The 461373-nt window shown below is 66.5% G+C and carries 393 protein-coding genes, 6 tRNA genes and 1 pseudogene; 151 read left to right on the top strand and 249 right to left on the bottom strand.

All coding sequences use genetic code 11. From position 1 onward, the window contains the following. Positions 1–44: 44 nt before the first annotated feature. From DIS04_RS01985 to DIS04_RS01945, 9 genes are all read right to left on the bottom strand, one after another. Positions 45–1253, bottom strand: coding sequence for an efflux RND transporter periplasmic adaptor subunit (locus DIS04_RS01985; RefSeq protein ID WP_111412040.1), 1209 nt, complete (start codon positions 1251–1253; stop codon positions 45–47). 32 nt (positions 1254–1285) lie between these two features. Continuing rightward, positions 1286–3649, bottom strand: a complete 2364-nt coding sequence (locus DIS04_RS01980) for an ABC transporter permease (protein ID WP_111412039.1) — start codon at positions 3647–3649, stop codon at positions 1286–1288. Positions 3650–3656: 7 nt separating this feature from the next. Continuing rightward, positions 3657–4412, bottom strand: a complete 756-nt coding sequence (locus DIS04_RS01975) for an ABC transporter ATP-binding protein (protein WP_111412038.1) — start codon at positions 4410–4412, stop codon at positions 3657–3659. A gap of 102 nt (positions 4413–4514) precedes the next feature. Continuing rightward, positions 4515–5729, bottom strand: a complete 1215-nt coding sequence (locus DIS04_RS01970; protein ID WP_111412037.1) for an MFS transporter — start codon at positions 5727–5729, stop codon at positions 4515–4517. Next, positions 5719–6267, bottom strand: coding sequence for a hypothetical protein (locus DIS04_RS01965; RefSeq protein ID WP_111412036.1), 549 nt, complete (start codon positions 6265–6267; stop codon positions 5719–5721). Before DIS04_RS01965 ends, DIS04_RS01970 begins: the two co-directional genes overlap by 11 nt. A 141-nt stretch (positions 6268–6408) precedes the next feature. Further along, complete coding sequence (locus DIS04_RS01960) at positions 6409–7719, bottom strand: DEAD/DEAH box helicase (protein WP_111412035.1); 1311 nt, start codon at positions 7717–7719, stop codon at positions 6409–6411. A 165-nt stretch (positions 7720–7884) separates the two neighbouring features. Next, the gene (locus DIS04_RS01955) at positions 7885–8472 is read right to left on the bottom strand and encodes a PqiC family protein (RefSeq protein ID WP_111412034.1); all 588 of its coding nucleotides are present in this window, start codon (positions 8470–8472) and stop codon (positions 7885–7887) included. A 55-nt stretch (positions 8473–8527) separates the two neighbouring features. Then, positions 8528–10204 (bottom strand): intermembrane transport protein PqiB, encoded by a 1677-nt coding sequence (gene pqiB, locus DIS04_RS01950; RefSeq protein WP_111412033.1) that lies wholly within the window; start codon positions 10202–10204, stop codon positions 8528–8530. Then, positions 10201–11547: a paraquat-inducible protein A gene (locus DIS04_RS01945; protein WP_111412032.1), complete on the bottom strand. Its 1347-nt coding sequence runs from the start codon at positions 11545–11547 to the stop codon at positions 10201–10203. The genes pqiB and DIS04_RS01945 overlap by 4 nt, the downstream gene beginning before the upstream one ends. Before the next feature lie 147 nt (positions 11548–11694). Between DIS04_RS01945 and DIS04_RS01940 the strand changes: the two genes are divergently transcribed. The 6 genes from DIS04_RS01940 (at position 11695) to DIS04_RS01915 (ending at position 19868) form a co-directional block, all read left to right on the top strand. Further along, positions 11695–12681, top strand: a complete 987-nt coding sequence (locus tag DIS04_RS01940; protein ID WP_111412741.1) for a calcium/sodium antiporter — start codon at positions 11695–11697, stop codon at positions 12679–12681. 321 nt (positions 12682–13002) lie between these two features. Then, positions 13003–14415, top strand: coding sequence for a cytochrome ubiquinol oxidase subunit I (locus DIS04_RS01935; protein WP_111412031.1), 1413 nt, complete (start codon positions 13003–13005; stop codon positions 14413–14415). 2 nt (positions 14416–14417) lie between these two features. Further along, positions 14418–15428 carry a cytochrome d ubiquinol oxidase subunit II gene (gene cydB / locus DIS04_RS01930; protein WP_111412030.1) on the top strand — a complete coding sequence of 337 codons (1011 nt, stop codon included), beginning with the start codon at positions 14418–14420 and terminating at the stop codon, positions 15426–15428. 4 nt (positions 15429–15432) lie between these two features. Continuing rightward, complete coding sequence (gene cydD / locus DIS04_RS01925; RefSeq protein ID WP_111412029.1) at positions 15433–17124, top strand: thiol reductant ABC exporter subunit CydD; 1692 nt, start codon at positions 15433–15435, stop codon at positions 17122–17124. Continuing rightward, a complete protein-coding gene (gene cydC, locus DIS04_RS01920) occupies positions 17114–18847 on the top strand; it encodes a thiol reductant ABC exporter subunit CydC (RefSeq protein WP_111412028.1) in 1734 nt (577 codons plus the stop codon). Before cydD ends, cydC begins: the two co-directional genes overlap by 11 nt. A 25-nt stretch (positions 18848–18872) precedes the next feature. Beyond that, positions 18873–19868 (top strand): adenosine deaminase, encoded by a 996-nt coding sequence (locus tag DIS04_RS01915; protein ID WP_111412027.1) that lies wholly within the window; start codon positions 18873–18875, stop codon positions 19866–19868. A gap of 82 nt (positions 19869–19950) precedes the next feature. Here DIS04_RS01915 and DIS04_RS01910 read toward each other — a convergent pair whose 3' ends face one another. Next, on the bottom strand, positions 19951–20952 hold the full coding sequence (locus DIS04_RS01910; protein ID WP_111412026.1) for a cytochrome-c peroxidase: 1002 nt from the start codon (positions 20950–20952) through the stop codon (positions 19951–19953). A gap of 222 nt (positions 20953–21174) precedes the next feature. Between DIS04_RS01910 and msrP the strand changes: the two genes are divergently transcribed. Together msrP and DIS04_RS01900 are read left to right on the top strand one after the other, a co-directional pair. After that, complete coding sequence (gene msrP, locus DIS04_RS01905; RefSeq protein WP_111412025.1) at positions 21175–22134, top strand: protein-methionine-sulfoxide reductase catalytic subunit MsrP; 960 nt, start codon at positions 21175–21177, stop codon at positions 22132–22134. Positions 22135–22176: 42 nt separating this feature from the next. Then, positions 22177–22773: a protein-methionine-sulfoxide reductase heme-binding subunit MsrQ gene (locus DIS04_RS01900; protein WP_245904454.1), complete on the top strand. Its 597-nt coding sequence runs from the start codon at positions 22177–22179 to the stop codon at positions 22771–22773. A gap of 41 nt (positions 22774–22814) precedes the next feature. Here DIS04_RS01900 and DIS04_RS01895 read toward each other — a convergent pair whose 3' ends face one another. After that, on the bottom strand, positions 22815–24194 hold the full coding sequence (locus DIS04_RS01895; protein WP_111412023.1) for an NCS2 family permease: 1380 nt from the start codon (positions 24192–24194) through the stop codon (positions 22815–22817). 748 nt (positions 24195–24942) lie between these two features. On the opposite strand from DIS04_RS01895, the gene DIS04_RS20915 reads away from it, so the two are divergent. From DIS04_RS20915 to DIS04_RS01870, 5 genes are all read left to right on the top strand, one after another. Continuing rightward, positions 24943–25125: an SDR family NAD(P)-dependent oxidoreductase gene (locus tag DIS04_RS20915; protein WP_111412022.1), complete on the top strand. Its 183-nt coding sequence runs from the start codon at positions 24943–24945 to the stop codon at positions 25123–25125. A gap of 83 nt (positions 25126–25208) precedes the next feature. Next, positions 25209–25703, top strand: a complete 495-nt coding sequence (locus DIS04_RS01885) for a DUF6998 domain-containing protein (RefSeq protein WP_111412740.1) — start codon at positions 25209–25211, stop codon at positions 25701–25703. A 71-nt stretch (positions 25704–25774) separates the two neighbouring features. Then, positions 25775–26197, top strand: a complete 423-nt coding sequence (arsN2, locus tag DIS04_RS01880) for an arsenic resistance N-acetyltransferase ArsN2 (protein WP_111412021.1) — start codon at positions 25775–25777, stop codon at positions 26195–26197. A 378-nt stretch (positions 26198–26575) separates the two neighbouring features. Beyond that, on the top strand, positions 26576–26932 hold the full coding sequence (locus DIS04_RS01875) for a hypothetical protein (RefSeq protein WP_111412020.1): 357 nt from the start codon (positions 26576–26578) through the stop codon (positions 26930–26932). A 148-nt stretch (positions 26933–27080) separates the two neighbouring features. Continuing rightward, positions 27081–27443, top strand: a complete 363-nt coding sequence (locus DIS04_RS01870; protein WP_111412019.1) for a DUF1304 domain-containing protein — start codon at positions 27081–27083, stop codon at positions 27441–27443. A 39-nt stretch (positions 27444–27482) separates the two neighbouring features. Here DIS04_RS01870 and DIS04_RS01865 read toward each other — a convergent pair whose 3' ends face one another. Continuing rightward, positions 27483–29630: a putative bifunctional diguanylate cyclase/phosphodiesterase gene (locus DIS04_RS01865; RefSeq protein ID WP_111412018.1), complete on the bottom strand. Its 2148-nt coding sequence runs from the start codon at positions 29628–29630 to the stop codon at positions 27483–27485. An 8-nt stretch (positions 29631–29638) separates the two neighbouring features. Further along, positions 29639–30268: a histidine phosphatase family protein gene (locus DIS04_RS01860; RefSeq protein WP_162623003.1), complete on the bottom strand. Its 630-nt coding sequence runs from the start codon at positions 30266–30268 to the stop codon at positions 29639–29641. A gap of 709 nt (positions 30269–30977) precedes the next feature. On the opposite strand from DIS04_RS01860, the gene DIS04_RS01855 reads away from it, so the two are divergent. From DIS04_RS01855 to DIS04_RS01840, 4 genes are all read left to right on the top strand, one after another. Beyond that, positions 30978–31445, top strand: a complete 468-nt coding sequence (locus DIS04_RS01855; protein ID WP_111412016.1) for a nucleotidyltransferase — start codon at positions 30978–30980, stop codon at positions 31443–31445. A gap of 90 nt (positions 31446–31535) precedes the next feature. Continuing rightward, the gene (locus tag DIS04_RS20365; protein WP_162623002.1) at positions 31536–32180 is read left to right on the top strand and encodes an HNH endonuclease; all 645 of its coding nucleotides are present in this window, start codon (positions 31536–31538) and stop codon (positions 32178–32180) included. A 161-nt stretch (positions 32181–32341) separates the two neighbouring features. Beyond that, positions 32342–33019 carry a TolB-like translocation protein gene (locus DIS04_RS01845; RefSeq protein WP_111412014.1) on the top strand — a complete coding sequence of 226 codons (678 nt, stop codon included), beginning with the start codon at positions 32342–32344 and terminating at the stop codon, positions 33017–33019. Between the two features lie 313 nt (positions 33020–33332). Beyond that, positions 33333–34151, top strand: coding sequence for a class I SAM-dependent methyltransferase (locus DIS04_RS01840; protein ID WP_111412013.1), 819 nt, complete (start codon positions 33333–33335; stop codon positions 34149–34151). A 79-nt stretch (positions 34152–34230) separates the two neighbouring features. On the opposite strand, the gene DIS04_RS01835 is transcribed toward DIS04_RS01840, so the two are convergent. After that, entirely contained in the window at positions 34231–35046 is an 816-nt protein-coding gene (locus DIS04_RS01835) for a class I SAM-dependent methyltransferase (RefSeq protein ID WP_111412012.1), read from the bottom strand. A 108-nt stretch (positions 35047–35154) separates the two neighbouring features. Between DIS04_RS01835 and DIS04_RS01830 the strand changes: the two genes are divergently transcribed. Next, positions 35155–35724 (top strand): TetR/AcrR family transcriptional regulator, encoded by a 570-nt coding sequence (locus DIS04_RS01830; protein WP_218938114.1) that lies wholly within the window; start codon positions 35155–35157, stop codon positions 35722–35724. 110 nt (positions 35725–35834) lie between these two features. On the opposite strand, the gene guaD is transcribed toward DIS04_RS01830, so the two are convergent. The 4 genes from guaD to xdhA form a co-directional block, all read right to left on the bottom strand. After that, positions 35835–37157 carry a guanine deaminase gene (gene guaD, locus DIS04_RS01825; RefSeq protein ID WP_111412010.1) on the bottom strand — a complete coding sequence of 441 codons (1323 nt, stop codon included), beginning with the start codon at positions 37155–37157 and terminating at the stop codon, positions 35835–35837. Between the two features lie 70 nt (positions 37158–37227). After that, complete coding sequence (gene xdhC, locus DIS04_RS01820) at positions 37228–38091, bottom strand: xanthine dehydrogenase accessory protein XdhC (RefSeq protein WP_111412009.1); 864 nt, start codon at positions 38089–38091, stop codon at positions 37228–37230. Beyond that, positions 38091–40589: a xanthine dehydrogenase molybdopterin binding subunit gene (gene xdhB, locus DIS04_RS01815; RefSeq protein ID WP_422667295.1), complete on the bottom strand. Its 2499-nt coding sequence runs from the start codon at positions 40587–40589 to the stop codon at positions 38091–38093. The genes xdhC and xdhB overlap by 1 nt, the downstream gene beginning before the upstream one ends. Further along, complete coding sequence (gene xdhA, locus DIS04_RS01810) at positions 40573–42036, bottom strand: xanthine dehydrogenase small subunit (protein ID WP_111412007.1); 1464 nt, start codon at positions 42034–42036, stop codon at positions 40573–40575. Before xdhA ends, xdhB begins: the two co-directional genes overlap by 17 nt. A gap of 280 nt (positions 42037–42316) precedes the next feature. On the opposite strand from xdhA, the gene DIS04_RS01805 reads away from it, so the two are divergent. Beyond that, the gene (locus tag DIS04_RS01805) at positions 42317–43000 is read left to right on the top strand and encodes a TetR/AcrR family transcriptional regulator (protein WP_111412006.1); all 684 of its coding nucleotides are present in this window, start codon (positions 42317–42319) and stop codon (positions 42998–43000) included. Here DIS04_RS01805 and arsJ read toward each other — a convergent pair. Continuing rightward, on the bottom strand, positions 42957–44180 hold the full coding sequence (arsJ, locus tag DIS04_RS01800; protein WP_111412005.1) for an organoarsenical effux MFS transporter ArsJ: 1224 nt from the start codon (positions 44178–44180) through the stop codon (positions 42957–42959). The two genes, DIS04_RS01805 and arsJ, sit on opposite strands and share 44 nt — an antisense overlap. Next, a complete protein-coding gene (locus DIS04_RS01795; RefSeq protein ID WP_111412004.1) occupies positions 44177–45211 on the bottom strand; it encodes an ArsJ-associated glyceraldehyde-3-phosphate dehydrogenase in 1035 nt (344 codons plus the stop codon). Before DIS04_RS01795 ends, arsJ begins: the two co-directional genes overlap by 4 nt. 39 nt (positions 45212–45250) lie before the next feature. Here DIS04_RS01795 and hrpB point away from each other — a divergent pair, with 39 nt between their 5' ends. From hrpB to DIS04_RS01770, 5 genes are all read left to right on the top strand, one after another. Then, positions 45251–47752 carry an ATP-dependent helicase HrpB gene (gene hrpB, locus DIS04_RS01790; protein ID WP_245904453.1) on the top strand — a complete coding sequence of 834 codons (2502 nt, stop codon included), beginning with the start codon at positions 45251–45253 and terminating at the stop codon, positions 47750–47752. Positions 47753–47936: 184 nt separating this feature from the next. Then, positions 47937–48617 (top strand): class I SAM-dependent methyltransferase, encoded by a 681-nt coding sequence (locus DIS04_RS01785; RefSeq protein WP_162623001.1) that lies wholly within the window; start codon positions 47937–47939, stop codon positions 48615–48617. Beyond that, the gene (locus tag DIS04_RS01780) at positions 48614–49666 is read left to right on the top strand and encodes a sensor histidine kinase (RefSeq protein WP_111412001.1); all 1053 of its coding nucleotides are present in this window, start codon (positions 48614–48616) and stop codon (positions 49664–49666) included. The genes DIS04_RS01785 and DIS04_RS01780 overlap by 4 nt, the downstream gene beginning before the upstream one ends. After that, positions 49663–50421, top strand: a complete 759-nt coding sequence (locus DIS04_RS01775) for a LytR/AlgR family response regulator transcription factor (protein WP_111412000.1) — start codon at positions 49663–49665, stop codon at positions 50419–50421. The genes DIS04_RS01780 and DIS04_RS01775 overlap by 4 nt, the downstream gene beginning before the upstream one ends. A 51-nt stretch (positions 50422–50472) precedes the next feature. Then, positions 50473–51609, top strand: coding sequence for a flavin-containing monooxygenase (locus DIS04_RS01770; RefSeq protein ID WP_111411999.1), 1137 nt, complete (start codon positions 50473–50475; stop codon positions 51607–51609). A gap of 1 nt (position 51610) precedes the next feature. Here the strand turns inward: DIS04_RS01770 and DIS04_RS01765 are convergent, their stop codons facing one another. After that, a complete protein-coding gene (locus DIS04_RS01765; RefSeq protein WP_111411998.1) occupies positions 51611–54394 on the bottom strand; it encodes a cation-translocating P-type ATPase in 2784 nt (927 codons plus the stop codon). Between the two features lie 88 nt (positions 54395–54482). Next, a complete protein-coding gene (locus tag DIS04_RS01760) occupies positions 54483–57245 on the bottom strand; it encodes a cation-translocating P-type ATPase (RefSeq protein WP_111411997.1) in 2763 nt (920 codons plus the stop codon). A 163-nt stretch (positions 57246–57408) separates the two neighbouring features. Here DIS04_RS01760 and DIS04_RS01755 point away from each other — a divergent pair, with 163 nt between their 5' ends. Continuing rightward, positions 57409–57888, top strand: a complete 480-nt coding sequence (locus DIS04_RS01755; RefSeq protein ID WP_111411996.1) for a YchJ family protein — start codon at positions 57409–57411, stop codon at positions 57886–57888. A 20-nt stretch (positions 57889–57908) separates the two neighbouring features. On the opposite strand, the gene DIS04_RS01750 is transcribed toward DIS04_RS01755, so the two are convergent. The 5 genes from DIS04_RS01750 to hutI form a co-directional block, all read right to left on the bottom strand. Continuing rightward, entirely contained in the window at positions 57909–59255 is a 1347-nt protein-coding gene (locus DIS04_RS01750; RefSeq protein WP_111411995.1) for a Na+/H+ antiporter family protein, read from the bottom strand. 108 nt (positions 59256–59363) lie between these two features. After that, positions 59364–60896 carry a histidine ammonia-lyase gene (hutH, locus tag DIS04_RS01745; RefSeq protein ID WP_111411994.1) on the bottom strand — a complete coding sequence of 511 codons (1533 nt, stop codon included), beginning with the start codon at positions 60894–60896 and terminating at the stop codon, positions 59364–59366. A gap of 11 nt (positions 60897–60907) precedes the next feature. Then, positions 60908–62599, bottom strand: a complete 1692-nt coding sequence (gene hutU / locus DIS04_RS01740; RefSeq protein WP_111411993.1) for a urocanate hydratase — start codon at positions 62597–62599, stop codon at positions 60908–60910. A 40-nt stretch (positions 62600–62639) separates the two neighbouring features. Next, entirely contained in the window at positions 62640–63617 is a 978-nt protein-coding gene (hutG, locus tag DIS04_RS01735; protein ID WP_179951208.1) for a formimidoylglutamase, read from the bottom strand. Continuing rightward, on the bottom strand, positions 63598–64830 hold the full coding sequence (hutI, locus tag DIS04_RS01730) for an imidazolonepropionase (protein WP_111411992.1): 1233 nt from the start codon (positions 64828–64830) through the stop codon (positions 63598–63600). The genes hutG and hutI overlap by 20 nt, the downstream gene beginning before the upstream one ends. 307 nt (positions 64831–65137) lie before the next feature. On the opposite strand from hutI, the gene DIS04_RS01725 reads away from it, so the two are divergent. Then, a complete protein-coding gene (locus DIS04_RS01725) occupies positions 65138–66469 on the top strand; it encodes a YjiH family protein (protein ID WP_111411991.1) in 1332 nt (443 codons plus the stop codon). A gap of 53 nt (positions 66470–66522) precedes the next feature. Here DIS04_RS01725 and hutC read toward each other — a convergent pair whose 3' ends face one another. Further along, positions 66523–67239: a histidine utilization repressor gene (gene hutC / locus DIS04_RS01720; protein ID WP_111411990.1), complete on the bottom strand. Its 717-nt coding sequence runs from the start codon at positions 67237–67239 to the stop codon at positions 66523–66525. Between the two features lie 437 nt (positions 67240–67676). Here hutC and DIS04_RS01715 point away from each other — a divergent pair, with 437 nt between their 5' ends. The 7 genes from DIS04_RS01715 to DIS04_RS01685 all read left to right on the top strand — a co-directional run bounded on the left by DIS04_RS01715 (position 67677) and on the right by DIS04_RS01685 (position 74782). After that, positions 67677–68213, top strand: coding sequence for a DUF1269 domain-containing protein (locus DIS04_RS01715; protein ID WP_111411989.1), 537 nt, complete (start codon positions 67677–67679; stop codon positions 68211–68213). A 60-nt stretch (positions 68214–68273) separates the two neighbouring features. Further along, positions 68274–69677: a c-type cytochrome gene (locus DIS04_RS01710; RefSeq protein WP_111411988.1), complete on the top strand. Its 1404-nt coding sequence runs from the start codon at positions 68274–68276 to the stop codon at positions 69675–69677. Between the two features lie 3 nt (positions 69678–69680). After that, positions 69681–71483 carry a cytochrome c oxidase subunit I gene (locus tag DIS04_RS01705; protein ID WP_111411987.1) on the top strand — a complete coding sequence of 601 codons (1803 nt, stop codon included), beginning with the start codon at positions 69681–69683 and terminating at the stop codon, positions 71481–71483. Beyond that, positions 71480–72145, top strand: a complete 666-nt coding sequence (locus tag DIS04_RS01700; protein WP_111411986.1) for a cytochrome c oxidase subunit 3 — start codon at positions 71480–71482, stop codon at positions 72143–72145. The genes DIS04_RS01705 and DIS04_RS01700 overlap by 4 nt, the downstream gene beginning before the upstream one ends. Positions 72146–72224: 79 nt before the next feature. Then, positions 72225–72890, top strand: a complete 666-nt coding sequence (locus DIS04_RS01695) for a cytochrome c oxidase subunit 3 (RefSeq protein WP_111411985.1) — start codon at positions 72225–72227, stop codon at positions 72888–72890. Between the two features lie 8 nt (positions 72891–72898). Continuing rightward, complete coding sequence (locus tag DIS04_RS01690) at positions 72899–73216, top strand: cytochrome C oxidase subunit IV family protein (RefSeq protein ID WP_111411984.1); 318 nt, start codon at positions 72899–72901, stop codon at positions 73214–73216. A 186-nt stretch (positions 73217–73402) separates the two neighbouring features. Beyond that, positions 73403–74782, top strand: coding sequence for an HTH domain-containing protein (locus DIS04_RS01685; RefSeq protein WP_111411983.1), 1380 nt, complete (start codon positions 73403–73405; stop codon positions 74780–74782). 63 nt (positions 74783–74845) lie between these two features. Here the strand turns inward: DIS04_RS01685 and DIS04_RS01680 are convergent, their stop codons facing one another. Then, on the bottom strand, positions 74846–75094 hold the full coding sequence (locus DIS04_RS01680; RefSeq protein ID WP_179951207.1) for a hypothetical protein: 249 nt from the start codon (positions 75092–75094) through the stop codon (positions 74846–74848). 156 nt (positions 75095–75250) lie between these two features. On the opposite strand from DIS04_RS01680, the gene DIS04_RS20360 reads away from it, so the two are divergent. Together DIS04_RS20360 and DIS04_RS01675 are read left to right on the top strand one after the other, a co-directional pair. After that, positions 75251–75400, top strand: a complete 150-nt coding sequence (locus DIS04_RS20360; RefSeq protein ID WP_162623000.1) for a hypothetical protein — start codon at positions 75251–75253, stop codon at positions 75398–75400. 100 nt (positions 75401–75500) lie between these two features. Then, the gene (locus DIS04_RS01675; RefSeq protein WP_245904452.1) at positions 75501–76088 is read left to right on the top strand and encodes a DUF938 domain-containing protein; all 588 of its coding nucleotides are present in this window, start codon (positions 75501–75503) and stop codon (positions 76086–76088) included. A 6-nt stretch (positions 76089–76094) separates the two neighbouring features. Here the strand turns inward: DIS04_RS01675 and DIS04_RS01670 are convergent, their stop codons facing one another. From DIS04_RS01670 to speB, 9 genes are all read right to left on the bottom strand, one after another. Then, positions 76095–76298, bottom strand: coding sequence for a hypothetical protein (locus DIS04_RS01670; RefSeq protein WP_111411981.1), 204 nt, complete (start codon positions 76296–76298; stop codon positions 76095–76097). An 84-nt stretch (positions 76299–76382) separates the two neighbouring features. Further along, entirely contained in the window at positions 76383–77642 is a 1260-nt protein-coding gene (locus DIS04_RS01665; RefSeq protein ID WP_111411980.1) for a TRAP transporter large permease, read from the bottom strand. Continuing rightward, on the bottom strand, positions 77639–78181 hold the full coding sequence (locus DIS04_RS01660; RefSeq protein WP_245904451.1) for a TRAP transporter small permease: 543 nt from the start codon (positions 78179–78181) through the stop codon (positions 77639–77641). The genes DIS04_RS01665 and DIS04_RS01660 overlap by 4 nt, the downstream gene beginning before the upstream one ends. After that, a complete protein-coding gene (locus DIS04_RS01655) occupies positions 78182–79177 on the bottom strand; it encodes a TRAP transporter substrate-binding protein (RefSeq protein ID WP_111411979.1) in 996 nt (331 codons plus the stop codon). 93 nt (positions 79178–79270) lie between these two features. Continuing rightward, entirely contained in the window at positions 79271–79759 is a 489-nt protein-coding gene (locus DIS04_RS01650) for a GNAT family N-acetyltransferase (RefSeq protein ID WP_111411978.1), read from the bottom strand. Positions 79760–79833: 74 nt separating this feature from the next. Beyond that, complete coding sequence (locus DIS04_RS01645; RefSeq protein WP_111411977.1) at positions 79834–81279, bottom strand: aldehyde dehydrogenase family protein; 1446 nt, start codon at positions 81277–81279, stop codon at positions 79834–79836. A gap of 28 nt (positions 81280–81307) precedes the next feature. Beyond that, positions 81308–82924 (bottom strand): 5-guanidino-2-oxopentanoate decarboxylase, encoded by a 1617-nt coding sequence (locus tag DIS04_RS01640; protein WP_245904450.1) that lies wholly within the window; start codon positions 82922–82924, stop codon positions 81308–81310. A gap of 8 nt (positions 82925–82932) precedes the next feature. Next, complete coding sequence (locus DIS04_RS01635; RefSeq protein ID WP_111411976.1) at positions 82933–84312, bottom strand: YjiH family protein; 1380 nt, start codon at positions 84310–84312, stop codon at positions 82933–82935. Positions 84313–84351: 39 nt separating this feature from the next. Continuing rightward, positions 84352–85302 (bottom strand): agmatinase, encoded by a 951-nt coding sequence (gene speB, locus DIS04_RS01630; RefSeq protein WP_111411975.1) that lies wholly within the window; start codon positions 85300–85302, stop codon positions 84352–84354. Between the two features lie 178 nt (positions 85303–85480). Between speB and DIS04_RS01625 the strand changes: the two genes are divergently transcribed. Continuing rightward, positions 85481–86926, top strand: coding sequence for a sigma-54 interaction domain-containing protein (locus DIS04_RS01625; protein ID WP_111411974.1), 1446 nt, complete (start codon positions 85481–85483; stop codon positions 86924–86926). Here the strand turns inward: DIS04_RS01625 and DIS04_RS01620 are convergent. From DIS04_RS01620 to DIS04_RS01595, 6 genes are all read right to left on the bottom strand, one after another. Beyond that, complete coding sequence (locus DIS04_RS01620; protein ID WP_111411973.1) at positions 86916–88028, bottom strand: pyridoxal phosphate-dependent aminotransferase; 1113 nt, start codon at positions 88026–88028, stop codon at positions 86916–86918. The genes DIS04_RS01625 and DIS04_RS01620 overlap by 11 nt on opposite strands. Before the next feature lie 121 nt (positions 88029–88149). After that, entirely contained in the window at positions 88150–89538 is a 1389-nt protein-coding gene (locus DIS04_RS01615; protein ID WP_111411972.1) for an FAD-binding oxidoreductase, read from the bottom strand. A 26-nt stretch (positions 89539–89564) separates the two neighbouring features. Continuing rightward, on the bottom strand, positions 89565–91187 hold the full coding sequence (locus tag DIS04_RS01610) for an ABC transporter ATP-binding protein (protein WP_111411971.1): 1623 nt from the start codon (positions 91185–91187) through the stop codon (positions 89565–89567). 10 nt (positions 91188–91197) lie between these two features. After that, a complete protein-coding gene (locus tag DIS04_RS01605; RefSeq protein WP_111411970.1) occupies positions 91198–92034 on the bottom strand; it encodes an ABC transporter permease in 837 nt (278 codons plus the stop codon). Beyond that, positions 92031–93008, bottom strand: coding sequence for an ABC transporter permease (locus DIS04_RS01600; protein WP_111411969.1), 978 nt, complete (start codon positions 93006–93008; stop codon positions 92031–92033). The genes DIS04_RS01605 and DIS04_RS01600 overlap by 4 nt, the downstream gene beginning before the upstream one ends. Positions 93009–93109: 101 nt before the next feature. Next, positions 93110–94660, bottom strand: coding sequence for an ABC transporter substrate-binding protein (locus DIS04_RS01595; protein WP_111411968.1), 1551 nt, complete (start codon positions 94658–94660; stop codon positions 93110–93112). 175 nt (positions 94661–94835) lie between these two features. On the opposite strand from DIS04_RS01595, the gene DIS04_RS01590 reads away from it, so the two are divergent. From DIS04_RS01590 to DIS04_RS01580, 3 genes are all read left to right on the top strand, one after another. Further along, positions 94836–95516 (top strand): GntR family transcriptional regulator, encoded by a 681-nt coding sequence (locus tag DIS04_RS01590; protein WP_111411967.1) that lies wholly within the window; start codon positions 94836–94838, stop codon positions 95514–95516. 93 nt (positions 95517–95609) lie between these two features. Continuing rightward, entirely contained in the window at positions 95610–96080 is a 471-nt protein-coding gene (locus DIS04_RS01585) for a tellurite resistance TerB family protein (protein ID WP_111411966.1), read from the top strand. 111 nt (positions 96081–96191) lie between these two features. Then, positions 96192–97436, top strand: a complete 1245-nt coding sequence (locus DIS04_RS01580; protein WP_111411965.1) for an NAD(P)/FAD-dependent oxidoreductase — start codon at positions 96192–96194, stop codon at positions 97434–97436. A 21-nt stretch (positions 97437–97457) separates the two neighbouring features. On the opposite strand, the gene DIS04_RS01575 is transcribed toward DIS04_RS01580, so the two are convergent. Beyond that, a complete protein-coding gene (locus tag DIS04_RS01575) occupies positions 97458–97880 on the bottom strand; it encodes a hypothetical protein (RefSeq protein WP_111411964.1) in 423 nt (140 codons plus the stop codon). Between the two features lie 146 nt (positions 97881–98026). Between DIS04_RS01575 and pyrC the strand changes: the two genes are divergently transcribed. Next, on the top strand, positions 98027–99064 hold the full coding sequence (pyrC, locus tag DIS04_RS01570) for a dihydroorotase (protein WP_111411963.1): 1038 nt from the start codon (positions 98027–98029) through the stop codon (positions 99062–99064). A gap of 58 nt (positions 99065–99122) precedes the next feature. On the opposite strand, the gene mtnN is transcribed toward pyrC, so the two are convergent. The 3 genes from mtnN to folD form a co-directional block, all read right to left on the bottom strand. After that, positions 99123–99863, bottom strand: a complete 741-nt coding sequence (gene mtnN, locus DIS04_RS01565; protein ID WP_111411962.1) for a 5'-methylthioadenosine/S-adenosylhomocysteine nucleosidase — start codon at positions 99861–99863, stop codon at positions 99123–99125. Between the two features lie 51 nt (positions 99864–99914). Then, complete coding sequence (locus DIS04_RS01560; RefSeq protein WP_111411961.1) at positions 99915–100388, bottom strand: S-ribosylhomocysteine lyase; 474 nt, start codon at positions 100386–100388, stop codon at positions 99915–99917. A gap of 76 nt (positions 100389–100464) precedes the next feature. After that, positions 100465–101343: a bifunctional methylenetetrahydrofolate dehydrogenase/methenyltetrahydrofolate cyclohydrolase FolD gene (gene folD, locus DIS04_RS01555; protein ID WP_111411960.1), complete on the bottom strand. Its 879-nt coding sequence runs from the start codon at positions 101341–101343 to the stop codon at positions 100465–100467. A gap of 209 nt (positions 101344–101552) precedes the next feature. Between folD and DIS04_RS01550 the strand changes: the two genes are divergently transcribed. The 11 genes from DIS04_RS01550 (at position 101553) to DIS04_RS01500 (ending at position 111917) form a co-directional block, all read left to right on the top strand. Further along, positions 101553–101629 (top strand) — tRNA-Pro (locus DIS04_RS01550). Between the two features lie 67 nt (positions 101630–101696). Then, positions 101697–101773, top strand: a tRNA-Arg gene (locus tag DIS04_RS01545). Positions 101774–101816: 43 nt separating this feature from the next. Beyond that, a tRNA-His gene (locus DIS04_RS01540) sits at positions 101817–101891 on the top strand. Between the two features lie 31 nt (positions 101892–101922). Then, positions 101923–101997, top strand: a tRNA-His gene (locus DIS04_RS01535). A 279-nt stretch (positions 101998–102276) separates the two neighbouring features. After that, positions 102277–103626, top strand: coding sequence for a trigger factor (tig, locus tag DIS04_RS01530; protein ID WP_111411959.1), 1350 nt, complete (start codon positions 102277–102279; stop codon positions 103624–103626). Between the two features lie 91 nt (positions 103627–103717). After that, entirely contained in the window at positions 103718–104338 is a 621-nt protein-coding gene (clpP, locus tag DIS04_RS01525; RefSeq protein WP_111411958.1) for an ATP-dependent Clp endopeptidase proteolytic subunit ClpP, read from the top strand. A gap of 77 nt (positions 104339–104415) precedes the next feature. Beyond that, complete coding sequence (gene clpX / locus DIS04_RS01520) at positions 104416–105693, top strand: ATP-dependent Clp protease ATP-binding subunit ClpX (protein WP_111411957.1); 1278 nt, start codon at positions 104416–104418, stop codon at positions 105691–105693. 150 nt (positions 105694–105843) lie between these two features. After that, positions 105844–108246, top strand: a complete 2403-nt coding sequence (gene lon / locus DIS04_RS01515) for an endopeptidase La (RefSeq protein WP_111411956.1) — start codon at positions 105844–105846, stop codon at positions 108244–108246. 176 nt (positions 108247–108422) lie between these two features. Beyond that, positions 108423–108695: an HU family DNA-binding protein gene (locus DIS04_RS01510; RefSeq protein WP_111411955.1), complete on the top strand. Its 273-nt coding sequence runs from the start codon at positions 108423–108425 to the stop codon at positions 108693–108695. A 210-nt stretch (positions 108696–108905) separates the two neighbouring features. After that, positions 108906–110723, top strand: a complete 1818-nt coding sequence (locus tag DIS04_RS01505) for a SurA N-terminal domain-containing protein (RefSeq protein ID WP_111411954.1) — start codon at positions 108906–108908, stop codon at positions 110721–110723. A gap of 156 nt (positions 110724–110879) precedes the next feature. Then, entirely contained in the window at positions 110880–111917 is a 1038-nt protein-coding gene (locus DIS04_RS01500) for a CobW family GTP-binding protein (protein WP_111411953.1), read from the top strand. 27 nt (positions 111918–111944) lie between these two features. Here the strand turns inward: DIS04_RS01500 and DIS04_RS01495 are convergent, their stop codons facing one another. Together DIS04_RS01495 and DIS04_RS01490 are read right to left on the bottom strand one after the other, a co-directional pair. Continuing rightward, the gene (locus DIS04_RS01495) at positions 111945–112706 is read right to left on the bottom strand and encodes a UDP-2,3-diacylglucosamine diphosphatase (RefSeq protein ID WP_111411952.1); all 762 of its coding nucleotides are present in this window, start codon (positions 112704–112706) and stop codon (positions 111945–111947) included. A gap of 67 nt (positions 112707–112773) precedes the next feature. Beyond that, positions 112774–113283, bottom strand: coding sequence for a peptidylprolyl isomerase (locus tag DIS04_RS01490; RefSeq protein ID WP_111411951.1), 510 nt, complete (start codon positions 113281–113283; stop codon positions 112774–112776). Between the two features lie 155 nt (positions 113284–113438). On the opposite strand from DIS04_RS01490, the gene DIS04_RS01480 reads away from it, so the two are divergent. Continuing rightward, complete coding sequence (locus DIS04_RS01480; protein WP_111411949.1) at positions 113439–115148, top strand: glutamine--tRNA ligase/YqeY domain fusion protein; 1710 nt, start codon at positions 113439–113441, stop codon at positions 115146–115148. A 1-nt stretch (position 115149) separates the two neighbouring features. After that, positions 115150–116553, top strand: coding sequence for a cysteine--tRNA ligase (gene cysS / locus DIS04_RS01475; protein ID WP_111411948.1), 1404 nt, complete (start codon positions 115150–115152; stop codon positions 116551–116553). Positions 116554–116579: 26 nt separating this feature from the next. Here the strand turns inward: cysS and DIS04_RS01470 are convergent, their stop codons facing one another. Further along, positions 116580–117587 (bottom strand): DUF1853 family protein, encoded by a 1008-nt coding sequence (locus DIS04_RS01470; RefSeq protein WP_111411947.1) that lies wholly within the window; start codon positions 117585–117587, stop codon positions 116580–116582. Between the two features lie 93 nt (positions 117588–117680). Between DIS04_RS01470 and osmF the strand changes: the two genes are divergently transcribed. Genes osmF through DIS04_RS01450 form a run of 4 tightly spaced genes read left to right on the top strand, consistent with a single transcriptional unit; the run spans position 117681 to position 121454 of the window. Continuing rightward, complete coding sequence (gene osmF / locus DIS04_RS01465) at positions 117681–118592, top strand: glycine betaine ABC transporter substrate-binding protein OsmF (protein WP_111411946.1); 912 nt, start codon at positions 117681–117683, stop codon at positions 118590–118592. 47 nt (positions 118593–118639) lie between these two features. After that, entirely contained in the window at positions 118640–119761 is a 1122-nt protein-coding gene (locus DIS04_RS01460) for an ABC transporter permease (RefSeq protein ID WP_111412735.1), read from the top strand. After that, entirely contained in the window at positions 119758–120699 is a 942-nt protein-coding gene (locus DIS04_RS01455) for an ABC transporter ATP-binding protein (RefSeq protein ID WP_111411945.1), read from the top strand. Before DIS04_RS01460 ends, DIS04_RS01455 begins: the two co-directional genes overlap by 4 nt. Further along, the gene (locus DIS04_RS01450; RefSeq protein WP_111411944.1) at positions 120696–121454 is read left to right on the top strand and encodes an ABC transporter permease; all 759 of its coding nucleotides are present in this window, start codon (positions 120696–120698) and stop codon (positions 121452–121454) included. The genes DIS04_RS01455 and DIS04_RS01450 overlap by 4 nt, the downstream gene beginning before the upstream one ends. 33 nt (positions 121455–121487) lie before the next feature. Here the strand turns inward: DIS04_RS01450 and DIS04_RS01445 are convergent, their stop codons facing one another. After that, positions 121488–123341, bottom strand: a complete 1854-nt coding sequence (locus tag DIS04_RS01445) for a hypothetical protein (protein WP_111411943.1) — start codon at positions 123339–123341, stop codon at positions 121488–121490. Between the two features lie 482 nt (positions 123342–123823). Between DIS04_RS01445 and DIS04_RS01440 the strand changes: the two genes are divergently transcribed. The 4 genes from DIS04_RS01440 to DIS04_RS01425 are packed head-to-tail and all read left to right on the top strand — an operon-like array spanning position 123824 to position 129587. Next, on the top strand, positions 123824–125050 hold the full coding sequence (locus DIS04_RS01440; RefSeq protein WP_111411942.1) for a thiamine pyrophosphate-dependent dehydrogenase E1 component subunit alpha: 1227 nt from the start codon (positions 123824–123826) through the stop codon (positions 125048–125050). Position 125051: 1 nt separating this feature from the next. Next, positions 125052–126029 (top strand): alpha-ketoacid dehydrogenase subunit beta, encoded by a 978-nt coding sequence (locus DIS04_RS01435; RefSeq protein WP_111411941.1) that lies wholly within the window; start codon positions 125052–125054, stop codon positions 126027–126029. A gap of 27 nt (positions 126030–126056) precedes the next feature. Further along, a complete protein-coding gene (locus DIS04_RS01430; RefSeq protein ID WP_111411940.1) occupies positions 126057–127736 on the top strand; it encodes a dihydrolipoyllysine-residue acetyltransferase in 1680 nt (559 codons plus the stop codon). 9 nt (positions 127737–127745) lie between these two features. Beyond that, entirely contained in the window at positions 127746–129587 is a 1842-nt protein-coding gene (locus DIS04_RS01425; protein WP_111411939.1) for a protein kinase domain-containing protein, read from the top strand. 4 nt (positions 129588–129591) lie between these two features. Here the strand turns inward: DIS04_RS01425 and DIS04_RS01420 are convergent, their stop codons facing one another. From DIS04_RS01420 to DIS04_RS01400, 5 genes are all read right to left on the bottom strand, one after another. Next, entirely contained in the window at positions 129592–130896 is a 1305-nt protein-coding gene (locus DIS04_RS01420; RefSeq protein WP_111411938.1) for a TRAP transporter large permease, read from the bottom strand. 31 nt (positions 130897–130927) lie between these two features. Next, entirely contained in the window at positions 130928–131491 is a 564-nt protein-coding gene (locus DIS04_RS01415) for a TRAP transporter small permease (RefSeq protein ID WP_111411937.1), read from the bottom strand. Between the two features lie 64 nt (positions 131492–131555). Beyond that, complete coding sequence (locus DIS04_RS01410; RefSeq protein WP_111411936.1) at positions 131556–132539, bottom strand: TRAP transporter substrate-binding protein; 984 nt, start codon at positions 132537–132539, stop codon at positions 131556–131558. Positions 132540–132574: 35 nt separating this feature from the next. Then, on the bottom strand, positions 132575–133552 hold the full coding sequence (locus DIS04_RS01405; protein WP_111411935.1) for a LysR family transcriptional regulator: 978 nt from the start codon (positions 133550–133552) through the stop codon (positions 132575–132577). Between the two features lie 12 nt (positions 133553–133564). Further along, positions 133565–134002 (bottom strand): VOC family protein, encoded by a 438-nt coding sequence (locus DIS04_RS01400; protein WP_111411934.1) that lies wholly within the window; start codon positions 134000–134002, stop codon positions 133565–133567. A 216-nt stretch (positions 134003–134218) separates the two neighbouring features. Here DIS04_RS01400 and DIS04_RS01395 point away from each other — a divergent pair, with 216 nt between their 5' ends. The 3 genes from DIS04_RS01395 to DIS04_RS01385 are packed head-to-tail and all read left to right on the top strand — an operon-like array spanning position 134219 to position 136604. Continuing rightward, on the top strand, positions 134219–134971 hold the full coding sequence (locus tag DIS04_RS01395) for a 5-oxoprolinase subunit PxpA (RefSeq protein ID WP_111411933.1): 753 nt from the start codon (positions 134219–134221) through the stop codon (positions 134969–134971). After that, complete coding sequence (gene pxpB / locus DIS04_RS01390) at positions 134968–135678, top strand: 5-oxoprolinase subunit PxpB (protein WP_281270150.1); 711 nt, start codon at positions 134968–134970, stop codon at positions 135676–135678. Before DIS04_RS01395 ends, pxpB begins: the two co-directional genes overlap by 4 nt. After that, the gene (locus DIS04_RS01385) at positions 135675–136604 is read left to right on the top strand and encodes a 5-oxoprolinase subunit C family protein (RefSeq protein ID WP_111411931.1); all 930 of its coding nucleotides are present in this window, start codon (positions 135675–135677) and stop codon (positions 136602–136604) included. The genes pxpB and DIS04_RS01385 overlap by 4 nt, the downstream gene beginning before the upstream one ends. Before the next feature lie 10 nt (positions 136605–136614). Here the strand turns inward: DIS04_RS01385 and DIS04_RS01380 are convergent, their stop codons facing one another. The 9 genes from DIS04_RS01380 to DIS04_RS01340 all read right to left on the bottom strand — a co-directional run bounded on the left by DIS04_RS01380 (position 136615) and on the right by DIS04_RS01340 (position 144973). After that, positions 136615–136836, bottom strand: a complete 222-nt coding sequence (locus DIS04_RS01380; protein ID WP_111411930.1) for a hypothetical protein — start codon at positions 136834–136836, stop codon at positions 136615–136617. Between the two features lie 152 nt (positions 136837–136988). Next, the gene (csiR, locus tag DIS04_RS01375) at positions 136989–137678 is read right to left on the bottom strand and encodes a DNA-binding transcriptional regulator CsiR (RefSeq protein ID WP_111411929.1); all 690 of its coding nucleotides are present in this window, start codon (positions 137676–137678) and stop codon (positions 136989–136991) included. A gap of 90 nt (positions 137679–137768) precedes the next feature. Continuing rightward, entirely contained in the window at positions 137769–138383 is a 615-nt protein-coding gene (locus DIS04_RS01370; RefSeq protein ID WP_218938113.1) for an ABC-type transport auxiliary lipoprotein family protein, read from the bottom strand. After that, the gene (locus tag DIS04_RS01365) at positions 138380–139297 is read right to left on the bottom strand and encodes an MlaD family protein (RefSeq protein WP_111411928.1); all 918 of its coding nucleotides are present in this window, start codon (positions 139295–139297) and stop codon (positions 138380–138382) included. Before DIS04_RS01365 ends, DIS04_RS01370 begins: the two co-directional genes overlap by 4 nt. After that, the gene (locus DIS04_RS01360; protein ID WP_179951206.1) at positions 139297–140103 is read right to left on the bottom strand and encodes an ABC transporter ATP-binding protein; all 807 of its coding nucleotides are present in this window, start codon (positions 140101–140103) and stop codon (positions 139297–139299) included. The genes DIS04_RS01365 and DIS04_RS01360 overlap by 1 nt, the downstream gene beginning before the upstream one ends. Next, entirely contained in the window at positions 140100–141221 is a 1122-nt protein-coding gene (locus tag DIS04_RS01355) for an MlaE family ABC transporter permease (protein ID WP_111411926.1), read from the bottom strand. Before DIS04_RS01355 ends, DIS04_RS01360 begins: the two co-directional genes overlap by 4 nt. Before the next feature lie 97 nt (positions 141222–141318). After that, the gene (locus DIS04_RS01350) at positions 141319–142134 is read right to left on the bottom strand and encodes an IclR family transcriptional regulator (RefSeq protein WP_111411925.1); all 816 of its coding nucleotides are present in this window, start codon (positions 142132–142134) and stop codon (positions 141319–141321) included. Between the two features lie 91 nt (positions 142135–142225). Continuing rightward, positions 142226–143434, bottom strand: a complete 1209-nt coding sequence (locus DIS04_RS01345) for a 3-oxoadipyl-CoA thiolase (RefSeq protein WP_111411924.1) — start codon at positions 143432–143434, stop codon at positions 142226–142228. Between the two features lie 15 nt (positions 143435–143449). Then, a complete protein-coding gene (locus DIS04_RS01340; RefSeq protein ID WP_111411923.1) occupies positions 143450–144973 on the bottom strand; it encodes a 3-hydroxyacyl-CoA dehydrogenase in 1524 nt (507 codons plus the stop codon). A 189-nt stretch (positions 144974–145162) separates the two neighbouring features. Between DIS04_RS01340 and DIS04_RS01335 the strand changes: the two genes are divergently transcribed. Genes DIS04_RS01335 through DIS04_RS01320 form a run of 4 tightly spaced genes read left to right on the top strand, consistent with a single transcriptional unit; the run spans position 145163 to position 149746 of the window. After that, the gene (locus DIS04_RS01335) at positions 145163–146314 is read left to right on the top strand and encodes an acyl-CoA dehydrogenase family protein (RefSeq protein ID WP_111411922.1); all 1152 of its coding nucleotides are present in this window, start codon (positions 145163–145165) and stop codon (positions 146312–146314) included. Beyond that, complete coding sequence (locus DIS04_RS01330) at positions 146314–147915, top strand: class I adenylate-forming enzyme family protein (protein ID WP_111411921.1); 1602 nt, start codon at positions 146314–146316, stop codon at positions 147913–147915. The genes DIS04_RS01335 and DIS04_RS01330 overlap by 1 nt, the downstream gene beginning before the upstream one ends. Beyond that, positions 147912–148337 (top strand): PaaI family thioesterase, encoded by a 426-nt coding sequence (locus DIS04_RS01325; protein WP_111411920.1) that lies wholly within the window; start codon positions 147912–147914, stop codon positions 148335–148337. Before DIS04_RS01330 ends, DIS04_RS01325 begins: the two co-directional genes overlap by 4 nt. Further along, positions 148334–149746: a hypothetical protein gene (locus DIS04_RS01320; protein WP_111411919.1), complete on the top strand. Its 1413-nt coding sequence runs from the start codon at positions 148334–148336 to the stop codon at positions 149744–149746. The genes DIS04_RS01325 and DIS04_RS01320 overlap by 4 nt, the downstream gene beginning before the upstream one ends. A 15-nt stretch (positions 149747–149761) precedes the next feature. Here DIS04_RS01320 and DIS04_RS01315 read toward each other — a convergent pair whose 3' ends face one another. The 4 genes from DIS04_RS01315 to DIS04_RS01300 all read right to left on the bottom strand — a co-directional run bounded on the left by DIS04_RS01315 (position 149762) and on the right by DIS04_RS01300 (position 156439). Further along, positions 149762–151192: an enoyl-CoA hydratase/isomerase family protein gene (locus DIS04_RS01315; RefSeq protein WP_111411918.1), complete on the bottom strand. Its 1431-nt coding sequence runs from the start codon at positions 151190–151192 to the stop codon at positions 149762–149764. A gap of 8 nt (positions 151193–151200) precedes the next feature. Continuing rightward, complete coding sequence (locus tag DIS04_RS01310; RefSeq protein WP_111411917.1) at positions 151201–153222, bottom strand: TRAP transporter permease; 2022 nt, start codon at positions 153220–153222, stop codon at positions 151201–151203. A 66-nt stretch (positions 153223–153288) separates the two neighbouring features. Next, positions 153289–154449: a TAXI family TRAP transporter solute-binding subunit gene (locus DIS04_RS01305; RefSeq protein WP_111411916.1), complete on the bottom strand. Its 1161-nt coding sequence runs from the start codon at positions 154447–154449 to the stop codon at positions 153289–153291. A gap of 277 nt (positions 154450–154726) precedes the next feature. Beyond that, positions 154727–156439 carry a SulP family inorganic anion transporter gene (locus DIS04_RS01300; protein WP_111411915.1) on the bottom strand — a complete coding sequence of 571 codons (1713 nt, stop codon included), beginning with the start codon at positions 156437–156439 and terminating at the stop codon, positions 154727–154729. A gap of 118 nt (positions 156440–156557) precedes the next feature. On the opposite strand from DIS04_RS01300, the gene DIS04_RS01295 reads away from it, so the two are divergent. Then, positions 156558–157832, top strand: a complete 1275-nt coding sequence (locus DIS04_RS01295; RefSeq protein ID WP_111411914.1) for an O-acetylhomoserine aminocarboxypropyltransferase/cysteine synthase family protein — start codon at positions 156558–156560, stop codon at positions 157830–157832. Between the two features lie 221 nt (positions 157833–158053). Next, positions 158054–159646 (top strand): methyl-accepting chemotaxis protein, encoded by a 1593-nt coding sequence (locus DIS04_RS01290; protein WP_245904449.1) that lies wholly within the window; start codon positions 158054–158056, stop codon positions 159644–159646. Between the two features lie 21 nt (positions 159647–159667). Here the strand turns inward: DIS04_RS01290 and rarD are convergent, their stop codons facing one another. Then, positions 159668–160603 (bottom strand): EamA family transporter RarD, encoded by a 936-nt coding sequence (rarD, locus tag DIS04_RS01285; RefSeq protein WP_111411913.1) that lies wholly within the window; start codon positions 160601–160603, stop codon positions 159668–159670. A gap of 160 nt (positions 160604–160763) precedes the next feature. On the opposite strand from rarD, the gene DIS04_RS01280 reads away from it, so the two are divergent. Beyond that, positions 160764–161579, top strand: a complete 816-nt coding sequence (locus DIS04_RS01280; RefSeq protein ID WP_111411912.1) for an amidohydrolase — start codon at positions 160764–160766, stop codon at positions 161577–161579. Continuing rightward, a complete protein-coding gene (locus DIS04_RS01275; RefSeq protein ID WP_111411911.1) occupies positions 161579–162280 on the top strand; it encodes a pseudouridine synthase in 702 nt (233 codons plus the stop codon). The genes DIS04_RS01280 and DIS04_RS01275 overlap by 1 nt, the downstream gene beginning before the upstream one ends. 1 nt (position 162281) lies before the next feature. Here the strand turns inward: DIS04_RS01275 and DIS04_RS01270 are convergent, their stop codons facing one another. From DIS04_RS01270 to gloB, 7 genes are all read right to left on the bottom strand, one after another. After that, positions 162282–163946 carry a sensor domain-containing diguanylate cyclase gene (locus DIS04_RS01270; protein WP_245904448.1) on the bottom strand — a complete coding sequence of 555 codons (1665 nt, stop codon included), beginning with the start codon at positions 163944–163946 and terminating at the stop codon, positions 162282–162284. 233 nt (positions 163947–164179) lie between these two features. Continuing rightward, on the bottom strand, positions 164180–165778 hold the full coding sequence (locus DIS04_RS01265; RefSeq protein ID WP_111411909.1) for an ABC transporter ATP-binding protein: 1599 nt from the start codon (positions 165776–165778) through the stop codon (positions 164180–164182). Beyond that, a complete protein-coding gene (locus DIS04_RS01260) occupies positions 165771–166856 on the bottom strand; it encodes an ABC transporter permease (protein ID WP_111411908.1) in 1086 nt (361 codons plus the stop codon). The genes DIS04_RS01265 and DIS04_RS01260 overlap by 8 nt, the downstream gene beginning before the upstream one ends. Before the next feature lie 4 nt (positions 166857–166860). Beyond that, positions 166861–167934: a microcin C ABC transporter permease YejB gene (locus tag DIS04_RS01255; protein ID WP_111411907.1), complete on the bottom strand. Its 1074-nt coding sequence runs from the start codon at positions 167932–167934 to the stop codon at positions 166861–166863. Positions 167935–167960: 26 nt separating this feature from the next. Then, positions 167961–169796 (bottom strand): extracellular solute-binding protein, encoded by a 1836-nt coding sequence (locus DIS04_RS01250; RefSeq protein ID WP_111411906.1) that lies wholly within the window; start codon positions 169794–169796, stop codon positions 167961–167963. Between the two features lie 112 nt (positions 169797–169908). Beyond that, the gene (locus tag DIS04_RS01245) at positions 169909–171066 is read right to left on the bottom strand and encodes a transglycosylase SLT domain-containing protein (protein ID WP_111411905.1); all 1158 of its coding nucleotides are present in this window, start codon (positions 171064–171066) and stop codon (positions 169909–169911) included. A 55-nt stretch (positions 171067–171121) separates the two neighbouring features. Next, positions 171122–171889, bottom strand: coding sequence for a hydroxyacylglutathione hydrolase (gloB, locus tag DIS04_RS01240; protein WP_111411904.1), 768 nt, complete (start codon positions 171887–171889; stop codon positions 171122–171124). 174 nt (positions 171890–172063) lie between these two features. Here gloB and DIS04_RS01235 point away from each other — a divergent pair, with 174 nt between their 5' ends. Genes DIS04_RS01235 through nudC form a run of 4 tightly spaced genes read left to right on the top strand, consistent with a single transcriptional unit; the run spans position 172064 to position 174881 of the window. Next, positions 172064–172849 carry a class I SAM-dependent methyltransferase gene (locus DIS04_RS01235; protein WP_111411903.1) on the top strand — a complete coding sequence of 262 codons (786 nt, stop codon included), beginning with the start codon at positions 172064–172066 and terminating at the stop codon, positions 172847–172849. Next, complete coding sequence (gene rnhA / locus DIS04_RS01230; protein WP_245904447.1) at positions 172842–173342, top strand: ribonuclease HI; 501 nt, start codon at positions 172842–172844, stop codon at positions 173340–173342. Before DIS04_RS01235 ends, rnhA begins: the two co-directional genes overlap by 8 nt. 2 nt (positions 173343–173344) lie before the next feature. After that, the gene (dnaQ, locus tag DIS04_RS01225; protein WP_111411901.1) at positions 173345–174109 is read left to right on the top strand and encodes a DNA polymerase III subunit epsilon; all 765 of its coding nucleotides are present in this window, start codon (positions 173345–173347) and stop codon (positions 174107–174109) included. Next, positions 174096–174881: an NAD(+) diphosphatase gene (gene nudC, locus DIS04_RS01220; protein WP_111411900.1), complete on the top strand. Its 786-nt coding sequence runs from the start codon at positions 174096–174098 to the stop codon at positions 174879–174881. Before dnaQ ends, nudC begins: the two co-directional genes overlap by 14 nt. Before the next feature lie 40 nt (positions 174882–174921). Here the strand turns inward: nudC and DIS04_RS01215 are convergent, their stop codons facing one another. Beyond that, positions 174922–175233, bottom strand: a complete 312-nt coding sequence (locus DIS04_RS01215; RefSeq protein ID WP_111411899.1) for an SCP2 sterol-binding domain-containing protein — start codon at positions 175231–175233, stop codon at positions 174922–174924. A 147-nt stretch (positions 175234–175380) separates the two neighbouring features. Between DIS04_RS01215 and sohB the strand changes: the two genes are divergently transcribed. Next, entirely contained in the window at positions 175381–176421 is a 1041-nt protein-coding gene (sohB, locus tag DIS04_RS01210) for a protease SohB (protein WP_111411898.1), read from the top strand. A gap of 19 nt (positions 176422–176440) precedes the next feature. Here the strand turns inward: sohB and DIS04_RS01205 are convergent, their stop codons facing one another. After that, a complete protein-coding gene (locus DIS04_RS01205; protein ID WP_111411897.1) occupies positions 176441–176761 on the bottom strand; it encodes an ArsR/SmtB family transcription factor in 321 nt (106 codons plus the stop codon). A gap of 371 nt (positions 176762–177132) precedes the next feature. Here DIS04_RS01205 and DIS04_RS01200 point away from each other — a divergent pair, with 371 nt between their 5' ends. From DIS04_RS01200 to DIS04_RS01190, 3 genes are all read left to right on the top strand, one after another. Further along, a complete protein-coding gene (locus tag DIS04_RS01200) occupies positions 177133–179043 on the top strand; it encodes a propionyl-CoA synthetase (protein ID WP_111412732.1) in 1911 nt (636 codons plus the stop codon). A 202-nt stretch (positions 179044–179245) separates the two neighbouring features. After that, positions 179246–179917 carry a 7-cyano-7-deazaguanine/7-aminomethyl-7-deazaguanine transporter gene (locus DIS04_RS01195; protein WP_111411896.1) on the top strand — a complete coding sequence of 224 codons (672 nt, stop codon included), beginning with the start codon at positions 179246–179248 and terminating at the stop codon, positions 179915–179917. A gap of 42 nt (positions 179918–179959) precedes the next feature. Then, positions 179960–180742: an alpha/beta fold hydrolase gene (locus DIS04_RS01190; protein WP_111411895.1), complete on the top strand. Its 783-nt coding sequence runs from the start codon at positions 179960–179962 to the stop codon at positions 180740–180742. Positions 180743–180761: 19 nt separating this feature from the next. Here the strand turns inward: DIS04_RS01190 and DIS04_RS01185 are convergent, their stop codons facing one another. Further along, complete coding sequence (locus tag DIS04_RS01185; protein WP_162622999.1) at positions 180762–182030, bottom strand: ABC transporter substrate-binding protein; 1269 nt, start codon at positions 182028–182030, stop codon at positions 180762–180764. A 142-nt stretch (positions 182031–182172) separates the two neighbouring features. Between DIS04_RS01185 and DIS04_RS01180 the strand changes: the two genes are divergently transcribed. The 3 genes from DIS04_RS01180 (at position 182173) to DIS04_RS01175 (ending at position 184652) form a co-directional block, all read left to right on the top strand. After that, entirely contained in the window at positions 182173–183879 is a 1707-nt protein-coding gene (locus tag DIS04_RS01180; protein ID WP_111411894.1) for a potassium/proton antiporter, read from the top strand. A gap of 214 nt (positions 183880–184093) precedes the next feature. Beyond that, complete coding sequence (locus tag DIS04_RS20355; protein ID WP_162622998.1) at positions 184094–184264, top strand: small membrane protein YohP; 171 nt, start codon at positions 184094–184096, stop codon at positions 184262–184264. Between the two features lie 127 nt (positions 184265–184391). Beyond that, complete coding sequence (locus tag DIS04_RS01175; protein WP_111411893.1) at positions 184392–184652, top strand: hypothetical protein; 261 nt, start codon at positions 184392–184394, stop codon at positions 184650–184652. A gap of 64 nt (positions 184653–184716) precedes the next feature. Here DIS04_RS01175 and nhaD read toward each other — a convergent pair whose 3' ends face one another. Then, positions 184717–186201 carry a sodium:proton antiporter NhaD gene (nhaD, locus tag DIS04_RS01170; protein WP_111411892.1) on the bottom strand — a complete coding sequence of 495 codons (1485 nt, stop codon included), beginning with the start codon at positions 186199–186201 and terminating at the stop codon, positions 184717–184719. Between the two features lie 173 nt (positions 186202–186374). Beyond that, positions 186375–186464: transfer RNA gene (locus DIS04_RS01165), tRNA-Ser, on the bottom strand. 80 nt (positions 186465–186544) lie between these two features. On the opposite strand from DIS04_RS01165, the gene DIS04_RS01160 reads away from it, so the two are divergent. The 7 genes from DIS04_RS01160 to DIS04_RS01130 all read left to right on the top strand — a co-directional run bounded on the left by DIS04_RS01160 (position 186545) and on the right by DIS04_RS01130 (position 189879). Beyond that, a complete protein-coding gene (locus tag DIS04_RS01160; RefSeq protein WP_111411891.1) occupies positions 186545–186988 on the top strand; it encodes an NUDIX hydrolase in 444 nt (147 codons plus the stop codon). A 111-nt stretch (positions 186989–187099) separates the two neighbouring features. Further along, entirely contained in the window at positions 187100–187768 is a 669-nt protein-coding gene (locus DIS04_RS01155; protein ID WP_111411890.1) for a Bax inhibitor-1/YccA family protein, read from the top strand. Between the two features lie 69 nt (positions 187769–187837). After that, the gene (gene tusD / locus DIS04_RS01150; RefSeq protein WP_111411889.1) at positions 187838–188230 is read left to right on the top strand and encodes a sulfurtransferase complex subunit TusD; all 393 of its coding nucleotides are present in this window, start codon (positions 187838–187840) and stop codon (positions 188228–188230) included. Positions 188231–188243: 13 nt separating this feature from the next. After that, a complete protein-coding gene (gene tusC, locus DIS04_RS01145; RefSeq protein ID WP_111411888.1) occupies positions 188244–188621 on the top strand; it encodes a sulfurtransferase complex subunit TusC in 378 nt (125 codons plus the stop codon). 29 nt (positions 188622–188650) lie between these two features. Next, positions 188651–188941 carry a sulfurtransferase complex subunit TusB gene (gene tusB, locus DIS04_RS01140; RefSeq protein ID WP_111411887.1) on the top strand — a complete coding sequence of 97 codons (291 nt, stop codon included), beginning with the start codon at positions 188651–188653 and terminating at the stop codon, positions 188939–188941. Next, positions 188941–189294, top strand: a complete 354-nt coding sequence (locus tag DIS04_RS01135; RefSeq protein WP_111411886.1) for a TusE/DsrC/DsvC family sulfur relay protein — start codon at positions 188941–188943, stop codon at positions 189292–189294. The genes tusB and DIS04_RS01135 overlap by 1 nt, the downstream gene beginning before the upstream one ends. 9 nt (positions 189295–189303) lie before the next feature. Further along, positions 189304–189879: an acyl carrier protein phosphodiesterase gene (locus DIS04_RS01130; RefSeq protein WP_111411885.1), complete on the top strand. Its 576-nt coding sequence runs from the start codon at positions 189304–189306 to the stop codon at positions 189877–189879. Positions 189880–189888: 9 nt separating this feature from the next. Here the strand turns inward: DIS04_RS01130 and DIS04_RS01125 are convergent, their stop codons facing one another. The 5 genes from DIS04_RS01125 to DIS04_RS01105 all read right to left on the bottom strand — a co-directional run bounded on the left by DIS04_RS01125 (position 189889) and on the right by DIS04_RS01105 (position 193667). Next, entirely contained in the window at positions 189889–191097 is a 1209-nt protein-coding gene (locus tag DIS04_RS01125; protein ID WP_111411884.1) for a molybdopterin molybdotransferase MoeA, read from the bottom strand. Then, a complete protein-coding gene (gene moaB / locus DIS04_RS01120; protein WP_111411883.1) occupies positions 191090–191611 on the bottom strand; it encodes a molybdenum cofactor biosynthesis protein B in 522 nt (173 codons plus the stop codon). Before moaB ends, DIS04_RS01125 begins: the two co-directional genes overlap by 8 nt. Then, positions 191608–191928, bottom strand: coding sequence for a DUF1244 domain-containing protein (locus DIS04_RS01115; RefSeq protein ID WP_111411882.1), 321 nt, complete (start codon positions 191926–191928; stop codon positions 191608–191610). Before DIS04_RS01115 ends, moaB begins: the two co-directional genes overlap by 4 nt. A gap of 58 nt (positions 191929–191986) precedes the next feature. After that, the gene (locus DIS04_RS01110; protein WP_111411881.1) at positions 191987–192619 is read right to left on the bottom strand and encodes a helix-turn-helix domain-containing protein; all 633 of its coding nucleotides are present in this window, start codon (positions 192617–192619) and stop codon (positions 191987–191989) included. A gap of 112 nt (positions 192620–192731) precedes the next feature. Continuing rightward, positions 192732–193667: a histone deacetylase family protein gene (locus DIS04_RS01105; protein ID WP_111411880.1), complete on the bottom strand. Its 936-nt coding sequence runs from the start codon at positions 193665–193667 to the stop codon at positions 192732–192734. A gap of 108 nt (positions 193668–193775) precedes the next feature. Here DIS04_RS01105 and DIS04_RS01100 point away from each other — a divergent pair, with 108 nt between their 5' ends. After that, a complete protein-coding gene (locus tag DIS04_RS01100; RefSeq protein ID WP_111411879.1) occupies positions 193776–196523 on the top strand; it encodes a bifunctional acetate--CoA ligase family protein/GNAT family N-acetyltransferase in 2748 nt (915 codons plus the stop codon). A gap of 50 nt (positions 196524–196573) precedes the next feature. Here DIS04_RS01100 and pdxH read toward each other — a convergent pair whose 3' ends face one another. From pdxH to DIS04_RS01075, 5 genes are all read right to left on the bottom strand, one after another. Continuing rightward, a complete protein-coding gene (gene pdxH / locus DIS04_RS01095) occupies positions 196574–197215 on the bottom strand; it encodes a pyridoxamine 5'-phosphate oxidase (protein ID WP_111411878.1) in 642 nt (213 codons plus the stop codon). A gap of 108 nt (positions 197216–197323) precedes the next feature. Beyond that, entirely contained in the window at positions 197324–197725 is a 402-nt protein-coding gene (locus DIS04_RS01090) for a DUF2069 domain-containing protein (protein WP_111411877.1), read from the bottom strand. Further along, positions 197722–198345 (bottom strand): NAD(P)H:quinone oxidoreductase, encoded by a 624-nt coding sequence (wrbA, locus tag DIS04_RS01085; protein WP_111411876.1) that lies wholly within the window; start codon positions 198343–198345, stop codon positions 197722–197724. Before wrbA ends, DIS04_RS01090 begins: the two co-directional genes overlap by 4 nt. A 27-nt stretch (positions 198346–198372) precedes the next feature. Further along, positions 198373–198729, bottom strand: coding sequence for an arsenate reductase (glutaredoxin) (gene arsC / locus DIS04_RS01080; RefSeq protein WP_111411875.1), 357 nt, complete (start codon positions 198727–198729; stop codon positions 198373–198375). Between the two features lie 92 nt (positions 198730–198821). Further along, positions 198822–199280 (bottom strand): gamma-glutamylcyclotransferase family protein, encoded by a 459-nt coding sequence (locus DIS04_RS01075; protein WP_111411874.1) that lies wholly within the window; start codon positions 199278–199280, stop codon positions 198822–198824. A 126-nt stretch (positions 199281–199406) separates the two neighbouring features. On the opposite strand from DIS04_RS01075, the gene smrA reads away from it, so the two are divergent. Then, positions 199407–200000 (top strand): DNA endonuclease SmrA, encoded by a 594-nt coding sequence (gene smrA / locus DIS04_RS01070; RefSeq protein ID WP_111411873.1) that lies wholly within the window; start codon positions 199407–199409, stop codon positions 199998–200000. Between the two features lie 77 nt (positions 200001–200077). Here smrA and DIS04_RS01065 read toward each other — a convergent pair whose 3' ends face one another. From DIS04_RS01065 to metH, 4 genes are all read right to left on the bottom strand, one after another. After that, positions 200078–200611 (bottom strand): DUF934 domain-containing protein, encoded by a 534-nt coding sequence (locus DIS04_RS01065; RefSeq protein WP_111411872.1) that lies wholly within the window; start codon positions 200609–200611, stop codon positions 200078–200080. Beyond that, on the bottom strand, positions 200604–202256 hold the full coding sequence (locus DIS04_RS01060; protein ID WP_111411871.1) for a nitrite/sulfite reductase: 1653 nt from the start codon (positions 202254–202256) through the stop codon (positions 200604–200606). The genes DIS04_RS01065 and DIS04_RS01060 overlap by 8 nt, the downstream gene beginning before the upstream one ends. A gap of 151 nt (positions 202257–202407) precedes the next feature. Beyond that, entirely contained in the window at positions 202408–203736 is a 1329-nt protein-coding gene (locus DIS04_RS01055) for an MATE family efflux transporter (RefSeq protein WP_111411870.1), read from the bottom strand. A gap of 60 nt (positions 203737–203796) precedes the next feature. Next, positions 203797–207510: a methionine synthase gene (metH, locus tag DIS04_RS01050; protein ID WP_111411869.1), complete on the bottom strand. Its 3714-nt coding sequence runs from the start codon at positions 207508–207510 to the stop codon at positions 203797–203799. Positions 207511–207753: 243 nt separating this feature from the next. Between metH and nfuA the strand changes: the two genes are divergently transcribed. After that, the gene (nfuA, locus tag DIS04_RS01045) at positions 207754–208344 is read left to right on the top strand and encodes a Fe-S biogenesis protein NfuA (RefSeq protein ID WP_111411868.1); all 591 of its coding nucleotides are present in this window, start codon (positions 207754–207756) and stop codon (positions 208342–208344) included. Between the two features lie 75 nt (positions 208345–208419). Here nfuA and DIS04_RS01040 read toward each other — a convergent pair whose 3' ends face one another. Next, a complete protein-coding gene (locus tag DIS04_RS01040; protein WP_111411867.1) occupies positions 208420–209463 on the bottom strand; it encodes a DNA-binding protein in 1044 nt (347 codons plus the stop codon). 248 nt (positions 209464–209711) lie between these two features. Here DIS04_RS01040 and DIS04_RS01035 point away from each other — a divergent pair, with 248 nt between their 5' ends. Together DIS04_RS01035 and DIS04_RS01030 are read left to right on the top strand one after the other, a co-directional pair. Beyond that, positions 209712–210926, top strand: a complete 1215-nt coding sequence (locus DIS04_RS01035; RefSeq protein WP_111411866.1) for a tyrosine-type recombinase/integrase — start codon at positions 209712–209714, stop codon at positions 210924–210926. Between the two features lie 28 nt (positions 210927–210954). Continuing rightward, entirely contained in the window at positions 210955–211386 is a 432-nt protein-coding gene (locus tag DIS04_RS01030) for a SufE family protein (RefSeq protein WP_111411865.1), read from the top strand. Here DIS04_RS01030 and DIS04_RS01025 read toward each other — a convergent pair. The 12 genes from DIS04_RS01025 to gorA form a co-directional block, all read right to left on the bottom strand. After that, positions 211350–211757, bottom strand: a complete 408-nt coding sequence (locus DIS04_RS01025; RefSeq protein WP_111411864.1) for a ribbon-helix-helix domain-containing protein — start codon at positions 211755–211757, stop codon at positions 211350–211352. The genes DIS04_RS01030 and DIS04_RS01025 overlap by 37 nt on opposite strands. 78 nt (positions 211758–211835) lie before the next feature. Next, entirely contained in the window at positions 211836–212417 is a 582-nt protein-coding gene (locus tag DIS04_RS01020; protein WP_111411863.1) for a DJ-1/PfpI family protein, read from the bottom strand. A 141-nt stretch (positions 212418–212558) separates the two neighbouring features. Continuing rightward, positions 212559–212843, bottom strand: a complete 285-nt coding sequence (gene yidD, locus DIS04_RS01015) for a membrane protein insertion efficiency factor YidD (protein ID WP_111412730.1) — start codon at positions 212841–212843, stop codon at positions 212559–212561. 57 nt (positions 212844–212900) lie between these two features. Further along, positions 212901–213353, bottom strand: coding sequence for a phosphoribosyl-AMP cyclohydrolase (hisI, locus tag DIS04_RS01010; protein ID WP_111411862.1), 453 nt, complete (start codon positions 213351–213353; stop codon positions 212901–212903). A gap of 21 nt (positions 213354–213374) precedes the next feature. Continuing rightward, positions 213375–213827 (bottom strand): transcriptional repressor, encoded by a 453-nt coding sequence (locus tag DIS04_RS01005; protein WP_111411861.1) that lies wholly within the window; start codon positions 213825–213827, stop codon positions 213375–213377. 33 nt (positions 213828–213860) lie between these two features. Continuing rightward, positions 213861–214856 (bottom strand): alpha-L-glutamate ligase-like protein, encoded by a 996-nt coding sequence (locus DIS04_RS01000; RefSeq protein ID WP_111411860.1) that lies wholly within the window; start codon positions 214854–214856, stop codon positions 213861–213863. Positions 214857–214861: 5 nt separating this feature from the next. Continuing rightward, on the bottom strand, positions 214862–216367 hold the full coding sequence (locus DIS04_RS00995) for an inactive transglutaminase family protein (protein ID WP_111411859.1): 1506 nt from the start codon (positions 216365–216367) through the stop codon (positions 214862–214864). A 36-nt stretch (positions 216368–216403) separates the two neighbouring features. Next, entirely contained in the window at positions 216404–217249 is an 846-nt protein-coding gene (locus DIS04_RS00990) for an ATP-dependent zinc protease family protein (protein WP_179951205.1), read from the bottom strand. A 317-nt stretch (positions 217250–217566) separates the two neighbouring features. Beyond that, positions 217567–217962, bottom strand: a complete 396-nt coding sequence (locus DIS04_RS00985) for an ectoine synthase (protein WP_111411858.1) — start codon at positions 217960–217962, stop codon at positions 217567–217569. Positions 217963–218051: 89 nt separating this feature from the next. Beyond that, positions 218052–219317, bottom strand: coding sequence for a diaminobutyrate--2-oxoglutarate transaminase (gene ectB, locus DIS04_RS00980; RefSeq protein WP_111411857.1), 1266 nt, complete (start codon positions 219315–219317; stop codon positions 218052–218054). Positions 219318–219397: 80 nt separating this feature from the next. Then, positions 219398–219976 (bottom strand): diaminobutyrate acetyltransferase, encoded by a 579-nt coding sequence (gene ectA, locus DIS04_RS00975; RefSeq protein ID WP_111411856.1) that lies wholly within the window; start codon positions 219974–219976, stop codon positions 219398–219400. A gap of 225 nt (positions 219977–220201) precedes the next feature. Beyond that, entirely contained in the window at positions 220202–221563 is a 1362-nt protein-coding gene (gorA, locus tag DIS04_RS00970; RefSeq protein ID WP_245904446.1) for a glutathione-disulfide reductase, read from the bottom strand. Positions 221564–221736: 173 nt separating this feature from the next. Between gorA and can the strand changes: the two genes are divergently transcribed. The 3 genes from can (at position 221737) to DIS04_RS00955 (ending at position 224826) form a co-directional block, all read left to right on the top strand. Continuing rightward, positions 221737–222390 (top strand): carbonate dehydratase, encoded by a 654-nt coding sequence (can, locus tag DIS04_RS00965; RefSeq protein ID WP_111411854.1) that lies wholly within the window; start codon positions 221737–221739, stop codon positions 222388–222390. A gap of 71 nt (positions 222391–222461) precedes the next feature. Beyond that, positions 222462–223781 (top strand): Xaa-Pro dipeptidase, encoded by a 1320-nt coding sequence (gene pepQ, locus DIS04_RS00960; protein WP_111411853.1) that lies wholly within the window; start codon positions 222462–222464, stop codon positions 223779–223781. 4 nt (positions 223782–223785) lie between these two features. After that, the gene (locus tag DIS04_RS00955) at positions 223786–224826 is read left to right on the top strand and encodes a hydrolase (protein ID WP_111411852.1); all 1041 of its coding nucleotides are present in this window, start codon (positions 223786–223788) and stop codon (positions 224824–224826) included. On the opposite strand, the gene msrA is transcribed toward DIS04_RS00955, so the two are convergent. The 6 genes from msrA to galU all read right to left on the bottom strand — a co-directional run bounded on the left by msrA (position 224807) and on the right by galU (position 234613). Continuing rightward, complete coding sequence (gene msrA, locus DIS04_RS00950; RefSeq protein WP_111411851.1) at positions 224807–225421, bottom strand: peptide-methionine (S)-S-oxide reductase MsrA; 615 nt, start codon at positions 225419–225421, stop codon at positions 224807–224809. The genes DIS04_RS00955 and msrA overlap by 20 nt on opposite strands. 60 nt (positions 225422–225481) lie before the next feature. Next, positions 225482–229480, bottom strand: a complete 3999-nt coding sequence (gene tamB / locus DIS04_RS00945; protein ID WP_245904445.1) for an autotransporter assembly complex protein TamB — start codon at positions 229478–229480, stop codon at positions 225482–225484. Next, entirely contained in the window at positions 229444–231327 is a 1884-nt protein-coding gene (gene tamA, locus DIS04_RS00940; RefSeq protein WP_281270146.1) for an autotransporter assembly complex protein TamA, read from the bottom strand. Before tamA ends, tamB begins: the two co-directional genes overlap by 37 nt. Before the next feature lie 53 nt (positions 231328–231380). Continuing rightward, positions 231381–232325, bottom strand: a complete 945-nt coding sequence (locus DIS04_RS00935; RefSeq protein WP_111411850.1) for a coiled-coil domain-containing protein — start codon at positions 232323–232325, stop codon at positions 231381–231383. Between the two features lie 78 nt (positions 232326–232403). Beyond that, positions 232404–233717: a UDP binding domain-containing protein gene (locus DIS04_RS00930; protein WP_111411849.1), complete on the bottom strand. Its 1314-nt coding sequence runs from the start codon at positions 233715–233717 to the stop codon at positions 232404–232406. 5 nt (positions 233718–233722) lie between these two features. After that, on the bottom strand, positions 233723–234613 hold the full coding sequence (galU, locus tag DIS04_RS00925; RefSeq protein WP_111411848.1) for a UTP--glucose-1-phosphate uridylyltransferase GalU: 891 nt from the start codon (positions 234611–234613) through the stop codon (positions 233723–233725). A 163-nt stretch (positions 234614–234776) separates the two neighbouring features. On the opposite strand from galU, the gene ubiG reads away from it, so the two are divergent. Both ubiG and DIS04_RS00915 read left to right on the top strand, forming a co-directional pair. Next, positions 234777–235496 (top strand): bifunctional 2-polyprenyl-6-hydroxyphenol methylase/3-demethylubiquinol 3-O-methyltransferase UbiG, encoded by a 720-nt coding sequence (ubiG, locus tag DIS04_RS00920; protein ID WP_111411847.1) that lies wholly within the window; start codon positions 234777–234779, stop codon positions 235494–235496. Continuing rightward, a complete protein-coding gene (locus DIS04_RS00915) occupies positions 235493–236155 on the top strand; it encodes an HAD-IA family hydrolase (RefSeq protein WP_111411846.1) in 663 nt (220 codons plus the stop codon). Before ubiG ends, DIS04_RS00915 begins: the two co-directional genes overlap by 4 nt. 149 nt (positions 236156–236304) lie before the next feature. Here DIS04_RS00915 and DIS04_RS00910 read toward each other — a convergent pair whose 3' ends face one another. From DIS04_RS00910 to DIS04_RS00850, 13 genes are all read right to left on the bottom strand, one after another. Next, on the bottom strand, positions 236305–237063 hold the full coding sequence (locus tag DIS04_RS00910; RefSeq protein ID WP_111411845.1) for a YciK family oxidoreductase: 759 nt from the start codon (positions 237061–237063) through the stop codon (positions 236305–236307). A gap of 27 nt (positions 237064–237090) precedes the next feature. Further along, entirely contained in the window at positions 237091–237861 is a 771-nt protein-coding gene (ybgF, locus tag DIS04_RS00905; protein WP_111411844.1) for a tol-pal system protein YbgF, read from the bottom strand. A 36-nt stretch (positions 237862–237897) separates the two neighbouring features. Next, the gene (gene pal, locus DIS04_RS00900; protein ID WP_111411843.1) at positions 237898–238434 is read right to left on the bottom strand and encodes a peptidoglycan-associated lipoprotein Pal; all 537 of its coding nucleotides are present in this window, start codon (positions 238432–238434) and stop codon (positions 237898–237900) included. A 37-nt stretch (positions 238435–238471) separates the two neighbouring features. Then, positions 238472–239767, bottom strand: coding sequence for a Tol-Pal system beta propeller repeat protein TolB (tolB, locus tag DIS04_RS00895; protein WP_111411842.1), 1296 nt, complete (start codon positions 239765–239767; stop codon positions 238472–238474). Beyond that, positions 239767–240834, bottom strand: coding sequence for a cell envelope integrity protein TolA (gene tolA / locus DIS04_RS00890; RefSeq protein ID WP_111411841.1), 1068 nt, complete (start codon positions 240832–240834; stop codon positions 239767–239769). Before tolA ends, tolB begins: the two co-directional genes overlap by 1 nt. Before the next feature lie 31 nt (positions 240835–240865). Continuing rightward, positions 240866–241303 (bottom strand): protein TolR, encoded by a 438-nt coding sequence (gene tolR, locus DIS04_RS00885; protein WP_111411840.1) that lies wholly within the window; start codon positions 241301–241303, stop codon positions 240866–240868. Between the two features lie 12 nt (positions 241304–241315). Continuing rightward, positions 241316–241993, bottom strand: a complete 678-nt coding sequence (tolQ, locus tag DIS04_RS00880) for a protein TolQ (protein WP_179951204.1) — start codon at positions 241991–241993, stop codon at positions 241316–241318. An 8-nt stretch (positions 241994–242001) separates the two neighbouring features. After that, the gene (gene ybgC, locus DIS04_RS00875; protein WP_179951203.1) at positions 242002–242424 is read right to left on the bottom strand and encodes a tol-pal system-associated acyl-CoA thioesterase; all 423 of its coding nucleotides are present in this window, start codon (positions 242422–242424) and stop codon (positions 242002–242004) included. Further along, a complete protein-coding gene (gene ruvB, locus DIS04_RS00870; protein ID WP_111412725.1) occupies positions 242421–243458 on the bottom strand; it encodes a Holliday junction branch migration DNA helicase RuvB in 1038 nt (345 codons plus the stop codon). The genes ybgC and ruvB overlap by 4 nt, the downstream gene beginning before the upstream one ends. A 92-nt stretch (positions 243459–243550) precedes the next feature. Continuing rightward, positions 243551–244165, bottom strand: a complete 615-nt coding sequence (gene ruvA, locus DIS04_RS00865; RefSeq protein ID WP_111411838.1) for a Holliday junction branch migration protein RuvA — start codon at positions 244163–244165, stop codon at positions 243551–243553. A 136-nt stretch (positions 244166–244301) separates the two neighbouring features. Continuing rightward, positions 244302–244841, bottom strand: coding sequence for a crossover junction endodeoxyribonuclease RuvC (ruvC, locus tag DIS04_RS00860; RefSeq protein ID WP_111411837.1), 540 nt, complete (start codon positions 244839–244841; stop codon positions 244302–244304). Between the two features lie 115 nt (positions 244842–244956). Further along, positions 244957–246735, bottom strand: a complete 1779-nt coding sequence (gene aspS / locus DIS04_RS00855; RefSeq protein WP_111411836.1) for an aspartate--tRNA ligase — start codon at positions 246733–246735, stop codon at positions 244957–244959. Between the two features lie 54 nt (positions 246736–246789). Next, positions 246790–247062, bottom strand: coding sequence for an FmdB family zinc ribbon protein (locus DIS04_RS00850; RefSeq protein WP_111411835.1), 273 nt, complete (start codon positions 247060–247062; stop codon positions 246790–246792). A 154-nt stretch (positions 247063–247216) separates the two neighbouring features. Here DIS04_RS00850 and DIS04_RS00845 point away from each other — a divergent pair, with 154 nt between their 5' ends. From DIS04_RS00845 to DIS04_RS00835, 3 genes are read left to right on the top strand one after another with little or no spacing between them, the layout of a single operon-like run. Beyond that, the gene (locus DIS04_RS00845) at positions 247217–248164 is read left to right on the top strand and encodes a D-2-hydroxyacid dehydrogenase (RefSeq protein ID WP_111411834.1); all 948 of its coding nucleotides are present in this window, start codon (positions 247217–247219) and stop codon (positions 248162–248164) included. Positions 248165–248166: 2 nt separating this feature from the next. Then, a complete protein-coding gene (locus DIS04_RS00840; protein WP_111411833.1) occupies positions 248167–249072 on the top strand; it encodes a ribokinase in 906 nt (301 codons plus the stop codon). 18 nt (positions 249073–249090) lie between these two features. After that, positions 249091–250032 (top strand): nucleoside hydrolase, encoded by a 942-nt coding sequence (locus DIS04_RS00835; RefSeq protein WP_111411832.1) that lies wholly within the window; start codon positions 249091–249093, stop codon positions 250030–250032. Between the two features lie 12 nt (positions 250033–250044). On the opposite strand, the gene DIS04_RS00830 is transcribed toward DIS04_RS00835, so the two are convergent. Continuing rightward, a complete protein-coding gene (locus DIS04_RS00830; RefSeq protein WP_111411831.1) occupies positions 250045–250317 on the bottom strand; it encodes an acylphosphatase in 273 nt (90 codons plus the stop codon). A 244-nt stretch (positions 250318–250561) separates the two neighbouring features. Between DIS04_RS00830 and DIS04_RS00825 the strand changes: the two genes are divergently transcribed. Then, a complete protein-coding gene (locus DIS04_RS00825; RefSeq protein ID WP_111411830.1) occupies positions 250562–251599 on the top strand; it encodes a Glu/Leu/Phe/Val family dehydrogenase in 1038 nt (345 codons plus the stop codon). 34 nt (positions 251600–251633) lie between these two features. Here DIS04_RS00825 and DIS04_RS00820 read toward each other — a convergent pair whose 3' ends face one another. Then, complete coding sequence (locus DIS04_RS00820) at positions 251634–252539, bottom strand: YihY/virulence factor BrkB family protein (protein ID WP_111411829.1); 906 nt, start codon at positions 252537–252539, stop codon at positions 251634–251636. Between the two features lie 135 nt (positions 252540–252674). Between DIS04_RS00820 and DIS04_RS00815 the strand changes: the two genes are divergently transcribed. Further along, on the top strand, positions 252675–253751 hold the full coding sequence (locus tag DIS04_RS00815; RefSeq protein WP_111411828.1) for a bifunctional nicotinamide-nucleotide adenylyltransferase/Nudix hydroxylase: 1077 nt from the start codon (positions 252675–252677) through the stop codon (positions 253749–253751). 152 nt (positions 253752–253903) lie between these two features. Here DIS04_RS00815 and DIS04_RS00810 read toward each other — a convergent pair whose 3' ends face one another. The 3 genes from DIS04_RS00810 to DIS04_RS00800 all read right to left on the bottom strand — a co-directional run bounded on the left by DIS04_RS00810 (position 253904) and on the right by DIS04_RS00800 (position 257966). Further along, positions 253904–254821 (bottom strand): LysR substrate-binding domain-containing protein, encoded by a 918-nt coding sequence (locus DIS04_RS00810; RefSeq protein ID WP_111411827.1) that lies wholly within the window; start codon positions 254819–254821, stop codon positions 253904–253906. Positions 254822–254918: 97 nt separating this feature from the next. Continuing rightward, the gene (gene cls, locus DIS04_RS00805) at positions 254919–256337 is read right to left on the bottom strand and encodes a cardiolipin synthase (RefSeq protein WP_111411826.1); all 1419 of its coding nucleotides are present in this window, start codon (positions 256335–256337) and stop codon (positions 254919–254921) included. Between the two features lie 123 nt (positions 256338–256460). Beyond that, positions 256461–257966, bottom strand: coding sequence for a fumarate hydratase (locus DIS04_RS00800; RefSeq protein WP_111411825.1), 1506 nt, complete (start codon positions 257964–257966; stop codon positions 256461–256463). Between the two features lie 250 nt (positions 257967–258216). On the opposite strand from DIS04_RS00800, the gene DIS04_RS00795 reads away from it, so the two are divergent. Then, positions 258217–260004 (top strand): thiamine pyrophosphate-requiring protein, encoded by a 1788-nt coding sequence (locus tag DIS04_RS00795; RefSeq protein WP_111411824.1) that lies wholly within the window; start codon positions 258217–258219, stop codon positions 260002–260004. A gap of 81 nt (positions 260005–260085) precedes the next feature. On the opposite strand, the gene uvrB is transcribed toward DIS04_RS00795, so the two are convergent. From uvrB to DIS04_RS00780, 3 genes are all read right to left on the bottom strand, one after another. Further along, entirely contained in the window at positions 260086–262107 is a 2022-nt protein-coding gene (gene uvrB, locus DIS04_RS00790) for an excinuclease ABC subunit UvrB (RefSeq protein ID WP_111411823.1), read from the bottom strand. Positions 262108–262195: 88 nt separating this feature from the next. Next, positions 262196–262618 (bottom strand): OsmC family protein, encoded by a 423-nt coding sequence (locus DIS04_RS00785; protein WP_111411822.1) that lies wholly within the window; start codon positions 262616–262618, stop codon positions 262196–262198. Between the two features lie 16 nt (positions 262619–262634). Next, positions 262635–262832: a hypothetical protein gene (locus DIS04_RS00780; protein ID WP_111411821.1), complete on the bottom strand. Its 198-nt coding sequence runs from the start codon at positions 262830–262832 to the stop codon at positions 262635–262637. Positions 262833–262970: 138 nt separating this feature from the next. Here DIS04_RS00780 and ygfZ point away from each other — a divergent pair, with 138 nt between their 5' ends. Continuing rightward, positions 262971–264011: a CAF17-like 4Fe-4S cluster assembly/insertion protein YgfZ gene (ygfZ, locus tag DIS04_RS00775; protein WP_111411820.1), complete on the top strand. Its 1041-nt coding sequence runs from the start codon at positions 262971–262973 to the stop codon at positions 264009–264011. Here ygfZ and DIS04_RS00770 read toward each other — a convergent pair. The 3 genes from DIS04_RS00770 to prfC all read right to left on the bottom strand — a co-directional run bounded on the left by DIS04_RS00770 (position 264008) and on the right by prfC (position 266959). Next, positions 264008–264775, bottom strand: coding sequence for a TatD family hydrolase (locus tag DIS04_RS00770; RefSeq protein WP_111411819.1), 768 nt, complete (start codon positions 264773–264775; stop codon positions 264008–264010). The two genes, ygfZ and DIS04_RS00770, sit on opposite strands and share 4 nt — an antisense overlap. Before the next feature lie 43 nt (positions 264776–264818). Then, entirely contained in the window at positions 264819–265307 is a 489-nt protein-coding gene (gene mscL, locus DIS04_RS00765) for a large conductance mechanosensitive channel protein MscL (RefSeq protein WP_111411818.1), read from the bottom strand. Between the two features lie 62 nt (positions 265308–265369). Next, complete coding sequence (prfC, locus tag DIS04_RS00760; protein ID WP_111411817.1) at positions 265370–266959, bottom strand: peptide chain release factor 3; 1590 nt, start codon at positions 266957–266959, stop codon at positions 265370–265372. Positions 266960–267108: 149 nt separating this feature from the next. On the opposite strand from prfC, the gene DIS04_RS00755 reads away from it, so the two are divergent. Together DIS04_RS00755 and DIS04_RS00750 are read left to right on the top strand one after the other, a co-directional pair. Continuing rightward, positions 267109–268374 carry an ATP-binding protein gene (locus tag DIS04_RS00755; protein WP_111411816.1) on the top strand — a complete coding sequence of 422 codons (1266 nt, stop codon included), beginning with the start codon at positions 267109–267111 and terminating at the stop codon, positions 268372–268374. A 19-nt stretch (positions 268375–268393) separates the two neighbouring features. Further along, the gene (locus tag DIS04_RS00750; RefSeq protein WP_111411815.1) at positions 268394–268933 is read left to right on the top strand and encodes a response regulator transcription factor; all 540 of its coding nucleotides are present in this window, start codon (positions 268394–268396) and stop codon (positions 268931–268933) included. A gap of 247 nt (positions 268934–269180) precedes the next feature. On the opposite strand, the gene DIS04_RS00745 is transcribed toward DIS04_RS00750, so the two are convergent. Both DIS04_RS00745 and hybE read right to left on the bottom strand, forming a co-directional pair. Beyond that, complete coding sequence (locus tag DIS04_RS00745; RefSeq protein WP_111411814.1) at positions 269181–269954, bottom strand: 3-hydroxybutyrate dehydrogenase; 774 nt, start codon at positions 269952–269954, stop codon at positions 269181–269183. Positions 269955–270038: 84 nt separating this feature from the next. Further along, positions 270039–270485: a [NiFe]-hydrogenase assembly chaperone HybE gene (gene hybE / locus DIS04_RS00740; RefSeq protein ID WP_111411813.1), complete on the bottom strand. Its 447-nt coding sequence runs from the start codon at positions 270483–270485 to the stop codon at positions 270039–270041. A gap of 94 nt (positions 270486–270579) precedes the next feature. On the opposite strand from hybE, the gene DIS04_RS00735 reads away from it, so the two are divergent. The 3 genes from DIS04_RS00735 to DIS04_RS00725 all read left to right on the top strand — a co-directional run bounded on the left by DIS04_RS00735 (position 270580) and on the right by DIS04_RS00725 (position 272692). After that, on the top strand, positions 270580–271401 hold the full coding sequence (locus DIS04_RS00735; protein WP_111412724.1) for an inositol monophosphatase family protein: 822 nt from the start codon (positions 270580–270582) through the stop codon (positions 271399–271401). A gap of 119 nt (positions 271402–271520) precedes the next feature. After that, positions 271521–271781, top strand: a complete 261-nt coding sequence (locus DIS04_RS00730; protein ID WP_111411812.1) for a GrxA family glutaredoxin — start codon at positions 271521–271523, stop codon at positions 271779–271781. Positions 271782–271924: 143 nt separating this feature from the next. Then, the gene (locus DIS04_RS00725) at positions 271925–272692 is read left to right on the top strand and encodes a VOC family protein (RefSeq protein ID WP_111411811.1); all 768 of its coding nucleotides are present in this window, start codon (positions 271925–271927) and stop codon (positions 272690–272692) included. A 238-nt stretch (positions 272693–272930) separates the two neighbouring features. On the opposite strand, the gene DIS04_RS00720 is transcribed toward DIS04_RS00725, so the two are convergent. Both DIS04_RS00720 and DIS04_RS00715 read right to left on the bottom strand, forming a co-directional pair. Beyond that, positions 272931–273590, bottom strand: coding sequence for a CoA transferase subunit B (locus tag DIS04_RS00720; protein ID WP_111411810.1), 660 nt, complete (start codon positions 273588–273590; stop codon positions 272931–272933). Positions 273591–273663: 73 nt separating this feature from the next. Beyond that, complete coding sequence (locus DIS04_RS00715) at positions 273664–274365, bottom strand: CoA transferase subunit A (RefSeq protein WP_111411809.1); 702 nt, start codon at positions 274363–274365, stop codon at positions 273664–273666. A 134-nt stretch (positions 274366–274499) separates the two neighbouring features. Here DIS04_RS00715 and DIS04_RS00710 point away from each other — a divergent pair, with 134 nt between their 5' ends. The 4 genes from DIS04_RS00710 to DIS04_RS00695 all read left to right on the top strand — a co-directional run bounded on the left by DIS04_RS00710 (position 274500) and on the right by DIS04_RS00695 (position 277878). After that, positions 274500–275393, top strand: coding sequence for a LysR family transcriptional regulator (locus DIS04_RS00710; RefSeq protein ID WP_111411808.1), 894 nt, complete (start codon positions 274500–274502; stop codon positions 275391–275393). A 97-nt stretch (positions 275394–275490) separates the two neighbouring features. After that, the gene (locus DIS04_RS00705; RefSeq protein ID WP_111411807.1) at positions 275491–276360 is read left to right on the top strand and encodes an acyltransferase; all 870 of its coding nucleotides are present in this window, start codon (positions 275491–275493) and stop codon (positions 276358–276360) included. Continuing rightward, positions 276309–277250, top strand: coding sequence for a M23 family metallopeptidase (locus DIS04_RS00700; protein WP_111411806.1), 942 nt, complete (start codon positions 276309–276311; stop codon positions 277248–277250). Before DIS04_RS00705 ends, DIS04_RS00700 begins: the two co-directional genes overlap by 52 nt. A gap of 4 nt (positions 277251–277254) precedes the next feature. Further along, positions 277255–277878 carry an alpha-ketoglutarate-dependent dioxygenase AlkB family protein gene (locus DIS04_RS00695; RefSeq protein ID WP_111411805.1) on the top strand — a complete coding sequence of 208 codons (624 nt, stop codon included), beginning with the start codon at positions 277255–277257 and terminating at the stop codon, positions 277876–277878. Between the two features lie 6 nt (positions 277879–277884). Here DIS04_RS00695 and DIS04_RS00690 read toward each other — a convergent pair whose 3' ends face one another. The 21 genes and pseudogenes from DIS04_RS00690 to DIS04_RS00595 form a co-directional block, all read right to left on the bottom strand. Beyond that, entirely contained in the window at positions 277885–279159 is a 1275-nt protein-coding gene (locus DIS04_RS00690) for an O-antigen ligase family protein (RefSeq protein WP_111411804.1), read from the bottom strand. A 133-nt stretch (positions 279160–279292) separates the two neighbouring features. Further along, positions 279293–281143: a glutamine--fructose-6-phosphate transaminase (isomerizing) gene (gene glmS, locus DIS04_RS00685; RefSeq protein ID WP_111411803.1), complete on the bottom strand. Its 1851-nt coding sequence runs from the start codon at positions 281141–281143 to the stop codon at positions 279293–279295. A 138-nt stretch (positions 281144–281281) separates the two neighbouring features. After that, positions 281282–283249, bottom strand: coding sequence for a polysaccharide biosynthesis protein (locus DIS04_RS00680; protein ID WP_111411802.1), 1968 nt, complete (start codon positions 283247–283249; stop codon positions 281282–281284). 51 nt (positions 283250–283300) lie between these two features. Continuing rightward, a complete protein-coding gene (locus DIS04_RS00675; protein WP_111411801.1) occupies positions 283301–284482 on the bottom strand; it encodes a DegT/DnrJ/EryC1/StrS family aminotransferase in 1182 nt (393 codons plus the stop codon). Continuing rightward, the gene (locus tag DIS04_RS00670; protein ID WP_111411800.1) at positions 284482–285201 is read right to left on the bottom strand and encodes an acetyltransferase; all 720 of its coding nucleotides are present in this window, start codon (positions 285199–285201) and stop codon (positions 284482–284484) included. Before DIS04_RS00670 ends, DIS04_RS00675 begins: the two co-directional genes overlap by 1 nt. Further along, complete coding sequence (locus DIS04_RS00665; RefSeq protein WP_111411799.1) at positions 285194–285793, bottom strand: sugar transferase; 600 nt, start codon at positions 285791–285793, stop codon at positions 285194–285196. The genes DIS04_RS00670 and DIS04_RS00665 overlap by 8 nt, the downstream gene beginning before the upstream one ends. After that, complete coding sequence (locus tag DIS04_RS00660; protein ID WP_111411798.1) at positions 285790–287040, bottom strand: glycosyltransferase family 4 protein; 1251 nt, start codon at positions 287038–287040, stop codon at positions 285790–285792. Before DIS04_RS00660 ends, DIS04_RS00665 begins: the two co-directional genes overlap by 4 nt. A gap of 11 nt (positions 287041–287051) precedes the next feature. Beyond that, the gene (locus tag DIS04_RS00655; RefSeq protein WP_111411797.1) at positions 287052–288170 is read right to left on the bottom strand and encodes a glycosyltransferase family 4 protein; all 1119 of its coding nucleotides are present in this window, start codon (positions 288168–288170) and stop codon (positions 287052–287054) included. Beyond that, positions 288130–289479 carry a hypothetical protein gene (locus DIS04_RS00650; protein WP_111411796.1) on the bottom strand — a complete coding sequence of 450 codons (1350 nt, stop codon included), beginning with the start codon at positions 289477–289479 and terminating at the stop codon, positions 288130–288132. The genes DIS04_RS00655 and DIS04_RS00650 overlap by 41 nt, the downstream gene beginning before the upstream one ends. A 19-nt stretch (positions 289480–289498) precedes the next feature. Beyond that, on the bottom strand, positions 289499–290947 hold the full coding sequence (locus DIS04_RS00645; protein WP_245904444.1) for a polysaccharide deacetylase family protein: 1449 nt from the start codon (positions 290945–290947) through the stop codon (positions 289499–289501). Between the two features lie 5 nt (positions 290948–290952). After that, on the bottom strand, positions 290953–291879 hold the full coding sequence (locus tag DIS04_RS00640; RefSeq protein ID WP_111411794.1) for a GNAT family N-acetyltransferase: 927 nt from the start codon (positions 291877–291879) through the stop codon (positions 290953–290955). Continuing rightward, on the bottom strand, positions 291876–292538 hold the full coding sequence (locus DIS04_RS00635; RefSeq protein ID WP_162622997.1) for a GNAT family N-acetyltransferase: 663 nt from the start codon (positions 292536–292538) through the stop codon (positions 291876–291878). The genes DIS04_RS00640 and DIS04_RS00635 overlap by 4 nt, the downstream gene beginning before the upstream one ends. 2 nt (positions 292539–292540) lie before the next feature. Further along, positions 292541–294160 carry an asparagine synthase-related protein gene (locus tag DIS04_RS00630; RefSeq protein WP_111411792.1) on the bottom strand — a complete coding sequence of 540 codons (1620 nt, stop codon included), beginning with the start codon at positions 294158–294160 and terminating at the stop codon, positions 292541–292543. Continuing rightward, positions 294157–295602 carry a lipopolysaccharide biosynthesis protein gene (locus tag DIS04_RS00625; RefSeq protein ID WP_111411791.1) on the bottom strand — a complete coding sequence of 482 codons (1446 nt, stop codon included), beginning with the start codon at positions 295600–295602 and terminating at the stop codon, positions 294157–294159. Before DIS04_RS00625 ends, DIS04_RS00630 begins: the two co-directional genes overlap by 4 nt. 23 nt (positions 295603–295625) lie before the next feature. Further along, a complete protein-coding gene (locus DIS04_RS20550; protein ID WP_340148162.1) occupies positions 295626–296768 on the bottom strand; it encodes a DegT/DnrJ/EryC1/StrS family aminotransferase in 1143 nt (380 codons plus the stop codon). Next, a pseudogene (locus tag DIS04_RS20545) lies at positions 296766–297359 on the bottom strand (acyltransferase); the annotation flags it as partial. The gene DIS04_RS20550 and the pseudogene DIS04_RS20545, both read right to left, overlap by 3 nt. Positions 297360–297367: 8 nt before the next feature. After that, positions 297368–298318 (bottom strand): Gfo/Idh/MocA family oxidoreductase, encoded by a 951-nt coding sequence (locus tag DIS04_RS00615; protein ID WP_111411789.1) that lies wholly within the window; start codon positions 298316–298318, stop codon positions 297368–297370. A gap of 29 nt (positions 298319–298347) precedes the next feature. Then, positions 298348–299664, bottom strand: coding sequence for a nucleotide sugar dehydrogenase (locus tag DIS04_RS00610; protein WP_111411788.1), 1317 nt, complete (start codon positions 299662–299664; stop codon positions 298348–298350). 111 nt (positions 299665–299775) lie between these two features. Beyond that, on the bottom strand, positions 299776–301974 hold the full coding sequence (locus DIS04_RS00605) for a polysaccharide biosynthesis tyrosine autokinase (RefSeq protein ID WP_111411787.1): 2199 nt from the start codon (positions 301972–301974) through the stop codon (positions 299776–299778). 36 nt (positions 301975–302010) lie between these two features. Then, on the bottom strand, positions 302011–302469 hold the full coding sequence (locus DIS04_RS00600; protein WP_111411786.1) for a low molecular weight protein-tyrosine-phosphatase: 459 nt from the start codon (positions 302467–302469) through the stop codon (positions 302011–302013). A gap of 10 nt (positions 302470–302479) precedes the next feature. After that, positions 302480–303616, bottom strand: a complete 1137-nt coding sequence (locus DIS04_RS00595) for a polysaccharide export protein (RefSeq protein ID WP_111411785.1) — start codon at positions 303614–303616, stop codon at positions 302480–302482. Positions 303617–304400: 784 nt separating this feature from the next. Between DIS04_RS00595 and DIS04_RS00590 the strand changes: the two genes are divergently transcribed. From DIS04_RS00590 to DIS04_RS00575, 4 genes are read left to right on the top strand one after another with little or no spacing between them, the layout of a single operon-like run. Next, positions 304401–304718, top strand: a complete 318-nt coding sequence (locus DIS04_RS00590; protein ID WP_162622996.1) for a hypothetical protein — start codon at positions 304401–304403, stop codon at positions 304716–304718. Between the two features lie 53 nt (positions 304719–304771). Further along, positions 304772–305470, top strand: coding sequence for a YjbF family lipoprotein (locus DIS04_RS00585; protein ID WP_162622995.1), 699 nt, complete (start codon positions 304772–304774; stop codon positions 305468–305470). 14 nt (positions 305471–305484) lie between these two features. Continuing rightward, positions 305485–306267 carry a capsule biosynthesis GfcC family protein gene (locus DIS04_RS00580; protein WP_111411782.1) on the top strand — a complete coding sequence of 261 codons (783 nt, stop codon included), beginning with the start codon at positions 305485–305487 and terminating at the stop codon, positions 306265–306267. Continuing rightward, on the top strand, positions 306264–308378 hold the full coding sequence (locus tag DIS04_RS00575; protein ID WP_111411781.1) for a YjbH domain-containing protein: 2115 nt from the start codon (positions 306264–306266) through the stop codon (positions 308376–308378). Before DIS04_RS00580 ends, DIS04_RS00575 begins: the two co-directional genes overlap by 4 nt. Before the next feature lie 80 nt (positions 308379–308458). On the opposite strand, the gene gcvT is transcribed toward DIS04_RS00575, so the two are convergent. Then, positions 308459–309574 (bottom strand): glycine cleavage system aminomethyltransferase GcvT, encoded by a 1116-nt coding sequence (gene gcvT, locus DIS04_RS00570; RefSeq protein ID WP_111411780.1) that lies wholly within the window; start codon positions 309572–309574, stop codon positions 308459–308461. A 73-nt stretch (positions 309575–309647) separates the two neighbouring features. Beyond that, positions 309648–311054, bottom strand: a complete 1407-nt coding sequence (locus DIS04_RS00565) for an alanine/glycine:cation symporter family protein (RefSeq protein ID WP_111411779.1) — start codon at positions 311052–311054, stop codon at positions 309648–309650. 477 nt (positions 311055–311531) lie between these two features. On the opposite strand from DIS04_RS00565, the gene gcvH reads away from it, so the two are divergent. Further along, positions 311532–311924 (top strand): glycine cleavage system protein GcvH, encoded by a 393-nt coding sequence (gcvH, locus tag DIS04_RS00560; protein ID WP_111411778.1) that lies wholly within the window; start codon positions 311532–311534, stop codon positions 311922–311924. Positions 311925–312000: 76 nt separating this feature from the next. Further along, on the top strand, positions 312001–314895 hold the full coding sequence (gene gcvP / locus DIS04_RS00555) for an aminomethyl-transferring glycine dehydrogenase (protein ID WP_111411777.1): 2895 nt from the start codon (positions 312001–312003) through the stop codon (positions 314893–314895). Between the two features lie 83 nt (positions 314896–314978). On the opposite strand, the gene DIS04_RS00550 is transcribed toward gcvP, so the two are convergent. Beyond that, positions 314979–315893: a LysR family transcriptional regulator gene (locus tag DIS04_RS00550; RefSeq protein WP_111411776.1), complete on the bottom strand. Its 915-nt coding sequence runs from the start codon at positions 315891–315893 to the stop codon at positions 314979–314981. 190 nt (positions 315894–316083) lie between these two features. On the opposite strand from DIS04_RS00550, the gene ppnN reads away from it, so the two are divergent. Then, positions 316084–317448, top strand: a complete 1365-nt coding sequence (ppnN, locus tag DIS04_RS00545) for a nucleotide 5'-monophosphate nucleosidase PpnN (protein ID WP_111411775.1) — start codon at positions 316084–316086, stop codon at positions 317446–317448. Between the two features lie 64 nt (positions 317449–317512). Here ppnN and DIS04_RS00540 read toward each other — a convergent pair whose 3' ends face one another. Further along, positions 317513–317887 carry a hypothetical protein gene (locus DIS04_RS00540; RefSeq protein WP_111411774.1) on the bottom strand — a complete coding sequence of 125 codons (375 nt, stop codon included), beginning with the start codon at positions 317885–317887 and terminating at the stop codon, positions 317513–317515. Between the two features lies 1 nt (position 317888). After that, positions 317889–318353, bottom strand: coding sequence for a flavodoxin domain-containing protein (locus DIS04_RS00535; RefSeq protein ID WP_111411773.1), 465 nt, complete (start codon positions 318351–318353; stop codon positions 317889–317891). 151 nt (positions 318354–318504) lie between these two features. On the opposite strand from DIS04_RS00535, the gene DIS04_RS00530 reads away from it, so the two are divergent. Further along, complete coding sequence (locus tag DIS04_RS00530) at positions 318505–318720, top strand: DUF2788 domain-containing protein (protein WP_111411772.1); 216 nt, start codon at positions 318505–318507, stop codon at positions 318718–318720. A gap of 35 nt (positions 318721–318755) precedes the next feature. On the opposite strand, the gene ihfA is transcribed toward DIS04_RS00530, so the two are convergent. The 13 genes from ihfA to DIS04_RS00465 all read right to left on the bottom strand — a co-directional run bounded on the left by ihfA (position 318756) and on the right by DIS04_RS00465 (position 331221). Beyond that, on the bottom strand, positions 318756–319061 hold the full coding sequence (gene ihfA, locus DIS04_RS00525; protein WP_111411771.1) for an integration host factor subunit alpha: 306 nt from the start codon (positions 319059–319061) through the stop codon (positions 318756–318758). A 62-nt stretch (positions 319062–319123) separates the two neighbouring features. After that, the gene (gene pheT / locus DIS04_RS00520) at positions 319124–321505 is read right to left on the bottom strand and encodes a phenylalanine--tRNA ligase subunit beta (RefSeq protein ID WP_111411770.1); all 2382 of its coding nucleotides are present in this window, start codon (positions 321503–321505) and stop codon (positions 319124–319126) included. A gap of 61 nt (positions 321506–321566) precedes the next feature. Further along, positions 321567–322586, bottom strand: coding sequence for a phenylalanine--tRNA ligase subunit alpha (gene pheS, locus DIS04_RS00515; protein WP_111411769.1), 1020 nt, complete (start codon positions 322584–322586; stop codon positions 321567–321569). A 225-nt stretch (positions 322587–322811) separates the two neighbouring features. Beyond that, positions 322812–323165, bottom strand: a complete 354-nt coding sequence (gene rplT, locus DIS04_RS00510; protein ID WP_104203667.1) for a 50S ribosomal protein L20 — start codon at positions 323163–323165, stop codon at positions 322812–322814. A gap of 36 nt (positions 323166–323201) precedes the next feature. Further along, the gene (rpmI, locus tag DIS04_RS00505; RefSeq protein WP_089725334.1) at positions 323202–323396 is read right to left on the bottom strand and encodes a 50S ribosomal protein L35; all 195 of its coding nucleotides are present in this window, start codon (positions 323394–323396) and stop codon (positions 323202–323204) included. 84 nt (positions 323397–323480) lie between these two features. Continuing rightward, the gene (gene infC, locus DIS04_RS00500; RefSeq protein ID WP_281270167.1) at positions 323481–324020 is read right to left on the bottom strand and encodes a translation initiation factor IF-3; all 540 of its coding nucleotides are present in this window, start codon (positions 324018–324020) and stop codon (positions 323481–323483) included. Between the two features lie 62 nt (positions 324021–324082). Then, positions 324083–325981 (bottom strand): threonine--tRNA ligase, encoded by a 1899-nt coding sequence (gene thrS, locus DIS04_RS00495; protein ID WP_111411767.1) that lies wholly within the window; start codon positions 325979–325981, stop codon positions 324083–324085. 291 nt (positions 325982–326272) lie between these two features. Then, complete coding sequence (locus DIS04_RS20810) at positions 326273–326968, bottom strand: OmpA family protein (RefSeq protein WP_111411766.1); 696 nt, start codon at positions 326966–326968, stop codon at positions 326273–326275. A gap of 249 nt (positions 326969–327217) precedes the next feature. After that, the gene (locus DIS04_RS00485) at positions 327218–327685 is read right to left on the bottom strand and encodes a DUF2489 domain-containing protein (protein ID WP_111411765.1); all 468 of its coding nucleotides are present in this window, start codon (positions 327683–327685) and stop codon (positions 327218–327220) included. 126 nt (positions 327686–327811) lie between these two features. Continuing rightward, entirely contained in the window at positions 327812–328750 is a 939-nt protein-coding gene (gene cyoE / locus DIS04_RS00480; RefSeq protein WP_111411764.1) for a heme o synthase, read from the bottom strand. Then, positions 328743–329819 (bottom strand): COX15/CtaA family protein, encoded by a 1077-nt coding sequence (locus DIS04_RS00475; RefSeq protein WP_111411763.1) that lies wholly within the window; start codon positions 329817–329819, stop codon positions 328743–328745. The genes cyoE and DIS04_RS00475 overlap by 8 nt, the downstream gene beginning before the upstream one ends. Positions 329820–329904: 85 nt before the next feature. Beyond that, positions 329905–330453, bottom strand: coding sequence for a hypothetical protein (locus tag DIS04_RS00470; protein WP_111411762.1), 549 nt, complete (start codon positions 330451–330453; stop codon positions 329905–329907). Between the two features lie 12 nt (positions 330454–330465). Then, a complete protein-coding gene (locus tag DIS04_RS00465) occupies positions 330466–331221 on the bottom strand; it encodes an SURF1 family protein (protein WP_111411761.1) in 756 nt (251 codons plus the stop codon). On the opposite strand from DIS04_RS00465, the gene DIS04_RS00460 reads away from it, so the two are divergent. Beyond that, complete coding sequence (locus tag DIS04_RS00460) at positions 331220–331417, top strand: DUF2909 family protein (RefSeq protein ID WP_111411760.1); 198 nt, start codon at positions 331220–331222, stop codon at positions 331415–331417. The genes DIS04_RS00465 and DIS04_RS00460 overlap by 2 nt on opposite strands. A gap of 17 nt (positions 331418–331434) precedes the next feature. On the opposite strand, the gene DIS04_RS00455 is transcribed toward DIS04_RS00460, so the two are convergent. The 5 genes from DIS04_RS00455 to DIS04_RS00435 all read right to left on the bottom strand — a co-directional run bounded on the left by DIS04_RS00455 (position 331435) and on the right by DIS04_RS00435 (position 336105). After that, on the bottom strand, positions 331435–332292 hold the full coding sequence (locus DIS04_RS00455; RefSeq protein WP_111411759.1) for a cytochrome c oxidase subunit 3: 858 nt from the start codon (positions 332290–332292) through the stop codon (positions 331435–331437). Beyond that, positions 332289–332882, bottom strand: a complete 594-nt coding sequence (locus DIS04_RS00450) for a cytochrome c oxidase assembly protein (protein WP_111411758.1) — start codon at positions 332880–332882, stop codon at positions 332289–332291. Before DIS04_RS00450 ends, DIS04_RS00455 begins: the two co-directional genes overlap by 4 nt. A gap of 39 nt (positions 332883–332921) precedes the next feature. Beyond that, positions 332922–334559: a cytochrome c oxidase subunit I gene (gene ctaD, locus DIS04_RS00445; protein WP_111411757.1), complete on the bottom strand. Its 1638-nt coding sequence runs from the start codon at positions 334557–334559 to the stop codon at positions 332922–332924. Between the two features lie 75 nt (positions 334560–334634). Then, the gene (gene coxB / locus DIS04_RS00440; protein WP_111411756.1) at positions 334635–335753 is read right to left on the bottom strand and encodes a cytochrome c oxidase subunit II; all 1119 of its coding nucleotides are present in this window, start codon (positions 335751–335753) and stop codon (positions 334635–334637) included. Positions 335754–335931: 178 nt separating this feature from the next. Continuing rightward, positions 335932–336105, bottom strand: coding sequence for a DUF2970 domain-containing protein (locus DIS04_RS00435; protein WP_111411755.1), 174 nt, complete (start codon positions 336103–336105; stop codon positions 335932–335934). A gap of 181 nt (positions 336106–336286) precedes the next feature. Between DIS04_RS00435 and DIS04_RS20350 the strand changes: the two genes are divergently transcribed. Continuing rightward, a complete protein-coding gene (locus DIS04_RS20350) occupies positions 336287–336649 on the top strand; it encodes a hypothetical protein (RefSeq protein WP_162622994.1) in 363 nt (120 codons plus the stop codon). A 90-nt stretch (positions 336650–336739) separates the two neighbouring features. Here DIS04_RS20350 and DIS04_RS00425 read toward each other — a convergent pair. Then, positions 336740–336816, bottom strand: a tRNA-Pro gene (locus tag DIS04_RS00425). 277 nt (positions 336817–337093) lie between these two features. Here DIS04_RS00425 and kduD point away from each other — a divergent pair. The 4 genes from kduD (at position 337094) to DIS04_RS00405 (ending at position 341290) form a co-directional block, all read left to right on the top strand. Continuing rightward, a complete protein-coding gene (kduD, locus tag DIS04_RS00420; protein WP_162622993.1) occupies positions 337094–337846 on the top strand; it encodes a 2-dehydro-3-deoxy-D-gluconate 5-dehydrogenase KduD in 753 nt (250 codons plus the stop codon). A gap of 143 nt (positions 337847–337989) precedes the next feature. Further along, positions 337990–338739 (top strand): SDR family oxidoreductase, encoded by a 750-nt coding sequence (locus tag DIS04_RS00415; RefSeq protein WP_111411752.1) that lies wholly within the window; start codon positions 337990–337992, stop codon positions 338737–338739. A 30-nt stretch (positions 338740–338769) separates the two neighbouring features. Next, positions 338770–339627 (top strand): fumarylacetoacetate hydrolase family protein, encoded by an 858-nt coding sequence (locus tag DIS04_RS00410; protein ID WP_111411751.1) that lies wholly within the window; start codon positions 338770–338772, stop codon positions 339625–339627. Between the two features lie 22 nt (positions 339628–339649). Beyond that, complete coding sequence (locus tag DIS04_RS00405) at positions 339650–341290, top strand: UxaA family hydrolase (RefSeq protein WP_111411750.1); 1641 nt, start codon at positions 339650–339652, stop codon at positions 341288–341290. Positions 341291–341315: 25 nt separating this feature from the next. Here DIS04_RS00405 and nanR read toward each other — a convergent pair whose 3' ends face one another. The 8 genes from nanR to DIS04_RS00365 form a co-directional block, all read right to left on the bottom strand. After that, positions 341316–342032 (bottom strand): transcriptional regulator NanR, encoded by a 717-nt coding sequence (nanR, locus tag DIS04_RS00400; RefSeq protein WP_111411749.1) that lies wholly within the window; start codon positions 342030–342032, stop codon positions 341316–341318. Positions 342033–342115: 83 nt separating this feature from the next. Next, positions 342116–343186 (bottom strand): Ldh family oxidoreductase, encoded by a 1071-nt coding sequence (locus tag DIS04_RS00395; RefSeq protein WP_111411748.1) that lies wholly within the window; start codon positions 343184–343186, stop codon positions 342116–342118. Positions 343187–343196: 10 nt separating this feature from the next. Then, positions 343197–344576, bottom strand: a complete 1380-nt coding sequence (locus tag DIS04_RS00390) for a TRAP transporter large permease (protein ID WP_111411747.1) — start codon at positions 344574–344576, stop codon at positions 343197–343199. A gap of 30 nt (positions 344577–344606) precedes the next feature. Then, entirely contained in the window at positions 344607–345149 is a 543-nt protein-coding gene (locus DIS04_RS00385) for a TRAP transporter small permease (RefSeq protein WP_111411746.1), read from the bottom strand. Positions 345150–345205: 56 nt separating this feature from the next. Beyond that, complete coding sequence (locus DIS04_RS00380) at positions 345206–346198, bottom strand: sialic acid TRAP transporter substrate-binding protein SiaP (RefSeq protein WP_111411745.1); 993 nt, start codon at positions 346196–346198, stop codon at positions 345206–345208. Between the two features lie 132 nt (positions 346199–346330). Then, positions 346331–347485, bottom strand: a complete 1155-nt coding sequence (locus DIS04_RS00375) for a four-carbon acid sugar kinase family protein (RefSeq protein WP_245904443.1) — start codon at positions 347483–347485, stop codon at positions 346331–346333. Further along, entirely contained in the window at positions 347482–348507 is a 1026-nt protein-coding gene (gene pdxA, locus DIS04_RS00370; RefSeq protein WP_111411744.1) for a 4-hydroxythreonine-4-phosphate dehydrogenase PdxA, read from the bottom strand. The genes DIS04_RS00375 and pdxA overlap by 4 nt, the downstream gene beginning before the upstream one ends. Then, on the bottom strand, positions 348504–349268 hold the full coding sequence (locus DIS04_RS00365; protein WP_111411743.1) for an SDR family NAD(P)-dependent oxidoreductase: 765 nt from the start codon (positions 349266–349268) through the stop codon (positions 348504–348506). Before DIS04_RS00365 ends, pdxA begins: the two co-directional genes overlap by 4 nt. A 207-nt stretch (positions 349269–349475) precedes the next feature. On the opposite strand from DIS04_RS00365, the gene DIS04_RS00360 reads away from it, so the two are divergent. Next, a complete protein-coding gene (locus DIS04_RS00360) occupies positions 349476–350777 on the top strand; it encodes an L-fuconate dehydratase (RefSeq protein ID WP_111411742.1) in 1302 nt (433 codons plus the stop codon). A gap of 1 nt (position 350778) precedes the next feature. Continuing rightward, complete coding sequence (locus DIS04_RS00355; RefSeq protein WP_111411741.1) at positions 350779–352203, top strand: FAD-binding oxidoreductase; 1425 nt, start codon at positions 350779–350781, stop codon at positions 352201–352203. Positions 352204–352654: 451 nt separating this feature from the next. On the opposite strand, the gene DIS04_RS00350 is transcribed toward DIS04_RS00355, so the two are convergent. From DIS04_RS00350 to DIS04_RS00310, 9 genes are all read right to left on the bottom strand, one after another. Continuing rightward, positions 352655–353410: an efflux RND transporter periplasmic adaptor subunit gene (locus DIS04_RS00350; protein WP_111411740.1), complete on the bottom strand. Its 756-nt coding sequence runs from the start codon at positions 353408–353410 to the stop codon at positions 352655–352657. Positions 353411–353431: 21 nt separating this feature from the next. Then, positions 353432–355372 (bottom strand): preprotein translocase subunit SecA, encoded by a 1941-nt coding sequence (locus tag DIS04_RS00345; RefSeq protein WP_111411739.1) that lies wholly within the window; start codon positions 355370–355372, stop codon positions 353432–353434. A gap of 40 nt (positions 355373–355412) precedes the next feature. Then, positions 355413–357572, bottom strand: coding sequence for a biotin/lipoyl-binding protein (locus DIS04_RS00340; RefSeq protein WP_111411738.1), 2160 nt, complete (start codon positions 357570–357572; stop codon positions 355413–355415). A 3-nt stretch (positions 357573–357575) separates the two neighbouring features. Further along, on the bottom strand, positions 357576–359429 hold the full coding sequence (locus DIS04_RS00335) for a GAF domain-containing protein (RefSeq protein WP_162622992.1): 1854 nt from the start codon (positions 359427–359429) through the stop codon (positions 357576–357578). A gap of 168 nt (positions 359430–359597) precedes the next feature. Next, positions 359598–385433: an LEPR-XLL domain-containing protein gene (locus tag DIS04_RS00330; protein ID WP_111411736.1), complete on the bottom strand. Its 25836-nt coding sequence runs from the start codon at positions 385431–385433 to the stop codon at positions 359598–359600. A 109-nt stretch (positions 385434–385542) separates the two neighbouring features. Further along, positions 385543–386343 (bottom strand): SapC family protein, encoded by an 801-nt coding sequence (locus DIS04_RS00325; RefSeq protein WP_245904442.1) that lies wholly within the window; start codon positions 386341–386343, stop codon positions 385543–385545. 99 nt (positions 386344–386442) lie between these two features. Beyond that, on the bottom strand, positions 386443–387282 hold the full coding sequence (locus DIS04_RS00320; RefSeq protein WP_162622991.1) for a hypothetical protein: 840 nt from the start codon (positions 387280–387282) through the stop codon (positions 386443–386445). Beyond that, positions 387257–388633, bottom strand: a complete 1377-nt coding sequence (locus DIS04_RS00315) for a TolC family outer membrane protein (protein WP_111411733.1) — start codon at positions 388631–388633, stop codon at positions 387257–387259. Before DIS04_RS00315 ends, DIS04_RS00320 begins: the two co-directional genes overlap by 26 nt. Before the next feature lie 155 nt (positions 388634–388788). Next, the gene (locus tag DIS04_RS00310) at positions 388789–389853 is read right to left on the bottom strand and encodes an AraC family transcriptional regulator (RefSeq protein ID WP_245904441.1); all 1065 of its coding nucleotides are present in this window, start codon (positions 389851–389853) and stop codon (positions 388789–388791) included. A gap of 331 nt (positions 389854–390184) precedes the next feature. Here DIS04_RS00310 and DIS04_RS00305 point away from each other — a divergent pair, with 331 nt between their 5' ends. The 3 genes from DIS04_RS00305 to cysQ are packed head-to-tail and all read left to right on the top strand — an operon-like array spanning position 390185 to position 392704. Then, complete coding sequence (locus DIS04_RS00305) at positions 390185–391531, top strand: type II toxin-antitoxin system HipA family toxin (protein ID WP_111411731.1); 1347 nt, start codon at positions 390185–390187, stop codon at positions 391529–391531. Between the two features lie 13 nt (positions 391532–391544). Next, complete coding sequence (locus DIS04_RS00300; protein ID WP_111411730.1) at positions 391545–391874, top strand: helix-turn-helix transcriptional regulator; 330 nt, start codon at positions 391545–391547, stop codon at positions 391872–391874. A 50-nt stretch (positions 391875–391924) separates the two neighbouring features. After that, positions 391925–392704, top strand: coding sequence for a 3'(2'),5'-bisphosphate nucleotidase CysQ (gene cysQ / locus DIS04_RS00295; RefSeq protein WP_111411729.1), 780 nt, complete (start codon positions 391925–391927; stop codon positions 392702–392704). Positions 392705–392732: 28 nt separating this feature from the next. Here the strand turns inward: cysQ and DIS04_RS00290 are convergent, their stop codons facing one another. From DIS04_RS00290 to DIS04_RS00280, 3 genes are all read right to left on the bottom strand, one after another. Then, complete coding sequence (locus DIS04_RS00290; protein ID WP_111411728.1) at positions 392733–394019, bottom strand: hemolysin family protein; 1287 nt, start codon at positions 394017–394019, stop codon at positions 392733–392735. Positions 394020–394049: 30 nt separating this feature from the next. Next, complete coding sequence (locus tag DIS04_RS00285; RefSeq protein ID WP_111411727.1) at positions 394050–395069, bottom strand: CNNM domain-containing protein; 1020 nt, start codon at positions 395067–395069, stop codon at positions 394050–394052. Positions 395070–395158: 89 nt separating this feature from the next. Next, complete coding sequence (locus DIS04_RS00280; RefSeq protein ID WP_111411726.1) at positions 395159–395866, bottom strand: lipopolysaccharide kinase InaA family protein; 708 nt, start codon at positions 395864–395866, stop codon at positions 395159–395161. A gap of 306 nt (positions 395867–396172) precedes the next feature. Between DIS04_RS00280 and DIS04_RS00275 the strand changes: the two genes are divergently transcribed. Further along, entirely contained in the window at positions 396173–397501 is a 1329-nt protein-coding gene (locus tag DIS04_RS00275) for a sigma-70 family RNA polymerase sigma factor (RefSeq protein ID WP_162622990.1), read from the top strand. Between the two features lie 22 nt (positions 397502–397523). Here the strand turns inward: DIS04_RS00275 and DIS04_RS00270 are convergent, their stop codons facing one another. From DIS04_RS00270 to DIS04_RS00180, 20 genes are all read right to left on the bottom strand, one after another. Next, positions 397524–398777: an O-antigen ligase family protein gene (locus DIS04_RS00270; RefSeq protein WP_162622989.1), complete on the bottom strand. Its 1254-nt coding sequence runs from the start codon at positions 398775–398777 to the stop codon at positions 397524–397526. A gap of 114 nt (positions 398778–398891) precedes the next feature. Then, a complete protein-coding gene (locus DIS04_RS00265; protein WP_111411723.1) occupies positions 398892–400184 on the bottom strand; it encodes an exopolysaccharide biosynthesis polyprenyl glycosylphosphotransferase in 1293 nt (430 codons plus the stop codon). Then, a complete protein-coding gene (locus DIS04_RS00260; RefSeq protein WP_111411722.1) occupies positions 400181–401314 on the bottom strand; it encodes a glycosyltransferase family 4 protein in 1134 nt (377 codons plus the stop codon). Before DIS04_RS00260 ends, DIS04_RS00265 begins: the two co-directional genes overlap by 4 nt. Positions 401315–401375: 61 nt before the next feature. Continuing rightward, positions 401376–402728 (bottom strand): hypothetical protein, encoded by a 1353-nt coding sequence (locus tag DIS04_RS20345; protein ID WP_162622988.1) that lies wholly within the window; start codon positions 402726–402728, stop codon positions 401376–401378. Positions 402729–402785: 57 nt separating this feature from the next. Then, a complete protein-coding gene (locus DIS04_RS00250) occupies positions 402786–403883 on the bottom strand; it encodes a glycosyltransferase (RefSeq protein WP_111411720.1) in 1098 nt (365 codons plus the stop codon). Between the two features lie 23 nt (positions 403884–403906). Further along, positions 403907–404869 (bottom strand): glycosyltransferase family 4 protein, encoded by a 963-nt coding sequence (locus tag DIS04_RS00245; protein ID WP_162622987.1) that lies wholly within the window; start codon positions 404867–404869, stop codon positions 403907–403909. A 301-nt stretch (positions 404870–405170) separates the two neighbouring features. Then, the gene (locus DIS04_RS20340; protein WP_162622986.1) at positions 405171–406268 is read right to left on the bottom strand and encodes a hypothetical protein; all 1098 of its coding nucleotides are present in this window, start codon (positions 406266–406268) and stop codon (positions 405171–405173) included. Between the two features lie 266 nt (positions 406269–406534). Beyond that, a complete protein-coding gene (gene pseI / locus DIS04_RS00240; protein WP_111411718.1) occupies positions 406535–407587 on the bottom strand; it encodes a pseudaminic acid synthase in 1053 nt (350 codons plus the stop codon). After that, positions 407584–408114, bottom strand: a complete 531-nt coding sequence (gene pseH, locus DIS04_RS00235; protein WP_218938112.1) for a UDP-4-amino-4,6-dideoxy-N-acetyl-beta-L-altrosamine N-acetyltransferase — start codon at positions 408112–408114, stop codon at positions 407584–407586. The genes pseI and pseH overlap by 4 nt, the downstream gene beginning before the upstream one ends. Next, entirely contained in the window at positions 408111–409271 is a 1161-nt protein-coding gene (gene pseG / locus DIS04_RS00230) for a UDP-2,4-diacetamido-2,4,6-trideoxy-beta-L-altropyranose hydrolase (RefSeq protein ID WP_111411716.1), read from the bottom strand. Before pseG ends, pseH begins: the two co-directional genes overlap by 4 nt. After that, positions 409268–409978 carry a pseudaminic acid cytidylyltransferase gene (pseF, locus tag DIS04_RS00225; RefSeq protein WP_111411715.1) on the bottom strand — a complete coding sequence of 237 codons (711 nt, stop codon included), beginning with the start codon at positions 409976–409978 and terminating at the stop codon, positions 409268–409270. The genes pseG and pseF overlap by 4 nt, the downstream gene beginning before the upstream one ends. 6 nt (positions 409979–409984) lie before the next feature. After that, entirely contained in the window at positions 409985–411094 is a 1110-nt protein-coding gene (locus DIS04_RS00220; protein ID WP_111411714.1) for a polysaccharide pyruvyl transferase family protein, read from the bottom strand. Beyond that, complete coding sequence (gene pseC, locus DIS04_RS00215; RefSeq protein WP_111411713.1) at positions 411091–412245, bottom strand: UDP-4-amino-4,6-dideoxy-N-acetyl-beta-L-altrosamine transaminase; 1155 nt, start codon at positions 412243–412245, stop codon at positions 411091–411093. The genes DIS04_RS00220 and pseC overlap by 4 nt, the downstream gene beginning before the upstream one ends. After that, on the bottom strand, positions 412245–413243 hold the full coding sequence (gene pseB / locus DIS04_RS00210) for a UDP-N-acetylglucosamine 4,6-dehydratase (inverting) (RefSeq protein WP_111411712.1): 999 nt from the start codon (positions 413241–413243) through the stop codon (positions 412245–412247). The genes pseC and pseB overlap by 1 nt, the downstream gene beginning before the upstream one ends. Positions 413244–413265: 22 nt before the next feature. After that, positions 413266–415062 carry an ABC transporter ATP-binding protein gene (locus DIS04_RS00205; RefSeq protein ID WP_111411711.1) on the bottom strand — a complete coding sequence of 599 codons (1797 nt, stop codon included), beginning with the start codon at positions 415060–415062 and terminating at the stop codon, positions 413266–413268. A gap of 42 nt (positions 415063–415104) precedes the next feature. Further along, positions 415105–416427 carry a UDP-glucose dehydrogenase family protein gene (locus DIS04_RS00200; protein WP_111411710.1) on the bottom strand — a complete coding sequence of 441 codons (1323 nt, stop codon included), beginning with the start codon at positions 416425–416427 and terminating at the stop codon, positions 415105–415107. Between the two features lie 79 nt (positions 416428–416506). After that, on the bottom strand, positions 416507–417961 hold the full coding sequence (locus DIS04_RS00195; protein WP_111411709.1) for an MBL fold metallo-hydrolase RNA specificity domain-containing protein: 1455 nt from the start codon (positions 417959–417961) through the stop codon (positions 416507–416509). A gap of 37 nt (positions 417962–417998) precedes the next feature. Further along, positions 417999–419006 carry an NAD-dependent epimerase gene (locus tag DIS04_RS00190; RefSeq protein WP_111411708.1) on the bottom strand — a complete coding sequence of 336 codons (1008 nt, stop codon included), beginning with the start codon at positions 419004–419006 and terminating at the stop codon, positions 417999–418001. A 416-nt stretch (positions 419007–419422) separates the two neighbouring features. Beyond that, positions 419423–419899 (bottom strand): hypothetical protein, encoded by a 477-nt coding sequence (locus DIS04_RS00185; RefSeq protein WP_162622985.1) that lies wholly within the window; start codon positions 419897–419899, stop codon positions 419423–419425. Positions 419900–419909: 10 nt separating this feature from the next. Further along, positions 419910–420206 carry a hypothetical protein gene (locus DIS04_RS00180; protein ID WP_245904489.1) on the bottom strand — a complete coding sequence of 99 codons (297 nt, stop codon included), beginning with the start codon at positions 420204–420206 and terminating at the stop codon, positions 419910–419912. Positions 420207–420599: 393 nt separating this feature from the next. Between DIS04_RS00180 and DIS04_RS00175 the strand changes: the two genes are divergently transcribed. After that, positions 420600–421421 (top strand): helix-turn-helix domain-containing protein, encoded by an 822-nt coding sequence (locus DIS04_RS00175; RefSeq protein ID WP_111411705.1) that lies wholly within the window; start codon positions 420600–420602, stop codon positions 421419–421421. Between the two features lie 70 nt (positions 421422–421491). Here the strand turns inward: DIS04_RS00175 and DIS04_RS00170 are convergent, their stop codons facing one another. Continuing rightward, the gene (locus DIS04_RS00170; protein ID WP_111411704.1) at positions 421492–421875 is read right to left on the bottom strand and encodes a histone-like nucleoid-structuring protein, MvaT/MvaU family; all 384 of its coding nucleotides are present in this window, start codon (positions 421873–421875) and stop codon (positions 421492–421494) included. 472 nt (positions 421876–422347) lie between these two features. Here DIS04_RS00170 and DIS04_RS00165 point away from each other — a divergent pair, with 472 nt between their 5' ends. Next, positions 422348–423052 (top strand): Crp/Fnr family transcriptional regulator, encoded by a 705-nt coding sequence (locus DIS04_RS00165; protein WP_111411703.1) that lies wholly within the window; start codon positions 422348–422350, stop codon positions 423050–423052. Between the two features lie 160 nt (positions 423053–423212). After that, positions 423213–423674, top strand: coding sequence for a hypothetical protein (locus DIS04_RS00160; protein WP_111411702.1), 462 nt, complete (start codon positions 423213–423215; stop codon positions 423672–423674). Positions 423675–423722: 48 nt separating this feature from the next. Here the strand turns inward: DIS04_RS00160 and DIS04_RS00155 are convergent, their stop codons facing one another. The 3 genes from DIS04_RS00155 to DIS04_RS20870 form a co-directional block, all read right to left on the bottom strand. Next, positions 423723–425510, bottom strand: coding sequence for a polymer-forming cytoskeletal protein (locus tag DIS04_RS00155; RefSeq protein ID WP_111411701.1), 1788 nt, complete (start codon positions 425508–425510; stop codon positions 423723–423725). A gap of 120 nt (positions 425511–425630) precedes the next feature. After that, entirely contained in the window at positions 425631–427103 is a 1473-nt protein-coding gene (locus tag DIS04_RS00150; protein WP_111411700.1) for an O-antigen ligase family protein, read from the bottom strand. A gap of 22 nt (positions 427104–427125) precedes the next feature. After that, complete coding sequence (locus DIS04_RS20870) at positions 427126–427497, bottom strand: pilin (protein ID WP_340148159.1); 372 nt, start codon at positions 427495–427497, stop codon at positions 427126–427128. Between the two features lie 392 nt (positions 427498–427889). Here DIS04_RS20870 and pilB point away from each other — a divergent pair, with 392 nt between their 5' ends. The 6 genes from pilB (at position 427890) to DIS04_RS00115 (ending at position 433656) form a co-directional block, all read left to right on the top strand. Then, positions 427890–429683, top strand: coding sequence for a type IV-A pilus assembly ATPase PilB (gene pilB, locus DIS04_RS00140; RefSeq protein WP_111411699.1), 1794 nt, complete (start codon positions 427890–427892; stop codon positions 429681–429683). A 114-nt stretch (positions 429684–429797) separates the two neighbouring features. After that, positions 429798–431030 carry a type II secretion system F family protein gene (locus DIS04_RS00135; RefSeq protein WP_111411698.1) on the top strand — a complete coding sequence of 411 codons (1233 nt, stop codon included), beginning with the start codon at positions 429798–429800 and terminating at the stop codon, positions 431028–431030. A 2-nt stretch (positions 431031–431032) separates the two neighbouring features. Further along, positions 431033–431860, top strand: a complete 828-nt coding sequence (locus DIS04_RS00130) for a prepilin peptidase (protein WP_111411697.1) — start codon at positions 431033–431035, stop codon at positions 431858–431860. A gap of 37 nt (positions 431861–431897) precedes the next feature. Beyond that, positions 431898–432503 carry a dephospho-CoA kinase gene (gene coaE, locus DIS04_RS00125; RefSeq protein WP_111412722.1) on the top strand — a complete coding sequence of 202 codons (606 nt, stop codon included), beginning with the start codon at positions 431898–431900 and terminating at the stop codon, positions 432501–432503. Between the two features lie 59 nt (positions 432504–432562). Next, the gene (gene yacG / locus DIS04_RS00120; RefSeq protein ID WP_111411696.1) at positions 432563–432790 is read left to right on the top strand and encodes a DNA gyrase inhibitor YacG; all 228 of its coding nucleotides are present in this window, start codon (positions 432563–432565) and stop codon (positions 432788–432790) included. A 2-nt stretch (positions 432791–432792) separates the two neighbouring features. Then, entirely contained in the window at positions 432793–433656 is an 864-nt protein-coding gene (locus DIS04_RS00115) for a DNA replication terminus site-binding protein (protein ID WP_422667571.1), read from the top strand. A 17-nt stretch (positions 433657–433673) separates the two neighbouring features. Here DIS04_RS00115 and DIS04_RS00110 read toward each other — a convergent pair whose 3' ends face one another. Continuing rightward, positions 433674–434396 carry a tellurite resistance TerB family protein gene (locus DIS04_RS00110; RefSeq protein ID WP_111411694.1) on the bottom strand — a complete coding sequence of 241 codons (723 nt, stop codon included), beginning with the start codon at positions 434394–434396 and terminating at the stop codon, positions 433674–433676. Between the two features lie 77 nt (positions 434397–434473). Then, a complete protein-coding gene (locus tag DIS04_RS00105; protein ID WP_111411693.1) occupies positions 434474–435073 on the bottom strand; it encodes a 2-hydroxychromene-2-carboxylate isomerase in 600 nt (199 codons plus the stop codon). Positions 435074–435281: 208 nt separating this feature from the next. Here DIS04_RS00105 and DIS04_RS00100 point away from each other — a divergent pair, with 208 nt between their 5' ends. Continuing rightward, positions 435282–437708: a Lon protease family protein gene (locus tag DIS04_RS00100; RefSeq protein WP_245904439.1), complete on the top strand. Its 2427-nt coding sequence runs from the start codon at positions 435282–435284 to the stop codon at positions 437706–437708. Continuing rightward, entirely contained in the window at positions 437698–438477 is a 780-nt protein-coding gene (locus DIS04_RS00095) for a universal stress protein (RefSeq protein ID WP_162622984.1), read from the top strand. Before DIS04_RS00100 ends, DIS04_RS00095 begins: the two co-directional genes overlap by 11 nt. Before the next feature lie 24 nt (positions 438478–438501). Here DIS04_RS00095 and DIS04_RS00090 read toward each other — a convergent pair whose 3' ends face one another. Both DIS04_RS00090 and DIS04_RS00085 read right to left on the bottom strand, forming a co-directional pair. After that, positions 438502–438690, bottom strand: coding sequence for a hypothetical protein (locus DIS04_RS00090; protein ID WP_162622983.1), 189 nt, complete (start codon positions 438688–438690; stop codon positions 438502–438504). A gap of 97 nt (positions 438691–438787) precedes the next feature. After that, complete coding sequence (locus DIS04_RS00085) at positions 438788–439198, bottom strand: SRPBCC family protein (protein ID WP_111411689.1); 411 nt, start codon at positions 439196–439198, stop codon at positions 438788–438790. 363 nt (positions 439199–439561) lie between these two features. Here DIS04_RS00085 and rimO point away from each other — a divergent pair, with 363 nt between their 5' ends. Then, the gene (gene rimO, locus DIS04_RS00080; protein WP_111411688.1) at positions 439562–440923 is read left to right on the top strand and encodes a 30S ribosomal protein S12 methylthiotransferase RimO; all 1362 of its coding nucleotides are present in this window, start codon (positions 439562–439564) and stop codon (positions 440921–440923) included. A gap of 90 nt (positions 440924–441013) precedes the next feature. On the opposite strand, the gene rpsA is transcribed toward rimO, so the two are convergent. The 7 genes from rpsA to DIS04_RS00045 all read right to left on the bottom strand — a co-directional run bounded on the left by rpsA (position 441014) and on the right by DIS04_RS00045 (position 451544). Beyond that, positions 441014–442690 carry a 30S ribosomal protein S1 gene (rpsA, locus tag DIS04_RS00075; RefSeq protein ID WP_111411687.1) on the bottom strand — a complete coding sequence of 559 codons (1677 nt, stop codon included), beginning with the start codon at positions 442688–442690 and terminating at the stop codon, positions 441014–441016. Between the two features lie 178 nt (positions 442691–442868). Further along, positions 442869–443558, bottom strand: a complete 690-nt coding sequence (gene cmk / locus DIS04_RS00070; RefSeq protein ID WP_111411686.1) for a (d)CMP kinase — start codon at positions 443556–443558, stop codon at positions 442869–442871. Next, the gene (locus DIS04_RS00065; RefSeq protein WP_245904438.1) at positions 443555–445840 is read right to left on the bottom strand and encodes a bifunctional prephenate dehydrogenase/3-phosphoshikimate 1-carboxyvinyltransferase; all 2286 of its coding nucleotides are present in this window, start codon (positions 445838–445840) and stop codon (positions 443555–443557) included. The genes cmk and DIS04_RS00065 overlap by 4 nt, the downstream gene beginning before the upstream one ends. A gap of 2 nt (positions 445841–445842) precedes the next feature. Next, complete coding sequence (gene pheA / locus DIS04_RS00060; protein ID WP_111411685.1) at positions 445843–446934, bottom strand: prephenate dehydratase; 1092 nt, start codon at positions 446932–446934, stop codon at positions 445843–445845. A 3-nt stretch (positions 446935–446937) separates the two neighbouring features. Further along, entirely contained in the window at positions 446938–448023 is a 1086-nt protein-coding gene (gene serC, locus DIS04_RS00055; protein WP_111411684.1) for a 3-phosphoserine/phosphohydroxythreonine transaminase, read from the bottom strand. Between the two features lie 176 nt (positions 448024–448199). After that, positions 448200–450929 (bottom strand): DNA gyrase subunit A, encoded by a 2730-nt coding sequence (gene gyrA, locus DIS04_RS00050; RefSeq protein ID WP_111411683.1) that lies wholly within the window; start codon positions 450927–450929, stop codon positions 448200–448202. 186 nt (positions 450930–451115) lie between these two features. Continuing rightward, positions 451116–451544, bottom strand: coding sequence for an acyl-CoA thioesterase (locus tag DIS04_RS00045; protein WP_111411682.1), 429 nt, complete (start codon positions 451542–451544; stop codon positions 451116–451118). A 170-nt stretch (positions 451545–451714) separates the two neighbouring features. Between DIS04_RS00045 and DIS04_RS00040 the strand changes: the two genes are divergently transcribed. The 3 genes from DIS04_RS00040 to DIS04_RS00030 are packed head-to-tail and all read left to right on the top strand — an operon-like array spanning position 451715 to position 455030. Next, entirely contained in the window at positions 451715–452644 is a 930-nt protein-coding gene (locus tag DIS04_RS00040; protein WP_111411681.1) for a recombination-associated protein RdgC, read from the top strand. A 26-nt stretch (positions 452645–452670) separates the two neighbouring features. Further along, complete coding sequence (locus tag DIS04_RS00035) at positions 452671–453858, top strand: 1-acyl-sn-glycerol-3-phosphate acyltransferase (RefSeq protein WP_111411680.1); 1188 nt, start codon at positions 452671–452673, stop codon at positions 453856–453858. Further along, positions 453855–455030: a cation diffusion facilitator family transporter gene (locus DIS04_RS00030; protein ID WP_111411679.1), complete on the top strand. Its 1176-nt coding sequence runs from the start codon at positions 453855–453857 to the stop codon at positions 455028–455030. The genes DIS04_RS00035 and DIS04_RS00030 overlap by 4 nt, the downstream gene beginning before the upstream one ends. A gap of 104 nt (positions 455031–455134) precedes the next feature. Here the strand turns inward: DIS04_RS00030 and DIS04_RS00025 are convergent, their stop codons facing one another. The 5 genes from DIS04_RS00025 to DIS04_RS00005 form a co-directional block, all read right to left on the bottom strand. Then, entirely contained in the window at positions 455135–456112 is a 978-nt protein-coding gene (locus DIS04_RS00025) for a tetratricopeptide repeat protein (protein WP_218938111.1), read from the bottom strand. Between the two features lie 18 nt (positions 456113–456130). Further along, positions 456131–456859 (bottom strand): hypothetical protein, encoded by a 729-nt coding sequence (locus DIS04_RS00020; RefSeq protein WP_111411678.1) that lies wholly within the window; start codon positions 456857–456859, stop codon positions 456131–456133. After that, positions 456763–459234, bottom strand: coding sequence for a hypothetical protein (locus DIS04_RS00015; protein WP_111411677.1), 2472 nt, complete (start codon positions 459232–459234; stop codon positions 456763–456765). The genes DIS04_RS00020 and DIS04_RS00015 overlap by 97 nt, the downstream gene beginning before the upstream one ends. Continuing rightward, positions 459231–460082 (bottom strand): DUF4123 domain-containing protein, encoded by an 852-nt coding sequence (locus DIS04_RS00010; protein ID WP_111411676.1) that lies wholly within the window; start codon positions 460080–460082, stop codon positions 459231–459233. The genes DIS04_RS00015 and DIS04_RS00010 overlap by 4 nt, the downstream gene beginning before the upstream one ends. After that, on the bottom strand, positions 460067–461373 hold a 1307-nt coding region (locus DIS04_RS00005), incomplete at its 5' end, for a type VI secretion system Vgr family protein (protein ID WP_162622982.1). The genes DIS04_RS00005 and DIS04_RS00010, both read right to left, overlap by 16 nt.

The following is a 461373-nucleotide window of genomic DNA, read 5'->3' as shown; positions in this document are numbered from 1 at the left end:
TGGCGCGCAGCGATCGCCAATGATACCGGGAGTCGCCGGGGATCTCACTCGTCCACCCGGACCCGGACACCTTCGGCGACCCGTTCGCCGGGGTGGGTGATCAGCATCTCGCCCTCGGCGAGGCCCGCGAGCACCTGGGAGACGAGGCCGTGGCGGCGTCCCAGTTCCACCTGGCGACGCCTGGCCCGCTGCTCCTCGATCACGTAGACCGTCCACTCCCCCTGGTGGCGAAACAGCGCGCTGGTGGGGATCTGCAGGATGTCGTCGGCGGACCAGATCAGGAATTCGGCGTCCACGCGAAAGCCGCTGCCAAGGCCAAGCGCGGCCAGGTCGAGCTCGCGGGCAAAGTCCACGATCACCGGTACCCGCTGTTCATCCACCCCCAGCGCCGAGGTGCGCGTGAAGCCCGAAGGGGCAATGCGCCTGACTTCGCCACTCAGCGGCTCGCCACCCCAGCCGGTGAGGTTCACGGCCATTCCCGGGCGCAACCTCACGGCATCCATGGAGAGCAGGTCGACTTGGATCTCGAGGTCATCGAGGCTGCCTAGCTCGAGAATCGGGTCGCCGGCGGCGACGCTGCCCTCGCAGCAGCGGTAGCGGCTCAGCACCAGTCCGGTGACCGGGGCGCGGACCCGCAGCTGGGGCTGGTCCGGCTCGCTGCGCTGCCCGCTCGCCACGGCGAGCAGTGCCCGGGCGCTCTCCACCTCGAAGCGCGCGACCTCGACGCCGGAGGCGGCGGAGCTGGCCACGGCGCGCTGGCGGTCGCGCTGGTTCTGGCGCTGCTCCAGTTCGGCGGTGGAGATGAGGTTGCGCTGGTGCAGCTGGCGGTAGCGCTCGTATTCCGCCTCGGCAAAGCGCTGGTCGGCGCGCGCCGTGTCGAGGTTCGCCTGGGCGGCCTGCAGCCGGGCCTGGGCCGCCTGCAGCTTGTCTTCGGCCTGCTGGCGGGTGCGTACGTCCAGCGCCGGCGCCGGGCTCGGCTCGAGCTGGAACAGCGTCTGGCCCTGTTCGACGCTGTCACCCTCCTCGAGGACCACTCGCTGCAGGTAGCCGTCGATGGGGGCCGAGACATTCCAGGTGTCGCGCAGCCGTGTCCGCCCCTCCTCGACGACCGAGTCGACGAACGGGCCCACCGTTACCCGGGCCGCGCTGACCGGCACCGGCGAGGGGCGTAGCGCCCAACCCAGCAGCCCGAGCAGCCCGAGCCCCAGGGTCGCCCAGGCCAGGTGACGGGGCCATGTGGGGCGTGTCTTCATGGTTCCTTCTCCGCTGTGCTTGTCATGGTGCTTCACTCGACTGCCTTGAGGACCCGCAGCTTGTCGAGGCGGCCGAGACGCCGGAAGATCAGGGCGCCAACCAGCAGTGAGGCGACGATCACGCCGGCGGCGGCGAAGCCGAAGATCTGCGGGGTGAAGACCAGCGGCATGCGGTAGAGATCATTGCTGAATGCCCCCTGGAGGAGCCGGATGAAGACGATGCCGATGGCCCACCCCAGCGGGATCGCCGCCAGGGTCAGCAGGGCCGTCTCGCCAAGCAGGATTCGCGCCACCTCTGCACGCGTGTAGCCCAGCACCTGCAGGGTCGCCAGCTCCCGGGCGCGCTCGGTAAAGGCGATGCGGGCGTTGTTGTAGGCCACGCCGAACGCGATGGAGGAGGCGATGCCGACGAAGATCGCCGCGACCATCAGCAGGGTCTCGTCCATGTAGTCGCGAATGCCCCGTTCGGCCTGGGAGAGCAGGCCGATGGCGGCCACGGCGGGCATCTCCCACAGCGCGGCATGCAGTTCGTCCGTGCGCGACGCGTCGGTCAGCAGCCAGGCGCCGCTGATGGAGGGACCCTCGCGCAACAGGGCGTTGAGGGTGTCGCGGCGCAGATAGGCGCCCACCCCCAGGGGCTCGTCCACCAGGGCCGCCAGCGGCAGTGTGCGGCGCTCGCGTCGACCCTCCAGGATGGCGACTTCGAGTTCGTCGCCGACCCTGGCGTCGAGCAGCTTGGCCAGGTGGCGCGTCAGCATGACCCCCGATTCGGGCAGTTGCTGCGGGCGTCCGTTGGAGTCGAGGACCCGGCGCAGCCCCGGGGTCGGCTCCATGCCCAGCAGGCTGGTGCGGTACCGACGGTGCTCGTGGATCAGGGTCACGGGTACCCGGCGCCAGGTCTCCACGGCGAGCACGCCGGGCTGGTGGCGCAGCTCCCCCGCGGCGCCGGCCGGGGCGGGCTCGTTGAAGGTGAGCTCGACGTCCATCTGCAGCACCTCCCGGTACTGCTGGTCGATCATCTGGTCGACCGCGGCGAGCTGGTAGGCGCCGATCATCAACAGCCCCGCCGACAGCGCGATGCCCAGCACGGAGAAGCCGGCCTTGAGCGGCTGTCGGGCCAGGTTGCGCAGCACGATGCGCCCTTCGTTGCCGAGCAGGAGCGCCGGAACCAGGCGCTCCAGCCAATGGTGGCGGAAGCGGTGAGGCGCGGGGGGGCGCATGGCTTCGGCGGGCGGTCGGCCGACTGCCCGCCACACCGCGTGCCAGGTGCCGGAGAGGGCGGCGCCCAGGGTCGCCAGCAGCGACAGCGCGAGTGCCCAGGGCGGCACGCCGAAGCGCATCTCCGGGAAGCGGAAGTAATCCCGGTAGACCCCCGCCACGCCGCTCGCCGCCCAGGCCCCCAGCGCCACGCCCAGCGCCCAGCCGAGAAGCACGATCGAGGCCGCCAGCAGGCCGAAGTGGCGAGCGAGTTCGCTATTGCGGTAGCCGAAGGCCTTGAGCACCGCCAGCTGCTCGCGCTGGGTCTGGATGAGGCGTCCCATGACGACGTTGAGCAGGAAGGCCGACACCGACAGGAAGATCGCCGGCAGCACGACCGCCGTGATGCGCTGCTGGTTCAACTCCTCCTCGATGAAGCGATGCGACTGCTGGTCGTGGCGTGGCTGGGCGCCGAGTGCACCATAGTGCGCCAAGGCCAGGTCGAGCGCCGCGATGACGTCCGCTTCGCGGGCTCCCGCCTGCAGTGTCAGCGTCAGGCTGTTGAAGGCCCCTTCCATGCCGTATGCCCTCGAGAGCGCTCGCTCGTTCATCCACAGCACGGCGTAGCGGCGGTAGTCCGGCATCAGGTCGCTGGGGGCGGCTTGAAAGAGGAACTCCGGGCTCAGCGCCACGCCGGCAAGCGTCAGGCGAGTGCGACGGACGTTGATGATCGCTTCCAGCGGGTCGCCGGGCGCCAGGCCATGGGCCTCGGCGAAGGCATCCGACACCACCACCTGGTCGTCGCGCCCGGCCTCCGGCAGGCTGCCCGCCAGCAGATGGAGCTGATTGAGCAGCGGCTGGCGCCCGTCGGGCAGCGACAGCAACTGGCCGCGCACGGGGTCGCCGTAGCCGGGAACCGCCAGGCGCACGGTGGCGCGGACCCTGGGCTCGATCAGGTTGACGCCCTCGAGCCGCTGGAGCTGCGCCAGCTTCCCCAGCGGCGCGCGCTTGACCTCGACGAACAGCTCGGCGAAGTGATGGCTGGCGTAGAAGCGATCACGGGCGCCGGACAGGGCTTCCAGGGTGGTCACGGAGAGAATCAGGGTCATGACGCCGCTGGCGATGACCATGGCGATCGCCAGTGCCTGCCCCTTGAGCCGCCACAGGTCGCGATAGAGCTTGCGGTCGAGTGTTCGCATCGCAGCGTTACCAGCGCAGCGCCTGCGGGCTGCGGCGGGCGGCGTTGACCAGCAGCTGGTCGACCCTGCCGTCCCGCAGGCGGATGACGCGGTCCGCCATGTCGCCGATCACCTCGTTGTGGGTGATGATCGCCACGCTGGTGCCGGTATCGCGATTGATCCTCTCGAGCACCTCCAGCACGCGGATGCCGGTCTGGAAGTCGAGGGCCCCGGTGGGCTCGTCGCACAGCAGCACGTCGGGCTGCTTGGCCACGGCGCGGGCGATGGCCACCCGCTGCTGCTCGCCGCCCGACAGCTGCGAGGGGAAGTGGTCGAGACGATGCTCCAGGCCGACCAGGGCCAGGGCCTCCTCGGGGGGCAGCGGGTTGCGGCTGATCTCGGTGACGATGGCGACGTTCTCACGTGCGGTGAGGCTCGAGATCAGGTTGTAGAACTGGAACACGAAGCCCACGTGGTGGCGGCGAAAGCGCGTCAGCTCGCGCTGGCTGGCTGCCGCCAGGTCGAGCTCGCGGGGTTCGGTCGCGGGCAGCGAAGCGGCGGGGCGTCGTGAAGCGGGGAAGTAGACGAGGGAGCCCTGGCTCGGGCTGTCGAGGCCGCCGAGGATGTTGAGCAGCGTCGACTTGCCCGAGCCCGAGGCGCCGAGCATCACCACCAGTTCGCCCTGGTACAGCTCCAGGTCGACGCCACGCAGCGCCTGGATGGTCACTTCTCCCATCAGGTAGAAGCGCTTCAGGCCCCGGGACCGAAACACGATGTCTGGCATGCGCGAGCGTCGCCTGGTGGGGGGGAGGAGTGGTATAGGCAAGGCTAGCACGCCGGTGACATCCGGCAGTAATGACCGGGGTCAAGGGTCGGGGGGAAACGCCTAGCGGACGAAGAGGCGACCATCCTCGCCGACGTCCAGGCGACGGTTGCGTCCGGCGAGGAGGGCAAAGGCGATCGCGAGCGCCACGATCAGCAGCAGCACGAAGGTGATGGCGGGCGTGCCGACGTCGAACTGCAGCAGCATGCCCACCGCCAGCGGGCCCATGGCCGCCAGGGTGTAGCCGCCACCCTGGGCCAGGCCGGAGAGCTTGCCGGCCAGGCGTGAATTGGCCGTACGCAGCACGATCAGGGTGAGGGCGAGGCTGAAGCTGCCGCCCTGGCCCAGTCCGAGCAGCACCACCCCGGGCCAGCGCCAGTTCGCAGCGGCCTGCAGCAGCAGCCAGAGGCCCGCCCCCACGCAGCCAAGCACCAGCAGCAGGGCGGGACGCTGGTCGCGGCCGAAGCGCGCCAGCCAGGGGGCACCCAGCGCCGAGATCAGCTGCACCATCACCGAGGCCGCCATCAGCCAGCCGGCCTCGGCTTCACTGTAGCCGCGTGTCTGCAGCAGGGTCGGCAGCCAGCCGAAGACGATGTAGGCGAGCGAGGACTGGGTACCCATCAGCAGCATCACCTGCCAGGCCAGCGGCTGGCCGAGCAGTTCGCGCATGCTGCCGCCGGCGGGCGCCGTGGCGAGGGCGCGCGGCGTGCGCGGCATGAGGGTCAGCCAGGCCAGCAGGGCCAGGGCGGCGAGCAGCCCCCAGCTGACCAGGCTGAAGCGCCAGTTCCCCAGCAGGTCGGCCAGGGGGATGCTCAGGCCGGCGCCGAGGGCGCCCCCTAGGCACAGGGCCATGGTATAGACCCCGGTCATCAGGTCCGCCCCGCCGGGCAGTTCCCGCTTGACCAGTGCCGGCAACAGGGTGCCGGCGATGCCGATGGCAGCCCCCACCAGCAGGGTGCCGCCGAACAGCGACGCCAGCGCGGGGAGGCCGCGCAGCAGCAGGCCGACGATCAGCACGCCCAGCGCCAGGGCGAGGGTCCTTTCGGGGCCCATGCGCTTGGCGAGCCAGGGAGCCAGCGGGGCGAAGACACCCAGGCAGAGGACCGGCAGGGTGGTCAGGGCACCGATGGCCAGCGGCGTCAGCCCGGTATCGGCCTGGATGCGCAGCAGCAGGGGGGCCAGCGAAGAGAGCGCGGGCCTCAGGTTGAGGCCCACCAGCACCATCAGCAACAGGAACAGGACAACGCGTCGGGAATCGGCTCGAGCGTCAGTCGTCATGGCCTCGCCACTTGTCGGTTCTCCTGCTGGTGTCGTGCCGCGTGGGTGTTTCGGGGTCATCGCGGCGGGCGAGCAGGGGATGCTCGTTCACGCCGCGGGGATCGAAGTTGACACGCGCGGGGTCCGTGGCGCCCTGTACCTGGCGACGGATGTCCGATACGTCCTCGACGCTGATCAACTGCTCCTGGTTACCGAGCAGCTGGCGCTGCGCAACCAGGCGCCCTTCGTAGGTCCAGCAGCGCTGCGGCACCTGGGCAACGTACCAGCTGCGTCCGTTCCAGTGGGCATGCCCCTGCGCGTCCAGCTGCAGGGCCTCGAGAGGCACCAGGGCGGCGAACAGGCGAGCATTGAGGACCAGGCCGCCGGTATTCATGCTGACGGCGCCTTCGTAGTCGCCGGCATGCAGGCGCTCGATGACGCTGCTTCGTCTGGTGTGAGGCTCGATGCTGCCCTGGCCGCAGAGATGCAGCAGGGTGTCATCGATCTGCTTGATGACCCAGACCGGAATCGGTTGCTTTCCGGTCAGCCATTTGAGCATGCTCGAGTCTCCTTGCGTCACCCGGCGAGGTGGGATGGGAATCAGTGGCTTGCGGCGTGTCGGGGTTGGATCCGCCAGCCGTCAAACCGTATACCATCCCGGACTTCTCGCCAACCTCCAAGCCCGCTTCGAGCAGGCTGCTCAGGCCCGGCGAGTGCGCTGCCCGCGGCTGCGCCGACGACGCGGTGCCTGGGCGTCGCCGCCGGCCGTGTTGCCGTCGCTGGAACGCTGCCCAGCCCGGCTGCCCTCGCGTCCCTGGGCCGGGCGGCCGCCGCGACGGTTGCGCCCGTTCTCGATCGGCTCGGGCTTGGCGTTCGGGTCGGGCTCGAAGCCGGGCTCGATATGCTTCTCCAGATCGCGCTTGATCAACCGCTCGATGCCCTTCAGCAGGCCGTGCTCGTCGACGCAGACGAGCGAAACGGCCTGGCCCTCGCTGCCGGCACGGCCGGTGCGGCCGATGCGGTGGACGTAGTCCTCGGCGACGTTGGGCAGCTCGAAGTTGACCACGTGAGGCAGCTCGCTGATGTCCAGTCCGCGGGCGGCGATGTCGGTCGCCACCAGCACCTGCAGGTCGCCGCTCTTGAACGCCGCCAGCGCCTTGGTGCGTGCCGACTGGCTCTTGTTGCCATGGATCGCCATGGCCGGGATGTCCTGCTTGGAGAGCTGCTCGGCCAGGCGGTTGGCACCATGCTTGGTGCGCGTGAAGACCAGCACCTGATGCCAGGCGTGGCGGGTGATCAGGTGCGCCAGCAGGTCGCGCTTCTTCTCCCGGTCGACGCGGTAGACCGCCTGGTCGACGGTTTCCGCCGTGGTGTTGCGGCGAGCCACCGAGATCTTCTCGGGATTGTCGAGCAGCTTGGCGGCCAGGGCCTGGATCTCGTCGGAGAAGGTGGCCGAGAAGAGCAGGTTCTGGCGCTTCTCGGGCAGCACCCGCAGCACCTTGCGAATGTCGTGGATGAAGCCCATGTCGAGCATGCGGTCGGCTTCGTCGAGCACCAGGATCTCCACCCGGGAGAGGTCCACGTGCTTCTGCTGGTGCAGGTCGAGCAGGCGTCCGGGGGTCGCCACCAGCACGTCGAGCCCGGGGCGGATGGCGTCCACCTGGGGCTGCTGGCCGACGCCGCCGAAGATGACGTGGCTCTTCAGGGTCAGGTGGCGGCCGTAGTCGGCGACGCTCTCGCCCACCTGGGCGGCCAGTTCGCGGGTAGGGGTCAGAACCAGCGCGCGAACCTGGCGCGGGCCGGGGCGCGGCCCGTCGGCCAGGCGCTGCAGCATCGGCAGGGTAAAGCCGGCGGTCTTGCCGGTGCCGGTCTGGGCGCTGGCGAGCAGGTCGCCGCCCTTGAGCACGGCGGGAATGGCCTGGCGCTGGATCGGGGTCGGGGTGGTGTAGCCCTGGGCCTCGACGGCACGCAGCAGTTCGGCACGCAGGCCGAGTTCGGAAAAGAGGGTCATGCGGTCTCCGCAGATACGTCTCGGCCGTGTCGTGTGCGACATGCACATGACCAGTCCCGGGCCAAGACGTGAGAATTCGGTTCAGGGGCGCGGCAGGAGGGACCACGAATCGCCGCGAGGCGCAAGTATGCCACAGCCATCACGAAGTTGCAGCAACGGCGTGGCTCAACGTGCCTGGCGGATGCCCGTGGCGATCTCGGCGGCCACCCGGTCCCAACTGCTGCCGAGCGCGCGAACCAGTGCCGGATAGCCGTCGTCTTCGAGTTCCGTCTCCACCTGGAAGCGCTCCATGGCCAGCAGCCGGCCATCGGGCGCCAGCAGCTGCCACTGGCCGCTGGCAATGGCCAGGCCGTCGTGGCGACCCTGGAAACGGTCGACCTCGAGGCGCAGGCGCTGGGCTTCGCTGCGGCCAAGGTTGGCTTCGTCTCGCATGACCCGGGTGTCGGGGAGGAGCTCGGTGAGCCTGGCACGCAGCCCGCGCTCCAGCTGGCGCCCCAGCGGTTCTGCCCAGAGGTGCTGGCGAGCGGCGTTGAGCGTGATGTCGTCGAGCTGCAGGACGATGCCGTCGGTATCCAGGTAGTGCGCCAGGCGCGGCGGCTGGACGACCAGCAGATGCTCGGGGGCGTCAGCGCCGCCGGGCGACGCGTTGCCGCCGTCGGGCAGCATGTACCGGTTGGCCGGTGCCGAAGACGAGGCGCAGCCGGCCAACAACAGCAGGCTTGCCACCAGGGCAGCCCAGGTCATCCGTCTCATGCAGCTCTCCTTCGACGCGGTGGCATCAGCATAACGATTCATGGGCCCGGCTTCCTCAGTTGCTTCGCGGAGCCCGCGGTGTCGGGTCCTCGGCATCGAGGCTGTCGAACAGCAGGGCCCTGGGGTTCTCGTTGAGCGTGCGCGTCACCGGCTGCAGGTCGCGCATCAGGCGCTCCAGCCGTTCGGCGGTGGCGGTCAGTTCGCGATAGCCGCTGGATTCCGGCGACAGGCCCTCCAGGGTCTCCTGCAGTGCCTCCAGCGAGGCATTGAGATTGCTCGGCAGGTTGCGGGTGCCGGGCTCGTCGAGCAGCGCCTGCAGCGAGTTACTCAGCTCGCGCACCTCGGTGAGGGTGGCCTCGGAGGCGCTCAGGTTGCGGTCCAGGCCGGCCAGCAGCGGTTCGATCTCGAGCGCATTGAGTTTCTCGAGTAGCGAAGTCACCTGGGACTCGATCTGGGCGAAGCCGGTCGAGGTGGTCGGGAACACGGTGCGATCGCTGAAGTTTTCCGCGACATAGTCGTCGGCCTCGTCGCGGTAGAAGTTGATGTCGACGAACATCGCCCCGGTGAGCAGGTTGCCCGACTTGAGCGAGGCGCGCAGGCCTCGCCCGAAGAGACGCTGGAAGCGCTCGTCCCACTCCTCGAGGTCGACCTCCTGGTTCTCGATCCCCAGGCGCTGCGGCTCGATGCGGATCAGCACCGGGATGGCGAAGCCGCCGCGCGACTCCGGCTGGGTCGCGGTGAACTCCCAGGGCACGCTGGCCACGGTACCGATGCGTACCCCGCGGAACTCCACCGGGGCGCCGCGCGAGAGCCCGCGTACGCTGTCCTCCACCAGCAGGACATACTCGAGGTAGCGATTGAAGGTGCCCTGGCGAGCCTCCTCTTCGTCGGGGTAGAGAGTGAAGGTGGCGCCATCCTCGACCTGACGACCGCGGGGCAGGTCGTCGGGAACGCCGAAGGTGACGCCGCCCCCCAGCAGCGCCTCGATCGACTCCAGGTTGACGCGAATGCCGTCCGCGTCGAGGCGCAGGTCGATGCCGCTGGCCGACCAGAAGCGGGTGCCGTCGGTAACCAGGCGATCGTAGGGGCTCTCGATGAAGATTCGCTGGTTCATGCGCCGGGACTCTGGGTCGAAGTCGACCTCCTCGACGCGTCCCACGGTGAAGCCCTGGTAGGTGACCGGGTCGCCCGAGCGCAGCGAGTTGCCGAGCTGGCTGATCAGGTTGACGCGAATCCCGGCGGCATCGGCGGGGGCGACGGGGGGCTGGTCGCTGACCTGGAATTCGCGCACGCCGGGTTCGCCGCCGCCCGGCTCGAGCTGGATGTAGGCGCCGGAGAGCACCGTGCCCAGGCCGCTGATGCCCTCGCGACCGATACGCGGCTTGACCACCCAGAAGCGGCTGCCCTCGGTCAGCATGGCCTCGGTGTCGGGGGACATGCGCGCGGTGATCTCGGCCTGCGACATGTCCTCGGAGAGCTGCACCCGCTCCACCCGGCCCACCTCGACGTTGCGGGTCTTGATCAGTGTGCTGCCGGCCTCGATGCCTTCCGCGCTGCTCATGGTCAAGGTGATCGACGGGCCGCGGCTGCGGTAGTTGTCGTAGACCAGCCACAGCCCGATCAGCATGGCCACGATGGGCACGATCCAGATCGGCGAGAGGCGCCGCTGCGGCGTGGCGCGGGCGCGGTGCAGGTCGCGGGGGGCCTCGTTGTCGCGAGGGGTGTCGCTCATCCGGTGGTTCCTTGCGTGTCGTGTCGGTCACGCGGCAGGGGCGTGTCCCAGATCAGTCGGGGGTCGAAGGTCATGGCGGCCAGCATGGTCAGTACCACCACGGCGGCGAATGCCAGGGCGGCGGGGCCGGGGGTGATCGACATCAGCGTGCCGGCGCGAATCAGTGCCACCAGGATGGCGACCACGAAGACGTCCACCATCGACCAGCGGCCGATGAATTCGGTCAGGCGGTACAGGCGCGTCCGGTTGCTGGCGTTGAGCTCGTTGCTGCGCTTGACCACCAGGCAGAGCCAGGCCAGGGCCACCAGCTTGCCCACCGGAACGATGACGCTGGCCATGAAGATCACCGCGGCCACCGGCAGGGAGCCCATCTGGATCAGCTCCACCACGCCGCCGATGATGGTCGAGGGCGAGCTGTGGCCGAGGCTCGTGGTGGTCATGATCGGATAGACGTTGGCGGGGATGTACATGAGCGCGGAGGCGGCAAGCAGCGCCCAGGTGCGCTGCAGACTGTGCGGCAGCCGTGCGTGCAGCCGCTCGCCGCAGCGTCGGCAGTATCCGCGACCGTTTTCCGCCAGGCGGTTGACCAGCCCGCAGGTGGGGCAGCCGGCCAGGCCCTGCTCGGCCGCGGTCGCGCCGGTGCGGGCGCCCTCTGGGGCGAGCGGCTCGCCGGCGAGCGAGAACCACATCCAGTCGGAGTCGATCGACTGGGTGGTGAACAGCAGCAGCAGGGCGAAGGCACAGAAGGCCCAGAACGACAGGCCGAGTTCCACCTGGGCCAGGTCCGCCACCTTGATCAGGCTCACCAGCGCGCCAATGATGAACACGTCGGCCATCATCCAGGGATGGAGGTGGGACAGGGAGCGTGCGATGGTGCGGCTGGCCGGCAGCGGCTGACCCTGCATCAGGCCCAGCTGCAGCCACATCACGCCGAGCAGGTAGAGCCCCGGCAGCACGGCGATCGTCATGATCACCGCGATCGCCACCAGCGGCTGGTCGAAGCCGATCAGGGTGGTGGCCGTCTGGGTCAGCTCGATGCGGTTGCCTAACCCGCCGCTGCTGAAACTGACGAAGGGGAACGAGATCGCCAGGAGCAGCGCCACCATGGCCGCCATGGCCAGCGCCATGCTGCGCTGGGCGGGCCGGTGGTGGCGTGTCGCCAGGGTGTGCCCGCAGCGGGGACAGTCGGCCCGCTCGCCCCCGCGCAGCGGCGGCAGTGCCACCAGCCAGTCGCACTCGTGGCAGGCGCGCAGGCGCCGGCGCGAGGTACGGGCCTCGGGCGGGGCCTGATCGACGGGGGGAGCGCTCGGGACGAGCGATGGGGGCGAAAACCTGTAGGGCACTGATAAGTCGACTCGAAGGCTGATGGAGCGAGGCGGCCCTCGTCCTGTAATCGGAAAGCCGTGTCGGCTGCTGGGAAGTGTGGCATGTTGACGCCGCGCGTACCATATACAAACATTCGCCCCTGAATGTTCCTCGAGGAGATGACCTTGTTACTTCCCCTGTTGGCCGTGTTGGCAGGTCTCGTGCTGCTGGTGTGGAGCGCCGAGCGCTTCGTCGACGGAGCGGCCGCGACATCGCGACGTCTGGGCGTGTCGCCTTTGCTGGTAGGCATGCTGGTGATTGGCTTCGGCACCTCGGCGCCGGAGCTGATGGTTTCCTCGCTGGCGGCGGGTCAGGGCAATCCGGGCCTGGCGCTGGGCAACGGCTACGGCTCCAACATTGCCAACATCGGCCTGATCCTGGGCCTGATGGCTATCCTCTCGCCGCTGACGGTGCACTCCAGCGTGATTCGCCGCGAGCTGCCCGTGCTGGTAGGAGTGACGCTGCTCTCGGCGCTGCTGATGTGGGGCGGGCTGATTAGCCGAGCGGAAGGGGGGCTGCTGCTGGGGCTGCTGGCGGTCATGGTCGGCTACAGCATCTGGCAGGCCCGGCGCAGCGGTCCCGACCCGCTGGGTGACGAGACCGAGGAGAGCCTGCAGGCGCACCCCATGTCGCTGCGCGCCGGGGTCATCTGGACCTTCGTCGGCCTGCTGTTGCTGGTGCTCAGCTCGCGGGTGCTGGTATGGGGCGCGGTGGAGATCGCCGTCGGTTTCGGCGTCAGCGACCTGATCATCGGGCTGACCATCGTTGCCGTCGGCACCTCGCTGCCGGAGCTGGCCTCGTCCTTCAGCGCCCTGCGCAAGGGCGAACACGACCTGGTGGTGGGCAACGTGGTCGGCTCCAACCTGTTCAACACGCTGGGCGTGGTGGGCCTGGCCGCGGTCATCCATCCCATCGAGGCGGGTACCGAGGTGCTGATGCGCGACTGGACCCTGATGACCGTCATGACGCTGTTGATGACGGCCTTCGCGATCGGCTGGAAGGGGCGGCCCGGGCGCATCAACCGGCTCGAGGGCGGGATGCTGCTGGCGCTGTTCGTCGGTTATACCGTTTTCATGGTGCACCTGGTCCTGCGCAGTGCCGGGGCGCTCTAGCCAGGGCGGGTCACCCTGCTGCGACATCCCGACACAGCAGGAAACCGGGACCCGGCGCCCAGCCTCTAGTAGGCTGACGGCAAGCACAAAAGGCAGTGACGAGTATTGATCCAGGACAGTGTCGTGGCGTGTAGGGTTTTGTAAGTGTCACCGCCCTGCAGGCCGCGCTGTTCTAGGCTCTTGGAACACCTTCAGCCGAGTGTCGAGGTGAAATGCGTCACGCCATGTCCAGGAAGGACGTGGTCGGAAGCACAACAACAGCACCCCGTGTGCTTTCGCATCCCTTGAGACGTTGACTCTTTCGCAACCGAGAGGTACGTCATGGAGCTTGATCCCGTATTGCTTTCGCGATTGCAGTTCGCCTTCGTGGTCTCCTTCCACGCCATCTTTCCGGTCTTCACCATCGGCCTGGCGTCCTACATCGCCGTGCTCCACGGGCTGTTCTACAAGACGCGCAATCCCGCCTGGGACCGCCTGGCACAGCTGTGGACCCGGGTCTTTGCGGTGGCCTTCGGCATGGGGGTGGTGTCCGGCATCGTGATGTCCTTCCAGTTCGGCACCAACTGGAGCAACTTTTCCCAGGCCAGCGCCAACTTCATCGGGCCGCTGTTGAGCTACGAGGTGGTGACCGCCTTCTTCCTCGAGGCGGCCTTCCTCGGCGTGCTGCTGTTCGGGCGCGGCCGGGTGCCCCAGGGCGTCCACCTGTTCGCCGCCGTCATGGTCGCCCTGGGCACCTTCATCTCCACCTTCTGGATCCTGGCCGCCAACAGCTGGATGCACACCCCGGCGGGAGTCGAGCTGGTCGAGGGCACCTTCCGCGTCACCTCGTGGAGCGAGGCGATCTTCAACCCCTCGTTCCCGTTCCGCCTGGCCCACATGGCCATGGCCTCGTTCATCACCGGCGGCTTCGTGGTGGCCGGGGTGAGCGCCTGGTACCTGCTCATCGGGCGCGACGTCGAGGCCAACCGCAAGGCGCTCTCGATGTGCCTGTGGATGCTGCTGGTGCTGACCCCCACCCAGGCGCTGGTGGGCGACTTCCACGGCCTCAACACCTTCGAGCACCAGCCGGTCAAGCTCTCCGCCATGGAGGGCAACTGGGAGACCCGGCGCGGCGCGCCGTTCCTGGTCTTTGCCCTGCCGGACCAGGAGGCGCAGCAGAACCGCTTCGAGATCGGCATCCCCTATGCGGCGAGCCTGATCCTGACCCATGAGCTCGACGGCGAGATACCCGGCATCGTCGAGGCGCCGCCCGAGGAGCAGCCGCCGGTGGCGATCGTGTTCTGGTCGTTTCGCGTGATGGTCGGCCTCGGCCTGCTGATGATCGCCGTCTCGCTGGCGGGGCTCTACCTGCGCCGCGGCGGCCGGGTCTACCGTTCGCGCCCCTTCCTGCAGACGCTGCGCTTGATGTCCGTCACGCCCTTCGTCGCCGTGCTGGCCGGCTGGATCACCACCGAGTCGGGACGGGCGCCGTGGCTGGTCTACGGCATGATGACCCACGAGGAGGGCGTCACGCCGTCGCTGACGGGGGGCATGGCGCTGTTTACCCTGCTCGGCTACATGGCGGTCTACGGCGTGATCTTCTATGCCGGCACCTACTATCTCACCCGCGTGATCCGCTACGGCATGCAGCCGAAGGACGAGGAGCTGGTGGTCGACGACTTCGAGACCCCCAAGCGGCCCTGGTCGGCGACCCACACCCCATTCGACGACGACCCGTCCAGAGAGGGAGCCTGATCATGGAAATGTTCGACCTGTCGCTGATCTGGGCGCTGATCATCGGCTTCGGCATCATGATGTACGTGCTGATGGACGGCTTCGACCTGGGGCTCGGTATCCTCTTTCCGTTCGCCCCGGACGAGGACGCCCGCGACGTGATGATGAACTCCGTCGCCCCGGTATGGGACGGCAACGAGACCTGGCTGGTGCTCGGCGGCGCCGGGCTGCTGGCGGCCTTCCCGCTGGTCTACTCGGTGTTCCTGCCGGCCCTGTACATCGGCGTGTTCCTGATGCTGGCGGGGCTGGTGTTCCGCGGCGTGGCCTTCGAGCTGCGCTTCAAGTCGCGTCGCGATCGGCGCGGCCGGCGGCTGTGGAACCTCGCCTTCAGCGGCGGTTCCGCCGTGGCGGCCTTCGCTCAGGGCGCCGTGGTGGGTACCTACATCCAGGGGTTCGAGACCGAGGACATGGTCTACGTCGGGGGGGCGTTCGACTGGCTGACGCCGTTCACCGTGCTGACCGGCATCGGCATCATGATCGGCTACGCGCTACTCGGCACCACCTGGCTGATTCTCAAGTCGGAGGGCTACATCCAGCAGTGGGCCTACCGGTTGACCACGCCGTTGCTGCTGGCCGTGCTGGTGATCTTCGGCATCATCAGCATCTGGACGCCGCTGGTGAACGACGTCGTGTGGGAGCGGTGGTTCGGCCACCTGCACGTGATCTGGGTCCTGCCCGCGTTGACCCTGCTGTGCATGTTCACGGTGTACTGGGCGTCGCGCCGCGGCCACGAGGTGCTGCCGTTCATCGCCACGCTGGGCACCTTCCTGTTCACCTACCTGGGCCTGGTGGTCAGCAAGTGGCCGTGGATCGTGCCGCCCAACTACACCATCTGGGATGCCGCCTCCGCCCCGGAATCCCAGCTCTTCCTGCTGATCGGCGTGCTCTTCGTGCTGCCCTTCGTGCTGGTCTATACCTTCTGGTCCTACTGGGTGTTCCGCGGCAAGGTGCGGGCCGGCGAGGGCTACCACTGAGCCCATGACGTCCGACGCTCACGCGGCCTCCACACCGAGGCGCTGGCTGGCCGCCCATGCCGCCGGCCAGCGCCACTGGCTGGGCCTGGCGGCCGCGGCGGGAATCGCCGTCGGCGCGCTGACGGTGGCCCAGATGGCCCTGCTGGCGTGGATCGTCAGCCGGCTGCTGGTCGCGGGCGAGCCGCTCGGCGCGCTGGGCTGGGCCTTCCTCGCCCTGGTCGTCGTGCTGCTGGCCAGGGCGCTGTGCCAGTGGGGGCAGGAGGTGGCAGGCCAGGAGGCGAGCCTGCGCATACGCCGGGCGATCCGCAGCGAACTGCTGGACCACCTCGCCGCAATGGGGCCGGTACGGGCCGGCGCCCGCCACTCGGCCGGCCTGGCCAGCCAGCTGGTCGAGCAGGTCGAGGCGCTCGACGGCTATTTCGCCCGCTTCCTGCCGCAACTGCGCCTGAGCGTGGCGATCCCGCTGCTGATCCTGCTGGTGGTGGCGTGGCTCGACTGGCTGGCGGCGCTGTTCCTGCTGCTGGCCGCGCCCCTGATCCCGCTGTTCATGGCGCTGGTGGGCATGGGCGCCGAGCGCCTGAACCGCGACCAGTTCGCCGCCGTCAGCCGGCTCTCGGGCCACTTCCTCGACCGCGTGCGGGGCATCGCCACGCTGCAGCTCTTTCATCGTACCCGCGAAGCCGGCATCGAAGTCCACGCGGCGGCGGATCGCTACCGGCGCCTGAGCATGCGCACGCTGCGGGTGGCTTTCCTCTCCTCGGCGGTGCTCGAGTTCTTCGCCTCGGTGTCGATCGCCGTGGTCGCCATCTATGTGGGCTTCGGCCTGCTGGGGTACATCGACTTGGGTCCCGCGGCGGAATTGAGCTTGTTCAGCGGCCTGCTGGTGCTGCTGCTGGCGCCGGAATTCTTCCAGCCGCTGCGCAGCCTGGCGCAGCACTACCACGACCGCGCCGCGGCGCTGGGCGCCGCCGACGGCATGCTGGCACTGCTCGCCGAGCCGCTGCGCCGGGCCGACGGCGGTGCAGCGCTGCCGTCCTCCGACGAGCGGCTGCTGGCCCTGGAGGGCGTGACCCTGTCGCACCCGGGGCGCGGCCAGGTACTGGGGCCGCTCAGCATCGCGGTGACCGCCGGCGAGACGCTGGTGGTCAGCGGGCCCTCCGGGGCCGGCAAGTCGGCGCTGCTGCAACTGCTGGCGGGCTTCGTGACCCCGGACCAGGGAGCACGCCGCGTGCGGGAGCCGCTGCGTATCGCCTGGATGGATCAGCGTCCGCTGCTGATCCACGGCAGCCTGGCCGACAACCTGCGCCTGGCCGCGCCCCAGGCGAGCGAGGCCGAACTGCAGCAGGCGCTCGAACGGGCCGGGCTGGCCGAGCTGGTGGCCGCGCTGCCCCGGGGGATCGACACCGGCCTTGGCGAGCGTGGCTCGGGCCTGTCGGGCGGCCAGGCGCAGCGCCTGGCGCTGGCCCGCGTGTTCCTCTCGGACGCCGAGCTGGTGCTGCTCGACGAGCCCACCGCCAGCCTCGACGAGGCGAGCGAGGCGCGGGTCGTCGCGTCGCTGCGTCGGCTGGCCGGCGAGGGCCGGGCGCTGGTCATCGCCACCCACCATCCCGCGCTGATGGCCATGGCGGAACGGCGCCTGGCCCTCGACGCGGGCCGCGTGTGTCACTCGGCAGGAGGGCGTGCCGATGAGCGATGAACCGCTGCGGGCCGCCCTGGCGCCCTGGCTGCGGCTGCTGGCCCGTCGCCCGCGGCGGCTGGTCATCGGCGTGCTGCTGCTGGCGCTGACGCTGTTCTCGGCGATCGGCCTGCTGGCGCTGTCGGGCTGGTTCATCGCCGCCAGCGCGCTCACCGGCCTGGGCCTGGCGATGGGGTTGGCGGTGAGTCTCGACGTCTACGTGCCGGGCGGCGGGATACGCTTCTTCGCCCTGAGCCGCACCGTGGCGCGCTACGGGGAGCGACTCTACAACCACGACACCGTGCTGCGCCTGCTCGCCGACCTGCGCGGTCGGCTGTTCGCCGCCATGGCCGCGCTCGATGATCGCAGCCTGGCCCGGCAGCGTGCCAGCGACTGGCTCAACCGGCTGACCGCCGACATCGACACCCTCGACAGCCTCTACCTGCGGCTGCTGGCACCGCCGCTGGTGGCGCTGGCGGCGGTGGTGCTGGTCGCCGCCTTCGTGGCGCTGTGGGTGCCGCTCGCCGGTGTGGCGCTGCTGGCGCTGCTGCTGCCCGCCTGGGCCTGGCTGACGGCGGGGCAGGCGTGGCTGGGCATGGCCGCCAGCCGGCGCCAGGTCGAGCATCAGCAACGCCTGCGCAGCCAGGCCATCGAGCACCTGACCGGCCTTGCCGAGCTCGAGGCCTACGGCAGCCAGGCCTGGCATCGGGCCGGGCTTCGCCAGTACGAGGCGGGGCTGTATCGCGACCAGCGCCGTACGGGCAGGGTGGCCGCCTTCGGCAGCGCCCTGGTCAACCTGGTGGTCGGCCTGGGCGTGGTGATGGCACTGTGGCTGGCCGCGCTGGCCTGGCAGCAGGGCTCGATCGGCGGCGCCGTGATGGTCATGCTGCCGCTCGCGGTGCTGGCCGTCGGCGAGGCGTTGGCGCTGCTGCCGGGGCCGTTCACCCAACTGGGGGCGACCCGCGGCGCGGCCGTGCGGCTCAACGCGGTGGAACGGGCGAGCGGGAATGGCTTCGGGAAGGGAGACGCCAGCCTGCCCGGCGGCCCGTTGGCGGTGCGCCTGGAAGACATCGGGCTGCATTATCCCGCTGCGCTCACGCCCGCGCTGCGGGATATCCAGCTCGAGCTGAGCCCGGGCGAGCGGCTGGCCCTGACCGGCGCCTCCGGGGCCGGTAAGAGCAGCGTGGCGGCGCTGCTGACCCGGCGCCTGCCGCCCGACCATGGAAGCATAATGGTAGGCGGCGTGCCCCTCGCTCAGGTCGCGGAGCGCTCGCTGCGCGAGCGTGTCGCCATCCTCGGCCAGCGCATCGACCTGTTTCAGGACAGCCTGGCGACCAACCTGCGGCTGGCCGCACCCGATGCCAGCGACGCGCGGCTGTGGCAGGCCCTCGACTGGGTCGGACTGGCGGAGTGGGGCGACACGCTTCCGCATGGGCTGGCCACGGCGGTGGGCGAAGGCGGGCGGGCGCTCTCGGGAGGCCAGGCGCGGCGCCTGGCGCTGGCCCGGCTGTGGCTGCGCGACCCGGGCCTGGTCATTCTCGACGAACCGTTCGCCGGATTGGACGCCGCCACCGTCGCGCGGCTGTCATCCCGGCTCGATCGCTGGCTGGTGGGCCGCAGCGTGCTCTACCTGGTGCACCAGCTCGACGGCGGGGCGTTCGATCCGCCGAGCATCAGCCGGGAGCGGCGTCTCGTGGAGGGGCAATTGACCGTTTGCGCAAATTCCATGTATCCATCAGGATAAGGACATAAAGGCGACGAGGTGCTCCATGCGCGATTTCCTGAAGCGACTGCCGAAGGCCGAACTCCACCTGCATATCGAGGGCTCACTGGAGCCGGAGCTGATGTTCGCTCTGGCCAGGCGCAACGGCGTCACGCTGCCCTTCGACTCGGTCGAAGCGGTGCGGGCCGCCTATGATTTCGACGATCTCCCCTCGTTTCTCGAGCTCTATTACCAGGGCATGAGCGTGCTCAAGCGAGCCGAGGACTTCCACGACCTGGCCATGGACTACTTCCGTCGCGCCCACGCCGAGGGCGTGGTGCACGTCGAGATGCACTTCGACCCCCAGGCCCACCTGGCGCGCGGCGTCGAGCTCGACGTCGTCATGGAGGGGCTCAGCCTGGCCCGGCGCGAGGCCGAGCGCGAGCTGGGCATGTCCACGGCGCTGATCATGGCCTTCCTGCGCGACCGCCCCGCCGACGAGGCGATGAAGGTGCTGGAGAGCGCCGCGCCGTACTGGGAGATGCTCGATGCCGTGGGGCTCGACAGCGCCGAGCGTGGCCATCCGCCCTCCAAGTTCACCGAGGTCTTCCAGCGCGCGAAGATGCTGGGCATCCCCCGGGTCGCTCATGCAGGCGAGGAGGGTCCTGCCGAATACATCCGCGAGGCGCTCGACCTGCTCGACGTGTGCCGCATCGACCACGGCGTGCGCTGCCTGGAGGACCCGTCACTGGTCGCACGGCTGCGCGACCAGGGCGTGGTGCTCACCGTCTGCCCGCTCTCCAACGTGCGCTTGAAAGTCGTGGAGCATATCGAGGAGCACCCCTTGCCCCAACTGCTCGATGCCGGCCTGCGCCTGACGCTCAACTCCGACGATCCGGCCTATTTCGGCGGCGGCATGCTGGACAACTTCGTGGCCTGCCACGAGGCGTTCGGCTGGTCGCGCGAGACCTTCATCCAGCTCGCCGGCACCGCCATCGAATCCGCCTTCATGAGCGACTCGCGCCGTCTCGAACTGCATCGGCGGCTGGCCGAGAGCGTCTGAGGCAGTACGCAGACCCCCGGCCTGGGCCGGGGGTGGTTCCTACGACCGAGCTGGCATCGCACCTGGCGACGACCGGGCCCGCTCAGGGCAGGGCGGGTACCTCGAAGTCGGGCATCTCGCCGGTCAGGCTGTGCAGGAAGGCGGTGATGTCGGCGATTATCTCGTCGTCGAATTCCCGGTTGAGCATCTCCTTGCCCATGATTGCCACGGCTTCCTCGAGGGTCTCGGTCGCCCCGTTGTTCATGTATGGATAGGTCACCCCGACGTTGCGCAGCGTGGGCGTACGGAACTTGTGCATGTCGCCGTCGTTGCCGGTGACTTCATAACGGCCCACGTCGGTGGAGCCGGGTACCTGGATGGCGTAGAAGTTGCTGTCGGTGAACGCCGGGCCACTGTGGCAGGCGATGCAACCATTGTCGACGAAGGCCGCCATGCCGTCCTTCTGCTGCTGGGTGAGCGCATCCAAGTCACCGCGCAGGTAGCGATCGAAAGGAGCGTTCGGTGTATTGAGCGTTCGCTCGAAGCTGGCGATTGCCTTGGCCAGGTTCTCTTCGCTGATCGGCTGGTCGTCGTCGGGGTAGGCCTCTGAGAACTTCTGCTGGTAGAACTCGAATTCATTCAGGCGTTCCAGGGCCACTTCGAGGTCCATGGCCATTTCGATCGAGGCCTGGATGGGACCCAGCGCCTGTCCCTCCAGGTCAGGCTCGCGGCCGTCCCAGAACTGGGCATCGAGGAAACCGGAGTTGAGTACCGTGGGAGTGTTGCGCTCGCCGATCTGGCCATCGTGGCCGGTGGCACGGGGAATGCGATCGCTCCAGCCCAGAGCGGGGTTGTGGCAGGTGGCACAGCTGATCACGCCACTGGAGGAAATGCGCGGTTCGAAGAACAGCACTTTGCCAAGCTCCACCTTCTCCCGCGTCAGGCTGTTCTCCGTCGGGATGGGTGGCAGGTGGGGCAGCGGCTCGAAGCGGTCTCGATAGTCGCCGAAGCCGTCGTCGGCGGCCACGCCGGCTGCTGCGAAGACAGCGCTCAGCGATACGGTGGCTGCGAGGTACCTGGGGCGGGCCAGAGCGAGATGGATCATGGTGAGTTCCCTTGGTTGCAAGCTTGAGACGGTTTTTTTGCCTTTTTTGCAACTTCAAGTTACTGCCGTGAATTGAGCCATATCAACCGAGCGTAATAGTCGGAATGAGGCACTTGTTGAGGTGGGTCAAGCTTTGGTGATTTCCCGCTCCTTGGTAGATGACAAAGGCTCGTTCAAGCGCTTGTATGAGTGATTTCATCCGTCGCTTTCTCGAGTTGAACGATGCCACGCTACCCATCGATACCGGAATCGGAGGTGACTCCCCGCGAGTTGTTCGAGGCACGCCGAGGCTTCCTGCGTGCCAGCGTTGCCCTGGGGGCCGTCGCGGCTTCGCCTGGGCTGTTCTGGCCGCGATCGTCCCATGCCTGGCAAGGGCTGCTGGAGCAGCGCCTGGCGACTGAGCTACCCAGCCGGGACCTGGCCAGCGGAGAAGCGCCGACCGCCCACGGCGACGTCACCACCTACAACAACTTCTACGAATTCGGCACCGGCAAGCGTGACCCGGAGACATTTTCCCATCAATTGGTGACCGACCCCTGGTCGCTCACTATCGAAGGTGAGATCGACAAGCCGGGCACTTTCCCCCTCGAAGACGTTCTCTCGGGACAGACGCTCGAGGAGCGCCTCTATCGGCTGCGCTGCGTCGAGGCGTGGTCCATGGTGATTCCCTGGGTCGGCTTCCCGCTGGCGGACCTGCTAAAGCGCCACCAGCCGACATCCCGCGCCCGCTACGTGGTGTTCGAATCGATCCATGATCCCGACAATCTACGCGGTCAGCGACGCGCTATCCTCGACTGGCCCTATCGCGAGGTGCTGCGTATCGACGAGGCGATGCATCCGCTGACGCTGCTGGCGGTGGGGCTATATGGCGAGACGCTGCCCAACCAGAACGGCGCTCCGATTCGCCTGGTGGTGCCATGGAAATATGGCTTCAAGAGCATCAAGTCGATCGTGCGGATCGCGCTGGTGGAGAAGCGCCCGCTGACTTCCTGGGAAGAACGAAATCCGGAGGAGTACGGCTTCTATGCCAACGTCAATCCGGCGGTGGAGCACCCGCGCTGGTCCCAGGCGCGAGAACGGCGAATCGGCGAGAACGGGCGACGCGAGACGTTGATGTTCAACGGCTATGCCGAAGAGGTCGCCCACCTTTATGCCGGCATGGACCTGCAGCGGCATTATTGAGCGATGCGCTATCGATTCTCACCGACAAGGGCAAGGGACGCAGTGAAACATCATGCCCCCATCTACGTCTTTCGCCTGCTGGTACTGATGGCCTGCAGCATGCCGGCTGGCTGGCTTGCGTGGCAATGGTTCTGCGGCAACCTCGGGGCGGTGCCCAGCGAGGCAGTGGTTCACGTCACCGGCAGGGTAGGCCTGAGCCTGTTGATGGTGACCCTTGCGTTCAGTCCGGCGTTTCGCTTTACCGGCTGGGTCGGCTTCATGGTTGCCCGCCGCCAGATCGGCCTGTGGGCCTTCTTCTGGCTGCTGGCGCACATGCTGGCGTGGATGGGGCTGGATCAGTACTGGGACTGGCCCTGGATACGCCGTGAGATGATCGAGCTACCCTACATTCGCTACGGCGTGGCCGCGCTGCTGCTGCTGGCACCGCTGGCCGTCACCTCGTTCGGGCGCGTGCGCCGGGCCATGGGCTGGACGGCCTGGCACTGGCTGCATCGGCTGGTTTACGTCGCAGCAGGCTTGGGGGTAACCCACTTCTGGATCCTGACCCGAGCGGACTACCTGTGGCCGAGTCTCTATGCGGGTGCGTTGGCGGTGCTGGTACTCTTGCGGCTGTACGATGCCTCTGCGCACCGCTGCTAGCAGGCGCCGCCCGTGCGGCCGGCGCCTGCTGGCGGCGTGGCTTATTGAGTAGTGACCAGCATCACCACGCTGAGCGCGGCGGAGACCCACATCGCCGGCTTGATGTCGTAGAGCTTGCCGGTGGCCAGCTTGATCAGCACGAAGCTCAGGAAACCGAAGGCGATGCCCAGCGTGATCGAGTAGGTCAGCGGCATCAGGATGATCGCCAGGAAGGCCGGGAAGGCCTGCTCGAACCGGGACCAGTCGATCTTGCTGATCGGCGCCAGCATGAACAGCCCGACCAGCACCAGCGCCGGCGCCGTGGCGATACCGGGCACCAGCGACAGCAGTGGCGAGAGGAACAGGAACGGCAGGAACAGGAAGGCGATGGTCACCGCCACCAGCCCGGTACGGCCGCCCTGGGCCACGCCGGCGCCGGACTCGATGAAGGTCTGCGCGGCGCTGGTGCCGAGCGGTGCGGCGATCATCGAGGCGAAGGCATCCACGGTCATCGAGCGCTTGAGGTTGCGTGGGTTGCCGTTCTTGTCCTTGAGGCCCGCCGACTCCGAGAGCGCCATGAAGCAGGAGAGCGCGTCGAAGAAGTTGGTGAACAGCATGACGAAGATGAACGGCAGGTAGGCGACCTTGAGCGCGCCCCAGATATCCACCTGCATCACCGCGCTGAAGTCGGGCCAGGCGGCCAGGCCGCTCCACTCCACCACCACGTCGCCGCCCCACAGGCGCCCCATGGGCGTCGCCAGCAGGGTGGTCAGGGCGATGCCCAGGATCAGCGCGCCGTTGAAGCGCATGATCACCAGGATGGCGGTGGCCATCATGCCGATGAAGAAGGTGATCAGCGAGGCGTCCATGCTGCCGAGCGTGACCAGGGTGGCGTCGCTGCCGACGATGAACCCGGCGTTCTTGAAGCCGATGAAGGTGATGAACAGGCCGATGCCGCAAGTGATGGCGTAGCGCAGCGAGGGCGGAATGGCCTCGATGATCGCCTCGCGCACGTTGAACATCGCCAGGGTGGCGAACAGCACGCCGGACCAGAACACGCAGCCCAGCGCCACCTCCCACGACAGCCCGGCGCCCAGCACCAGGGTATAGGTGAACAGCGCGTTCATGCCCATGCCCGGTGCCACCAGAATCGGGTTGCGGGCATACAGCCCCATCGCCAGGCTGCTCATGAAACTGATCAGCACGGTGGCGGAAAGCGCCGCGGAGAAGGGGATGCCGGCGTCGGAGAGGATCGCCGGGTTGACCACGATGATGTACATCGAGGCCAGGAAAGTGGCGATACCCGCGAGTATCTCGGTCTTGAGGCTCGAGCCGCGACGGCTCACGCCGAAGTAGCTGTCCAGCCAGTGGGCCTTGCCGGTGGCCTGCCCGAGGGACTGGCCTTCTGCCTTGCCGGCCAGGGTGGAGGAGGTCGGTTCCATAGCATGTGTCCGTTGTTGTTGGGTGGCGTTGTCGAATAAGCGTTGTAGGTTGCGGCAGCGACATGCCTGACCGTTTGGTCAGGCATGTTCGGCTACAGCCTAGAAGATATTTGACCGATTGGACAGGTGGGTTGCGACTAACGTCGTAGGCTGGGTGGGAGAGGGCTGGAGCTGTGGGATAAGGCGAGAGAGATGAGGGACAAGGCTCGCGTAAGCGTTGCCCTCAACGTTTCGCTTGGTTACGGTGGGTAAAAAGCTACAGAAGATGGCTAAGTAACCAAGACGTACTCAGGGATGCCGCATTAGGGATGATGGTAAGCGTCATCCATTTTGCCAGCAGGGCGGTAGCGTCCCTGAAATTTATGGTTCACCCCAACGGGCTTGGCATCTCGGCAAGCCTTTGCCCAGCACATGTCTCTGCACCGTAGAACTTCCTGGGCCGGGGTCGTAGTGATTTACGCGAATGGTCGCCTTTACCTTATCAATGAGTTTTAGGGCATGTGTGTGCCTCCATACTTGGCTTCTCTGTATAAGAATATGTGCATGCAGTATATTGATTCCGGGAAAGCGCGCGTGTGCGAATTCTGCATAGGTGGTCGAGCTATATTTAGGTACGTGAGATCAATAGGTTAGGGGGGGGGCGAGAACGTGCGCGATAACATTGTTGAACGCGCACGCGTGTTCATCCAATATCAGGACGTTTAGTCCAATCACTTTTGTGCAGAGAGCTAAAGCTACTGGAATACTCATGTCTGTATATGATTCATCTGAGAAGGTAGCGGCCATCACCGGTGGCAGCAGCGGTATCGGGCTTGCCGTCGCTAAGGAGTTGCGCTCGCAAGGGTTCCGGCTTGTCCTGACAGCCCGGCGTGAGGAGCGCCTTTCTCAGGTCTGTCCTGGCTTCGTAGAGAACGGCTGCCAGATACCGTGACGCCTAAGCCCACGCTCAATCCGACGCGTTATGGCATGCTTCCGTACGAGGTTTCGGCTGACATTAGCCGAATGGGAGGGAAGATGCATCTCAGTGAACTGACAATTAAAGAACTTCTGCAGCTTCAGGCTGCCGCGACCAATGAGCTCAGAGTTCGGGGTGTGGTCAGAACTCAAAATAATCCGCTTGGTGATTATACAGAGTGGCTGGTGGCAGAGGCCTTGGGTCTTGAGCTTCAGGCCAACTCAATGGCGGGATATGACGGCATCACCAAGGATGGTGTGCGTATTCAGATAAAGGGGCGTCGTGTGACCCCCAGAAATGATTCACGTCAGCTAAGTGCTATCAGGAAGTACGCTGAGAAGGACTTTGATGCTCTGGCGGCCATAATTTACGACGAGGACTTCAATGTCCTTGAAGCGTTGTTGATTCCTCACGAGGTTGTGGGAGATTATGCTTCGTATCGTGAGCATGTGAATGCTCACGTTCTGATACTGAAAGGACCAGTCTTGAGTGACCCAAGAGTTCGATGTTTTAAAAATGCTCTAGACAGTTTGCATGGCCAAGCACGGCTATAGATTTTTCGCCGCGGTTGCACCTTCACTACACATCTTCACGTGTTGGTGAGGTTGGCGATCAAGGAGAGTTCATGGAGAAAATTGCCTACAGCCAAGAAGTTAGGGATCTCTTGGTTGCTTGTGACCTGCCAGTTGCTGATTTGCGGGATGATGGTGGCGTTTGTTTCTTTGGTTTTCGTCATCAAAGTGAGCTACTGGGCGTCATAGGGGTTGAGGTATGCGGTGATTATGGGCTACTTCGCTCGCTCGCTATTTCTGCAACCCATCGAGGAAACGGTCTTGGTCAGAAGCTTGTAGCATTTTCTGAAGAGTGGGCAACTCGCTCTGGCCTAAAAACGCTTTATCTTCTGACAATCACAGCTGATAATTTCTTCAAGCGCTTGGGCTACGAGGTACTAACTCGCTCGGAGGCTCCAAACGTCATCACTGAGACACAGCAATTTTCTGGGCTATGCCCGGACTCATCAATTTTCATGGGTAAAGGGCTTGTGTAATGCCCCCAGGTTTCTGCACACCTACGCGGCTAATGCCGAGGGTGCTTAGGGCGCCACATGGCCCAAAGACTGATTTGACCGTTCTTCTTGTAGTGCCGAATCCAACGATCGTTGAACGCTCTGGCTTGGCCCAGTGACTCAAGCAGGTCCGGAAAAGCCCGCAAGAAACAAGAGAGAAGTTTCAAAGTTTGTAATTCTATTTGCGATCCAAAAACTATTAACGAACTATGTTCGTACTCTTGTCTACAGTCTGGTAAAGAGAGTTGGGTTTATGCAGCGGGAAGGGATGCATAGTAATGCGCTGTTGACGGACAATTTTACCCCGTTTCGTGGTGGCAAATTGCTGCAGAACTCTGCCTTAGTCGTTAAGGAAGAACTATGAGCTACGACTTGAATTTTTGGAAGTACAACGATGGTATCGCCCTCGAACATCAAGTGGTTTACGAGAGATTGAGCGATGGCAAACATGTGGAAGGGCTTGAAGAGCTTCCGATTGGGGCGATGCTGGAACGCTTAAAAGATCTCTTCGCCGATGGGTGGCGTCAGGTAGATGAGACAACTTGGGAGAATGAGAGGCGGGGCGCTTTTCAGATCTTTACCACACCGCAGTTTTTTAGAGTCGACTGCTACGGTATGAGGGGTGAGGACATGAACCGACTTATCGATTTAGGGGCTGAATTCGGCTGTCCTCTCTATGATCCCCAGGCCGGGGTGCGCTTCGATGGGAACGGCTGACAACCGCTTTGAGTCCGACGGCTTACCCTTCCGCTGCGCTCTAGGCCAAGTCGCGGCTCAAGCGGAACGGTTAGATGTCATCTAAGTTGAAATACCGCCGAGCCGCGTCACTTCCACGTCAATCCTACCCATTTCGGAGCAGCACCGAGTGCTTACCATCGCCGCCAATATCGTTGTATTCCTTGTCGCAGCCCTGCACGTCTACATCCTCATCCTGGAGATGTTCTTTTGGGACAAGCCGCTAGGGAGAAGGGCCTTTGGCTTGAGCGCCGATTTCGCAGTACAGACGAAGACGTTGGCGGCAAACCAAGGCCTGTACAACGGTTTCCTGGCGGCGGGGCTCTTCTGGGGCCTTGCCCTTGGCCAGGCAGGATTCTCCATCAAAGTCTTCTTCCTGCTTTGCGTCTTCGTCGCTGGGGTCTACGGGGGCCTGACAGCGAACAAGAAGATTCTCCTCATTCAAGCCGTTCCCGCCGCGCTGGGTCTTGTTCTGCTGTTTCTGGCTGCGTAACAGACTGCGCTTGAGCCTAGCGTGAGGCCAGATTCCGGTTCAGCTCACCGCGATTGGAGCTAGTGGCAGCTCGATTTGGTCGATAGGAAGCGGCTTGCAGAAGTAATAGCCCTGGAACACATGACAGCCCGCCTCGACGAGCCAGCCGAGCTGGTGGGCGGTTTCCACGCCTTCAGCCACTACCTCGAGCTGCAGGGATACCCCCATGGCGATGATGGTTTGCACGATGGCCATGTCATCGCCGCTCAGCAGCAGGTCGTTGACGAAACTCTGGTCGATCTTGATCTGGTCCAGCGGTAGCCGTTTGAGGTACTGCAGCGAAGAGTAGCCGGTGCCGAAGTCGTCCAGGGCGAACCTGATGCCGAGACGCTTCAATCGCCGCATCTTGTCGATTCCGGCCTCGACGTCGTCCAGCAGGCTGCTCTCCGTCAGCTCCAGTTTCAAACGGTGGGGATCGGCTCCAGTGGCGGGGAGTACCCGCTGGATACGCTCGACGAAATCCGGCTCCTTGAACTGTCGGGCGCTGACGTTCACGGCCAGGGTCAGATGTGCCGTAGCCGCTTGCTGCTGCCAGGCCACCAGTTGCCGACACGCCTGTTCCAGCACCCAATCGCCGAGGGGCACGATCAGGCCACTCTCCTCAGCCAGCGGGATGAACTCCGCCGGCGACACCATGCCGCGAGACGGGTGCTGCCAGCGGATCAGCGCCTCGGCCCCCAGCGGCCGATGATCCGCGTCGTACTGAAGCTGATAGACGAGTCGGAACTCGCCACGCTGCAGGGCCAAGCGCAGATCGCGCCTGGTTTCGTTGCGCGCTTCCATGACGGCCTGGGTGGCATCGTCATGGAAGCAAATGGTGTCGCGACCGGCCAGCTTGGCATGGTGACAGGCGGCATCTGCCAGCTTGAACAGGGTCTCGACGTCGCTCGAGCCGTCGAACATCGCCACGCCCTGGCTTGCCGAGAGGAAGTGCTGAATCCCGTCGATGGAGTAGGGCTCGGCCACGACGATCCGGATTCGGTCGGCCAGCTCTTCCGCCAGATTGGCCGCCTTGTCCGGCTGCTTGGGCAGGGAGTCGATGATGAGGAGAAACTCATCACCGCCCAGCCGCCCTACCATACACCCCTCCTGCTGGAAGGTGCGCAGCCGCTGGGCAACCTCGCGCAGCAAGCGGTCGCCGGTACGATGGCCGTAGCTGTCGTTGATCTGCTGGAAGAGATCGAGATCCAGGTAGATCAGCGCCCCATGCTGGCCGTTGCGCTGACACAGCATCAGCGAATGCGCCAGGTGCTCGCTCATCATGCGCCAGTTGGGCAGTTCCGTCAGGCCATCGAAGTGGGCCAACTGGTGCGCCTTGCGTTCGGCCACCAGTCGACGTGCCTCGCTTTCACGCAGCCGCAACACCGCCAGGGCAAGCTGCTGCAACTGACCCCGCCCCATCTCGGCAAGACGCTGAACTCGCGGCAGCTCGGGAACCTCACGGTGGGGATGGGAAAGCGCGAGCAGCCCTTCGGCGATGATCAGCAGGTGACGATTCAGGATCCGGGCGGAGTAAAAGGCGGCGACCAGCATCAGTGCCAGGATCGCCCCGCCAAACAGTAGCAGCGTGTTGAAGTGCCCAAGAGTGTCCTGATAGGCATCGCTGGTGCGCTCGCCGCTTCGCCGCGCCAGCTTGGACGAAAGGTGCCCCGTGAGCATGGAGAAGCGCAGGAATTCATGCTGTGCCTCGTCCAGGTAATGTCGGGCTCGGGTGGCATCCACGGTAGCGATGTCGCCGGCCATGATGATGAAGCGCCGATAGCCCTCGAAGGCTTCGAGCAAATTTTGGGCACTGCCGTGGTTCAAATCGATCATCAGCGGCGTTTCGGTCAATGTCTGTATCTGCCCGCCCAGGGTGGCAAGCTCGTTGACGAAGCTCGAATGCAGCCGATAGCTGGCAAGCGCCGACAGCTCGCCCCGGTCGGCCTGCTGCAGCATGTCCACTACGCCCTGATGTAGCTCGCCCAGGCTCTGGGAGTAGTTGGCGGCCTGCAGCAGGGCGGCCATGTCCGCCGACTGTATGGAGTGGTTCTGAGTCATCCTTTCCTTGAGCACCTGCACCGCGGCAAGTCCGAACAGCAGGGCAGGGATCAGCACCACCAGAGTGGGCAGAAGAAAGATCCAGATGAGCGGTCGGTTCGACTTCATGGGCAACCTTACGGTGCTTGGGAGGCCAGCGATGGCCACAGCTCCGGTGGAATGCTGGCACGGTAGAGATAACCCGCCTTACCCAGCGGCGAGAAGATCACCAGGGTGCCTTCGGCTGGGAAGTAATCCATCAAGTCGGCGAGGTTGGGGCCATGGGCCACGATCATGCGGTTGGCGCTGCCCTCGACCGGTAGTGAGAGAGCCTTGCCGGTATGCTCGATGACCGGTCGCTTCTCGTCGTCCGTCATCGCGGCGGTATAGCGCAGCAGCTCGTCGATCTGCTGGGGCTTGTTCGGGAACAGGATCCGAGCGGTCTCCTGCGTTCGGCAGAAGGGCGAGACGAGAACGGGATCCTCGATGGGCCAAGCGTGCCGCGCCATGTGCTCGGCGACAGTGGCCATGAGTTCACGGCCTTCGTCGCTCAGGGGCCGCTGGGTAGTACAGTCGTCGAAGTCGACCGGCACCCGATCGGGAAGTGTCGTATCAGTCGGCCCATGGCGCATGTAGAACACGTAGCCGCCCTGGTGCAGGGAAGCCAACAACTCGGCGCTGGGCTCGACCGCTACGTGCTCATCCGCCCAGGCGAACAGGCTGGCGAGACACAGCAGGCACGCCAATGGCAGATGGGAGTAGGGCAACGGCTGTCGAAACAAAGTGGGCAGAGGGAGCACGGACGACCCTATTTATCGTTTGTAATGATCCAATATGCATGAGAAATCTAATACTCACTAGCCGGCCTAGGCGTAGGCAGCGAGATGTTTGATCTAGGTCAAGCTGATGGCGGATGCGCTTGCGCCAATGGTGCTGCCTTGGTGTCGTGCTTTGGTTGGCGTTGCCCTCAACGTTTCTCTCGGTTACGTTGAGAAAAAAGCCGCAGAAGACGGCTTACGTAACCAAGACGTACTCAGGGATGCCGCATTAGGGATGATGGGAAATGTCATCCATTCTGCCAGCAGGGCGGTAGCGTCCCTGGAATTCGTGGTTCGGCCCGGCGGGTTACTCACCCCGGCAACGGTTCTGCTTAGCACATGCGTGACATCGCGGCTCTTCTCGGTCCGGTTGCTGCGGCGCCTTATGCAACGCGTTTTCACATCCCTGAGCTTGGGTTCAGATGTGTGCATTTTACGTGATTTATTAAATAATAATATGTGCATATAGTATATTGGTTCCGACAGATCGAGCACACGCGCGAATTCTGCATAGCTGGCCGAGCTAAAGATTGGTGCTAGAAAAATCAATGAGTTGGAAGAAAAGGAGCACGCCAAATAATAGTGTTGAGCGCGCAGGGGTGTTCATCCAATATCAGGACGCGCAGTCCAATCACTGTTATGCGCAAAAGGAGGATGCGTGCACCATCTAGCAGTTCAATGGATTGTGGGGTTACTGAGAGAGAGGAATATTCCCTTTCTGATCTGTGGCGGGCTCGCAGCAAAGGGGTATGGCTCTGAGCGCGTTCTGAACGACATCGACCTTTTCGTACCTGGTGAACACTTTTCGTCAGTGGTTCAGGCCGGCCAAGAATTTATTTCCAAAGCAGCCGCTCACCGCCAAGAGGAAGGCTGGGATCTAACCTACGTCCAGTTCAAGTACGAAGGCATTAAAGTGGAGGTAGGTAGCGCTGATGGTCCAAAAATCTTCGATGCAGGCAGCGAAACTTGGGTTCCGCTCAACATAGTTTTTTCTCGCCGTACGACCGTGCATTTGCTGGGTCTTGAGCTTCCGCTTATGCTGAAAGACGATCTGGTCAAGTATAAATCTGTGCTCTCACGTCCTGTGGATATCGAGGATGTCCGTGCTATCCGTGAGAGCGCATAACCAGGCCATGCACCGGATGCCAAAACCTCTGCTTCGCGCCGGTTTTGTCACCGGTGATGGCGGGCGTTAGGTGCGATTGGAGAGATCCTCGTGGCTCAAGCAACCCCAGAAGCGATACTACAAGCTGTTTCTCGCCACGCCGGCCCTTGGGTGACCAGTGGCCGCGGCAAGCCATTCGATTGCACTGCTATTGGCACCTCGCTCTACATCACTCCTGAAACGGGCTCACCGCGAACAATCCCGCGGTCCGAACTCGCGAAGTTCTGCGCAGCGTTCAACAGATCCGGTAAGCGCACCGTTTCCTACTATCAAAGCATTTCGTTCAATGCATCGTATTTGCTCACGATCGCGCACGAGATCGCGCTGGAGAGCGTAGATTTCGCTCTCCCGGAGGAGATCCCTGGGGACGATCAACAGCTTCCAGAGGGCGCGATCCGTCAGGTCATCGTCAACGCCTACGAACGGAACGGGGCTGCACGGCAGCTCTGCATTGAGGCCCACGGCACTGAATGCGTGGCCTGTGGCGTTTCAATGGAGGATCTATACGGCGCTGAAGCGCGCGGCTTCATTCACGTGCATCACCTCACCCCTGTTGCTGAGGCGGGCGAGCGTCTCGTCGACCCGGTACGCGATATGCGGCCGGTATGCCCGAACTGCCATGCAATCATTCACCTCGGGGGCGGGTGCCGCTCCATTGAGGAGGTGAAGGCAATGCTATGCCGTGCTCGCACCTAACTATGCGTTCAAGCGGACCGCGGGGACAGGCTATCGTGTTTCCTGATGTCGTCTCGGCCCGCGGCCGCTTAACGCGGCGTTAGCTTCTAAGATTTACAGGTGTTCCCTGGCACCTACACTGCCGTGCAGATGAAGCATTCAACTCAACATCAGGAGGCTTCATGGCACCTCGCAGGCTCAATCTCGCTCTCTCAATCGCAGCCGCTGCTCTCGTGCTCAGCGGCTGTCCGTCGCTGGGAAATGGCGAGCCACCGCCGACGACCGAAACAGCCGCTATCTCTGAATTCGAAGCTGCGCTTGCTCCGCTTGAGGTAGGCGACGAGCAGATCCGGGCGGCTGATGGATCCGTGTTGGTCGGCATTGGCGATGTGCCGGGCACGATTCGCGCGGATCAACAGGCTGAGTTTGGCGCTGCGGAGCGCTTCCAGGAAGCTTCGGTTTCGCCGGACGGTGCCTGGCTAGCCGTGGTCACTTCGGGGGCGGCACACAGCGCCGGCTGGCTTGTCCGGATGGAAGCGCGGCAGCCAAGGCCGGCTGCGTTCCAGTACGGCGGCAATATCACCATCGGGCCGTGGAGCGATGATTCGCGGCGGGTGGTCTTCGTGCAGGAAGGCCCTGCGGGCGGTCGCACGCTAACGGTGGTCGATGCAGGGCGGCTGGGAGAAACGGTGGAGGAGAGTGCCATGCCGGTGCGCAGCCCCGTTCATGACGAGCTGGTACCCGAGGAGCGCATCTACGAGGCGCTGGCGTGGAGCAATGGAGAGCTGCTTTTCCGAGTGGGCGGCGAGCGCTGGGTCTTCGATCCGAATAGCGGGGAGGTACGGCCCTCGAAGCAGTAGGTTTCACGTCTGGGTTTCACATGATGGCGAGTGGTCTTCAACCACTCGCCATTTTTGTTTCAGGCTTGACCTAGGCCTGGTCACGGCGATGCTGGCAGCATCCGCTGGCCCAGGTCTCCAGTAAAGGCCTTGTCTGAAAAGTCGGAGAGCGAAGGCCGACAAGAGCTTAAGTATGACCAGCTATCCTATAGGTTGCGTCACCAACAAGGGGGCTTATCGCTGCGGCGCTGACAACAGCGAATGAGTGCTGATCCGTTGGCCGGATCTCGCTATTGGAAACTCCAGAGGGCCGCGAGTCCACGGGAGGAAACGTATGAGTCAGAAGAACGACATTGATTACCAGGCCGTTACCGCGCGCCAAAAGGAGGTCTGGGCCACGGGCGACTTTCACGAGATTGCACGGCAGAACGTGGTCATGGCTGAAGCCCTCTGTGCGGCTGTCGATCCCCACGGGGGCGAGCGAGTCCTGGACATCGCCTGCGGGAGTGGAACCGCAGCACTGGTCTCCGCACGCAGGTACTGTGACGTTACGGGCATTGATTATGTTCCGAGCTTGGTGGAACGGGCCAAGCGGCGGGCTGCTGCCGACGGCTTCGAGGTGGACTTCCGTGTAGCCGACGCGCAGACACTGCCGTTCGGGGACGCAAGCTTCGATGTCATCCTGTCGGTTTACGGGGTGCAGTTCGCCCCGGATCAGGAGCAAGCGGCCTCGGAGATGCTGCGGGTCTGTCGGCCGGGTGGCAGAATCGGCCTGGCCACGCCGATATCGAGAGGCTGGAGCGGAGACTTCTTCGCAACCATTGCGAAGTACATGCCCCCGCCGGCGGGTATCGACCCGCCGCTGCGCTGGGGTACCGACGCCGGCCTCGACGAGCTGCTCGGTGACGGCACAAGCTCCATCCACAGCGAGGAGCGTACGGCCCTGCAGTACTACCGATCCGTTGACCACGCGGTCGAGGTGTTTCTCAACTATTTCGGCCCTGCCATCCGGGCGTCCAGTGCGTCCACTGAGACAGGCCGGGATTGTCTCCGCAGGGACCTGTATGAGGTGTTCAACCGCTACAACCGCGCGTTGGACGGCACGGCAGTTATCGAAAACCGCTACCTCCTGAGCGTGGCCACCCGGGCCTAGGCGGGAAAAGGAACCATACCCGCATCAGCCGACCGTTGAGCGCGTCGGCTGATGCGGGTTGCCAGCGCCTGGAGGCTCCTCAACTTGCTTTAACGAAATAGGTTTCCATTGGAAAGGCGACACCATGATCGTCCGTGAAGGGTGCCAACGAGGTTTCCAGGTCGGCGATCAGTGCTGATAATCTGTCGTCGTCAAGTTCGCTCAGTGGCCCGGCCAGCGGCGAGCTTGCCGCTTCCTGACGAAGATACTCCGCCGGGTTCGGGAAGCGTACGTCAAGGATGTCATGCTGGATGCTGATGTTGCGAAAGCCTGCCGCGCCGAGCTCTTTCCTGAGGGTATCGGGGGCCGGTCCACTGAATGGCGAGCGCATCATCTCACCGGCTTCCTTGCCGGCGTGCCGATCCAGTGTGCGAGCCAAGGCCTCGTAACTGCGGTTGAAGGAAATGTCGCGCAGCGACGCCAGCACCAACCGACCACCCGGAGCCAGTACCCGTTGAAATTCTTGCAGCACCTGTTCCCTGTCCGGTACGAACTGCAGTACTTGTTGGCTGAGAATGACATCGAACTCATCATCGTCGAACGGGAGTTTCTCCAGAGCCCCGCTTTGCCAGGTGACTGCCTGATCGGTATCTCGACGGCATGCTTCTGCCAGCATCCCGTCGTTGACGTCCAGCCCGACCACCTTGGCGGTGACGTTCCTATCCTGGGCAACGGTGCGGGCGACGATGCCGGTGCCGCAACCGGCGTCCAGGACGCGCTCATCAGGCGCTATCTGTGCATGGTCGGCCAGGCGCTTGGCCCAGCGACGGAAGAACCGCCCCACAAGGTACTCTTCGTAGGCGGCGGCGCTGTTCTGGTTCAGCTGCCAGGCTGAAATGCCGTTTCGGTCTTGCATGGCTGCCTCCGTTGACTAAGTAGACCGAACTACATATTATGTAGACCGATCGTCATATTCTGTCAAACGTGGTAGAAATTGCCCATGGCAAAAGATACGCGAACCCGAATGATCGAGACGACGGCGAGGCTGGTGCAGACGCGCGGGCTTCATGGCGTCAGCCTCAACGATATCCTGCGTGAAAGTGAGGCGCCGCGAGGGTCGCTGTATTTTCATTTTCCTGGTGGCAAGACAGCTCTGGTACTGGAGGCGTTGCGAGCCGGAATAGAAGTGGCGACGGCGGCGCTCAGGGATTGCCTGGCCGAGGCGGACAACCCGGCAAAGGGGATAGAAGATTTCTTTGGGGTCGTGGCACGGGAGCTCGTCGAATCGGATTACGCATTCGGCTGTCCCGTCGCGGGGGTGGTCCTCGACAGGCCGGACATGGAGTCCGAGTTGGCGCGAACCTGTCAGGCCGCCTTCGAACAGTGGCTTGGCATGTACCGTGACGCTCTGGTGGGGGCTGGTGTGCCGCCGGCCCGTGCCGACCGTCTGGCGCAGACTGTTCTGGCCGCTCTGGAAGGGTCCCTGATGATGGCGCGCAGCCAACGGAGTCCAGGCCCTATCGAGGGCGTCGGGCAGGATATTTCGGAGTTGGTTGCCGCTACCTTGCCTTCACGAATATCCGAGGATGATTAACGACTGAGCTTGCGTCGTACTCCCTTCATGGCGAGTGGTCCTCATGAATCCTGCTCTTGTGGAACGGCAAGATTCATAGAACCACTCGCCTTTTTCGTTTCAGGCTTGACCTAGGCCTGATCGCGGCGGTGCTGGCAGCGTCCGCCGGCCCAGGTTTCCAGAATGCTGCGGTCGTCGCCCAGCATCATCAGGGCGAACAGCCGCTCGCCGAGGGTCTTGCAACGGGCGTGACGACGCCCAAGCAGCGGTGAGCCGTCGGGGTCGATCACGACGAAGTCGGCCTCCATGTCGGGGGCGAGGCGGCCGATCTTGTCGTCCAGCGAGAGCGCCCTGGCGTTGCCCAGGGTGAGGCCGTAGAGGCCTTGCCAGGCGGTGAGCGGCTGGCCGCGCAGTTGGCCTACCTGGTAGCCGGCCTTGAGCGTGGCGAGGCCGGAGAGGTCGGTGCCGCCGCCGATGTCGCTGGCGTAGGTGATGTTGAGGCCGACCTCGCGTGCCGCCAGGCGGTCGAACAGGCCGCTGCCGAGGAACATGTTGGAGCTGGGGCAGAAGGCGATGTTGGCGCCGCGCTCGGCCAGCCGGCCACGCATCTCCTGGTCGAGGTGGATGCCGTGGGCGAAGGTGCTGCGCGGGCCGACCAGCCCGGACTGCTCGTAGACTTCGAGATAGTCGCGGCTCTCGGGGAACAGCTCGGCCACCCAGTCGAGTTCGCCGGGGTTCTCGGAGAGGTGGGTCTGCAGCCACAGGCTCGGGTCGTTGCGCAGCAGGCCGCCGGTGGCGTCGAGCTGCTGGCGGGTGGAGGTCGGGGCGAAGCGCGGGGTCAGGCTGTAGCCCAGGCGCGCAGTACCATGCCAATCACCGATGAGCAGCTCGGTGTCGCGAATGCCGCCGACGGTGTCGTCGCACAGCGCCTCGGGGGCGTTGCGGTCCATCAGCACCTTGCCGGCCAGCATGCGCAGGTCGCGCTCGCGGCAGGCCGAGAAGAAGGCTTCCACCGAGGTGGGGTGGCTCGAGCAGAACACCTGGGCGGTGGTGGTGCCGACCCGCAGCATCTCGTCGAGGAAGGCATTGGAGATCACCTCGGCCCGCTCGCGCTGGGCGAAACCGCACTCTTCGGGGAAGGTGTACTCGTTCAGCCAGTCCAGCAGCTGACGCCCATAGGAGGCCATGATCTCCAGCTGCACGTAGTGCACGTGGCTGTCGATGAAGCCGGGCATCACCAGCTTGCCGCGATGATCCACCGTCTCGATGCCTTCGGGCAGGCGTGGCGCCAGCGTGGCGTAGTCGTCGATGGCCTTGATGCGGCCATTCTCCAGCCACAGCGCGCCGTCGGCGTAGTGACGCACGCTGCCTTCGGCAGGGCTGTCGCCTTCGCCGGGATCGGCATCGAAGCTCAGCAGTTCGGCGCGTATCACGCGGGAGTCGTTGTTCGTCATGTCTGGGGCTCGTTGGTTGCTGCCCCCGGCGTCCGCTGCCGAGGGTCAGTGATTCGTCCGGTTCGTAGGGTTAGAACAGAGCACGCAGTTCGGCCGGCGCCAGGCCGCGCTGGTCGGCGCGTTCGGCATTGCCCACCATCGGCAGCAGCTCGGCCAGGGCGGCGATGGCGATGGCGTAGGGCGTCTTGTCGCCGCCTCTGATCGGTTCGCCATTTGCGTCCCTGGTCATGCCGATGGGGCAGCGCACCCGGGCCAGGGCCGCGTCGTCGTGGCCGGCATCGGTGAGCCGCGAACGGAAGCTGGCCCACTTGCTCTTGGAGCCGATCAGGCCGATGGAGGCGATGTCGTTCCGCTGGAGCAGGGCGTCGACCAGGGCGCGATCCTCGGCGTGGTCGTGGGTCAGCACCAGCGCGTGGCTGCCCGCCGGCAGCGCCGCCACGGCGGCCTGCGGGTCCGGCGCGTGGCGGCAGGCCAGGCGCGGTTGTCCCGTGGTCCAGGCCGGGAAGACGCCCTCACGGCTGTCGTGCCACAGCACACGCCAGGGCAGCGGGGCGGCCAGGCGCACCAGTTCGTTGCCGACGTGGCCGGCACCGAAGATGGCCAGCGTAGCCGCACTGCCGGGGAACACCTCCAGCAGCACGTTGACGAAGCCGCCGCAGCACTGGCCGCTGCGCCCGCCCAGGGCGAAGGCCTCGAGGCTCATGCCGGCTTCGCCCTGTGCCAGCTTCTCGCGGGCGGCGTCGATCACCTGGAACTCGAAGGTGCCGCCACCCAAGGTGTCGAACACGTCGCTCTCGCTGATCACCATGCGCGCACCGGGCTCGCGGGGCGTGGAGCCGGCGCTGGTCACCACCGTGGCCAGCGCGTGGGGCAGCCCCTCGCGCTGCAGCCGGTGCAGCGCCTCGTGCCAGGCCTGCGGACGCGGCGCGTTCATCACACCGCTCCCTGCGCGGCATCATAGCGGCTGCGCAGGGCCTCGGCGGCCAGCAGCACCCGCTCCGGCGTGGCCGGGGTGTCGAGCCGCGGCGCCTCGGCGTAGTCGGTGAGGCTCGCCAGGGCGTCGCGCAGCGCCGACCACACCGCCATGCCGAGCATGAAGGGCGGTTCGCCCACCGCCTTGGAGCGGTAGATACTGGCCATGGAGTTGGGGTGGCCCTCCATCAGCTTGACGTTGAACACCGGCGGCAGGTCGCCGTAGGTGGGGATCTTGTAGGTGGCCGGGCCGTCGGAGATCAGCCGGCCGGCGTCGTTCCACTTCAGCTCCTCGCTGGTCATCCAGCCCATGCCCTGAATGAAGCCGCCTTCCACCTGGCCGAGGTCGATGGCCGGGTTCAGCGAGTCGCCCACGTCGTGCAGGATGTCGACCCGCTCGACCTGGTACTCGCCGGTCAGGGTGTCGACGCTGACCTCGGCCACGGCGGCGCCGAAGGCGTAGTAGTAGAAGGGGCGGCCCTGGCCGGTATTGCGGTCGTAGTGAATCAGCGGCGTGGCGTAGAAGCCCTTCTCGGAGAGTGAGATGCGGTTCAGGTAGGCGGACTGCACCAGCTCGCCCCAGGGAATGCGCCGTTCGCTCTCGCCGTAACCGGCGACGAGATGGCCGGCCTCCATGCGCATCTCCTCGCGGTCGAGCCCCTGATCCTGGTAGAGATGCTCGTGGGCGAAGTCGAACAGGCGCTGCTTGAGCCTGACGCAAGCGTCACGGGCGGCCTGGCCGTTGAGGTCGGCGCCGCTGGAGGCCGCGGTGGGCGAGGTGTTGGGCACCTTGTCGGTACGCGTGGCGGTGATGCGCACCTCGTCGACGTCGAGCCCCAGCTCGCGGGCCACCACCTGGCAGATCTTGGTGTGCAGGCCCTGGCCCATCTCGGTGCCGCCGTGATTGATCATCACGCTGCCGTCGGTATAGACGTGCAGCAGGGCGCCGGCCTGGTTGAGGTGCTTGGCGGTGAAGGAGATGCCGAACTTCACCGGCGTCAGCGCCAGGCCGCGCTTGACGATCGGGCTTTCGGCGTTGAACTCGGTGATGGCGCGGCGCCGCGCCCAGTATTCGCTGCTGGTCTCGAGCTGCTCGACCAGCTCCTTGAGCAGGCCGATCTGGTCCACCTGCTGGCCGTAGTGGGTGGTCTGGCGGCCGGGGCGGTAGAAGTTGCGCTTGCGAACGGTCAGCGGGTCTTCGCCGATGCGCCGGGCGATGTCGTCCATCGCCGCTTCGATCACCATCATGCCCTGGGGGCCGCCGAAGCCGCGGAAGGCGGTATTCGAGGCGGTATGGGTGCGCGCTCGGTGGCCGGTCACACGAGCTTCGCCCAGCGAGTAGGCGTTGTCGCTGTGGAACATGGCGCGGTCGACGATGGCGTCCGAGAGGTCGGGCGAGTAGCCGCAGTCGCCGATCACGGTGATCTCGCCGCCCTGGATCACGCCCTGGTCATCCACGCCGAGGCGGTAGCGGTTGTGGAACGGGTGGCGCTTGCCGGTGACGCGCATGTCGTCGGCGCGCGGCAGGCGCACGCGGGTGGTACGGCCGGTGCGCCGGGCGATCAGCGCGGCGATGCAGGCCCAGGGCGAGGCCTGGGTCTCCTTGCCGCCGAAGCCGCCACCCATGCGCCGCACTTCCACGGTCACGGCGTGGAAGGGGATGCCCAGCACCTCGGCCACCAGCTTCTGGGTCTCGCTGGGGTGCTGGTTGGAGGTGTGGACGATGACGCCCTCGTCTTCGGTGGGTTGCACCAGGCAGGCCTGGCCCTCCAGGTAGAAGTGCTCCTGGCCGCCGACGAACTGCTCGGCCTCGACCACGTGAGCGGCGTTGGCCAGCGCCTGCTCCCAGTCGCCGCTCTGCTGCACGTGGGTGGGGCGCACGAACTCGCCGCGCTCGGCGGCGGCCACCGGGTCGAGACAGGCCGGCTGCTCGTCGATCTCTACGACTGCCGCCTGGACGGCTTCCCGTGCGGCGCGATGGCTCTCGGCGGCCACGGCGAACATCACCTGGCCGACGTAGCTGATCTCCTCCTCTACGAAGATCGGGTCGCCGGGGAAGACGGGACCGATATCGGTATGGCCCGGCACGTCGTGGAAGCCGATGACATCGACCACGCCCGGCATGGCGCGAACCTTGTCCAGGCCGAGGCGGGTCAGGCGGCCATGGGCGACGGGGGAGAGGCCCAGCGCCACGTGCAGCGCGTCGGCCGGCGCCTTGAGGTCGTCGATATAGGCGGCGCGGCCGGTGACGTGCTTGACCGCGCTCTCGTGGGCGCGGGCGTGCGGATGCGGCGCGGCATGGACGGTGTCGCGCGCCAAGGGGCTCGAGCCCTTGATGCGTCCGTCGAGCTCGTGGCGGGCTGTCGCGGACTCGGCGCTCACGTCGGCGGCCATCTCTGTCGATTTGTTCTGTTCCGGCGCGGCACCGGGCGCCTTGGAAAGCTTAGTGAGCGTACGCATGGAGCATCACCTCCCGGGGGCTGTCGGTCTCGGCCTGGGCGATCACAAGATGCAGGCGCTCGAGCAGGTTGGCGGCGGAGAGCCGGCGATATTCGGCGCTGCCGCGCACGTCTGACATAGGCTGGAAGTCTTCGGCCAAGGCCTCGCGGGCGGCGCGGAAGGCGGCCGCATCGGGGGCCTGCCCCTCGAGGGCGGCTTCGGCATGTGCCGCGCGCTTGGGGATCGCCGCCATGCCGCCGAAGGCGAGCCGCACGTCGCGTATCACACCGTTCTCCATCCGCCAGGCGAAGGCGCCCAGCACGGCGGAAATGTCATCCTCACGACGCTTGGACAGCTTCCACACCTTGAGCGTTTGGCCCGCCACGGGGCGGGGCAGGAAGATCGCGCGGATGGCCTCGCCCTCGCGTAGCGCGGTGCGCTTGTAGTCGAGGAAGAAGTCGTCGAGCGGCAGCTCACGCTCACCCTCGGGGCCGACCAGGCGCAGGCGCGAGCCCAGCGCCAGCAGCACCGGCGGGGTGTCGCCGATGGGCGAAGCATTGGCGATGTTGCCGCCCAGGGTGCCGCGGTTGCGCACCTGCTGGGAGCCGAGGCGGTGCAGCAGGTGGGCGAAGGCGTCGTAGGGCTCTTCAAGCAGCGGCTCGAGGCGCGAGTAGGTGACGGCGGCGCCGATCCACCAGCCGCGACGGCCGTCCTGCAGTTCGGCTTCCTCGACGACGTTGAGTTCGGCGACCCGGGTCACGTCGATCACGCGCTCGAAGCGCGCCAGGCGCTGGGTGGACTCCAGCCACAGGTCGGTGGCACCGGCGACGAGTCGCGCCTGGGGATGCCGCGCGAGGCAGTCGGTCAGCTCGGCGAGGGAGCCGGGCTGCAGGAAGCTGGCGTCGAGATCGAGGCCGGTCTTGTTGGCCTCGCTGTCGCGAGGTGCGCCAGCGTCGAGCCACAGCGGGCGATGGTCGGGATGGGAGTCCATGCTCATGGCGGCATCGCGGATCGGGCGATAGCCGGTGCAGCGGCACAGGTTGCCGCCCAGTGCGGCCTCCAGGCGCTGGGGCGTCAACGGAGCCGGGGCCTGGCGTTGCTGCTCGTGGAGGGTGAACAGCGACATGACGATGCCCGGGGTGCAGAAGCCGCACTGGCTGCCGTGGCACGCAACCATGGCGGCCTGGGCGGGATGCAGCGCGTCGCCCTGGGCGAGGCCATCCACGGTGACCAGGTAGCGTCCGTTGAGCTGGTGGGCCGGTGTGATGCAGGCATTGGCGCTATGATAGCGCAGCTCGCCGTCGGGGCCGGGCTCGCCGATGGCTACCGTGCACGCACCGCAGTCACCCGAGGCGCAGCCCTCCTTGGTGCCCGTGACGCCAAGCGTTTCGCGCAGCAGCTCGAGCACGCTGGTCTCGGGTGAGGCCTCGCTCCGGCACGGCTGCCCGTTGAGCATGAAGTCGATCATCGCCTTGTCTCTTGTTGACGTTGTGATAGCTGACCCATCGCCACGCGGGATGGTGCATCGCAAGGTGCGGTCGCCGCGTGTTGACCAAATGGTCAGGATGATCTCAGGATGGGCCAGATTGTCGCACTTTGCAAGGGGCAAAATGCGACCGGGGCCAGCCGCCGAGAGGTGTGCCGAGGGCGTTGCACTTGTCGCGCCCCTCGATGGTCTCATTTGCAGGAAGCCCCGCGGTGGGGCACTCTCTTGGCTTTCCCACCATTCACAGGGCAGGGGCCTGTCGATGACAGACGTGACCGAAACCGAGACCGTGAGGCCTGCTCGGCAGGGTGGCGAGAGCAATGGCGCCACGCGCGAACGCAACGAGCGCGAGATCCTCGAAGCCGCCGAGCGGGTCTTCGCCCAGTACGGTTACCGCGGCGCCAGCGTACAGGCCATCGCCGAGGAGGCGGGGCTGCCCAAGTCCAACGTGCTCTACTACATGGGCAACAAGCGCGGCCTCTACGTGCGCCTGCTCGAGCGCATGATGGCGCGCTGGAACGCGTTGCTCGACGACATCAGCGTGGAGGACGACCCCGCCGATGTACTCGAGGCGTTCATCCGCAGCAAGATGCAGCTCTCGCGCCAGCACCCGGAAGGGTCGCGTCTGTTCGCCGCGGAGATACTCGGTGGCGCGCCCTTCCTTCAGGGCTACCTGCGTGGCGAGTTGCGCCAGTGGGTGCAGACCCGGGCACGAATCTTCGAGCAGTGGGCCGAGCGGGGACTGATGGATCCGGTCGATCCGGTATGGCTGATCTTCCTGATCTGGTCGGCCACCCAGCACTACGCCGACTTCGAGGCTCAGGTGCTGGGCATTACCGGCAAGGACGAGATCAGCGATGCCGACGTCGAGCGCATCACTCAGTTCCTGACCCAGGTGATCCTCAAGGGGTGTGGGGTGAGGCCTGCCTCGGCAACGCCAGGCTGATCGCCACCGTGGCCAGCAGCATGGCGCTCGACACCCACAGCGTGGCAGTGAGGCCGCCGGTCATGTAGAGCCAGCCGGAGAGCAGGGTGCCGATCAGCCGGCCCATGGCGTTGGCCATGTAGTAGAAGCCCACGTCCAGCGAGACCCCGTCCGAGCGCGCCATGCGCACGATCAGGAAGCTGTGCAGGCTGGAGTTCACCGCGAACACCGCGCCGAACAGCAACAGCCCGCCCAGCAACACCGCTTGCGGCTGCCACTCCCACTGAAGACCAAGCGCGATCATTGCCGGCAGCACGGCCAACGCCGCGGCCCAGGCGATGGCGGCGCCGCGCCCCGCCGTGCGACCGGTGATGCGTGGCGCCACCGCCTGCACCGCCCCGTAGCCGATCACCCACAGCGCCAGGAAGCCGCCCACTCGCCAATGGTCCCAGCCGAACCGGGTGGCGAGAAACACCGGCAGCGCCACCACGAACCAGACGTCGCGGGCGCCGAACAGGAACATCCGCGCCGCCGAGAGAATGTTGATCGCACGGCTCTTGGAGAGTATCTCGCGAAACTTCGGCTTGGCCTTGGCGCGACCCAGGTCGGCGTCAAGGCGGGCGAGCGAGAGGCCGAGAACGCCGGCGAGCATCAGCGCCATGGCAAGGATCGCGCCCTGGAAGCCGATCAGCGTGAGCAGCAGCCCGCCGAGAAAGAAGCCCACCCCCTTGAGCGCATTCTTCGAGCCGGTGAGCAGCGCCACCCAGCGGTAGAGCGAGGTGTGCCCCTCGTCGCCCGCCGGTACCAGGCCCTTGATCGCGCTCTTGGCGCTCATCTTGTTGAGGTCCTTGGCGATGCCCGAGAGTGCCTGGGCCGCCATCACCCAGGGCACCGTGAGCCAGGCCGTGGGAAGGAGCAGCATGGCCAGGGCGACGATCTGCAGGCCCAGCCCCAGGTTCATGGTGCGGTTGAGCCCCAGCCGCGCACCCAGCCAGCCTCCCACCAGGTTGGTCACCACGCCGAAGAACTCGTAGAACAGGAACAGCAGCGCCACTTCCAGCGCCGAATAGCCGAGCTGGTGGAAGTAGAGCACCACCAGCATGCGCAGGGCGCCGTCGGTGAGCGTGAAGCCCCAGTAGTTGCCGGTCACCAGCAGATACTGGCGCACCTCGCGGGGCAGGGCGGCAACGCGGGCGATCATCCTTCTCCGCTCTCGACACCGGTGGCTTTCCCCACCTTGGCCGCCAGCTCCACCGTGCGGCAGGCGTAGCCGTACTCGTTGTCGTACCAGGCGTAGAGCTTCACCTGGGTGCCGGCCACCACCATGGTGGAGAGGGCGTCGACGATGGAGCTGCGCGGGTCGCTGCGATAGTCGATGGAGACCAGCGGGCGCTCCTCATAGCCGAGGATGCCGGCCAGTTCGCCCTCGGCGGCCTGCCTGAGCAACGCGTTGACCTCCTTCACCGTGGTCTCGCGCGCCACCTCGAACACCATGTCGGTGAGCGAGGCGTTGGCCAGCGGCACGCGCACGGCGTGGCCGTTCAGCTTGCCCTCGAGTTCAGGGAAGATGGCAGTGATCGCCTTGGCCGAGCCGGTGGTGGTGGGGATCAAACTCATGCCGCAGGCCCGGGCACGGCGCAGGTCCTTGTGAGGGGCGTCGAGGATCACCTGGGTGTTGGTGATGTCGTGAATGGTGGTCATCGAGCCGTGGCGGATGCCGAGGCGCTCGTGGATCACCTTGACCACCGGCGCCAGGCAGTTGGTGGTGCAGCTCGCCGCGGTGACGATGCGGTGGCTGGCCGGGTCGAAGCGGTGGTCGTTGACCCCCATGACCACGTTGAGCACGCCTTCCTCCTTCACCGGCGCGCTGACCACCACGCGCTTCACGCCCTGGTCGAGGTAGCCCTGGAGCTTGGCGCTGGTCTTCATCTTGCCCGAGGCCTCGATCACCACGTCGCAGTCGGACCAGTCGCTGTCGGCGATCTCGCGGTTGGCACTGAAGGCGATGCGCTTGCCGGCCACCACGATGGCGCCCTCGTCCGACGTGATATCATCGCCGCCGCCGCTCCACTGGCCGTGCACCGAGTCGAACTGCAGCAGGTGGGCGAAGGTGGCGGCGTCGCCGCCCGGGTCGTTGATGTGTACGAATTGGAGATCCGGGTTGGTCCAGCCGGCGCGCAGCGCCAGGCGGCCGATGCGGCCGAAACCGTTGATGCCGATGCGGAGGGTCATGTCGGGGCTCCTGCGAGCGAAATATATGGCAAATCGTATATGAAGCGAGATGACAATTCGATGACGCCCGGCGGCGAACTGCCCATCGACGCCCAGCTGCCGGCGATCCGCCAGGCACTGGCCGCGCATTCGAGGGCGCTGCTCGCCGCCGACCCCGGGGCGGGCAAGACCACCCGGGTGCCGCTGGCGCTGCTCGACGAGGACTGGTGCCGGGGCGAGCGCGGTGCAGGCCGCCTGCTGCTGCTGGAGCCGCGGCGGGTGGCCGCTCGCCTCGCCGCCGGCTACATGGCGGAGAGCCTGGGCGAGCCCGTGGGGCAGACCGTGGGCTACCGCATGCGCGGCGAGAGCCGGGTGGGGCCCGGCACGCGGCTCGAGGTGGTCACCCAGGGCGTGCTGACGCGCATGCTGCAGGACGATCCGCTGCTCGACGGAGTGACCGGCATCGTCTTCGACGAGTTCCACGAGCGCAGCCTGGAGGCCGACCTGGGGCTGGCCCTGGCGCTCGACGCCCAGTCGGTGCGCGACGACCTGCGCCTGCTGGTGATGTCGGCGACCCTCGACGTCGAGGCGCTGCTCGGCGTGCTCGGCGAAGCCACGCCGCTGGTGGAGAGTCAGGGGCGCAGCTTCCCGGTGGAGACCCGCTATCGTCCCCTCAGCACTCATGTCAATTCTCGGGATGACGCCGCAGGCCAGCAGGCCAGGGCGGTAGGGGAAGCGCTGGCCCTGTGCGAAGGCGATGCCCTGGTGTTCCTGCCCGGGGTGGCCGAAATCCGCCGCCTGGCGCGCGAGCTGGCCAGCCGCCAGCCCGAACTGGCGGTACGCGAGCTGCACGGGCGCCTGCCGCTGGAGGAGCAGCGCCGCGCCTTGAAGCCCGAGGTCGACGGCCGGCGGCGGGTGGTGCTCTCCACCGCCATCGCCGAATCGAGCGTGACCGTGGATGGCGTGCGCATCGTCATCGACGCCGGCCAGGAGCGGGTGCCGGTGTTCCAGCCGCGCAGCGGGCTCAGCCGGCTGGAGACCCGTCGCGTCAATCGCGCCAGCGCCGACCAGCGCCGTGGCCGGGCCGGGCGCCAGGGGCCGGGGCTTTGCCTGCGGCTGTGGGCCGAGGAGCAGCCGCTGCCGGCTCACGGCGAGCCCGAGATGCGGCAGGCCGATCTCGCTCCGCTGGCCTTCGAGCTGGCGCGCTGGGGGATCGTCGAACCGAGCGCGCTGGCCTGGGTCACGCCACCGCCGGCCGGGGCGCTGGCCGCAGGCCGTCGCCTGCTGCAGCGGCTCGGCGTGCTGGACGAGACCCTCCTGCTCAATGAGCTGGGCCGCGCCTGCGTGCGCTGGCCCACCCATCCGCGCCTGGCCGCGATGCTGGCGCGTGCCGGCGAACTCGACGCCGTGCCGCTGGCCTGTGCCCTGGTGGCGGCGCTGGAGGGGCGTGACCTCGACGGTGAACAGGACCTGGAGCGCACGCTGCAGGCCCGCCTGGCGCAGCCCGCCGCTCACCGTCAATGGCAGCGCGAGGCCCAGCGCCTGGCCCGCATTGGCGGCGTGCGCCTGGAAGTGCCAACCCTGGCGCCGCTGGGGGAACTGCTGGCCCTGGCCTATCCGGACCGGGTGGCCCAGCGCATTCACCACGACGCGGGGCCGGGACGCTTCCGCCTGGCGTCGGGCGGGCTGGCGACGCTGCCGGAGCGCCATCCACTGGCCCATGCCGAGCTGCTGGTGGCCGCCGACCTCGACGGTCAGGCCAGCGGGGCGCGCATCTTTCGCGGCGTGGCCATCGCGCGGTCACGGCTCGAGGCGCTGTTTCCCGAAACGCGTGAATGGCATGCCAGCCTGGAGTGGTCGGAGGAGCAGGGGCGCCTGGTCGGCGAGCAGGTACGCGGCCTGGGGGCTGTGGTGCTCGAACGCAAGCCGCTGCAGTCACTGCCACCGGAGGCGGTGCGCCAGGCACTGCTCGAGGCCCTGCGTCGCCGCGGCGAGCTGCCCTTCGGCGACAGCGACGAGCAGTTGCGTGGTCGGGTGGCGCTGCTGCGCCAGGTGTGCGGCGACGAATGGCCCGACTGGTCGACGCCGGCGCTGCTGGATACGCTCGAGACATGGCTGGGGCCACACCTCGACGGTGTCAGAAGCCTCGACGCCGTGGCGCGGCTGCCGCTGGGCCGCCTTCTGCTCGACAGCCTGGCATGGCCCCAGCGCCGCCGGCTCGACGAATTGGCACCGGAGCGCCTCGCGGTGCCCAGCGGCTCGCGGGTGCGGCTCGACTACACGCCGTGCCTGGAGGGCCGGGCGCCGGTACTGGCGGTGAAGCTGCAGGAGGTGTTCGGCTGGCACGATTCGCCGCGGATCGCCGAGGGGCGGGTCGCGGTGCTGCTGCACCTGCTCTCGCCGGCGCGGCGTCCGCTGCAGGTCACCGCGGATCTCGCCAGCTTCTGGGCCAACGGCTACGCCGAGGTGCGCCGCGAGATGCGCGGCCGCTATCCCAAGCACCCCTGGCCCGAAGACCCGCTATCCGCCGAGGCTACGGCGCGGACCAAGCGCCGAGAATAGCCTTTGCAGGCTGCCGCGCTCAGGCATGGCCGGGCCCCGCTCCGGTAGGCCAGCGACCCGCCGGGGCAACCGTTCGCCGAGCCAATCTGCCGTTTACCGAGTTCTCGTGGCGGCCGTCGCGATGAGGCCATATGGTGCAGGCAACGGCGCCAGTGGCGCGCCAGTGCATGAGCGAGGCGAGACGATGCTGACGGCGATCCGGGATGTCCTGTTGCCACTGACCCTGCCGCGGGGCGATAGCGTGGCACTCTACGATCGGCTGGCGCCACGGTACGACCGCATGCATCGTCGCTGGCTGGAACGGGCAGGCGCCGAATCGCTGGCGGCGCTCCAGGGCTGCCTCGCTGCCGAACTCGAGCCCGGTCGCCGGGTGCTCGATGCCGGTTGCGGTCCCGGGACGCTGGCGCGCTGGGTCATGGGGGCGGAGCCCGGGGCAGACTTGACCCTGGTCGACCTGGCGCCCGCCATGCTGGAACGGGCGAGCAGCGTGCCGGGCCGACATGTCCACGCGGACCTGCTGGCCTTGCCCTTCAGCGAGGCGGAATTCGACATCGTGATCTGTGCCTGGGCGCTGGAAACCACTGCCGAGCCGGAGCGGGCCGTCGCGGAGCTCGTGCGCGTGCTGGCGCCGGGTGGCCTGTTGTGCCTCTGCTTCTGTACCCAACCGGTGGCAGTGGGTGAACGGCTCCGTTCCCTGCCGCTGCGGCTGTCGGTCAGGCACGGCTTCGGGGGCCTGTTCCTGCAGGGCAACTTCCCGCAGTGGCTGCCTCACCGACAGCCGCGCCGGCTGGTATCGCGACGCCAGCTTGCCTCGTTCGCCTGCTGGCGAAAACCGCCGGGTTCGCCGGCCGGGGTGGAACCATGAGGGCGAGACTCGACGGCTGGCGCCGTACACCCATCCTGCTGACCCTCGTCGCCCTGGCCGGGTCTGCTCTGCTGGTGCCCGTCTACCTCGGGCAGGGGCTGCCCTGGGCTCACGCGATCGCGGCCGCCCTGATGGTGGCCGTGCCCGGCGTGCTGCTCGGCGGCTGTGCCTGGCGCTTCGCCCGGCGGCCACGGCAGGCGCTCGGTCGCGGTCCAGCGCTCGTCGTGCATGGCCTGGTCGCGACGGGCTTCGCCGTCGCCTGGACGATTTGCATCTATCTGCTGGCGTTGCCGGTGCACCGCGAGGCCGCGCAGGCCTTCCTGTACAACGGCGCTCCCTGGCAGTTAGTGGGTGGGTTGATCCTCTACGCGGCGATTGCGGCCAATGCGCAATGGCGGCGGACGCGAGAACAACTGACCGAACAGGCCCTCGTCGCCACGCGCGCCGAGCTCCAGGCCCTGCGCGCGCAGCTCGACCCCCATTTCCTGTTCAACACCCTGCACTCCTTGACCCAACTGGCCCGGGACGACAGTGCGGCCACCGAACAGGCGCTCGAGCGTTTCGGCGATCTCATGCGCTATGTGCTGCATAGCGGCCGCAGCGACACGCCGGAGGTGGCGCTGGAGGACGAGCTCGTTTTCATCCGCCATTACCTGGCCCTGGAACAGTTGCGACTGGGGGAGCGGCTGGGCGTCGAGGAAGCGCTGGACCCGGAGGCCCTCGAACTTGCCGTGCCCTCGCTGCTGCTGCAGCCGCTGGTCGAGAATGCCGTGCGCCACGGCATCGCGCCAAGGCTCGAAGGCGGTACGCTTCGCCTGGCGGCCGCCGTGGAGGAGGGCTCCCTCGTCGTCGAGGTCGCGGACGACGGCCAGGGTGCCGATGCCGAAGCATGCCGGCTTGGCGCGGGGCTCGGCCTCTCGACCGTGCGGCGCCAGCTCGAGCTGCACTACCCGGGCCGCAGCCATATGCAGGTGACGACCGCACCGGGGCAAGGGTTCGCGGTCCGCCTCGTGCTGCCGGGGCACCTGCCACAGGGGAGGGCATCATGAGCCTGTCGGTACTGGTGGTGGATGACGAGCCGTTGGCGCGCCGGCGGCTTCGCGCGCTGCTCGCCGAGGTGGCGTGGGTCGAGCTGGTGGGCGAGGCCGGCGACGGCGCCGCGGCCCTGGCCGAGATCCGGCGCCTGAGCCCCGATGTCGTGTTTCTGGACATCCGCATGCCGGGGCTCTCCGGCCTGGAGGTCATCGAGCGGTTGCGCGCCTTCGATGAGGTGCCGGCGGTGGTCTTCACGACGGCATACGACGAGTACGCGGTGACCGCCTTCGAACTGGAGGCGGTCGACTATCTGCTGAAACCCTTCGGCGCTCAGCGGTTGCGGGCGGCCATCGAGCGGGCGCGCCTGACCGTCGAGAGCCGGGCGGCGGTCGCGATGCTCGAGCGGGCGCGTGGCGTACTCGGTGAGCGGGAGGAGCCGGCGCCCCTGGCGCGCGTCCTCGTCCGCGACCGGGGGGCGGTGGTGCCGATCGCGCCGCACGAGATCGTGCGTATCGAGGCCCAGGACGACTACGTCATGGTGCACGCGCGCGGTCGGGGCTACCTGATCAGCGTGCGGCTCGGCGAACTGGCAGGGCGCTTGCCGCGTCCTCCCTTCCTCCGCGTGCACCGCTCTCACCTCGTCAACCTGGACCACGTCGAACGCATGGAGCCGCAGGAGGACGGTCGCTACCTGGTCAAGCTGAAGGATGGTAGCCGCGTTCAGGCCAGCCGCGCCCGCTCGCAGGAGATTCGTCGGCAGTCCCGCTGACGAGGTGATGGGAATCGTACGGGCATCCAGCAACGAGAGGAGGGGAGCCGCATGCCGGCTGGTTGTTTCTGCCATCCGGTCGTGATCGTCGGCGCCGGACTGTCCGGGCTCGCCTTGGCCTACCGGCTGGAGCGCCGCGGGGTCCGCCCCAGGCTCCTCGAGGCGGCACCACGGATCGCCGAGCCCTGGCGGCGCCGGCATCCTCAGCTTCGGCTCAACACTCACCGACGCTTTTCGCGACTGCCCGGGCGGCCGCTCCCGCGCAGCGCGGGGGTGTTTGCCGGCCGCGACAGCGTGATCCGCTACCTCGAAGCCTATGCGCGGGATCTCGCCTCGCCCATCGAGTGCGGAGTGTCGGTGTCGCGGATCGTGCCCGGCGGTGACGGCTGGTGCCTCGAGACGAATATCGGCGAGATCAAGGCACGTCACGTCGTGGTCGCCACCGGACGGGAACGCGTCCCGGTCATTCCCGACTGGCCGGGGCGCGAGGGGTTCCGCGGGAGGGTGCGGCATGCCGCCGACTTCGGCTCCCTCGACGACTACCGCGATCGGCGCGTGCTCGTCGTCGGCGCAGGCAACTCCGGCGTGGACGTGCTGAACCATCTTGTGCGCCAGCGCACGCGCCGCCTGTGGGTCGCCGTTCGCGGCGGCACCGCCATCCTGCCCACGCGCTTGCTGGGCGTTCCCGTGCAGCGGCTGTCCGGCGTGATCAACTGCCTGCCAACGGCAGTCGCCGATGGCCTGCTCGCCATGACCGAGCGCTTTGCCTTCGGCGATCTGCGCCGGCTGGGCCTGCCCCGAGGTGAGATCGGCGCGGCCACTCGTCTGGCTCGGCACGGTGTGGCCCCCGCCATCGACGACGGTTTCGTCCGTGCGCTCGAGCGTGGCCGCGCGATCGTGGTTCCCCAAGTCGTCGCGTTCGAGCCGCGGGCGGTGGTGCTCGAGGACGGGCGGCGGCTGCGGCCGGATTTCGTCATCTGTGCCACGGGGTACCGGCCGGGCCTGGAGGGCTTGGTGGGACATCTCAAGGTGCTCGATGACCGAGGCATCCCCCGGGGCCAGGGCGCCGAGTCGTTTCCCGGGCTCCCGGGTCTGTGGTTCCTCGGCATGCAACCGCGCCTGTTCGGTCAGTTCCAAGCCGCCTGCCGAGACAGCCGCGAGCTCGCGCGATGCCTGCTGCGCAGCTGAATTACCCGGCGGCGGCTTTCGCCTTGCGCGAAGGGGGCGACTGCGCTGCCGTGTCGGCCTGGCGCCGGCGCAGCAGCCATTTCTCCGCTTCCACGACGAGAAACACCGCCACGCTGGCGACGGCGATCACCGCCCAGTGCAGCAGGGAGAGGCCTTCGGTGGCGAAGATCACCTGCATGAAGGGCAGGTAGGTCCAGCCGAGCTGGAACAGCACCACCAGTGCAATGGCGCTCAGCGCGGCGCGGCTGCCGAACAGGCCGCGCCACGACAGGCTGCTGTCGAGCAGGTAGCGGCTGTTGATCAGGTAGACGATCTCGCCCGCCACCAGCATGTTGACCGCCCCGCTGCGCGCCAGCGCCTCGCTGCCGCCCTGGCCGTGCAGGATCCAGGCGAAGATGCCGAACACGCCCAGCACCAGCAGCAGCGAGACGAGAATCACGCGCCACAGCATGAACATGTCGAGCAGCGGGGCGTGGGGGTCGCGCGGCTGGCGCGTCATGACGTTCTCCTCGGCGGGCTCGAAGACCAGCGCGATGCCCAGCGTCACGGCGGTGATCATGTTCACCCACAGCACCTGCAGCCCGGTGATCGGTAGCGTGAAGCCCGCCACGATGGCCAGCAGGATGGCCAGGCTCTCGGCGCCGTTGGTCGGCAGGATGAAGGTGATCGACTTGCGGATGTTGTCGTAGACCTTGCGCCCTTCGGCCACGGCGCCGACGATGGTGGCGAAGTTGTCGTCGGTGAGCACCATCTCGGCGGCCTCCTTGGCGGCCTCGGTGCCCTGGACGCCCATCGCCACGCCGACGTCGGCGCGCTTGAGCGCAGGGCCGTCGTTGACGCCGTCGCCGGTCATCGCGCAGATGCCGCCGCGGGCCTGCATCGCCTTGACCAGGCGCAGCTTGTGCTCCGGGGCGGCGCGGGCGTAGACGTCGACCTCGGTGATCTCCCGTTCCAGTTCCTCGTCGCTCATCGCTTCGATCTCGTGGCCGCTCAGCGCACGATCGGTGCGGGCGAAACCGAGCTGGTCGGCGATCGCCCGCGCGGTGACCGCATGGTCGCCGGTGACCATCACCGGGCGGATGCCGGCGCGCTGGCAGTTCTTGACCGCCTCGATGGCGGCCTCCCGGGGTGGGTCGAGCAGGCCGACGATGCCGAGCAGCACCAGCCCCTCCTCGGCGTCGCTGTCGCTGAGCTCTCCCGTCAGGTCGTCGGCCGGCTTCTCGGCCAGGGCGAGCACGCGCAGGCCGCGTGACGAGAGCTCATGTATACGCTCTTCCCAGGCGTCGCGGTCGAGCTCCGCGTCTTCGTCACGGCCACGCTCCTTGGTACACATCTCGAGCAGGCGGTCGGGCGCGCCCTTGACCAGCAAGCGCTTGCCGTCGTGCTCGTTGAGGGTGGCCATGTACTTGCGCTCGGAGTCGAAGGGGATGGCATCCTCGCGGCCGTGCGAGTCGCGCAGCTCACGCGTGTCGATGCCCGCCTTGGCGGCCGCGACGACCAGGGCCCCTTCGGTGGGATCGCCATCGATGCACCACCCCTCTTCCCCTTCGTTGAGGTCGGCGTCGTTGCACAGCGCCCCCACTTCGAGGAAGTGGGCGAGGGCAGGGTAATCCTGCAGCGAGATCGACTCGCCGGACGCTTCGTCCGTGTCCTCGGTGTCGCGCGGCGCCAGGCGCAGTTCGCCCTCGGGAGCGAAGCCGATGCCGGTGAGGCGGAATTCGCCCTCGGGCAGCCAGATGGCCTGGGCGGTCATCTCGTTGCGGGTCAGGGTGCCGGTCTTGTCGGAGAAGATGGTGCCGATCGAGCCCAGGGTCTCCACCGCCGGCAGGCGGCGCACGATGGCGTTCTTGCTCGCCATGGCCTGCACGCCGAGGGCCAGCGAGATGGTGACGATGGCCGGCAGCCCTTCGGGAATGGCGGCCACGGCCAGCCCGACGCTGGCCATGAACATCTCGGTCCATGGCTGGCCATGCACCAGCACGCCGAAGGCTCCGGTGAGCAGCGCGGCGCCGACGATGAACATCGCCAGGACGCGCCCGGCGCGGTCGAGCTGTTCGACCAGCGGCGTCTTGAGCTGCTCCACACCGCGCAGCATCTCGGAGATACGGCCGATCTCGGTCTGCTCGCCCGTCTCGACCACCACCCCGGTGGCGGTGCCCTTGGCCACGATGGTGCCGGCGAACAGCATGTCGCTGCGCTCGGCCAGTTCGGCGGCTTCGTCCACCGCCTCGTCGGCCTTGTCGACCGGCGTGGATTCGCCGGTCAGGGCCGCTTCCTCGGCATTCAGTCGCTTGGCTTCGAGGATGCGCAGGTCGGCGGGCACGCGGTTGCCGCTCTCGACCTTGACGATATCGCCGGGGACGAGCTCCTCGGCGTCGATCTGGACCTCGCGCCCGCCGCGCAGCACCGAGGCCTGGGGGGAGAGCATGCCGCGTATGCTCTCCAGGGCCTTCTCGGCCTTGCCCTCCTGGAAGAAGCCGATCAGGGCGATGATCACCACCACGCCGAGGATGACCGACGCATCCAGGGGCTTGCCCAGCAGCAGGCTGGCAATCGCCGCGACGATGAGGATCAGCATCAGCACGTTGTTGAACTGCGCCAGCAGCCGCTTCCACCACGGCTGGGCCTCTTCCTGCTGCAGCCGGTTGGGGCCGTACTGCTCCAGGCGCCGTCTGGCCTCGTCGTCGTCGAGCCCGCTCGATTGGGCTTCGAGCCGTTCGAGCGCCTCGTCGCCGGTCATGGCGTGCCAGGGCGTACGTGCTTCCTGATCGTCGCGGTCGGACATGCTGCTCCTCCTGAGCTTCGAAACGTCCTTGTGCCTCTAGGGGTAGCACACTCGGGGCGAAGCTGCAGGCGGGGCGCGTAGCGTAATGTCACTGCGTCCTGGGCGTGGTGCCTCGCGGCCGTTCGCCATCGCGCCGCTTCTTCGTGGCTCGGGCGTTCCGGCGCAGCAGCCACTTCTCCAGCTCGACGACGAGAAACAGGGCAACGCCACAGCCGATGACCAGCAGCCAGTGGCGCAGGTCGAGGGCGGCACTGTCGAACACCGCCTGCATGAAGGGCAGGTAGGTCCAGGCGAGCTGCAACAGCAGCACGAGCCCGATGGCGATCCACACCGGACGACTACCGAACAGGCCCTGCCAAGAGAGGTTGCTGCGCAGCAGGTAGCGGCTGTTGATCAGGTAGGCCGCGCTGCCCATGACCAGCGCGTTGACGGCGCCGGCGCGGGCGACGGCCTCATTGCCTTCGACGCGCAGCAACCAGCTGAACATGCCGAACACGGCGATCAGCAGCAGCAGGGAGACGAACACCACGCGCCAGAGCAGGAACAGGTCGAGCAGTGCCGCGGCGGGGTCGCGTGGGCGCCGGCGCATCAGGTTCTCCTCCCCCGGTTCGAAGGCCAGCGCCAGGCCCAGGGTCACGGCGACCACCATGTTGACCCACAGCGCCTGCAGCGGCGTGATGGGCAGCAGCGTGCCGGCCAGCACCGCCAGCATGATCGCCAGGCCCTGGGCGCCGTTGGTGGGCAGCAGGAAGGTGATGGTCTTGCGGATGTTGTCGTAGACCTTGCGGCCCTCCTCGATGGCGCCGACGATGGTGGCGAAGTTGTCGTCGGCCAGCACCATCTCGGCCGCTTCCTTGGCCGCCTCGGTGCCCTGGACACCCATCGCCACGCCGACGTCGGCGCGCTTGAGCGCCGGGCCGTCGTTGACGCCGTCGCCGGTCATCGCGCAGATGCCGCCGCGGGCCTGCATCGCCTTGACCAGGCGCAGCTTGTGCTCGGGGGCGGCGCGGGCGAACACGTCCACCGTGTCGATGCAGCGCTCCAGCTCGGCGTCGCTCATGGCCTCGACCTCGCGGCCGGTCAGGGCGCGCTCGGTGTTGGCGAAGCCGAGCTGCCGGGCGATGGCCAGCGCCGTCACGGCGTGGTCGCCGGTGACCATGATCGGGCGGATGCCGGCCGAGAGGCAGCGCGAGACCGCGCGTACCGCCTCTTCCCGGGGCGGGTCGAGCAAGCCGACGAGACCCAGGAGGACTAGGCCTTCCTCGGCATGTGTCTCGTCAAGTTCCGAGACGGCCTGGATCGGCTTCTCTGCCAGCGCCAGGACGCGCAGGCCGCGGGTCGAGAGGGCGTTGATCCTCTGCTCCCATTCGCTCGGATCGAGCACGACGTCGCCAGCCTCGGTACGCACCCGGTGGCACATCTCGAGCAGCCGGTCCGGGGCACCCTTCACCATCAGCGTGGGCTGGCCGTCGACCTCGTGCAGGGTGGCCATGTACTTGCGCTCGGACTCGAAGGGGATGGCATCGTGGCGGTCGTGGCGACCCCGCAGCGTGGCGGCATCCAGCCCCGCCTTGGCGGCCGCCACCACCAGCGCACCCTCGGTGGGGTCGCCGTGGATGTGCCAGGCCCCGGCCTCGTCCCTGGCCAGTTCGGCATCGTTGCAGAGCACCCCCACCTTGAGGAAGTGGCGCAGGGCGGGGTGCGCGTCCAGCTCCAGCGGCCCGCACGCGGCCGCGTCGTCGCCACCGGGCAGGAACTTCCCCTCGGGAGCGAAGCCGACGCCGGTCACGGCGATCTCGCCCTGCGGCAGCCAGATGGCCTGGGCGGTCATCTCGTTGCGGGTCAGGGTGCCGGTCTTGTCGGTGAAGATGGTGGAGATGGAGCCCAGCGTCTCGACCGCGGGCAGGCGGCGAATGATGGCGTGGCGTCGGGCCATGGACTGGACACCCAGCGCCAGGCCGATGGTGACGATGGCCGGCAGGCCCTCGGGGATGGCCGCCACCGCGAGCCCCACGGCGGCCATGAACATCTCACTCACGGGCTGGTCGTGGACGAGTGCGCCGATCGCCGCGGTAATCGCGGCCGCGCCGAGAATGAAGATGGCCAGCACGCGACCGGCACGGTCAAGCTGGCGCAGTAGCGGCGTCTTGAGCTTCTCCACGCCGCGCAGCATCTCGGAGATGCGCCCGATCTCGGTGTCGACCCCGGTGGACACGACGATGCCCTGGGCGGTGCCCTGGGCGACGAGGGTGCTGGCATAAGCCATGCTGCTGCGCTCGGCCAGGTCGGTCACCTCGTCGACCGGCGCGGCCTGCTTGTCGACGGCGACCGATTCGCCGGTCAGGGCAGCCTCCTCGGTGCGCAGCCGGTTGGCCTGGAGCAGGCGCAGGTCGGCGGGCACCCGGTCGCCGCTTTCGAGCAGCACGATGTCGCCCGGCACCAGGCTCTCGGCCGGGACGGTCTGGCGACGCCCGTCGCGCAGCACCTTGGCCTGCGGCGAGAGCATGCCGCGGATGCTCTCCAGGGCATGCTCGGCCTTGCCTTCCTGGACAAAGCCGATCAGCGCGATGATCGTCACCACGCCGACGATGGCCAGGGCATCGAGGCGGTGCCCCAATGCCAGGCTGGCGATCGCGGCCACGATCAGGATCAGCATGAGCAGGTTGTTGAACTGCTCCAGCAGGCGCTTCCATCCGGGCCGCGCGGCCTGCTCCCGCAGCCGATTGGGGCCGTGCTCGGCGAGGCGTGCCTCGGCGGCCTCGCTGGCGAGTCCTTCGGGGCGGCTATCGAGCGTGGCCAATGCCCGGTCGCCGGTCACGGCGTGCCAGGGAGGGCGTGAAGGGGTGGGCATGTCCCGGTCTCCGCAGGTCGATGCTTTTGTTGTAGCACGGCCGATGCTGCATCGCAGTGACACAGGACAAGAATCGCAGCGCAAGCCAAGGTGGCAAGCGGGAGATGCCAGCCGCCGGCGAGCCGGGTATCCTGCGGCCACCTGTACCGATGCGGAGACCGCCATGCCCACCCACGACACTCCCGCCGCGAGCGTCGACAAGCGCTGCCCATGCGGCAGCGGTCGACCCTATGCGGCGTGTTGCGGCGCTTGCCACGGCGGCGAGCCGGCCACCACACCCGAGGCGCTGATGCGGTCGCGCTACAGTGCCTTCGTCCTCGGCCTTGACGACTACCTGCGTGACACCTGGCATGCCAGCACGCGCCCGACCGCGCTGGATCTCGATGCGTCGACCCGCTGGGTGCGACTGGAGGTGCTGGACCAGGGGCAAGACGACGATCGGGGCCGCGTGCACTTTCGGGCGACCTTTCGCGAGGGACGCCGCTGGGGAGTGCTGGAGGAGGATTCACGCTTCGTGCGAGAGGCGGGGCGCTGGTTCTATGTCGATGGCAAACCCGTCGTCGAACGCCTCAAGCCGGGCCGCAACGAGCCTTGCCCCTGCGCTAGCGGGCGCAAGTTCAAGAGTTGCTGCGGCCTGGGATGATCGCGGTCAGATGAGCCCTATCAAAGCACCATGGCGGCCAGCCAGCCGAAGGCGATCAGCGGCAGGTTGTAGTGCAGGAAGGTCGGCACCACGGTGTCCCAGATATGGTCGTGCTGGCCGTCGGCGTTGAGTCCGGCGGTGGGGCCGAGGGTCGAGTCCGAGGCCGGCGAGCCGGCGTCGCCCAGCGCCGCGGCGGTACCCACCAGGGCGATGGTGGCCATGGGCGAGAAGCCGAAACCGAGCGCCAGCGGCACGTAGAGCGAGGCGATGATCGGCACGGTGGAGAAGGACGAGCCGATGCCCATGGTGATGAACAGGCCGACCAGCAGCATGATCAGGGCGGCCAGGCCCTTGTTGTCACCGATCAGTTCCGCCGAGCCTTCCACCAGTGCGGATACCTCGCCGGTCGCCTGCATCACCCCGGCGAAGCCGGCCGCGCTGATCATGATGAAGCCCACCTGCGCCATCATGCGCATGCCCTCGGTGAAGATGCCGTCCTGCTCGTGCCAGCGGAACACCCCGCTGACCGAGAGCAGGGTGAAGCCGAACAGCCCGCCCAGCACCATGGAGCCGGAGAGCAGCTGGGTGACGACCGTACCCACCAGCGCCGCGGCGAGCACGGCCATCTGCCAGGGCGCCAGATGCCTTGCGGCCTGGGCCGGCGTCTCGTCGCCGTGGGCCAGGTCGCGGTCCTCGTAGCGGCGCGGGCGCCGGTAGCTCCAGAGCCAGGCCACGACGAGGCCCAGCGCCATGCCGCCGATGGGCATCAGCATGGCCATGGGCACCATGCCGCGAGTGACCTCGAGGCCGAGCTCGGCGCCGCTCTCGTTGAGGTTCGCCAGCAGGATGTCATTGAGGAAGATGGCGCCGAAGCCCACCGGCAGCAGCATGTAGGGCGCCGTAATGCCGAAGGTGATGACGCAGGCGGCGAGACGACGGTCCAGGCGCAGGTGGTTCATCAGCTTGAGCAGCGGCGGTACCAGCACCGGGATGAAGGCGATGTGCACCGGGATCAGGTTCTGCGAGCTGACTGCGGTGGCGAGCAGCGCGCCGAGCAGGGTGAAGGCGACCCAGCGCCGGCTCGACGGCTGGTCGTCGAGGTGCAGGCCGCGAATGGCGCGCTCGGCCAGCAGTTCGGTGACCCCGGAGCGCGACAGGGCCACGGCGAAGGCCCCCAGCACGGCATAGGAGAGGGCCACCGTTGCGCCATTGCCCAGGCCCTCGTTGAAGGCGTCCATGATGTCGCCGAGCGGCAGGCCTGCGGCCAGGCCTCCTACCAGGCTGGCGGCGATCAGGGCGAAGACGACGGAAACGCGGGCGAGGCTCAGGGTGACCATGACCAGGATGGCCAGAACGATGGCATTCATGGGTGGCTCTTGGGATCCGAAAAAACGTGGGAATGGCGCGCAAGGCAGGCGGAACGCCCCGAAGCCACGCTTCAGGGCAGCGTATCTTACCTCAGGATGGCGGCCGGGTCAGTGGCTCGGCAGCATCTCCAACGGCATCAGATCGTTGAGCGTTCGCGTTGCGAGCAGCCGGGTGGCCCGCTCGATGTCGGGGGCGAAGAAGCGGTCACGATCGTAGTAGGTAACGTGCTCGCGCAGTGCCCGGCGGGCATGCTCCAGTCTTTCGGTGGTCGCAAGCCCTTGGCGAAAATCGAGCCCTTGGCAGGCGGCCAGCCACTCGATGGCAATAATGCCGCGCACGTTGTCGGCCATCTCCCACAACCGCTTGCCTGCCGCCGGCGCCATGGAGACGTGATCCTCCTGGTTGGCCGAGGTGGGCAGGCTGTCGACGCTGTGCGGGTGGGCCAGGGCCTTGTTCTCGCTGGCCAGCGCCGCGGCGGTGACCTGGGCGATCATGAAGCCGGAGTTGACCCCGCCGTTCTCCACCAGGAACGGCGGCAGCTGCGACATGTGGGTATCCATCATCAGCGACACGCGGCGCTCGGTGAGCGAGCCGATCTCGGCCAGTGCCAGGGCCAGGTTGTCGGCGGCCATGGCCACCGGCTCGGCGTGGAAATTGCCGCCGGAGAGGATGTCGCCTTCGTCGCTGAACACCAGCGGGTTGTCCGATACCGCATTCACCTCGACGGCCAGCACCTCGGCGGCCTGGCGGATCTGGGTCAGCACGGCGCCCATCACCTGGGGCTGGCAGCGCAGCGAGTAGGGGTCCTGCACCTTGTCGCAGTGGGCGTGGGAGTCGCTGATCTCGCTGCGTTCGCCCAGCAGGTGGCGGTAGGCCGCGGCGGCATCGATCTGGCCGCGCTGGCCGCGGGCATCGTGGATGCGGGCATCGAAGGGCGCGCGGGAGCTGAGCGTGGCCTCCACGGTCAGTGCGCCGCACACCGTGGCGGCGGCGTAGAGGTCCTCGGCCTCGAACAGCCCTTTCAGCGCGTAGGCGGTGGAGACCTGGGTGCCGTTGAGCAGCGCCAGGCCCTCCTTGGGGGCGAGGCTGAGCGGCTGGAGGCCGGCGATCTCGAGGGCCTGGCGGGCGGGGATCCATTCGCCACGATGGCGCGCCTTGCCTTCGCCGAGCAGCACCACGCTCATGTGCGCCAGCGGCGCCAGGTCGCCGGAAGCGCCCACCGAGCCCTTCAGCGGGATGTGCGGGTAGACCTCGGCATTGACCAGGGCGAGCAGGGCGTCGAGCACCTCGCGGCGGATACCGGAGAAGCCGCGGGCCAGGCTGTTGACCTTGAGCACCATGATCAGCCGTACCAGGGCGTCTTCCATGGGCTCGCCGACACCGGTGGCGTGGGACAGCACCAGCGAGCGCTGGAGATCCTCCAGGTGGTCATGGTCGATGCGGGTCTGGGCCAGCAGGCCGAAGCCGGTGTTGATGCCGTAGACGGTGCGATCCTCGGCGACGACGCGATTGACGCAGTCGACGCCGCGCCGGATGGCGGCGTCGGCGCTGTCGGGCAGCGTCACGCGCAGCGGCGCCTCGAAGACCTGGCGCGCCTGGGCCAGGGTCATCTTGCCGGGTTGGATGTCGAGATGGGTCATGAATGGCTCCATTATTTATCGAGCATCGGCAGATCCAACCCATTTTCCCGGGCGCACTGCTTGGCGATATCGTACCCGGCATCGGCGTGGCGCATCACCCCGGTGCCGGGGTCGTTGCGCAATACCCGGCCGAGGCGGGCGTGGGCCTCAATGGTGCCGTCGGCGACGATCACCACCCCGGCATGCTGGGAGAAGCCCATGCCCACGCCGCCGCCGTGGTGCAGCGAGACCCAGGTGGCGCCGCCGGCGGTATTGAGCAGGGCGTTCAGCAGCGGCCAGTCGGAGACGGCGTCGGAGCCGTCCAGCATCGCCTCGGTCTCGCGGTTGGGGCTCGCCACCGAGCCGGAGTCGAGGTGGTCACGGCCGATGACCACGGGCGCCTTGAGCTCGCCGCTGGCGACCATCTCGTTGAAGGCCTGACCGAGGCGGGCGCGATCCTTGAGGCCCACCCAGCAGATGCGCGCCGGCAGCCCCTGGAAGCTGATGCGCTCCTGGGCCATGTCGAGCCAGCGGTGCAGGTGCGGGTCGTCGGGAATCAGCTCCTTGACCTTGGCATCGGTCTTGTAGATGTCCTCCGGGTCGCCGGAGAGCGCCGCCCAGCGGAACGGGCCGATGCCCTGGCAGAACAGCGGGCGGATGTAGGCCGGCACGAAGCCGGGGAAGTCGAAGGCGTTGACGACGCCTTCCTCCTTGGCCATCTGGCGGATGTTGTTGCCGTAGTCGAAGGTGGGTACGCCCATCTTCTGGAAGTCGAGCATGGCCTGGACGTGCACCGCCATGGACTGTTTGGCGGCCTTGACCACCGCGTCGGGCTCGGCCTTGCCGCGCTCGACGTACTCGTCCCAGTGCCAGCCGGCGGGCAGGTAGCCGTGCAGCGGGTCGTGGGCGCTGGTCTGGTCGGTGACCATGTCCGGCTTGACGCCGCGCCTGACCAGTTCCGGCAGCACCTCGGCGGCGTTGGCGCACAGGCCGATGGAGACCGCCTTGCCCTCGGCGGTGTAGCGCTCGAGTCGCGCCAAGGCGTCGTCGAGGTCGTCGGCCTGCTCGTCCAGGTAGCGGGTGCGCAGGCGGAAGTCGATGCGCGACTGCTGGCACTCGACGTTGAGCGAGCAGGCGCCGGCCAGGCTCGCCGCCAGCGGCTGGGCGCCGCCCATGCCGCCGAGTCCGGCGGTGAGGATCCATCGGCCGCTGAGATCGCCGTGGTAGTGCTGGCGCCCGGCCTCGACGAAGGTCTCATAGGTACCCTGGACGATGCCCTGGGAGCCGATGTAGATCCACGACCCCGCCGTCATCTGGCCGTACATCATCAGGCCCTTGCGATCCAGCTCGTTGAAGTGCTCCCAGGTGGCCCAGGCCGGCACCAGGTTGGAGTTGGCGATGAGGACCCGCGGGGCGTCCTTGTGGGTCTCGAACACGCCGACCGGCTTGCCCGACTGGATCAGCAGGGTCTGGTGGTCCTCCAGGCGCTGGAGTGTCGCGACGATGGTGTCGAAGCACTGCCAGTCGCGGGCCGCACGGCCGATGCCGCCGTAGACCACCAGGTCCTCGGGACGCTCGGCGACGTCGGGGTGGAGGTTGTTCATCAGCATGCGCAGCGGCGCTTCGGTGAGCCAGCTCTTGCAGCTGAGCGTGCTGCCGCTGGGGGCGGCAATATGGCGGCTGGGATCGTGGCGGGTGTCGGTGAGGGGGGAATGGCTGTTCATGCACGTCTCTCTCGTTGTCTGGTGCTGATTCGGGGGTGGCTCAGCTCTCCAGCGTGAGCTGGTGGATCAGGCGCGCCGCGGCGCGGGCGGTGCGGGCGTCGATGTCGAAACCGGGGTTGAGTTCGGCGATGTCGGCCAGGCGCAGCTTGCCGCTGTCACGCACCGCCTCGATCAGCGGTTCGAGCAGCGCCAGCGATACGCCACGGGCGGCGGGTGCGCTGACGCCAGGCGCCTCGGCGGCCGGCAGCACGTCGAGGTCGACCGTCAGGTAGAGGTGGTCGCAGTGCGCCATGAAGCGCTGCAAGTCGCGCACGATGGCGTCCAGCTGCTGCGCCGTGAACTCGCGGTCTTCGCGTACCAGCACGCCGAGTTCGCGTGCGCGGGCGAACAGGGCGCGGGTGTTGCTGGCGCGGCTGACCCCCAGGCAGGCGTAGCGGAACGGCCAGCCCCGGCGCTGGCACTCCGCGGCGATCTGGGCGAAGGGGGTGCCGGAGGAGGCCGTCCGGCCCGGGTCGCGCAGATCGAAATGGGCGTCGAAATTGACGATGCCGACCCGTGGCCGCGCCTCGCCCTGAGCTTGCAGATGGCGGGCCAGGCCCGACCAGCTGCCGAAGGCGACTTCATGACCGCCGCCGAGAATCAGTGGCAGGTGCGACGCCGACAGCAGTGTGGCGACCCGCTCGGCCAGGCGCTGTTGCGCCGCTTCGAGATCGTCGTTGCCGTGGCAGTTCACGTCGCCGGCATCAAAGACGGGGGCGGTCCGATGCCAGGCCAGTGGGGCCAGCGCGCGGCGAATGGCGCGCGGCCCTTCGGCGGCGCCGATGCGTCCCTGGTTGCGCGCCACGCCGGCGTCGCAGGCGAAGCCGAGCAGGGCGATGCCCGGGCTGGCGTCCCGTTTCAGCGGAGTCATCACTTGATGCCAGCGCAGGCTGTCGGGCTCCGGATCCTCGCGTCCGGCCCAGAGGGACATGTCGATGGCCGGGTCGGCCAGGTGCGGATCAGGGTTGGTCTTGGCCATGGGTCAGCGCTCCCTGGTAGATACGTTGGCGAAGCCGGCCGGGTTGCACGGCATAGGCCAGCTCGGCAGGCGTCTCGGCGTCCCACAGGCACAAATCCGCCGAGGCGCCTTCGGCGATGTGTCCGAGTGATTGCCGATGCAGGCCGAGGGCGCGAGCGCCGTGGGTGGTCATGCCGGCCAGGGCCTCCCGCGGTGTCAGGCGGAACAGCGTGCAGGCGAAGTTGAGCATCAGCGTCGGCATAAACAGCGGCGAGCTGCCGGGGTTGGCATCGGTGGCGACGGCCATCGGCACGCCGGCCTCGCGCAGCGCGGCAATGGGTGGCAGTTGCGTCTCGCGCAGGGTATGGAAGGCGCCGGGCAGCAGCACCGCGACGCTGCCGGCCTCACCCAGGGCGGCGACGCCGGCCTCGTCGAGGTACTCGATATGGTCGGCGGAAAGTGCACCGTGGCGGGCCGCCATGGCGCTGCCGCCCAGGTTCGAGAGCTGCTCGGCATGGGCCTTGATCGGCAGGCCGTGGGCTTCGGCGGCTTCGAAGACGCGCTCGCACTGGGCCACGGAGAAGGCGATCTTCTCGCAGAACACGTCCACGGCATCGGCCAGGCGCTGTTCGGCGGCGGCGGGAATCATCTCGCGGCATACCAGGTCGATGTAGCCGTCGCTGTCGTCCTTGAACTCCGGGGGCAGGGCATGGGCTCCCAGCAGTGTGGTCACCACCCTCACCGGCAGCGCCTCGCCGAGGCGGCGCGCCACGCGCAGCATCTTGAGCTCGTCCGCCACGTTCAGCCCGTAGCCGGACTTGATCTCCACGGTCGTCACGCCTTCGCGCATCAGGGCTTCGAGCCTGGATTTCGCCGCTTGGAAGAGGGCTTCCTCGCTGGCGGCCCGGGTGGCGTGCACCGTGCTCAGTATCCCGCCACCGCGCCGGGCGATCTCCTCGTAGCTGACACCCTCCAGGCGGCTCTCGAATTCATCGGCCCGCGAGCCGCCGAACACCAGGTGGGTATGGCAGTCGATGAGGCCGGGGGTCAGCACTCCTCCCGTTCCCTGCAGCGTGCAGTTTGCGGCTTCGTCGTCGGCGAGCCGGGCGGAAGGCACCACGCGCACGATGCGCCCGCCCTCGACGATGACCGCCATCGGCTCGGGTAGGGTATCCATGCCATCGAACAGTGTGACGTCGCGCCAGAGTCGGCGGATCGGTGGGGAGGTGGTCATGGTGGCTCCTGTCATTCGTATTGTATATACATTTAAATCGTGATGGCCGTGAGGTCAAGCCGCTCCCGGCACGACAGCGGCGACGAACCGTAGCCAGCTCACCAATAGGTTCATTAAATTCAATAGAAACAGGTGACTATTGTCTGGCTGCCTAGCAGTGCAGTGTGGTTTTTAGACTAAGGCATGAGAGGCTTCGGCAAATCGTTTTTGGTGCTTGGTCGCGCTTTATTGTATATACAAATAGACGTGTCCCTGCCAACCCGCAGGACAAGCCCCACGACCACAATCACAATGCGAGGAAACGACCATGGCGATACCGGAACCGGCCACCCGAAACTTGCATGGTGGCGCCTGGGTCACGGCAGCCAAGCTGTTCGTGCCCAGCTCACTGGGCATCCTGATCTTCTTCGTTCCCGTCACCCTCGGCGGGCGCCAGACCATCCTGCTCGACCACATGGTCACCGCGGCCCGAGGCTTGCTGGGCGAAGCCGCCGGCCTGTATGCGCTGGCGCTGATCCTGGCCGGCGCGGCTTATCCATTGTGGAAGGGGAGCTGGAAGCGCAACCTGACCGAGCGCATCTTCACCCTGCTGAAGCTGGCCGGCGTGGCGGTAGCCGTGATGGCGCTGACGGGCTGGGGGCCGGCGCTACTGCATGAGCCGGACATGCTGCCGTTCCTGTTCGACAAGCTGGTGATACCGGTCGGGTTGATCGTACCGATCGGTGCGGTATTCCTGGCGCTGCTGATCGGCTACGGGCTGCTGGAGCTGGTCGGGGTATTGCTGCAGCCGGTCATGCGGCCGATCTGGCGCACGCCGGGACGCAGTGCCATCGATGCGGTGGCGTCGTTCGTGGGCAGCTACTCGATCGGCCTGCTGATCACCAACCGGGTCTACCAGGCCGGGCAGTACTCGGCACGCGAAGCGGCCATCATTGCCACCGGCTTCTCCACGGTCTCGGCCACCTTCATGATCATCGTGGCTCGTACCCTGGAGCTGATGAGCGTATGGAATCTCTATTTCTGGCTGACGCTGGCGATTACTTTTCTGGTGACCGCGATTACCGTGCGCCTGCCACCGCTGTCCCGCCTGGACGATGCCCGGAGCGACGGCGAGCCCGAGGCAATACCCGGCAAGCGGCTCGCCACCGCGTGGAAGACCGGCCTGGCAGTGGCGGACAGGGCGCCGGGGCTGCATCGAAGCGTGGCATTGAACGTGCGTGAAGGGCTGCTGATGGCGATCAGCATCCTGCCGTCGATCATGTCGGTGGGGCTGCTCGGTCTGCTGGTCGCCAAGTACACCCCGCTGTTCGAGTGGCTGGGGGTGCTGTTCTACCCCTTCGTGGCGATCTGGGGGCTCGAGGACGGCATGGCGCTGGCCCAGGCATCCGCGGCGGGGCTGGCAGAAATGTTCCTGCCCGCATTGCTGATGACGGAAGCCGACTTCGTCGCCCGTTTCGCTGCCGGTGTGGTATCGGTCTCGGCGGTGCTGTTCTTCTCCGCTTCGATTCCCTGCATCCTGGCGACCAGCATTCCGCTCTCGGTAGGGCGCATCGTGGCCGTGTGGTTCCTGCGCGTGGCGTTGAGCCTGATGCTTGCCGTGCCGGCGGGGTACCTGGTTCAGGCCATGAGCGGCGCCTGATCCGACCCGACTCCGTGGCCGGGCACCCGCCCGGCCACGACATGCTGCAACGCTCAGGCGTTGTTGCGGTGCACCGCGGAGCGCAACTTGTAGCGATCGCCCGGATGGATCAGCCGGGCATAGCTGATCAGGTGCTCGCCCGACCAGGTGCGCCGGATCATGCTCAGGCAGGGTAGCGAGACATCGATCTCCAGGTACGCCGCGGTCACGCCGTCGACCCGTATCGCTTCGACCACGTGCTCGATATCGGTGATGGGGCAGGCCGCCACCAGAACCTCGTTGGGGGTGTGCTGGCGAAAGTCGGTTTCCAGGTAGTCGGGCACCCAGCGCGGGTTGACGAAACGCTCCTCGAGCTGGATCGGCACGCCGTTCTCACGGTGCACGATGCGGGTATGGTAGACCCGCGTGCCGAGACGTACGCCCAGGCGCAAGGCCACCTCGTCGTCGGCGGCAATGGCCTCGGCCAGCAGCACGTCGTTGCTGTAGCGATGGCCGCGCCCCCGGATCTCCTCGGCGATGTTGTGCACGTCGACCAGCGACGATTCCACCTTGCGATCGGTGACGAAGGTGCCGAGCCCCGGCTGGCGCGTCAGGTAGCCCTGCTGCACGAGATCGCGGATCGCCTTGTTGGCGGTCATGCGGCTGACACCGAAGTCTCGCGCCAGCTGCTCCTCGGGGGGAATCTGGTGATGCGCCGGCCATTCGCCTCCCTGTATCTTCTCCAGCAGGTGCTGTTGGATCTGCAGGTAGAGCGGGGGAGTGCTGCCCATGCTGTGTTGCGTCCTTCAAGCCAAGATATCGATGCCCCCAGTCTAACCGGATGGTGGGTGCGAGGCACCTGCTGTCAGCTGAGCGCCTCGGCGCAAGACGTCTCCTCCCGGCAGCCGCGCAGCATCACCGTGACAACGAAATCTCACTTCGCAGACACGGGGCCAAGCGTTTCCGTTAATGCCGGCTTCGATCCCGAAGTCGGTCTGCCCATTGTGCGTCACGCAGGCGCTCCAGCCGGGCGCCGCCAATCGGGGTAAAAGTCCCTTGCCCCGAAACAAAATATGGACAACCTTGATAAAGACAATACCCAACGGATCGGGTCAACTAAAGACGCCGTGATGTGTTAGGGATTATTAATAAAGGAAATCTGTTGCACAGTTGATTGTGCTCCCCCAGTCGCGTTGCGTCGCCCCTGATTCATCGAGGAGGGCATGCCATGCAGCGCCTCTACTTTCTTACCCCCGACCTGGCTACCACCATCAAGATCGCTCACGAGCTGACCGACCTGGGGCTGACCAAGAAGGAAGTCCATGTCACGGGCCGTGACTGGTTGAAGCTCGAGGAGAATGGCGTCAACAGCAGCAGCCTGCTCCAGACTTCCGACGTGGCACACGCCGCGGTACGCGGCCTGCTGTTCGGCCTGCCTCTGGGGTGCGTTCTCGGGGTGGTGGTCTACTACGTGCTGGGTGAAGACTTTACCAATACCGGGTTCATGACCCTGATTATTGGAATGGGCATCTTTGGTGGTTTGTTCGGTGTCTGGACAAGCACCATGGTCGGCGTTTCGGTGCATGACGTCAAAGTCGACAAGTATGAAGAGGAGATCGAGCATGGGGCTTACCTGATGATGGTCGATGTCCCCAAGGAGCGAGAGTCGATGATCTACTCGGCAATACATCGTCATCATCCCGAGGTCATCATCGACAAGGTTACGGCGGAAGAGCGCCGACACCATTGTGGCACCGGCATCTAGGCTTGCGTATCGCCAGCGATATTGGTGTTTCGACTCCTTGCTCAGCGGAAGGAGAGAGCCATGGCAATTGCGGTTGCGGTCATCCTGCTTGCGATGGGGTCGGTGCTTTTCTTCTTTCTCAGCCCTTGGTATCTCACGCCGCTGGCTTCCAACTGGGGAACGATCGACGACACCATTCTGATCACCCTCTGGGTAACCGGGGCGGTCTTCCTTGCCGTCAACCTGTTCCTCGGCTATGTGATCATTCGCTACCGATTCAACCGGCGACGGCGAGCGCGGTTCGATCCCGAGAACAAGTCGCTCGAACTGTGGTTGACCGGCCTGACTACGCTGGGGATTGCCGGCTTGCTGGCTCCCGGGTTGCTTGTCTGGGCCTCTTTCGTTTCGCCCCCGAAAGATGCCCACGAGGTCGAGGTGGTGGGGCAGCAGTGGCACTGGAGCTTCCGCTTCCCCGGGGAGGATGGCCGGCTAGGGCCGGTGAACAACCGCCTCATCGACGAACATAACCCCTTTGGCCTGGCCGACGATCTCGCCGGCCAGGACGACATCCTGGTCACGACACCGCATCTGGTGCTGCCGGTCGACCGCCCGGTCAAGATGGTGCTGCGATCCAAGGACGTGCTGCACAACGTCAAGGTGGCCAACTTTCGCGCCAAGATGGACATGGTGCCGGGGCAGACTTCCTCCTTCTGGTTCACGCCCACCGTGCCTGGCGAGTACGAGATCGTCTGCGCCCAGCTGTGCGGGATCGCTCATTTTGCCATGCGCGGGCGCATCGAGGTGGTCGAGCAGGAGGACTTCGATGCCTGGCTGAAAGCGCAGGACACCTATGCCGAACTTGCCCAACTGGCGCCAGGCGACCCCGCGGCGGGCGAGGAGCACTACAACAACTGTGTCGCCTGTCATGGCCCCGAGGGGCAGGGCAACCAGGCGCTCAATGCCCCGAAGCTTGCCGGGTTGGATCCGTGGTATATCGGACGACAGCTATGGCTGTTCCGTTCCGGCGCCCGCGGCAGCGATGAAAACGATCGCTTTGGACCGCTGATGCGACCATTCGCCACGATGTTGCCCGATCGTCAGGCGATCGCCGACGTGGCGGCCCATATCGCGAGCCTCCCCGACCGAGCCGTTCAGGTTAGCCTTGCCGGCGGTGATCCCGAACGGGGAGCGCAGCGTTTCCGCACCTGCGCCAACTGCCATGGCCAGCAAGGCCAGGGGATACGCGCCACCAACGGGCCGCGTCTGGCGGGAATGTCGGATTGGTACCTGGAGCGCCAGCTGCAGAATTTTCGCCAGGGCGTGCGTGGGCGGCACCGCGAGGACCCCTACGGCAACCAGATGGTCGAGATGGCACAGGTGCTGGTCGATGACCGGGCAGTCAGCGACGTGGTGGCGTACATCATGACCCTGCCTCAGCCCGGGGCGGAAGTGGCGTCGACAAGCCCAGGCGGCAGGGAGGAGTGAGTCATGGCGGAACACGGTCAGCGCAGCGTACCCCACGCCCAGGCGGACGAGTTCGACGACGTGGAGCTGGTTCATCCCAAGAGCTTTCTCGGCAAGTACGTATGGAGCCAGGACGCCAAGGTGATCGCCATCCAGTACGGCGTTACCGCCATCGCCATCGGGGTGGTGGCGGTGGTGCTGTCGATCCTGATGCGCCTGCAGTTGGGGTTCCCCAATACCTTCACGTTGATTGATCCGTCCAGCTACCTGCAGTACGTCACGATGCACGGCATGATCATGGTGGTGTACGTGCTCACCGCGCTGTTTCTGGGAGGCTTCGGCAACTACCTGATCCCATTGATGTGCGGCGCGAGGGACATGGCCTTCCCCTACCTCAACATGCTCAGCTTCTGGTTCTACCTGGCGGCGGTGATCATCCTGATGGCCAGCTTCTTCGTGCCCGGTGGCGCCACGGGCGCGGGCTGGACGCTCTATCCCCCTCAGGCGATCAGTCCCGGTACCCCGGGCGTCGATGGCGGTATCGTGCTGATGTTCGTCTCGCTGTGTGTGTTCATCGCCGGCTTCACCATGGGGGGGCTCAACTATGTGGTCACGGTGCTCCAGGCGCGCACTCGCGGCATGACCCTGATGCGCCTGCCATTGACCGTCTGGGGCATCTTCATGGCCACGGTGCTGGCACTGCTGGCCTTTCCGGCGCTGCTGGTGGCGAGCCTGATGATGCTCTGCGACCTACTGCTGGGCACCAGCTACTTCCTGCCGGAGATGCTCAATCTCGGTGAGCCCTCTTCCCACGCGGGGGGGACACCCTTGCTCTACCAGCACCTGTTCTGGTTCTTCGGCCATCCGGAAGTCTATATCGTTGCGCTGCCGGCCTTCGGTATCGTCTCCGACATTCTCGCCACCCATGCACGCAAGAACATCTTCGGCTACCGCATGATGGTCTGGGCGATCATCCTTATCGGTGTGCTCAGTTTCGCGGTCTGGGCCCATCACATGTTCATCAGCGGCATGAACCCCTACTTCGGCTTCCTGTTTGCCACCACCACCCTGATCATCGCCGTGCCCACGGCGATCAAGGTCTACAATTGGGTGCTGACGCTGTGGCGCGGCAATATCCGTCTGACGGTGCCCATGCTGTTCGCCATCGGCTTCATCTTCACCTTCGTCAACGGCGGACTCAGCGGGCTGTTCCTGGGCAACGTTACCGTCGATGTACCGCTGGCGGGCACCTATTTCGTGGTCGGCCACTTCCACATGGTGATGGCTGTCGCTCCGGTGCTGGTGCTGTTCGGCGCGATCTATCACTGGTACCCCAAGATCACCGGGCGTCTGCTCGACGACACCTTGGGCAAGATTCACTTCTGGGTCACCTTCCTCGGCGCCTACGCGATCTTCTACCCGATGCATTTCATGGGTTTCGCCGGCGTGCCACGCCGCTACTACGGCTTCGGCCTGACCACCTACATTCCCGATTCGATCCAGACCCTCAACGCTTTCATGAGCGTCGCGGCGATTATCGTCGCGCTGGCGCAGCTGGTGTTCTTCTATAACCTGGTGCGCAGCTACTTTCGCGGGCGTGAGGCAGGGCCCAACCCCTGGCACGCGACCACCCTGGAATGGCAGACCGAACACACCCCGCCGCGCCACGGCAACTTCGGCGCCGAGCTGCCGGTGGTCTATCGCTGGGCCTATGACTATGGAGTGCCAGGCATCAAGGACGACTTCATTCCTCAGAACCTGCCCCCCGACCAGGTCGAGAAGTCCGAACCGCTGGCGCAGATGTCGCGGGGGAGGCTGTCATTATGACCGTGACGCTGATGTTACTGGCGGTGATGATGGTGCTGTTCGGCGGTTGGCTGTTCAGCCACTCGCTCAACGTCCGCCCCTGGCTGGCGCAGACGGCCGATGTGGAGGGCGGCCAGTTGCCGCCTGCGGTGACCGCCCCTCGAGTGGGGCTGGCGGTTTTCCTGGCCGTGGTCACGTCGCTGTTTGCGCTGACCGTCGGGGCCTATCTGATGCGTCAGGAGATGGGGCATGACTGGCAACCGTTGGCGGTGCCCGGCCTGCTGTGGTGGAACAGTGCCTGCCTGGTGCTCGGCAGTGTGGCGCTGCAGTTCGCCTGGCAGGCCGCTCGTCGTGACGATGGGCCGCTGCTGCGGGGAGGCCTGCTGGTGGCAGGCGGATTCACCATCGCCTTTATCCTGGGCCAAGGGCTGGCCTGGTGGCAGCTGCAGGCGGCAGGGTTCTATCTCGCCGCCAACCCGGCCAATGCCTTCTTCTTCCTGCTGACCGCCCTGCACGCCCTGCATCTGCTGGGCGGCCTGTTCGCCTGGTCGCGCAGCGTGTTTCGTCTGTGGCGGGGCGCCACACCGCGAAGCCTGCTCGCCAGCGTCGAGCTGTGTGCATGCTACTGGCACTTCCTGCTGCTGGTGTGGGGCATCCTCTTCGCCCTGCTGCTCAACTCTTGAGGACAGGATCATGGCTCGCCCGCATCCCGGTCACCCAACGTCGCCAGAGAAGAGCGCCCCCCCGGCCCCCCGTGAAGGGATGGCCAGCCTGGTCAGCGACTGGTCATCCGAGCGCCGTGTCTTCGATGTGCCCTGGGGCAAGGCGATGATGTGGATCTTCATCCTCAGCGATGTGTTCATCTTCTCCTGCTTGCTGGTCGGCTACATGGTGTTGCGCATGGCGACAGTGGAACCCTGGCCGGATGCCAACGAGGTGTTCGCCCTCCACGTGGGCGGACAATCGATCCCGCTGCTGCTGATTGCCATCATGACCCTTATCCTGATTACCAGCAGCGGCACCATGGCCTTGGCGGTCAAGTACGGCTATGCGAAAGAGCGCGGGCGCGCGACGCTGTTGCTGCTGCTCACGGCGTTGCTGGGAGCGACCTTCGTCGGCATGCAGGCCTTCGAATGGACCATGCTCATCGGGGAGGGCGTGCGTCCGTGGGTGAACCCCTGGGGAGCGGCTCAGTTCGGGGCCGTGTTCTTCCTCATCACCGGGTTCCACGGCACCCACGTCACCATCGGCGTCATCTTCCTCGTGATCATGGCGGTCAAGGTCGGGCGTGGTTCCCTGGAGGGGAGCCGTGCGGGGTTTCTCACCGGTCGCAAGGGCAGCTACGGGATGATCGAGAGCCTGGGGCTCTACTGGCATTTCGTCGACCTGGTATGGGTCTTCATCTTTGCGGTCTTCTATCTGTGGTAGGAGGCATCATGGACCAAGGCAGTCATAAGCAGCCCGAGCTGCGCGTCTATCTGCAGGTCTGGCTGTGGTTGTTCGTGCTCAGCGTGTTCTCGTATCTGGTGGATCTCTCGGGGCTCGAGGGGCTGCCCAAGTGGAGCCTGATCACGCTGTTGATGCTGCTCAAGGCTGGGCTGATCGTGGCCTTCTTCATGCACATGGCCTGGGAGCGCCTGTCGATCATTTATGCGGTGTTGCTGCCGCCCGTGGCGCTGTTGTTCCTTGCCGCGCTGATGGCGCTGGAAGCGAACCACACGCTGAGTTCGCGCCTGAGCCTCTTCGCTGGTTGAGGCGTGCGACGGCGAGGTTTTCCGAACGGCCTGGCTGCGATCGGGTGACGTCGGCTGTCCGGCTTTCGCCGAACGGCGTGGCGAACCCAACCGACGGCCAGGCTGGCAGCGGGCATGGCCTGCCGCGATAATCCGCACTCAACGTCATACTTTTCGCGGGTCATGAACCAGGAATAGGCGGCTCCCATGTCACGGACGACACGACTTCTCGACCTGATGCAGATCCTGCGCCGCCACCGGCGCCCGGTCAGCGGCACGGTGCTGGCCCGGGAGCTCGACGTCTCGCTGCGCACCCTCTATCGCGACATCGCCTCGCTGCGTGCCATCGGTGCCGAGATCGACGGCGAGCCGGGCATGGGGTACCTGCTCCGGCCCGGCTTGATGCTGCCGCCGCTGATGTTCTCGGAGGAGGAACTCGAGGCGCTGACCCTGGGGCTCAGGTGGGTGGGGCGTCGCGCCGACGATGGTCTATCGCGAGCGGCCGGGGATGCCCTGGCCAAGGTGGCCGCCGTGTTGCCGGCCGAGCTGCGGCACAGGATGGCCGACTCCGCCTTGTGGGTGGGAGCCGGCTGGGAGACACCCCAGGTCTTCGATCTGGAGCTGCTACGCAGGGCCATACGTCATGAACGCAGGCTGCTGATCGACTATCGCGACCAGAAGGGCGAGCGCACGAGGCGCGAGATCTGGCCCTTCGCCATCGCCTTCTTCGAGTCGACGCGCGTCGTCGTTGCGTGGTGTGAATTGCGCCATGCCTACCGCAGCTTTCGCGCTGATCGTATCGCGGCGATCCGTTCGTTGGGTGAGCGATACCCAAGGCCGCGTGCCGTGCTGGCAAAGGAGTGGCAGGCCACGCTACTGACAGATTCTGACAGCACCAGCGCATATTCTGGTCGTGCTACCCCACACGATAAGGAGTGCAACATGAATCAGCAGATTGTCTTTTACACCAACCCGTTGTCACGCGCCGGCATCGTGCACTGGATGCTGGAGGAGCTCGGCCAGCCCTATCGCATGGAGGTGCTCGACTTCGGGGCGCCGATGAAGTCTCCCGAGTACCTGGCCATCAACCCGATGGGCAAGGTGCCGGCGATCCGCCATGGCGATACCGTGGTGACAGAGGCCGCGGCGATCTGCGCCTACCTTGCCGAGGCCTTCCCCGAGGCGGGGCTGCTGCCGATGCCCGAGGCGCGCGGGGACTATTACCGCTGGCTGTTTTTCGCTGCCGGGCCCATGGAAATGGCCTTGTCGCTCAGGCATGCCGGCTTCACGCTCACGCCGGAGCAGGAGATGCAGTTCGGTTGCGGATCCTACGCTGCCGTCGTCGACAGCCTCGCCAAGGCGGTGGCCGGCCGCCAGTACATCGCGGGCGATACCTTCACCGCTGCGGATATCTACGTGGGGTCCCACATCGGTTGGGGCATGCAGTTCGGTACGCTGGAAAAGCGGCCAGAATTCGAAGCCTACTGGGCCGGGCTGAAGGATCGTCCGGCCAATCGGCGCAGCGAGGCGTATATCGCCGAGGCCATGCAGGCCCAGGTGGCGGGCAGCGCACCACCGACCTCCTGAGCGAGGGACCTCGGGGACGCTGCCCGGCGTGCCGTCCCGGCGAGCACGCCGGCTGGCGTTGCATCAGGTTTCCTTGCCGCCCTGGGGGTCGGAGGCGTCGTAATCCTGGGTATCGTCAGGCGGAGAGCCGGGGTCGAGGGACGTTTCGTGCTCGTATTCGCGGGCGGCTCGGATGGCCTCCGGCTCGCTGTCGTGGCGTGAGATCTCCTCGGGCAGGTCGGGGTCGGTCACGTCGACCACCCGCCAGCCGCTCACCAGGATGGCTTCGCGGGTCTCTTCCTTGATCGGCTCGACACGTGCGGTTCGCGTCATGGCATCCTCCATGGTGGTTGAACCCAGGGTAACCATGGCAGAGGATGCCTCGATTGGCGAATGACGAGGAGCGCGGCCGGGGAGGCGCTGCGCTTGACCTGAACCGCGTCGCGGTCCATACAGGGAGGGACACTCGCCCGACAACAGGAGGTCAGGATGAAGAAGCTACTAGGCGTCGCGGCCGCATGGTGGTTACGCAAGCCGGAGAATCGTGCCAGGCTCAAGCGCAGGGGCAAGCGGATGCTCGACGGCTTTCGCGGCCGTCAGGCTCGCCCCGCGCCACACCACGAGCGCCGGCACCCTTGAACGTTCGGCCCCGGCTCGTCGCCGGGGCTTTCCACTGGAGGCCACTCACCGCTCCCCCGCACCGTTCCGCCACGAGGCCGACTCGCGCATGAGCCGTCGCATGAAGAGCCCTGCCGCGGCTCGCAACCGCCAGCCGATACTCGACGTCCTGAGTGCGATCCTGCCTGAACGCGCCAGCATCCTCGAAGTCGCCAGCGGCAGCGGCGAGCATGGGGTGCATTGCGCCGCCTCCAGGCAGGGTTGGCAGTGGCAGCCGAGCGACCCCAACCCCGCGGCGCGCGACTCGATCAGCGCCTGGCGCGAACATGCCGGGCTCGACAATCTCCTCGAGCCGCTGCCGCTGGACGTTGGCGGGATCTGGCCGGCCGGCCCCTTCGATGCCGTGGTGGCGATCAACCTCGTGCACATCTCGCCCTGGGAGGTGACCCGGGCGCTGGTGGCACGCGCGGGCGAGCGCCTGAGATCGGGCGGGGTGCTCTATCTCTACGGGCCCTATCGCCGTGACGGTCGCCACACCTCGGCAAGCAATGCCGCCTTCGATGCCGACCTCAAGGCGCGGGATCCGCGCTGGGGCGTGCGCGATCTCGAGAGCGTCGTGGCCGAGGCGCTGCCCCACGGCTTCATGCTCGAGCAGACCGTGCAGATGCCGGCCAACAATCTCAGCGTGGTGCTGCGCCTGCATGGCTGAGCGGGGTCACGGCTCCGCTTCGCTGCGGTTCTCGTCGACCTGGCCCGGAACACGGTAGCGCACTCCCTCGGCCTGGCGGTCGTCTTCAAAGCGCCGGGTCTCCTCTTCGGCCGGCACGCCCCACAGGGTCTCGCGGTGGCCGTCCTCATAGGTATAGGTGGTGCAGCCCGCGAGCAGGGCGAGGCTCAGGGGGAGGGCGATACGCAGCATGAATGTCACGGGCAGTCCCTTCATCAGTAGCGAACTTGCGGCCAGACTGAAGCCAGGCCGCACGGTCGTCAAGCGTAACCTGCCTCAGCCGGAAAGCCCCAGCACGATCGGCCCGTAGACGACCAGCAGCAGCACCGTCACCAGCCCAAGCAGGTAGGGCAGGATGGCGCGCGTGATGCGCTCGAGCGGCAGCTGGGTTACCGAGGAGGCGACGTAGAGGTTGATCGCCACCGGCGGCGTGATCATGCCGATGGCGAGCCCCATCACGATGATGATGCCGAAATGGATCGGGTCGATGCCGAGCTGGTTGACCAGCGGCAGCAGCACCGGCGTGAGGATGATCAGGGCGCTGGCGGTCTCGATGAAGACGCCGGTCAGCAGGATCACCGCCACGATCAGCAGCATGATCACGTAGGGGTCGGTGGAGAGCGACAGCACCGACCTGGCGATGGCGCCCGGCACCTGCCAGCTGGAGAGCGTCCAGCTCAGCACCGCTGAGGTGGCGATCACCAGCATGATCACCGCGGTGGTGATCGCCGAGCGGATCAGGATGCGGTAGACGTCGGCCAGGCGCAGGTCGCGGTAGACGAACAGCGACACCAGCAGCGCGTAGTTGACCGCCACCACGGCCGCTTCGCTGGGCGTGAAGATGCCCGAGAAGATGCCGCCGAGGATGATCACAGGCGTCATCAGGCCCCAGCTGGCGCCCTTGAAGGTGCGCCAGATCGTCGCCGCCGACAGCGCGGTGCCGCGCGGGTAGTGGCGCCGGTAGGCCTGGACGATGGCGATGGCGGCGAGCCCGACGCCCATCAGGATGCCCGGCAGGATGCCGCTGAGGAACAGCTTCGATACCGACTGCTGGGCGATGACGGCGTAGATGATCATCGGCACCGAGGGCGGGATCACCACGCCGATGGTGCCGCTGGCGGCGATAAGGCTGGCCGCCGAGGCGGAGTCGTAGCCCTTGCGCCTGAGTTCCGGCACCAGGCTCGAGCCCACCGCCGCGGTAGTGGCCGCGCCGGAGCCGGAGATGGCGGCGAAGAACATGCCGGCGCCGACCGAGACGATGGACAGGCCGCCCTTGAGGAAGCCGAACAGCGAGTCGGCGAAATCCACGAGCCTCTCGCTGACCTTGCCCTGGGCCATCAGGTCGCCGGCGAGGATGAACATGGGCACGGCCACCAGGGCGAAGGAGTTGATGCCCTGGAACATCTGCTGGGTGACCACCATCAGCGGCACCCCCTGGGCGTCGAGCGCGATCAGGGTGCTGGCGCCGATGGCCAAGGCGATGGGCACGCCGAGCAGCATGAAGGCGAAGAACAGCAGGAACAGCAGGCCCGTCATGCCGGCGGCTCCTCGGCGCTTTCGCTGCCGGTACCGGCCGCCCCGGGACCCTTGAGCGCGAGTTCGACCACGTCGACCAGCGCGTACCAGGCCATGATCGCGGCCGACAGGGGGATCACGGCGTAGACGTAGGTCATCGACAGGCGCAGCGAGGCGGAGCGCTGGAAGCTCTGCGCTTGCATGTAGCGATAGCCGATCACGACCAGCGCGACGAGAAAACCCAGCGCCACCAGCACCGCGGCGATGCGTGCGAGCTGGGCCAGTCGGGCGGGCAGGGCATCGACGACGAAAGTCACGGCGATGTGGCGCCCGCGCTGAAAGGCCAGGCTGGCACCGAGGAAGGTGATCCAGACCAGCAGAAAACGCGCCACCTCCTCGGTCCAGCCGACCGCCGTGAAGAGGGCGCGCGAGACGATCTGCAGCGTGATCACGCCGATCAACGCCGCCATGCCCAGGAAGACGATGGGCTGGATGACGGCGTCGAGGGCGCGTTCGCTACGCTGCAGCAGGCTCGTGAGAGCGTGCAGCGGAGCGTTCACTTATTGCAGCGCCGCGCGGATGCGGGTGAGATAGTCGCCGAACTGGTCGCCGTACTTCTCGTAGACCGGCTCGACGGCCGCCTGGAAGGCCTCGAGGTCGGGCTCCTCGACGATCTCCATCCCGGCGTCGCGCAGCTCGTCGAGCTGTTCGGCCTCCATCTCGGCGTTCATGCGGCGCTCGTGCTCGGCGGCCTCCCGGGCGGCCTCGACCAGCACCTCCTGGGCGGCGTCGGGGAGCTGGCTCCAGGCCGGCATGCCCATGACGAAGAGCGCCGGGGCATAGGTGTGGCGCGACAGCGTCATGTGCTCCTGGGTCTCGTAGAGCTTGAACGAGTGGATCACGTTGACCGGGTTCTCCTGGCCGTCGATGGTGCCCTGCTGCATGGCGGTGAGGGCTTCGGTCCAGGCCATGGGGATGGCGTTGGCGCCCAGCTCGCGGAAGGTATCGGTGTAGACCGGGTTCTCCATCACGCGGATGCGCAGGCCGTCGATATCCTCGGGGCTGGTCACCGGCCGCTCGCTGTTGGTCAGGTTGCGAAAGCCACGCTCGGCATAGGCCAGCCCCTTGAGGTTGACGTCGGCGAGCTTGTCGAGCAGCTCCTGGCCGATCTCGCCATCGAGCACCGCGTAGGCGGCTTCCGGCGAGGGGAACAGGAAGGGCAGCTCGAAGACCGCCATCTCCTCGACGAAGTTGGCCACCGGGCCGTTGGTGATTACCCCCATGTCGACGGTGCCGATCTGCATGCCCTCGAGCAGGGTGCGTTCGTCGCCCAGCGAGGCGTTGGGGTAGAGGTCGATGGTCACGGCGCCGTCGGTGCGCTCGGCGACAAGCTCCTGGAACTTGACCGCGGCGATGTGGAAGCCGTCCTGCTCGTTGACCACGTGGGCCAGGCGCAGGGTGACCGGATCCATGTCCTCGAAGTCGGCGGCCTGGGCGGCGGAGACCAGGGCGAGAGAGATGCCGAGTGCCAGCGTGCTGCGTGCGAACCTGTTCATTTTAATTTTCCTTTGTCGGATCAAACCGCTGAGAGCATGCCCCAGCGGCCCCGACACGGTCAATCGAGGCGCGTTCCGCGTGCCGACGTGCGGTCACAGGAGGCGGTACATGACGTGGGCGTCGACGAGCCCCTCGCGCGGATGACGAAAGGCGCAGGGCAGGGTGCCGACAATCTCGAAGCCGTGCTTCTGCCATTGGCGGATCGCCACTGCGTTGGTCGCCACCACCATGTTGAACTGCATGGCGGTGAAGCCGAGCTCGCGGGCGACGCGCAGCGAATCCTCGCACAGCTTGTTGGCGACGCCCTGGCCACGGGCGTGTTCGGCCACCAGGTAGCCGCAGTTGCACACGTGGTCGCCGGGGCCGGGCTGGTTGGGCTTGAGGAAGTAGGTGCCGAGCACGTGCCCGCGGGCGTCCTCGGCCACGCGCACGGCGCGGGGCAACTCCACCCACATGCGGTAGGCATCGGACTCGCCGATGTCGCGTGGCACGGCGTAGCTGTCGCCGGCGTGCAGTACCGGCGCGATGAAGTCCCACATGGCGGGCCAGTCGCCCGGCTGGTAGGGGCGGATGCGGATCATCGGTGTCCTCCTTGATACCTGGCATCGGCCCACGATTCTATGTCATGCCGGCGTGGAAAGGTTAATCCTCGCGCTCATGCCGGGCCAACGACATGCTTGACCGCCAGGAAGGCCGAAAGCCCCCAAGGGCCCAGTTCGCGGCCGATGCCGCTACGCTTGAAGCCGCCCCAGCCGGTTTCGGGCAGCACCAGCTGCTCGCTGTTGTACCACACGCTGCCGGCCAGCAGCTCGCGACCGATGCGCCGGGCGCGCTCGGCATCGCCACTGACGACCGTCGCGGCCAGGCCGAAGTCGCTGTCGTTGGCCAGCGCAACGGCCGACTCCTCGCTCTCCACGCTGCGCGCGCAGAGCACCGGGCCGAAGATCTCCTCGCGCCACAGCCGGCTCTGTGTCGGCACGTCGCGGTAAAGGGTGGGGGCAACGAAGTAGCCCTGCGCCGGCAGGCGGCGGTGGCTGGCGTCGCGGACGGCGACGAGGCCTTCGCGTTCGGCGACGGCAAGGTAGGCCTGGACGTTCCGGCGCTGGCGGGCGCTGGTGAGCGGGCCCATGTCGCTGCCCGCGGCCAGCGGATCGCCCAGCGTCAGGTCATCGATGCGTTCGGCCAGGGCGGCATAGAGCGGCTCGGCGATGGCCCGGTGAACCAGCAGCCGCGAGGTGGCGGAGCAGATCTGCCCGGCGTTGAAGTAGATGCCGGCCATGACCCAGTCGGCTGCCTGCTCGGGGTCGGCATCCTCCATCACCAGGATCGGCGACTTGCCGCCGAGCTCCAGCGAGACATCGGCGCTGCGCTCGGCGGCGGCGCGCATCACGGCCTCGCCGACCCGGTTGCTGCCGGTGAAGGAGACCTTGTCGACGCCGGGGTGGGCGGCCAGCGGTGCGCCGATGCCCTCGCCGTCGCCGAACAGCAGGTTGAGCACCCCGGCGGGCAGATCGATCTCGAGGGCGATCTCGGCCAGCGCGCGTTCGGGCAGCGGGGTCACTTCGGAGGGCTTGAGCACCGCCGTGCAGCCGGCGGCCAGCGCCGGGGCGAGCTTCCAGGCACTGGTCACCAGCGGGAAGTTCCACGGCGTGATCAGACCGACCACCCCCACCGGGTCGTGATAGCAGCGCGCCTCCACGCCTGCTGCTTCCAGCTCGACCAGGCGGCCCTGGCGTTCGTCCAGTGCGCGTGCCTGGCCGGCATAGTAGCGGTAGCAGGCGATGGCGTCGTCGAGGTCGATACCCGCCTCGGCCAGCACCTTGCCGTTGTTGCTCGAGGAGAGCCGAATCAGCGCGTCGCGGCGCCGGGCCAGACCATCGGCGAAACCCTCGAGGTAAACGGCGCGCTGGGCGCCGGAAAGCGCACGCCAGGCGGGCAGGGCGCGGCGGGCCGCGGCGACGGCGACGTCGACGTCGTGCGGGTCACCCGCGGTGACCTCGGCGATCGTCTCCTCGCGATACGGGTTCATCACCGGCAGCCGGCGCATGCTCGCGGACGACACCCAGCGGCTGTCGATGAACTGATGATCCAACTGTTGCATGGCGATTCTCTCGGTCTGGGGGGGCGCGTCAGGAGATGGCGTGCTGCCAGGCGTGGGCGTCCACTTCGATCAGCATGGGGCCGTCGCTGGGGCGAACGGCGAGGGCTCGTGCCAGCTCAGCGGGACTGCCGATTCGGGTGGCCAGGCAGCCGAAGCCGGCGGCAACGGTCTGGAAGTCGGGCGCCTGGATGTCGACACCGCAACGCGCCACGCCATGGGCGTCCATGTAGCGGCGGATCTCCTCATAGCCCTGGTTGTGCCACAGCACGATCACCACCGGCAGCCGCTCCTCGACCGCCGTGGCGAGCTCCGAGAGGGTAAACATCACCCCGCCGTCGCCGACAAGGGCGACGACGGGGAGCTCGGGCCGGCCGAGCTGGGCCCCCAGGGCAGCGGGCAGGCCGTAGCCGAGGGTGCCGTAGCCGGTGGAGGCGTTGAAGTAGCGGCGCGGCTCGGGCTGCGCGACCAGGTGGTTGCCGGCGTACACCGGCGCGGCGGAGTCGCCGACCAGGATCGCCTCCGGCAACGCCTCGCGCAGGGCCGCATAGAGCGGCACGAAGGGGGCGAAGGCCGGGTCGGCTGCGAGCCCCAGCGCCACGAGCGTGGCCGCGGTGCGCTCGCGGCCGGCGCGCGACAACGGTTCGGGGAAGTGCTCGGCGAGCAGCGCCAGGCTGCGCCCGGCATCGCCCACCAGGCCCAGCGAGACCTGCTGATTGCGCACCAGCTGCTGGGCATCGAGATCGATGCGGATCAGCCTGCCTGTCAGTGCGAAACCGTCGTCGAAGACCACGTCGTAGTCGGTCTCGCCGAGCTCGGTGCCGACCGCCAGGATGACGTCGGCCTCCCGGGCCAGCTCGCGCACGGCCGCAAGCGCCGCATTGGCACCCAGGTCAAGCGGATGATCGCGGCCCAGCAGCCCCTTGGCGTTGATGGTGGTCACGGTGGGCGCGTCGAGCCGATCCACCAGCGCTTTGGCCGCCTCGGGGGCATCCACGCAGCCACCGCCCAGCAGCACCAGCGGACGCTGTGCGCCACGCAACCACTCGGCGGCCAGGGCCAGTCCCGCTGGGTCCGGGGCGGGGCGGAACAGGCGAGCCGGTGGGGGCAGTTCGGCCAGCGCCAGCGGGGCATCGAACAGGTCGATGGGGATCTCGATGTGCACGGGGCCGGGGCGCTCGCCGTGGAACACGGCGAAGGCGCGGGCGAGGACCTCGGGCAACGCGGCGGGATCGAGCAGGGTATGGCTGAAGCGCGCCACGCCGGCCATCAGTTGCTGCTGGCTCGGCAGCTCGTGCAGCCGGCCCTGGCCGCGGCCGAGGGTGTCGCGGCGGTTGACGCTGGAGATCACCAGCATCGGTATCGAGTCGGCCAGCGCCTGGCCCATGGCGGTGGCGATGTTGGTCAGGCCCGGGCCGGTGATGATCAGGCACACGCCCGGCTTGCCGGTGGCGCGGGCATAGCCGTCGGCCATGAAGCCGGCGCCCTGCTCGTGGCGCGGCGTGACATGTCGCACGCCGCCGTCCTCGAGGCCGCGGTAGAGCGCCACGGTATGCACGCCGGGAATGCCGAACACGGTGTCGACGGCGTAGCGCTCATGCAGCAGCGTCAGCAACATCCGCGCGCAGGTCATGGTGGGGTGGGTCATCGCGGGCCTCAGTAGAAGAAGGTGTGCGCCATGAAGGCGATGATCGGCAGCGTGATGGCGGTGCGCAACAGGAAGATGGCGACCAGCTCCCATACCTTCAGCGGGATCTTCGACTTGAGCAGCAGCGCGCCGATCTCCGACATGTAGATGAGCTGGGTCAGCGACAGGCAGGCGATGACGAAACGGGTCAGCTCGCTGTCGATGTTGGTCGCCAGCACCGCCGGCAGGAACATGTCGGCGAAGCCCACCAGGGTCGCAGGGGCGGCCGCCTCGGCCTCGGGGATGCGCAGCAGTTCGAGCACCGGCACCATGGGGTAGGAGAGCCAGGTGAACAGCGGTGTGAACTCGGCCAGGATCAGCGCCACGGTGCCGATGGCAAAGACCAGTGGCAGCAGCGCGAGGAAGATGTCGGCCACGTTGAACAGGGCGTTGCGGGCCAGCTCACGGGGGCCGGGGGCGTGTTCGGCACGGCGCACGGCCTGGGTCAGGCTGTAGCGCAGCAGGCCCATCTCCTCGCTGCGCTTCTCCTTCAGCTGGCAGCCCACCGGCTCGTAGTAGGAGTCGGGCTTGCGCGACAGCGGCGGCAGGCGCGGCACGATCACCGCGGCGATCAGCCCGGCCACCACCACGGTGAAGTAGAACGGCACGAACATGTGGTTGAGGTCGACGAAGCTGGTGATCAGCAGGCTGAAGGCGATCGAGACGATGGAGAAGTTGGTGGCGATGACCGCGGCCTCGCGGCGGCTGTAGTAGCCCTGCTCGTACTGCTGGGTGGTGATCAGCACGCCCACGGTGCCCGAGCCCATCCACGAGGCGGTGGCGTCGATGGCGCTGCGGCCGGGCAGGTTGAAGATGATCCGGAACGGCTTGCGCACCAGGCTGCCGATGAACTCCATGAAGCCGAATTCGACCAGGAACGGCAGCAGCAGGGCGGCGAAGAAGAAGAAGGTCAGCAGTACCGGCGCCAGGTCATTGAGCATCACGCCGCCGGTGAACGAGGCGATGACGAACTCGGGACCGAACTGGAAGAAGGTCATCAGGGCGAAGGCGGCCCCCAGCAGGCGCATGCCGAACCATACCGGGCCGACGTGGAACATGTCGTGGAGCACGCCCCGCTCGGCCCAGCGCGGTCGGGTCAGCTTGACCCAGGTGGTCGCCATCACCGAGAGCACCAGCACGACCACGGCGATGGCCGGCAGGGCGCTCCCGAGCAGCGCCTTGAGGCCATCGGCCATCAGCCCCATGCCGATATTGATGGTGTCGCCGACCTGGAAGGGTACCAGGAACAGGGCGACGCCGAGCGCCGACGGCAGGATGAATTTCAGCAGGCTACCGCGGTCGAAGGGCGCCTGGGCGGCGGTGTCATGGGTGGTATCGGTGGGCGTCATGAGTCAGTCCTGTGTTGTCGTTGTCGAGTGGCACGGTGATCAGTCGCGGCGCTTCACGCCCGGCAGGGCGCACAGCATCTCGTAGAGCAGGGTGGCGCCCATCAGCGCCGTGTTGCCGCTGGTGTCGTAGGGCGGCGATACCTCGACCAGGTCGCCGCCGACGATGTTCAGCCCCGCGGCACCGCGTACGATCTCGAGCCCCTGGGCCGAGGTCAGCCCGCCCATCTCGACGGTGCCGGTGCCGGGGGCGACGGAGGGATCCAGCCCGTCGATGTCGAAGCTGACGTAGACCGGCGTGTCACCCATCTGCTCGCGCACTTCGGCCATCAGCGGTTCGAGCGAGCGATACCAGCACGCTTCGGCCGTGACCACGCGAAAGCCCTGCTGGCGGCACCAGTCGAAGTCCTCGGCGGCATAGCCGGTCCCGCGCAGGCCGATCTGCACCACCTTGCCCTTGGCCAGCAAGCCTTCTTCCTGGGCGCGGCGAAAGGGCGTGCCGTGGGCGATGGGCTCGCCGAACATGTGCTCGTTGACGTCGGCGTGGGCGTCGATGTGGATCAGCCCCACCGGGCCGTGCTTCTTGGCGATGGCGCGCAGTATCGGCAGGGTGATGACATGATCGCCGCCCAGCGTCAGCGGAGTGCAGCCGTGGGAAAGCACCTCGTCGTAGAAGGCGCTGATGATGTCGACCGTCTTGGGCAGATGGAAGGTATTGATCGGCACGTCCCCGATGTCGGCGACCTGCAAGCTGTCGAAAGGGGCGGCACGGGTGGCCATGTTGTAGGGGCGCAGCATGCGCGACTCGTCGCGGATCTGGCGCGGTCCGAGCCGTGTGCCGGGACGGTTGGAGGTGGCGATGTCCAGCGGCACGCCGATGAAGGCCACGTCGAGCCCCGCCGCAGTGGATTGGGTGGGCAGGCGCATCATGGTGGCGGGCCCGCCGAAGCGTGGCATCTCGTTGCCGCCGAGCGGCTGGTTGAAATCGGTCATGGGTAGCCTCTGCGTTGCGTTGTCCTGATACCTGCAGCTTTCATGCCAACCCGACGGGGCCACGGCGGTGGGCTTCGCGGCCCACGATGATGCATAATTGGATCGTTTGAGCCTTGTCGTGATGCAGGCTCGAATTGCGATACATAAATGAATCGATTGCCAGACGGGTGAGGTCGCCATGCGCGAGATCGACGAGGCGGTGGTGCGAACCATCGTCGAGACGGCCAACGATCACTTCTTCATCGTCGACGGCTCGGGGCGGGTGCTCGACGTGAGCCCGGGGGCGGCGGCGGTCTACGGCCTGGCGCGGGAACGGCTGGTGGGCAATACCGTCCAGCGGCTCGAGGCCGAGGGCGTGCTCAGGCCCTCCATCAGCCTGGAGGTGATCCGGACCGGCAAGGCGGCGCAGCTGATGCAGGTCACCGGCACGGGCAGGCGGGTCATCGCCGAGGCGCACCCGGTCTACGTCGCGGGCAGGCTGGAACGCATCGTCAGCCGTTCCCGCGACCTCACCGACCTGCAGCTGCTGCAGGACGAGTATGCGCTGCTGCAGAAGCGTTTCAGCGAGCATCTCAAGCGCAGCCAGGCCGCACCCGTCGGCGATGACGGGCTCGACGAGGCGCTCGAGCGGCTGCAGGTGCGTAGCGAGGTGATGCGCGAGCTGGCGCTGCTGCTCAAGCGCGTGGCGCCATCGGACGCCACCGTGCTGATGCTCGGCGAGTCCGGCGTCGGCAAGACCGCCTTCGCCCGCCAGCTGCATCGCTGGAGCCGGCGCGGCCAAGGGCCGTTCGTCGAGGTCAACTGCGGGGCGATTCCCGAGAACCTGTTCGAGTCGGAGATGTTCGGCTACCAGCCCGGCGCCTTCAGCGGCGCGGCCCGCCAGGGCAAGGCGGGGTTGCTGGAGCAGGCCGAGGGCGGCACGCTGTTCCTCGACGAGATCGGCGAACTGCCGCTGCTGATGCAGACCAAGCTGCTCAAGGTGATCCAGGACGGCAGCGTCACGCGGCTGGGCGACACCCGCCAGCGTCGGGTCGACTTCCGCCTGGTGGTGGCCACCAACCAGGACCTGGCCAGGCGCGTGGAGACGGGCGCCTTCCGCCTCGACCTCTTCTATCGCCTCAACGTGATTCCGGTCACGCTGCCGCCGCTGCGCGAGCGCCGCGAGGACATCCCGGCGCTGGTCGAGGCGTGCCTGACGCGGCTCAACCAGCGCTACGGCCGGCACAAGCTGCTTCACGGCAGCGTGTGGTCGGAGCTGATGGGGGGGGACTGGCCGGGCAACGTGCGCGAGCTGGAGAACTGGCTGGAGCGCGCCTGGCTCTCCAGCCCCGGGGACCTGATCCATTCGCCGACCCTGGCCGGGAGCGGAGCGGCGGCACCGTCGCCGACGCCTCCCGGGGAGGCGACCGGTATGGCGGGGCTGGACGACGAGGAGGGGCTGAACGCCTTCCTGGCGCGGGCCGAGCGCGGCGTGCTGCAGACGCTGTGCCGGACGCTGCCGAGCACCTACGCCATCGCCGAGCGCCTGGGTATCAGCCAGCCGAGCGTGGTGCGCAAGCTGCGGCGGCATGGCTTGCGGATCGAGCGTCAGTCGCCGCTAGCCGGGAGTCGCTTCAACTCCTGAGCCGGGCGATCTCCCGCTCGAGAATCGTCAAGCGGCCAGGTGCCAGGGCATCCTCCACCGCGCTGATGCGCAGCACGTGGCCGAGGTCCGGGTGGGCCGGGCGGGCGATGAGACGACCGGCTTCGAGCAGCTGCTGATTAAGCCGCCCTGCCAGTTCCGCGCTGGGCAGGCGGATGGCGATGAAGTTGGTCGCACTGGGCAGCACCTCGGCACCCAGATCGCGAAAATGGCGGGCAAGGCGTTCGCGGCGTTGCTTGACGTCACGAATGTGCGCCTCCACCTCGGCGTGGTGGTCGAGCACGGTCTCGGCGGCGGCCTGGGTCAGGGTCGAGACCGCATAGTGGATGCGCACCTTCATCAGCATGGCCAGCGTCTCGGGTTCGGCGATGGCGTAGCCGATGCGCAGCCCGGCCAGGCCATGGGCCTTGGATAGCGTGCGCAGGCGGATGACTCCGGGCAGCACCTCGCGGCCGTAGGCGGAGCGGGCATCGTCGCGGAAGTCGTGATAGGCCTCGTCGAGCAGCAGCCAGCAATCCTCGGGGAGCTCGGCGCGCAGCCGGCGGATCTCGTCGTCGCCATGCAGGTGGCCGCTGGGGTTGTCGGGATTGGCGACGTAGACCAGCCGGGCGGCGTGCTCGTGGGCGCTGGCCAGCAGCGCCTCGAGGTCGGGGGCGAGCAGGCCCGGTGCCTCGCGATAAGGACGCTCGATCAGACGGCAGCCCTGACCCTGGGCGAAATAGCCGAAGGTGGGGTAGGTGCCGCCGGCGCTGACCACCGTGCAACCGGGCGTTGCCACCATGCGCAGCGCCAGCGCGATCAGGCTGTCGGCGCCCGCGTCCACCAGCGTGGCCTCGAGCGGCACGCCATAGAGGGCGGCCAGCCACTGGCGTACGCCCAGCGCCTCGGCGTCGCCGTAGCAGTAGACATGCTCCACCATGGCGTCGCCGAAGCGCTCGCGCAGCGCCCGGTGGGGCATGTCGAGGCCTTCGTTGGAGCCCAGGCGATGAGGGATCTCCCGGCCGAGGCGTCGCTCCAGCACCTTGATGCCGGGGAAGGGGTTGCTGGGGCCGGGGCCGGTCAAGTGGTCGGGGATGCGCGGCATGGAGAACTCCGGTGGCAGGGTAGGCAGATCGTTGCAGAACCTCGTCATCGGCTCAAGTCGTCGGGCCGGGCCAGGAACGGGCCTCGTCTCAGCCGGGCGCCTTGCGCGACGACCAGCCGCTTCACTCCGCGGCCAGGACCTTGTGGCGATTGAGCAGCCCCCGTGGGTCCAGCGCCTGCTTGAGGGTGCGCATCAGGGCGATCTCCTCGGGCGTGCGCGAGAGCCTCAGGTAGTCGCGCTTCTCCAGGCCGATGCCGTGCTCGGCGGAGACCGAGCCCCCCAGTTCGGCCAGCGGGCCGTAGACGATCCGCTCCACTTCGCGACGGACCTGGGGCTGGTGGCTGCCGACCCCGACCGAGACGTGCAGGTTGCCGTCGCCCAGGTGGCCGAACACCACGACGCGCCCTTCGGGCCATCGCTGGAGAAGACGACGCTCGAGCGCCTCGGTGTAGCCCGGCATGTCGGGAATCGGCAGGCTGACGTCGAAGGTGAACAGCGGCGCGAGGGTGTCGATCAGTCCCTCGATGTCCTCGCGGATGTCCCAGATGCCCTGGCGCTGGGCGTCGGACTGGGCCAGCACGGCGTCCTCGATCAGGCCGGCCTCGAGGGCCGATTCCAGGGCCGCGCTGAAGCGGGCGTGATTGTCGGTATCGTCGTTGCCCAGCGACTCGACGATGGCATAGTAGGGCCAGCGGGGCGGCAGCGGCGGCGTGTGGCGGCCGCTCTCCTCGGTGAGCAGCGCGTAGTGGTTGCGCCACATCACCTCGAAGGTGCCGAGGCCGCCGGCGAGCTCGCGGCCCAGGTGCCGAAGCAGGCCGGTGACGCCGTCGAAATCGGGGCAGGCCACCAGCGCGGTCTTCTCGCTGGCCAGCCGTGGCTGCAGCCGGAGCACGGCACGGGTGACAATGCCCAGTGTGCCTTCGCTACCGATGAACAGCTGCTTGAGGTCATAGCCGGCGTTGTTCTTGAGCATGCGGTTCATCGAGCTGATCACGCTGCCGTCGGCGAGCACCGCCTCCAGGCCGAGCACCTGCTGGCGCATCATGCCGTAGCGGATCACGCGCACGCCGCCGGCATTGGTGGCGATATTGCCGCCGATGGTGCAGGAGCCCCGGGCACCGAGATCGAGCGGAAACGCGAGGTCGTTGTGCGCGGCCGCCTCCTGGACTCGCTGCAGCGGTATCCCGGCCTGTACCGTCATGGTGCCGCCGATCGGGTCGATCGCTTCGATGGCGGTCATGCGCTCCAGCGAGATGGCGAGCTCGTCCGGCGCGGCCTCGCCGCCGTGCACCAGCCCGGTGAGCCCGCCGTGGGTCACCACGGGCTGGTCGGCGGCGTAGCACCGCCGCATCACCGCGGCCAGTTCGGCGGTATCGGCGGGGCGCACGATGGCCCCGGCGCGGCAGGGCGCGCCGCTCATCCAGTCGGTCCGGCGTTGGCTGACCACGTCGCCGGTCAGCACGTTGCCCGCCCCCACGATGGCGACGAGTTCCTTCAATAGCGCTTGCATCTGGCTTCTTTCCTTGTGTCCGGGCGTCAGGCCAGGGCGGCTTCGTGGGCCCGGCCGGGGATGGCGTCGAGCAGCTGTTTCGTATACGCCTCGGTGGGGCGCAGGAACACCTCCTGGGCCGTGCCCTGCTCGACGATGCGGCCGTTCTGCATGACGATGATGGTGTCGCAGATCTGGGCCGCGACCCGCAGGTCATGGGTGATGAACAGCAGCGACAGCGAAAGCTTCTGCTTGAGCTCCTCGAGCAGTTCGAGCACCTGGGCCTGGATCGAGACGTCGAGTGCCGACACCGCCTCGTCGGCCACGATCAGCTGCGGGTTGAGCGCCAGGGCGCGGGCGATGCCGATGCGCTGACGCTGGCCGCCGGAAAACTCGTGGGGGTAGCGATCCACGGCCACGGCGCCGAGGCCCACCAGCTCCAGAAGCTCCTCTGCCTGGCGCATGGCCCGGGCGCGCGGCACGCCGTTGGCCATGGGCCCCTGGGCGATGGCGTAGCCCACCCGGTGGCGCGGGTTGAGCGAGGCGTAGGGGTCCTGGAAGATCATCTGCACGCGGTGACGTTCACGTCGCAGTGCATCTCCCCTGAGTGCGGAGAGGTCGGTGCCTGCCAGGCGGAGCGAGCCGCTGTCGGGCCGCTCCAGGCGTACCACGCAGCGCCCCAGCGTCGACTTGCCCGAGCCCGACTCGCCGACGATGCCCACCGTCTCCCCCGGGGCGAGGGTGAACGACACATCGTCCAGGGCCAGAACCTCCCGCGCCGGCTTGAACAGGCCGCCGCGTGAGCGGAAGGTCTTGCTCAGGCGGTTCACCTCCAGCAGCGGCTGCTGCCTGTCGCCGCCCCTGGCCGCGGGAATGACGTTGCTGGGAATGGCTTCGAGCAGGGCCCTGGTGTACTCGTGGCGGGGCTGGCGCAGCACCTCGGCGGCGCTGCCGAGTTCGACGACCCGGCCGTGACGCATGACGCATACCCGACTGGCGATCTCGGCCACCACGCCGAAATCGTGGGTGATGAACATCACCGCCATGCCACGCCGCCGCTGCAGGTCGCGGATGAGCGCCAGGATCTGCGCCTGGGTGGTGACGTCGAGTGCGGTGGTGGGCTCGTCGGCGATCAGCAGCTCCGGCTCCAGTGCCAGGGCCATGGCGATCATCACCCGCTGGCGCTGGCCGCCGGAGAGCTGGAAGGGATAGGCGCGGATGGCCCGGTCGGGCTGCGGGATGCCGACCTCCTCGAGCAGCGCCAGCGCCCTGGCCTGGCGCTCCTTCGAGGTGAACTTGCCGTGCGCCTCGAAGACCTCGGCGATCTGGGCGCCGACCCGCATCAGCGGATTGAGGGCGGTCATCGGCTCCTGGAAGATCATGCCTATGCGCAGTCCACGCAGGCGGCGATGCTGCTTCTCGCTCAGGCGGAGCAGGTCCTGGCCGTCGAAGAGCACTTCGCCGGCGGTGGCACGCACCCCCTTGGGCAGCAGGCCCATCACGGCGTTGGCCGCCATCGACTTGCCGGAGCCCGATTCGCCCACCACGCACATGATCTCGCCACGCGCCACGTCGTAGCTGACCGCCTCGACCGCACAGTCGCGATCGGCCCCCTCGGGGAGGGCCAGGGTCAGGCCGCGGATGCTCAGTACCGGGGTGTCGTCGTTCATCGTCCCTCTCCTAGGAGCGTTCGCGGGCGAGCTTGGGGTTCAGGGCGTCGTCGAGGCCCTCGCCGACCAGGTTGAGCGCCAGCACGGTGAGCAGGATCGCCACGCCGGGGAAGAAGCTCAGCCACCAGGCCTGGCGGATCACGGTGCGCGCGGCGCCGATCATGTAGCCCCACGACATCACGTTGGGATCGCCCAGGCCGAGGAAGGAGAGCGCCGATTCCAGCAGAATCGCCGTGGCCACCATCAGCGAGGCGAGCACGATGATCGGCGACAGCGTATTGGGCAGGATCTGGCGCAGGATGATGGTGCGGTGGGTCTGGCCGACCAGACGCGCGGCTTCGACGTATTCGCGATGGCGCAGCGACATGAACTCGGCGCGGACCAGGCGCGCCACGGGCGGCCAGCTGACGATGGCGATGGCCAGGACGATCGAGACCACGCTGGGCTGCATGATCGCCACCAGCACGATGGCCAGGGCGAAGTTGGGGATGGTCTGGAAGAACTCGGTGAAGCGCATCAGCGCATCGTCGATCAGGCCGCCGTAGTAACCGGCCACCGCGCCGAGCGGCACGCCGATGAGCAGCGCCACTGCGGTCGAGACCAGGCCGATCAACAGCGACACCCAGGCCCCGTGCATCAGGCCTGCCGCCACGTCACGGCCCATGGTGTCGGTGCCCAGCGGAAAGCCCTCCAGCTCCAGCGGCGGCAGGAAGGGGCGCTGCACCATGCGCCAGGGAGAGTCGGGGTAGAGCAAGGGCGCGAGGATGGCCATCAGCACGATGGCCAAGAGAATCACCAGACCGACCAGGGCGCCGCGGTTCTGGGCGAAGCGGGCGAAGAAGCTCATGCGGCCTCCTTGATGCGCGGGTCCGTCAGGCGGTAGACGAGGTCGGTGAGGATGTTGAAGACGATCACCAGGGCGGCGGAGAAGAAGAAGATGCCGAGCAGCAGGTTGTAGTCGCGCTGCTGCAGCGCCTCGAACATCAGCCGGCCGATGCCGGGCCAGGCGAACACCGTCTCGGTGAGGATCGCGCCACCGACCATCTGGCCCGCCTGCAGGCCGGCCAGGGTGATGATCGGCAGCAGCGCGTTGCGCAGCACGTGGCGGCGCTGGATGACGCGGGGGCTGAGGCCCTTGGCGCGTGCGGTCTTGACGAAGTCCTGCTGGCTGGCCTCGAGCATCGAGGCGCGGGTCATGCGGGTGTAGATGGCCATGAAGAACAGCGCCAGGGTGGTGGCCGGCAGGACCAGGTGCTTGGCCACGTCGAGTACCAGCGCCAGGCCGCTCAGGCCGGCCCCCACGGTATACATGCCGTAGGCGGGCAGCCAGCCGAGGTAGACCGAGAACAGCACCACCGCCATCAGGGCCACCCAGAACAGCGGCGTGGCGTAGAACACCAGCGCCAGGGCCATGATGATCGAACCGGAGGGGCGCTTGACCCGGGCGGCGGCCATGGAGCCCAGCACGATGCCCAGCGCCAGGGACAGCACGAAGGCGGTGCCGGTCAGCAGCAGGGTCGCGGGCAGGCGGGCGAGGATCAGGTCGAGCACCGGCATCCCCTGGCGGTAGGACCAGCCGAAGTCGAGCGTGGCGATGCCGGAGACGTAGCGCCACAGCTGGACGTACATCGGCTGGTCGAGACCGAAACGCTCGCGCAGCTGGCGCAGGAACTCCTCGTCGGTGGCGCCGGCCTCGCCGGCCAGGATGGCGGCGGGGTCCCCCGGTGCCAGCTGGATCAGGACGAAGTTGAAGATCACGATCAGGAACAGCACGACCACGGCCTTGAGCAGCCGCATCGCGATCAATCGGGCATAGAGCATGCTGCAAGCCTCTGGGTAGGTTGGGGCACCCTGCCGGGTGCCGCGTCACGCGAGGCGATGTCCGGCGGGACGGCGAAGCCGCCCCGCCGGTCGAAGCCGCCTCAGCGGTCGAGCCAGGCGTCCCGGAAGCCGTCGTTCACGCCGACGCCGGAGGTGACCAGATCCTTGACGTCGCAGCGGTAGATGGTCGGGAAGCCGAGCTCCAGCAGCCAGCCTACCGGCACGTCTTCGTGCAGGATCTCCTGGGCCTCGCGATAGAGCGCCTCGCGCTCCTCCTCGGGGTGGGCGGTGGCCGCCTCGTCGAAGAGCTCGTCGATCCGCTCGTTCTCGTAGCCCTCGACGTTGTTCCACGGCGAGCCCTTCTCGATGTTGTCCGAGAGGTAGGAGCGGGTGATGCCCAGCGCCGGGTCGCCGTACTGGTAGAGGAAGGTGAAGGCGAGGTCGTAGTCCCATTCGGAGAGGCGCTGGTTCCAGCCGCCCACGTCGGTGGACTGGGTGCGCACCTCGATGCCCACCTCGCGCAGGTTCTGCTGCACGGCCTCGGCCCAGCGCGTCCAGGTCTCGCCGTAGGGCAGCGGCAGCAGGCGAACCTCCTCGCCGTCGTAGCCCATCTCGTTGAGCAGCTCGCGGGCACGGTCCGGGTCGTGGTCGTAGGGCTCGAGCCCGTCGTGGCGGAACTTGGCATTGGAACCGAAGGCGGAGGTCGGCACCTGGCCGAGGCCGTTCCACAGCACGTCGCGGGCAAACTCGCGGTCCATGGCATACATCACCGCCTGGCGGAAACGCTTGTCGGCGGTGGGGCCCTCGCGGTTGTTCATCCACAGCATGGCGAAGGGGCTGAAATACTCGTGGCCTTCCTCGGTCACGCAGGTATTGTCCATCTCGGTGAGGCGCGGGATGTCGAAGTTCTCCACGGTGCCGTTGGGCAGCACGTCGACGGTGCCGTTCTCGTAGGCCACCGCGCGTGAGGCGCCGTCGGGGATGACGTGCCAGTTGATCCCGTCGAGGTAGGGCAGGCCCTCCTCGTAGTAGTCGTCGTTGCGTACCAGCTCGATGACGGTGCCGCGGTCCCAGTTCTCGAACTTGAAGGGCCCGGTGCCGATGGGGTGGTTGTTATGCTCGTTGTCGCGGAAATCGGTACCTTCGTAGAGATGCTTGGGCACCATGGTGAAGGTGCCGGCCTCGAACGAGAGCAGGAAGGGGCCGAACGGCTCGGAGAGGGTGAAGACCACGGTGTGATCGTCTTCCGCCTCTATGCTCTCGATGTGCTGCAGCACGGCGCGGGCACTGGGGTTGAGCTCGCGGTGGAAGACGTCGGCGGAAAAGACCACGTCATCGGCGGTGAAGGGCTCGCCATCGTGCCACAGTACGCTCTCGCGCAGATGGAAGGTCCAGGTCAGGCCGTCGTCGCTGACGTCCCAGGATTCCGCCAGCTGCGGCCTCGGCTCCAGGTCGGTGGAGTAGCTCAGCAGCCCCTCGTAGATGTTGCCCGCGACCTTGCGCGTCGGGTCGTTCTGGACCATGCCCAGGACCAGGCCGGGGGGCTCGGGCTGGATGATGGTGTCGATGGTGCCGCCGCGCTTGGGCTCGTCGGCGACGGCGGCGGTAAAGGCCAGAGCGGCAACGGCCGCGGCCAGAGGCGTCTTTGTCATCGTGGAGTTCCTTGTTGTTGTCTCGGCTGTTGTCATGCGTTGCAAGGGATGCCGCCTGCAGCCCTATTGACCATAGCAGTGGCCCCGAGAACTGTCGACAGTCGCCAATCGACGGTCGACATCAGACCGCCTTGCGTCATACTGTCACCGAGTCAACCCGTGAGAGACCCGTTGCATGACAGCTTCCAACGCCTTCGGTAGCGGCATGGTCATCCAGCAGCGCAACCTGGTGGAGCAGGTCGCCGACTACCTGACCCAGGCCATCATCAGCCAGCACTTCACGCCAGGCGAGCGGCTGTCGGAAGTCCAGCTGGCACGCGACCTGGGCATCAGCCGTGCCCCCGTTCGCGAGGCGGCGCGCCTGCTCGAGAGCCGCGGCCTGCTGGTGTCGCAACCGCGGCGTGGCTTCTTCGTTCGGGCCCTGGACGCGAGCGAGCTCAACGACGTCTTCGATCTGCGCCTGTGCCTGGAGCGTCATGCGCTGGCACGGCTGGTCGGTGGGTTCGATGTCGACAAGCAGCGGGCCCTGAGCCGGCAGGTGAAGCTCATGTGCGAGGTGGCACTGAACGACAGCGACAGCCGCAAGATCGAGGAGGACCTGGTCTTCCACCGCATGCTGATCGCCTTTGCCGGCAACCGGCGCCTGCTCAAGGCGTTCGACGACATCACCCATGAGCTGCGGCTGTGCATCGCCCTGATCGCCAAGACCCACGCCGACCCCGACAGCATCGCCACCAGCCACTGGGCCCTGCTGGAGGCGCTCGCCAGCGGCGATGCCGAACGCTGTCGCGAGGCGATCGACTACCATATCGGCGTAGCCCAGCACTACGTGGTGAAGGGGATCGGCGAAGCCTGACGCGCCGCGGCCCCCCTTGGCTGCGGCGGCCTGTCGCCGCGGAACGCCGGCGGCCCGTGCGGGTCAGATGCGAGACACGGCGAGGGGATTACCATGCTTGCAACCATCCAGCGTTTCTTCCAGCAGGCCCTGTCCGAACCCGAGGGCTCGGGCAGGAGCGCACCGACGCTCGAGCGGGCCACCGCCGCCCTGCTGTGCGAGGTGGTGCGCGCCGACTATCACACCGACGAGGCGGAACTCGCTGCGCTGCGCGAGATGCTACAGCGCCATTTCCAGCTTGCCGACGACGAGGTCGAGGCACTGATGGAGATGGCTCGCGAGGAGATCGAGACCTCGGTCGACCACTACCAGTTCGTCAGCCTGATCAAGCAGCACTACGGCTATGCCGAGCGCTGCGAACTGGTACGCATGATGTGGTCGCTGGCTTTCGCCGACGGCGAATCGCATCACCTGGAGGAACATCGCATCCGGCGCCTGGCCGATCTGCTGCACGTCAGCCACTCCGACTTCATCCGGGCCAAGCTGCAGGTCCAGGGCAGTGACGAGACGCAGGGATCGCCTTGATCCTAAGCAGGAAAAGCCGACTCCAGGCGTTCGCTGGCGCGACTCGCTGCTAGACTAGGCCCTCACTCCGGCATTCGCTGCGTGAGCGTGTGGCCAACGGGGAGGAGTGGCATGTCTCGTGAAACCGTCGTTCTGGGTGCCGGCATGGTCGGCGTCTCGATTGCCTGGCATCTGGCCCGCCGTGGCCGTTCGGTGCTGCTGGTGGATCGGCGACCGCCCGGGCAGGAGACCTCCTACGGCAACGGCGGGTTGATCCAGCGCGAGGCGGTGCGTCCCTATGCGTTCCCGCGTGAGCCGGGCAAGTGGCTCAGCGCGCTGTCCAACCGCCGGGTGGACATTCGCTACCGGTTGGGCGGCATCCTCCAGTTCGCCGGCCCGCTCTACGACTACTGGCGCCATTCGGCGCCACGCCGGTATGCCCGTATCGTGCCGGAGTACGCTTCGCTCATTGCGCTCTCCACCCAGGAGCACGCGCCCATGATCGAAGCCGCCGGTGCCGCCCACCTGATCGGCAAGGAGGGCTGGCTCGAGGTGCATCGCAGCCATGCCGAGCTCGAGCGCCGCCGGGACGAGGCGGAGGACGCCGCCCGTCGGTTCGGGGTAACCCACGACCTGCTCGACGCCGGGGGACTGGCGCAACGGGAGCCTCAGCTCGGCGCCGAGCTGGCGGGGGCGATCCACTGGACCAATTCCTGGAGCGTGTCCGACCCCGGGGCGCTGGTCGCGGCCTATGCCGACAGCTTCCGCCGGCAGGGCGGCGAGTTCCTGCAGGCGAGCGTGCGCCGGATCCGCCAGCAGGGCGAAGGCTGGTGCATCGATAGCGAGGCGGGCCGGCACGAGGCGCGCGAGGTGGTGGTGGCCTTGGGGCCCTGGGCCGGGGAGTGGCTCAGGGGGCTGGGCTACCGGCTGCCGACCTTCGTCAAGCGCGGCTACCACATGCACTATGGCGTCGCCGAGGCGCGCCGTCTGCGCCACTGGATTGCCGATGCCGACGTCGGCTACATCCTGGCGCCGATGCGGGCCGGCATCCGGCTGACCACCGGGGCCGAGCTGGCGCCGCTCGATGCGCCGCCCAGACAGGGCCAGCTGGAGGCCGCCGAACGCAAGGCGCGCGAACTCTATCCGGCGCTCGGCGAGCGCCTGGACGCGCAACCCTGGAAAGGCGCGCGCCCCTGCCTGCCGGACATGAAGCCGGTGATCGGCCCTGCGCCGCGGCACAAGGGGCTTTGGCTCGCCTTCGGCCACGGCCACCAGGGTTTCACCATGGGGCCGGTGACGGGCCGATTGATGGCGGAGCTGATGGAGGGGGAGCCGACGGCCGTGGACATGGCGCCGTTTCGGGCGGATCGCTTCTGACGGCGTCGGCGCCGACCGGTGTCACTCGCGGCGCCGACGCCGACGCCACTGGTGGTGGCAGAACTTGATCACCAGGGTCATCACGTAGACCACCCAGCCGGCGCTGGCCAGTACGTTGAACAGCAGCATCTTCTGCTGTCCGCTCATGGGGGCGAAGAGGGTTTCGATGAGCACGCCGAACAGCAGCGCCAGCGCCATGGGCAGGGCGAGGATGTGCATCCACATCTCGGTGCGACGCTTGCGCACATGATAGCGGCTCAAGTGGATGCGAAAGGGGCGGTGCATGAAGCTGACCAGGATCATGGCGCCGAGGGCGAGCATGGCGGCCAGGGTGGGCTCGACGCTGTCCATCTTCGCCGAGATGCTGATCGACCAGAAGAAGACGATCCACATCAGTCCGGCCAGGATGGCGACGATATCGGCGTAGTGGCGAACCCGGGGCATTGGCGACGTCTCTGACGGAAAATCGGCGTCGATGATACGGCAAATCGGCGTTTGTTGCTGCCGCCGCCGGCATCTTTCTCGACGCCCACCCGCGTCTGCCCGGTATAATCTCGTCTCGACACCCATCCAGACCGACAGGACATGCCGTGACCGCTATCACCCTGACCCGCCCCGACGACTGGCATCTTCACCTGCGCGACGGCAAGGCGCTCGAGGCGGTGGTGCCCGCCACCGCCCGGCAGATGGGCCGGGCCATCATCATGCCCAACCTCACGCCGCCCGTCACCACCACCGAGCAGGCCCTGCGCTACCGCGAACGGATCCTGGCGGCGCGACCCGAGGGGTCGGCCTTCGAGCCCCTGATGACGCTGTATCTCACCGACAACACGCCGGCCGACGAGATCGAGCGCGCGGTGGCGAGCGGCAGGGTGCATGCGGTGAAGCTCTACCCGGCCGGCGCCACCACCAACTCGGCCTCAGGCGTCACCGACCTGGCCCACTGCGACGGCGCCATTGCCGCCATGGCGCGGCTGGGCCTGCCGCTACTGGTCCACGGCGAGGTGACCGATGCGCAGATCGACATCTTCGACCGCGAGGCGGTCTTCATCGAGCGGGTCATGAAGCCGCTGCTCGCGCGCCATCCGGATCTCAAGGTGGTCTTCGAGCACATCACCACCGCCGATGCGGTCGAGTTCGTCTCCCGGGCGCCGGCCAACGTCGGCGCCACCATCACCGCCCACCACCTGCTGTTCAACCGCAACCACATGCTGGTCGGCGGCATTCGCCCTCACTACTACTGCCTGCCGATCCTCAAGCGCGAGCGACACCGCGAGGCACTGCTGGCGGCCGCGACTTCGGGCAGCGGCAAGTTCTTCCTGGGCACCGACAGCGCCCCGCATGCCCAGGGCGACAAGGAGTCGGCCTGCGGCTGCGCCGGGGCCTATACCGCGCCGGCGGCAATCGAACTGTACGCCACGGCGTTCGAGCAGGCCGGTGCGCTGGATCGCCTGGAGGGATTCGCCAGCCACTTCGGCCCGGACTTCTACGGCCTGCCGCGCAACGCCGACAGCGTCAGCCTGGTGCGCGAGGAGTGGACGCTGCCGGCATCGCTGCCCTACGCCGACGGTCAGCGCATCGTGCCGCTGATGGCGGGGGAGTCGCTGACCTGGAAGTTGCGCGACTAGCCTCTCGGAACGAATAGTCGCCTGCGCGTGGCCCGCCCCTGTTACGGGAGATGGATCGTCAGCCCGACGCGAACTCCGCGTCGGGCTGGGGTGCAGTCTTGGCCAGTCGCATGATCATGGTCTCGACCATGCGAGCCGAGTGGGCGGCGGCGCGTTCGAGGAATTGCTCGAAGGAGAGGTGGTTGTCGCCGCCGCCGGCGATATCCGACAGCGAGCGGATGACCACGAACGGGCAGCCGTAGAGGTGGCAGGTCTGGGCGATGGCGGCGGCTTCCATCTCGGCCGCCAGCATGGTCGGGAAGCGCGAGCGCGTTCTCGTAACCAGTTCGGGGCAGGCCATGAAGACGTCACCGGTGGCGATCAGCCCCTCCACCACACGGACCTCGCCCAGCGCCTCGACGCATTCGCGGGCCAGGGCGACCAGGCGTTCGTCGGGCAGATAGGCGGCGGGCATCTGCGGCACCTGGCCGTGCTCGTAGCCGAACACCACGGCATCCACGTCGTGGTGGCGTACTTCGCTCGAGACGACCACGTCGCCGATCTCCAGCCCCTCGCCGAAGCCGCCGGCCGAGCCGGTGTTGATGATCGCCTCGGGGTGGTAGACGTCGAGCAGCAGGGTGGTGCCGATGGCGGCATTCACCTTGCCGATGCCCGACTGCAGGATCACCACGTCGACGCCATGCAGCTTGCCGTGATGGAAGGTGCAGCCGACATGCGTGCGGGTGCGGCGACCCTCCAGCAGCGAGGCCAGATGTTCCACCTCTTGCGCCATGGCGCCGATGATACCGATGCGTTTCATCGTCTCTTGCGTTCTCCGGTCGGGCGGCGCAGGGCGCCGTCGTGCTGTGGCTCAGGCCTCGTCGGCGAAGACCCGGGTCCACTCGTCGCGCTTGGCCAGGAAGCCGCGGGCGATCTGCTTGGCGCCTTCCAGGCTGTGGCTTGCCGCCCAGCCGCACTGGACCTCGTTGCAGGCCGGTACGGCGTCGGCTTCGAGCACGTCTTCGAGCGTCTGCTGCAGCAAGCGCAGCACGTCGTCGTAGTCGTCGTGGTTGATCAGCGCGACGTAGAAGCCGGTCTGGCAGCCCATCGGGCTGATGTCGACGATGCGGTCGGAATGGTTGCGCGACAGTTCGGCCATCAGGTGCTCGAGGGAGTGCAGCGCCGGCATCTCCATGTGCTCCCGGTTGGGCTGGCAGATGCGCATGTCATACTTGTGAATGCGATCGCCGTTGAGCCCGGTCTTGATGTCGGCCAGGCGCACGTAGGGGGCCTTCACCTTGGTGTGGTCAAGGTTGAAGCTTTCGACGTTCATCTTGTCGCTCATGAGCGGCCTCGCGGCAGGGGATAGGAAATGCGAGCGCGCATTCTAGCCGAGCGGCGCCTTCCTGTCAGGCCGCGGTTCAGAGCGCGGGGAGTTCCTGCTCCATGGCGTCATGCCGCTCGGCGGCGTAGAGGGTGTTCTCCAGCAGCGAGGCCACGGTCATCGGCCCCACGCCGCCGGGGACCGGCGTGATCCAGGCGGCACGCTCGGCGGCCGGGGCGAACTCCACGTCACCGACCAGGCGGCCGTCCTCCTCGCGGTTGATGCCGACGTCGATGACGATGGCGCCATCGCGCACCCATTCGCCCTTGACCAGACCCGGATTGCCCACCGCCACCACCAATAGCTCGGCGCGGCGGACGTGGGCCTCGAGGTCGCGGGTGAAGCGGTGGCAGACGGTGGTAGTGCAGCCGGCCAGCATCAGCTCAAGCGCCATCGGGCGGCCGACGATGTTGGAGGCGCCGACCACGGTGGCGTCCAGGCCGCGCACCTTCAGGCCCTGGGCCTGCAGCAGCGTCATGACCCCCTTGGGCGTGCACGGGCGCAGCACCGGGAGGCGCTGAGCCAGGCGGCCGAGGTTGTAGGGATGGAAGCCGTCGACGTCCTTGTGTGGCAGGATGCGCTCGAGCAGCGGGCGAGAGTCCAGGTGGGCGGGCAAGGGCAGCTGCAGCAGGATGCCATCGATGCCAGGGTCGGCATTGAGCTCGTCGATGAGCCGCTCGAGCGCCTGTTGGCTGGTGTCGCTGGGCAGGGTGTGGCGGAACGACAGGATGCCTGCCTGTTCGCAGGCGCGGTGCTTGTTGCTGACGTAGACGTGGGAGGCCGGGTCCTCGCCCACCAGGACGACGGCCAGGCCGGGGATGCGCTTGCCCTCGGTGCGACGCGACTCCACCTGGCGTGCAACCTGTTCGCGGACCTGCGCGGCAATGGCCTTGCCATCGATGAGTTGGGCGGTCATCGTGTCTCCCCCATGGTGAATGCTGTGAGCGGCACTCGCGTGGCCGGCTGCGGATATGCGAAGGGTGCCGATTTTCGCATGACGGGCCCGCGAGGCAAAGCGCAAAAGCCTCGCTGCGTCAGGAAGCTATTGACCACGGTCGATTCTCGCGTAGAATACGCAGCGCTCGGCGAGGCCCGTAGGGGCGTCGTTGGCCGTGCGAAGGCCGGCGGGGTGTAGCGCAGTCTGGTAGCGCGCCTGCTTTGGGAGCAGGATGTCGGGGGTTCGAATCCCTCCACCCCGACCACAACCTGTTGTTTATGCTTGGAAAATGGCAAGGCAGGGTTGCGGTCAGACGCCATGGAACGTAGAATGCGCCCATAGCTCAACCGGATAGAGCAACGGCCTTCTAAGCCGTAGGTTGCAGGTTCGAGTCCTGCTGGGCGTGCCAGTCAGGCGTAGAGGCGACCTTCGGTTCGAGCAGTGTCGATATGGTGGATGTAGCTCAGTGGTAGAGCCCCGGATTGTGGCTCCGGTGGTCGTGGGTTCGATCCCCATCATCCACCCCATTCGACTCCTTCGTGGTTCATGCCTGCAATGGTGGATGTAGCTCAGTGGTAGAGCCCCGGATTGTGGCTCCGGTGGTCGTGGGTTCGATCCCCATCATCCACCCCATTGCACCGGTTCCTCGTGCGTCTTCGCGCCGCGCTCCGTTTTTTTCCTTTTCTGTATCCCGGGCGAGTCTTCTCGTTCGGGCGATGCCGTTGCGCAGGTCGTGCGCTCGGGCTTGCGGGTGACGCTGCGACACTCGGGCAGTGCCGGGCGGCCTTGTAAAATGCCCGATCGCCCCCATCCATAGGGCGTAACGCTTGCCAGCGTAGGGCGGGATTCTTAGAATCTCTCTTTTACATTCCATGCTTTCCAAGAACGCCCCCAGTCGGTAGAGGACCATTCATGCAAGTTTCCGTCGAAACGACCTCCCAGATCGAGCGCCGTGTCACGTTCCAGGTGCCGGCCGCCGAGGTCGACGAGGCCGTCGAAGCCCGCCTCAAGGACACGGCGAAGAATATTCGCCTCAACGGGTTCCGCAAGGGTCGGGTGCCCATGTCCGTGGTGCGTCAGCGTTACGGCCGTGGCGTGCGTGACGAGGTCGTGGGCGAGCTGATGCGTGAGCGTTACGTGCGCGCGATCACCGAGCAGAACCTCAACCCGGCCGGCTTTCCGAGCATCGAGCCCAAGGTCGACCAGGCGGGCAAGGATCTCGAGTTCGTGGCCTCCCTCGAGGTCTACCCGGAGATCGAGCTGGCCTCGATCGAGGGCACCGAGGTCGAGCGCCCCGTGGTCGAAGTGAGCGACGCCGATCTCGAGGAGATGATCGAGACCCTGCGCAAGCAGAATGCCGCCTGGGAGGAGGTCGATCGTGCCGCCGAAGAGGGCGACCAGGTCAAGATCGACTTCCAGGGCTTCCTCGGCGACGAGCCGTTCGAGGGTGGCAGTGCCGAGGGGCATGAGCTGGTGCTGGGCTCCGGCAATTTCATCCCCGGCTTCGAGGACCAGCTCGTCGGTGCCAAGGCGGGTGAGGAGAAGGAGATCAAGGTCACCTTCCCCGAGGACTACCAGGCCGAGCACTTGGCAGGCCAGGACGCCACCTTCAAGGTCAAGGTCCACGCGGTGAAGGGGCAGGCTCTGCCCGACGTCGACGAGGCCTTCATCAAGCGCTTCGGCGTGGAGGACGGCGACCTCGACAAGTTCCGCGCCGAAGTGAAGAAGAACATGTCCCGCGAGGCCAAGCAGGCCGTCGATAACCGGGTCAAGCAGCAGGTCCTCGAGGCGCTGAAGAAGGCCAACGACATTCCGGTGCCGCAGGCGCTGGTGCAGCAGGAGACCGACGCGCTCAAGCGTCAGGCGGCCCAGCAGTTCGGCCTGGGCGAGGATTTCGACGTCTCCCAGCTGCCCAACGAGCTGTTCGCCGAGCAGGCCAGGAGCCGCGTGCAGGTCGGCCTGCTGCTGGCCGAGGTGATCAAGGCCAACGAGCTCGACGCCAGCGACGACGAGATCCGCGCCAAGGTCGAGGAGCTCGCCGAGCAGTACCAGGAGCCGCAGCAGGTCGTTGACTACTATATGGGCAACGAACAGCTCAAGACCCAGGTCAAGTCGGCTATCCTCGAAGAGAAGGCCGTCGACAAGCTGCTGGAGCAGGCTGCCGTCAAGGACGTGACGATGAGCTACCAGCAGGCGCTGGCCGCCGCCCAGCAGGGCGAGCAGGCGGGCGAGGGCGAAGGCGAGGAAGACGCCAACAGCTGATTCGGTGGCGAGACTCGGCACCTGCCGGTCGCCAGGGCGGCCGGCAGCCCGGGAGACGCTTCCATTCATCGGATGCAAGGACATCACACTGATGAGCAACGAGTTCGAGACCCGAAACGCCGGCGGCCTGGTGCCGATGGTGGTAGAGCAGAGCGCACGCGGCGAGCGGGCCTACGACATCTACTCCAGGCTGCTGAAGGAGCGTGTGATCTTTCTGGTGGGGCCGGTCGAGGATCACATGTCCAACCTGATCGTGGCGCAGCTGCTCTTCCTTGAGTCCGAGAATCCGGACAAGGACATTCACCTGTACATCAACTCGCCGGGTGGTTCGGTGACCGCCGGCATGGCGATGTACGATACCATGCAGTTCGTCAAGCCCGACGTCTCGACCGTGTGCATCGGCCAGGCGGCCAGCATGGGCGCGCTGCTGCTGGCCGGCGGGGCCAAGGGCAAGCGCTACTGCCTGCCGCACTCGCGCATGATGATCCATCAGCCGCTGGGCGGCTATCAGGGTCAGGCATCCGACATCGAGATTCATACGCGCGAGATCCTCGGTATCCGCGACAAGCTCAACCGCATCCTGGCCCACCACACCGGGCAGGATATCGAGACCATCGCCAGGGATACCGACCGCGACAACTTCATGAGCGGCAGTCAGGCGGTGGAGTACGGCCTGATCGATGCCGTACTGGATAAGCGGCCCACATCCTGATAGCGTGAAATCAAGCACGCTATAACCAAGTGATAAGCGGCGGCCGGCCCGGCCGCCGAAGTGACAGAGGTACGCGAATGGCCGACGGCAAAGGCAAGGACGAAGGCGGCAAGCTGCTCTACTGCTCGTTCTGCGGCAAGAACCAGAACGAGGTGCGCAAGCTGATTGCCGGCCCGTCCGTCTATATCTGCGACGAGTGTGTCGACCTGTGCAACGACATCATTCGCGAGGAAGTTCTCGATGCCGATGCCGAGAGCGATGAGGAGCGTCTGCCCGTTCCCCGCGAGATTCGTCGCACCCTGGACGAATACGTGATCGGCCAGGACCGCGCCAAGACGGTGCTGTCCGTGGCGGTCTACAACCACTACAAGCGTCTTCGCGCCGGCATCAAGGGCGACGACGTCGAACTCGGCAAGTCCAACATCCTGCTGATCGGTCCCACCGGCAGCGGCAAGACCCTGCTCGCCGAGACCATGGCACGGCTGCTCAACGTGCCGTTCACCATCGCCGACGCCACCACCCTCACCGAGGCCGGCTACGTCGGCGAGGACGTCGAGAACATCATCCAGAAGCTGCTGCAGAAGTGCGACTACGATGTGGAGAAGGCCCAGCGCGGCATCGTCTACATCGACGAGATCGACAAGATCTCGCGCAAGTCGGACAACCCCTCGATCACCCGCGACGTGTCGGGCGAGGGCGTGCAGCAGGCCCTGCTCAAGCTGATCGAGGGCACCACGGCCTCCGTCCCGCCGCAGGGCGGGCGCAAGCATCCGCAGCAGGAGTTCCTGCAGGTCGACACGGGCAACATCCTGTTTATCGTCGGCGGCGCCTTTGCCGGCCTCGACAAGGTCATCCGCGACCGCGCCGAGAAGGGCGGCATCGGCTTCAGTGCCGTGGTGAAGAGCAAGGACGAGAGCAAGGGCGTGGGTGACGTGCTTGCCGACGTCGAGCCGGAGGATCTGGTCAAGTTCGGCCTGATTCCCGAGTTCGTCGGTCGCCTGCCGGTCATCGCCACGCTGACCGAGCTCAACGAGGATGCCCTGATCCAGATTCTCACCGAGCCCAAGAACTCGCTGGTCAAGCAGTATGCCCGCCTGTTCGACATGGAAGGCGTCGAACTCGAGTTTCGCGAGGACGCGCTGCGGGCGGTGGCCGCCAAGGCCATGGCGCGCAAGACCGGTGCCCGCGGGCTGCGCTCCATTCTCGAGTCGGTGCTGCTCGACACCATGTACGAAATACCTTCCATGGAGGGGGTCTCCAAGGTGGTCATCGATGCGTCGGTCATCGCCGGCGAAAGCGAGCCACTGCTGATCTATTCGCAGCAGGAGCAGCGGGTCGACGGAACCGACGGCTGAGCCCTCGCGGCTTTCGCTGCCATGCCCAAGACGGAAGGGGGTCGCTCGGGCGACCCCTTTTCACGTTTGTCATCGCATTCCCCTTGCAATGGCGGCGGCACGACCCCATCCCCCCTGTATACTCCGATTTCTGTTTGAGGAACGTCTGCGATGCAGCAGAACGCCGTTCAGACCTTGAGTCTGCCCCTACTCCCTCTGCGCGACGTGGTCGTCTATCCGCAGATGGTGATACCGCTCTTCGTCGGTCGCGAGAAGTCGATCCAGGCGCTGGACGCCGCGATGGCGGCCGACAAGCGCGTGCTGCTTGTCGCCCAGCGCGAGGCCGGGCAGGACGACCCCGGCACCGACGACCTCTTCACCATCGGCACCGTTGCCGAGATCATGCAGCTGCTCAAGCTGCCGGATGGCACCGTCAAGGTGCTGATCGAAGGGGTCTCGCGCGCCGACCTGCGTGAAGTCCACCACACCGACGGTCACAGCATGGCCGAGGCCGTGCTGCGTGACAGCGAACCGCTCAGCGAGCGCGAGCAGGAAGCGCTGGTGCGGGTCCTGCTCAATCAGTTCGAGCAGTACGTCAAGCTTTCCAAGAAGGTGCCCAACGAGGTCCTCAATTCGCTCTCGGGCATCGAGGACCCGAGCCGCCTGGTGGATACCATCTGTGCCCATCTCTCGCTCAAGATCCAGGACAAGCAGCAGCTGCTCGAGATGGACCGCGTGCGCGAGCGCATCGAGCACCTGATGGCGCTGATCGAATCCGAGATCGACCTGCTGCAGGTGGAGAAGCGCATCCGCTCGCGGGTCAAGGACCAGATGGAGAAGTCGCAGCGCGAGTACTACCTCAACGAGCAGATGAAGGCCATCCAGAAGGAGATGGGCGAGCTCGAGAACGTGCCCAACGAAGCCGAGAAGTACGAGAAGGCGATCGAGGAGTCGGGCATGCCCAAGGAGGCGCGCGACAAGGCGGTCCAGGAACTGGGCAAGCTCAAGATGATGTCGCCGAGCTCCGCCGAGGCCACCGTGGTGCGTTCCTACCTGGACTGGCTGGTCTCGGTGCCGTGGAAGAAGCGCACCCGGGTCAAGCACGACCTGGTACACGCCCACAAGGTGCTGGACGAGGACCACTACGGCCTCGACGAGGTCAAGGAGCGCATCCTCGAGTACCTCGCCGTGCAGAAGCGGGTCAAGAAACTCAAGGGGCCGGTGCTGTGCCTGGTGGGTCCGCCGGGGGTGGGCAAGACCTCGCTGGGCCAGTCGATCGCCCGCGCCACCAATCGCAAGTACGTGCGCCTGGCCCTGGGCGGGGTGCGTGACGAGTCGGAGATCCGCGGTCATCGCCGCACCTACATCGGCTCGCTGCCGGGCAAGCTGATCCAGCGCATGAGCAAGGCCGAGGTCAAGAACCCGCTGTTCCTGCTCGACGAGGTCGACAAGATCGGCATGGATCATCGCGGCGATCCCGCCTCGGCGCTGCTCGAGGTCCTCGATCCGGAGCAGAACGACAAGTTCAACGACCACTATCTCGAGCTCGACTACGATCTCTCCGAGGTGATGTTCATCTGCACCGCCAACTCGATGAACATCCCCGGCCCGCTGCTGGATCGCATGGAGGTCATCCGCCTGCCCGGTTACACGGAGGACGAGAAGCTCGCCATCGCCCGCCGTTACCTGGTGCCCAAGCAGCTCAAGGCCAACGGATTCAAGGACGAGGAGGTGTCCTTCTCCGATGAAGCGCTGCTCGAGCTGATTCGCTACTATACCCGCGAGGCGGGGGTCCGCGAGCTGGAGCGGCAGATCGCCAAGGTCTGTCGCAAGGTGCTGCGCGAACGGCTCGAGTACGAAGGCAAGGGGGCCCAGGCGCCGGCGCTGCTCTCCGCGGCGGACATCGAGACCTATGCCGGCGTGCGCCGCTACAGCTATGGCCTGGCCGACAAGGAGGACCAGGTGGGGCGCGTCACCGGTCTGGCCTGGACCTCGGTGGGCGGCGAGCTGCTCAATATCGAGTCGGTGGTCACGCCGGGCAAGGGCCGCATCAACAAGACGGGATCGCTGGGCGACGTGATGAAGGAGTCCGTCAGTGCCGCCCATACCGTGGTTCGCGCCCGCGCTGCGGCGCTGGGCATCGACCCGGAGCGCTTCGAGAAGGAGGATCTGCACATCCACGTGCCCGAAGGCGCCACCCCCAAGGATGGCCCCAGTGCCGGCATCGCCATGGTTACCGCCATGGTGTCGGCCTATACCGGTCGTCCCATACGCTGCGACCTGGCGATGACGGGCGAGGTGAACCTGCGCGGCGAGGTGATGCCGATCGGTGGGCTAAAGGAGAAATTGCTGGCGGCACGGCGCGGTGGTATAAAGATCGTGCTCATTCCAGAAGAGAACCGCCGGGACCTCAAGGAGGTGCCGGAAAATATCAAGGGCGCGCTGGATATCCGGCCCGTCCGGTGGATCGACGAAGTACTGGAATCGGCCCTTGCCGAAAGGACCGAAAATGGTGGGGAAGAATCACGAGCGGAAGATTCGGCTTCTTCTACCAGCATGATCAGTACGCATTAACGATAATAGTGGCGTCATACCCTGGGGAAGAACCCGGGTATGACGCGGTTTGGCGCCGCAGTTGCTTGACACCTCTTTTGCAGCATTGCTATAAACTGGCAGCCATGCTGTGATCGAGTTGCCGGCGAAAGGCACGCCGATTAGAGCCATTTTCCGAAACAGTCAAGGGGTGAAGTGTGAACAAATCCGAGCTGATCGAAGCCATCGCCGCGTCTGCCGATATTCCCAAGGCCGCTGCGTCTCGCGCACTGGATGCCATGGTCGACACGGTCGCCGAAAGCCTCAAGAAAGGCGATACCGTGTCACTCGTCGGATTTGGTACTTTCTCGGTGAAGGAGCGTGCCGCCCGTACCGGCCGCAACCCGCAGACAGGCCAGCCGATCCAGATCAGCGCAGCCAAGGTACCGACGTTCAAGGCTGGCAAGGCGCTCAAGGACTCCGTGAACTGAGTCAACGGATTATTTGCGCCGACGGTCCCAGCGCGGGCGAAGCAACTCGGCAGCAAACGATCAGGCGCATCGCTTCGGCGATGCGCCTTCTTTTTTCGCGCCGGTAGCCGCCCGCGTCGGGGCGAGACGGGCTGCCGCGATGGCCCGCGGCGACCCGCCACCGTATAATGTGGCGCCACAGCCAGCCAATAATCAGCAATCGAGGCCTGCATGCTGCAAAGTATTCGTGATCGCTCCAGGAGCTGGGGCGCCAAGATCATCGTGGGTGCCGTGGTGGTGACCATGGCCCTGTTCGGTGTCGAGTCCCTGGTGGGGCTGTTCGGTGGTGGTGGCGACGAGGTGGCCGAGGTCAATGGCCAGCCCATCACGCGCCAGGAGCTGGAAATGGAAGTGCAACGCGCGATCCGTTCCGGTCAGGTGCCGCCCGAGCAGGAGCGGGCTCTCCGCGGCCAGGTACTCGACGAGATGATCGGCGAGCGGCTGCTGGTCTCGTTCGCCGAGGATGGTGGACTTTACCTTTCCGACGAGCAGCTCGACCAGGTCATCGTGACCCTGCCCGAATTCCAGGATCAGAGCGGCCGCTTCGATACCGACCTGTTCCGAAACCGCCTGGCCAGTGCCGGCTTCACCCCGACATCGTTCCGCTCGGCGCTGCGTGTCGACCTCAAGCGCCAGCAGCTGCAGGAAGGGTTGACGGTCAGCGACTTCGTGCTCGAGAACGAACGCGAAGCGCTGGCCTCGCTGCAGCGCCAGGTTCGCAGCTTCCGCTATCACACCCTGGGGGCGGAGGATCTCGATGAGTCGGTGGAGGTCAGCGATGCGGATCTCGAGGCCTATTACCAGGAGAATCGCGAGCGCTACCAGCGGCCCGAGCAGGTACGCCTCGAGTACGTGATCGCCGACCGTGAGGAGATGGCCGAGCAGGTCGAGGTGGACGAGGAGGCGATTCGCCAGGCGTGGGAGGAGCGCGGGCGGGATGCCGATCGTCGCGTGTCGCACATCATGCTGTCGCTCGACGGCGAGCGCAGCCGCGAGGAAGCCGTGACTCGCCTCGAGGAGGTGCGTGAGCGCCTGGCCGAGGGCGAATCGTTCGACGAGCTGGCCCTCGAGTTCTCCGAGGATCCCTCGACGGCCGAGCAGGGCGGTGACCTCGGAGTCATCAGCCGCGGTTTCTTCGGGGACGAGTTCGACGAGGCGGCGTTTTCGCTGTCGCCCGGCCAGGTGTCCGACATCGTCGAGACCGACAACGGCCTGCACCTGATCCAGGTCACGGAGCTCGATCAGCCCCCTCTCGAGGAAGTGCGCGACGAGATTGCGCGTGAACTCGCGCTCGAACAGGTCAACGACGAGTACAACCGTCGGGTGCAGGCCCTCATCGACGACAGCTTCGCGGCCGACGATCTCGCCAGTGTGGCCGAGAGTCATGAGCTCGAACTGCACGAAAGCGACTGGGTGTCGCGCGACGGAGGCGGCGGCGTGCTATCCGAGCCTGGCGTGATGAGCGCCGCCTTCAGCGAAGACGTGCTGGTCGAGGGTTTCAACAGCGAGGTCATCGAGCTCGACGAGGATCGCCGCATGGTGCTGCGGGTCGCCGAGCACCGCGAGGCCACCGTGCTGCCGCTCGAGGAGGTGCGCGACCGCGTGGCCGCGGCCGTCGAGCAGCGCAAGCAGCGCGAGGCCCTGCTCGATGTGGCCAGGGACCAGGTCGAGCAGCTGCGTGCCGGCGAAGAGCTCGATCTCGACTGGCAGCGGGTCGAGCGAGCCACGCGACAGCAGGACGACGTGCCCCGCTCGGTGCTGCGGGCAGCCTTCCAGCTGCCGCACCCCGAAGGCGACGAGTCCGTCTTCGGCCACGTCGGTGACGATGAGCGTGTCACGCTGATTGCGCTGGACAGCGTGGAAGCCGGCGAGGCCGACGAAGAGACCGAGGCGTTCGTGGCGCGCATGGCACAGCAGCTGCGAGCGCAGGCGGCCATCCAGGGCCTGCGCAACCACCTGCGCGAGACCGCCGAGATCGAGCGCTACTGAACCGGATCGGCCATCACCATGAAGAGGGGGCCTCGGCTCCCTTTTTCATCATGCTGAATTATACCGTTATCTTCTTGCTGCCATGATCCAAGGCGGCCGGTGGAGACCAAGAGCAGATATGTTACTCTATAACGATTCACGCCGACAGAGTGCCCCATGAGTGACGTCCACCTCGCCGCGATACCCGTCCACCTCTTCACCGGTTTTCTCGGCAGCGGCAAGACCACGCTGATCCGCCGCCTGATCGAACAGAAACCGCCGCAGGAACGCTGGGCGGTCCTGGTCAACGAGTTCGGCCAGGTCGGCATCGACCAGGCCATGTTCGAGGCGAGTGACGACGTCATCGTCAAGGGACTGCCGGGGGGCTGCCTCTGCTGTCAGCTGGCGTTCGTGCTGCAGGCCACCCTGGTCAATCTGCTGCATCGCCATCGTCCCGATCGTCTCATCATCGAGCCGTCAGGGCTCGGCCACCCGGCGGGCCTGCTCGACGTGCTGCGTGGCGAGGCCTTCGCGGAGGTCCTCGAGCTGCGCGATGTCGTCGTTCTGCTCGACCCGGCCCGGCTCGACGATCCCCGGGCGCGCGAGCACGAGACGTTCAACGACCAGCTGGCCATGGCCGATGCGGTGGCGCTGACCATGACCGACCGGGCCACGGCTGAGCAGCTGCACGTCGCTCGCCAGCACGTCGAGGAACTGTGGCCGGCGAAGAAGTGGGTGGCCCGGGCGCCCCATGGCGAGCTGCCGATATCGCTGCTGCTGGAGAGCGGTCCCCATCGCGGCGCGGCCGAGCGGCGGTCCAGCGCTGCACACGGGGCCCTGCGCGAAGCGGAACCGCAGGTGGTGATGCTGGATGCGTTTGCCGAGGCCGAACCGCTGCCGGGGCAGCCGCAGCAGAAGAGCGGCCAGGCACTCGGCTACCATACCCTGAGCTGGCGCTGGAGCCCGGCGGAGGTCTTTGATCTCGACCGCTTGACCCGTGTGCTGGATCGCCTGCCGCCGCGGCTGCGGGTCAAGGGCGTGCTGCATACCGAGGCGGGCTGGCAACTCTACAACCGGGGAGATGGCGTGGCGAGCCTGGCTGCGAGCGCCTGGCGCAGGGATTCCCGCCTGGAACTGATCGCCGAGGCGGAGCTCATGCCGTCAGCCGAAGCGACCCTCGCGGCCCTGCAGGCATGCCGCGTGCAAGGCCAGTAGCGTGATGTTCAGCACTGGCAGCGGCCGCTAGAGGGCGAAATGCCGTAGCAGTGGATCGCCGTCGGGGCCGATCTCGACCTCCCAGCCGCGGCCGGGCTGCCAGTCGCCCAGCACGATACGACGGGCGGGACGGTCGTCGATCTCGAACTCGTGCACGGCAGGGCGGTGGGTGTGCCCGTGGATCAGCGTGTTGACGCCATGGTCGCGCATGGTACGCACGACCTCCTCCGGCGTGACGTCCATGATGTCCTCGGCCTTGTTGGAAGTCGCCTCGCCCGACTGCTGGCGCAGCTGGGCAGCCAACTGGATGCGATCGGCCAGCGGCATGGCCAGGACCTGTTCCTGCCAGGCCGGATTGCGGGCCTGCTGGCGGAAGGCCATGTAGGCCTCGTCGCGGGTGCACAGGCTGTCGCCGTGCATCAGCAGCACCGGTTCGTCGGCGAAGCGCAGCACGGCCGGGTCGGTGACCAGCTTGGCCCCGGCCGCCGCGGCGAAGCGATGGCCGAGCAGGAAGTCGCGGTTGCCGTGCATCAGGTAGATGGCCGTGCCGTCGTCGGCCAGCTGGCGCAGCGCACCGGCGACGCGAATGGCCAGCGCGGCAGTGCCGCTGGGATCACGCTCGGCGTGGTCGAGCACGTCGTCACCGATCCAGGCTTCGAAGAAGTCGCCCAATATGTAGAGCGCATCGGCACCGCGGGCGCGCCGGCCGAGCCAGCCGAGAAAGCCTTCGGTGACCTCGGGGGCATCGGGGTGCAGGTGCAGGTCGGAAATCAGCAGGGTGGTGGTCATGGCCGTGTCTCGCGGGCTCGGTCGAACAAGGGGGCACGCCCGCAAGGGGGCGTGCCGAAGAGGGCGATCAGCTGTCGCTGGCCTCGTCCTTGACGTAGGCACGCTGGATGACCACGTCCTCCGCGGGAACGTCGGCGTGCATGCCGCGCCGCGTGGTCTCGACGGCGGTGATGCGCTCGACCACGTCCATGCCCTCGACCACCTCGCCGAAGACGCAGTAGCCCCAGCCCTGGATCGACTTGCCGCTGTGGTTGAGGAAGTCGTTGTCGGCGACGTTGATGAAGAACTGGGCGGTGGCGGAGTGGGGGTCCTGGGTGCGGGCCATGGCCAGGGTGCCGGTGAGGTTCTTCAGGCCGTTGTCGGCTTCGTTCTCGATCGGCTCGCGGGTCGGTTTCTGGTTGAAGTCCTGGTCGAAGCCGCCGCCCTGGATCATGAACCCCGGTATGACGCGATGGAAGAGCGTGCCGTCATAGTGGCCGTCGCGCACGTACTGCTCGAAGTTGGCCGCGGTCTTGGGCGCCTGGTCGTGATTCAGGGCGACGGTGATGTCGCCGAAGCTGGTCTCGAGAATGATCATCGAAGTTTTCCTGTCCTGAGGAGCGCGCCTTGGCGCCGTGCATGGGCGTGGCGTTATAATAGCGGTTTTGCATCGATGCGCGAAGCGCGTCGGGCCCATCGAACTCCGAGGCTCCTTCCGGATTCGCTATCCAACCAGAGGTTTGCCGCAACGACATGAGCAGTGAAAACGCCAGTGCGCCGAATTTCATCCGCAACCAGATCTATGACGAGATCGAGGCCGGTCGCGTCGACAAGGTCGTCACCCGCTTCCCGCCGGAGCCCAACGGCTTCCTGCACATCGGGCACGCCAAGTCGATCTGCCTGAATTTCGGTCTGGCCGAGATGTTCGGCGGGGATTGTCATCTGCGCTTCGACGATACCAACCCGGCCAAGGAGGAGCAGGCCTACATCGATGCCATCAAGGAGGACGTCAGCTGGCTCGGCTTCGAGTGGGCCGGTCCGGTGCGCTACGCCTCCGACTACTTCGATCAGCTCTACGCCTGGGCGCAGCACCTGATTCGCGAGGGCAAGGCCTACGTCGACGACCTGTCGCCCGACGAGATTCGCGAGTATCGCGGCACCCTGACCGAGCCGGGGCGCGCCAGCCCGTGGCGCGACCGCGACCCGCAGGAGAGCCTCGAGCTGCTCGAGCGGATGCGCGCCGGCGAGTTCAACGAAGGGGAGCGGGTGCTTCGGGCCAGGATCGACATGGCCGCGCCCAACATCAACCTGCGCGATCCGATTCTCTACCGTATCCGCCATGCCCATCACCACCAGACCGGCGACAGCTGGAAGATCTACCCTTCCTACGATTTCGCCCATGGCCAGTCGGATGCCATCGAGGGGGTGACTCACTCGATCTGCACGCTGGAGTTCGAGGATCACCGGCCGCTCTACGAGTGGTTCCTCGACAACCTGCCGGTGCCGGCCAAGCCGCGCCAGATCGAGTTCGCCCGGCTCAACATGAACTACACCCTGACCTCCAAGCGCAAGCTCAAGCTGCTGGTGGACGAGGGCATCGTCGACGGCTGGGACGACCCGCGCATGCCGACCATCTCCGGCATGCGTCGGCGTGGCTATACACCGGCCTCGATCCGCAAGTTCTGCGAGATGATCGGCGTCACCCGCGCCGACGGTGGCCTGGTCGACATCGCCATGCTCTATCACGCCATTCGCGCCGACCTCGAGGACAATGCGCCGCGGGCCATGTGCGTGCTCAATCCGCTCCGGGTGGTGCTGACCAACGTGGCCGAGGATCACGAAGAGGTCTACGAAGTGCCCGGCCACCCGGCACGCGAGGACATGCCCGTACGCCGTGTGCCGTTCGCCCGCGAGCTCTTCATCGATCGCGACGACTTCATGGAGGAGCCGCCGAAGAAGTTCTTCCGCCTGGCGCCGGGCCAGGAGGTGCGCCTGCGCAACGCCTACGTGATCCGCTGCGACGAGGTGGTGAAGGACGCTGCCGGCGAGATCGTGGAGCTGCGCTGTTCGGTGGATTTCGACACCCTGGGCAGAAACCCCGAAGGGCGCAAGGTCAAGGGGGTGATTCACTGGGTCAGCGCCGCCCAGGCGGTGCCGATGGAGGTGCGCCTCTACGACAACCTGTTCCTGGTCGAGCAGCCCGACAAGGACAAGGACGCCGACTTCCTCGAGCATCTCAACCCCGACTCGCTGCAGGTGTGCCAGGCCATGGGCGAGCCGAGTCTGGCCGACGCCGCCCCCGAGTCGCGCTTCCAGTTCGAGCGCGTGGGCTACTTCTGTGCCGATCGCCACGCCTGTCGCGACGGCAGGCTGGTGTTCAATCGTACCGTTGGGCTGAAGGACAGCTGGGCCAAGGTTCAGAAGCAAGAAGCCCAGAAGCAAGATGGCCAGAAGAAGGGCTGACATGCAGATCTACAACACGCTGACGCGCCGCAAGGAGACGTTCACGCCGATCGAGCCGGGCAAGGTACGCATGTACGTCTGCGGCATGACGGTCTACGACTACTGCCACCTGGGCCACGCCCGGGTGATGGTGGCGTTCGACGTGATCACCCGCTACCTGCGCTGGCGCGGCTACGACGTCACCTACGTGCGCAACATCACCGACATCGACGACAAGATCCTCAGGCGCGCCGACGAGAACGGCGAGAGCATCGCCGCCCTGACCGAGCGCATGATCGCCGCCATGCACGAGGACGAGGCGCGACTCGGGGTGCAGCGCCCGGACCGCGAGCCGCGTGCCACCGGACACGTGCCCGAGATCGTCGCCATGGTCGAGACCCTGATCGCCAAGGGCTACGCCTATGCGGCGGACAACGGCGACGTCTACTACCGCGTGCGCAGGTTCGCGGACTACGGCAAGCTCAACAACCGCAACCCCGACGAGATGCGCGCCGGCGCCCGGGTGGAGGTCGACCGGCACAAGGAGGATCCGCTCGACTTCGTGCTGTGGAAGGCCGCCAAGCCGGGCGAGGCGAGCTGGCCCTCGCCCTGGGGCGAGGGGCGGCCGGGCTGGCACATCGAGTGCTCGGCCATGTCGAAGTGCTGCCTGGGCGAGACGTTCGACATCCACGGCGGCGGCCCGGACCTGACCTTTCCGCATCACGAGAACGAGATCGCCCAGTCCGAGGCGGCCAACGGCAAGCCCTTCGTCAATACCTGGATGCATGCCGGGGCGGTGCGCGTGAACCAGGAGAAGATGTCCAAGTCGCTGGGCAACTTCTTCACCATCCGCGAGGTGCTCGAGGTCCATGACCCCGAGGTGGTGCGCTACCTGCTGGTGGCGAGCCACTATCGCAGCCCGATCAACTATGCCCCCGAGTCGCTGGCCGAGGCGCGCAAGTCGCTGGAGCGTTTCTACACCGCCCTCGACGGGGTGGCTGACGCGGTGCAGGGCGCAAAGGGCGAGGTGGATGCCAGCTTCGGCGAGCGCTTCGCCGCCGCCATGGACGACGACTTCAATACGGCCGAGGCGCTCTCGGTGCTGTTCGAGCTGGTGCGGGAACTCAACCGAGCCAAGAAGGAGGCGCCAGCTCTTGCGCCAGGCCTGGCACAGGAACTGCGTCGCCTGGGCGGGGTGCTGGGGCTGTTCGGCCAGGCGCCGCAGGCCTTCCTCAAGGGCGGCCAGGCGGCGCTGCCGCTGTCGGAGCAGGAGATCGAGGCGCGCATCGCCCAGCGAGCCGAAGCCAAGCGGGCAAGGGACTTCGCCACGGCCGATGCGATTCGCGACGAGCTCGCCGCGCTGGGTATCGTGCTCAAGGACTCGCGCGACGGCACGAGCTGGATCTTCGAGTCGCCTGGGCAGTAGCGGCACGACCGGCTTGCGGCGCCCGGCTATGGCCGGGCGCCGGCGTTTGGGGATGGAGGGGGCCGTGGCGGAAGCGGAACCTGTAGCGGCCAGCTGTCGTCGACGACGAACAGCCGACGGTGGCGGCCCTCTCGACCGGGGCCGAGCAGTGCTATCTGCACCGGCGAGGCGGGGCGCGAAAAGTGCTGTGCCAGGCGGGCCTCGACGTCACGCAGCGGCAGGAACGCTTCGTCACGGGGTAGCGCCAGCCAGTGAGGCTTCACCAGCCAGGCGGCACGGGTGCGGCGTGCCAGGCCGTCGCGCAGGCGTCGCCAGTCTCGCCAGTGGAGCCACTGCCCGCGCAGATGGTCGGCTGCCGCCTCGTGTGGTGCGGGCAGGGCACGGTGCCAGGGGTAGAAGAGCACGCCCGGCATCGCCAGCTGGCATCGGATGGCGCCTTCCCCGCTGGGACCGATGTCGCGGGGCTGGATATGCTGGCGGATCGTCAGGCGGGTTTCGGCGCGCTCGGTCAGGCGCAGCTGGTGACGGTCCAGGTGCTCGCGCTTGGTGGCCAGGCTGTCGGCCCCGCCGGGGCCGATCCAGCGTGCCTGCGCCCGCGGGGTGCCTGGTCCTTCCGGCAGCCCCAGATAGAACTTGATGGCCACCTCGAGATGCACCGGCGTCGGGTCGTCGAGCCGGCGGTAGAGCACGTCGAGCTCGCCCAGGGTGCGCTTGCCGGCGTGAATGCGCAGGTTGCTGGCCAGCAGGCGGGTCCCCGGGGCGGTGTCGAGCAGGTAGTGCCAAAGGCGTTCGTGATAATGTCCCATGCGGCCATCGACGGTATCGCCCACACGTCGCTCCAATGCCTGGGGGCCGGCTTCGAGCGCGTCGAGGTAGGCGTGCAGCTGAGCCGCCGCTCCCAGGCCCAGGGTCGCTCGGCTGGGACGGCCCGGCCAGGGCGTGGCAATCAGGTCGGGAGCCAGCAGGAGCCAGGCCAGGTCCCTCACCAGCGGATGATGGCAGCGGGCGAGCAGGGCGGCATCGTCCTCGGACATGGTGGGCGTGTGGCTCCGCGTTGAGATCGGGGTCTGACAGTCAAACTGTACACGCCTTATACTCTACTCACATTCACAACGGATGGTGGTGACATGAAACGCTCCTTGTCCGGCCTGGCGGCGCTGACCGCCGCAACCCTGCTGCTCGCCGCCGGCGTGCAGGCCAACGACCCGGTAACGGTTTCCTCCAAGATCGACACGGAGGGCTCGGTACTCGGCCAGCTGATCATCCAGCGCCTGCAGCAGGGCGGTATCGAGACCGAGGACAGGTTGCAGCTCGGTGCCACCAACATCGTGCGCCAGGCGCTGATGAACGACGAGATCGACCTCTATCCCGAATACACCGGCAACGGCGCCTTCTTCTTCGACATGGCCGACAGCGATGTCTGGCACGACGCCGACCAGGCCTACGAGACAGTGCGCGAGCGGGATGCCGAGAATGGCCTGGTGTGGCTGGCGCCGGCGCAGGCCAACAACACCTGGGCCATGAGCGTACGCGGCGACCTGGCCCGAGAGCATGGCCTCGAGACCCTCGAGGACCTGGCCGACTACCTGAACGACGGCGGCGAGTTCAAGTTCGCCGCCAGCGCCGAGTTCGTCGAGTCGGAGCAGGCGCTGCCGGCCTTCCAGGAGGCCTATGGCTTCGAACTCGGCGACGACCAGTTGCTGGTGCTGTCGGGGGGCAACACGGCCGCCACCATGCGTGCCGCCGCCCAGCAGACCAGCGGCGTGAACGGCGCCATGACCTACGGTACCGATGGCGGCCTGAGTGCGCTGGACCTGGTGGTACTGGAGGACACGCTGAGCGTGCAGCCGGTCTATCAACCGGCGCCGGTGGTGCGGGAGGAAGTCCTCGAGGCCTACCCGGAAATCGCCGAACTGCTCGATCCACTGTTCCAGTCGCTTGACCTCGAGACGCTGCAGGAGCTCAACGCCCGGGTCGCGGTGGAGGGCCTCGACCCGAGTCAGGTCGCCGAGGAGTATCTGGCCGAGCTGCAGGACTGAGCGTGGCTGAGGGCAGACCACCCCCCAACTGGGTCCTGCTGAGCCTGATGCTGGGCGCCGCGGCGGCGTGGCTCACCCTCGATGCGGTGAGCGTGGCAGCCAACCGGATCGTGCCCGGCACGCCGCATTCGGCGCTGGACGTCATGAACGGCTGGCCGGCGCTGCTGCTGGCCGTGCCGATGCTCGCTGTCGCGTTCCTCGCCTGGCGGCCGCACGACAAGGGGCTGCGGTTGTCGCTGGCCGCCGTGGTGGCACTGCTGACGCTGCTGCCGCTGTGGCTCTCGGCCGCGACGTCCGTGCTGGTCACGTCCGACATGCCCCAGGCGCGTGTCGCCATCGGTGCCTCCCTCTGGCTGCTGCTGTTTCTGCTGCTGCTGGCGCTAATCGAGCTGCGCACGCGGCTCGGGCTGTCGCGGGCGACGGCTTGGCTGCTCCTGATACCGGTGGTCGCGGGCTGGTGGGTGGCGCTGTCGCTATGGCTCGAGCCGCTGGCGCTGCTGCGCGAGTACCAGGCCCGCAGCGACCAGTTCATCGGCGCCCTGGGCACGCATCTGATGCTGGTGGGCGCGGCGGTCGCCGCCAGCCTGATACTGGCCGTGCTGCTGGTCCTGGCCATGCGCCGACATGCCGGGGTACGCCGGGTGGGGTTCGGCGTGCTCAACTTCCTGCAGACCATACCCAGCCTGGCGCTGTTCGGTCTGCTGCTGGCACCGCTGGCCTGGCTCGGCGCGCGCTTCGACTGGCTGGCGTCGATCGGCGTCGGCGGCATCGGCTGGGCGCCGGCGTTCCTGGCCCTGCTCGGCTACAGCCTGCTGCCGATGGTGCGCAACATTCACGTGGCGCTGGAGGAGGTGGACCCCGCGGTGATCGAGTCGGCACACGGCATGGGCATGAGCCGGCGGCAGGTGTTCCTGCAGGTGCGCCTGCCGCTGGCGCTGCCGGTGGTACTCGAGGGTCTGCGTATCACCACCGTGCAGGCGATCGGGCTCACGGCGGTGGCGGCACTGATCGGCGCGGGGGGACTCGGGACCTTCATCTTTCAGGGGCTGGGGCAGGCGGCCATGGACATGGTGCTGCTCGGCGCCTTGCCGATCATCGCCCTGGCGCTGCTGGCCGATGCGCTGTTCGGTTCCCTGAGTGAATGCCTGCGACCGGGAGGGGCCGCATGATCGAACTGTTCGACGTGACCAAGCGCTTCGGCGACGAGACCGCCGTGGATGGCATCACGCTGCGAATCGAGAAGGGCGAGCTGTGTGTCCTGGTCGGCACCTCGGGCTGCGGCAAGTCGACCACGCTGCGCATGGTCAATCGCCTGATCGAGCACGATGGCGGTGAGATCCACCTGGATGGCCAGCCGGTGCGCAGTTTCGACGAGGTGACCCTGCGCCGGCGCATCGGCTACGTCATCCAGAGCACCGGTCTGTTTCCCCACTGGACGGTGGCGCGCAACATCGGCCTGGTGCCGCGCCTGCTCAAGTGGCCCAGGGCGCGAGTGCGCGAGCGAGTCGAGGAGCTGATGCGGCTGCTGGGACTGCCGGTGGCCGAGTTTGCCGACAAGTACCCGCGCCAGCTCTCCGGCGGCCAGGCGCAGCGCGTCGGCGTGGCCCGGGCGCTGGCGGCGGATCCCGACATCCTGCTGATGGACGAGCCGTTCGGCGCGCTGGACCCGATCACCCGCGAGACCTTGCAGCATGAGTTGCGTGAGCTTCAGGCGCGGCTACACAAGACCATCGTCTTCGTCACCCATGACATGGACGAGGCGTTGTCGCTGGCCGACCGTCTGGTGGTCATGCATCAGGGCAGGATCGTGCAGCAGGGCGGGCCGATCGAGCTGCTGCACGATCCGGCCAATGCCTTCGTCGAGTCGCTGCTGGGCGGCATGGATCGCGGCCTCAAGGAGGCGGCACTGATCAAGGTCGGCGAGCGCATGCTGCCGCTGGGGCCGCGGCTGCTGGCCAGCGAGCGGATTGCCTACGGGGCGTCGCTGAGCCAGGCGCTGTCGGTCATGCTGTGGCATCAGGTGGACCGCCTGACGGTGGTCGACGAGGAGGACATTCCCATCGGCGAGCTGTCGCTGCGTCGCCTGCTCGGGGCCAGGGCGTCATGAAGTCGACGGCCCTCGACGCCCGCCGCATCACGCCGCTGGCCAGGGCGCGCCGCTGGCTGACGCCGCTCGCCTGGCTCGCGCTGCTGCTGCTGTCGGCCGGGATGGGGCAGCTCGAGTGGCTGTTTCGCCTGATCGAGCCCGACGTGCGCGCCGTGGTCTATCGCCGATCGGGCTTCTTCGCGCTGCTGGGTCAGCACATCCTGGTGGTGGGCGTCGCCTCGTTGCTGGCGGTGGTGCTGGGGGTGGGGGCCGCGATCGCCGTCACCCGACCCGCCGGCCGTGACTTCCTGCCGCTGGTATCGCAGCTCGCCTCCATCGGCCAGACCTTCCCCCCGGTGGCCGTGCTGGCGCTGGCCGTGCCGGTGCTCGGTTTCGGCACCCTGCCGATCATCGTCGCGCTGCTGCTGTACGGCCTGCTGCCCATCGTGCGCAACACCCTGGCCGGCATCGGCAGCATACCTGCCGAGGTGCACGAGGCGGCGCGCGGCATGGGCATGACCGCGGGGCAGGTGCTGCGCCAGGTCGAGCTGCCGCTGGCGGCGCCGGTCATTCTTGCCGGCATCCGCACCTCGGTGACCATCAACATCGCCACCGCGGCACTGGGCGCCACGGTGGGAGCGAGCAACCTAGGCGATCCCATCATCACCGGAATCGTCAACGGCAATACGGCCTACATCGTTCAGGGTGCCGTGCTGATCGGGCTGTTGGCGCTGGCGGTGGACAGCGGCTTCGAACGCCTGCTGCGGCGCGGCTAGCGCCGCGGGCGGCAGGCGCCTTCCCAATGCGCCTCAGGCCAGTTCGCCATGCTCGGTCAGCGTCGTCTCACCCACGCCCAGCAGCGCCAGGGCGCGATCATCGATGACGGCGTCGACCTCGGCAGCGCTCTGCACGTCGCCGCCATCGGCCCAGCCATCACCCACCTCGCCGATGCGAAAGGCATCCGCTCCCGCCTCGATGCCGGGGTCGGTATCGGTATCCAGCACATAGAAGAGGTCGCCCTCGTCGTCCTCGAACAGCAGGCCATCCAGGGTCTCGTCATCGGCATTGGTCACGCTGGCGTCGAAGTCGAAGCGGCCGTCGAAGCGACCCTCCTCGTCGACCGACCAGTGACTGTCGCCGGTTTCGCGTGCGAAGTAGGCGCTGTTGTAGGCTTCCGGCTCGATGTGAGAGGGGGGAAGGGGATCCAGCGACGCCTCGCCGTTCGCCTCGATGGTGACTTCGCCGTCGCGACTCTCGGGGTGCAACATGCCGCCGGTCAGCGCCAGGAACGCATCGGTCTGCACCAGGCTGTCACCGCTAGCCCGGACAAGGCCTTCATCGAGCGCCAGCTCGCCGTCTGCCGCCACGTCGGTGAAGTGGACGGTGGCACTGGGGGACTGGATATGGAAAGCGGCCATGTCGTCCAGCTCCCCAGCGCCAGCGTAGTTCAGGAAGTCGGTGCCTTCGCCCCCGGTGTAGGAAAGGTCGCGCCCGCTGACAGCGAGAGTGTTCTGGCCCTCCTGCGAGCCGATGATCTCGGCCGTGCCTCGTGTCGGGCCGTCAAAGGCGCCGATGCTGGCGTTCAAGGTGTCCTCGCCGGGGGGGAGGGGGAAGACATCGCCGCTGAGTTCAGCCGCGTCGATGCGCACCGACTCGGCCTGCGTGCTGGCCTCGTCCGCATAGAAGACGACCCGGCCGCCGCCGCTTAGTTTGGCTTCTTCCAGATGGTCGAGCTCGAAGCCCGAGAGCAGGAACTCGCCATCGGTGTCAGTATTCACGCGCCGCAGGGCCTCAGACTCGCCGGTGGAGGTGAGGTGGAAGCGGGCATCGCCCTGGACCGTCAGTCGTTCCAGGCTCTCGGCATCGATGTCCATCGCATGGTAAGTACCGCCATGGGCCTCGTCGTCCTCGTAGCGGCTCACCATGTCCATGCTGAAGGTGGCTTCGGTCAGGCTGGCGCCGTGCAGCGTGGCATTGTTCAACCAGCCGGTCGCATCCACCTCCAGCGACTGCGCCGCATCGGCATGTAAGGTGCCGCTGAAACCGGTCTCCTCGGCCACCTGCAGACTCAACGTCTCGCTGTGGGAAAGGTGATAGGTGCCGCTGGGCGAATCGTAGTCGGGGTTCGGATCCTCCGACAGGAAGGTGTCGATCGTCGCCGGGCCGCTGCCGTCGAAGCGGAACACGCCGTGATACTCCTCGTTCCGTTCGTCGGCGCTCAGGCGCAATGCCAGGGCCGCGTCGCCCATGTCGTCGTACGACGCGTCCTCCTCGGTATCGCCCAGGGTGACGGTTTCCACAGGGCGTTCCTCGCCGCCGTCCTCCTCGCCTGCGGGTGGTGGGGCACTGGGGGCGATCGCCTCGTTGAAGCGTCGCACCAGCTGGCCCGCGGGACCCTCGCGTAGTGCCGCCAGGGCGGCTTCAAGCTCCTGCGTGAGGGGCTGTTCATGCAAGTCGTCGAACAGGGCGGTCGCCTGCTGCATTCGGGTCAGGCCGGCATAGTCGTCCTGCTGCCGCGTCAGGAGGTCATCGAGCTCCGAGCGAAGTGCAGGGATGAGCGTGGGATCGGGACGAAACAGGGCGGCATGCGCTGCGGCCTGCTCTACCGGGGTGCGATGGGCCGCGAGGGCGTTTGACGAGGCGGCGTCGAGGTGGCGAGTCATGCGAATACTCCCTGTCGACTGTCCACGGGCAGGCTCCGCTGCCCGGGCTGGACCAGTGTGTTGTCACGTGCGGGAGCGCGTGAGGATGGGGTGCTCGTTTCGGCACGCCCCTTCCTTTCTAGTAGGGATGGCGAGGCGCAGCAAGGGAAAGGTACGAGGTTTTTCACGCTGGTCTGCGGACGGCGACAGCCTGGCGGTCATGGGGCGGGTCGCGGCGCGGCTGCAGCGGCGTCGCCACTTCACGGCGTTGAGGTCATGACTGGGCGATAATGTCGTGCACTTGGCTTGAGGTAGTCGAATGCCTATACCATCGTGCTATGAAGCAGTAAAAAGGGATGCAGTAAGAGTCATCTTACGTTAACGTCAACCCATCCAGCGTTGGCGGCCTGCTGGAGTGACCCTCTGGCAGACGGCTACATTAGAGACAACACTGCCCTCACGAGGGGCGGTTCTCCTCCTGCCATTACCCAAGGATCAGGAAGATGACAACAACACACGACGTCCATTCGCCGAGCTTCATGACCGGCGACGAGTTCCACATACCCACCTTCCGCCTGTTGCAGCAGGACGGCTCGCTGTACGAGGGAGCCGAGGCCCCCGAGCTCGACGAGGAGACGGCGTTAAGGATCTATCGCGCGATGCTCGTCACGCGGGTCCTCGACGAGCGCATGATGGCGGCGCAGCGCCAGGGCCGGCTCTCCTTCTACATGCAGTGTACCGGCGAGGAGGCGGCGGTCATCGGTGCCACCGCGGCGCTCGACGACGCCGACATGATCATGGCCCAGTACCGCGAGCAGGGGGCCCTGGTCTACCGTGGCTTCAGCTACGACGAGTTCATGAACCAGCTGTTCGGCAACGAGCTCGACTACGGCAAGGGCCGGCAGATGCCGATCCACTACGGCTCGCGCAAGCTGCACTACATGACCATCTCGTCGCCGCTGGCGACCCAGATTCCCCAGGCCGCCGGCTACGCCTACGGCCAGAAGCTGGCCGGCGAGGGTCACTGCACCATCACCTTCTTCGGCGAGGGCGCGGCCTCGGAGGGCGATTTCCATGCCGCGCTCAACATGGCCTCGGTGCACAAGGTGCCGGTGATCTTCTTCTGCCGCAACAACGGCTATGCGATCTCGACGCCGTCCAGCGAGCAGTTCGCCGCCGACGGCATCGCGCCGCGCGCCTTCGGCTATCGCATGCACGTGATCCGCGTCGATGGCAATGACGTGCTGGCGGTCTACCGCGCCACCCAGGAAGCCCGCAGGATCGCCGTGGAGATGAACCAGCCGGTGCTGATCGAGGCCATGACCTATCGCCTGGCCGCGCACTCGTCGTCCGACGATCCTTCCGGCTACCGCTCGCGCAAGGAGGAGGAGGCGTGGCGCGAAAAGGATCCGATCCTGCGCATGCAGCGCTGGCTGATCGAGCGCGGCTGGTGGAGCGAGGAACGCGAGAAGGACCTGCAGGACTCCCTGCGCCGAGAGGTGCTCGAGACCATGAAACGCGCCGAGAAGCGGCCGCCGCCGCCGCTGGAGAGCCTGGTCACGGACGTCTATGCCGACGTCACGCCGGCCCTGCAGCGTCAGCTCGACGCCCTCAAGACCCATATCCGCAAGCACCCCGACGCCTATCCGAAGGGGGCAAGGTCGCTCGACCCCGACGTCAAGGCGCCGGGCGGTGAACACAAGACCGGCGACGAGCAGGGGGGAGCCTGACATGCCCAGGATGAACATGCTGCAGGCGATCAACAACGCGCTGGACATCGCCATGGCCGAGGACGACAAGGTGCTCTGCTTCGGCGAGGACGTGGGCGTGTTCGGCGGAGTCTTTCGCGCCACCAGCCATCTGCAGGAGAAGTACGGCCGCGAGCGCTGCTTCAACACGCCGCTGGTGGAACAGGGCATCATCGGCTTCGCCAACGGCCTGGCGGCCCAGGGTTCGGTGCCGGTGGCCGAGATCCAGTTCGCCGACTACATCTTTCCGGCCTTCGACCAGATCGTCAACGAAACGGCCAAGTTCCGCTATCGCTCCGGCGACCTGTTCAATGTCGGCGGCCTGACCATTCGCACGCCCTACGGCGGCGGCATCTCCGGCGGCCACTATCACTCCCAGTCCCCCGAGGCCTACTTCGCCCATACGCCGGGCCTGAAGGTGGTGGTGCCGCGCAACCCCTACCAGGCCAAGGGGCTACTGCTGTCGGCGATCCGTGACCCCGATCCGGTGATCTTCTTCGAGCCAAAGCGGCTCTACCGTGCCGCGGTGGGCGAGGTGCCCGAGGAGGACTACCAGCTGCCCATCGGCGAGGCCGAGGTCACCAAGGAGGGCAGCGACATCACCGTGCTCGGCTGGGGCGCGCAGATGGAGGTGATCGACCGCGCCGTGGAGCTGGCCGAGAAGGAGGGTATTTCCTGCGAAGTGATCGACCTGCGCAGCATCCTGCCGTGGGACGAGGATACCGTGGTCGAGTCGGTGCTCAAGACCGGCCGCCTGCTGATCACTCACGAGGCGCCTCGCACCGGCGGCTTCGCCGGGGAGATCGCCGCCACCGTCCAGGAGCGCTGCTTCCTGTACCTGGAGTCGCCCATCGAACGGGTGACGGGCCTGGACACGCCCTTCCCGCTGACGCTGGAGAAGGAGTACCTGCCCGATCACCTCAAGATCTTCGAAGCGATCAAGGCATCCGTGGCGTTCTGACGCCCGATATCAGGACAGGAGAGAACGATGAGCGATTTCATGCTGCCCGATATCGGCGAAGGTATCGTGGAATGCGAGATTGTGGAGTGGCGCGTCGGCGAGGGCGACGTCATCGAGGAGGACCAGCCGGTGGTCGAGGTCATGACCGACAAGGCGCTGGTCGAGATCACCGCCCCCGAGGCCGGGCGCGTCACCAGGCTCTACGTGCCCAAGGGCGAGATCGCCAAGGTGCATGCGCCGCTGTTCGCCTATGAGGCCGTGGGCGACCAGGAAGGCGAGGCAGCGGAGCCGCCGCGCCCTGTCGCTCGGCCGCAGGACGAGGTGGCGAGCCCGGCCGCGGAAGCGCCCCCTCCCGGCGCTGCGCGGACGGGGCCGTCCGACGCAGGGTCAGCCAGGACGACGGACTTCATTCTGCCCGATATCGGCGAGGGCATCGTCGAATGCGAGGTGGTGGAGTGGCGTGTGGCCGAGGGCGAGACGATCGCCGAGGACCAGCCGCTGGTCGACGTGATGACCGACAAGGCGCTGGTCGAGATCACCGCCCCCGAGGCGGGCACGGTGAGCAAGCTCTACGTGCCCAAGGGCGAGGTCGCCAAGGTGCACGCCCCCTTGTTCGCCTATGTGCCGGCTCATGGCGAGTCAGGCGAGGAGACCGTCGTCGCTGAGGCGTCTGGTTCCGAACCCGGCGTAGCACAAGCGCCTGGGCGCATGGAGAGCGTGGTACCTGCGTCCGGCGGCGGCCGCGGCCCCTACGGCCGCATTCCGGCCAGCCCCGCGGTACGCCGCCTGGTGCGCGAGCATGGCCTGTCGCTCGAGGCGATAGCCGGCTCGGGCAAGGACGGTCGCGTGCTCAAGGAGGACGTGCTGCGCTATCTGGATGGGTCGCTGGAGCACGCTCGATCCGGGCAGGAACAGCCTGCCGAGAGCCTCCCCGGCTACGGCGTCGAGCCGTCGCCCTCGAGGTCACGGCCCGCCCGCGACGAGGTAGCGAGCATCGCGGGCGAGGTGAGGGTCGAGCCGATCCGCGGCGTACGCGCGGTGATGGCGCGGCGCATGGTCGAGTCGGCCAGCACCATCCCGCACTTTCAGTACGGCGAGGAGATCGACGTCACCGAACTGCTGGCGCTGCGCGAACGGCTCAAGCCGGCGGCCGAGGCGCAGCAGGTTCGCCTGACGCTGATGCCGTTCTTCATGAAGGCGCTGGCACTGGCGGTTCGCGAGGAGCCGATCCTCAATGCCCGGCTCAATCCCGAGGTCAGCGAGATCCACTACCTGCCGTCGGTTAACGTGGGCATGGCCGTGGACAGCCAAGCGGGCCTGATCGTGCCCAACGTCAAGGGCGTCGAGCGGCGCACCCTGCTCGACGTGGCGCGCGAGATCCAGCGCCTCACCGCCGCCGCCCGCGAAGGCCGAGTGGCTCAGGGGGACCTCAAGGAGGGAACCATCAGCATCTCCAACATCGGCGCCTTCGGGGGTACCTATGCGGCGCCGATCATCAATGCCCCGGAGCTGGCGATCGTCGCCATCGGCAAGAGCCAATGGCTGCCGCGCTTCGACGAACGCGGCGAGGTGGTGAGGCGGGCGATCCTGACGGTGACCTGGGCGGGCGACCACCGGGTGATCGACGGCGGCACCATTGCACGCTTCTGCAACGCCTGGAAGGGATACCTGGAAGCGCCGGAGACCATGCTTCTTCACCTAGGCTGAGGCCGGTCCATGTCACAGGCGCCGCTGCAGCAGTTCTACATACCCGAAGAGCAGTCGATCTACCTGCTCAGCCACGACGATGCGCGCAAGCTAAAGGCGTGGGTGGCGCTGTGCCAGGCCCAGCTCGAGCAGCTGGGCTACCGCGACATCGAGCTGATCGGCAAGGGCGCCTACGGCTTCGTCTTCGCCGGCATCACCGCCCACGACGAGGAGTATGTCTTCAAGTTCACCCGGGTCAACCTGCCCCAGCAGCTGCAGGATCGCCTCGAAGAGGAGGCCTTCATGCTGGAGCAGGTCGTCCACCCCCGGGTGCCGCGGCTGATCGCCTTCCAGCGCGTGCGCAACCAGTCGATCCTGGTGATGCAGCGCGCCCCGGGGATCAACCTGGAAGAGGTCTCGCTGCGCCAGGGGCGCCTGTCGCCGCGCCTGGTGGTGCGTATCGCCGACCAGCTCGCCGACATCCTGCGCAGCCTGCGCCGCGAGGCGGGGCCGGCGGGCCGACCCATCGTGCACGGTGACATCAAGCCCTCCAACCTGGTGTTCGATGCAAGCCGCGAGGCCGTGGCCCTGATCGACTGGGGCTCGTCGGTATTCGCCCAGCTCGACGCCAACCAGCAGTTCGTGGCGGCCAACGTCATGGAACTGATGTCGGACAACCTGCAGCAGACCAATGCGCGCCTAGGCGACGTCTACTTCATCGGCGAGGAGCAGCTCAACGGCGCCTTGTCGTCCCCGCGCTTCGACGAGCAGGGGGCGGCCGGCACGCTGTATGCGCTGGCCTCGGCGCAGTCGTGCCGCTTCGGCCATCGCGCCATCCCCGCCACTTCCCTGGGCCTGCCCATGGAGTTCGCGCGCATGCTCGACGGCATGCTCGACCCCGACCCGCGCGTACGGCTGCGGGCGGGCGATCACTTCATCCGCGAGATGCCGCGCCTGGCGCGGGTGGTGATGATCGACCTGCCGGAAGCGCCGGAGACGGCGCTGCTGCCGACCTGGGTGCGGCCCGCCAGCCGGGAGATCGATACCGTCGTCTACAGCTCGCGCAAGGCCTTCCTGCGCGAGGAGGGGGGCAGGGAGACACTCAACGACGTCAACGACGTGCAGCTCGACCGCTACTACAAGAACTTCATGCAGGGCATGGGCGAGACCGAGAAGGCCTTCCTCGCCGCAGTGAGTCGGCTGGGCAAGTACCCGGTGGTGGGGGGGCTCGCCGTGCGCTGGGAAGCCGACGGCGTCTACATCGACACCTCGCTGAACCTGCACGATACCCGGCTCAAGCCGGCCTTCGTCGCCGCCGTCAACAACATGGTCAACCTGGCGCGAGCCATCTATCGCCAGGGCATCTTCAAGAGCTGCCTGTTCAACGCCCGTGACACCCTTCACCTCGATCGCGAGAGCCCGGCGCATCCCTTCGTCGTCGAGCCTGGCATGCGGCTGCGCTACGAGGTCAGCGCGGTGCCCGAACTGGAGGATCGCAGCCGGCTGCACAGCTACTTCGAGGACGGCCCCGACCCCGAGGAGTTCCTGGTGCTGCCGGAGACGATCATCACCTCGCTGGAGGCGCTCAACGAGATCCACCACACGGGCATGATCATCTTCGAGGCCCTGCCCCAGCACCTCAAGATCCACAGCTACTACCGCCTGCTCGACCCCTCGCGCGAGGCCGAGTTTCGCGACCGCCTCGAGGACATCCTCGAGGCGGTGGGCCTCATCGAGGGGCTGGGGGTGTCGGGCTTCATGAAGATGCCCTACAAGGACACCCGCTTCTTCGCCCATGTCGAGCGCCAGCCGGAGCGCTACTATCCGCGCAACCCGCGCGAGGAGGCGCGGGGCGGCGAGGCCCAGGCCTAGTCGTCTAGCGGGTCATGCTCTGGGGCAGGTACAGCGCGATCTCCGGGAAGAGGTGCATCAGCGCGATCGCCAGCAGCATCAGCAGGAAGAAGGGCAGGGTGGCCTTGGTGATGGTCACGATGTCCTTGCCCGTCAGGCCCTGGATCACGAACAGGTTGAAGCCCACCGGCGGCGTGATCTGCGACATCTCCACCACGATGACCAGGTAGATGCCGAACCAGATCAGGTCGAAACCGGCGGCATCCACCAGCGGCATGATGATGGCGGTCACCAGCAGGATCAGCGAGATCCCGTCGAGAAAGCAGCCCATGACCAGCAGCAGCAGGGTCAGGGCCACCAGCAGCATGGTCGGCGACAGGCCCATCTCGCCGATGGCGCGGGCCAGTTGCATGGGCACCTGGGTAAAGCCCATGGCCGAGGTCAGGAACGAGGCCGCGGCGATGATGAAGGCGATCATGCAGGCGGTGCGAATGGCGGCGAACAGCGAGGCCTTGAAGATGGCGGCATCGAAGCTGCCGTTCCAGCGGGCGATCAGCATCGACAGCACCACCCCGACCGCCGCCGCTTCGGTGGGGGAAGCCAGCCCGCCGTAGATCGACACGATGATGCCGGCGATCAGCAGCAGGATCGGCACGAGCTCCAGCGTCTGGCGCAGCTTGCGTCCCAGCGGCAGCCGGGATTCGTCCTGGCCGGTGAGCCCGCGGCGATTGCCGTGAAGCAGCGACCAGGCCACGAGATAGCCCATGAACAGCGTGAGGATCATCAGCCCAGGGCCGATGCCGGCCATGAACAGCCGCGAGATCGACTGCTCGGTGACCACGCCGTAGACGATCAGCACGATGGAGGGCGGAATCAGCAGGCCGAGCGTGGAGGCGCTGGCCAGGGTGCCGATGGCCATGTTGCTGTCGTAGCCGCGGCGCTCCAGTTCCGGCAGGGTCATCTTGCCCACCGTGGCGCAGGTGGCCGCCGAGGAACCGCACACCGCGGCGAACATGCCGCTGCCAAGGATGTTGGTATGCAGCAGGCGGCCCGGCAGGCGGTTGAGCCAGGGCGAAAGGCCGCGGAACATGTTGTCGGCGAGCCCCGAACGGAACAGGATCTCGCCCATCCAGATGAACATCGGCAGGGCGGTCAGGTCCCAGCCGTAGCTGGCGCCCCAGAAATCGGAGGCCAGAATCGGGCCCGGCGCGAAGGGGCTGAAGAACGCCAGCACGATCCAGGCGGTACCGATCAGGGCGAAGGCGATCCACACCCCGCTGCCGAGCAGGATCGCCAACGTGGCGATGGTAGCCAGACTGAGTATCAGCACGTGTTGCTACTCCGTGTGGTTGAGGCGAGCCTCAGTGAGTTTCACTGTCGTCGGTGGCGGTCGCTTCACGGAAACGGTCCGGCTCGCGGATGGCGATCCGCACCGTCATCACCAGGGCTTCTGCCAGCGCCAGGCACAGCAGGCCCACCCCGGTGGCCAGTATCGTCTGCGGGATCCACAGGGGTATCGACAGGAATCCCGAGGAGACGTCATCGAACGCACGGCTCTCGCGGGCGAGTTCGACCAGCCCATAGCCGAGCAGCAGGCTGATGACCAGCGCCACCAGCAGGCAGAAGACCTCGACCCAGGCGCGTGGCGCCGCCGGCAGCCGCGAGAGCAGCAGCGTGACGCGGATGTGCGCGTGGTGAACGAAGGTATAGGCGAGCCCCAGGAAGGTCGCCCCCACCAACAGGTAGGCGGCAAACTCCGACACGCCGGTCAAGCCCAGGCCCAGGCGACCGAGGCCGACCAGCACCAGCAGGGCATCGACCAGGCGAAAGGTGACCTGAAGGGCAACGAGGGCGCAGATGGCTACCATGCAGGCGGCAGCCCCCCAGGCGCCCAGGCGGTAAAGCGCTGTGAACTTGAACGTCATGGCCGGGCCTCGCTTGGTGCAGGGGCGTGGCGGGGTGTCCGCCACGCCGTGGTGATGACGGCGATCAGTTGCCGCGCTGTTCGCGGTACTCCTCGAGGACCTCCAGGGACTGATCGTCGGCGCGCTCCTGCCAGTCGGCGAACAGCTGGTCGCCCGCCTCCTGCAGGGCGGCGGCGACGTCGTCGTTCGGCTTCGAGACGGTGATGCCGTTCTCCTCGAGCGCCTCGAGGCTGGCCTGGTTGTCGTCGCGGCTCATCTGCCAGCCACGTTCCTCGGCTCGTGCGGCCGCTTCCAGCAACGCTTCCTGGGTCGCCTCGTCGAGACGATCGAAGGCGCGCTGATTGATGAAGACGATGTTCTTCGGCAGCCACAGGTTGGCGTCGGTGTAGTGGGAGACGTAGTCCCATGCCGTCATCGAGTTGCCGGTGGAACTCGAGGTGATCATGGCATCCACGCGGCCGGTGCTGAACGCGGTGGGGATGTCGGACTCCTCGGTCTCGGTGGGGCTGCCGCCGAGGTTGTCGACGAAACGCTGGGTGTTGATGTTCGGTGCGCGTACGCGCAGGCCCTCGAACTGCTCCGGGTCGTTGAGCTCGAAGTCGGTGTAAATCCCCTGGGCCGGCCAGGCCACGGCGTACAGCGGCATCATGCCCTGGTTGGCGAACAGCTCGCTGATCAGCGGCTTGGTGGTCTCCCACAGCGCAAAGGCCTCCTCGTAGCTCCCGGCCACGCCCGGCAGGGTATCGACCTCGAAGATGGGGTCCTCGTTGGACAGGGTGGAGAGAAAGACCTCGCCGGCTTCGATGGTGCCACGGCGCACCGACGGCTTGATCTCGCCGTGGGCCACCAGCGAGCCGCCGCTGTGCACGTTGATGGTCAGCTCGCCCCCCGTGGCCTCTGCCACGTCTTCGGCGAACTGCTTGGCGTTCTTGGTATGGAAGCTGGCATCGCCATAGGGGGTCGCCATGGTCCATTCGGCGGCCGAGGCCGTGGCGGCAAGCGAGCAGGCGGTAGCCAGCAGCAGGGAGCGGGACAGGATCTTGTTCATGACGTTCTCTCTTGTTGGATTTCTACGGGTTGCGGTCATGTTGCCAATGGGTGTGTCGAGGGTCGTTGTGGCCGCACCCAACGGCCGGGAAAATCGCTGCGGGCCAGTTCCTCGCCGCGTGCCCTGGCGTAGCGCCGGGCGCACGCCTGGGCCAGCACACCGACGCTGCGGCAGAAGCGCGGATGGCTGGCCGGCCGCCAGATGACGTCGTAGTGCATGTCGGGCAGCGGAGACGGCAGTGCCAGGCGATAAAGCTTGCCGCTTCGCCATTCGTCGAGCACGGTGGCGACCGGCAGGGCGCCGATACCGAGCCCCTCCATGGTCATGCGCGCGATGGTCATCAGCGTGCTCACGCTGTGGATGCGCGGCTGCTCGAGACCTTGCCGGGCCAGATAGGCAAGCAGCTCCTCGTAGGGTCGTGCCTTCTTGCCGAAGGAAATGAAGGGCAGCCCGAGCAGCCAGCGCTCGGGGCTGGCGTCCAGCATCGGTACATGGTCGGGCGAGACGAACATGCCCATCTCATAAGGGCTGAGCGATACCTGGTCGACGCGGTCGGGGGCGAGATAGCCGTTCATGGCGAGCAGGATGTCGAGGTCGTTCCTGGCCAGTCGCCGGTTGAGCGCCGGCGAGTAATCGACGCTCAGCTCGATGGTGAGCTGGGGGTAGCGCTGTGTCAGGCTGCGCATGAAGTCGGGCAGCCAGCTGTGGGCGATGGTCTCGATCACGCCCAGCCGCAGCGGCGCGGAATAGCTCTCCTCGTCGTCGAACATCCGCAGCGCCTCGTCACGCTGCTGCAGCAGCCGTTCCGCGTGCTGGAAGAATTCTCGCCCGCGCATGGTGGGCTGGATGGGCCTGGCCGAGCGTTCCAGCAGCACCTCGCCGACGCTTCCCTCGAGGCGCGAGATGCGCTCCGAGACCGAGGGCTGGGTCAGGTGCAGGCGCTCCGCCGCCTTGCGGAAGGAGCCCAGCCTGACCGCCCAGACAAACGCTTCAAGTTCCTTGAAGTCGAGCATCGGGATGCCGGCTCAAGCCTTCTTGAAAAGCTGCGCTTCGCGGTTCTTGAATGCCTTGAACTCCAGGGCGTTACCGGAAGGGTCGTAGAAGAACATGGTCGCCTGCTCGCCCGCCTCGCCCTTGAAGCGGATGTAGGGCTCGATCTCGAAGGTCACGCCGTGATCGCGCAGCTTCTGCGCGAGTCGCTCCCAGGCATCCATTTCCAGGACCACGCCGAAATGCGGTACCGGCACGCCATGGCCGTCGACGGGGTTCTTGTGGCTGGCGACCGGGTTGTCCTTCAGCGCCGGGTTGAGGTGGCAGACGAACTGATGGCCGAAGAGGTCGAAATCGACCCAGCTGTCGGACGAGCGGCCCTCGGGACAGCCGAGGAAATCGCCATAGAAGCGCCGGGCCTGGTCGAGGTCGTGCACCTGGACGGCCAGGTGGAAGGGATCTTTAACCGCCATGAGGGGACTCCTGTTGTTGACGTTATAAGGTCGCGATTCCCTTCATTGATAATCCCTGAGAGTGACGAGGTCAACCATTTTTCCACCGAATAACAATATGATAGACGATGCCGATATCGAGTATCGTGAAAAACGATTGGCAATGGAAAAGCGCGCTTCATATAGTGGGATTCGCTACAAGAATAGACCTTGACACTGCCTGACACAGGAGTCGCCATGGCCGTCCCCCTGCTCAATTGCGACATGGGCGAAAGCTTCGGCAACTATTCGCTGGGGCTCGACAGCGAGGTCATGCCCTACGTCGATTGTGCCAACATCGCCTGCGGTTACCACGCCTCGGACCCCCATGTGATGCGGCGCACGGTGCGACTCGCGGTGGCGCACGGCGTCAGGGTCGGGGCCCATCCCGCCTACCCCGACCTGATGGGGTTCGGACGTCGCTCCATGGCCTGCTCAGCCGAAGAGGTCGAGGATCTGGTGCTCTATCAAGTCGGGGCGCTGGCCGGCATCTGCCAGGCCGAAGGTACCGTTATTCGCTACGTCAAGCCGCATGGCGCACTGTACAACGACATGGCCCGCGATCCCGAGCTGCTGCGCGCCGTGATGCGCGCAGTGCGCAGCTACGACGCCGGTCTGCCGCTGATGGTGATGGCGACCGCCGACCCGGCGCCGAGCCGCCGCTTGGCACAGGAAATGGGCATCACGATCTGGTTCGAGACCTTCGCCGATCGTGCCTACGACGCCACCGGCCATCTCGTCTCGCGGCGCCAGCCCGGTGCGGTTCATCACGACCAGTCGACCATCGTCGCCCAGGCCGTGAGCCTGGCCCGCGGCGAGCCCCTGGAGGCCATCGACGGCACGCCGTTGCAGCTGCCCTGCGACACCCTCTGCGTGCACGGCGACAACCCCGAGTCGGTGGCGTCGGTGCGCGCGATTCGCCAGGCTTTCCAGGCGCTGGCAACGCCGTGACACTTCGCCCGCGGATCGAAACGACCGCCATGGACGTGTTCATGGTGCGTCTGTTCGACACCATCGACGAGGCCAACATGCCCTGGATCCTCGCCGCCGACCGAGCGCTGCGCGAGGCGCTTGGCGAGTCGCTGATCGACCTGGTGCCGTCCTACACCACGCTGATGCTGCACTACGACTGCCGGCGACTGGGCCACGCCGAGGCGCTGCGCCTGGTCGAATCCGCGCTCGCTCGGCTCGAGCCGGCCACGGCCGCGCTCGGCCAGCGCCACGAGATCCCGGTCTGGTACGACCCCAGCGTCGGCCCGGAACTGGCACGCGTGGCGCAACGGGCCGGGCTCTCAGTCGATGAGGTGGTGCATCGCCACTGCGGCCGCGACTATCACGTCTTCGCCCTTGGCTTCGCGCCCGGCTATGCGTTCATGGGGCTGGTGGAAGAGACGCTGGCCACGCCGCGCCTGGCCACGCCGCGACGCAGGGTCCCCGCCGGCAGCGTTGCCATCGCCGAACGCCAGACCGCGATCTACCCGCTGCAGTCGCCGGGCGGCTGGAACATTCTCGGACGTACCGCCGTGCCGCTATTCGAGCAGGCGCGTCGCGGCGAGCCGTTGCTGATGCCCGGCGACCGGGTGCGCTTCGCGCCGGTCAGCCGGGAGGAGTTCGAGCGGCAGGGCGGGGATACCGCGCCGCTGGAGGCCGCGGCATGAGCGGCGCAGCGCTGCGCGTCGTCCAGGCCGGCCCCCTGGCGCTGATGGTCGACGCAGGCCGTTTCGGCGTACGCCACCTGGGGGTGACCCAGGGCGGGGCCGCCGACTGGGTGTCGTTTCGCTGGGCCAACTGGCTGCTGGGCAATTCGCTGGATGCCGCGGCGCTGGAGGTCGTGCTCGGCGGTGGCCTGACCCTGGAGGCCGAGGGCGCGGCCACCCTGGCGCTGATGGGGGCGGACCTCGATGCCCGCCTGGACGACCGGCCGCTCGCCCCGGGCGCCACTTTCCGCATCGCGGCCGGGCAGCGCCTGGTCTTTCGCCAGCCGCGCAAGGGCCTGCGTGCCTACCTCGCCGTACCGGGCGGATTCGAGGCGCCCGTGGTGCTGGGCAGCCGCAGCGCCACGCCGCGGGAGCAGCTGGGAGGGCACCGGGGGGATGGCAGCGCGCTGGTCGGCGGGGATCGGCTGGAGTGGCGCGGCCAGTGCGGCCAGGTGCGACGCCTGCCGTTCGATCCGGCCAGCAGCGTCACCCTCGTCGGTCAGCGGCTGGCCCTGGTGCCTGGCTCGCAGATCGCTCACTTCACCGGCGTGAGCCTCTACCGTGCCTTCAATACGACGTGGCGAATCGACGACCGCGCCGACCGCATGGGCGTCAGGTTGCGCGGCCCCGAACTGCACTGTCGGCTGAGCAGCATGATCTCCGAGGGCATCCCTCTCGGGGCGGTGCAGGTGCCGCCGGACGGCCAGCCCATCGTGCTGCTCAACGATCGCCAGACCATCGGCGGCTATCCGCGCCTGGGCGCGTTGACGCCGCTTGCCACGGCGCGGCTGGCACAGTGCCTGCCCGGCGAGGAGGTATGCCTGGTGGCGACGTCCCTCGAGCGGGCGCTGGCATCGCACCAGCGCTGCCTGGAATCGTTCCGCTGAATCCTGACGCTCAGGCGCCCAGCCCGCTCTCGCGCAGCAACTGGTCGAGGGCGGGGCGCGTGCTGGGCAACGGGGCGCTCACGGCCTCCTCGAGCAGGTACTGGGCTTCGAGGTCGTGCAGGCCCACCACCAGGCAGCTTTCGATCAGTTCCGCCTTGCCCCGGCCGGTGCGTTGGGCGAGTCGTTCGAGGCGCGCTTCGACGTCGCGGGAAAACCTCAGCAGATGTGGCATGACACCCTCCCCCCTGGGGCCTGCGCAGCCAGGCCGTTTCGATTCGTTATACCCTCAACATAAGCCGCTGCGATCGGCATGTCACCCGCCATTCTGGCGGCGCTACGTGACAGCTGGGTGACGGCGGCGAAGCGAGGGCGTTCGTGTCGGCGTCAGGCCAGGCCGCGGCGGGTCATCACCTCGGTGATGATGGGAACGGGGGTCATCAGGTGCTCACGCATCATGTCGGCGGCGCGCGCGGCCCGGCGCTCGAGGATGACCTCGACCAGCGCCGCGTGCTCCTGGCGCTTGCGTTCCAGCGCCTCCTCGGAGAACACCGTCTCGCGCAACCACAGGTGGCGGTAGCGCTCGACCTGGTCGAACAGGCTCTCGCGCACCTGCAGCAGGTGTGGCGAACGACAGCCGCTGGCAATGGCGGTGTGAAACGCCTTGTGGCGCGTGTCCCAGACATCCAGCAGCTCGTCGGGGGAGTTCACCTCCATCACCTTGGAGAGGGTGTGCGCCTTGGCCAGGATGTCGGCCTCCCAGGCGTCGTCACCGCGCTCGATGGCGAGTTTCAGCACCAGCCCCTCGATTTGGGCCCGGGCATCGTAGAGGTCCGCGAGTTCGGCCAGGGACATGGGGGCGACCCGATAGCCTCGTTGGCTGATGGCGACCACCAGGCGCTCGGCCACCAGTTGCGAGAGGGCCTCGCGGAGGGGGCCGATGCCCAGGCCATAGCGCTCCTTGAGCCGGCTCATCAGCAGTTTCTCTCCGGGCTGGAAGACGCCACGGATGATGTCGTGCTTGAGCCAGCTGTAGGCGCTGATACCGAGGTTCTGGCGTGGCGTATCCATCGTCATCGTCGCTCTTTCCATGCTTTTGCCGAGTATGATAACCAAACGTTACCGATACTGGTAACCGCACGCCATTCATATCGAGTGTCTACATTTTCAGCGACGTTCCAGCTGCGTCGTGGTCCAGTCGACCACCTCGCGTGCCAACCTGTCCGCCGCCAGGCCGAAGGCGTCGACCACGGCGGGAATGGCTTCGCTCTCCGTTCGCTGGCGCTGGACGAAGCGCTGACTGGCCAGGAGCCGCTGGGAGCGGGCGTCCACCAGCCTGACGTCGAGGCGCAGCGCTGCCTCGGGCAGCCCGTCGCGATATTCGCTGTGAAAGGTGCGCAGGTCGCTGAGCAGCTCGATGTCGGCCGCCACCGCGCTGCCGTCGTGCACCAGGTGCGTGATGCGCCCGTCCTCCTGAAAGGCGTCGAGCAGGCGGTCGCGGATCAGCCGCGGCATGTCGTCGGCCCAGCGCGCTCCCTCGTAGGCACGCGGCTGGTTGGGTAGCGGCACGACCAGCATGCGTGCGCCGTCGAGCAGGCCGCTGGCGTCCGGCGTTGCCAGGCGCAGGGTGATATCGCTCGGTGCGCCGTCACCAGGCGCGGCATCGAGTGGATAGGCAGGCAGTTCGTAGAGGGCGGGCGGCGTTCGCTCGGGTACCAGAGTGCAGCCGGCCAGGGCCAGCAGGAGGACCACGACCGCAGGCAGCAGCGGGCGACATCTCACGGACTGAACTCCTCGACGCGATCGCGCCCGAGCAGGAAGTCGCGCGGACTCTCCTCCAGGCGGCGTACCAGGCGGTTGAGCGAGGAGAGGGCGTTGCGCAGCTCCAGGGTCGCCGGCCCCAGGCCCTGCAGCCCGCGCAGCCCGTTCTCCAGTGCGCCCTGGTTGTCGTCCAGCAGCGTCTCGAGATTCTGCGCGGTGCGCGCCAGGCTGGCGGTGACCTGGCGGGCATCCACCAGCAACATGTCACCGGTGCGATCTGCCAGGGCGCGTATCGCGGCGAGCGCCCGAGCGGCCTCCCGCGAGACCTCGTCGAGACGCTCGCTCAGCCGACCCGGGGCGTCGCCCAGGCTGGCCAGTTGGGCGGTGGTGCGCTCCAGGTTGGCCAGGATGCGCTCGAGGTTGTGCACGTTGTCCTCCGATAGCACCGCCTCCAGCCGAGACAGCACGCGGTTGACGTTGCCCAGCAGCTCCTCGCTGTCGCTGAGCATGGCACTCAGCGGCGACTGGTCGGCGGTGATGCGTGGCGGTGTGTCGCCTTGGGCGATCAGCAGCGGGCTCGCCGGGGCGCCGCCGTGCAGTTGGATGGACATGCTGCCGGTGATGTTGGCCAGGGCCAGCCGCGCACGGGTGTCCTGGCGAATCGGCACCTGGCTCTCCACCCGAATCAGCGCCAGGACGTTGCGCGGGTCGGCGGGATCGAGGCGCAGGCGGGCCACTTCGCCAACGCGCACACCGCTGTATTCGACGGCGTTGCCCTCCGACAGGCCGCTGACGCCGTGGTTGAAGAGCACCTCGTACTCGGTATAGGTCTGGTCGCGAGTGTTCTGGTTAAGCCACAGGGCGAACAGTGCTCCGCCGACGGCGGCCAGCACGACGAACAGGCCGATCACGACATGGTGCGCACGGGTCTCCATCAGCGGTTCTCCCCCTGCGGTGGTGAATGACGTCGCGCCGCCTGGCGGGCGGCGCGTCCCCTGGGGCCGTGGAAATAGTCGCGTATCCAGGGGTCCTCGGTGGCTTCCACCACGGGCAGCGTATCGGCCACGCGAATGCGCTTGTCGGCGATGACCGCCACGCGGTCGCAGCTTGCGTACAGCGTATCGAGATCGTGCGTTACCAGAAAGACGCTGAAACCCAGGGCATCGCGCAGCGTCAGCAGCAGGCGGTCGAAGGCGGCGGCAGCGATGGGGTCGAGGCCGGCGGTTGGCTCGTCGAGAAACAGCACTTCCGGGTCCAGCGCCAGGGCGCGGGCGAGCGCGGCGCGCTTGATCATGCCGCCGGAGAGTGCCGCCGGGTCGAGTCTCGCGGCGTCCGGCGGCAGCCCGGCCATTGCCAGCTTGACCCGCGCGAGGCGCTCGGCATCGGGGCGCGTGAGGCCGCCATGCTCGATCAGCGGCAGGGCGACGTTCTCCTGCAGGTCGAGCGAGGAGAACAAAGCGCCACGCTGGAACAGCACGCCGAAGCGGCGCTCCACCTGGGTGCGGCGGGCAGGGGCAAGGCGCTGCAGCTCCTCGCCGAACACGCGCACCGTGCCGCCGTCGGGTCGCTTGAGTCCGACTATACTGCGCAACAGCACCGACTTGCCGGAGCCGGAGCCCCCCACCACGCCGAGGATCTCGCCGCGGCGGATGTCCAGATCCAGGCCGTCGTGCACGACATGCCGGCCGAAGCGGTTGACCAGGCCACGGATCTCGACGACGGCCTCGCCCGCACGGTTCACCAGCCCATCTCCATGAAGAACAGCGCCGCCAGGGCGTCGAGCAGGATCACCATGAAGATCGACTGCACCACGCTGGAGGTGGTGTGCTCACCCACCGACTGGGCGCTGGCGCCGGCCTTGAAGCCCTCCAGGCAACCGATGACGGCGATGACGAAGGCGAACAGCGGGGCCTTGCCGATGCCCACCGCGAAGTGGCTCAGGGGAATGTCGCGCTGCAGGATGGTGAGAAACTGGGTGGTGGAGATGTCGAGCGCCATGGCGCAGACCAGGGCCCCGCCCAGCATGCCGCTCAGCGTGCCGATCAGGGCCAGGATCGGCAGGCTGACCACCATGGCCAGCACCCGGGGCAGCACCAGCAGTTGCACGGGGTCGAGCCCCTGGGCGCGCAGTGCATCGAGCTCCTCGTTGGCCTTCATTGCGCCGATCTGGGCGGTGAAGGCGCTCGCGGTGCGGCCAGCCAGCAGGATGGCGGCCAGCAGCACGCCGAATTCGCGCAGGAACGCGTAGGCGACCAGGTTGACGGTGTAAATGGTCGCGCCGAAATCGCGCAGCACGGTGGCGCCGAGGAAGGCGACCACCGCGCCCACCAGGAAGGTCAGCAGGGCGACGATGGGAATGGCGTTGAGCCCGGACTGCTGCACCTGCGCCGCCAGCGAGGTGATCCGCCAGCGCCGGGGAGTGACCAGTGTGGCCAGCAGCGTGGTGAGGGTCAGGCCGATGAAGGCGACCAGCCTGAGCTGCTGGCGGGCAAGCAGCTCGACGACCTGCCCCAGCCTGGCCAGGGCCGCCGTCAGGCCGGAGCGGGGTGCTGTCGGCGGGTACAAGGGACGGCGCGTGGCGTCGGCGACGACCCTGAGCAGTGCCTGGCGTTCCGGGGAGAGCTGTGGCGCCCACTGGGCGATGTCATGCACGCCCTCTGGACCCAGCAGGTCGACCAGCAGGGCGGCGCCGGAGGTATCCAGTTCGCCGAGCCGCTGCAGGTCGATCGATTCGGCCTGGTGAACCTTGGCCACGGCTTCCCTCAGCCTGGCATAGTGCGGCAGCGTCCAGTCGCCGACGGCACTCAGGCGATGGGCATCCTGCTCCAGCATGCCGGGACGAGAAGCGGTGTCGGGCATGGCGAGTGGTCCGTCTCCCCCTGAAGAGTGGTGCCCCTGCGGGGGCTCACCGTCACTATATCGTCATGCGCCGTTGGGCGACAGCAGGGCCCCCCGGCTAGCCGGCCGCGCCATGCCGCAGCTCGGCGAGGATGCGGCGGGCAACTTCCTTGAGCCGCGGGCCCAGGTTGTCGACCATGATCGAGTGGCCGAGGCGATGAGCGGCGCCGCCGCAGTTGATGGCCATCACCTCGGCACCCTCCTCGAGGATCAGCGGGGTGGCCACGGCGCTGATCTGGGACTGCCAGTCGCCCTCGGAGAGGCAGAAGCCGTAGCGGGCGTAGTCTTCCTGGCTGCGCCGGATACCCTTCTCCAGCGCCGGCCAGTCGGCGCCATGCACCGCGGCGAGTTCGGCCAGCATCGCTTCGCGGCGTGCCTCGGAGAGGCCGCAGAGCCAGGCGCGGCCGATCGCGGTGGTCGCCATCGGCAGGCGGGAGCCGACGTCGAGGCGCACGATCAGCGGGCCGCTGCCGTGGCAGCTCTCGACGTAGACCATGTCGTGGTGGTCGGCCGCCCCCAGGCTGACGTTGCAGTCGGTGGCCTCGGCGAATTGCTGCAGGAAGGGGCGGGCGATATCGCGAATGCCCTGGCTGGCCAGGAAGCGATAGCCCAGCGCCAGGATGCCGGGTCCCAGGCGGTACTTCTCGAGCCGCGTGTTGTGGCGCAGGTAGCCGAGCCGGGTCAACGTGTAGGTCAGGCGAGAGACCGTCGGCCGCGGGATGCCGGTGCGGCTGGAGAGCTCGGCGTTGCCCAGGTACTCCTCGCCGGGGCCGAAGGCGCGCAGCAGCTCCAGGCCGCGTGCCAGGGCGGTGACGAAGTTGCGATCCTTGGGCGGCGGTGGCGTCTCGCTGTCCAGTGGGGCGGGCTTGTTCATCGGGGCTCCCTGTCGCATGCGTTTGGCGGAGTATCGCATATCGCCCGGGCCGGGTGCGTTGGCGGCGTTGGCCCGGGACAACGTTGGCCGTTCAGGCGTCCAGCCGCTCGAGGACGCAGGCGATGCCCTGGCCGACGCCGATGCACATGGTGACCAGGGCATGGCGGCCGCCGCCGGCCTCGAGCTGGCGCAGGGCGGTCAGCGCCAGGCGTGCGCCGGAGGCCCCCAGCGGATGGCCGATGGCGATGGCGCCGCCATTGGCGTTGAGGCGGCTGTCGTCGGCGTCGAGGCCGAGCTGGCTGGCACAACCGAGCACCTGCACGGCGAAGGCCTCGTTGATCTCGATCACGTCCATCTGCGCGAGGGAGAGCCCGGCGCGCTGCAGTGCCTTGTGGCTGGCCGGCACCGGCCCCAGGCCCATCACCCTGGGTGGCACCCCGGCCACGGCGCTTGCCAGGATGCGTGCCCGCGGGGCGACGCCGGCACGCTCGCCGGCGGCCAGGCTGCCGACGATCAGCGCGGCGGCACCGTCGTTGAGGCCCGAGGCGTTGCCGGCGGTGACCACGCCGCCCTCGAACAGCGGCCCCAGCCGGGCCAGCTTGTCGATGTCGGTGCCGGGGCGTGGGTGTTCGTCGCGCGCCACCGTCAGCGGCGGCTGCTTGCGCCCCTGGGGCACCGCCACGGCGTGCAGTTCGCCGTCGTAGAAGCCACGCGCCTGGGCCTCGCCGTAGCGGGCCTGGGAGCGGGCGGCGAAGGCGTCGCTGGCGTCACGGCCGATGCCGAGGTCGCGGGCCACGTTGTCGGCGGTCTCCGGCATGCTGTGGCTGCCGTATTCACGGGCGATCCAGGGGTTGGGAAAGCGCGAGCCGATCACGGTGTCGTAGAGCGGCTGGTTGCGGGCATAGGGCGATTCCGCCTTGCCCATCACGTAGGGCGCCCGCGACATCGACTCCACGCCGCCGGCCAGGAACAGCTCGCCCTCGCCGAGGCGGGTGGCGCGGGCGGCGTCGACCACCGCCGCCAGGCCGCTGCCGCACAGGCGGTTGACGGTCTGGGCCGCCACCTCCACCGGCAGGCCGGCCAGCAGCCCGGCATGACGGGCGACGTTGCGCGAATCCTCGCCGGCCTGGTTGGTGCAGCCGGCGAGCACCTCCTCAAAGGCTTCGGGGGCGAAGGCGTTGCGCGCGACCAGTGCCTTCAGCAGCTGGCCGAGCAGGTCGTCTGGGCGCAGCGAGGCCAGGCTGCCGCCGTGGCGACCGAAAGGGGTCCGCAGGCCGTCGTAGATATAGGCGTGTTGCATGGGGATCTCCAGCGCTCAAGGGTGGGTAAGCGGCAGGCCGAGGGTGGCACGCCGGCGCAGCCAGGGGCTGGCGCGATAGCGCGGGTCACCGGTGGCGGCAAGCAGATTGTCGAGGATGGCGAGGATCCGGCGGCTGCCGTAGTGGTCGCCCATCGCCAGCGGCCCGCGCGGATAGCCCAGGCCCAGCTCCACGGCGCGATCGATGGTCGCCGGCTCGGCCACGCCCTGCTGGGCGATCTCGCTGCCGACGTTGACGATGGCGGCGACCACCCGCTGTAGCACGAAGCCGTGGCTGTCGGCGATCACGCTGACCGGTGTGCCGTCGTGGCCGAGCAGGGCCATGGCGGCGTCGCGGACGTCGGCCCGGGTCGCCGGGGTGGTCATCAGGCTGCGGCGGCGCTCGAGCCCGGCCAGCAGGTCGACGGCCACGCAGCGCTCGGCGGGCAGGCCCAGGCGCAGGGCACAACCGCTGGCGTCCTCGCCCCATGGGGCGACCAGGCAGAGGGCATCCGTCGAGGGCGTCGCCCCGTTCTCGAGCGGCCAGCCCGCGTCGCGCACCAGCGTGCTGAGTGCCGAGCGGGAGTCCTCCTCCTCGGCCCCGATCCACACCGCGCGAGGCTCGGCGGCAGGCAGCGGCGCTTCCTCGGGGACCTGTGCCCGGCCGTCGACGTAGCGGTAGAAGCCCTCGCCGCTCTTGCGCCCGAGCAGGCCGGCGGTCAGCCGCTGACGGGTCAGCGGCGAGGGGCGGAAGCGCGGCTCCTCGTAGTACTGATGGTAGATCGACTCCATCACCGCATGGGAGACATCGAGCCCAGTGAGATCCAGCAGCGCGAACGGCCCCATGCGAAAGCCGCCCTGGTCGACCAGGATGCGATCGATGCTGGCGTGATCGGCGACACGCTCGCCGAGGATGCGCAGCGCCTCGGTGCCGAAGGCGCGACCGGCATGGTTGACCAGGAAGCCCGGGGTGTCGGTGGCGCGGGCGGTGAAGTGGCCCATGGCCTGGCCCAGTGCCTCGACCCGTTGGGTCACCGCGGCCGCGGTGCGAAGCCCCGGGATCACCTCGACGATCCGCATCAGCGGCACCGGGTTGAAGAAGTGGAAGCCGATGACGCGCTCGGGGTGCCGGCAGGCGGAGGCAATGGCCGTCACCGACAGCGACGAGGTGTTGGTGGCCAGCACCGCCGCCTCGCCGAGAATGGCCTCGAGCTGCTGGAACAGGGCCTGCTTGGCCTCGAGCTTCTCGACGATGGCCTCGACGACGATGTCGCAGCCGGCCAGCCCGTCGAGGGTGGCGGCCTCGTTCAGGCCGGCACGGTAGCGTTCGGCGTCGGCCTCGCTCAGCCGCTGCTTCTGCACGCCCCGTTGCCACATGCTGGCAACGAATTCACGCGCCTCGGCAACGGCACCTTCGCGCTGGTCGTGCAGGTACACGGCGAGGCCGGCCTCGGCGGCGACCTGGGCGATACCGCGTCCCATGGCACCGGTCCCGACGATGCCCAGCGTGCGCAAGGGCTGGGGCGCTGTGTCATTCGACATGGGGGATCCTCTCTGCGATGATTTTATTTCGCTTTGCGGAATAGCATTTCGTTTATTGACTGCCATCCTAGGCTATGCAACATTGCCTGACAACCAAATGCGGTCTTTCATTCTGCTTGGCGAAATAAGGGCAGAGGGGCTCCACGATTTCAACCCCCTGCGTCGCCGCCACCTCCATGAGGACATGCCATGATTCGCGATCCCGACCTGCTCGACCAGCTGCTCGATACCATCTCCCGCTTCGTGCGCGAGCGACTCATCCCCAACGAGGCGCGGCTGGCGGAAGAAGACGCCGTGCCGCCCGAGCTGCTCGAGGAAATGAAGGCGATGGGGCTGTTCGGCCTGTCGATCCCGGAGGAGTACGGCGGCCTGGGGCTGACCCTGGAAGAGGAGGCGCTGGTGGCAATGGCGATCGGCCAGACCTCGCCGGCCTTCCGCTCGATCTTCGGCACCAACAACGGCATCGGCGCCCAAGGCATCCTGATCGACGGCACGCCGGAGCAGAAGGCCAGGTACGTCCCACGCCTGGCCACCGGCGAGCTGCTCAGCGCCTTCTGCCTGACCGAGCCCGATTCCGGCTCCGACGCCGCCAGCCTGCGCACCACCGCGGTGCGCGACGGCGACCACTACGTGCTCAACGGCACCAAGCGCTTCATCACCAATGGCCCCCATGCCGACGTCTTCACCGTGATGGCGCGCACCGACCCGCACCACAAGGGCGCCGGCGGCATCTCCGCCTTCATCGTCGAGGGCGACACGCCGGGGCTCAAGCGCGGCCCGGCCGACAAGAAGATGGGGCAGAAGGGCGCGCACACCTGCGACATCATCTTCGAGGACTGCCGGGTGCCCGCCGAGAACGTCATCGGCGGCAAGGAGGGGCAGGGCTTCAAGACCGCGATGAAGGTACTCGACCGCGGCCGCCTGCATATCTCGGCGGTGTGCGTGGGCGTGGCCGAACGGCTGGTCGAGGAGTCGCTCCACTACGCCATCGAGCGCAAGCAGTTCGGCGTGCCGCTGGCCGAGCACCAGCTGATCCAGGCGATGCTCGCCGACAGCAAGACCGAGGCCTACGCCGGCCGCACCATGGTACTCGACGCCGCCCGGCGCAAGGACGCCGGCGAGGACGTGTCGACCCTGGCCTCCTGCTGCAAGCTGTTCTGCGCCGAGATGGTGGGGCGCGTGGCCGACCGCGCGGTGCAGGTGCACGGCGGCGCCGGTTACATCGCCGAGTACGCGGTCGAGCGCTTCTACCGCGACGTGCGCCTGTTCCGCATCTACGAGGGTACCACCCAGATCCAGCAACTGGTGATCGCGCGCAACATGGTGCGGGAGGTGACCTGATGGACCGCTCGGAGACACGGCGGGCGCCCGACGAGGTGGTCTTCGGCCGCCTGGCGAGCGAGCGGCTGGCCGAGCTCCCCGAGCGGCTCAGCACTCGCGTGCTCGAGCATGCCGAGCAGCTGGCCGAGCGGCCGGCGCTGGTGGACGGCGAGGTGCGCTGGCGCTATGCCGAGCTGGGGCGCGAGGTTCGCGCCGCCGCGGCATGGCTCGATGCCCTCGGCATTCGCCGCGGCGATCGCCTCATGACCGTGGGCGAGAACTGCCGGGCGCTGGTCGTGCTATTGCTGGCAGCGAGCGAGCGAGATGCCTGGGTGGCCATCGTCAACTCGCGGCTCTCGGCCCAGGAGATCGACGCCATCCGCGACAACTGCCAGCCGCGGCGGGTGTTCTACACCAGCGAGGCCTCTCCCGACGCCGAGGTCCATGCCGAGCGCCACGGCGCCGAGACACATCGGCACCCTTCGCTGGGCCGGCTCGGACTGTCGCCGCTGGCCGGGGTCGAAGCGGAGCCGGTCGAGGCCGCTGGCGCCGACCAGGTCGCGGCGATGATCTACACCTCGGGAACCACCGGCACGCCCAAGGGAGTGATGCTGACGCATCGCGGCATCCTCTACATCGCCTCGTTGTCGGGTGGCATGCGCCATCTGGGCGAGGGCGAGCGGGTCTACGGGGTGCTGCCGATGTCCCACGTGTTCGGCCTGTCGTCGGTGTGCATGGGCTCGCTCTACAACGGCGCCTGCCTCTACACCGTGCCGCGATTCGACGCCGCGGACCTGCTCGTGGCGCTGGAGCGTGAGCGCATCACCGTGCTGCAGGGCGTGCCGGCCATGTTTGCGCGCATGCTGGAAGCCCTGCGCCGCGAGGGGCGCTCCCTGGTCGCGCCCGCGCTGCGCTACCTCTCCGCCGGCGGCTCGCCACTCGACGGCGATCTCAAGCGGCGCGTGGAGGCGCTGTTCGGGCTTACCCTGCACAACGGCTACGGGCTCACCGAGGCGAGCCCGACCATCAGCCAGACCCGCATCGACGACCGCTTCGACAGCAATACCGTCGGCCGCGTGCTGCCGCTGCTGGAATACCGCCTCGAGCCGCTCGGCGATGCCGGCGAGGACGAACCCGACCATGCCGGTGCCGGCGAGCTGTGGGTGCGTGGGCCCAACGTCATGAAGGGCTACTTCCGCCAGCCGGCGGCGACCCGCGCCTGCCTCACCGCGGACGGCTGGCTCAATACCGGCGACATCGCCCGCCTCGACGCGGAGGGCCAACTCTACATCGTCGGTCGCAGCAAGGAACTGATCATCCGCTCCGGTTTCAACATCTACCCACCGGACGTCGAGGCGGTGATCAACGAGCATCCCGACGTGACCCTCTCGGCGGTGGTGGGGCGACAGGTCGACGGCAACGAGGAAGTGGTCGCCTTCGTCCAGCGCGAGCCCGGTGCGACGATCGACGAGGCGGAGCTTGGCGAGTTCGTCGGCGCGCGCGTGGCCCCCTACAAGCGGCCCAGCCGCTGGGTGCTGATGGATGCGCTGCCGGCCACGGCCAGCGGCAAGATCCTCAAGGGGCGCCTGCGTGAGCTGGCCCATCGGGAGGGTACGGCATGAGCGACAAGAGCCAGGCAGCCCGCATGGGCTATCATGACCTGCTCGGCCTGCGCGTGACGGCGTGGTCGGAGGGCGTCGCCGTGGTCGAGCTGGTGGCCGACGAGCGCCACCTCAATCGCAGCGGCATCGTGCACGGCGGTGTGCTCACCTCGATGCTCGACAGTGCCCTGAGCCTCGCCGGGCTCCATTGCGAGGTGCCCGGGCGGGTGCGACGGGGCATGACGCTGTCGCTGACCACCACCTTCATCGGACCCGCCGGCCCCGGGGTGCTGCGCGCGACGGGTCGGGTGCGCGGCGGCGGGCGCAAGGTCTACCTGTCCAGCGGCGAGGTCACCGGTGCCGGCGGCGAGCTGCTGGCGATGGCCGAGGGCGCGTTTCGTCGACGCGGCGGCAGCGAGTCGCCGGAGGGTGTCCCCGAGTGACACCGGCACGGCTGCGTGCCAGCCTGCTGGTGTTGGTGACCCTGACCACCCTCGGCCACCTGGTGTTCACCAGCGCCTGGTTGCAGGGCATCGCGGCCTTGGCGCTGGCCCTCTATCTTGCCGGCGTGATCCGGCACCTGTCGGCCATGGCGCGCTGGCTGCTCGCCGCGGCTGCCGCACTGAGCGTGGTCGTTCTATGGCGCAGCGAGACTCCCGGCAGACTGCTGTTCGAGGCGGCCGGCCGTTTCGCTTTCTTTGCTACCTTCGTGGTGGCGCTCAGCCTGCTGCGCCTGCCCGCCTACCGCTCGCGTCTGGTGCGCCGCTGCGGCGAGGCCATGCTGCGGCAGCCGCCGGGACGACGCTACCCGATCCTTTCCGCCGGCTCGGCGCTGTTCGGCATCATCCTCAACATCGGCGTGCTCAACCTGTTCGCCGGCATGATCGAGAAGAGCAATACCCTGGCGGCGGCCCAGGGCCGCGCCTGGGTGCGCCAGGCACGCCAGCGACGTATGATGCTCGCGCTGCTGCGCGGCTTCTCGCTGGCCCCGCTGATCTCGCCGATGGGCATCGGTGTGGCGGTGGTGCTCTCCAACCTGCCGGCGCTGCGCTGGCTTGACCTGGCCCCCTACGTGATCGGCGCCGCGCTGCTGATCTTCCTGGTGGGGTGGGCCGTCGATCACCTCACCGGCCCGCATCCCGCCCATGCCAGCGGCTCGTATCCCGCCTCGCGACGTCTGTCGCGCCCGGCTCCCTCGGCGGCGCCGCTGGGGCAGTTCTGCCTGCTGCTGCTCGGCGTCGTGTCGCTGGTGTTCCTGCTGGCCTGGGCGCTGCAGGTGCGGCTGCCCATCGCCGTGCTGATGGGCGCGCCGTTGGCGGCGGTCAGCTGGCTCGCCTGGCAGCGACGCCGGCTCGGCAGGCTGGGGGTGCCGGCGGCGCTGGCCAGCCTGCATCGCCAGCTGCCCTGGCTGCTGGGGCCGAGCGGCAATGAAGTGGTGGTGCTGGGGGCGGCAGGCTACCTGGGCCACCTGTGCGTGGCGCTGGTGCCGGCTGGCAACCTGGCGCCGCTGCTGGCCGCCCTGCAGCCGCTGGGGGCAGCCAACGCCGTGCTGGCGATGCTGCTGGTCGTGGTGCTGGCCCAGGTCGGCATCAATCCGATCGTCACCGTGACGTTGCTGGTCGGGCTGGTGCCGACGCTGCCCATCGAAGGGCTGTCGCCGGCCCTGCTCGGGGCCTCGCTGATGGTGGGCTGGGCGCTGGCGATGATGTCGTCGCCGATGACCGCCTCGATGCTGATCCTGGCGCGCTTCAGCGGGGTCGCCACGACCCGCATCGGCTACCGCTGGAACGCGCGCTTCCTGCTCGCCTGCATTCCGCTGCTGGCCGGCTGGTTCCTGTTCGCCGCCAGGTAGGGGCGTGAAGTACCCTCAGCCGCGCCGCCTTGCGGCCGCCAGGGTGGCCTGACGATGCGGACCACCCAGGTGGCGCGGGTAGCCCAGCGCCTCGATGGCGAGCAGGTCGATATCGCTGTCGCGATAGGCCCAGCCGCGATCGGCCAGCATCAGGCTCGCCGCTTCCAGGGCCGCCTGCGGATTGGCGGCATCGTCGCGGGCCGCCCTCTGCAGCGACGCCAGCAGGCTGCCGCAGCGGCTCACCACGATCCCCTGGCGCAGCAGGCCCTTGAAGGCATCGGCCACGGCCTGCTGCTGGCCGGCGTCGGCGCGCAACGCGACCAGCTCCGCCAGGCCGCCTTCGTCGGGCACGACCAGCACCAGGTCGGCGTCGACGGCGCCGAGGTCCATGGCCGCGGTGGCGGCCAGCAGCGCCACCCGCAGGCGTCCCGCGGGGCACGTCGGATCGGCTCCCGGGGCGATGAGGCAGGCCTGGACAGTATCATCGGGGTGCGCGAGGAGGTCGATTCCGGCGCGTTCGGCGTTGCCCTTCAAGCGATCGAACAGCGGGTGACGCCCGAGCAGGGCGATGCGGGCCAGAGCGGGTACCTCGCCGGCGTCGGGCACCTTGTGCGGCGCGCGGGCGGCGAAGAAGGCGTGAATCAGCCCGGCGCGCTGGGGCGAGTCCATGCAGGCGAGGAACAGCTCGCGCTCGCGGCGCAGCCCCTCGGCCAGCTCGAGCTCGCTGCTGGCGGCGATGGCCTCGATGCAGCGGAAGGGCGAGAAGAGCTCCGGCACCTCGGCGGCGAGCTTCGCGCGGCAGCGCTCGATGGCCTCGGGGGCGGCCGCCGGCGGCGGCAATTGGCCGGTGACGCGCGGCGCCCGCCTGCCGGCGAGCACGTCGCGGGCCGCCGCCAGGCCTGCCTCGAGCGGATCGTCGAGGTCGACCACGGCATCGACGATGCCGAGCGCGAGCGCCTCGTCGACCCCGGCGAAGCGCCCGCTGGTGATCAGGTCTAGCGCCGCCTCGATGCCTGCGAGGCGTGGCAGGCGCTGGGTGCCGCCGGCGCCGGGCAGCAGGCCCAGCTTGACCTCCGGCAACCCGACCCGGGTGCCGGGCAGGGCGACGCGCAGCTGGCAGCCCAGCGCCACCTCGAGGCCGCCGCCGAGCGCCGTGCCGTGCAGGACGGCGACGATGGGCTTGGCGCTGCCCTCGAGCTCGGCGACCACCTCGGGCAGGATCGGTGAGCGGGGCGGCTTGCCGAACTCGCGGATGTCCGCGCCCGCGATGAAGGTGCGCCCGCGGGCGAGGAGCACCAGGGCGCGCACCCCGGCGTCCGCATTGCCCTGGGCGACGGCGTCCACCAGACCCTGGCGCACGGCCTGGCCCAGGGCGTTGACCGGGGGGTTGTCGATGGCGATGACGCCGACATCGTCGTGGCGCTGATAGGTCACGGGAGACGACATGCGGTTCCTCATGAGTCGATGGGAGGGGGCAGCCGGGCCGTTCGCTGCCCGGCCTGGAACTGGCTCCAGCGCGCAATCACCACGGCGGGCACCAGGGCGGCAAGGGCGATGGCGAGCAGCTCGAATTGCGTCAGCGGCACCATGCCGCCACCGGGCAAGGCGAGCATCAGGCCGGCCAGCAATACGAGGGCACGGGCGATGCACTCGGTTACCAGGCCGCTGCCGAGCCGGCCCACGCCGATCAGGTAGCCCTGCATCGCCGAGGCGAACAGCACGATGCCGACCACGGCCTGTACGAAGACCAGGCCGATCTGCAGCGGTTCACCCTGCATGATCAACGCGGGATTGAGCACGAACAGGAACGGAATGAAGTAGATCACGCTGCCCAGGCGCATGGCCTGCAGGCCGGTGGCCATGGGGCGCGCACCGGCCACGGTGGCGGCGGCGAAGGCGCCCAGTGCCACCGGGGGGGTGATGAAGCTGAGCATGCCCCAGTAGAGGATGAACATGTGCACCGCCATGGGATCGAGCCCGCCGCCCTGGATCAACGCCGGGGCCAGGGCCACGGCGAGGAAGATATAGGCGGCGGTGACGGTCATGCCGATGCCGAGCACGAAGCTGGTCAGCGCACCCATGACCAGCAGCAGCGGCACGCTGCCCCCGGCCAGATGGATAAAATCGTTGGCGATGGTGCCGGAGAGCCCGGTCATCGACAGCGCACCGACCAGCATGCCGACGCCGGCCAGGATGGCGATCAGCTCGGCGAACAGCTTGGCCGCCGAGGAGAGCGACTCGCCCAGCTCGCGCAGCCCCCAGCGGTTGTGGCGCGAGAACTGGTTGAGCACCAGCAGCAGGGCGGTGGCGTAGAACGGCGCCACCGCCTCACGCTGCATGATCAGCAGCATCCACACCAGCAGGGCGAAGACGAAGATGAAGTACCAGCCCTGCTTGAGGGTCTGCCACAGCGAGGGCAGTTCCTCGGCGGGCAGCCCCTGGATGTCGTGACGGGCGGCATAGGCATCGATCTGGATGAACAGGCCGAGGAAGTAGAGGATCGAGGGGATGACCGCGGCCAGTGCCACGGCGGCATAGGGCACGTCGAGGAACATCGCCATGACGAAGGCGGTAGCCCCCATGACCGGCGGCATCAGCACGCCGCCGGTGGAGGCGCAGGCCTCGACCCCGCCGGAGAAGGCGCGACCCATGCCGATGCGGCGCATGGCGGGAATCGACAGGACCCCGGTGGTCAACACGTTGCTGATCACGCTGCCGCTCATCGAGCCCATCAGTCCGCTGGAGAAGATCGAGACCTTGGCCGGGCCGCCGCGGACGTGGCCCAGCAGGGCGAAGGCCAGGTCGATGAAGAACTTGCCGCCGCCGCTCTTCTGCAGCACCACGCCGAACACCAAAAAGCCGATCACCAGGCCGGCGAAGGCCTGCAGCGGCACGCCCATGATGCTCTCGGCGCTCATGGTGTGGTACATGGCGGTCTCCTCCAGGGTGGAGGGGAACGCCTGGATCGGCCCGGGAACGACATCGGCGAACAGCGGGTAGAGTGAGAAGGTGGCGGCGATCAGGGCGATGGGCCAGCCGCCTGCACGCCGCGCGGCCTCAACGATCAGCAGCCACCAGGCGTAGCTCACCAGGATGGCGGTGTCGGGGGCGGCGAAGGCCCAGCCGCGTTCGAGGATCGCCTCGGCGTGGTAGACGAAGTAGCCGCCGACGCCCAGGGCCAGTGCGCTCAGCAGGTAGTCGTACCATGGGACGGGGCGATGCTGCAGCCTGGGGTGGATGGGCCACAGCAGGAACACCAGCGGCAGCAGCAGGGCCACCACGGCATAATAGAACTGGGTCTCGAGGCCGGTGACGAAGCGCAGCCAGCCAAGGTTGAACAGGTAGTCCAGGGTCATCGCCATCAGCACCACCGTCACGGCGCCGGGAATCCAGCGCAACGCGGCGGGGAGCTGACGTATGTGGGTGACCTTCTCCTTCATCTCGCGGGGAGACTGGCTCGGTGTGCTGGCGGTCATGGCGGCGTCCGTGAATCGGGAAAGGGGCGGCCAGGCCGCCCCGGGGTCAGGCGCGAGGCGGGCGGATCACTGGAAGATCGGATCGTGGCCGGCCTCGGTGAGGGCCTCGGCGCGCGCCTCCATCCAGGCGTCTTGGAACGCCTCCTCGTCATCGGGGGCGTCGTCGAGGAAGGCGTCCCAGGCCTCGAGCAGGACTTCCTGGCGTTCGATCAGCGCATCCTGGTGGGCCTGCATCTCGTCGGTCCACTCGCCGATCTCCTTGTAGTACTCGACCACCGCATCGTGGAAGGGCAGCACCCAGGTCAGGTCCTGGTACTCGAGGGCGTAGCCCACGGCGCCGGGGGCGGCATCCTTGTAGTCATCGTAGTTGTCCTGCAGCGCCTTGATCAGGCCGTAGGCGACCTCGTCGTCGAGGTCCTGGTTGGCCACCACGATGGGGTAGGGATAGCTGGCGCTGGGCACGGGGTTGTCCTCGCTGACGTCGCCGGCGCCGGAGGTCACCTCGTGGGGCTGGAAGTAGGGGGCCACCGCCAGCAGGCGCTCCCAGCCCTCGGTGTCATCGGGGTCGAGCACCGGCCAGCTGATGCCGCGCGGGCTGCTGGCGAGCTGCTGGGCGGGCGGCGTCACGGTGGTGGTGAAGGAGGCATCGACGTCGCCGGCGATGATGCCGTCGAACGAACGTGCATAGCCGGGGTAGTCGACGCGCTCGACGTCGTCCCAGGTGAGGCCGCCGAAGGCGAGATAGGCCTCGGTGCCCTTGTTGAGGGCGTCGTCGCCGCGGATATAGGCGATGCGCTTGCCGGCCAGGTCCGCCGGGGTCTCGACGTCGACATCGCCGGCCACGGCCAGCGACAGGCCGAACGAGGCGGTGGAGGTCGTGAGCAGGCGGATAGGCTGCGGGCCCCAGTCACGGTCCGCGAACATCAGCACGCCTTCGGCGCCGTAATAGCTGGCGATCCCGCAGGCGCAGAGGTCGACACGGTCCTGCTTGAGCGGGGTCATGCGCGACACGTCGTTGTCGCCGGGCAGGACGCGTACCGAAGTGCCGTAGTGCTCCTGCAGCATGTTGCCGATGGCCACCGCCTGGGCGTAGCCGCTGGAGTTGGTGCCGTAGGCGGTCCAGGCCATGGTGCGCGGCAGCTCGACCTCGTCGGCCTGGGCCACGGCGGTGGAGAGCAGCGAGAGGGGAAGGACGCTGAGGGCGAGGGAACGGGACAGCTGGCGCATGAGGGACTCCTGTGCCTTGGGTGATTGTTGTTTTGCTATGCGGTATTTGATTCCGAAACTGAGATCGATACTAGAAAGGCGCTATCGCCCTGTCAACGGCTGCGCGTGGATGACGCCCGGCGACGTTTCCGCCACGCGGAATAACGTAGAGAAACACACGCAAAGGGTAGGCAAATGAGGGGGTTGCCCGGCCCGCCGTGACGGGTCGGTGAGTCCCACCTAGACCAAGGTATAGGCCTGCCGGCAGGCTTCCGGCGCCACGGCAGGTCCCTGCGTGCTAGTCGGAGGGGCGGGAGAGCTCGCGCCAGGCGGCATAGCTGCTGAGGAAGACGCGTCCGGTCATGTCATCGAGGAAGTCGCTGCGCTTGAGCTGATCCATGACCGGCCCCTTGACCTCGGCCAGGTGCAGGGTGACCCGTGAATCCTTGAGGCGGGCATTGATGGCGTCCAGGCTTTCCAGCGCCGAGGCGTCGATCAGATTGACCGCCGAGCAGATCAGCACCACGTGTTCGAGTTCGGGGCGTGTCGCCACCAGGTCATAGACGGTGTCTTCCAGATAGCGGGCATTGGCGAAGTAGAGGCTCTCGTCGATGCGTAGCAGTGCCAGATGACTGGCGGTCTCGGTGTCGTGGCGCTCGACGTTGCGGAAGTGCTCGGTGCCGGGAATGCGGCCGACCAGGGCGCTGTGGGGGCGGCTGGTACGGTAGAGGAACAGCGCGATGGAGAGTCCCACGCCGCCCAGGATGCCCGCCTCGACCCCTTCGACCAGGGTCAACAGGATGGTGACGGCCATGGCCGAGAAGTCGCTGCGCGAGTAGCGCCAGGTCTGGCGGATCATCGGCACGTCGATCAGGGTGATGATCGACACGGTAATGGTGGCTGCCAGGGTGGCGACGGGCAGATGATGCAACGCCGGCGTAAGGAACAGCGTCACCGCACCGATCCCGAGCATGGCGAACAGGCCCGCCAGGGGGGTCTGGGCGCCGGCGTCGTGGTTGATCACGGTGCGCGTCAGGCCGCCGCTGACCGGCATGCCGGCGGTGAAGGCGGCGGCGAGGTTGGTGCCGCCGAGGGCGAGCAGCTCCTGGTTGGGCGAGATGCGCTCGCGTCGTCGGGCCGCCAGCATCTGGCCCATCGAGACCGATTCGACGAAGCCGACCACGCTGATCAGCAGGGCCGGCACCAGCAGGGCCTGCCACAGCGAGGCGTCGAAACCGGGCAGTGTGAGCGGCGGCAGCCCCTGGGGGATATCCCCGATCACGGCTACGCCGCGCTGCTCGAGCCCCCAGTGCCAGGTCGCCAGGGTGGTGATCAGCACGGCGAAGACCGGGCCCGCCCGGGTAAGCAGGTCGGCCAGTGAGCGGGGCAGGCCGAGCCGGCGCAAGCTGGCGCGGCCGAACTGGCGCAGCCACAGCAGGAAGGCGAGACTGCCCGCGCCGATGGCCAGGGTGGGCAGATGCACGGAGGGCAGCTCCCGTGCCAGCTCCACCACTCGCGGCAGCAGGTCGCGCGCCGAGAGTTCGATGCCGAGCAGGTAACCCGCCTGACTGGCGGCGATGAGGATGCCCGAGGCCGAGAGGAAGCCGCCAATGACCGGGTGGCTGAGGAAATTGGCGACGAAACCCATGCGCAGCAGGCCCATCACCACCAGGATGATCCCTGACAGCAGCGACAGCACCAGTGCCGCCTCGACATACTGCGCCGTTCCAGGCGTGGCCACGCCGGCCAGCGCCGCGCCGGTCATCAGCGCGATGATTGCCACCGGCCCCGCCGCCAGGGTGCGGCTGGTGCCGAGCAGGGTATAGGCCAGGCTCGGCAGCAGGCTGGCGTAGAGCCCGACGACGGCCGGCAGGCCGGCAAGCACGGCGTAGGCCAGCGACTGGGGGATCACCATGACGGTGACGATCAGGCCCGCCAGCAGGTCGGCGAGGCCGAGCCGCCGATTGTAGTGGGGCAGCCAGGTGAGGATCGGCAGGTAGCGTTTGAGCATCCTTCGCTTCACGTCGGGGTGGGGGGACGACCAGACTAAACGATATTGGTGGACGGGTTGAGTCTTGGTTAGCATCGAGTGATATAAAACCATGATTCCCTCAACCACAGGACGCCCCATGAAGCCCGAAACCATCGCCCTGCACCACGGCTACGCCCCCGACGACCAGCACGCCGTGGCCGTGCCGATCCACCAGACCACCTCGTTCTCCTTCGACAGCGCGCAGCATGCCGCCGACCTGTTCGATCTCAAGGTCGAAGGCAATATCTATTCGCGCATCATGAATCCCACCTGCGCCGTGCTCGAGCAGCGCATCGCCGCGCTGGAAGGTGGTGTCGCCGGGCTGGCGGTGGCCTCCGGCATGGCGGCCATCACCTATGCGATCCAGACCATCGCCGAGGCCGGCGACAACATCGTCTCGATCAGCGAGCTTTATGGCGGCACCTACAACCTGTTTGCACATACCCTGCCGCGCCAGGGCATCGAGGTGCGCTTCGCCGACAAGGACGACATCGACGGCATCGAGTCGCTGATCGACGCGCGTACCAAGGCGGTGTTCTGCGAAAGCGTCGGCAATCCCTCGGGCAGCGTGGTCGACATGGCCAGGCTGGCCGAGGCCGCGCATCGTCACGGCGTGCCGGTGATCGTCGACAACACCGTGCCCACGCCCTTCCTGTGGCGGCCGATCGAGCACGGTGCCGACATCGTGATCCACTCCGCGACCAAGTACATCGGCGGGCACGGCACCACGGTCGGTGGCGTCATCGTCGACTCTGGCAAGTTCCCCTGGGCCGACCACCCCAAGCGCTTCCCGCTGCTCAACGAGCCGGACGTCTCCTACCATGGGGTGAGCTATACCCGCGACGTGGGAGACGCCGCCTTCATCGCCCGTGCCCGGGTGGTGCCACTGCGCAACATGGGGGCGGCGCTCTCGGCTCAGGCGGCCTGGAATCTGCTGCAGGGACTGGAGACGCTGGCGCTGCGCATCGAGCGCATCTGCGACAACGCACGCCAGGTAGCCGAGTACCTGGACGGGCATCCGGCGGTGACCTGGGTGCAGTATGCCGGCCTGCCCGGTCACAAGGATCACGCCCTGGCCCGGCGCTACATGAACGGTCAGGCCTCGGGCATTCTCAGCTTCGGCATCCAGGGCGGCCGAGACGCCGGCGCGCGCTTCTACGATGCGCTGGGCATGATCCTGCGCCTGGTCAACATCGGCGATGCCAAGACCTGCTCGTCGATTCCGGCATCGACCACCCATCGACAGCTCAGCGACGACGAACTCGCCGCCGCCGGCGTCACGCCGGACATGGTGCGCCTCTCCATCGGCATCGAGCATGTCGATGACATCATCGCCGATCTCGACCAGGCGCTCGCCGCCAGCCAGGCGTGAGGGAAGCGCCGGGCGTCGCCTCGCGACCCGCCCGGCGCCTCAGCGTGCTGCTGGCTCGCCTGCCCGAACGGACGGGGCTTCGCCGCCTCGAAGCATTTCAGTATCGACCGCTCAGCATGAGACTTGAGTAGCGCTTTCGTCTGTCAGGCGAAAGTGGTGATGCGTATGCCACTTACTAGACGTTAATCTTCGAAAACTTCTATAACAAAGAGACGACACGCATGCGGATACTGATGCTCCTGCTGGCCGCGGTTACGCTGGCCGCCGGCCTCATGTTGGGCTCCCGCGGCGGCGCCGGATGGCAGGCGCTGCTCTCGGTGGGGCTGGCGTCCATCTCGGGTGCCGCGTTCGCGCTGAGTGGTCTTGCTGCGATCTACCGCGCCAGCGCCGACTCGCTGGCCAACGACCGCTTTCATGTCTGGCTGCCCGCGTCCCGGGATTACCTCTCGTTGCGGCGGATGGCCCATGGCCTGATCCGCCAGGCCAGCACCACGGCGATCGCTTCTGCCGAGGTGTCCCACCACGCCGATCGCATGGACCAGCGCCTGGAGCGCCAGGAACAGACCGTGCGCGAAGCCTCCTCGAGCATGGCGGCGATCACCTCGGCGATCGAGCAGGTCGCCGCCAGCGCGTCCAATGTGGCGACCCTGGCGAGTCGCTCCCGGGATGCCAGCCACGTCAGCCGGGAATCGCTGGGGCAGGTGATCGACGAGATGCAGGCCCTGGCCGAGCGCTCCGAAGAGGCGCTGGAACTGCTCAACATGCTGAGCCAGAAGGCCGACAGCGTGCGCCACGTGACCTCGTTGATCGAGGAGATCGCCGAGCAGACCAACCTGCTCTCGCTCAATGCCTCGATCGAGGCCGCTCGGGCCGGCGAACATGGCCGCGGCTTCGCCGTGGTGGCCGGGGAGGTACGCCAGCTCGCCGGACGGACCGCGGATGCCACGCGCAACGTCGAAGCCCTGGTCGGGGATATCGGCGACAGCAGCCATCGCGTGGTCGACACCATCGGCCACCTGATGCAGCGGGTCGGCGACCGCGCCAAGGAGATGAGCAAGGTCGGCGAGCAACTCACCGAGATGACCGGTCATTTCGACCAGGTGGAGGGCGAGATCCGCTCCATCGCCGAGGCCATGGAGGACACCAACCGGCACTCGCAGCGCGTCGCGGGCACCCTGGGCACGCTGGAGGAGGACGCCGAACAGGGCAACCGCGACATGCACGGCCTGGCGAGCCAGGCGCGCGCCCTGATGGCGGGTGCCGAAGCGGTCGACGCGGCGCTGGCCCAGCAGCGCCTGGAGGGGCGCCACCAGCAGGTCTTCGAGGCGGCTCGCCAGGCCGCCGCCAAGATCGGCGCACTGCTCGATTCTGCCATCAAGCGCGGCGAACTCGACGAGCAGACCCTCTTCCATGCCCAGTACACGCCGATTCCCGGCACCAATCCACAGCAGTACGAGACCGGCTTCGTCGGCTTCACCGACGACAATTTCCCGCCCATCCAGGAACCGCTTCTCGAGCGGCTGGGGGTGGCCTACGCCATCGGCATCGACCGTCGAGGCTACATCCCCACTCACAATGCCCAGAGCAGCCGGCCGCCCACCGGCGACTACGACCACGACCTCAGGTTCTGCCGCAACCGGCGGATCTACGAGGACACCACCGGTCAACGCTGCGGCACGCATGAGCAGACCCTGCTGCTGCAGACCTACAAGCGCGATACCGGAGAAGTGATGCACGACCTGTCGGTCCCCATCTACGTCGGCGGCAAGCACTGGGGCGGGTTCCGGGTCGGCTACAAGCCCGAGGCGGCGTGACGACCCGGCCCGCGGTGCCGCTCAGCGGTGCTCGGGGCGGGCGGCGGTGCCAGCCGGTGCCAGAGGGCGTATCCGGGCGTTCCAGGCCGACCAGGAGTAGAGTCCCAGGCTGGCCCAGATCAGCAGGAAGGTGGCCAGCTGCGTCGCCGACAACGGCTCGCGGAACACCAGCAGGGCGATGAAGAACTGGATGGTGGGATTGAGGTACATGAGGAAGCCCAGCGTCGCCAGGCGCAGCCGCCGGGCCGCCCCGGCGAAAGCCAGCAGCGGCAGGGCGGTGAGCACCCCGCTCGCTATCAGCAGCAGCGTGATGCCGGGCTCGGCCAGGAAGTGGGAGAGCCCGCTCGCCGTGAACCAGGCCAGGGCCAGCAGGCCCAGCGGCAGCAGCAGCAGGGTCTCCACGAAAAGGCCCGACAGCCCGTCCAGCGGTACCTGCTTGCGCAACAGGCCGTAGGTGCCGAAGCTCAGCGCCAGTGTCAGGCTGATCCAGGGCAGCTCTCCCAGCAGCACCAGCTGAATGGCGATGGCGGTGCCTGCCAGCAGCACCGCGATGCGCTGCAGCCCGGCCATGGCCTCGCGCAGCACCAGCATGCCCAGGGCCACGTTGACCAGCGGCGTGAGGAAGTAGCCCAGGCTGGCCTGGAACACCTGACGACTCTCGACGGCGTAGATGTAGAGCCCCCAGTTGGTGGCGATCAGCAGGGCACAGCCGAGCACGCGCCCGAGGCGCCTGGGTTCGCTGCATGCCTTGCGAATGGGCGCCCAGCGCTTGAGCAGGGTGATGAGAACGACCAGGAACAGGCACGACCAGATGATGCGGTGAATCAGCACCTCGAAGGCGGGCACGCCCTCGAACAGGGCGAAGAACAACGGAAAACAGCCCCACATGACATAGGCGGCCAGGCCGAAACCGACGCCACGCACGGCTTCACGATCATTCGAGGACTGCAGGGACATGCCGGATACTCTGCTGGGGGGAAAGCTGTAATTTAGCAGCCTATTGAACCGGGCTCCATGCGGCCGAGGCCGGGGCCCTCGAAGCGTGCACGCGGGCTGACGTCGATCGCCGCCTGGGGTAGGCTGAAACGATGGACGAACAACTGCAAGGGACTCCCCCATGAGCGATCTGCGTACGACCCTGGTGCAGTGCGACCTGCGCTGGGAAGACCCCGAGGCCAACTGCCGCATGCTCGAAGAGCAGCTTGGCGATCTGGACGGCGACGCCACCGACCTCATCGTGCTGCCGGAAATGTTCGCCACCGGCTTCACCATGAACTCGCGCGAGATGGCAGAACCGATGGAGCAGAGCCGTGCCGTCGCCTGGTTGAGCGGCCAGGCCCGCGAGCGCAACTGCGTGGTCACGGGCAGCGTGGCGGTCGTCGAGGACGGCCGCTACTACAACCGCCTCGTCTGGGCGCGGCCCGACGGCAGCCGCGTCTGCTACGACAAGCGTCACCTGTTCCGCATGGCCGGCGAGCATGAGCGCTACTCCATGGGCCACGATCGGGTGATCGTCACGCTGAAGGGCTTCCGTATCCTGCTCAGCGTCTGCTACGACCTGCGTTTCCCGGTATGGCTGCGCCAGAGCCCCGGGCCCGGCGAGCACTTCGAGTACGATGCGCTGCTGTGCGTGGCCAACTGGCCGGCACCGCGGCGACACCCCTGGCGCATCCTGCTGCAGGCTCGCGCGATCGAGAACCTGTGCCCGGTCATCGGCGTCAATCGTGTGGGCGAGGATGCCAACGGCATGCATTATGCCGGCGATTCCATGCTGGTGGACTTCAAGGGCGAGGCGATCATCGACGAGCCCCGCGACACCGCCTTCATCAAGAGCGCGACGCTGTCACGTGCCGACCTCGAGGCCTTCCGCGAGAAGTTTCCTGCCTGGCGGGATGCCGACCACTTTTCACTGGCCGATGGGGTGGGGTTCTGATGCGCCTGGATCGCTTCCTGGCGGAAACCACGGACCTGACCCGCAGCCTGGCCAAGAAGGCGCTGCATCGCGGTGAGGTCCGCGTCAACGGGGCCGTGGTGAAGCAGTCCGCCACCCGGGTCGGCGCCGCTGACCGGGTGGAGTGGGACGGCCAGCCGCTGGCCCTGGTCGGGTTGCGCTACGTGATGCTCCACAAACCCGCCGACGTGGAGTGCAGCGCGCGCCGAGGACTCTATCCACGCGTTGTGGACCTCATCGACCTGCCCAAGGCCGAGCGCCTGCAGCCGGTGGGGCGGCTCGACGTCGATACCACCGGTCTGGTGCTGCTGACCGACGATGGCCAGTGGTCGCATCGCGTCAGCTCGCCGCGTCGACGCTGCGCCAAGATCTATCGCGCCACCCTGGCAGAGCCCCTCGCGGGCGCCACCCTGGCCGACGCCGTGCGGCGCTTCGCCGAGGGCATGCTGCTGGAGGGGGAAGAGAAGCCGACCCTGCCGGCCACCCTCGTCATGCGCAGCAGCCACGAGGCCGAGCTGACGCTGTACGAGGGGCGCTATCACCAGGTCAAGCGCATGTTTGCCGCCATCGGCAATCACGTCACGGCGCTGCATCGGGAGTCGGTGGGGCCACTGTCGCTGGGTACCCTGGCGCCGGGGGAGTGGCGGGAACTGAGTGCCGTAGAGGTCGCCGAATTCGCCTGATTCACGTGGATGGCGCATAGGTTTCGCTACGGTCGCGGCCGCAATGCTTGGCCCGATAGAGCGCCAGGTCGGCCAGGCGAATCAGTGCGTACGGATCGTCGGCATGCGCCGGATAGCTGGCGATGCCGCAGGAGAGGCTGACGCAGCCGAGCGCCTCGCCACCATGCAGGAAGGACTGCTGGCGCATCGACGCCAGCAGACGCTCGACGGCTTCGCTGGCTTGCCGTGCCGAGGCGCCGGGCATCACCACCACGAACTCCTCGCCACCCAGGCGGCAGACCACGTCGGCCTCGCGGAAGTGATCGCCGATCAGCCTTGCCGTGGCCACCAGCACCGCATCGCCGGCCTCATGTCCGAACAGGTCGTTGAACTGCTTGAAGTGGTCGATATCGAGCATCACCAGCGTGAGCGGCGTACCACGCCGGGCGATGGCCGCCTCGTGTGCGAATATCTCGTCGAAGTGACGGCGGTTCTTCAACCCGGTCAAGGGGTCCTGATAGGAGAAGGCGCGCAACTGCTCGACCAGATGCTGCAGGTCGCGGGTGCGATCGGCAACCTGCTGCTCGAGGCGCTGGTTCAGCTCGAGTAGTTCCCGCTGGGTGTGGGCGTAGTGGCGCAGCGAGATCGCCACGATGGCCAGGCTGAAACCCAGTGCTCCCAGGCTGACCGGAACGCGCCGCCACGGCAGCAGGCCATGGGCAACCGCCATGTCGACCAGCAGCAGCAGGGCGAACAGGCCGTAGGCGGCGATGATCAGCCGCTGCTCGCCGTTGAGCTGCCTCAGGTGGCCGGCAACGAGGGCGAACAGTACCGGCAGTGTGACGGCCAGCAGGACATCGTAGGGCGGGAAGGTGCTGGAGAGGTTGACGACGCCGATCAGGGCGAGGCCCAGGGCCAGCACGAGGTAGCCCAGGTGGAACTGCCACAGGCGGCGAATCCAGCGCGCGCGCCGATCCGAGAACCATGGCTGCAGCAGCAGGCCGATGCCCACCGGCAGCGCGTAGTAACCGGCCGCCGCGAGATAGTCCCACAGCAGGGGTGCCGCCAGTAGCAGCTGGCTGGCCTGGGTTTCGGCCAGGATCATCACCCCCGAGGCGAGCGAGAAGAACCCGATACCGGCAAAGGTCTGGCGACGCTGGTGGAGCAGGGCGAAGCCGCCGGCGAGCAGGGCGAGCAGCAGGCAGAAGGCGCTCACCACCAGGTCGGCCGCCGAGCGGTTCAGAATCATGGCGAACAGCTGGGGACGGTCCATCAGGCGGACCTCGCCCCACAGGCCGATATCGGTGTAGTTGGAATAGACCCGGAACGCCAGCTGGCGTCCGGCGAAATCCTCGGGCAGGCTGATCACGTGCCAGGGCCAGCCGACGAAGGGGCCTTCGCCGCGGGCGTCGAAGCTGCCGTGCTGGTAGATCAGCTCGCCATCCAGGAACGCCTGTGCAATCAGGTCGATGCTGTAGACATAGAGCACCGGGTCACGCCACTCGCCGTCGGGCAGGGTGATGCGGAACCAGGCATGCCGGTTGCCTTCTCGGCCGGGCGGGTTGGAGGGGAATTCGATAGCCTGCCACGCCGATTCGTCGATCGTGTCGTCCAGCCAGGCGAGGGTGCCGTCGGCAAGCCGAGGTGAATCCCCCCAGCGGTACTCCCAGCCCTTGTCCAGATCCATGGGTGAGGCCGTCGCCACGGCAGGAGACACGAGCAGCAACAGCAGCGCAAAGCGCCGCAATGAAAGGACAAGGCAGCGCATGAAGGCGTTCCTGTGATCCTGACGGGCACGAAGTCCCCAGTATAAGACATGCCGGGCCAAGAGGCGCGTTCGGCATACTTAGCCACGATACGGCTTTTATACCGTTATCTTCCAGGTCGCCCAACCTATACCACAATCACCATGTCAACAGCTCAGGCCTGCGGCACGAGCCCTGCCGCTTTTACCAGGGCACGGGTGTAGTCGCTGCTGGGGTCGGCCAGCAGCGAAAGGCATTCGCCCTGTTCCACCAGTTCCCCGTCCTTCAGCACCAGTACGCGGTGTGCCATGGCGCGGACGACGGCAAGATCGTGGCTGATGAAGAGGAAACTCAGGCCACGGCGGGCCTGCAGGTCACGCAGCAGTTCGACCAGCTGCTTCTGGACGGTGCGATCCAGCGCCGACGTGGGCTCGTCGAGCACCACCAGCGCGGGCTCCAGGATCAGGGCTCGGGCCACGGCGATTCGCTGGCGCTGGCCGCCGGAGAATTCATGCGGATAGCGCGCCGCACAGTCGGCAGGCAGGCCGACCTCCTGGATGGCGCCCCGAACGCGCCTGTCCACCTCGTCGTCGCCAAGCTCGGGATAGTGGAAGCGCAGCCCCTCGCTGATGATGGCGGAGACGGGCATACGCGGCGACAACGAGCCATAGGGATCCTGGAAGACGACCTGGATGCGGCGCCGGCGCTTGCGCAGGGCATTGCCGGTGAGGCGGTCGAGCCGTTCGCCGTCGAGCTCGATCTGGCCGCGGCTCTCCACCAGCCTCAGCAGCGCCATGGCCAGGGTGGTCTTGCCGGAGCCGGATTCGCCGACGATTCCCAAGGTCTCGCCCGGCGCCAGGTGCAGGTCGATCGGCTTTACCGCCTCGAAAGCGGGAGGGCGCCGGGCGAACAGCCGCTTGGGGCGCTGGAAGCTCACCGCGATGCCGCGCGCCTCGAGCAGTAGCTGCGACGAACCGACAGGCGCCGGCCGGCCGGCGGGCTCGGCGTCGAGCAGCGTCCGCGTGTAGGCGCTGCGTGGTGCGGCAAAGACGTCGCCGACGCGGCCCGTCTCCTGTTCGTGTCCGTCATATAGCACGCAGATACGATCGGCATGGCGCCGCACCAGGTTGAGGTCGTGGGTGATGAAGAGCATGCCCATGCCATGCCGGTCGCGCAGCTCGGCGAGCAGGGCGAGGATCTCCTGCTGCACGGTGACGTCGAGCGCCGTGGTGGGCTCGTCGGCGATCAGCAGTTCCGGGTCGTTGGCGATGGCCATGGCGATCATCACCCGCTGGCGCTGACCGCCCGAGAGCTGGTGCGGCCAGGCGTCGAGCAGTTCCTCCGCGCGGGGCAGCTTGACCTGTTCGAGCAGGTGCCGAGTTCGCTCCCGGGCCGCGCGCCCCGACAGCCCTTGATGCAGGCGCAGCGTCTCGCCGATCTGCTTGCCCACGGTGTGCAGCGGGTTGAGCGAGGTCATCGGCTCCTGGAACACGAAGCCGACGCGACCGCCCCGCAGTGCCTGCCAGTCGCGCGGCTTCAGCGTGGCGAGGTCGGTGTCCCCGAGCCAGCGGCCGCCGGTAACGCGGGCGTTGTCGGGCAACAGGTTCATGGCGCCGAGCGCCGAGACGGACTTGCCCGAGCCCGACTCGCCGACCAGGGCCAGGGTTTCGCCGCGGCGGACCTCCAGGGTCAGGTCGTTGAGGACCGGCTTGCCGTCGAAGGCGACCGACAGCTTGTCGAGTCGCAGCAGGGGCTGGGGGCGAGTATCAGGCATTGGGCTGAGTCCTGGTCAGCGGCGTGGCGCTGGCGGCGTGCTGGATGTGTCGCGGGTCGAATGCGTCGCGCAATCCTTCGCCGATGAAGACCAGCAGCGAAAGCATCAGCGACAGGCTGACGAAGGCGGTGATGCCGAGCCAGGGCGCATGCAGGTTGTTCTTGCCCTGGGCCACCAGCTCGCCCAGCGACGGCGAGCCCGGCGGCAGGCCGAAGCCGAGGAAATCGAGCGCCGTCAGGGTGGTGATGGCGCCGGTGAAGAGGAACGGGATGAAGGTCAGGGTGGCCACCATGGCATTGGGCAGCACGTGGCGCCACATGATCAGCCGCGACGGCAGCCCCATGGCCTTGGCGGCGCGCACGTATTCGAGGTTGCGCGCGCGCAGGAACTCGGCGCGCACCACGTCCACCAGGCCGAGCCAGGAGAACAGCAGCATGATACCTAGCAGCCACCAGAAGCCGGGCTGGACGAAGCTGGCCAGGATGATCAGCAGGAACAGTACCGGCAAGCCCGACCAGATCTCGGTCAGGCGCTGACCGATCAGGTCGGTCTTGCCGCCGAAGTAACCCTGGATGCCGCCGATGATCACCCCCATCACCAGCGAGCCCGCGGTCAACACCAGGGCGAAGGCCACCGACAGGCGAAAACCGTAGATCACGCGCGCCAGGACGTCGCGGCCCTGGTCGTCCGTTCCCAGCCAGTGGCGTGGATCGGGCGGCGAGGGCGACGGCCGCATCATCTGCATGTCCAGGGTCTGGTAGGAGAACGGGATCAGCGGCCAGATGGCCATGGCACGCTCCTCGAGCCGCTCGCGGATGAAGGGGTCGTGGTAGTCGGTGCGCGTGGGCAGGAAGCCGCCGAACTCGGTCTCGGGGTAATCCACCAGCAGCGGCACGTACCACTGGCCGTCGTAGCGCATCACGAGGGGCTTGTCGTTGGCGATCAGTTCGGCACCCAGGCTCACCGCGAACAGGACAAGAAAGATCCACAGCGAGACCCGGGCGCGACGGTTGCGGCGGAAGACCTCGATACGACGCCGCGCGATGGGGGAGAGCTTGGAGGAGAACGCAAATGCCATCGGCTCAGGACTCCCGTGTCTCGAAATCGATGCGCGGATCCACCCACACGTAGGTGAGGTCGGAAACCAGCTTGAGGATCAGCCCGATCAGGGTGTAGAGGAACAGTGTGCCGAAGATTACCGGGTAGTCGCGCTGCATCACCGCCTCGAAGCCGAGCAGCCCCAGCCCCTCCAGCGAGAAGATCACCTCGATCAGCAGCGAGCCGGTGAAGAAGATCGTCACCAGGGCGCCGGGCAGGCCGGCGATGATGATCAGCATGGCGTTGCGGAACACGTGACCATAGAGCGTGCGGCGGTCGCTGGCCCCCTTGGCACGGGCGGTGAGCACGTACTGCTTGTGGATCTCGTCGAGGAAGCTGTTCTTGGTCAGCATGGTCAGGGTGGCGAAACTGCCGATGGTCATGGCGGTGACCGGCAGGGTGATGTGCCAGAAGTAATCCTTGACCTTGCCCCAGGCACTCAGCTCGTCGAAGTCGGGCGAAGTCAATCCGCGCAACGGGAAGAGATCCCAGTAGCTGCCGCCGGCGAACAGCACGATCAACAGGATGGCGAACAGGAACCCGGGGATGGCATAGCCGACGATCACCAGCCCCGAGGTCCAGACGTCGAAGCGCGAGCCGTGGTGAAGCGCCTTGCGGATGCCCAGGGGGATCGAGATCAGGTAGACCAGCAGGGTGGTCCAGAGCCCCAGCGAGATCGAGACCGGCAGCCGTTCGATCATCAGCTCGACGACCGGTCGGTCGCGGAAGAAGCTGTTGCCGAAGTCGAAGGTGGCGTAGTCGCCCAGCATGCCCAGGAAGCGCTCGTGGGCGGGCTTGTCGAAGCCGAACTGCTGCTCGAGCTGCTCGATGAAGCGCGGATCGATGCCGCGGGCTCCGCGCGATTCGTCGCGCACCACCACGTCACCGCCGCCGGCGTCCAGGCGTGTGCTGACCATGCTGTCGACGCCCTCGAAGCGGGCCAGCATCTGGTCGATCGGACCGCCCGGCGCGGCCTGGACGATGATGAAGTTGAGCAGCATGATCCCCACCAGGGTGGGCACCATCAGCAGCAGTCGGCGCAGGATGTAGCGGCTCACGTCACGGCTTCCTCATGGGCGGCGGCCTAGCGGCGGCGCAGGCGCTGGTTGATCTCGGCTTCACGTTCGGCATCGACCCACCAGGCGGCGAGATCGAGCCCGTACTCCGGGAAGGGTTCGGGATAGCCGAACTTGTCCCAGACGGCAATCCGGGTCTCGCCGGAGTGGTACTGCGGGATGGTGATGAATTCCCAGCGCAGCACCCGGTCCAGCGCGCGCGCGACGGTATTCAGCTCCTCGCGGCTGTCGGCCCGGATCAGTCGCTCCACCAGGCTGTCCACGGCGGGATTCTCCAGCCCCATCAAGTTGCGGCTCTGCGGGCTGTCGGCGAACTCGCTGGTCCAGTATTCGCGCTGCTCGTTGCCCGGATTGTTGGACTGGGGGAACTGGCCGACGATGAGGTCGAAGTCGAAGCTGCGCAGCCGATTGAGGTACTGGTTGATGTCGACGATGCGCAGGCTGCCGCGAATCCCGAGGCGCGACATGTTGCGCAGCATCGGCTGGACCACCCGCTCCATGCCGCTGTCGAAGAGCATCACCTCCACCGTGAGCGGACGGCCGCTCTCGGCGTCGACCAGGGTATCGTCGCGGACCTCGTAGCCGGCCTCGAGCAGCAGGTCGTAGGCAAGGCGCAGCCGCTCGCGCAGGTCGTCGGGATGGTCGATGGGCAGCGCCTCCTCGAAGACCCGCGCCGGCAGAGCGTCGCGGAAGGGTTCGAGCAGCTCGAGCTCCGCATCGCTGGGCTTGCCCTCGGCGGCCATGTCCGAGTTCTGGAAATAGCTCTCGGTGCGCCGGTAGGTGTCGTAGAAGATGTTGGCGTTGAGCCAGGGAAAGTCGAAGGTGAGGTTGAGGGCTTCCCGCACCCTGGGATCCTGGAACTTGTCGCGCCGCAGGTTGAACACGAAGGCCTGCATCCGCGACGGCTGGCCGTCAGGCACGGTAATGCGCTTGACCAGCCCTTCGCGATAGGCGGGGAAGTCGTAGCCGATGGCCCAGGTCGCGGCCCGCGCGTCGATCCGGTAGTCCATGACGCCGGCCTTGAACGCCTCCCAGGCGATGTCGCGGTCGCGATAGTAGTCGTAGATCAGGCGATCGATGTTGTGCCGGCCCACGTTGACCGGCAGGTCGCGGCCCCAGTAGTCATCGACGCGCTCGTAGACGATGCGACGCCCCGGATCCACCTCGGCGATGCGGTAGGGGCCCGAGCCGGGGTGCCGGGCCAGGGTCGGGCTGGAAAAATCGCGCGGCTCCCAGTAATGCTTCGGCAGGATCGGCAGCTGGCCGACGATGAGCGGCAGCTCACGGGAGTGGTTGGCGCCGAACTCGAAGCGCACGGTATGACGGTCGAGCGCCTCGACGCTCTTCACGTCGGCGTAGTAGCCACGGTAGAACGGATTGCCCTCGTCGCGCAGCAGGTGAAAGCTGTAGACCACGTCCTCGGCCGTCACCGGCTCGCCGTCGTGGAAACGTGCCTCGGGATGCAGGTCGAACTCGATCCAGTAGCGCTCCGGGTCCAGACGAATGCCCTCGGCCAGCAGGCCGTAGGCACTGAACGGTTCGTCGGGGTTCTCCACCATCAGGGTATCGTAGATCTCGCTGATGCCGATTGCCGGCGTACCGCGAATGATGAAGGGATTGGTCGAATCGAAGCTGCTGCCGACCGCCGCCTGGGTCATGCTGCCGCCCTTGGGGGCGTCGGGGTCGACGTAGGGAAAGTGGCTGAAGTCGGCGGGCAGGGCCGGCTCGTCGTAGAGCGCCAGGCCATGCACGGTGGGCACCTCGTCGGCGTCGGCGGCGTGCGACGACGCTCCCCAGCCAAGCCCCAGGCAACAGACGAGAGTGATAGGCAGGACGAACCGCATCAAAGACATCCTTGGTGGAGGCTGGCCCGGCAGCCCGGGCGATACCGCCATAAGGTGTCAGGCCATCCGTCGCTTGTAAACCTCGATATTCGGCGGACGGTGGCCGGCGCTTTCAACGTGCCGCAAGGCTGCGATGGGGAATCTCGAGCTGCTGGCCGCTGTGGATGACATCGCCGTTCAGACCGTTATGCCGGCGCAGTTCGGCCACGCTGATGCCGTGGCGGCCGGCGATGGCCGAGAGGCTGTCGCCATGCTGGACGAGGTACTGCTCGCCTTCCTGCGGGGTCGACGGGGCCGGGGCACTGAGCTCCGCCAGTATCGCCTCTTCCTGCTCGATGGGAACCAGCACCACGTCGACCGCGGCGGGGGAGGCGCTGCCATTGGTCAGCCCCGGGTTGAGCGCCGTGAGCTCCGCCTGGTCCACGCCGGCGAGGTTGGCCAGCTGGGAGAGGTTGATCGGCGCGTCGACCGGCACCTTGGCGAAAGCCGGGGTGTCGTCGATTTCGGGCAGGGCGACGCCGTGGGCATCGGGGTCGTCGATGATGGCGGCGATGGCATTGAGCTTGGGCAGGTAGTTCATCGTCTCGGCGGGCAGCTGCAGATCCCAGTAGTCACCGGCCGAACCGCCTGACGCTGCGGCCTGGCGCGCCCGGTTGACGGTACCGGCGCCGGCGTTGTAGGCCGCCAGCGAGAGTTCGATATCGCCGTCGTACCACTGGTCGGCCTGTAGCTCGATGTAGTCCAGCGCCGCCTGGGTCGAGGCGATGACGTCGAGACGCGCGTCGTAGCCATTGTGACGATGCAGGCCCAGGGCATCAGCGGTACCGGGCATGAACTGCCACAGGCCGGCCGCGCCTCGATGGCTGCGGGCGAGGGGATCGTAGGAGCTCTCCACGAAGGGGATCAGGCCAACCTCGCCGGGCAGTCCACGCAGCTCGACCTGCTCGTTGATCCAGGCCATCCACGGCCGGGCGCGCTCGATGATCTCGACGATGTTGTCCGGGTTGGCGCGGTAGTGGTCGATCCACTGCTGGACCCGGGCGTCGTGGCGGCGCTCGTGCCATTGCATGTTGTCGCGCAGCCGTTCCCAGGCATCCCCGGGGAGGTGGTCCAGATTCAGGTCGTCCCAGAAATGATGGGACGGCTGGGCCGGTTCGGCCCCGGGATGGGGACTTGCCAGAAGCTTCGGACTGGTTGTCGACAGCGCACCGATCATGGCGATGCCTCCGGCAAGGGCCAAGGTCCACTGCCGCGTCGTTCGATAGGTCATGCGTTCTCCTTCTGGGCGGGTGGCGTCCACTCCGCCCATGGGATGCGTCTGATGCTCAGAATGTGTCTTTCCAGGCCCGCAGGGTGGTAAAGGTGGCCTGGTCGGTATCGGTATTGCCGTGCGATGACGCCGTGGCGCGAACATCCGGGTCGTCGCAGCGCAGGAACGGGTTGATGCGCTTCTCCCGGGCCAGGCGGCTCGGCAGGGTGGGGCGGTCGAGATCGCGGGCGCGTCGGGCCTCGTCGATGGCCTCGACGACATCCCGGTTGTGAGGGTCGGCCGCCTGAGCGAAGCGGAGATTGGCCTGGGTGTACTCGTGGGCAGCGAACACCAGGGTGTCGTCCGGCAGCGCGGCGAGAGCCTGCAGCGAACGGTGCATCTGCTCGGGCGTGCCTTCGAACAGGCGGCCGCAGCCCGCCGAGAACAGGGTGTCGCCACAGAACAGCAATGGCGGTATGCCGGCAGTGAAGAAGGCGATATGGTCCAGCGTGTGCCCCGGCACCTCGTGAACGTCGAAGCGGCGCCCCATGACCCGGCAGGTGTCGCCCTGGCCGACGCGCTCCGTCAGGCCCTGGATACCCGGATTGTCGGGGCCGATCACCTGGGGGGAATAGCGTTCGATGAGTTCCGGCAGGCCAGCCACGTGATCGGGGTGATGGTGGGTGACGAGGATGGAGCGAAGAGTGAGACCTTCCTGCTCGAGCACGCGGATCACCGGCTCGGCGTCCCCAGGGTCCACGACACAGGCTTCAGGGCTCGTATCCTGCCGCAGGAGCCAGATATAGTTGTCGCTTAAAGCGGGAATCGGTGTCACGCTCAGCATAGGCGGTCATCCTTCGTCGCGTCGTCAACCGAATGGTGGCGGTCGTAAGTCCGTCTCGCGCGCCCGGCGGTACGGCCGAACGCGGTGGTGGGCACCCGCTCGACCGAGGGCCGTGCTCGGCAAAAAGGCCGAAATAGCCTGCAAAACCGGTGATCATGGAGGTATTGGTCAGCAATGTCAAACCCGCATGAAGCGCTCGCCTTGGCACGGCTGTACCGGGAAGGGCGTCGCTACTGGTCCAGCGAAGACGGTCAGGCGCACTGGCGGGCCGAGCGGGCCTGCCTGGGACCCATCTGCGAAAACCTGCACGGGGGCCACAGCCTGGAGCTCGGCATGGGGCCGTCGCTGACCGACATGTCCCCCATACGCCATAACATTCGCTGGGCGCCGACGGCCGAGCTGTCCGAGAAGGCCTCGGCCCTGGTGTGCCCCCTCGATGCCCTCGCGCTGCCCGATGAATGTCTTCACCTGGTCATCGTCCACCACCTGCTGGAGGTGGTCGACGAGCCCCATCGCCTGCTCCAGGAGGCCGCCCGGGTCACCGCGGACGACGGTTGCCTGGTCGTGCTCGGCTGGATGCCGCTGGGCTTGGGCGGTCTCGCCCGCCTGACCCCCGGGCGTCGCAGCCGGCTGCCGTGGCGCGGGCACTGGCGCACGCCGGCCAAGCTGGGCGATTGGCTTGCGTTTGTCGACTTCCGCGTCGAGCGGGTAGACTACTGCGGCTTCCACCTGCCCGGCAGTCCGCCGACCAACGCCGCTCTGGAGACGCTGGGGCGGCGCCACAACGTGCCGCTGGGTGACAGCTACATCATTCACGCCCGCCGCCGCAGCCGACTCGCCCAGAGCCAGCGCCCCAGGTTGAGGCTGCAGGGGACCCTGGGCGGTGGTGCGCTGGGGCATGCCACGCGTGTCGGCGGTGCCGTCCCGGAACCGAGCAGAAGGACAACCGAAGTTGAGTGACAGCAGCCCCGACAAGCCGCTACCCAGAGTCATCATCCACACCGACGGCGCCTGTCGCGGCAATCCCGGCCCGGGTGGCTGGGGGGCCGTGTTGAGCAGCGGCCGACACGAGAAGACCCTGAACGGCTTCGAGGCCTGCACCACCAACAACCGCATGGAGCTGATGGCGGCGATCATGGCGCTGCGCACGCTCAAGCAGGCCTGCGAGGTCGAGCTGTGGACCGATTCCGAGTACCTTCGCCGCGGCATCACCGAGTGGATCCACGGCTGGATGAAGCGCAACTGGAAGACGGCCAGCAGGCCGCCGGTCAAGAACGCCGAGCTGTGGCGTGAGCTGCTGGAGGAAACCCACCGACACCGTATCCATTGGCACTGGGTCAAGGGCCACAGTGGCCATCCCGGCAACGAGCGAGCCGATGCGCTGGCCAATGCCGCCATCGATGCCCACTGGCGCCGCGAGAGCTCGCCAACCACCACCCAACCAGAGTCGTAACCATGCGTCAGATCGTACTCGATACCGAAACCACCGGCATCGACCCCCGCGAGGGCCATCGCCTGATCGAGATCGGCGCCGTGGAGCTCGTCAACCGACGCCTGACCGGCAACAGCTATCACCAGTACATCAATCCGCAGCGCGAGGTCGAGGCTGAGGCCATCGGGGTGCACGGCATCACCAACGAATTCCTCGTCGACAAGCCGGTCTTCGCCGAGGTCGCCGATGCCTTCTGGGAGTTCATCCGCGGCGCGGAACTGGTGATTCACAACGCCGCCTTCGACGTCGGCTTCATCGACCACGAATTCAAGCTGCTGCTGGCAGCGCGCGGCGAGCCGCGCCTGGGGCCGGTGGCGGAACACTGCCGCATCCTCGATACCCTGCAGCTGGCTCGCGAGCGACACCCGGGGCAGCGCAACAATCTCGACGCCCTGTGCAAGCGCTACGAGATCGACAACGGCCATCGCGTGCTGCACGGCGCCCTGCTCGATGCCGAGATCCTGGCCGATGTCTACCTGGCCATGACCGGTGGCCAGACGGCGCTGTCGCTCGACGCCGAGGAGCGCAGCGACAGTCAGGCCATGGCCAGCGGTCTGTCGATCCGGCGCATGGCGCTTCCCGCCGGCAGCCTCCGCGTGCTGCACCCTGGCGACGCGGAGCTCGCCGCCCACCGGGCCAAGCTCGAGCAGATTCGTCGGGTGGCGGGAAGCTGCCAGTGGGATGCGCTGATGTCGCAACCGCAAGGGAGCGGCGATGCTGCGCCGTGAGCTGCCGCTGGCCGCCAGCGGCGGCAGGCTCATTCGGGTGGCGGCGGGGCGCATTGCTCCCGGGCCGGATGGCACTCCCCTCCAGCAGGCGCAACCGTGGGACGAGTCGGTACAGCCGCTGGCCTACTGGCACGACGAGCCGATCGCCCTGTCGGTGGAGGAGCATCCCGGGGAGCACTGGCCCGACGGCCGTGACTGGCTGGCGCGCCTCCCCGGGTCATGGTTTCCCTTGATCGCCACTGCGCTGCAGGTGTCCGCCTGGCTGCGCGACCATCGCTACTGTGGCCGCTGCGGGGCACATGCTGCCCGGCTCGACGCCGAGTTCGCCATGCATTGCCGGCAGTGCGGGCATCGCAACTACCCGCGCATCTCGCCGTGCATCATCACCCTGGTCACCCACGGCGACGCCATGCTGCTGGCACGTAGCCCGCGTTTCCCGCCGGGGCGCTACTCCACGCTGGCCGGGTTCATCGAACCGGGAGAGTCGGCCGAAGAGGCGGTGCATCGGGAAGTCTACGAAGAGGTGGGTCTCAGCATCGGGCGGATACGCTACTACCGCAGCCAGGCCTGGCCGTTCCCTCATGCACTGATGCTGGGCTTCTTTGCCGAGGCGGCCAGCCGTCGCATTCGCATCGACGGCATCGAGATCGCCGATGCGGCCTGGTTCCATCCCAAGCGGCTGCCGCAGCTGCCGCCCCCCTATTCCATTTCCCGGGCGCTGATCGAGACCCACCTTGCCGAGGTTGCCGACGGCCTCGCGCCGTCGCGCTGAGAACACCAACGGGCCGCCCGCAGGCGGCCCGTCGCGGCCTTCAGCGATTCGGGAACAGGCTGGTCAGCTTGGTCGCCAGCATCACGTTGCCGGTGGCCTTGAGCTTGCCGGTCATGAACGCCGTCATGCCGTTGACCTCGCCGGTCATGATGCCCTTCAGCGTCTCGCTGCTCATCGAGAGCGATACGGAGGGGTCGTCGTGCTCGCCTTCCTCGATCGACAGAGTGCCGTCCTTGACCACCAGGTAGTGGCTGCCGTTGTCGCTGAAATGGAACTGGAAGACATCGTCCATGCCCTGGGCTGCCTGGGGGTCGAAGCGCTCTTGCAATTTGTCTAATGTCGAGGTGGACATGGAAATCCTTCCTGTGGTGGATGTACGAGTGGGAGCGTAGGCCCATCTGGCAGAGGTTATTTCAAACGATTGTTTCAATCAAGCCCGTTGTCAGGGGCGGCCCCGGGGGTCACGATTGGACGATCAACACGGAAACGGAGTGGCGACGTGAACGAATGGCTGATGGACATGGGGCGCTTCGTCCTGCAGATGTCGATCCTGACCCTGCTGGTCGTGGTGGCGGTCGTGGTGATCGCCCGCATCAAGAACGAGGCGGGCGAGCGCATGCGCCTGAAAGTCGAGGAGCTGAACGATCGCCTCGAGTACCGCCGCCGCCGCCTGGCCCTGGCCGCCACCGAGCCGAGCGCGCGCAAGCGCCTGGCCAAGGCCTTCCGACGCACTGACAAGAGCCGCTCACGCGCTGCCCGCAGGCAGGCCGGCGAGTCTCGCGGCACGGTATGGGTCCTGGATTTTCACGGCGACCTCAGGGCGACGGCGGCGGGGCGGTTCGCCGAGGAGATCTCGGCCGTCACGTCGGCGGCGAGTGAAGGCGACGAGGTCGTGATCCGCCTGGAGTCGGCGGGGGGCCTGGTGCATGCCTACGGGCTGGCGGCCGCGCAGGTCGACCGGCTACGCGAGGCGGGGCTCAAGACGACGGTATGCGTGGACAAGGTGGCGGCCAGCGGCGGCTACCTCATGGCATGTGCCGCAAACCACCTGCGTGCCGCCCCGTTCGCCGTGCTCGGCTCGATCGGCGTCGTGGCCCAGCTGCCCAACGTGCATCGCCTGCTCAAGCGCCATGATGTCGATGTGGAGCTGCTCACGGCGGGCGAGTACAAGCGCACCCTGACCGTGTTCGGCGAGAACACCGAGGAGGGACGGGAGAAGTTCCAGTCGGACCTCGAGCACATACACGAGCTGTTCAAGGGCCACGTGGCGAAGCGGCGCCCGGCGCTGGACATCGAGGCGGTGGCGACGGGGGAGGTGTGGTATGGACAGGACGCCCTGGAGAAAGGCCTGGTGGACGCGCTGGGTACCAGCGAGGCCTACCTGGTGACGCGGATGGAGGAGGCGCGGGTCGTCAGCGTGCGCCTGGAGGCGCGGCAGCCGATGGGCAAGCGGCTCGGCATAGCCGTCCGAGAGGGCGTGGAGGGGGGTGTCGAGCGGCTGCTGGAGCGACTCGATGCCAGCCGCTGGGAGAAGCGTTGAGCCGTCCTCGCTAGGCTGGTCACGCCTCCTGCAGCCTGACCAGCGCTCCGATCATCTCGCGTGCCTGCTTGCCCTGCAACGAGTAGTAGATCGTCTGCGATGCCCGGCGCGTTGACACCAGGCCTTCACGCCTGAGGATCGCCAGGTGCTGGGACAGCGCGGACTGGCTCAAGGCCAGCCGCTGGTTGAGTTCGGTGACGGACAGCTCGGAGCCATCCAGCAGGCACAGGATCCGCAGCCGGTTGTCGTTCGCCAGGGCCTTCAGGAGCGCGGTGGCCTGGTCGATGGCCGGGTTGCCGGCCTGGAGAAGGCGGGATGCAGCGCTGTGCGAGGTGCTCATGATGATCTCCCCGTGTTGCTGCCCGGGCCAGGTGCTGGCTCGGGCAGGCGGCTTCGGGCGGCTACCTCGTCCCACGACAGAGAGCGCAAACCAACTGCCGCAGACGATGCGATCCGGCAGTGCCCAAGTTTGGTCATTGGCATTGCTGATTTAGTCATCATTGATAGTGACTCCGCGACTGTCAAACGGAGAATCAACTTTTCATCACGATACCCGCCACCTTTCATCCCGATGTTGTCGACAATTTGGCGCTCTCCAAAAGCATTCGTCGAGGATATCGGCTGAATTAGCCGATGGTATGAAGGAAAACTTGGTAGAAACCTCTAAAGTGTCAACAATCCAAGTTCTCTGCGATGCCGGACCACACCGACATGACAACCTACAAAACCGAATTCCAACGCTCCATCGAGCAGCCGGAAACCTTCTGGGCCGACCAGGCAAAACGCATCCCCTGGTTCACGCCGCCCGCCACCATGCTTGAATACGACGAACAGGGTCACGCCCGCTGGTACACCGACGGGGAGACGAACATCTGTCACGCCGCCCTGGATCACCATGTGGCCCAGGGGCGCGGCGATCAGCCGGCCCTGTACTGGGATTCGCCGGTCACCGGCGGCAAGCGCACCCTGACCTACCGCCAGATGCGCGACGAGGTGGCGCTGTTCGCCGGCGCCTTGAAGGGCCTCGGGGTCGAGAAGGGCGATCGCGTGGTGATCTACATGCCGATGGTGCCGGAGGCGCTGGTGGCGATGTACGCCTGCGCACGCCTGGGAGCGGTGCACTCCGTGGTGTTCGGCGGTTTCGCTCCGCATGAACTTGCCGTGCGCATCGACGACGCCCGGCCGAAGGTGGTGGTGGCGGCTTCCTGCGGCATCGAGATCGACCGGGTGATCCCGTACCAGCCGAACATCGCGGCAGCCATCGAGCAGAGCGAACACAAGCCCGATGCCTGCATCTACCTGCAGCGCGACCAGCAGCGCGCCGAACTGGGCCCGCACGATCACGACTGGGCGGCACTGATGCAAGGCGCCACCGCGGCCGAGTGCGTGCCGGTCAAGGGCAGCGATCCGCTCTATGTGCTCTACACCTCTGGCACCACCGGCAAGCCCAAGGGCGTCGTACGCGACACGGCCGGCTACGCGGTGGCGCTGCACTATTCGATGGAGACCATCTACGACGTGGCGCCGGGCGACGTGTTCTTCTCCGCCTCCGACGTCGGCTGGGTGGTAGGCCACTCCTACATCGTCTATGCACCGCTGCTGCGCGGCTGTACCACGGTGGTCTACGAGGGCAAGCCGGTGAGGACCCCCGACGCCGGCGCCTTCTGGCGGCTGATCAGCCAGTATCGGGTCAAGAGCTTCTTCACCGCGCCCACGGCGTTTCGCGCGATCAAGAAGGAGGACCCCGACGGTACCCTGCTGCAGCAGTACGACATCAGCTGCCTGAAAGCGCTCTACCTGGCCGGCGAGCGCCTCGATCCGCCGACCTTCCACTGGCTCGACGACCTGCTCGAGGTACCGGTAATCGACCATTGGTGGCAGACCGAAACCGGCTGGCCGATCGCCGCCAACCTGCAGGGGCTGGAGCCGATGCCGACCAAGGCCGGCAGTGCCACCGTGCCGGTACCCGGCTTCAACGTGCAGGTGCTGAACCGCGACGGTGAGCCGGCGGCAGCGATGGAGCAGGGCAGCGTGGTGATCAAGCAGCCCATGCCGCCCGGCTGCCTGGTGGGGGTCTGGGGCGACCCGCAGCGCTTCCACAGCGCCTACATGGCGGCGTTCCCGGGCTATTACCTGACCGGCGACGGCGGCTACTTCGACGAGGACGGCTACCTGTTCATCATGGGCCGCACCGACGACGTCATCAACGTGGCCGGGCACCGCCTCTCGACCGGGGAGATGGAAGAGGTCGTCGGCGCACACAGGGCCGTGGCGGAGTGTGCCGTGATCGGCATCCACGATGCACTCAAGGGGCAGATTCCGGTCGGCCTGGTGATCCCCAAGGACGGCTTCGATGGCGACGAGGTCGCACTGGAAAACGAACTGATCGCCCTGGTGCGCGACAAGATCGGCCCGGTCGCCTGCTTCAAGCAGGTACTGGTGGTGAACCGCCTGCCCAAGACCCGCTCCGGCAAGATCCTGCGCAAGCTGCTGCGCAACATCGCCGATGGCAAGGAGTACGGCGTGCCCTCGACCATCGACGACCCGGCCAGCCTGCAGGACGTCCACGACGCCATGAAGCAGCGCGACGTCGGCTCTGCCCACGAGGCCCGCCAGGTCTGAGCCGCGCCGTCCCACGAACCCGGGCGCGCCGCCCATCGGACGGCGCGCCTTTCGATGACGATGGTTCGTCTTGGCCAGCGCCTCTGACACCACGTATAATTCCCGCCTCATTGCGGCATCCGGCCCCTTCGGGTGTCGGCGAGGGTTCCCTCACCCCTCGTCAATCGCATGGCCTCGCCGAGGCCGCAAAAAGGAATCGTCCATGTTCGTATTGTCGGAAGCGCAGCGACGCCGCTGCCTGCTGTTGCTGGTGTCGTTTCACATCCTGGTGATCGCCGCCAGCAACTATCTCGTTCAGCTGCCCTTCACCCTGTTCGGGTTCCATACCACCTGGGGGGCATTCAGCTTTCCCTTCATCTTCCTCGCCACCGACCTCACGGTGAGGCTGTTCGGCAAGGAGCCGGCCAGAGCCATCATCCTGCGGGTCATGTTCCCGGCCCTGGTCATCTCCTATGTCGTCTCGGTCGTCTTCCCGCGCGGGAGCTTCGTCGGCCTCGAAGCGCTGGGAGAAGGGAACCTGTTCGTCGCCCGCATCGCGCTGGCGAGCTTCATGGCCTATGTGCTGGGCCAACTGCTCGATGTCCAGGTCTTCGACCGCCTGCGTGCCCTGCGGGCCTGGTGGATCGCCCCGGCGGTTTCCACCGTGCTGGGCAACCTGGCCGATACGGCAGCATTCTTCGCCGCGGCGTTCCATCGCAGCCCCGATCCCTTCATGGCATCGAACTGGGTCGAGATCGCCACGGTGGACTACGTGATCAAGCTTGCCATCAGCCTGCTGTTCTTTCTGCCCTTGTACGGCGTGCTGCTGGCCTGGCTGAGCCGCAGGCTGGTGGAGTTCACCGGGCAGCAGGATCTGGCGCCGCAACGCTCCTGAGTGCCGGGTAAACGGATCTTCAAGCCAACCACGGGGGAAGGCATGAGCGTCGAACTCAACTATCAAGATACCGGCGGCGAAGGGCCACCGCTGATCGTGGTCCACGGCCTGCTGGGCAGCGCCGACAACTGGCGTTCCCACGTCAAGCAGTGGCAGGCCCGGCGTCGGGTGGTGGCGGTCGACCTGCGCAACCACGGCCGCTCTCCCCATGCCGAAGGCATGAGCTATCGCGAGATGGCCGGCGACCTGCTGGCCCTGATGGACCGCCTGCAGATCACGCGCGCGCACCTGCTCGGCCACTCAATGGGCGGCAAGATCGTGATCACGCTGGCACGGCTGGCGCCCGAGCGCGTGGTGTCGCTGATCGTGGCGGATATCGCGCCGCAGGCCTATGGGCACGGCCACGATGCCATTTTTGCCGGGCTCCGGCACCTCCAGCGGGGCAAGCCGACGAATCGGCGTGAAGCCGACGCACTGCTGTCGGAGCATGTCGAGGAGCGCGGCGTGCGGCTGTTCCTGGCCACCAACCTGGAGCGTGGCGATAACGGCGCGCTGAGGCTGCGAATAGGCCTCGACCAGATCGAGGCCGGCTATCGGGACATCATGCAGGCTCCGGCCGGGGAGGGTGCCTTCGAGGGTCCGACGCTGGTATTGCGGGGCGGGAAATCGCACTACGTGCCGGATTCGGCCCTTCCGAACCTGCGCGAGGTGCTGCCCAACGCGCGCCTGGTGACCCTCGAGGAGGCCGGCCACTGGCTGCATGCCGAGCAGCCCGAGGCGTTCCAGTCGGCGGTCGAGGAATTCCTGGACTCGCTGGCTGCCTGAGCGACATCGACAGCGAGTCTCAGGGCGCGGTCGTTCCCAGATCGATGGCGAGCCGCTCCAGCGGCGTCGCGGTCTCGATGACTCCCGCGTCAAGCAGGAACTGCTCGAAGCGCAGGTAGCGCCCGCGGTCCACCGCGGCAGGTTGCAGCGAGAGACGCGGGAGAAGGTCCGACCAGGTGTCCCGGCCGATGGGGTCAGCGAGCGCCGGTTCGGTCTTTTCCAGCAGCTGCCAGGCCTCCTGGGGATGATTGACGATCCACAGGGCCGCCTCCTCGAGGGCCGCTACCAGGCGGTGAACGGCATCACGCTTGCCGTTGAGCCGGTCACGATTGGCCAGCAGGATCAGACCGTCATGCGGCGGCAGCCCGAACGCCTCGCTCGGCAGCGTGCGGGTGATCACGCCCTCGTCGGCCAGCTGTCGTGGCAGCAGGTAGCGATGATGCACCAGCACGCCATCGATGCGCCCCTCGCGGATGGCATCGGCGGCGGAATAGCCCACCCCCTCGAGCTCCACCAGCTCCAGCCCCCTGGCCATGCCCAGCAGCTCCTTGAGCATGCTGGCCAGCACGACGTCACGCCCATCGCGATCGGTGACGCCGATGCGCAGTCCCTCGAGGGATATCTCGTCGCTCTCGTCCTGCGACGCCTGTTTCAGCACCAGGCCGGACAACGGGGCCGCGATCAGCGTGGCCACGCGAACCACCGGTACGCCCCTGGCGGCCAGCAGGTGCAGCTGAGGCTGACGCCCCAGCGCCAGGTCGGTGCGCCCCGCCGCCAGCAGTTTGGCAGGTACGCTGGGATCCGCCGGCACCACCAGCGACACATCCAGTCCGCGGCGCGCGAACATGCCTTTTTCACGTGCCACCAGCAGGGAGGCATGCTGGGCGTTGAGATACCAGTCGAGAGTGATGGTGAGACGGGTCATGGGCGGCGGCACGATGGGCACGGCAGGCTCGCTCACCACGCTGGGGACCTCCGCGGCCGGCTCGGCTCGAGGCGGCCGCTCGGATGACGGCGCGCTCGGCAGCATTCCCTCGAGGACGCCAGGCCCCTCGACCGCCGGCGGCACCTCGATAACGGCCGTGGTTTCGCCTGGCGCCGCGCTCTCGGCGGCCAGCAGCGGGGGAGGTACCTCGACGCGAGTGTCGAGCTGCAGCTGCTTGGGCACCGGGAGGGGCACGCTCTTGCTCTCGCCTTCGGCAAGCAGCGCGATGGGCAGCGACAGGGACAGCACTGCGATCGCTCCAGCCAGGGCGCGAGCCAAGTTGCTGCGGCGGGGCTTGGCCATGGATGGGAGATCTCCAGGCAATACGTAAGTTTCGGTAAGCAGGTAGTTTATCGTTGTCATGCCGAGCATGGCTAGCCGAGTCGCCGCCTGCTCCCCCCGGGCACTCGTGGCATAATGGCGCCATTCCAGCTCGAGGTCATGCATGGACACCATCAATACCCTATTCCTGCTTTCCGGCTTCCTGATCGCCCTGAGCGTCGTGGCCAGCCGCATTTCCTCCATGGTGGGGCTGCCACTGCTGCTGATCTTCCTGGGCCTGGGCATGCTGGCCGGCGAAGAGGGGATACTCGGTATCCAGTTCGACGACTATTCGCTGGCATTCCTGATCGGCCACCTCGCACTGGCCATGATCCTGCTCGACGGCGGGCTTCGCACCCGCCTCAAGACCTTTCGGGTCGGCTTCAAGCCCGCGCTGTCGCTGGCCACCCTGGGGGTGTTCGTTACCAGCGGACTGGTGGGCCTGTTCGCCGTGTGGGTCTTCGACCTCACCCTGGTGCAGGGGCTGCTGGTGGGTGCCATCGTCGGCTCGACGGATGCGGCGGCGGTCTTCTCCATGCTCAGCGGCCGAGGGGTGCATCTCAACGAGCGCGTCAGTGCCACGCTGGAGATCGAGTCCGGCACCAACGACCCCATGGCCATCTTCCTCACCCTGCTGCTGGTCGAGCTGCTGGTAGGAGACATTCGTGGCCCGCTCGAGACGCTGACGTTCATGCTGCTGCAGTTCGGCCTCGCCACGCTGATCGGCCTGGGAGGCGGCTGGCTGAGCGCCAAGCTGCTGCGCTGGCTCGACCTCGCCCCCGGGCTCTATTCGCTGCTCGCGCTGGGCCTCGGCTTCTGCGTCTTCGGCGCCACCAGCTTCCTCGGCGGGAGCGGCTTCCTGGCGATCTACCTGACCGGCCTGATGATCGGCAACCAGCCGGGCCGACACCTCAACTTCATCCTCCCCGTGCACGACGGCCTGGCCTGGCTGAGCCAGATCGGCCTGTTCCTGATCCTGGGCCTGCTGGTCAACCCCTCCGGGCTGCTCGAGTTTGCCCTGCCGGCCTCGCTGGTGGCGTTGGCCCTGATCTTCGTTGCCCGGCCGGTGGCGGTGCTGCTCACGGTGAAACCCTTCTTCCGCTTTCGCTGGCGAGAGATCGGTTTCATCTCGTGGGTGGGCCTGCGCGGGGCGGTCCCCATCGTGCTCGCCATCTTCCCGGTCATCGGCGGGGTGGAGAACGCCGCGCTCTATTTCAACGTCGCGTTCGCCGTGGTACTGCTGTCGCTGCTGATCCAGGGTGGCACCTTGCCGCTGATGGCCCGCTGGACGAAGGTGGAGGTTCCGCTGGGAGTCACCCCGGATCACCGTGGGCCGCTGGGCATCCTTCCTGAGAACGATTACGAGATGTTCGTCTACAAGGTGGACAACCAGGACCTCGACGACGTGCCCATTCGCCTGCTGCGATTTCCCTCCGGTGCGGTGATCTCGGCGCTCTTCCGCGAGCATGCCATGCTGCATCCCAAGGGCAGCACCCGGCTCAAGCCCGGCGATGTCATCTGCGTCATCGGCCGCAGCGAGGACCTGCCGGCCCTCAACCGGCTCTTCAGCGGCGATGCCAAGCTCAAGCGCGAACGCGCCTTCTTCGGTACATTCACCTTCGACGGCGATGCCTTGATGAGGGACATCGCCGGGGTCTACGGCCTGACGCTGAGCCCGGGCGAGGGTGAAATGACCCTCGCCGAGTTCGTCTCGCTGCGAGTTGGCGGCCATCCCGTGGTGGGTGACGACATCGACTGGCACGGCATCCACTGGGTCATCAGCGAGATGGACGGCAATCGCGTGACCCGGGTCGGTCTGCGCCTGTACTAGCCACGGTGATGCCCGGTCAGGGCGTCGCAACGCCGAGTATCGTGACGTTCTACCCTGTCAGGGCGGGTAACGGTGCCGGCCGCCTCGCTTGCCGCTGTCGTGGGGGCCAGCTATCTTCCCCGGTACCATCACGTTCAACAGGATCTGACGGAGGTAGTCATGACGCGAGGACTCGGGGGTGCTCACCGGCCTCAGGAGTACCAGAGCATGGCCGATGTCACCAGGACAGTGGGTGAGGTCGAGCCAGCTTGATTGCCTGCCTCGACCGAGTGCAGAAATCCACGGCAAGGAGAGCCACATGTTAAAGTTCCTGGCGAGTACCGTCGGTATCATCTTCCTCATCGGACTGGCCGTGGTGATCGGCCTGCTGATGCTCATCTTCTGAAAAAAGCCTTCTTCAAGGTCGGGGCGGCGGCGCTGCCCCGTCTCGATAGCCAACCTGACTTCGCAAGAACCGGCCTCCTTTCGCTACTATCGGAGTATGGTAGCGAAAGAGTGGACGGGAGCTTGCGATGGTGTTCTCGGCTCGACAGTGGCTCGCCCTGCTGGCAGGCCAGGTGATCGGCACCTTTCTGTTCATGATCCTGCGCTGGCCGCCGAGTGCCGACCATGACATCTTCCTGGCCTTCGGCGGCATGCTGATACCGACGCTGCTTGCCTTCGTCGGCGCCCTGGTGGGGCGCATACACAGCCGGCAGGGGGCGAGCGTGGGCATGCTGGTCGGCTACGTGGTCTTCTTCGCACCGGCCAGCGTCGTGATGCTGGGGCAGTGACCCCCGAGCCTGCAACGAGCTGCGCCCGGCCATGGCCGGGCGCAGCGGGCGGAAGCGAGCGAGATCAGCCGCTGATGGCGAAGCTGCCCGCGTTGATCCACAGGTGAGCGGCGACGCTGGCGGCGTAGCCGAGAGCGATCACAGGCGCCCAGCGCAGGTGGCCGAGGAAGGTATAGCTGCCGCGTGCCTGGCCCATCAGGGCGACGCCGGCAGCAGAGCCGATCGACAGCAGGCTGCCGCCGACACCGGCCGTCAGCGTGATCAGCAGCCAGTGACCGTGCGACATGTCGGGCTCCATGGTGAGTACGGCGAACATCACCGGGATGTTGTCGACGACCGCGGATACCACCCCCAGCACGATGTTGGCCCATGTCGCGTCCCAGCCGGCATAGAGCGACTCGGAAAGCATGCCGAGGTAGCCCAGGAAGCCCAGGCCGCCGACGGCCACCACCACGCCGTAGAAGAACAGCAGGGTATCCCATTCCGCCCGCGCCACGCGGTTGAAGACGTCGAAGGGCACCACGCTGCCCAGTTGGCGCAGCTTGCGTTCGTCACCGCGGCGGGTGTAGCGAATGCGCTTCTTCTCCAGCGAGCGCGGCAGGGTCATGCGCAGGAAGTAGCCGAAGAACTGCAGGTAGCCCAGGCCGGTCATCATGCCCAGCACCGGCGGCAGGTGAAGCAGGGTATGGCAGGCCACGGCGGTCGTGATGGTCAGCAGGAACAGTAGGATGATGCGCCGCGCACCGCGCTTTAGCCAGACGTCCTCGTAGACCCCTTCCGGCTTGCGGTTATTGATGAAGAAGGTCATCAGCACGGCCGGAATGAGGTAGTTCACCAGCGACGGCACCAGCAGGGTGAAGAACTCGTAGAACTGCACGATGCCCGCCTGCCATACCATCAGCGTGGTGATATCGCCGAAGGGGCTGAAGGCGCCGCCGGCATTGGCGGCCACGACGATATTGATGCAGGCCAGGTTGATGAAGCGCTTGTCGCCTTCCGCCACCTTGGTGACGACGGCGCACATCAGCATCGCCGTCGTCAGGTTGTCGGCGATGGGGGAGATCACGAAGGCGAGGGTGCCCGTCAGCCAGAACAGTTGCTTGTAGCTGAATCCCTTGCGGATCATCCACGAGCGCAAGGCATCGAAGACGCGGCGCTCGTCCATGGCGTTGATGTAGGTCATCGCCACCAGCAGGAACAGCATCAGCTCGGCGAATTCGAGCAAGGTCTCGCGAAACGCGTGCTCGGCTTCGTCGGGCATGCCAGACTGCACGTAGACCCAGCCGATCATGACCCAGATCAGGCCGGCCGCCACCAGCACCGGCTTGGACTTGCGCATGTGGAGTTTCTCCTCGCCCATGACCAGCGCATAGGCGAGAACGAAGATGACAACGGCCAGGTAGCCGACGGTCGAGTCGGTCAGGTCGAGGCTGCCGGTCACCGCCAGGGCGGCGGGACTGAAAAGCAGCAGGCTGAATACGAGCAATAGGAAACTCGGCCAACGGAAGGACTTCCGTAGCCTGGGTTGTGAACAGCAGCCGGTTGGCATGAGATGGTAATCCTGTGTGGTAAGGGTTTCAGGGAGAGGTGAGAAAAACGCCTGAATTTTACCATGCCCTGTTGCGGTGCAACAGTTCGCCAGAAGGGGTATAAGCGGCTTGCGGGTAGACTTTAGTCAATAAAAAACCCCTGACGGGTCAGGGGTTTCTGGAAAAGTGCGAGTGGCGGAGGGACAGGGATTCGAACCCTGGAAGGGCGTTAACCCTTGCCGGTTTTCAAGACCGGTGCATTCAACCGCTCTGCCATCCCTCCGGCTCACGGGGGCGAATATTACCAGTTACGCTCATGAGGTCAAGTGGGTTTCGCCAAGCGCAGCCGAGGAGCGAGGATAGATGGCAAGCCACGAGCGAGCGATCCCGACGCCCATCCCGGCCGTGGCGGCAGCCGTGGTGCATCGACACAGCGTGTTGATGGTACGTCGCCGACATGCGCCCAATGCGGGGTTGCTCGCGCTGCCGGGAGGCCGGGTCGAGCCGGGGGAGACCCTGTTCGAGGCCGCCGAACGCGAACTGCGCGAGGAGACCGGCATCGTTGCCGAGGCACAGCGTGTTCACACCGCCATCGATCAATTGGAGTATGATGACAAAGGTGGCCTGCTCAGCCATTTCATCATCGTCGTGGTGATCTGCCGCTGGGCGCGGGGCGACGCGGTCGCGGCAGACGACGCGGGCGAGGTCCACTGGCTGGACGCGTCACGGGTGAGGAGCGAGCCGGGCCTGTGCACCAGCGCGCGTCAGGTCGCGAGCGAGCTGCTGCCACTCGAGAACCTCCGATGAAGAGGCGTTGAGGCTTGCAGAACTAAGGACTTGCGTCGGGAACCAAGCGACGGCATCCTTGGTCCACTGCAGAGATCAACCAAGATCAATCACAGGGAGCTCTGGATCAAAATGGCCTATCACGACACACACGTGGCCCAGCCTACGTCACAGGTGGTCAGCGCCAGCAAGGTGCTGCGCAACACCTATGCGCTACTGGCAATGACACTGCTGTTCTCCGCCGTCACCGCGGGTGCCGCCATGGCCATGGGCGTCGAGCGGATGAACATCCTGGTGTTCTTCATCGGCGCTTACGGGCTGATGTTCCTGGTCCACAAGACCGCCAACTCGGCTGCCGGCCTGCTGGCGACGTTCGCCTTCACCGGCTTCATGGGCTTCACCCTCGGCCCGATCCTCAGCGCCTACCTGGCCCTGCCCAACGGCCCCGCACTGATCATGAACGCCCTGGCCATGACCGCGCTGACCTTCCTCGGTCTCTCCGCGGTGGCGCTGGTCTCCAAGAAGGACTTCAGCTTCCTGGGCAACTTCCTGATGGCGGGAGCCATCGTGCTGATCCTGGCCATGGTCGCGGGCCTGGTCTTCCAGATCCCCACCCTGATGCTGATGGTATCGGCAGGCTTCGTGCTGTTCTCCTCGGCCGCCATCCTCTATCAGACCAGCGAGATCGTGCATCGCGCCGGCGAGACCAACTACATCCTCGCCACCATCACCCTGTACGTCTCGATCTACAACCTCTTCGTCAGCCTGCTGTCGCTGCTCGGCATCATGAGCAACGACTGAAGCCGACCAGGACAGGCACTCCAGGCCCCGCCGATGCGGGGCCTGCGCGTTTGAGAGGCAGGAACCGTCATGCGTTATGGTCTACTCGTCGAGGGCGCTCCCTACAGCAGCCAGGCGGCCCATTCCGCGCTGCGCTTCGCCACGGCGCTGGTCGCCCGCGGGCACCGGCTGGAGAGCGTCTTCTTCTATCACGATGGGGTCTACAACGCGGCTCGCCTTGCGGCACCACCCCAGGACGAACCGCACCTCTACGATGCCTGGTGCTCGCTCCACGCCGAGCACGGCACTCAACTGCAGGTCTGCATCGCCGCCGCCCTGCGGCGGGGGCTGCTCGACCCACGGGAAGCCGACCGTCATGGCAAGTCGGGCCACAGCGTCGAGTCGCCTTTCGAGCTGACCGGGCTCGGCCAGCTGGTCGACCTGGGGCAGGCGGTGGACCGCCTGGTGACCTTCGCCCCGTAGGAGGGAAAACGCCATGCCGACACACGCTCCCGCCACCGGTGACCTGCTGGTCATCCTGCGTCATGCACCGCATGGCAGCAGCTGGCTGCGCGAAGGTCTCGATGCGGCACTGGTCGCTGCTGCGTTCGGTCAGGCGGTGACGCTGCTGTTCCAGGGCGACGGCGTGCTGTCGCTGGTCGAGGGGCAGGGGCCAGGCCCGCTGGGACAGAAGGGGACCGCGGCCACCCTCGACATGCTGGCCATGTACGATATCGAGTCGCTCTTCTACGACCAGGTGGCGCTGGCCGGCTTCGGGTTCGCTCCGCAGCAGCTGCAGCTTCCCGCCACCGGGGTCGAGGCCGGTGCGATTGCCCCCCTGATTGCCGGGCACCGGCTGGTCCTGACATTCTGAAAGGCCCTGGCGCCGATGCGAGGACGCTCATGATCCTGCATATACTCAACAGACCGCCCAGCTCGAGCCTGGTCTATCGCGATGCGCTCGCTGCCATGGGAGAGGACGATCGGCTGCTGCTGATCGAGGATGGCGTACTGGGCGCCTTGACCGCTCAGATTCGCCACTTCCAGACGATCGAGGGACGCCTCTTCGCGCTGCGCGAGGACCTCGGTGCCAGGGGACTGGAGGGTCAGTGCGATGCCAGCGTGCAGGTTGTCGACGTGGACGGCTTCGTCACCCTGAGCGAAGAGGCCGACAAGACGGTGAGCTGGTTCTGATGGCTTCCAGCGAGATCGATCGCTACCTGAGCGTCGGCGATGCCCGGGTCGCACTCGACCCCGAGGGGTATCTCATCGACCTGTCGCAATGGACGCCGGCCGTGGCCGAAGCGCTTGCAGTGGAAGATGGGCGCCAGCTGACGGCGGAGCACTGGGAGGTGATCGAAGTGATACGCGACTTCTACGCACGCTACGGGGCATCGCCGGCGATGCGCCCGCTGGTCAAGGCGGTGGGCCAGGCGCTGGGGCCGGAGAAGGGCCGCTCACTGCATCTCATGAAGCTGTTTCCCGACAGTCCCGCCAAGGTCGCGGCGCGCCTCGCCGGGCTGCCCAAGCCCGCCAACTGCCTGTGACGGCGTGACATGAACTTCCTTGCCCATGCCTGGCTTGCCCGTGGCGGTAGCGACGACTTCCTCTACGGCAACCTGATTGCCGATGGGGTCAAGGGCAGCGATCTCTCGGCCTGGCCGGAGGAGGTCGCCAGCGGCATCCGGCACCATCGCCGGGTCGATGCCTTCGTCGATGCGCACCCGTCGGTGCTGGCGGCGCGCAGGCGCGCTCCCGACGAGTATCGCCGCTATGCCGGAATCGCCCTCGACCTGGTGTGGGATCACTTCGTGGCGCGAGAGCTCGCGCTGGATCGACTGCCGTCTCGACTGGTCATGCGCAGCTACCGGGTACTGAGCCACCGACCCGCGCCGGACCGCCTGGAACGCATGATCCCGGCCCTGGTGGCCCAGGACTGGCTTCACCGCTACGCCGATTTCGCCTTTACCTGCGATGCGGTGCGCGGCATCGGCCAGCGCCTCTCGGGGCCGAATCGCCTGGCGGCGCTGGTCCCCTGGCTGGAAGAGGACTATGACGGTCTCGAGCGCGATTTCCGGCGACTCTGGCCGGCGGTCGCCGGCGCGCTGGAAGTGGCGCCCGGGGCTCCCTGAGCCTGCCGTTCAGTCTCCCCTCAGCCACAGGCACTCGATGGCATCGCCTTCCTTGACGTGCGCATTGGCCGGGATCAACGCCAGTGCATCGGCCCCCACGCAGGAGGAGAGCACACCGGACCCCTGGTCGGCGAAGGCGTGGGCCCTGATGCCGCTCCGCGCCAGGGTCAAGGTGACGCGCATGTAGTGCCGCCTCGGTCCGGTGCGGGTGGCGAAGGCGGCGCGTGCCGGCAGCGTCGGCAGGCCGGCGAGATCCGGGCAGGCGAGCAGGGCGCCCATCAGCGGACGCAGGAAGAGCCAGGCGGCAACGAAACTGGAGACGGGATTGCCGGGCAGGCCGACGAAACGCACCTCGCGATCGTCGCTGGCGAAAAGCCTGCCCAGCGCCAGCGGCTTGCCGGGCTTGAGCGCCAGGCGCCACAGGTCGAGCCGGCCGATCGCCTCGATGGCGGCCTTGACGTGGTCCTCCTCGCCGACGCTGACGCCGCCGGTGGTCACCACCACGTCGGCCTGCTCCGCCGCCAGCGCCAGCATGGCCCGGGTGCCGTCGGCGTCGTCGGGCATCGCGGCGATGAAGGAGACCTCGGCGCCGAACCTCTCCAGCAGGTCCCGCAGCATGGGACGGTTGCTGTTGTAGATCTGGCCGGCGGCCAGCGGCTGGCCCGGTTCGACGATCTCGTCACCGCTGCTGAGCAGGGCGACACGCGGCCGGCGACGCACCGACACCTCGACGATGCCCTGGCTCGCCAGGTGCCCCAGCGCCGCGCTGTCCAGGCGCTGGCCGCGCTCGAGCAGCACGCTGCCGGCGCTGACGTCGCCACCGCGGTGGCGCACGTTGTTGTCGGCCGGCACCGGCGCCGGGATGTACGCCTCGTCTCCGTCGACGGTGACCTTCTCCTGCATCACCACGCAATCGGCGCCCGGCGGCAGCGGGGCGCCGGTGAAGATACGCGCGCACGCGCCACGCTCGAGCGGCCGTGGCTCGCTGCCCGCGGCGATGCGCTGGCGGACCGGCAGGTGCCTGCCGGCATCCTCGTGATGCAGCGCATAGCCGTCCATGGCGCTGTTGTCGAACGGCGGCACGTCGAGCCGGGCGATGACCTCGGCGGCCAGCACGCGGCGGCCGGCCGCCTCGCAGGCGACGGTTTCGGCGTCGACCGGTTCGACGCCCCCGAGCAGGGCGGCGAGTGCCGCCTCGACGGATTGCAGCTCAGACATGCTGGCCTCGCCCGGGAATGACCAGGTTGGCGAAATTGCACGGCTTGTGGCGGCTGTCGAGCTGCTCGGCGAGCAGGCCGTCCCAGGCCGTGCGACAGGCACCGCTCGACCCCGGCAGGCAGAACACCACGGTGGCGTTGGCCAGGCCGCCCAGGCAGCGGCTCTGGATGGTCGAGCTGCCGACCTCCTGCCAGGAGAGCTGACGGAACTGCTCACCGAAGCCCTCGATGCGCTTGTCCAGCAGCACGGAGACGGCCTCGGGCGTGGAATCCCGCCCCGTGAAGCCGGTGCCGCCGGTGGTCAGGATCACCTGGATGTCGGGGTCGGCGATCCATTCGGCTACCACGGCGCGGATCCGATAGACGTCGTCGATGACGATGCGCCGCTCGGCCAGGCGATGGCCGGCCTCGCCGAGTCGCTCGGCGAGCAGGGCGCCGCTGCGGTCGCTGCTGAAGTCGCGCGTGTCGGAGATGGTCAGCACCGCGATGCTGAGCGGAATCATCGCCTCGCTCATGAACGCGACTCCCGCTTGCGGGCCTGCCGCGCCTCGAAGGCGGCCTGCTGCTCCGGCGTGGCTTCCCGCTGGTAGCGGGCCTTCCACTCCTGGTAGGGCATGCCGTAGACGTACTCCCGGGCGCTCTCGTAGTCGAGCTCGGCGCCCTGTTCGTCGGCGGCGGCCACCAGCCACTTGGATAGACAGTTGCGACAGAAGTCGGCAAGGATCATCAGCTCGATGTTCTGCACGTCCTTGTTGGCGTCCAGGTGGCGAAGCAGTCGGCGAAAGGCGGCGGCCTCGAGCTGGGTGCGAGTGGCGTCGTCGAGATGCTGCATGACGTTGGCTCCTGGTTGAGTCGCCTCAGGATAACAAAGGCCGGCGTGGCTGTGGCATTCAGGCGCTGTCGCCGGGGGTGCATACCGAGAGCACCACGGCGTCGTCGTCGCCCAGCGAGACCAGCGCGTGGCCCATGTCGCTGTCGAAGTAGATGCTGTCGCCTCGCGACAGCTGCAGCGGCTCGTAGAACTCGGTGTAGAGGCGGACCTCGCCCTCCAGCACCATCAGGAACTCCTCGCCGTCGTGGCGCACCCACTCGCTGAACTCGTCGAAGCTGCGCGCCCTGACGATGGTCTTGAAGGGGATCATGCGCTTCTGGGCCAGCTCGCAGCTGAGCAGCTCGTGCTCGTAGGTCGGCGTCGGGTGGCGCTGGCCCTCGCCCTGGCGTGTCAGGTCGCGGCGCCCCATGGTGCGTGGCTGCACCCGGGGGGGCGTGAGCAACTGCGGCAGGTCGATGCCCAGGCCGTTGATCAGTTTCTGCACGGCGGTGAACGTCGGCGAGATCTGGTCGTTCTCGATCTTGGACAGGGTGGAGCGTGCCAGCCCGGTGCGTTGGCTGACGTCCTCCAGCGTCCACTGGTTGGCGAGGCGGATTTCCTTGAGCCGCTCGCCGAGGCGCAACGGTTCGACGAACGGTTTGCGCCCCGAGGCGATACGCAGCGCGGCCTGCTGGTCGGTGGTGGCGGACATGAATGGGTTCACTATAGGAAACAGAGTTTCCTGAAGCGTACCACAGAAGCGCCACCTGCATCGGCCGGGAGGCGCCGTCGCAATGCGTGTTCCCGACAGCAGCGGGAACTGCTCACGTCTCGAACGGCAAGCCCAGCAGGGCCTTGACGTGCGCCTCGGCGCTGCGCCCCAGGGAGTCCAGGTCGTAGCCACCCTCGAGCACCGAGACCAGGCGGCCGTCGGCATACAGCGCGGCGATATCCAGCGCCAGGCGGGTGATCCAGAAGTAGTCCTCGTCCTCCAGGCAGAGCTCCGCCAGGGGGTCGTCGCGATGGGCATCGAAGCCGGCCGAGACCAGCACCAGCTCGGGCTTGAAGGCGTGCAGCGCGGGCAGCCAGTCGTCCTCGATCGCGCGGCGGAAGGTGGCGCTGTCGGTGCCGGCCTCCAGCGGCGTGTTGATCACGTTCTGCCACTCGCTGCGCAGGTAGCGCCAGGGATAGAAGGGGAACTGGAAGCTGGTGCAGATCAGGACATCCGGGTCGTCCTTGAAGATATCGATGGTGCCGTTGCACTGGTGCACGTCGAAGTCGAGGATGGCGATACGGCGGGCCCCGTAGCGGGCGCGGGCATGTGCCGCGCCAACGGCGACGTTGTTGTAGAAGCAGAAGCCCATGGCATCGGTGGCTTCGGCATGATGGCCGGGGGGTCGCACGGCGCAGAAGACGTTGTCGGCCTGGCCGCGATAGACCTGGTCGACGCCCCGGATCACCGCGCCCGCCGCCACGCGAGCGGCATGCAGGCTGTCGGGATTCATCATGGTGTCGCTGTCGAGGGTGACGATGCCCGTCTCGGGCACGCACTTGTCGAGCGCACGCAGGTGGCGCAGCGGATGCACGCGGCCGAGCTCCTCCTCGCTGGCGGGGCGCGCCTCCGACTGCATGGTCTGCTGCAGCAGTCCGCTGAGCGCCAGGCGGGCGCGGATGGCCTCGAGGCGCAGGGGGCTTTCGGGGTGCTCCGGGCCCATATGGTGAAGGTCGCAGTCCGGGTGCGAGATGAACGCCGTGATCATATGGAACTCCAGAGTGACTGAAGTCACCTTAATGCGCGCGAGCCCTTGCACAACAGTGTCAATAAGTCGTACACAAGGTAGGCACATCCTGTCTGCTGAGGTGACGTCTTGAGCACCCGATTCCTGCGCCACTTCTTCGAACCACGTACCATCGCGGTAATCGGCGCCTCGGAAAAGCCCCACTCCATCGGCGGCATCGTGATTCGCAACCTTCAGGAGGCCGGCTTTCCCGGGACGCTGTGGGCCGTCAACCGCAAGGGCTACGAAACGGTCTTCGACCAGCCGTGCGTCTCGCGGGTGAGCGAGCTGCCCGAGACGCCGGACCTGGCGGTGGTCTGCACCCCGGCCGCCACGCTGCCGAAAGTGATCTCGCGCCTGGGGCGGATCGGCGTCAAGGCCGCCCTGGTGCTCTCCGGCGGGGCACATCTCGACGACCCGGAGGAGGGCCGCGGCTCGATCCGCGAGCGCATGCTGTCGGCCGCTCGCGAATCGGGCATCCGCGTGCTGGGACCGGAGTGCATGGGCCTGATCGTGCCGGGCCGGCGCATCAACGCCTCCTACTCCAGCCAGCCGGTCAAGGCGGGCAAGGTCGCCTATCTCGGGCAATCGGGCATGCTCGGCAACGCCATGATCGACTGGGCGGCAGGCCGCGGCATCGGCTTCTCGCATCTGATCACGGTGGGCGACAGCGTCGACGTGATGCTTCCCGACCTGATCGATTACATCAACCAGTTTGCCCCGACCCAGGCCATCCTGCTCCACCTGGAGCGTATCCACGACGCCCAGCACTTCATGACCGCCCTGCGCGACGCCTCACGCCATCGCCTGGTGCTGGCGATCAAGAGCGGACGCACGCCGCAGTCCGACCTCTCCGGGATGCCACCGACGCCGGGCATCGCCAATCGCGACGTGGTCTTCGATGCCGCCTTCTCGCGAGCAGGCGTGGTCCGGGTCAACGATTCCGACGAGCTGTTCGACGCCTTGATGACGCTGTCGCAGATGCGCCCTCTCAAGGGCGATCGGCTGGCCATCGTCGCCAACGGGCTGGGGCCGGCCATGCTCGCCATCGACAAGCTGGTCAGCGCCGGCGGCAGCCTGGCGAGCTTCAGCGCGGAGACACGCCGGGCGCTGCGCGACGGCGAGTTCGACATCAGCAAGCCCGGCGAGAACCCGGTGGATCTGGGCGGGGACGCCACGCCGGAACGCTTCGTCGAGGCGCTGGAGATCGTCGCCGCCGACCCCGGGGTCGACGCCGTGCTGGTGGTGCATGCCCCCACGCGCCTGGCGCCGTCGAAGGTCACCGCCCAGGCGCTGATCGCCAACCGCAAGCGTTTCAGGCGCAATCTGCTGACCAGCTGGATGGGGCTGGAGGGCGCCCTCTATGCGCGCCACGAATGCAGCATGGCGGGCATCCCCACCTACGTCTCGCCGGAGAAGGCGGTCAAGGCGTTCATGCACATGGTCGACTACCAGCGTGTGCAGGCGCTGCTGCAGGAGACCCCTCCGAGCCTGCCGTTCAGCACCACCGCTGACATTCGCGCCCGCTGTCATACCCTGATCGCGCAGGCCAGGGCAGAGGGGCGCGAGACCCTGTCCCACGCCGAGACCGCCCAGGTGCTCGAGGCCTACGGCATCCCCGTGGCACCCAGCCGCTACGTGCACACGCCCGAGGAGGCCGCGGCAGCCGCCGAGGAGCTCGAAGGGCCCTGGGCGCTGAAGGTGGTTCACGATGGCAACTGCCGGCCATTCCGCTATCGCAAGCATCCGCACCGCATCTCGGCGGGGCTGCTGCAGGACCTCCACGAGCCGAGCCAGGTCGCCGAGGGCCTCACCCGGCTGGGCGAGAAGGTGCACGAGAAATTCCCCCCGGTGAAGATCCGCGAGTACTGCCTGCAGCCCATGCAGCGCGGCAAGCAGTCGATGCAGATCTGCGCCGGGATCACCCGCGACCCGGTGTTCGGCCCGCTGATCGTGTTCGGCATCGGCGGCTACAAGGTCAACATCCTGGCCGACCGCCAGGTGGCACTGCCGCCGCTCAACATGACCCTGGCCGCCGACGTGGTGGGGCGCACCCACGCCGCCCGACTCATTCGCGAGCACTCCGGCGAACCCGAGCGCGATCTCCAGCGGCTCTGCCAGTTGCTGGTCAAGCTCTCCCAGATGGCTTCGGACCTGCTCGAGCTGCGCGGGCTCGAGCTCAACCCCCTGCTGCTCAATCGCGACGGCATCCTGGCGGTGGACTTCGCCCTCGACCTGGGCGCCCCGGCGCGCTTCGCCATCATGCCGTATCCCGAAGAGCTGCGCGAATGGGTGACCCTGAACAACGGCATGCGGGTCGAGGTGCGTCCCATCCGCGCCGAGGATGCTCCGCTGATCACCAGTTTCCACAGCCAGCTGTCGGAGGAGAGCATCCGCTTTCGCTACTTCCACAACAAGGCCGACCTCAGCCAGCGCGACCTGTCGATGCTCGCGCACATCAACTACGACCGTCAGATGGCGTTTATCGCCGAGCACCAGAAGGAGGATGGCAGCAAGGAGATGCTCGGCGTGGTGCGGGTGTGGAACGACCCCGACAACATTCGCACCGAGTTCTCCATCATCGTGCGCGACGACATGGCCGGGCAGGGCCTCGGCAGCCTGCTGATGAAAAAGATGATCGGCTACTGCAAGAGCGTGGGCACGCTGGAGATGATCGGCAAGGTGATGGTCGACAACCATCCCATGCGGGCACTGATGAAGCACCTGGGCTTCCGTTGCCGCTACAACATGGAGGAGCAGGTCGTGGACGCGGTACTGCGCCTCAACGAGCCGGAGAGCGAATGGCAGCGGCACCGGCTGGAGAGCCTGCCGGACTGACGCCATTCGGCGCCGACCTCAGCGTCGGCGCCTGCCGTTGGGACGGGACTTCAGGGCGCCAGGCGGAAGGAGTGCCAGGCGTCGTCGCGGTACTCGTAGCGGATGCGGTCGTGCAGCCGGCTCGGCTGCCCCTGCCAGAATTCGATCATCTCGGGCACCACGCGGTAGCCGCCCCAGTGCACGGGACGCGGAATCTCCTGCCCCTCGTAGGCCTGCTCGAAGCGGTGCTGTCGCTCCTCGATCCAGTGCCGGTCGGGAATCACCACGCTCTGGGTCGCGACCCAGGCGCCAAGCTGGCTGGCACGGGGGCGGCTGTTGAAGTAGGCGTCCGACTCCTCGTCGGAGACCAGTTCGACGCGCCCCTCGACGCGCACCTGGCGCCCCAGCGAAGGCCACCAGAACACCAGCGCGGCGTGGGGCACGTTGGTCAGCTCGCTGCCCTTGTGGCTGTGATAGTTGGTATAGAACACCAGGCCACGCTCATCGTAGCCCTTGAGCAGCACGATGCGCGCATGGGGCAGGCCCTGGCTGTCGACGGTGGCCAGCGTCATCACGTTGCCGTCCTCGCCCTCGGCATCCAGTGCCAGCGTCAGCCACTCGTCGAACAGCACCATGGGCTCTGCAGGCACCATGCCTTCCTCGAGCCTGCCGCCCTCGTAGTCGCGCCGAATGTCGGCGATGTTGCGTGTCATGGCGTACTCCTCGTCGTTTTTCTTCATGGTCGCCGCTGAGGGGCAGCAGCACAACACCCGCGGTCGACCGGCAGCGTTTTCCTAGAGCCGAACCCGACCCGCCTGGCGTCAGGCCCCGCGCGTCTCTCGCATCTGGCGGCTGCGAAAGCGGGCGTAGAACATGCAGCCGGTGAACAGTCCCAGCGCGACCAGCGCCTCGGCGACCCCGAGCAGCCCCTGGCCGGGCAAGGTGGCGATCATGACGCCCTGGACGAAGTACAGCAGGCTGACGAAGGCCAGCCAGGCATGCCCGCGTGGGCGCTTGCCCAGGATCGAGGGCAGGAACAGCACGAGCGGCAGGGTACGGATCAGGATCGGCGTCAGCGGGTTGTCGCCCGCCTGCATGGCCAGGCCGCTCCACACCAGCAGCGCCAGCAGCGCCACGTAGCTGACGAGCACCAGGCGACGGCTGCGCTCGGTCAGCGGTGTCAGGCCGTGGCGGGCCTCGAGCCCCTCGACCCAGCGCCTCATGAAGCGGCTTCCCGCAGGGGAGCGAGCGCCAGGGCCAGGCGGGCCAGGCGCTTGCCCTGGGCGCGCACCAGCCGGCGCTCGGCATCGGCCAGGGGCTGGTCGCTGCGCTGGCCGGCCAGATGACTGGCCCCGTAGGGGGTGCCACCGGCGGTGGTGGTCATCAGCTCGATTTCGCTATAGGGCAGGCCGGCATACACCATGCCATGGTGCAGCAGCGGCAGCAGCATGGAGATCAGGGTGGTTTCCTGTCCGCCATGCAGGCTGGAGGTGGAGGTGAAGGCGCTGGCCGGCTTGTCCACCAGCGTGCCGTTGAGCCACAGGGCACTGGTGGAATCGATGAAATGCTTCAGTGGCGCCGCCATGTTGCCGAAACGGGTCGGGCTGCCCAGCGCCAGGCCGGCACAGTGGCGCAGGTCGTCGAGCTCCGCATAGATCGCGCCCTCGGCGGGAATTTCCGGATCGACGGCTTCGCAGGTGGGTGACACGGGCGGCACGGTGCGCAGCCGCGCCTCGATGCCGGCGCAGGACTCGACGCCGGCGGCGAGCTGCTCGGCCATGCTGCGGGTGGCGCCGTGTCGGGAGTAGTAGAGAACGAGTACGTAGGGCAGGGAGTCGCGCATCTTGGCTCCAGTTGGCTGGCGGCGGGGTCAGTCGCGGGCGTGGAGCAGGGCAAGCACGTCCTCGGGCGGGCGTCCGATCACGGCGCGCTTGCCGTCATCGGCGATCGGCCGCTCCATCAGCCTGGGATGGCGCACGATGGCCGCGATCACCTGCTCTTGGTCCTGGAGGTTGGTGTCGGCCACCTCCTGCCACTCCGCCTCCTGGGTGCGCACCAGGCGCTCGCCATCGGCGTCCAGCCGCGACATCAGGTCGCGCAGCTCCGCTTCGCTCAACGGTTCGTCGAGATAGCGCCGTACCTTCACCTCGGCACCGTTCTCCTCCAGCAGCGCCAGGGCCTGGCGTGACTTGGAACACCGCGGGTTGTGATAGAGCGTGATGGTCATTGCGCGACTCCTCGATCCTTGAAAGGTTGGCCACATTGTAGAAGGGCCGCCGTGTCGGCCACAACCGCAGCCATCCCGAATACCCGCTTCGATCAGTTGGTTGCGCCGCTGCCCTCGGGTTGAGACGACGTCTCCAGGCGTCGGTAGACCCAGACCCGGCGGCCGTCGGCGAGCCGCATGGGCACGCGCTGGTAGCGGATCCCCAGGCGCTCGTAGCGATCGAGCCGCGCCAGTTCATCGGCGTCGACCACGATCACTTCGCCCTCGACGCGGTCGCCGGGGGCTTCGGCCAGGTCGAGCCCGTCGCGACGAAATCCCTCGAGCACGGCCGTCTCGGTCTCCCCCGCACGCCCCATCACCAGCCAGCGAACCGGCGCGAAGCGCAGCGTGCCGTAGACGAAGAGCGCATGTCGGCCTTCGTCGATGTCATCGAGGTGTGCCGGGCGGTCGTAGGTATAGGGGCTCAGCATGGTCAGCCACAGCCAGCCGAGCAGGGCCAGCAGGGGCGCCAGTACGGCGAGGGCGGCGAGGACGACATGTCGACGGCGCATGCGCTCTCCTTGGTGTTCGACGTGGCTGCCATCCTGCCATGGCGGGAAGGGGGCTGTCCGGTTCTATGCCGGCTCGAAGCTCTGTTAGGATGCACGGTATGGCTCGACCACAGCGGAGGACGCCCCATGACCCAGTCGGCACACGAGGATCAGGACTTCAGGGCGCTGGTGGGGGAGGTGAAACCGCTGCGCCGGCGGGCCAATCGGGCCGACCCGGGGCCACGCCGCAGCCGGCCCAGCGAGGCCCAACTGGCCCGCCGCGAAAGCGCCCAGGCCGAACTCGCCGGCGACAGCTTCCTGTCAGACGATTTCGTCGAGCTGCTGCCGCCGTTCGACCCCGTCGAGTTTCGTCGCGACGGGATCCAGCAGGGCGTCGTCGACCGCCTGCGCCACGGCGGCTATCCGGCCCAGTCGCGCCTGCACCTGCTGCGCCGGCCACTGGCCGAGTGCCGGCGGGTGCTGCCGTCCTTCATTCACGAGGCCCATGCCCACGACCTGCGCTCGCTGCTGATCGTGCACGGCCGCGGTCGCGAGATCGACGGTGCGGCCAATGTGCTGCGCTCCTACCTGGCCAAGTGGCTGGCCCAGTTCGACGAGGTCCAGGCCTTTGTCTCGGCCCAGCAGGCCGACGGCGGGCTGGGCGCGACCTGGGTGATGCTGCGCAAGAGCGCACGGGCGAGGGCGGAGAACCGCGAGCGGCAGCAGAAGCGCCGCGGCTGACGTCACCGTCAACGGGAAAAGCCGGCACGCAGCCGGCTTTTCCCGTTGTGCGCCGAGAGAGCCGGCGAGCCTAGACCCTAGGCCAGGGCCGGTTCCGCGTGCTCCACGGCTTCGCGCATGCGCCGACGAAACAGCGGCTCGTCGACGTCCACGGCCGGCTGGTAGGCGCGGCTGAAGGCGTTGAGCGCGTGCAGCGCGTCCTCGAGCCACTGGTCCTCGCGCAGCGACAGGGCGTCGAAGCCGCAGCGAGAGAGGAAGAACACCTGATCCACCAGCACGTCGCCGATGGCGCGAATCTCCCCCTCGTAGGCGTAGCGCTCCCGCAGCAGGCGCGCCAGGCTATAGCCGCGGCCATCGGTGAACCTGGGGAAGTCGACGGCGATCAGCGGCGCTGCGGCCAGCTCCTCGGCCAGCTCCGGCGTCAGCTCGGTATCGCTGGGAAGCCAAGGCGCCAGCTCGAGGCTGCCCTCGAGTGCCTGCCAGCGCGCCAGCGGCACGATGGCGGGAGAGTCAGGCAACGCGGCCTCATCGTCGCGGATCAGTGCCCAGTGGTCCTCGGCCGGCTTGCCGCGGCGAATGAAGGGGCGCGCGGAGGTGTTCTGATCAGGCATATACCCGCTCCTTGAAAGGCTTGAGGCCGATACGGCGATAGGTCTCGATGAAGGTCTCGCCCTCGGCGCGCTCGCCGACATAGACCTGCAGCAGCTTGTCGATGACGCCGGGCACGCTCTCGCGGTCGAACGAGGGGCCGAGGATCTTGCCCAGCGAGGATTCGTTGCCCTGGGCGCCGCCGAGCGAAATCTGATACCACTCCTCGCCCTTCTTGTCGACGCCGAGAATGCCGATGTGACCGACGTGGTGATGGCCACAGGCGTTCATGCAGCCCGAGATGTTGAGATCCAGCGGCCCCAGGTCGTAGAGGAAGTCGAGGTCCTCGAAGCGCTCCTGGATCGCCTGGGCGACCGGGATCGACTTGGCGTTGGCCAGGGCGCAGTAGTCGCCGCCGGGGCAGCAGATGAGGTCGGCCAGGGTGCCGATGGTGGGGTTGGCCAGGCCGAGCGCCTCGAGGCGCTGCCAGAGCGCTTCCAGGCGATCCACCGCCACGTCGGCCAGCACCAGGTTCTGCTCGTGGGTGACGCGAATCTCGCCGTGGCTGAACTCGTCGGCCAGGTCCGCCACCTGGTGCATCTGCTCCCAGGTCAGGTCGCCGGGCGAGTGGCCGCGGCGCTTGAGCGACAGGGTCACGGCCTTGTAGCCCGGCACCTTGTGGCTCTGCACGTTGTTGGTGACGAAACGGGCGAAGGCCCGGTTTTCGCCGCGCAGACGCTCGAAGTCGGCAATCGCCTCCTCGCTGACGTCGCGCCGCTCGGGATCGACGAAGTGCGACTGCATCGCCTCCACGGCCTCGCGGGTCAAGGTCTGCGGCCCGTCCTTGAGGTGCGACCATTCGGCGTCGACGCGGCGGCGGAACTCCTCGACCCCCAGTGCCTTGACCAGTATCTTGATACGCGCCTTGAACTTGTTGTCGCGGCGGCCGAACTGGTTGTAGACGCGGACCAGCGCCTCCAGATAGGTCAGCAGGTGCTGCCACGGCAGATCGTCGCGTACCACCTCGCCGATCATCGGCGTGCGCCCGAGCCCGCCGCCGGCGAGCACCTTGACGCGTACCTCGCCCTGATCGTCACGCCACAGCCGCAGGCCCACGTCGTGCACCTGGATGGCGGCGCGATCCTCGGCGGCCCCGGTCACGGCGATCTTGAACTTGCGCGGCAGGTAGGTGAACTCGGGATGGAAGGTCGACCACTGGCGTATCAGCTCGCAGAAGGGGCGCGGATCGACCTCCTCGTCCTCGGCGATGCCGGCGAACTGGTCGGTGGAGGTATTGCGGATGTCGTTGCCGCTGGTCTGGATCGAGTGCATCTGCACGCTGGCGAGCTCGGCCAGCATGTCGGGCACCGTCTCCAACTTGGGCCAGTTCAGCTGCAGGTTGGTGCGCGTGGTGAAGTGGCCATAGCCGCGGTCGTAGTCGCGGGCCAGATCCCCCAACTTGCGCAGCTGGTAGGAGGCCAGCATGCCGTAGGGAATGGCGATGCGCAGCATCGGCGCGTGACGCTGGACATAGAGGCCGTTCTGCACGCGCAGCGGCAGGAATTCCTCGTCGCTGATCCGTCCGGCCAGATAACGGTTCATCTGGTCGCGAAACTGGGCGACGCGTTCATTGACCAGGGTCTGATCATGGGTGTCGTAGCGATACATTCAGCCGGTCCTGCTGCTTAGAGGGAATGGCGGAGCGTCAGGGGGCACCATAACGCCCCCAGCATATTCTATGAAAGAATAAATATTTATATTTTTTATACGTAAAAGCATATAAGCGTCACTATGAGGCGTCAAGCCAGCCGCGACAGGCTCAGAGCTGCAGCCGCCACCACTGGCGACGCTGCCAGATCATCGCGAAACAGAGCGAGTTCAGCCCGCGGTAGCCGAGCTGTACCCACCAGATGCCCAGCAGGCCCTGCTCCAAAACCACGCCGACCCACCACGCCAGCGGCAGGAAGACCAGCCACTGCAACGTGAGCGTGGTGGTCATCACGGTGCGATTGGCACCGGCACCGAGCAGCGCCTGTCCCAGCACCAGGGCGGCGGCATCGATCACGATCATGAGCGCGGTGAGCTGCAGCGGCTGGCGTGCGAAGGTTATCAGATCGGGGTGGTGGAGGAACACCGCCAGGATGGCGTCGGGGAAGAGCGCCATCGGCAGCGCCAGCGTCGCCAGGCACAGCCAGGCCAGGCGCACCACATCCCAGCCCCAGCGGTGGGCGTCGCCATGGGCCTGCCGTCCGAGCGCCTGGCCGACCAGGCTCATTGCCGCCATGCCCAGGCCGACGCCGGGCAGTATCAGCAGCAGCGACAGGTTCACCAGCACGTGGCCCACGGCGACACTGGCGGTATCGATCCGCCCCAGGATCCAGAACAGCACCGCGTAGCCGGCGGCGAACCACAGCTGCTGGAACGAATGCGGCGTGGCCAGGCGCAGGGTGGTCCACAGCGCAGGGCGTCGGGGCAGGCCGTCGAGGAATCCGCTCGGAACCGCCCGGCGGTAGCTGAGCAGCGCCCACAGCCCGAGGCCGGCGAACAGCGACAGCGTGGTGCCGGCACCGGCGCCCGCCGCGCCCATCGCCGGCAGCCCCAGGTAGCCGAAGATCAGGGCGACGCTGGCGACCACGTTGACGACGTGCATCACCAGCATGATGCGCAGGTAGTAGTCGCTCTGCTGGATGCCGTTCCAGTAGCCGCGAAAGCAGAAGATCATCGCCACGGCGCCGAGCGACAGCACCCGCCAGCGGAAGTACTCCACGGCCACCCCGGTCACTTCCGCGGCGGGATTGAGCAGGCCCAGCAGGCGGGGCGCCTGCCACAGGCAGAGCAGGGTGAGCGGCAGCGAAACCAGCAGGGCAATCGCCAGCCCGGCGTTGAGCGGCAGGGCGCGCAGGTGCCAGGCCTCTTCGCCGTGCCGGCGCGCGGTCTGTGCCTGTACCCCCGAGGAGAGCCCGAAGACCACCGCGGTGATCAGGAACATGGCGTAGCCACCGACGCCGACCCCCGCCAGCGCCACCTCGCCGAGCGAGCCGACCAGCGCCGCATCGACCAGGTTGATCAGGCTCTGGGTCAGCATGGCGGCGATGATCGGCGTGGCGAGGCGCAGGATACGCTGGCGGCGTCTCGAGTCGGGTAGCATGACCTATCGCTGGAGCTGCAGCGGGCCCGCGCGGCCGCGGGCGATGTCGTTCATCGGCGTTCAGGCCGGGTCGTAGGAGAGCACCGGCGAGAGCCAGCGCTCGAGTTCCGCCACCGGCATGCCCTTGCGCTCGGCCAGCGCCTCGACCTGGTCGCGGGTGATCTTGCCGGTGGAGAAGTACTTCGACTGGGGGTGGGAGAAGTACCAGCCCGAGACGGCAGCGGCTGGCCACATGGCGAAGTTCTCGGTCAGCTCGATGCCGGCGTTCGCGGTGGCATCGAGCAGGCGGAACAGGCTGCTCTTCTCGGTATGGTCGGGGCAGGCGGGGTAGCCCGGCGCCGGCCGGATGCCCTGGTACTTCTCGGCGATCAGCGAATCGTTGTCCAGCGTCTCGTCGGGAACGTAGCCCCAGAACTCCTTGCGCACCCGTTCGTGCATGCGCTCGGCGAAAGCCTCGGCCAGGCGGTCGGTGAGCGCCTGGACCATGATCGCGCTGTAGTCGTCGCCGGCGGCCTTGTAGCGCTCGGCCAAAGCCTCGACGCCGTGCCCGGTGGTCACGGCGAAGCCGCCGATCCAGTCGGGCTTGCCGCTCTCCCTGGGCGCGATGAAGTCCGCCAGGCTGTAGCACACGCCGTCGCGGTTCTTGGTGGTCTGCTGGCGAATGTGGTGCAGCCGCTCGATCACCTGGCTGCGCGTCTCGTCGGCGTACACCTCGATGACGTCGTCATCGACGCTGTTGGCCGGCCACAGGCCGATCACGCCGCGCGCCTCGACGCGCTTCTCGTCGATCAGCTTGCGCAGCATCTGCCGGGCGTCGGCGAACAGGTTGCGCGCCGCCTCGCCGACGACCGCGTCGTCGAGGATCTTCGGGTACTTGCCCGCCAGTTCCCAGCTCATGAAGAAGGGCGTCCAGTCGATGCGCTCGAGCAGCTCCTCGATAGCGTAGTGCTCGAATACCTTGAGCCCGGTGAAGGCGGGCCGGGGCGGGGTATAGCGGTCCCAGTCGATGGGCAGCTTGCGCTGCCGCGCTTCCGCGTAGCTGAGATCGGCGGCCTTGGGCCGACGCTTGGCGTTGCGCTCGCGTACCTGGTCGTACTCGGCCTTGATTCCGGCAATGTAGTCGGGCTTGAGGGCGGGCGAGAGCAGCTTGCCCGCCACGCCGACTGCCCGCGACGCGTCGGCGACGTAGATCACCGGCTCGTCGTACTGCGGCTCGACCTTTACCGCGGTATGCGCCTTGGAGGTGGTGGCGCCGCCGATCAGCAGCGGCAGCTTGAAGCCCTGGCGCTGCATCTCCTTGGCGACGTGGACCATCTCGTCCAGCGAGGGGGTGATCAGGCCCGAGAGACCGATGATGTCCGCCTTCTCCTCGCGCGCCGTCTGCAGGATCCTCTCCGCCGGCACCATCACGCCGAGGTCGACCACGTCGTAGTTGTTGCACTGCAGGACCACGCCGACGATGTTCTTGCCGATGTCGTGCACGTCGCCCTTGACCGTGGCCATGACGATCTTGCCCTTGGCCTGCTGGTCTTCCACCGCGAGCGCGTTCTTCTCGGCCTCGATGTAGGGGATGAGGTAGGCCACCGCCTGCTTCATGACCCGCGCCGACTTGACCACCTGGGGCAGGAACATCTTGCCGGCGCCGAACAGGTCGCCGACCACGTTCATGCCGTCCATCAGCGGCCCCTCGATCACCTCGATGGGGCGAGCGGCACGCTGACGGGCGAGCTCGGTGTCCTCCTCGATGAACGCCGTGATGCCCTTGACCAGGGCGTGCTCGATGCGCTTCTCCACCTCCCAGCTGCGCCACTCGAGATCCTCCTTGCGGGCCGCGCCGCTGCCGTCGCCCTTGTACTTCTCGGCCAGGTCGACAAGACGCTCGGTGGCGTCGCGGCGGCGGTTGAGCACCACGTCCTCGACCGCCTCGCGCAGCTCCGTCGGCAGGTCGTCGTAGACCGCCAGCTGGCCGGCGTTGACGATGCCCATGGTCAGGCCGGCACGGATCGCGTGGTAGAGGAAGACCGAGTGGATCGCCTCGCGCACCGGGTTGTTGCCGCGGAACGAGAACGACACGTTGGAGACGCCACCCGAGACCATGGCATGGGGCAGGTGCTCGCGGATCCAGCGGGTCGCCTCGATGAAGTCGACGGCGTAGTTGTCGTGCTCCTCGATGCCGGTGGCGATGGCGAAGATGTTGGGGTCGAAGATGATGTCCTCGGGCGGGAAGCCGACCTGCTCCACCAGCAGCTCGTAGGCGCGCTGGCAGATCTCGGTCTTGCGCGCGAAGGTGTCGGCCTGGCCGGCCTCGTCGAAGGCCATCACCACCACGGCGGCACCGTAGCGCCGGCACAGGCTGGCCTGCTCGACGAAAGCCGCCTCGCCCTCCTTGAGCGAGATGGAGTTGACCACCGCCTTGCCCTGCACGCACTTGAGCCCGGCCTCGATGATCTCCCACTTGGAGGAGTCGATCATGATCGGCACCCGGGCGATGTCGGGTTCGCCGGCGATCAGGTTGAGGAAGCGCACCATCGCCTCCTGCGACTCCAGCATGCCCTCGTCCATGTTGATGTCGATGACCTGGGCGCCGTTCTCCACCTGCTCGAGCGCCACTTCCAGCGCCGTGGTGTAGTCCTCGTCGACGATCAGGCGCTTGAAGCGCGCCGAGCCGGTGACGTTGGTGCGCTCGCCGACGTTGACGAACAACGAATCCTTCTCGATGTTGAAGGGCTCCAGCCCGGAGAGGCGGCACGCCCGCGGGCGCTCCGGCACCCGGCGCGGCGTCAGGCCCTGGATGGCGGCGTGGATCGCGGCGATGTGCTCGGGGGTGGAGCCGCAGCAGCCGCCGATGATGTTGACCAGGCCGCTCGCCGCGAACTCGGCGACGATGGCCGCCATCTCCTCCGGCGTCTGGTCGTACTCGCCGAACTCGTTGGGCAGGCCGGCGTTGGGGTGGGCGGAGACGAAGGTGTCGGCCTTGGTCGAGAGCTCCTCCAGGTAGGGCCGCAGCTCCTCCGCGCCCAGCGCGCAGTTGAGGCCGATGGAGAGCGGTCGCGCGTGACGCACCGAGTTCCAGAACGCCTCGGTGGTCTGGCCCGAGAGGGTGCGGCCGGAGGCATCGGTGATGGTACCGGAGATCATCACCGGCAGGCGTTCGCCGCGGTCCTCGAACAGCGTCTCGAGGGCGAAGATGGCGGCCTTGGCGTTGAGGGTGTCGAAGATGGTCTCGATCAGGATCAGGTCGGCACCGCCCTCGATCAGCGCCTCGGCGGCCTCGTAGTAGTTGTCGCGCAGCTGGTCGAAGGTGACGTTGCGCTTGGCCGGGTCGTTGACGTCGGGCGACAGCGAGGCGGTGCGCGAGGTCGGACCGAGCACGCCGGCCACGTAGCGCGGCACCCCGGTGTCGGCCGCCACCGCGTCGCACGCCTCGCGGGCCAGCCGCGCCGATTCGCGATTGAGCTCGGGTACCAGCGCCTCCATGCCGTAGTCGGCCTGTGACAGGCGGGTGCTGTTGAAGGTGTTGGTCTCGACGATGTCGGCGCCGGCCTCGAGATACTGGCGATGAATGCGGGTCACCAGCTCGGGGCAGGTCAGCGCCAGCAGGTCGTTGTTGCCCTTGAGCTCGGACGGCCAGTCGCGAAAGCGCTCGCCGCGGAAGTCGGCCTCGTCGAGACGCGCATTCTGCAACATGGTGCCCATGCCGCCATCCAGCATGAGGATGCGCTCGCCGAGCCGTTCGGTGAGGGTGGCGGTCAGTGCAGAGGGTAGGGCGGCCATGGGTCGGGTCGGTCTCCAGCGAAAGTCACGTCAAGGAATCGAAGCCGCCCCGGATTCTTGTCGGCAGCTGTGGTCGGGGCGGTCGTGTCGGCCCGACATGGTAACAAAAGCAGCCGCTTGAGGGCAGGGTCGACCAAAAGCCGACCAAAACAGTCGGGATTGTCTCGAAGCAGGCTTTTGCTTACCATATTTGCATGTCACCTATGGCCGGCCACCTCGCCGCGCCCGACCAGCGAGAACAGCATGAGCGAGATCATCCAGATTACCGACAGCGCCCAGGACTACCTTGCCGAGCTGCTCGAGAAGCAGAACGTCGAGGGCATTGCCGTGCGCATCTTCATCACCCAGCCTGGCACCCCCTACGCCGAGACCTGCCTCGCCTACTGCCGACCGGGCGAGGAGGAGCCGAGCGACGAGAAGCTCGCGCTCGAGAAGCTCGCGGTGTTCGTCGACAAGAACAGCATCCCCTTCCTCGAGGAAGCCGTGGTCGACTTCAATGCCGACCGCATGGGCGGCCAGCTGACCATCAAGGCGCCCAATGCCAAGATGCCCAAGGTCAACGCCGACAGCCCGCTCGAGGATCGCGTCAACTATATCCTCTACAGCGAGATCAACCCGGGCCTCGCCGCCCATGGTGGCGAGATCAAGCTGGTGGAGATGACCGAGGACCAGGTGGCGGTGCTCGCCTTCGGTGGCGGCTGCCAGGGCTGCGCGGCCGTCGACCTGACCCTGAAGGAGGGCGTGGAAAAGACCCTGATGGAGCGCATTCCCGAACTGGCCGGCATTCGCGACGTGACCGACCACACCGATACCACCAACGCCTACTATCGCTGAAGCCCCGGCGGCGAGCCGCGTATTTCGCGGCATCGCCACGGCTCTGCGCCACGCCCCGCAAGGCGCGTAGAGCTTTCAGCGAACGCTCTCGGAAGGCTCCACGCTGGAGCCTTCCTGCGTTTCGTTTCTTCGCTCCGCACGGCGTGAAGCCCCTTCCTCTTCGTCAGGCTGCCAGGTGCGGCGCATCAGCTCCGCCTCCAGCGTACGCAGCCGCGCTGCCTGCTCGTCGATGTGACGCTTCTGGTCGTCGATGCGCGCCTGCAGCAGCGTCTGCTCGTGGCGCAGGGTATCGATGCGCTCCTCGGCGCGACTCCTGGCCCACTGGGTCTCGCGATGCTGCTTCTCCTCGCGCCCCAGCGCGGCCTGCGTCTCGTGCAGCTGCCGCTGCAGGTTCTCCTGGCGCTTCTCGAGCTGCTGCAGCGTCGCATCGTGGCGCTTCTCGGCCGTCACCCGCTCCTGGCGCGCCTCGTCGAGCAGGCTCATGAGACGCGCCTCGGCCGCCTCGTGTCGCTGCTCCTCCTGATTCAGCCGCGCCAGCTGCTGGGCCTCGCGGTCGGCCAGCGCCTGCTGGTGGGCCTGGCCCTGACGCTCGCTCTCCTGCTGCAGCTTGTCGAGCTGCTGCAGGGCGCGCGCCAGGCGCTCCTCGACTTGACGGGCGCGCTCCTGCCACTGGTCGCGTTCGGCCTCGACCCGTGCCAGGGCGGCGCTGCGGGCCTCCAGGCGCTGCTCCGTGCCCGCCACATGCGACGCCAGGGCGGCTTCGCGCTGCTCGGCATCCTCGACCTGGCGCTGCGCCTCCTGCATGGCGGCCTGCGCCTCGGCCACGCGCCGGTCGGCCTCCTCGCGGTAGTGCGACAAGACCTCGCCGGCGGCCTCCTGCGCCTTGTGCCAGAGACCCTCCGCCAGTTTCAGCACGGGCTCCGGCATGGCCTGGGAAGCGGGCTGGTCGCGGTTGGCCTGGCGCTGCCATCGCCACTCGCGCAGGTGATCGCTGATGGTGGTGAAGCTGCCCGTTCCCAGCACGTCACGAATTTTCTGAACGCTGGGCGCGTCGCCCTTGGCCAGCAGGGTCTCGATGGCCTGCTGGACGTCGTCATACTGCACACCGCTGCGTGCCATGGCGATCTCCTTGTGGGGTGTGGCGGCGGATCCTTGCTCACGCGGCAGGCGTCGCTTGCCGCGCACCCGCTCGAATCCTAAGCATAGCGACTTTCGTCCAAGGCGGAAAGAAAGTTACGTTATACGTTATTACGTAATATACGTTACGCTAGGTGCTGGTAAATCAAGATTACCCGTCTTATCTTGAATTTCTTGCCGCTACGCGGGACACTCCAGCACAGGTGGAGCGAGCGGCAGAAGGGCGGGCGATGCGATCGACGAATGAAGAGGACGGCGGCAGCGCTGGCCGAAACCCGGGCGGGGAGGTGACGCACCGCGAGCTGCGCGAGGAGGCCAGCCGTGCTCCGGCGCTCGTGCCATCTGCCTCGCCAGGGCGCGATGTGGCGCCACGCATCGAGGCCGCCAGCGATGCCGAAGCCGTGGCGCGGTGGCTCGCCGAGTTCCGCGACAGCCCGCAGACGCTGCGGGCTTATCGCCGCGAGGCCGAGCGACTGCTGCTGTGGCTGGAGCGCCACGGGCGGCGGCTGGACGAGCTGCGCCGTCACGAGCTCGATGCCTACGAGGCCTTCCTTGCCGCCCCCACACCGCGCCAGCTGTGGGTGGGGCCGCCGCGGCCGCGTCACGCGCCGGACTGGCGACCGTTCCGCGGACCGCTGTCACCTGCCAGCCGGCGACAGAGCCTGGTGATCCTGCAGGGCATGTTCGCCTGGCTGGTGGAGGCAGGCTGGGTCGGCCACAACCCGTTTCGCCTGATGCGCGACAAGCGCCGCCGGCTCGACAACCGCCAGGCCGGGATCGACCGCTACCTGGAGCGACCGCTGTGGGATTGGCTGTGGCAGTGGCTGGATCAGCCGCCAGACGCGCCTGCCGGCACCCGCGAGCACTTCCTGTGGCTGCGCCGGCGCACGATCTTCGGCTTCGCCTACCTGCTGGCGCCACGCGTCGGCGAGATGGCCGCCGCCGAGATGGGCGACTTCTTCGAGCGCGAGGGGCGCTGGTGGTGGCGCGTGGTGGGCAAGGGCGGCAAGGTGGCACGCATCCCGGTGCCCGGCGACATGCTGCCCCTGCTGCGCGACTGGCGCTCCGCGCTACGCCTGGCCCCCGAGCCGCGTCCCGGCGAGGAGGGGCCGCTGCTGAGGGGCCTGGACGGCCAGCGTGGGCTCGGCGACAACCAGCTCTACCGCCTGATCCGCACCGCTTTCCGCCAGGCGGCCGACGCTCTGGTGGCCGAGGCGGGAGAGGCGGCGCAGGCGTCACGGCTGCGCGCCGCCACTCCCCACTGGCTGCGCCATACCGCCCTCACGCACCAGGCCCAGGCCGGTGTCGAACTGCGCTATCTCGCCAGCACCGCACGCCATGCGCGCCTCGACACCACGGCGCGCTACCTGCACACCGAGGACGAGGAGTGGCACCGCCAGCAGTCGGCCCACGGATTGCCCGGCAGGGCGGCCGAGCCGGTATAATGACGGACAAGCCAACACGGGAGACGACATGACCACCGAAGCCACGGCCGAACAGGCCCAGCAGGCCCTGCTGGAAGAGTTCGAGATGTTCGACAACTGGATGGACCGCTACCAGTACATCATCGACATGGGCAAGCAGTTGCCGGCCTTTCCCGAGGAGTGGAAGACGCCCGAGCGCAAGATCCAGGGCTGCCAGTCGAACGTCTGGATCCACCATCGCCGCGAGGGTGAGGTGCTGCACTTCGATGCGGTGTCGGATGCGGCCATCGTGTCCGGCCTGATCGCCGTGCTGCTGCGCATCTTCAATGATCGTCCGGCCGCGGAGATCCGCGACACCAGCCCCCACTTCCTCGAGGACCTGGGCCTCGACAAGCACCTTTCCCCGACGCGCAGCAACGGCCTGCACGCCATGCTCGGCAAGATCTACGAAGTCGCCGACAAGGAAGCCGCTTCCGCCTGACGTCGAGCCGGCGAGCGCCGGGCGGCATGCCGCCGACGCTCCCGTGCGAGAATGCCCTCGGCATCCAGGCTGGCGATGGAGACGTCCCGCGCGGCGGGAATCTCGCCCGCCAGCTGCAGCGCCTGGTAGCGGCCGCAGCAGACGCGCAGGAAGGAAGCGAAATTGGCGGGGTCGTGACCGGCCTCGGCGCACTCCCGCGACAGCCTCGCCACCAGCTGGCTGAGCGTCAGGCCATCGCGCTTGCCGATCTCCTCGAGCACCGCCCAGAAGAATCCCTCCAGGCGCACGCTGGTCGAGACGCCGTCGAGGCGCATGGAGCGGGTCTGCGGCTCCCAGAGGCCCGGTTCGGCGCCGATGAAAAGCCTGCACATGCGATGTCCTCCCTTGCTGGCCCGGCCGACACCTCATCATGGTGCCGGACGCGGGCCAGGGCAAGGCGCTCCCCGTGGCTAGCGTTCGATACGCGTCCCGAGCACCTCGAGGAACTGGGCGATCCAGGCCGGATGGGCGGGCCAGGCCGGTGCCGTGACCAGCTTGCCGTCGGTCACCGCGGCGTCCACGGCGATGTCGGCGTAGCGGCCCCCGGCCAGCTCGACCTCGGGGCGACAGGCGGGATAGGCCGAGCAGGTGCGTCCCTCCAGCACCCGCGCGGCCGCCAGCAGCTGGGCGGCGTGACAGATCGCCGCCACCGGCTTGTCGGCCTCGAAGAAATGACGCACCAGGGCGAGGACACTCTCGTTCAGGCGCAGGTATTCCGGGGCGCGACCGCCGGCGATCACCAGGCCGTCGTAGTCAGCCGGCGTCACCTCGGCGAAGTCGGCGTTGAGCGTGAAGCGGTGCCCCGGCTTCTCGCTGTAGGTCTGATCGCCTTCGAAGTCGTGAATGGCGGTGGCGATGCTGTCGCCGGACCGCTTGTCGGGACACACCGCGTCGACGCGGTGGCCCACGGCCTGGAGCGCCTGGAACGGCACCATGGTCTCGTAGTCTTCGGCATAGTCGCCGCACAGCAAGAGCAGTCGCTTGGCGGACATGGCGTGTCTCCTCATCGGCTTGTTGGGGTGGGTGTGCCATTCTCAGTCTGGCACGGCCGAGGCGGAGGAGGGTGGTAGCGGGCTACTACAGGCGCTGGTCAAGCGGTGCCAGGATCGCGGCGAGGCGCCGGCATGGCGGGGTCAGCGTTCGGGGGAGTGGCGAGCGTGGCGGCAGCGAAAGTGCTCGTCCAGCTCGGGGTCGTCCCGGCACAGCCGCTCGCTGGGCCCGCCGGGCACGGGATCGATGCCGCCGGCACTGCCGGGGTGGCAGCGCACGATGCGCCGTACCGCGAGCCAGCCGCCACGCAGCGGGCCGTGTACCTCGATGGCCTCGACGGCATAGTGCGAGCAGCTGGGCCAGAAGCGGCAGCGCGGCCCGAGCAGGGGGCTCACCACCAGCTGGTAGAGCCTGACCGGGACGATCATGACGAGCCCCGCCGCGTGGCGCAGGCCGTGGCCCGGGCGCGGGATCCGGGCCACCCCTCAGCGCCCCTCCGCAGGCTTGCGATAGAGTGCCTCGGGATCGATCAACGGCTCGCTGGTGATCCGCGCCTCGCCGTTTTCCAAGGCCAGGTAGAAACAGCTGCGCCGCCCGGTGTGGCACGCGGGGCCGGTCTGCTCGACCTGCAGCAGCAGGGTGTCGCCGTCGCAGTCGAGGCAGGCCCCGCGCAGGTGCTGCTGCTGACCGGAGGACTCCCCCTTGCGCCACAGCTTGCCGCGCGAGCGCGACCAGTAGCAGACGCGGCCGGTGGCGAGCGTCTCCGCGAGCGCTTCGCGGTTCATCCAGGCCATCATCAGCACCTCGCCGCTGTCATGCTGCTGGGCGATGGCGGGAATCAGCCCGTCGTCGTTGAAGCGAACGGCCTCGAGCACCTCGTCCAGGGGCGTTCGCGTGCCCAGCGCGGCGCGCTCGAGTTGCTTGAAGGTATCGGTCATGGGGCTTCCCTACAGGCTGGTTCAGGCGCGTGCCGCCGCGTTCAGGCACAGGTCGCAACTGCCCAGCAGTTCGATGGTCTGGCGCTCGACGCGAAACCCCAGGTCGCGCGCCTGGGCGCTGAGCTGTGCGTTGACGTCATCCAGGTGCAGCTCCTCGACACGCCCGCAGTGGCGGCAGATCAGCAGCTGGAAGCCGTGGGCATGCTCGGGGCAGGGACAGGCCACATAGGCGTTGAGCGATTCGATACGGTGCACCAGGCCCTGCTCGATGAGGAAGTCGAGGGCGCGATAGACGGTCGGCGGGCGGGCCGCCGCATGCTCGACGGCCAGCCGGTCGAGCAGCTCATAGGCCTTGAGGCCGCCGCTGGTGCCGGCGATCATCTCGAGCACGCGTCGCCGGATCGGGGTGAAGCGCACCCCGCGGAGCTGGCATTGTCGTTCGGCCTGCGCGAGCAGGGAGGTAGCGTCGGTCATGGGTGACCCGAAGTCTCTGGAGCAGCGTTCATTCTACGTGCTGAGGCAGGGCTGGGCCAGCTCGGGATCGGGCAGGCCCTTGAGCTCGCCTCGGCGGGCGAAGTGCTGCTGGGAGAAGGCGACCCGCGCCTTGACACCCACTCCCTCGGGCTGCTTCTCCACCAGGTCCAGGCGCGAGCGCAGGCCTTCGCCGTTGGCCATCTGGATGGCCAGCCCCGGGCGGGCATTGAGCTCGAGCAGCATGGGGCCGCGGTCGCGGTCGATCACCATGTCGGTACCCAGGTAGCCGAGCCCGGTCATCTCGTAGCAGCCCGCCGCCAGTTCCAGCAGGCTGCCCCAGTCGGGAATGCGCAGGCTGGCCAGCTCGTGCCCGGTGTCCGGGTGATCGCGGCGCGAGCGGTCGAACTGCACCCCGCGCACCGCGGTGCCCGTGGCGATGTCGAGTCCCACGCCCACCGCCCCCTGGTGCAGGTTGGCCTTGCCGTCCGAGGCGGCCGTGGAGAGGCGCATCATGGCCATCACCGGATAGCCGCGGAAGATGATCACGCGAATGTCCGGCACGCCCTCGTAGGTGTATTCGGAGAGCTTCTCGTCGAAGTTGATCAGCCCCTCGATCATCGCCACGTCGGGAGCGCCGCCCAGCGAGTAGAGGCCGGACAGGATATTGGAGATATGGCGGTGCAGGTCCTCGAGACCGAGCTTGGCGCCGCTGGGCTTGATGAAGCCCTCCTGGTCGACCCGCTCGATCACCAGGATCCCCTTGCCGCCGCTGCCCTTGGCCGGCTTGATCACGAAACCGGGGTGCCCGGCGATCATTTCCCGCAGCCCCTTGATGCCGAACTGGGTGGTCACGGTGCCGATCAGGGCCGGCGTGGTGATGCCGTACTTCTCGGCGAGCAGCTTGGTCTTCAGCTTGTCGTCCACCAGCGGATAGAGCCGCCGGCTGTTGTAGCGCCCGATGTAGCGTATGTTGCGCCGGTTCATGCCGATGATGCCGCGACGTAGAAGCTGGCTCGGCCGTGCCCACATGGTGTTCAGTCCTCGGTGACGGGCTTGAAACGTCTCAGCTCGAGCAGCCGGTACCCCGTATAGTTACCCAGCAGCAGGATCAGCGACATGATGATGAGCTGTACGCCCAGGAAGTTGAAGGTGATGTGGCGTATCCACGGGTTGTTCATGGCGAGATAGGCCAACACTGCCGTTATGAGGCTTCCGCCGCCCTGAATCAATACCTGCTTGGGGCCTTCTTCCTCCCACAGGATCGACATGCGCTCGATGGTCCAGGCCAGGATGATCATCGGGAAGAAGGTGATCGTCAGGCCCGCATTGAGGCCCACCCGGTAGGACAGCACGGAGAAGATCGAAATGATGGCGATGACCGTGATGATCACCGCCGAGACTCGCGCCACCAGCAGCAGGTTGAGATACGAGAGGTAGTTGCGTATCACCAGCCCGACCGATACCACCAGCAGGAAGCCGATCAGGCCGGTGGGCAGCGAGGTCTGGATGAAGGCCAGCGCAATCAGCACGGGCATGAAGGTACCCGACGTCTTGATCCCGACCAGGATGCGCAGGAACACGACCACCAGCGCGCCGATGGGAATCAGCAGGATGGTCTGGAACAGCGCCTGCTCCTCGAGCGGCAGGCTGTGGATCGAGAAGTTGAGCAGGGTGTCGTCGGCCAGCTGGCTGCGCACCGCCGCCGCGGCGGGTTGGCTGCGCGACAGCATCGAGAAGGTCACGCGCGAGTTGGTGCCCCCCTCGACCTCGAGCACGGCGCGCCCGCCGGCTTCCCACAGCAGGAGGTTCTCCGGCTGGCCCTGGTCGGCGGTACGCGGGTCGAACAGCGCCCAGTTCTCCTCGTCCTCGAAGACCATGATCCACGAGGTCAGCGACTGGCGCCGGCGCCCATCCTCGAGCACCAGGCCATTGACCTCTCGGGCATGTACGCCGGCCTGGTTGAGCAGGCGTACCAGCAGGGGAGTGCGCTCGAACTGGGTCAGCAGCAGGCGCGCATTCTCGCCCTGGCGATCGTCGTTGAAGTCGCGGATCAGCTCACGAGTGAACGTGTAGGGGTCGGCGCTGCGCATCCACGCACGCTCGATCACCTGGGCCGCCGCGGTATCGTAGGGGCGCTCCCAGCTGACTTCGCGCAGGGACGGACGCGAGACCTGGCGCTGGCGCTGGTCGTCGGTGACCAGCAGGCGCACGGAGTAGTAGAGCTGCTGGCTCCCCGTGGCGCTACGAATCGACCACTGCGCGCGGCGGCCGGTCTCGTCCTGCAGGAACGACAGGCCGTAGCCCGGTGAAGCGGTGTTCTCGGTCAGGATGCGGTAGCCGCGCTGATGCGAGGGCAGGGCCAGTTCGACGCGAGCGGGCTCGCCCAGGGCGGTGAAGTCGACGATGGCCTCGACCTCCCACACCTGGCGCTGTTCCCCCGGCGTCCACGGCACCTCCATCTGGATATGACGATGCAGGCTCGTGCCGATACCGAGCACCATCAGCAGACCCACGATGAGATAGAAGGGCAGTCGCGACATGTATCATCCTTGCAGGTAGGGAGTCGAAGCCCGGCGTCAGCCTTCTTCTTCGTCCCGGTCGTTGATCTCGTCTTCCGCCGCCTCGGAGGCCGGGCGGCCGCCCGGAAACTCGGGACGTGGGTGGATGTAGTTCTCCGCCACGTCGATCAGGGCGATGTCCATCAGGAAGCGGCGGCCGAGCAGGACCGGGTAGTTGAGATGGGTGCGATCGTTGAGGGTGAACTCCACCGTCTCGCGGATCGGTCCCAGGGTCATCAGCAGGCTGACGACCGGGCGCGACTCGCTGCCAGCCGCCTGCATGATGCGCACCCGGCGCTCGATCGGGCGCTCGATCCATTCGTCGCGGACGCTGTCGACGACCACATCGTCCTCGTTGAGGCCCAGCTTGAAGCGCACCCAATCCTCGCCGTCACGCTCGAAACGGGTGATGTCGGTGGCCGAGAGAGAAGAGGTGTTGGCCCCCGAGTCGACGCGGGCGCGCAGGTAGGTGCCCACGTCCGGCAGGCCGACCCATTCGGAGCGACCCACCATCTCCTTGGACGACAGCGTCTCGCTCAGCTCGTCGTTGCATTCCGCCGGCACCACCTTGGGGTCGTCGCCGCGCTGCTCCAGCCGCTCGATGTCGCCGCGCAGGTGGCGCAGCGTGAGACCGGCGTCGCGCAGCTCGGCGAGCAGCTCGGCCTGGCGTTGGTCGTCGTCCGCCCGGGGGTCGGGACGGACACAGCTCTGCGCGATCTGCTCCTCGAGCTGACCGATGCGGGCCTCGAAGGCCGCGGGACTGAGACTGGGCTCGGGTTCTGAGTCAGGTGTGAGGGCGCATCCGCTGATGATCATGGTGCTCAGCAACCAGGCGATGGGTGCGGATAGCGTTCTCGGTCGCATTGGAATCGACAGCCTCCGGTCGGGCTACGGGCCGGGCGTAGCGGCAGTGGGCTTGGCGTGAAGGGCACACGTCTGGTCGCGGCAAGACATGCCGGGGGATGATAAGGATTTCGGGGTGGCGTTGTCCAACGTCGCGACACGGGCGTGATTTAACATAATATACATTATGCGAACCTAGACTCAGGATTGTGCCGGAGCGCTCTCCGCCGGCCCCCTGCGGCCTGACGCCTGGGTCCACTGCATGGCGCCGATCACACGACGAACCCCGACGCTCCGGTCGGGGTTCATGCTTGGGCTGACGCAGCGCGCGCCCGCCATCACGCCTCGTCGGCCGGCGCGTAGGAGCCATCCTCGCGGTGCACTTCCTTGCCGGTGATCGGCGGCGTGAACACGCAGGCCAGGTGCATGGTCTTGTGGGCGCGCAGCAGGTGTTCGTCATGCTGGTCGAGAATGTAGATGTCACCCGGCTTGATCGGCCAGATCTTGCCATCGGCCAGGGTTTCCACCTCACCTTCGCCCTCGATGCAGTACACCGACTCGTAGTGATGCTTGTAGTGGATATGGGTCTCGGTGCCTTCGTAGATCCGCGTGATGTGGAACGAAAAGCCGCCGCCGTCATTGGCCAGCACCAGGCGAGTGCTGTCCCAGGTGCCGCTCTCCGCCTTGACCAGGCGGTCTGTCTTGCGCGCTTCCTCGAGATTGCGAACGATCATCTTCCCAGGTCTCCGTTCATTCCATGGATTGGCCGGCTGCCACGACAGCCGGCCGACAAAAGGTCATGGGTGGCGCGTCGGGTCGACGCTCAGGCCATGACTTCCTTGACACTTGCCTCGAGGATCTCCAGCCCCTTGAGCAGATCCTCGTCGGGTATGGTCAAGGGGCACAGGCACTTGACCACTTCGCCGGCCTGTCCGCTGGTCTCGATGACCAGCCCCTTCTCGAACGCCTTGGCGGTGATCTTGTCGGCCAGCTCACCGCTGCCCACGTCGATCCCGCGCATCAGGCCGCGGCCCCGCTCGGAAGCCGTCACGCCCTGCTCGCCGATCCAGGCGGCAATCTTCTGGAAGCGATCCTCGACCACCCTGCCCTTGCGCTGGACATCGCGCTCGAAGGTATCGTCACGCCAGTACTGTCGCATGGCGGCGGCGGCCGTGGCAAAAGCCAGGTTGAAGCCGCGGAAGGTACCGTTGTATTGGCCCGGCTTCCATTTGTCGAGGTCGGGGCGCATCAGCACATGGGCAAACGGCAGGCCGAAGCCGGACAGGGACTTGGAATTGGTCACGATGTCCGGCTTGATGCCGGCGTGCTCGAAGCTGAAGAACTTGCCGGTACGGCCGCAGCCGGCCTGGATATCGTCGACGATCAGCAGGATGCCGTTGTCGCGGCAGATCCGCTCCAGGCGCTTGAGCCAGTCGAGGCCGGCCACGTTGATGCCGCCCTCGCCCTGCACCGTCTCGACGATCACCGCCGCCGGCAGATCCAGGCCGCTGGAGTTGTCGCCCAGCAGTTTCTCGAAGTAGTCGAGGCTGTCGGCGTGCTCGCCCAGGTAGCCGTCATACGGCATGAAGGCGCTGCCCTGCAGCGGAATGCCGCCGGTGGCCTCGCGGAACTTGCGGTTGCCGGTGGTGGCCAGCGCGCCCATGGTCACGCCGTGGAAGCCATTGGTGAAGGTGACGATGTTGTGCCGACCCTGGGCGACGCGGGCCAGGCGGATCGCCGCTTCGACGGCGTTGGTGCCGGTCGGCCCCGGCAGATGGACCTTGTACTCGAGCCCGCGCGGCTTGAGGATCACCTCTTCCAGCGTCTCCAGGTAATCGCGCTTGGCGGCGGTCCAGAAATCGAGACCGTGGACGATGCCGTCGCTGTCCAGGTAGTCGAGCAGCGCCTGCTTGAGGTGCGGATTATTGTGGCCATAGTTGAGCGTGCCGGCGCCGGCCAGGAAGTCGATGTATTCGCGGCCGTCCTCGTCGGTCAGCCGCGCGTTCCTGGCCTGGGTGAAGACCACCGGGAAAGAGCGGGAATAGGTTCGTACATTGGATTCGAGACGTTCGAGAGTCTGGGTCTGCATATCGACCTCCTGTCGAGATAGTCAAGCGTAGGAAAGCGGGGACGGCCGAGAGGCTCGACCATCCAGCGATTCGGGTGGGATCAGATGCGCCGCGTGTCGAAGGGACCGATACGCACGAGGTTCTCGGGGTCGTGTTCACCACCGAGCTGGTCCGTGGAAAAGTATTCACGGCTGTTGAGCGGCGCCTGCCAGCGATCGGCCAGGCGGCGGAAGAGCCCCCAGGACGCCTGGTTGTCCGGCGTGATGGTGGTTTCCAGGTGATGGACCTCTACCAGCTCGGGGCGGCTCATGACGGCCTCGACGAGGCGCCGCGCCAGCCCGGTGCCACGGGCCTTCTCGCCCACCGCCACCTGCCACAGGAAATAGGTGTCGGGAGCGTTGCTCTTCACGTAGCCGGACACGAAGCCGACGATCTCCCCCTCTTCGTTGGTGGCGACGGCACAGGTATCGCGGAACTGGGTCGCCAGCAACAGGTAGGCATAGGCCGAATTGACGTCGAGCGGCGGGCACGACTTGACCAGTTCGTAGATACCCCAGCCGTCGTCGGGATTGGGCTTGCGGATGAACAGTGGCGAGGCATCGCTGCCGACCACGGCATCGGCCACGCTGGGGCGGGCCAGGTCGGCGGAGGGTGTGAAGGGCTGCGTTGTCACGTTCATGGTTAGGCTTCGCTGTAGCGATGTTGCTCGTAATGATAACAGGGCTCTGCGTCAAATCAAAACTAGCATTATGAGAGCGGCACCATTCCATAACAAAAATTTATCGTCGGTTGCCGAAGCGCCACTCTATCGCACCACCTCAAGAGTGTAGTCCAGCCGACCAGCGATGATCGCAACGATGTCGGGCCGCCCGTGGCGGCCCGACGATCGTGAGCGAGGCTCGGCTCAGCGGCGCGAGAGCGTGCGCATGGTGACGAACTCCTCGGCCGCCGTCGGGTGGATGCCGACGGTAGCGTCGAAATCCGCCTTGGTCAGGCCGGCCCGCACCGCGATGGCAATGCCCTGGATCAGCTCGCCGGCCTCCTCGCCCACCATGTGGGCGCCCACCACCACGTCGCTGTCGTCGGCGACGATCAGTTTCATCAGGCAGCGCTCCTCGCTGCCGGAAAGCGTGTGCTTCAGGGGGCGGAAGTCGGTACGGTAGACCCGTATCGCCCCATGCTGCTTGCGCGCCTGCTCCTCCGAGAGCCCAACCGTGCCGATATTGGGGTGGCAGAACACCGCGGTGGCGATATTGCGGTAATCCAGCGGTGCCGGCTGGGCATCAGCGAAGTGCTGCTGCACCAGGTGCATCGCCTCCGCCAGCGCCACGGGTGTCAGTTCGGGACCGCCGGTGACGTCGCCCAGCGCCAGGATCGAGGGAACCGAGGTCTCGAAGCGCTCGTTGACCTTGACGCTACCGTCGCCATTGAGCTCGACCCCCAGCGCATCGAGCCCCAAGCCCTCCACGTGCGGCCGGCGCCCGGTCGCCGCCAGCACGGCATCGACCTCCAGCGCTTCGCCGTTGGTGAGCGTGACCCGAAGCCCGCCCTCGACCTTGTCGATCCGCTCGACGTTGGTCTCGAAGTGCAACCTGACGCCCTTGGCCGCCATCTGCTCCCGGGTGAACTCGCGCACTTCCCGGTCGAAGCCGCGCAGGAACAGCTCGCCGCGATAGACCAGGTGGGACTCGCTGCCCAGGCCATTGAAGATACTGGCGAACTCCACTGCGATATAGCCGCCCCCCAGCGCCAGGAAACGCCGCGGCAACTGCGCCAGGTCGAACACCTCGTTGGAAGTCACCGCCAGCTCGCGCCCGGGAAAATCGGGTATCCAGGGCCACCCGCCGACGGCCACCAGGATCTTGGCGGCGGTAATGCTCTCGCCCGCGACCTCGACGCGGTGGGCATCCGCCACCCGCGCCCGCCCGTTGATCAAGCGTACGCCGGCGCTCTCCAACAGGCGGCCGTAGATCTCGTTGAGCCGCTTGATCTCGTGGACCTTGTTGTCACGCAGCGTGGCCCAGTCGAACTCCGGAGCCGCGGGCAGCTGCCAGCCGAAGCCGCGGCCATCCCGAAAGGCATCGTGAAAGTGGGCGGCATAGGAGTAGAGCTTCTTGGGCACGCAACCCACGTTGACACAGGTACCGCCCAGGTAGCGGTCTTCGGCAACGGCCACCCTGGCGCCGGTTGCCGCCGCGGTGCGGGCGGCACGCACCCCACCGGAACCGGCGCCGATGACGAACAGGTCATAGTCGAAGTCAGACACTTGCTTCCCCTTGTCTTGCCGGGCACGGGAAGACGGCCCGGTCGAATCGCACGATTTTACCAGCGCCACCCATGCCATGTAGAGCCACCCCGGGCAACGGCGCCGGTTGACCGCCAACCCCCACGGCGGTACAAGAAGCGCTCGGCAACCGCCCCCCTGACAATGGAGCCCGCATGGACAAGGACATCGAAACCCTGCTCGACAACAACCGCTCCTGGGCGGAGCGCATGTGCCGCGAGGATGCGGACTACTTCACTCGCCTGTCGCAGCAGCAGAATCCCGATTATCTCTGGATCGGCTGCTCGGACAGCCGGGTCCCCGCCAACCAGATCGTGTCGCTCCCCCCGGGCGAGGTCTTCGTCCATCGCAACGTCGCCAACCTGCTGCATCACAACGACATGAACGCCCTGTCGGTGGTGCAGTACGCCGTCGACGTACTGCGCGTCAGGCACATCATGGTCGTGGGCCACTACGGTTGCGGCGGCGTGCGCGCGGCAGTGGCGGGGGGCGAGTGCGGCATGGTCGATTACTGGCTGCATTCAGTCCGCGAGCTCTACAGCCACCATCGCCCCAGCCTCGCGCACCTGCCCCTCGATCAGCAGATCGATCGCATGTGCGAGCTCAACGTGCAGGCCCAGGTCAACAACCTGTGCCGCACCAAGATCGTCCAGCTCGCCTGGCAGCGCGGCCAGCCGCTGGCCGTCCATGGCTGGATCTACGGGCTCGGCGACGGTCGCATCACCGACCTCAAGTGCACCGTGAAGGGGTTGGACCAGGTGGCCACGCTGTACCGCATCGACCGCCTCGAGTCGAGCCCCGGCGCCTGACGAGCGGCTCGCCTCGAAACCGCGGGCGAGCACCATTACACTGCGAGCGAAGTCCTGCGCAGGGAAAGCCGATGTCCGACCCATTCGCCACGCTGCAACGTGAACACCTCCGGTGCCTCGAAAGTCGCTACGCCGGGATACTGGGCGCCCTGGGCTACGATGGGGTCCTGATCCACAGTGGTCGCCCGGCCCTTCACTTCGGCGATGACCAGTACGCCAACTTCTGCAGCTACGGCCATTTCCAGCACTGGACCGGCCAGGCCGGCCTGGCCCATAGCTGGCTGCTGGTCCGACCGGGCCAGCCAACCACCTGCTTCCTGCACGCGCCGGAGGACTTCTGGCACCTGCCGCCGCAGTTGCCCGAACAGGCCTGGACCGAGCATCTCGAAATCGTGCGCGTGCAGGACGCCGCGCCACCGAAACTCGGCGCAGGGCGCTTCGCCGTGATCGGCGATCTCGACAGTGCCAGCGCCCGGGACCTTGGCGCCCAAGAGGGAGTCGCGTGCAACCCCCCTGCCCTGCTGGCCGCGCTGGACGAGGGGCGCGTGCGCAAGAGCGCCTACGAAATCGCCTGCCTGGCCGAGGCCAATCGCCTGGCCGGCCTCGGCCATCGCGCCGCGCGCGAGAGCTTCCTCTCCGGTGGTAGCGAACTCGAGATCCACCTGGCCTACCTGCAGGCCTCGCGCCAGCGAGAAGGCGAGCTGCCCTACGGCAACATCGTCGCCATCGGCTCCCATGCCGCGGTGCTGCACTACCAGCATTACGACACGGCCGCGCCACCGCAACGCCACGGCCTGCTGGTGGACGCGGGCCACCGCTACCGCGGCTATTGTGCCGACATCACCCGTACCTGGCCCGGGGCGGACGCCGACCCGCTCTTCGCCACGCTGGTCGACCGTATGCACGCCATCAAGCAGCGCCTCGTCGCGGCCGTGGCGCCCGGCGTCGATTACGTCGAGCTGCACGGCTGGATGCATCGCCTGCTCGGCGAGCTGCTGGCGGAGAGCGAGCTGGTCGCAGGCACGGCGGAGGCTATCGTCGAGAGCGGCATCACGCGCGCCTTCTGCCCCCATGGGCTTGGTCACCTGCTGGGCGTCCAGGTGCACGACGTGGCCGGTCGCTCGGCGCGCGACGGCACTCCCCGGCCGCCGCCGGCCGAGCATCCCGCGCTGCGCCTGACCCGGGAACTGGAAGCGGGAATGGCGGTCACCATAGAACCGGGGCTGTACGTCATCCCCATGCTGCTCGAGCCGCTCGCATCCGGTCCCGCGGGGCGGCTGCTGAACCGGGGGTTGATCGAGCGCCTGGCCCCCCATGGCGGCATTCGCATCGAGGATAACGTGGTGGTCACGGCCGACGCAGCCAGGAACCTGACCCCAGACATCGAGTGATCCCATGCGTGAACGGCGTCAGCAGTCCGGCTTCGCTCCCCCGCGCGGGTTGACCAACCCGCACGTGCAGACGCTGTTGCCTCGGCTGCTGCCGCGGCCCCGACTCGCACGCGACAGCGAGATCCTCGAGCTGCCCGACGGCGATTTCGTCGAACTCGAGTGGATTCATCCGGCCCCTGCCGACCCCGGCGCGCCACTCTTCGTGCTGTTCCATGGCCTCGAGGGGTCGTTCCGCTCCCCCTATGCCCGCTGGCTGCTGGCGACGGCCAGCGACATGGGCTGGCGTGCGCTGCTGATGCATTTCCGCGGCTGCGGCCGTCATCCCAACCGGCTGCCCCGCGCCTACCACAGCGGCGATACCGCCGATGCCTACTGGCTGATCAGCGAACTGTCACGGCGCTATCCCAAGGCGCTGAAGGTGGCCGCCGGCGTCTCGCTGGGCGGCAACATGCTGCTCAAGCTCGTCGCCGAGCAGGGCGGTGGCGGCCTCGACCTGGCCGGCGCCATCGTGGTCAGCGCCCCGCTCGACCTCGCCGCCAGCGCCGAGAGGCTGCATCGCGGCTTTTCGCGGCTCTACGAACGCCACCTGCTGAACGCGTTGAAGCGCAAGGTCGCGCCGCGTCTGGCCCGCGGCGAGTTGCCGCTGGCCCTGGACCGCCACGCGCTGGCACGCATCGACAGCCTGCATGCTTACGACGATGCGGTCACCGCGCCGCTGCACGGTTTTCGCGATGCCGCCGACTACTACCGCCGCGCGTCCGCCGGACGCCTGCTCGGCGAGGTCGAGCTGCCCACCCTGATCCTGCACGCCGACGACGACCCCTTCATGCCCGCCGGGCTGTTCGAGCGGCTCCCCGACCCCGCCGACGCGGTGCGCCTGGAGATCACCCGCCACGGCGGTCACGTCGGCTTCGTGGAGTGTCGCGATCGGCGCCTGCAGCCGTGGCTGGCGCGGCGCCTGGCACACGAACTCGCCTGCTGGGCCGATACCGGCGCCTCCTGGCAATCGGCGATGGAGCGCCACCTCAGCCGGTCGGACAACTGACCCCGGTCCCGCGCAGGCCGCAGTAGCCCCCCGGATTCTTGTGCAGGTACTGCTGGTGGTACTCCTCTGCCAGGTAGAAGGCGTCGAGCGGTTCGATCTCCGTGGTGATTCGCCCTCGACCGGCCCGGGTCAGCGCGGCCTGGTAGGCGTCGCGGCTGCGCTGCGCGACGGCGAGCTGCGCAGCGCTGGTGGTGTAGATCGCCGAGCGATACTGGCTGCCCACATCGTTGCCCTGGCGCATGCCCTGGGTCGGATCATGCGCCTCCCAGAACACCCCGAGCAGCGTCTCGAGCGTCACTTCTCGCGGGTCGAAGACCACCCTGACCACTTCGGCGTGGCCGGTGCGGCCGGTGCAGGTTTCTTCGTAGGTGGGGTTGGGGGTCACCCCGCCGGCATAGCCCACCGCGGTGACGTGAACGCCGGGCAACTGCCAGAACAGCCGCTCGGCGCCCCAGAAACAGCCGAGGCCAAGCACGATCGTCTCGTGCCCCTCGGGAAAAGGCGGCAGCATCGCCCGGCCGCTGACGGCGTGCACGCCCGAGACACGCAGCGGCGCATCGCGTCCGGGCAGGGCATGGGAAGGTTCGACGGTCATCACGATTCTCCTGTGAACGAGGCCGGTGGCACCCCGCGACAACGGTCGCGGGGCCGCCGATCAGCGGGCGCCGTCGATCTGCGGCGGATTGCCCGGCCGAGTGAAGATGTAGATCAGGTCCACGGCCTGGGCGGCGCCGGAAACGGCCTGCACGTAGAGGTCGCGCCACAGCGTGTAGCGCAGCGTCAGTTCGGCGATCGGCGAGAAGATACCGACACCATAGCTGACGCGCAGATCCTCTGTCAGGTAGCCGCTGACCACCACCTGGCTGTCGTCGCCGACACCGCTGGTCTCCAGCGCCAGGTCGTCGATGCCGAACGCCTGTCCGATCGCCCCCACGGCACCGCCGGTGCGCCCCAGGGTCAGGCCGACCAGCGCCGAGGTCAGCGCGCCGTCGGCGTCGCCGTCCCGCGGCGCACGTCCGCGCAGCAGGTAGGAGAGCGCCCGCGCCTCGTCCATGGCCGGCTCGGAGAAGATCGTCAGGGTCGGCTCGGCGGCGAAGCCTGCCACGCGCAGCCCCGCCACCACGCCATCTTCGGTGATGTCGGGATTGCGGATCGCCTCGAAGTCGAGCAGCGGCTGATCGGGAGGGCCGCTGAACAGGAGCTCACCCTGCCGGATCACCAGGTCCTGGCCGAAGGCGCGGAAGCGCCCGTCGCTCAGGCTGACATCGCCGAACAGCTGCACCGGTCCGTCCTGCTGGCGCACCTGCAGGGTCCCGACCAGGCCGGTCTCGAGGCCCATGGCTTCCAGCAGCATGTCGGGGCCGAGGTGCAGTTCGAGCCGCACGTCGAGCCGCATGCCCGCCTCGCGCAGGGCCACCGCCGCCGCTTCGTCGTCGCCGGGGGCTTCCTCCGAGGCGCCGCTGCGCCGGGCCCGCTCCTCGTCGCGGCGGGTGATGATGATCTCGTCGGGGCTGGGGCTGACGGCCTCCGGCGGGGCTTCGCCGATTTCGAGCCGCGCCCAGGGCACCTGAACGTCACCGCGCACCCGGAGTTGCCGCGGGTCGACGCGCACGGCGATATCCGGGGCGACGCGCAGGCGGCCGAACTGAGGCAGGTTCACCAGCAGCGGTTGGCGGGTGCCGTCGAGATCCACGCCGATGCGCCACTCGTCGAGCGACGGCCAGGCGGCCTCGCCATCGATGACCAGGCGCCCCTCGTCGCTGGCCACGTAGCCCATCAGGCGCGCACTATCGCCGTTGAACTCGACCCGAATGCGGCCATCCTCGACGATCAGCGGTACATCAGGCCCCGAGGCCTGCAGGGCGCTGAGCTCGAGCGCCCCATCCAGGCTCGGGCGGTTGCGGTTGCCCGAGATTCCCACCCGGCCGTCGACGTCACCTTCGAGCAGGTCGAGCCCCTCGGTGAGGGTGCGATAGCGCGACAGGTCGAGGCCATCGACGACCAGTTCGCCGTCCAGCTCGCCGGCCCCCAGCGGATCCTCCAGGCCGAGGTCGAGGTCGAGGCGGCCGGCGTCGCCGAGCTCCAAACCAAGCTCGACCGACGTGCGCGCCTCACTGGCGTCGAGTCGGGCATCGAGGCGCGTGTCGGGCATCGACCAGGGCTGGCCATAGATGTCGACCCCCTCCAGGTCCAGCTGGCTGGCCAGCTCCGCGTCGAGGTTCCAGCGGCTGCCGCCCTGCCGCCACTCGGCCCCGAGCCGCAGGTCGGTCTCGCCGCCGGCGCGCCACTCCTCCGGCAGCCACTCGTCGAGCAGGTCCATGGGCATGCCGCGCACCGACACTGCCGCACTCCCCGCGTCGGCGCTGGCTTGCATCGCCTCGTCCAGGCACAGCCGCCCCCCCTGCTCGCGACGCAGGCAGAACGGCTGCACCCGGGCCCGTCCGCCGGCCAGGTCGGCTTCGAACGCGATCGGCTCGTCGAGGCGAAGCGCCCCGTACTCGCTGTCGACGTCGAGCGGGTCGATGCGCCCCGCATAACGCTGCCGCTCGCTGTCGAGCCCGCCTTCGAGGATCAGCGAGGCGCGTGACAGCGGCATGCCGCGCGCGCCGCTGGCGGCGAGTTCGGCACGATGGGAGGAGAGCCGCCCCGCCAGGGTCAGCGATGCATCCGTGAAGCGCTGCCCGCCCGCGGCCAGGCCCTCGAGGTCGAGCCTGACGTCGAGGTCGGGATCGTCCAGCCCCTCCACGTCGCCGACGAGCCGCAGCGACTCGAGGCGGTTGTCGGCGAAGGCCAGGGCGCGGCCGCGCAGGTCGAGCTCCAGGCTCGGTCGCTCCAGCGTGCCCGCGGTGCCGAAACGCCCGCTCAGGCTGCCGCTGAGTTCGTCGTGCAGGCTGCCCAGCTCGGTGAGCGAGATGTCCCCGCCCAGGTCCATGCGTCGCTCGGAGACGACCCCGCTGGCGGTGATGCGGTTGTCGCCCTGGCGGAAATCGAACTCCTCGACCCGCCACTGCATGGCGCTGTCACCTTCCAGCCGTCCGCGCAGCGACAACGGCAGCTCCTGAAGTTCACCGTCGATGGCCAGCCGCGGCACGCGCAGCCGCCACCCCTGGGGGGTCTGGGAGAAGGCGAGCTCCAGGTCGCCGTCGAGGCGGCCTTGCACGGCATCGGTAAAGCGTCCGGGATCGACGTTGTCCAGTCGCGCCGTACCTTCGACGTCCAGCCCCTCTTGCCACTCGACGCGGCCGCGACTGACCACCGAGGCCTCGCCCACGGCCAGCGACAGCGGCAACCAGGCGAAGTGCCCCAGATCGCCGCTGCCCGACAGCGCGACCCGGGTCAGGGGAATCTCCGGCCCCTCCAGGCGCGTCGACAGTGCCACGCTGTAGTCGTCCAGGCTACCCGAGAGGCGCAGGTCGAGGTCCTCGACCACGTAGGGCTCGCCGAGCGCCTCCTCCTGCCCCAGTTCCACGGCCATGGGCAGCGGCCAGCGCAGGAACTCACTCTGCAGCGAGGCCTCGAGCGGCACCTTGGGGTCCAGCACGTCGGCCTGCGCCGTCAGCTCGGCTTCCGCCGGGCCGCGCGCCGTCAGCTGCGCCCTCAGCTCGGCGAGGCTGCCGTCCAGCTCCAGTTCGAGGCGCTGGCCGGCGAGTTCGGGCATCAACTCGGGCAGCCACAGGGCGGCTTCCAGCCGCGCCTCGAGCGGGTAGTCGTCACGCAGCGCGACTCGCCCGGAAAGCCTTGCATCGGCATCGAGGCTGGCGGCCTCCAGCGCGACGATCTCGAGCTCCTGGCCGCTCGCCTCGAGAGCGAGGTCAAGGTGGCGCAGGGAGTAATCGACCGGTCCGCTGATTTCGATGTCCTCGACTCGCAGGTGCGGCACCGACACGGCCAGCGGCAGCGTGACCTCGGGCAGCGCGATGCGTTCGCGCTGCCCGGGCGGCGACTCGGCTTCGGTCGCTTCGAGCACGGCGTCGGCGGCGGCCAGCGCCTGCGCACTCAGCACGGCGCCCCCTTCCGACGCCTCCAGGGCGAGCGCGGCGGCCCCAGAGGGGGGGAGTTCGACCCGCAGCCGGGCGAGCCGCGACGGCAACAGCTCGAGTCGATCCTCCTCCGCCTCGATGCCGCTATGGAACGTCTCCCAGGCGATATGGGTGCCATCGGCGAGGCGCACTTGCGTCTCGTCCAGCTCCAGCTCGCGGACCTCCATGGGAAACGGCAGGTCCACGGGCTCGAGCGCCCCGCTCTGCTGTGGCGCCTGCGGGTCGTCGGTCTCGTCTTCCGCCGCCCGCAGGTGCACGCGGCCCCCTTGTACGGCCAGCCGTTCGATGCACAGCCGGCCACGCAGCAGACAGTCGTCCGCCCAGGCGAGCTCGAGCCGCTCGGCGGCGATATCGACCGTCCCGCTCTCCAGACGAAAGCCATGCAGCACCAGGCGATCCAGTGGCGCGCCCTCGACGCGCTCCAGCTGGTAGAGGCCGCGCTTGGCACCCTCCTCCAGCAGCAGGCCGGCGCCCCAGGGTGACAGGGCGAGGCCAAGTGCGAGGATCGCGATGCCGATCGCCAGCAAGGGCAGCACGACCAGCAATCGCAGCAGCGACCACAGCAGCAGGCGAGTTCTCAGAATTCCGGGCCGATGGCGAAGTGCAGACGCCACGAGTTCTCCTCGTCATCGAAGGGGTGGGCGATGTCGAAACGCACCGGTCCGACGGGGGAAATCCATCGCACGCCGAGGCCGGCACCGGTGTTGAGCTCCTGCGGCCACCAGTCGTCGAAGGCATCGCCGGTGTCGACGAAGGCCGCCCCCCACCAGTCGCCGGTGACGCGACGCTGGACCTCGACGCTGCCGGCGAGCATCTGCTGGCCGCCGCGCAGCAGCCCTTCTTCGTTGCGGGGCGCCAGGGTCTCGTAGGCGTAGCCGCGGACCGAGCGATCACCGCCGGTGAAGAAGCGCAGCGAGGGCGGCAACTGGGAGAAATCGCTGGTCTCGATGGCCCCCAGCGCCAACCGGCCGACGAAGCGCAGGTCGTCGCCGAGCATGCGAATCCACTCGGTGTTGCCGGTCATGCGCAGGAAGTCGGCGCCCGAGCCCCAGGAAGTGTCGGAGTACTCGAGGGTGACGCGCTGGCGATCGCCCCAGGTGGGAAAGCGAGGGTCACGGGTGCGCGTGCGTGCCCAGCTCACCCCGGGGTAATAGATGAAGACGCTCTCGTCCTCGCCCCCCTGGGTGAAATCCTCGTAGGTGGCTCGCACGAACAGGGTCTGCACCCAGCGGTTGTCGAACTCCCAGCGCCGGGCCAGCTCGACGGTCGCCTCGTTGGATTGGGTATCCTCGTTGTCGCGATGGCGGAGCCCGTACTGCAAGCGGTACTGGTCCCGCAGCGGGTCGTCGAGTGGCAGCAGGTAGGTACCGGTCAGGTGCTGCTCCGGCTGCGACAGGAAGACGTCGTGCTCGAGGCTGTGGCCGTAGCGGTTGATCCACGGCTGGTTCCAGCCGAATTGCAGCCGCGGCCCGACATCGGTGGCATAGCCGATGCCGGTCTCGAACTGATGGCGGTCGGCCGGGGCCAGCACCACGTCGATCGGCATGTCGGGGCGCTCGGGCTCGTTGAGGCGAGAGACCGTTTCCAGCGCCGGGGCGGAGAGCCGCGGCCCGGGGGTCATCGCCGTACGCGACGAGGGCGCCTGCGGCAACGCGGCGTCGCCTTCGGTCTCCACCACATTCCACCAGCCCAGCGTCGGTGGCGCCAGGGCCAGTTCGCGACGGGCATCGAGCCGGGGCCGCACGCTGACCGAACCGAACCAGTTGGTCTGGCCCAGGCGCTGGGCATAGCGCGCCACCTCGCCGGCCCGATAGGGCTCCCCGGGCTCGAACGGCGCCAGGTTGCGCAGCCGTTCCTGGACGATGTGGCTGCCGCGGATCGCGATGTCGCCGAAGGCGTAGCGTCGCCCGCTGTCGAGGGTCAGATAGAGCCGGGCGCTTTCGTCGAAGGGTCGCACCTCCATGCGCCGATCGCTGAAGGACCAGTCGAAATAGCCACGCTCGAGGGCCAGGTTGGCCAGCCGGCCGCGCATGCGATCCCAGGGCGCGTGCACCAGGGGGTCGCCCTCCTGCAGCGGGAAGCCCTCGACGGTGTCGCGGAAGGGCTCGTCCTCGGATGCCTCGCCCTCGAGCCGAATGTCGAGCACCTCGATGACCACCTGCGGGCCGGGTTCGATGGTGAGGTTGACGTGGCGCGGCGGGTCGCGCTCATCGAGGCGCGGACGGATGCGCGGCTCGTAGTAGCCATAGACGCGCATGGCCTCGCGCGTGCGACGCACCGCTTCGCCCTCCAGACGACGACGGTCGTACTGGGCGGCATCCAGCTCGCCGAGGTAGTAGCGAACGTTGTCGGCCACATCCCCGTCCAGTCCGTCGATACGTGCCTCGAGGGCAAGCGCTCCTTGCGCCATGCCGAGGCACAGGGCCGCCGCCCCCATGCGCGAGATCACGCCTCTTCCCATATTCACGGCTTCCCGACTTGGCTCTTGCCCGACCCGCGGCTGGGCCGGGCAAATTACTGCAGGGCTTCCAGCCCTGCACTGAGTGACAGCTGCTCCTGACGCAGCTCGCGGATCTCGGCCTCCATCGACGTCAGGCGTCCCCGAAGGCTGTCGAGTTCCTCGGCGGCATCGCCGCGTTCGGCGATCGTCTCGACTTCGTCGGAGAGCCCGTCGAGTCGCTCCCGCAGTGCCGTCTCCCGATCCTGCAACGCCGTCTCCTGCGCCTCCAGGCGCTCCTCGAGAGCGGCGAGTTCCTGTTCCACGAGCCGCTGGACTTGCCTATCCAGGGATTCGAGCCGCTCGTCGAGCGATGCTCTCACGCCCTGCTGCCCTTCCGCCAGCTCATCCTGCTGCGAGCGCAATTCACCGAGCCGCTGCGCCTGTCGCTCGTGACTCTCGTCCAGCGTCTCGATCCGTGCCGCCAGGGCTTCGCGCCCCTCTTCGCCGGCGCGCTCCAGCGAGTCCAGGGAAGTACGAACCGCCACCAGCATGGCCTCGCGGGTCTCGCCCTCCTCATCGAGCCGCTGGAGCCTGTCCGCAGCCTCGTCGACACGCTCATCGAGCGCCTCGAAGCGAGAGGCATCGCCTTCGCTGACCTGCTGGACCTCGACCTCCAGGCTGGCCATGCGGGCCACGATCGACTCGGCATGCTCCTCGGTCGAGGCGAGACGCGATTCGATGGACTCGAGGCGATCGCCACGCCCCTCTTCGGCATCGAAGCGGGCATGAACGTTGGACATCTCGGCCGCGGTCTGTTGCAGCTGGGCGTTCAAGCGCTCACGCTCCTGCCAGCCCAGCCACGTCAGCGCGAGCAACATCGCCAGGAGGAGCAGCACGGCAAACTTGAGCGGCCACAGGCGCGGTGACGGTGGCGGTGGAGAGGAACGGCGCGGCCTTGTCAGGCTGGAATCCGGATCGGGCACGATGGGACGTCGCTCGGAGGGACGCGCTTCGGGCATGTCAAACTCCTTCTGGGCAGGTGCGGCAGGCGCCCGTCCATTGTAAGCAGATCAGACACCTGCGCGCACACTGCTGCCTCAACGCGCCGCCGGCCGCTGTTGTGGATCCGCACGGCGACCAATGCCACGATAGGTCAGCCCCCAGCTGGCGACGTGGCCGGGGTCGTAGATGTTGCGGCCGTCCAGCAGCAACCGCTCGCGCAGCAGCCCGGCCAGGCGTGGCCAGTCGGGGTTCCAGTAGTGCTTCCATTCGGTCACCAGCATCAGGGCATCGGCCCCGTCGCAGGCGGCGTAGGGGTCGCCGTCGAACAGCGTCAGCAGCGGATGTTCGCCCACGGCGCTGTGCACCGCCGGGGTCGCCGCCGGATCGTGCAGCCGCACCCGCACCCCCTGGGCCCAGAGCGCCTCGAGCAGGGTCAGCACCGGGGCGTGGTCGATGCGCGCCGACCCCGGCTTGAAGGCGGCCCCCCAGATGGCCAGGGTGCGCCCCTCGAGCTGCCCGTGGAAGTGGGTCCAGAGCTTGCGGAAGAGGGTCTCCTTCTTCTGCTCGTTGATGTCCAGCACCTGCTCGAGCAGCGCCGAGTGGCGCCCGCTCGCTTCCTGCACGTCGGCCAGGCGCATCAGGTCGCGCGAGAAGTGAGGCCCGCCGAAGCCGCAGCCGGGGTAGAGGTACTCGTAGCCGATGCGCGAATCCGCGCCCATCCCCTGACGCACGTACTCCACGTCGACCCCGAGGCTGTCGGCGAGTCCCGCGATCTCGTTCATGTAGCTGATCCGGGTAGCCAGCATGCCGATCGTCGCCAGCTTGGTCAGTTCGGCGGCGCGACGCGGCATCAGCTGGATCACGTCGCGGCGGCGGTTGAATGCCCGCAGCAGTTCGCGCACCTGGGCCTCGGCCCCCTCGTCGTCGCAGCCCAGCAGCCAGCGGCCCGGGCGGGTGAAGCTGGCCCAGGCCCGCCCCTCCTCGATCATGTCGACCAGGGCCACGGCGCGACACTGCTCGCTGCTCAGGCGCGACTCCAGGCGTTCGGTCTCGCCGACGGGAAAGGTCGAATTGTTGACCAGGGTCAGCGAACCCTGCTGCCGCGCCGCCACGCCGGCCACCAGGTCGCCGGCCTCCTCGCGTTGCTCCGGCGACAGCGCGATCCAGAGGATGTCGATATTCTCCGGCGGGGCATCGCCCTCGCCGTTGGCCAGGCACAAGGTGCCCTGCTCCAGCCCCTCCTCGAGGCGATCGAGCAGGTCGGGCTCCCGTCGCAGCCAGTCGGCCGCCTTGAGCGATGGCCAGCGCATGCTGGCATGCGGCACCCAGCGCACCTGGTGGCCGACCCAGGAGAGTGCGGCGGCGGCCGTCGCCGCCGCCAGCTCACTGCCATGTATCTCGATGCGCATGGCCGTCACCTCGCCTGGCTATAGCGTGCGAGCAGCTCGCGGAACCCTTCGCCAAACCGCGGGTGACGGCTGGCATAGACCAGCGTGGCCTCGAGATAGCCGAGCTGGTGCCCGCAGTCGTAGGTCTTGCCGCGCATGCGCCAGGCATCGACGCCGTCGCGCTGGCGCAGGGTCTCGATGGCGTCGGTCAGCTGGATCTCGTCGCCCGCGCCCGGCGGGGTCTCGGCCAGCAGCGCGAAGATGCTGCCCGGCAGCACGTAGCGACCGATCACGGCCAGGTTGGACGGTGCCTCCTCGCGGGCGGGTTTTTCCACCACCCCGGCCAGCGGACAGGCGTTGCCGGCGGTCGGCGCGTCGCCCTGAGGGCTCACGATGCCGTACTTGTGGACCTGTTCCCAGGGCACCTCCTCGACCATCAGCTGCGAACGCCCGGTTGCCTCGAAGGCTTCCAGCATGCCGGCGAGGTCATTGCGCGAGAGTCCTTCGTCGTCGACCAGAACATCGGGCAGCAGGACCGCGAAGGGTTCGTCATCGCCGATCACGGGGCGGGCGCAGAGCACCGCATGCCCCAGCCCCAGCGGCTCGTGCTGGCGCACGCTGATGATGTTGACGTCGGCGGGCACGATGGCGCGCAGTTCGTCGAGCAGCTCCTGCTTGTTCTTGGCCTCGAGCGTGGCTTCGAGCTCGTAGTGGGTGTCGAAGTGGTTCTCGATGGCGCTCTTGCTGGCGTGGGTGACCAGCACGATGTCACGGATGCCGGCCTGGACCGCCTCGTTGACCACGTACTGGATCACGGGACGATCGACGATGGTGATCATTTCCTTGGGGATCGCCTTGGAAGCCGGCAGGCAGCGGGTGCCGAACCCGGCCACGGGCAGTACGGCCTTGCGGATCATGGGTGCCTTCCTTGTCGGTTGGTGGATGGTCGGTGAATGATACCCCCGGGCCGGTCCTTGATTCCGTCATGGGAAAGCCCGGGTAGCTACGGGTACAATGTGCATGATACCGAAGGTAAAGAATGTTGCCAGGGTGCCAGACCAATTGACACGGAGAGACCACATGAGCGCAACCCTCCACCACAACGTCGACCAGGGTGAGATCGCCAAGTTCGAGGCCCTGGCCAGCCGCTGGTGGGACCCGCACAGCGAGTTCAAGCCGCTGCATGACATCAATCCGCTGCGCCTGGACTTCATCGACGCCCGCTGCGGGCTGGCCGGCCGCAAGGTGCTCGACGTCGGCTGCGGGGGCGGCATCCTGGCCGAGGCCATGGCCCACCGCGGCGCTCGCGTCACCGGTATCGACATGGGCGAGGCGCCGCTCGGCGTGGCTCGTCTGCATGCCATGGAGAGCCACGTCGAGATCGAGTACCGCCAGGCCAGCGCCGAGGCCATGGCCGCCGAGCACGCCGGGGAATTCGACGTGGTCACCTGCATGGAGATGCTCGAACACGTTCCCGACCCCGGCTCGGTGATCCGCGCCTGCGCCACCCTGGTCAGGCCCGGCGGCCAGCTGTTCTTCTCCACCATCAACCGCAGTCCCAAGGCCTATGCCCTGGCCATCGTCGGTGCCGAGTACCTGCTGCAGATGCTGCCCCGCGGCACCCACGACTACCGCAAGTTCATCCGCCCCTCCGAACTGGCCGGCTGGTGCCGTGAGCACGGGCTCGTGGTACGCGAACAGAGCGGCCTGACCTATAACCCGCTGACGCGCCGCTACCGCCTCTCGCCACGGGATGTCTCGGTCAACTACCTGATGCACTGTCAGCGGGAGGCGGCATGACGTGCACGCCCCAGGCCCTGCTGTTCGATCTCGACGGCACGCTGGTGGATACCGCGCCGGACCTGGCGCGGGCGACCAACGCCCTGCGCGCCCGCCATGGGCTCGAGCCGCTAGCCTACCCGGTGATCCGCGCTCAGGTCTCGAACGGCGGCAGTGCCCTGGTCACCCTGGCACTGGGGCTCGACAAGGAACACCAGGACCATGACGAAGCCCGACTGTTCTTGCTCGAGGCCTATGGTGAAGCGCTGGCCGTGGAGAGCTGCCTGTTTCCCCATCTCGATCGCCTGCTGGGCAGTTGGGAAGCGCGCAACCGGCCCTGGGGCATCGTCACCAACAAGCCGCGCGCCTATGCGGCGCCACTGGTCGAGGCACTCGGGCTGACCCCCGGCGCCCTGCTGTGTGCCGACGACCTGCCGCAGCGCAAGCCGGCGCCGGAGCCGCTGTGGGCCGCCGCCAAACAGCTGAACGTGCCGGCAGCACAGTGCTGGTACATCGGTGACCACCTGCGCGACATGCAGGCGGCCCGCGCCGCCGGCATGGTCGCGGTGGCCGTCGGTTACGGCTACATCGAGGAGGGAGACGACTACCGGGAGTGGCCGGCCGACCTCTGGTTCGAGACCTGCGAGGCGCTGGTCGAAGCCCTGCTCCAGCCTGCCTGAGGTGCACAGGCCAAGAGCCGGGCTTGCGCAAATTGGCGAGCGCAAGCGGGTCGCCAGGCGCCCGCAGCACGACAAGCCGAGCGTATGGGTCATAGGTGCGGAATGCGAGCATGCGGGGAACGCAGCGATTCGCCCGCGCCGCCATCGGTTTACCTGGGCGGCTGGGCGTCGAATCGCTCGCCGTTACACCCCCTGCTCTCCGGCCCCATCAGCCACAGGTAGGTCGGCATGATCTCTTCCGGCGTGCGCAGGGTATTCGGATCCTCGCCCGGGTAGGCATTGACGCGCATGGCCGTGCGGGTCGCCCCGGGATTGAGCGAGTTGACGCGCAGCGTGCCCAGGTGCTCGACCTCCTCGGCCAGGACTTCCATGAAGCCTTCGGTGGCGAACTTGGAGACCGCGTAGGCTCCCCAGAACGCCCTCCCCTTGCGCCCGACGCTGGAGGAGGTGAACACCACCGAGGCGTCGGGGGAGGCCTGCAGCAGCGGCAGCAGAGCCTGGGTCATCCAGATCGGGCCGTTGAAATTGACCTGCATCACCTGCTCCCACAGCTCCGGGTTGTACTGCTCGAACGGCGTGATGCGGCCAAGTAGCCCGGCGTTGTGCAGGATGCCATCGAGCCGGCCGAACTCCCTGTCGAGGGTCTCGGCCATGTCGTGGTAGTCCTTGTGCGTGGCGCCCTCGAAGTTGAGCGGGAAGATGGCCGGCTGCGGTCCACCGGCGGCCTCGATCTCGTCGTAGACCTTCTCCAGCTTGGCAATGGTGCGGCCCAGCAGGATCACGGTGGCACCGTGCCGGGCGAAGGCCAGTGACGCCGCCCGACCGATGCCATCGCCGGCCCCCGTCACGAGGATGATGCGATCGGCCAGCAGGTCGGCCGGCGCCACATAATCGATCTTGCAGGTCATCTTGGCTCCTTGGACGAGGCCAGCCCGCTACAGGGACTGGCGCAGGAAATCGTTGGCCAGCCCCGCTGCGCTGGAATCGGGGTAATCGTCACGCACGCGCTCGAGCAACCCACGGCTCTCTTCGAGCTCGCCCTGACGCGCCTTGATCAGGCCGAGCTTGTAGAGGGCATCGGGCACCTTGCTGCTCTGCGAGAAATTGTCGATGACCTGGCGGAAGGCGGCTTCCGCCTGGTCCAGGTTGGCTTCGGCCGAGTGCAGCTCCCCGAGCCAGTAATACCCGTTGGCGGTCAGGTTGGTATCGGGGTAGTCGGCGACGAAGGCCTCGAAGGCCTGAATGGCTTCGGGGAACTCGCGGGCCTGGACGCGGGCAAAGGCTTCCTGGTACGCAGCCTGGGCATCGGCGCTGTTGCCGCTCGGCGAGGGGGTCTGCGCCACCTGGCGCGCCGAATCTTCATCCACCTGCGGGTTGGTCTCGATGCCGGCGCCGCCAGCCATGAGACGTTCGTCGAGGTCGATGTACTGCTGGCGGGTCTGGTTGCGCAACTGCTCGAGCTGGTGGCGCAGTTCCTCGATCTGGCCGCGTAGCTGCTGGATCTCGCGCTGGTGTTCCTGCAACTGGTTGTACAGTACCAGGCTGCCGCCGCCCTCCTCGCGCACTTCGGCCTGCTCGAGGAAGCCCCGCGGTTGTTCGGTGCGGTCTTCGACGATCGGGCGCTGCTGGGCTTCTACAAGGCTCATCACGGACAGCGGGAGCACCAGGGCTCCCGCGCCGCACAGCCTTTTCAGACTGTGTCTCATGCTTCACTCCATGGGCGCGCGCTTGCGCCAGCTCGCTCAGTAGGCAAACACGACGCGGCGATTCTTGGCGTGGGCATCATCGCTGCCGCCACGCTCGGCCAGTCGCTCTTCACCATAGCTGACCACCTCGAGCTGGGACGGTGAGACGCCCTGGACCTCGAGGAAGCGCTTCACCGCGTTGGCGCGTCGCTCGCCCAGCGCCATGTTGTACTCGCGGGTGCCGCGTTCGTCGGTATGGCCCTGAAGGACGACACGAGCGTTGCCGTTGGAGCGCAGGTAGCGCGCATGGGCCACCAGGACCGATTCGAACTCGGAGCGGATGCTGTCGCGGTCGAAATCGAAATAGATGGTGCGAACTTCCGGGATGCGGCCGTCGGCCTGCTGGCCAGAGCGGTCGCCGCTGACGCCGGAACCACTGACCTGGCCCGAGCCGGCTGCCCCGCTACCGGCACCGCCGTTGGCGTCCGTGCCATCCATGGACCCGTCACGGCTTCCCCCGGTGCTCGAACAGCCGGCAACCAGAGCCAGGGACAGGGCAATAGCCAGGATTCTGGCATGCGACTTGAATTGCATCGTCAAACTCCTCACAGGATTCGAATGACACGTACCATTAGTTCAAGAACGGTGACCATGCAGGTTCACGCACGTCACCCTGCGCCGAAGGCAACCGGTAGGACGCCCGTCCATCGGCTGACACGGCCCCCAACACCCCGTTGTTACCTTGCTGGGTGGCGAAGATTACCATGGTCCCGTTTGGCGCAACACTAGGCGATTCATCCAAACGAGAGTCACTGAGCACGACCAGGCGGCCGGAATCCATGTCCTGCCTTGCCACCTGGTAGCCCTCGTTGCTACGGTGGATCAGGAACAGCGACTCGCCATCCGGTGAGATCCGCCCCCGTGCATTGTAGTTGCCGGTGAAGGTCAGGCGCTCGGATTCTCCGCTACCGAAGCTGTAGCGATAGATCTGCGGCCCGCCGCTGCGATCCGAGGTGAAGATCAGGCTGTCGCCATCAGGCGACCAGGCGGGCTCGGTATCGATGCTCGAATTGTTGGTGATCCGCTCGAGGTTGCGCGACCCCACGTCCATCACGTAGATGTCGGGCTGGCCATCCTTGGACAGGGTCATCGCCAGGCGGCGCCCATCGGGCGACCAGGCGGGCGCGCCGTTGATGCCGTCGAACGACGCCAGCCTGGCCCGCTGCCCCGTGTTCACGTCCTGAACGTAGATCGCCGGACGCTCGGTCTCGAAGGAGACGTAGGCCAGGCGACGCCCATCGGGGGACCAGGCCGGGGACAGGATCGGCTCGCGCGAGCTCAGCACCTGCTGGCTGTTGTGGCCGTCGGCATCGGCAACGTAGAGGGCGAACTGCATGTCGTCGTCGGTGCCCTGGGCTGTCACGTAGGCGATGCGGGTCGAAAAGGCCCCGCGAATGCCGGTGATGGCTTCGAAGATCTGGTCGCTGATGTAATGGGCACCACCGCGCAGCTCGTCGCCGCCGGCGGTGACGTTCTCGCCGATCATGCGGCTCTCCCCGCTGACGTCCATCAGTTCATAGCGGATGCGGTAGCCGTCCCCGCCACGACTGACCTGCCCGACGACCAGGTAGCGCACGTCGAGCGCGTTCCACTGGCCGAAGCGCACCTCGTCGCCGGTGCTGGGCTGGTCGTACATGGCATCGCGCGGCAGCGGCTCGAAGTAGCCACTGCGCTGCAGATCGTCACTGATGATCTGGGCCACGTCCTCGGGCAGCTCCTCTCCGTCGGCCGCGAACGGCACGATGGCGATGGGGGTGGCCCGATCGCTGCCTCGGGTGATCTCGATGGTCAGGTCGGACTGGGCGTGGGCGAGCGCGCCGAACATCAGCAGCAGGGCACCCAGCCAGGTGGTCATCAGGGCTTTCATCAGCGTACATCTCCCGGTGTGAAACGCAGATTGAACTGGCGGAAGTCGCGTTGCGCCGCCGGCGGCAGCTGGCGCAGTTCGTTGAACGGTGCGGCAGCCTCCACCGCCTGGATGGCGGAGCGATCGAAACTGCTGTCTCCGCTGCTCTGGGTAATGGTAGCGCCAAACAACTCACCCGAGGGCCCCAGCTGCACCTGGACGGTGACATCGAGGGAGTTGCTGGCCCCCGGCGGGATCACCCAGGCCTGCTCCACGGCGCGGCGGACCAGGTTGATGAAACTGTTGGCCGCCTCGTCGCCCTGCTGGGCATCGGACACGCTATCCGACTCGCCCTCGATGGCTCGCTCGAGCCCCTGGGCCGCGGCCTCGGCTGCACGCCGCGCCTCCTCCTCGCGCTGGCGCCGGGCTTCTTCCTCAGCCTCGCGCTGGCGCTGGGCTTCCTCCTCGGCCTCGCGCCGGGCTTCTTCCTCGGCCTCGCGCCGGGCTTCTTCCTCGGCCTCGCGCCGGGCTTCCTCCTCGGCCTCGCGCCGGGCTTCCTCCTCGGCCTCGCGCCGGGCTTCCTCCTCGGCCTCGCGCTGGCGCTGGCGCTCCGCCTCCTGCTCCTCGCGCAGCTGGGCCTGCCGCTCGGCCTCCTCGGCACGGCGCTGGGCCTCTTCCTCGGCGTCCTGCCGGGCTTCCTGCAAGCGGCGTGCCTCGTCCCGCTCGGCCTGCTCCTGCTCGGCCTGGCGCTGTCGCTCCTGCTCGGCCTCTCGCTCAGCTTCAGCTTCGGCTTCAGCTTCGGCCTGTTCCTCGGCTTCGGCCTGGCGTGCCTCCTCCTCAGCCCGGCGCTCCTCGGCGCGCGCCCGGGCCTCTTCGGCACGCTGCGCCTGATCGGTGGTGGTCTCGGTGCTGACCAGCGTGGCCTGAACGATGGAGGTCGACTGGGATTCGGGCTGGCGCTGGGGCAGGGAGATCACACTGACCACCACGACCAGCACGTGCAGGCCAATGGCCAGCAGCGCCGGCACGCCATAGCCGACACGTCCATTCTTCCGAGGGGCGGAGGAGCCCCGCTGACGTCGGGCCATCACGTCTCCTACCTTTCTGAACAAGGGGCTCCTAATCACGCGGCGGCGGCTCGGAAATCAACCCGACATTGGCTACGCCGGCCACCTGCAGGGTGCTCATCAGCGTGACGATCTCGCCATAGGGAACGTAGCGATCGCCACGCACCATGACCGGCGTGCCGGGCTGACGGTCAAGCAGGATGATCACGCGATCCGCCAGCTCATCGAGCTCGACGTCCATCTCCTCGCCGCCGATCGAGAGGTAGTAGTCTCCTTCACGGTCGACCGAGACGATGATGGGGTCACGGTCCTCTTCCGCATCGATCGGCTCGGAAGTGACCTGCGGCAATTCGACCTGCACGCCCTGGGTCAGCATCGGTGCCGTGATCATGAAGATCACCAGCAGCACGAGCATCACGTCGATGAAGGGAACGACGTTGATCTCGCCCATCGGCTTGCGGCGTCCGCCGCGGTTGAACGGTCCATGCATGTCGCGTCTCCCTCAGGCAGCACCGGCTTCGCTGCGACCCTGCAGGTTGCGATGCAGGATGGAGTGGAACTCCTCGGCGAAGTCCTCGTACTTGCCCAGCATGCGATCGGTTTCGGAAGACAGGCGGTTGTAGAAGATGACCGCCGGGATGGCGGCGAACAGGCCCATGGCGGTAGCGATGAGCGCCTCGGCGATCCATGGCGCGACGGTGGCCAGCGTGGCCTGCTGCGCCATGGAGAGCGACTGGAACGAGCCCATGATGCCCCACACGGTGCCGAACAGGCCGATGTAGGGGCTCGCCGAGGCCACCGTGGCCAGGAACACCAGGTGCAGGGTCAGGCGCTCCTCCTCGCGAGACCAAGCCACGCGCATGCTGCGTTGGACGCCGTCGAGAATGGCATCGGCGCTCTTGGTCTTGGCCATCAGGCGGTTGAACTCGCGAAACCCGGCGCGGAAGACATGCTCGGCGCCCTGGGTCTCCTGCTCCGAGGGTGTCTCGCGGTAGAGTTCGTTGAGGTCGACCCCCGACCAGAATCGCTCTTCGAAGGACTGGTGGGCCCGGCGCGCGCGACGCAGCACGAAGGTGCGCTGGAAAATCACCACCCAGGAGAGAATCGAGCCTATCACCAGGATCAGCATGACCAGCTGCACCACGGTGCTGGCGCTCATGATCAGGTGCGGTATTGACATGGAGTCGTTCACAGGCTTCCTCGCTGATCTTGCAGTTGACCGTTGAGAACCGCGGCCAGCGCCGGCGGCCAAGGTATGGGTTTGAGACGCGCGGCATCCACACAGGCGATGTCGACCCGCGCCTCGCACAAGGGTTCCCCGCCACGCTGCACGGCCTGGGCAAATCTCAGGCGGCAGCGTCCGCTCGATTCGACGACCGCGGTGACCGCGAGCTCCTCGTCGAGCCGGGCGGGCTTGGCATAGCGGCACTCCAGCCGATGCACCACCAGCTGGATGCCGGCGTCGAGCAGGTCGCGCTGGGTGAAGCCGTGATGGCGCAGCCACTCGCTGCGCGCCCGCTCCATGTACTTGAGATAGTTGACGTAGTAGACGATGCCACCGGCATCGGTATCCTCGATGTAGACCCTCAGCGGCAGGCGGAAGTCGCTCACGGTCGCACCTCGCCGGACGCATCCAGGGCCTGCTCGTGGGGCACCAGGTCGAAATGCTGCCAGGCCTGGCGAGTCACCACCCGGCCCCGGGCGGTACGCATCATCAGCCCCTGCTGGATCAGGTAGGGTTCGATCACGTCCTCGATGGTGTCGCGCTCCTCGCCGATCGCTGCCGCCAGCGAATCGATGCCCACCGGCCCACCCTCGAACTTCTCGATCATCGCCAGCAGCAGGCGGCGATCCATGTGGTCGAGCCCATGATGATCGACGTGCAGCATGTTCAACGCCTGGTCGGCGATGGCGGCGTCCACCTGGCCGCTGGCGCGCACCTGGGCGAAGTCGCGCACCCGCCGCAGCAGGCGGTTGGCGATGCGCGGCGTGCCCCGCGAGCGGCGCGCCACCTCGCGGGCGCCGTCCCGGTCCGCCTCGACGCCGAGCAACCTGGCCGAGCGCGCGACGATCTCGGTGAGCTCCTCGATGTCGTAGAACTCCAGACGCTGGACGATGCCGAAACGATCGCGCAACGGCGAAGTGAGCAGACCGGCACGGGTCGTGGCGCCGACCAGGGTGAACGGCGGCAGGTCGAGCTTGATGGAGCGCGCGGCCGGGCCTTCGCCGATCACGATATCGAGCTGGAAGTCCTCCATGGCGGGATAGAGGATCTCCTCCACCACCGGCGAGAGGCGGTGGATCTCATCGATGAAGAGCACGTCGCCCGGCTGCAGGTTGGTGAGCATGGCGGCGAGGTCGCCGGCACGCTCGAGCACCGGCCCGGAGGTGGACTTGAGGCCGACGCCCATCTCGGCGGCGATGATGTTGGCGAGCGTGGTCTTGCCCAGCCCCGGGGGGCCGAACACCAGCGTATGGTCGAGGCTCTCGTCGCGACCCCGTGCGGCGCTGATGAAGATCTCCAGCTGTTCGCGCACGCGCGGCTGGCCGATGTACTCGGCGAGCCGCTTGGGCCGGATCGTGTGGTCGACGCGGCTCTCGCCCTCGCGCTCGTCGGCGGCGATCAAGCGGTCATTGTGCATCATGTCGAACACCCATGGCGCTCATGAGAATGCCTTCTGTCACCGTTCGGACGACTCCTGGAATCGTGGTGGCGCAGCATGCGTCGAATCTCGCCCTAGCCGGCCATGCGCCGGGTCAGCGCCGCCTTGATCATGGCCTCGGTCGACAACCCCTCTTCGAGCCCGGTGAGCATCTTGGCCGCCTCGGTGGGCTTGTAGCCCAGGCTGACCAGCGCGGCCTCGGCGTCGGCCAGCGGGTCCTGACGCTGCTGCCCCGTGGCGGGTGGCAGCCTGGCGCCGGCGAGGTCGGTCGCTCCCGGGTGTTCCCAGTGGGGGAAGCGGTCGCGCATCTCGACGATCAAGCGCTCGGCGGTCTTCTTGCCCACCCCGGGTAGCCGCGTCAATGCCTTGGCGTCGTCCTCCATCACGCAGCGGATAAAGGCCGTCTCGTCCATGCCCGACAAGATGGCCAGGGCCAGCTTGGGGCCGACGCCGTTGACCCGTATCAGCGCTCGGAACAGCGCCCGTTCCTGCTCGCGAGCAAAGCCGAACAGCAGGTGGGCGTCCTCGCGCACGGTGAGGTGCGTAAACAGGGAAACGCTTTCCCCCACCCCGGGTAACGCCACCAGGGTCGTCATCGACGCTTCGAGTTCATAGCCGACACCGGCCACGTCCACCACCAGCCAGGGCGGTTGCTTGTCGAGCAGGGTGCCACGCAGGCGTCCGATCATGGAATTCGATGTCCCGATCCGAAGAGGTCCAGGCCCGAGGCCTTCCTGGCGCCACTATACTGGTCGCTCCGGCGACTGACCAGCCCATTGTAAACGGTGTTCGAGAATAGGTCTGCCCCTGTCGAACGGCCGTCGCTCAGGGCTGAAAATCGCGCCACGAGCCACCCCGGCGACGCGTGCGATGCCCCCCGAAGCTGCCCTGGTTGAGCAGGCCGAGCCTGGCGTGGGCATGGGTCAGCGCGATGGCCAGGGCATCCGCGGCATCGGCCTGGGGGGTGCCGTCGAGCCCCAGGACCGCGACCACCATGTGCTGCACCTGGGCCTTGGTCGCCGCGCCGCGGCCGGTCACCGCCTGCTTGATCTGGCGCGGCCCGTACTCGTTCACCGCCAACCCGTGGTTGGCGGCGCAGACGATGGCCGCGCCGCGTGCCTGGCCCAGCTTGAGCGCCGAGTCGGGATTCTTCGACATGAACACCTGCTCGATGGCGAGCTCGCCGGGGCGATGCTGGGCGATCAGCTCGGCAATGCCGGCGTAGATGCGCGCCAGGCGCTGGGGCAGCGCGACGTCGTGCAGGCGGAGGCAGCCACTGGCCACGTAGCGCGGCGTTGGCGAACTGACGTCGAGCACGCCGTAGCCGGTGGTACGCGAGCCCGGGTCGATACCGAGAATCAGCACGGCACGGCCCCGGCCGAGGCTTGCGCGGCCGGGCTCATCAACATTCGGCCTCGTGGGCCAGGTCGGGAAACCGGCGCCCGCTGGGCGCCGGGGCGGCAACACGAGAGCGAGTGCCTCACTCCTGACCTTCCACCTTGGCCTTCTGGCGCAGGCGGATGTTGAGCTCGCGCAGTTGATCGCCGCTCACCTCGCCCGGGGCATCGGTCATCAGGCAGGCCGCGCTCTGGGTCTTGGGGAAGGCGATCACCTCGCGAATGGTGCGCGCGCCGGCCATCAGCATCACCAGGCGGTCGAGGCCGAAGGCCAGCCCGCCATGGGGCGGCGCGCCGTAGTGCAGGGCGTCGAGCAGGAAGCCGAACTTCTCGCGGGCCTCCTGCTCGCCGATGCCGAGGATCTCGAACACGGTACTCTGCATCTGCTGGTCGTGGATACGGATCGAGCCGCCGCCCAGCTCGGTACCGTTGAGCACCATGTCGTAGGCGCGCGAGAGCGCCGCGGCCGGGTCGGCCTTGAGCGCCTCGGGGCTGCACGAGGGCGAGGTGAAGGGGTGATGCAGCGGGCTCAGGCGGCCGCTGTCGTCGGTCTCGAACATCGGGAAGTCGACCACCCACAGCGGCGCCCAGTCGCGGGTATAGAGGTTGAGATCCTCGCCCAGCTTGACGCGCAGCGCCCCCAGCGCCTCGTTGACCACCTTGGCCTTGTCGGCGCCGAAGAAGACGATGTCGCCATCCTCGGCACCGATGCGGTCGAGCAGTTCCTCGATCACGTTCTCCATGAACTTGACGATCGGCGACTGCAGGCCCTCGAGACCCTTGGCGCGCTCGTTGACCTTGATCCAGGCCAGGCCCTTGGCGCCGTAGATGCCGACGAACTTGGTGTAGTCGTCGATCACCTTGCGCGACATGCTGGCCCCGCCCGGCACCTTGAGCGCCGCCACGCGGCCATCGGCGGCGTTGGCCGGGCCGGAGAAGACCTGGAAGTCGACCTGCTTCATCAGGTCGTCGACATCGACCAGCATCAACGGGATGCGCAGGTCGGGCTTGTCGGAGCCGTAGCGGTCCATGGCCTCGGCCCAGCTCATGCGCGGGAACTCGGGCAGCTCGACGTCGAGCACGTCCTGGAACAGCTCGCGGATCATGGACTCGGTGACGCCCATGATGTCCTGCTCCTCGACGAAGGAGGCCTCGATGTCGATCTGGGTGAACTCGGGCTGGCGGTCGGCGCGCAGGTCCTCGTCGCGGAAGCACTTGGCGATCTGGTAGTAGCGGTCGAAGCCGGCCACCATCAGCAGCTGCTTGAACAGCTGCGGCGACTGCGGCAGGGCGAAGAAGCTGCCCGGATGGGTGCGGCTCGGCACCAGGTAGTCGCGCGCGCCCTCGGGCGTGGCCCGGGTCAGGATCGGCGTCTCGATGTCGAGGAAGCCCTGCCCCTCGAGGAAGGCACGCACGTGATGCGAGATGCGCGAGCGCAGGCGCAGCTTCTCGATCATCTCGGGGCGGCGCAGGTCGATGTAGCGGTGCTTGAGGCGCACCTCCTCGCCGACCTTGCCGTGCTCGTCGAGCTGGAACGGCGGCGTGGCCGCCGTGTTCAGCACTTCGACGTGCTTGGCCAGCACCTCGATCATCCCGGTGGGCATCTTGGGGTTCTGGGTGCCCTCGGGGCGCAGGCGCACGCGGCCGGAGATGCGCAGCACGAACTCGCTGCGGGCGCGGTCGGCGGTGGCGAAGGCCTCGGCGGTATCGGGGTCGACCACGACCTGGGCGATGCCGTCGCGATCGCGCATGTCGAGGAAGATCACGCCCCCGTGGTCACGGCGACGGTGAACCCAGCCGCACAGGGTGACCGTCTGGTCCACCAGGGTCTCGTTGAGCTGGCCGCAATAATGGCTGCGCATGTCGTATCCTGTTTCGTTAAGCGTTGTCTGTGAAAGAATCGGTATGGGTCGCGATCAGGCCGCGGCGCCGTCCTTCGCCGGCGCCTTGCTCTCCTTGCCTTCGCCGCCACCGCTCGCCGAGTCGCCGGCCAGGTTCTTCTTGCCGCCGGACTTGAAGTCGGTCTCGTACCAGCCGCCACCGGCCAGACGGAAGCCCGCGGCGGAGACCAGGCGGCCGAGCTCGGGCGCTTCGCAGGCGGGGCAATCGGTCAGGGGGGCGGCACTGAGCTTCTGCAGCTTTTCCAGACGATGGCCGCAGGCCTTGCACTGATATTCATAGATGGGCATGGTTCAATTCACTCCTGATTCGACAGCGCGCAACCAACGGCGATATAGGGTCGAGCGGTGCACTTTCCAAGCCTGCCGCGAAAGCCCGATAGTATAACGTGCCTGGCAAGGCCTGTCCCAGCCTTGCCGCGGCGAACCACACAAGGAAACCAGCATGAAAGCCGTGATACTCGACGCCGCCAGTCTGGGCCCCGACGTCGACCTTGCCCCGCTACGCGAGCGGGTCGACACACTGGAGGTTCATCGCACCAGCACCACCGAGCAGAGCCGCGAGCGCCTGGCCGGCGCCGAGGTCGCCATCGTCAACAAGGTGGTGCTCGACGGCGCCACCCTCGAGGCGCTGCCGGGGCTCAGGCTGATCTGCGTGCTGGCCACCGGCACCAACAACATCGACACGGCCACCGCCGAGCGCCTCGGCATCGAGGTACGCAACGTCACGGCCTACGGCACCGCCAGTGTCGCCCAGCATACGCTGATGCTGATCCTGGCCCTGGCCAATCGCCTGCCGCTCTACCAGCGCGACGTGGCGGCGGGCCGCTGGAACGCGAGCCCCTTCTTCTGCCTGATGGATCACGCCACCCTGCAGCTCGAGGGCAAGCACCTGGTCATCGTCGGCCAGGGCGAGCTGGGCAGCCGTGTCGCCACCCTGGCCGAGGCCTTCGGCATGCGCGTGAGCTTCGCTGCGCGGCCCGGCAACGAGGCCAATGACCGGCGCCCCGGCCTCGCCGAGCTGGCTTCTTCGGCGGATGTCGTCAGCCTGCACTGCCCGCTCACCGACGACACCCGCCACCTGATCGATGCCGAACGGCTCGCCACGTTCAAGCCCGGCGCCCTGCTGGTCAACTGCGCCCGGGGCGGGATCATCGACGAGGAGGCGGCACTGGCGGCGCTGCGGGAGGGCCGGCTCGGCGGCCTCGGTGTCGACGTGCTGCCGACCGAGCCGCCGCGCGGCGGCCATCCGCTGCTCGATGCCCTCGGCGAGCCGCTCAACCTGATCGTCACCCCGCACAACGCCTGGATCACCCCCGAGGCGCGGCAGCGCATCGTGGCGCTCACGGCCGACAATCTGCGTCGCTGGCAGGCCCAGTGGAGCGGAGCCTGACCATGCTGCACAACCTCGGCTCGATCAACCTCGACCACTTCTATCGCGTGCCTCACCTGGTACACCCCGGCGAGACCCTGGCCAGCCGCAGCTATGGGGTCGGGCTAGGCGGCAAGGGGGCCAACCAGTCGCTGGCCATGGCGCTGGCAGGCGGCCAGGTCTGCCACTGGGGGCGACTGGGCCGGCAGGACGCCTGGGCGCGTGACCGGCTGGCCCGCGCCGGGGTCGACGTCAGCCATGTCGAACTGGTCGACGAGGCCAGCGGGCACGCCATCATCCAGGTCGACGATCACGGCGAGAACGCCATCATCCTGTACCCCGGCGCCAATCACGGCTTCACCCGCCGCCACCGCGACGCCCTGTGCGACGCGGCCCGACCCGGCGCCTGGCTGCTGGTGCAGAACGAGTGCAACGCCCTGCCCGAGCTGCTCGAGTGCGCGCACCGCCATGGCCTCGCCATCGCCTTCAATCCCGCCCCGATGAGCGACACGGTGCTCGAACTGCCGCTCGATGCCTGCACGCTGCTGTTCGTCAACCGCGGCGAGGCCGCCTGGCTTACCGGCCTGCCCGAGGAGAGCGATGCCCAGGTGCTGCTCGAGGGCCTGCACGCGCGGCTGCCGCGCACCGCAACGGTACTGACCCTGGGCCGCGAAGGCGCCTGGTACCAGTCGGGCGAAGAACGTCATTTCCAGCCTGCCCTGCCGGTCGAAGCGGTGGACACCACCGGCGCCGGCGACACCTTCATCGGCTATTTCCTGGCTGCCATGCAGGAGCGGCGCAGCATCCGCGACTGCCTGGCGCTCGCCGCCCATGCCGCGGCACTGGGCGTACAGCGTCCCGGCGCCGCCGACAGCATCCCGCCGCGCGACGAGGTCGAGCGGTTCCTCGCCAGCCCCTCGAACGCCTGACACCCACAAGGAGGCAACGTGTCGCATCCGATCATCTTCGATACCGACCCCGGCGTCGACGACGCCCAGGCCATCGCCATCGCCCTGCGCCATCCCGAGATCGAGCTGCTCGGCCTGACCACCACCTACGGCAACGTCGACATCGAGACCGCCACTCACAACGCCCTGCTGCTGAGCGAGCTGGCCGGCCGCGACATCCCCGTCGCCCAGGGTTCCGCCGGCCCTCTGGTCAAGCCGCGCCATCCGGCGCCGGCCCATATCCACGGCGCCAACGGCCTGGGCAACATCGAGCTGCCCGAGGTGAAGGGCAAGAAGGACCCGCGCAGCGCCGCGCAGTTCATCGTCGACACGGTCAATGCACGCCCCGGCGAGGTCACCCTGGTCGCGGTGGGGCCGGTGGGCAACCTGGCCGCCGCCCTGCAACTCGACCCGGCACTGACCGGAAAGGTCAGGCGCGTGGTGATCATGGGCGGCTCGATCCGCGAGGGCGGCAACGTCACGCCGGTGGCGGAAGCCAACATGTTCAACGACCCGCATGCCGCCCAGCGCGTGCTCACCGCCGGCTGGCCGCTGACCCTGGTCGGGCTCGACGTCACCCACCGCTGCGTGCTGAGCCAGGCCCACATGCAGCGCATCGAGGCGGGACAGGGCGAACTCGGGAGGGTGCTGGCCGGCAGCTACGCCTTCTACCGCGACTTCTACCGTGAATTCCTCGGCATCGATGGCTGCTGCCCTCACGACAGCTGCGCACTGGCCTGGCTGCTGCGCCCGGAGCTGTTCACCACGGCACCGGGCCACCTGGCCGTGGTCACCGACGGCTTGGCCGAAGGCCAGACCCTCTTCGCCCCCGAGGGCCGCGGCTTCATCCAGGAGCGCTGGTCGCAGACGCCGCTGGCGGAAGTGTGCCTCGAAGTGGATGGCGAGGCCGTGGTGGAGTGGATAGCCGACACCCTGAGCTAAGGGGCTTCGGCATTACAGACAGACGAAACAGTCCGGGTCGCGGCACTCGATCGACTCCAGCTCGACGTGGGTGACCCGGGCGTCGGGCGGCCCCTGCCACAGCCATGAGGCCACCTGGTTGACCGCCTCGCCGTCGCCGCACAGCAGGACTTCCACCTGGCCGTCGGCCAGGTTCCTGGCGTGGCCGGTCAGGCCGTGCTGCAGCGCCTGTTCCTGAACCGCCCGGCGATACCAGACGCCCTGGACCTTGCCGGCCACCAGGGCCTTCACGCAGCGCTTGTTCATGCTTCCCTCCTCGCTTCGTCGGCTCCCACGCTTCCTCAGTCTGGCCGCTTGCGTCAAGCCTGGATAGCGCTCCGCCATCAACGCACATGACCCGCAAGCGGGATTCCAGCGGTCGGTCCAAATGCTCTAACCTAGATGATAGGGACGCGCCCTCGCCACAAGCAATGGCCGCCCCACCGGAAGCAGTGCCACCCACTGCGTTCCGCACCACACAACAACGGATCCTCACGAGGGAGACAACGCCATGCGGGTCTTCGACCACCCCGAATTCGACCACCACCAGCAGATCGTCTTCGGCTGCGACGCAGCGAGCGGCCTGCGGGCCATCATCGCCATCCACGACACGCGACGCGGCCCCGCCCTGGGCGGTCTGCGCATCTACCCCTATGCCGACGAGGACGACGCTCTCACCGATGTGCTGCGCCTGTCACGCGGCATGACCTACAAGTCGGCGCTGGCCGACCTGCCCCTCGGTGGCGGCAAGGCGGTCATCATCGCCGACCCCCGTCGTGACAAGACTCCCGGGATGCTTCGCGCCATGGGCCGGCTCGTCGAGTCGCTGGGAGGCCGCTACATCACCGCCGAGGACTCCGGCAGCGGCGAGGAGGACATGCGCCTGATACGCGAGGAGACCCGCCACGTCAGTGGCCTGGGTCACGACGGGGAGTCGGGCGACCCCTCGCCCTTCACCGCCCACGGCGTGTTCTGCGCACTGAAGAGCGCCGTGCGCCATCGCTTCGGTCGCGACGACCTGAAGGGACTGCGCGTGGCCATCCAGGGCGTTGGGCACGTCGGCGCCCACCTGGCCCGCGAGCTTCACGAGGCGGGCGCCAGGCTGGTGCTGACCGACGTCGACCGTGACCGCCTGGGCAGCCTCGCCGAAGCGCTCGGCGCGCAGAGCGTGGCGGCCGAGGCGATCTTCGCTGCCGAGGTCGACGTCTTCGCTCCGTGCGCCATGGGCGCGGTACTCACCGCGGAAGTGGCCGAGCGCCTGCAGGCCAGGGTCGTCTGCGGTGCGGCCAACAACCAGCTCGCCACCCCCGACGTGGCGGAGCGCCTGCACGCGCGGGGAATTCTCTACGCTCCCGATTACGTCGCCAACGCGGGAGGCGTCATCGAGGTGGAAGCCCAGCGCCACGACCACTACGACCGGGAGGCGGTGATGCGCCACGTGGAGCGGATTGCCGATACCGTCGACGAGATCCTCACGCGCGCTCGCGCGGAGAGCCGGAACCCGGCGGAGGTGGCCGATCGGCTAGCCCGCGAGCGCCTGCAGGGCTGAACGGTCGCCGGGCGGCATGCCCGCCCGGCGTCGATCACTCCATGACCAGCTCGCGCTTGACGATCACGGCACTGTGGCGCGGTACCACCTCGCGCCCCTTCGCGATCAGGTAGCTGCGGGTAAAGGCGGCCCCGAACAGCAGGATCAGCGAACTGTAGTAGACCCACAGCAGGATCATCACCAGCGAGCCGGCGGCGCCATAGGTCGATGCCGTGGCGGTATAGGCCAGGTAGGAAGCGATGGCGCTGCGGCCGATGGCGAACAGCAGCGCCGTGACCAGTGCGCCCAGCAGCACGTCCCGCCAGCTCAGCACCACGTCCGGGAGCACCTTGAAGATGGTGGCAAACAGGGCGGCGATCACGACCAGGGAGATCACGAATTCCGCCCCCGTCGTCAGGGGGCCGATCCATGGCATGGATTCGCCGATGGCCTGCAGCAGGGCCCGCACCATCACGCCCACCAGCAGCGAGACGAGCAGGATGAAACCGATGGCGAGCACCACGGCGAGCGACAGCAGACGCTGCTTGAGGAAGATCAGCAGGCTGTTGCGACTGGGCTTGGCAGTGACACCCCAGATCATGTTGAGCGAGAACTGCATCTGGGCGAAGACCGTGGTAGCCCCGACCAGCAGGCCGCCGAAGCCGAGCAGCGTCGGCAGCAGGCCCGACTCCTCGATACGCGACGCCGCCACCGCCTGCTCCACCGCCCGCGCCGCCTCCTCGCCCAGCGTTCCCTGCAATTGCGCGACGATCTCGCCATGGGCGGCATCCTCGCCGAACACCACGCCGATCACGGTGACCGCGATGATCACCGTCGGTGCCAGGGAGAAGAGCGTATAGAACGCCAGCGAGCCGGCATAGCTGAAGGCATTGCGCTCCAGCCACAGGCTGAACGCCTGTCGCACCGTGTTCCACCAGAAACGGATCGAGAGAGTGTGCACGCCACCTCCTTGTCAACCATTTGCTGTTTCAGCATACGCAATCGCCCTGCTCCTGTCGGCCAGCGGCCTGCATTGCAGCATGAATCCGACCGCGCCCATAATGGAGCCCCCCGAGCCAACCGCGAAGGATAGCCGATGAGCCCCGCCGATCACGATTTCGACTGTCTCGTCTTCATCGGCCGTTTCCAGCCCCCCCACCTCGGGCACCTGGCGGTGATCAACGAGGCTCTGCGCCATGCGCGCCAGGTGATCGTGCTGGTCGGCTCGGCGTGGCAGGCACGCTCGCTGCGCAACCCGTGGCGCTTCGACGAACGCCAGGCGCAGCTGCGTAGCTGCTTCGACGAGGAGGAAAACGCACGACTCGAGATCGTGCCGCTGCTCGACGCGCTCTACAACAACGACGTCTGGGTGCGCGACGTGCAGCGCAAGGTGCGTGACATCGCCGGCCATCACCACGCTCGGCTGCCGCGCATCGGCCTGATCGGGGCCAGCCGCGGCCAGTCGAGCTACTACCTGACGCTGTTTCCCCAGTGGGAGTCGGTCAGCGTGCCGCTGGTCGACGGCATCTCCGCCAGCCAGATCCGCGAGCGCCTGTTTCGTTCGCTCTCTTCCACCGAGGACTACCTCAGCACCGGGGCGACCCACGACCTGCCCCCCGGGGTGTGCGATGCGCTGCGCGACTTCGCCGGCAGCGACGCCCACCTGCAGCTGATGGAGGAGCAGACACTGCTCGACCAGTATCGCCGCGCCTGGGCCAACGCCCCCTATCCGCCGATCTTCGTCACCGTCAACGCCGTGGTGGTGCAGTCGGGCCACGTGCTGCTGGTCCGTCGCACCGCGGCGCCGGGCAAGGGACTGCTGGCGCTGCCGGGTGGCTTCGTCAACCCCCACGAGCGCCTGCTCGACGCCTGCCTGCGCGAACTGCGCGAACGGGTGAGGCTCAAGGTGCCGGAGCCAGTGCTCAAGGGCTCGCTGCGCGGCCAGCGGCTGTTCGACGAACCCCACCGCAGCTGGCGCGGCCGCACCCTGGCCGAGGCCTTCTACTTCGCCCTGCGCCCCGACCAGCAGCTTCCCCGGCTCAAGCCGGTCAAGGGCGGCGATCACGCGCGCTGGGTACCTTTGGCCGAACTCGAGCCCGACAGCCTGTTCGAGGACCACTTCTTCATCATCCAGAATTTTCTCGGCCTGCCGGCCGATTTCGGCGGGATCTGAACCAGGAATAGAGAATGCTTGCCTGGAAAAGAACGGCTTTCCGTCGCGAGCGAAGGCAGGCCGGGCACCGCCGGAGCGGAGCTACCGGAGTGAAGTGGCGCGACGATCCGCCGGGGGCCGGCCTGGCGAGCGCAGCAGGAACGCCAGGCGTTTCACGCTTGGAGGAAGTCCCGAGGAAGCTTCATCATCTGCCGCCACAGCTTCTCGACCCCCGGCTTGTGCACCAGCGAACAGCGATAGAGGCGGATCTCCAGCGGCACGTCCCACTGCTCGCCGCCGGCGCGCACCAGGCGACCGCTCTTGAGCTCCTCGCGCACGCAGAAGTCGGGGATCCAGGCCAGCCCCACCCCCTGCAGCACCATGCCCTTGAGACCCTCGGCCATGGCGGTCTCGTAGACGGTACGCAGGCGCAGGCGCAGCGGATCGTTCTTGAGCAGCATGCGCACGCTGCGGCCGAGGAACGCGCCCTGGGTATAGGCGAGGTAGGGAATGGTGTCCTTGCTCTCGAGGCTGAAGCGCGGCTTGCCCTTGGCGTCGGGCAGGCTGACCGGCAGCATCTTGACCTGGCCGATGGAGAACGAGGGGAACACCTCGGCGTCGAGCTGCATCGTCGCGTAGGGGTCGTGATAGGCCAGCATCAGATCGCAGTTGCCCTCGCGCAGCACGTGGATCGCCTCGCCCACGTTCATGGCGACCAGGCGCGTCGGCAGTTCGCCGAGCCCCTCCTGGAGGCGCGAGATCCACTCGGGATAGAAGCTCAGCGCCAGCGAGTGGGCGGCCACGATGTCGAGCGCCTCGCGCGCCATGGAGACGCCGCGCAGGTGGCCCAGGCACTCGTTGAGCTGCTCCACCAGGTTGCGCGCCGTGACCAGGAACAGCTGCCCTTCCGGCGTCAGGTTGATGGGCGTGGTCGAGCGATCGACCAGGGTCACGCCCACCGCCTGCTCGAGAGCACGAATTCGCCGGCTGAAGGCCGGCTGGGTGACGTGTCGCTGCCGCGCGGAGGCAGAGAAGCTGCGGGTGTTGGCCAGGGCCACGAAATCTTCCAGCCACTTTGTCTCGAGGTTCACCGGGACTCCCGCTGACAGCGATCGCGAAGGAAATAAGCGCTTGTAGGCGTTGCCTAATTTACCTCAGACACCCCGCAAACCCAAGTGGCTTGGTCGTTTACTGGATCGGCGCCGTGAGGTAGGCGGCGCGGGAAACGATCTTGCTCCACAGCGGGCGGCGCTGCAGCTCCTCGTAGGTGATACGACGGCAATTGGCGAAATCGCGCTCCAGCATCAGGCGCACTTCGGCCGCGAAGCCTCGGTCGGGAATGAAGGCGGTGATCTCGAAGTTGAGGCGGAACGAGCGGTTGTCGAGATTCACCGTGCCGACCGCCGCCGCGGCGTCGTCGATCAGGATGACCTTCTGGTGCAGGAAGCCCGGCTGGTAGCGATAGACCTTGACCCCCGCCCGCACCATGTCGGGCAGGAACGAGAACGCCGAGATGTAGATCAGCAGGTGATCGGGATGTTCGGGCATCATGATCCGCACGTCGACCCCGCGCATGGCCGCCAGGCGCAGGGCATCCTGCACGCCCTGGTCGGGCACGAAGTAGGGGCTGGTGACCCACAGCCGCTCGTTGGCGCTGTGAATCGACTGCTGCACCAGCAGGCTGGCGGTTTCCTGGCGGTCGGCGGGGCCCGACGGCACGATGACCACGTTCTGGCACTCGTCGCAGGTCACCAGCGGCTCCCAGCACAGCTTGATGACTTCGCCGGTCGCCCAGTGCCAGTCCTCCCAGAAGGCCTCCTGCAGGCCCAGCACGCTGGGACCGGTCAGCTTGAGGTGGGTGTCGCGCCAGGGACCGTGGCGCGGATGCTGGCCGAGGTACTCGACCCCGACGTTGAAACCGCCGAGCCAGCCCTCGCGGCCGTCGATCACCAGGATCTTGCGGTGGTTGCGAAAGTTGAGCTGAAAGCGGTGCTTGAAGCCGCGCGAGGAGCGGAACGGGCTCACTTCCACCCCCGCATCGGCGAGCTCGCGAAGATACCCCTCGGCGAGCTTGCGGCTGCCGACCTCGTCGTACAGGAAGTAGACCCGCACGTCGCGTCGCACGGCACGCAGCAGGTGCTCCTTCAACTGCTGCCCCAGGGCATCGTGGCGGACGATGAAGAACTGCACCAGCACGTAGTCGCGGGCGGCATCGATGCCGGCGAAGATGCTGTCGAACGTGGCCTTGCCGTCGATCAGCAGCTGCGCATGGTTGCCGCTGGTCAGCGGCATCATGGCCAGCCGCTCCACCGCGCGGACGTCGGGGCTGCGGGCATCGGCCAGGTAGGGCTCGAGGCGGGTGCGGTAATCGGCGAGGATACGCCGCAGCACGGTGTCGCGCTCGCCGCGCGCCGAGACGTAGCCGTAGAAACGCGGCCGGCCGAAGATCCAGTAGGCCGGCACCGCGAGGTAGGGAATGGTGATCAGGGAGATGATCCAGGCCACGGCGCCCTGAGAGGTGCGACTGGAGAGCAGCGCCAGGACCGCCGACAGAATGCCCACCAGGTGCACCATGAAGATCGCCAGGCCGAACAGCCAGGATGCCATGATCTCTCCCTGAAAAAACAGCAGGCTGCAGCATACCCCAGAGGACGGCAGCCCCGCCAGTTGGCGAGGCTGTCTCGGGCCCGCTGCGGCCGCCCCTGGTGCCGGAGCCGCGGCGTAGGGGAATCAGGCGCGCTCGGCGATGATCTCCTTCCACCTCGCGGGTCCGGTCTGGTGCACCGAGGTGCCCTGGCTGTCCACCGCCACGGTGACCGGCATGTCCTCGACCTCGAACTCGTAGATCGCCTCCATCCCCAGGTCGGCGAAGCCCACCACGCGGGACTTCTTGATCGCCTGCGCCACCAGGTAGGCGGAACCGCCCACGGCCATCAGGTAGACCGCCTTGTTGTCGCGGATCGCCTCGATGGCGGCCGGGCCGCGCTCGGCCTTGCCGACCATCCCCAGCAGGCCGGTCTCCTCCAGCATGGTGCGGGTGAACTTGTCCATGCGGGTGGCCGTGGTCGGGCCGGCCGGGCCCACCACCTCGCCGCGCACCGGATCCACCGGGCCGACGTAGTAGATGAAGCGCCCCTTCAGGTCGACCGGCAGCGCCTCGCCCTTGGCGATCATGTCGACCATGCGCTTGTGGGCGGCATCGCGGCCGGTGAGCAGCTTGCCGTTGAGCAGCAGGGTGTCGCCCGGCTGCCAGCTCTGCACTTCCTCAGCCGTTACGGTATCCAGGTTGACGCGCTTGACGTTGTCCCCGGCCTCGCGGGTGATCTCGGGCCAGTCCTCGAGCTTCGGCGCCGGCAGTGCCGCCGGGCCGCTGCCATCCAGGGTGAAATGCGCATGGCGGGTAGCGGCGCAGTTGGGGATGATCGCCACCGGCTTGTTGGCGGCATGGGTCGGGTAGTCCCTGACCTTGATGTCGAGTACCGTGGTCAGCCCGCCCAGGCCCTGGGCACCGATGCCGCTCTTGTTGACCCTGTCGAACAGCTCCAGGCGCAGCTCCTCGGCGCGGTTGGACGGGCCACGCGCCTGCAGCTCCTGGATGTCGATGGGGTCGAGCAGCGCCTCCTTGGCGATCTCCATCGCCTTCTCGGCGGTGCCGCCGATGCCGATACCGAGCATGCCCGGCGGGCACCAGCCGGCGCCCATCTTGGGCAGCTGCTCCATCACCCAGTCGGCCACGCTGTCGGAGGGGTTGAGCATGGCGAACTTGCTCTTGGCCTCGCTGCCGCCGCCCTTGGCTGCCACGTGGACCTCGACGGTATCGCCGGGTACCAGCTTGTGGTGGATCACCGCCGGGGTATTGTCGCCGGTGTTCTTGCGCGCCCCGTCGGGGTCGGCCAGCACCGAGGCGCGCAGCACGTTGTCGGGGAAGTTGTAGGCGCGCCGCACGCCCTCGTTGATCATGTCGTCGAGGCTCATGTCGGCCTCGAAGCGAACGTTCATGCCAACATGCACGAATACGGTGACGATGCCGGTGTCCTGGCAGATCGGTCGGTGGCCCATGGCGCACATGCGCGAGTTGATCAGGATCTGGGCGATGGCATCCTTGGCCGCCGGGTTCTCCTCCCGTTCGTACGCCGCCGCCATGGCGTCGATGAAATCCTTGGGGTGGTAATAGGAGATGTACTGCAGGGCGTCGGCGACGCTCTGGATCAGATCGTCCTGGCGGATCACGGTCATGGGCAAGGAACTCCTCGGCAGTATCGGCATGCCCGCTTCTGGGTTCGCATCGCGAAACGGCGGGCTCGAACGGGGGCAAATTATACCGTATCGGGAGCGGCTCGACAGCGGCGTGCCGCCAAGGTCGTAGGATGGCTGTGGGCGCGCCGTAAGATAACGGTATAAAATCGTCATTTGTCGGTTTCTCCCCGCCACTCTACGCTTCCCAGTAGCCCGCCAAGGACCCCGGAACCCGATCAAGGAGTCGATCATGCAACCGACCGTCAGCGACTTTCTCGTTTCCCGCCTGCGCGAATGGGGCGTGGAGCGCCTCTATGGCTACTCCGGCGACGGCATCAACGGCTTCATGTCCGCCCTGCGCCGTGCCGAGGGCAACCCACGCCTGATCCAGCCACGCCACGAGGAGGTGGCCGCCTTCATGGCCTGCGGGCATGCCAAGTTCAGCGACCAGGTCGGCGTCTGTGTCGCCACTTCGGGTCCCGGTGCCGTGCATCTGCTCAACGGGCTCTACGATGCGCGCAAGGACCACATGCCGGCGGTGGCCATCGTCGGCCAGCAGGCGCGCAAGAGCCTGGGTACCGACTACCAGCAGGAGCTGGACCTGATGGCGCTGTTCAAGGACGTGGCCGGCGAATACGTGCAGATGGTCACCGAGCCCGCCCAGGCGCGCCACGTCATCGACCAGGCCATGCGCATCGCCCTCGCCCGCCGCACCGTGACCTGCGTGATCCTGCCCAACGACGTCCAGGACCTGCCCATGGAGGAGCCGCCGCGCGAGCATGGCGCGGTGTTCTCCGGCGTCGGCTACCGCTTTCCCCAGCAGCTGCCGGAGCCCGCCGACCTGGACGCCGCCGCCGAGATCCTCGACCGCGGCGAGAAGGTCGCCATCCTGGCCGGCGCCGGGGTCAAGCATGCCGTCGAGGAACTCGTGCGCGTGGCCGACCTCACCGGCGCCGGCATCGCCAAGGCGATACTCGCCAAGACCATGGTCCCCGACGACCTGCCCGGCGTGACCGGCGCCATCGGCCTGCTCGGCACCGAGGCCAGCGACCGCCTGATGAAGGAGTGCGACACCCTGCTGATGGTAGGCACGCGCTTCCCCTACGTGGAGTTCCTGCCCGAACCGGGCCAGGCCCGCGCCATCCAGATCGACGTGGTGCCCGAAGCGCTGGGCGTGCGTTATCCCACCGAGATCAACCTGCATGGCGACGCCGGCGCCACCCTCGCCGCCCTGGCCGAACGCCTGTCGCCGAAGGCCAATGACAAGTGGCGCAGCAAGGTGCAGGGCTGGATCGACGCCTGGTGGGAGAAGACCGAGGCCCGCGCCGCCACGCAGGCCACGCCGATCAACCCCCAGCTCGTGTTCCAGAGCCTCTCGCCGCGGCTGCCCGAGAACGTGATGCTCACCTGCGACGTGGGGACGGCCACCAACTGGTACGCACGCAACCTGAAGATCCGCCAGGGCATGCTGGGCTCGGTCTCGGGCGGCCTGGCGTCGATGGGCAACGGCGTGCCCTACCTGATCGCCGCCAAGTTCTGCCATCCGAACCGCCCCGCCATTGCCATGGTCGGCGACGGCGCCATGCAGATGCTGGGCAACAATGCGCTGATCACCCTGGCCAAGTACTGGCGGGAGTGGGAAGACCCCCGCTGCATCGTGCTGGTGCTCAACAACCACGACCTGAGCCAGGTGACCTGGGAGCAGCGCGTGATGGAGGGCGACCCGAAGTTCGACGTCTCCCAGGACCTGCCCGAGTTCCGCTACGACCAGTACGCCGAGCTGCTCGGTTTCAAGGGCCTGGTGATGCGCGAACCCGACGACATCGACCGGGTGTGGAACGAGGCGCTGACCTCCGACCGTCCGGTGGTCATCAATGCCTATACCGATGGCGACATCGCCCCCCTGCCCCCGCATATCACGTTCGAGCAGGCCAAGAGCTATCTCGCCTCGATGCTCAAGGGCGATTCCAGCGGTCTGCACAGCGCCAGGCTGTCGGCCAGCCAGATGGGGCGCTCGCTTTTCAAGCGCAAGAAGTGACGACCCGGCGCTCAGGGTGACGACGACCGCCCCTGCCTCGATCGCAGGCAGGCAGGCAGGCGGGGCGCTGCAGCAGGGGAACTACCCCAGCGCCAGCTGCCGCTCCTGGAGCTCATGCAGCCGGTCGCGCAGCCTGGCCGCCTCCTCGAACTCCAGGTTCTGGGCTGCCTCGAACATGGCATCCTCGACCCGCGAGACCTCCTTGACCAGCTCGGTCGGCGAGAGTTCGGAGATATCGTAGATCGCCGCGCCCTCGGCCACCTTGCGCTCGCTGCGCCGCCCCTTGCCCTTGCGTCCCGGGGCCTGGGCCGCCTCCATGATGTCGGCCACCGAGCGGGTCACGGTGGTGGGCGTGATGCCGTGCTGCTCGTTGTGGGCGATCTGCTTGGCGCGGCGCCGCTCGGTCTCGTCGATGGCGCGGCGCATGGAGTCGGTCACCCGGTCGGCGTAGAGGATCGCCTTGCCGTGGGCGTTGCGCGCCGCCCGGCCGATGGTCTGGATCAGCGAGCGCTCGTTGCGCAGGAAGCCCTCCTTGTCGGCATCGAGGATCGCCACCAGCGAGACCTCGGGGATGTCGAGGCCCTCGCGCAGCAGGTTGATGCCCACCAGCACGTCGAACTTGCCCAGACGCAGGTCGCGGATGATCTCGACCCGCTCCACCGTGTCGATGTCCGAGTGCAGGTAGCGCACCCGCACGTCATGCTCGTCGAGGTACTCGGTGAGGTCCTCCGCCATGCGCTTGGTCAGGGTGGTGACCAGCACCCGCTCGCCCACCTCGGCGCGCAGGCGAATCTCGGAGAGCAGGTCGTCGACCTGGGTCGAGGCCGGACGCACCTCGATCTCGGGATCGATCAGCCCGGTGGGGCGCACCACCTGCTCCACCACCTGGCCGGCGTGCTCGGCCTCGTAGGGGCCCGGCGTGGCCGAGACGAAGATGGTCTGCGGGCAGATGCGCTCCCACTCCTCGAAGGTCATGGGGCGGTTGTCGAGCGCCGAGGGCAGGCGGAAACCGTATTCGACCAGGGTCTCCTTGCGCGAGCGGTCGCCCTTGTACATGCCGCCGACCTGGGGGACGCTGACGTGGGACTCGTCGATGAACAGCAGCGCGTCGTCCGGCAGGTAGTCGAAGAAGGTGGGCGGCGGCTCGCCGGGGTTGCGACCCGAGAGATAGCGCGAGTAGTTCTCGATGCCGTTGCAGTAGCCCAGCTCGTTCATCATCTCGAGGTCGTAGAGGGTGCGCTGCTCGAGCCGCTGCGCCTCGACCAGGCGGTCGTTCTTGCGCAGCCATGCCAGGCGCTCGACCAGCTCGGCCTTGATCGCCTCGGCGGCCGAGATGATGGTCTCCCGCGGCGTGACGTAGTGGCTCTTGGGGTAGATGGTCATGCGCGGCACCTGGCCGCGCACTTCTCCGGTCAGCGGGTCGAACAGCCGGATCGAGTCGATCTCGTCGTCGAACAGCTCGACCCGCACCGCCTCCTCGTCGGAATCGGCCGGGTAGATATCGATCACGTCGCCGCGCACCCGGTAGGTGCCGCGCTTGAAGTCCATGTCGTTGCGGGTGTACTGCAGCTCGGCCAGGCGGCGCAGGAAGCGGCGCTGGTCGATCAGCTCGCCGCGGGTGAAGTGCAGGCGCATCTTCAGGTACTGGTCGGGGTCGCCGAGACCGTAGATCGCCGACACCGAGACCACGATCAGCGCATCGCGGCGCTCGAGCAGCGCCTTGGTCGCCGACAGGCGCATCTGCTCGATGTGATCGTTGATCGAGGCATCCTTCTCGATGAAGGTGTCCGACGAAGGCACATAGGCCTCCGGCTGGTAGTAGTCGTAGTAGGAGACGAAGTACTCGATGGCGTTGTCGGGGAAGAACGACTTGAATTCGCCATAGAGCTGGGCGGCCAGGGTCTTGTTGGGCGCCATGACGATGGTCGGCCGCTGCAGGCGCTCGACCACGTTGGCCATGGTGAAGGTCTTGCCGGAGCCGGTCACGCCGAGCAGCGTCTGGTGGGCCAGCCCGGACTCGAGCCCGCAGATCAGGCCCTCTATCGCGGAGGGCTGGTCGCCGGCGGGCTTGAAATTGGCGTTGAGGCGAAACGGCTTGCTCATGGCGACTCCAGGCGGGTTTCAGGCGCCGTGGGCGCCTGGTCGGAACGTGCCGTCAACGAAACCTCGGGTACAGCAGCGCTGGCGGCCCCTATGCCTCGGTGACATCGACGGCGCGCGTGGTGACCTCCACGGTGGCGCTGGTCATCAGGCGGTGAATCGGGCACTTGTGGCTGATCTCCTCGAGCCGCGCCCGCTGCGCCTCGTCCTCGATGCCATGGAAGGTCATCACCACTTCGAGTCGGTAAACGCCCTTGCGTTCCTCGCTGTCGTCGCGGTTGACCCGCACGCCGATGCCCTCGAGCGGCCACTGCTTGCGCCGGGCGTACATCTGCGCCGTGATCGCCTTGCAGGCGCCGAGAGAGAGGTCGAAGTAGTCGTGCGGGTCCGGTGCACTGCCCTCGCCGCCGAAGGCCTTGGGCACGTCGACCGCGAGGTCCTCGAAGCCTTCGATCCGCACCCGCTGGCGAAAGATGCTGTTGCGCTCGCTGATGATCTCGATGGTCTTGTTCATGGTCGAATTTGCCTGGCTACTTGACGTCGATGGGAAGCTTGAGCGCCTGGACGGCACGGATCAGCGCGTCGCGGCTGACCCGCCCCTCGACTTCCGCCCCATGACGGCCCACCTCGGCGCTCTCCACGCCGTCCACCATCATCAGGGCCGTGGTGATTCGGTTGACCTGGTCGGCGTTCTCCACGCCGCTGAAGCTGAGCGACTGCTGTGGCATGCATGACTCCCTGGGCCTGGAACGAGCAAAGCGCAAGTCTAGCATGGCCTTCCGGGTGCGGCACCGCTTGCAATCGGCCGCCTGCGCCCGCATACCTGACAACACGATCCCCCGACGACGACCCGGAGCCAGACAGGCATGAGCGATTGGATAACCACCCTGGGCGGGCGACGCGTGAGCGATGACCGAGTGGCGTTCGACACACCCGAGCCCGCCCGTCAGGCCATGGACCACACCGTCATCAGCCCGCTCGTCCACCTCGGCGTACTCGACGTGGTCGGGCCCGGCGCCGCCAAGCTGCTGCAGGGGCAGGCCAGCGCCCAGGTCGATCTCGCCGACGGCAGCTTCGCCCCGCTGACCTGCTTCTGCAGCGCCAAGGGCCGCATGCTGGCCAACGCCCAGCTGCTGCGCATCGACGCCGAGCGCTACCGGCTGATCCTGCACCGCGGCCTGCTCGCGCCGCTGCGCGACCACCTCGGCAAGTTCGCGCCCTTCTACAAGAGCGAGCTTGCCATCCGCGACGACCTGGTCCTGCTGGGGCTGATCGGCAAGGAGGCCCGCGCCCTGGCAGAGGTGCGCTTCGACGTCGCCCCCCCCGCCATCTGGCATCAATCAGGCAACGGGGAGGTCCAGTTGCTGGCCCACCCGGGCCCGCAGTCGCGTCTGCTGGCCTGCCTGCCGCGGGCCCAGGCCGAGGCGGTCGCCTCCCGGCTCAGCCAACAGGCGGTGCCGGTCGGCAACGCCGTGTGGTGCCTGCAGGACATCCAGGCCGGGCTCGCCTGGCTCACTCCCGCTCATCAGGACGCCCTGCTGCCGCAGATGATCAACTGGGAGGCGCTGGGCGGCGTCAGCTTCAAGAAGGGCTGCTACACCGGCCAGGAGGTGGTGGCGCGCGCGCACTTCCGCGGCCAGGTGAAGAAGCGCCTGGCCCGGGCCCAGCTCGAGGGAGATCGTCTGCCTGCACGCGGCGCAACGGTGGTCGACGACGACGGCAAGAGCCTGGGCGAGGTGGTCGCCGCGGAGCTCGACGCCTACGGCCAGGTGGAGATACTCGCCGTGCTGAGCACGCGGGAGGATATCGGCCCGCTCAGCGTCGAGGGCCAGGCCGTCAAGCTGCTCAAGCTGCCCTACCCGATCGAACGCCTCGACCCGGAGAACCTGGCCCAGGCAAGCGCCTAGGGCACGTCCAAGCCGAAGACACGCTGGGCGGTCGCCGTGCTCTGGGCGGCGATCGTCGCCGGCGATTCCCCCCTCAGCTTTGCCACCATGTCGCAGACCTGGGCGAGGCGCGCCGGTTCGTTGCGCTGCCCCTGGTAGCCGCACAGCGGCATGTCGGGGCTGTCGGTCTCTAGCACGAAGCCATCGGTCGGCAGGCGCTTCACCGCGCGCCACAGGCGCTGGGCGCGTTGGTAGGTGACCGCCCCGCCCAGCCCCACCACGAAGCCGAGATCGAGGAATTTCCAGGCCTGGTCCGGCGAGCCGGCAAAGGCATGGATCAGGCCGCCCGCCGGCAGATCGAGCTGGCGCAGCCGCTTGGAGACCTTGTCGTTGGCGTGCACGCAGTGGATCACCGCCGGCAGCCGGCGCGCCTTGGCCAGGCGCAACTGGGCATCGAACAGCGCCCACTGGTCGTCCAGGGTCTCCTCGAAGCGGGCGTCGATACCGCACTCCCCCAGCGCCCGCACCTCGGGTCGCTCATCCAGCAGCTGCGCCAGCGCCTCGACGTCGCCTTCACCGTGCTCATGCATGAAATAGGGATGCAGGCCGAGGCTGACGTGAACGTCCTCGCGCGCGCCCAGCGCCAGCACCGCCGGCCAGCGCTCGCGGGTGGTGCCCGGCACCATGAAGTGACCCACGCCGGCCGCACGGGCGCGTTCGAACATCGCCTCGCGGTCGTCGTCGAAGGCCTCGAAGTCGAGGTGACAGTGAGCGTCGATCAACATCCGTGTCGTGCTCCCTTGCGTGGCGTGGCCTCGCCGCCTGCCGTCACTGCGCCTCGGCTGGCGTCGCCGGCAGCTCAGAGGTGCAGGCCGGACAGCGCGTGGCCGGCAGCGGAATCTTGCTCAGGCAGTACGGGCAGTCCTTGACCGTGGGCGCTGCCGCCGCCTCGGGCGGATAGGCGAGGTTCTTGAGCCGGTTGATGTTGCGGATCAGCAGGAAGGTGGCGAAGGCAACGATGAGGAACGACAGCACCGCATTGAGAAACAGGCCGTAGTTGAGGGTCACCGCGCCGGCTGCCTGGGCCTGCTCCAGGGTGTGGTAGATCTCCTCGCCGGGGCCGTCGCGGAGCACCAGGAACTGGTTGGTGAAGTTCAGCCCCCCGGTCGCCAGGCTGATCAGCGGGGTGAAGACGTCCTTCACCAGGCTGTTGACGATGGAGGTGAACGCCGCCCCGATGATGATCCCCACCGCCATGTCGACGACGTTGCCCTTGACCGCGAACTCGCGAAACTCCTTCAGCATCTTCGATGCCATGCCCCATCCCCCTCAGCAGCTTCTACGGCTTGCTCATGACGACGCTTGCTCGGCGCCCCGACTCAGTGCTCCCGGGTGGCGGCGAAGCGAATCTCCGGCCAGCGCTCCTGGGTCATCTGAAGATTGACCCTCGTGGGAGCAATGTAGGTCAGGTAACCGCCGCCATCCAGCGCCAGGTTGGCGCTCGCCTTGCGCCTGAACTCCTCGAGCTTCCTGGCGTCGTCGCAGTAGACCCAGCGCGCGGTCTGCACGTTGACCGGCTGGTAGACGCAGTCGACCTTGTACTCCTCCTTGAGGCGATGGGCGACCACGTCGAACTGCAGGGTGCCCACGGCGCCGAGGATCAGGTCGTTGTTGTCCAGCGGCTGGAACAGCTGGGTGGCGCCCTCCTCCGAAAGCTGCTGGAGTCCCTTCTGCAGCGCCTTGAGCTTGAGCGGATCCTTCAGCTGCACGCGCTTGAACAGCTCCGGGGCAAAGTGCGGAATGCCGGTGAAGCGCATCTCCTCGCCCATGGTGAAGGTATCGCCGATCTGGATCGTGCCGTGGTTGTGCAGGCCGATGATGTCGCCGGGCCAGGCCTCCTCGACGTGGGCGCGGTCGGAGGCCATGAAGGTCAGCGCATCGGCGATCTTGACGTCCTTGCCGATGCGCACGTGGCGCATCTTCATGTTCTTCTCGTACTTGCCCGAGCAGACCCGCAGGAAGGCGATGCGATCGCGATGCTTGGGGTCCATGTTGGCCTGGATCTTGAACACGAAGCCGGTGAAACGCGAGTCCTCGGCCTCCACGGTGCGGGTATCGGTCTCGCGTGGCTGCGGCGGCGGCGCATACTCGACGAAGCCGTCGAGCATCTCGCGCACGCCGAAATTGCCCATGGCGGTACCGAAGTAGACCGGGGTCAGCTCGCCGCGCCGGTAGGCGTCGAGATCGAACTCGTGGGAAGCGCCACGCACCAGTTCCACCTCCATGCGCAGCTCCTCGGCGGCATCGGCACCGAGCACGGCGTCGACCTCGGGATTGTCGAGCCCCTCGATACGCCGGTCGTCGGGAATGCGGCTGCCCTGGCCCTGGGTATAGAGATGGATCACGTCGTTGTAGAGGTGGTAGACCCCCTTGAAGTGGCGCCCCATGCCGATCGGCCAGGTCATCGGCGCGCACTGGATGTCGAGCACCGTCTCCACCTCGTCCATCACCTCGATGGGATCGCGGATGTCGCGGTCCATCTTGTTGACGAAGGTGAGGATCGGCGTGGTGCGCAGGCGGCACACCTCCATCAGCTTGATGGTGCGCGCCTCGACGCCCTTGGCGCCGTCGATCACCATCAGCGCCGAATCCACCGCGGTCAGCGTGCGGTAGGTGTCCTCGGAGAAGTCCTCGTGCCCCGGGGTGTCGAGCAGGTTGACGATGCGCCCGCCATAGGGGAACTGCATCACCGAGGTGGTCACCGAGATGCCCCGCTCCTGCTCCATCTTCATCCAGTCGGAAGTGGCGTGGCGGTCGTTGCGCTTGCTCTTCACCGAGCCGGCGAGCTGGATGGCGTTTCCGAACAGCAGCATCTTCTCGGTGATGGTGGTCTTGCCCGCGTCGGGGTGCGAGATAATGGCGAAGGTTCTACGCAGCCCGACTTCACGGGCCAGATCGGCAGCTGACATCAGTCTCGAATTCGTCGTATGGCACCAACAGCGGTGCGTGAATGGTGAGCTGGCACGCATTCTACGGCTTTGCCCCGTCTAGTTGTAGGGCAGCGGCGAGAATGGGCCCGACACGGTATCATGGGGGTGGATTCATCGACGGAGCCCCCATGCCGACCGCCCCGCCCCTGCCGCTCTCCACCCCCAGCCGCAACCTGATTCGCCTGACCATCGTGCGGGGCATCACCTGGACCGGTTTCCTGGCGGCGGTCATCGTGGGCATCGAGCTGCTGCACTTCGAGCTCGAGGTGCCCGCGGTGATCGGCGTGATCGTGTGCATGGGGCTGGTCAATCTTTTCACCTGGTGGCGGCTGGGGCGCCAGTGGGCGGTCAGCCATACCGAGTACGTCCTTCACCTGCTCGCCGACATCCTGGGGCTGACGCTGCTGTTCTACCTCACCGGCGGCTCCAACAACCCCTTCATCAACTACTACCTGGTCCCGGTGACCATCGCCGCCGCCACCCTGCCCTGGCGCTTCGCCTGGATCGTCGCCACGGCGGCCATGGCCTCGTACACGCTGCTGATGTGGGATTACCACCCGGTGCCGCAGTTCGCCCACTACCACGAAGGCTTCGGCGTCAACCTGCACGTGCTGGGCATGTGGATCAACTTCGGCCTTTCGGCGGGGCTGGTGACCTTCTTCATCTACAAGATGGCCCATGCCCTGCGCAACCGCGAACGCGCCCTCTCCCAGACCCGCGAGTCGGCACTGCGCAACGAGCAGATCGTCGCGGTGGCGACCCAGGCCGCCGGCACCGCCCATGAACTGGGCACGCCGCTGTCGACCATGGCGGTGCTGCTCAGCGAGATGCGCCAGGACGCCCGCGACGACCCTGACCTGCTGGAGGACATCGAGCTGCTGCGACGCCAGGTCGACGTGTGCAAGTCGCGGCTGCGCTACCTGGTCGAGAGCGCCGACCGCCGGCGCATGGCCGAGCCGGAAGTGCGCGATGCCCGCGACTGGCTGCAGGGCGTCGTGCAGCGCTGGCTGGTCCTGCGCCCCGACGTCAGCCACCGCCTCGAGATCGCCAGCCACCGCGGCACGCCCTGGCTCAAGGTCGACACGACCCTCGACCAGGCAATCACCAACCTGCTCAACAACGCGGCGGACGCCAATCCCGACGACATCAGCATCGGCCTGGACTGGAACGCCCGGGACGTGGTGATCGACATACGCGACCATGGCCCCGGGGTCACCCTGGACATCGCCGACCAGCTGGGCGAAACCTTTGTTTCGACCAAGAGCAAGGGGCTCGGCATCGGGCTGTTCCTCACCCACGCCACGATCAATCGCTTCGGCGGCGGCGTGAGCCTGTATAATCATCCGGATGGGGGGACGCTGACCGAAGTGATCCTGCCGCACAGTGAGCCCTGAGCGACGCGACGAGGTTGCCATGCAAGACGCCGATACCCGCCTGTTGATCATCGACGACGACGAAATGTTCTGCCATGTGCTCTCACGCGCCATGGCCAGGCGCGGCTACGAGGTGCTGGTAGCGAACGACGCGGAGCAGGCGCTGACGCTGGCCCACCGTCACCGCCCGCAGCTGGCCACCCTCGACCTCAAGCTGGAGCACAGCTCGGGGCTGAAGCTGTTGCCCGAACTGCTCGAGGTGGTGCCGCACTGTCGCATCGTGGTGCTGACCGGTTACTCGAGCATCGCCACCGCCGTCGAAGCGATCAAGCTCGGCGCCGTCAACTACCTGTGCAAGCCCGCCGACGCCGAGGAGATCCTGATGGCGCTGGGCCGCGACGAGGGCGACCCCGAAGCCGAGGTGGCCGACAACCCGCCGTCGATCAACCGCATCGCCTGGGAGCACATCCAGAAGGTGCTGCAGGAGCACGACGGCAACATCTCCGCCACCGCCCGCGCCCTGGGCATGCACCGGCGCACCCTGCAGCGCAAGCTGCAGAAGCGGCCGGTGCGGCGGTAACCATTTTCGTCAAGACGACTCACGACACCGGGCGGAGTGCCACCTAGGCAAGCGGCGCCGGGGACAGGTCGCAGCGGAGGTCATTTGCCAGGGTGAGGAGCACTGCTCCGAACGGGCTGGCCATGCATGGCCAGCACCGGACCCGCAAGCGGAGCAGGACGCGAGAGCGAAGCAGGGCAAGTGTAGCGCCCAGGGCTGGGGTCACAGCGCCTCCGCGAGACCTGGCGCCGGGAAAGCCGCGAGAGTGTCACTGGGCGGTCCAGCCCAAGTCGATATTCCAGCTCGAGCCGGTCACGGCACCCGCCGCATCGGAGGCCAGGTAGGCCACCAGCCCCGAAACCTCCTCGGGGTCGATCAGCCGCTTGACCGCGGCATTCTTGAGCATGATCCGCTCCACCACGTCCTGCTCGTCCATGTCGTGCAGGCGGGCCTGATCGGCGATCTGGTTCTCCACCAGCGGCGTCTTGACGTAGGCCGGGCAGATGGCGTTGGCGGTGATTCCCTGGGGCCCGCCCTCCAGCGCCGCCGTCCTGGTCAGGCCGATCAGGCCGTGCTTGGCGCTGATGTAGGCCGATTTCCCCGGCGAGGCGACCTGGGCATGCACCGAGGCGATGTTGACGATGCGCCCCCAGCCGTTGTGACGCATCGAGGGCCATACCGCCTGGGTCAGCAGGAACGGTGCCGTCAGCATCAGGTCGATGATCTGGCGCCACTTGGCCTCGGGAAAGTCCTCGATCGGCGATACGTGCTGGATCCCGGCATTGTTGACCAGGATGTCGACCCGCCCGAAGCGCTTGGTGGCCTCCGCCACGGCGGCCTTGCACGCCTCGCCGTCGGTGAGGTCGGCCTGGAAGAATGCCGCCCCGACGGCATCGGCCTTCTCCTGGGCCTGGCTGTTGAAATCGACGGCCAGCACCTGATGGCCGAGCTCCCGGAACTGGCGAACCACGGCCTCGCCGATACCGCTGGCGGTTCCAGTGACCAGGGCAACGCGAGGTTCGGCGGTCTTTGCATGGGACATGGGCAATATCCTTCTAGGCGGCGTGAACATGGGGTGTCACAAGCATAAGCCGCGAGCGGCGGCCAGGGCCAGCCGCAACGAAGCTCAGGCGGGGGCCTCGGGCTGCATGACGCGGTCCATCAGGCGCTGGGCCAGGCGACTGCCCTCCTCGCGCGTCTCCACGTCGGAGAGATCGTCGAGCAGCTCGCAGCGCCACAGCCACCGCCCCCCCTCCAGCACTTCGGCGACGAAGGGATAACGGCCCGAGGGCAGCGCGAAGACGCGCCGCTGGCCTTCGGCGGGCGCTGCCGCGCTGGCGAAGACCGGGAACAGCACCAGCGACAGCGAGACAGGGCTGATCAGGGCACCGACCAGGTAGTCGGCGCCGGCCGAAGCCTCGCCAGCGTCGGGGCAGACCTGGAAACACAGGGCGTCGACGTCGAGATGCGGGTTGCGTCCCGGCGCCGCCTCGAACGCGTCGGCCTGGCGTTGTCGCCAGGCCTGGGCCATCTCGTCGAGGCGCCGGTACTGCTCGGGCGTCGGGGCCAGCATGGCACTCTCCTTTTGCGGTTGGGCGGGAATCCCGTTCGGCAGGACGCCTCGCGACTGCTATTCTGGCAGCTCCATGCGTGACGAGGAAATGACCATGCTTCCCCAGCAACGCCTCGCGCTGGCCGAATCCATCGCCAGGAAGGCCGGCGAGCGGATCGTGGCGGCCAGGCAGAGCCAGACGTTCAACCAGCAGCTCAAGCACGGCCAGGAACTGGTCACCGACGTCGACGTGGCCGTCGACACCCTGATCAGCGAGCGCCTGGAGGCCAGCCTGCCGGGGGAGCAGCGACTCAGCGAAGAGCTCGCGCCGGATCGCGAGGTGATGGGCAGCGCCGAGGCGCTGTGGGTCATCGACCCCATCGACGGTACCGTCAACTTTGCCCATGGCCTTTACCACGTCGCCGTCTCCATCGCCTGGGTCAGCGAGGGCCGGACCCGCCTGGGCGTGGTGCACGCGCCCTTCCTCGGCGAAACCTACACCGCCTTGTACGGTCAGGGTGCCTGGTGCAACGGCAAGCCGATTCATGCCAGCCGCACCACCAGCCTGCAGCGCTGCCTGGTCGGCACCGGCTTCCCCTATCGGCGCGACAGCCGCCCGCCGCTGATGCGCCGGCTGATGGCCATCCTGGAGCACTGCCAGGACGTGCGCCGCAACGGCGCTGCCGCCCTCGACCTGTGCGACGTGGCCTGCGGCCGGCTAGACGCCTACTACGAGAGCGTGTCGCCCTGGGACTTCGCCGCCGGGGTGCTCATCGCCCGCGAGGCCGGCGCGCGTACCGGCCACCTCTACCCCTGCCCGTCGGGCATTCCGGAGGACCTGTACGGCGAGAACCTGCTGGTCAGCGCCCCGGAACTGCATGCCGAGCTCGGCGACCTGCTGCGCGCGGCCGACGCCAACGAGCTGAAGACGTACTGAAGACGCTCAGGACGCCCGCGATAGCGCTGTCCAATCGGCCCCCTAGCGGCCTGCTATTGGCCGCCGCCGCTCACATCCGTCACAATGGCGCGAGCAAAAAACACCATCAGGAGAGTGCTATGTTCGTGGTCATCTTCGGCCGTCCCGGTTGCCCCTTCTGCGTTCGTGCCCAGCAGCTCGCCGAGAGCCTGGAGAGCGCCAGCGTCATCGAGGGCCACCGCTACGTGGACATCTGGGCCGAGGGCATCAGCAAGGCCGACCTGGAGAAGACCATCGGCAAGCCGGTTGCGACCGTGCCGCAGGTCTTCATCGACCAGCAGCACGTCGGTGGCTTCACCGAGTTCGACCAGTACGTCCGCGACAACGCCCTGCTGGCGTGACGCCTTCCGCCGGGGCATCGCCCCGGCTCGTCACCAGCGTTCATTTCCCGTTTAACGTTCCTCCCTGCGTTGAAAGCCGTTCCCCGCCAGCCCCTATACTGAGGTCTAATGCGCAAGCGCATCTGGACATAAGGAACGGCACGATGCAAAGGGAAGAATTTCTCCAGCAGCTCTGGCTCGACTACATCCATCACCACCCCGATGTGGGCGTGCTGCGCCTGTGGCCGACGGATGCCCCGGTCGAGTACCTGACGCTGCTCACCCTCAATCAGCCTCCCTTCGCCGCCGATGACCTGCAGCCCACCCTGGGCCGCCTCGGCTATCGTCCCGTGCACCGCTACGCCATGGCCGACCGTGGCCTGCTGGTCACCCTGCTGGCCCCACCCGACCGCGGCACCTGGCTGGTGCTGGCGGAACTCCAGCTCAGCAGCCTGTCGCGTGAGCCGCGGGATGCCCTTGCCGAGCTGGTCAACCGTACCCACCCCCAGGATACCCGTGGCAAGAACCTGCTGAGCCGCGGACGCCCCTGGCCCATGCCCAGTTGGGAACTCTACCGTGCGCTCCACGACGCGCACCCCCTGGCGGCCTGGTTCGCCGTCATGGGGCCGAGCGTGCATCATGCCGGGTTCGACTGCGAGCGGCTCGGCAGCAGCTTCGACGCCCTCGACGCCGCCCTGAACGCCGCCGGCCTCACGGGAAGCGAGGAGCGTCACCACGGCATCTTCCCGGTATCGCCGCTGCTGCAGTATCGCTTCTACCCCACCTGCTCGCAGCGCATCGCCTTCGCCGAGGGTGACGAGCACCGCATCTGCCTGGGCGGGCTGGCGCTGATCCAGAAGCGCCTGAGCAGCGACCATGAGCGTACCGTGGAGCTGCTGCTGCCGCATCACACCCGCTGCGAGCTCACCTGAGACCAGGCACAGCGTTATCCACAGAAACTGTGGATAACGCTGTGCAAGACGCCGTGACAACCGTCTCAATCCCGATGAAGACGGGTTTCATCCCGACTGGTCAGAAAATCGACACACATTGAAACAGAAAGGCCTGAGCCCCGTGCAGTACAGGGCCCAGGCCTTGGGTGCTGGCCGAGTGAACCGTCCAGCGACCGGGGTCAGTTCATCGCCCCGGCCCTTGTGCCGAGCACAGAGCTCAATCGAAGGTCATTTCCGGCACGTGATCGGGCACGATCAGCTTGCCCGCGGTCTTCTCGACGATCTCCTCGACGCTGACCCCGGGCGCGCGCTCCTTGAGAATGAATGCGCCATCCTCGATCTCCAGGTAGGCGAGGTCGGTGAGCACGCGGTTGATGCAGCCGGCACCGGTCAGCGGCAGGGTGCACTTCTCGAGCAGCTTGGATTCACCATGCTTGGACGCATGGGTCATGGTGCAGATGATGTTCTCGGCGCCGGCCACCAGGTCCATGGCCCCGCCCATGCCCTTGATCAGCTTGCCGGGAACCATCCAGGAGGCGATGTTGCCCTCCTGGTCGACCTCGAAGGCACCGAGCACGGTGAGGTCGACGTGGCCGCCGCGGATCATGGCGAAGGATTCGGCCGAGTCGAAGATCGCCGCCCCCGGGCGTGCGGTCACGGTCTGCTTGCCGGCATTGATCATGTCGGGATCGACCTCATCCTCGGTGGGGAAGCGTCCCATGCCGAGAAGGCCGTTCTCCGACTGCAGCATCACGTCGATGCCCTCCGGCACGTAATTGGCCACCAGGGTGGGGATGCCGATCCCCAGGTTGACGTAGAAGCCGTCCTTCAATTCCTGCGCCACGCGCTGTGCCATCTGTTCGCGAGTCAGTGCCATCTTGTTTGCCTCTTGTGTTCGGTGGAGAAGCGATACGCCATGCCGGCCCATGCCGACGGTAACCGTGGTGGGCTCAGCCCTCGCGCACGGTGCGCTTCTCGATGCGCTTCTCGAAAGTGCCCTGGATGATGCGGTCGACGAAGATGCCCGGGGTGTGGATCTGGTCGGGACGCAGTTCGCCAGGCTCGACGATCTCCTCGACCTCCACCACGGTGACCTTGCCGCAGGTGGCCGCCAGCGGGTTGAAGTTCTGTGCGGTGTCGCGGTACACCACGTTGCCGTAGCGGTCGGCCTTCCAGCCCTTGACGATGGCGAAATCGGCGTGGAACGCCTCCTCGAGGATATAGTGACGGCCGTTGAAGACACGCACCTCCTTGCCCTCGCCGATCGGCGTGCCGTAGCCGGTGGCGGTGTAGAACGCGGGTATGCCCGCCCCGCCGGCGCGCATCTTCTCGGCCAGCGTGCCCTGCGGCGTCAGGATCACCTCGATCTCGTCGTTGAGCATCTGCTGTTCGAACAAGGCGTTCTCGCCCACGTAGGAGGCATAGAAGCGCTTGATCTGCTTGTCCTCCAGCAGCAGGCCCAGGCCGAAGCCATCGACGCCGCAGTTGTTGGAGATGACGGTCAGGTCCTTGACGCCACGCCGCTTGACCTCGGCGATCAGGTTCTCGGGGATCCCGCACAGGCCGAAGCCACCGGCAACCAGGGTCATGCCGCTTTCGATCCCTGCCATCGCCTCTTCGTAGGAGTACACGCGCTTGTCGAATCCGGACATCCCAAAGCCTCGTCTTGTTGTGAAATGAAGATGCAGATAACGGTACCTGAACAGTGTTGACCCGCCCAATATATTTGTTAAGTTTGTTTTTTTTATCAATTGATATGAATCATTTATAAAATGAGCCTTCGCACATGACCGTCAAGCAGCTTCGCGCCTTTCTCGCCGTGGCCCAGACCCTCAGCTTCACCCAGGCCTGCGAGCGACTGCACCTGTCGCAGCCGGCCCTGAGCCTGGCCATCAAGGGGCTGGAGGAGACCCTGGGCGGCCCGCTGCTGATTCGCAGCACACGCAGCGTTCGCCTCACTCCCGAAGGCGAGACCCTGGTGCCACTGGCGAAGCGCCTGCTGGCCGACTGGGACAACGCCGAAGAGCTGCTGCGCCAGCGCTTCACCCTGCAGCTCGGACGGGTGGCGCTGGCCGCCATGCCCTCCATCGCCTGCAACCGGCTGCCCCGCGCGCTGCGGCGCTTCCGCGAGCGCTTTCCCCGGGTCAACGTGACAGTGCACGACGTGATCAACGAGCAGGTCATCGACATGGTGCGTCGCCAGCAGGTCGAGCTCGGCATCGCCTTCGAGCCGGAAACCCGCGAGGGCATCGCCTTCCTGCCGCTGTTCGACGATACCTTCGTCGCCGTGCTGCCGCCGGACTCGCCCCTCGTCGAGGCCGAGTCGATCGACTGGAAGGCCCTGCTCGCCCACGACTTCATCACCCTGCAGCGCCCCTCCATGGTACGCATCCTGCTCGAGCAGGCGTTGGCGCGCCGGCAGACCGAGCTCCCGGTGGCCTTCGAAAGCCACCAGCTGGCCACGGTCGGCCGCATGGTGGCCAGCGGCCTCGGCGTCAGCGCCGTGCCCACCCTGTGCCGCGAGCAGATGCACGAACTCGGCGCGCGCTGCGTACCGCTCTTCGAGCCGCAGATCCGCCGCACCGTGGGCGTGGTGCTGGGCGCCGGCCAGGAGCTCTCGATCGCGGCGCGGGCGCTGTACGACGTGCTGCAGACGACGCTGTGCGAGCCTTCAGCGTGAGCGGCAGGCACTGGGCAGCTTGCGCCCGATCCATTAGCATGTGCGGCGATCGTAACGAAACGTCGCATTGCCGTTGTCGCAACGTCGAGGAGAGAGCATGCCGACCCTGAAGGGGCTCGTCAGCGCACTGCTACTGGTGGTCACTACCCTGTTCTGGTCGGTTCCCCTGATCCTCTTGACCCTGCTCAAGCTGATCACGCCGACACGATCGCTGCGCCTGGTCGTCCTGCGCGGCCTCAATGGCGTGGCGCTGAACTGGATCGGCAGCAATCTATGGTGGATGCGCCGCTGGCTCAAGCCCGAACTCGACGTGACCCTGCCCGGCGGGTTGTCGCCCGATCAGCGCTGGCTGGTGATCTCCAACCACCGCAGCTGGACCGACATTTTCATGCTGCTCATGGTCCTGCACCGGCGCATCCCGATGCCGCGCTTCTTCCTCAAGCAGCAGCTGATCTGGATCCCCATCGTGGGACTGGCCTGGTGGGCGCTGGAATTTCCCTTCATGCGCCGCTACAGCCGCGAGCAGGTCGAGCGCAACCCGCGGCTCGCGGAGGTCGACCGCCAGGCGACCGAGCGCCTTTGCGAGCGTGCCCGCGAGATGCCGCTGGCGATCTTCAACTTCGTTGAAGGCACACGGTTTACCCCGGCCAAGCGCCATGCGCAGAATAGCCCTTTCCGCCACCTGCTTCGCCCCAAGGCCGGCGGGGTCGCTCAGGTGCTGAGCCTGCTGGGGGCCCAGCTCGACGGTATCCTCGACGTCACCCTGCACTATGCCAACCCCGACCCGACCTTCTGGGGCTTTCTGTGCGGACGCGAAGGACCGATAACGCTCGAGGCGCGCCGACTCGAGGTACCGAGCTGGATGCTCGAGAGTCGCTACCATGACGACCCGCACTACAAGGAACGCTTCCACTCATGGCTCAACGCCCTGTGGCAGGAAAAAGACCAGGCACTCGAATCGCGCTGACCCTGCTGTGCGTGCTGGCGCTCGCCGGCTGCGCCTCGCCCGGCAGCGAGGTACAGCGGCGCGGAGAGCCGGGCATTGCCGGCGGCTGGGTCGTGGTGCAGCGCGGCGACACCCTGGGCAGCATCGCCGCCCGGGCCGACGTGCCTCTGGCCCGACTGCAGCGCTTCAACCCCGGCGCCAACCCCAACCGCCTGGCGGTCGGGCAGCGCTTGCTGATTCCCACCCAGCAGGAGCGAGCGCCCTCGGGTGGCCCCTACCGCTACCAGATTCGCCCCGGCGACACCTTCTCGGCGGTGGCTCGGCGCTTCGGCACCACCCCGGCGCGCATCCAGGCGGCCAACCGCGGCGTCGAGCCGACGCGTCTGCGCGTCGGACAGACCATCCAGGTGCCGCTGAGCGGCAAGCCCGCAGCCGCGGCCGCTCGCTCCCCTAGCCCAGCGGGCAGTCGCGCCAGCGCCCCGGCCCGGCCCGCCAGTGCACCCGCCGCCTCGGCTGCGCCGAGCTCGGTGCCGGGCTCGGCACGCAACTGGCCCTGGCCGCTGGAGGACTATCGCGTCGTGCGCGCCTACGGCACCGACAGCCGTGGCACCCTGCAGCCGATGCTGCTCGCCGCCAGCCGTGGCGCCCGGGCCAAGGCGGTCGCCGACGGCGACGTGCGCTTCGCCGGCAGCATGCGTCAGCTCGGGCGCGTCGTGATCGTGCACCATGCCGACAATCTGCAGAGCGTCTATGCCCTGTGCGACAAGCTGCTGGTGGACGACGGCGCGCGTGTCAGCCGCGGTGCGCCGCTGTGCGAAGTGGGCTTCAGCAATGCCACGGAGCGTTTCGACCTGCTGTTCGACCTGCGACTGGGCGGCAAGCCGATCGACCCGCGCCGGGTGCTGCGCTAGCGCCATGGCGACGCCGGCCTGGGAGCGCCTGCTGGCGACGCCAGCGCTGTATCGCATGCGCGGCGTGCTCGGCGAGCCCGCGGCCCATGAGGTCCTTGCCAGGCTGGACGCTGAGCTGGAGTGGCAGCGTCCGCAGCTGCGCCTGTACGGGCGCGAGCATCCGATTCCCCGCCGCCAGGTGTGGATGGGCGAGCCCGAGGCGCACTACCGCTACTCCGGACGCGACTTCCTCCCCCAAGACTGGCACCCGGATGTCGCCGACCTGCGCGAGCGCGTCGTGGAACTGCTGCGGGCGCAGGGCATCGACGCCGGCTTCAACAGCGTCCTGCTCAACCGCTATGCCGACGGCGACGAACGCATGGGCTGGCACAGCGACGACGAGCCCGAGCTCGGCGTCGATCCCGTCATCGCCGCCGTCACGCTGGGCAGCGAGCGGCCGTTGCGGTTTCGCTGGAAGCGCGGCGAGGGGCCGCCGTTCAACGTCTGGCTGCCCCACGACAGCCTGCTGCTGATGGGGCCCGGCTGTCAGGCTCGCCTGCAGCACGCCCTGCTGCCCAGGCGCATCCCCGGGCTGCGCATCAGCCTCACCTTCCGGCGTGTCGCGACCACTGACGACGCCCCTGCCTGAGCGTCGTCAGCGTGCCTGGCGATAGAGCCCCCACAGGATCGTGACCAGCAGCGCGTAGACCAGCCCACCGACGGGGTAGGTGAGGAAGCTGTAGGTCAGGCCGAAGTCGATGAAGGCGACCGGCACCAGGGTGCCCGCCACCGCCAGGGCACGCTGCTCGCCCGAGCCGGCGCCGACCCCGCGGGCGAACAGCCACAGTGGCGTGAAGTAGAGCACCAGCAGTGCCAGCAGCCCCGGCACCCCGCGCTTGACCCAGGCGTCGAGGATGTCGTTGTGGGCGTGCCAGAAGCGCCCCAGCGCCGGGTCCTGTTCACCTTCTGCGCCGCGCTCGCGCATGGCCTCCTGGTAGCCGCTCGCCCCCCAGCCCAGCAGCGGCCGTTCGAGGATCAGCCGCGACGAACCCCGCCACATATCCAGCCGGGCGCTGACCGAGGTCATCTCGTCATCCCCCGCCAGGTACTGGCGAACGCTGTTGACGGCGTTGTCGACCCGCGTGGCCACGCCGGTCTGCGGCATCGCGTACAGGCTGCCGAGCAGCACCAGCAGTGCCGTCACCAGGGTCAGCCGCCAGCCCAGCGACAGGCGGCGCCCATGCCCGCGATAGAGCACCCAGATGGCCAGCGGCAGACCGATCCAGCCGCCCCGGGAGCCGGACAGTGCCGAGGTCAGCAGGCCCGCCAGGCCACCGGCGATCAGCAGCAGCGACCAGGGCCAGCGATCGCGGCGGGCAAACGACCAGCTCAAGCCCGCGAAACACAGCAGCCCCAGCAGCAGACCCAGGTTGCCGAACAGGATGGCGTGCAGGGGGTCGTGGCCGTCGGCCCGCAGCGTGCCTTCGATGACGCGCTGCCACAGCGCCCAGGCGCTCGCTGCCAGGCTGCCCAGCGCCAGGCCGGCCCATAGCCAGGTGGCAGGGATCCTCACCCTGGGGAAGGCCGCCAGGGTGACCATGGCCAGCGCGAAGGGCCAGGCGTTGACCAGGCCGGCGGCGCCTTCTCCGTGCCACAGGAGCATGCCGACCCACACCAGCCCCTGCAGTCCCATCGCGGCCAGGAGCAGAAGGTCCTCGCGCCGCGGGAACGCCTCGACCTGGCCCTCCTCGCCGAACCAGGCCGCTGCCGCCAGCAGCAGCGGCACGGCGACGAGCATCTCCCACGGCAGCGCCAGCATCGACGCTCCCAGGGTGAGCATGGCAAGGGCCGACAGCCAGGTCTGGCATGGCGCCCTGCAGTGACGCGACACGGCCCCGGGGAGCGGTCGATAGGAATTGTCTTCGATCATGGCAATGGCTCATCCGTTGATACGCTGCCGTCAACGGCGCCCGGGGGAACTGCCTTCCTGGCTCTCCTGACGCCGTGCTGTAAGAGTACCTCTCACATGATAGTGGTTTCGACCTCCATCCGATCCCCCCTCGTCATTCCACGGTGACGGACTTGGCCAGGTTGCGCGGCTGGTCGACATCGGTATCGCGTGCCACGGCCACATGGTAGGCCAGCAGTTGCAGCGGCAGGGCATAGACGATGGGGGCCAGGAAGCGGCAGCAGCCGGGCACCCTGACCACCGTCATGCCCTGCTCCTGCTCGACGCCGCTCTCGGGGTCGGCAAACACCAGCAGTTGGCCGCCGCGTGCCCGCACCTCCTGCAGGTTGGACTTGAGCTTGTCGATGAGTTCATCCAACGGCGCCAGCGCCACCACCGGCATGCTGCCGTCGATCAGCGCCAGGGGGCCATGCTTGAGCTCCCCGGCGGGATAGGCCTCGGCATGGATGTAGGAGATCTCCTTGAGCTTAAGCGCGCCCTCCAGGGCAATCGGCATCTGCGCACCACGCCCCAGGAACAGGGTGTGGCGGTGGTCGACGAAGCGCGGGGCCAGGTCGGCGATCTCGGCATCGAGCTGGAGCGTGTCGCCCAACAGGGTCGGCAGGTAGCGCAGCCGATGCACCAGCCTGGCGGTCAGATCCGGATCGCCGCCACGCAGCTGGCGCAGCGCCAGGGCCACCAGCATCAGCGAGGTCAGCTGGGTGGTGAAGGCCTTGGTCGAGGCCACGCCGATCTCTGGGCCGGCATGGGTCATCAGGCTGAGGTCGGACTCGCGCACCAGGGAGCTGCCCGGCACGTTGCAGATCGACAGCGCTCCCACGTAGTGCTCCCCCTGGCGCTTGCGTGCATGGCGCAGGGCGGCCAGGGTATCGGCCGTTTCGCCCGACTGAGACAGGGTCAGCAGCAGCGTGCCCGGCGGCGCCACCACGTCGCGATAGCGGTACTCGGAAGCGATCTCCACCTGGCACGGCACGCCCGCCAGCGCTTCGATCCAATAGCGAGCGACCATGCCCGCATGGTAGCTGGTACCGCAGGCGACGAGATGGATCTGACGGGTCTTGCCGAGGAGCGAACGGGCCTGGGGGCCGAAGGCCTCGATCAGCACCTGGTCGCTGCCCAGCCGCCCTTCCAGGGCGTTGGCCACGGCCAGCGGCTGTTCATGGATCTCCTTGAGCATGTAGTGCGCGAACTCGCCCTTGCCGACCGTCGGGTCGTCATGCTCGTAGCGCAGCACTTCGCGTACCACCGGGGCGCGCTGCCCCGTGGCGCCGAGCCCATGCACGACGCACCCCTCACGCGTGGCTTCCACCAGATCGCCGTCCTCGAGGTAGACGAAGCGATCCGTCACCGTCAGCAGCGCCAGCGGATCCGAGCCGAGGTAGCAGCCCTGCTCGCCGATCCCCACCACCAGCGGGCTGCCGTGACGCGCGCCGACGACGCGATCGGGGCGGTCGGCATCGATCACGCCCAGGGCGTAGGCGCCTTCGAGACGCGCCACCACGGCATCGACCGCCATCAACAACTCCCCTCCGCGCTTCAGCTCACGTTCGATCAGATGCGCCACGACCTCGGTGTCGGTCTGGGAGGTGAAGGCGTAGCCGTCGGCGGCCAGTTCGGCCCTGAGCGACTGGTGGTTCTCGATGATGCCGTTGTGCACCACGGCGACCCGTCCCGACACGTGCGGGTGGGCGTTGTCCTGGCTGGGCGCGCCATGGGTCGCCCAGCGCGTATGGGCCACCCCCGTCATGCCCGTCAGCGGTGACGCCGACAGCAACCGCTCCAGCGCCGCCACCTTGCCCACCTCCCGGGCACGACCCAGCCTGCCGGGCGCCTCCACCAGGGCGACACCGGCCGAATCATAGCCTCGGTACTCGAGGCGCTTGAGACCTTCCATCAGGATGGGCAGGACATTGTCCGCCCCCACTGCAGCGACGATGCCACACATGTTCTCTTCTCCATGAACGGTGCCACGACCCCGGTCGTGGTGCACTCGGCAGGCCAACCGGCTCGCGTCGCGATCCCGGGCTGCGATGATGAATGCCTGGCGGCCATCCCGGGCCGCCAGGACGTACGACGAGGACGGCTACTTGTGCCGCTCCAGCACCGGTCGCAGCGGCATGACCGCCACGTTCGAGGCCACCGCCGGCGACTCGTGGCGACGTTTCTCCAGCCACACCAGGTCGACGATCTCGCCCTCGGGGCGATAGGCCGTCGGCGCTTCCAGCAGCAGGCGACGAATGGCGTCGTGCTGGAAGTGGCGGCAGGCTTCGAACAAGCGATCGAGATAGCCCTCGAGCCGCGGCCACTCCCAGAACACCTCCTGGGCCGTCATGATCCGCGAATGCGAGGTTGCCGCGACGCCATCGCCCACCAGGAGCTCCTCGTAGAGCTTCTCTCCCGGCCGCAGGCCACTGTAGGCGATGGCGATGTCGCCATCCGGGCTGTGCTCGTCGCGCACCTTCAGCCCCGATAGCCGCACCATCTGCCGCGCCAGGTCGGCGATGCGCACCGGCTCGCCCATGTCGAGCACGAAGACGTCGCCGCCACGCGCCATGGCGCCGGCCTGGATCACCAGCTGGGCGGCCTCGGGGATGGTCATGAAGAAACGGGTAATGTCCGGGTGAGTCACGGTGATCGGGCCACCCGCCTGGATCTGCTCGCGAAACAGCGGCACCACCGAACCGCTGGAGCCCAGCACGTTGCCGAAACGCACCATGCAGAAGCGCGTGGCCTCCTGATGCTTGGCGAAGGCCTGGCAGACGAGTTCGGCCAGGCGCTTGGTGGTGCCCATCACGTTGGTCGGGCGCACCGCCTTGTCGGTGGATACCAGCACGAAGGTCTCGACCCCGGCGTCCATCGCCGCGCGGGCGGTCGAGAGGGTACCGAAGACGTTGTTCTGCACCCCCTCGACGACGTTGTGCTCGACCATCGGCACGTGCTTGTAGGCGGCCGCATGATAGACGGTCTGCACCTCGAACGCCTTCATCACGGTGGTCAGCCGCTTGCGATGCTGCACCGAGCCGATCAGTGCCTCGAGGCCCACCTCGAGCCCCTCCTCCTTGGCGATGCGGCGCAGCTCCTGCTCGATACGGTAGAGGGCGTATTCAGAGATATCGAGCAGCAGCAGCCGGCTGGGGCCGTGACGAAGCAGCTGGCGGCAGAGCTCGGAACCGATGGAGCCCCCTGCCCCGGTGACCAGCACCACCTTGTCGCGGATGTTGGCCTCCATCAGGGTGGGATTGGGCGGCACCGGATCGCGCCCGAGCAGGTCCTCCACCGCCACGTCACGCACCTCGCTGATCCTGGCGCGCCCGGTCACCACGTCGACCACGCCGGGTATCGTCTGCACCGGGAAGCCCTGGGGCTCGAGCTCGGCGAGGATCTCGCGACGCCGTGCGCGGTTGACGCTCGGCATGGCCAACAGCACGCGCGAGGCGCCGTAGGTATCGGCCAGATAGCCGAGCTGACGCGGCGGATAGACCTTGAGCCCCTCGATGTAGGTATTCTGCAGGCCCACCGCATCGTCGACGAAGGCGATCGGCAGGTACTCCTCGCCATGGCGGAGCGATACCGCCAGCTGGCGCCCGGCCGCGCCGGCGCCGTAGATCACCACGCGCGGCTTGTGGCGGATCTGGCTGCGCAGATAGATGGCGCGCAGTCCGAAGCGCACCCCGCCGATGGTCAGCAGCGCCAGCATGGCATAGATGAAGGGCACGCTGCGCGGAATCCCCAGCGCGAAGAGATAGCTGGCCAGCGGCAGCGACAGCGCCGACACCACCACACCGATGACCACGGCGCGTATCGCCTTCGGCCCCAGGTAGCGGATCACCGCGCGGTAGAAACCGAGGCGCACGTAGATCGCCAGGCTCAACGGGATCATCACCAGCAGGGCCATCCACGTCTGTGCCTCGACCAGGGGCTGCCAGCTCTCCAGGCGCAGCAGCATGGCCAGCAGATAACTGGTGGCGATCAGCACGCAGTCCACCACCAGCTGGATGGTGCGCTTCTGCCGTCTGGGCAGGCGGAACAGGGATTGGAGCAGGTCTCGCATGTCGTCTCTCCATGACTGCGGGCACCGAGGCGCCCGCCTGTTTCCAGGGCGTCAGGCGCTGGCCCGCGCCATGACCTTGTCGAGTACCGCACAGGTCCGCTCGATCTCGTCCTCGGTCAATGTCGGGTGACAGAGGAACATCAGGCTGGTCTCAGCCAGCTCGCGGGCGACGGGCAGCGGCGCTTCAGGGCGCCAGCCGGTGCCGTCGAAGGCCTTCTCGCGGTACACCTCGGAGCAGGAGCCGGTGAAGCACGGGACCCCGGCGGCGTTGATCTCGGCCACGATACGGTCGCGATCCCAGCCCGCCGCCAGCCGCTCGGGCTCGACGAAGACGTAGCACTTGTAGGCCGCATGCTCGCAGTGAGGCGGCACCTCGGGCACGCGCAGGGCGCCGCAGCCGGCCGCGACCCGCCAGATACGCCCCGCATTGGCCTGCCTGGCCGCCTTCCATTGCGGCATGCGCTCGAGCTGGATACGGCCGATGGCGGCCTGCATCTCGGTAAGCCGCCAGTTGGTGCCGAAGCTCTCGTGGAGCCAACGGAAGCCGGGGGGATGGTCGCGCTCGTAGACCGCCTCCCAGCTCTTGCCGTGGTCCTTGTAGGCCCACATGCGACGCCACAGGTCGGCATCGCTGGTGGTGACCATGCCGCCCTCGCCGCCGGAGGTCATGATCTTGTCCTGGCAGAACGACCAGCAGCCGACATGACCGATGCTGCCCACGCTGGCTCCCCGGTAGCGCGCCCCGTGGGCCTGGGCACAGTCCTCGATCACGTGGAGCCCGTGGCGCTCGGCGAGGGCCATGAGCGGCTCCATCTCGCACGGCCAGCCTGCCAGGTGCACGGCGACGATAGCCCGGGTGTGCGGTGTGATCCTCTCCGCCACGCTCGCGGCGGTGACGTTCTGCGTGTCGCGATCGACGTCGGCGAACACCGGCCTGGCGCCCGACGTGACGATGCTCGAGGCGGAGGCCAGGAAGGTGCGCGAAGTGACGATCACCTCGTCGGCAGGATCCTCGCCGATGCCGAGGCCGCGCAGGGCGAGGTCGAGGGCGACGGTGCCGTTGGCCACGGCGATGGCGTAGTCGCTGTCGGCAAAGCGGGCAAACTCACGTTCGAAGTCGCGACACTCGTTGCCGGTCCAGTAGTTGACCCGGTTGGAGAGCAGCACGCGGGCCACCGCGTCGGCCTCTTCGCGGGTATAGGCGGGCCAGGGGGAAAAGGGGCCGTTGAGCATCAGGTTCTCCCTTGCGGTGAAATCAGGTCGAAGCGCAGCACGTTCGAGGCCTTGGGTGGCGGGTCATTGTCATCGTCGTCGCCCTCCGACGATGCCAGCGGGCGTGCCGGCACGCCGGCCACGACGAGGTTGCCCGCGATGTCGGAGACCACGGCCGCGCCGGCCCCGACCATCACCGCCTCGCCGATGGCCACCCCCTGGCGCACCACGGCCCCGGCACCGACCCAACTGGTGCGGCCGATCTCCACGTCGCCGGCCACGTTGGCACCCGGCGCGACGTGCACGCAGGCGCCTAGCCGGCAGTCGTGATCGACGCTGGCGGCGGTGTTGACGATGCTGCCCATGCCGAGCTCGGCAAAGGCGTTGATGATCGCCCCCGCCATGACCACGCACCCCGGGCCGAGTCGCGCCATCGGGCTGACCGTGGCCCGCGGATGCACCAGCGAGACGATGCTGGCACCGTGCGCCAGCAGGGCATCGAGCTTGGCCTCGCGGATGGCGTTATGGCCAATGGCCACCACCACGCCCTCGAAGTCCGCCAGATCGTTGAGCAGCATCGGCAAGCTGCCCTGCACCTCCCAGTGCTCGTGGCGGGTCTTCTCCGGCCAGGCATCATCGTAGAACACCAGGTCCTGCCAGCCGGCCTGGATGGCGATGTCGGCCACCACCTTGCCGTGGCCACTGGCCCCGAGGATGGCGAGACGGCGGCGATTACTCATGATGATGACCTCCACGGAACCTGGGCATGGCGACATCGCCGTCATGGGCGATGCCTTCGCGAACCACCACTTTCTTCACCGTCAGCAGCAGTATGCGCAGGTCGAGCCACAGCGTACGGTTGTCGACGTACCACACGTCGAGCTCGAACTTCTGCTCCCAGCTGAGCGCGTTGCGACCGTTGACCTGGGCCCAGCCGGTCACTCCCGGACGCACCTCGTGACGGCGTGCCTGGCGTGGCGTGTAGCGCGGCAGGTACTCCATCAGCAGCGGGCGTGGGCCGACCAGGCTCATGTCGCCCTTGAGCACGTTCCACAGCTCCGGCAGCTCATCGAGGCTGCTGGCCCGCAGCCGCTGCCCCAGGGGTGTCAGGCGCGCGGCGTCGGGCAGCGGCGTGCCGTCACGCCCGACGGCGTCCAGCATGGTGCGAAACTTGATCATCTCGAACGGGCGGCCGTGGCGGCCCGGACGGGTCTGGCGAAACAGCACCGGTGCGCCGAGCCGCAGTCGCACCAGCACGGCCAGCGCGAGCATCAGCGGCGAGAGCAGCACCAGGGCCATCAGGGAAACCACGATATCGAACAGTCGCTTCATTGCTTCTCATCCATGACGTCGTTCATGATGCCGGCCAGGCGCTCGGCCAGGATCCGGTAGTCGTAGACGGCTTCCACGTGGGTCCGTCCCGCCCACCCCATCCGCGCGCGCTCCTCCGGCGTCAGGGCCACCAGCCGCCTGATCGCCTCGGCCAGGGCCAGCGGGTCCTCGGGCGGGACGGTGATGCCGGCGCCCGCCTCGGCAACGGGATCGTTGACCGCCGCGGAGGCGATGATCACGGGGCGCGCGGCGGCCATGTAGTCGAACAGCTTGTTCATGCTGATGCCGAAGCGATAGAGCCGGGGCAGGTCGCGCACCGTGATCACGAAGGCGTCGGCCTCGCGGGCCAGCGCCGGAATCTCGCGCTTGGGCACCGGCGGCTCGAAGCGCACCCAGCGGCCGTCGAGCCCGAGTTCGCCGGCCTGCCGGATCAGCTCGGGCTTGGCTGGCCCGTCGCCGACCAGGCGCAGCCTCACCGGCACCTCGTCGGAGCGGCTCTCCTTCCTGATGACGGCCATGGCCTCGAGCAGGTCGGAAAGCCCGTTGGCCTCGCCGTGGCTGCCGAAGTACATCAGCGTCAGCGGCATCTCGGGAGGCCGCTGCGCGGGCGGCACGGGGGTGGGAAACTCGGCGAGGTCGACCCCGTTGGAGAGCCACACCACCCGCTCCTCGGGCACGCCCAGCGGGGCGATGTAGTCCACGGCCCGCGGCAGCAGGGTGAGGACACGGCGCGCGCGGCGATAGAGAAAGGTTTCCAGGGCGCGCAATCCTCGCGTCATCGCCGCGCCCTCCCGCAGCCGGCCCATGTCGATCAGGGTCTGGGGCCACAGGTCACGAACCTCGAACACGAACGGTACGCGGTGGCGGCGCGCCAGCCACCAGCCGGCCAGGGCCGCAAAGGGGTGCACGCTGGAACCGACGACCAGGTCGGGGCGCTCGAGGCCGGCCAGGCGCGTCGGGCGCACTGCCTGCCAGGCGTACTCCAGCATGTTCTTCATGCGCCCGCCGCCGTTGCCGTGGTAGCTCGAGGTGCGCAGCCACAGGAATCTCACGTCGTCGAAGGTCTCCAGCCGCCATGGCTCGTCCTTCGCCAGCCGCTGCTCGCCGCTGGGGTGATCGACGCTGGAGGCGATCAGCGTGGCGCACCAGCCGTGCGCCGGCAGGTGTCGCGCCAGCTGATAGTGTCGCGCCCCGCCGGCCGCGTCGGGGTGCTTGGCATAGTGGTTCAGGATCCAGACGTGTCTCATGCGGTCCTCGGTCAGCGGGAAAGCGCGCGATAGGTGTCCAGCAGCTTGGATTCCTCCTGCTGCCAGTTGTAACGCTCGGTCACGGCGCGCTGGCCATTCCTGCCCATCTCGCGGGCACGCTCGGGATGGCTGACGATGTAATCGATCGCCTCGGCGATCGCCGCGGGATCGAGGGGATCGACGCACAGCCCGCAGTCGCTGCCCTCGACGATTCCCCGCCACAGCGGGAAGTTCGAGGCGATCACCGGCAGCCCCGCGCTCATGTACTCGAACATCTTCACCGGCAGCGCATCGAGGTAGTTGATGATCGGGTGGAGCGTGACCAGGCCGGCGACGGAGCTGGCCATGACCTGGCGCACGCCGGCACGATCGAGGTAGCCGTGCGCCTCGACCCGCGCCCAGCCGGCATAGGTCATCACCTCCTGCTCCAGGGTCAGGGTCTTGAAGTCACCGGCGAGCTGCAGCCGGCATTCGTGCGCGACCCTCTCCATCGCCCGCACGACCTCACGGATACCGCGAACCTCGGCGATGCCGCCGACGTAGCACACCGACAGCGATTCGCCCGCGGTGGCGCTCAGGCGCGCGTCGGAGGCGCCGTCGAGCTCGCCCAGCATCGGGTAGTTGTTGACGTCCACGACGTGGGAATGAAACTCACCGAAGCGATCACGGATGTAGGGCGTCGCCGCCACGATGGCATCGAAGTGGCGGCAGGCACGCCGCTGGTAGGCCTCGACGCCGCGCGACAGCACCTGTCGCGTGACCTTGCCCAGATAGTGCTTGGCCAGCATCTGACGCGGCAGGTCCTCGTGGGCGTCGTAGACCACGCGCTTGCCCAGCCGCTTGAGGCGCCGCCCCGTTGGCATCAGCTCGGGGTCGTGCAGGTGGTAGACATCGGCATCCAGTCGCCTGGCCCGGTCGAAGACGCGACGCGTGGTCTTCACCACCCGATTGAAGCGTCCGGGCAGCCGCCCGACATCGACGATGGAAACCCCGTCCCGCTCCTCGTCCCCCTCGCCGTCGGCGACGACCAGCGTCACCGGATAGCCGTCGGCGGCCAGCGAGCGACACTGCTTGTGGAAGATGCGCGTGTCATAGCGTGGATGGGCGGAGGTCAGGTGAACCACTTTCATTGTCGTTGCGTCCTTGTAGATCCCGGGCAGCGTCATGCTGCCCCGGTACGTCGCGGAGGGTGCCGATCGTGCCGGCCTGCCGCGCTTCCTCCCCGCCGAGGCCCTGGCGGGCAGCGACGAGGGCATTGGCGAAGGCGCCCCAGCCGAGCGCCGGCAGCGGCCAGAACACCGGCTTGGCCAGCACCATCAGCAGCAGGCAGACGAAGTTGACGGAGAAGGCGAACACCCAGCCGGCGCCGCGATCGCCGAGGAAGAGCAGGCGATAGGCGGCACCGACGAAGGCAAACAGGCTCAGGCCGAGGTACATGGCGAAGCCCGGCAACCCGTAGTTGACCCAGGCCGACAACATGCTGTGGGCATAGCCGCCGGTCACCTCCGCCGAGGCGATATGCCCGCCAAAGCGCCCCAGCAACGGGTTGGCAAGGATCTGCTCCACGGCACGCTGGCCAAGGTTCTGGCGCGCCAGCCAGGAGCTGGTGCCCGACAGGTCGAAGATCTGCAGCTGGCGGCTGCCGGCCAGCGCCTCGAACTGGCTCGCCACCACCGCGATGAGCGCGGCGACCACCATCAGCAGCGTGAACATGTACTTGACGCTCATGCCCGCCCACAGCATCAGCAGCAGCGCCGAGAGCGACAGGAAGGCATACAGCTCGGAGCGCGCGCCGAGCACGAACATGACGAAGGCACCGAGCACGATCAGCACGGCGCGTACCATGGCGCGCTCGCTGACGGCGATCAGGAACAGCAGCACCACCAGCGCGCTACGCGCATAGCCCTGGTAGGTGGAGACGCTGTCGCCCGCCTCGACTTCGGCCTCGAGCATGCGCCGGGCGAAGAACATCCACTGGCCGGTGGTGGCGACATGGAACATCAGGTAGCCGGCGATGAGCGCGAAGGCGATCCAGAAGGCGCGTGCCAGTCGCGGCGAGTCGAGCGGAACCCGATAGCCCAGCACGAACAGCACCAGCCACAGCACCAGCGTCTCGACGGTCTGCGTCAGCGCCGCGCGCATCACGCTGCCGCCGCTCAGGGCGTAGTTGAGCGTCGCCCACAGCAGCACGTAGACAAAGAAGCACAGCGTCGCCAGGGCATAGCCGCGGGTCGTGGTCAGCAGCACCTGGAGCTGGGACGGCAGCAGCGCGAGGTAGGCGATGAACAGCAGCACCGACACCACACCGAACAGGCCACCCAGCAGGGCCGGGATCATCCCCATCGCCACCAGGGTGTGATAGAGGATGAAACCCGGGAACAGCACGAAGAAGCCGATGGCTGAAACCCGCGTCGTCAACGCATCACCGGACAGGACCATGCCGATACCCCTGCGTCGCTCAAGCGTCCAGCACGCGCTCGTAGAGCGCGCGCTGGTCGGTCGTCGTCAGTTCCGAGTTGTGCCACAGCAGGGTGAAGACCCCGCCCATGGCACGGCAGCGCGCCTTGAGCCTGCTGAAGCACTCGAACGCCTCCTCACCGGTGCCGAGCCCGAGGTAGAGCGGCGAGATCACCGACGCCTCCATGGCGATCAGCGGCCGGATGCGCAGCGCCAGCGGCTCGCCCTTGACCGGGTCGAACGCGGGATAGTCGAAGCAGGTGCCGCAGCGAAAGCCGGGCGCCTCGGCATAACCTAGCGTGGTGTCGTAATCCAGGCCGGCCTGCACGTAACCCTGCAGCGTCAGCGGCATCTGCCAGCGCAGATAGTGCATGCGCCCGCCCCACTCCGCCTGCTCGATGCCCTCCTCGGCGCACACCCGGCGCAGGCGCAGGGCTTCGTTGGCCAGCTCCTTGGGGTTGCGAAAGGTATGGTAGCTGGGGTGCAGGCCGATCTCGTGGCCGCGCGCGTGGAGGCGCCGCATCAGGTCACGCATCGCCGGGTGCTCCGGCTCGTAGTCGGCATCCTTGCGCGGATCGGTGCGGCCGCAGATGAAGTAGAAGGCACTCTTCAGGCCATGGCCCTCGGAGACGTCCATCAACCAGTCGAAGGTGTTGAGCGGATCCAGCGGATGCAGCCGACGGCGGGTGCTCAGGCGGACCCAGGGACCCACCACCAGGGCCTGGGGACGACGGTGCAGCAGGGCATCGCCGACCATGGCCCGGGCCAGCTTGATGTCGCGGGCGAAGCCATAGCGGCTCGGCCGGTCGACATCGTGGGTCGGGCGCTGCGTGAACGCATGCCGACGCAGCTGCACCCACGGCCACTGGCGATGGATCACCTGGCCCAGCACCGCCAGCCACTCGTCGACCACCGGCCTGTCGAGGTAGCCGTGGCGACCGGCATGCGAGGCGCTGGCGGGGAAGCGACAGTGGCGGTCGAGCACCTGGGCGTCGACCTCCTCCTGCCGCGACAGCATCCAGTAGGTCAGGCCGAGGATGTCGTAGTGGACCGTCAGGCCTCCCGCCATCGGCTCCACCAGCGGCTGTGGCAGGCTGGCGGCACCGGGAGCCGGCAGCGGCAAGTCGAGCGGTGCGTGAAAGCCCTCGGCCGCCGCGTCCCACTGGCAGTGGGGCAGGTCCCCGCCGCTCAGGTAGAATCCCGGCTGCAGCCGGTCGAACAGTACCTGTCCCGGCGCTTCGGCATGACGCAGGTAGAGCCGTTCCGGGCCATCGCGCTCCAGTTGCAGCGGCACGCCGAAGCGCTCCAGCAGGATCCGCTCCAGCCACGCCAGCACCGGCTCACCCGAGGTGGCACCCGAGGCGACGACGGAGAGGTTGCCCGTCACACAGGACGGTTTCAGCGAGGCGTTAGGCCGCGCCTGGGAATTCCGATCGTAAAGTGCGGTCATGTCATTCACTTGGATTCCCTCTTCATCAGTGTGCGGGCCGTGACGTATGCCTCGCGTGCCAGCTGGCGAATGCCTCGCTGACTAATGGCGTAATGGCAAACCAGCCGCCCGCCCCATGCCTCCTTCATCTCCGCCACCGGCGCGATGTTGGCGCCGATGAAGTCGAAGACGGTACAGCCCTGGCGGTCGAAGAACTCCAGCGCCTCCTCGGCGACCAGGTTGTTGACGCCGTCCTTCATGGCCTCGGTCTTCATCCCCGCCGACCACGCCAGCGCATGCCCCCCCGGGGTGAACAGGCAGACCCGGGCCCCCATCGCCTCGCCCTCGGCACTGCGCGCCAGGAGGCAGACGAAGTGCTCCGGGCCCATCAGCTCGGCCAGGCGCGCGAGCTCCGCGACGTCGAGGCGGTAGTCGAAGCCCTTGCGCGCCTCGGGGCCCGCCAGGCAGTCGGCCACCGCCTGGTAGTCCTCGCTGACCTCGCAGCGGTAGCCGAGCCGGCGGCACTTGCGCGCCTTCTTGCGTGCGCTGGGGTCGATGGCGTCCTCGCGCGTGGCGATGTCGAGGTGGTAGGTGAAGCGCGGGCGCGCCGCCATGTTGGCCCACTCGAAGGGGCGCACGTCGTCCGCCACCGAGGAGAGACTCAGGCTGCCGCCGAATTCGCTCTGCTGCAGGTACTCGGCCAGCCGGGTCAACGCCAGGCGCTTGCGCCGGTTGCGCGCGGCCGGCCGCTCGCTGGTGCAGTGGAAGTCGATGGGCAGGTGGGGATTGCGCGGCGGCGTCACCAGGCGACCCTGGTGGTTGCGGTAGAGCACGGTCTCGAGCCGCCAGCCGTCGCCCTTGTCGGGCGTGAAGGAGAGCGCTTCGGCGGTCAGCCCCCAGCGCTGCTCGTTGAACCGGATCCATCCGGGATGGAACAGGGGATCGTTCATCATGGTACGGCTTTCCTTTCCGTCTCCGTGGTCGGAGGCTGCGGTTCGGGGTCCGGTGCCTGGCCCGCCGCGGGGTCATCCCGGTAGTCGTCGTCGAAGTCGCAGACCAGGTAAAAGCGCTGCTCGCCGCTGGCCGGGTCCCGGTAGCGCTCGACGATGCGAAACCCGAGTCGCAGGCTGGGCTTGAGCGAGGCAACGTTGTCCTCCGAGATGCGCGCGGAGTAGCCGCGCACGCCGTTGGCGCGAAAATGCAGGATCCCCGTGCGGCGTAGCTCGGTGGCGAGGCCACGCCCACGATGGGCCGGGTGGACACCGCTGAAGCTGGAATGCACCCGCTCCTCGCGCAGGTCGCGGCGACTGAAGCCATAGAAGGCAACCCCCACCACGCGCCCCTTGATGTCCAGGGCCACCACACCGAGGCGATTCCCGGCCAGGCGATACAGCCAGCGCCGCGGCAGATCCAGCGGCCGACCGTCGTGCAGTTCGGCATACAGCGCCAGGGCGTCCGCCAGATACGGACGCCGCATGGCGCACAGCCGATAGCCGGCGTGATGGCGCAGCGGCACGGTGGTGAAGCCCCGCGCGCGGCGCAGGTTGCGAAGGATCAGCGCGACCGCCTCGAAGGCGGCCCGCAGGTATCGGCTCGGCGCATTGACGTTCATGATCAGCAAAACCTCTCGAGGAACAGCTGTGCCGCCACTCCGTTGTGCGAATAGCCCTGGGCGCGCAGGCGCTCCAGGGTCTCGGGAGGAAAACGCCCCGTGGACGCCAGGGTGTTGCCGCGGCTCAGCCCCGGCAGCAGGCGTTTCGCCAGGCGCTTGAGGTGGGCCCCGGGGCCACGTCGAAAGGCCGCCAGGCGGCTCAGGCGGGCGCGCAGGCTGTGGCGCGATTGCTGCGCGGCGTTGCCCAGCGGGGTGCGCTGACCGCTGACCTCGGCGAAGAGAGACTCGACCAGGGCGACGTAGCCGGCACGGCCTTGCAGCCAGTCGAGCGGTACCGATTGCCACGCTGCCATGACGTCGCGGTCGTAGAGCGGCATCCACCAGTCATGGCCGAAGAATTCGAAGCAGCGTACCGAGTTGACGATGAACTTGGCCTGGCGCTCCTGCCAGCCGAACTGCACGAACTGGCGGATGAATTCCTCGGGCGCCAGGGCCTCGTCCAGCGTGTAGTCGCGGGCCAGTCGCGGCAGCACCCGCTCGCGGAAGCGCGCCTCGCCCGCGTCGCTGCTATTCAGCGTGAAGTGGCGACGATGCAGGGCATCGGCCAGCTCGCCCGCCGGCATCAGCGCCCCTGCCCGCCGGGTCTCGAACACGCTCGGCGGCACGAAGCCGGTGACGCAGCAATGACCGGGCGCGAACAGCGACCCCGGTTCGACCTTGCCCTGCTCCGTCAGCAGCTTCACCGCCAGCCAATCCTGCATGTTGGCGATGCCGGTCCAGCCCGAGGCCCAGCGCTGGTAGCGCCAGTAGGCCTGGCTCTCGGCAACGCGGCCCCACGCCTGATGGCTGTACTCGACGAAGGTCCACGGCAGGCCCAGCGCACGGGCCACCTCTCGGCTGACCCTGGCCTCCTGATTGTCGCGGTAGCCGTAGGCATAGGTCAGCACCCGCGGGTACCGGCAGCGCGCCAGCAGCGTGGCGATCAGACGCGAGTCGTAGCCACCGCTGAGCGGTACGACGATCTGGCGGCCGTTAGCGGTCTCGACCAGCCGCTCGCAGGCCGCGTCGAGCGCCTCCTCGAGCGACGCCTGGCGCCGGTCGTCGTCGTTCGCCGCCGTCGCCTGATGACCAAAGCGAAAATAGCGCTCGAGCGTCAGGCTCCCGTCGCTGGCGTCGATGAACAGCGCCTCGCCGGCACGCAATTGCTTGACCCGGCGAAACAGCGTATCGCCGCCGGTGACGTAGCCGGCCAGCTCGAACTCCGCGCGGGCCTCGTCGTCGATCCGCTCCTCTGCGACCCGCTGGCGCACCCAGTCGGCATCGTCGCTGACAAAGACCTCGCCGGCGTGAGCGCCGTAGAACAGCGGGATCGAGCGTACGCGATCCACGACCGCCACCACGCCGCTGCGGGTGTGCCGAACGAGGGCGTGGAAACCATTGAGCGCCCCCATGCGTCGGCGCCAGCCGTCGAGGTCGTCGCTCAGCTCGAGCTGCTGCAGGGCGCGGGCGGGCGACAGGCGCTGAGCATCGAGCCAGACACTGCCGCAGACATGGCCACGGCCATGCAGCAGCTCGCACTCCTGCCAGCGTGAGGAAGCGAAGTGACAGTGGATCGAACTCATTGATAGGCCCTACGGAACAGGAGAAAGTAGCGCGCCCCCACCAGCAAGGCGCTGAGCGACAGCGCCGCGCTCCACGGCAGCCATGCGGGGGCCAGCCAACCGGTGACGAGCAGCGGCGACAGCAGCGCCAGCCCCCAGCCCAGCGCGGTGAGGGTCGCCGTCGCCAGCACCCGCGGCGGGTTGCCGGTAAGGCGGGCGATCCAGACCAGGAAGCCGATCCAGCAGGCGGCACTGCCCAGCGAGAACAGCGCCACCGTCAGCAGCAGGTCATCGTGGAAGGCGCCGATGGCGATGGCCACGACGCGTACGCCGAGCAGCAGCGCCTGGAACACCAGGCCCTGCCCCTGACGCTCGAGCACCGAGAAGAGGTGGCTCAGCGGCGAGGTCATGAACACCAGGTAGATCCAGGGCGCCATCCAGCGGGCGAATTCCCCGGCCTCGCGCCAGCGCTCGCCGAACACCAGAGCGAACAGGTCCGGGCCGATCGCCATCAGCACGATCGCCGGCGGCATGGCGATATGGGCCAGGATGGCATGCACCCTGGCCACCAGCGGGCCGAGCTCGCCGCGCCGGTGTGCCTCGGCGGCGCTGGAAAAGAACACCTTGCCCACGGCTTCGCCGATCAGCGTCATGGGCATCGCCAGTACCCGGTGGGCCAGGGCATAGAGCCCCGCGGCCACGGGGCTGAACAGCGCGGCGAAGAGCAGCGGCGGGAGCTGCTTGCCGAGCGTGTTGAACAGCCCCGACCAGGACGAATACAGCGGGAACTTGCGGTAGCGGCGCGCCGCTGCCCAGACCCCGGCGACCGTGACCCGGTGCTCGGCGACGGCGCGCAGGGCCGGTCGCGCCAGCGTCAGCGTGCCGGCGCCCTGCCCCGCGGCATGGCCGAGCAGCAGGCCGCCACCGCCCAGCGGGCTGGCAATGAACTGAATCGCCAGCAGCGCCAGCGACTGCTTGATCCGGGTCGAGGCGAGGGCGGTGAACGCCCGCGTGCGTACCGACCAGTGGCTGACCGCCTGGTAGCCCCCGGCGAACGCCACCCCCAGCGGCAGTAGCCACAGCCACGGGCTGAGCGACGGCACGCCCAACGCCGCGACCAGGGTCCGGCCGCCGAGCACCACCAGCAGCAGCGCGACCAGGGTGGTCAGGCCCACGACCGCAAGGCTCAGCGCCAGCACCTCGGCCGCCTCGCGCTCCGTTTCCGGCAGCGGTATCGCCAGCTGGTAACGGCCGCTGGCCACCACGGTGAACAGCGCCAGCAGACCACCGTAGACCGCCAGAAGGCCGAAATCCTCCGGCGCATACAGCCGGGTCAGCAGCGGCGCCGCGGCGATGGTCAGCAGCTGCGCCCCCGCGGTGCCCCCCACCAGCACGCTGACGCCGCGGGCGAAGGCGTGGGTCGGCAGCAGGCGTCTTGCCGGTATCACGAGCCGATTCAGCACAAGAGGTCTCCCTGACGTCTGGCTCAGGCCACGGCTTCCCCGAGCGCGGTGACGATGCGCTCCTGGTCCTCGGCCGCGAGGTACGGGTGCATCGGCAGGCTGACCACCCGACGCGAGGCGGCGTTGCCGATCGGCAGGTCGACCCCCGGATCGGCCACCGCGGGCTGCTTGTTGAGCGGAATCGGATAGTGCACGGCGGTGGGGATACCGGCCTCCGCCAGCCGCGCGATCACCACCTCGCGATCGTCGACCTCCACCGTGTACTGGGCGTAGGCGCTGGTGTTGTGAGGCTCCACGTGGGGCGAGGCGAAGCCGTGCGCACGCAGCAGGCGGTCATAGCGTTCGGCGACCTGCTCGCGCAGCCTGAGCTCCTCGTCGAGGATGTCGAGCTTGGGCAGCAGGATCGCGGCCTGGAGGGTGTCCAGGCGGCTGTTGACACCGATCCTGACGTGGTAGTAGCGACGCCCCTGGCCATGGCGAGCGATCTGGCGCAGCACCTTGGCCAGCGCATCGTCATCGGTGAACAGCGCCCCGCCATCGCCGTAGCATCCCAGCGGCTTGCTGGGGAAGAACGAGGTGGTGGCGATCTGCGACAGGCTGCACGAGCGTCGGCCGCGATAGGTGGCGCCGAAGCTCTGGGCCGCGTCCTCGATGACCGGAATGCCGTGACGCGCGGCGATTTCGTTGATGGCGTCCATGTCGGCGCACTGACCGTAGAGCGATACCGGAATGATCGCGCGAGTGCGCGGGGTGATGGCGGCCTCCAGTCGCTCCGGGTCGAGCAGGTAGGTGCGCGGGTCGACGTCGACGTAGACCGGTCGCGCGCCCAGCAACGCCACCGTCTCGGCGGTAGCGATGTAGGTGAACCCGGGGGTGATCACCTCGTCGCCGGGGGCGATGCCCAGCGCCATCTGGGCGATCTGCAGCGCGTCGGTGCCGTTGGCACAGGTGATGCAGTGGCGCACGCCGACATAGTCGGCCAGGCGCCTCTCGAGCTCATCCACCTCGGGGCCGAGGATGTACTTGCCGTGCTCCAGTACATGGCGGATGCCGGCGTTGATACGCTCGCGGATACGCACCTGCTGGGCCTTGAGGTCGATGAAGTCCATGCGTCGGGGGTCCTTGGCGGTGGTACTGTCGCCCTCCTGGGCGGGGGTGCAGCGCAGGGTGCCGCCGCTGAGTCGGTAGCGATCGCCGGTGTGCGGGCAGATCGCCTCGCCCTCGCCTTCCAGCGGCAGGTCGAGGCGCTCGCCGTGGCGGCTCATCCAGCCCCGCTGGCGGGCGGGCACGCCAAGCATCAGGGCGAAGTCGGGCACGTCGCGATTGATCAATGCCCCGGCGCCGACGAACGCATGGCGGCCCACGGTGACCCCGCAGACGATGGTGCAGTTGGCGCCGAGGGTCGCGCCCTCGCGCACCAGGGTGTCGCGGTACTCGTCCTTGCGCTCGACCAGCGAACGCGGGTTGTAGACGTTGGTGAAGACCATGCTGGGGCCGCAGAAGACCCCCGCCTCGAGGGTGACGTTGTCGTACACCGAGACGTTGTTCTGCACCTTGCACTCATCGCCGATGACCACGCGGTTGCCGACGAAGACGTTCTGTCCCAGCGAAACGCCGCGGCCGATGCGGGCGCCGCCGCAGACGTGGACGAAGTGCCAGACACGCGACGCCTCGCCGATCTCGGCGCCCGGGTCGACGATGGCACTGGGGTGGATCTGCACCCCGGGGAAGCGGTTGTCGTGCGGTTGGCTGTCCATGGCGAACCTCACATCAGGTGCCGCTTGAGGCAGGGATGTGCCTCGTTACGGACGGGGATTTCCGGGGCCGCATGGCGAATCGTATCGACGGTCTCGATGCAGTGGCGAGCACTGTCGAGGCCGTAGCCGCGGCCGGCCAGGATCTCCTGGTAGGAGACGGTGTGCAGGTCGGTGAAGCCGCCCGAGAACTCGATCTCGCGGCCCTCGCAGAGGATCGAGCGGTAGGTGGTCTGCTGCCCCTGCACGCTGCTCGGCAGGTCGTCGCTGTCGATCGACAGGAACCAGCGCACCCGCGCCTTCTCATACTCGAGATAGCCCGCGGCTCGCTGGTCGTCCAGGTAGTGCACGACATTGCGCTCCAGATCGCCGAACACGAAGTGCAGCATGTCGAAGAAGTGCACGCCGATGTTGGTCGCCACGCCGAACGACTTGCGCGGATCGCCCTTCCAGCTCTCGTGGTACCACTTGCCGCGCGAGGTGATGTAGGTGAGCTCGACATCGTACTTGTCGTCGCGGGGCGTACTGGCGACGCGTTCCCTGAGCTCGACGATGGCCGGATGGTGGCGCAGCTGCAGGATATTGAACACGCGCCGGCCGGTCTCCTGCTCCACCTTGCCCAGTTCGTCGAGCAGCGCCGGGCTCGGCACCAGCGGCTTCTCGCAGATCACATGGCAGCCCAGGCGCAGGCCGGCGGCGACATGCGCATGGTGAAGATGGTTGGGCGAGCACACCGAGACGTAGTCGAGCGCCGTGTAGGGGTCGCGCTTGCGCTGCCAGGCGCTCTCGAGAAAGCGCTCGAACTCGGTGTAGAAATCGCTCTCCGGCGAGATCGAATCGATGATGCCGACCGAATCGTTGATGTCGTAGGCCATGGCCAGATGGTTGCCGGTTTCCTTGATGGCCTTCATGTGACGTGGAGCGATGTAACCGGCAGCGCCGATCAGGGCGAAGTATTTCATGGCGTTTACCTGTGCGTTTGACATGAAGATCAGGCCTTGATCACTCGGTCTTCGTTGATGCCGCGGTAGATGCCGCGGGTATCGACGATCAGGCGAGCGTGGGCGCGAATCATGTCGTAGTCGAAGCGGTCATGGTCGGTAGCGAGGACGACGGCGTCGTATTCGGCCAGGGTGGACGGGGTAAGCGGCACGCTTTCGAGCTCGAAGCGGTGCTCACGCATGGGCGGGAACACCGGCACGTGGGGATCGCTGTAGGCCACCTCCGCCCCACGGTCGCGGATACGCTCCATGATGTGCACCGACGGCGATTCGCGCATGTCGTCGACGTTCTTCTTGTAGGCGATGCCCAGCACCAGCACGCGGCTGCCGTTCAACGCCTTGCCGTGCTGGTTCAGCCCCTCGATCAGCTTGCCGACGACATAGTCCGGCATGGCCTGATTGACCTCGCCGGAGAGTTCGATGAAACGGGTATGCAGGCCGTATTCGCGGGCCTTCCAGGTCAGGTAGAAGGGGTCGATGGGAATGCAGTGCCCACCGAGTCCCGGCCCCGGGTAGTAGGGGGTGAAGCCGAACGGCTTGGTGGCCGCGGCGTCGACCACCTCGAAGATGTCGATGCCCATGCGGTCCGCCACGATCTTCATCTCGTTGACCAGGCCGATGTTGACCGCACGGTGGATGTTCTCGAGCAGCTTGGTCATCTCGGCGGCCCGGGTCGAGCTCAGCGGCACGACCTGGTCGATGGCCGGGCGGTAGAGCGCCACGCCGGCTTCGCGGCAGGCAGGCGTATGCCCGCCGACCAACTTGGGTATGGTGCGGGTCTCGAAGTCCGGGTTGCCCGGATCCTCGCGCTCCGGGGAGTAGACCAGGAACAGCGCCTCCCCCACCGTCAACCCGCTCTCTTCGACGCGAGGCAGCAGCTCCTCCTCGGTGGTACCGGGGTAGGTGGTACTCTCCAGCGAGATCACCTGGCCCTCGCGCAGGTGCCCCTTGAGGGCATCGACGGTGCCGATGACGAAGCTGATGTCCGGTTCGCGGTACTTGTTGAGCGGTGTCGGCACACACAGGATCAGCGCATCGACTTCCGCCACGCGGGCGAAGTCGGTGGTCGCCTCGCAGCCCTCATCCCTGGCCCGGGCGACCCGCTCCGAGGCGATATGCTCGATGTAGCTGCGCCCGGCGTTGAGCCGCTCCACCTTGCCGGCATCGATATCGATGCCGAGCACGCGGTAGCCGATTTCGCTGTAGCGCAGCATCAGGGGCAGCCCCACATAGCCAAGCCCGACGATCCCGATCACGGCTTCCTTGCGCTCGAGCCGGCCAATCAGACGATCTTTGATAGTGGTCATGACGCTTCCATGGTTTTCGAGTGATAGTGATCGGCGCTCGGCCAGCCGGCCTCACGCCAGGGAACGGCCTGCCGGGCAGGCGCGGACGCAGCCCGCCGGCGCCTGCGGCGCTCAGGTCTGAGTCGTCTTGTAGGCATAGTGGTAATAGCCGTAGCCATAGCTGGTGGCGGCCTTGCGCTCGATGGCGTTGAGAATGCCGCCCTTCACCTTGACCCCGCTGGTCTCCAGGCGGCGGATGGCCACCTCGACCTCGCGCGGCGGGTTGAGCCCGAAGCGCGCCACCAGCAGCGTGGTGCCGCAGTGATGGCCGATCACCGCGGCGTCGGTCACCGCCAGGATCGGCGGCGTATCGACGATCACCAGGTCGAAGCGCTGGTTCAGTGCGTCGACCAGGCGCGGGAAGCGCTCGCTCATCAACAGCTCGGCAGGGTTGGGCGGCGCCTTGCCGCGAGCGATATAGCTGAGCCCGTTGATCGGCGACTGGCGAATCACCTCGTCGAGCTCCGCCTTGTCGGAGAGCGCCTCGGACAACCCGCCCTTGCTGTCGGCACCGAACGCGGTATGCACGTGCCCCTTGCGCATGTCGGCGTCAAGGACCAGCACACGCTGGCCGCTCTGGGCGATCACCGCCCCCAGGTTGATGCAGATGAAGCTCTTGCCGATGTTCGGGCTCGGCCCGGTGATCATCAGCCGATTGTCGTTGGCCTCGAGCATGGCGAAGTGCAGCGACGTGCGCAGCCCGCGCAGGGCCTCGATGGCGGTATCGTCGGGCGCCTTCTGCGCCAGCACCCCACTGCTCACGGCGCGTCCGCGCCGCCGGTTGTGGCGCTTGACGCGACGCACCAGCTTCTGCTGGTCGTCGGAGAGCGGCACGGTGGCGTACACCGGCAGGCCCAGGTCCTCGATCTGCTCCGCACTCTCCACGCCGCGACGGAAGATGCTGCGCACGATGACGAAGGCCACCGCGAGGAAGGCGCCTACCAGGGTCAGCATGGCCACGGTGACCGGCTTGCGCGGCTCCACCGGGCCCGGCTGGGCGACGGCATCGTCGAGGATGCGCACGTTGCCCACGGTGCTGGCCTTGGTGATGCTCATCTCCTGGATCTTGTTGAGCAGCTGCACGTAGACCTGCTGGGTCACCTCGACGTCACGCGACATGCGCAGGATCTGCTGCTGGGTCTCGGGCAGCCCGTGGATACGCTCGTTGAGCCGCTCGCGATCGCGTTCGAGGTTGTTGCGCTTCTCCATCATGGCGGCGTAAAGCGGGTGCGAGGCGTTGTAGCGCCGGCTCAGCTCGGCCTGCTCCATCTCCAGCGTGCTGAGCTGGGCATCCAGTTCCACGACACGATCCAGCACCGAGCGCGTCTCGAGGTTGAGGTCGACACTATCGTGCTGCATGCGGAAGGCATTCAGGGCATCCTCGGCCGACGCCAGGTCGTTGCGCACCTGGGGCACCTGCTCCTCGAGGAATTCGAGGCTCTGCTCCGCCTCGGCGCTCTGGCGCTCGACGTTCTGGGTCAGGTAGATCTGCGAGATGACGCTCAGGGTGCGCTCGGCGCGCTGCGGATCCTCGTTCAGCAGGGTCATGTTGAACACCCCGCTGTCACGGCCCCGCTGGGCGACGCTGAAGCGTGAACGCAGGTTGTTGATGGCGGCCAGGCGGGTGCGGCGTACCACGGTGAACTCCGCGCCCTCGCCGGCTTCCAGCTCGGCGACTCGCAGCTCGATACGGCCGTCGTCGAAGCTCTCGGTGGTACCGACGCGCCCCTCGCCGAGCAGTTCCTCGCCGTGGTAGAGCCGGTAGCCGTCGTCGACGCCGACCACCAGGCGCAGGGCCCGACCCAGCCACTCGTGGTCGACCCGCAGCTCGCCCACATTGAGGTACTCGCCGGCCCAGACGCTGCGGCGGGCGAAGCCGGGGCGCGACATGCCCTGCCTGACCAGGTAATCCCCGACGACCGCCAGGCGGGTCGGAATCACCTCGATGTCGAGCCGCTCCTGGTCCACCGCCTGTCCGAGCACCATGCGCGAACGCAGGATCTCGAGTTCGGCGTCGGCCTTGGGCTCCTCCCCGAGGATCGAACGCACTTCGGCAAGCGGGTTGCTCAGCCCGGTCTTGCCCTCGACCTGCACGAGGGCATCGGCCCGATAGATTGGCGTGGCCAGTTGCACGTGAATCACGCCCGCGGCGGCAAAGACCGCCGTCACCAGCATGATCAGCCACTTGTTGTCCAGCAGGACGCCGAACAGCCTGCCCAGATCGATATCGTCGCTGCCTGGGCGCGAGCCCGTCTTGATCTCTTTCACCATCGATGGAGTCCTGGCGTGAAAAGGGGGTCGTTCGCTTCAGCCACGCGTGCTGCCGAGGCGCGCCTGCCACAGGCGCGCCGCTTCGGTGAGCTGACGATGTACGCGTACAAAGACCTCTTCGTTCCTGCGATAAGGATCGGGAATGTCCACCCCGAGGCCCGCTTCGCCCGGTAGCCAGCGCCCGAAGCGCATGGTCTTGCCGGTGGCAAAGGGGAACTGCTCGGCAATCGCCAGGCGCTGGCCCTCGCTCATGACCAGCACCAGATCGGCCTCGCGAACCATCCCGGCGTCGATCTGGCGCGCCCGATGCCCGCAGAGATCGAGACCGTCGGCCTCCGCCAGGCGCACCGCCGTGGGGTCGGCCGCCTGGCCGACCAGTGCACCCAGCCCGGCCGATGCGATACGGTGGCCGGGCAGGGCCCGCCTGAGCAGCGCCTCCCCGACCGGGCTGCGACAGACGTTGCCGATGCACACCACGAGCACTTCCTGAAACATCCTCTTCCCCTTAATCGCGTACCTGCTCCAGTTCGGTGCCGGTGCGCGTGGTCTGGTAGATGCTGCTGACCGTGGGCAGGATCTGGCGCACCACACGGTTCCAGCGCCCCAGCGGCGTGGTCGTCACGTACACCACATCGGTTGGCTGCAGGGTGAACTCGGCACCCAGGACCAGCGCTGCGGCGTTGCGGGCATCGAGCTGATAGACGGTGGCGAGCTTGTCGCTGTCCGGCGGCGCCCGGCGAATGACGAAGATTCCCGAGGCATTGGCGTTGCCCTCGTTGATGCCGCCGGCCTCGGCAAGCGCATCGGTCAGCGTGAGGCGGTTGGCGCCCATCGGCAGGCTGGTGGGGGCGGTCACCTCGCCCATGACGTAGACCTTCTGGTCACTGTTGTCGCGCACGTGCAGCACATCGCCGTCCTGCAGCAGCAGGTCCTGGTCGAGTCGTCCGCTGTTGAGCATCTCGTGCAGCGAGACATGGATCTCCTCGCCATCCCGCGTCAACCGCACGTCGTGCCAGTTGGCGTGCTCCGCCAGGCCGCCGGACAGGTTGATGGCATCGAGCACGCTCATCGGCACGTTGCGAATCGGCAGCGGACCGGGTTCCTCCACGGCCCCCGTCACATTGACCTTCTGCGAATTGTACTGGGCGACCTGAACCTCGACCTGCGGCATGGCCACGTAGGGTTCCAGGCCGCGGGTGATGATTTCGCGGACCTCGCGCACCGTCCGCCCCTCCACGGGGATGCGGCCGATGAACGGATAGAAGATGGTGCCGTCGCTGTGCACGGCATTGCCCGACTCCGCGGCACTGCGCTCGCCGCCAGCGGGAATCGTCAGTTCCGGGTGGCCATAGACGATGACGCTGAGCACGTCCCCCTTGCCGATGTAGTAGTCATAGCCGCGGATGTCCTCGCGCAGGTCATCACCCGCCTTCTCGATGTCCTCGGCTCCGATGTCCTGAGGCCGCTGGCTTCTCACCAGGCCGAAGGTGATGGGCTCGATGTCGACCAGGTCGTCGATCGGGGCGGCGTCCGCCTGGTAATCGATATGCCCCCCCGGGGCAAAGGCGCAGCCCCCCAAGGCGAACACGCCGAACAATAAACAAATACGACCCAACCGGAGCCGCAGGAAGCCGTGATTCATCTAATTTTTCACTCGCGTGCCAATATTAATTCGGACCCTGGCGTTCCAACCAGCCAATCCATGCCTCTTTAATTATTCCTCAAGTCGCTACCCTGTGACACGGGGAGAAACCTTACAAACAACACCGGCATCGCCAAGTTTCCTATTCTGACACTTATAAGTGACAGTCGCGTTGTCATTCTGCGACACCAAGCGATATATACTGTCTCTTAATGTCGACACCAGTAATTCAATGCAAGCTCGAAGATTACTTAATTCGACATCGACAATTTCGGACAGCAACGCCACCTCAAGACACGCTACCGCCACGAGGTTTGACGACAATCCCCGAAGCCATGCGTATCGTCTTGTTCCCAAGACGAAAAAATGTCCCGCGGCGCGAGCCACGACACGACGCAAACTCAAGGAATTCGACAAGACAGGGCCTTTACTTCCATGCAAGGCGCCTAGAGAACGAGGCCAGAATAATCCTTTTTCCTGCTCGCCACTACCCCCTGTGAATATCTATACATTTTTTTACTCTTATATACAGACAGACACTCTGGCACAAGATAAGTTTCTTTCCAGGCTTCGCGAATTAGGTTATCAATCCAGCTTTCGAATCGAAACCCCCATGACAATTAAAGTCACGGGGGGAATTTTATGTAATTCTGCCTGTATACCTGCCGACGGCAGGTTGGCCAGATAGTAATCCCGGCAACATTACGCGGATGCACTATCCGGCCATTCGTCCCGCCGGAAGTGACCGGCGCAAAAGAAGGAGCCAGACCCTATGCTTGATCGATTGAAACTACGAAGGCGCGTCGCCCCCCTGGCCGGTGCGGCTTTGCTGAGCCTCGCGCCATTCGCGCTGGCCCAGCAGGCCACGCTGTCCCAGGGGACGCCGGGCGCGCCGGGCGACTCGGCCAACACGCCGGCGCCAGGCGCAGTGGCCAGCGGCGGGCTCGCCAGCGGCGGTGGTGCCGCGGGCGCGGCTCCCGGCAACTCCGGCCAGGCCCTGGCCGGTGCCGTGAGCCGCGGCGCAGCCGGCATCGGCGTGGCGATCGGTGCCGCCGGCACGGGCACCGGCACGGGTACGGGTACCGGCACCGGTACGCGCTGATGCGCCGCGACAGACGGTACAGCGACAGACGTGTGCCGACACAGGACCGCCGCTTGGCGGTCCTGCTTCGCTGGTGGCTGACCGGCAGCCTGGTTGCCGGCCTGACGGCCTGTGCCCAGGGCGGGCAGCTGACGCCTTTGGGCGCCACGCTGATGGGCGGCGGGAGCGGTGAAGACCTGCCGGCGCAGGCGGAAACGCTGCCCTACGCCACCCTGGTGGCTGAGACCCAGGGCAACCAGGCCCTGCTGGTAATGGCCCACCGCACCGGGGAGCAAGGCCGGGATACCTACTGGCAGGCCGGCGATCGCGCCACCCTGCACCTGCGCGATGGGGTTCCGGCGAGCACGGCCGGCTTCGAAGCGCTGCTGCTGGGACGCTGGCACTCGGCCGAGGCCAGACCCGGACACTATCGCGTGCACGCGCAGTGGCGCGATGCCGACGGCACGGTATGGCAGGACGAGGCCGAGGCGAGCCTCCGCTGCGAGGCGGCCGAGCCCGTGGCGCTGCCGCTGACCCGGCTGGCACTGGAACGCTGTACCGAGCGACTCGACTGGAAGAGCCGCAGCACGCACAGCCAGGGGGTGTACTGGCGCGAGCCGGGCAGCCTGAGGATCTGGGGGGGTGACATGGCGCTCTGGCCGGACGGTCCACGCCTGCGCTGGCAGGTGGCGAGGCCCTGGTGGAGCGAAGCCGAGGACACCGGGCGCGACGACGGGCAGTCACCCTTGCCCGACGGCGCGCCACCGCCGTGACAAAGAGAGCGAGAATGACCCGACGTCCCCCCTTTCACGCCGGCCGCTGGCGCACCGCCTGCCTGGGCGCGCTGCTGGCCTTGCCCCTTTACGGCCATGCCGACAGCCAACGGCTCTCCGACCTGTGGCTCGAGCAACCGGCATTGCCCGCGTCTCCCGCCTACAGCTACTACCTGCTCGCACGGCAGCAGGAACCCCTGCAGCGCCAGGCCAGGCGCCTGCGGGAGGAGCTGGCGACACTGATCGACTGGTACTCCCTGGACGGACGCACCGACCTGGCCCGGGGGCTCGAGGCGTGGCAGGCCGGCATCGCCGAGTCGCAGACATCACCGGGCCGCACGTCAGCCAGGGCCGACCTTGCCGCCCTGCTCGCCTCGCCTCAGCACGACCCGCCGCTGGCCTCGCTGGCCGCCGCCGGATACTGCGACGTGCCCGACTGGGTGGAGCTGTGGCACTTCGGCGGCGTGACCCGGCATCGCTGGTCGCCGGGTCTGAGCCTGCGCGAACTGCTGCGCCAACACCCGGATTCGCGCTGGGCCAGCGCCGAGGAGGCCTGGGTGATCCCCCCCCAGGGCGACCCTCGTCGCATCGGCGTCGCCGCCTGGAATGCCGGCGATTCCCCGCTGATGGCCGGCAGCCGCATTGCGCTCGTCCTCCCCGAACCGGTTCAGGAAGCCGACTGGGTCAATCGCACCCTGCCCGACTTCCTGGCGACCCGCCTGCCCGGCAATGCCTGTCACCCCATCGCACTGCCGGATGGGGCGGGTCAGACCGATTCGGGAGGGCCGGCCACATGAAGCGGTCAGCATCCCGCTCGCCTCGACTCGCTCCACTGACCCTCGCCACCGCCCTGGGCATGGCCATGCCGGCACTCGCCGACCCCGGACAGCCGCGACTCGGCAGTGGCCAGGGCGATTTCGGTGGCGTGGGGCTGATGCAGACGCCCACCGCCCGCATGGCGCCGCTGGGAGGTTTCGCCTTCTCCTTGTCGCGCACCGCGCCCTACCGGCGCTATGGCCTCTTCTTCCAGCCCGCCGAGTGGCTCGAAGCCGGTTTTCGCTACGTCGAAGTGGAGAACCGACGCTACCTGGCTGCTACCGACGACCGCAACAATCTCGACAAGGGGATCGATTTCAAGCTACGGCTGCGGGAAGAGGACCGCTACTGGCCACAGGTCGCCGTCGGCGCGCGTGACATCGGCGGCACCGGCCTGTTCGCCGGCGAATACCTGGTCGCCAGCAAGCGCTGGCACAACTTCGATGTCTCGCTGGGGATCGGCTGGGGCTACCTCGGCAACCAGGAGGATTTCACCAACCCGCTAGCCCAGCTCCACGAGGGCTTCGAGCGCCGCTCCGGTTTCAGCTCGGGGGACGATGGCGGCAGCGTCAACCTGGGCAGCCTGTTCAGCGGACGCAGCGCCCTGTTCGGCGGCATCGAGTACCAGACGCCATGGGATGCGCTGGTATTGCAGCTCGAGCTGGAGGGCAACGACTACCAGCATGAGCCGCAGCAGAACGATCAATCCCAGGACTCACGCCTCAACCTCGGCGCTCGGCTGCGCCTGACCGACACCATCGAACTCAAGGCCGGCTGGCAGCGCGGCAATACCGCCATGCTCGGGATCTCGCTGTCGACCAACCTGGCCAGCGTCTCCCAGGCCAAGCGCGACCCGCCCCCCGTCGACGTGGCGGCGCCTCCGGCACGGCATACCGGCGACTGGGACGGACTCAGCCGTGAGCTCGACGCCAACGCCGGCATCGGCGTCTACCGCATTCGCCAGGACGGCGCGAGCCTGATCGTCGAAGGCGAACCCACGCGCTATCGATCGCTCGCCGAGAGCGAGCAGCGTGCCGGACGCCTGTTGCACAATCACCTGGGTAGCGACGTGGAGACCTTCCGCTTCCGCTGGCACGAGCGCGGCATGGCCCTGCGCGAGAGCGTTCACGAGCGCGACGCCTTGGTCGCCGCCGCCGTGTCCAGCGAGGCAAGTGTCGCCTATCGCCACGGCCTCTATACCCACGCCATGCTGGCCGACGATCGCGGCGACGTGCTGCACGACGCCCCGCCGCGAGGGCTTTCCTATCGCCTCGAGCCGCAGCTCGAGCAGAACTTCGGCGGTCCCGACGGCTACCTCTACCGGCTCTCCGCCAACCTCGACGGCGAATACCGGCTGGGAACCCGGCACTGGCTGTCCGGCACGCTCAGCTACACGCTGGCCGACAACCTCGGCAAGTACCGCTACCTCGGTCCCTCGGACCTGCCGCGGGTGCGCACGCATGTCGGCGACTACCTGGCCGAAACCGACATCGGCATCAGCAACCTGCAGTACACCGGCACCGCCCAGTTGGGCAACGACTGGTACGCACTGGGGTATGGCGGCCTGCTCGAGAGCATGTTCGCCGGCGCCGGCGCCGAGCTGCTCTACCGCCCCTTCAACAGCGACGTGGCGCTCGGGCTCGACGTCAACTGGGTCAAGCAGCGCGATTTCGACCAGCGCTTCGCGATGCGCGACTACAGCACCTGGACGGGGCATCTGACCGGCTACTGGCAGACCGACTACGAGGACGTGCTGGCCAAGATCAGCGTGGGCCGCTATCTCGCCGGTGACCTCGGCGCCACCTTCGACGTCTCGCGCGAGTTCGATTCGGGCGTGCGCCTGGGGGGCTGGGCCACCTTCACCGATGCCGGCAGCGACTTCGGCGAAGGCAGCTTCGACAAGGGCATCTACCTCTCGCTGCCGCTGGATGCCTTCTTCGTTCACTCCACGCGCCAGCGCGCCCAGCTCTCCTGGAGCCCGCTGACCCGCGATGGCGGCGCCCGCCTGGCGCGGCGCGAATCGCTTTACGACCTGACCGAGGAGCGCAGCATGGGCCGCTACTGGGAGGACCAGGCCGCCCTGATGCGCTGAGCGAGCCCCCGGCCGCACCAACGAAAAGACCACCGCCTCGAGCAGCGGTGGTCTGGCTGAAAAGATAACGGTATAACTGGCTAGCCGCGATAGTAGCCCGGCGCCACGAACGGCATCTTGCTCACCACCATGGGCAGGCGCTTGCCTCGCACCTCGGCGTAGACGGTGGTCCCCACCTCGGCCTGCTCGACCAGGACATAGCCCATCGCCACAGGGCGGCCGACGCTGGGGCCGAAGCCACCGGAGGTCACGCGGCCGACATGCCGGCCATCCTCAGCGTAGAGATCGGCACCCTCGCGCACCGGGGCACGCCCTTCCCCCAGCAGGCCGACCCGCTTGCGCCGGTGATCCCTGGCATCGACCTGATGCAGTATCACGTCCGCCCCCGGGAATCCGGCCGAGCGCTCTCCGCCGTGGCGGCGCGCCTTGCCGATGGCCCAGATCAGCCCCGCTTCCACCGGCGTGGTCTCGGTGTCGATGTCGTGGCCGTAGAGGCACAGCCCGGCCTCGAGGCGCAGGGAATCCCGCGCCCCCAGGCCGATGGGCTCGACCTCCTCCTCGGCCAGCAGGCGTCGGGCCAGCGACTCCGCCTGGTCGGCCGGCACCGAGATCTCGAAGCCGTCCTCGCCGGTATAGCCGCTGCGGCTGATCCAGACGGGCACGCCGTCGATCTCGAAGCGTCCGTGCTGCATGAACACCAGCTCGCAGGCCTCGGGGCAGTGGCGGCGCATGACCTCGGCGGCCTTCGGCCCTTGCAGGGCCAGCAGGCCGCGCTCCAGCAGCTCGGGCCGATGTTCCTCATCGAGGCCGGTGTCGAGCAGCGCCAGGTCCTGATCCTTGCAGGCGGCGTTGACCACCAGGTAGAGGACCCCGCCGCCGGGGTTGGCCACCATCAGGTCGTCGAGAATGCCGCCGTCCTGGGCGGTGAACAGCGCATAGCGCTGCATGCCCTCGGGCAGGCCAACGATGTCGGCGCACACCAGCGTCTCCAGCGCCGCGGCGGGACGAGGGCCATGCAGCAGGATCTGCCCCATGTGGGAGACATCGAACAGGCCACAGGCGGCACGGGTATGCTCGTGCTCCTTCTTGACCCCCAGCGGAAACTGCACCGGCATCTCGTAGCCGGCGAAGGGCACCATCTTGCCCCCCAGCTCGAGGTGCAGGTCGTGCAGCGGGGTGCGCTTGAGTTGGCTCATGGGTTTCCTCGTGAGGTGATGGTAGGCAGGCGAGCGAGAAGCGCGGCGCGCCTCTCGCCCCCCGCTAGGCTTATCAGGACCTGTTGTGGTCCAGGTCCTCGCCCGGCAGCACTTCCTTGCCGTTGAAGTAGTCGCGCGTGACCTTGAACACCACCGGCGAGAGCAGCGCCAGCGCGATCAGGTTGGGAATGGCCATCATGGCGTTGAAGGTGTCGGCCATCAGCCAGATGAAGCCGAGCTGGGCCATGGCGCCCAGCGGGATCGCCAGCACGAACAGCACGCGGTAGAGCATGATCGAGCGCGTGCCGAACAGGAACTGGAAGCACTTCTCGCCGTAGAACGACCAGCCCAGGATGGTGGTGAAGGCGAAGACCGCCAGCGCCAGCGACACAATCTGGTTGCCCCAGCCGGGCAGCGCCGCATCGAAGGAGAGCGCGGTCAGCGAGGCGCCCTCCTCGCCGTCGACCCATACCGTGGAGGTCAGGATCACCAGCGCGGTGATGCTGCACACGATGATGGTGTCGATGAAGGTGCCGAGCATGGCGATCAGTCCCTGGCGTACCGGGTTGCGCGTCTTCGCCGCGGCGTGGGCGATCGGCGCACTGCCCAGGCCGGCCTCGTTGGAGAAGATGCCGCGGGCCACGCCGAAGCGGATCGCCGCCATCACCGCCGCGCCGGCGAAACCGCCCATGGCGGCATGCGGGTTGAAGGCATAGTAGAAGATCAGACCGAACGCCTCGCCGAGCTGGCCGGCGTTGACGACCAGCACCACCAGGCCGGCCGCCACGTAGGCGATGCCCATGATCGGCACCAGCTTGCCGGCCACCTTGGCGATGCGCTTGATGCCGCCCAGGATGACGGCGCCGGCCAGCACCATGATGACCACGCCGGTCATCCAGTGGGGGATACCGAAGGTCGAGTCGAGGGCGTCGGCCACGGAGTTTGATTGCACGGTGTTGCCGATGCCGAAGGCCGCCACGGCGCCGAAGAAGGCGAAGGCACCGCCAAGCCACAGCCACTTCTTGCCCAGGCCGTTCTTGATGTAGAACATCGGCCCACCGACGTGGTAGCCGGTGCTGTCGGTCTCCCGGAAGCGTACCGCGAGCACCGCCTCGGAGAACTTCGTCGCCATCCCGACCAGCGCCGTGACCCACATCCAGAACACCGCGCCGGGTCCGCCCAGGGCAATCGCCGTCGCCACGCCGGCAATATTGCCGGTTCCAATGGTGGCAGAGAGAGCCGTCATCAGGGCGTTGAACGGAGAGATCTCGCCCTCATCTTCCGCCTTCTTCGCCTCACCGGGCGCCGGCTTGGCATCACGGCCCTGCCACATCAGCTTGAAGCCGGTACCCAGCTTGCGAATGGGCATCAGCTTCAAGCCGATCTGCAGGTAGAGCCCCACCCCCAACAGCAGGATGAGCATCAACGGCCCCCAGACTACGCCGTTGATGGAAGTGAAAATCGCTGTCAATGTTTCCACGAACGTTTCCCTCTGTTGTTTAGACTGTTTTTAAGGAGTTTACCGAAAGATCTATTACGATCAGACGGCGTACCATAGCGGAAATTGTCGGAATTATTCCACCAGGTCGTATATGCCCGCTGCGTCTCGTTCACCCTGCTCGCGGCCCGGCCAAGCTTAGCGCGTGTTTCGTATAGGAAACAAATATCATGGCACCGCCGACTTGCATGCCGGCGACACGAGCAGGGGTAGCGCCGTCACCAGGCAACATGCCTCACAGGTTAGTGAGGCGTGCCAACGCTGTCGAATGCCGCCAGCACCCGCGGAGCCTCACGCCTCATGCAAGTTGCACTGGACGCTTGCCGCCCTACGCGCCACGCTATCCTGGCGAGGATTCTCGTTCGCGCCAGGCGAAGGCGGGCCATGGGCTCGCCAAATGCCGCCAATGGCGTTAGCATTCGCACAGTCAGAAAACCTTTTTCTTATAGGAAAAACATCATGAGCTCGATCCCTGCCAACCTGCGCTACAACGACAGCCACGAGTGGGTGCTCGACAACGGCGACGGCACCGTCACCATCGGCATCACCGACCATGCCCAGGAAGCCCTTGGCGACGTGGTGTTCGTCGAGCTTCCCGAGGTCGGCCGCACCCTGCAGAAAGGCGAGGAGTTCGGCGTGATCGAATCGGTGAAGGCCGCCTCCGACCTCTACGCCCCCCTGGCCGGCGAGATCGTCGAGGTCAACGAGGCCCTCGAAGACGCCCCCGAGACCGTCAACGAAGCGCCCTACGAGGGTGGCTGGATCATGAAGGTTCGCGTCGACGATGCCGCCGCGGTGGAAGCCCTGCTGGATGCCGAGGCTTACCAGGCCGTGGTCGACAGCGACGCCTGACGGCGGCGCTGCTCCCGGCCCGGCGAGCGGCCTCCTCGAATCGCCGGGCATCTCATCTCAACGTACAGGGTTCTCCATGGCTTACGACAACCGCCGCCTGGCCGAACTGGCCGATCATGACGCCTTCATCCGCCGCCACAACGGCCCCGGAGCCGAAGATGTAGCCGCCATGCTGGCGGCGCTGGACATGGACAGCCTCGAGACACTGGTCGAGCGCACGGTGCCGGCGGACATTCGCCTGAATCGCGAGCTAGACCTCGACCCGCCGCGCAGCGAGGCCGAGGCGCTCGACTACCTCCGCCGCCTGGCACGGCAGAACAAGGTGTTCAAGACCTACATCGGCCAGGGGTACTACAACACCCACGTGCCGGCCGTGATCCAGCGCAACGTGCTGGAGAATCCGGGCTGGTACACCGCCTACACTCCCTATCAGCCCGAAATCGCCCAGGGCCGGCTCGAAGGCCTGCTCAACTTCCAGCAGATGGTCATGGACCTGACCGGCATGGAGCTGGCCAACGCCTCGCTGCTCGACGAGGCCACCGCCGCCGCCGAGGCCATGGCGCTGTGCCAGCGGGCCAACAAGAAGTCGAAGAGCAGCGCCTTCTTCGTCGCCGACGACGTGCTGCCGCAGACGCTGGACGTGGTGCGCACCCGCGCCCACTACTTCGGTTTCGAACTGGTCGTCGGCCCGGCCGAGCACCTGGCCGACCACGACGTCTTCGGCGCACTGCTGCAGTATCCCGGCGAGAGCGGCCGCGTGCACGACCTCGCGCCGCTGCTCGCCGCCGCCCGCGAGCGCAACGTGATGACCTGCGTCGCCGCCGACATCATGAGCCTGGTGCTGCTCAAGGAGCCGGGCGCGCTGGGCGCCGACATCGTGGTCGGCAACACCCAGCGCTTCGGCGTGCCGATGGGCTACGGTGGCCCCCACGCCGCCTACTTCGCCACCACCGACAAGCTCAAGCGCTCGATTCCCGGGCGCATCATCGGGGTCTCGCGGGACAGCCGCGGCAACACCGCCCTGCGCATGGCCATGCAGACCCGCGAGCAGCACATACGGCGCGAAAAGGCCACCTCCAACATCTGCACCGCCCAGGCGCTGCTGGCCAACATCGCCGGTTTCTACGCCGTCTATCACGGTGCCGAGGGCCTCTCCACCATCGCCAACCGCATCCACCGCCTGACCACCATCCTGGCCGAGGGGCTCAAGGCCAAGGGCGTGGCGCTGGTGCACGACAGCTGGTTCGACACCCTGCGCCTGACCGGCGTCGATGCGGGCAAGATCCACGGTCGCGCGCTGACCCACGAGATCAACCTGCGCTACTTCGACAACGGCGACATCGGCGTCAGTCTCGACGAGACCACCACCGCCCACGATCTCGACGCCCTGTTCGACGTGCTGCTCGGCGAGGAGCATGGGCTCTCGGTCACCGCGCTTGACGAGCGGGTCGCCGTGACTGGACTCAGCGGCATCCCCGCCGCCTGCCGTCGCGAATCCTCGTTCCTGACCCACCCGAATTTCAAGCGGTTCCGCAGCGAGACCGAGATGCTGCGCTACCTCAAGCGCCTGGAGAACAAGGATCTCTCGCTCACCCACGCGATGATCCCGCTGGGCTCGTGCACCATGAAGCTCAACGCCACCAGCGAGATGATCCCGATCACCTGGCCCGAGTTCGGCCAGCTGCACCCGTTCGTGCCTCGGGATCAGGCGGTCGGCTACAAGCAGATGATCGATGAGCTCGCGGCGTTCCTCGTCGAGATCACCGGCTACGACCACATCTCGATGCAGCCCAACTCAGGCGCCCAGGGCGAGTACGCCGGCCTGGTGGCGATCCGCCGCTACCAGGCGGCCCAGGGCCAGGGGCACCGCGACGTCTGCCTGATCCCCAGCTCCGCCCACGGCACCAATCCCGCCTCCGCCGCCATGGCGCAGATGAAGGTGGTGGTGGTCGAGTGCGACGAGATCGGCAACATCGACCTCGACGACCTGCGCGCCAAGGCCGAGCAGCACAGCGAGGCGCTGTCGGCGATCATGCTCACCTACCCCTCGACCCACGGGGTGTTCGAGGAGGGCGTGCGCGAGGCGTGCGCCATCGTCCATCGCCACGGCGGCCAGGTCTACATCGACGGCGCCAACATGAACGCCCAGGTGGGCCTGTCGCGCCCCGGCGACTTCGGCGGCGACGTCAGCCACCTCAACCTGCACAAGACGTTCTGCATCCCGCACGGCGGCGGCGGTCCGGGCATGGGCCCGATCGGCGTCAAGGCGCACCTGGCGCCCTACGTCTCCAACCACGTTGTCACGCCCATTGCCGGCGTCAACGCGAACTGCGGCGCCGTCTCCGCGGCAGCCTACGGCAGCGCCTCGATCCTGCCGATCTCCTGGGCCTACATCAAGATGATGGGCGCGCGCGGCCTGCGCCAGGCGACTGAGCTCGCCATCCTCAATGCCAACTACGTCGCCAGGCGGCTCGAGCAGCACTACCCGGTGCTCTATCGCGGCGTCAACGGCACCGTGGCCCATGAGTGCATCATCGACATCCGCCCGCTCAAGGCCGCCTCGGGAATCAGCGAGGAGGATATCGCCAAGCGCCTGATGGACTACGGCTTCCACGCCCCGACCATGTCCTTCCCGGTACCCGGCACGCTGATGGTGGAACCGACCGAGTCGGAATCGCGCTACGAGATCGACCGCTTCTGCGACGCCATGATCGCGATTCGCGAGGAGATCGCCCGGGTCGAGCGGGGCGAGTGGCCAGCCGACGACAACCCGCTGGTCAACGCACCGCATACCATGGCCGACCTGATGGACCCGGCCTGGGAGCGCCCCTACTCCCGCGAGACCGGCGCCTTCCCGTCGCCAGCGGTCAAGGCCGCCAAGTACTGGCCGGCGGTCAACCGCGTCGACAACGTCTTCGGCGACCGCCAGTTGATCTGCTCCTGCCCCAGCATCGACGAGTACCGCGACTGACGCGTCGCTGTCGGATTCAGCAGAGCGAAACGGCCCGCCGAGCGATCGGCGGGCCGTTTTGCCGGGGGGATGGCGAGCCGGCGCTACAGCGGCGAGGCGACCTCTCCGTGGCCGAAGCGCTCGCGCAGGCGCTGCTCGCGGAAGCCCTCGAGCAGCCGCGCATAGCGGCGCGGGATCTTGGCGCCGGAGCGCGTCACCAGGTGCAGCGTCTCGTGCTCCGGCACCGGCAGGTCGAGCTCCTTGACCTGGCGCTGCCAGGGCGAGGTCTCCAGCACCAGGCGCGACACCACGGTGAAGCCGAGGCCGCGGGCCACCGCGTCCAGCACCATGCCCACCTCGTTGGTGAAGCCCTGGCGGCGAAACTGGCTCATGGAGCGGAACTCGTCGGGAAAGTTGCTGCGCAGCAGCGCGCCGGCATGGCTGATGCCGTCGGAATAGTTGAGGAAGCCGATGCCCATCAGCTCGGCCAGCGTCGTCCCCGCGAAGTCGGCCGGCACCACCAGGCACAGCGGCTCCTGATGCCACCGGCTGCAGTCCAGGTCCGGATGACGAATCGGCTCGGTGACGATGCCCAGGTCGTGGCGGCCGGCCAGCACGTCCGAGACGATCTCGTGGCTGAAGGCAAAACTGTAGTTCACCGTCAGCCCCGGCGACATCTGCTGCTGGCCGAGGATGTAGGGGTAGAACATCAGCCCCACGCTGCCCGGGGAGGCGATGCGGCACTCGCCGGTATCGAGCGCGTCGTCATCCAGCGAATGGCGGAACTGCTCGTGCTCGCTGAACAGGCGCAGGCCGTAGTCGTAGGCGCGCTTGCCGGCCTCGGTCAGCGTGAAGCGCCGACCCTGGCGTTCCAGCAGGGGCTTGTCGAGGTACTGCTCGAGCTTGCGCACGTGCTGGCTGACGCCCGGCTGGGTCATGTCGAGATGGCGCGCGGTACGCGTGAAGCTGCCGGTTTCGACCAGGGTGATGAAGGTGCGGAAGTAAAGGGCGTTGAACATGGCGCATCGCTTGCAGGGGCGGTCGGGGCTCGAGACCGTATGCCGACATCCTACCATCGCCGGCCGAGCGGCGCAGCGCTGCGCCATGGCGGCCAGCGTGATAGCATCGGATCACGACTCGATGACCCTTGCATGATCCCCTGGCTTTCCTCGTCACGGGGGCGCAAGCCGAAAGCACAAGGATCGTTTCATGCCCGATACCATCTCCGCGACCATCTCCCCCCTGCGCAGCCTGGAAGTGCTGTCGCAGCATGAGGTCAACCGCCTGCGCGACACCTCCAAGGCCGGCCTTCACGACCTGTTGCGGCGCTGCGCGCTGGCCGTGCTCAGCTCCGGCAGCATGACCGACGACAGCCTGGTGCTGATGGAGACCTACCACGACTTCGACATCGAGGTGATCCAGCAGGACCGCGGCATCCGGCTCAAGGTGACCAACGCGCCGGCCGAGGCCTTCGTCGACGGCAAGATGATTCGCGGTATCCGCGAGCACCTCTCCTCGGTGCTGCGCGACATCATCTACGTCTACAACGAGATCCAGCATCACCAGCGTTTCGACCTGACCACGGGCGAAGGCACCACCAACGCGGTGTTCCACATCCTGCGCAAGGCCGGCACGCTCAAGCCCGGCCGCGACCCCGGTATCGTGGTGTGCTGGGGCGGCCACTCGATCACCCGCGAGGAGTACGACTACACCAAGGACGTCGGCTATCACCTGGGTCTGCGCGAACTGGACATCTGCACCGGCTGCGGCCCCGGCGCCATGAAGGGGCCGATGAAGGGGGCCAACCTGGCGCATGCCAAGCAGCGCATCGGCGACGGCCGCTACCTGGGCATCTCAGAGCCCGGCATCATCGCCGCCGAAGCGCCCAACCCGCTGGTCAACGAGCTGGTGGTGATGCCCGACATCGAGAAGCGTCTCGAGGCCTTCGTGCGGCTCGGCCACGGCATCGTGGTCTTCCCCGGCGGCGTCGGCACCGCCGAGGAGATCCTCTACCTGCTGGGCATCCTGCTCCACCCCGACAATCACGACATGGCGCTGCCGGTGATCTTCACCGGGCCCGCCAATTCGGCCGACTACTTCCAGCGCATCGACGAATTCCTGGTCTACACCCTGGGCGAGGCGGTACGCGACAAGTACCGCATCATCGTCGACGATCCCGTCGAGGTCGCCCGCACCATGCGCCAGGGCATCGACAGCGTGACCGAGTTCCGCCGTGCCCACCAGGACGCCTTTCACTTCAACTGGCGGCTGACCATCGCCCGCGATTTCCAGGAGACCTTCGAACCGACCCACAAGGCGATGGCCGGGCTGGCGCTGCACCGCAGCCAGCCGGTCCATGAGCTGGCCGCCAACCTGCGTCGGGCGTTCTCGGGCATCGTGGCGGGCAACGTCAAGGAGCATGGGCTGCGCGCGATCGAGGCTCACGGGCCCTTCCAGCTGCACGCCGAATCGGAGCTGATGCGACGGCTGGACGAATTGCTCGGTTCCTTCGTCGCCCAGGGTCGCATGAAGCTGCCCGGGCAGGAGTACGAACCCTGCTATCGCCTGGTGTGAGCGACGTACCGCCGCAGTGAAACGATGAGGGAAGGAAGGCAGGCCGGGCGCTGGCGCCCGTGCCTCAGCCCGGCGTGCCGACGGGCTGCCACCAGAGCCACAGGGCATGCAGCAGCAGGCCGAGGGTAGCGCCATGCGCGATCAGCAGCTGCCAGCTGATCCAGGCGCTGAACAGCGCGTGCCAGAGCCCCATCAATGCCAGCCCGGCCACCAGCGACAGTGCCAGCCGCCTGGCCAGGCGTGGCAATCGCGCGCGCTCCTCGGCGCCCAGCATGCGCCAGTTCAGCAGCGCCACCGCGGCCACCACCAGCAGCGCCAGGGAAATCAGCATCAGGCGATTGTCGTTGCCGCCGGCCAGGTAGCGTGGAATGGTGGCCAGCATCAGCACCACCAGGCCCGTCAACAGGCTCAGCCGTTCCGCGGTCGGTGCGGCCCCCATCTCAGGCGACCTTGAGCTGCTGGGTTTCGATCCACTCCTCGGCCCAGGGCAGCGCGGCGTCGTCGGCCATGAAGGTCTCCATGGCATCCACCTCCAGTCGCTCTCCCAGGCGAAGGGCGCCGAGCCCTTCGAGCATCTCGTCGAGGCGGCGCCCCGCGCCGCAGAACGTGTCGCCGTAGGAGCTGTCACCCAGGGCGATCACGCCGTAGCGCAGCCCCACCAGCGACGGGCTACGCTCATCCAGCTCCCGGGCGAAGGGCACGAAGTTGCCGGGAAAGTCGCCACTGCCGGTGGTCGATACGCAGAACAGCGCCAGGTCGGGCCGCTCCTCGGTCAAGTCGTCGAGGGTCGGCTGCTCGAGGAGGGCGGTCTCGTAGCCGGCCGCCTCGAACAGCGGGGCGACCTGCTCGGCGACATCGAGCGCACCGCCATACATGGTTCCTACGAAGATCTTCAGCATTGGCATGTCGGGGATAAACCTTGATGTGTCAACGGCAAGTTACCAAGAGGCAGAGTGAACGCCCGGTTCGCCATGCCCCGCCCCGGGCGACGAGGTGCCGCATGCAGCACGCCGCATGCCCGAGTATAATGGTCGGCCTTGCGAACGAGGAGACGACATGCTGCAGACGCAGACGTTCGAAGCCTGGATCACCCCCCTGCTTATCGGTGGGCTGATCCTGTTCATGGGCTTCATCATCTGGGACCTGGCCAGGAAGTCCCAGGCCGGACGCTTTGGTACCCTCATGCTCTTCGTGGTCCTCGGCGCGGGGATGATGGGCTACATCCTCAAGGTGGTCGTCACCTGGCTGATGGAGCGAGGCGGAGGCGTGTAGCATCCGGGATGCCCCCGCGGGGGCATCCCGCATCCTCAGCTGGGCGGCGAACCCTCGTACCGCTCCACCTGGCTCTTGAGCTTCTGCCCAGGGCGGAAGGTCACCACGCGGCGTGCCGAGATGGGGATCTCCTCGCCGGTCTTCGGGTTGCGCCCGGGGCGCTCACGCTTGTCGCGCAGGTCGAAATTGCCGAATCCCGACAGCTTGACCTGTTCGTTCTCGCGCAGGCAGGCGCGGATCTCCTCGAAGAACGCCTCCACCATGGCCTTGGCTTCGCGCTTGGTCAGCCCCAGCTCGGCGTGAAGGTGTTCGGCCAGTTCCGCCTTGGTCAACGCTCCCATGTCACCTCCTCAGAATGGCGGTCCAGCCCGCCGCCTCGATGGCACACGGCAACCCGGTGCGCTCATCCACGCAGCTCGGCACCCAGATGCAGTTGCGACTCGGCGACGATGGCATCGACCAACTGATTGATTTCCTCGTCATTCAGCGTGCGCGAAGGATGCTGCCAGGTCAAGCCCAGGGCCACACTCTTGCTGCCCTCGGGCACGCCCTTGCCCTGGTAGACGTCGAACAGGCTCAGCTCCTGCAGCCACTCCCCCGCCTGGCGGCGGACGCAGTCCAGCAGCGCCTGCACGGGGCGGTCCTCTGCCAGCAGGAACGCCAGGTCGCGGCGAACCTCCGGGTAGCGCGACAGCGGCTCGAACCTGGGCAGGACGCCGTGGGTCAGCGCCTCCTGACGCACCTCGAACAGGAATACCTCGACCTTGAGCCCCAGCTCGGCCTTGACGCCCGGATGCAGCGCCCCGATCCAGCCCACCGGCTCGCCCCGATGCACGATTCGTGCGCTCTGGCCCGGATGCAGCGCCGGATGCTCGCCCGGCTCGAAGCGCCAGGCGCCCGCCTCGCCGCCCAGCGCGATCAGGCTCTCCAGGTCGCCCTTGAGGTCGAAGAAGTCGACCTTCTCGCGCCCCCCCGCCCAGCCCTCGGGGAAGCGTTCGCCGCAGGCCAGCGCCCCGACCATGGGCGTCTGCTCCAGCTCGTCCAGCTCGCCGCGGAAGATCAGGCCGGTCTCGAACAGGCGCACGCGGCTCTGCTGGCGGTTGAGGTTGTACTCGAGCGCTCGCACCAGCCCGGGAAACAGGCTCGCCCGCATCACCGCGAGGTCGCTGGAGATGGGGTTGGCCAGCCGCGGCGACACCGCGTCCGGCAGCAACGCCCGCTGCAGCTCGGGCGCGACGAAGCTGTAGGTGACCGCTTCCTGATAGCCGCGCGCCACCATCTGGCGGCGCAGGCGCGCGAGGGGCGTACGCGCCTCATGATCGGGGCGCAGCGCCAGGCGCGCCGCCGGGCGGCGCACCGGCAGGCGGTTGTAGCCGTGGATGCGCGCCACCTCCTCGATCAGGTCCTCCTCGATGGCGATGTCGAAGCGCCAGCTCGGCACCTGTGCCCGCCAGCCCGCCTCGGTGGCATTGACCTGCATGCCTAGCCGCTCGAGGATCTCCTGCACCTCCTCGCCCGGCAGCGCCTTGCACAACGCCTGCTCCAGGCGTGCGGCACGCAGCGTGACCTCGCGCTCGGCGGGAAGGTGGGCATCGCTGACGGCTTCCACCAGCGGCCCCGGCTCGCCGCCGGTGATCGCGAGCAGCAACGTCGTCGCACGTTCCACCGCATCCCGAGTCAGGCGCGGGTCGACGCCGCGCTCGAAGCGATGTGACGCGTCGGTGTGCAGGCCGTAGGAGCGCGCCTGCCCCGCCACCGCCAGCGGGGAGAAGAAGGCGGATTCGAGGAAGATCTCGCGCGTGGCCGGCCCGACCCCCGAATGCTCGCCGCCCATCACGCCGGCGATCGCCAGCGGACCGCGTTCGTCGGCGATCACCAGGGTCGAATCCTCCAGGCTGATCTCCTGGCCGTCGAGCAGCGTCAGCTGTTCGCCCTGCCGGGCCAGCCGCACCACCACCGCCCCATGCAGGTTGTCGCAATCGAAGGCGTGCAGCGGCTGGCCCAGCTCGAGCATGACGTAGTTGGTCACGTCGACCACCGGGTCGATGGAGCGGATGCCGCTTCGGCGCAGTCGCTCGACCATCCACAGCGGCGTGGCGACGGTGACGTCGACGCCCTTGATCAGCCGGCCGATGTAGCGCGGGCAGCGTTCGGCATCCTCGACCCGTAACGGGAAGGTCTCGTCGTGGCTGGCCGGCACCGGCTCGATGACGGGCGGCGTGAGCGGCAGCCGGTTGAGCACGCCGACTTCCCGTGCCAGCCCCTTGAGGCTCAGGCAGTCACCGCGGTTGGGCGTCAGGTCGACCTCGACGGTGTGGTCGTCGAGCCCCATCCAGGCGCGAAAGTCCTCGCCGACGGGAGCATCGGCAGGCAGTACCAGGATGCCCCCCGAGGTTTCCTCGGCCAGGCCCAGCTCGGAAGCCGAGCAGATCATTCCACGCGATTCGACGCCGCGCAGCTTGGCCTTCTTGATCGAGAAGTCGCCGGGCAGTACCGCTCCCACCCGGGCGAAAGGCACCTTCTGCCCCACCGCCACATTGGGCGCGCCGCACACCACCTGCACCGCCTCGCCGCTGCCGTCGACCACCTGACAGACGTTGAGCTTGTCGGCATCGGGGTGCTGGTGCTTGTCGACCACCTCGGCCACCACGACGCCGCTGAAGGGCGACGCCACCGGCTCGACGGCATCCACCTCCAGGCCGGCCATGGTGATCTGGTCGGCCAGCCCCTGTACGCCCAGCTGCGGTGAGACCCACTCACGCAGCCACTGTTCGGAAAATTTCATGGTCAATCCTGTGTTCGGCCGAAGTTCATGTCACGCCGTTCGGGCCCGTGTCGGGCCCGGCTCAGGCGAACTGGCGCAGGAAGCGCAGGTCGTTGTCGAAGAACATGCGCAGATCATTGACGCCGTAGCGCAGCATGGCCAGGCGCTCGGCGCCCATGCCGAAGGCGAAGCCCTTGTAGCGCTCCGCATCGATGCCGGAGTGGCGAAACACCTCCGGATGCACCATGCCGCAGCCCATCACCTCGAGCCAGCCGCTGTGGGAGCAGACCCGACATCCCTCGCCCGAACACATCACGCACTGGATATCGACCTCGGCGGATGGCTCGGTGAAGGGGAAATAGGAGGGCCGGAAACGCACCGAGAGATCGTCACGCTCGAAGAAGGCGTGGAGGAAGTCCTCGATGGTGCCCTTGAGATCGGCAAAGCTCACGTCCTCGTCGACCAGCAGCCCCTCGACCTGGTGAAACATCGGCGTGTGGGTCAGGTCGGAGTCGCTGCGATAGACCCGCCCCGGGCAGACGATACGGATCGGCGGCGCCTGCTCCTTCATCGTGCGCACCTGCACCGGCGAGGTGTGGGTGCGCAGCAGGCGCGTGGCGTCGAAGTAGAAGGTGTCGGCCATGCCTCGCGCCGGATGGTGCGCCGGGATGTTGAGGGCCTCGAAGTTGTGGTAGTCGTCCTCCACCTCGGGCCCCACGGCGACGTCGTAGCCGATGCGGCTGAACAGCCCCTCGATTCGCTCCAGGGTCAGGGTGACCGGATGCAGGCCGCCACTGGCCTGGCCGCGCCCCGGCAGGGTCACGTCGATGCGCTCCGCGGCCAGCTGTGCCTCGAGCGCGGCCTTCGACAGCGCCTGGCGACGCGCATCGAGCTCCTCGGCCAGCGCCTGCTTGGCCTGGTTGATACGCTCCCCCGCTGCCGGGCGTTCCTCCGCCGGCAGCTTGCCCAGCCCCTTGAGCTGGGCGGTGATCTCGCCTTTCTTGCCGAGGTAGCGCACGCGCAGCTCATCGAGCGCCGCGATGCTCTCGGCGGCCTGGATGGCCTGACGGGCCTCGGTGACCAATGTCGGTAGATGGTCCATCCGCTGAGCTCCGAAAACGTTGATTCTACAATTCACGCGTCAATGAGGCGTGGCGAAGGATCGCCGTGGGCGATGCTCGACGCCGCGCCAGCGACGGGTCCGTAGCGTGGCCACCATGTGGGGGGCCACAAAAAAACAGGGGAAGAGCGGCTGCTCTTCCCCTGCGACGGTCTGGCATCATGGCGGACCGGCCTGGGCCGGCCCGACGCCATCGGCCGATGTCACTTACTGGGCAGCCTTGGCCTTCTCGACGATGGCGGCAAAGGCAGCCTTCTCGTGAACGGCCAGGTCGGCCAGCACCTTGCGGTCGATCTCGATCCCGGCCTTCTTCAGGCCACCGACGAAGCGGCTGTAGGACAGGCCGTGCTGCCGGGCACCGGCGTTGATACGCTGGATCCACAGGGCACGGAACTGACGCTTGCGCTGACGGCGATCGCGATAGGCATACTGACCGGCCTTGATGACAGCCTGCTTGGCCACGCGGAAGACGCGCGAACGGGCACCGTAGTAGCCCTTGGCCAGCTTGAGAACCTTCTTGTGACGACGACGAGCGACGACACCACGCTTGACACGAGTCATGGCTTTCTCCTGACGTTAAAGTGGGTGACCAAAGGCTTACAGATTCGGCAGCATGCGCTGGATCAGGGCCTTGTCGGCGTCGTGGATCTGCTTCATACCGCGCAGCTGACGCTTCCGCTTGGTCGACTTCTTGGTCAGGATGTGGCTACGAAACGACTGCTTGTGCTTGAAGCCGTTGGCCGTCTTCTTGAAGCGCTTGGCAGCGCCGCTGTTGCTCTTGATTTTCGGCATGAGACTAACTCCGCTCGAGATTTTTCAGAAAATCCGGGGCCGCTGGCCGGCACTGGCCGACCACCCGTTTGACTGGCCTTCGGATCACTTCTTCTTGGGGGCAATGATCATGGTCATCTGGCGCCCTTCCATCCTGGGGAAGGCCTCCACGGTCCCGATCTCCTCGAGATCCGCGGCGATCCGCTCCATCAGCTTGCGGCCGATGTCCTGGTGCGCCATCTCACGGCCGCGAAAACGCAGCGTGACCTTGCCCTTGTCGCCACCTTCGAGGAAGCGGATCAGGTTACGAAGCTTGACCTGATAATCGCCCTCGTCGGTGCCAGGCCGGAATTTGACTTCCTTGACCTGAATCTGTTTCGTCTTCTTCTTCTGGGCAGCCTTCTGCTTTTTCTGCTCGAAGACGAACTTGCCGTAATCCATGATCTTGCAGACGATCGGATCGGCGTTGGAAATCTGGACGAGGTCAAGACCGGCCGCTTCGGCGCGCTCGAGCGCTTCACTGGTAGGCACGATGCCCAGCTGCTCGCCGTCGCTGTCGATCAGGCGCACCTGATCCTCGGTTATCCGCTCGTTCATTGGGGGGCGCTTGTCCTGAGGACGTCCGCGCTGGCTGCTTCGCTTGATCGTTCCGTCTCCGTTCCGGTAATTGACGATGTCGTTACCAACCTGTCTTTACCAACCTGTGCTCACCGACCTTCTTGCCGCGCCCGCTCGATGAAGGCGTCAACGGTCATGGTGCCCAGGTCTTCGCCGGTGCGGGTACGCACGGCAACCGAGTCGGCTTCGACTTCCTTATCTCCTACCACCAGGAGATAGGGAACCTTCTGCAACGTATGTTCGCGGATTTTAAAGCCGATCTTCTCGTTCCTCAAGTCCGCCTTGACGCGCAGCCCAAATTTCTGCAAGCGACGCTCCAGCCCGACCGCATAATCGCGCTGGGCATCGGTGATGTTCATCACCACCGCCTGCTCCGGCGCCAGCCACAGCGGCATGGCGCCGGCGTAGTGCTCGATGAGGATGCCGATGAAGCGTTCCATCGACCCCACGATGGCGCGATGGAGCATGACCGGGGGCTTGCGATCCCCCTCCTCGGTCACGTACTGGGCACCGAGGCGGGTCGGCATCATGAAGTCGACCTGCATGGTGCCGACCTGCCACTCGCGCCCGAGGCAGTCCTTCATATGGTACTCGATCTTGGGGCCATAGAAGGCGCCCTCGCCGGGCAGTTCCTGCCACTCCACCTCGCAGGCCGACAGCGCCCCTCGCAGCGCGGCCTCGGCACGGTCCCAGACGTCGTCGTCGCCAAGCCGCTTGTCCGGGCGCAGGGCGATCTTGACCGCGATGTCCTCGAAGCCGAAATCGCGGTACACCTTGAGCGCCTGGCGATGGAAAGCCGTCACCTCGGGTTCGATCTGCGCCTCGGTGCAGAAGACGTGGCCGTCGTCCTGGGTGAAGGCGCGCACGCGCATGATGCCATGCAGCGCGCCCGACGGTTCGTTGCGGTGACAGCCGCCGAACTCACCGTAACGCACCGGCAGTTCGCGATAGCTGCGCAGGCCCGAATTGAAGACCTGCACGTGGCCCGGACAGTTCATCGGCTTGAGCGCGTACTCGCGCTTCTCCGACTCGGTGAAGAACATGTTCTCGGCGTAGTTGTCCCAGTGGCCGGACTTCTTCCACAGCGAGACGTCCATGATCTGCGGGCAGCGGATCTCCTGGTAGCCCCCTTCGCGGTAGACGTTGCGCATGTACTGCTCGACGATCTGCCACAGCGTCCAACCCTTGGGATGCCAGAACACCATGCCCGGCGCCTCTTCCTGCATGTGGAAGTAGTCGAGCTTGCGGGCCAGCTTGCGGTGGTCGCGCTTCTCGGCCTCCTCGAGGCGCTGCAGGTAGGCCTTGAGCTGCTTCTTGTCGCCCCAGGCGGTGCCGTAGATGCGCGTCAGCATCGGCTTGCTGGCATCGCCGCGCCAGTAGGCGCCGGCCAGCTTGGTCAACTTGAACGCCTTCAGGTGCCGGGTATTGGGCACATGGGGCCCCCGGCACATGTCGGTGTATTCCTCGTGATGGTAGAGCCGGATCGTCTCGCCCTGCGGAATCTCGCGCACGATCTCCTGCTTGTAGGGCTCGTCACGATGCAGGAAGGTCAGCATCGCCTGGTCACGATCGACGTATTCGCGCACCACGTCGTATTCGCTATCGATCAGCGCCTTCATGCGCTCCTCGATGGCGGCCAGGTCGTCCGGGGTCACCGAACGGCCGAAATCGATGTCGTAGTAGAAGCCGTCCTCGATCACCGGGCCGATGGCCATCTTGGCCTCGGGGTAGAGCTGCTTGACGGCATGCCCGATCAGGTGGGCACAGGAGTGACGAATGACCTCGAGCCCCTCGGGGTCGCGAGCGGTGAGGATCGCCACCTCGGCGTCATGCTCGATGAGATCGGCGGCGTCCACCAGGCGGCCGTCGATCTTGCCGGCCACGCAGGCCTTGGCCAGACCGGGACCGATGGACTCGGCCAGCTGCATCACGGTAATGGGTTCGTCGAAGGTTCTCTGGCTGCCGTCCGGCAGGGTCACGATGGGCATCGAAGCGTCCTTTGCGCAGTGGTGATCCATACCAGGGATCACATGTCGCGGTTGATAGCAGGTACGTAAATAAGGTCGTCAGCCCTCGAAGCGCGCAGCCCACCCACTACCCTGGGCGATCCGGGTGCCGTGGAAACGGCCCCGCTGCACGTCGCGGCAGCCGACAAGCCTAACAGAGTCGGGCCCGACTTCGCCACGGCCCGTACGCATTTGCGCGTGCCCTAACGCGACAGGGGCACCCGAAGGTGCCCCTGGCAGCGACGTCAACGGGCAAAACCCGTAACGCCTCCCTCAATCCCAGTTGAGGATCTCGACGCGACGGTTCTGGGCGCGGCCCTCGTCGGTCTCGTTGGTCGCCACCGGCTGCTCCTCGCCGAAGCCGCGGGTGGTCATGCGGTTCTCCTCGATGCCGCGAGAGACCAGGAAGTCACGAACGGAGTCGGCACGACGCTGCGACAGGTCCTGGTTGTACTCCGCGGAGCCGACCGAGTCGGTGTGCCCTTCGATGCGCACGCGCAGGTCAGGATTGTCGCGCAGGGTGGTCGCGACTTCGTCCAGGGTCTGGTGCGCGCCGGGACGGATCTCGGCGGAGTCGAAGGCGAAGGTCACTTCGCTGTCCAGCGTCACGGTCTCGAACTCGGTCACCGGGGCGGGCTCGGGTTCCGGCTCCGGCATCGGCTCGGGCTCGGCTTCCGGTTCCGGCGAGCGGTCGGCACACAGCAAGGCACCGATCGCGGAACCCGCCACGGCACCGGTCGCGGCGCCGGATTCCTCATCGGATTCGCCGCTCGTCGCATAGCCGATGCTGCCACCGATCAGACCGCCGGCGATACCGCAGACCACGGGCTGCTGGTACCAGGCATTACCGGACGAGGCCGTGGACGTACCGCCCGCGCTGTCACCGCCTCTCTGAAAATCGGTGGCGCAGCCAGACAGGCCAAGCACCAGCGCAGAACCCAACAGCAAGCCAGTCGTTGATTTTTTCATTGCAAGACTCCTTCTTGATTTTCATCTCGGGGCTATGCGGAAGCGAGCTCCCCGAAGGTCAGGGCATTCATTGACCCAACGGCTCCAAGTGTAGGCCCTTCTCGGCCTTGCTCAAAGCGCCGTCACACTCTATTCGTTGACCATTGTGCCGAATTTTGCCAGAAAAAACCCGCCAAATGATCATTGCTTAGCTTCGCGGAGTGCGCCAGGCGCCGCCAACATACCTTGGCGTAAAGTGTTTGTATAGCTTCAATGCAGGCTATCCGGCCAGCCGCGGCGGAACCTCAGGACCTCTTCCGCCGCCGACAGCACCGGCTGACGCCATTCCGCCTCGACCTCGAGGCGCTCACGGTCTTCGCGCATCCGATCACGCGGCGTCAGTTCTCGGCGCGCCGAATGAGTATGCAGATGCCGGGTGCGCTCGTAGACCTCACCGAAGGCCTGGAAACCCGGCCGCTCGATCAGGCTGGGGTCGAGGATGTCGAGCAGCAGCTTGCAGCGCCAGGCCCCCTCGGTGACGTCGACCTGCTCCTGAAGCAGCGAGGAGGCGACGATCTCGAGGTTCTCCAGGCAGTTCGCGTGCGCGCGGCGAAGCTCCTCCTGGCGAAAGGCCTGGCGGCGCTTCACCTCCTGTCGCAGGGTGAAGGCATAGGCCGCGAGACCGGCCACGATGGCCAGGCCCACGCCAAGCAGGATCAATGCCGTTGTGGTCGTCATCGAATCTCCAGGCTGACGAAATGGACCCGGGAATTGTAACGCAAGGCGGCCCCGGGCACAGGCCCGGGGTGAACCGGTATCACGGCTGGGGAGACTCCGGGACGCCGGCACGGCCGCGTGCCTGGCCTACACGACCCACAGGCCGGTGTAGTGATCCAGCAGCAGCACGCCGAACACCCCCAGGATATAGCGGATCGAGAACCAGAAGGCCGCCAGCGGCGCCTGGGGATCCGCACCGCGCCAGACCTTCCAGTTCCAGTACATGAAGCGCAGGTTCAGCGCCGTCACACCCAACAGGTAGACGGCGCCGCTCATGCCGATGGCAAACGGCAGCAGCGTCACGGCGACGGTCAGCCAGCCATAGAGCCAGACCTGCAGCCGCGTGAACGCCTCGCCATGGGTCACCGGCAGCATCGGCACGCCGGCCCGGGCGTACTCGTCACGCTTGTGGATCGCCAGCGCCCAGAAATGCGGCGGCGTCCAGGCGAACACGATCAGCACCAGCAGTAACGGCTCCGGGCCCAGCTGTCCGGTTACCGCGGTCCAGCCGAGCATGGGGGGCGCCGCGCCGGCCAGGCCCCCGATCACGATGTTCTGCGGCGTCGCGCGCTTGAGAAAGGCGGTATACACGAGGGCATAGCCGATCAGCGAACCCAGCGTCAGCCATGCCGTCAGCGCATTGACCTGCCACAGCAGCAGGGAGATGCCGGCGATGGAGAGCAGCGCGGCCCAGGCCAGCGCCAGAGCGGTCGGCATTCGCCGGGTCGCCAGCGGCCGCTGCGAGGTGCGTAGCATCATCGCGTCGAGGCGACGGTCGACGATATGGTTGAAGGCCGCCGCGCCCCCCGCGGCCAGGCCGATGCCGGCCAGGCCGAACACCACCGTGGCCGGCGCCGGCAGCGTCGGCGTTGCCAGTGCCATGCCCACCAGGGCACACACCAGCATGACCACCACCACCCGCGGCTTGCATAGCGTGAGCAGGTCCTGCCAGGTCCAGTCGGACGCCTCAATCGGTGCCGGCAATACGCGCTTCACCCCCACCCGTCTCAGCAGCGCGTTAGACATGTACCCACTCCTTGTCCCGTCGTGTTGAATCCACGGCCTCGATCGCCGTCTCGCGCCAGCGCCAGACTGCCAGTGCCAGCAGCACGACCAGCGACACGGCCCCGGCCGTATGCAGCAGAGCCAGCCACAAGGGTAGCCACATCAGCACGTTGGCAACCCCCAGCCCCAGTTGCACACCATAGGCGATGACGACCCCGGCCAGCCAGGGCCGCAGGCGCACCTCCGACCAATGGCGCAGCGCCAGCGCCAGCAGCGCCAGCCCCAGCAGCAGCGCACCGATGCGGTGCCCCTGGTGAATGGCGGTGCGTGCATCGGCGTGGAGCTGGCCGTACAGGTAGTTCGGCCCCACCGTCTGGGTCAGGTGGAAGCCCTCGCTCCAGTCCATCGACGGCCACCACTGGCCGTTGCAGGTCGGGACCCCCTGGCAGGCGATGCCGGCGTAGTTGCTGGAGACCCAGCCCCCCAGCGCCAGCTGCAGCACCAGCAGGGCCACGGCCAGCCCCCACAGCGGGGTAAGGCGGCGCCTCGGAGCCTCGAGCGCGTGCCCCTTGGCGAAGCGGCGCAGCGCCAGGTGCAGCCAGAGGAACAGCGCCAGCACCGACAGCCCGCCCAGCAGATGCAGGGTCACGACCTGGGGCCACAGCTTGAGCGTCACGGTGAAGGCGCCGAAGGCGCCCTGCAGCAGGATCACCGCCAGCAGGGCCAGGTTGATACGCCACGGATAGCCGACGCGGCGGCGCAGGCCGGCCCCCAGGGCCAGCAGCACGATCACCAGCAGGCCGAGGGTGGAGGCCAGGTAGCGGTGGATCATCTCGATCCACGCCTTGAACGCCTCCAGCGGCACGTCCGGCGAGTGGGCCATGGCCCGCTCGGCGTCCGGCACCACCAGCCCGCCGTAGCAGCCCGGCCAGTCGGGGCAGCCGAGCCCGGCGTCCACCAGTCGCGTCCAGGCGCCGATCAGCACCACGACCGCAGTGAAAACGACCCCGATCAGGCTCAGGTTCAGCAGCAGGCGCAGGCGGCGCGAGCTCGCCGGCACCTGCGCCGCGGATAGGGAAGCTCCCTGCATGTCTGGCGTCCTGGTTCCTGTCATCTAGCGTTACCTTGTCACCTTGTCATAGCCGGGGCCCGCAGCGCCAGGCGGCACGGAGCACTCATCCTCGCTCGGCATCCAGCTCCGTGACCGCGCGTGGGTCGGGGTTGCGCTTCAGCAGGTGGCCGAGGTCCTCGAACACATCACGCTGCGCCACGTCATGCGCGTAGCTCAGCACCACCCGCCCCTGAGGATCGAGCAGCCACACACGCCCCGCCTGCTGCCACTCGGGAGGCTCCCGCCACTGGGCCACCGTCTCGCCCGGCAGGGCGTCCTGTGACCCGCCGATCCGCAGCCGGCTGACGCGCGGCGCCTCGCGCCCCAGGGCGCGATGCATGCGCCACCAGCGATCCGCCTGCGCGCTGCAGTCGCGGCTGCAGTCGAACGCCACGATCCAGTCACCGCCGTCCAGCGAGGCAAGACGCTCTTCCAGCGGCCACTCCGCCAGTGTCGGGACGGCGGGCGCCAGCTCGCCATGCGCCGTGTGCTGCTGCGGGATGCCGATGCGCCACTGCAGCATGACCCAGGCCACCACCATCGGCAGCGCGAAGACCGCGATCAAGGCGAGCAGCTTGAGGCGCTGACGCTGTACGTTCATCACTTCTTGCACGGAAGTCTCCTGCTACTTGCCTGTCCCGGGGCCCTGCCGCTCGGCGCGGCGCTCGCCGGCCAGTCGTCGCCCCCCGAGGATCATCACCGCCAGCGCCGCCAGCGCAAGCCCCCACCACTGCACGGCATAGCCGACGTGTCGCCCGGGCGGCACCACGTTGGGCCGCCACCAGGGCTCGAGCCGGCCGGGCCCCTCCTCGAGATGCAGCCAGCCCGAATGGGCGAAGCCCCCCGGCACGTCCCACGCCGCGAGATCGATGCGCTGCAGGCGCATCCCCTCGCGGTTCGGCCCATAGAGCGGGGTTCCCTCGCCGGCCGCCTGCCAGCGCCCTTGAACGCGTACCTCGCCGCCAGGGGTCTCGGCGGAGGGTGTCTCGCGGGTCGGGCCCGTGGCCATGAACCCGCGCTGCACCAGCCACAGGCGCCCTGCCTCGTCACGCAGCGGGGTGAGTACGGCCACGCCGAGGCGTCCCTCGTGGGTGCGGTTGTCGAGGAACAGCGTCTCCTCGCCCAGGTACTCGCCGGTCAGGGTCAGGTGCGCCCCTTCCGGCGGCGCCTCGCGCGGCGACTCCAGCGTTGGCGCCGCGTCCAGTCGCGCCAGGTAGCGGCGCTTGTCGTCCGCCCGCTCCCACTGCCATAGTCCAAGGCACAGACCCACAACGACAAGCCCCGACCAGAACAGGTACCAGAGGCCCAGCCGCCCGCCGAGCAGGCGCGGTGACGGCCTCCCGCTTGCCTTGGTTCCCTGACCCTCGATGGAGTGACCCATGTTTCTCAAGACCCTCATCGCCGTTCTGTTCCTGGGCATGCTGGCCAGCCTGGCGGCCGGCGTTGGCTTCCTTCTTCGCGATGACAGCCAGTCGCGCCGCCTGCTGGTATCGCTGAAGATTCGCGTCACCCTCGCGGCCCTGTTGATCGCCCTGCTCTTCTACGGCTTCTTCTTCGGCGGCCTGGGCGAGGCATGAGCCCGGGCCGCCCGCGCTCAGAAGACGTAGACGAAGATGAACAGCCCCACCCAGACCACGTCGACGAAGTGCCAGTACCAGCAGGACGCCTCGAAGCCGAAGTGCTCCTCGGGGGTGAAGTGGCGCCGCAGGACCCGCGCCAGCATCACGATCAGTATGATCGTGCCGATGATGACGTGCAGCCCGTGGAAGCCGGTGAGGATGAAGAAGGTCGCGCCGTAGATGCCGGCCTGCAGCGTAATGCCGTAGTGGGCGTAGGCCTCGTAGTACTCGACGGCCTGGATGGTGATGAAGCACAGCCCCAGAAGCACGGTCCCGGCCAGCCAGTTGCGGCACACCTTGCGATGGCCCTCCTTCAACGCCTCGTGGGCCACGGTGAGGGTAATGCTCGAGGACACCAGGATCAGGGTGTTGACCAGCGGCAGCTGCCACGGGCTGAAGACCTGGGCGGGGCCGGGTACCGAGGAGTCCGGCGGGCTGAGCAGCGGCCAGTGCGCGGTGAACTCCGGCCACAGCAGCGCCGTGGCCCCCTTGGTGCCCTCGCCGCCCAGCCACGGCAGGGCGAAGGTGCGGACATAGAAGAGCGCGCCGAAGAAGGCGGCGAAGAACATCACCTCGGAGAAGATGAACCAGCCCATCCCCCAGCGGAAGGAGCGATCCATCTGGGCATCGTAGAGGCCACTGCGCGATTCGCTTACCACGTCGCGGAACCACAGCGCCATCACCGCCAGCACGCCGACCAGGCCGATCGCCATGACCACGGTGCCGCGCCCGTGGACCAGCGTCATGCCAAGGCCGACCATCATCACGCCGAGAGCCAGGGAACCCAGCGCCGGCCACTTGCTCGTTGCGGGTACGTAGTAACTGCCACTCATGCCTCTTCTCCTTGTTTGGTCTGCACGACCGCCTGCTGCGGCTGGCGCTTGCCCTCGACGGGATAGAGGGTATAGACCAGGGTGACGGTATGAACCTCGGGGGGCAGGTCTCGCGCCAGCTGGAACACCAGCGGCAGCTCGATCCGCTCGCCCGCCTGCAGCTGCTGCTCCTCGAAGCAGAAGCAGCTCGTCTTGCGTACGTGACGCGTGGCGTTGGACGGCGAGACGCTGGGCACGGCGCGCCCCCAGCTCTCGCCATCGCTCTGGTTGCGGAAGGTGAAGTTGACCTCGGAGGTCTGCCCCGGGTGGAGCCGCACCTGGCGGGTCTCCGCCTGCATGTGCCAAGGCAGCCCGGCGCCGTTGCGGGTGATGAACTGCACGGTCACCGTGCGCGACTCGTCGACCTCCTCGCTGACGATGGCCTGGGCGGTGGTATCCACCTTGCCGTTGATGCCCGTCAGGCGGCAGAAGGCGTCATACAGCGGTACCAGGGCGAAGGCGAAGGCGAACATGCCGGCCAGTGCCGCCACGCTGCGCCACACCGTGCGCCGCACCCCCGCCTGACGTGCGCGAGTCTCGTTGGGGCTCATGCTTCACTCCTCCTCGCCGGCGCCGACCCGCGCCAGGCCTCAGTGGGCCGGGCGCTCGAAGGTGGGCGGCGTCTCGAACGTGTGCAACGGTGCCGGGCTGGGTACGCTCCACTCGAGGTCGGTCGCGTACTCGCCCCAGGCCTGGGCCGGCGCCTTCTTGCCGCCGCGCACGCAGAGCACGATCACGGCGACGAACAGCAACTGGGAGAAGCCGAAGATGAAGGCCCCCAGCGACGACGCCAAGTTGAAGTCGGCGAACTGCAGCGCGTAGTCGGGGATACGCCGCGGCATGCCGGCCAGCCCCGAGAAGTGCATGGGGAAGAAGGTCAGGTTGACGCCGATCACCGAGAGCCAGAAGTGCCACTGCGAGAGGCGCTCGTTGGGGTAGTGCCCGGTCCACTTGGGCAGCCAGTAGTAGGCACCCGCCAGGATCGCGAAGATCGCGCCCGGCACCAGCACGTAGTGGAAGTGCGCCACCACGAAATAGGTGTCGTGGTACTGGAAATCCGCCGGCGCGATGGCCAGCATCAGCCCCGAGAAGCCGCCGATGGTGAACTGCACCACGAAGGCCAGGGCGAACAGCATCGGCGGCTCGAAGCTGATCGATCCGCGGAACATGGTCGCCACCCAGTTGAACACCTTCACCCCGGTGGGCACCGCGATCAGCATGGTCGCGTACATGAAGAACAGCTGCCCGACCAGCGGCATGCCCACGGCGAACATGTGGTGGCCCCACACCAGGAACGAGAGGACGGCGATCGCCGCCACGGCGTACACCATCGAGGCGTAGCCGAACAGGCGCTTGCGCGAGAAGGTCGGGATGATCGCCGAGACGATGCCGAACGCCGGCAGGATCATGATGTAGACCTCGGGGTGGCCGAAGAACCAGAACAGGTGCTGGAACAGTACCGGGTCACCGCCGCCCGCGGCGTTGAAGAAGCTGGTGCCGAAGTTGATGTCCATCAGCATCATGGTGATCACCCCGGCCAGCACCGGCATCACCGCGATCAGCAGGAAGGCGGTGATCAGCCATGTCCAGACGAACAGCGGCATGTCCATCAGGCGCATGCCGGGAGCGCGCATGTTGAGGATGGTGGCGATGATGTTGATTGCCCCCAGGATCGAACTGATGCCCGCGATGTGCAGCGAGAGGATGAAGAAGGTCGTCGACGGCGGCGCGAAGGTGGTCGACAGCGGAGCGTAGAAGGTCCAGCCGAAGTTGGGCCCGCCGCCCGGCATCAGCAGCGTCGAGAGCAGCAGGCCGAAGGCCACCGGCAACAGCCAGAAGCTGAAGTTGTTGAGCCGCGGCAGGGCCATGTCGGGCGCCCCGATCTGTAGCGGGATCATCCAGTTGGCCAAGCCGGTGAAGGCCGGCATGACCGCCGCGAAGACCATGATCAGGCCATGCATGGTCGTCATCTGGTTGAAGAACTCCGGCCTGACGAACTGCAGGCCGGGCTGGAACAGCTCGAGCCGCACCACCAGGGCGAAGATGCCGCCGATGAAGAACATCGTCAGCGAGAAGATCAGGTAGAGGGTACCGATCTCCTTGTGGTTGGTGGTCAGCAGCCAGCGCAGGATGCCTTTCGGCGGAGCATGGTGGGCATGTCCATGCCCGGCTTCCGCGGCGGTGCTGGACTGCTCTAGCGTCGGTTGAGGAGGTACCTTCGGGGCCATCGGACTACTCCATGAACATTGTCTTGTTATAGCGCGGCATGTCGGGATGGCACGGCGCGCACGCCGTGCCTGCCGTCACTCCTCCAGCCGTTCGGCGATATCGGCGGGCTGGACCACGTCGCCGGTGTCATTGCCCCAGGCGTTGCGCGTGTAGGTGAGCACCGAGGCCAGTTCGACGGGGTTGAGCGTATCGCGGAAGGACGGCATGGCGGTGCCTGACACGCCGTTCATCACGGTGGTGATGTGCCAGTCCTCATCCGAGATCAGCTGCTCGTTGCCGGCCAGGGCCGGGAAGGCGGGCGGCGACCCTTCGCCCTCGGGCTGGTGGCAGGAGGCGCAGATGCTGCCGTAGATGCCCTCGCCGCGCTCCATCAGCTCGTCACGCTCCCACTCGCGGTCGACGCCCATGGCTTCCTCGGCCGCGGCCTCCTTGCGCTCGGCCAGCCACTCGTCGAACTCCTCCTCCTCGACGGCCTGGACGACGACCGGCATGAAACCGTGATCGACGCCGCAGAGTTCGGCGCACTGCCCGCGATAGATACCGGGTTCCTCGATCTCGACCCAGTTCTCGTTGACGAAGCCGGGGATGGCGTCCTGCTTCACGGCGAGCTCGGGCACCCACCAGGCGTGCATGACGTCGTCGGAGGTGAAGAGGAACCGCACCTTGCGATTGACGGGCAGGACCAACGGCTCGTCGACTTCGAGCAGGTAGTGCTCGCCGCGCTCCTCCTCGCCGTTGATCTGCGCCCTCGGGGTGGCCAGGTTGGAGTTGAAGGAGACGTCTTCGCCGAGGTACTCGTAGCGCCAGCGCCACTGCTGGCCGGTGACCATCACGTCAAGCTCGGCTTCGGAGGGGTCGTAGATCTTCTGCAGCGTCGCGGTGGCGGGCACCGCCATGCCCACCAGGATCAACAGCGGCACGATCGTCCACATGACCTCGACGGTGGTGTTCTCGTGGAAGTTGGCGGCCTTGGCCCCTCTGGAATGGCGAAACTTGAACAGGGAATAGAACATCACCCCGAACACGACCACGCCGATGACCACGCAGATCCAGAAAATGGTCATGTGCAGGCCGTAGATTTCGCCGCTGAGGCTCGAGACCCCAACGGGCATGTTCCAGCCATTTGCCAGAGCCACCTGGCTCGAGCCGACAAGGGTCAAGCCCCCTGCCAACCAGACGAGCAGAGTGCGCATCGACGCCTCCCGAAGTTGTAGTTGTGTCGGAACGGCAGCCCGAGTGTCAGGGTTCGGGGGTTCTCCTCCTGAGAACATTAGCCGCTACTTCATCGAGTATAGAGATCTCGACTCGAAAGTCACTGCCTTCGCCTTAGCCTTCTGGCTAACGCGCCAATCAACGCAAGACCGGCAACCGTCAGCCCGCCGCCAGGGTCGCCACCAGCGCAATCAGTCCTACCAGCACTGCCGCCAGCACGATGCCGGTGACGATGAAGGCGACCGGATTGCCCTTCTCGAAATCCTTGAGTCGCTGCTGCTCACGCTGCACGCCCAGGAAGGCGGCCAGTACGGATTTGACGACGTCCCACATAGCTAGCTCCTTGTGCGGCTCAGCTCAGTGAAGCATGCCATGAACGGAGGGCAAAGAGACACGCCCGAGAGCGGTAAAAATTTCATAATGCAATGCAGCAAAAAACGTGTGGGACTGGCCGACCCTGAGCTACACTCAGAGGAATTAACCCGCCCCGGTTACCCGCGATTGGAGCTCCACCATGGCCAGCACGACTCCTTCCCGCCCTTCCAGCATCAACCCTGCGCTGGACGCGTCACAACCCATGATCGAATGGTGGTCGCAGCAGTGCATGCAGGGTCTTACCCCCGTGACGCGCCTTCAGCTTGCCTGGATGGAGTGTGCTTGTGAAATGCTGCAGCAGGAAGCCCGCTTCTTCGCCGCCCTATCGGCCGCCGGAGAGCAGCTCAACCACTGCTACGAGACCCACGGAGCCGATCCGCAGAAAATGCAGGAGTGCTACGAGGAGATCGCCCGCGAGGTCGCCGACCAGCACATGAAGCGCCTCAAGCACGTGGCGACCCTGCCCCAGGAGTTCAGGCGCCGGATCTGGGAAGAGCTCTGAGTGGCCGACCCCGGAGCCTGAGGACAGGCAGGCCGAAACGAAAAACCGCCGCCCGGAATGATCCATGAGCGGCGGTTTTTTCTGTGTTTTTGGTCGGAGCGACAGGATTCGAACCTGCGACCTCTGCAACCCCATTGCAGCGCGCTACCAAGCTGCGCCACGCTCCGACGGCTCGTTCCCGCAAGGCACCAGATCCTGGCAATGCCCGATCCTGCGCGCTTGGCCGGCCCTGCCGGCGCCCCGAGAACGAGGCGTATACTAGCGCGTCCTCGCCCAAATGGAAAGTCCCTTTTGTACTTTCCTTTCAGTTGGTTGCCCGAGCGCCGGCGCGGTCGGCGGGTCCGTCGGCGCTATCGCCCTTCGCCCCGATCACGGGATCGGCGCTATCTTCACTCTGCACACACCACGCGCTTCAGGCACAGCGCGCAGAGAGGGAGACGCCACATGACACGCTTTTCACTGACAGGACGGGTCGCCATGGTCACCGGCTGCAACAAGGGGCTCGGCCAGGGTATCGCCGTGGCCCTGGCCGAGGCCGGCGCCGACATCGTCGGCGTCAATCGTCGCGCCGCCGAAGAGACCCGCGGGCGCATCGAGTCCCTCGGCCGCCGCTACCTGAACCTCGAAGCCCAGCTCGGCGATGACCCGGCGGAAGCCATCGTCGCCCGCGCCGTCGAGGGCCTGGGCCAGGTCGACATCCTCGTCAACAACGCAGGCACGATCCGGCGCGCCCCGGCGCTGGAGTTCACCGAGGCGGACTGGGACGCCGTGCTGGACATCAACCTCAAGGCCGCATTCTTCCTCAGCCAGCAGGTGGCTCGCCACCTGGTCGAGCGCAAGGCGCCGGGTCGCATCGTCAATATCGCCTCGGTGCTCTCCTTCCAGGGCGGCATCCGCGTGCCCTCCTACACCGCCAGCAAGAGCGGCATCCTCGGGCTGACCCGCCTGCTGGCCAACGAATGGGCCAGCCATGGCATCACGGTCAACGCCATCGCCCCGGGCTACATGGCCACGGACAACACCCAGGCACTGCGCGACGACGAGAATCGCAGCGCCGAGATCCTCGGCCGCATCCCTGCCGGCCGCTGGGGCACCCCGGAGGATCTCGCCGGGGCCGCGATCTTCCTCTGCTCCGACGGCGCCGCCTACGTCAACGGCCACGCGCTTGCGGTGGATGGCGGCTGGCTCGCCCGCTGAACCAGGCGCCGGGAGCCGAGTTGCATTTCGGCCGGGCTGGGCCATAATCGGGATAAACATCAGGCTAGCATCCTGTCATACCAGCATAACGGTGCAGACGGGTTCCACTCACAGCGTCGCCGCGACCACCACGAGGAACCGCCATGCGACTGCGCGACAAGACGGCGCTGATCACCGCCGCCGGCCAGGGAATCGGGCGCGCCACCGCCCTGCGCTTCGCCGCCGAGGGGGCGCGCGTCATCGCCACCGACATCGAGGCGGAAAAGCTCGCCGACCTGGCGGCCATCGAGGGCATCGAACCGCGCCGCCTGGACGTGCTGGATTCGGCGGCCGTCGATGCCCTCGCCAATGAACTGCCGCCCGTGGACGTGCTGTTCAACTGCGCGGGGTTCGTCGCCAGCGGATCGCTGCTCGACGGCAGCGACGCCGACTGGGAGCTGTCGCTGGCGCTCAACGTGACCGCCATGATGCGCCTGACCCGCGCCCTGCTGCCGGCCATGATCGCGCATGGCGGCGGCAGCATCATCAACATGGCCTCGGTGGCCTCGAGCCTCAAGGGCGTCCCCAACCGCTGTGCCTACGGCACCACCAAGGCCGCGGTACTCGGCCTGACCAAGTCGATCGCCGCCGACTACATCGGCCAGGGCATCCGCTGCAACGCCATCTGCCCCGGCACCGTGGACTCCCCCTCGCTGCGCCAGCGCATTCGCGACCAGGCACGCCAGCAGGGGCGCCCCGAAGCCGAGGTGCACGCCGAATTCCTGGCGCGCCAGCCCCTCGGCCGGCTCGGCACGGCGGAGGAGATCGCCGCCCTGGCCACCTACCTGGCGGCGGACGAAGCCGCCTATACCACCGGCACCGCCCAGGTGATCGACGGCGGCTGGCTGATCTGAAACCGTGCTGACCTGTAGAGAGGAGACGACATGAAACTGCTGCGCTTCGGTCCCAAGGGCCACGAGAAACCCGGCCTGCTCGACGCCGACGGCGTGATCCGTGACCTCTCGGCCCATCTCGACGACCTCCAGGGCCAGCGCCTGGGGCGCCACAGCCTGGCCGAGCTGGCCCGGCTCGATCCCGCCCGCCTGCCGGAAGTCGCCGCCGACACCCGGCTGGGCCCCTGCGTGGGCCGGGTAGGCAAGTTCATCTGCATCGGCCTCAACTACTCCGACCACGCCGCCGAAACCGGCGCCGAGGTACCGCCGGAGCCGGTGGTCTTCAACAAGTGGACCAGCGCCATCTGCGGCCCCGACGACGATGTCATCATTCCCCGCGACTCGAGCAAGACCGACTGGGAGGTCGAGCTCGGCGTGGTCATCGGCAGGCAGGCGCGCTACGTCGACGAAGCCCAAGCCATGGAGTACGTGGCCGGCTACTGCGTGGTCAACGACGTCTCCGAGCGCGAGTTCCAGCTCGAGCGCAGTGGCACCTGGGACAAGGGCAAGGGCTGCGACACCTTCGGCCCGCTGGGCCCGTGGCTGGTGACGCCGGATGAAGTGGCCGACCCCCACGAGCTGGCGATGTGGCTGGAAGTCGACGGCAAGCGCTACCAGGACGGCTCCACCCGCACCATGGTCTATCGCATCCCCTACCTGATCAGCTACCTGAGCCGCTTCATGAGCCTGCAGCCGGGCGACGTGATCTCCACCGGCACCCCGCCGGGGGTCGGCATGGGCCAGAAGCCGCCGGTCTACCTGCGGCCCGGCCAGCGCATGCGGTTGGGCATCGAAGGCCTCGGCATCCAGACCCAGAACGTCGTCGCCGAACCCGACACCCGACCATGAGCCCAGCCCCCGGAGCCCAGAGATGAGCGATACCATTGCCAGCGATCGCGGCCAGCGCAATAGCCTGCGGGTGCACGCCGCCGACAACGTGCGGGTGGCCCTCGAGGACCTGCCGGCCGGCACCCGGGTCGACGACGACGGCCGGGAGCTGCGCCTGGCGGAAGCGGTGCGCCACAAGCACAAGTTCAGCCTGCGCGACCTGGCGACCGGCGACGCCGTGATCATGTACGGCGTCACGGTGGGCCGTGCGACGCGCCCCATTCCGGCCGGCACCGCCATTACCGTCGACAACACCGAGCACAGCATCGCCACCAGCGTGCCGCAGGCCAGGCGCGGCGAATGGCAGGCCCCCGACGTGTCGGCCCTTGCCGGCACCACCTTCGAGGGCTACCACCGCCCCGACGGCAAGGTCGGCACGGCCAACGTCTGGCTGGTGGTGCCGCTGGTGTTCTGCGAGAACCGCAACATCGAGGTGCTGCGCCAGTGCGTCGCCGATGCGCTGGGCGAGGACCCCTATCGCGACTACAAGCGCATGGCCCGCGCGCTGCTGCACGGCGAGCGCGACGACGAGCAGGCCGCCCCCTTCCGCGAGCGGCCCTTCCCCAACGTCGACGGCGTGCGCTTCCTCACCCATACCCTCGGCTGCGGCGGCACCGACGACGACGCCGAGGCGCTGTGCCAGTTGCTGGCGGGCTACATCTGCCACCCCAACGTGGCCGGCACCACGGTGCTCAGCCTGGGCTGCCAGAAGGCGCAGATCGAGATGCTGCGGGCGGCCGTGGCCGCGCGCGACCCCAAGGGGCTGCGCCCGGTCCACTACCTGGAACAGCAGGCAAGCCGCAGCGAGGAGGCGCTGATCCGCGACGCCCTGACCACCATCTTCGACGGCCTGGCCGAGGCCAACGCCGTGGCACGGGCCCCTGCCCCGCTATCGGCGCTCACCCTCGGCGTCGAGTGCGGCGGCTCCGACGGCTTCTCCGGGCTCTCGGCCAATCCGCTGGTGGGCGCCGTGGTGGATCGCCTGGTGGCCCTGGGCGGCAGCGGCATTCTCAGTGAATTCCCCGAGCTGTGCGGGGTCGAGCACGAGCTGATGGCCCGCTGTCGCGACGACCGCGTGGCCGAGCGCTTCCAGGCGCTGATGGAGGCCTACCAGCGGCATGCCGCCCGGGTGGGCGCCGACTTCTCAATGAACCCCTCGCCGGGCAACGTGCGCGACGGCCTGATCACCGACGCCATGAAATCCGCCGGTGCGGCCAAGAAAGGCGGCGACAGCCCGGTGGTGGACGTGCTCGACTACACCGAGCCGCAGACCCGGGCGGGGCTGAACCTGCTCTGCACCCCGGGCAACGACGTCGAATCGACCACCGCGCTGGCCGGCTCCGGGGCCAACCTGATCCTGTTCACCACGGGGCTTGGCACGCCCACCGGCAACCCGGTCGCCCCCGTGCTGAAGATCTCCAGCAACAGCGAGCTGGCCCGGCGCATGGGCGACGTGATCGACTTCGATGCCGGGCCCATCATCCGCGGCGAGGCCGGCATCGACGAACTGGCCGAGCGGCTGCTGCGGCTGTGCATCGACGCCGCCTCGGGTCGCTATACGCCCAAGGCAGTAGGCTTGGCGCAGTATGATTTTATTCCCTGGAAGCGCGGCGTCTCTTTATAACCCCCAGCCGACGCGCAGCAGATCATCACTCGGTTAGACGCTTCTTGAGCTTCATATAAGTCCCATAGTGCCGGTCGAGGTGGCGCCGCATCGCCGCCTCGGCGGCATCGGGGTCGCCGGAGGCGATCGCCTCGACGATCTCCTCGTGGGCCGCCAGCGCCGCCTTGTCCTCGCCCTTCTGCTGCAGCACCTGGGCGCGGCGGTCGTCGAGCCACTCAGAGAGCGCCACATGGATGGCGTCGAAGATGGGGTTGCGGCCGATGCTCGCCAGCACGCCGTGGAAGTCGTTGTCGGAACGCTTGAAGCGCGCCTCGTCGCCGACGGCGTCGCGGTTGTCGGCCAGGGCATCGCGCAGGCGGCGCAGATCCTCCTCGCCGGCGTGGCGTGCCGCATAGCGCGCCAGCGAGATCTCGAACATCGCGCGCGCCTCCTGGAAGTACTGCTGGCCGTCGGGCTTGGACAGCAGCTGACGGGTGACACCGGAAAGGCGCGCCATGACCGCCTCGGCGGTCGGCCGTATCACCCGGGCGCGGGTGCCGCTGTTGATCGCGATGAGCCCGAGCTGCTGCAGATGGAAGAGCGCCTCGCGCACCGCGGGGCGGCCGACGCCGAACTGTTCCATCAGCTCCCGCTCCGAGGGCAGCTGGTCGTTCTCCTTCAGCCGGCCCTCGAGGATCTCCGCCTCGAGCTGTTCGGCCACCTGCTCGGACAGCGTCTTGCGCTCCACCTTGTATCGACTCATGCAATGCAACTCCTGGCCAGCCAATCGGGGCCCCTCGCGGACCCGAGCGCTATGTTACTGCATCCTCGGTGCCGATCGGGACGCTAAAACAGGGCCGGGATCAACAACCGCTCGGCCAGGCCGGCGTAGGCCAGCACGTTGGCCGAGTCGAGCGGGATGCCTTCTGCGTCGCGCTGCGCCTGGCAGCGCCATTCGCGATCGCCGGGCGCCAGCACCTCGCATCCCTCCAGCGCGGGCTGCGCCCGGAGGTCCTCCAGGTAATCCAGCATGCCGCGCTCGTAGACCTCGCGCTCGACGAAGGCATCGGGCCGCATGACCAGGAAGAAATGCCCGACGCCGCGCGGCGTGTGCATGTCGTCGCCGCTCATCGGCAGCATGCGAAAACCGTGGATCATACCCGTCATGGTGGCGCTGAGCACCTCCACCATGCCGGCGAGTCCCGCGCCCTTGAACCCGAAGTCGGCGCCGCCCAGCGGCAGCAGCGACGTGGCGCGGGTGGCATCGGTGGTAAGCCGGCCCGCCGCGTCGACCACCACGTTGGGCGGCAGTTCGCGCCGGATGGCGGCGTACTGCTGCACGCGGTTCCAGGGCACGGCGCTGGTCGCCATGTCGAGGAGGTAAGGAGACTGGTCGGGCACCGGGGCGGCGAAGGCGATGGGATTGGTGCCGTGGAACGGCCCCTGCCCCTGGTGCAGGCTGACCAGGGCATCGGCATTGCAGAACGAGAGCCCCACGTAGCCGCGGCGGGCCGCCTCCAGCGCGTAGCAGCCCGCCGCGCCGAAGTGCGACGAGCGGCCCACGGCCACCGCGCCGATGCCGACCTCGTCGGCCATGGCGATGGCGTGCTCGATGGCCCGGTAGCCGGCCAGGTGGCCGAAGCCGTCATCGGCGTCGAGATAGCCGGTACCGGCCAGGCGCCGGGTGAAGCGCATGGCCGGGCGCGGGTTGATGCGCCCGCCCTGCACGGCGCGGACATAGTGCGGCAGCAGGCGCAGGCCGTGGCTGTCGGTGCCCATGCGCGAGGCGGTCACCAGGGCCCGGGCGACCGCCAGATACGAGGTCTCCTCGACTTCGCAGCGTGCCAGGGCTCGCTGCATGAAGGTTTCCAGGGCGGCGGGGGCCACCCTGGCGGCGGACTCGTGGGATCCAGACATCGGGGGCACCTCAACGGTAGACGAGCGTGGGCAGCCACATGGAGATGGCCGGGATGAAGGTCACCAGCAGCAGCGCGATCACCAGCGGCACCAGGAACGGCAGCGTGCCGCGCATGCACTTCTCGAAGGAGATGTTCGAGACCCGCGAGAGCACGTAGAGCACCATGCCCACCGGCGGGGTCAGCAGGCCGATCATCAGGTTGAGCACCATGATCACGCCGAAGTGCACCGGGTCGACGCCGGCATTCACGGCCAGCGGCAGCAGCACCGGCACCAGGATGGTGATGGCGGCGATGGTCTCCATGAAGCAGCCGACCACGATCAGTACCAGGTTGATCAGCAGCAGGATCACGATCGGGTTGTCGGAGAACGGCCCCAGCAGCTCCATCACGTGGCGGGTGACCTGGTTGCTGGTCAGGATCCAGGCAAAGATCGAGGCGGCGGCGACGATCAGCAGGATCACGGCGGTGGTCTCGATGGTCTCCATGCTGACCTTGAGCAGCCGTCGCCAGGTCAGGATGCGGTAGACCACGGTGCCGAGGATCAGCGCATAGACCACCGCGGCGATGGCCGATTCGGTCGGCGTGAAGGCGCCGGTGATGATGCCGCCAACGATGATCACCGGCGTCAGCAGCGACAGGAAGGCGCGCTTGAACGTCAGCCACACCAGCCCCGGCGAGAACGCGGCATCGCGCGGATAGCCGCGACGCCGCGCGAGGATGGCGATCATGATCATCAGGCTCGCGCCCATCAGCAGCCCCGGGATGAGCCCGGCGGCGAACAGCTGCCCCACCGAGGCCCCCGCCATCACGCCGTAGATCACCATGGGCAGGCTGGGCGGGATGATCGGGCCGATGGTCGACGAGGCCGCGGTGATGCCGACGGCGAACTCCTGGTCGTAGCCGGCGTCACGCATGGCCTTGATCTCGATGGTGCCGAGCCCGCCGGCATCCGCCACGGCGGCCCCCGACATGCCGGAGAACACGATGCTGGCGCCGACGTTGACGTGGCCCAGGCCGCCGCGCATCCAGCCCATCAGCGCGCGGGCGAAGTCGAAGATGCGCGTGGTGATGCCGCCGTGGTTCATCAGGTTCCCGGCCAGGATGAAGAACGGGATCGCCAGCAGCGGGAAGCTGTCGATGCCGTTGATCATGCGGTGAGCGACCACGATGTCGGGCACCCGGCCGGTCAGGTAGACATACAGCAGGCACGAGCCCGCCAGGCTGACGGCGATGGGAAAGCCCATCACCAGCAGGGTGAACATGGTGGCGAACAGGAACGTCAGGTAGTAGCCCATGACGGCCATGAGCACGCAGAAGGCGACCGCCAGGGCGGCGATCAGGGGCGGCACCACCGCCCCCTTGCGCTGCGCGACCGATACCTCAGGCATGGCGAGCCCTCCGGTGGATTGTCGTTGTCATCATCGATCCTTCGCCGTGGTCAACTCGCTCTCGCCCTCGCGCCAGTGGCGCACGGTCACCTGCACCGAGCGCACCAGCATCAGCAGGAAGCCGACCATCACCAGGTAGTAGATGACGTTCTTGGGCACGTCGATCGACACCATCATGGCGTTGGTCTTGGTCGCCAGGCCGTAGCTGATCCACACGCCGGCGCCGTAGAACACGGTGCGCCCGATATCCACAATCATCGACATCGCGCGACCGACGCTGCCCGGCATGTAGCGGTAGAAGAATTCCACGGCGATGTGAGAGTTCTTGCGCGCCGCCATGGCGCTGCCGAGAAAGCCCACCACGATCAGCAGGTAGCGGGCGATCTCCTCGGTCCAGCCCACCGAGCTGCCGAGCACGTAGCGGCTGAAGAACTGCAGGAACACCACGCCGGCCAGCACCCAGAAGACCACCAGGGTCGGCCAGTCCTCCCAGCCGTAGGCCTTGAAGTCGAAGTCGTCCTCCTCGACGGGGTCGATGCTGACCGACTCGGGCGGCAGGATGTCCTGGGACATGGGGGTGATCTCCTCGCCGGCACCGCCCCGCGCACGGGGCGGTGCCGCAAATGGGGCTACTGGCCGATGGCCTGCAGCCGGTCGTAGGTTTCCTCGTCCCAGGTGGCGTCGTCGCCGTTGTGCTCGGGAACGACCGCCTCGCGGAACGGCTCGCGATCGACCTCGTTGACCGTCACGCCCTGCTCCTCGAACCAGGCCACCAGCTCCTGCTCCTGCTGCTGGATGTCGGCGGTGATCTTCTCCGAGGCTTCCTGGTACACCTCACGGAAGATCTCGCGATCCTCCTCGGAGAGACGATCCCACAGCGGCCCGCCGATGATCGTCAGCAGCGAGTCAGTGATGTGGCCGGTCAGGTTGATGTGATCCTGCACCTCGTAGAAGGCCTTGGCGCGGATGGTCGGCAGCGGGTTCTCCTGGGCATCGACCACGCCCTGCTGCAGCGCCAGGTAGACCTCGTCGAAGGCGATCGGCGACGGGTTGGCGCCCACCGCCTCGGGGAACATCATGTACATCGGCGCGTTGGGCGTGCGGATCTTGAGGTCCTCCATGTCCTCGGGGGTCTCGATGGGGTCGTTGGAGGTCACGTGGCGCTCGCCGTAGTAGTTGAGCGCCACCGGCACGTTGCCGGTCTCGTCCTGGTAGCCCTGGGCGATCTCCTCGAACAGGTCGCTCTCGGCGTAGGCCTGCCAATGGTCGAAGTCGCGGAACATGTAGGGTGCCCCGGCGATGCCGATCGGCCCGTAGGCGCGCCCGGCGAACTGGGTGCCGGTATAGATGATGTCGACGGTGCCCAGCGTCAGGCCCTCGTTGATGTCCTCCTCCTTGCCAAGCGAGGAGGCGGGATGGACCTCGATGGTGTAGCGCCCATCGGTGCGATCCTCGATCTCGTCGGCCGCCCACAGGGCCCACTCGTGATAGGGTTCGGAAGTCTCGTAGACGTGAGCGAAGTTGAGCGATTCGGCGCTGGCCACGCCGGCGGCGCCGATCCCCGTTAGCAGCAACGAGGTCGACAGCCAACGACTCCACTGGCGGTTGCTCTGCTTGACCATTTGTTGTTCTCCCTCTTGGCAATGCCTGCGACGGTGACGACCGTCGGTGGCAGATGGGTTCTTGTATACGTGTCATACCATCATAAGGAAACCTAGTCCGTCGCCTGGCTCGCTGCAAATGGAACCCTCAACCTACGACGAATGTCTAGTCCACGCGACCAGTCGCACCAGCAGGTCCTCCTCGCCGAAGCCGCCGGCCTTGGTCATCACCGGGCGCTCGGCGTCACCGTCGACGTACCCCAGCGGCACGCCGCGGCACCACTCGCCGCCAAGCGCGATGAACTCGGCACCGAGACGCGCCAGCACGGCCAGGGCGATATCGCCGCCGGAGAGGAACAGCAGCACCCCACGCCCATCGCCAGCCGCGGCGACGACCGCGTCGGCCATGGCCGTCGCCACCGCCTCGGCCCCCGGGCTTGCCGTGTCGGGCACGCCTGGCACGACCACGGTCACGGCGGATCCGGCGGCGTCCTCCCCCGCCGCGCAGGCGCGGCGCCAGGCCACCTCGGGCAACGCCTGGCGCAGCCGCGCGAGCTGGCGCGCGGCACGCGGCGCGCGCGAGCCGACCGCCAGCAGCAGGCGCGACGCCTCGGGCTTGGACAGCGGCCGGGGCGGCCCCGCCAGGCCCTGGGCCAGGGCGCAAGAGAGGCCCGCGGCGCACACCGGCAGCCAGGCGTCCGGCGCCTCGAGCAGCCGGCTGGCGATACGGCCCAGCGCCGCGTCGTCCGCGGCGTCGACCACGCAATCCGCCTCGGGCAGCGAGCGTCCGGGGGCGGGCACGTGGCGCACCAGCGGCACGCCACCCGCCGCGAAGGCGCGATCCAGCGGGCCGGCCAGCGGCGGCGACAGGGCATCGCGGGCATAGGCGCTGCGCGCAAGCGGTTCGCCATCGACCCACACTTCGCCCCCTTGCACGCTGCGCCCCTGGCTCGGCACCGCCGGGCACACCAGCAGGCGCTGGCCGGCGAGGCGCCGCAGGGCCACGGCTTCGGCCACCACCTGGCCGCGCAGGGTCGAGTCGACCTTCTTCAGCAACAGCCGCGGGTGGCAGCCGCGCAGCCGTTCGGCGGCCTCCTCCGCGCGCCGGGCCGCGGCCGCCGCCGCGAGGTGCCGCGAGCCGGTGTTCACCGCCACCACCTGGGGCGACCTCGGCCCCGCCGCCAGGGCGGCATCCAGCCCGGCAAGCGTCAGCGCCACGCGCGTCGTCATGCCGCGCTCGGCGAAGGGGGCCGCGGCGTCGAGCGCCCCGGTCAGGTCGTCGGCGACGATGGCCACGTCCAGCGTCACGCCGGCGCTCGCCGCGACGCCAGGCGCCGGGCGTAGGCAATGGCCGCGCCCATGTTGGTGGCATCGGCGCGCCCCTGCCAGGCGATGTCGAAGGCGGTGCCGTGATCGACCGACGTGCGCCGGATCGGCAACCCCAGGCTCACGTTGACCGTGGTGTCGAAGGCGATCAGCTTCACCGGGATGTGGCCCTGGTCGTGGTACTGCGCCACCACCAGGTCGAACTCGCCGCGGGAGGCGCGGTAGAAGACGGTATCGGCCGGGATCGGGCCGCTGACCTCGAAGCCCTCGTCGCACAGTGCCCGCACCGCCGGGGCGATGATGCGGTCGTCCTCGTCGCCGAAGATGCCGCCCTCGCCGCAGTGGGGGTTGAGCCCCGCCACCGCGATGCGCGGCCGCGCCATGCCGAGCTCGACCAGGTGCGCGTGGCCCGCCTTCACCGTGGCGGCGATGCGCTCCGGGGTGACCCTTGCGATCGCCTCGCGCAGCGAGACATGGGTGGAAACGTGCAGCGTCGAGAGCCGCTCGGAGGCCAGCAGCATGAAGGAGGAAGGTGCCCGGGTGAGCGCCGCCAGCATGCCGGTGTGGCCGTCGTAGTGGTGGCCGGCGGCATGCAGCGCCGCTTTGTTCAGCGGCGCCGTGACGATCACCCGCGCGCGCCCGGCCTGCACCAATGCCACCGCACGCTCGACGCAGCGAAAGGCCAGGTCGCCGCCGCCGGCGCTGATGCGGCCGTCGGGGATCGGCTCATCCGCGCTCGCCGCCACCTCGGCGATGGCCACCCGATCGTCGTCGGGCCGGGCCTCGTCCAGCGCCACGAAATCGAGCGGCGCCTCGACCAGGCCCGCGGCGCGGCGGTAGATGGCGGGGTCGCCGACCAGCAGCACCGAGCGCCGCTCCCCGGCCGACATGGCGGCCACGGCGCGACAGATGATCTCCGGACCGATGCCGGCGGGGTCGCCCATGGTGATGGCGAGGTCGAAGGCGCGGCGGCTGCTCCCGGCGGACGATGAAGTCTGGTTCATGGCATCAACTGGCCTCCATTGACCTCGATGATCTGGCCGTTCACGTAGCCGCTCATGCTGTCGCTGCCCAAGAAGACGTAGGCGCCCACGCACTCTTCGGCGACCCCCGTGCGCCCCATGGGAATGGAGGCGGCCGCCGCGGCCAGCTGCTCCTCGGTGGAGTGACGCGCGTGAAAGTCAGTGGTGATCACCCCCGGCGCCACGGCATTGACCCGAATCCCGTCGTCCATCAGCTCCTTGGCCATGTTGCGGGTCAGGGTGCTGACGAAGCCTTTCGCCGCGGCGTAGAGCCCCGCGCCCGGCCCACCGCCGTTACGCGCCGCGATCGACGAGGTATGGATGATGTTGCCGCCGCCGGCGCGCCGGAAGTGCGGCAGCGCCGCCTGGGAGACCATCACCACCGAGCGGGCGTTGAGATCCATCACGCGGTCGTAGTGGGCGTCGTCGATCTCGCCCAGCGCAATGCGCCCCAGCATGTCGCCGGCATTGTTGATCAGCAGGTCCAGCCCGCCGAGGCGTTCGACGGCCTCGTCGACCACCCGCCGGGCTTCCTCGGAGCGGCTGACATCGCCCTTGATCGTCGCGGCCTCGCCGCCGGCGGCGCGGATGTCGGCCGCCACCGCCTCGGCCTTGTCGGCGCTGGCGTGGTAATGCACGGCGACCCGCGCCCCCAGGGCGCCCATCTGCCGCGCCACGGCGGCCCCGATCCCCCGGCTGGCCCCGGTGATCAGGACACGCTTGCCTTTCCACTCATCGAGCATCGCTGGAAACCCCCTCGGTTGGTTGATCGGTTGCATGCCGATACCACGGCCTGTCGACCCGGCCTGGCACCTTGCGCTAGAGTGACACTGGTGTGGCATACCTGTCATACAATACAACACAGATAGCATGTCAGACGCGCCCCGGCCAGGCATACGTCGGCTTGACCGGATACTTCCGCGACAGGCACCCCCTCGCCAGGAGGCAGCATGACCACCATTTCCCGGGTCGAAGTACAAGACATCCGCTTTCCCACCTCGCGCAACCTCGACGGTTCGGACGCCATGAACGCCGCGCCGGACTACTCCGCCGCCTACGTGATCCTGCGGGTCGACGACGGCGGCACCGAGGGGCATGGCCTCACCTTCACCATCGGCCGCGGCAACGAGATCGTCGTTGCCGCGGTCAACGCCCTGGCCCACCTGGTCGAGGGTCGCACGCTCGCCTCGATCACCGCCGACATGGGCGCCTTCTGGCGCGAGATGACCGGCGACAGCCAGTTGCGCTGGATCGGCCCCGACAAGGGCGCGATCCACCTGGCCACGGCGGCCCTGGTCAACGCCGTGTGGGACCTGTGGGCCAAGCGCGAAGGCAAGCCCGTGTGGAAGCTGCTGGTCGACATGACCCCCGAAGAGTTGGTGCGCTGCCTGGACTTCCGCTTCGTCACCGATGCCCTCACCCCCGAGGAAGCCGTCGCGCTGCTGCGCCGGCGCCAGGCCGGCAAGGCCGAGCGCGAAGCCGAGATGCGCCGCGACGGCTTCCCCGCCTACACCACCTCGGCCGGCTGGCTCGGCTACTCCGACGACAAGGTGCGCCGCCTCGCGCGGGAGGCGCTGGCCGAAGGCTGGACCCACTTCAAGCAGAAGATCGGCGGCGACCTCGACGAGGACATCCGCCGTGCCGCCCTGCTGCGCGAGGAGATCGGCTGGGACAACGTGCTGATGATGGACGCCAACCAGGTCTGGGAGGTCGACGAGACGATCGCCAAGATGCGCCGCCTGGCCGAGTTCGACCCGCTGTGGATCGAGGAGCCCACCAGCCCCGACGACATCCTCGGCCATGCCGAGATACGCCACCGCGTCGCCCCCATCGGCGTGGCCAGCGGCGAGCACTGCCACAACAAGGTGATGTTCAAGCAGTTCTTCCAGGCCGAGGCGCTCGACTACTGTCAGCTCGATGCCGCCCGCCTGGGCGGGCTCAACGAGGTGATCCTGGTGGCACTGATGGCCGCCAAGTTCGGCGTGCCGGTCTGCCCGCATGCCGGCGGCGTCGGGCTGTGCGAATACGTTCAGCACGTCTCGCTGTTCGACTACATCGCCGTCTCCGGCAGCCTGGAGGGGCGCGTGCTGGAGTACGTCGACCACCTGCACGAGCATTTCGTCGACCCGGTCGTGATCGAACGCGGACGCTACCGCGTGCCCGAGGCCCCGGGCTACAGCATCACCATGCACGCCGAATCGCTGGCCCGCCACCGCTTCCCGGACGGCGCCGCCTGGCAGGAGGAGCGCTGACATGCAAGGTGACGCCTTTCTCGCCGCCCTCGTCGAGCGCCTGGGCGAGCGCGGGCTGCTGCGCGAGCCCACGGAGATGGCGCGCTACGTGGCCGACTGGGCCGGCGACCGGCTCGGCATGCCGCTGGCCGTGGCCCGGCCGGCCTCCACCGAGGAGGTCGTGGCGACCGTGCGGCTGTGCCGCGAATACGGCGTGCCCATGGTGCCCCAGGGCGGCCACAGCGGCCTGGTGGCGGGTGCCCTGCCCGCCGCCGAGGGCCACGAACTGGTGATCAGCCTGGAGCGCATGGACCGGATTCGCGCCATCGACCCGATCAACTTCACCCTGACGGTGGATGCCGGCTGCATTCTCGAGAACGTCAAGCAGGCCGCGGCCGAGCACGAGTGCGAGTTCCCGCTCGCCCTCGGCGCCCAGGGCAGCTGCCAGATCGGCGGCAACATCGCCACCAACGCCGGCGGGCTCAACGTGCTGCGCCACGGCATGATGCGCCAACTGGTGCTGGGGCTCGAGGTCGTGCTGCCGGACGGCCGCGTGTGGGACGGCATGACCGCCCTGCACAAGGACAACCGCGGCTATGCCCTCAAGCAGCTGTTCCTCGGCAGCGAGGGCACCCTCGGCATCGTCACCGGCGCCGTGCTCAAGCTCACGCCCCGCGCCACCCAGGCCCGCACCGCCCTGCTCGGCCTGCCCTCGCTGGAGGCGGTGGTCGCCTTGTACGGCTTCGCCCGGCGCGACTGCAGCGACCTGCTCAGCGCCTTCGAGCTGATCCCGCGCCGCTGCATCGAACTCGCCATGGAGGCGACACCCGAACTGCGCGACCCCATGGACCGCAGCTACCCCTGGTACGTGCTGCTGGAGGTCAGCGCCAGCGGGCCGCTGGACCTCGGCGCCATGCTCGAGCACCTGCTGGAACAGGGCATGGAGCGCGAGCTGGTCCTCGACGGCGCGCTGGCGAGCAGCGAAGCCCAGTCGCGCCAGCTGTGGCAGTTCCGCGAGAGCATGCTGGAAGGCCAGCGCCGCCGCGGCGAGCACCTGCGCACCGACATCTCGGTGCCCATCTCGGCGATCCCCGGCTTCTTCCACGAGGCCAGCCGCCGGGTGATGGAAGCCTCGCCCGACTGCGAGATCATCGCCTACGGCCACGTCGGCGACGGCAACCTGCACTTCAACATCCTGCCACCGCCGGCCATGCCGGAGGCCGATAAGCGCCGCCACCTGCACGACCTGGAAGCACACCTGTTCGAGGTGCTCGACGGTGTCGGCGGCAGCATCAGCGCCGAGCACGGCATCGGCCGCACCAAGCAGCCGGCCTACCTGGCCCGGCTATCGCCGGTGGAACGCGAGCTGGCCGAAGGCATCAAGGCGCTGTTCGACCCCGACGGGCTGATGAACCCCGGGCGCATCCTGCCGCCACGGCAGCGGTAGGCAAAGGGAGGGTGAAGACGAAAGCCGGAAGATTGAAAATGGTTGAGTAAAAAGAAGAGAGTGCAGGAGGCGAGAGAAACAGGAGAAGAGGTAAAGCTCGGACCCTCCCTGGTCCTCGGCAGTGTGGCGTATCAGCCGATGTAGGCCGCGATGGCGTCGCGAGCTGCCAGTTGAGCCTGGGCCTGAGAGACCCAGTGATCCAGCACTTCGTGCAGGTGGCACACAGCAGTCGATGGTGTAGGCATGAGGTTTCTCCTTTGTGACATCGAGAAACATCATGCACCAGCTTTATCGACATTTCACCGGGTTGACGAAACTTTGCCTGCTCCTCTCAACAATACGCCGCTGTATGTCATGATTCCGGCTCCTGCACCAAGCAAGCGCATGGAAAAGGCTTCCATAGCCGTTTTGGTGCGCGTAATCACCACGAAACCATTCAATCGGCTAACGCTCAATCAGGAAGCGCAAGCCTGCAGTTGATGCCTGCCGGGATCTCTCCCGCCGGATTTTCCAGCGTCATTCCGACGGCAAAAGTACCGCTCGAGGCATCGATCACTCGGTCGACCCGCTGCACCTCGGCGCTGACCGAACGCTTGGAGGGGGCGAGCAGCTCGACGGTAAGGCGATCACCCACGCTGATGGCACCGTAGACGGTCAAGGGCATGACCGCTTCCACGCGCAGTGGGTCGAGCTGAACCAGTTCAAGCACCGGGGTGGCGTCAATATACTCCCCCTCCTCCGCCAGTCGCTGGGTGACCAGACCAGCGAACGGGGCACGATGCGTCATCTGCTCCAACCGGGAATTGGCCAGGTTTACCTGCATGCGTGCCAGACGCAGTTCGGTATCGATCTCGTCGCGTTCGCTCTCGCTGAGCATGCCACGTTCGATCATGCGTTGATTGCGCTGTACACGGCGTTCGGCGTAGTCGGATCGCGCCCGCTCCAACGCGACACTGGCAAGCTCGACGTCCCGCTTCAAGGTGAACAGCGTGTCTCCAGCCTCGACCTGATCGCCGGGTTCGACCTGGATGCCGTCGATCACTCCTGGCACCTGGCTCGAGAGCGTCGCCTGCCTACCCGGCTCGACCAGGCAGCTCAGCTCACCGAACCCGTTTTCGACGACATCCTGAGCCATCGTCACATTTCCCCACAGGCCGGTGGCCAGAGCCAGCGGTACCATTACGCCACGATGCAAGACCTGACTCATACGGCTCCTCATTCTCAGCCATCACTCCGATTTCCCACTGAAACCCAACTGCCCATCCTCTCGCCAGTCGGCGTCCAGCAGCCTCGCGCGTTCCCGCGCATGACGCGCCTCGCGCTGCCGCTGCGCCCGCCTCAGGCGTACCGGTAGCAGGCCCAGATGACGCTGCCAACCTTCCAGTTCATCGAGCAGTTCATCCTCTTCGCAGACCACGAACTCCACGCTTCCCGGGTCGCCCTGGCGCGCGCAGCGCCCAGCGATCTGACGATCCACCCGCGACGCATCATGATGACCGGCGATGATGACGTGCAGGCCGCCCGCCACCTTGACCTCGGCGTCTAGCGATACGTCTGTCCCACGCCCCGCCATGCTGGTGGCCACGGTCACGGCCCCCTTGCGTCCGGCGCGGGCCACGGTCTCGGCTTCCTCGGCATCCTGGCGTGCATTGAGCATGGCATGCTCGATACCCGCCTCTGCCAGCCGCTGCGAGAGTGCCTCTGAATCCTCCAGGTTGACTGTGGCGATCAGCACCGCCCGCCCCTGGCCACCTAGCTCGCGCACTCGCGCGACGATCCACTCCCATTTGTCCTGCTTCCTCGCGGCGCTCACGGTTGGCCAGTACAGCCGCTTACTGGGCCGATGCGGCGGAATCGCCACCACGCGCAGACGGTAGGTACGCCAGAATTCTCCGCGCACCTCCCTCGCCGTGCCGGTCATGCCCGAAAGATGATGATATCGACGAAAGAAACGCTGGTAGGTGAGGCGCGCGAGCGTCACGTTGGGATGACTCGGCTCGCAGTCCTCAAGACGCTCGATCATCTGCTGCAGCCCTTTCTCCCAGCTGCGATCCGCCATTACACGCCCGGTATGCTCGTCGATGATCTGCACCTTGCCGTCACGCACCAGGTAGTGATGGTCGCGCTGGAAGCGGTGGCGCGCCACCAGCGCCTGCTGGATCAGCCACTCCCGCCGCGAGCGCCCCACCCAGCCACTCCCGCTCAATGCCTGAGCCTTCTCGGTCAGTCGCTGCCGACCGCACTCGGTCAGGTGAATCTGCCCTTTCTCGCGCACGAAGTCCGCGTTCTCCTCGAACTCGCCGGCCAGTGCCAGCGCTTCGTCCAGCAGCGCGATATCCAGTGCCTCGTTGCCCGCCGGCGCGGAGAGAATGAGCGGCGTGCGCGCCTCATCGAGCATGACACTGTCGGCCTCGTCGACGATGGCGAAGTGCAGGCCACGCAGCAACAAGCGTTCGTCGTGCAGCTCACCGAGCAGGCGCGCGGCATGAGCCTGCAGGGGGTGACGATGGCGACCCAGCAGTTGGGTATCGCGCAGGTAGTCGAAGACCAGTTCCTTGTTGGTGCAATAGACCACATCGGCGGCATAGGCGGCACGGCGCTCATGGGGCGGCATTTCATGGACGATGGACGCCACGCTCAGGCCGAGCGCGCGATAGACCGGTGCCATCAGCTCAGCGTCGCGAGCCGCCAGGTAATCGTTGACCGTGATGACATGCACGGGAATGCCGGCCAGGGCAGCAGCCGCCGCCGGCAGCGTTGCCGTCAAGGTCTTGCCTTCACCGGTATGCATCTCGGCGATACGCCCACCCAGCATCGCCAGGCCACCCAGCAGCTGTACATCGTGATGCGCCATGCCCAGCTCACGCCGTGATACCTCCCGCACCAGAGCGAAGGCATGACGTGCCAGGCGTGACGTCACGCCATGACGAGACAGTCGCAGGCGCAACGCATCGCGTTCCTCGTCGAGCGCCTGCGGGCTCAGGGCAGCCAAGCGCGTGGCATGCCGGTGAATACCCGGCAGCTGCGCTCGCAGCCCAAGCCGACGTAGTGTCGCCGGCCGGTGCAGCTTGGAGCGCAGCCAGTGCCAAGGCCGCTCGAGACTGCCCGGCGGCAGCAGGGCACGTTCGGGGCGCGACAGGACATCGGCGGGCAATTTCATCAGCACCATGCCGCACGCCTCCTCGCTCGAATACTCGCCACTCGCTCCGTCATCGTTCGAACAGTCTCAGGAAGGAGCGGCGCAGGTCGCGCCAAAGTCGATAGCCGATGGGCTCCGGTGCATGCGCGATGCGCACGTGGACGCGCCCCCCCAGGTGCAACATCTGGCCGCTCTGCAACAGACCATCAGCAGCGAAATCTGCCAGGTAATGGCGACGAAACGCCTGTGGCGAGCCATCGTCGGCCCTGGCCGTAGGGTCGATTGCCACGTGCCCTCCACCCTCGACGCTGAGCACCGGGCTGGGAATCGAGTGATCGGAGCTGGGCGAGACCCACAGCAGGCTACCGGCCGCGTCCCGCTCATGGCCGGGCAAGCGCAAGCGCACCTGACGGGTGTCGTCGCGTACCCGTTCGACCTGATGAGCTGGCAACAGAGTACGAATGCGCAGATCCTCGGGTCGCACCACCACGCCTACGGCAGCGCCGCGTTGCAGGTAGCTGCCCAGTGGCGGTGTGCCATCCGGCATCAGCAGCAGGCCGGAATGCGGGCTGATCAATATCGTGGCATCTGCCCGTTCCTTCGCGTCGTCGAGCTGTCGCATGACCGGCACCAGCGTCTCACGCAGGATGGAAGCCGCCTGAGTGTCGCGTACGCTTGCAACCAGTTCCTGCTCGATCTCGCGCCGACGCGCCTCTAACATCTGCACCTCGGCGCCCAGTTCCGGGGCAGAAATCTGCATCAGTGGGTCTCCTGCCTCCACCAGCTGGCCGTCTTCCACCCACAGCTCGGCGAGTTCGCCACTGACGCCAACGCGCACCTGCGCCGGTTCGCGGATGTCGATGACCCCGTGCACCTGGGTCGCGTATGGCATCGGCACCATGAACAACAGCAGCGCAACCGCTGCCAGGCCGGCAACCAACCAGCCCCACGCACGCCACCGCGAACCTTGTAGAGAGTCATCCACCGTCATCGCCTTCAGCAGCTTGAAGAGGGGTAACAGCAGCGTCATGGTCACCGACCATAGGGCCAGGAGAACGCCTACGAACAGGTACTTGGTGGCCACGAACACGGCAATGGTCACCATGATCAGCAGGCGATAGCCGAACGACGCCAGCGCATAGCCGGTCAGCCAGCAAGCCTCGCGTCTGGAGCGTGCCTGGCTGGTCACGTCGCGTCGCCCCAGCAGATAGCGCTTGATTGCATAGGCAAGCTGCTGGTTGGCCCGATTGAACAGGTTGGGGATCTCGAGGTAATCCGCCAGCACGTAGTAGGCATCGAAGCGCAGCAGCGGGTTGCCGTTGAACAACAGCGTCGAGACCCCGGCTATGAGCATGACGTTGAACGCCATGGCACGCATCAGGCCCGGCTCGGCCACGGCCCACACCAGCATGGCCAGCGAGGCCAGGAACAGCTCTACCAGGATACCGGCCGCCCCTACCAGCATGCGCTGACCCTTGTCGGGGCATGCCGCCGCGGCACTGGCATCGACATAAGGTACCGGGAAGAACACCAGCAGCATCACGCCGATCTCGTGCACCTCGCCACCGGCATCCTTGGTGGCCCAGGCATGCCCAAGCTCGTGGAGCGCCTTGATCAGCGGATAAACCAGCGCCAGCATCACGAGATTGCCGATGCCGAACACCCGGTCGGCCAGGTTGTCGGTCAGCGGCTGCCAGTGCACGCCGGCCACCACCAGCGCCAGCAGCAAGGTAGCCAGCCAGAGCGCCCCCCCCAGCCGACTGAACAAGGGCCGCACCAACGGGTAGCTCGCCGCAATGAAGCGCTCCGGATCGAGCAGCGGCACACGAATGCCCAGCGGTGAGCGGATCAGCTGCAGCCACTTGCCACGCTTCTGACGGGCCTGGCGTCGGGAGAGCTCGTCTACGTCGATATCGCCATACCCCGAAAGCACATTGGCCCCATGCAGGCGCCCGATCAGCGAGATCAGTTCCTGCTGGGTCGGCATGGCATCGCCCAGCGAGGCGCTGACCTGTTCCCAGATGTCGCGCAGCGTGCGTTTGCCGTCCAGGCGGCCGATGATCTGGTAGGCCTCCGGCGTGAAGCGGTGTACCTGCCCGGTCAGGGTGTCGTGCAGCACATACCACGGTTCGCCTCGGTACTCGTGGCGGTGCAGGCTGGCATGCCGGCGCAGCCGCAGGCGCAAGCCTGCCACTCGATGCCAATGCTGGCTGAAAAGCGGTCCCGCCATGATTCAACCCCACCAGCGCCAGAGCGTGAGGCGTAGCCAATCCATGAGTTCACGTGTCCAAATGGTGATCAGCCTACCCTCACCGGCTTCGATCCTGCCCACGCCCTGCAGGCCCGGGCGCAGCGCACGCCTTATTTCGCTGTCGCCCCCCCCGGCATCACGCTCGAGACTGGCCTCGACGACGAAGCGGCTGCTGCCATCGCTGCTACGGCTCTGCGGAGTGATCCGCTCGACAACGAACGGCAATCGCCGGTCTGTCATCGCGGCCAGCACCAGTTCTCCGCGCTGACCAAGCTGAACGTCGTCGATGCGCCCTTCCGGTACCTCCAGGTCGAGGCGAAAGTCGTCCAGTGGCGAAACCCGAAACAGCTCCTCGCCCTGTTCCACGGAGCCGCCAAGGCGCTGGGTCAGATCCCCGCTAACCACTACGCCGGCGAAAGGTGCCAGCAGCGTGGCACGCTCCAGCCGGGAATCGACCAGTGCCAGCCTGGCCCGGGCCTGATCGCGCTGGGCTGCCAGCACATTGAGGCCGGCGCGATCGCCGCCCGCACGCATTTCCTGCTCCTGGCGTTCGAACTTGGCCAACTCGCTCTGCCACTGCAGCCGCTCGAGCAACAGGTCGCGAGTCTCCATGCTGGCCAGGGGCTGCCCCGCCTCGACCCGGTCGCCGGGGCGCACCAACGCATCCTCGATATAGCCGCGAAACGGTGCCGTCATCACCCTCTGCTCGCGGCTCTCGAGCACTGCATCGGCAGAGATGCGATCGACCCCGGTGGCGAAAGTGGCGAAGCCCAACACCCCCACCAGCATCAGCCCGCCGAGCTTGTACCCCAAGTGACCGGGACCCAGCAGGCGGCCCAACTGCTCGCCGCCGGCCACGGCCACCTTGAACGGCAGCGGTCGGTCGTTACGCCGTTTCTCCTCCAGCGCACGGGCACACAGTGCCAGCAGGCTCTCCAGTGCGGCGACTTCCTGCTCGGTAAATGGCGCTTCGCGCTCCAGGGAGACGGCCCCCAACGGTTGCGCTCCATCCAGCAGCGGCACACTGACCACCGCCGGCAACCCTGTCAGCTCGCCCAGTGCAGCCTGAGCACGCGCAACCCGGTGGTTCAAGCCTGCCGCGCAGGGAGCCGGCCAAAGGGCGCTGCCGCGCTGATCCAAGGCCTCATCCATGGCAGTTTCCGTGGCGCGGATACGGTTCATCTTTCGATTGAACTGGGCACTGTGAGAGATCTGTTCGACCCGGGTACGCGCCCCGCGCCGCCACCCCAGGCTGACCCGCTCCGCCTCGAAGTGGCTGGCCAGACGTGAAACGAGCTGCATGGCAGCAGCGGTGAAACGGGCTTCGGCAAGCACTGCAGCCAGCAGGGCGAGGTGCCGGGAGAGGCTTTCCTGGCGCTGATTCACGCTGCGGTATCGATGCTGCAGGGCATCGCGCTCTAGAGCCGCAACACCGTCTTCAAGCCGACGCATCAACGGCAACAACATTGTATGGATTGCGGTGCGTGCCTTCGCCTGGCGCTCACCCCGCTGCAGCGGTTCTGGCAGGCTGGCACGTAGGGCGGAGGTTCCGAGGTCGATTCCTTGCAACGTTTCAGGCACCGAAATGCATAGGGCAACGGCTCCGATCAGAACTTGCCCAGTGCCATCCCTGGCCGAAGAGGAAGTGTCCACCAGATCCCTTACCGGATAGGCAATGGCCAAACTCGCCTCGTCAAGTTGGCTGACCATGCCGCGCCCTGCCTCACGCACCTCCTCGGCAAGCGATAGCAACGCCGCACCATCGGCTTGGCTGGGCCATAGCGCAACGGGCTGCCACTGGTCATTCTGGCGCCACAGCACGATGCCTTGCGTCACGCTTGCCCCCTCCGGGCGCGGCGCCTGCTCGCAGTGCCGGGCAAGCCAGGCTTGAACGCTCTTTACCTGTCGCTGCCTGGCCTGTATGGCCGATGTTTCACCGGCCCCCGTTTCAACACTGCTTAGTTGCATCGCTCCTCACTGCGCACCTTCCCGCCAGGACTGGCCTCAGGCGTCATCATCTTCTTCCATATCGTTGAAGCGCTGCCAATCGGCGGCAGCCAGCTCACGACGCAGCGCCTGCAACTGTCCTCCATCATGCCGCGTGCCGCCCGTATTGCGTGCCACGCCCCAACCGCTGGCCCCGGCCAGCATGGCAGCCACGCCCGAGACCACAGCCAGATCATCCGTTTCCGCCTCGGGGCCGTCGGCCTCGTGTGCCGCCGGCGAGTCCCCTTCGCCCTCGCCTGCCTCTGGTGCTTCTTCGGGGGGCGTCTCCTCAGGCTGGCTTTCATCGGAGAGTGCTTCCTCGGGCGGTGCCTCGTCGGCGACAGGCGCTTCATCGGCATCGGATGCTTGCGGGGAAGCCTCGCTCGTGGCGGCTTCGCCTGACGCCACGCCGTTGCCCACACCGGCCGCCACGCTCGAGGCAATGCTCGCACGCATCCCCGCACTGCCTGCCCCCTGCTGACGCTCGACCCAGTCGTCGATCAACTGGCGCAGCCCCTCCATGCCCCGGGACTCGAAGCCGGGTTCGTCATGGCGCACATACAAATTACCGTTGCCCAGTAGACCCTGTGGCGTCATGTCCAGCCAGCCCAGGGCGCCCTGATCGGCAGCGGCCTCCTCTTCGTAGAGTTCCTGCTGCGCCTGGCGAATCAAATCGAGCCGCCCCTGGGCCAGGGTGACGATGGAGGTAATATCCTCAGCCTCGTCGGCGCCGCTCAAGGCGATGCGAATTCGCGCGTACTCACCGATCATGGTGTCGAGACCGAAGTCGCCGCCTAATCCGTCTCCTCCGGCACCCCCGATGGCAATATCACGCCCCGGTCCGCTGTACAGCTCGTCGTTGCCGCCCTCGAAGTGGCTGATGGTCTCGACCGTGATCAGCGACGGGGTACGGGTGACGCGGCCAAAGTCACCGAACAGGATGTCATTCCCGGCACCGCCATCGGCATGATCGTCGCCCGTTCCACCGAACATGATGTCGCGATCCGCCCCGCCGATCAGGCGATCGTTGTCGCCCAGGTCGACCCTGCCCGTCTGGGCCATGGCATAGCGTCCGCCGGCATCGCTGACGATGATGCCATCATCGCCGATGATCACCGTTTCACCCGCTTCGTTGGTGACACGGTCGCTGCCGACCCCGGCTATCACCTGGTCATTGCCGATGCCGACATGGATGCGATCGTTGCCACCGGTGGAGGCACGGCCATCGAGACTCTCCACCCGCTGGCGAATGCCATCCCGGGCCAGGATACGGCCGTTGTCGCCGAGCACCACGTTGTCCCCCGCCGTGACACGAATCTCATCGCTGCCGTAGCCGCCCAGGATCCAGTCGTTGCCGGCGCCGCTGACGATGGTATCGCGACCGCCGTGGCCGAAATGCCGCGAGGTGAACGAGACCACCACACCATTCTCGTCGAAGCGCGCCTCGGCATGATCGCCGGCGATCAGGTTGTCGCCATCGCCGGCGGCGATGGTGTCGTTGCCCTGGCCGCCGGCGATCAGGTTGTCGCCTTCGCCACCGTGCAGGGTGTCGTCGCCGTCCAGGCCTTCCAGTCGTGTCGCCACACTCGCGATGCGCTCGAAGTCGTTGACCGCGCCGAAGGTCACGTCGCCATGGTCGCCGAGCAGGATGTCGTCGCCGATACCGCCTTGCAGGTCGTCAGTGCCGCTGCCGCCGAACAGGATATTGCGCCCCGCGCTGACGGAAAGCACGTTCTCCCCGAAGGAACCGACATCGGTACTGTGCACCGTGATCACTCGCTGACTGTCGAGCAGGCGCAGGTCGGCCGCGCCCTCACGCGTCTCCAGCTCGATCACGCCATGGTCGCCAAGCAGGATATCGTTGCCGTTGCCACCGATGAGCGTATCGCTGCCGGCCTCCAGGCGGTCGCCGGTGGCATGGTCCACGTCCCCGGTCGCGGCATGCAGCGTCATCACTGCATCGGCCAGGCTCAGGCGGGTCGTGATATCGACATCGATGCCGCCATCGCCGTAAAGGTGGTTGCTGCCGCCGGCACTGGCATCGAGGGTGTCGTTGCCGCCACCGCCGAACAGCTGGTCGTTGCCGGCGCCACCCAGCAGGGTGTCATTGCCGGCGCCGCCCACCAGCACCACGCCACCGATGGCCTGGCTGGCATCGAGCCTGTTGTCGCCGGGGTCGAGGAAGGGCTGCGCCAGGCGACTGGGCAGGCCGCCTACGGCACTGTAGCGCTCGCCGCTACGAGAGGTGTCGCCGAACACGATCAGCGGAATCTGCGCCTCGTAGCCACCGGACACCTTGACGTGATCGTTGCCGCCGCCGCCATGTACGACGGTGAGCGGCATCTCCCGCACAATGGCCGGCCGGCCATGGCCCAGTAGCGACAGCAGGTCGGCACGCGGCCGGTCGAGCAGCATGTCGCCGGCCAGGGTGAAACCGGTCACCAGGAATCGCTCGCCACCGATCAACACGCTATCCCCCGTGCGGAAGCCATCCGCGTGCCAGCTGCCACCAGCCTCGGGGTCGCGCACCAGCGCTGCCTGTTCGCCGCTCTCGCCGAGCGTCCAGTCAGCGGCATACTTCACCGGATCGAGATCGATCTCGAGTTCGTCACCACCGCTACCGAGCAGCAACTCGACGCTCTCCAGGCCGTGGAAATGCACGCCTCGCAGCGTGTCGACCGTGTTGCCGTCGCCCAGCCCGTTATCCTGCTCGAGCCAATCGTCCGCGCCGCTGCTCGTCCCCAGGCCGGACAGGTGGTTGGCACCCAGCCTCCCGGCCAGGTCGGAAACGCTGGCATCGGCGTGCAGGACAAGAGCGTCGGTATCGTCGAGTTCATGCCCATCGGTGAGCGACTCGTCCGTCTCGCCGTCGCCATCCTCGTCGCGCTGCGTCTCCTCCCAGGGCAGCATGACCGCCGCATTCAGCGAGCGGTCGGTATCGCCTACCCCGCCCTCGAGGAGCAGCGGCCCCTGGATGCGGTCCAGCACGTTCGGCTGCGGGGCAAAGCTCATGTCGTAGGCCGCGTTGCTTGCCGGCACGAAATCGACATCGGCTCCCAGGGTAATCTCGACCCACTGATCCCAGTTGGTCGCGTCGAACTGAACCGCCGGTGTCGCGGCTTCGGTCAGGGTCAACTCGCTGGCGACGAAGCCCGACAGATCGGCCTCGCCGGTGAGGTGCAGGTTGCCATCGGCATCGAGGTGGTTGATGCGGAAGGTTCCCGCCAACGCGCCGGACTCCGCAGCGGCCGGATCGCTCAGGGTCAGGTACATGCCCGTATCGATGCCGAGCTCTTGCCAGTCGCCCTCGCTCAGTCGCAGGATCGGCCCGGCGCCGTCGGCGGCATGCACGCTGACACGGCGTTCACCTTCGAACACGCTATCGAGGAAGAGCCGCTCATCCTCATCGGTCTCATCGAAGAGGAAGCGAGTCAGGCCGTCGCTGTTGAGGCGCACCGTGACGGCAGCCGTCGGCGCCTGGGTCAGGCGCATGGTGTAGCTGTCGGTGCCGCCCACGGTAGTGACGCGGGTACCGCCATCGCTCTGCTTGACGACCAGTGAGGCGCTGTCGTTGTCGTAGACGGTCGCGCGCACGGTACCAGGCTCGGCGTCGGCATAGACGGAACCGACCGCATCGGTCTCGATCGTGAAGGCCAGGCGGGCATCCAGCCGGTTCTGCACCTCTCCGTCGTCGATGGCGCGCAGCTCGATGGTGCGCGGCTCGTCCCAGTCGTCTTCGCTGAAGACAAGGTAGGGTTCGCCCGCTTCGTCGAACGACAGCGCATCGCCCAGGGCCTCCACGCGACCGTCGAAGGCATCCAGGTCCAGCCTGACCGTGACCTGCTCGCCGGAAAGGGGTGGGGTGGAGAGACGCACGGTAAAGGTACTGCCCGCATCGTCCCCTTCGATCAATTGCAGCCTGCCGTTGGGCACGTCGAATGCCAGATCGCCCCGATCATTGTCATACACGGTGACCATCGTGTTGTTGATCGCCTGGTCGAGCAGGCCGGCAAGGGCCTCCGGCATCTCATGGTCGCCGTCATCCGGCAACTGCACTTGTGCCCTGTAGCTCACGGTGACCTGGCGGGTGCCTTCGACCACCGAGTCGTCTGGCGCCTTGACGAAGATCTCTTGCGCGGGGGTCCATTCGCCGTCCTCGTACACGAAGTCGACATTGATCGCCTGGGCGAACTCGCCATCCGGGTCGAGCGCCAGCTTGACCGTCTCGGCATCGCGGCCGCGGTTGCGGTCGCTGGTCGAGGACATCGCCGCCGAAACGGTCAGCGACACCAGGGTGCCCTCGGCAATACCGTCACTGGGCAGCGCCAGCGACAGCCACCAGGAGCCCGCCTCGCCGCCCTCGACGACACGCGTATCTCCGCCCGGCTGATCCACCACCACGGCGCCGCGGCTGGGATCGGAAACGGTGACGGGCAGGCCATCGGCCAGCAGGCTGGCATAGGCCTGGTCGGCGCTGACGATGCCGTGTGTCACCAGGCTGCTGCGCCCCTCCGGATCGGCGGCGACCACGCGCCCGGTGACGTTGCCGCCCACCAGGAAGGTATCGCTGCCCATGCCGCCGATCAGTTCGGTCACCACATCGAAACGGGTACTGAGCACGAAGAAGGTGTCGTCGCCTTCCAGGGCATCGACACGCACCCGCTGGATGTTGTCGAAGCCGATATTGAGACCGGCGCCGAATACGCCTTCCTCGCTGATCACGAAGTTGTCGTTGGCCTCGGTGCCCAGCACCGTGACGGTGTTGTAGCCGCTGCCACCGTCGATGCTCACCGGCGCATTGATGTTGTACTCGATATTGTCGTCGCCGACGCCGGCACGCACATCGATGTCATCGCCGACCAGGAAGGCGCGGATGACGAAGTCGTCGTTGCCTCCCTCACCCTCCATGCGCAACAGGCCCTGGTTGCTGTAGACGACGAACTCGTCATGACCCTCGCCGCCATAGATCACCATGGCTTCGCTGTTGCCGGAGCTCAGATAGCCGAGCGTGGTCCGGGTCACGTCTATCTCGTCGCCGACACGAACGCCGGAGTCATAGACGCCCCCCTCGGCCGTGCCTTCGCGATTGGGATGCTCGAGGAAGACCTGGCCGATCTGGAAGCGATCACTGCCGGCACCGCCGTCCAGTGTCATCAGCGCCGAGCTGTCGTCGACCACGAAGACGTCATCGCCCTCGTGGCCGTTGACGGTCACGCGGCCATTCATGTCAGCGCCGTAGTTGATGCGCTCCACTCGCGCACTCTCGCCAACACTGCTGCTGCCATCGCCCTCGATGCGGGCCAGGAAGTTGCGACGGATCAGGAACAGGTCGTCCGTCTCGCCGTCGGTCGGGGTCAAATCGCGGTCGAGGATACTGGCGTAATCGTCGAAACCGCGCCCCTCGACGAACAGGGTGTCCACGCCGTCATTGATCGCCCCGCTGTCATCCACGGTGATCTCGTAGTTGGCGCTCTCTCCCTGGCGCAGCACGATCCGGTAGCTATCGCTTTCGGCTCCGCCATCCATCAGCAGGCCATCGGCACGGCTGTTGAGCTCCACCACGCCGAGCGCATCCTCGCCCTCGCCGCCGAGCAGCTCGACGGCGCCCTGCAGATCGTCGGCTTGCAGCATCAGGTCGTCAGCGCCGTGCTGGCCCTCGAAGCGCATGCCCAGGCCGGCATGGACGGTCCCGTACACGCGCAAACGATCGTCTCCTTCGCCAAGCTCGACCACCACGCGATCCAGTTCGTGAACGCCATCGAAGGTCACGCTGTCGCTGCCGCTGCCGCCTTGCAGCTCGAAGCGGTCTGCTGCCAGGTTGCCGCCCAGGTGGACGCTGTTGTCGCCCTCACCGGTCACGACCCTGATGGTGGGAGCGTGTACGCTCAGCTCATCGCCCAACACCCAGCTCTGGCCTCGCGTGTCGCCCCCCAGCATGAGGAAGGTATCGCCCGCCTCGATGTGCCCCGAGGCCAGGTCGGCGAAGCCCGCCGTACCTGCCGGGTCACCGCTTTCGGGTCGCTGCAGGTGGAATTCGACATTGTCGCGGGCCTGGATCCGCACGCCCGGATCGTCGATGACGATGCCCTCCGCGGCATAGACGAAGACGCCGCCCGCTTCCGCGCGCACCTGAACGCCATTGCTGAAGGTGACGATATCGTCGTTGCCGGCATTGGAGGTGAACACGATGTCGCCGTCACGGCTGATCACGTCCTCGGTGACGTTGATCGGGCTGTTGGCGGTGATGTTGATGTCGTTCTCGGCCACCATGCCGCTCTCGGCGATGGTCAGCTCACCCTCGTTGGTCAGGTAGACGAAGCCTTCACGCGACTCGCCCTCGAGCACGCCCATCCGCGTGGTGATGACGCGGGCTTGGGTGCCGATGTTCTTCTCGGCGATCAGGCGCACGCCGAAGGTCAGGATGTTCTCGCCTTCGCCCTCTCCCAGCGCATTGAAGATGTTGCCCTGCTCGGAGAAGATCAAAGCGATGGTGTTCTCGCTGCCGGCCTTGACCTGGCCCAGGCGCAGGTCGCCGCGGCGATTCAGCTCCGCCGCGCCCAGCACCTCACGCACGAAAACGGTATTGGCCGCATCGACATCCAGCCGGCCCGCATCGTCGTCGGTCATGATCGCCAGCAGGCGATCGGCCTGGCCCACGCCGCCGACGCGAGTCTCGAGGCGCAGCGTCTTGGCCTTGACGTCCCCGGCCAGCTCGTTGGCGTTGCTGCCCTGGATCGACTGCAGCGCCCGCAGATGGGCGTGTCCCTCCGCCTCGACGAAGCCGACGCTCATGCTGCCATCCACCGCGTCCAGGTAGAGGTCGCCGCCCGCCTGGGCATCGATCACGCCACCAGGGCGAGTGGCGAACTCGAGGAAATTGCCTTCGCTGCCGATGTCTTCACCGGCCGTCAGGTGAATGCTGTTGGCCAGCATGTTGATCAGGCCGTGGTTCAGGCCGTCGACGATGCTGCCATCGGCACTCAGCCACAGGTCGCCGCCCTGGGAGTACATGGTGCCGACACGCATGTCGCTGTCCAGTGCATGCAGGTAGATGCCATCCTGGGCCCGGGCCGTGACCGTCGAATTGTCGAGCAGATCGAGCTGCAATCGCGAATCGGCACTGGAGCCGATCTGTCCGTTGGCGGCCTCGAGAATGAGATCGCCGCTGCGAATCACCAGATCGCCCGCGAGGGTCTGGGCCGCCAGGATGCTGCCCGATACCTTGACGCGGGCATCCGCCCCCGCCTGCAGCTTGGCCAGGCGCAGGCTGGCCTCGCCCTCCTCGGCATCGGCGCCGAGGTAGACCGAGCCGCCCGCCTCGACGAAGATGTCGCCGCCGTTGGTGACGTTGAAATCCTCTACCTGGCTGACGGCGATGTAGCGGATGACATTGATCGGATCGCCGTTCGCGTCGAACGCCTCGGCCCGCGGATCGAGCAGTACGCTGGCCAGGCTGACCTCGACGCCCGATTCGGCCACCACGTCGAGCGCGGTGGTGAGCACCATGCGGTCGCCGTCCACCGAGACGATGTCGTAGTAGACCCCATCCTCGGTCACGTTGAGCGTCTTGCCGTCGATGTCCAACGTCTCGCCGGCCTTGAACCAGGTGGTGTCCCAGGCCTCGCCGTCGGTGCGCTCGAGGGTCACGGTCGTGACGCCATCCACGCTGTCGCCCACCACGAAATTGACGTTGGCTTCCTCGGGCGCGTGCTTGAGGTAGCTGACGTCCTGGCGTTCGGCCGCCGACAGCAGTAGCCGCTCATCATCCGACAGCCCGGCCAGGCCGTCGGTCATGTCGAGCACCTGGCGGCCGCTGGCCACGCCGATATTGCCACCGGCGATGAGCGTGATATCGCCCGCCGCCTCGACATTGGCGGCCTGGATCTCGGTGCGCGTGCTGGTGGTTTCCTGCAGCAGCCCGGCGCCGATCAGCGACAGCAGCTCCTGCTCGGTCCACTCCTTCACCGAGGATTCGATGTTGGCCGCCTCGGCGGCGGTCAGGGTCGGCTGGTAGTCGAGATCGCGAAGCAACGTCGCGTCACCGTCCTCCACGCCATAGACCGCATGCAACTGGCGATACACCGTGGTGCGATCCTCGGCGATACCGTCGATGCGCGCCTGCAGGGCCTCCTCGTCATCGGCCAGGCCGGGATCCAGCTCCAGCAGCGCCTCGCGATAGGCGCTGCGCTCCCGCTCGGTGAGAATCACCCCCTGGGTTTCGTCGTACTCCACCACGCGGCGGTAGGTCAGGCTCTGGCCCACGGCCAGGGCGCCGCCGGCGGCCAGCAACCCGTCGGCGCTGATGGCGTCGAGGCTGTCGACGGTGAAGAAATCATCGCTCGAGGTATAGAAGCGATGGCTAGCGCGGGGGTCATCCGTGTCAATATCGGGCGCCGACAGGCGCACCTCGCTACGCTGGTCGCCACTGCCCACTTCCAGCAGCAGGTGGCCATCCTCGATGCCCTTGATGCGATAGGTCTCGCCATCCTCGAGCCCGGCGATCACATCCTCGCTGGTGGCGTAGCGATAGTTCCAGTAGGTCTGGTACTCGTTGGCCTTGCGCTCCTTGAGCTCCTGCTTGGCCTCGGCGATGCGGCCGCCCTCTTCACCCGGAATCAGCCCCATGCGGTCCCACACGCCTTGCAGCTGCTCGATGGTGCGCTCGTCGCGGCGCGAGTCGTCATTGCGATCCAGCAGATCGCCTTCGGCACGCAGCCAGATATCGCCCTGGGTGCTGACGATCCGCTCGACGCCGAGGTCGCCGCTCACCTGATGCAGCTCGATATCGCCACGCGCCAGGGCGTTCAGCCGGCCTTCGCTGGATTGCTCGATCAGCAGCGGGCCATCCGCGCCGATACTTCCCTCTGCGCCAAGCGTGAGGTTACGGCCCTGCACGTGGGCATCGGCGCCGCCCTTGAGGCTACCGGCAATCAGGCTGCCTGCCGCCGTGAGGCTGACATCACCGCCGGCATGGGCGCGATCGATGGTCAAGTCGCCGTTGAGCTGGGTAACATCGATCTCGCCGCGAGTGGTCACGGCATCCAGGCGCATCGGCGGTGCGCTGGCCGCGTCCGGCCCCAGCCGATTGTGCAGGTCGATGGTGCGGCCGGCACCGATGCCGTTCTCGGCACGCAGCACGATTTCCGCGCCGCTGATGCGAATGTCACGGCGCTGGTCATCGTCCTGACGAATCGCCCCGTCGGTCTCGATTTTGCTGGTACCGTTGTGATTGGCCAGGTCGCCGATCAGCACCACGTCGCCGCGGGAATCGATATCGATGGTGCCGGTCGCCTTGCCGATGAAGTTGATCTCGACGTCGCGGTTGGCTTCCACCGAATGGGTATGCAGGATGACGCTCTCGCGCTCCTGCACGAACTTGGCATAGTTGGTCTTCTTGCCGTACCAGGTACTGGTCGACCACTTGTCCACCAGCTGTGTGGGGATGTCGTTCCAGTCCTTGAGTTCCTCGTCGTCCCCCGCGCCCACCTGGCTGCGCTCGTAATCGTAGCCACTCTCGCCGCTGGTATAGAAGTAGGAGAGCGCATCCTGCAGCTTGCCCGGGGTGAGCTCGCTGTCGCCCCAGTTCAGTGTCCGGGGGTCGGGGGCCAGCGCATCGATGCCGATCCAGCTGCTCGAGCCCTTGACGGCATAGCGCCGTTCGGTGCTGTCCTGGGCCACGCTGAAACCGTAGCGAGCGTCCTGGTTGGGCTTGAAGACATAGCTGTTGCTGCCGTCCGGGTCGTAGTTGTACTCATGCAGCCCGGTGAACTTGTCGTCGATGCGCAGGGTGCCCTGGCCGGGCCGGCTGACGTCCAGCCCGCCCACGGCCAGGGTGTACTGGGTCTCGTTGACCACTTCGATGGTGCCGTAGCCGCCCAGCACTTCCAGCTTGCCGTTGCCGGTGTTGACCACATGGCCGGTGATGTCGAGGCGGCCGCCCTCGATGGCGATGTTCTCCACCTCGATCTGGCCGGTACGCGGGTTGAACTTGGCCAGCGCCGTACCGCTGGAGCCCGGCAGCACGATGCTGCTGGTGCTCTTGCTGCGGATATGGTCCTCGATACGCTGGGCATCGTCAGCGCCGAGTTCCAGGCGGTAGACTTCCTGGCCGGCGCGAATATAACCGTTGAGGTTGACGTACTCGGCATCGATCACGATGACGCCGGCAGAGAGGTCCGGGCTATCGCCGCGGCTGTTGCGAATGGCCTCCAGCGCCGCTTCGCTGAGCGAACCGGCGCCATCGTTGCCGTCGGCTTTCACGGCCTGGGCATCGGGATTGCCGCCCGGGTTGAACTGGGAGAGCCCGCGAACGGAGATCTCCCCCGCGGAGGAGAGCACCAGGCTCTCGGCGCGCATCTCGCCCTCGATCTCCAGCGAACCCGCCGCATAGGCGACGATCTCGCCGGAAACATTGCGCGTGATGCCCTCAACGGAGAACAGGACGCTCGGAGCCGGCGCACTGCCGTAGCTCTCGCCATCGTAGAGGAAGGCATCGCGCGCCGTGTCGCTCATGCCTTCCAGGCCCAGGCCACGCTCGAGCGCGCCGAGCACCTGAGCCTGTGTCCCGTCATCGGCATCGAAGTAGACATCGTAACTGTTGACGATGGTGATGCGCGGCGTCGCCTCGTCGCTGCCCGCCGCGTTGAGTCCCGAAAGCGTGGTGGTCAGGCTCTCGTTGATGGCGTTGATGGCATCGGCCCCATCCACCTCGGTGAGGTTGAAATAGAGCCCGCCGACCACCTGGGGGATCTCGGTGCTGCCCAGCACCATGCGCGACGGCGCGGTATTGAGAATGGTGATGCTGGCATCGCCGGGGGCATCCACCTCGCCCGCGCCGCTGAGGTCGTCGGCGAAGACATAGACGGTGCCCGCCTGAGCCCAGACATCCTCGATGTAGACGGTGAGCTGGTCGACCTCGTTGATCAGGATATCGTCGCCGACCTTCTCGGCGTAGCCTTCGTCCAGCAGGCGCTGCTCGATGCGCGCGATCTCGTTCTCGTAGAACTCGACCAGCTGCGCGTTGCCGGAATTGCGATAGAGCGTGAAGCGCTCCCGAAGGTCGCGCAGTTCATCGACCAGCTCGGACTGGCCACGGGTATAGCCCACGCTGAAGCCGATGTCGTCGTAGCCTTCGCGGGCCTGGAGGAAACTCCCCGCACCGCCCGAGAACAATGCGTCGAGCTCGGCCTCCTTGGCATCGACCTCGTCCTGCTTGGCATCGATCTCGTCCTTCCGGGCGGCAATATCATCGTTCCTGTCGTCGATATCGCTTTCCAGATTCCCTATCGCGGCGTCCTTGCTATCGATGGCGCCCTGCTTGGCGTCGATCTCGCCCCGCTTGCCGGCGATCAAGCCATCGTCGCCCTCGAGCTCGGCTTTCCTTTTTTCCTTGTCGTCGATTGCCGACTCGAGACGTGCCACCTCGTCATCGTCACCGTCATCCTTGGCCGCTTTAAGCTTAGTGTTCAGCTCCTCGAGGTCAGCGACGAGCTCGTCCCGCTCCTCATCGAGCACGGCCTTGTCCGCTTCCAGCTCGCTCAGTTCGTCGTTCAGTGCCGCCAGCTGCTCATTGAGCAGTTCCAACTCGGCACTGAGCGTGTCGATCTGGCCAAGCAGTGAGAGGATCTCACTCTCGTTGGTGACACGAATGCCCTGAAGCTCGTCGCGAAGCGCCTCCAGCGCATCGTTGATCACCGAAGCCTCGGCATCGACATTGGCCATCTCCAGCACCAGGCGCTGGTGGCGGTCGATGCCGGTACGCACGGTGCCGTCGATATTGACCCGGCCGTCGGAACGGGTCACCACGTCGCCGTCGAGAATCTCGCTGCCGCCATCGCCCCCCAGCGCCGAGTCGATGGCGCCGGTGACCTCCGAGATCCAGCTCACGCCCTTGGCCTGGGCGTTCATGTCGCTGTAGCCGAAGCGTTCGGTGAACAGCGTGATGTCGCGGGCGCCCACCAGCTCGGCACCGCTGCGAATATCGATGCGATGCGTCTGATCCATTTCGGCGCGGGCATTCAGGTCCTCGATGGGAATCAGGCTGCCGGCGAAGCTGTCCAGCGTCGCGCTCAGCGCGTACTCGTCGCGGTTGCCGCGAGTATCGCCACCCGCAGCGAAATCGACGTCGCCATAGGCCGTGGCGCTGGCCCCCTCGGCCATCACGATGCGGTTGGTGGGGCTGAGAATGACCCGCGCATCGCCCACGCCCACGGTGGCGGCACCGTAGGTGTCCATCAGCAGCACGGAACTGATATCGCCGCTGCCGCGCGCGGTGGCCACCAGCTCGCCCGCGCTGTGCAGCACGGCGTTGTCGTGGATCAGCACGCTGGCCGCCATGTCGTCATCGCGAATGTGCGATGTCAGGCCAGCACCGGAACCCAGGCCGGCGGCGGTGAGGTTGATCTGGTCGTGGAAAGTGATGCCATTGAAAGCCTCGAGGCGCAGGTCGCCCTGGGTGGTGGTCAGCTTCGCGCCGGCACCCACCTCGATACGGGTATCGAGATCGAACAGCGCATCGGTGCCGGCACCGGCACCGGCCACGGCACCGCCGGCGACGCCGCGAATGGTGTCTTCGCCCGCCCCCGCCAGCCGCTCGCGGATCACTTCGCTGTCGGCCAGCAGATCGAGGCTGTCGGCGGTGATATCGGCGCCGCCGGCCACGGCCGCCAGGGTATCGGCGGTGATACGGAAGCGCGCCTCGGCACCGGTACCGCCCAGCACGCCACCGGCGGCGGCGAGGATCTCGCTCTCCATCTCGAAGACCTGGCCGGCGCGAATCAGAACCTTGCCCGCATCCGGGTCCGTCGAAGCCAATGGCGCCGTCACGGTGAGCGTCGATGCCCCCAGCGTGGCCTGGGTGGTGGCCGTCTGGTGCAGGTAGTTGCCCGCACCGGCACCCGCCACCACCCCGCCGCTGCCGGCCAGGGAGTAGAGCTCGGCCTGTTGATGGCCGGCGGCATCCACACTGACGCGCCCGGCGACGATGGCGTGGCCGTCGCCGATACGCGCCCGGCTCTGGGTGTTGTGGCGAACGTCCACCACGGCGGCACCGGCCGCCACCAGGCCGCCCACCACGCTGATCGCACGGCCTTCCAGGGAGGTGATCAGGTCGGTAGCGACCCGCAGGTGCCCGGCCACCTCGATATTGTTGTCGCTGTGGGGCTCGCCCGGCGCGGCGCGATGGGATTGGGTATCCCCGATCAATGCCTCGGCGCGGGCATTGTCGCGCAGCGTGATCACGGTGGCATTCAGGCCCAGCAATGCCCCACCGGCGGAACCCACGGCCTCGGCGTAGAGGGAGGGCGCGTCATTGAGCAGTGCGCTCCCCGCCTCGACGGTCAGGTTGTCGGCACGCAGGCTGACATCGCTGTCGTTGCCGCCGGGTGTGCCTACCTGGGCCAATACCCTCGTGTTCAGGTTGCCCACCACCACCGAGGCGCCGATGCCGACCCCCGCACTCACGGCCACGCCCAGGGATTCCACGCTGACGCGTGGGGTGTGCAGGGCGCTGATCACCACATCGCCCAGGGCCGCAAGCGTCACCCCGTTGCCCAGCCAGGCCTGCACGTCGTTGGAGAGCGTCACGGTGGCCACGTTGGCGGTACCCGCCCCGCCCAGGCCAGCCGCCACGGCCGCAATGGTGAGGTCGATACGGTCGATGCTGGTCGCCGACACCGTCACGCTCTGCAGAAGCGTATCGTCGCCCAGCAACGCGCCTTCGCCGATCCACGCCTGGGTCGCACCGCTGACCTCGACGACACCCACGGAAATACCGGCGGCGATCTTGCCGATGCTGCCGCCCGCCGCCAGCGCCTGGTGGTCGCGATCGGCACTGGCGCCGACCGTCAGCTTGGCGGGGCCGTTGACATTGATGGCCTGTGCCGAGGAACCGGCATCCTCGAGATAGGCCTGCTGAACCGTGCGGTCCAGGATGATGGCGCTCTGGCCGCCCACGGCAATGCCCAGTGCCGCCGCGCCACCCACGGCATGCAGGTTGCTGTTCAGCTCGGCACGGCTGGCCACGCGAACGTCGCCATCGGCCGTGAGCGAACTGCCGTAGCCCACCGTCGCGCTGACTGCCCCATTGAGTTCCAGCACGGCAATGGAAATACCCGCACTGGCAATACCGGAAATCGCCGCTCCACCGGTAACGATATGAACATCCAGCACTTCCCTTGCATCAACGACGATATCGCCAGCGGCGCTCAGGTCGGCGAAGCGTCCGATCTTGGCCGTGGTATCGCCGATTACCTGGCCGCTCTTCTCGACATCGAAGCCGACATCGAAGGTCAGCTCCTCCAGGGCATCGTTGTTGGCCTTGCGGTTGGCCTGGTTCTGATTGCCCGCGTTGTCGGGGGCATCGAAATCACTCTCGAATGCTGCCTGTTCGTCGTCATCGAGCGGGTCGTCGGTGCCGGAATCGCTCTCGGTGGCGGACTCCTGCATGGCGTAGTCACCGTCGGCGAAACCGGCGAAGGAACCCGATACCAGCTCGCCGAGCTCCTCGACGTCGGCCATCGCGTCTTCGCTGAGCCCCGCGCCCAGGCTGACCACCGAAATGGCGCCGTTGAGGCTCAGCGAGCCGCTGGCGGTGAAGGCCAGAACCGAGGAGTTGATGTCCCGGTTCAGCAGCGCTTCGACACGAATGTCGCCCGCAGCGTCCACCAGGCTGCCATCATCGATGGCCGCCAGGGTGCGCTCGCGCAGCACCATCACGTCGACCGAGGCCCCGGCCCCCACTCCGCCCAGGCTGACGGCGCCCACGCCCTGCAGGTAATCGCCGGCGTCGTCGCGAGCGTTCATCCGCGTGAGCGTCTCGGCCAGCACCTCGACCGAACCGCCGGTGGAGCGCAGTTCGCTACGCTGGCCGCCCAGGCTGCCGACACGGGTCTCGGTCACGGCATCGGCCATCATCACCGAGAAGGCCCCGGACAGCGCGCCACTGCCGACGGCACCGGTCAGCACGCTGATACCCATGTCCAGGGTCTGCCTGGCGCCGATGCGAATATCCTCGCCCGCGGTCAGGGTCGCGCCCTGAATCGCGGTGATCGCCTTGGGGTTGAGCAGGCCCACCGCCAGCGATGCCCCCGCACCGAAGCCGCCACTCCCGGCCACGGCACCCACGATATAGCGCCCCTCGACATGGTTCTCGGCACGTACCTCGATGCTACGCCCTTCGACCTGCGCCTGCCGCACCGTGGCGCGGGTCTCCATGGAGACGTTCACCGCGCTGGCCGAGCCGGCGATCGCGGCACCCGGCGCCAGATCCACCGCCACACCCATCACCACGGAGAGGAATACGACCTCGGCCTCGGCCTCGACAAGCAGCGCCTCGTCCGCCTTGACCATGGGCTCCTCGCCCGCGTACTCCGCGCCATCGATCCAGGCCTCGGTGCGATGCCCCAGCAGGCTGGTATCGACACCTGCGGCCAGGGCCAGGCCGGCCCCGATGGCAGCAGATCCACCACCGCTGTCGGCATCGGCATGGTGCAGCGCACGGACCACCACGTCGGCGTTGCTGTGCACCCGGGCATTCTCGATATAGGCCTGGGTCGAGCCGCTGACGCCATCGACGGTGACGTTGGCGGCCAGCGAGCCAACCCCCCCGGAGACGGTAGCCGCCAGGGTCATGAAGGTCATCTGGCTGGTGGCCAGCACCACCACACCGTTGCGGGTCTCCGTTTCCCAGTCATCGTTCCAGCGCTGAGCCACGGCCATGCCATCGCCGTTACCACGTGCCAGCACATCGGCGCCGCCGCCGATCCAGGCGCGACTGTCGCTACCCATGAGATCGACCGAAACGCCGCCACCGATGGCCACCGCTCCGGCCGCCACGGTGCCCAGCACGATACGGCTGGTGTCGGTGACATCGGCGTGAACCAGCAGGCTGCCGTCAGCACGAAGCGTGCCACCGTCCACCCTGGCCTCGGCCAGGCTGCGGATCACCGAACTGCCGGCATTGCCCGCCCCGGCGCCGAAGGTACCGTAAGTGACACCTACGATGGTGATCAGGTTGCTGGAGCTTGAATCGGCCGTGATGCGGATATCCCCGGCCGTGCCGGTGCTCAGCGTCGAGGCCTGGCTACCGGCCAGGATGCTGTTGCGGATGTCGTGGTACGACACCGAGATGCCGGCAGCGCCGCCCTTGACCGCCACGTTGACCTGGGCGCTGGCCGAGGTGATCTTGCTGCTGTCGTCGGCGCCGATGACGATATCGTCCGCCGCCGAGACCGAGGAGCCACCCAGCACGTCGGCGCGAATGTCCTTGCGCGTGAAGTTGAGCGACGTGGTGCCGCTCAGTGCGGCGAAGCCGGCCACCGCGCCGCCCAACGAATAGGCGTTGATGCGCGAATCGGAGAAGGCGGAAAGCGTCACGCTGCCGCCGGTGCTGGTCACCGTGGCACCGTTCTCGATCAGTGCATGAATGCGGTTGGCGGCATGGTCGGTGGGATCGTCGGGATTGCCGCCGATGTAGTTGTAGGCCATGTAGCCGGCCATGGCGAAGGCACCGGCCCCGGCACCCGCCGCGGTGAAGGCGTTGAGCCCCAGGTCGTCGCTGGCGGTCACGGTAATGTCGCCGCCCGCGGTCAGCGTGGCCGCATCGACCACCGCCTCGACGTTGCTGCGCAGCCAGTTGAGCGACAGCGCGCCCGCCACGGCCGCCTTGCCGGCGCCGGCACCGCTCAGCGCAAAGCTCCAGATCTGGTCGCCCTGCTCCGGCGTGGCCGGGCGGTCATCGTCCTCGTCGGCCTCGGGGATCAAGCTGTCGTCGGTCTCGATGCTGGGTACGTCGGTCACGCGGATCAGCTCGGCGACCACGTCGATCGTACCCTCCGCGGTGACGCTGGTATCCGCCCCCTCGATACCCGCCTTGAGGATCGATGCCATGTCGTTGGTGGCCGAGGCGCCGGCCAGGCCCACGGCACCGGCGCCGGCGGCCGCCCCCGCGACGTTGATCATGATCGGCGCCACCGAGGCGCTGACCGTGACATTGCCACCGTCACCCTCCGCACCGGCGCGAGCCTCGAGCACGGCGCCGTTGCGCACCGTGGCCAGCAGGTCGTGCTGCATGAAGTTGATGCCGATGGAGCCGGCCAGGGCGACCTTGCCCGCCCCGGCACCGCCCGCGGTGATGTTGAGCAGCTGTGCCTCGGCACTTGCCACCACCTCGATATCGCCTTGGGTGGCCGTCACCTCGGCATCGTCGATGATCGCGGCAATCTGGCCGGCCTGATAACCATGGTCGCTTTCGCTGCCGGCGAGGATCAGCATGTCCTCGGAGGCGTCCACATCGTCGTCGCTGGTATTGTCGACCGTACGCGACGGGTCGCTGGGGTCGCCTCCGATATAGTTGAAGGAGATCGCGGCGCCGCCCGCCGCCTTGCCGGCGCCGGCCACGCCGAAGGACATGTTGACCAGGCCCTTGCGATCCGCCGCCACGACGCTGACGGCGTCCTTCGCCGACACATCGGCGCCACCGCTGATCTCGGCGCGCACGGAAGAGCGCATCCAGTTCAGCCCCACCGCGGCGGAACCGGCCACACCACCGGCGCCAGCGCCGGCAATGGAAAGGTTGATCACGCCCGACGACCAGTCCACGTTGGACAGGTCGCGCGGGGCAATATCCGGCTCGTCCTCTTCCGGGTCCTCGCCCGGCGCCAGCTCGGTGCCCTCGCTCTCGAGATCGATACCCAGTCCAACGGCGGCCAGCTTGAAATCGCCGCGCGAATCGTCGGCCAGCCCGGCCCACACGTTCACGCTGCCCTGGGCGTCGAGGGTGGCCCCGTCGACCCGGGCCAGGATGGCATTGTCGGTCTGTACCGTGCCGCTGCTCACCCCGCCGGCCAGCTTGCCGGCACCGGCGGCCCCGATGGAGATCACCACCAGGCGTACGCTGTCGGTGGCCTGTACCTGGATGCTGCCGCCGGCCGTCAGGCTGCCGCCCTCCACCAGTGCCAGGGTCTGCCCGCTGACCAGGTTCACGCTCACCGCGCCGGCCAGGCCCACCTTGCCGGCCCCGGCACCGCCGATGGCCACCGACACCACCAGCGCGTTAGAGGCGGCATCCACCAGCACACCGCCATCGGTGCTGATGTCGCTGTCGACAATCATCGCCGCCGTGTCGTTGTCGATCAGGTTGACGCTCACACTCCCGGCAATAGCCGCCTTGCCCGAACCGGCCGCCGCCCCGCTGATGGCGATGAGCTGCGTACGGTCGCTAGCCACTACCGAGACATCGCCGCTGGCGTTGCGCACGCGGGTATCGACCAGCCGCGCCGTCGCGGCGTTGTGGATCATGTTGGCCGAGACACTGCCCGAACCGGCGATCTGCTTGCTGGCACCCACACCCACGGTCAGCACGCGCATCAGGCCGGTTTCGGTGGCCAGAACGGTGACGCTACCTGCGTCGTGCAGCGCCCCGCCCACCAGGCTGGCGCTGCTGGCGTTCTCCAGGTAATTGACACCGATGGCGGCGCCCACGCCGGCACTGCCGCCCACGCCCACCGCTCCCGCCAGCGACCAGACGCTGGCGGCATCCTCGGCGATCACCGACACATCGTCGCCGTCCAGCGCGAGATAACTGTCGCTGACCCGGGCCTCGGTCTCGTTCTGCAACACGTTGACGCCGATGGTGCCGGACACCCCCACACCCTGGGCACTGGCGCCGACCCCGGCCGAGGCCGCCAGGTTCATGACCAGGGCGTCATTGACCGCCTCCACGTTCACGCTACCGACCACGATCGCGCCATCGGCGTCGTTGTCGGCATCGTCGCCCGGCGCACGGCCGAGGTCTTCCAGCAGCGCCGAGACGTCATGCTCGACCCAGTTGAAGCCCACCGCACCGCCGACCCCCACCTTGCCGCCGGCCGCCACGCCCCCGGCAATCGACAGCAGATTGCCTGAATCGCGCGCGGTGACGGCCAGGTTGCCGAGGCTGCCCTCGCCGATACGTGCCGCACGCGCCTGCACCTCACGGGTCGAGACCATCACGCTGACCGCCCCGGCCACACCGAAGCCCTTCTGGCCGGTGGCCAGCGCCAGCCCGGCAGACGCCAGCACCGTCCAGCCCTCGCGCAGGGCATCCACCGACAGCGCGGCGCTGTCGAGGCGGTCGACCTCTTCGACCGTGGCCCGGGTGGTGCCGTTCTGGTACGCCAGGGCCACCGCCCCGGCCACCGCCACGGTGGTACCGCCGCCGGAGGAAGTCGCCAGCGACGCGCCGCCGGCCAGGATGCCGAGGTGGCTCTCGTCGTTGGCGGCCACATCGAAGGCGCCGCCGATGTCGAGCGACTCGAAGCCGCGCACCTCGGCCAGGGTGTCGTCGCTGCCGACATGCACCACCACGGAGCCGGCCACGCCGACGCCCGTGCTACTGCCGCCGCCACCAGGCGTACTGTCCTGCCCGCCGCCCTGACCCAGCTTGCCGGTCAGTTCGGCCAGTACCTTGTCGTAGTTCTTCTGGTTGTTGGGCCACTTGTTGGGATCGTCGTCCTCGCTGCCGCCGCTGTCGCCTCCGCCCGACGAGGGCGACTGCGGTGCCGGCTTGCCGCCCGCCTTGGCCCCGGCCAGGGCGAGATCCACCGTGACCCCGGCAGTGCGTGCCAGCACCTGCAGATCGCCATCCACCGCCAACGTACCGCTACGCTCGCTGAAGTCGCCGGCGCGACTACCGATCAAGGCACGCGTGTCGCGTTCGATCACCGAGATGCCCACCGAGGCACCAACGCCAACGGAGTTGCCCGCGGCCACGCCCCCGGCAAGGGAAATCGCGTAGCTGCCATCGCTCGCGGCGACACGCATCGCCGGGCTGTCGCTATCATCCGCATCGACATGACCGGCCCCGACACGGACATGGCTACCCTCGCCCACCCGTGCCAGCGTGCCGTTCTGCACTACATTGGCCAGTGCCGAGGCGTTTACTGCAACCTTCTCCGACTTGCCGCCGGAGGCCCCCACGCTGAGCAGCAGTGTCTCGCTGTCGGCGCTGACATCCAGGCTGCCGGCCAGCAGCGACACGCCGGACTCGATCTCGGCGCGGGTGTCGTTGCCGAAGACGTTGACCGCCAGTGCCGCCCCGATCGCGGTGCCCTGCGACTGCACCCCGGCGAAGCCCGACTTGAGCTTGTTCAGGTTGCTGTCGACCAGGGCATCCTTCCAGCTCTTGGTGGTGAACTCGGTGCCGCCCGAAACGCTCGGCAGCGAGATATTGCCGACCAGTTCGAGAAGATGGTTGACGCTCTGGGCGCTGACGCTCACCGCGCGATCGTCACCCGGCAGCGTGGCGGCATCCACGCTCTCGGCGCCGTCGAGGTTGATCGTCGCGCCCTCGCGGATGCGCGCATCGCTGTGCTGATCGACCACGAAGACGTTGACCGCGGCGGCGATGGCCAGCTTCTCCCCGGTGGCGGTGGCCTGGGTCCAGCTGTCGAAGCTGCCGGATAGGCCCAGCGGCCCCGAGAGGTAGCCGTTCAGCGTGCCCAGCAACGCCGGAATGTTCTGCTCCAGCGGGGTGCCGAGCTTCTCCCAGCGATCGCTGTCGTCGAAATCCTCGGCCGAGAGATCGACATTGGTTTCGGTGTCGCCAAGATAACGGTATAAATTCCCGGCCTCGCCGCCTGCGGCGTGCCCGGCATCGACCGTGACCGTCTCACCACCGCGCAACTCGTCGACACTCTCGGTGCTGGCATGGTCGCCGCCGGCATCCTCGGCCAGGTTCTTGATGGCGTTGTAGAGGCTTGCGCCCCAGAGTCCGCCCGGATCGACCTGATTGAGGCTCTTGGCATCGACGCTGATGGTCTCGCCGGCGTCCAGGTCGACGTTGCCCTCGATAAAAGCCTCGGCACGGTTATCGAGCACGCCCACGGCAACGGCAACCCCCACGGCGGCCTTTTCGGTGCCGGTGGCTTTCTTCTGATCGCCGTCCTGCTTGGCGGCCTTCGGGTCCTGGGTGCCGTCGGCTGCAGACGTCTTGCTGTCGACGAACTTGCCCTTCAGGTAGCGCTTGAGCGGATTGCCGTCACTCTTCTCGGCGTTGGGATCGACGTTGGTGGCAGACGAACCGGCGCTGACCGCGGGGCGATGCGAACTGAGCGCGGTGACGCGCACGTCGCCGCCGGCCTGGATACGGCTGCGTTCCTCGAGCGGGTTGCCGTCGGCGTCCACCGCGCCCAGGCGTGCCTCGGCAACGTTCACGTCGACCGAAACGGCCACGGCCGCCGCGGCGTCGAAATCGTTGCTGGCCGCCTTGTCTTCGTCTTCCTCGCTGTCTTCGAAGCGCTTGGAGATGAATTCGACCGGGACCTTCTTTCCCACCTCCTTGACCCAGCCACCCAGCTTCTTGCTCACGGGCTCAAGCAGCACCATAGGCGACTTGGCCAGGTCCTTGCCGCTCTTCTGGACCCCATCAAGCAACCCGCTGGCCCCCGCCGGCGCCGTACCGGCACTGGCCGTGACGCCGTTGGCCGTGGCGGGCAGCAGTCCAAGCGTGGTGCTCTCGATGGCTCGCTTCACGGTCACGGCGTTGACGACCAGATCGCCCTCGACGGTGACGGTGCCGGCGAGTTGCGCCTCGGTGATGCCCGACTCCACATTGATGGCGAAGGCCAGGCCGAGCATGCCGTCTTCCGGTGCGGATTGCGCCACGGTGCGGTTGCGATCGATGGTGGAGGCATCCACCAACAGGTCCCCACCGGCCTCGATCGTGGCCGGCTGGCCGACGATCACCCGCGATTCGGTGACCAGCACACTGACCGCCACCGCCCCGGCAAAGCCCTTCACGCCCGAGGGCGCGGCCAGCAGCGACTGGGTGGTTTCCACTGCCGAACGCAGGGCAATGTCGCCGCCTGCGTCGAGCAGCCCGTCAATGACGATGTTCGACTTGGCCACGAGGGTGCTGACCGAGATGCCCACGCCGAAGGCGGCGGTGGGCGAAACGCTGGCGCTGAGACGGATCTGGCTGTCGATCGAGATATTGCGGCTGGCATGGAGCTCGGCAGCGGCCCCCAGCGTAATGGTGCTGTTGGCCACCAGGGTCGAGGTACTCGCGAAAAGTGCCAGCCCCTCGAGGAAGCCCAGCGCCCCGTTGACGCCGCTGTCGATGAACGACACGCCGGTATCGACGTTGAACAGCGAGCGGTCGGGATCGACGATGCGCGACTCCACGACGATGTCGCCGCCGCGCAGGGTGGCGTCCTGGACGTTGATCGAAAGATTGAAGACGCCCACATCGGCGAAGCCGTTGGGCAGCGTGCCCTCGTAGCTGACCGGCTGCGCACTCAGGGTCACGGTGCCGTTCTCGCTACTGGTCGCACGGGTGTCGATCAGGCTGCCGCCGTCGATGAGGATCTCGCGCCCTACGGCGCTGAAGTCGCCCCCACCCGTCTTGATGCTGCTGCTGTCGCTGCCGGCGGCATCGATGACCACACGGTCGCCCTTGAGGGTCAGCTCGTGGCCGTCGCTGTCGAGGCTCGTTCCGAGCAGGCGCAGAGTGCCCTGGGCGCTGAGCACGAGATCTTGGGCGAAGGTCGCGGTGATACCCTCAAGCGTGACATCGCCCGACCACTCCAGTCGGGTGTTCAGCGAGTCGGCATGGGAACCGCTGATATCGACCACATCGAGCAGAAGCTGGAAATCGGCTGCATCGTCAAGGGTGGCCCCGCCCTGCTGGTTCAGACGCAATGAGCTTTCGGCGCCGTTGACGGTGATCGATACCTCGCCACTGGCAAGCCCCTCGGCCTCTACCACGAACTCGGTGCCGGTATCGCCACCGGCACCGATCAGGGTATCCGCCCCGCCGCCGCTGGCAAGCAGCACCGATTCGCCGTCGAAGTTGCCGGCGTCCAGGGTATCGGCCCCGCTGCCACCGTAAAGCTCCACGCGCTCCAGGCCGGCGTGGCTCGCCTCGTGTTCATCGCCGCCGGAGGGGTCGAAGACGAGCGTGTCCCCATCCAGCGTCATGCTGCCGTCGAACTGGGCCACCAAGGTGTCGCGGCCCTCACCGCCGTCGATGGCGTGCGTACCGCTGCCGACCCGAATCAGGTCGTCACCGCGGCTGCCGACAACGGTGTTGTCCCCACCGGCCACGTCGATCGCCACTCCGGCGGCGGCGTGCAGGCGCTCGCCCAGCCAGGTGTCGGCGTCGGTATCGCTGACCGCCAGACCCAGTGCATCGAGCAGGCGCTGGGCGGCGCTGTTGTCGTCTTGCGCGGCAATGTCCAACGCCTCGCCGTTGCTGGCGGTCAGTACCAGCCTCCCCTCGCTCGTATCGAATTCGGCGTCGAGTCCCTCGAGGCTGCCCAGCAGCGTGACCAAGTCACCCAGGGTGCGCGCCTCGTTGAGATCGAGCACAAGCGCCTCGCCATCGCCGAGGGTCACCTCCAGCGCCGTCGTCTCGGCACCGAAAATCGCCTGGTAGTCGTCATCGCTCAACAATGTAGAGAGCAGGCTGTCATCGCTCAGGCCATGATAGCCGGTAGCGTCGATGCGATTGTCGGAGGCATTACCGGCAATGCTGACACGCTCGATACCCTGATAGGTGGAGCTCACCTCGCCATCGTCGTCCCGGGTGACCACGAAACCGGCCCCACCGAGGTCGAGATCGCGGGCGTCGCCGCCCAGCTCGATGAAGAGATGGTCGCTGCCCGAACCCCCGATGATCACGTTCTCGCCGCTGCCGGCATAGAGGCGGTTGTCGCCGGCCACGGCGTTGAACTCGCTATGGCCCTGGCCGCCGTAGAGCGTGTCGTTGCCGCCCCCACCCTGCAGATACACGTCGCCGGTGAACCCACGCGCATCGAGTACGGTATTGCCGTACTCGGCCTGGAGCATGCCGCCCTCGATACCGCTCAGCGTGTCGCGCCCCACCCGGCGCGCCTGCTCGCGAGTGGCCGAGGCGCTCGATGCCGAAGCGCTCGACGCCGCCACGCCCAGCAGGGCGATCTCGGCTTCGCTGTTCTCGAAGAAATCGCCGACGAAGCGCACCGTCCAGGCGGTCTCGCCGGAGTCGGTGACTTCACGGGCCACCTGCACGTTGCCCTGGCCGATACCGGCGATGCCCTCGAGCGCACGCTGAATCTCGAGCGCCTCGGCATTGGCGGCAAGCGCCAGGCTCTGCTCGCCATCGAAGAAGAAACGGATCTCGGCGTCGGCGCCGCCATCCCACACCAGCCGCTGCTGCTCGACCAGGTCTCCATGGATCAGCGCCGAATCGGTGAGCGTGAGGAAGCTGTCGGTGATGCCGAGCACACGATCCTCGCCGGCGCCCCCCGCCAGGGTGTTGTCGCCCAGGCCGCCGTAGAGCACGTCGTCACCGGCGCCGCCTTCAAGGGTGTCGTTGCCCGTGCCGCCAACCAGCAGGTCGTCGCCGCTTCCGCCGATCAGCGTGTTCTCCCCGGCCACGCCCTCCAGGCGCACATCGCCGCTGAAGGCACCGGCATCGAGAACATTGCCGCTCTCGCCGCCCACCAGCAGCGCCGACTCGACGCTGACCAGGGTGTAATCGCTCCAGCCGGCGACTTCGAGTCGCGCATCGGAGAGCGTCATGTCGGCGTCGGCCTCGGCTTCGAGGATATCGTCGCCGCCGCGGCCGTCGATGCTGCCGCCACCGCTGCCGAGCAGGAAGCGGTCGTCCTGCTCGCTGCCGATCATGTCGGTGGCGCTGCCGCGGGCCTGAAAGGTCACGCCGGAATGGGTATAGCCGCTGGCATCCAGCGTCTGGCCGCTGCCCGTGGCGGCAAGGATGATCTCGGCGGAAGAGCGCTCGAAACTCAGCGAGCCGTCGGCCGTGGTGACCTTGATTGCATCGCTGCCGTCGTCCGCCAGGATGATGTCGCCACTGCTGCGCTCGACCAGATAGCTGTCCTCGGCCTCGTCGTCGCTCTCGAAGCGATCGTCGCCGCCGCTCGAGATCAGCAGGTTGCTGCCCTTGCCGCCGAGCAGGGTATCATCGCCCTGGCCGCCATCGAGGATATCGTCGCCCAGCCCACCTTCGATTCGATTGTTACCGGCATCGCCGGCAAGCGAGTCGTCGAAGTCCGAGCCCACCAGGCCGCCGAAGCCGCCGACCCGCCCGAACCCCGAGCCGACGCCTGCCGCCAGGTCGACGTTCACGCCGCTGGCATACTCGGCGTAGCTCAAGGTGTCCTGCGAACGCCCTTCGAGACGGCCGACCCCCTCGAACACCACGCCGCCGAGCTGGACGGCTGATTCATCCAGCGCCAGCCAGGTGGCCTCGTCGCTGGCGGTGGCGCTCAACGTATGGGTGCCGCCCAGGGTGGCATCGACCCACTCCAGCCCCGAAAACGAGACCCGCTGGCCGTCGTCGCGGGTCATCTCGCCGCCATCGTCGCCCATCGACCACTCGGCGTCGCCCGTGTCCGCCACCAGCCGGTCGTCCCCTTCGCCCCCCACGAAGTTGATGACCAGGCCCTGGCCATTGGTCAGGTCGAGCCGATCGTCACCTTCCCCCCCAAGGAAGTCGACGATCAAGCCGGAAGCGGCATCGCCCAGCAGGCTCTCATGGAAGCTCAACGAATCGTCGTCGGCGCTGCCCTGAATGGTGATCCGGCCCTCATTCTCCTCACGCGCCTTGCCCAGGTCGAAGCTGTGCAGCACCTGTTCCTGGCCCTCGATGCTCTCCACCAGTTCCACGCGCTGCTCGTCCTCGGACATTCGCAGCATCACGTCGCTGCCGGCAGCCACCGCTGCCGTCAGCGGGTCGGCGGAGAGCAGCATGCGCGGCTCGAGACCCTCGAAGATGAAACGCGAGGGCTCGGCCTGGGCACGCTTGGCTCGACGCGACCTGCGCGTGAGCTTGGAGATCAGGTCCGTGAGGGGCTTGCGCTGGGGGCGATTCATTGGGAGGGCTCCTGTTTTTCTTCTTGCCACATGTGCTACGCAACGCGCTGGAGGGGAAGCGGCTCGCGCATCACACACGAGCCACCCAGGGCGTCAGGAATCGGGTCCTTCAGTGCACCGGCTTTTCGTCATCGCCTTGGCTCACCGCCTCCTCGGCGGGGTCGCCCTTGGTCAGCGCACCCACGCGAGAACCGCCGCGGGCCAGGCGGCTCAGGCGGTTGAAGTTGCGCATCGACTGCAAGTGCACATGAAGCAGCTCCAGCTCATCGGTGGCGAGCATGGCCTTCAACGTGTCCTCGGGCAGCGCCTTTAGCTTCTGCCGGTTCACTGCCTTGAAGCCGGTCAGGGTGCGCTTGCCGCCTTCGGGAAGACTGATTTGCGCTTCCACCGCCTCGAGCAGATCGAGTTCCGCCAGCCGGGCACAGAACGCGCGGGTACGCTGGAAGTGCGCCTGATAGTCCTGCAGAAAGTCGAGCACCTTGCCCATGTACTGGGTCTGCTCGCCCTCGCTGTCGAAGAAGCGCTCGCCGCGGCCTTCGGTATTGAGCCCCTCGTACTCCTCGTCGATGCACAGGGTGAAGGTCTTGCCGTCTTCACTGGCGGCAAACACGAAGGGGTAGCGGCGCAGGAAGGCCGGCACGTATTCGCCGCGCCACTGGCCCTCGCCGTCCACCATCAGGTTGGCGTCCTGATCCACCCCCAGTACCGCTACCGGCAGCACGCTGCCTTCGGCATCGGTGAAGACGATCGGCAGGTCGCTGGCCGCCGCCGGGAACTCGGCCGCCATCAACGGCACCGAGTTGACCTGGCCGGCAAAGCCGAAATCCTTGCCGACCTTGAGCGACAGCTCACCGTGCTTGTCGCGGGTAATCGGCTGTACGTTACGATAGATAAGCAGTTGCGTAGCCAAGGGTTGGCTCCTTATTGTTCCGGTTGTCTGCATTACCGCCGCTGGGGTCGACACGACTGCCAGCGTCCGGCCCATTCTTCTATACCGCCTGCTCTCGGCTCACTTCTCGACCACCCGTGCCCCGTGGTAGCAGGTCAGAAACGGCTCGTCATCGTGGCCCAGGCCGAACGACAGGTTGCCCAGAAACTCGTTTCCATGCGCCGCGATCCACGCCACCAGTGCCTGGCGGGGTGCGCTGTCCCACTCCCGCGCCAGCCCCATCATCAGTCCGGCCACGCCGCCCAGCGGCAGCCGCGCCTGATGCAGGTGCAGGTTCAGCGAGGCCCGGGGCGTCGCCCGGCCCCGCCGGCTTTCCTCGATACGCACCGTCAGCGGCGGCCAGGGGGTCTGGGCCAGGGCGAAGCTGACCTCGAGCTGCTCGAGCAGATCGACCAACGCCATCGGCATGCCTTCGCACTGCCGGCGGTATGCCGCCCTGGCCTCGCCCGCGGTGGGCACCAGCACGTAGTCGGAGAGCGCCGCCGTCTCGCCGGGCTGCCACTTCCAGGCGCGATAGAGCACGAAGCGCTCGCCCGGCCCTAGCTCACGGGGTAGCGGCGCTTCCCAGTACACCTTGCAACGCGACTCCTCGACTCCCAGGTGCAGGAAGTGCGGCTGTCTCGGCGCCTGCAAAGCGGCAAGGAATGCCTCGCGGCTCGCATCGTCCATGCCCAGTTCCACCAGCAGGGCCGGCAGCTCGCGTGCCAGCCGTTCGACCCCGCAGGCCTCGACGGCGGCACTGTAGAGGCGGCGCCGGGTCGACCAGCGCCCCGGGCCACACTTGACCGAGCGCTCCAGGCCGAACGCCACCCCGAGCCCGGCGAATAAACGCTGCATCCGCTCGGGTGCGTCGGACGACGCCTCCCGGCGCTGCTCAGAGGCGGTTGACGGCAACGACATCGACCTGCTCGCTCATCAGGGCATCGATCTCGGCGAGATCCTCGACGTTGATCACCCCCGCCGCATGCTTCAGGCGAAGCACGCTGACCAGATAGTCGTAACGGGCACTGGCCAGCTCACTGCGGGCGAAGAAAAGCTCACGCTCGGCATCGAGCAGGTCGAGCAGCGGTATCACGCCGGACTCATAGCCCACCTGGCGGGTTTCGGCGATGCGCTCGTTGGCACGCAACGACTCGCGCAGCGCCCGCTCGCGCGCCATGGCGGTAACGATGCCCTGGTAACCGGCGCGCACGTTGCGCTCCAACTCCCGGTGCACCTGCTCCTGCCGCGCCCGACCGGCCTCGATCTGCTGCTCGCCCTCGCGGACCTGGGAGGCGACCATGCCACCGCTATAGACGGGTATGTTCAGCCCGAAACGAATGGTCTGGGTCTCGACCTCGCTGCCGCCGCCGAACAGCGAGCCCTCGGTGTTATCGGTCTCGTGATTCAGGCTCAGGTCGAGGGTGGGAAAATGCCCGCCGCGTCGCACCTTGACGCCCTGCATGGCCACGTCCACCGCCATCTGGGCGGCCTGCAGGCGCGGATTACGCTGCACGGCCAGCTCGGTCCATGCCTCCGGTGAATCCGGCTGAGGCCGCTGCAATTGCAGGTCGTCGTTGACCAGCCGCAGGCTATTGGGCGCCACGCCGGTCACTTCCTCCAGGGCGTTGAGCGCATCACGCAGGCGGTTCACCACGTCGAGCTCGCGGGCCTCCACCTGCAGGTAGCGTGCCTCGGCGTCGAGCAGGTCGATCTCGCGGGCCAGGCCGTCCTCGTGGCGAGCCCGGACCTGCTCCAGGTTGGTGCCGACCTGCTCCTTCTCGGCACGCAGGAAGCTGAGGTTCTCGTGCAGCGCCAGCGCCGCGAAGTAGCGCTCGGCTACGCGCAGGAAAAGATCCTGGCGTGCCGCTTCCAATTCGGAGGCCGCCTGCTGTATCTCTCGCTTTGCCTGGCCGAAGGCCGCCCAGCGCGAGTAGTCGTAGATCGACTGGTCGATGGAAAGACCGTAGACGGTAGTGGGGTAGGAGGTGCTGCCGCTGCCGAAGACTTCGTTGTCGGAGCTGATGATGTCCTGGCTGATTTCGCTGCGAGAGGCGTTGAGGTTCACCTGGGGCAGCAGCGCCGAGCGGGCCTGATAGTAACGTTCATCGGTGGCCTGCTTGCCATGGAAATCCGCCTGGAACTGCGGGTCGTTGTCCACGGCCAGCTCGTGCAGCTGTAGCAGGCTGCTGCCCAGCGCCACGGGCGACAACAGCCCCAGGCCCAACGCTACAGCCGCACGCCGAAGGGAAAGGGTACCGAGTACCTTCATTGTTGTATTGCTCCTGCTGCGTACAGGACACGGAGCTCAGCCGCGCCGGATTATCGTTTTAATTCTCGCTAATGGAATGGCATGAGCCTACCAACACCCTTTCGCCTCATCCTCCACTCAGCGTCACATCCCGTCACTTTTTCTTCCCGGCACCCTCATCCCGGCGGAGCTGGACGCAGAACGTCCATGGCAGCCCCGGCACGGATCTCGCTGGGCGTCACGCCGAAGTGCTGCTTGAACGCGCGGTAGAACCAGGAAAGATTGTTGAAACCCGAAGCGAAGGCGATGTCGCTGACGGAGCGCTGTCCGAGTCGCGGCTCCACCAGCCGTCGCCACGCCAGTTGCAGGCGTAGTCGCAGCAGGTAATCGGTGAACGTGGTCTGCTCTTGGCGAAACAGCGCCCGCAGGTAGCCGGGCGAGACGCCATGGCGCGCCGCCACCTGCGTCAGGCTCAGGTCGCCACGCGACGCAAGAGCGAGCATATCGGCCTTGATGGCACGCAGGCGCGCCTCACGCAGCCCACGCCCCCTGGCGTGATGTGCCGCGTCCGGGGTAGCCCCCAGCGCCAGCGCCGCCAAGTCCAGCGCCTGGTCAGCCATCCGTGATGTGTCCTGAGCGAAGGACAACGCTCTCCCCGAGGTCAGCTCGAGAGCCAACCGGGCCAGACGCGCCAGGGGTTCGGTACGAATCAACTTGTTCATCGCCAAGGGTGGGTTGCCGCCCAGCAGCGGGACCAGCAGTCGACGTGCAAAACCGATGCTCAGGAAACGTGCTCCAGGGCCGCGAAAGGCAACGCGCCCGGGGACCTCGTTGAAACCAAGGCAGCCCTCGCCCGCGCGACAGCTCACCTCGCCAAGGCTGGGCTGGGACGATTCCCAGCCACCCTGCCCACCGGGATTCAGCAATAGCGAGATATCGTCGTTGCCGTCGGCCAGGTTAACCGGCTTGCGCTGGGCCACCAGCGAAGAGCACTCCACATAAGCGATGGAAACACCGGGCAACAGACGGATGCGAGCGGTAATGTCAGGTGACTCGCCGCGCGGCACGGCGAGATCGACGTTGGCCATGGCGGCATAGCAGTCCTGAGCCGCCTCGAGACGCTCACGCTCGGGGAACTCGCTGCTGGCAAAGGAGATGAATGCCATGAATGCGCTGTCCTGCGTCAGTACGTCAGCCGAGAGTATCAAGCAAAGATGACGGATCCGCGCATGACTGCGCATGGTCGTAGTAACTCTTGGCCAACCGTTATCATCATTGTTCTGGTCACTGTGGCCAGGTTTCCCTAGGCCTGTGCCATTATAGGCATGAACACGATCAAGTAAACATTCCGTTACAATATGACTTCCCAACGCTAGACGTTCTGTACCAGCGTGCTGTTAGGCCAAAGCCGCTGAAACGTGCAGTCAACACCTCACATATTTGCAGCACAAATGAATAATGCGCAGTATAATGCTCACTTTTACCCACAAACCAAAAAAGTGAGCAACCAAATACACATTATTTGGAACCCCGGCTACAATTGAGCGTAATCATGCACAATAAGCCTCGCACATGCAGCTCACCATACAGATCTACCTGGACCAACGCTGGCACGATGCCGCCACCTTGACCATTCCGCAGCCGGCGCGCGGCACCCACGGCCCTGCGCGGCTGAGCTATGGCCAGGCGTATGCCCTGGAGTGGCTGTCGCGGGACGACGAGCACGCCTGCAGCCTGACGCTCCCCGTGGAACTGATGCTCACCCACGAGGCTCCACATTGGTTCGGGTTCCTCGAAGACATCATGCCCGCCGGCGCCAGTCGCCGGTATTGGGTCGCGCACCTGGGGATCCAGGCATTGTCGGCAGGCGAACAGGACAGTGAGCTGCTGCGCCACGGGACCATCGCCCCGGTGGGCAATTTGCGCATCAGGGAAGCCGTGCCGGAGCGCCAGCCAGGCTCGCGGCTGGAGCAGCATCGCTTCACGCTCGATGACGTGGTGGAGCGACACACCGACTTCCTCGAGTATGCCCAGCAGATGGGGGCGGCCAGTGGGGGTGCCACCGGGGCGGGAGGCGAAGCCCCCAAGCTGCTGGTGCGCTGCGATGGACGAGACAGAATCTGGATCGACACCTGGCAGGACGACCCCGCCAATACGGACGACCACTACCTGGTCAAGTTCCCCCGCGGGCGGCGCAGCCCCGACGACTGCGACATCCTGCGCGCCGAGTACCACTACTATCGGGAACTGCATGCGCTTGGCATCGAGACCATCGATGTTTCTCGCATGCGGCTGATCGAGGGTCAGCGCTACCCTTCCCTCTGGCTGCCGCGCTTCGATGTGGAAATGCGCTCGACGGGGCTCGTACGGCATGGGCTCGAATCGATCTATGCCCTGTTCGGCGCCGCTCCGGGCACGCTGCTCGAACACGTCAGCGTTCTGGAGATGCTCGTCGCCCGGCTCGAGCGTCAATATCGCGTTGTGGAAAGCGCCGAACCCTTCGACCGTGCCGAGTTCGTCATCGAATGGGTCAAGCGCGACCTGCTCAACGTGGCCTTCGGCAACTCCGACAATCATGGTCGCAACGCGGCACTCATCAAGCGCCCCGAAGGCATCTGGCATGCCCCGGTGTACGATTTCGCTCCGATGAAGGCCGACCCCGAAGGCGTCACCCGCACCACGCGCTGGGGCTCGCCTTTCGAGGAGGGGGGCGAGTTCGACTGGATCGCCATCGCCCAGGCCCTGGATCACCTCGCGCCGTCGGAGCGCACACTGACGGCCCTGCGTACCACCGCCTCCCGACTCATCGGGCTGCGCGATCGCCTGGCGGAGCGTGGTGTGCCGAAGCGCATACTCGACATGCCCGCCGTCGGCCTGGGCTCGCTGGAAACGCGACTGGCACGCTGGGGGTTGCTGTGAACGGAGAGCTGTCATGAAAAAGCGCACGCTATCGCCGGAGGCGCGTGAGCAGGCGCTGCTGGCCGTCGTTCGGGAGCTGGCGGAAGGTGCCATCGAGGAAGGTGAAGCGCTGCGCCGGTTGCGCCGCCATACGCTGGGCCTTTCGCAGCAGGCTTACGCCGAGCTGGTCGGCGTCAGCCGGCGCACCCTGTCGGACATGGAGCAGGGCAAGGGCAACGTCTCGCTGGCAGTCATGAACCGGGTGTTCCGGCCGCTTGGCCTGAGGGTCGGGCTGCTGCCGCGCCAGCCCGCGCTGCTGCAGAAGGCATTGGCGTCAACTGAGTCCTCCTCGGAATCAGCGTAGAATCAGCGTAATTCTCGAGATGAAAGCGATGTTTAGCCAGGAACTCACGAATGCCCGCCAACCACGCTGAGCTGCTCGACGCCGTAGAGCGCATCGCCCGGGAAGCCGGCGAGGCCATCATGCGGGTCTATGCCCGTGGTTTCACGGTCGAAGTGAAGGAAGACGACAGCCCCCTCACCGAGGCCGACAAGGCCGCCCATGAGGTGATCGTCGCGGGGCTGAAGGCACTGCCGGAGGCCATACCGATCCTCTCCGAGGAGGATATCGAGGCCTTCACGGGGCCGAACGACGAGGGGCAGTACTGGCTGGTCGATCCCCTCGACGGCACCAAGGAGTTCATCAAGCGCAACGACGAGTTCACCGTCAATATCGCGCTGATCGAGCATGGCAAGCCAGTGTTGGGCGTGGTGGTGGCGCCGGCGCTGCGGCGCACCTACCTGGCGGCGCGGGGTGTTGGTGCGTTCAAGATCGATGCAGCGGGAGAGCGAACGTCCATCCGCGCCGCCGGCAGACCCTCCCCAGGCACACGATGGCGAGTGGTGGGCAGCCGCTCGCATGCCGGCCCCGACCTGGCGGCCTGGCTGGCAACGCTGGGGGAACACGATCTGGTGCCGATGGGCAGCTCGTTGAAGTTCTGTTTGGTGGCCGAGGGGCAGGCCGACGTCTATCCCCGCCTCGGCCCTACCTGCCTATGGGATACCGGCGCCGCCCAGGCGGTGGTCGAGCAGGCCGGTGGCCGCGTGGAAACCCTGCACGGCGAGGCGCTGAGCTACGCCACGCCCGAACGCCATCTCAACCCGCATTTCGTGGTGTGGGGGCACCTCCCCTGACGCCGGGTTGTAGAAGCGCCGCGCCGGGTCAGCTCGACGGCGCGGCAGGCAGCCTCTGCACCAGCAGCTTGTCGATGCGCCGGCCATCCATGTCGACGACCTCGATCCGCCAATCGCCGATGACGACGTGCTGGCCCACCTTGGGCAGCTCCGCCGCCAAGTGCAAGACGAGGCCGGCCACGGTCTCGTAGTCGTGGCTCTCGTCCAGCGTGAGGTCGAGGTGGTCGGCGAACTCGTCGACGGGCATCCAGCCGGCGACGAGCAACGAGCCGTCCGCACGCTCGATCAGCTTGGGTTCGTCCGCCTCCGTGTCGTCGAACCCGCCGGTGATCGCCCCCAGGATATCCATCGGGGTGATGATGCCCTCGAAGTGGCCGTACTCGTCGTAGACGAGCAGCATCTGCGCGGGGGCGGCCTTGAGCTGCTCGATGACCTGCATGGCCGGCAGCGCATCGTGTACCACCGGCGCGGGCCGCGCCAGCGAGCGGGGGTCGAAGCCCGCCTCCGCGGCATGCAGGAGTTCGCGGCTCTGCACGACGCCGACGATGTCGTCCTGGCCGCCATCGCGCAGCGGCAGGCGCGAGCGCCCGCAGCGCCGGAAGCGGGCGACGATCTGGGCATGGCTATCGTCGACGTCCGCCATCTCGACCTCGTGGCGCGGCGTCATCAAGCCGCGCGCACTGCGATCGGCGATGCGCATGACACCGGCGATCATGCGGGTCTCCCCCTTCTCGATGGTGCCGGCGCCCTCCGCCTCGGTGATGAGCATCCGGATCTCCTCGTCGCTGACGCTCACCTGGCGCTTGCCCGAGTGGCCGAGCAGCAGCAGCACGAACTTGCCCGAGCCATCCAGCAGCCACACCAGCGGCAGCGCAACGCGCGAGAGCAGCCGCATCGCCGGCGCCACGCGGGCCGCGACGGCCTCCGGGTTGGCCAGCGCGACCTGCTTGGGCACGAGCTCGCCGACGATCAGCGAGAGATAGGTGATCGCCATCACGACCACGCCGACCCCCACCGGATTGGCGAAGCGGGCGGGCACCCCGAGCGCCGGCAGCACCTCGGCAAGGCGGATGCCCAGCGTGGCCCCCGAGAAGGCGCCGGAGAGCACGCCGACCAGGGTGATGCCGATCTGCACCGTCGACAGGAACCGCCCCGGGTCCTCGGAGAGCGCCAGGGCGATCCGGGCGCCGTGCGAGCCGGCCGCAGCGCGCGCCTTGAGGCGTAGCGGCCGCGAGGAGACGATCGCCAGCTCCGACATGGCAAGCAGGCCGTTCAACACGATCAGGGCCAGGACGATGAGGATCTCGAGCAGCATGGGAGCCAGCACCCTGCGGGCGGGGGAGAATTATTCCTTAACCTTCTTGAGGGTTTTCGTCCAGCGCTGGCGCGCGTACTTGCGCAGGTTGGCGACGTTGTCGGTCTCGTCGACGATATCCTGGCCGAGGATGGTCTCGATGATGTCCTCCAGGGTGATGATGCCGACCCAGGTGCCGAGGTCGTCATACACCACGCAGAGGTGCTGGCGATCCAGCACCATGGTGGTGAACACCTGCTCGACGTTGTCGTCGGCGAGCACCGTCTTGACCGGATGCATCAGCGTCTTGAGGTCGACATTGCCCTCGGCATGGTAGGTGTCCGCCTTGTGCACGTAGCCCAGCGCCTGCTCGCCGCCGTCCATCACCGGGAACCGCGTGAAGGGCGAGCGCCCCAGCTCACGATCGAACTCCTCCACCGTCATGCCGGCCTTGATGGTGACCGACACGGTGCGCGGGGTCATCACGCTCTGCACCGGAATATCGTGCAGGTTGAGGATGTTGATGATGACCCGCGTCTCCTCGGGGTCGAGCGCCTCCGCCTCCTGGCCGATCTGCGCCAGCGCCTTGATCTCGCCCCGCATGTCGGTGTCGTGGGCATCCTTGCCGATGCGCCGGGTGATTCGCTCGGAGAGCCAGATGAACGGCTTGAGTAGCCATATCATCCCCTCGAGCGTGGGGGCCATCAGCCCGGAGAGCTGCCGCCAGTAGGTGGCACCGATGGTCTTGGGAACGATCTCGGAAACGAAGAGGATCAGCAGCGTCATCACCGCCGAGGCGACACCCAGCCAGGCTTCGCCGAACACCACGGCGACCTGGGCACCGACCCCGGTGGCCCCCACCGTGTGGGCAACGGTATTGAGCGTCAGGATTGCCGCCAGCGGCTGGTCGATGTTGCGCTTCAGCCGGTTGAGCCGCTCGTGCAGCCTGGGGCGGGTATCCTTCACCTGCGCCACATAGCTGGGGGTCATGGAGAGAAGTGCCGCTTCAAGCAGCGAGCAGAGGAAGGATACGGCAATGGAGAGAGTCGCGAACGCAACGAGGAGCAGCATGGGGTCTCGATTGATGGCCAGGGGGTGCCGCCACCGGCGGCACCGCCATATTGGCCCAGGGCAACACGCCACCGCAAGTGGCCTGGCCGCTAGACCGAGCGCCAGCGTTGTTTCAGGTAGAGATGCAATGATTCGCGATAGTGGACGTCCAGCAGGTGGTGCTGGCTGATCGAACGATAGAGCACCCGCCAACGAGCACGCTCGTTCAGCGGCAGCGGCTTGACATGAGTATCGATCCAGATGATGTCGCCATGGGGCGTGCACAGGAAGTTGTTCATGTGCAAGTCGCGATGAACATAGCCAGCCGCTGCCAGCTTGATCAGATCGTCGCAAAGCCTGGCCAGGAAACGTTCACGGTGAGGTTCGCTCAGCCCCTCGAAATATTGCTCGCCGGTCATAACACCGTCGACGTGCTCGATCAACAGCAGAGACCCCTGCTGGTTGAACGGGTTGAGCGAGATGCCCCAGGCCAGGCAGCGCGGCGTGCGCAGCCCGGCCTGCTGAACGATCTTCTTGCTGCGCACTTCCTTGCGGGCCTCGAACTGCCAGAAGAACCGCTTGTCGACGAAGTCTCGCAGAAACCACCTCAGCGGCCGCTGCTGCCAGCGATACTTGTCACGCTTGACCTTGGCCAGCACCCCTGTCGACTTGTCGAAGAAAAATTCGCTACTGGCCATTTCTTCCATCAGGCGAGAACGATCATCCTTGGCCAACGTCAGGGGCACACGCATGTTTCCGCTCTCGAACAGCAGATAACTCCGCCTGCGGCCGGCAATCTCGACGGCCACGATCTTCACTCGACGCTCCCGGTCATACTCTCGCTACTCCGTTACGGCCTGCATGGGCCAGTGATGCGTTCGGCTTCTACTTGTTCCGTCCCCTTGACGCCAGGCAACGGCCGCTGGGCACGCCTTTGCACACGAGCGGAACCCGCCTGCCCGCCTGACCTCGAGGCAACGCTCCCCCCCTGCTTAAAAAAACTTTGTTATAGGTATAGCGGCCCGCAGAGCTGCGGCGCATGCGATACTCGGGCTAGTCGATCAAGACAGCAATGATTCGCTGCTATAGAATGCCCGCTTTTCCTTTCCTTTTCGAGATCCGCCGTGGCCAGCAACGACAAGATCTCCACCACGCCAGCCAGCGTCGATGGGCTATCAAGTGACGGCCTCTCCAGCTGTCACGATAAGGATACTGCCGTCTTCGGGCGGCAGTTAAAACCCTGCTTGCCGCGCCTGCTCGGCGTGGCAGCAAGATTTCTCGAACAGCCCAGGCACCGCGAAGCGGTGTGCCGCGATACCCTGCTGCTGGCCTGGCGCAATCTTTCCATGCTGGATAGCGATACGGCACCCAGCCAATGGCTGTACAGCATATTCGCCAGCCGGCTACATAACCAGCTCCTGGCTCTGCATGGCACCCAGCTGGCAATTCGGCAGCATGTCAGCGTGATGGCGGCCGAAGACACCGCCACCGTCGATTCGCCCACCGGGCCGCGCCCGGCACTATTCAGCGGTTCAAGGCTACTGGCGATGTCGCATCAGCAGCCCGACATGGCCCCTTCCCAGCAGCTCCTGCACGAGCTGAACGATCTCGTCAGGGCGGAAATCGAGCAGCGCAACGCGCCACTGACGCCAACCGGGGAGCGAGTCTACCCGCCGCTGTACGACCCGGCGCTGCGCTACCGCATGCTGCGTTCCCGGGTTGCCTTTCGCCTGAAGGAAGGCTTCAAGCGCAGGCTGGGGCGCCCATTCGAAGACCTCTGGTTCGAGCGCTGGCTCGACAACAAGCCCGGGGGCGCGCAGCTGGAAAACCAAGGCCTGCCACGGCGAAGCGTCGAAGCGTACCTCGGCAGCCGGTTGAACCTCGAAATCGACCCATCAACACTGCGTCGAGGCCTCGACTACCCCGCCTCGTTTCCGAATCGCACCCAACGCCGGAAGGTTTCCAATCTCTTTATCTGGCCTAGTGACTGGGACCTGAAGACACCGGAGCTTGCCGAAACCCCGCGGCAGCGCTTCATCGAGGATATATGGGCTCACCGGCTCGATCCGACAGCCAGCACCGCTTATCAAAACCTGATGCATCGTATCGAGCAGGGTAAACCGCTGCGTTTACACCACCAGGGCATCCTGCTCGACACGGAATCACGCGTTATCGGCTATCTGGAACGCTATCTGCTCTACATGGAAGACATGAGCTGTTTCGGTTTCAAATCCGGCATGGGAAAGGATCCACTCGGGATCGCCATCGACCGGCATGGCGAGGTGGTCAAGACCAACAAGGGCCTGCACCGGCTGGCGATGGCGCAGACCCTGGGTATTCGGCGCGCCACCATGCGAGTGAGAGCCGTGCATCAACTCTGGTGGAACCGGCATAAAGGCAGCGCCCAGGGAAAACGGGCGCTGCAGAACGTCATCGAAGCACTGGCCAGTTGAGTCCACGCTTCAGGCTACGCTCCTATTGCGCATGCCGCCCCAAGCCGACGCGTGAATGCTGAACGGCCAGCACCAGCAACGTCACCTGCATGTAGGCATAGAACGTGACCATCAGTTCATGGTCGATAGCCACTTCAGTCAATGAGTAGATAGCGAAGCCGCTGGTGAATAACACCGCGGTAAGCGCGTAGTCATTGGAGCGATCCCGCAGGTAGAGGCGCAGCTGGTAGACGCCCGGCACCACCAGGAAGCCGACCAGCGCGATCAGCCCCAGCACCCCGCCGGTGGCCGCCATCTCGAAATACTGGCTGTGGGCATGGCCCCGGCTGACTTTCCCTACCCACTTTGTCAGTTCGCCCTGTTCGATCAGTGCGTCGATCTGCGCTTCGCGCTCGTCATAGGTCAGCCCGACCAAGGGGCGCTCCGCGAAGGCATGCGAAGCGGCCTTCCAGAGCTGCAGCCGCCCGCCACTGGAAACGGCCGCGCCCACGTTGCCCTGGGCCAGGTTGACGACCTCTTCGATGCTGTAGTGCACCCGCTCCTGGATGGCCGCCACCGTGCCATAGGCCAGCAGCGACAGCCCCACCAGACTCGCCACCACGCCCACCGGCAATTTCCAGCCCAGCCGATCCACGTTCAACGCCAGCAGCAGCACCAGCAGCACCGGGATGGCCAGTATCGCGCCCCGTGACAGTGTCATCACACAGGCGATCAACACCGCGATGCCCGCCGCCAGCAACCAGCCCTTGCGTGCGGAACCCCGCACCAGCGCAAGCGCCAGGAACCCCATGGCACAGGAGAGATAGCCGAAATTGATGCTGAACAGGAAGCCTTCGATGCGCCGTTCGCCCAGCCAGGCCAATTGATACATGCCCAGCACGAACGCCCCCAGGTTACCGACGATCACCCCCCACTCCAGCCAATGGCGAAAGCGTGGCAGCTCCAGCGGACCGACCAGGTGTCGCAGCATCAGGTAGATCGGCACCATGGCCAGCATGTGAAACCCCGGCGAGAGATAGCGCGAACTGTAGCCACTCAACACGAACACCGGCAGATGCGAAAGCAGATACAGGGTGAGCAGCCCCACCACCGCCCAATCGAAGCGCGTGATTCGCAAGGTGGCACGGTTTGCGATGAGGTAGCCGATGGCATAGAGCATCAGCAGCGCGGCGAAGATCTGGCTGCGAATGGGCGTGGCGATCAGTACCGCCAGGATCAGGAAAAGCGCAGCGAGGTTCAGCCCCACGGCAACGGGGGGTGCGAAAAAACGGTTCATGACCATCCTGAGCATGAGCTAGAGCGAAGGCACTGGAAACGGCGGCCCCTCAAACGCCGCGGGCGCCCAACCGGGCGCCCGCGCGAGTATATCATTGTGGCCAGTTTCAACGGCTCATCTCGCCCCGTGTCCGGTCAGGATGGTTTTCAACGTCTTGAACGTAATCAGCACGTCGATCCACAGCGAGAAGTGCTTGATGTAGTAGAAGTCGTACTGCAGCTTTTCGATCATGCCATCCACCTCGGCGGCGTAACCCTGCTCCACCTGAGCCCAGCCGGAAATCCCGGGGCGTACCACGTGGCGATAGCTGAAGAACGGTACGTCCTTCTCATACCACTCGGAAAGGCTCATCGATTCCGGGCGCGGTCCGATGAAGCTCATCTCGCCCTTCAACACATTGAACAGCTGCGGCAGCTCGTCGATGCGGTACTTGCGCAGCACACGCCCGATGGGCGTGATACGCGGGTCATCCTCGCCCTCGGTGAAACCTCGCCCCTTGCGGTCGCAGTACATGGTGCGGAACTTGTAGACCCTGAACGGGCGGCCGCGGTAGCCCATGCGGGTCTGCACGAACAGCGCCGGACCGGGGCTGTCGCGTCGGATCAACCAGGCGGTGACCAGCAAAGGCAGCGCCAGAAGCGGGATCAGTACCAGCGCGCCGACAAGATCGATCAGCCGCTTGAAGCCCTGGTAGAACGCGGAAGGCAGCAGCGCGCCATACTCGTTCTCGGAAAGGTGGGTGATCTCCACCCGCCCGGTAATCGATTCGCGAATCTGCGTGACGTGATACACCGGAATGTGTGCCAGGGTGCACCTGGCCAGGAAGCGCTGCCATTCCGGGCCCAGGTCGTCGCTGTGCAGGTCGGCGACGATACCGTCGTAGCGTACGCCCTGCATTTCCGGCGCCTCGAGCCGGCGCAGGTCGAACTGCAGCGTACCCTGCATATCGGCCGCGCGCGCTACCGGCACCACGCCGAACTTCATGCGCCGGTAGCGTCGGCCTAGGAAGTTGCCGGCATAGAACCAGGCCAGGCAGCACAGGTAGCCGGTAAACAGCACTTGCCGGGTATACGGCTCGCGAGTGAAGAACAGCACCGCCACCGCCAGCAGGAACACGATGGAGACCGTCGGCAGCGTATAGGCCACCATCTGCGCCCCGGGAAAGCGGTTGAGCCGGCGCAGGGTGAGCGCGATCACAATGAAAGAAGCGGCAATGGCCAGCAGCGTATTGCTGCGAAAATCGTATAGCGAATGCCAGAAACCCCAGCCCCAGCGGTCCAGCCCCGGAATCAACAGCACCAGCGGCAGGCCCACTAGCAACTGGAACGGCAAACCCAGCATCAACTGCTCATACCAGCGGGAATGGCGGCGTTCGTAGTTCTCGGCCACGGCCGTACTCCTAATCATCGCAACCCTTCCATGTCGGCTCCCCCACCGGCCTCGTCAGGCAGCACCTGCCAGTAGCGCTCGATCACCAGGTTTTCGTCGAAGCGCTGCTCCGCCAGCGCCCGTGACGCCTGGCCCATGCGCGCAAGGCCGGCAGCGTCGAGCTTGGCCACGCGCTGCATGGCCAAGCGAAGCGCCGGCACGTCCCGTGGCGGCACGCACCAGCCGTTCTCACCGGGCAGCACCACCTCCTGGCAGCCCGGCATCGCCGTGGTAACGATCAGCTTGCCGCCCGCAGCCGCCTCGATCAGGCTGCGTGGCACTCCTTCAGGGTAATACGAAGGCAACACAACGCAATCTACCGTGCCCAGCAAGGCCGGCATATCCGCCACGTGGCCGAGAAACCTCATACCCCGCTCCTGCCCCCAGGCAACCAATTCCGCTTCCGGCACGCCGCGCTCGGAGGGCTCCACACCACCGGCCAGCAAAAACTCCACCCGCCCCGGCATGGCGGCCTGCAGATCACGCGCCGCCTGGAGGTATTCAGGAACGCCCTTCGCCTTGAGCAGTCGCGCCGCCATCAGAAAGCGCACCGGCCGACCGGGTTCCCGCGGCGTGGGGGAGAAGCGCGAGAGGTCCACCCCCGAGCCAGGGATCACTTCGCTTTTCCCTTGACTCACCCAGCCCGCCTGAAGGAAGGCCTCGCGATCCTGGCGGTTCTGGAAGAACACGTGCCAGGCACGGCGATAGAAGAACCCGGCCAGCCCACGGTACAACCGCCCTTTCAGCCCACCCAACTGCGACGCCACCCCCACGCCGGAAACGTTGGGCACGCATGGCAAACGCAGCAACCAGCAGGCAATCAGCGCGTAGAGGTTCGTCTTGGGGTTGAAGCTATAGACCACGGCGGGACGCACACGGCGCAGCGTGTTGAAGAGCGAGAGCAGCGCCCTGCCCTCCTTCACGGGATGGGTGCTAACGGCATCGAGAAAAAACGGCGCCAGGGCCACATCGTACCGGGCCAGCGGGCCGGGATCGTCCTGTGCGGGAAACAGGCAGCTAACGGCATGCTGCCGAGAAAAGGCCTCCAGCGTGGAGGCCCGAAAATTGGAGAGATACCAAACCGAATTGGCAATGAAAGCCACTTTCATCTAATGCCGCCTTTCCTTTATCCACCCGCCATAGCGGCATTCATTCGAAAAACTTTAGCGCTCAAGGCTGAGCCGTCAGCCGGCGGCGCCTGGCCGAACGCCAGTGAACCACCGCCTGCCCCAGCCCGGCCAGGGCCAGCGCCACCAGGATGATGTAACCGGGAAAGCGATAACGCACAAGGGAGCCTACCACTGGCACCGTGTAGGCGTAGACCATTACCCAGGCCAGGGCAGGCATCAACAGCACCCAGAATGCCGGGCGCCGCCACCAGCACCAGCCGGCATAGAGCAGGAACGGCAGCACCAGGTAAAGCAGCGCCATTTCCGCACCGGCCAGAACACGGTAGGCATTACGCACCGGCTCCGCTTCGGGATGGGGTAACCATTGATTAGGAAATGGAGAGAACAGCCCGATCTGCACCGCCCGTGGCGTATAAGCCAGCACATCTAGCACGTCTCGGTAATGTACATCGGTATCGATCGCGGTGCGGCCGTGACTATAACCACGGATGAAGTGATCCCGCGCCCCCGCCAACCGCCGAAGGGTATCGTCTAACCTGGAGGGCAACCAGGAAGATGAACGCCAATGCTCCTCCTGTTCCAGCGGTTGAACTTGTAGCCCAGCGCTCTCGGGCGAAGCTTCAAGTTCGCCAGTAAAGAAATCACCGGAATGAAACGAGGCCATCGCCAACAGTAGCAGCAGCGCGACCAGCGGGCTTGCTACGGCACATATCACATACTTGGGCGACTGGCGCAGGCTTCGGTAAGAACAAATACTCAATAGCAATACGAACAGCGCACCCAGCCCCTGGAAAATCTCGGCTGAGAATTCTCTCACTACCCAAGAAACAATGAAACCAGAGGCTATCAGTCCTACTCCTCCGGTTGCCAATTGCAAGGCTTGACCAAGTGGAGCCTGTTGCATACGTAACAATAACCACCAACCATAAATAGCCAAAAGCAGGCCAAACATTATGTATAGATCACGGTGGGGCTGAGCATATATAATCGCGGCGGATGGCAGCAACACTACCGGTAGAACTGCCAGCAGGGTAAAGCGGCGGTTATCGGTAGCAGCGAGTATGAGCTTGGCAAGAAGCGCCACGCTTACGCCATATAGCAATGCCTGTATTGGCGCCAGTACCCAGGGCTGCGGCAACGTAAGTACATACCAGGCAGACATCAGCCCGGAGATCCCCCAGCCATTGGGTCGCAACTCCCAGGCGGACCAACCGATAAGTGTAATGGCTTCGGCCTGTTCAACCGCAACCTGATGGAAACGGGTAACATCTTGACCCGGAATCAAGCCGTTTCCATCACCCCAGTTAGGGAAGATGATGCCAAGCAACACAATCTGAACGAACAATGTAGAAGTCAAAACATATGATGAAACAACTAAAGTATGTCGCACCATATTGATCCCAACAAACCTCCCATTCTCCATATCATTAGATCCCAGGCAGTAAAACAATTAATTAATCACACGTTGATATATTTCGATCCATTTCTCAGACAAAGCCTCGGATGAATAAAATTCGACTACGCGTAATCTAGCGCGCCGCCCTAATTCTCCTCGATCATTTGGATTAAGGGTCGAAGCCTTCAACATAGCTTCAGAAAGAGCGGACGGCTGCCGGGGTGGCACCAAGTAACCAGAGTCACCAAGAACCTCCTTAACACCGCCGCTATTAGTTGCAACCACTAGCCTTTCGCAAGCCATTGCCTCAGCCACAACCAAGCCAAACCCTTCCCAAGCTGATGATAAAACGAAAACATCACATGCAGACATTAAAGAAGGAATATCAGCTCGCAGCCCCAAAAAGCAAACTTTTTGGGACAAATTAAAATTATCGGCAAGGGATTTTATTTCCTTTTCTAACGGGCCATCACCAACAATAAACAAAACTGAACTTTTGTTAGCTTTCAGAACTTTATTAAAAGCCTGTAAAAGGCTTGGGTAATCCTTCTGCGTGTGCAAACGACCTACAGCCAGAAACAATACAGTATCATTATCAATATTATAGAATCTACGCAGCTTTTCTCTTTCAGAGGGAGAAAAAGCAAACCTCTCAACATCAATACTGTTGTGCATAACCAATGTTTTTTGGCGTGAAAAACAACCAAATTTTAAAAAATTATCAACTGCCTCGCACGAGACATTCGTATTAACATCTGATAACCGGTCGGAAAGTTTATAAATTATTCTACGAAACCTCCCCCCATCAACAGTATTGTGAGCACTAGAAACGAGCTTTGGCACAGGCGCAAATAGCCTAAGCATACGCGACAAAAAAATGGCATGGAATTGATGACAATGGACTACATCAGGACCCCACATGCACACAACTCGCCGAAGTCGAAATAAAGCCAGCATAAAAGACAAGGGGTTTTTGTTCATACCCAAGCAGATTAGCTCCACCTCCTCCCTTCTCGGCATAATTTTTCTTATATCAACCAAATAAACTATTTTGACTTCATGCCCCACATAAACGAGGTGATCCGCCAAATCGATAACGACACGTTCCGCCCCACCCATTTCCAAGCTAGTAAGAACCAACAATATTTTCATATCAGGTAAAAATACTCTTAATTCTATCCATGCGATATAACATTTTCTTTAACAATAGACTCAAGCTTATCAAGCTGTCTTTCCACTGAATATTTTTCAACAAGGCCTGACATCTCCCTGCATAGGAAAGAATAATATTCAGCATTATCTATTATATCATGAAGTTTATCCTTCCAAGCGACAGCTGAATCTGAGTCAACAATCAATTGTACGTTGTTATCTACCGTTTCCGGCAGTCCTCCTTTATTAGACACAACAACTATGCACCCGTTTGACAAGGCTTCTATAGCCACCCTTCCAAATGGTTCTTCCCAAGTAGAAGGCACTAAAAATACGTCTGCTGGATTGAACAGCTCATCGACGGAACACCAACCTCCATAGTATAGGTTTGACCCAAGCCTAGTGGCTTTCGAATACTTGCTACTTTTTCCGAAAGCTACAAAATCAATTTCTGGGAAATATTGTGACAACTCGGAAAATGTAGAAAAACCTTTGTCATAGGACATACCGACCATGTGGACTTTTCTAATTTTCCCAACTTTCTTATTTTTTTTTATTATGTTTAAAGGAGGATATATCACATGTGCTGAAGCAGCATAAGCAAAAGGGGATAGCTTATCCTTCATGAACAAGCTATTATATATGAAAAAGTCAGCCAGTTTATTTTCTCCCACGTAATTACTATCCGAATAAACGGATTTTATAATATTTTTCAACCTCTGCTTTTTATCCAAAAACATACTAAAATTTTCGTAAGCACGAACAAAAAGGCCAAGTTTTACCTTATGCTGATTAGCGATTTTTCGTGCAAGATAAAATGCAGAAGTGGCACAAAGCACTAGATCAGATTTGTTTTTTTTCGAATAATCCTGACACACCTGCTTATAATCTTGATAGGACCTAATTTTAGCCAACATCCCATTTCTGTTAATCTCAGGAGAAATTACTTCAACACCATGAAAACTTCCGTTTTTATCGTGGTTCATGGTTAGAACGTCTACCGCCCATCCACGATTAACCAATCCCTCCATTAAAATACGGTTAGAAATTTCTCCGCCACCTACGGATCCCCTGTAATCACTTGAATGATATGAGGGAAATAGAGCAAGTATACGAGGCTTCGCCATAAATTAACTGCCTTCGTCAAAAATATTAATATTAATCATTTTCCTAACAATTTTCAGCACGGTTTTGGGTCAACGCTGCTTTGACAAGCACAAAAAGACTATCATTAACAGAGGCAAAAAACGAGAAATCAATACAGCTTAACTTCTTATTCTTGACGAATTATAAACCATATGTCGGAACAGGAAGCTTTTCCCCATTAATTAAGCATATGAGACAATCCGCCACCAGCTCCCCCTCTCTACCGTCCCAATTTGTCAAGTACGTTGAGCTATAATACCTGATAGCATTTATCTCTGGTCTATGGCAACTTTTAGTCTCCAACACACAATCCAAAATATCTTCATAAGATTTAGCAAACTTAGCCAAGCCATGCTTTACATAACCGTAATAATCATGTGAGTCAGGTGGTGTTATTTCGTAATATATTGGTATTACATTAGCCAATGCAGCTTCAAGATGTATACTGCTATTCCCGGCAACTAGCCACCTAATTCGTTCTAGAAAAGCAGAGAGCGAATCCGTTTTTGGATCACTAAATGTAGCCATCGAGTTATATTCTAAATATTTAATTAATTGCTGAACATCTCGCTCATGTTGCCCAGGGTGCCAACGCACACAGACATTGCATCCAAAATTTATCAATGAATTAACCAATTCTATAACAGAAGAATAGTCATCTAATCTATTAAGAGCCAGCCCAACAAGTTTCTTTTCAGTGCGTCCAGCACACTGCAATTGTTTTTTTTGGCCACTAAGTATAACTACAGGAACTGGTGCCTCTCGAGTCGTACTCGGTTGATTATTTTCACATTCGCGGTATGTATTTAAAGAGTGCAAACCGTCAAGAAATGCATAGTTTACACGCAGAGCAGGGAATAAGTTACTTACCGACGCATGTTGTAGATAAACAGTTTTGATTCCTAGCTTATGTGCAACAGCAAGCAAGCTTCTATTTGCTGCACTGTGGTCATTTGCCGTCACAACATATTTAGGCTGTACCTCAGTTAAAACACGGTAAAAGTAGGAAAGATAAATATATGTATTGAAAAAATGTGCCATGCAGACATCTTTATTACCAACATAGTTTTTATTAAGAAGGCGAAAAAGAGCATACAACCTTACCAAAAGAAGCAAAGAGGATCTAAATATGTCAGAATAAATTAACGAAAAAGCAACATATCGACGCTTAAGTTCAAGAGTGTGAATCCGCTCTTTATCTGCGATAGCAAGGACCGACTCACCTCGATTCTTCAACATGTCGATTGTCGAATCTAATGAGTTCATTTGGTTTGACGATCCTGCAAAAAAGAAGAAATCCACAGACTGGTGCTTTCTACCGTACGGGAATATAGATAAATTACGAAACTGAAAATAAAAGAACTTCATTAACTGCAGCAGCGCCCCCCTGAATTTAGGTTTTTTTCGTGTTAGATGAGGGAGATTTCTTAGTTGCTGACCATGCAAGTAAGCCAACCAATTTTCTGGTTCTCTGGCCAGTATGTCTCGAATATTTTTATACCATCTCAACACAGAACGTCTTCCGTTACAGCTGTATTAGCGTAGACATCCTTTGCAACTCTACACCCAATAACTCGGGATAGGTTCTTTGGCGCCAAACCGTAACCCGGCCTGACACTCCTTACCGCAGTTTTGGTGATCGTCTCCCCGGACTTCAGGTCCTTCACAAAGTACAAAGAACGACGGAACTGAACATTGCCCATCTCACTCGACTTGCGGCCATAGTTGACCTTGCCCAATGCGTGCCAAGCCGTTTTGGCATCTCGACATAGGGCCGCAAGTTCTGCGGGCTCCAGCGAAAAGCTATCGTCGGGCCCACCGCCGTTGCGGTCTAGTGTGAAGTGTTTTTCAATCAAACTTGCACCGAGTGCGACGCTAGTTATCGCGGTGGTGTTATCGATGGTATGGTCGGAGAGACCAGTGACCAGGCCAAAGCGTTCAAGCATGTCCGGAATGGTATACAGATTGTAGTCTTCTGGGGGCGCGGGATAGCCGCTAACGCAATGCAGAATCGCCAGTTGCTCACAGCCAGCACCACGAGCGGCGTCGATGGCTTCCTGGATTTCGTCGGCGTCGGCCATACCGGTAGAGATGATCATCGGCTTTCCGGTTTTGGCTACGTACTCGATCAACGGTAGGTCGACCGCTTCGAACGAGGCAATCTTGTAGGCAGGCGCCCCCAACTCTTCAAGCAGATCCACGGCAGTGGAATCGAAGGGGGAGCTAAAGATCGTGATTCCGATCTTGCGAGCGTGCTCAAAGAGCGGCTGGTGCCACTCCCAGGGCATATGGGCTTCTTCATAGAGTTCGTAGAGTGTACGCCCATCCCATAAGCCACCGTGGATCTTGAAGTCTTCGGTATCACAATCCAAAGTGATGGTATCAGGGCGATAGGTCTGCAACTTGACGGCATCGGCGCCAGCTTTCTTAGCTTCTTCGATGATCCGCTTTGCCGTCTCGAGTTTGCCGTTATGATTGGCGGAGAGTTCGGCGATCACATAGGGTGCGTGGCTCTCATCAATACGGCGGCCGTCAATTTCTATCCAAGGCTGTGTCATACGGGATCTGCTCCTTGTAGGTGGCGCCACTCTTCGGCCAGTAGTCCAAAACCGATCACGTCATGGTAGTCGTTTCCATCGAAGAAATGGTCGCGCAACGTTGCTTCACGGCGAAATCCCAGGCGCTCATGAAAGCGCAGCGAACGGTTATTTTCGGCCAACACTTCACTGCAGAGCTTATGAAGCCCCAGCGTATGGAACGCGTAGGCCAAAGTGCACTGGCCCAGGCCTTGCCCGCTGCCGGGAGGCGCCCCCGGGGCGAGGTAGAATCCCCAGTCGGCGCGACCGGCGTTTTCATCCACTACTTTGAGGTTGACGTATCCCTGCGGTATCGAGGCCTGCTCATAAATCCGCAAGTGTCGCCGACTATCGTGGCTAGCTCGCTCGAACCAGGCTTTATGTTCTTCCAGGGTGATCAGGCGTTGGGTGTACATGTGACGCCGCACGTCGGGATGGTTACGCCATGCCAGCACGCGTTCGAGGTCGGTGCTGATCATCGGGCGCAGGCATTTCTCAGGTGGGGTCATGGTGTCGTTATCTTGCCGGTATTCCGCATAGTCGCCAATAGCCGGGTAACACCACGGCCGTCTACCAGACTGGCAGCCCGCTCACTCATGCTTGCCAGTGCCGGGGGGGCAGCGCGTGCAGCCAACTGCGACGCCAGGGAGTGGACCAGGTCTTCATGAACGATTGTGGCCGACGCACCTCTCCTCTCTAGTTGCAGGGCGATTTCGCGCTGGTTATCGGCAAGTACCAGCATTAGTGCCGGAAGCCCAAGGCAGCAGCGCTCCCAAGACGTGCTGCCTGCGGCACCGATGGCGAGGTCCGCCGCGGCCATGCGCCGTGCCATGTCATCGACATTGACCACGACCTCGGTTAACCATGGCATTTGCTTGGCCTGGGCAACCACACTTTGCCGCCAGGGTGCAGTGGCCCCCATTACGACCGTAATCTCGAGATCCTGTGGCAAGACGCAAGATTTCAGGGCGTCGAGCACTTGTCCGGTAACATTATCCTTATCGACACCGCCGAGGCTGATCAGTAGCCGTTGCAGTTGGGGTTCACTGGCCCTTCGGGCCAGGCTCGTCTCACGCCACCGTGCGAACTCTGGGCGCAACAGGGCGTAACGGGGGCCGGCGAGTACTCGGCAGTGCCCAGGCACCAAGCTGCGATAGTCCAGAACCTGACGGCCCAAGTTTTGATCGAGCAACAAATCGGCAGTGTGTTGACGATCCGCCAAGTCATCGATAACAAGTAAATGCGGTGCCGATCCGGGGAGGTTCTCGCTCACGGCCTTTTCCCAGCGGCTATCCAGCGCGTAGTGATCCACCACCAGCCAGTCGGGCGCCAGGTCTTTCAGCACGCCATGGCAGCTCGCGGCATCCTGCTCCCAACTCGTGCCCAGCCAAGGGGCATGAACGAGTCTTGATGAGGAAGCGTCGAGTTCAGGGTCGTTATCTCGCTGCGGCAGGCGGTGGACGGGACAACCGCGCGCCTCGATCGCGTCACACAGATGCCCCGGATGCTCACGGCAGATAAAATGACACTCGGCTCCTTGCGCATGCAGGGCATCGGCGAGGGTCAGGCAGCGCATGACGTGGCCGCTTCCGATATCGAGCGAGGCATCGCTACGAAAAGCGACCACCTGGCCCTGCAGACTAAATGAGTGAAGCGATGGTGTCATTCCGTGCCGCCCTGTGGCTGTGCCTGCCAGGCCCTAAATAGCCATTCGGCACGCTGCCAGTCCTCGGGCGTATCGATATCCTGAACACGGTGACGTGGAAGCACGACCGGCACGGCGCGTTCGCTGAAGATAGGCGTGCCGGCGCTCCAGGCGGCCGCTCTGCCCCAGTAGAACTGGCCGGCGTCGTGCCACGCCTCTTCCAGATCCTGGGAACGTGTGTGAAAGTGTTGCGGCTGGAACATGGCCACGCGGCCCTGGGGCGTCAGGCGTAGCGCGCGCTGAATGGGAAACGCGTAGCTGGTGACCGAGAATGCATAGTCGACCTCCTGGCCGCTCTGCAGTGCCTGGTAACCGGCGCGGAGGTCCTCCGGTTGCACGAAGGGAGCCGTGGCATAGAGGCAACAAACCGCCTCGTGGGCCTCGCCTTGTTCGCGCAGCCAGTCGATAGCATGGGCAATGACAGGAATCGTGCCGGTATGGTCATCGGAGAGAATGGCTGGGCGGAAAAAAGGCACCTCAGCGCCATGCGCTTGGGCCACGGCCGCGATCTCGTCATCATCGGTAGAGACTAGTACCCGGGCGAAGCAGCCGCTGGCCAACGCGGCCTCGATCGACCAGGCAATCATCGGCTTGCCGGCGAATGCGCGGATGTTCTTGCGCGGAATTCGCTTGCTGCCACCGCGGGCAGGGATGAGACAAACAGACATGACGGCTCAGGCTCCAAGGAGTGCAGTCTGTACGGAGCGGTAAGTATTACTATTAAATGATTCGATCTGGTCTTCTAAGCCAGTAAACTTGGCAAACCCATTGACTTGATCTTGTCGAATCATACTGGTCAAGATATCAGCCGGCACCGTAGAGGCTATAGCACCCTGTCCCGAAGAGCGTTTCAATAGTGACTTGGCTATGTTGTTCAAAGTGATTTTATTGGACATAAGATAGTTGGGCACGCTGATTCTCTTATCGAGCGTCAAACCATAATCACACCCACGCCCATCCTGCTCCAATAGATAGGAATAGACACGCCGCTTCAATGCCGACACATGACCATGAACACGAAAACCGACATGAAGATCTGCTTCAGCGTAAATCCCTAAGCCATCGTATCGGTGCTCATAAATTTTGACACATTCGATATTCTGCTCTCGACAGAACGACTCTACTACGTCACTGGCACCATGCTGAGCGACAAGTATTCTAGCTTCTGGAAACATGCTTGAAAGGTTAGCATGCAATTTTCTAAACGCACCTAAGTATGCCGAAGCATGATGCGGGTCGGAAATAACAATAGTATTAATACGCTTCCCTTCTATAAAAACTCTCTTAGCATATTGCTTAGAGTAGAAAGCAACATCGCCAGCCAACTTTGCCGCTTTAAGCCCATGATGGTAACAGAATTCTTGCGTGACCACTCCGCGCGTGGTAAACACGGCCGCACGCTCATTGATAGATAACAACAATGACAAAGAATCTTTAGAAATATTAGAGAACAGATGGCTACGTTCATGGACTGGCAAACTGGTGCCGGCTGCTATCACTGAAAATGGAATACCGCTCTCAATAATCTGTTTCAGATACGGGTATTCTTTATTATGCATTTGGTGCCGAATAGCCAGACAGGCAAAGAAGACATGATCCGCTTTCAGAATTTTTTCGCGTACATTCGTCCATTGATCGGCACGCCATATGACGTCAATTTTTGCATCACAAAGCGACTCTATCACTTCAGTCAAGCAGGTGGTGATCAATTGATCGCCGATATTTCTGGATCCATGTTCAGGATATGTACCAATAATGACTACTTTCTTTGGTTTCTGGTTCATAGAATATCTTTAAGTATGGCGATGATTGCGGCCTGTAGCTCGTTGCTCATGGTGGGATAGAGTGGAAGGCTTATCGCTTCGGCATAGTACCGCTCCGCCTCGGGACAATCAGCTGACCGACAGCCAAGTTGCTGGTAGTAAGGCTGGGTATGAACGGGGATATAGTGCAGATTGACGCCGATATCCTGTTCGCGCAATCGCTCGAAAACTTGGCGGTGAGTCGCGTCAATTTGTTCGAGCTTGAGGCGAATCACGTAGAGGTGGCGCCCAGAATAACTGTCCGAATGTTGCCAAGGCGTGGTGAGCGGCAGTTCGGCCAGAGCGGCATCGTAGCGCTCGGCCAAAGTGTTACGGTGGGCCACGTAGTCATCCAGCCGTTCGAGCTGGGAAAGTCCAAGCGCGGCCTGCAGTTCGGTCATGCGGTAGTTGTAGCCAAGCTCGATCTGCTGGTAGTACCAGGGGCCATCAGCCTCGTGGGTCATTAGCGCCGGATCGCGGGTTACGCCGTGGCTGCGCAGCAGGTCCATACGATTTGCCAGCAAGTCGTCATTGGTCAGCGCCATGCCGCCTTCGGCGGTGGTGATGATCTTTACGGGATGGAAGCTGAATACCGTAATGTCGCTGTAGCGGCCGCCACCGATGTATTCACCCTTATACTTTCCACCGATGGCGTGGGAGGCATCCTCGATTATACGGAAACCGTAGCGCTTGCTTAGCGCGTGGATTGCCTGCATATCGCAGGGTTGGCCGCAAAGGTGCACCGCCACCACTATCTTGGGCAGTTGCCCTGCTCGCTCGGCTTGTTCCAGTTTGATTGCCAGCGCCTCGGGGCAGAGATTGTAGGTACGTGAGTCGATATCCACGAAATCCACCTTGGCACCACAGTAAAGCCCGCAGTTGGCGGAGGCGACAAAGGTGATGGGAGAGGTCCAGAGCCAGTCGCCCTTCCCCAGGCCCAGTGCCAGACAGGCAATGTGCAGCGCCGAGGTGGCGCTGTTGACCGCCAGTGCATAGCGAGCGCCTACTTTATCGGCCACGGCGCGCTCGAAGCGCGGCACCACCGGGCCCTGGGTCAGAAAGTCCGACTGCAGTACCTCAAGTACGGCATCGATATCGGCCTGCTGGATATCCTGACGTCCATAGGGAATCATCAGATAGCTCCGATCTTTTCCCAATTGGCCTCGATCCATGTTCGAAGCTCGCTGTCGCTCATCCACTCGCTGTTACTGTCGCTGGCGTAGACGAAACCTTCCGGCACTTTCTTGCCATCCTTTATGCGGTTGGCATCCTTGTCCCAGCTGTTGATTGCCGGAAGGATCTTGAAGTGTTCGGGATACTCGTAGGTGTAATAAGCGTCCTCAGCGCCGATCATTTGCTCGTGCAGCTTCTCGCCGGGGCGAATACCGACCACTTCCTGCTTCGCCTCGGGAGCCACGACCCGCGCCAGGTCGGTGACTTTCATGGAGGGGATTTTCTTGACGTAGATTTCGCCGCCTTCCATGTCCTCAAAAGCGTGCCACACCAGCTCTACGCCTTGCTCCAGACTGATCATGAAGCGCGTCATGCGCTCGTCTGTGATAGGCAGCACCCCCTTGTCACGAACGGACATGAAGAAAGGAATCACCGATCCCCGCGAACCCATCACGTTGCCATAGCGCACCACCGCAAAGCGAGTATCATGCCCACCGGCATAGGAGTTACCGGCCACAAACAGCTTGTCAGAGGTTAGCTTGGTGGCGCCGTACAGATTGATTGGGCTGCTGGCCTTATCGGTAGAGAGCGCCACCACTTTTTTGACGCCTTTGTCGATACACGCATCGATTAGATTCATCGCGCCGATGACGTTGGTTTTGACGCATTCGAAGGGGTTGTATTCGGCGGTAGGCACAATTTTGGTGGCAGCGGCATGCACCACGTAGTCGACACCATCCAGCGCACGATAAACCCTCTCGCGATCACGCACATCACCGATAAAGAAGCGTACGCGGGAATCACCTTCAAATTTCTTGGCCATTTCCCACTGCTTCATTTCGTCCCGTGAGAAGATGATCACCCGCTTGGGATTGTAGCGCTCAAGCAACATGGGTATGAAAGTGTGGCCGAATGAGCCAGTACCACCTGTCACCAGTACCGAGGATTCATTAAACATTAAAGTATTCCTTTCACAATCTTCAGGCGTGTTTTGCCATACGCTGAAAGATAGCGTTATCAGTCGCTAGTTCGTTATATGTGCCTTCATCCACCACCTTGCCGTTATCCAACAAATAGATGCCATCACACTGTTTAACAGTGGCCAAGCGGTGGGCGATCATAATAATGGTTTTTTTACCAGCGAAGTCGTGGATGGCGTCCATTACAAGCTTTTCTGTGATCCCGTCCAATGCGCTCGTAGCTTCATCCAGCACCAAGACCTCGGCGTCATCATAGAGGGCACGGGCAATGCCAATTCGCTGGCGCTGGCCTCCTGAGAGTTGGATACCCCGCTCTCCTACGCGAGTATTCAAGCCATCCGGCAGCCGCTCCAACAACTCTTCCAAGTGAGCCATATTGGCAGCACTGAGTATACGTTCATCATCTATTGCCTCTGTAGGTAATCCAAAGGCGATATTTTCGCGAATAGTAGCATCCGCGAGAAAAATACTTTGTGGAACGAAACCGACATTATTCTGCCATGCACGCAATCTCTCACCACTGAGTACTTCTCCGTCCACCTTTAGCGTTCCCTCTTGCGGTGTGATCAGGCCCAGCAAAACGTCAATAGCGGACGATTTACCAGATCCGGAGGCACCGACCAGACCAATCACCTTATTACGCGGGATCACCAGCGTTAATCCGTCCAGAGCCTTTTCTTTCTTCCCTGGGTATCGGAAATGGATATTTTCCAGCATGATGCTCTGCCGAGGAGAAATCTTGCCGGCCTGAGCAGCAGGTATGCCGCGCGTTGCGTTCTGGCTAGCAATCAGGTCCTCTTCCAAGCTGTCAAATGCCGCGATATTGCCCTTTACTTGTGCTAGGCTGGTGTAAATTTGCTGAAAGGCGGGCAGCAGCTTGAATCCGGCCAGTGCGTATACCGAGAGAATGGGCAGAATATCGCCGACATTGCCGTCATATGCGGCAAGCAGGTATAGTACAAGAAAGATGACCGCGCCAAAAGCAATCAATTCCATGGCATAGCGCGGCACCTGAGATAGTCCCTGCGTAACGCCTCGGGCGTACCCAAACTGCTGAGTGATAGTCTCAAAGCGCTGGTTAAAATCCGCCTGGCGCCCGAGAAGGAGAGTGTCCTTGACACCACCAAATCCCTCGTTCATCAACTTGAATCGTAGCTGATTGCTATAAGAGATTAGCTTTCCATTCTGTGCCAAGCGCTTGCGCACTGTACGATAGAGAACAATATAGGCGAGTCCAAATAGCAATAGTCCAGCAATCGCCACCAATGGATTGAAAAGAAAAATTGCCATGGCCATTACTAAAGCCAGAACACTCTTAGCATTCATCTGCATCAGTGGCTGGATAATATTGTTGGTGATACGACCTGACTCTTGGGAAATTTTATTCGTCAGTTGACTGCTGGTGCCGCTCGCATGAAAGAGCCACGATTGCTGCATATAGTGATGATAAAGCCTTGTGGAGAGCTCTGCGCCGACTTGCTGAGCATAAAGGGAGAGACGCCAAGTTGCATACATGGAAATCATGGCTGCCAACGTAAGGACAACGAGCACAGACACCCCAAGCCAAAACAGGAACTGGCGCGGTGTTGCCAAGCCGCTGGCTTGATAGAACTGAGCGAGCATACCCTCGCCTTCAAGACGACTGACATCCCCCACCACAGCCATGAAGGGGCCGATGGCGGCCACGCCTACCACTTCAGCAAATGCCATAAGCACGACCAGCACCTGCAGGCCAAGGAGCTTCTTACGCTGCTCAGCGGTGAGAAGCTGGTAGAGCTTTTTTAACCGTGGAAACATATAAAGTTTATAGCCGTAGATTATAGAGCTTCGTTAGATTTTTCATCGCCCCACCGAATAGTACGTAAACCCCTTCACCGCCATGCGCTTCGGCTCGAACATGTTGCGCCCATCGAAGATCAGCGGTGCGGCGAGCTGCTGCTTGATCTGTTCGAAATCCGGGGCGCGGAAACTCTGCCATTCGGTGACGATCACCATGGCGTCGGCACCTCGCAGGGTAGCTTCCTTGGTGCCACACAGTGAGAGATCGTCGCGGCTGCCGTAGAGGCGCTGGGCTTCTTCCATGGCTTCCGGGTCATAGGCCTGCACCTTGGCGCCGGCTTCCCACAGCGCTTCCATCAGCACGCGGCTGGGGGCTTCGCGCATGTCGTCGGTGTTGGGCTTGAAGGCCAGGCCCCAGATGGCGAAGGTCTTGCCGGCCAGGTCGCCCTGGTAGTGCTTGTGAATCTTGCGGAACAGGGTGGTCTTCTGCTCCTCGTTGCGGGCCTCTACCGCCTTGAGCACCTTGGCGTCGAAGTCGATGTCGCTCGCGGTGCGAATCAGCGCCTGTACGTCCTTGGGGAAGCAGGAGCCGCCGTAACCCACGCCGGGGTAGATGAAGTGGTAGCCAATACGCGGATCGGAGCCGATACCCTGGCGCACCATCTCGATATCCGCCCCCAGGCGTTCGGCCAGGTTGGCCATTTCGTTCATGAAACTGATCTTGGTGGCCAGCATGCAGTTGGCGGCGTACTTGGTCAGCTCGGCGCTGCGTACGTCCATCACGATCATCTTGTCCTGCTGACGGCTGAAGGGCGCGTAGAGTTCGCGCAATATATCCTCCGCCACCTTGCTGGAAGTGCCGATGATGATGCGGTCCGGCCGCTGGCAGTCGCTTACCGCGCTGCCCTCTTTCAGGAATTCGGGGTTGGAGACCACATCGAAGCGCAGGTCCTTGCGGCCACGGGCTTCCAGCACGTGATCCACCTTGTTGCTTACCTTGTCGGCGGTGCCTACCGGCACGGTGGATTTGTTGATGATGACCTGGTCGCGCTCCATGTGCTGGGCGATGATCTCGGCCACGGCCAGCACGTACTTGAGATCGGCACTGCCGTCTTCGTCCGGCGGGGTGCCCACGGCAATGAACTGCACCTGGCCGTGCTTCACACCGGCGGCGGCATCGGTGGTGAACTGCAGCCGGCCGGCGGCATAGCTTTCCTTTACCAGGGGTTCCAGGCCGGGCTCGTAGATGGGGATGTCGCCCTGCTTGAGGCGTTCCACCTTGGCGGCATCCACATCCACGCACACCACATGGTGGCCCACGTCGGCCAGCACGGCCCCTTGTACCAGGCCAACATAGCCGGTTCCGAATACGGTAACGTTCATTGCCGTCCCTTTATGGAAACTCTTTCAATAAGATATAGCTGTTATCGAACTTAACGCACCATGCTGTGGCACATGAGGCTCAAGCCAGGGCCTTAGCGTCGTCTTTCGCAGCATCTTTCGCGGCGTTTGGGGCGAGATAATCGCTGCCCAGCGTTACCCGAAGTTCATGCCCTGCCCCTTCGGCCCATTCCTGCAGCTTGGCCTTGAGCGCGGCCTGCGCATGGGGGTCGCCGTGTACCAGGCGTACCTCCCTCGGCGGGTGGCGCATGCGGCGCACGAAGTTGAGCAGATCCAACTGATCGGCGTGGGCCGAGTAGCCGCTCACGGTTTCCACTCGGGCGCGGATGTCGATGCGCCGGCCATCGAGCATGACCCAGCCGCCCTCGGGGCCGTAGCGCTGGATGTCGCGGCCCGGCGTACCGTGGACCTGATAGCCGGTGAACAGCACGCAGTGGCGCTCATCGCCGAGCATGCGCTTCAGGTAGTTCACCACCCGGCCGCCGCTGACCATGCCGCTGGCGGCGATCACCACCGCGGGCCGGCCGGTCTCGGCCAGGTAGGCGACGGTCTGTTCGTGTTCCTGGTGGCTATCCACGGTGTAGAGGTTCTCGAAGCTGAGCGGGTGGCGGCCACTGCGCAGCTTCTTGTGCGCTTCGGCGTCCCACCACGGCTTGAGTTCGCGGTATACCTCGGTGAAGCGGGCGGCCAGGGGCGAGTCGACGATGATCTCGAGTTCGCGCCAACGCTCGCTGCGTGCGTGGTGTATCAGCCCTTCCAGCTCGTAGAGCAGTTCCTGGGTGCGGCCCACGCTGAAGGCGGGGATCACCACCGTGCCGCCGTTCTCCAGCGCCCTGTCGATGGCGGCCTTGAGCCGCTCGCGGCGGTGGCGCCGGTCTTCGTGCCGGCGGTCGCCATAGGTACTTTCCAGCACAAGCACGTCGGCGCGGTACGGCGGCTTGGGTGCGGGCAGCAGCGGCGCATAGGGTGCGCCCAGGTCGCCGGAGAATACGGTGCGCTGTCGCACGCCACTGGCCTTGTCGAGGGTATCCACTTCCACATAGGCAGAGCCGAGGATATGCCCGGCGCGCTGCAGCTTGATCCGTACACGGTGACGCTTGTCGTCGAGCACGGTGTGCCAGCTCTGGTAATCCAGTGGCACCAGCCGGCCCTGCACTTCGGCCAGGAAGCGCTCGATCAGGGCACGGTCGCGGGTGAAGCCGATCTTGAGCGCGTCTTCGATCACCAGTGGCAGCAGCCGAGCCGAGGGCACCGAACAGAGGATCGGCCCCTGGTAGCCTGCCGCCAGCAGGTAGGGCAGCCGGCCGATGTGGTCGATGTGCACATGGGTAACCACCAGCGCCAGCACGTCCTCCACCGGGAAGCGCACCTTGTGCTGCTCGAGGCTGTCGAGGTGGTCGGCGTCCTGCCCCTGGAAGATGCCGCAGTCGACGAGCAGGGCCCGGTCCGCGGCGATCTGCAGGCGGTGGCAACTGCCGGTGACGCCCGCCCCGCCGCCGTGATGAACGATGTTCAAGAAGTCATCCCTTACTTATTGTTTTGAGTTTGAAAAATTAAACGCCATAAAACCCGCGATACCACTCGACGAAGCGCTTCACGCCCTCTTCCACGCCCACCTTGGGGCGGTAGCCGGTGGCCTGGAGCAGCGCTTCGGTGTCGGCCCAGGTGCGCGGCACGTCGCCGGGCTGCATGGGCAGGTAGTCGCAGATGGCCTCGCGCCCGGTGGCGGCTTCCAGCGCGCGGATGAAGCTCATCAGCGAGACCGGCGCGCCGTAGCCGATGTTGTAAAGCGCATAGGGCGCGGTGCTCCGGTCGGGCCGGGCGCTGGCGGCGTGCTGATCCGGGTTGGGCTGCGGGATCACGTCGATGATCCGCACGATGCCTTCGACGATGTCGTCGACGTAGGTGAAATCCCGCGACATGTCGCCGTGGTTGTAGACCTGGATCGGCCTGCCTTCGAACATCGCCTTGACGAACTTGAAGATGGCCATGTCGGGCCGGCCCCAGGGGCCGTAGACGGTGAAGAAGCGCAGCCCGGTCATCGGCACGCCGTAGAGGTGCGCGTAGGTGTGGCTCATCAGCTCGTTGGCCTTCTTGGTGGCCGCGTAGAGGCTGACGGGATGATCCACGCTGTCGGCGGTGTCGAACGGGGTCTTGGCGTTCATGCCGTACACCGAGCTCGAGGAGGCGTAGACCAGGTGCCCCACCTTGTGCTGGCGGCAGCCCTCCAGCACGTTGAGGTGGCCGATCAGGTTGGAATCGGCGTACACGTGCGGATTTTCCAGCGAGTAGCGCACCCCGGCCTGGGCGGCCAGGTGGATCACCCGGTCGAATTCGTTCTCGCGGAACAGCGCGGCCATGCCCTCGCGGTCGCCCAGGTCCATGTGGATGAAACGAATGTCGTGGCAGTCGGCCAGGTCGTGCAGGCGTGCCTGCTTGAGCGAGACGTCGTAGTAGGTGTTGAGGTTGTCGATACCGACGATCTCGTGGCCCTGCCCGCTGAGGCCCTTCGCCACGGCGTGGCCGATGAAGCCGGCGATGCCGGTGATCAGCAGTTTCACTCGGTTCGTTCCCTTGCGTATGGACGTATGGATACCACCACCGTTCAGGCACGCTACCGCCCGGGGATTGTTCCGGGCGGTTCCCTGGCCCTGCTGCGGCACGATACCAGAACGGGAACGGAACGTTGCGACAATGCCACGACACGCCACAGGACGAGGCTTGCCCTGGGCGCCACTGCTCACGGTCCGCCGCCGAACTCGCGCTCGACGCTTCCTGACACACAACAGACTAGCTGTGCGGACAGGCCCTGCCGGATATCGTTATTGGAATGGCGCTATTCTACGGAACTCCGGCGCGATGCTCTACACTTGAATGCAGCCGAATTCTGCTGTTTCTTCAGGTGCTTATTGTTGCTTTACGAAAATATGAAACCTGCTCACGCAAACGCCTGAGAAAGCAACGGGACAACGCTCACTCAACGACAACGCCAGGCGGCCAGACGATGAACGAGGGCTAGCAGGATCAAGCCGGCCGCAAGCCAGCCAAGACCGATCACCAGCGAGGTGAAGCCGCTGGGCACGCTGTGCGGTGGGCGATAGCTCATGCCGTGCTCGACCAGGCGCGCCACCAGGTAGGTCGGTGCCGCCACCAGCGCCAGTGCGGTGCTGGAGCGCCACTCGGCCAGCCGCCGGGTGATGCGCCACGGCTCGCGCGGCGGCTTGTGGCCAGCCTTGGGCTTGGCTCGGGAACCGCGAGATGCCTTGGCTGTAGCGGCTTGACGCGAGGCACCACTGCGCCTGGCGGGCTTGCGCCTGGCCTTGCCGCTTCCCACCGGCAGCCCAGAGGCCAGCCAGCGCAACAGCCGCGAGAGGGCCCAGCCAAGCGTGAACAGCACGGACAGCGCCAGGCTGCCCATCACCAGCAGATAGGTCATCGGCGCAGACAGTTCCATCGTGGGTGGCTCAGGCGATGTGGCCGAGCGTTTGCAGGGTGCGGAGGAGGTCGGCCACGCTCTCCCGGGGCTGGGCGTACTCCTTCATCAGCGACTGCAGCTGCGTTTCGAACGCCTGCTGGCGCTGCTGCTGCTCTTCGGCTTCCAGCTCAGCCAGGCTGCGCACCGGCGGCCCGGTGGGGATGTCGAGCCGGGATCCGGGCTTCTCCAGCTCGCGCAGCGCCTGGGCGAAGGCGTCGTCGAGCTCGCGGAACTTGCGGAGTTTCTCACGCTCATCCATCGATCGGTTGGGTTTCTGGTTTCTCATTTTCATCCGTATTTGCTCAAGTACCTCAAAACACCGCACCAAGGGCGGGTTTCCTTGACGGCACTCGATGACGACAAGCCTCGAGTATACCGCTATCGCGCCGGGTAGCGAAGGCACGCCAGTGCGCTACGCTGAAAAGACACATGGCTCGCGCGTACCTCGCGCGTACGAAGGAGGGCCGTATCCACCCTGACTACAATTATGCACAAACGGTCAAACCCGTTAACCAAACTTGCCTTTGCCTCCCGCGAAAGCGCATAAAGAGATACATAAAAACCATAAAAACCATGGCCGATATGTCTGCCAGGCATGACCGGGCGCCATTGAAGCCACCAGCGTTTGTTATGGATGCAGCAACCTTCGCTTTGCTGCGGGAACTAGCAAGGGACAGTTATGTTTAACGAGATGATGAGGGCGGAGATCTGGCTGCAGGAACATCTGGATAGTCAGCAGGGAATCGAAGACCTCGCCAGCCGACTCGGATATTCGACCTCACAGGTCCGGCGCAGGTTCAAGCAGTGCTTCGGACTGTCCCCCAGCGCGTATCGCGATACCCTGCGACTGGAGAAGGCAGCACGCCTGTTGGCGTTCACCCCTTTCTCCATTCAGTCTATTGCAAGCCGTTGTGGCTATCAGAATCATTCCGCCTTCAGCCGCGCTTTCCAACGATACCACAATCAAACACCACGCCAATACCGTCAGGCGCTGCGCTTGAAACTGCATCATAACCCCTATTGCCAAGGGCATGGCGGCGACCCACCCAACTATGAAATTCGCCGAGCACCTTCACGCCAGGCCCTGGTAACGCGCCTGTACCGTACGGAACGAAGCCAACCCCTCAAAGTGCTGCGGAAATGGGCCCAGCACGCGAAGGGGGTTGACAGCCTTCCAGACCGCTTGCGCCAGGGCCAGACCATCGCCCTGATGCACAATATTCCTTTGCCCAGCGACGTGGAGCGTATCGACGTGGGCCCACTCGTCGATGGCGGCGAGGCATCGGCAATCGCGATTCCCGCCTCCTTTCGTCTGCTGATTTTGCCGGCCCAGCTATACGCCTGCGTGAAACTCGATTCGCTGGAAGAGATCCCGGACGTCATTCAATACCTGGTGTGCGAAGGTCTTCCTGCCCAGGACCTTCACGCCAGTGGCGATGCCGTCCAGGTGGAGTGGAATGAAGAAGGCGTTCTGGTCAGGCTTCCCGTCCAGCCTGTCTGATCCGCCCGGCCTGAGGGCCCGCGCTGCTGGCGCGTGCCCTCTTCCGGAAGGGCCGTTGCAGGCCTGCCGATCAGGATTCGACGCGAACCAGCCAGCCTTCCACGGTGTCGGAGCCGAACTCGTCCTTCCACGCCTTGAGCGTCTTCTGGTTGCCGCCGCGGGTTTCCACCACTTCGCCGGTCTTCGGGTTCTTGTAGATCTTCAGCTTGCGTTTACGGCGCCCGGTGCCGCTCGAAGCGGCAGCCGCCTTGGCCGGCGCGGCCTTGCCGCCACGCGGCTCGAGCAGGCTGATGACATCGGCGGAGCTCTTGTTGAACTCACGCATCAGGGCTTCGAGTTTGTCCTTGAATTCCAGCTCGGCCTTGAGGCGCTCATCGTTCTGCAGCCGATCCATTTCCGCCTGGAGCTGCTTCAGCTGCTGTTCTTTCTGCATGAATTCGCTGAGAAGAGACATATACACGTTCCTTGCAATTGGGAGGATGTTTTGGGATGCCGCCTATAAATACAACAACCCGAGCCCGATGACAACACTTCGGATTAGTTTTAGCCGAGACGTATCGGCCGAGTCAAATTGTCACGGCACCAATATGCGTTACCAACAAGTGCTACTTGGCTTATCGCAACAACAGGAAATGATCGAGCACACTTTGTCAATTGCCCAAGTTATGAGCCCCAATGCCAACAGCTACGCGAACCAATGCCGACAGCACAACCGTGGGCATGACTTCAACCTCGAATTGAGGGTGAAAATCCCAGCTGACCTGAGATACGCCTCCGCCAGGTCGCCCTCTAGCCCACCAAGTGTATGAACAAGCACTTTTAGATTAGATATACCTTAATAAGAAATTTGAATCAAGCCCAGCCGTTGTTACACTATTTGGGAGTAACGATCAGGAAACGATCGAGGACACGACGAAAGGGATGTCATGTACTTGTTCCATAATTTCAAGGCACGCAACGACTTATGCGCCGAAGACAAGCGAATTTTCGATAGCCACATCGGCCCGGTGCGGGAGGTGAAGAAAGGCAGCCACCTGGCCCGTGAGGGCGACACGCTGGAGTGCCTGCACCTGATAGAGAACGGCTGGGCCTGCCGCTATCGGATGCTGCGTGACGGCAGCGAACCCATTGCCTCGCTGCTGTTGCCGGGCGATGTCAGCGACAATGGCCAAGGCTTGTATAGCCGGTTGGAGTTCTCCATCAAGGCCATCACGCCGCTTCGCTTCTCTACCATCGATTCACAGAGTGCCGAGCGGTTGTTCCAGCGGCCAAGAATACTTCGCCTGTTCCGGGCTTGCGGCCATATCAGCCATAGCATGGCGCTGAACTGGATCATCAATGTCTCGGCACGCAGCGCAGAGGGGCGTATCGCCAATCTGCTTTGCGAGTGCTATGCCCGTTCCTACGCGGCGGGAATGACTTATCAGGGCCGTTATTTCTTTCCGTTGACGCAAACCGAGATATCCGACGTCCTGGGCCTTTCCAGCGTCCATGTCAGCCGATCGATGAAGAAGATCAAGGGCAAGGGGCTGATCGAGAACTGCGATCACAGGCAAGTGCAGATCAAGGACTGGCATCAACTGGCCACGCTGGGCGATTTCAGGCACGAGGATCTGGAGCTGCACCCCTGAGCAAGCGAACGTGCCTACCGATAGCCGGGATAACGCCGATACGCTCACGCCTTTCACTTTCAGCCTTGGCAGGATATGGGGTGGGAGCGTGGATCGAAACGGCACATTTCGGCGCAATGTGCCGTGTCATGGGTGAACTTCGCTCAAGTATGGCGACTCGATGCCGATATCCATCGGAACGTTCACCCGACAGGTCATCGCCATGCACACCCGAGGCAAGCTTGCCCTCGCCCTGTTCGTACTCGCGCTGTCGCCCCTGGCTTCACCGCCGGCACATGGCGTCGAGGCCTATCACGAGGCCATTGCCAAGGGGCATGAGCTGGGCTGGTCGTGCTACGAGAGTTCCCGCCACAGCGAGCGCTGGAGCATGGAGTGCCACGCCTTCCTCGCTTTTGCCGAGCACGGCATCGGCTGGGAGATCACGGAGTTCAAGGAGGGGTTGCGACAGGCCGGCGTCGGCTTTCTGCTGGCCCAGAACGACGCAAGAATGCAGGAGAGCGCCCTGAAGGCCGAGGACATGTCCTACCTGCTGCGCTACGCCAAGGCGCTGCGTACCCGGCATGTCTCGGCCTGGGAAGAAGCCCTGCCGTCACCATGGCTGCACGGCTCGATCGTGCATTGACCGGACGAAGCCGAATTTTCCACGGCGCCCTGGCTGGCGCCCCGCGCCCTAGTCGAGCCAGACCCCCTGCAATCTCGGCATCGCCACTACGCCTCCCCCGCCGACACCCCCTTCGGTATCGCCGAATGCCTCATCGTAATGGAAACCGCCAGCGCCCTTGATATCGATGCTTCTGCCGACGACTTCGCCGTAGAACTGGCCACTACCCGTGACTTCGACTTGGGAGTAAGGCGCGATGATCTGGCCGTAGAAGTTCGCCGCCCCTCCAATGAACACACCGGATTTCCCCTTGCCCGCATCGTCATGCACCGAGATGACTGACAGGACCGGATGCACATTGCCGCTGGCATCCACACGGCTGGGCTTGCCATCGCCTACTTCGATCGCGCTGGCCAGCTTGAACTCGCCTGCCGTCACGATGGTAAGGCTGCTGCCTTCGGCAATACGAAACGAACCGCCTCCGCCGATATCGATGTCCCCGGTCACCACCATGACCATATCGACCGGATTGCCGGCACTGCCGATCTGGAAGTTGGCGCTTCCCCCCAGCCGGAGGGAGTCGAACCGTACCAGGCGCTTACCGTCATAGCCAGGCGGCGTTCCGATGTCCGGCACGGCATTGTTGGGGTCGTGCAGGCCAGTGGCATCGAGTACGATATTGCGCGGGCCACCCTGCATGGACAGGGGCCCCGATGAGGTCCCGGCTTGAGACAGGCACTCCCCGTATCGAGCTGTCTGGACGGGCACTTCGCAATCTTCCGCAGATGCCACCGAGAACACCGGGACCAGCCCCTCGGGCCCCCCGCTATCGGCGTCGAGTACTCCACCCACCTGATCGGCAGCGGTGCGAACCGAGTTCACCGCCGCCACCAGGGCGTCGCCTTCGATGCGAGAACTCCAATTGCCCAGCGTCAGCGTACCGGCAGCCTGCACGTCGCCATGCACGGTGCCGCTGCTGGTAATGGCAACATCGCCAAGGCCGATCACGTCGCCATAGATATTCGCTCCACCGCCGCTGATGCTGATCGTGTCGTTGCCCCTGACATTACCGTGCACGGCACCTGAGCCTGTGGCCGTGAAACGACCGCTGGCCGCTACGTTGCCGTGTATCGGCGAGGCGCCGGTCACCTTGACTTCGGCACCCTCGGTCTGGGTGCCGACCACGATGTTGCTGCGCCGGGAGTTGCTGCCGCCGTAGTCACCATCGCGTGAGTCGTAGCTGTCGATGATACCGCTGCCCTTGACCTCGATGCCTTCACAGCTCATCAGCCCGCGCGACGGCGGCAGCGGCATGTCCGGCAGTGCAACCAGCCCGATCACTTTGCGAATGGCCTCGTCTCCCTCACTTCCAAAGTACCCTTCGCTTTCGATGCGCAGGCCAACCTGGCCAGCCAGCAAGGCATCGTCTTCGGGCAGAGCCGCCACCGGCCGCCAGCGGTGGCGGCCGTGCTCCGAGATATTGCCGGGCTCGGACCATGTGCCAGGAAGGGCATGTTGCAGGGCGGCCCGGGCTTGCTCGGGGGTGGCCGCCTGACGCGCCTGCATGGCCGCGGAACGAAGAGCCCCGACGAAACCGCTCGGGTTGGAATTGAATACGGGAGGAGACGGCGGCTGGCCGTTGTTGAGCGCGTCGATCGCGCCACGCAGCTCGTCGTTGAAGGCGTACAGCCCGGCTTCCGCCTCGTTCTGCGCCATGACCGAGGCGCGATAGTTACCGGCCAGCCGTTCGTTGACGGCGCTCCCACTCACGCCGGAGAGGCCAAGCATCAATGACATGCTCAGCATGGAAAGCACCACGACGAGCGCTGCTCCACGCTGCTGCCTTCGCCCGGTCATGGCCGACTCCTTAGTAACAAAGTTTCCACATGAAGATACACAACGTTACACCACACTGAGGCAAGGGTCACGTTTTCGTTGGAGGCGAAGTGCAACGAAAGCCTGGGAAAGATCTAACCCTCAGCGCCATGACCAGAATAGCCAGTGATCCGGGGCTATCATCTGCATGCATTCCAATCGTCCTTGAGCCCAGAAGCGTGGGTAGAGGTAGGCGCGCCCCGCTTCCTGCATACACAGGAGGCGCGAGTCCACTGAAAGCCAGTAGAGTTCCATTCCCGCATAAAGAAGGTAAGCCATCATCAGCATGATGCCGCCCCATACCAGCGTCGCCTGGATCGGCACAGGTCCAATAGGCCGTTCTATAGGCGGCTGACTAGAATCCCGATAACCAAACACCAGTCCGATTGCCAACGCCATGACCAAAGAACTCAATGGAAAAATATGCGCACCGGCGAATTGAACATTCACCATGACCCCGACGAAAGCCATTACCAGGCAAGAGTATATCGGCTTGTCCGCATCGGGCATGCTTTGGGCGCGCCGATATATCTTCCAGCACGCATATACAATAAGCGCCAGCAGCATCAGCGCAATCGGAATGCCCCACTCCGCCGCAGTATTGAATATTAAATTATGAGCATGTGCGTAACTGATACGGCCATCACCTGCGAATTGCATAGGGCCGATGCCAAACGGAAAATTGTCTATTCCATACTGAATAGCCGTTCGCCAGAGATCGAATCGGTTATTGTCGCTGGCAATATCGCGATGAAAGATCTCTCCATTCTCAAGCCCCCTGCGCAATGGATTGACAAACCACCACCCCGCCAGACCTGCCAATGCGGAGCTGAACAGTGTTGCCACCGGCCACTGCGCGGCACGCCCAAACAATACTAATGCAACAGTCATCGCAATCGTGAGCGATAGAATTCCCGCCCTTCCCTCGGTGAGAAAAAGTAAATACCACCAGAAAGAGAGCGGCAGGAAGCAGAGGAGAGCAGCGATAAAAGAAGGTTGCGAACGACTGACGATATAGAGTAGCCCCAACGGCATGAGGCCGACTGCGACGTCAGAAAATTGGCGTATATTTGAGAAGCCAAGAGCCATCTCGCTCCTAACCAAATGATCATATTGAATTATCAAGCGATCTATAGACAAAAAAGCGTAGGCCCACAGCACAAAAGTAATAGCCCCGCCACCAACCAACCACAAAATTAATTTCCAGCGAGCTGCGTGAATAAATACATGCATAATCATTAAAGCTATAAATAACAAAGCTCCAGCATCAAGAATTGCAACTAAAGGAGCGAAGGATACTAAGCAATATACAACAATAAAAAAAATTGCCATGACTAAAAGTGCAGAACAATGGGAAATATGCGCTTTAGCAAGAACTATTAACTCGTAAACATTATAATTAGAGAAACTTAATACAATCAAGCCCGCCCCAAGCTGAAGGAAACGCTGCAAATCAAAATACATCATCTGATAAGGCAACCAAGCGCTCAACAACCCTGCGGATGTAACCACAACCAACAGAAACGGCATATTCCGGACACCAAAAAAATGACCAGCTTTCGGCTGGTCATACATTTATATTCTTTTTAGAAGCGCTTCAGCTTCCAGAAATACCTATGTTTACTGAGCCAGCCCCGTTAGAATTTCCAGAGTTGTAATCAATTGTTGTATCTGCGTCTCCAACGTCACTCATTCCGCATTCGTTGGCATAATCATCACCAAACACTGCAGTTAACGAAGTATTAGTACCGCCTGTAGCTCTTTCTGCAGCAACCGCTGAAGCGTATGACCTTGCCTCGGCCAAACATGCAGCATTTTCCGATCTATCAATATAATTCTGATACTGCGGAATGGCGATCGCCGCCAGAATGCCGATGATCGCCACCACGATCAGCAGTTCGATCAAGGTGAAACCGCCCTGTCCCTGTTTGGCGGCTGCTCGAAATTTCCTCATTTCCTTCATGCTCATCGCAGTCGTCCCCTGCTCTGTGGTGCCCGTTGGCTGCCTTCGGCAGCCTTCCAGGGCGGTTGCATCTGCGGCTTGCTCACCGCCGTTTCGTGGCTCGGCCATCGGGCTCTGCCTGTCCCCTTGCCGGGCGACCTCAAGCTTTCTACCGTAAGTGCTTGAGTTAACGCCCTTCTTCGCGGCTTCTAAAGACTTGACGCTTACATTAGATGACTCAGCCTCTGTGCCGCAAGCGTTACCTACGTAGGTAGGAGGCTTGTCTCAGCATAAGCCATGGGTATGTTAATACCAGTTGGCGTGGCGTTTGTCAGCCTGCTGTGATGACGCACATCAACGGTCTAGAATGCGGGGTAACCTATCGCTCACCGCCCTTGCGGGCCGATGCCTGAGGCGCCATGAACGACTTTCGAACGGCACCGGCCGGTGCCAACACCACCGCCAGCGACAACACCAGCCAGCAGAGCCCCGTCGATACCGGGGGGCTGCGCGGGTTCGCCCGCCGGCTGGTGGAGTACGGCTTGATTTCACGCGCCGCAGCCGAACGGGCCGAGTACGAGGCGCGCGAAGCGGAAACCAGCCTGCTGCAGCACGTGGTCGATGCCGGCCTGGTCACGGCCCGCCAGGGCACGCTGTGCGCGGCCTGGGAGTACGGCCTGCCGCTGGTCGACCTGGACGCCCTGCGCCTGGCGAGCCTGCCCCCGGCCAGCGAATACCCTGAGAAACTGCTGCGCAAGCTGTGCGTGGTGCCGCTCAGCCGCCGCAGCCATCGGCTGACCGTCGCGGTGCCCTACCCCTCCACCCTGGCACTGCTCGATGAGCTTCAGTTCGCCACCGGCCTGGGCATCGAAGCCGTGCTGTGCCCGGTGGACCAGTTGATGCCGGTGCTCGAGGCCTACCTGGCCCAGCACGAGACCAGCATGATGAACGAGCTGGCTGGCGTCGATGACGCAGTCAGCGAGCTGGAGTTCGAGGAAGGCATCGACATCAGCGACGAGCGCAACACCGATGTCGCCCATAGCGGCGCCGACGACGCCCCCATCGTCAAGTTCGTCAACAAGATCCTGCTGGATGCCATTCGCCGCGGCGCTTCGGATATTCACTTCGAACCCTACGAAACCAGCTATCGGGTGCGCATGCGCGTGGATGGCATGCTGATGGAGTCGGCACGCCCGCCCTTCGCCATGCGCTCGCGTATCGCCGCGCGCCTGAAGGTGATGGCGCGCCTGGACATTTCCGAGCGCCGCCTGCCGCAGGATGGCGCGATCAAGCTCAAGGTCTCCAAGGCCCGCTCGATCGATTTCCGCGTCAACTCGCTGCCGACCGTGTACGGCGAGAAGATCGTGCTGCGTATCCTCGATCCCGCCTCGGCGCAGATCGGCATCGATGCGCTGGGCTTCACCCCGGAGCAGCGCGCGCTCTACGAAGGCGTGCTGGACCACCCCCAGGGCATGATCCTGGTCACCGGCCCCACCGGTAGCGGCAAGACGGTGACGCTCTATACCGGCCTGAACATCCTCAATGAGGTGCAGCGCAACATCTGCACCGCCGAGGACCCGGTGGAGATCAAGGTGCCCGGGGTCAACCAGGTCAATGTGCTGCCCAAGATCGGGCTGGATTTCGCCAGCGCGCTGCGCGCTTTCCTGCGCCAGGACCCGGACGTGGTAATGGTGGGCGAGATCCGTGACCTGGAGACCGCCGAGATTGCGGTGAAGGCATCGCAGACCGGCCACCTGGTGCTCTCCACGGTGCACACCAATTCCGCCGCGGAGACCCTCACCCGCCTGGCGAACATGGGCGTGCCACCGTTCAACATCGCCAGTTCGGTGAGCCTGATCATCGCCCAGCGCCTGGCCCGGCGGCTGTGCAAGCACTGCCGCCAGGAGGCGGAGCTGCCACGTGAGATACTCCTCCAGGAGGGCTTCACCGAGCAGGAAGTCGACAGTGCCACGGTGTACGAAGCAGTAGGCTGCAAGCACTGCACCCATGGCTTCAAGGGCCGGGTGGGCATCTACGAGGTGGTGCCGATCAGCAGCGCCATGAGCCAATTGATCATGCGCAACGGCAACTCGATGGACTTCGACATCCTCGCACGCCAGGAAGGCCACCCGGACCTGCGCCGCAGCGGGTTATTGAAGGTGATGCAGGGGATTACGAGCTTGACCGAAGTCAACAGAGTCACGAAAGATTAACAAATAACTTCATTTTGTTGCCATGTAAGTCGGTGCCGAACGCTTTAGTCAGGCACACTTGGACCGATAATAAGGGTAGAAAAAACCTAACATCGAAACTGCAGCAGGGAACCTATGGCAACCAGAACGGCGAGAGCGCCCCGGAAGCTGAAACTGCACCGCTGGCGCTGGACGGGAAAGGGGCCCGGCGGGCGTCTGGTCAGCGGCGAGATAGTGGCCGCCGAGAAGTTCGAGGTGGAACGCGAGCTGGCCAACCAGAACATTATCGTCAAGAACGTACGCCGCAAGGGCGGCCTCACCGGCGGCATGGGCACCATCAAGCCCAGGGATACCATGCTCTTCGCGCGCCAGATGGCCACCATGATCCGCGCCGGGGTGCCGGTGCTGCAGGCCTTCCAGGTAGTGGCCGAGAGCATCCGCAAGCCGGCCATGAGCGCGGTGGTGCAGCAGATGATGAACGAGGTGGCGGCCGGCTCGAGCTTTTCGCAGGCGCTGCGCAGCCACCCCGACCACTTCGACAGCCTGTTCTGCAACCTGGTGGAGGCCGGCGAGAGCTCCGGCTCGCTGGACCGCATGCTCGATCGAATCGCCACCTACAAGGAGAAGGTGGAGTCGCTCAAGGGGCGGGTAAAGAAGGCGCTGTGGTATCCCATCGCGGTGATCCTGGTGGGAATCGGCGTCACCGCCCTGCTGTTGATCAAGGTGGTGCCCCAGTTCGAGAGCCTGTTTCACGGCTTCGGCGCCGAACTCCCGGCCATGACCCGCATGACCATCGCCCTTTCCGAATTCGCCCAGCAGTACTGGCTATGGGGCCTGGGCGGGCTGATCGCGTTCGTCTACCTGATGCGCCAAGGCATCAAGCGCTCGCCGGCCTTCGCTTACCGCGTGCATGCCTTCCTGCTCAGGATTCCGGTGCTGGGCGATATCTTCGACAAGTCGGCGGTGGCGCGCTATTCCCGCACCCTGGCCACCACCTACGGCGCCGGCGTGCCCATGGTGGAGGCGCTGGACATCGCCGCCGGGGCGACCGGCAACCTGGTCTACGAGCGTGCCACCCGGCAGATCCGCGAGGATGTCGCCACCGGCCAGCAGCTCCACTTCGCCATGCGCCTGACCGAGCGCTTCCCCGCACTGGCGGTGCAGATGGTGGGCATCGGCGAGGAGTCCGGCGCGCTGGACGCCATGCTCAACCGCGTGGCCGACTACTACGAGGAGGAGGTCGACAACAAGGTCGACGCCCTGACCTCGCTGCTCGAGCCGCTGATCATCGTGGTGCTGGGGATCCTGGTCGGCGGCCTGGTGGTCTCGATGTACCTGCCGATCTTCGAGCTGGGCACGGTGTTGTGAGTATGGTGTGGTTGCTGGCGGCCGTGCTGGGCCTGTGCCTGGGCAGCTTCCTCAACGTGGTGATCGTGCGCCTCCCGGTCATTCTGATGCTGGGCTGGCGGGCCGAGGCCCGCGAGGCTCTGGAGCTGCCCGAGGAAAAGGCGCCCCGCTTCAACCTGCTGGTGCCGCGCTCGATCTGCCCCCGCTGCGAAGCGCCCATCGCCTGGCACGACAACCTGCCGCTGATCGGCTGGTTCAAGCGCCGCGGCCGCTGCGCTTCCTGCCAGGCTCGCATCAGCCCGCAGTACCCGCTGGTGGAACTGGCCGGCGCCACCCTGGCGCTGGCGGTGCTGGCGCTTTACGGGGCGACCTGGCAGGGCCTGTTCGTCTACGGTGCCTGCCTGGCGCTGCTGGCCCTCGCCGTGATCGACCTGCGTACCCAGCTGCTGCCGGATGTGGTAACCCTGCCGCTGCTGTGGGCGGGCCTGCTCTACCAGTTGTTGTTCCAGCCGCTGATGCTGCCCAGTGCGGTCATCGGCGCCATGGCGGGCTATCTTGCCCTGTGGAGCGTCTACTGGCTGTTCAAGCTGGTGACCGGCAAGGAAGGCATGGGCTACGGCGACTTCAAGCTGCTGGCGGCGCTGGGCGCCTGGCTTGGCTGGCAGTACCTGCCGCTGGTGCTGATCCTCTCGGCCGGCGTGGGCGCCCTGGTGGGCATCGCCATCCAGCTCGCCCTGCCCCGGCTGCGCGGCGCCCCGCTGCCCTTCGGCCCCTACCTGGCCAGCGCCGGCTGGATCGCGCTGCTGGTGGGCGAGCCGCTGATGGCCAGCTACGTCGGCCTGATGTCCTGACCGGCGGCCCAGTTCGATTCGACAGCAGGAGATGACCTTGATCGTTGGCGTAACCGGCGGAATCGCTTCCGGCAAGAGCACCGTGGCACGGGCCTTCGCGGCGCTGGGCGTGCCCTGGGTGGATGCCGACGACGTGGCCCGCGAGGTGGTCGAGCCCGGCGAGCCGGCGCTGGCCGAGATCGCCGCGCGCTTCGGCCAGCGTGTGCTGCAGGCCGACGGTCGCCTGGACCGGCGCGCGCTGCGCGAGATCGTCTTTGCCGAGCCGAGCGAGCGGCTGTGGCTCGAGTCGGTGACCCACCCGCGCATTCGCCGGCGTATCGTTGCCCACCTGGAACGCCTGCAGAACGCGGGCGCGCCCTACGTGCTGCTCGTCTCGCCGCTGCTGTTCGAGTCGGGCCAGAGCGAAATGGTCGACCGCTGCCTGGTGATCGACGTGCCGGAGCCCCTGCAGCTCGCCCGTACCGCCGCCCGCGACGACGTGGACGAGCAGCAGGCCCGCGCCATCCTCGCCGCGCAGATGTCGCGCAGCGAACGCCTGGCCCGCGCCGACGACGTGATCGACAACAGCGCCAGCGAGGCGGAACTCGCCGCCCAGGTCGCCGAACTGGATCGGCGTTACCGTAAAATGGCGGCCGGCCGATAGCCCACACCAACGCCCATAAACGCTAGAATGGTCGCAAAGCCACCAACCGCTGCGGATTCATGAGCCAACATAACCAACGCCCCCTGACCGTCGCCTGCCCGCAATGCCAGAAGAAGGTGGCGTGGAGCGAGACTAACCCCTACCGCCCCTTCTGCAGCGAGCGCTGCAAGCTGATCGACCTGGGTGCCTGGGCCGATGAGTCGCATCGTATCGCCGGCGAGCCTGCGCTCGACGAGAGCAATATCGACGAATGGCTGGCCCGCGCCGATCGAGGCGACGATCGGTGAGCCTGGCCCCGGCACCGAGCTATCGGCTACTGGCCGAGCTGGAGGTCGCCTTCGATAACCTGATCGAGCGCAGCGAGGCGCTGCTCGAGGCCTATGCCGCTTCTCCCGCCGAGGCCTGGGCCTTCCAGGCCGAGGCCAGCACCGAGTGGCTGCGCCGCGCCCTGCTCGATTTCTGGTACACCGATGGCCAGGACGGCCGCGCCACCCGCAGCCACGTCGGCCTGGTGGCCGCCGACGAGACGCTGCTGGCCGGGGTGGCCGAGGTGAACGCGGCCAAGGCCGAGTTCGCCGCCCAGCTTGCCCACATTCGCGACCACCACCCGCCGCTGCTGGCCGAGGCCAAGGCGGTGCTGCCCTTCCGCCACCCGCAGTTGCACGATCACCTGCGCGGCAGCGGCCTGGCCCGGCTGCATCTCAAGCAGTGCTGGCGCGCCATACCCGTGGCCGAGGCGCCGGTGGCCCGGGTACGCCTGGCGTGGTACGCGAGCGGCCGCTCGATCAAGCGGCTCACGGTGCGCGAGGTGGAGAGCAAGCTGCTGGCGCTGGACACCGATGCCCCCCATGTGCGCATCCAGCTGCGCAAGCTCGCCGCCCTGCCCGCCGGCGAGCCGCTGGCCCAGGTACAACGCCAGGCGCCGCTGATGCGCGCCAACCTGTTCTACTGCGAACCGCTGGAAGACGGCCGCACCCGCCGCGCCATGAACGTGGCATTGCCGTTGTTCCTGCCGGCCCCGCGCGGGCGCCTGCCCGACCACAACCTGCCTCCCGCCGCCCCGCCGCAGAGCCGTACCCGTGCGCGCCGCAGCGACGAGAAGCTGGAGGAGACCCCCTACCTTCCCTCGCTGCGGATCTACCGCTACCGCTGAGTCGAGGCAGGGGCGCCCTAGCCCGCCTGTTGCGCCTGGTGCTCCAGCTCTCCGGCAAGCGCCGCAGGCAGCTTCAGCGCCTTGGCCAACTGGTCGAGCCAGGCCCGCTCCATGGGGTTCTGTTCGTCGATCACCGCCACGCTGATCAGGTACATCTCGCGTGCCGCCTGGGGCGAATCGGCCTGGCGCGCCAGCGCTTCGGCATCCAGCGGGGCGATGAGCTGACGCTCGACCCAGCGATGCAGTTCGTCGTCGGCCCCCAGGGCGTCGATCTGCTGGGTGATCAGCTCGCGCTCCTGCTCGTCGATGTGGCCATCGGCCCGCGCGGCCATGATCATCGCCTGCAGCAGCTCGAGGCTGCGGCGCTCCTGCAGCTCGCCTTCCAGCACCTCGACCCGCTCGCCCTCGGCATCGCCGGCCGCCTGGACACCCCCGGCCTTGGCGGCCTGCGAGTTCTGCCAGGCTTTCCAGGCCAGCACGCCGACCGCGGCGATCGCGCCGTACTTGAGCGCCTTGCCGCCGAGCTTGCGGCCGCGCTTGGAGCCGACCAGCAGGCCCATGGCGCCGCCCCCCAGCAGGCTCTTCACGTCCAGGCCACTCCCGCCGGACGCGGCCTGTCCCGAGGCGCCACCTCCCAGCTGTCGGCTCAGGCCGTCGAGCATGCCCTTGACGTCCACCCCACCGCGCTTCTGGCCACCGGCCTGCTGCATGAGCTGCTGCAAGATCTTGCTCGCGTTCATCGATTCATCTCCATGGGAATCCATACGGGACCGCGCCGGGACGTCGTGAGGACACGAGCTGCCCCGGGCTTTCGACTTCAGGCGGAGCCTGAAGCAGCATACCACTCGAGCGCCTGCTCCATGCGGTCGTAGCCCCAGAAGGGCTCGTCGCCGGCGATGAAGAACGGCGCCCCGAAGATGCCCAGCGCCTGGGCCCGGGCCGTGGCGTCTCGCAGTGCCTCCTTGGCCTCGGGGCGCTGGCCCTCCTCCAGCAGGGCCGCAGCGTCGAGCTTGAGCTCCGCCAGGCAGTTGGCGATGACCTGGGGATCGGCGATCTCCTCGTCGTGCTCGAAGTTGGCGCGGTAGACGCTGCGCACGAATGCCGGCACCCAGGGCTCGTCGGCGTGCCAGTTGGCGATGCGCGCCGCCAGCAGGCCGTTGCGGGGGAACTGCGAGGGGCGGCGGAAGCGGATGCCGTCGCGGTCGCATACCCGCTCGATGTCGCGCCACATGTAGCGCCCCTTGGCCGGGAACAGCTTGAAGGGGGTGTCGGTCCAGCCCTGGGCCTGGAAGATCGGCCCCAGCAGGAACGGCTGCCAGCGCACCTCGATGCCCCGCTCGGCGGCCTTGTGCTCGAGCTGCATGGCGGCGGGATAGGAGTAGGTGCTGGCGAATTCGAACCAGAAGGTAAAGGTCATGATGGCTCCTCTTGGCAAGCCGATGGTGAGATCCCGGCCCCGCGACTCCTCGGGGCCTTGCGCCGCGTGCCCGTTCTCCCCCCCTTTGACCTGCATCATGCAGGAGGGATCGCAATTCGCCATACTGGGCTGTATTAGGCTTTGACTGAAGGTGCCTGCGCTCGCTCGCCAACTGTCAGACGAAGCCTAGCACTGAGGAGACTGCCTGGTGAAAGCCCTGGATGTGACGCAGGTCTATCGCGCCTGCCCCGAGGATGCCTTCGACTTTGAGGTGACCAGCGAGCTCGAGTCGCTGGACATGCTGAGCGGCCACGACCGCGCCCGCGATGCGCTGGATTTCGGCACCTCCATGCGCAGCGACGGTTTCAATCTCTATGTGCTGGGCCACCCCGGGCACGGCAAGCACCAGCTGGTGGGGCGCTTTCTCGCCGAACGCTCACGCGATGAACCCACCCCGCCGGACATTGCCTACCGCTACAACTTCGACGACCCCACCCAGCCGCTGTGCCTGCTGCTGCCCACCGGCATGGGCCGCGTGCTGCGCGCCGACCTCGAGCAGTTGACCGAGGAACTGCGCTCGGCCATTCCCGCGGTGTTCGAGGGCGACGAGTACCAGAACCGCCTGCATGAGCTGAAGCAGGCCATGGGCGAGCGCCAGCGCGACGCCATCGAGGCGGTACGCCGCGAGGCGCGGGAGCACGACATCCTGCTGCTCTCGACGCCCAACGGCTTCACCTTCGCCCCGGCGGACGACGACGACAAGATGATGGCACCCGAGGCGTTCGAGCAACTCCCCAGGGACGACCGCGAGCGCATCGAAGGCACGGTACAGGTGCTGCAGAAGAAACTGGCCCAGGCCATTCGCCACATGCCGCGCCTGGCCAAGCAGCTGCGCGAACAGATCTCGGCGCTCAACGGCGAGATGCTGCAGACGGCCATCGACGCCCCGCTGGCCGAGCTGGAGGAGCGCTACGCCAACCACCAGGGTGTGCTGGACCACCTCAGCGCGCTGCGCGAGGCCATGCTGCTGCACGTCGATTCGTTCATCGCCGACGAACCCGAGATGCCTCCCGAGGCGCTCTACAACCGGTTCCAGATCAACCTGCTGGTCGACAACACCAGCTGCGAGGGTGCGCCGGTGGTCTATCTCGACCTGCCGACCCACCAGCACCTGGTGGGGCGGATCGAGCACCACGTGCACAACGGCACCCTGCTGACCGACTTCTCGCTGATTCGCCCCGGAGGCCTGCACCGCGCGAACGGCGGCTACCTGGTCGTGGACGTGCGCGCCATGCTGATGCAGGCCGGCGCCTGGGAAACCCTCAAGCGGGTGCTGCGCGCCGGCGAGATCCGCACCGAATCGCTGGAGCAGGCCTACGGCCTGATCAGCACCACTACGCTGGAACCCGAGCCGGTGCCGCTCGACCTCAAGGTGGTGCTGCTCGGCGAGCGCCTGTTCTACTACCTGCTGTGCGAGCACGATCCCGACTTCCTCGAACTGTTCAAGGTGCAGGCCGACCTGGAGGATGAGCTGGATCGCAACCACGGCAACCAGCCCCTCTATGCGCGCATGGTGGCGACCCTGGCACGGGACTCCGCCCTGCGCCCGCTGGACCGCAGCGGCGTGGCGGCGGTGATCGAGCGGGCCAGCCGCCTGGCCGACGACCAGGGCAAGCTCACCGCCCGCCACCGCGCGCTGAGCGACCTGCTGGAGGAGGCCGACCACTGGGCCGAGCGCGAGGACGCCAAGGTGATCGCGCGCCACCATGTGGAGAAGGCCGTGGCGCAGCAGCTGTGGCGCGCCAGCCGCATCCACGAGCGCAGCCATGAGGCGATTGCCCGCGGCACCGTGGCGATCCAGCTCGAGGGCTTCGAGGTCGCTCAGGTCAATGGCCTGTCGGTGATGAGCCTGGGCGACTACGCCTTCGGCCAGCCGAGCCGTATCACCGCCACCGCCAGGCCCGGGCCCGGCCACGTGGTGGACATCGAGCGCGAAGCGCGCCTGGGAGGGCGCATCCACTCCAAGGCGGTGATGATCCTGTCGCGCTGCCTGGCCAGCCGCTATGCCCCCGATACGCCGCTGTCGCTCTCCGCCAGCCTGGCGTTCGAGCAGTCCTACGGCGGCATCGAGGGCGACAGCGCCTCGGTGGCCGAGGCCTGCGTGCTGATCTCGGCCATCGCCCGGGTCGGCATCGACCAGCGCCTGGCGGTGACCGGTTCCATTGACCAGCACGGGCGGGTCCAGGCCGTGGGCGGGGTCAACGAGAAGATCGAGGGCTTCTTCGATATCTGCCAGGCACGCGGCGGCGTGAAGGGCCACGGGGTGCTGCTGCCCGCCACCAACGTGGAGCACCTGATGCTCAAGCGCGAGGTGCGCGACGCCATCGCCGCCGGCGAGTTTCGCGTCTACGCCATCGCACACCTCGACGAGGCGCTCGAGCTGCTCACCGGGCTGCCCCCCGGCGAACGCTCCGAGGCGGGCGACTACCCGCCGGAGAGCCTCAATGCCAAGGTGGCGGAACGGCTCGAGGCCTTCCATCGCGCGGTGAAGCGCAAGGGCAAGGAGAACGACAGGGAGGAGCGCAAGGAGAGCGAAGCCGGCGATGCCGACGAGGAGCGCAGCGATGACGAATGACGAGGCTCCGCGGCGCGGCGAGCCACAGGCGCCGAGCCTGGACGTGGCACGCGTGCTGGCACTGCTCGACGCCTCCCGCCACAGCCTGGCGGCGCTGGCCGCGGCGGTGGACCTGGCCAGCCAGCGTCACGTCGAGCTGGTGGCGCTCTACGTCGAGGACCTGGACCTGCTCAGCAGCGCCGCCTTCCCCTTCGCCTGCGAGATCGGCGCGCAGTCGGGGCTGACGCGCCCCCTCACGCCCGATTCGCTGCAGGCCAGCATCGCGCATCAGTTGCAGCGAGTGCAGCAGGCCCTGGCGGCGGCGGTGGCCGGGCGCGACCTGCGTCACCGGCTCGTGGTCAGCCGGGGGCAGATCGCCGCCGAGGCGCTGTCCAGGAGCGGCCCCGGCGACGTGCTGGTCCTCGGCAAGGCCGGCACCAGCGAACGCTGGGGGAAGCGGCTTGGCTCTACCAGCCGCCGGCTGATCATGGAGGCTCCCTGCAGCGTGCTGCTGTGGGACGAGAGCCACCCCTTCCGGCGCGGCCCGCTGCGCTGGCTGGCCGCGGGCGAGGCGCGAGAGGACGTCGTGCCCTCGCTACCGGCGTGGCTGGCTTCGCTGTTCGATGCCGTCTCCCCCCTGCCCCTCGCGCACGCCGGTGAGCTGGAGAAGGCGCTCGGCCATGCGCAAGCCGGCGGGCTGCTGCTGCATCGTAGCGAGCTGGAGAGCCTGCTGAAGGAGGACGAAGCGCTGATCGCCAGGGTGCCGCTGCCGCTCCTGGTCATTCCGTAGGCTGCTGCCGGAGCCCGACTTCGATCAGGCGTCGAGCCGGCCTTCCTGACGAGGTGCCGCCAGGGATGGCGGCGGAGCCGAACCATCCGGCGTCTCCAGGGGCGGCTCTTTCAACCGTGGCATGGCGGCCACCCGCTTATCGATGTAATGCAGCAGCCAGAGCTGGGCAAACAGGATCGCCAGACACCACAAAAGGCCAGAGACAACGCTCACGACGGCATTCCTCTCAGAGGCCGACGCGGCCTCGTCGATTGGAGTGTAATCCCGGCCGGGCAAAAGCAATAGAGGGGTGGCGCGGCTTTTTACCACATCAGAGCCGCTCCTCGACGCGCGCCAGGATCTGCCGGCTGACCTTGTTGACCAGCGGCCTGGCCGCCTTGGTCACGGCCTTCTCGACCAGCCGGTTGCGGATCACATAGGTCAGGGTGAAGAACACCTCGGTGCCCTGCGCCACGGGGTTGAGCCGGTAGCAACCCTGGTTGTGCACGCCGTCCACGGATTCCCAGGCCAGCACTTCGGGTGGCCGGTTCTCGGTGATGGCCACGTCGAAGGTCCAGTCCATGCCCACGGCGTGCACGTGCCAGCGGTAGCGCTCGTCACCGAGCGGCTCGATCGCCCGGATCAGGTCGGAATAGTCGACGAAGTCCTCGACCCGCTCCAGCAGGGCAAAGACCCGCTCCGGCGGGGCCTTGAGAATTGCGCTGTGTTCGATCGTGGCCATGCGGTTTCCTATGCTGCTGTACGACGCTAAAATGCTCCACTTTCATTCGCAGGTTACCCGTCCTGCTATACGTTAGCTAACGAGAATAGCTAAGGAAACACTGCACAAATGCCTGCGCGAGCGAATCACTGCGTTGCGCGGTGCTGGAGCGCCAGCCCGGTCGGAATCCTCACATATACCCCATATGCTCCGGTTGACTCGAAACCTTCGGTTTCTCACTCCTTCGGAGCCACCCAGAGGGTGTTTGTCGCTTCGCTCGGTTCTGTGCTCCGTGCGCCTTGCGCTTCATCTCGCTCGTCGATTTGTTCAGCGCTTCCTAAATCTTCGCTCATGCAGGCATTTTATTAATTCAAGAGGTTATTAATGGCCACACCCAAGGTCGGTTTCGTCTCACTAGGCTGCCCCAAGGCGCTGGTGGATTCCGAGCGTATCCTGACCCAGCTGCGCACCGACGGCTACGAGATCGTGCCCAGCTATGACGATGCCGACGTGGTGGTGGTCAACACCTGCGGCTTCATCGACAGCGCCAAGGCGGAATCGCTCGACGCCATCGGCGAGGCGATCGCCGAGAATGGCAAGGTCATCGTCACCGGCTGCATGGGCGTGGACGAGAGCGCGATTCGCCAGGTACACCCCAGCGTGCTGGCGGTGACCGGCCCGCAGCAGTACGAACGCGTGGTCGGCGCCGTGCACGAGGCCGCCCCACACCGCCACCGGCACGACCCGCACATCGACCTGGTGCCGGCCCAGGGGGTCAAGCTGACCCCGCGCCACTACGCCTACCTGAAGATCTCCGAGGGCTGCAACCACAGCTGCAGCTTCTGCATCATTCCCTCCATGCGCGGCAAGCTGGTCAGCCGCCCGGTGGGCGACGTGCTGCGCGAGGCCGAGGGGCTGGCCAAGGCCGGCGTGAAGGAGCTGCTGGTGATCTCGCAGGACACCAGCGCCTACGGCGTCGACCTGCGCTATGCGCCGAGCGAGTGGCGCGGCCGCGAGGTCAAGACGCGCCTCACCGAGCTGTGCGAGGCGCTCTCGGAGCTGGGCATTCGCGTACGGCTGCACTACGTCTACCCCTACCCCCACGTGGACGAGCTGATTCCGCTGATGGCCGAGGGCAAGATCCTGCCCTACCTGGACATCCCCTTCCAGCACGCCAGCCCCAAGGTGCTCAAGGCGATGAAGCGCCCCGCCTTCGAGGACAAGACGCTGGCCCGCATCAAGCGCTGGCGCGAGCTGTGCCCCGAGCTGACCATTCGCTCCACCTTCATCGTCGGCTTCCCCGGCGAGACCGAGGAGGACTTCCAGTACTTGCTCGACTGGCTCAGCGAAGCGCAGCTCGACCGCGTGGGCTGCTTCCAGTACTCGCCGGTGGAGGGCGCGCCGGCCAACGAGCTGGGCCTGGAGCCGGTGCCGGACGAGGTCAAGCAGTCGCGCTGGGAACGCTTCATGGCACACCAGCAGGAGATCTCCGCCGCCCGCCTGGAGCGGAAGATCGGCCGTGAGATCGAGGTACTGGTGGACGAGGTCGACGAGGAAGGCCCGATCGGTCGCAGCGAGGCCGACGCCCCCGAGATCGACGGCATGGTGTTCCTGGAGTCCAAGCGCAGCCTGCGCCCCGGCGACGTGGTGCGCGCCCGCGTGACCAATGCCGACGAGTATGACCTGTGGGCCGAGGTGATCGAGGAGGCGCAGCCGGTCAAGTTCCTAGACTTCTACTCCGCATAGAGAGCCCAGACGCAAGAACGCCGCCCTTCGAGGCGGCGTTCTTGTTTGAGCCTTGGCTCGTGGGCTCCGCGAGCGGAGCCCGGAGGACGATCAGTCCTGACCCATCTGCTGCTTGATCAGGTCGCCGATGGTGGTCGGGCCACCGGTCTCGACTTCCTGCTCGCGCAGCTTCTTCAGGTTCTGACGGGTGTCGTCCTGATCCTTGGCCTTGATCGACAGGTTGATCGTGCGGTTCTTGCGATCGACGCTGACGATGCGGGCTTCGACGGTGTCGCCTTCGCTCAGCACGTTGCGCGCGTCTTCGACGCGGTCGGCGCTGATCTCGGAGGCCTTGAGCACGGCGACGACGTCAGTCGCCAGCTCGACGTGGGCTTCCTTGGCGTCGACTTCGACCACACGGCCGGAGACGATGGAGCCCTTGTCGTTGACCGCCAGGTACTCGGCCACCGGGTCGGAGTCGAGCTGCTTGATGCCAAGCGAAATGCGCTCGCGCTCCGGATCGATGGAGAGGATGACGGCTTCGGCTTCGTCGCCCTTCTTGAAGCGGCGCACGGCTTCTTCGCCGGTCTCGGACCAGGAGAGGTCGGAGAGGTGAACCAGGCCGTCGATGCCGCCTTCCAGACCGATGAAGATACCGAAGTCGGTGATCGACTTGATGGTACCGGACACACGGTCGCCCTTGTTGTACTGGGCGTTGAAGGTTTCCCACGGGTTCGGGGTGCACTGCTTGATACCCAGGGAGATACGACGACGCTCCTCGTCGATGTCGAGGATCATGACATCCACTTCGTCGCCGATGTTGACGACCTTGGACGGGTGGATGTTCTTGTTGGTCCAGTCCATCTCGGAGACGTGGACCAGGCCTTCGACACCCTCTTCCAGCTCGGCGAAGCAGCCGTAGTCGGTGAGGTTGGTGACGCGAGCCGGCACCACGGTACCCTCGGGGTAGCGGTCCTTGATGTTGACCCAGGGATCTTCGCCCAGCTGCTTCAGGCCCAGCGAGACGCGATTGCGCTCGCGGTCGAACTTGAGCACCTTGACGTTGATCTCGTCGCCCACGGCCACGATCTCGCTGGGATGCTTGATGCGCTTCCAGGCCATGTCGGTGATGTGCAGCAGGCCATCGACGCCGCCCAGGTCGACGAAGGCGCCGTAGTCGGTGAGGTTCTTGACGATACCGATGATCTGCTGGCCTTCCTGCAGGGTGGCGAGCAGGGCCTCACGCTCGGCGCTGTTCTCGGCTTCGAGCACGGCGCGGCGGGACACGACCACGTTGTTGCGCTTGGGGTCGAGCTTGATGACCTTGAAGTCGAGTTCCTTGTGCTCGAGGTGCGTGGTGTCGCGCACCGGACGCACGTCGACCAGGGAACCCGGGAGGAAGGCACGGATGGAGTCGATGTCGACGGTGAAGCCGCCCTTGACCTTGCCGTTGATCACGCCCTTGACGATCTCTTCCTTCTCGAAGGCCGCTTCCAGCACCTTCCAGGCTTCGGCGCGCTTGGCCTTCTCGCGAGACAGACGGGTCTCGCCGAAACCGTCCTCGACGGCTTCCAGGGCGACGCTGACTTCGTCGCCGACGGCGATGGTGAGCTCGCCGTTGTCGTCGCGGAATTGCGCCGCGGGAATCTGCCCTTCAGACTTCAGGCCGGCATTGACGGTGACCCAGTCACCCTCGATGTCGACGACGGTAGCCGTGACGATGGCGCCCGGCTCCATGTTGATGTCCTGCAGTGACTGTTCAAACAGTTCAGCAAAGCTTTCGCTCATGGTTTTCCTACGTGATCAACGGTGTTGAGGCGTTGCCGCCTTCTCCGCACCACCAGCGAGTGCGGGCCTAATTTACCAAACCCCCGGGAATGTTAGCGCTGGTTGGACCTGGCCGGGCTTGCAAGAATGAATTGCCCGACCATGCCATGACATCCGCTCGAGGGCGCCGCAAGGGAGATCAAGTCTCGGGGACGAGGCCGCGCTCGGCCAGCCACTCCGTCAACCGTTCCACCACTTCCGGTATCTTCAGGCGCGTGGTGTCAAGCGTGATGGCATCTTCGGCCGGCTTGAGCGGAGCCACGCTGCGCTGCATGTCGCGTGCATCGCGTGCCTGAATTTCCTTCAAAAGACTCGATAGACTAGCATCCACCCCCGCCTCCTGCAACTGGAGGTGGCGCCTGCGCGCGCGTTCCTCGGGGCTCGCGGTGAGGAACACCTTGAGCTCGGCGTCGGGGAACACCACGGTGCCCATGTCGCGGCCGTCGGCCACCAGCCCGGGCGGCTGTCGGAAGTCGCGCTGGCGCTGCAGCAGGGCCTGGCGCACGCCGTTCAGCGCCGCCACCTGGGAGGCGGCATCGCCCACCTGCTCGGTACGGATCTCGCGGCTGACGTCGTCGCCTTCGAGCAGCACGCGGGTGCTCTCCTCTTCGGCCAGGAACACCACGTCGAGTTCGGCGGCGACCCGCTCCAGCCCCGGTTCGTCGTCCAGCGCCACGCCGTGGCGCAGTGCTGCCAGCGCCGTGAGGCGGTAGAGCGCACCGCTGTCGAGCAGGTGCCAGCCCAGGCGCTCGGCGACCAGCCGGCTGATGGTGCCCTTGCCCGCGCCGCCGGGGCCGTCGAGGGTCAGCACCTTGGCCGCTTCGCTCATGCCCGCACCTCTTGCGTCTCCTCGCTCACTCTGAGACCGACCACCCGGGCGAGTTCCGTGAAGCCGGGGAAGGAGGTGGCGACGTTGGCACAGTCGTCGATGACGATCTCCCCGCCGGCGCGCAACGAGGCGACGACGAACGCCATGGCGATACGATGGTCGCCCAGGCTGTCGATGCGCCCGCCGCCGTAGGCGATGTCGCTTCCCCCCGCGCCGACGATGTCGATGCCGTCTTCCACCACGCTGTGCTTGACGCCCAGGGTCGCCAGGCCGTCGGCCATGGCCTGGATGCGGTCGGACTCCTTGACCCGCAGCTCCTCGGCGCCGCGCAGGCGCGTGGTGCCGCTGGCGCAGGCGGCGGCGACGAACAGCGCCGGGAATTCGTCGATGGCCAGCGGCACCTGGTCGACGGGAATGTCGATGCCCTTGAGCGGCGCGTAGCGGATGTGCAGGTCGGCCACCGGCTCGCCGCCCACTTCACGCTCGTTGAACAGGCGCAGGTCGGCCCCCATCAGCTGGAGGATGTTGATCACGCCGATCCGCGTGGGGTTGATGCCGACGTGCTCGAGGATCAGGTTGGAGCCCGGGGTGATCGCCGCGGCCACCAGGAAGAAGGCGGCGGAGGAGATATCGGTTGGCACGTCGATGGGCGCGGCGGTCAGCTTGCCGCCCCCCTTGAGCCAGCAGGTGTCGCCCTCGCGGTCGACGCGATAGCCGAATCCGGTCAGCATGCGCTCGGTGTGGTCGCGGGTGGGGGCCGGCTCGCGCACGCGGGTCTCGCCTTCGGCATACAGCCCGGCGAGCAGCAGGCAGGACTTCACCTGGGCACTGGCCATGGGCATGTCGTAGGTGATGCCCTTGAGCGCCTGGCCGCCGTGGATCTTGAGCGGCGGGCGCCCGCCCTCGGCGGTGTCGATCTTGGCCCCCATCAGGCGCAGCGGGTCGGCCACGCGGCCCATGGGGCGCTTGGTCAGCGAGGCGTCGCCGATCAACTCGCTGTCGAAGGCCTGCCCCGCCAGAAGGCCGGAGAACAGGCGCATGGCGGTGCCGGCGTTGCCCACGTAGAGCGGGCCGGAGGGCGCCTTGAGCCCGCGCATGCCGACGCCGTGCACGGTGACCCGCCCCTGGTGCGGGCCTTCGATGGCCACGCCCATCTCGCGGAACGCCTGCAGCGTTGCCAGGCTGTCCTCCCCTTCCAGGAAGCCCTTCACTTCGGTGACGCCTTCGGCCAGCGCACCGAGCATGATCGAGCGGTGGGAGATCGACTTGTCGCCCGGCACGCGAATGCGCCCGGCCACACGGCCACCGGGCGCGGCCCGGAAGGTGAGTCTGCCTTGTTCTTGCATCTGGTATTCCGCCTGATAACTGGTCTGGTTCAGGAGAGAGTCGAAATAGTGCCGGGCGTGGCTGGCACGGTCGAAGATGGCAAGCATAGCATCGCCGTCGCCCGCTTCCACTGCCTGGCGCAGCCGGCCGAGCCCCGCCTCGAAGTCGTCGAGGGAGGCCAGCACCGCCTCGCGGTTGGCGGTGAAGATGTCGCGCCACATCACCGGGTCGCTGCCGGCGATGCGGGTGAAGTCGCGAAAGCCGCCGGCGGCGTAGCGGAAGATCTCCAGCCGCTCGTCCTGGCGCGCCAGGGTGTCCACCAGCGAGAAGGCGAGCAGGTGCGGCAGGTGGCTGGTGCGCGCCAGCACCTGGTCGTGGCGGTCGACGTCCATCTCCAGCACTTCCGCGCCACAGGCGCGCCACAGCACCTGCACCCGGGCCACGGCGGCGGGGGCCGTCTCGGCGGCGGGGGTGAGGATCACCTTGTGGTTGACGTAGAGCCGGGGGTTGGCGGCCGCCACGCCGCTCTTCTCCGAGCCGGCGATGGGGTGGCCCAGTACCAGCCCGGCCGGCAGCCGGCCGAAGGCGGCCAGGGCGCAATCGCGCACCGCGGCCTTGGTGCTGCCGACGTCGGTGATCACCACGCGCGGGGCTTCGCCGTCCAGCGCCTCCGCCGGCAGTGCGGCGGCGAGTTCGGTCATCACGCTGCGCATGGCCAGCACCGGCACCGCCAGCACGATCAGCGTGGCGCCTTCCACCAGCGGCGCGAGGCGGGTGTCGCCCGCGTCGATCAGGCCCATCTCGATGCCGCGCGCGATCTCGCCGGGATCCGGGTCGCATGCCTGGATCGTGCCTGTAAAGCCTGCCGCGCGCAGCGCGGCGGCCAGCGAACCGCCGATCAGCCCCAGGCCGACGATGAGGAGGCGCGCTTCGTTCGGTGTCGTACCACCCACCACGCTTACAGCACACCCACGGGGTAGGAGCCGAGTACCTTGACCTCGGAGGCGCGCAGGCGCACCTCCTCGAGTACCGCGGCGACCCGCGGCTCGTCCACGTGGCCCTTGAAGTCGATGAAGAACACGTAGTTCCACACCCCGGTGCGCGAGGGGCGCGTCTCCAGGCGGGTGAGGTCGATGCTGTGCCGGTGGAACGGCTCGAGCAGGTCGTGCAGCGCGCCGGGCTGGTTGCGCATGGCGACCACGATGGAGGTCTTGTCCTCGCCGGACATGGGCACGTGCTGGCTGCCGATGATCAGGAAGCGCGTGGAGTTGTCGGGACGGTCCTCGATCTTCTCGGCGACCTTCTCCAGGCCGTAGAGCTTGGCGGCCATGTCGCCGGCGATGGCGGCGCTGTGCCACTCGCTCTTGATCATGCGGGCCGCCTCGGCGTTGGACGACACCGGCACCCGCTCGGCGCGTGGATAGTGGGCGTCGAGCCACTTGCGACACTGGGCCAGCGACTGCGGGTGGGAGTAGACCCGCGAGACCTTGTCGCGCAGCGTGGTGTCGGCGACCAGCAGGTGGTGGTGGATACGCAGCACCACCTCGCCGCAGATGCGGATCGAGGAGTCCATGAACGAGTCGAGGGTGTGGCTGACCACGCCCTCGGTGGAGTTCTCCACCGGCACCACGCCGTAGTTGACCGCCCCCGCCTCCACTTCACGGAAGACCTCGTCGATGGCGGCCATGGGCATGCTCACCGCGCTCTCGCCGAAGTGCTTGAGCGCGGCCTGCTGGGTGAAGGTGCCTTCGGGGCCGAGATAGGCCACCTTGGTGGGCTGCTCCAGCGCCAGGCAGGCGGACATGATCTCGCGGAACAGCCGCGCCATCTCCTCGCTGTTGAGCGGGCCCGGGTTGAGCTCCATGATCCGGCGCAGCACCTGGGCCTCGCGCTCGGGGCGATAGAAGACGGCGCCGGGGTCGTGCTTGGTCTTGACCTCGGCGACCTGCTTGGCACACTCGGCGCGGGCGCTGATCAGGCGCAGGATCTCGTTGTCGAGCGCGTCGATGCGTTCACGCAGCGAGTCGAGATTGACGGGGGTGTCGGTCATGGCTTATCCCCTGCGTTGCTCGAAGTCGGCCATGAAGTCGATCAGCGCATCGACGGCCGCTTCGGGTACGGCGTTGTAGAGGCTCGCCCGCATGCCGCCGACGCTGCGGTGGCCCTTGAGGTTGAGCAGGCCGGCCTCTTCGGCTTCCGCCAGGAAGGTCTTGTCGAGGCGTTCGTCGGCGAGCACGAACGGCACGTTCATGCGCGAGCGGTTGCGCGGCACGATGGGGTTGGAGTAGAACCCGCTGGCGTCGATCGCCGCGTAGAGCTTGGCCGCCTTGCGCGCATTGATCGCCGCCATGGCCTCGAGCCCGCCGATGTCATGCTTGAGCCACTGGAACACCAGCCCCGCCAGGTACCAGGCGTAGGTGGGCGGCGTGTTGATCATGGAGCCCGCCTCGGCCATGGCGCGGTAGTCGAACAGGCTGGGGATGCGTTCGCAGCGGCGATCGAGCAGGTCGTCGCGCACCAGTACCAGGGTCAGGCCGGCGGGGCCGATGTTCTTCTGCGCCCCGGCGTAGATGACGCCGAAGCGCGACACGTCGAGCGGCTCGGCCAGGATGCTGGAAGAGTAGTCGCACACCAGCGGCACGTTGACGTCGGGGATGTAGTCGAACTCGAGCCCGCCGATGGTCTCGTTGGCGGTGTAGTGCAGGTAGGCGGCATCCGCGGAGAGCGCCAGTTCGGCCTGGGTCGGTACCTCGGCGTGACCGCTTGGCTCGCTGGAACCGGCCAGGTGCACGTCGAAGCCCAGCTGCCTGGCTTCCGCCAGCGCCTTCTTGCCCCAGATCCCTGTGTAGAGGAAGTTGGCCGCCCCGCCCTGCCCCAGCAGGTTCATCGGCACCATGGCGAACTGCAGGCTGGCGCCGCCCTGCAGGAACAGCACCTTGTAGTTCGACGGCACGGCGAGCAGCTCGCGCAGGTCGGCCTCGGCCTGCTCGGCGATGGCGACGAACTCGGGCGAACGGTGGCTCATCTCCATCACCGAGAGCCCGCGGCCCTGGTAGTCGAGCAGCTCTTCCCGCGCGCGCTCGAGCACCGGGGTGGGCAGCGCCGCGGGACCGGCGCAGAAGTTATAGTGGCGTGTCATCAGCGTGGTGTTCCGTTCTACTCATGTCGTGACCAGGCGGGATGAGCGCCGGGGACGAGCCGTAGCGAGGGTCTTTTGCCATGGATGGCAAAAGTAGCGCCCAAGGATGGGGTCACAGCGCCCTCGCGAGGCTCGTCGCCGGAACAGCTCATCGCTTTCCGGTTATGCAGACGCGCTTATTCGTCGTTCCGGTTCTCTTCTACACCCTCGCTCCCGTCCGCAGCCGGCCCGTTCTGCAGCTCGGCTTTCGGTGCGTCCGCTTCGTCCTCGGCACCGTTCTCAGGCTCGCTCTCCGCGTCGGGCTCGTCGATGCGCACGGTCTTGACCAGCTTCTCGTCGTTGCCCAGGCGAATCAGCATCACGCCCTGAGTGTTGCGCGAGGTGATCGAGACCTCGTCGACGCGGGTGCGCACCAGGGTGCCGCGGTCGGTGATCAGCATCATCTCGTCGGCGGAGTAGACCTGCATGGCGGCGACGAGGGAGCCGTTGCGCTCGCTGGTCTGCATGGCGATCACGCCCTGACCGCCGCGCCCGCGCAGCGGGAACTCCTCGAGCCGGGTACGCTTGCCGTAGCCGTTCTCGGAGGCGGTGAGGATGTAGATCTGCCCGCCGTTGCCGTTCTCCAGCGCGGCGCCTTCTTCGCCTTCCGTCTCGCTGTCGGCGTCGGCGTCGATCTGCTGGCTCTGGGGGATGATCAGGCTGATCACTTCGGCGTCGCCGAGCAGGCGCATGCCACGCACGCCGCGGGCGGTACGGCCCATGGCGCGCACGTTGGTCTCTTCGAAGCGAATCGCCTTGCCGTTGGACGACAGCAGCATGACGTGGTCGTTGCCCGAGGTGATGGCGGCACCCACCAGGCGGTCGTCCTCTTCGATGTCGATGGCGATCAGGCCGACGCTGCGCGGGCGCGAGAACTGGTCGAGGCTGGTGCGCTTGACCGTGCCCTTGGCGGTGGCGAAGAAGATGTAGCAGTCGGGGCTGTAGTCCTTCACCGGCATGATGGCGTTGATCGCCTCGCCCTCGTCCAGCGGCAGCAGGTTGACCAGCGGCTTGCCGCGCGAGCCGCGGCTGGCCGCCGGCATCTCGTAGACCTTGAGCCAGTAGACCTTGCCCTTGTTGGAGAACATCAGCACGGTGTCGTGGGTGGAGGCCACCAGCAGGTGCTCGATGACGTCCTCGTCCTTCATGGCGGTGGCCGACTTACCGCGACCGCCACGGCGCTGGGCCTGGTAGTCGGAGAGCGGCTGGGTCTTGGCGTAGCCGGTGCGCGAGACCGTGACCACCATGTCCTCCTCGGCGATCAGGTCCTCGATCGAGAGGTCGAGGTGGCTGGCCTGGATCTCGGTGCGGCGCGCATCGCCGAACTGGTCGCGTACGGCGGTGAGTTCCTCACGAATCACCTCGAGCAGGCGCTCGCTGGAGGCCAGGATCGCCATCAGCTCGGCGATCCTCTCGAGGATACCGAGGTACTCGTCGAGCAGCTTTTCGGTCTCGAGGCCGGTCAGGCGGTGCAGGCGCAGTTCGAGGATGGCCTGGGCCTGGGCCGGCGAGAGGCGGTATTCGGTGCCGGAGGTGTTGAGCCCGAAGCCCTCCTCGAGCTCTTCGGGCTTGCACGAGGTGGCGCCGGCGCGCTCCAGCATGGCGGTGACCTGGCCGGGCGGCCAGACCTTGTCGAGCAGCTTCTCCTTGGCTTCGGCGGCGCTCGGCGAGGCCTTGATCAGCTCGATCACCTCGTCGATGTTGGAGATGGCGACGGCCAGGCCTTCGAGGATGTGGCCGCGCTCGCGGGCCTTCTTCAGTTCGTACAGGGTGCGCCGGGTGACCACCTCGCGGCGGTGCCGGATGAACGCCTCGAGCACCTCCTTGAGGTTGAGGATCTTGGGCTGGCCATTCTCGATGGCGACCATGTTGATGCCGAAGACGTTCTGCAGCTGGGTCTGGGCGAAGAGGTTGTTGACCACCACCTCGCCGGACTCGCCGCGCTTGATCTCGATCACCACGCGCAGGCCGTCCTTGTCGGACTCGTCGCGCAGCTCGGCGATGCCCTCGATCTTCTTGTCCTTGACCAGCTCGGCGATCTTCTCGATCAGCCGCGCCTTGTTCACCTGGTAGGGCAGCTCGGTGATGATGATGTGGTCGCGGCCGCTCTTGTCGTCGTGCTCGATGGTGTGGCGGGCGCGCACGTAGATGCGCCCGCGACCGGTGCGGTAGGCCTCGAGGATGCCGGCGCGGCCGTTGATGATCCCCGCGGTGGGGAAATCGGGCCCGGAGATGTACTCCATCAGGTCGTCGACGGTCAGGGTGTAGTCGTCGATCAGCGCCAGGCAGCCGTCGATCACCTCGATCATGTTGTGCGGCGGGATGTTGGTGGCCATGCCGACGGCGATGCCCGAGGAGCCGTTGATCAGCAGGTTGGGCACCTTGGTCGGCAGCACGTCGGGAATGCGCTCGGTGCCGTCGTAGTTGTCGACCCAGTCGACGGTGTCCTTGTCGAGATCGGCCAGCAGCTCGTGGGCGAGCCTGGCCATGCGCACCTCGGTGTAACGCATCGCCGCGGCGCTGTCGCCGTCGATCGAGCCGAAGTTGCCCTGGCCGTCGACCAGCACGTGGCGCATGGAGAAATCCTGGGCCATGCGCACGATGGTGTCGTAGACCGCGCTGTCACCATGGGGGTGGTACTTACCGATGACGTCGCCCACCACGCGGGCGGACTTCTTGTACGGCTTGTTCCAGTCGTTGCCGAGTTCGTGCATGGCGAACAGCACGCGCCGGTGCACCGGCTTGAGCCCGTCGCGCACGTCCGGCAGCGCACGGCCGATGATCACGCTCATCGCGTAGTCGAGGTACGACTGCTTCAGCTCGTCCTCGATGTTGACTGGCAGAATCTCTCTGGCGATGTCACCCATGGGTCGTCGAATCCTTTGCGCTACAACGATTTGGTGCGCTCTTCAAGCCAAGCATTGGCCGAGGCGTGGCGCGCCATTACAGCCTGCCATCATACCACTGCGGGCGACACAAAGGCAGCGTGCGAGGCAGTGCAAAGGAAGACTGGACACAAGCGACAAGATGATGCTGCCGCTGATGTTTCCCCTTCATGCCTCCTTCGGCAACACCAGCGGCTCCAGAGCCTGGCGGATCTCTCCCTCAATGGGCATGGATTGCTGGTTGCGCACGTCGAACAGAACGAAGGTGAGGTCGGCGTCGGCAATCGGCTGGCCGTCGCCGATGCGACGAATCTCCTGATGGATGCGGGCGCTACGGTGGCCCAGCTCGGCGATTCGGGTGATCACTTCGAGATCGTCGCCGCCCACCGCAGCCTGGCGATAGTTGATGTTGAGATTGACCGCCACCAGGGCCGGGTTGCCGGAAGCGAAATGCCGCGCGAGCTCGGGGCGGTCATCGAAATAGCCCCACCGCCCCTCCTCGAGGAATTCCAGGTACCGGGCGTTGTTGACGTGGCCGTAGCCATCCAGGTGGTAGCCACGAACGCGCAGGGTGACGCGGGAAACACAATGCTCCATACGTGGGATCTCCTTTGTTCTCCGATGGCATGCCACTCGATTCTAGGCCTGCCCCCGAGACAGATTCAAACATTAGTTTGAATTGTTCCGGATCACGCACGCCGTTTGCCACTGGAACCCGGGTGCCCCCTTCGCCATAATATGCGTCCTTTCGTTCAGGGAATTGCGCCATGTGGTTCAAGCACTTGCACCTTTACCGCCTGCACGGGTCGACGGGCATTCCCGCGGCCGACCTGGAGGCCGCCCTGGCCGAGCAGGCGGCACGCACGCCCGGCAGCCAGGAAGCCAGGCGCGTGGGCTGGTGCCCTCCCGCCGGGCGCGCCGGCACCGCGCTGCTGCACGAGCTGCAGGGCCAGCGCCTGATGACCATGCTGCGCCATGAGCGGCTGTTGCCCGCCGGTGTGGTGCGCGAGGAACTGGAGGAGCGCAGCGCCGACATCGAGGCTCGCGAGGGGCGCAAGCTGCGCCGCCAGGAAAAGCAGGAGCTCAAGGAGCTGATCTACGAGGAGCTGTTGCCGCGCGCCTTCATTCGCAGCCAGAAGGTCGACCTGTGGTGGGATACCCAGCGCAACCTGATCGCAGTGAATACCAGTTCGCGCAAGCGTGCCGAGGAAGCGCTGGACCTGCTCCGCGAGACCCTGGGCAGCCTCAAGGTGACACCGCTGGCGACCCAGACGCTGCCGATGCGCGCGATGACCCAGTGGCTCGCCGAAGAGGACTCGCGACCCGGCTCGCTGCAGCTCGGCGACCAGGTCGAGCTCAAGGCCAAGGGCGACGACGGGGTCCTGCGCGCGCGCCAGGTGGACCTCGACAGCGACGAGATCCAGCAGTTGCTCGCCGCCGGCCGACAGGCCAGCCGCCTGGCGGTGGAGATCGAGGGGCGGCTCGGCTACGTGCTGCACGACGACCTGACGCTCAAGTCCCTGCGCTTCAGCGACACCCTGATCGACGAAGCCGGCGAGATCGAGGACGATGGTGACGCCACGGTGCGCCTCGAGGCCGACTTCATGCTGATGACCAAGGCCCTGGCCGACGAGATAGAACAACTGATCACTTGGCTTGGCGGCGAGGCCAATGCCGCCCCGCAGGCGAGTGAATGATACCACCCGGCAACCAAGACACACCGATGACCGACACCGCGACAGGTACGACTGCAACGGATCCCTGGGCCGACATACGCCCCTATCGGGACGACGAGGTGGCGGCGGTATTGGCGAACCTGGCCAGCAACCGCGAACTGCTCGACGCCCTGACCCGCTACCGGCTGCCACGCCTTAGCCGAACGCTGCCCTGGCTGGCTCGCGCCCTGGCTTCCTACGTGATTCGCCGCGAGACGCGCGACGTGGCCAGCGTGCACGACTTCCAGATGCGCGTGGCCCACTACATGGAGCGCATGATCCGCACCTCCACCGACGATTTCCGCGTCGAGGGGCTGGAGCGGCTGAATCCCGATACCGCCTACCTGTTCATCGGCAACCATCGCGACATCTCGCTGGACCCGGCCTTCGTCAACTACGCCCTGCACCGGGCGGGACGCGACACCGTGCGAATCGCCATCGGCGACAACCTGCTCAAGAAGCCCTACGTGACCGACCTGATGCGGCTCAACAAGAGCTTCATCGTGCCGCGCGCCCTGCGCGGCAAGCGCGCCATGCTGGCGGCCTACCAGAATCTCTCGAGCTACATACGCCACTCGATCACCGAGGACAACCATTCCATCTGGATGGCCCAGCGCGAGGGACGCGCCAAGGACGGCATCGACCGTACCGACACGGCGATCATCAAGATGCTGACCATGGCTCGGCGCCAGGAGGACCGCAGCGCCCCCATCGGCGATGCCATCGCCGAGCTGCGCATGGTGCCGGTCTCGATCAGCTACGAATACGACCCCTGCGACCTGCAGAAGGCGCGTGAACTGCACGCTATTCACAACCATGGCAGCTACGAGAAGAGCGAGTTCGAGGACATCAGCTCCATCGTGGCGGGCATCACCGGCCACAAGGGGCGCGTGGAGCTGCGTTTCGGCGAGCCCCTCGGCACCGGCTTCGACACCCCGGAAGCGGTGGCCGCGGAGATCGACCGCCAGGTGGTCGGGGGGTATCACCTCTTCCCCAGCCACTACCTGGCCCTGGAAGCGCTGGGCGACGCGCCCGAGCTGCTGGACATGAGCGAGGTCAGCGACGTCGACCGGGCACGCTTCCAGGCGCGCCTGAACGAGGTTCCCACCGAGCTCCGCGACTGGTGGCTGGCCCAGTACGCCAACCCCGTGCGGCACAAGGCAGCGCTGCTCGCAGGCAGCGACATGTCGTCATGAATGCCCCCGCCCACCTGCCACCCGACCGCGGCGCCCAGGCGCGAGAAGCGCATCGGGTCACCTTGATCGGCGCCGTGATAGACCTGACGGTCGGGCTGCTCAAGATCGTGGCCGGCTGGGTGGTCGGCTCCGCCGCCCTGATCGCGGATGGCATCCACTCCTTTTCCGACCTGGTCACCGATGGCTTCGTGATGGCGGCGACCCACTTCGGCCGCCAGGCGCCGGACAGCGACCACCCCTACGGCCATGGCCGGATCGAGACCCTGGCGACGCTCTGGCTGGGCAGCGTATTGATCTTCGTGGCCGGCGGCATCGCCTGGGCCAGCCTCACCCGCCTGCTGGCCGGCGAGCCCATCCCCGCCCCCGGGCTGTGGGCCATCGGCGTGGCCGTGTTCTCCCTGGCCGCCAAGGAGTGGATCTTCCGCTACACCATGGTCGTGGCCAGGCGCATCCGCTCGCGGCTGCTCGAGGCCAACGCCTGGCATTCGCGTTCGGACGCGCTCTCCACCGGCGTGGTGCTGGTCGGCCTGGTGGCGGCACAGCTCGGCGCCGGCTGGGTCGATGCGGTGGCCGCCATCATCGTCGGCATCATGGTCGGCCAGGTGGGCTGGCGGCTGCTGTGGGAATCGGGTCGCGAGCTGATCGACACCGCCCTGCCCGAGAACGACCAGGTGCAGATGAAGGCCATCGCCGAAGCGGTGCCCGGGGTGGACAGCGTCCACGACCTGCGCACCCGCTCGGTGGGCAGCCACGTGGTGCTCGACCTGCATATCGTGGTGCCGCCCCGGCTGACCGTTTCCGAGGCCCACGAGATCGGCAATGCGGTCAGCCGGCAGCTGCGCAACGCCTACCCCGAACTGGCCGACGTGACCTTCCATATCGACCCCGAGGACGATTCGGACCAGATCGAACACAGCCTGCGCCCCGGCCTGCCGCTGCGCCAGGATGTGGAGAGCATGCTCGACGAGGCCTGGCAGGATTGTCCCGTCTGGCAGGACCGCGTTGCCCTCGACCTGCACTACCTGGCCGAACAGATCGATGTCTCGGTCTACGTGAGCGAGCTACCGCCCCAACAGAGCCTGGAAGATGCCGCCCAGGAATTGCGGCAAGCCTCCCACGAGCTGACCTGGCTGGGCCGGCTGCGGGTGTGGCAGGGGCCGGGGAAAGGCTGAGTCCGCATCCTCGTCCTTGGCCAAGGTCTCGGCATTCACTGCCCAGCCGCTAGCCGGGCTGAGCAGTAGCACAGCGAGCGCCCCTATTCCGATACGTGACGACATCAGAAGCCGTATCTGGGTGGATACTCAGAAATAGGCGGCCCCTTATCCAGCCAATCTTGTGCTAAGGCTTCAGCCTCTTCAACTTCTTCTTCGGTAAGTCTTTCTCTATTCCTGGACATAATATTTCTTGAAGTTCTGTCACCCGTTTCTTGATGAATAGAGAACAATATCGCCCATCCTTTAACTCGATCTTCTTCAGGAGGACAGAAGTCTTCTCCTCGCTCCTCACGGTTAAGTAGACACCAGCCTATATTTCCTCTTGCGCTTTTGTGCCCCCCTTCAGATGCCTTGACAAGCCATGTCCAAGCTTCTTCATCACGTCCCTGTTGCCTCATGACCATCGCCAAGCGATCCATTGCAGGGACAGAACCTTGATCGGCAGCATCTTGCAGCCAGTGCTCTGCTGTTCTGAGACGCTCTTCTTCGTCCGGGATATAGCCCTCATCCTCTTGAATAATTATACCTAGCATATATTGAGACGCTGGGTCGCGAGCTTCTGCAGCACTTTTCAGCCAATCTACCGCTTCGGTATGTTCACCAAGGGCAAGGTACACATGAAATAGCGTTCCCATTGCTTCGGCATCGCCGTCTTCGGCTTGGGGTAGGACGATGCTAAGTGCACTCTCAGCCCAATTGTCTCCTGCTTCAGGACATACGTCCCCGAGCTTGCATACATTGCCTGATTCGAGACGCAGCATGGCATAGGGGTCGCCCTCTTGGGCAGCCAAGTGATACCAATCCAGAGCTTCACGGGTCATACCCATATGACGCAAGCGGTGAGCTTCCCCTAGATAGTACATCGCCTCAACGTCGCCAGCGTCAGCCGCTACTTCCAAATAGGGGATGGCTGATGCGCGCTTATGAAGGTTATAAAGCTGCATGCCCTGATCTTTAGCCGCCTGCTCACTTTCGCTTAATAGAGCCCATCCTGTCAGTGGAAATAGAGCCAGGGCGAAGCCTAGCAGGGCGTTGATCATTGACATAAATCCTTTTTCCTATGACCGAGCCCCTGAGGGCATGTTAATTTTGAGCTGGGAAGCGTATGAGCTATAATTTACTCGTGCATCAGCCGAGTCAAGGCTGCCCGTGCCAGAGTTACGCCCCATAAATTCATCTAATTTATACCTGTTATTCTGGTAGTCTAAATTTGAAAAATTTGTCGTCCGCCGTCCATTAACAGTCATTCGAGCCACGGCCTTGGTGAACAGTAGCTGGGCGGGGTGTGCCCCGCTTTCGGGCCTACGGCCGTACACATTGCGCCTCATGCCATCCACGATCCATTCCAGACAGTTGGCGATGGCGATCTGCTGGTAATCGAGAGCCTGGTCTTCGCTGAATGTAGGGCTGTCATTCCCACCTAAGCTGACCATGGTCTGCCGATCGGCAATCGCGTCCACTGAGAAGTCCTGTGGTGTACTGCTCAGCAAGAAGAGGAGCGATCCAAGCGCTTCAGGGGTCATCTGCTGTACCCAGGCGCTCATGCGCTTCAAATCCTCTTCGTCATCACGGGTGGCCAGGACATAGGCAATCGGCCCAGCCCGCTCCGAGCGGCTGAGCTCGTGGCGCAGGCTCCGGAACCACTCTCGCCCTTGGGCCAGAAGCAGTCCGGTGTTCAATAGTGTCAGGGTCAGGACATAGCCCAGATTGCTGAATTCCTCGAAGGCTTCTTCGTCCAGCCAGTCCAGGTGTTCGTAGCCGTTGGCCACCAGGTCACGATGCAGCATGGTAAGCCACAGATCCAGATGGCGGTTATCCAGCTCCATGCCCACACTGCCACTCGCACCGGGCCGAAGAACAGCGCTGCCTTGGCACGCAGCACGAACTTGCCGTTGTGGATGCCAAGCTGGTAGTCGAGTTCGAAGCCTTTGCCCTTGCCGCTTTCGAGGCTGCCCTTGACCATGCCCAGGCTGCGCCACTCCTGCAGTTGCCTCAGCTGGTTGCGCCGGGTGAAGGCGTCAATCGCCTGATGCATCGGCGCGCGCATCGCGATGTCCTCTGGCGGCTCCCAGCGCAGCTCGCAGCGGCTCTCCAACCCTCCGCGCACCCCGGCGAAAGCCTTGAGGTTGGCACCGACTCCCAATCGCGAAACGCGGTCTTCACTCTCTACACTCAGGTCACGGTTGATCGACAGGCCGACCTTGCCGGTGAGCGCCAGGCTGGCGCCGGCGAATCCCTTCGCCACCGTTTCCAGGCGCAAGGCGTAGCGGCCCAGGCTGCGCTCCTCGTTGTCGCGAGCCGGTAATCTCACCGAGACGCGTGGGGCCTCGTCGGCCTTGGGGAGTTCCAGCACACCCAGGCTCACCTCGCCACGTGCCAGATGATAGGTGCCTTTGAAATCCCACTCCTGTCGCAGCGGTCCCTCGCTGCTACCCGCGTTGACTTCCAACTGGTGAGTTTCCAGTTCGCCTTCGAGCGGTTCGGCCAGTCGCAGCGGGCCGGAAAATTCCACGGAGATTTCGTCCTTCAACTCCCCTTGGGTCATTCCCACCAATCGCAGCATCTGCGCTTGGGCGCTGGCGTCGAACAGCCGCAGGGTGTCCTTGGCCGGCCCGGTAAACAGGATCCGCTCCAGCGTCTCGCCCCAGCGCGTGCGGGTCGCATCGTCCGCCAGGCTGGCGATTTCGTAGCCTTGGGCGTCCAGGTCGGCAAAGAAACGCTCGGGCTGAAACAGTCCCAGTTCGTCGTCGTGCCATGCACCGCGCCAGTCAATGGGGTGGCAACCTTTGAGCGACAGCCAATGGCTGAGCGCTTGCTCCGGCGCCTCCCATAACGTTTCCGGCAGGACTCCGTCGATCACCAACAACGGGGCCACGGCGTTGCGCTCGGCGGTGGCCATACGGTCCATCAGCACATGCAGGCTGACATGGCTCAGGGAGCGCTCGCCTCCCGCTGCGCTGTATTCACGCAGCGGCCAGTCGTTACGTACCAGCACGTCCAGTTGACGTTTCTCATAGCCGAACGCGTTGCGCTCGTCCGCCAGGTCGGCCTGCCAGAACAGAACGCGGTGCGGACGCATGGCTTCCGTCGCACGCTTGGCCCGCTCGTGCAAGTCATCGAGTTCGTCGCTCATGCTCTGGTAGCGGTCGCGCTCGTCGCTGAACAGGAACAGAGGCAAAGCGGTATGGCCGCCGGTGCTGGCCTGCCACTCCTGAAGCTTGGTTTCCACCTCGGCGAGCAGTTCGGCTTGTTCACGCAGCACGTCGTTGTAGCGGTCGAAGCCACTGATACCGTCCCTCACCGGGGAAGCGGCTGGCGAGGGAGAGGCCAAGGCATATTCCGGTGTGGCGAACCCCAATGCGGCGAGGTCGAGAATGCTTTCCAGATAGTTGCCATACAGGGTGCCGCTGCGAAGCTGTTCCATGGTGAACATGTCGGCCAACTGGCACTCGGCGCTGGCAGCATTCGGCGTTTGCGTTTCGCAGCGCTGGATGAAGCCTTGATACTCGACCAAGGCTTCCTGCAAGGTACGCAGCGGCGCCATTTCGGCTTCATCCGCACTGGGCGGCACGACTCGAGGACGCCGAACGGCGTCACGTCTCGCCTGGCGATAACGCTCCAGTGCTTGCTGGATCTCCTCTTCCCAGGGCCCATAAAACCTGTCGCCGGCAATTTCGTAGCCTGCGCTTCGTGCGATGCGTTTTCCTTCCTGATAGAGCCCTTGTTGCTCCTGAATGATGGCCGCCATTTCGTAGCCGCCGGTCATTCGCTGCCCCATTGGGGTTTCCGGGTCCCGAGAGCGGGCCGGTACATCTTCTAGTTGCCGGCTGAGTCGCTGATATCTCTCACGGTCTGCCTCATTGAGAAAGCTGATCGGTGACGCGGGCAGGAAGCACTCCATGATCCCCGCTTGTTCGGACAGGGTGGCGTTGCGCTGGTCCGGATCCTCGAAACTGGCCCACTGATGAAGCTCATGGGCGGCCTCGTGCAGAAGCTCGGCGGCATCTTCGGTCAGCAGCCAGAAGCGGCCGGTTCCGACCAGATAGAGGATATCCACCCACTCCGACGCCTGACATACGTGCTGGCTCTCGCCAGCGATGGAGCCGCCTGCGGTCGTCGCGGGCGTGAATGGTGGCCATTCGGTAGTGTTGTCCTGAGTCATGCGGACGCCTCCAGTGCGTCGACTTTCTTCCAGGCCGGCATGGCCGCTTGAAGGAGCTCCATGGTGGTCGCCTGGGCCCACCAGTCCGTCTCGGGATTCGGCTCTTGCTGCACTCTAGGCAGCAAACGCTGAAGATGATGGGCCTGGTGGATACCCGCTGCTTCGAGCCGCCCGAGCCGCTCCAGCCACTCCGGTGGCAGCTCCTGCAGTGGCATGTCGGTTGCCGCGCTCAGCCACCAGGCGCGGGAACTCTCCTTGAGGGCTTGTTCCAGCTCATGGGTCAGCGGCGGCGCCATGGCCTCGCTCGCGTCTTCGCCAACTTCATCGACCTGCTGCCACGCCTGCCAGTGCGGCAGCGGCGTTGGCGTGACGACCTGCCCCAGCGGCCCGACGAGTTGGGCGTAGGCGGTGTCGCTGCCGGCGGCGAGCAGCGCCGTCCAGGCGGTGGGGTCCTGCACGTTGACCAGCGACTGACCGCCGTGGGGGTCGTCGAGGATGAACAGGCGACGCAGATGATCGGCCAGGTCTTCCAGGCGGGCATCCTGCGCCGGTTGAAAGGCCCAGCCGATACGTTGCTCTTGGCACAGCGCGGTGGCGGCCTGCCAGGCCTGGCTGCCGAGCTTGAGTTCCACCAGCCAGGGACTGGCTTCGAGCAGCGGCGACAGCGGCGTGCCGGCGAACAGGGTCAGGTAGTCGTGCCAGCCGGGCTGGGCCACGAGCGCGGCACAGCGTTCCGGTGCGCGGCGCTGGTCGAGCACCAGGTAGGCGGAACGATGGGCGACGAAGCCGCTGGCCAGGCTATCGACTCGCTGGCTGCGCCCGCCGATTCGGCTCAACCAGCCAGGCATGGGCAATCCCCTCGGCTGCAGGTGGTCTCGCTCAGCTTGCCGCACAGCGGCATCAGCGTGGCTTCGCTGAGCTGGTAGTCCTTGAGCTTGGGCAGGGCGGTGGGCGGTATCGCCTCATGCGCCTCCGGCACCGCCCGGCCCGGCAGCAGCGGTGCTTCCACCGCCTGGCCCGAACCGGAGCCGGGGCTGCCGCCGGCGTTGACTTTCACCGTGGGGCCGACCAGGGTCACGCCGCCGCCGTCGAGCTTGAGGAAGCTGCCGCCGGCGTTGAGGGTCATTTCGCTACCGGCTTCGAGCACTACCTTGTGGCCGGCCTTGATGTGCAGTTCGCGGCCGCATTCGCTGAGCCAGGCCTGGCCGGCCTTGATGTGCAGCGTGCCCTGCACCGTGAGGTGCTGATTGCCGTCGGTCTGCTCATGGCAGTTGCCGCGTACGGTGTGGTGCTCGTCGCCGTCGATCTCACCGATGCGGTCGTGGTGCACGGTGAGGAAGCTGTCGTGGCCGATCTCTTCGGTGCGGTCGTTATTGGTCAGCAGCTCCAGGTCTTTCTGGGCATGGAGCCAGATCTGCTCCTGGCCGGCCTGGTCTTCGAAGCGAAGTTCGTTGAAGCCTTCACCCTGGTGACTCTGGGTGCGGAGAACGGTGCGGGTCTTGTGCGCCGGCAGTTCGTAGGGCGGCGTGTTGACGGCGTGATAAGTACGCCCGGTGATCAGCGGCTGATCGGGGTCGCCCTCGAGGAACGACACCACCACCTCGTGGCCGATCCGCGGAATGGCGATGCTGCCGTAACCACCGCCGGCCCAGCCCTGGGAGACGCGCACCCAGGCGCTGGGCGCTCTTCCAGCGGCTTCGCCTTCAGCTCCGGCGGTATTCGGTTCGGCATAACGGTCCCAGGGGAACTGCACCTTGACCCGGCCGTGCTCGTCGCAATAGATCTCCTCGCCCTCGGGGCCGACGACGAAGGCGATCTGCGGCCCGTCGACGCGGGGCTTGGGATTGGGCTTGGGGCGCCAGGGGCGGTCGGCGGGGGTCAGCACCAGGGTGTTGTCGAACTTGGTCATGTGCCCTAGCCCTGCCGCATCACCCTGCGTGATGCCGTCCTCCTCCAGGGCCTGGGGCTGGCTGCCGTGGTGGGTGACCATCACCACCTGCCAGTCGCGGTTGAGCTCACTGAGGTCGTGGTCGGTGAGGGTGAACTTGCCCCCCGGGGCGAGCTCGGGCAGGTCGCTTTCGGCGGCGCAGGTCAGGGCGTCGCTTCTCAGGTGCTCGAGGCGAATGCGGGTGAAGGCCT

Source organism: Billgrantia lactosivorans, assembly GCF_003254665.1.
In the GTDB taxonomy this organism is placed as follows: domain Bacteria; phylum Pseudomonadota; class Gammaproteobacteria; order Pseudomonadales; family Halomonadaceae; genus Halomonas; species Halomonas lactosivorans.
This window is presented reverse-complemented; position numbering and strand designations above follow the sequence as displayed.

Coding starts and splice junctions, on each gene's coding strand:
- xdhA (WP_111412007.1), bottom strand. CDS start 42,036: ATGATCGACTTCATGCTCAACGGGCAGCCGTGCCGGAGCGAGGCCTCA.
- DIS04_RS00170 (WP_111411704.1), bottom strand. CDS start 421,875: ATGTCTCTTCTCAGCGAATTCATGCAGAAAGAACAGCAGCTGAAGCAG.
- cyoE (WP_111411764.1), bottom strand. CDS start 328,750: ATGTCTAACGCGCTGCTGAGACGGGTGGGGGTGAAGCGCGTATTGCCG.
- DIS04_RS01315 (WP_111411918.1), bottom strand. CDS start 151,192: ATGTCGTCTCCCGTGACCTATCAGCGCCACGACGATGTCGGCGTCATC.
- DIS04_RS00825 (WP_111411830.1), top strand. CDS start 250,562: ATGCGGGTCTTCGACCACCCCGAATTCGACCACCACCAGCAGATCGTC.
- DIS04_RS01110 (WP_111411881.1), bottom strand. CDS start 192,619: ATGTCCGCCACCACCGACCAGCAGGCCGCGCTGCGTATCGCCTCGGGG.
- wrbA (WP_111411876.1), bottom strand. CDS start 198,345: ATGCGCGACTCCCTGCCCTACGTACTCGTTCTCTACTACTCCCGACAC.
- DIS04_RS00650 (WP_111411796.1), bottom strand. CDS start 289,479: ATGGTCCTGTCCGGTGATGCGTTGACGACGCGGGTTTCAGCCATCGGC.
- DIS04_RS01365 (WP_111411928.1), bottom strand. CDS start 139,297: ATGGAGACCCGTGCGCACCATGTCGTGATCGGCCTGTTCGTCGTGCTG.
- pilB (WP_111411699.1), top strand. CDS start 427,890: ATGAACGACTTTCGAACGGCACCGGCCGGTGCCAACACCACCGCCAGC.
- DIS04_RS00130 (WP_111411697.1), top strand. CDS start 431,033: ATGGTGTGGTTGCTGGCGGCCGTGCTGGGCCTGTGCCTGGGCAGCTTC.
- DIS04_RS01205 (WP_111411897.1), bottom strand. CDS start 176,761: ATGAGCACCTCGCACAGCGCTGCATCCCGCCTTCTCCAGGCCGGCAAC.
- hisI (WP_111411862.1), bottom strand. CDS start 213,353: ATGACCGATACCTTCAAGCAACTCGAGCGCGCCGCGCTGGGCACGCGA.
- DIS04_RS00415 (WP_111411752.1), top strand. CDS start 337,990: ATGCGACTGCGCGACAAGACGGCGCTGATCACCGCCGCCGGCCAGGGA.
- tolB (WP_111411842.1), bottom strand. CDS start 239,767: ATGAAAGCCCTGATGACCACCTGGCTGGGTGCCCTGCTGCTGATGTTC.
- DIS04_RS01590 (WP_111411967.1), top strand. CDS start 94,836: ATGACAGCTTCCAACGCCTTCGGTAGCGGCATGGTCATCCAGCAGCGC.
- pqiB (WP_111412033.1), bottom strand. CDS start 10,204: ATGAGCGACACCCCTCGCGACAACGAGGCCCCCCGCGACCTGCACCGC.
- DIS04_RS01840 (WP_111412013.1), top strand. CDS start 33,333: ATGAGTCAGAAGAACGACATTGATTACCAGGCCGTTACCGCGCGCCAA.
- ruvB (WP_111412725.1), bottom strand. CDS start 243,458: ATGATGCACAATGACCGCTTGATCGCCGCCGACGAGCGCGAGGGCGAG.
- DIS04_RS01235 (WP_111411903.1), top strand. CDS start 172,064: ATGTCAAACCCGCATGAAGCGCTCGCCTTGGCACGGCTGTACCGGGAA.
- gcvH (WP_111411778.1), top strand. CDS start 311,532: ATGAGCTCGATCCCTGCCAACCTGCGCTACAACGACAGCCACGAGTGG.
- nudC (WP_111411900.1), top strand. CDS start 174,096: ATGCTGCGCCGTGAGCTGCCGCTGGCCGCCAGCGGCGGCAGGCTCATT.
- DIS04_RS01645 (WP_111411977.1), bottom strand. CDS start 81,279: ATGCAACAGTTGGATCATCAGTTCATCGACAGCCGCTGGGTGTCGTCC.
- DIS04_RS00995 (WP_111411859.1), bottom strand. CDS start 216,367: ATGTCGCGACTGCCCTTCTATCTCATCGTGGGTCTGCTGATGGTGCTC.
- DIS04_RS01425 (WP_111411939.1), top strand. CDS start 127,746: ATGTCACAGGCGCCGCTGCAGCAGTTCTACATACCCGAAGAGCAGTCG.
- DIS04_RS00345 (WP_111411739.1), bottom strand. CDS start 355,372: ATGGTGCTGATGAAATTGCCCGCCGATGTCCTGTCGCGCCCCGAACGT.
- DIS04_RS00305 (WP_111411731.1), top strand. CDS start 390,185: ATGCAGCTCACCATACAGATCTACCTGGACCAACGCTGGCACGATGCC.
- DIS04_RS01175 (WP_111411893.1), top strand. CDS start 184,392: ATGGTGTTCTCGGCTCGACAGTGGCTCGCCCTGCTGGCAGGCCAGGTG.
- DIS04_RS01495 (WP_111411952.1), bottom strand. CDS start 112,706: ATGACCACCACCCTGCTGATTTCCGACCTGCACCTGCACCCCGATGCC.
- DIS04_RS00745 (WP_111411814.1), bottom strand. CDS start 269,954: ATGTCCCATGCAAAGACCGCCGAACCTCGCGTTGCCCTGGTCACTGGA.
- DIS04_RS00330 (WP_111411736.1), bottom strand. CDS start 385,433: ATGAATCGCCCCCAGCGCAAGCCCCTCACGGACCTGATCTCCAAGCTC.
- DIS04_RS01440 (WP_111411942.1), top strand. CDS start 123,824: ATGACAACAACACACGACGTCCATTCGCCGAGCTTCATGACCGGCGAC.
- yacG (WP_111411696.1), top strand. CDS start 432,563: ATGAGCCAACATAACCAACGCCCCCTGACCGTCGCCTGCCCGCAATGC.
- DIS04_RS01650 (WP_111411978.1), bottom strand. CDS start 79,759: ATGATCCGCATCCGCCCCTACCAGCCGGGCGACTGGCCCGCCATGTGG.
- dnaQ (WP_111411901.1), top strand. CDS start 173,345: ATGCGTCAGATCGTACTCGATACCGAAACCACCGGCATCGACCCCCGC.
- DIS04_RS01480 (WP_111411949.1), top strand. CDS start 113,439: ATGAGCAGTGAAAACGCCAGTGCGCCGAATTTCATCCGCAACCAGATC.
- DIS04_RS00605 (WP_111411787.1), bottom strand. CDS start 301,974: ATGGTGAAAGAGATCAAGACGGGCTCGCGCCCAGGCAGCGACGATATC.
- DIS04_RS01785 (WP_162623001.1), top strand. CDS start 47,937: ATGCTGACGGCGATCCGGGATGTCCTGTTGCCACTGACCCTGCCGCGG.
- DIS04_RS00455 (WP_111411759.1), bottom strand. CDS start 332,292: ATGAGTGGCAGTTACTACGTACCCGCAACGAGCAAGTGGCCGGCGCTG.
- DIS04_RS01330 (WP_111411921.1), top strand. CDS start 146,314: ATGGACCGCTCGGAGACACGGCGGGCGCCCGACGAGGTGGTCTTCGGC.
- hutG (WP_179951208.1), bottom strand. CDS start 63,617: ATGGCCAAGACCAACCCTGATCCGCACCTGGCCGACCCGGCCATCGAC.
- DIS04_RS00595 (WP_111411785.1), bottom strand. CDS start 303,616: ATGAATCACGGCTTCCTGCGGCTCCGGTTGGGTCGTATTTGTTTATTG.
- DIS04_RS01295 (WP_111411914.1), top strand. CDS start 156,558: ATGAAGCCCGAAACCATCGCCCTGCACCACGGCTACGCCCCCGACGAC.
- DIS04_RS01445 (WP_111411943.1), bottom strand. CDS start 123,341: ATGACTCGCCACCTCGACGCCGCCTCGTCAAACGCCCTCGCGGCCCAT.
- DIS04_RS00030 (WP_111411679.1), top strand. CDS start 453,855: ATGAATGCCCCCGCCCACCTGCCACCCGACCGCGGCGCCCAGGCGCGA.
- DIS04_RS00710 (WP_111411808.1), top strand. CDS start 274,500: ATGACCGTCAAGCAGCTTCGCGCCTTTCTCGCCGTGGCCCAGACCCTC.
- DIS04_RS00575 (WP_111411781.1), top strand. CDS start 306,264: ATGAAGCGGTCAGCATCCCGCTCGCCTCGACTCGCTCCACTGACCCTC.
- DIS04_RS20810 (WP_111411766.1), bottom strand. CDS start 326,968: ATGAAAAAATCAACGACTGGCTTGCTGTTGGGTTCTGCGCTGGTGCTT.
- DIS04_RS00350 (WP_111411740.1), bottom strand. CDS start 353,410: ATGAGTCAGGTCTTGCATCGTGGCGTAATGGTACCGCTGGCTCTGGCC.
- DIS04_RS01795 (WP_111412004.1), bottom strand. CDS start 45,211: ATGACCCTCCGCATCGGCATCAACGGTTTCGGCCGCATCGGCCGCCTG.
- mscL (WP_111411818.1), bottom strand. CDS start 265,307: ATGGCATCGAAGATGCTGAAGGAGTTTCGCGAGTTCGCGGTCAAGGGC.
- DIS04_RS00405 (WP_111411750.1), top strand. CDS start 339,650: ATGAGCGATACCATTGCCAGCGATCGCGGCCAGCGCAATAGCCTGCGG.
- DIS04_RS01580 (WP_111411965.1), top strand. CDS start 96,192: ATGTCTCGTGAAACCGTCGTTCTGGGTGCCGGCATGGTCGGCGTCTCG.
- gloB (WP_111411904.1), bottom strand. CDS start 171,889: ATGCTGAGCGTGACACCGATTCCCGCTTTAAGCGACAACTATATCTGG.
- DIS04_RS01450 (WP_111411944.1), top strand. CDS start 120,696: ATGAAGTCGACGGCCCTCGACGCCCGCCGCATCACGCCGCTGGCCAGG.
- DIS04_RS00695 (WP_111411805.1), top strand. CDS start 277,255: ATGGCGACGCCGGCCTGGGAGCGCCTGCTGGCGACGCCAGCGCTGTAT.
- pepQ (WP_111411853.1), top strand. CDS start 222,462: ATGTCCGACCCATTCGCCACGCTGCAACGTGAACACCTCCGGTGCCTC.
- guaD (WP_111412010.1), bottom strand. CDS start 37,157: ATGACGAACAACGACTCCCGCGTGATACGCGCCGAACTGCTGAGCTTC.
- DIS04_RS00285 (WP_111411727.1), bottom strand. CDS start 395,069: ATGCTGCTCCTCGTTGCGTTCGCGACTCTCTCCATTGCCGTATCCTTC.
- DIS04_RS00985 (WP_111411858.1), bottom strand. CDS start 217,962: ATGATCGTTCGCAATCTCGAGGAAGCGCGCAAGACAGACCGCCTGGTC.
- DIS04_RS00600 (WP_111411786.1), bottom strand. CDS start 302,469: ATGTTTCAGGAAGTGCTCGTGGTGTGCATCGGCAACGTCTGTCGCAGC.
- cydC (WP_111412028.1), top strand. CDS start 17,114: ATGAGCGATGAACCGCTGCGGGCCGCCCTGGCGCCCTGGCTGCGGCTG.
- DIS04_RS20915 (WP_111412022.1), top strand. CDS start 24,943: ATGTCTGTATATGATTCATCTGAGAAGGTAGCGGCCATCACCGGTGGC.
- DIS04_RS00165 (WP_111411703.1), top strand. CDS start 422,348: ATGTACTTGTTCCATAATTTCAAGGCACGCAACGACTTATGCGCCGAA.
- DIS04_RS00955 (WP_111411852.1), top strand. CDS start 223,786: ATGCGTGAACGGCGTCAGCAGTCCGGCTTCGCTCCCCCGCGCGGGTTG.
- speB (WP_111411975.1), bottom strand. CDS start 85,302: ATGACCGATTTCAACCAGCCGCTCGGCGGCAACGAGATGCCACGCTTC.
- lon (WP_111411956.1), top strand. CDS start 105,844: ATGCAGCAGAACGCCGTTCAGACCTTGAGTCTGCCCCTACTCCCTCTG.
- DIS04_RS01000 (WP_111411860.1), bottom strand. CDS start 214,856: ATGTGGGCACGGCCGAGCCAGCTTCTACGTCGCGGCATCATCGGCATG.
- DIS04_RS00675 (WP_111411801.1), bottom strand. CDS start 284,482: ATGCTCAACGGCCCCTTTTCCCCCTGGCCCGCCTATACCCGCGAAGAG.
- DIS04_RS01290 (WP_245904449.1), top strand. CDS start 158,054: ATGCGGATACTGATGCTCCTGCTGGCCGCGGTTACGCTGGCCGCCGGC.
- DIS04_RS00655 (WP_111411797.1), bottom strand. CDS start 288,170: ATGAAAGTGGTTCACCTGACCTCCGCCCATCCACGCTATGACACGCGC.
- DIS04_RS01605 (WP_111411970.1), bottom strand. CDS start 92,034: ATGAGCTTCTTCGCCCGCTTCGCCCAGAACCGCGGCGCCCTGGTCGGT.
- DIS04_RS00110 (WP_111411694.1), bottom strand. CDS start 434,396: ATGAACGCGAGCAAGATCTTGCAGCAGCTCATGCAGCAGGCCGGTGGC.
- nanR (WP_111411749.1), bottom strand. CDS start 342,032: ATGAGTCGATACAAGGTGGAGCGCAAGACGCTGTCCGAGCAGGTGGCC.
- DIS04_RS01635 (WP_111411976.1), bottom strand. CDS start 84,312: ATGACGCCCACCGATACCACCCATGACACCGCCGCCCAGGCGCCCTTC.
- DIS04_RS00020 (WP_111411678.1), bottom strand. CDS start 456,859: ATGCTGCATCGTGACCTGGTGGCCAACGGCTACGAACACCTGGACTGG.
- DIS04_RS00025 (WP_218938111.1), bottom strand. CDS start 456,112: ATGATCAACGCCCTGCTAGGCTTCGCCCTGGCTCTATTTCCACTGACA.
- nhaD (WP_111411892.1), bottom strand. CDS start 186,201: ATGCCAACCGGCTGCTGTTCACAACCCAGGCTACGGAAGTCCTTCCGT.
- DIS04_RS01280 (WP_111411912.1), top strand. CDS start 160,764: ATGAGCGATCTGCGTACGACCCTGGTGCAGTGCGACCTGCGCTGGGAA.
- DIS04_RS01105 (WP_111411880.1), bottom strand. CDS start 193,667: ATGATCACGGCGTTCATCTCGCACCCGGACTGCGACCTTCACCATATG.
- DIS04_RS00175 (WP_111411705.1), top strand. CDS start 420,600: ATGTTTAACGAGATGATGAGGGCGGAGATCTGGCTGCAGGAACATCTG.
- DIS04_RS20340 (WP_162622986.1), bottom strand. CDS start 406,268: ATGTTGAAGAATCGAGGTGAGTCGGTCCTTGCTATCGCAGATAAAGAG.
- DIS04_RS00410 (WP_111411751.1), top strand. CDS start 338,770: ATGAAACTGCTGCGCTTCGGTCCCAAGGGCCACGAGAAACCCGGCCTG.
- pseH (WP_218938112.1), bottom strand. CDS start 408,114: ATGACCCCACCTGAGAAATGCCTGCGCCCGATGATCAGCACCGACCTC.
- DIS04_RS01665 (WP_111411980.1), bottom strand. CDS start 77,642: ATGACGGGCCTGCTGTTCCTGCTGTTCTTCGCCTTCATGCTGCTCGGC.
- csiR (WP_111411929.1), bottom strand. CDS start 137,678: ATGACGATGGATACGCCACGCCAGAACCTCGGTATCAGCGCCTACAGC.
- DIS04_RS01335 (WP_111411922.1), top strand. CDS start 145,163: ATGATTCGCGATCCCGACCTGCTCGACCAGCTGCTCGATACCATCTCC.
- DIS04_RS01700 (WP_111411986.1), top strand. CDS start 71,480: ATGACCGTGACGCTGATGTTACTGGCGGTGATGATGGTGCTGTTCGGC.
- DIS04_RS01005 (WP_111411861.1), bottom strand. CDS start 213,827: ATGACCGACGCTACCTCCCTGCTCGCGCAGGCCGAACGACAATGCCAG.
- DIS04_RS01775 (WP_111412000.1), top strand. CDS start 49,663: ATGAGCCTGTCGGTACTGGTGGTGGATGACGAGCCGTTGGCGCGCCGG.
- DIS04_RS01430 (WP_111411940.1), top strand. CDS start 126,057: ATGAGCGATTTCATGCTGCCCGATATCGGCGAAGGTATCGTGGAATGC.
- pdxA (WP_111411744.1), bottom strand. CDS start 348,507: ATGAACCAGACTTCATCGTCCGCCGGGAGCAGCCGCCGCGCCTTCGAC.
- DIS04_RS00715 (WP_111411809.1), bottom strand. CDS start 274,365: ATGTCCGGATTCGACAAGCGCGTGTACTCCTACGAAGAGGCGATGGCA.
- DIS04_RS01885 (WP_111412740.1), top strand. CDS start 25,209: ATGCATCTCAGTGAACTGACAATTAAAGAACTTCTGCAGCTTCAGGCT.
- DIS04_RS01060 (WP_111411871.1), bottom strand. CDS start 202,256: ATGTATCGCTACGACACCCATGATCAGACCCTGGTCAATGAACGCGTC.
- DIS04_RS00260 (WP_111411722.1), bottom strand. CDS start 401,314: ATGAAAGTGGCTTTCATTGCCAATTCGGTTTGGTATCTCTCCAATTTT.
- DIS04_RS00320 (WP_162622991.1), bottom strand. CDS start 387,282: ATGTCGTTGCCGTCAACCGCCTCTGAGCAGCGCCGGGAGGCGTCGTCC.
- DIS04_RS01385 (WP_111411931.1), top strand. CDS start 135,675: ATGAGCGGCGCAGCGCTGCGCGTCGTCCAGGCCGGCCCCCTGGCGCTG.
- DIS04_RS01610 (WP_111411971.1), bottom strand. CDS start 91,187: ATGAACGACGACACCCCGGTACTGAGCATCCGCGGCCTGACCCTGGCC.
- DIS04_RS20350 (WP_162622994.1), top strand. CDS start 336,287: ATGGCCAGCACGACTCCTTCCCGCCCTTCCAGCATCAACCCTGCGCTG.
- DIS04_RS00390 (WP_111411747.1), bottom strand. CDS start 344,576: ATGCCTGAGGTATCGGTCGCGCAGCGCAAGGGGGCGGTGGTGCCGCCC.
- rimO (WP_111411688.1), top strand. CDS start 439,562: ATGGCCACACCCAAGGTCGGTTTCGTCTCACTAGGCTGCCCCAAGGCG.
- DIS04_RS00630 (WP_111411792.1), bottom strand. CDS start 294,160: ATGAGTTCGATCCACTGTCACTTCGCTTCCTCACGCTGGCAGGAGTGC.
- smrA (WP_111411873.1), top strand. CDS start 199,407: ATGACCCAGTCGGCACACGAGGATCAGGACTTCAGGGCGCTGGTGGGG.
- cydD (WP_111412029.1), top strand. CDS start 15,433: ATGACGTCCGACGCTCACGCGGCCTCCACACCGAGGCGCTGGCTGGCC.
- mtnN (WP_111411962.1), bottom strand. CDS start 99,863: ATGAAACGCATCGGTATCATCGGCGCCATGGCGCAAGAGGTGGAACAT.
- DIS04_RS00435 (WP_111411755.1), bottom strand. CDS start 336,105: ATGTGGGACGTCGTCAAATCCGTACTGGCCGCCTTCCTGGGCGTGCAG.
- arsC (WP_111411875.1), bottom strand. CDS start 198,729: ATGACCATCACGCTCTATCACAACCCGCGGTGTTCCAAGTCACGCCAG.
- DIS04_RS01435 (WP_111411941.1), top strand. CDS start 125,052: ATGCCCAGGATGAACATGCTGCAGGCGATCAACAACGCGCTGGACATC.
- DIS04_RS00460 (WP_111411760.1), top strand. CDS start 331,220: ATGTTTCTCAAGACCCTCATCGCCGTTCTGTTCCTGGGCATGCTGGCC.
- DIS04_RS01305 (WP_111411916.1), bottom strand. CDS start 154,449: ATGCGCCAGCTGTCCCGTTCCCTCGCCCTCAGCGTCCTTCCCCTCTCG.
- cydB (WP_111412030.1), top strand. CDS start 14,418: ATGGAAATGTTCGACCTGTCGCTGATCTGGGCGCTGATCATCGGCTTC.
- DIS04_RS01300 (WP_111411915.1), bottom strand. CDS start 156,439: ATGCTCAAACGCTACCTGCCGATCCTCACCTGGCTGCCCCACTACAAT.
- tusC (WP_111411888.1), top strand. CDS start 188,244: ATGCCGACACACGCTCCCGCCACCGGTGACCTGCTGGTCATCCTGCGT.
- clpP (WP_111411958.1), top strand. CDS start 103,718: ATGAGCAACGAGTTCGAGACCCGAAACGCCGGCGGCCTGGTGCCGATG.
- DIS04_RS00910 (WP_111411845.1), bottom strand. CDS start 237,063: ATGACCTGCAAGATCGATTATGTGGCGCCGGCCGACCTGCTGGCCGAT.
- DIS04_RS01620 (WP_111411973.1), bottom strand. CDS start 88,028: ATGCCGCGCATCCCCGACCACTTGACCGGCCCCGGCCCCAGCAACCCC.
- DIS04_RS00105 (WP_111411693.1), bottom strand. CDS start 435,073: ATGACCTTTACCTTCTGGTTCGAATTCGCCAGCACCTACTCCTATCCC.
- DIS04_RS01260 (WP_111411908.1), bottom strand. CDS start 166,856: ATGGCATTTGCGTTCTCCTCCAAGCTCTCCCCCATCGCGCGGCGTCGT.
- gcvT (WP_111411780.1), bottom strand. CDS start 309,574: ATGAGCCAACTCAAGCGCACCCCGCTGCACGACCTGCACCTCGAGCTG.
- DIS04_RS20355 (WP_162622998.1), top strand. CDS start 184,094: ATGTCACCAGGACAGTGGGTGAGGTCGAGCCAGCTTGATTGCCTGCCT.
- DIS04_RS00660 (WP_111411798.1), bottom strand. CDS start 287,040: ATGAGACACGTCTGGATCCTGAACCACTATGCCAAGCACCCCGACGCG.
- DIS04_RS00540 (WP_111411774.1), bottom strand. CDS start 317,887: ATGGGGGCCGCACCGACCGCGGAACGGCTGAGCCTGTTGACGGGCCTG.
- DIS04_RS01705 (WP_111411987.1), top strand. CDS start 69,681: ATGGCGGAACACGGTCAGCGCAGCGTACCCCACGCCCAGGCGGACGAG.
- prfC (WP_111411817.1), bottom strand. CDS start 266,959: ATGTCAGCTGCCGATCTGGCCCGTGAAGTCGGGCTGCGTAGAACCTTC.
- clpX (WP_111411957.1), top strand. CDS start 104,416: ATGGCCGACGGCAAAGGCAAGGACGAAGGCGGCAAGCTGCTCTACTGC.
- DIS04_RS00700 (WP_111411806.1), top strand. CDS start 276,309: ATGGCTCAACGCCCTGTGGCAGGAAAAAGACCAGGCACTCGAATCGCG.
- DIS04_RS00550 (WP_111411776.1), bottom strand. CDS start 315,893: ATGTTCAACGCCCTTTACTTCCGCACCTTCATCACCCTGGTCGAAACC.
- pdxH (WP_111411878.1), bottom strand. CDS start 197,215: ATGACACGCAACATCGCCGACATTCGGCGCGACTACGAGGGCGGCAGG.
- DIS04_RS00365 (WP_111411743.1), bottom strand. CDS start 349,268: ATGCTCGATGAGTGGAAAGGCAAGCGTGTCCTGATCACCGGGGCCAGC.
- DIS04_RS00535 (WP_111411773.1), bottom strand. CDS start 318,353: ATGCCAATGCTGAAGATCTTCGTAGGAACCATGTATGGCGGTGCGCTC.
- DIS04_RS01040 (WP_111411867.1), bottom strand. CDS start 209,463: ATGGCACGCAGCGGTGTGCAGTATGACGACGTCCAGCAGGCCATCGAG.
- DIS04_RS01265 (WP_111411909.1), bottom strand. CDS start 165,778: ATGCCTGATACTCGCCCCCAGCCCCTGCTGCGACTCGACAAGCTGTCG.
- DIS04_RS00015 (WP_111411677.1), bottom strand. CDS start 459,234: ATGACTCAGGACAACACTACCGAATGGCCACCATTCACGCCCGCGACG.
- hutU (WP_111411993.1), bottom strand. CDS start 62,599: ATGAACAGCCATTCCCCCCTCACCGACACCCGCCACGATCCCAGCCGC.
- DIS04_RS00665 (WP_111411799.1), bottom strand. CDS start 285,793: ATGAAGCGACTGTTCGATATCGTGGTTTCCCTGATGGCCCTGGTGCTG.
- pheT (WP_111411770.1), bottom strand. CDS start 321,505: ATGAAATTTTCCGAACAGTGGCTGCGTGAGTGGGTCTCACCGCAGCTG.
- pseB (WP_111411712.1), bottom strand. CDS start 413,243: ATGTTTAATGAATCCTCGGTACTGGTGACAGGTGGTACTGGCTCATTC.
- DIS04_RS00780 (WP_111411821.1), bottom strand. CDS start 262,832: ATGCCACAGCAGTCGCTCAGCTTCAGCGGCGTGGAGAACGCCGACCAG.
- pseG (WP_111411716.1), bottom strand. CDS start 409,271: ATGACACCATCGCTTCACTCATTTAGTCTGCAGGGCCAGGTGGTCGCT.
- DIS04_RS00155 (WP_111411701.1), bottom strand. CDS start 425,510: ATGACCGGGCGAAGGCAGCAGCGTGGAGCAGCGCTCGTCGTGGTGCTT.
- DIS04_RS00395 (WP_111411748.1), bottom strand. CDS start 343,186: ATGTCTGGATCCCACGAGTCCGCCGCCAGGGTGGCCCCCGCCGCCCTG.
- DIS04_RS01340 (WP_111411923.1), bottom strand. CDS start 144,973: ATGTCGAATGACACAGCGCCCCAGCCCTTGCGCACGCTGGGCATCGTC.
- DIS04_RS01190 (WP_111411895.1), top strand. CDS start 179,960: ATGAGCGTCGAACTCAACTATCAAGATACCGGCGGCGAAGGGCCACCG.
- DIS04_RS00150 (WP_111411700.1), bottom strand. CDS start 427,103: ATGTATGACCAGCCGAAAGCTGGTCATTTTTTTGGTGTCCGGAATATG.
- nfuA (WP_111411868.1), top strand. CDS start 207,754: ATGAGCGAGATCATCCAGATTACCGACAGCGCCCAGGACTACCTTGCC.
- DIS04_RS01685 (WP_111411983.1), top strand. CDS start 73,403: ATGTCACGGACGACACGACTTCTCGACCTGATGCAGATCCTGCGCCGC.
- DIS04_RS01505 (WP_111411954.1), top strand. CDS start 108,906: ATGCTGCAAAGTATTCGTGATCGCTCCAGGAGCTGGGGCGCCAAGATC.
- DIS04_RS01025 (WP_111411864.1), bottom strand. CDS start 211,757: ATGTGCAGGCTTTTCATCGGCGCCGAACCGGGCCTCTGGGAGCCGCAG.
- DIS04_RS00160 (WP_111411702.1), top strand. CDS start 423,213: ATGCCGATATCCATCGGAACGTTCACCCGACAGGTCATCGCCATGCAC.
- DIS04_RS01750 (WP_111411995.1), bottom strand. CDS start 59,255: ATGAATGCCATCGTTCTGGCCATCCTGGTCATGGTCACCCTGAGCCTC.
- DIS04_RS01625 (WP_111411974.1), top strand. CDS start 85,481: ATGCGCGAGATCGACGAGGCGGTGGTGCGAACCATCGTCGAGACGGCC.
- DIS04_RS01895 (WP_111412023.1), bottom strand. CDS start 24,194: ATGGAACCGACCTCCTCCACCCTGGCCGGCAAGGCAGAAGGCCAGTCC.
- DIS04_RS01250 (WP_111411906.1), bottom strand. CDS start 169,796: ATGCGGTTCGTCCTGCCTATCACTCTCGTCTGTTGCCTGGGGCTTGGC.
- DIS04_RS00800 (WP_111411825.1), bottom strand. CDS start 257,966: ATGACCGTGATCCGCCAGGACGATCTGATCCAGAGCGTCGCCGACGCC.
- DIS04_RS01155 (WP_111411890.1), top strand. CDS start 187,100: ATGGCCTATCACGACACACACGTGGCCCAGCCTACGTCACAGGTGGTC.
- metH (WP_111411869.1), bottom strand. CDS start 207,510: ATGGCCGCCCTACCCTCTGCACTGACCGCCACCCTCACCGAACGGCTC.
- thrS (WP_111411767.1), bottom strand. CDS start 325,981: ATGCCCATCGTGACCCTGCCGGACGGCAGCCAGAGAACCTTCGACGAA.
- DIS04_RS01380 (WP_111411930.1), bottom strand. CDS start 136,836: ATGCCACATCTGCTGAGGTTTTCCCGCGACGTCGAAGCGCGCCTCGAA.
- DIS04_RS01500 (WP_111411953.1), top strand. CDS start 110,880: ATGAGTGACGTCCACCTCGCCGCGATACCCGTCCACCTCTTCACCGGT.
- DIS04_RS01185 (WP_162622999.1), bottom strand. CDS start 182,030: ATGGCCAAGCCCCGCCGCAGCAACTTGGCTCGCGCCCTGGCTGGAGCG.
- DIS04_RS00645 (WP_245904444.1), bottom strand. CDS start 290,947: ATGACCGCACTTTACGATCGGAATTCCCAGGCGCGGCCTAACGCCTCG.
- DIS04_RS00725 (WP_111411811.1), top strand. CDS start 271,925: ATGCAAAGGGAAGAATTTCTCCAGCAGCTCTGGCTCGACTACATCCAT.
- DIS04_RS01325 (WP_111411920.1), top strand. CDS start 147,912: ATGAGCGACAAGAGCCAGGCAGCCCGCATGGGCTATCATGACCTGCTC.
- arsJ (WP_111412005.1), bottom strand. CDS start 44,180: ATGATCGCCCGCGTTGCCGCCCTGCCCCGCGAGGTGCGCCAGTATCTG.
- DIS04_RS01675 (WP_245904452.1), top strand. CDS start 75,501: ATGAAGAGCCCTGCCGCGGCTCGCAACCGCCAGCCGATACTCGACGTC.
- DIS04_RS00680 (WP_111411802.1), bottom strand. CDS start 283,249: ATGCGAGACCTGCTCCAATCCCTGTTCCGCCTGCCCAGACGGCAGAAG.
- DIS04_RS00475 (WP_111411763.1), bottom strand. CDS start 329,819: ATGCAGGGAGCTTCCCTATCCGCGGCGCAGGTGCCGGCGAGCTCGCGC.
- DIS04_RS20870 (WP_340148159.1), bottom strand. CDS start 427,497: ATGAGCATGAAGGAAATGAGGAAATTTCGAGCAGCCGCCAAACAGGGA.
- ectB (WP_111411857.1), bottom strand. CDS start 219,317: ATGCAGACCCAGACTCTCGAACGTCTCGAATCCAATGTACGAACCTAT.
- DIS04_RS00270 (WP_162622989.1), bottom strand. CDS start 398,777: ATGAACCGTTTTTTCGCACCCCCCGTTGCCGTGGGGCTGAACCTCGCT.
- DIS04_RS00180 (WP_245904489.1), bottom strand. CDS start 420,206: ATGAGAAACCAGAAACCCAACCGATCGATGGATGAGCGTGAGAAACTC.
- DIS04_RS00850 (WP_111411835.1), bottom strand. CDS start 247,062: ATGCCCATCTATGAATATCAGTGCAAGGCCTGCGGCCATCGTCTGGAA.
- ihfA (WP_111411771.1), bottom strand. CDS start 319,061: ATGGGAGCGTTGACCAAGGCGGAACTGGCCGAACACCTTCACGCCGAG.
- DIS04_RS01490 (WP_111411951.1), bottom strand. CDS start 113,283: ATGATCATTCTCGAGACCAGCTTCGGCGACATCACCGTCGCCCTGAAT.
- ygfZ (WP_111411820.1), top strand. CDS start 262,971: ATGAGCGATTGGATAACCACCCTGGGCGGGCGACGCGTGAGCGATGAC.
- DIS04_RS01055 (WP_111411870.1), bottom strand. CDS start 203,736: ATGCTACCCGACTCGAGACGCCGCCAGCGTATCCTGCGCCTCGCCACG.
- DIS04_RS01410 (WP_111411936.1), bottom strand. CDS start 132,539: ATGAACAAGATCCTGTCCCGCTCCCTGCTGCTGGCTACCGCCTGCTCG.
- DIS04_RS00485 (WP_111411765.1), bottom strand. CDS start 327,685: ATGACGACCACAACGGCATTGATCCTGCTTGGCGTGGGCCTGGCCATC.
- gcvP (WP_111411777.1), top strand. CDS start 312,001: ATGGCTTACGACAACCGCCGCCTGGCCGAACTGGCCGATCATGACGCC.
- DIS04_RS01600 (WP_111411969.1), bottom strand. CDS start 93,008: ATGCTCTATGCCCGATTGATCGCGATGCGGCTGCTCAAGGCCGTGGTC.
- DIS04_RS01865 (WP_111412018.1), bottom strand. CDS start 29,630: ATGAAGTCGAACCGACCGCTCATCTGGATCTTTCTTCTGCCCACTCTG.
- DIS04_RS00355 (WP_111411741.1), top strand. CDS start 350,779: ATGCAAGGTGACGCCTTTCTCGCCGCCCTCGTCGAGCGCCTGGGCGAG.
- DIS04_RS01275 (WP_111411911.1), top strand. CDS start 161,579: ATGCGCCTGGATCGCTTCCTGGCGGAAACCACGGACCTGACCCGCAGC.
- tusD (WP_111411889.1), top strand. CDS start 187,838: ATGCGTTATGGTCTACTCGTCGAGGGCGCTCCCTACAGCAGCCAGGCG.
- DIS04_RS00770 (WP_111411819.1), bottom strand. CDS start 264,775: ATGTTGATCGACGCTCACTGTCACCTCGACTTCGAGGCCTTCGACGAC.
- DIS04_RS01460 (WP_111412735.1), top strand. CDS start 118,640: ATGCTGGGCGCCGCGGCGGCGTGGCTCACCCTCGATGCGGTGAGCGTG.
- aspS (WP_111411836.1), bottom strand. CDS start 246,735: ATGCGCAGCCATTATTGCGGCCAGCTCAACGAGACCCTGGTGGACCAG.
- DIS04_RS01875 (WP_111412020.1), top strand. CDS start 26,576: ATGAGCTACGACTTGAATTTTTGGAAGTACAACGATGGTATCGCCCTC.
- yidD (WP_111412730.1), bottom strand. CDS start 212,843: ATGATCGTCCCGGTCAGGCTCTACCAGCTGGTGGTGAGCCCCCTGCTC.
- coxB (WP_111411756.1), bottom strand. CDS start 335,753: ATGCGCACTCTGCTCGTCTGGTTGGCAGGGGGCTTGACCCTTGTCGGC.
- DIS04_RS00300 (WP_111411730.1), top strand. CDS start 391,545: ATGAAAAAGCGCACGCTATCGCCGGAGGCGCGTGAGCAGGCGCTGCTG.
- DIS04_RS01575 (WP_111411964.1), bottom strand. CDS start 97,880: ATGCCCCGGGTTCGCCACTACGCCGATATCGTCGCCATCCTGGCCGGA.
- DIS04_RS01135 (WP_111411886.1), top strand. CDS start 188,941: ATGGCTTCCAGCGAGATCGATCGCTACCTGAGCGTCGGCGATGCCCGG.
- pseF (WP_111411715.1), bottom strand. CDS start 409,978: ATGTCTGTTTGTCTCATCCCTGCCCGCGGTGGCAGCAAGCGAATTCCG.
- DIS04_RS01965 (WP_111412036.1), bottom strand. CDS start 6,267: ATGCTCAAATGGCTGACCGGAAAGCAACCGATTCCGGTCTGGGTCATC.
- DIS04_RS00845 (WP_111411834.1), top strand. CDS start 247,217: ATGAAAGCCGTGATACTCGACGCCGCCAGTCTGGGCCCCGACGTCGAC.
- pseI (WP_111411718.1), bottom strand. CDS start 407,587: ATGACACAGCCTTGGATAGAAATTGACGGCCGCCGTATTGATGAGAGC.
- moaB (WP_111411883.1), bottom strand. CDS start 191,611: ATGAGCGAGGCGATGATTCCGCTCAGCATCGCGGTGCTGACCATCTCC.
- DIS04_RS01910 (WP_111412026.1), bottom strand. CDS start 20,952: ATGATCCATCTCGCTCTGGCCCGCCCCAGGTACCTCGCAGCCACCGTA.
- DIS04_RS01075 (WP_111411874.1), bottom strand. CDS start 199,280: ATGCGCCGTCGACATGTCGTCCTCGCCGCCCTCGCCGTACTGGCGCCC.
- DIS04_RS00250 (WP_111411720.1), bottom strand. CDS start 403,883: ATGAAAATATTGTTGGTTCTTACTAGCTTGGAAATGGGTGGGGCGGAA.
- pheS (WP_111411769.1), bottom strand. CDS start 322,586: ATGGACCATCTACCGACATTGGTCACCGAGGCCCGTCAGGCCATCCAG.
- DIS04_RS01310 (WP_111411917.1), bottom strand. CDS start 153,222: ATGACCGCCAGCACACCGAGCCAGTCTCCCCGCGAGATGAAGGAGAAG.
- DIS04_RS00360 (WP_111411742.1), top strand. CDS start 349,476: ATGACCACCATTTCCCGGGTCGAAGTACAAGACATCCGCTTTCCCACC.
- DIS04_RS00340 (WP_111411738.1), bottom strand. CDS start 357,572: ATGGCGGGACCGCTTTTCAGCCAGCATTGGCATCGAGTGGCAGGCTTG.
- gyrA (WP_111411683.1), bottom strand. CDS start 450,929: ATGGGTGACATCGCCAGAGAGATTCTGCCAGTCAACATCGAGGACGAG.
- DIS04_RS01245 (WP_111411905.1), bottom strand. CDS start 171,066: ATGACCTATCGAACGACGCGGCAGTGGACCTTGGCCCTTGCCGGAGGC.
- DIS04_RS01355 (WP_111411926.1), bottom strand. CDS start 141,221: ATGCCCGACACCGCTTCTCGTCCCGGCATGCTGGAGCAGGATGCCCAT.
- tusB (WP_111411887.1), top strand. CDS start 188,651: ATGATCCTGCATATACTCAACAGACCGCCCAGCTCGAGCCTGGTCTAT.
- DIS04_RS00185 (WP_162622985.1), bottom strand. CDS start 419,899: ATGGAACTGTCTGCGCCGATGACCTATCTGCTGGTGATGGGCAGCCTG.
- DIS04_RS01180 (WP_111411894.1), top strand. CDS start 182,173: ATGGACACCATCAATACCCTATTCCTGCTTTCCGGCTTCCTGATCGCC.
- DIS04_RS01405 (WP_111411935.1), bottom strand. CDS start 133,552: ATGCTCGACTTCAAGGAACTTGAAGCGTTTGTCTGGGCGGTCAGGCTG.
- DIS04_RS00730 (WP_111411812.1), top strand. CDS start 271,521: ATGTTCGTGGTCATCTTCGGCCGTCCCGGTTGCCCCTTCTGCGTTCGT.
- hutC (WP_111411990.1), bottom strand. CDS start 67,239: ATGGGCAGCACTCCCCCGCTCTACCTGCAGATCCAACAGCACCTGCTG.
- DIS04_RS01455 (WP_111411945.1), top strand. CDS start 119,758: ATGATCGAACTGTTCGACGTGACCAAGCGCTTCGGCGACGAGACCGCC.
- DIS04_RS00580 (WP_111411782.1), top strand. CDS start 305,485: ATGACCCGACGTCCCCCCTTTCACGCCGGCCGCTGGCGCACCGCCTGC.
- hutI (WP_111411992.1), bottom strand. CDS start 64,830: ATGACCACCTCCCCACCGATCCGCCGACTCTGGCGCGACGTCACACTG.
- DIS04_RS01770 (WP_111411999.1), top strand. CDS start 50,473: ATGCCGGCTGGTTGTTTCTGCCATCCGGTCGTGATCGTCGGCGCCGGA.
- DIS04_RS00750 (WP_111411815.1), top strand. CDS start 268,394: ATGCAAGACGCCGATACCCGCCTGTTGATCATCGACGACGACGAAATG.
- DIS04_RS01760 (WP_111411997.1), bottom strand. CDS start 57,245: ATGCCCACCCCTTCACGCCCTCCCTGGCACGCCGTGACCGGCGACCGG.
- DIS04_RS00640 (WP_111411794.1), bottom strand. CDS start 291,879: ATGATGAACGATCCCCTGTTCCATCCCGGATGGATCCGGTTCAACGAG.
- DIS04_RS01400 (WP_111411934.1), bottom strand. CDS start 134,002: ATGGCGGTTAAAGATCCCTTCCACCTGGCCGTCCAGGTGCACGACCTC.
- DIS04_RS01350 (WP_111411925.1), bottom strand. CDS start 142,134: ATGAACAAGCCCGCCCCACTGGACAGCGAGACGCCACCGCCGCCCAAG.
- uvrB (WP_111411823.1), bottom strand. CDS start 262,107: ATGAGCAAGCCGTTTCGCCTCAACGCCAATTTCAAGCCCGCCGGCGAC.
- DIS04_RS01985 (WP_111412040.1), bottom strand. CDS start 1,253: ATGAAGACACGCCCCACATGGCCCCGTCACCTGGCCTGGGCGACCCTG.
- DIS04_RS00265 (WP_111411723.1), bottom strand. CDS start 400,184: ATGATTAGGAGTACGGCCGTGGCCGAGAACTACGAACGCCGCCATTCC.
- DIS04_RS00635 (WP_162622997.1), bottom strand. CDS start 292,538: ATGAACGTCAATGCGCCGAGCCGATACCTGCGGGCCGCCTTCGAGGCG.
- DIS04_RS01955 (WP_111412034.1), bottom strand. CDS start 8,472: ATGAGACGGATGACCTGGGCTGCCCTGGTGGCAAGCCTGCTGTTGTTG.
- DIS04_RS00465 (WP_111411761.1), bottom strand. CDS start 331,221: ATGGGTCACTCCATCGAGGGTCAGGGAACCAAGGCAAGCGGGAGGCCG.
- DIS04_RS01195 (WP_111411896.1), top strand. CDS start 179,246: ATGTTCGTATTGTCGGAAGCGCAGCGACGCCGCTGCCTGCTGTTGCTG.
- DIS04_RS01680 (WP_179951207.1), bottom strand. CDS start 75,094: ATGACGCGAACCGCACGTGTCGAGCCGATCAAGGAAGAGACCCGCGAA.
- hybE (WP_111411813.1), bottom strand. CDS start 270,485: ATGCTGGCCCCGACGCCCGAGCAGTACCGGCGCCTCGACGAGATGGCC.
- DIS04_RS00200 (WP_111411710.1), bottom strand. CDS start 416,427: ATGAACGTTACCGTATTCGGAACCGGCTATGTTGGCCTGGTACAAGGG.
- DIS04_RS01980 (WP_111412039.1), bottom strand. CDS start 3,649: ATGCGAACACTCGACCGCAAGCTCTATCGCGACCTGTGGCGGCTCAAG.
- ctaD (WP_111411757.1), bottom strand. CDS start 334,559: ATGGCCCCGAAGGTACCTCCTCAACCGACGCTAGAGCAGTCCAGCACC.
- DIS04_RS01935 (WP_111412031.1), top strand. CDS start 13,003: ATGGAGCTTGATCCCGTATTGCTTTCGCGATTGCAGTTCGCCTTCGTG.
- DIS04_RS01215 (WP_111411899.1), bottom strand. CDS start 175,233: ATGTCCACCTCGACATTAGACAAATTGCAAGAGCGCTTCGACCCCCAG.
- rpmI (WP_089725334.1), bottom strand. CDS start 323,396: ATGCCGAAAATCAAGAGCAACAGCGGCGCTGCCAAGCGCTTCAAGAAG.
- ppnN (WP_111411775.1), top strand. CDS start 316,084: ATGCCCGATACCATCTCCGCGACCATCTCCCCCCTGCGCAGCCTGGAA.
- DIS04_RS01130 (WP_111411885.1), top strand. CDS start 189,304: ATGAACTTCCTTGCCCATGCCTGGCTTGCCCGTGGCGGTAGCGACGAC.
- DIS04_RS01915 (WP_111412027.1), top strand. CDS start 18,873: ATGCGCGATTTCCTGAAGCGACTGCCGAAGGCCGAACTCCACCTGCAT.
- DIS04_RS01035 (WP_111411866.1), top strand. CDS start 209,712: ATGCGATCGACGAATGAAGAGGACGGCGGCAGCGCTGGCCGAAACCCG.
- cmk (WP_111411686.1), bottom strand. CDS start 443,558: ATGAGCGAAGCGGCCAAGGTGCTGACCCTCGACGGCCCCGGCGGCGCG.
- DIS04_RS01835 (WP_111412012.1), bottom strand. CDS start 35,046: ATGCAAGACCGAAACGGCATTTCAGCCTGGCAGCTGAACCAGAACAGC.
- DIS04_RS01585 (WP_111411966.1), top strand. CDS start 95,610: ATGCTTGCAACCATCCAGCGTTTCTTCCAGCAGGCCCTGTCCGAACCC.
- cysQ (WP_111411729.1), top strand. CDS start 391,925: ATGCCCGCCAACCACGCTGAGCTGCTCGACGCCGTAGAGCGCATCGCC.
- tolQ (WP_179951204.1), bottom strand. CDS start 241,993: ATGTCAATACCGCACCTGATCATGAGCGCCAGCACCGTGGTGCAGCTG.
- arsN2 (WP_111412021.1), top strand. CDS start 25,775: ATGGAGAAAATTGCCTACAGCCAAGAAGTTAGGGATCTCTTGGTTGCT.
- DIS04_RS01415 (WP_111411937.1), bottom strand. CDS start 131,491: ATGACGTTCAAGTTCACAGCGCTTTACCGCCTGGGCGCCTGGGGGGCT.
- DIS04_RS01030 (WP_111411865.1), top strand. CDS start 210,955: ATGACCACCGAAGCCACGGCCGAACAGGCCCAGCAGGCCCTGCTGGAA.
- rpsA (WP_111411687.1), bottom strand. CDS start 442,690: ATGAGCGAAAGCTTTGCTGAACTGTTTGAACAGTCACTGCAGGACATC.
- ectA (WP_111411856.1), bottom strand. CDS start 219,976: ATGAACGTGACAACGCAGCCCTTCACACCCTCCGCCGACCTGGCCCGC.
- ubiG (WP_111411847.1), top strand. CDS start 234,777: ATGAGCGCAACCCTCCACCACAACGTCGACCAGGGTGAGATCGCCAAG.
- DIS04_RS01970 (WP_111412037.1), bottom strand. CDS start 5,729: ATGACGACTGACGCTCGAGCCGATTCCCGACGCGTTGTCCTGTTCCTG.
- DIS04_RS01975 (WP_111412038.1), bottom strand. CDS start 4,412: ATGCCAGACATCGTGTTTCGGTCCCGGGGCCTGAAGCGCTTCTACCTG.
- DIS04_RS00135 (WP_111411698.1), top strand. CDS start 429,798: ATGGCAACCAGAACGGCGAGAGCGCCCCGGAAGCTGAAACTGCACCGC.
- msrA (WP_111411851.1), bottom strand. CDS start 225,421: ATGACCGTCGAACCTTCCCATGCCCTGCCCGGACGCGATGCGCCGCTG.
- DIS04_RS01765 (WP_111411998.1), bottom strand. CDS start 54,394: ATGTCCGACCGCGACGATCAGGAAGCACGTACGCCCTGGCACGCCATG.
- tolR (WP_111411840.1), bottom strand. CDS start 241,303: ATGCATGGACCGTTCAACCGCGGCGGACGCCGCAAGCCGATGGGCGAG.
- DIS04_RS01595 (WP_111411968.1), bottom strand. CDS start 94,660: ATGACAAAGACGCCTCTGGCCGCGGCCGTTGCCGCTCTGGCCTTTACC.
- DIS04_RS01615 (WP_111411972.1), bottom strand. CDS start 89,538: ATGCAAGCGCTATTGAAGGAACTCGTCGCCATCGTGGGGGCGGGCAAC.
- DIS04_RS00045 (WP_111411682.1), bottom strand. CDS start 451,544: ATGGAGCATTGTGTTTCCCGCGTCACCCTGCGCGTTCGTGGCTACCAC.
- DIS04_RS01020 (WP_111411863.1), bottom strand. CDS start 212,417: ATGTCCGCCAAGCGACTGCTCTTGCTGTGCGGCGACTATGCCGAAGAC.
- DIS04_RS01670 (WP_111411981.1), bottom strand. CDS start 76,298: ATGCTGCGTATCGCCCTCCCCCTGAGCCTCGCCCTGCTCGCGGGCTGC.
- osmF (WP_111411946.1), top strand. CDS start 117,681: ATGAAACGCTCCTTGTCCGGCCTGGCGGCGCTGACCGCCGCAACCCTG.
- DIS04_RS00705 (WP_111411807.1), top strand. CDS start 275,491: ATGCCGACCCTGAAGGGGCTCGTCAGCGCACTGCTACTGGTGGTCACT.
- cysS (WP_111411948.1), top strand. CDS start 115,150: ATGCAGATCTACAACACGCTGACGCGCCGCAAGGAGACGTTCACGCCG.
- rarD (WP_111411913.1), bottom strand. CDS start 160,603: ATGTCCCTGCAGTCCTCGAATGATCGTGAAGCCGTGCGTGGCGTCGGT.
- DIS04_RS00035 (WP_111411680.1), top strand. CDS start 452,671: ATGACCGACACCGCGACAGGTACGACTGCAACGGATCCCTGGGCCGAC.
- pheA (WP_111411685.1), bottom strand. CDS start 446,934: ATGACCGACACCCCCGTCAATCTCGACTCGCTGCGTGAACGCATCGAC.
- xdhC (WP_111412009.1), bottom strand. CDS start 38,091: ATGAACGCGCCGCGTCCGCAGGCCTGGCACGAGGCGCTGCACCGGCTG.
- cls (WP_111411826.1), bottom strand. CDS start 256,337: ATGGCATCCTGGCTGTTCGGCCTGGCGATCTTCATGGTGCACCTGGTG.
- DIS04_RS01125 (WP_111411884.1), bottom strand. CDS start 191,097: ATGTCTGAGCTGCAATCCGTCGAGGCGGCACTCGCCGCCCTGCTCGGG.
- msrP (WP_111412025.1), top strand. CDS start 21,175: ATGCCACGCTACCCATCGATACCGGAATCGGAGGTGACTCCCCGCGAG.
- DIS04_RS00085 (WP_111411689.1), bottom strand. CDS start 439,198: ATGGCCACGATCGAACACAGCGCAATTCTCAAGGCCCCGCCGGAGCGG.
- DIS04_RS01115 (WP_111411882.1), bottom strand. CDS start 191,928: ATGCAGCATCTCGACGACGCCACTCGCACCCAGCTCGAGGCCGCCGCC.
- DIS04_RS00530 (WP_111411772.1), top strand. CDS start 318,505: ATGCTGCAGACGCAGACGTTCGAAGCCTGGATCACCCCCCTGCTTATC.
- DIS04_RS00795 (WP_111411824.1), top strand. CDS start 258,217: ATGCAACCGACCGTCAGCGACTTTCTCGTTTCCCGCCTGCGCGAATGG.
- DIS04_RS00010 (WP_111411676.1), bottom strand. CDS start 460,082: ATGCCTGGCTGGTTGAGCCGAATCGGCGGGCGCAGCCAGCGAGTCGAT.
- tolA (WP_111411841.1), bottom strand. CDS start 240,834: ATGGCCCGACGTCAGCGGGGCTCCTCCGCCCCTCGGAAGAATGGACGT.
- DIS04_RS01710 (WP_111411988.1), top strand. CDS start 68,274: ATGGCAATTGCGGTTGCGGTCATCCTGCTTGCGATGGGGTCGGTGCTT.
- DIS04_RS01345 (WP_111411924.1), bottom strand. CDS start 143,434: ATGCAACACGCCTATATCTACGACGGCCTGCGGACCCCTTTCGGTCGC.
- DIS04_RS01725 (WP_111411991.1), top strand. CDS start 65,138: ATGGCGATACCGGAACCGGCCACCCGAAACTTGCATGGTGGCGCCTGG.
- DIS04_RS00610 (WP_111411788.1), bottom strand. CDS start 299,664: ATGACCACTATCAAAGATCGTCTGATTGGCCGGCTCGAGCGCAAGGAA.
- pseC (WP_111411713.1), bottom strand. CDS start 412,245: ATGATTCCCTATGGACGTCAGGATATCCAGCAGGCCGATATCGATGCC.
- rplT (WP_104203667.1), bottom strand. CDS start 323,165: ATGACTCGTGTCAAGCGTGGTGTCGTCGCTCGTCGTCGTCACAAGAAG.
- DIS04_RS00615 (WP_111411789.1), bottom strand. CDS start 298,318: ATGAAATACTTCGCCCTGATCGGCGCTGCCGGTTACATCGCTCCACGT.
- DIS04_RS01690 (WP_111411984.1), top strand. CDS start 72,899: ATGGACCAAGGCAGTCATAAGCAGCCCGAGCTGCGCGTCTATCTGCAG.
- ybgF (WP_111411844.1), bottom strand. CDS start 237,861: ATGAGACACAGTCTGAAAAGGCTGTGCGGCGCGGGAGCCCTGGTGCTC.
- DIS04_RS01830 (WP_218938114.1), top strand. CDS start 35,155: ATGATCGAGACGACGGCGAGGCTGGTGCAGACGCGCGGGCTTCATGGC.
- DIS04_RS00205 (WP_111411711.1), bottom strand. CDS start 415,062: ATGTTTCCACGGTTAAAAAAGCTCTACCAGCTTCTCACCGCTGAGCAG.
- DIS04_RS00040 (WP_111411681.1), top strand. CDS start 451,715: ATGTGGTTCAAGCACTTGCACCTTTACCGCCTGCACGGGTCGACGGGC.
- folD (WP_111411960.1), bottom strand. CDS start 101,343: ATGACCGCCCAACTCATCGATGGCAAGGCCATTGCCGCGCAGGTCCGC.
- DIS04_RS01160 (WP_111411891.1), top strand. CDS start 186,545: ATGGCAAGCCACGAGCGAGCGATCCCGACGCCCATCCCGGCCGTGGCG.
- DIS04_RS01200 (WP_111412732.1), top strand. CDS start 177,133: ATGACAACCTACAAAACCGAATTCCAACGCTCCATCGAGCAGCCGGAA.
- DIS04_RS00915 (WP_111411846.1), top strand. CDS start 235,493: ATGACGTGCACGCCCCAGGCCCTGCTGTTCGATCTCGACGGCACGCTG.
- DIS04_RS01805 (WP_111412006.1), top strand. CDS start 42,317: ATGACAGACGTGACCGAAACCGAGACCGTGAGGCCTGCTCGGCAGGGT.
- DIS04_RS00755 (WP_111411816.1), top strand. CDS start 267,109: ATGCCGACCGCCCCGCCCCTGCCGCTCTCCACCCCCAGCCGCAACCTG.
- DIS04_RS01395 (WP_111411933.1), top strand. CDS start 134,219: ATGGCCGTCCCCCTGCTCAATTGCGACATGGGCGAAAGCTTCGGCAAC.
- galU (WP_111411848.1), bottom strand. CDS start 234,613: ATGATCCGCAAGGCCGTACTGCCCGTGGCCGGGTTCGGCACCCGCTGC.
- DIS04_RS01780 (WP_111412001.1), top strand. CDS start 48,614: ATGAGGGCGAGACTCGACGGCTGGCGCCGTACACCCATCCTGCTGACC.
- can (WP_111411854.1), top strand. CDS start 221,737: ATGGACAAGGACATCGAAACCCTGCTCGACAACAACCGCTCCTGGGCG.
- DIS04_RS01270 (WP_245904448.1), bottom strand. CDS start 163,946: ATGGATCTGGACAAGGGCTGGGAGTACCGCTGGGGGGATTCACCTCGG.
- DIS04_RS00220 (WP_111411714.1), bottom strand. CDS start 411,094: ATGAACCAGAAACCAAAGAAAGTAGTCATTATTGGTACATATCCTGAA.
- DIS04_RS01640 (WP_245904450.1), bottom strand. CDS start 82,924: ATGACCCACCCCACCATGACCTGCGCGCGGATGTTGCTGACGCTGCTG.
- DIS04_RS01960 (WP_111412035.1), bottom strand. CDS start 7,719: ATGACCCTCTTTTCCGAACTCGGCCTGCGTGCCGAACTGCTGCGTGCC.
- DIS04_RS00670 (WP_111411800.1), bottom strand. CDS start 285,201: ATGAGTAATCGCCGCCGTCTCGCCATCCTCGGGGCCAGTGGCCACGGC.
- DIS04_RS20360 (WP_162623000.1), top strand. CDS start 75,251: ATGAAGAAGCTACTAGGCGTCGCGGCCGCATGGTGGTTACGCAAGCCG.
- glmS (WP_111411803.1), bottom strand. CDS start 281,143: ATGTGTGGCATCGTCGCTGCAGTGGGGGCGGACAATGTCCTGCCCATC.
- DIS04_RS00935 (WP_111411850.1), bottom strand. CDS start 232,325: ATGCCCGAAGCGCGTCCCTCCGAGCGACGTCCCATCGTGCCCGATCCG.
- DIS04_RS01065 (WP_111411872.1), bottom strand. CDS start 200,611: ATGCCTGATCAGAACACCTCCGCGCGCCCCTTCATTCGCCGCGGCAAG.
- xdhB (WP_422667295.1), bottom strand. CDS start 40,589: ATGCGTACGCTCACTAAGCTTTCCAAGGCGCCCGGTGCCGCGCCGGAA.
- DIS04_RS01715 (WP_111411989.1), top strand. CDS start 67,677: ATGCAGCGCCTCTACTTTCTTACCCCCGACCTGGCTACCACCATCAAG.
- ruvA (WP_111411838.1), bottom strand. CDS start 244,165: ATGATCGGACGCCTGCGTGGCACCCTGCTCGACAAGCAACCGCCCTGG.
- tig (WP_111411959.1), top strand. CDS start 102,277: ATGCAAGTTTCCGTCGAAACGACCTCCCAGATCGAGCGCCGTGTCACG.
- DIS04_RS01755 (WP_111411996.1), top strand. CDS start 57,409: ATGCCCACCCACGACACTCCCGCCGCGAGCGTCGACAAGCGCTGCCCA.
- hrpB (WP_245904453.1), top strand. CDS start 45,251: ATGAAGCGAGATGACAATTCGATGACGCCCGGCGGCGAACTGCCCATC.
- DIS04_RS00720 (WP_111411810.1), bottom strand. CDS start 273,590: ATGGCACTGACTCGCGAACAGATGGCACAGCGCGTGGCGCAGGAATTG.
- DIS04_RS00930 (WP_111411849.1), bottom strand. CDS start 233,717: ATGCGCATCGAGATACATGGCAGTGAGCTGGCGGCGGCGACGGCCGCC.
- DIS04_RS00315 (WP_111411733.1), bottom strand. CDS start 388,633: ATGAAGGTACTCGGTACCCTTTCCCTTCGGCGTGCGGCTGTAGCGTTG.
- pal (WP_111411843.1), bottom strand. CDS start 238,434: ATGCAATTCAAGTCGCATGCCAGAATCCTGGCTATTGCCCTGTCCCTG.
- DIS04_RS20345 (WP_162622988.1), bottom strand. CDS start 402,728: ATGGTGCGACATACTTTAGTTGTTTCATCATATGTTTTGACTTCTACA.
- hutH (WP_111411994.1), bottom strand. CDS start 60,896: ATGACCCATCTCGACATCCAACCCGGCAAGATGACCCTGGCCCAGGCG.
- DIS04_RS00840 (WP_111411833.1), top strand. CDS start 248,167: ATGCTGCACAACCTCGGCTCGATCAACCTCGACCACTTCTATCGCGTG.
- DIS04_RS00990 (WP_179951205.1), bottom strand. CDS start 217,249: ATGCGACCGAGAACGCTATCCGCACCCATCGCCTGGTTGCTGAGCACC.
- DIS04_RS00245 (WP_162622987.1), bottom strand. CDS start 404,869: ATGAACCACGATAAAAACGGAAGTTTTCATGGTGTTGAAGTAATTTCT.
- DIS04_RS00785 (WP_111411822.1), bottom strand. CDS start 262,618: ATGAACAAGACCATCGAGATCATCAGCGAGCGCAACAGCATCTTTCGC.
- DIS04_RS01470 (WP_111411947.1), bottom strand. CDS start 117,587: ATGTCCGAGGACGATGCCGCCCTGCTCGCCCGCTGCCATCATCCGCTG.
- DIS04_RS00095 (WP_162622984.1), top strand. CDS start 437,698: ATGACGAATGACGAGGCTCCGCGGCGCGGCGAGCCACAGGCGCCGAGC.
- DIS04_RS00290 (WP_111411728.1), bottom strand. CDS start 394,019: ATGCTGCTCGAGATCCTCATCGTCCTGGCCCTGATCGTGTTGAACGGC.
- DIS04_RS00815 (WP_111411828.1), top strand. CDS start 252,675: ATGAGCCCCGCCGATCACGATTTCGACTGTCTCGTCTTCATCGGCCGT.
- DIS04_RS01845 (WP_111412014.1), top strand. CDS start 32,342: ATGGCACCTCGCAGGCTCAATCTCGCTCTCTCAATCGCAGCCGCTGCT.
- serC (WP_111411684.1), bottom strand. CDS start 448,023: ATGACACGCCACTATAACTTCTGCGCCGGTCCCGCGGCGCTGCCCACC.
- DIS04_RS00690 (WP_111411804.1), bottom strand. CDS start 279,159: ATGATCGAAGACAATTCCTATCGACCGCTCCCCGGGGCCGTGTCGCGT.
- DIS04_RS01090 (WP_111411877.1), bottom strand. CDS start 197,725: ATGAGGCGCTGGGTCGAGGGGCTCGAGGCCCGCCACGGCCTGACACCG.
- DIS04_RS01560 (WP_111411961.1), bottom strand. CDS start 100,388: ATGAGCGACAAGATGAACGTCGAAAGCTTCAACCTTGACCACACCAAG.
- DIS04_RS00380 (WP_111411745.1), bottom strand. CDS start 346,198: ATGGTCAAGCAGAGCAACCGCCAGTGGAGTCGTTGGCTGTCGACCTCG.
- DIS04_RS00830 (WP_111411831.1), bottom strand. CDS start 250,317: ATGAACAAGCGCTGCGTGAAGGCCCTGGTGGCCGGCAAGGTCCAGGGC.
- DIS04_RS00385 (WP_111411746.1), bottom strand. CDS start 345,149: ATGTCCCAGGACATCCTGCCGCCCGAGTCGGTCAGCATCGACCCCGTC.
- DIS04_RS00450 (WP_111411758.1), bottom strand. CDS start 332,882: ATGAGCCCCAACGAGACTCGCGCACGTCAGGCGGGGGTGCGGCGCACG.
- kduD (WP_162622993.1), top strand. CDS start 337,094: ATGACACGCTTTTCACTGACAGGACGGGTCGCCATGGTCACCGGCTGC.
- DIS04_RS01655 (WP_111411979.1), bottom strand. CDS start 79,177: ATGAACAGGTTCGCACGCAGCACGCTGGCACTCGGCATCTCTCTCGCC.
- DIS04_RS00310 (WP_245904441.1), bottom strand. CDS start 389,853: ATGCGCAGTCATGCGCGGATCCGTCATCTTTGCTTGATACTCTCGGCT.
- DIS04_RS00735 (WP_111412724.1), top strand. CDS start 270,580: ATGCTTCCCCAGCAACGCCTCGCGCTGGCCGAATCCATCGCCAGGAAG.
- tamA (WP_281270146.1), bottom strand. CDS start 231,327: ATGGGAAGAGGCGTGATCTCGCGCATGGGGGCGGCGGCCCTGTGCCTC.
- DIS04_RS01695 (WP_111411985.1), top strand. CDS start 72,225: ATGGCCAGCCTGGTCAGCGACTGGTCATCCGAGCGCCGTGTCTTCGAT.